Source organism: Enterobacter sp. BNK-29, assembly GCF_048684785.1.
Taxonomy (GTDB): domain Bacteria; phylum Pseudomonadota; class Gammaproteobacteria; order Enterobacterales; family Enterobacteriaceae; genus Enterobacter; species Enterobacter cloacae_M.
On sequence record NZ_JBLQTU010000001.1, the window covers coordinates 804,589 to 1,265,961 of the forward strand.

Sequence of the window (461,373 nt, forward strand, 5' to 3'; positions counted from 1 at the left end):
GAAAGGACGCGGCCACGGTCATGGCCACGGTCACCATTAATGCAAAAAGGAGCCTCCCGGCTCCTTTTTCTTTTAGAGACCCAACGCGGTGCCCACCAGCAGCCACAGGTTCAGCGCCACTACCACCACCACGATGGCCCACCCGGTCCGTTTCACCAGGGTCGAGTTGACCAGTTCGCCCATCAGGTTTTTGTTGCTGGTAAAGATCAGCAGCGGCACCAGCGCCAGCGCGATACCAAAACTCAGCAGCACCTGGCTCATGACCAGAATTCGCGTAGGATCGAGCCCCATCAGGATCACGATAAATGACGGTAGCATGGTGACGGAGCGACGAACCCACAGCGGAATATGGAAGCGGACAAACCCCTGCATCACCACCTGGCCTGCCAGCGTGCCCACCACCGTAGAAGAAAGACCGGCAGCCACCAGGCTGAGACCAAATATCGTGGCGGCAGCATGGCTCAGTAAGGGCTCTAGCGTAAGATAAGCCTGGTCGAGATCGGCAATACCGGTGTGGCCGTTAAAGTGGAAAGCGGCGGCAGCGGTAGCCATCATCGCCAGATTGACAAACCCCGCGATGGTCATGGCAATCGCCACGTCCCATTTGGTGGCGGAGTAACGCTCTTTGCGCGTCCCACCGTGGAGATGCTGAGTCAGCGAGGAGTGCAGGTAAATCACATGCGGCATGATAGTCGCCCCCAATACCCCGGCGGCCAGGAACACCGCTTCCGAGGTTGGCAGGCTTGGGATTGCCATACCTTTACCGAGCTGCACCAGATTCGGCTGTGAGAAAATCAGCTCGACGATATAGGCCGCCGCGACAAACAGCAGCAGACCGCCGATAACCTTCTCCAGCGGCTTTTGACCCCGACGCTGCAGCATCAGGATCAGGAAAGTGGCAATCCCGGTCAGTACCGCCCCCTGCAACAGCGACACGCCCAGAATCAGTTTAAACCCGATCGCTGCGCCAATAAATTCAGCGAGGTCAGTGGCCATGGCAATGATTTCCGCCTGAACCCAGTAGAGCCAGACGGCCGGACGCGGATAATGGTCGCGAATTTGCTCCGCCAGGTTTTTACCTGTGGCAATCCCCAGCTTTGCGGAGAGCATCTGAATCAGCATCGCCATCAGGTTAGCCCAGACGACCACCCACAGCAGCTTATAGCCGAAGCTGGCCCCGGCCTGAATATTGGTCGCAAAGTTACCTGGATCGATATAGCCAATGGCAGCGATGAACGCAGGTCCCATTAATGCGAACCGCAACTTGCGCGCGGCTCTGCCACTGCTACCCTCTACGCGACTGTTTGTCATTTCTGCCTCTGAAATATAGCCTTTGCTATGTTTAATGTTATCAAAATGAGAATGATTATCAAGATCATTTATGCTGTTTACAGTGATTTCTCTGATAGCTTTGAACGATAGACGGGCGGGTAAGTGGGGCGATCTAACAGAAACTGAAATCGCGCGCGCTTTTGTGAAGACTAGCACACAAACTTAACTTTTCACTCATTTACCTAACATAACAAAAATGTATTGTGGATCACTATTTTTGAGACTCGTCACAGGATGTAACTATAGTGTGTCCTCGATCTCGTTTTCTTTTCGCTTGTTACATAGAATGTGCACGAAAATTAAACCTGCCTCATATTTGGAGCAAATATGGACCGCGTCCTTCATTTTGTCCTGGCACTTGTTGTCGTTACTGCACTTGCATTGCTGGTCAGCACAGACCGCAAAAAAATTCGTATCCGTTATGTTGTCCAGCTGCTGGTCATTGAAGTTTTACTTGCGTGGTTCTTCCTGAACTCCAACGTAGGCCTCGGCTTCGTGAAAGGCTTCTCCGAAATGTTCGAAAAACTGCTCGGATTCGCCAATGAAGGGACCAACTTTGTCTTCGGTAAAATGAACGACGAAGGTCTGGCATTCTTCTTCCTGAAGGTTCTCTGCCCTATCGTCTTCATCTCCGCGCTGATCGGTATTCTGCAGCACATCCGCGTTCTGCCGTTCGTTATTCGTGGAATTGGTTTCCTGTTATCCAAAGTGAACGGCATGGGCAAGCTGGAATCCTTCAACGCCGTCAGTTCCCTGATCCTCGGTCAGTCTGAGAACTTCATCGCGTATAAAGATATTCTCGGCAAAATGTCCCGCAACCGCATGTACACCATGGCGGCAACCGCAATGTCTACCGTGTCCATGTCTATCGTGGGCGCGTATATGACCATGCTGGAGCCAAAGTATGTTGTTGCGGCGCTGGTTCTGAACATGTTCAGCACCTTTATCGTTCTGTCGCTTATCAACCCGTACCGCGTTGACGCAAGCGAAGAGAACATTCAGATGTCAAACCTGCACGAAGGCCAGAGCTTCTTCGAAATGCTGGGTGAGTATATTCTGGCGGGCTTCAAAGTGGCGATTATCGTTGCCGCCATGCTGATCGGCTTCATTGCGCTGATTTCTGCGCTGAACGCCCTGTTCGCCGCGGTGCTGGGTATCTCCTTCCAGGGTATTCTGGGCTACATCTTCTATCCGGTTGCATGGGTGATGGGTGTTCCTGCTCACGAAGCGCTGCAGGTGGGCAGTATCATGGCAACCAAACTGGTTTCTAACGAATTCGTTGCGATGATGGATCTGCAGAAAATTGCCAGCACGCTTTCTCCGCGCGCGGAAGGCATTCTGTCCGTGTTCCTGGTCTCCTTCGCGAACTTCTCGTCCATCGGGATTATCGCGGGCGCGATTAAAGGTCTGAACGAAGAACAGGGCAACGTGGTTTCTCGCTTTGGCCTGAAGCTGGTTTACGGCTCTACGCTGGTGAGCGTCCTGTCTGCTTCTATCGCAGCACTGGTACTCTAACGTTTAGCGTTAAACAAAAACCGGGAGCCTGGCTCCCGGTTTTTTTATGCCCGCAATTCTTCCAGCGGTCTGGGTTTGCCTATCAGGTAGCCCTGCAGGTAATCCACGCCGAAGCGAAGCAGCATCTCCCGCTGCGCCGGTGTTTCGACGTATTCCGCTACGACGCACAGCGATTTCGTCTTCGCCAGATTACACATCGACTGTACGATCATCGCATCCATATCATCGGTACAAATGTCTTTAACAAAGCAGCCGTCAATTTTAATGATGTCCGCCTGCAGGCGTCTGAGGCGCTCGTAGTTGGCGTAGCCGGTACCAAAATCATCTATGGCAATCCGGAAACCGTAATCCCGCAGCTGCTGAATATTGTGGATGCTGCAGCCTGAATTTGAGAAGGCCTGCTCTTCGGTAATCTCAATCACGACGGACTGAGGCGCAACGCCGTAGCGTTCAAAAAGCGCGCAAATTTCGGTCGCCACCTCTTTTTGCATCAGCGTGAGCGGCATAAGATTAACGGAGAAACGGGCGCCAGCCTGCGTTGAAGGGTGATCGCGCAGCCACAGCAGTAATTTCTCCATGACGCACATATCAAACCGGTGGCTGAGGTTGAACTGGGCAATCAACGGAATAAAGCGGTCAGGAGTGAAGATCTCGCCCTCGCTCTCCATACGCGCCAGAATTTCGTAGTAGCCGCTCCCGTCCGCCTTCTGGATCGGTTGCGCGTATAAATGGAACTGACCCGCCTCCAGGGCATGCTTAATCCGCGCCAGCATCAGGACTCGCTCTGTCGTTTGCCCTGATGCCGCCTCAAGGCTATTCGTGAGCGCAAGCACGTTGTTTGTTGTTCCGCAGGATTGCTCGGCCAGCCAGCTCAGCTGCCCCAGCGTGTGGTGCAGTTTTTCGCCGTTTTCCACCATTCCCCAGGACGCGCCAAATTCAATATCCAGCCCGGTGTTGTTCCAGAAAATCTTACGGCTGTTCAGTCGATCAACCATATGCTGGAGGCGCTCAGCGGTTCCCGGACCCAGTAATACCAGCACAAGCTCGCTTCCGGGGAGCTGGAAGAGCGTCTCATCTTTTTGCAGGAGAGGCTGCAGCGACGTGGCGATCGTACGTTTGCAATGGACCCGCATGAGGATCCCATAGTGGCGGCTCAAAAATTCCAGGTTATCCATACGCAGAATGCTCACTTTTGCATCCGGGTGAACCTCAAGATAATCCTCCAGCGCACGAATATTGGGCAATCCGGTCAGCGGATCGGTGAGCGCCCTGCCCTGCCAGCCCCGCTTAAGCCACTCGCTGCGCTGGTAAATACGCGACATGTAAAGCAGGCAGATCGCGAACGAGATAAGCACGGACAGAATAAAAGAGAGCGAATGGCCCGATTCCACCCCGTTAAGGAAGTTGTAGTTGTAGTTCAACAGCAGGAGCGCAGATACAGCCCACAGCAGAGAAATCAACGCATAGGTCAGTCGGCTTATCGCTAAGGTAAAAAGAATAAAAATCAGCGGCATCAAATAGCCCGCAATGACGGGAGATTCAAAAGGACCACACAAAATGACGAGAATGAAACTTAAAAGCATCAGCCAGACAAAAATATATAATGAATTCTTGTAAAAAAACACGGGCTTCACGCTTCGTCGCCAGAAATTTATTGCATAACGAGGATTAATTATCATTCTTAACGGGTAATAGAACATCATGGTAAAAATCAATGCCGCACATATCAGGCTTTGTATATCCACAACGTTATAAATTACCGTCCCTTCGCCGAAAAAGGTCGAAATTGTCACCGGAAAATCAAACAAATAGCCAGCCAAATACATCGACAGCTTAATCCCTATTGGCACCATAAAACCGAGCCAGAATATCCGTAATCCGATGTGCTTGTTAGGGATGCAGTAACGCCAACGCTTACCCAGCATGATGCGCAGAAGGCCGCACGCCGCAAACACCGCAAAGGTCTGACAGAACAGTAATACTGAATATTGTAGCGGTACTAAATTTACATAGAATAAATTAGTGACAGTAAAACCTAACAAAATGGGAAGAATAGCCCTGCGCCCAAATAGCAGAATTACCGCCAGCATTACGCTTAAAGGTAACCATGCTAAATAAACGTCGTGACCATTAACAATTGCGCGGGGAGAGAGATAACGGGAGATAGGTACCGCAATCAGGCACAGAGCCAGGGCAATCATAAATATCTTTACATTATTGTAAGTTTTTCTATTCATTAACCAGGGCGTTATTTTCCGAGAGAATTATTGACCGGATGGATAATATGTTTATTAATTGCGCGAATCAAGTTCAAGTCTATTTTTAGACTGGTTTATTGATGCCGATTGAGGTGAGGTACAGAAATACCTTCTTTTTGATAACAAAATAGGGTGGCGGGTGCTACAAACACATAAAAAAAACCCTCGTCTTTTGACGAGGGTTTACAATTTTGGTGGAGCTAAGCGGGATCGAACCGCTGACCTCTTGCATGCCATGCAAGCGCTCTCCCAGCTGAGCTATAGCCCCACATGTGACTTTACTGACCGCACTCTGTTGGGTTCAGAGTTTGGTGGAGCTAAGCGGGATCGAACCGCTGACCTCTTGCATGCCATGCAAGCGCTCTCCCAGCTGAGCTATAGCCCCATCGTAAAGCTGTCATGTTGACGGGCGGCATAATATGAATTCCGCCGCGGAGTGTCAACGGCAAAATCAATCCCAGCCATTCAATCGCCGAAAAATCATGCAAATGAATCACTTTGCGAGCCTGCTCGCAGCTAGGAGTTAAGCCTGTCACGTTTTCACGTAAAACGGTGCTATAAAATGAGCCGTTAATTAACCCCACTGATATTCAGGAAATTGCATGATCAAGGAACGAATGACGCCAGAAGAGTTAGCCCTCCTCACTGGCTATAGCCGCCAGACCATCAATAAATGGGTACGCAAAGAGGGTTGGATTACATCACCAAAACCAGGCGTCCAGGGCGGGAAAGCTCGCCTGGTACATGTGAACGAAAAAGTCCGTGACTTTATCCGCAGCGCACGTCGGGCAAGTGAAACGTCCGAACTGCCAGAAGGCGTCAGTCATGATAGTTCGCTTCACACGCTGCTCCTGACGCTGGCCAATGAAATGACGCCGGAAGAGCAGAAGCAGATGACATCGCTGTTAATACGGGAAGGGATTACCGGCTTGTTGCAACGTTTAGGGATTCGCGATCAGAACTGATATGAAAAAATTACGCAGCAAAATGACCACGGAAGAGCTGGCGGAGAGTTTGGGCGTTGCCAGACAAACGGTTAATCGCTGGATACGCCAGCAGGGATGGAAAACCGAAGGCCTCAACGGCGTGAAGGGTGGTCGCGCGCGGCTCATTCATATTGATGCGCGCGTGAAGCAACATATTATGAGCCTCCCTGCAATCCGTAACCGTCAGGCGGTTTACCATCTCGCTGAGGTCACCGCTTCATACAGTGAACCCTCTTCAAACCTGTCTCCGGGCATTATAGAGACGCTGGAGAGTATGACTCAGCCAGAGCAGAGGCGTCTGGACGCCTTATTGAAACGCGAAGGCATACACGGCTTTCTTACGCGGCTCGGTCTCACGGAATAAGAAGCATAAAAAAACGGCAGGTTACCCTGCCGTTTTTTATCTGAGGCCTAATTACTGCTGATTTTCACGTTCAGCGATAAAGTCCAGCGCCTTGTTAATGCGCGCCACGCTGCGTGACTTGCCGATCGCGTGAACCGTCACATCCAGCGCCGGAGACTGACCCGCCCCGGTCACTGCAACGCGCAGTGGCATGCCGACTTTACCCATACCGACTTCCAGCTCGTCTGCCGTCGCCTGAATGGCGTGATGCACATTCTCAGCGGTCCACTCGGTGAGTGCAGCCAGCTTGTCACGCACCACTTCCAGCGGCTGACGCGCAACCGGACGGAGGTGCTTCTTCGCGGCGTCCGCGTCGAACTCATCAAACTCTTCATAGAAGTAGCGGCAGCTTTCGGCAATCTCTTTCAGCGTTTTGCAGCGCTCGCCGAGGAGTTTCACCAGGTCCGCCAGCTCAGGGCCAGTGCGGGTATCAATCTTTGCCTGCTCAATGTGCCACTGCAGATACGTCGCTACATATTCAGGCTGCATGGTATTGATATAGTGATGGTTCAGCCACAGGAGCTTGTCGGTATTAAATGCGCTCGCTGATTTGCTTACAGAGCTCAGAGAGAACAGTTCGATCATCTCTTCGCGGCTGAAGATCTCCTGGTCACCGTGGGCCCAGCCCAGACGCACCAGATAGTTCAGCAGCGCTTCCGGCAGATAGCCGTCGTCGCGATACTGCATAACGCTTACCGCACCGTGACGTTTAGACAGTTTTTTCCCGTCATCACCGTTGATCATGGAGACGTGCGCATAGACAGGCACAGGGGCGTTCAGCGCTTTAAGGATGTTAATCTGACGTGGCGTATTGTTGATATGGTCTTCACCACGGACAACGTGGGTAATTTCCATATCCCAGTCGTCAACCACAACGCAGAAGTTGTAGGTTGGAGAACCGTCGGTACGACGGATGATCAGATCGTCCAGCTCCTGGTTGCTGAATTCAATTGGGCCACGGATCTGGTCGTCAAAGATCACCGAGCCCTCTTGCGGGTTAGCAAAACGCACCACGCAAGGCTCATCAGCAGCATGCTCGCTATGGTCGTGGCGGCAGCGGCCGTCATAACGCGGCTTTTCACCGTTAGCCATCTGCGCTTCTCGCAGTTCATCCAGACGCTCTTTAGAGCAGTAGCATTTATACGCCGTGCCCGCGACCAGCATCTCATCAATGACAGCGTTATAGCGGTCAAAGCGTTTGGTCTGGAAGTAAGGACCTTCATCCCATTCCAGATTCAGCCAGTTCATCCCATCCATAATGGCTTCAATTGCTTCTGGCGTGGAGCGCTCAAGATCGGTGTCTTCAATACGCAGCACGAACTCACCTTTGTTGTGGCGTGCAAAAAGCCAGGAATAGAGAGCGGTACGTGCACCACCGACGTGCAGATAGCCTGTCGGGCTCGGCGCGAAGCGAGTTTTGATTTTCATGAAATGGCCTTACGTTATAAAGATGCCGGCAATCGGCAAATCCTGGGGGAAAAAAACGATGGGCAATATTCTATCACTGTGGGGGGAATCCTCAATGTTGATCCCTTTATCGTGACCGAGTTTGCGATTTTTGTTTAGAAATCATGCGCCATAGCCCGTTTCGCGATCGTTTTGTTTAATTTTACGACGAACGAATAAAAACTTTAGAAAATGCGTTGACTCATTTTCAACTCTCCCTATAATGCGACTCCACACAGCGGGGGTGATTAGCTCAGTTGGTAGAGCATCTCCTTTACACGGAGGGGGTCGGCGGTTCGAGCCCGTCATCACCCACCATCTACTTCGGTAGACTCGCAGTGTAGATAAGAATTGAGATTGGGCGATTAGCTCAGTTGGTAGAGCATCTCCTTTACACGGAGGGGGTCGGCGGTTCGAGCCCGTCATCGCCCACCATTCTCGCCTTATCGCAGTAGTTCCGAAATGGGCGATTAGCTCAGTTGGTAGAGCATCTCCTTTACACGGAGGGGGTCGGCGGTTCGAGCCCGTCATCGCCCACCATTTCGGGTCGTTAGCTCAGTTGGTAGAGCAGTTGACTTTTAATCAATTGGTCGCAGGTTCGAATCCTGCACGACCCACCAATGTAGAAAGGCGCCCTAAAGGCGCCTTTTTGCTATCTGCAGTTTGTCTACTTCCGCCTTCCAGTACACTTTCATCGCTTCATCAATACTGATTGTGTATCGATGTAACTCCCTGCCAGATATGGCAGTTTTGCTCAAGCTAATCCCGTTAGTGCCGATACCTCTGTTTTATAACGCGAGGAAAAAGTATGACGACCATTCAGGCTTCAACCCAACAGATTCAAACCAGCGGCGCGAGTGGAACTTCCAGCAGTAACGATATCGCTACGCAAATCACCCGTATTCTTGACAAGATCAAAAAGCTGACTCAGCAGTTAAAAGAGCTGGCGAACAGCCCCATCAGCACCGATGAGAAGAAGAAGCAGCAGGAGCTTATTCAGACCCAGCTCAAAGTGCTGCAGGCACAGCTCGCCGCGCTGCAGCGCCAGCAGGCAGAAGAGGCCCAAAAGAAGCAGGATCAAAAGCTGGGCAAAGTGGAAGGTGTGAATAACCCTTCAGACAATAATCAGATTGATATCTACATCTAATCTTCTGATGCGTTAAACAGTGGGTCGCGTATGCGGGCTTCGGTTAATCGTTGTGCCTGGATACGCACCACTTCCCAGATAGCCTGCGCCGCCCCCGAGAGTGAGCGATTTTTTCGCCGCACCAGCATCAGCTTTCGCTCAACAGCGGGCGTTAATCGCCTGACGGCAAGCCGGCTTCCCTGCGGCAGGGGAAGCGCAAGGGCGGGCAACACGCTGATGCCAATGCCGGCTTCCACCATGGGAAACAGCGTCGCCGGGTGACCAATCTCCTGCACGATCGTTGCCTTTACGCCCTGATTCACCAGCGCGGAATCAATCAGCGGACGACTGCCCGAGGCATAATCCTGTAAAACCAGGTTCGCGCCCTGCAGGGACTGCCAGCTGACCTCCGGCAACGTGGCCAGCGGATCGTCGTCACGGCAGAGCAGCAAGAATGGCTCGGAAAGTACGCTTTCACACGCCAGATCGCTCGCCTGGCCGGGATCGATCACAATACCAAAATCCACATCGCCCTGGCGGATGCTCTCCAGCACCCACTGCTGCGGCCTGTCATGCAGGACAAAATCAATATCCGGATAGCGGTGGCTTCCCTCGGCAATACACTGAGGGATAAGGTGCGCAGAGATTGTCTGGCTGGCCGCGACGCGCACGGTCCCCGAAAGCTGCTGCCCCAGTCTCCCCACGTCTCTGAGCGTGCTGTTTAGCTCATCCAGCAGCCGTTCGAGGCGCAGGGCCAGCTGCTGCCCCGCTTCGGTCAGCACCACTTCGCGCGTGGTGCGGTCAAGCAACTTCACCCCGGTCTGATTCTCCAGCTCTTTCACGCTGTGGCTGACCGCCGACTGGCTCAGGCCAATCTTCTCGCCTGCCCGGCTAAAGCTGCGGGCGTGAGCGACGGTGACGAAAATACGAAGCTGACGTAAGGAATAATTCATCTGTTTCATTCATGAATGGATGCAATAAATCAATTTTATTTCTCAAATGGAAAAAAGCACAATAGCGATATCTGATTTCAGGAGTCATTATGAAACTATTTCGTATTCTTGATCCGTTCACGCTTACCCTGGTGGTTACCGTTTTACTGGCCTCGTTTTTCCCCGCCCGCGGGGCCTTCGTCCCGTTTTTTGAAGGGCTGACGACGGCCGCCATCGCGCTGCTGTTCTTTATGCACGGTGCAAAACTCTCCCGCGAAGCGATTATTGCCGGCGGTAGCCACTGGCGGCTGCATCTCTGGGTGATGTGCAGCACGTTCATTCTGTTCCCAATCCTCGGAGTGCTGTTTGCCTGGTGGGCGCCGGTTAACGTCGACCCGGCGCTCTACACCGGTTTCCTGTATCTCTGTATTCTGCCGGCTACCGTGCAGTCCGCCATTGCCTTTACCTCTCTCGCGGGAGGAAACGTTGCGGCCGCGGTCTGCTCGGCATCGGCATCCAGCCTGTTAGGGATTTTCGTTTCCCCGCTGCTGGTGGGCCTGCTGATGAACATGCACGGCGCGGAAGGCAATCTCGAGCAGGTTGGAAAAATTTGCCTGCAGCTGCTGCTGCCGTTTGTCCTGGGGCATCTATCCCGTCCATGGACCGGGGCGTTCGTGGCTAAGCACAAGAAATGGATCTCAAAAACCGACCAGTCGTCGATTCTGCTGGTGGTCTATTCCGCCTTCAGCGAAGCGGTTGTGAACGGGATCTGGCATAAGGTGGGCGCAGGCTCGCTGCTGTTTATCGTGGTGGTCAGCCTCGTCCTGCTGGCGATTGTGATTGCGGTAAACGTCTTTGTGGCACGCAGGTGCGGCTTCAGCAAAGCGGATGAAATCACCATTGTCTTCTGCGGTTCCAAAAAGAGCCTGGCGAACGGTATCCCGATGGCCAACATTCTGTTCCCGACCTCGGTGATTGGGATGATGGTGCTGCCTCTGATGATTTTCCACCAGATCCAGCTGATGGTCTGCGCGGTGCTGGCGCGTCGCTACAAGCGCCAGACCGAAAAGCTGGCGCAGGAAGAGACCCGCGCCGCGAAGGCTTAAGGACGTTTCAGGGGCTGAACCAGCTGGGTCAGCCCCTCGGTTTTGATCAGTAACGTGATAGCCATCAGCTCGCCCAGTCGCCCTGCCGGGAATTCATCCTTACGGGCAAACCACAGCAGATACTCCTCCGGCAAATCAATCAGCCTGCGGCCCTTGTATTTACCGAACGGCATCTCAGTATTGGCAATCTCAACGAGCTGTTCTTTCTCCACGTTACTCTCCTAACAGACGCATCATTTCCGCTTCGTCGATAACCTCAATGCCGAGCTCCTGTGCTTTCGCCAGCTTCGAGCCCGCCGCTTCCCCGGCGATCACCAGGTCGGTTTTCTTCGACACGCTGCCCGCCACTTTGGCCCCCAGCGCCACCAGGCGCGCTTTCGCATCGTCGCGTGAAAGCTGGCTCAGGCTGCCGGTCAGGACTACCGTTTTACCGGCGAACGGGCTGTCGATCTCTTCGGCGTTAACCACTACCGGCGCGGGCCACTTAATGCCCTCTTCCAGCAGCTTGCCGATAACTTCACGGTTGCTCTCTTCGGCGAAGAAGTTAAAGACGTGCGTGGCAACCACAATGCCAACGTCAGGGACTTTCTGCAGCTCGTCGATGCTAGCCTTTTCCAGCGCCTCCAGCGTACCAAAGTACGCCGCCAGGCCCGCCGCCGTTGCCTCACCCACTTCACGAATGCCCAGCGCGTACAGGAAGCGGGCAAAGGTGGTTTCTTTGGCGGCTTCGAGCGCGTTAACCACATTCTGGGCTGACTTTGGCCCCATGCGATCCAGGCCGGTCAGTTTTCCTGCCGTCAGCCTGAAGAGATCCGCTGGCGTATGGACATACTCTTTCTCAACCAGCTGATCGATAATCTTGTCGCCCATGCCGTCGACGTCCATCGCCCGACGGGAGACGAAGTGCTTCAGCGACTCTTTACGCTGCGCACCACAGATTAAGCCTCCCGTACAGCGCGCCACCGCTTCGCCTTCCACACGCTCAACGTCGGAGCCGCACACCGGGCAGTGGGTCGGGAAGACGATCTCGCGCGTATCGGCAGGACGTTCTGACTCCACGACGTTAACCACCTGTGGGATAACGTCGCCCGCGCGGCGAATCACCACTTTGTCACCAATGCGCAGGCCGAGGCGTTCGATTTCATCGGCGTTATGCAACGTGGCATTACTCACCAGCACGCCCGCGACCTGCACGGGCTCCAGACGGGCGACCGGGGTAATCGCCCCCGTACGGCCAACCTGGAACTCCACGTCGCGAACGACGGTCATCTGCTCCTGAGCAGGGAATTTAAACGCCACCGCCCAGCGAGGCGCGCGGGCCACAAAGCCCAGCTGCTCCTGCAGCGCCAGTGAATTCACCTTGATGACGACGCCATCAATATCAAAACCGAGCGTCGGGCGGTCCTCTTCCACCTTGTGGTAGAACGCCAGCACCGCTTCCGGCGAGTCGCAGAGCTGAACGCGGTTGCTCACCGGCAGGCCCCACGCTTTAAACTGCAGCAGACGTCCGAGGTGCGTATCCGGCAGCTCGCCGCCCTCCAGAATACCGACGCCGTAGCAGAAGAAAGTAAGCGGTCGCTTCGCGGTGATACGTGGATCAAGCTGGCGCAGAGAGCCTGCCGCCGCATTACGCGGGTTAGCAAACACCTTCCCGCCGGTGCGACGCGCCTCTTCGTTAATTTTCTCGAAGCCCGCCTGGGGCAGGAACACCTCGCCGCGCACTTCCAGACGTGCGGGAATGTTGTCACCCTGCAGCTTCAGCGGGATCGCGCGTATGGTACGCACGTTGGTGGTGATATCTTCGCCCGTTGTACCGTCGCCACGCGTCGCGGCGCGCACCAGCACGCCGTTTTCGTAGAGAAGGCTGACCGCCAGGCCATCCAGCTTGAGCTCGCAGCACCAGGTGAGGGAGTCGCTGCTTTTCAGGCGATCCTGCACGCGCTTGTTAAACGCGAGGAAGCTCTCTTCATCGAAGACGTTATCCAGCGACAGCATCGGCACCTCATGGCGCACCTGGCTGAAAGCGCCCAGCGGCTCAGCGCCGACGCGCTGGGTGGGGGAATCCGGCGTGATAAGCTCCGGATGCTGCGCCTCTAATTCACGCAGCTCGCGCATCAGGCGGTCATATTCGGCATCCGGGACTTCCGGCGCGTCCATAACATGATAGAGGTATTCATGATGGCGAAGCGTGGTTCGCAGTTCAGTGAGTTGTTGTTCGATTGAGTCCATATCGCACCATCAATGAGAAAAAACCCCCGACAGGCGGGGGTTGAGGAGGAGTTGAAGTAAACGCGACGATTACGCGTTAGCTTCCTTAACTTCGCGGATGCGGTCCTGATACTCGCGCAGCTTCTGCGGGGTCATCATTCGACGCTGATCGTCAAGCACCACACCGCCGACTTCGTCAGCGATGTGCTGAGCGGACTGCAGCATCAGCTTAAAGTTTTGCAGCTCGTCGCCGTAAGAAGGCACCTGCATAAAGATAGTGACGCCCGGGGTCACGAAATCACCGGTCATTTCCGGATCAAAGGTGCCGGGGTTAACCATGTTGGCCAGGCTGAACAGCGCCGGACCGCTACCGTCAGGGCTAAGATGGCGATGGAAAATGTTCATATCGCCAAACTTGAATCCTGCCTGTTGAATACTGTTGAGCAGCACGTCACCGTTAAGATGGCTGCCGTGATGCGCGGCCACGTTCATGATGATCACCGCTTCTTTACGCTGTGGTTTTTCAACAACCGGCTCTGGCTCTACAACGGGCTCAGGCTCAACGTGCGGGGCCGGAGCAGGCTGAGGCGCAGGCTGTACGTGAACAGGCTGCTGCGGTTGTTGTACCGGCTGAGCAGGCTGTTGCTGCACGGGCTGCTGCACCGGCTGCTGTTGAACCGGCTGTGGCGCAGCAGGCTGCTGATAGACAGGCTGTTGCGGCGGCTGGCGCACCGGCTCTTCCACAGGCTGCGGCGCTGGCTGGCGCGGCTGTGCAGAAGCATACGGCGGTTGATACTGGTGCTGCGAAGGACGAGGCGCTTCATGCTCCCCATGGCCTGCGCCGGGCGCAGTATTGACCCGATGAACACGAACTTCACCCACGCCGTCGTCATCGCTGCCGTCGATGTCATCTTCACTGTCATCGTCGTCACGACTGGACTTCATGCGCTTCAGTGGGCGATCGCGGAACATCGAGGAACGCTCTTTACGGCTGGTCCAGAAACCATGTACCAGTAAAGCGATTATGGCGATCGCGCCAACAATGATTAATATCAGACGCAAATCCTGCATCATTATATTCTCTGTTGTTCTAACACCTTGCCACCACGGCAAACATTTACTCACTAAGAGTATTTGCCGTTTACGTCAAGTGCAAGTGTGTGCAGAGCATTCACAGCATAAAGATGAAGGAAATCGTGCTTTTTGCTGGTTTTTCGAACATTTCCGAACTGGTCATTGCTCCGTAAGTGGATAATATAGGCGGGCAATTCCACTGGTTGTGTAAAAAGGAGTACAGCCTGGTTATGGTTTCAACATCTTCTTCTCCCCCGCGCAGCGGCGTCTGGTATTTTTCTCAGGGCTGGAAACTGGTCTCCCTGCCGGGGATTCGACGCTTCGTGATCCTGCCGCTATTGATCAACATTATTCTGATGGGCGGCGCGTTCTGGTGGCTGTTCACAAAGCTGGAGAGCTGGATCCCGTCGCTGATGAGTTACGTGCCGGACTGGCTGCAGTGGCTTAACTATCTGCTCTGGCCGGTGGCGGTAATCTCCGTGCTGCTGGTGTTTGGGTACTTCTTTTCGACGATTGCCAACTGGATAGCCGCACCGTTTAACGGTCTGCTGGCGGAACAGCTTGAAGCGCGGCTTACCGGCGCGACGCCGCCAGACACGGGCGTGCTGGGGATCATGAAAGACCTGCCACGCATCATGAAGCGCGAGTGGCAGAAGTTTGCCTGGTACCTGCCCCGCGCGATTGTGCTGCTTATCCTCTACTTTGTGCCAGGCATTGGTCAGACGGTGGCGCCGGTGCTGTGGTTCCTGTTCAGCGCCTGGATGCTGGCCATCCAGTATTGCGACTATCCGTTCGATAACCACAAGGTGCCGTTTAAAGAGATGCGCACTGCCCTGCGAAGCCAGAAGGTCGCCAACATGCAGTTTGGCGCGCTGACCAGCCTGTTCACCATGATTCCCTTCCTGAATCTGTTCATCATGCCCGTCGCCGTCTGCGGCGCGACGGCGATGTGGGTCGACTGCTACCGCGCTAAGCACGCGTTATGGAAATAATGCAAAAATGTGTAAAGCAGGGGTGGCTTATGCCGCCCCTTATTCCATACTGATCCCCATTATTTCCTTGCAGTATATAGATATGCGAATTCCTTACTTCCCCCTACCTGCTCAACAGGTATGCTGGGTCGGTATCCCAATTTCATACAGTTAAGGACAGGCCATGAGTAAGATTTATGAAGACAACTCGCTGACTATCGGTCATACGCCCCTGGTTCGACTGAACCGTATCGGTAATGGACGCATTCTGGCGAAGGTCGAATCACGTAACCCGAGCTTCAGCGTAAAATGCCGTATCGGTGCAAACATGATTTGGGATGCTGAAAAACGTGGCGTACTGAAGCCTGGCGTTGAGCTGGTGGAACCGACCAGCGGTAACACCGGTATCGCTCTGGCCTATGTGGCTGCCGCGCGTGGCTACAAGCTGACGCTGACCATGCCAGAAACCATGAGCATTGAGCGTCGTAAGCTGCTCAAAGCGCTGGGCGCGAACCTGGTGCTGACCGAAGGCGCGAAGGGCATGAAGGGTGCCATTCAGAAAGCTGAAGAGATTGTGGCCAGCGATCCGGCGAAATATCTGCTGCTGCAGCAGTTCAGCAACCCGGCTAACCCGGAAATTCACGAGAAGACCACCGGTCCGGAAATCTGGGAAGATACCGACGGCCAGGTTGACGTCTTTATCTCCGGCGTGGGTACCGGCGGTACGCTGACCGGCGTGTCACGCTATATTAAAGGCACCAAAGGTAAAAAAGACCTGATCACCGTTGCCGTTGAGCCGACTGACTCACCGGTTATCACCCAGGCACTGGCGGGTGAAGAGCTTAAACCAGGCCCGCATAAAATTCAGGGTATTGGCGCAGGCTTCATTCCGGGCAACCTGGATCTGAAGCTAATCGATAAAGTGGTGACCATCACTAACGAAGAAGCCATTTCTACCGCGCGTCGCCTGATGGATGAAGAAGGCATTCTGGCGGGTATCTCTTCCGGTGCAGCCGTTGCGGCAGCACTCAAGCTTCAGGAAGATGAAGCCTTAACCAACAAAAATATTGTGGTTATCCTTCCTTCTTCGGGCGAGCGTTACCTGAGCACCGCACTGTTTGCCGATCTGTTTACCGAAAAAGAACTGCAACAGTAGTGCCAGCATGTTAATAACGCGTAAAAAAGCACCTTTTCAGGTGCTTTTTTGTGGCCTGCTTCAAACTTTTGCCCCTCCTGGCATTGCTTCACCCCGTTGGGTCTGGTATTTAAACCAGCAATTATTTTGATGCGTGAAATTAATCGGTGAATGAAATAGCCTTGCTGAATCGATTTTATGATTTGGTTCAAGTCTTGCTTTCGCTGCATAATGTTTAATGACGATCGAAACGTCAGCGCTAACAATACAGGCTAAAGTTCAGTCGCCAGGCTAGACTTTAGTTCCACAACACTAAACCTATAAGTTGGGGAAATACAATGTTCCAGCAAGAAGTTACCATTACCGCTCCGAACGGTCTGCACACCCGCCCTGCTGCTCAGTTTGTTAAAGAAGCAAAAGGCTTCACTTCTGAAATCACTGTGACTTCCAACGGCAAAAGCGCGAGCGCAAAAAGCCTGTTCAAACTGCAGACTCTGGGCCTGACTCAGGGCACCGTTGTCACCATCTCTGCAGAAGGTGAAGACGAGCAGAAAGCAGTTGAGCATCTGGTAAAACTGATGGCTGAGCTCGAGTAAGTTTCCGGGTTCTTTTAAATATCAGTCACAAGTAAGGTAGGGTTATGATTTCAGGCATTTTAGCATCCCCGGGTATCGCTTTCGGCAAAGCACTGCTGCTGAAAGAAGACGAGATCGTCATCGACCGGAAAAAAATTTCTGCCGACAAGGTTGATCAGGAAGTTGAACGTTTTCTGAGCGGTCGTGCCAAGGCATCTGCGCAACTGGAAGCAATCAAAACTAAAGCTGGCGAAACTTTCGGTGAAGAAAAAGAAGCCATCTTCGAAGGGCACATCATGCTGCTCGAAGATGAGGAGCTGGAGCAGGAAATCATAGCCCTGATTAAAGATAAAGGCATGACGGCCGACGCGGCTGCGCATGAAGTTATCGAAGGTCAGGCAACTGCCCTGGAAGAACTGGATGATGAATACCTGAAAGAGCGTGCGGCTGACGTACGTGACATCGGTAAGCGCCTGCTGCGCAACATCCTGGGTCTGGCCATCATCGACCTGAGCGCGATTCAGGATGAAGTTATCCTGGTTGCCGCTGACCTCACCCCGTCTGAAACCGCACAGCTGAACCTGAAAAAGGTCCTCGGTTTCATCACCGACGCGGGTGGCCGTACCTCCCACACCTCTATCATGGCGCGCTCTCTGGAACTGCCTGCCATCGTGGGTACCGGTAGCGTCACCTCTCAGGTGAAAAACGGCGACTATCTGATTCTGGATGCCGTAAACAATCTGGTTTACGTCAACCCAACCAATGAAGAGATCGATAAACTGCGCGCGGTTCAGGAGCAGGTTGCGACTGAAAAAGCGGAACTCGCTAAGCTGAAAGACCTGCCAGCCATCACCCTGGACGGCCATCAGGTAGAAGTGTGCGCAAACATCGGTACCGTCCGCGACGTTGACGGCGCTGAGCGCAACGGTGCGGAAGGCGTCGGTCTCTATCGTACAGAATTCCTGTTCATGGACCGCGACGCGCTGCCAACGGAAGAAGAGCAGTTTGCTGCTTATAAAGCCGTGGCCGAAGCGTGTGGCTCTCAGGCGGTTATCGTCCGTACCATGGACATCGGTGGCGACAAAGAGCTGCCGTACATGAACTTCCCGAAAGAAGAGAACCCGTTCCTGGGCTGGCGTGCAATCCGTATCGCGATGGATCGTAAAGAGATCCTGCGTGACCAGGTTCGCGCGATCCTGCGTGCCTCTGCTTTCGGTAAACTGCGCATCATGTTCCCGATGATCATCTCTGTTGAAGAAGTGCGTGCACTGAAGAAAGAGATCGAAATCTACAAACAGGAACTGCGCGACGAAGGTAAAGCGTTTGACGAGTCAATCGAGATCGGCGTGATGGTGGAAACACCTGCGGCGGCGACCATTGCGCGTCATTTAGCCAAAGAAGTTGATTTCTTTAGTATCGGCACCAATGATTTAACGCAGTACACCCTGGCAGTTGACCGTGGTAATGATATGATTTCACATCTCTACCAGCCAATGTCACCGTCCGTACTGAACTTGATCAAGCAAGTTATTGATGCTTCTCATGCAGAAGGTAAATGGACTGGCATGTGTGGTGAGCTTGCAGGCGACGAACGTGCTACACTTCTGTTGCTGGGTATGGGTCTGGACGAATTCTCTATGAGCGCCATTTCCATACCGCGCATTAAGAAGATTATCCGTAACACGAACTTCGAAGATGCGAAGGTGTTAGCAGAGCAGGCTCTTGCTCAACCGACAACGGACGAGTTAATGACGCTGGTTAACAAGTTCATTGAAGAAAAAACAATCTGCTAATCCACGAGATGCGGCCCAAATTACTGCTTAGGAGAAGATCATGGGTTTGTTCGATAAACTGAAATCTCTGGTTTCTGATGATAAGAAAGACTCCGGAACTATTGAGATTGTTGCTCCGCTCTCCGGCGAGATCGTCAACATCGAAGACGTGCCGGATGTAGTGTTTGCTGAGAAAATCGTTGGTGATGGCATTGCTATCAAACCAACTGGCAACAAAATGGTTGCTCCAGTTGACGGCACCATCGGTAAAATTTTTGAAACCAACCATGCGTTCTCTATCGAATCTGATAGCGGTATCGAACTGTTCGTTCACTTCGGTATCGACACCGTTGAACTGAAAGGCGAAGGCTTCAAACGTATCGCGGAAGAAGGCCAGCGTGTTAAAGTTGGCGACCCGGTGATTGAATTCGATCTGCCACTGCTGGAAGAAAAAGCCAAGTCTACCCTGACGCCGGTTGTTATCTCCAACATGGACGAAATCAAAGAACTGATCAAACTGTCTGGTAGCGTCACCGTGGGTGAAACCCCGGTTATCCGCATCAAGAAGTAATTCTTGCCGCACAGAAAAATGGCGCCTTCGGGCGCCATTTTGTTTATGCCGGTAGGATAAGCTCGTCGTAGCCTTTCGACTGGGTATAGAGCATCACGTCAGTCACCCGATCGCCCGCCATGCGAATGGCATCAGCAACGGTTTTCCCCTCAACAATTCCGCTCACCAGCTCTGAACAGAACAGGTCGCCCGTCCCTTTCAGATCGGTTTCAACGCGCGGATGCGCGCTGACGGTCACGCCTTCATTCGTCACCAGCACCACGTGGATATTTTGCGGGTCATCGGCCACCGGCGCGCTGGTGATCGCCACCCATTTCAGGCTATCGGAGAGCAGTCCCTGCGCCGCCTCGATGGCGCTTTCCGGCGTACGGCACGGTTTGCCGCTTAACACTTCCAGCTCATAGACGTTCGGCGTAATCCCCTGCGCCAGCGGCAGCAGGTGTTCCCGATACGCCTGCGGGATCTCAGGCTTTACGTACATACCGCTGTCGATATCGCCGATAACCGGGTCGACCAGCACCAGCAGGTCAGGATGCTGCGCTTTGACCGCCTTCAGCCATTGAGCCAGCAGGACGATCTGGCTGGCGCTGCCCATATAGCCGGTGGTGACCGCTTTAAGTTCGCGCAGGATCTCGCGCTCTTCCAGTGCCTTAAGATAGCCGCTGAACCACTCATCGGGGATCACTCCACCATAAAACGTGTCGTAGTGCGGCGTGTTGCTAAACAGTACCGTCGGCACGGCGGTAACGTTCAGCCTGTGGGTACGAATATTCGGTACCGCAATGCTGTTCCCCACGCTGCCGTAAACCACCTGCGACTGCACGGCGACAATGTCGGTTTGCTGCGCCCGGGTATTATCCCGGAATAGAATCATCTCCATGACGCTTAAATCCCCGCCCCCTGCGAATAACTCTCTTCACCAAAGACGCCGGTAGACAGATAGCGATCGCCGCGATCGCAAATAATCGCCACCACTACGGCACCCGGGTTTGCCTGCGCTACCCGAATCGCACCCGCTACCGCGCCGCCCGAACTGACGCCGCAGAAGATACCTTCGCGCACGGCCAGCTCACGCATGGTATTTTCCGCCTCGCGCTGGTGAAGATCCAGCACCTGGTCCACCAGCTGCGCATTAAAGATGCCGGGCATATACTCCGCCGGCCAGCGGCGAATACCCGGAATGCTGCTCCCCTCTTCCGGCTGGAGGCCAACGATGGTGACGGCTTTTTCCTGCTCGCGCAGAAAACGCGATACGCCGGTAATGGTGCCGGTGGTGCCCATGCTGGAGACAAAATGGGTGATACGCCCGTCGGTTTGCTGCCAGATTTCCGGGCCGGTGGTGGTGTAGTGCGCGTACGGGTTGTCCGGATTGTTGAACTGATCGAGCAGTTTACCTTCGCCGCGCTCGGCCATTTCTAACGCCAGGTCGCGCGCACCTTCCATTCCCTGCTCTTTGGTCACCAGAATCAGCTCGGCCCCGTAGGCACGCATCGCGGCGCGGCGCTCCTGACTCATGTTGTCCGGCATCAGCAGCTTCATGCGGTAGCCTTTCAGCGCCGCAATCATCGCCAGGGCGATACCGGTATTGCCGCTGGTGGCCTCTATCAGCACGTCGCCTGGCTTAATTTCTCCGCGTTTTTCGGCCTGGACAATCATCGACAGCGCCGCTCGGTCTTTCACCGACCCCGCCGGGTTATTGCCTTCGAGTTTGACCCAGATTTCGCTGCCGTTGTCCGGACCCATGCGCTGAAGCTTGACCAGAGGAGTGTTGCCGATGGTGTGTTCTAATGTATTCATGATCGCTGTCCAATAAAAAGCCCGGTGGCGCTTCGCTTACCGGGCCTACAGACGTCATATTGTAGGCCGGGTAAGCGCAGCGCCACCCGGCAAAACTACGTAATCCTAACCTATCAGGCTGACTCCGCCAGAGCAATATCCTCGCGCGTCTCGATGCGCTCCTTCCCGTGATAAATCCGGGCGTGCTGCAGCCCGACAAACAGGCGCTCACCCCGGTGCGGCGGCACGTCGTCGCGCATGACCACGGTCAGCGGCTCGGTATGCCAGCCCAGCGGCTGTAGCACCAATTGGGTGTAGTGCCCTTTAGGGCTAGCTTCCAGCACCTGCACCGGCAGCGGTGAATCCAGGCTGGTTCGGCGGCTCACGTCCACCTCCCACGGACGCAGGAACAGATCGACCGGCCCCTGATGCGCGGAGGTATAGCCCAGCGGCCAGCGGTGCGCGCCCACGTGGAACTGTCCACCGCGAATAGTGCCCTGCAGACGGTTTACCTCGCCCATAAACTCCAGCACGAAGCGGGTCGCCGGTTCACGCCAGAGCTGCTCCGGCTCGTCAACCTGCTCAATGTTGCCCTGGCTCATGACCACCACGCGATCCGCAACTTCCATCGCCTCTTCCTGATCGTGGGTCACGAAGACGCTGGTGAATTTCAGCTCTTCATGCAGCTGACGCAGCCAGCGGCGCAGCTCTTTACGCACCTGCGCATCCAGCGCGCCGAAGGGTTCATCCAGCAGCAGAATTTGCGGCTCAACGGCCAGCGCGCGCGCCAGCGCCACGCGCTGTTTCTGCCCGCCGGACAGCTGGGCCGGGAAACGGTCCGCCAGGTGAGCCAGCTGCACCATCTCCAGCAGTTTGGTCACTTTGGCCTTAATGGTTGCCGTATCCGGACGTTCGCGACGCGGCAGCACGGTCAGGCCAAACGCAATGTTGTCGAACACGGTCATGTGGCGGAACAGCGCGTAATGCTGGAACACAAAGCCTACTTTACGATCGCGGGCGTGCAGGCGGCTCACGTCGGTGCCGTGGAAGCGGATGTGCCCGCTGGTCTGATGCTCAAGCCCGGCGATAATACGCAGCAGCGTGGTTTTGCCCGAGCCGGACGGCCCCAGCAGCGCCACCATTTGTCCGGAAGGGATATCCAGCGAGATATCATTCAGCACCTGGGTGCGACCAAAAGACTTCTTAATATTGGCAATCTCAATGCTCATGATTTCCCTCCTGATGCTGACGTTTTTCCTGATTTTCTAAACGCCACTGCACCACACTCTTCAAAAACAGGGTCAAGATGGCCATCAGCGTCAGCAACGCTGCGGCAGTAAACGAGCCGATGGTGTTGTAGTCCTGCTGCAGCAGCTCAATCTGGAGCGGCAGCGACAGGGTTTCACCCCGGATAGAGCCGGAGACGACGGACACGGCGCCGAACTCACCAATCGCGCGGGCGTTGGTCAGCACCACGCCGTAAAGCAGCGCCCAGCGGATATTCGGCAGCGTCACGCGACGGAACATCTGCCAGCCGGAAGCGCCCAGCAGCACCGCCGCTTCGTCTTCGTTGCTCCCCTGGCTTAACATCACCGGCACCAGCTCACGCACCACAAACGGACAGGTCACGAAGATGGTGACCAGCACCATGCCCGGCCAGGCGAACATGATCTGCAGGTTATGCTCGTCCAGCCAGCCGCCCAACGGACCGTTGGAGCCGTAAAAGAGCAGGTACACCAGACCCGCCACCACCGGCGATACGGCGAAAGGAATGTCCAGCAGGGTCAGCAGCAGCTGACGTCCCGGGAAGTTAAAGCGGGTCACCAGCCAGGCCAGCAGGGTCCCGAACACGAGGTTCACCGGCACGGTGATCAGCGCAATCAGCACCGTCAGCCAGATGGCATGCAGCATATCCGGGTTCGCCAGGTTTTCCAGCGCGGGCATCAAGCCCTTGCTGAACGCCTGAACGAAGATATAAACCGTCGGCACGACGAGAATGAGGGCGGAAACCAGCACGCCCGCCCCAATCAGAAACCATTTACCCCAGTTGATGCGGGGTGCATCGTATCGCTTCAATTGCGTAACTTCCGCCATCAGTGACCTACCACACGTCGACCAAAGCGACTTTGCAGAGTGTTAATCGAGTACAGCAGCAGCAGCGAGGCCGCGAGAATCACCGAGGCAATCGCGCTCGCCGCCGGATAATCAAACTCCTGCAAACGGATGAAAATCATCAGCGAGGTGACTTCTGTTTTCCAGGCGATGTTCCCGGCGATAAAAATCACCGCGCCGAACTCACCGAGGCTGCGGGTAAACGACAGCGCGACGCCCGCCATCAGCGCCGGAGAGAGCTCCGGCAGAACCACCTTGCGGAAGCTCTGCCAGCGCGTGGCGCCGAGCGTTTCAGCCGCTTCTTCGTATTCCGGGCCCAACTCTTCCAGCACCGGCTGCACGGTACGAACCACAAACGGGATGCTGGTAAAGGCCATCGCCACCGCGATACCGAGCCAGGTGTAGGTCACTTTGATATCAAATTTCGCCAGCCACTCGCCGTACAGCCCGTTCACAGAGAAGAGCGACGCGAGGGTTAAGCCTGCCACCGCCGTCGGCAGCGCAAACGGCAGATCCATCAGAGCGTCAAGCAGCGTGCGGCCCGGGAAGCGATAGCGGGTTAAGATCCACGCCATCAGCAGGCCAAACACGCCGTTAAAAATGGAGGCAACAAACGCCGACAGCAGCGTCACCTTGTAGGCCGCCACCACCTGCGGGTTGGTGACCACGTCCCAGTACTGCGCCCAGCTCATCTGAGCAAGCTGCATCACCAGCGCGCTGAGCGGCAACAGCAGGATCAGGCAGACGAACAGCAAGCTGGTCCCGAGGCTTAAGGTAAAGCCCGGCAGCACGCGTTTTGTCGAAACTGCAAACATTACTTATGCCCCGCCGCCAGCAGTTTGTCTAACTCACCGCCGCTGGCAAAATGCGTTTTCATCACATCAGGCCAGGAGCCGAAATGATCTTCCACGCGGAACAAATCGGTCTGCGGGAACTTATCTTTCAGCTTGTTCATCACGTCCGGGTTGTTCACGCGGTAGTAGTAATCGGTAATGATGGTCTGCGCCTGCGGGCTGTACAGGTAGTTGAGATAGGCTTTTGCCGCTTTCTCGGTACCGTTTGCCTGCACGTTTTTATCCACCCACGCCACCGGGAACTCGGCCAGGATGTTGGTTTTCGGGATAACGACCTCGAAGCCCTGCGCTTCGTACTGTTTGCGGATGTTATTCACTTCCGATTCAAAGCTGATCAGCACGTCGCCGAGACCGCGCTCCGCGAAGGTCGTTGTCGCCCCGCGGCCGCCGGTATCAAACACTTCGACGTTTTTCAGGAACTGGGTCATGAACTGCTCGGTTTTTGCTTTATCGTTACCGTCAGCCTTGTCCGCCGCGCCCCACGCGGCTAAATAGGTATAACGCGCGTTACCGGAAGTTTTTGGGTTCGGGAAAATCAGCTTCACGTCGGAACGCACCAGATCGCTCCAGTCGTGGATATTCTTCGGGTTGCCCTTACGCACCAGGAAGCCCATGGTGGAATAGAATGGGGAGCTGTTGTTCGGCAGTCGGCTCTGCCAGTCCGCTGGGATCAGCTTGCCTTTGTCGTGCAGGATCTGCACGTCAGTCACCTGGTTGTAGGTCACCACATCCGCCTTCAGGCCCTGCAAAATCGCCAGCGCCTGCTTAGACGACCCGGCGTGGGACTGCTTGATGGTCAGCTTGTCGCCGTTATTATCTTTCGCCCACTGCTGTTCGAACGGTGGATTAAGGGCGGCAAACAGCTCGCGGGAGACGTCATACGAACTGTTCAACAGTTCAGTCGCCTGCGCCTGTGCCACCAGCAGTAAACCTGCCAGCGCCAGAGTTCCTTTTTTCAGTACAGTAACGGCCATTGCGCACCCTTATAAATGTGATGACTATCTTATAGTCATAATATTTATAACGGGGATGAAAGGAGTAACGGTTTTATATACCGTTTGGTGATTTAGAAGCAGAAAAGGGAATAAGGGTGAGGCCTGATGCCTTCACCCCAGCCCTCTCCCGCAGGGAGAGGGAGAAAGGACATTACAGCGCCAGCAGACGCTCAACGGACGGCGCAAAGTAGTAGCCGCCGGTCACCGGTTTGGTGAAGCGGAGCATGGCGTCGCGCTTGCCGTCGGTATCACCGAACATGCTCAGCAGCTGCTGCTCAATGTTATAGAGGCGCGCGCAGTAGGCGCAGAAGTAGAGGCCGTGCGTGCCGCTGGCGGTACCGTACGGCAGGCTCTGGCGAACAATCTTCAGCCCTTTTCCGTCTTCTTTGAGATCAACGCGGGACAGGTGAGAGGTTACAGGACGGTCGTCGCCGTCGATCTCTTCGTTGGCTTCTTTAGTGCGGCCAATCATCATCTCCTGATCGTGCACGCTCATGCGGTTAAGCTGCTTGAGATTGTGCTCCCAGCGCTGCACGAACACGTAGCTGCCGCCCGCGTCCACGCCGTCTTTGATTACCGCGACTTCACGACGCGTCTCTTCACCCGCCGGGTTTTCGGTGCCGTCGACGAAGCCGCTCAGATCGCGCTCTTCCACCCAGCGGAAGCCGTGAACCTCTTCCTGCACCTCAATGCTGTCGCCAAAGGCCGCTACTGCCGCCTGGGCAACGGAGAAGTTCACGTCGTGACGCAGGGAGAGAATATGGATCAGCACGTCGTACTGAGTTGCCGGAGCCAGACCTTTGCCGTAAGGGATGAAGTCTTTCAGCTCTTCCGCCCCTTCACCACCGCTCAGCTGACGCCAGACGTTATTGCCAAAGGCAACAACGGCGCCGAGGTGGGCTTCCGGGAATTTGGCCTGGAAGGTTGCCAGCTTATCAACAAACGCTTTACTGGCCGCACGCAGGGCATCCACGTCCCCTTTAACATTGGCTTCAATCCAAATCGCCGCGCGGCAATGTTCTGGCAAAATGCCACTCTGAACCTGAGACATCGCTCCTCCTGAAATAAAGATGCCACGTCAGCGTGGCATTGATGGCGGCTATTATACCCGGATTTCAGCGAGGCGGTTTGTTCAGGCGCAAATTACTGCTTCCAGAGTATTTTGCTCACTTTCCAGCTCTTGAGCGTGTCGTCAGACGGCATCAGTCCTTCCGGACCGCTCCAGGTTCCGGTGAAGACATAGCTGATGTGCTGGATGCCTTCGGCCTTACATTCCACCGCAACCTTGTCGTCAGACGGCGCACTGGTGCAGTTGCCAAAAGCCTGCTTATAAAGGTCGCTGAACGGCGTACCCACCTTTACACCGCTCGCCGTCGGAATATCTTCATCCATCACAGCGATACGGTTTACGGTGCCTTTATCGCCGTTGATCACCAGCGCCAGCTTGTCGCCCTTCAGCGCTTCGTAATAGCGAACAATATTGCCATTCTCCGTTTTCATGCCGCTGCGCAGGCGATAATCGCCGCTGAGCGCATCCTGAATAGCGTCCTGATCCAGCGCCGTCGCGGCGGTAATTTTCCCCACGCCCTGCTCGGTGACTTCCGTTGATGAGCCAAACCAGTTCCACGGATAGGCGGCGGACCAGTTAATGGAGGAGAGCGTCGAACAGCCGGTCAACGCCAGCGGGAGAGCGCATAAAAATAAACGCAGCGATTTCATTGAAACGTCCTTTCTTGTTAAATCAACGCTTGTTGGAGTGCGACATCGGCAAAAAGTGCCGGATTAATCATCCTGATGGACAAAACAGGCGCGAAGACGCGGGTTGGTCAGCAGCCACAACAGCGCCACAATATCGGCAACCACTAGCGCAACGCCGGTACCCGTCAGCGGTTCACCGTACCACCAGAGTACCGGCTGCCAGAAGAGCAGCGCAATCTGGGCGAGGATCAGCAGCCAGCGAAGCGCGCCCCAGAAACGTGGGATCGCATGCCGCCGTCCGCTGCATAAAAAAGCGACCACCGCCGGTACGCCCGGCAGCAAGCCGAGCCAGAAGGCGTCATGATCGGGATAAAAGAGATTCAGCAGCGTGTCGCCCTGCCCGCGCGACGCGGCGGCCATTACAAACAGCACCCAGGTCCGGGCCTGAAGCAGCAGAACGCACCAGAATAAAAAGGGCAGCCTGACGCGGCCCTGCGCGTCATAGTCTGCCGGGTGGATCTCAGTACTCTTCATCTTCGATCAGACGCTTTCCTAAACTCAGCACGTCAGAATGCTCGTAGCCCAGACGCTCATACATGCCCAGTACCACGTCGTTATCTTCCCGCACCATGATCTGGATTTTCGGGCAGCCGCGAGCGATCAGCTTCTTCTCGAGCCGGTTCAGCAGCGCATTGGCGATGCCGCGGCCACGGTATTCGGGGTGGACGCCCAGATAATAGGCCGAGCCGCGGTGGCCGTCATAACCGCCCATGACCGTCCCCACAACCTCGCCGTTGACTTCCGCGACCAGAAACAGACTGACGTCGTGATTCACCTTACGTTCGATATCCATTTCCGGATCGTTCCACGGACGCAGCAGATCGCAGCGCTCCCAAAGGGTGATCACCTCTTCGAAATCTTCCTGGCGAAAAACGCGTATCTCCATGGTATTAACCGCCTTTTCGGGTTTAAAAACAGTGATTATGGCGCGAAGCTCGCCTTTCGCCAATAACCGGGGAAAATCTCGCCAAAATTTGGCATAATGTCACTTTGTCACGTATTGAAATGAAAAGTAAAACAATTATCAATATGGACTGTCGTAACGGGAAACACGATACGATATAACACCAGGACCCCATTTTTTAGTATTCAGGCCGCATGAGCACATTCAAACCATTAAAAGCACTCACATCGCGTCGTCAGGTTCTCAAAGCGGGGCTGGCGGCCTTAACGTTAACGGGCATCGCAAAGCAGGCTCAGGCAAAAGACGAGAGCACGCTCAAAACCAGTAACGGACACAGCAAACCGAAAACCAAAAAGCCGGGCGCGAAGCGCCTGGTGATGCTCGACCCGGGCCACGGCGGTATTGATACCGGCGCTATAGGCAAAAACGGGTCGAAAGAAAAACACGTCGTGCTGGCAATTGCAAAAAACGTGCGCGCAATTTTACGCAGCAACGGCATTGACGCCCGTCTGACGCGCTCTGGCGATACCTTTATTCCGCTGTATGACCGCGTTGAGATCGCCCACCAGCACGGTGCGGATCTGTTTATGTCGATTCACGCCGACGGCTTTACCAACCCTTCCGCAGCCGGCGCCTCGGTGTTTGCGCTTTCCAACCGTGGCGCCAGTAGCGCCATGGCAAAATACCTCTCCGACCGCGAAAACCGCGCGGATGAAGTCGCCGGGAAGAAAGCCACAGACAAAGACCACCTGTTACAGCAGGTGCTGTTCGACCTCGTGCAGACGGATACGATTAAAAACAGCCTGACGCTCGGCTCGCATATTCTGAAGAAGATTAAGCCGGTGCATCGTCTGCACAGCAAAGGCACCGAGCAGGCGGCGTTCGTGGTTCTGAAATCACCGTCCATCCCGTCCGTGCTGGTGGAAACGTCCTTTATTACCAACCCGGAAGAAGAGCGGCTCCTTGGCACCACGGCGTTTCGTCAGAAGATCGCCAACGCCATCGCCTCCGGCATTATCAGTTACTTCAACTGGTTCGATAACCAAAAAGCGCACTCCAGGAAACGTTGATGAAACCCGATGCTCAACTGGTAAAAACCTTCCTGCTGCAGCTGCAGGATGAGATCTGCCAGAAACTGGCCGCCGCAGACGGCGGTGAATTTCAGGAAGATAACTGGCAGCGTGAGGCTGGGGGCGGCGGGCGCAGCCGGGTGCTGCGTAACGGCGGCATCTTCGAACAGGCGGGCGTGAATTTTTCCCACGTTCACGGCGACGCGATGCCCGCGTCTGCGACGGCGCATCGTCCTGAACTCGCGGGCCGCAGCTTCGAGGCGATGGGCGTTTCGCTCGTAGTGCACCCGCACAACCCGTTCGTGCCCACCAGCCACGCCAACGTGCGCTTTTTCATTGCGGAAAAACCGGGCGCCGACCCGGTCTGGTGGTTCGGCGGCGGTTTCGATTTAACGCCCTACTACGGCTTCGAAGAGGATGCCGTGCACTGGCACACCACCGCGCGGGACCTTTGCCTGCCGTTTGGCGAAGACGTCTACCCGAAATTTAAAAAGTGGTGCGACGACTACTTTTACCTGAAGCACCGCGACGAGCAGCGCGGCATCGGCGGGCTGTTCTTTGACGATCTCAACGCGCCTGATTTTGATACCGCGTTCAGCTTTATGCGCGCGGTAGGCGAAGGGTATACCGACGCTTATCTGCCGATTGTCAAGCGCCGTAAAAATACCGACTACGGCGTGCGCGAGCGTGAGTTCCAGCTTTACCGCCGCGGGCGCTACGTGGAGTTCAACTTGGTATGGGATCGTGGGACGCTATTCGGCCTGCAGACCGGCGGGCGCACGGAGTCGATTCTGATGTCGATGCCGCCGCTGGTGCGCTGGGAGTACTGTTACGAACCAAAAGAAGGCAGCCCGGAGGCTGCCTTGCGTGAGTTTATTCAGGTTCGGGACTGGGTGTAAACCTCCCCTCACCCCGGCCCTCTCCCAAAGGGAGAGGGAGTATAAATCCCCTCTCCCTTTGGGAGAGGGTTAGGGTGAGGGTAAAAATTACAGCGGCTGCGTCTGCGCCTCAACCACCGCCAGCGCCACCATATTCACGATACGGCGCACGGAGGCAATCGGCGTTAACACATGCACCGGTTTCGCCACGCCCATCAGTACCGGTCCTACGGTCACCCCTTCAGAGCTGGAGACGCGCAGCAGGTTATAGCTGATACGCGCCGCTTCCACGTTCGGCATAATCAGTATGTTGGCCGATCCCTTCAGCGGGCTGTCCGGCATACGTTCGTTACGGATGCTCTCCACCAGCGCGGCATCGCCGTGCATTTCCCCGTCAATCATCAGCTCCGGCGCACGCTCGCGCACCAGCTCCAGCGTCTGACGCATTTTGCAGGCCGCCGCGGATTTAGACGAACCAAAGTTAGAGTGCGACAGCAGCGCCACCTTCGGCTCGATACCAAAGCGACGCACGGTCTCGGCGGCCATCACGGTGATCTCCGCCAGCTCGTCCGGGGTCGGATCGTCGTTAACGTAGGTATCCGCAATAAAGGTGTTGCCGCTCGGCAGCAGCAGCGCGTTCATCGCCCCGGCGGTATGGACGCCGTCGCGATAGCCGAAGATCTCCTGCACCACGCTAAAGTGCTCGTGGTAATCGCCGATGGTGCCGCAGATCAGCGCATCCGCCTCGCCGCGATGCACCATGATCGCGCCGATCACCGTCGTGTTGCTGATGACGGCCTTCTGCGCCTGCTCCTGGGTGATCCCCCGGCGCTTCATGATCGCGTAGTATTCGCTCCAGTACTCTTTGAAGCGCGGATCGGATTCGTTGTTAACGATCTCGAAGTCGACGCCCGGCTTAATCTGCAGGCCCAGCTTCTGGATACGCATTTCAATCACGCTCGGACGACCAATCAGGATCGGTTTCGCCAGGCCTAAGGTGATCAGCTCCTGGGTGGCGTGCAGCACGCGCACCTCTTCCCCTTCCGCCAGCACCACGCGCTTCGCGTCGGCGCGCGCCTGGGAGAAGATCGGCTTCATGAACAGGTTAGTTTTGTAGACGAACTCGGTGAGCTTATCGACGTAGGCGTCGAAATCGTGGATCGGACGCGTCGCCACGCCGGAGTCCATCGCCGCTTTGGCAACGGCTGGCGCAATTTTAACAATCAGACGCGGGTCGAACGGTTTTGGAATGATGTAGTCCGGGCCGAAGCTCAGATCCTGATCGCCGTAGGCAGAGGCAACCACTTCGCTCTGCTCGGCGTGCGCCAGCTCCGCGATGGCGTGAACGGCGGCAAGCTTCATCTCTTCGTTGATCGCCGTTGCGCCAACGTCCAGCGCGCCGCGGAAGATGAACGGGAAGCAGAGCACGTTGTTGACCTGGTTCGGGTAGTCCGAACGGCCGGTACAGATAATGGCGTCTTCACGCACCGCTTTCGCCAGCGGCGGCAGGATTTCCGGTTCCGGGTTCGCCAGGGCCAGGATCATTGGCGCACGCGCCATCTTCTTCACCATCTCCTGGGTCAGGACTTTCGGACCCGAGCAGCCGAGGAAGATATCCGCGCCGTCGATCACGTCGTCCAGGGTGCGTTTACCGTCGTCGTCGACCGCGTACGCCGCTTTGGTTTCCGCCATGTTCGGCTCGCGGTCTTTATAGATAACGCCTTTGGAGTCGCAGACCACAATGTTGTGTTTCTGCATACCCAGCGCCACCAGCAGGTTCATACAGGCGATGGCCGCGGCGCCTGCGCCAGAGACCACCATGCGCACGTCGGAGAGATTTTTCTCGACCACGCGCAGGCCGTTGAGAATCGCGGCGGTGCTGATAATCGCGGTGCCGTGCTGGTCATCGTGGAACACGGGAATGTTCATACGCTCGCGCAGCTTCTGCTCGATATAGAAACATTCCGGCGCTTTGATGTCTTCCAGGTTGATCCCGCCGAAGGTTGGCTCCAGCGCGGCCACCACGTTGATGAATTTGTCAGGATCGAGTTCGTCCACCTCGATATCGAACACGTCGATACCGGCGAATTTCTTGAACAGTACCCCCTTCCCTTCCATCACCGGCTTACCGGCCAGCGCGCCGATGTTGCCCAGCCCCAGCACCGCCGTGCCGTTAGAGATCACGGCGACAAGGTTGCCGCGCGCGGTGTATTTGTAGGCCGCCAGCGGGTCTTTTTCGATTTCCAGACACGGTGCAGCCACGCCCGGCGAATAGGCCAGCGCCAGATCGCGCTGGGTTGCCAGCGGCTTGGTTGGGGAGACCTGGATTTTCCCCGGGACAGGAAACTCGTGAAAATCGAGGGCACTCTGTTTCAACTGCTCATCCATCTTATTTTTCCTTTCACGTATCGGTCAAAAGGGTGACGTAAGCGATCCTGATGCACACCCTGGTGTGCCGCCTAGTATCGCCTCAGGCCGCCTCCTAAACTTTGAAGGCAGCCAAACTCTCACCATCACACATTAAAAATTGTTATCAATTTATAACAGCCATGTTACCCGTCTCAAAAGCAATGCCTCCCCCGTCTGCTATGCTTTTTTGTTAAGTCCATCATGATTTTTTCAGAAGTGTGAACTAACGCACTCATCTAACTCTTTTATTTCCAAGGAGTAATCATTTATGAACCAGCTAGACGGCATCAAAAAATTCACCACCGTGGTTGCAGACAGCGGCGATATCGAGTCGATTCGCCACTATCAGCCGGAGGACGCGACCACCAACCCTTCGCTGCTGCTCAAAGCGGCCGGGCTTGCCCATTTTAGCCATCTGATTGATGACGCCATTGCCTACGGTAAGCAGCGCGGGAAAACGCAGGAGCAGCAGGTTGCCGAAGCCAGCGACAAGCTGGCGGTTAATTTTGGTGCGGAAATTCTTAAAAGCATCCCGGGCCGCGTCTCGACCGAAGTCGACGCCCGCCTCTCGTTCGATAAAGAAAAGAGCATTAATAAGGCGCGTCGTCTGGTGCAACTCTACGAGGAGCAGGGGATCGATAAATCACGCATTCTGATCAAGCTGGCCTCCACCTGGGAAGGCATCCGCGCGGCAGAGGTGCTGGAAAAAGAGGGCATCCACTGCAACCTGACGCTGCTGTTCTCGTTTGCCCAGGCGCGCGCCTGCGCTGAAGCGGGCGTGTTCCTCGTCTCGCCGTTTGTCGGGCGCATCTACGACTGGTATCAGGCGAAACAGCCGATGGATCCGTACGTAGTGGATGAGGATCCGGGCGTGAAATCGGTCCGTAATATCTACGACTACTACAAACAGCACCGCTACGAAACCATCGTGATGGGGGCCAGCTTCCGCCGTACCGAGCAGATCCTCGCCCTGGCAGGCTGCGACCGTCTGACCATCTCCCCTAACCTGCTCCAGGAGCTACAGGACAAAGAAGAAACGGTGATCCGCAAGCTGGTGCCGACCTCCACCGTTCTGCCAAAACCGAAACCCATGACCGAAGCGGAGTTCCGCTGGGAGCACAATCAGGACGCCATGGCCGTGGAAAAACTGGCGGACGGCATCCGCCAGTTCGCCGTCGACCAGCGCAAACTTGAAGATCTTCTCGCCGCCAAACTTTAACCTTGCCACGGAGTGAACTATGTCCCGTAAAGAGCTAGCCAACGCCATTCGCGCCCTCAGCATGGATGCCGTGCAAAAAGCCAATTCCGGCCACCCCGGCGCGCCGATGGGCATGGCTGATATTGCCGAAGTGCTGTGGAACGACTTTCTGAAGCACAACCCCAACGATCCGACCTGGTACGATCGCGACCGCTTTATTCTCTCCAACGGTCACGCCTCAATGCTGCTCTACAGCCTGCTGCACCTTTCCGGCTACGATCTGCCGCTTGAGGAGCTGAAAAACTTCCGCCAGCTGCACTCCAAAACGCCGGGGCACCCTGAGATTGGCTATACGCCAGGGGTGGAGACCACCACCGGGCCGCTCGGTCAGGGGCTGGCCAATGCGGTTGGGCTGGCAATTGCCGAACGCACGCTGGCGGCGCAGTTTAACCAGCCGGACCACGAAATTGTCGACCACTATACCTACGTGTTTATGGGTGACGGCTGCCTGATGGAGGGGATCTCCCATGAGGTCTGCTCCCTGGCGGGCACGCTGGGGCTCGGCAAGCTGATTGGCTTCTACGATCACAACGGCATCTCCATCGACGGGGAGACCGAAGGCTGGTTTACCGACGACACGGCAAAACGCTTTGAAGCCTACCACTGGCACGTGGTGCACGAGATCGACGGCCATGACCCTGAGGCGGTGAAAAAAGCGATTCAGGAAGCGCAGAGCGTGAAGGATAAACCGTCCCTGATTATCTGCCGCACGGTCATCGGCTTCGGCTCGCCGAACAAGGCGGGCAAAGAGGAGGCGCACGGCGCGGCGCTGGGCGAGGAGGAAGTCGCGCTGACCCGGCAAAAGCTGGGGTGGAAACATCCACCGTTTGAGATCCCGAAAGAGATCTACAGAGCCTGGGATGCCCGTGAGGCAGGTGAAAAGGCCCAGCAGGCCTGGAACGAGAAGTTTGCCGCCTACAAAAAAGCGCACCCGGATCTCGCCGCCGAGTTTTCCCGCCGCATGAGCGGCGGCCTGCCGGAGGACTGGGACGATAGAACCCAGGCGCTGATTGAAAACCTGCAGTCCAACCCGGCGAAAATCGCCACCCGCAAGGCGTCGCAAAATACCCTGAACGCAATCGGCCCTCTCCTGCCCGAACTGCTCGGCGGCTCGGCGGATCTGGCACCCAGCAACCTGACCATCTGGTCGGGCTCAAAATCGCTGAAAGAGGACATTGCCGGGAACTACATCCACTACGGCGTGCGCGAGTTCGGGATGACCGCCATTGCCAACGGTATCGCCCATCACGGCGGGTTTGTGCCGTATACCGCCACCTTCCTGATGTTCGTCGAGTACGCCCGCAACGCGGCGCGCATGGCGGCACTGATGAAGGCGCGGCAGATTATGGTTTACACCCATGACTCCATCGGGCTGGGGGAAGACGGGCCTACGCACCAGGCGGTGGAACAGCTGGCGAGCCTGCGTCTGACGCCGAACTTCAGCACCTGGCGTCCGTGCGATCAGGTCGAAGCGGCGGTGGGCTGGAAGCTGGCGGTAGAACGCCACAATGGCCCAACGGCACTGATTCTGTCACGCCAGAACCTGGCGCAGATTGAGCGAACCCCGGAGCAGGTGAAGAACATCGCCCGCGGCGGCTACATCCTGAAGGACAGCGGCGGCAAGCCGGACGTGATCCTGATTGCGACCGGGTCCGAGGTGGAAATTACGGTGAAAGCGGCGGAGAAACTGACTGCAGAAGGTCACGCGGTGCGCGTGGTGTCCCTGCCCTCAACGGATATTTTTGACGCCCAGGACGAGGCGTACCGGGAATCGGTCCTGCCGTCCAGCGTCGCGGCGCGCGTCGCGGTGGAAGCCGGTATTGCCGACTACTGGTACAAATATGTCGGTCTCAAAGGGGCGATTGTCGGCATGCGGGGTTACGGTGAATCCGCCCCTGCCGATAAGCTGTTCCCGTACTTCGGCTTTACCGTTGAGAACGTGGTGGAGAAGGCGCTGAGCGTGATCTAGTGCGGTCTGCGTTGCCGGGTGGCGGCTACGCCTTACCCGGCCTACAAAACCGCCAAACCGTAGGCCGGGTAAGCAACAGCGCCACCCGGCATAAAACTAGCGCGTGATCCATAGCGTGGGCCAGGCATCTGGCCCGTTCCAGTTGTCGCAGCTGGGCTCCTCGGCGTAGCGCACCAGGCGGAAACGCTGGCCGTCAAAACGCCAGCGCGTCTGGATCCCGCAATCGCCCAAACCGCGTCCCAGCGCGAGCGTTGTCAGCTCGCGCGTCTTTTCATCGAAGCTGGCGTTCATCAACTCCATTTCGCTCCCGTCGCCTGACGGCGTAAACGGCAGACGCAGCCTGACGCTGCGTGCGGTGAACGGTTTTTTACGCGATACCAGCCACGCCAGATCGACCGTGTTATAGGCCCCCGCCTCGCAGCTAACGATCAGCAGCGCTTTGTCATCGGTTAACGCGGTGACGCGTACTTCCCGACGGTTAGGATCCAGCGAGCACTGGCTGGCGTTCATCCGCCCGGTGCCATAGTCCAGCAGGTCGTTCAGTTCGGCGTGGGAGAGCGGCGTCGGGGTCGGGTTGACGACCGCCACCTTTTTAAGGGCAGGAGCAGGCGGAACGCTTAACGGCGGATCGTCACCTTTCTTGATCCACGCGGTTTCGCTGCCGACGCGCTTTTGCTGCGCATCAATGAACAGCAGCGCGGCTTTCAGACCGCTCAGTGAAATAACCTGCTTACCGTCGCGCAGGGTCAGGGCCTTCCCTTCCTGGATGTTTTTCAGAAAGGCGGTGATGGTGGCCGCATCGTCCGTTTTCAGATGCCAGGGCGTGAGCTGCCAGCGCTGTTTGTCCAGCTTCAGGGGAACGTTATCCAGCAGCAGCCGGGGGGCAATCTCTGGCTCTTTGACCGAGGGCGCATCAAGACCGCCGAGATCGATACGCAGCGTGGCGTCCGTTTTCGCCCCGGCGCTACGGGTGAGCGTCATGACCAGACCACGGTGTTCACCGGTATTGCGTGCGAGGCAAAAATTCTGGTTATTGCAGGTTACCTGCCAGTCGGAGAAGGCTTGCTGGGCAGGTGCAGCCCGCACCTGCGGCGCGAGGAGCACACAAAACAGGTAAAACAAAAAGACGCTGTAGCGCATGAATGACACAATCCCGGAACGAAAACGCTTAACTGGGCAGTATCTTCGTGTTCCCGCCGGGGCTGCTCAATCGGATTTATCAGATATACCCGAAAAACAGGCTATATCCGTTCGAAAGTGGTGTTCATCAGCCCGGTTGTCTGTAAATACTGCAGTAATATCACCGCTTTACCATCCCTGATTTCGCCTGAACGCATCATCTCCAGCGCCCGGGCAAAAGGAAGCTCCAGCACTTCGATATCTTCATCCTCCACGCCACCGCCGCGGTGAGTGCGCTGCGCGTCGCTGTATTCCGCGATGAAGAAATGCACAATTTCCGTTACGCCGCCCGGCGACATAAACAGCTCGAAGACCTTTTTGACCTCGCCCACTTCGAAGCCGGTTTCTTCCACGGCCTCTTTGCGGATACAAACTTCCGGCTCATCATCATCGAGCAGGCCCGCGCAGGTTTCAATCAGACGTCCGTCAGGGTTGCCATTAACCCATGTCGCCACCCTGAACTGACGGATCAACACCACGCTCTGCTTTTCACGGTTATAGAGCAGAATAGTTGCCCCATTGCCGCGGTCGTAGACCTCGCGTTTGTGGCGGATCACCTCACCGTTGTTACGCGTAAGGTCATAGGTGATGTTACGCAGGACAAAGTAGTTTTCAGAGAGAATTTTGTCTTTGATAACGTCAATTTTCAGGGTCATACGGGCTCCACAACACAATGAGTCGTCCTATACTACGCCGTGAATCCCGCTTTGTCGCCCGCCGGTTTAATGATGTTTTGGCGCGTTAACCCCAAGCCAGTCGAGTATCCCCTGTGCCGCATGTCGCCCTTCCGCCATTGCGGTCACCACAAGATCCGCACCGCGTACCGCATCGCCCCCGGCGAAGATCTGTGGGTTAGTCGTCTGATAACGGTAGCGGCTCTCAACCGAAGCAACGATCCGCCCCCGGTCATCCGTTTCGACACCCTGCGCCTGCAGCCACGGCATCGCGTGCGGGTTAAAACCAAACGCCATGATGACCGCATCTGCCGCCATCACGAACTCGCTGCCCGCTACCGGAACGGGCCGACGCCGTCCCTGCGCGTCCGGTTCACCGAGCTCGGTACGCATCATCCGGATACCGTTGACCTTACCGTTCGGATCCAGCGTCAGCTCAATCGGCTGAACGTTAAATTCAAACGCCGCGCCCTCTTCTCGGGCGTTCTTCACCTCTTTCTTCGAGCCCGGCATGTTGGCCTCATCCCGACGATAGGCGCAGGTTACCTTCGCCGCGCCGTGGCGTAACGCGGTGCGGACACAGTCCATCGCGGTATCGCCGCCGCCAAGCACCACCACGTTTAAACCATGGGTGTCGATGAACGGTTCGCTGGCCGTCGCCTCCAGCCCCATAACGTGTCGCGTGTTGCCCACCAGGAAAGGCAGCGCGTCATAAACTCCAGGCGCGTCCTCGTGCGGGATACCCGCCTTCATCGAGCGATAGGTTCCCACGCCAATAAACAGGGCGTCGTAATCCTGCTTTAACTGCGACATCGACACGTCCTGGCCCACCTCGCAGTTCAGCTCAAAGCGGATCCCCATCGCGGTAAATATCTCTCTGCGCCGCGCGAGCAGCGATTTGTCCAGCTTGAATGCCGGGATGCCAAAGGTCAGCAATCCGCCAATTTCCGGATGCCGGTCATAGACCGTCACACTCGCTCCGCGGCGCGCCAGCACGTCGGCGCACGCCAGCCCGGCGGGCCCGGCGCCGACGATCGCGACACGTTTACCTGTTGGCGTGACGGCGGACATATCCGGCCGCCAGCCCATCGCCAGCGCCCGATCGGAGATGTAGCGCTCAATGTTACCGATGGTCACGGATCCCGCCTCTTCACGTATTGTGCAGGCACCCTCGCATAATCGGTCCTGCGGACAGACGCGGCCGGTAATTTCAGGTAAACAGTTGGTCTGATGAGAAAGCTCGACCGCGCCGGCGATATCCCCCGCGTTGAGGCGCTCGATCCACTGCGGGATATGGTTATGCAGCGGGCAGGTCCATTCGCAAATGCTGTGCTCGCCGCATTTCAGGCAGCGCGACGCCTCGCGGGCGGCCTGTTCGGCCCGAAACGGCAGGTAAATTTCGTTAAAATGGCCCACGCGCTCTGCGGCAGCGAGTTTATCGGGCTCGCCGCGCGGCGGCGCCGCCTGCATCTGCTGCAGTTTGGTGCGCGAAGCGTCTTCTCTGACGGCCTCCGCATGCCAGGGCTGCGCTTCCAGGCAGGCCGTGCGCTGGCGGCGCGATTTTGCCAGAGTATCAAGGACAGCAGGCGTCGCCAGTGAGAGGACATCTGCCGGACAATTTTCAATACAGGCCGGGCCGCGTGGCCGCGTCAGACAGAGATCGCATTTATTCGCCGAGGCCTTCACGCCGCCGTTGTCGAGCGGGGTGACGATAATCTCCATCGTGCCAAACGGGCAGGCCACCGCGCAGGCCTTACAGCCGATGCATTTTTGTTGATTCACCTGTACGCTGTCATCGCATTTGCTGATGGCGCCGTTCGGACAGCTTTGCGCGCAGGGCGCATTTTCACAGTGATGGCAGGTGACGGGGCTACTCTTCTCGCCGGACCTCAGGACCGTAATGCGGGGGTGAAAATGGCGCTCGCTCAGGACGTGCTGCTCATCGTTGTGCGCCATCACGCAGGCCACTTCGCAGGCGCGACACCCGATGCACTGCTGGCTGTTAGCCATAATAAAACGATTCATAACCACACCTGTTTTTGGTTCAATAACCTTATTCTTTGTATGAATATGGTATTTACGCATCACGGCGCGATCGGGCAATGTTCAAATGCCCGGATTGCCGAATTATTTACAGTGAACCTGTAGCAGATCAATTTTATTCAGAGAGCCGTTCTGTGACCGTCAAACGACCCGTTTCCGGAAGCCTTGCCTGGGCTTTCTTTTCGATAATTGCCTTATCCGTGCTGACCAGCACCGTCGCGCTGCTGACGCTTGCCAGCAGCCAGCGTGACGCCGAAGCTATTAATATCGCGGGTTCGCTGCGCATGCAGAGCTATCGTCTGGGCTACGAGATGCAGCGCAACAGCCCTTCCCTTGCCGCGCATCGCGACAGCTGGCAACAGACGCTGAACGCGCCTGCCCTGCAGAAGCTGAACCGCTGGTACGTCCCGGACGATGTAAAAGCGCGTTACCAGCAGCTGCACGTGGCGTGGCTGGAAATGGATGCGCGCATCGCCCGCGGCGACAGCGCGTGGTATCAAACCCACATTGAGAATTTTGTCGGCCGCATTGATGCCTTTGTGCTCGCCCTTCAGCACTACACCGAGCATAAAATTCAGACGGTGACCCTGCTCTCGCTGGCGGGCGCTCTCGGGATCCTGCTGCTGACGCTGTTTACCCTGCGACGCATCCGTCGCCAGGTGGTGCTGCCGCTGAACAATCTGGTGGCGGCCAGCGAACGGGTTGAGCGTGGCGAATTTACAACCCCGGCGCCGGATACCGCCCTGCCGAACGAGCTGGGCCAACTCTCCCGCGCCTTCAACCACATGTCCGCCGAGCTGGCTACGCTCTACCGTTCGCTCGAAGCCTCGGTCGCGGAAAAGACGCGGCATTTGCATGAAGCCCACCAGCAGCTCGACATGCTGTTCAAATGCTCTCAGGCGCTGAATACCGGCCAGATAGACAGCCACTGCTTTCGGCATATCCTGCAGATTGTCCATGACTATACGCAAATGAATTATCTCGAACTGCGCACCAGCGACGACTGGCGGCTGTCTGAAGGGACGGAGTCACATGGCATTCCTCTGCAGCACCTGCCGGTACTGATGCAGGACACCCTTTATGGCGAGCTGCGCTGGCAAAGCGAGACGGACAGCGTTCCCCTTCCGCTGATGAGAAGCGTGGCGACCATGCTCGGGCGCGGGCTGTACTTTAACCAGGCGCAAAAACATTACCAGCAGCTGCTGCTGATGGAAGAGCGCGCCACCATTGCCCGCGAGCTGCACGATTCGCTGGCGCAGGTCCTGTCATATCTGCGCATTCAGCTTGCGCTGCTCAGACGCGCCGTGCCCGAGGAAAATACCCCGGCGCAGACCATCATCACCGACTTCTCCCGCGAGCTGAACAATGCCTGGCAGCAGCTTCGCGAGCTGCTCACCACCTTCCGCCTGACGCTCAACCACGCAAACTTACCCGCGGCGCTGCAGGAGTCCCTCGACGTCCTGCAGAGCCAGACGCAGGCGAAGCTGCATCTCGACTGCCGCCTCTCCTCGCTGGCGCTGGACGCGCAAAAGCAGGTGCATTTGCTGCAGATCGTGCGTGAGGCCGTGCTGAACGCCATTAAGCACGCTCAGGCCAGCGAGATCACCGTCAGCTGCGTGACCGCACCGGATGGTACGCACAGCGTCAGCATTCGTGACAACGGCATCGGGATTGGCGAAGCCAGCGAGCCGCCGGGACATTACGGCCTGAACATTATGCGCGAACGCGCGCAGCGGCTCGGAGGAATGCTGCACTTCTCGCAGCCGCAAAACGGCGGCACGCTGGTCAGCGTGACGTTCCCGGCACCCACGCCGTTAACGGGTAAATAACGGTAAAGAGGGAAGCGCAGGGAAAAGCGCATGATAATTTACATTATCTCCTTTATTTCTCCACGTTTGGCCTGGGCCTTACCGCTAAAGTTATGCGGGCAATAAACAATAATGACGTGCAGCAAAACGAGGTCACTCTTTCATGGCGAATTTTTTCATCGATCGCCCCATTTTTGCCTGGGTGCTTGCCATCCTGTTGTGTCTGACAGGTGTCCTGGCGATTACTTCACTGCCTGTTGAGCAATACCCCGATCTGGCACCGCCTAACGTGCGCGTAACAGCAAACTATCCCGGCGCTTCCGCACAAACGCTGGAAAACACCGTGACGCAGGTTATCGAGCAGAACATGACGGGTCTGGATAACCTGATGTACATGTCCTCGCAAAGTAGCGCCACGGGCCAGGCGACGGTGACCCTGAGCTTTAAGGCGGGCACGGACCCGGACGAAGCGGTGCAGCAGGTGCAAAACCAGCTGCAGTCGGCCATGCGCAAGCTGCCCCAGGCGGTGCAGAATCAGGGCGTGACCGTGCGTAAAACCGGTGATACCAACATTTTGACCATCGCGTTTGTCTCGACAGATGGCTCGATGGATAAACAGGACATTGCCGACTACGTCGCCAGTAATATTCAGGATCCCATCAGCCGGATTAACGGCGTCGGGGATATCGATGCCTACGGCTCACAATACTCTATGCGCATCTGGCTCGATCCCAACAAGCTGAACAGCGTCCAGATGACGGCAACCGACGTGACGAATGCCATCAAGGCCCAGAACGCACAAATTGCGGTGGGGCAGCTGGGGGGAACCCCGTCCGTCGATAAGCAGGCCCTGAACGCCACCATCAATTCACAATCTCTGCTGCAGACGCCGGACCAGTTCCGCAACATCACCCTGCGCGTGAATCAGGATGGGTCGGAAGTGCGTCTGGGCGATGTCGCCACGGTGGAAATGGGGGCGGAAAAATACGACTACCTGAGCCGCTTTAACGGCAATCAGGCCTCCGGTCTGGGGATAAAGCTTGCCTCCGGCGCAAACGAAATGGCCACGGCGAAACTGGTGTTAGACCGTCTGGACGAGCTTTCACAGTATTTCCCGCACGGGCTGGAGTATAAAGTCGCCTATGAAACCACCTCCTTCGTTAAAGCGTCGATCGAGGACGTGGTGAAGACCCTGCTGGAAGCCATCGCGCTGGTGTTCCTGGTGATGTACCTGTTCCTGCAAAACTTCCGCGCGACGCTGATCCCAACCATTGCCGTCCCCGTGGTGCTGCTGGGGACCTTTGCGGTGCTTTACGCGTTCGGGTACAGCATTAACACCCTGACGATGTTTGCGATGGTGCTGGCGATTGGCCTTCTTGTGGATGATGCCATCGTGGTGGTCGAAAACGTCGAGCGCATCATGAGCGAAGAAGGACTCTCGCCGCGCCAGGCGACGCGCAAATCCATGGGGCAAATTCAGGGGGCGCTGGTCGGTATTGCGATGGTGCTGTCGGCCGTCTTTATCCCGATGGCCTTCTTTGGCGGCACAACCGGGGCGATTTACCGTCAGTTCTCAATAACCATCGTCTCGGCGATGGTGCTCTCCGTGCTGGTGGCGCTGATCCTTACCCCTGCGCTGTGCGCCACTATTCTGAAACCGCTGCACAAAGGGGAGCAGCACGGGCAAAAAGGGTTCTTCGGCTGGTTTAACCGGATGTTCAACCGCAATGCCGCGCGGTATGAATCTGCCGTCGGTGGCGTGCTCCATCGCAGCCTGCGCTGGATGATGATTTACGTTGTGCTGCTGGGCGGCATGGTCTGGCTGTTTATGCATCTCCCCACCTCGTTCCTGCCGATGGAAGACCGGGGCATGTTCACCACCTCGGTGCAGCTCCCGAGCGGCGCAACGCAGCAGCAGACGCTGAAAGTGGTCCAGAAAGTGGAGCAGTACTTCTTCACCAAAGAGAAAGATAACGTTGTGTCGGTCTTCTCCACCGTGGGCTCTGGCCCGGGCGGAAACGGGCAGAACGTCGCCCGCATGTTCGTCCGTCTGAAGGACTGGGACGAGCGCGATACCCGAACGGGAACGTCATTCGCCATCATTGAACGTGCGACCAAAGCCTTTGCGCACATCAAAGAGGCGCGCGTCTTTGCCAGCAGTCCGCCGGCGATAAGCGGGCTGGGCAGTTCTGCCGGGTTCGATATGGAGCTGCAGGATCACGCCGGTGCGGGCCACACGGCGCTGATGGCGGCACGCGATAAGCTGTTAGCGCTGGCGGGCAACGATCCTGACCTGACCCGCGTTCGCCATAACGGTCTTGACGACAGCCCGCAGCTCCAGGTGGATATCGATCAGCGTAAGGCGCAGGCGCTGGGCGTGTCGATCAACGATATCAACGACACCCTGCAGACGGCGTGGGGCTCGAGCTATGTGAATGACTTTATGGATCGCGGCCGCGTGAAAAAAGTGTATGTCCAGTCCGCCGCGCCGTTCCGCATGCTGCCGGATGATATTAACCGCTGGTTTGTCAGGAATAACGCTGGCGGCATGGTGCCGTTCTCCGCGTTTGCCACCTCGCACTGGGAGAGCGGCTCGCCGCGTCTGGAGCGCTATAACGGCTACTCTGCGGTTGAAATCGTCGGGGAAGCCGCGCCGGGCGTCAGTACCGGTACCGCTATGGATACCATGGAAAAACTGGTTCAGCAGCTGCCCGCCGGTTTTGGTCTGGAGTGGACGGCCATGTCCTACCAGGAGCGTCTCTCCGGCGCGCAGGCTCCCGCACTTTACGCGCTCTCTCTGCTGGTGGTCTTCCTCTGCCTTGCCGCACTGTATGAAAGCTGGTCAGTCCCGTTCTCCGTCATGCTGGTCGTGCCGCTTGGGGTTATCGGTGCGCTGCTGGCGACCTGGATGCGCGGCCTCGAGAACGACGTTTATTTCCAGGTGGGTCTGCTCACCGTAATTGGGCTATCGGCGAAAAACGCCATTCTGATCGTTGAATTTGCCAACGAGATGAATGCCAAAGGCCACGAGCTGATGGCCGCCACGCTGCACGCCTGCCGTCAGCGCTTACGCCCGATCCTGATGACGTCGCTGGCGTTTGTCTTTGGCGTACTGCCGATGGCGACCAGTACCGGCGCAGGCTCCAGCAGCCAGCATGCCGTCGGGACGGGGGTGATGGGCGGCATGATTTCGGCCACCGTTCTGGCCATTTACTTCGTGCCGTTGTTCTTTGTGCTGGTGCGTCGTCGCTTCCCGTTAAAGGAACGGGCTGAGTAAGTGATTGAAATAAAAAAAGGCGGCTTTATCGGCCGCCTTTTTATTGTGTGATTAATTCACACTATGGTTATTTTACTTATTTTAGTGCTCTTGCAATTCTTACTGAATGTCATTTACGAAGCATGCCTTCGATAAAATCTTTCCAGTTCCCCAGTTCACGTTCAATCATAACAACCTCTCTTATTATTATGCGCATTCTACAAAAACGGACCATCATTGTGAAGACTATTTAACCAATTGCTGTGATTGTACCCCACGTCCTGCGGGGATTTATGATAAATATGAACGGAGAGGCCTCAATTTTTTGTGACGGCTGGCAATATTTTGAAATAACCCTCCGAACGGGTGAGTTTTATTTTACCCGCTGAGTTTATTCGAAATTTAAACTTTATGGACATCTATGCTTAAAGGGTGAAAGAATATTCAGCGTACAGATGTGAGTTGAATTAAGAAGAAGTGTAAATCCAGACGATTCCTGAATGTGTTATATTCCACTTAAGGATATATCTTCGAATTTACTGAACATTTAATCATCATTAGGTCAAAAGGATTCACCATGGTTGTAATGTACGGCATTAAAAATTGCGACACCATCAAAAAAGCCCGCCGCTGGCTGGAAGCAAACGGCGTGGAGTATCGCTTCCACGATTACCGTGCCGACGGGCTTGATGCAGAATTTCTGCATAGCGCAATCGGCGAACTGGGGTGGGAAGCACTGCTGAACACGCGCGGCACCACCTGGCGTAAGCTGGACGAATCTCTGCGCGCCAGCATCAACGACGCCGACAGCGCGGCAAAACTGATGCTCGAGATGCCGGCAATTATCAAACGCCCATTGCTCTGCGCGCCAGGGCAGCCTATGCTGCTGGGTTTCAGTGAAACCCTTTATTCCGACTTTTTTCGTTGAGGTGTAGTTTATGTCATGCCCGGTCATTGAGCTGACTCAGCAGCTTATTCGCCGTCCTTCCCTTAGCCCGGACGACGCAGGTTGTCAGGCACTTATGATTGAGCGCCTGCGTGCCATCGGTTTTACCGTTGAACGCATGGATTTTGGCGATACCCAGAACTTCTGGGCGTGGCGCGGCCAGGGTGAAACGCTGGCCTTTGCCGGGCATACTGACGTCGTTCCCGCCGGTGACGCGGATCGCTGGATCAACCCGCCGTTTGAGCCGACTATCCGCGACGGCATGCTGTTTGGTCGCGGCGCGGCAGACATGAAAGGCTCGCTGGCGGCGATGGTCGTGGCGGCAGAACGCTTTGTGGCTCAGCATCCGAACCACAAAAACCGTCTCGCGTTTTTAATCACCTCCGACGAAGAAGCCAGCGCCCATAACGGTACCGTGAAGGTCGTTGAAGCCCTGATGGCGCGTAACGAGCGTCTCGACTACTGTCTGGTCGGTGAGCCGTCCAGTACCGAAGTGGTGGGCGATGTCGTCAAAAACGGGCGCCGCGGCTCGCTGACCTGTAACCTGACCATTCACGGCGTTCAGGGGCACGTTGCTTATCCGCATCTGGCCGATAACCCGGTTCATCGCGCTGCGCCGATGCTGAGCGAGCTGGTGGGCATCGAGTGGGATAAAGGCAACGAATTCTTCCCGCCGACCAGCATGCAGATCGCGAACGTCAAGGCCGGGACCGGCAGCAACAACGTGATCCCGGGTGATTACTTCGTCCAGTTTAACTTCCGCTTCAGCACCGAACTGACCGATGAGATGATCAAGGCGCGCGTCATCGCCCTGCTGGAAAAATATCACCTGCGCTACACCGTGGAGTGGTGGCTTTCCGGCCAGCCGTTCCTGACGCAGCGTGGCAAACTGGTGGATGCGGTGGTGAACGCCATCGAGCACTATAATGAAATTAAGCCACAGCTGCTGACAACGGGTGGCACCTCAGACGGACGCTTTATCGCCCGTATGGGCGCCCAGGTTGTCGAACTGGGTCCAGTGAACGCAACCATTCATAAAATCAATGAGTGTGTTAATGCGGCAGATTTGCAACTGCTGGCCCGTATGTATCAACGTATTATGGAGCAACTCGTCGCCTGACGAACACTCTGAGAGGAATAGCGAATGGATTGGCTTTCAAAGTACTGGTGGATTCTGGTGTTAGTTTTTCTGGTTGGCGTACTGCTGAACGTGATTAAAGATCTTAAGCGCGTTGACCATAAAAAATTTCTCGCCAACAAACCGGATCTTCCCCCGCACCGTGATTTTAACGACAAGTGGGACGATGACGACTGGCCGAACAAGGACCAGAAGAAGTAATCGTTAAGTTCCCCCTCTCCCCGGGAGAGGGGGAAACCTCACATAAACTCTACAATATCATCGTTATCCGGCTTACCGCCGCTGAGCGCTTCATCAAAGTAGTGCTTCGGTACGGTATAGCGCAAACGATCGAGCGCGAACTGCATGCTACGGTCGTCAATCGCGTGGCCCAGATCGTCCACGATATCCAGCGTCACGTCCCCACCTTCGCGAATCAGCGCTTCCTGGGCGGCAACCGCATGCGAGAGCTCAATTACCCGGTCTTCACCACCGTGGATCAGATGGATCGTGGTTTGCGTGGTCGCGCTTGTCGGTAACGTCGCAAATCGGCCGTTAAACGCAATGACGCGTGACGCCAGACCCGGCTGCGCTTTTACGCTTTCCAGCGACATGATTGACCCCTGCGAGAAGCCAATCAGCGCGGTCGCGTCAGCACCCACGCCGCTTTGCTGCTGCCAGTAGCGGACGATGTCGATAAAGGTGGGCATGATGGCGTCGATGCGAGCCTGACGGTTCTCTTCCGTCACGCCCTGAACAGAGAACCACTGGCGTCCGTTCGGACCGCATGGCTCTACGCCACCGATGCTGACAATCAATGCCTCCGGAAAAACGGGCGCAAACCAGCTGCCAATCTGACCCATATTGACGGCATTATCGCCAACGCCATGAAACAGAAGCAGCAACTGTTTAGCCGGTTTGTCAGGGCTTTGAACAACAAAATGGTCGTGTTTCATGGTGGTCTCCTTAATAGATGACCTGGATTCTACGCCTCCCGACGTGAATGACCATGCCACTTTACTGAAGAAGTCATTGAAAAAATTGCCATTGCAAAATATCTTCTTTCAGCTGCTGGCAGCGCGGATAGTCAAGGCTTTCAATCGCTTGTGCGGCTTCACTCCGCAACGTTGCCAGCAACGCTTTTCGCCCGACGTCTTCCACTTTCCCTTCCATTTTCCCACGCAGGGCCGGAAGCGGCATGTCCACGGTTAACAACAGCCGCGTCAGCGCGGCAACCGAGGTTGAAAACGCCCGATGCGCAAAAGCAAACCCCGCCAGCTCCAGCCAGTCGTCATTATTAAGGGTAGCTTCCCAGCCGTCTTCCACGGGGATCTTTTCACCGTTCCAGGCCGATAGCACCCGCGCATCGCGCTTCAGACGCTGCTGCGCCTGCTCGCACAGCTGACGCCCGGCCTCGCTCTGCGGCCGCAACGCCATCGCGGTGTAGCATCCGCTGCTGGCTTCACGATGGCTGCCCATCCGCACCAGCACAAACCCACACTGCTGCCAGAAACGCCACAGCTCATCGGTATAGCCGAAGCTCACCGACAGATAATCTTCGCCGCTGGCGCTGCGAATAAGCGCCTGGCCAATCCCTTCCCGCTGACGGTGAGGATGTACGGCAATGCGGGTCACCCGACGTCCTCTGAGCGTCGCCGCCAGCGGAGAGCCGCCGTGCGCCGCCAGAGACTGCGCCACCAGGTTACCGCGCGGACGCCGGTATCCTGCCCATACGGCGCGGCTAAGCTCAGGGGAGAGCCCGCCCTCCTCCACCAGCCAGAGCGCCCCGGCGATAACCGGGTCCGTTTCGGCAACGGCAAACTGCTGCCCGGGCGCGTCCATCATGCGGCGTAAATCAAGCGGCGAGGTGCGATAATGCGCCGCGCAGAGGAGCTCGTATACGCTCGCTGCAAGCGTCGGGCGGCTTTCCCATGCCGTTGGCGTCAGAGACGTTAGACGAACCTCTCCTTCCGGGCGGCGGTCAATCAGCGTATCGTCAAACAGCAGCGCGCTGGCGACAACCCGCTCAAGCGGACAGCCCGCCGCCCAGCGTACCGGTGTAGATAAGCTGTAGCGCTGCAGCCCGGCAAACCGACCGCAAAATTTAAGCAAGAATCCCCGGCCCGTTCCTTCATATCCCTGCACCGTGGTGGTCAACAGCACGCGAGGGAAACGGACAGCTAGCTTTTCCAGCACAGGTCCAGGGATAGCAGCGGCTTCATCGACAATCAGCCAGTCAGCCCGGTGTGAAGAGGCAAGCAGCGCGTCCGGGGCCATAAAATGAAAACGCTCTCCGGCGAAGCGGGCGATGATATCCGTTGCCCCCTTCGACGGCGCGGTAACCACGGCGCTGCCCGCAATGCGGTTCAGCAGCATGCCCGCCAGGGCTGATTTTCCGCGCCCGCGCGCGGCGGTGACGGCCGCGATGCCCTCCACCATCCCCTGCAGCACATCCAGGATCTCAGCCTGCTCGCGCTGCGGGGCGCCGCTGGCAGGCTGCCAGTCAGGCGCGTCGGGTAAAGGCGGAAGGGATAACGCGCGGCCCTGAAGCCAAACAATCGCGTCGGGATCGGCGGCAATCGTCCGGCAGAAATGGTGGACAAAATGCGGCGTGGCTATCGCTTCGGCGCCGTCGCTCCAGCGCAGTGAATCGCTGTCTGGCAACCCGGGCCACGCGTCGAGCGTCGGAACCCGCAGCACCAGAAGGCTTCCGGCGCTCAGCGTTCCGCTCAGGGCGGCAAACGCGGCGACATCAAACCCGGCGCTGGCGTCAAAAACGGCATGCCGGAACTCGCGTCCCAGCAGGCCGCTGATGGCTTTTGAAGGATGTTCGTCAAGCCTTACCCAGTCTCCGGGCAAGGCATCACGCAGGGCAAGCGCCTGGGTTAACGTCCACTGCGCCTCACCGCTGAGCACCACCAGCCGACGATGGCCGGTGCGCTCAAGCTCGCTTATCAGCTGTTCAAACTCCAGCATTACATCGCTTTGCCGAAGGTATTACACTGCGCCGGATCGCCGCTGTCGAAGCCGCGTTTGAACCAGCTATAGCGCTGCTGTGAAGTACCGTGAGTGAAGCTGTCCGGCACGACGCGCCCCTGGCTCTGCTGCTGAAGACGGTCGTCACCGATAGCCTGAGCGGCATTTAACGCCTCTTCAAGATCGCCGGATTCCAGCACGCCCTGCTGCTGCATGCTATGGCCCCAGACGCCCGCGAAGCAGTCCGCCTGCAGCTCCATTTTAACGGAAAGGCGGTTCACTTCCGCCTGAGACGCATTTTGCTGAAGCTGGCGCACTTTTGGCTCAATTCCCAGCAGCTTTTGCACGTGATGGCCGACTTCATGCGCGATCACGTAGCCCTGGGCAAAATCACCGTCAGCGCCAAGCTTGCGTTTCATGTCATCGTAAAAAGAGAGATCGATATAGACGGTGCCGTCTGCCGGGCAGTAGAACGGCCCCATCACAGATTGCCCGGTACCGCATCCGGTGCGGGTTGCCCCCCGGTACATCACCAGCTTCGGCTGCTGGTAGGTACGCCCCATCTTCTCAAACAGCTGACTCCAGGTGTCTTCTGTTGTGGCGAGAATAACGGAGGTAAATTTGGCCGCTTCATCTTCATTCGGGCTGATGGAGCGCTGAGAATGCTGCTGCTGTTGCAGCGGCTGACCGGTCATTAAACCGGTGAGATCGACGCCGTAATACCCCGCAACCAGCACGACAATCAGCAGGATGATACCGCCCTTGCCGCTGGGTAACCGGAAGCCTGGCCCACCCATTGAAGGACCGCCGCCACCATCACTGCGTCTGTCTTCTACATTGTCACTTTCACGACGCCCTTGCCAGCGCATAACCACCTCGAACTATTCCATTTATAATAGCTATGATCGTAGGCGGTTAACGGCAAGATTACCATAGGAAACAAAGGTAAGACGCCAAAGGATGCAAACATCCTTTGGCAAGTGAGGAAGTTAGTCGAGCTTAACGCCTAAACGGTGAGCAACCGCTTCGTACGCTTCAATCAGGCCACCCAGGCTCTGACGGAAACGGTCTTTGTCCATTTTATCCAGGGTTTCTTTATCCCACAGGCGGCTACCGTCCGGTGAGAACTCATCGCCCAGCACCACTTCGCCTTTGAACAGACCAAACTCCAGCTTGAAGTCGACGAGGATCAGACCCGCGTCATCAAACAGCTTTTTCAACACGTCGTTGGCTTTGTAGGTCAGCTCTTTCATGCGCGCCAGGTTCTCCTGGTTCGCCCAGCCGAAGGTTTCGCAGTAGGATTCGTTGACCATCGGGTCGTGCATGGCATCGTTTTTCAGGAACAGGTCGAACAGCGGTGGATTCAGTTCGATACCTTCTTCAATGCCGAGACGCTTCACCAGGGAGCCCGCCGCACGGTTACGAATAACGCACTCAACCGGAACCATATCCAGTTTTTTCACCAGACATTCCGTATCGGACAGCAACGCTTCCATCTGGGTCGGGATGCCCGCTTCGGCCAGTTTGGTCATAATGAAGTGGTTAAACTTGTTGTTCACCATGCCCTTACGATCGAACTGCTCAATGCGTGCGCCATCCCCTGCTGACGTATCATTGCGGAACTCGAGCACCAACAGATCCGGGTTTTCCGTGCTGTATACGGTCTTCGCTTTGCCACGATACAACTCAGCTTGCTTCTGCATCTTCATTACTCCTGGTGTGATGATTTGTGTTCAAAACTGGGGATATTATGCCACGCACACGTTTGCGTAGCACTAAAATAAAAAGGGCTGGATTCCCCAGCCCTCGTATTTATTTGCTGAATGCTGCCTGGAAGACAGCGACCAGCGCATCGTTCTGCGACTGGGTCAGCGTGTGACCTTTTGGATCGATAAACTGCAGACTGCTGCGGTTATCAAGGTCGCCTACCTGAATCTTGTAGTCACCGGAGGCAAGCTGGGGATCTTTCGCGCCCAGCTCCTGCCATGCGCTGTCGGAGAGCGGCTTATACGTTGCCGTCATGCTGCCGGTTGAACGCGTGCTGTCGGTCACTTTCATGCCCACTTTTTCCAGCGTCGCTGGCAGACGCTGCCAGGTCTGGTTAAACGGTGCACGCACCACCAGCATTGGCAGGCCGGTATCATCCGCACCGCTTTGTACATCGAAGGTCGCGCCGTTGCGGCTCTGCGCGGCGTTGGCGGCATCGGTAGCGGTCTTATCCAGACCCGCGGCAATCACGTTCAGCATTTCGGTGCTGTAACGCTGCAGGGACGCGGCATCCGCAACCGGTTTACCCGCCTGCTCAAGGTTCAACAGCTTAACGTTGACCGCCTGCTGATAACCCTGTGGTTTTACGGAGACTTGATAGCGACCGCGGTACTGCTGGTCTTCATCCAGACGGTTCCATTCGACCCAGTCGGTGGTTAACGTCTGGCTGGCGTCATCGCGTTTATCGATGGTGTAGTTCTTCGACTGAATGACGCTGACAACCTGCGGCCACAGCGAGCTACCGCGCGCGCTCTCAACCATCAGAGACGCCGTATCACCGGTGAACTGGGTACGCGCCCCGCTGACCAGCGCCAGAGGCTGTGCTGGCGGACGAATATCAAGCGCTTTACCGACCAGGCCGCTGCCGTTGGTCACGGGAATATTATAATCGCCGTTCTGAATCGGCAGGATCATACCAGCCGGTGCGTGAAGTTCAGCAAGCGGGGTCGCATCCAGATAGGATTCATCACCGCTCACCTGGCGCTTGTAGCGCGAATCTGAACTACAGGCAGCGAGCAGCATAACAAGCGAAACACTCGCAACCTTCGCCAGGCGCGACTTCTGTACTGAATAAGCCATCAAATCTCCCTAAACTCTACAGCAAACCGGCATGCTTCAGCGCCGCCCTGACGATGTCACGACCGTGGTCGGTAATCGGTGTCATTGGCAGACGCAGCGTGTCGGATGCTACAAGTCCCAACTCCTTACATGCCCATTTCACTGGGATCGGATTGGGTTCGACAAATAATTTATTGTGCAGCGGCATCAGACGCTGATTAATGACACGCGCTTCATCAAAGTGACCGGCTGCGGCCAGTTTGCACATTTCTGCCATATCGCGCGCCGCAACGTTTGCCGTTACGGAGATCACGCCATGACCACCGAGCTGCATAAAGTCCAGCGCGGTCGCATCATCACCACTCAACAGGATAAAGTCGTCTGAAACCAGCTCTTTGATCTGATGAACGCGGCTTAAGTTCCCTGTCGCCTCTTTAATACCGATAATATTTTTTACTTCCGAGAGACGACCAACGGTTTCCGGCAGCATATCGCAACCGGTACGGGACGGCACATTATACAGAATTTGTGGCAAGTCAGTATGTTCAGCGATGGCTTTGAAGTGCTGGAACAAACCTTCCTGAGTAGGTCGGTTGTAATATGGGGTCACCGTCAGACAGCCAACGATGCCGCTGTCGTTAAAACGTTTGGTCAGGCTGATAGCTTCTGCGGTTGCATTAGCGCCTGTCCCCGCGATGACCGGAATACGTCCGTCAGCCAGTTCCAGGGTCAGCATCACCACATCGCCGTGCTCGTCGTGGCTCAGCGTTGCGGATTCACCGGTAGTCCCTACCGAAACGATCGCCGAGGTTCCGTTGGCGACATGGTAATCAATGAGCTTCTTCATGCTTGACCGGCAGACATTACCTTTTTCATCCATCGGTGTAACAAGCGCGACAATACTTCCCGTGAACATGAGCCATCCTCTGTGCGAACAAGAGCCTCAATGTTACGTTTGGAACTGTAATAAAAGCAAGCGACCTGAGGCTCTCAGGCGGTTGTATGCATGTTTTTTTTATGCTTTCCTTAGGAAGACTTAACCATGCAAAGGAAGAACAGGTTTGACAACCTCATCACAACATTACCTGGTTATCACTGCGCTGGGTGCCGACAGGCCGGGTATCGTGAACACCATCACCCGTCACGTAAGCAGCTGCGGCTGTAATATCGAAGACAGCCGTCTGGCGATGCTTGGCGAAGAGTTCACATTTATTATGTTGCTTTCCGGGACATGGAACGCCATTACGTTGATTGAATCGACCCTGCCGCTGAAAGGGGCCGAACTGGATTTGTTGATTGTCATGAAGCGCACCACTGCGCGTCCGCGTCCGGCACTGCCTTCTACTGTCTGGGTACAGGTTGAAGTGCCTGATTCTCCGCATCTGATTGAGCGTTTCACGGCGCTTTTTGACAGCCACCAGATGAATATTGCCGAACTGGTTTCCCGTACGCAGACAAGCGATGACCAGGGTCTTCCGGTGCTGTTTATTCAAATTACCGCGCACAGCCCTGCCTCACAGGATGCGTCAAATATCGAGCAAGCGTTCAAAGCCCTCTGTACAGAATTAAACGCGCAGGGCAGTATAAGCGTCGTCAATTATTCGCAGCACGAACAGGATGGAGTTGAGTAATGAACCCACTGAAAGCCGGTGACATCGCACCGAAATTTAGCTTACCGGATCAAGACGGCGAGCAAGTAAATTTGACCGACTTCCAGGGACAGCGTGTTCTGGTCTATTTCTACCCGAAAGCCATGACCCCCGGCTGCACCGTACAGGCCTGCGGCTTACGCGACAACATGGACGACTTGAAAAAAGTCGGCGTGGAAGTGCTGGGTATCAGCACGGATAAACCAGAAAAGCTGTCACGATTTGCTGAAAAAGAGCTGCTGAACTTCACGCTGCTTTCTGATGAAGACCATCAGGTATGCGAGCAATTCGGCGTCTGGGGCGAGAAGACGTTTATGGGTAAAACCTACGACGGTATTCACCGCATCAGCTTCCTGATTGACGCCGACGGTAAAGTTGAACATGTGTTTGACGACTTCAAAACCAGCAACCACCACGACGTGGTGTTGAACTGGCTGAAAGAGAACTCCTGATAAACAGCAAAACGGCAACCCAGGTTGCCGTTTTTAGTGTTTTCCCCCTCTCCCATAGGAGAGGGTCGGAGAGAGAGCATCGGGCCGCACAAAAACTACTTCTCTTCCACCGCCGGCACATCCGGCCACGCGTGGACCACGGCTTTAATCAGCGTCGCCAGCGGAATCGCAAAGAACACGCCCCAGAATCCCCACAGCCCGCCGAAAATCACCACGGATAAGATAATCACCAGCGGATGCAGGTTCACCGCTTCGGAGAACAGCACCGGCACCAGCAGGTTACCGTCCAGGCCCTGAATAATCAGATACACCGCAAAGCAGCTCCAGAACTCTGTCCCCAGCCCAAACTGGAACAGCGCGACGCCAACAACCGGAATGGTCACCACAAACGCGCCGATGTACGGGATCAGGACCGACAGCCCCACCAGCACCGCCAGCAGCAGCGAGTAGTTCAGCCCGAAAATAAGGAAGCCAATCCAGGTTGCTACCCCCACGACAATCATCTCCAGCACCTTGCCGCGAATATAGTTGGTGATCTGCTGGTTCATCTCTTCCCAGACCTGTCCTGCCAGACCGCGGTTGCGCGGCAGAATACGGCGCACGGCGTTGAGCATCTGATCTTTATCTTTCACCAGGAAGAAGACCATCAGCGGCACGAGCACAAGGTAAACCGCCAGCGTCAGCAGCCCGACCAGCGAGGCCAGAGAGTACTTCACCACCGAATCGCCCATCGTCATGATGCGGGCGCGCATATTTTCGGCCATCGCGTCGATAATCCCGGCATCCATCAGGGCCGGGTAACGGCGCGGCAGCGTGGCGGCAAAATCAGACAGCTTGTTCAACATGCCGGGCATGTCGCGGATCAGGTTAATTCCCTGCTGCCAGGCAACCGGCATCACCACAAAGGCCATCAACAGCAGGATGCCGACAAACAGCACCAGTACGATGCTGGTCGCCCAGCGCCGGGAACAGCCGATGTGCTCCAGGCGCGCCGTCGGCCACTCCAGCAGGTACGCCAGCACAATCGCCACCAGCAGTGGGGCGAGCAGGCCGCTGAAGAAGAACAGAATACCGAACCCGGCAACCAGAATAACCAACAAAGCAATGGCTTCCGGGTCGCTGAACCGACGCCGGTACCACTGCATTAACATTTCGAGCATACAACCCTTCCCTGAATCGAATGGCGGGAGTGAGACGGTGAATTGTATCTAACTGTCACAAAAAAGACTTTCGCTTTTTGTATCCCGATCGCAATCCGCAAAAGCCTGATGAATGGGATTTTCTTCATGCTGTAACACGGCTACACTCGCAGAGCAGCAGAGATGAACGTTATGCCGGTTCATCGGTCAAATTAGCACATCCAACATACAGGACAGTGGTTATGTTCAGGCAGTTGAGAAAAACACTGGTTGCAACACTGATTGCCGCGGTGACGGTCGGTCAGGTGTTGCCCGCTTTTGCTGACTCGTCCGATACATTGCCGGACATGGGCACCACAGCAGGAAGCACGCTCTCTATTGGGCAAGAGATGCAAATGGGGGATTACTATGTTCGCCAGCTGCGCGGCAGCGCCCCGCTGATCAACGACCCTTTGCTGGTACAGTACATTAACGGGCTGGGGATGCGCCTGGTGTCGCACGCCGACTCGGTAAAAACGCCCTTCCATTTCTATTTAATCAATAATGACGAAATCAACGCCTTCGCCTTCTTTGGCGGAAATGTGGTGCTGCACTCGGCGTTATTCCGTTACTCTGACAACGAAAGCCAGCTGGCCTCGGTGATGGCGCACGAAATTTCGCACGTCACCCAGCGGCACCTGGCGCGCGCCATGGAAGACCAGAAACGTAACGCCCCCCTCACCTGGGTGGGCGCGCTGGGCTCTATTCTGCTGGCGATGGCCAGCCCGCAGGCCGGGATGGCGGCCCTGACCGGTACGCTGGCGGGAACGCGCCAGGGGATGATCAGCTTTACCCAGCAAAACGAACAGGAAGCGGACCGCATCGGGATTCAGGTGCTGCAGCGTTCGGGCTTTGACCCGCAGGCCATGCCGAGCTTCCTGGAAAAACTGCTCGATCAGGCGCGTTACTCTTCCCGTCCGCCGGAAATTCTGTTGACCCACCCGCTGCCGGAAAGCCGCCTGTCGGACGCGCGCAACCGTGCCAACCAGATGCGTCCGGTCGTGGTCCAGTCATCACAGGATTTCTACATGGCGAAGGTGAGAACGCTTGGGATGTACAATTCCGGGCGTAACCAGCTCACCAGCGACCTGCTGGATACCCTGGCGAAAGGCAACGTGCGTGAGAAAAACGCCGCGCAGTATGGTCAGGCGCTCCAGGCGATGGAAGCCAGCAAATACGACGAGGCGCGCAAAGCGCTGCAGCCGCTTCTGGCTGCAGACCCGAACAACCCGTGGTACCTCGATCTGTCGACGGATATCGATCTGGGCCAGAAGAAAACGGCCGATGCGATCAACCGTCTGAAAGGGGCGAAAGACGTCCGTACCAACCCGGTGCTGCAGCTTAACCTGGCGAACGCTTACTTACAGGCCGGTCAGCCTGGCGAAGCGGCGACCATTCTGAACCGCTATACTTTTAACAATAAAGACGATCAAAACGGCTGGGATCTGCTCGCCCAGGCGGAAGCCCAGCTCGGCAACCGCGATCAGGAGCTGGCAGCGCGTGCCGAAGGTTTTGCCCTGGTGGGCCGCCTCGATCAGGCGATTTCCGCGCTCAGCAGCGCCAGCGCGCAGGTCAAGCTCGGCAGCCTCCAGCAGGCCCGTTACGACGCGCGTATCGATCAGCTGCGCGGCCTGCAGCAGCGCTTTAAGCCGTACGAGAAGATGTAATAAAGGAGAATTCACGTCATGACAGACGCCGTAAAAATTTATCACAACCCTCGCTGCTCCAAGAGCCGCGATACCCTGAGCCTGCTGAAGTCTAACGGCGTGGAGCCGGAAGTGGTGCTGTACCTCGACACCCCACCTGACGCGCAAACCCTCCGCCAGCTGCTGCACATGCTGGGAATGGGCAGTGCAAGAGAGCTGATGCGCCAGAAAGAAGATCTGTATAAGTCGCTTAACCTGGATAACAGCCGTCTCACCGAGGCTGAGCTGATCCAGGCGATGGTTGAAAATCCAAAGCTGATTGAGCGCCCGATTGTGGTAGCGAACGGCCAGGCGCGCATTGGACGCCCGCCGGAAGACGTGCTCGAGATCCTCTAGTTCTTATGCCGCAGCGCTTCCAGAAAGGCCTGCGGCGTACTCTCTCCCAGCTTTTTCTGCGCTTTTCCGCGGTTGTAAAATTCGCACAGCTGGATCAACAGCTCGCCAGCCGGTTCACTGCTCAGACGCGGGATGATTTCACATAGCGGTAGATCGACCTGAACGGCACGGTGCTGCTGCGGATGCGCTGTCACGGTGGTATTACGCTCCCCAAGCTTCACCTCGAAACCAAAAGTCTCAACAGATTGAATATCAGCCGGACAGGCTGCCAGCGCGTCGTTCGCCCAGTGGGCCAGCAGCTGCGGAGAAATGCCCGCGTACAGCCGGGCGTAGCACCAGCCGCTCACGGATTCACGCGCCCACAGCAGATGCTGTTCCCCGCCATCGTCCATATGCAGCGACAAAGGCTGATGATGTAACAGGAGTTTTTGCGGCACGATACCTGCCTTCAGCGCCTTTTTTCCCTGCAACGTCGCGCCCTTCTGCTTTACCGAAGCCGGTTTGAGGTAGCGGTTCAGGGTCGCACGGGAGACGGCAATCCCGAGTCCGCTATTGACCATCTGCAGCAGTTCGTCCAGCGGAGCGCCAGTGATATCCCGCAGGGCATTGACCAGCGCAACCTGCTCCTGTCTCAATGCTTTGTGTATCACTTTTGGCGTCGTATGATTATCCGAAACCTGCTCGCGGTTGCGCCAGCGCCTGACGGTAGTGACCGAAATACCCAGCTCGGCAGCAAGCTCTCTGTCGCTTTTATCTGACTGCTGAAGATAGCGACGAATGCGCGGCGTCGTGGTGGCATTAGCATGCAATTTAATTTCCATCGCAGGATCCTCAGAACCAATCTTATGAGATTTATACTACAACAGCGATTTCTTTGTGACCGATTTCACCTTTCGCTCGCCGCGCTTCACTGATAATCCCCAGACATAACACAAACAACACCCCTCAATCTTGTACGGAGTTCACAATGAACAATGTTCTGGGATTTCTTGAATCAAAACTGATGCCGCTGGCGGCCAAAACGGCCCAGCAGCGCCATCTCGGGGCCATTCGCGGCGCCTACGTGTCATTCATGCCGTTTATCATCGTCGGCTCTATTCTGCTGGTGATCTCGTCGTTCCCTAATCAAGCCTATCAGCAGTTTATGTCTCAGGCCTTTGGTGAGAGCTGGAGCGCCATCATAGAAATCCCGTTCAACGCGGTGTTCTCCACCATGTCGCTGTTCATCAGCTTCCTGGTGGCCTTCCGCCTGGCAGAACATTATGGCGAGGATCGCATCTCCTGCGGCATCCTGGCGCTGGTCGCCTTTCTCATCCTGACGCCGTTTATCAAAGTGGCGGAGAACGGCGGTATCACCGTTATTCCAGTGGAGTGGATTGGCAGTAAAGGGCTGTTCGTGGCGATGATCGGTTCCCTGCTGTGGACGGAGCTGTTCTGCTGGCTGAAGCGCAAAAAGCTGGTTATCAAAATGCCGGACGGCGTGCCGCCTGCGGTGCAGGAGTCGTTCGCCGCGCTGATCCCGGCCCTGCTGGTGATGATTCTGGTGCTGGGTATCCGCATCGTGTTTGAAAACACCCACTACAACACCATCCACCAGTTTATTTACGAAGTGGTTGCCACGCCGGTGCGCCACTACGGCACCTCTTACTTTGGCGCGCTGATGACGGTGTTCAGCATCACCATTCTGTGGTCAGTGGGCATTAACTCCGGCTCGATGATCAACGGCATCATTCGCCCACTGTGGATGGAGAACCAGACCGACAACATCGCCGCGATTCAGGCAGGCACGACGCCGCCGCACATTATTACTGAACAGTTTTTTGACATGATCTGGATGGGCGGCGCGGGGGCCACGCTGTCGCTGGTGATTGCGATGCTGATTTTCGCCCGCAGCAAAAACATGCGTGAAGTGGCGCGCCTCGGCGCCGGGGCATCGGTGTTTAACATCAACGAACCGATCCTGTTTGGTCTGCCGGTGATCATGAACCCGATCATGCTCATCCCGTTCAACCTGGTGCCGCTGGTGCTGGTCACCGTGCAGTATGCGGCGATGAAGATTGGCGCGGTTGCCGTCACCACCGGGGTGTTTATTCCCTGGACGCTGCCGCCGGTCATCAGCGGCTTTATCGTTACCGGACACCTGAGCGGCAGCGTCATGCAGCTTATAAACCTGCTGATTGGCGCCATGCTGTACCTGCCTTTCATGCGTATCCTGGACAAACAGTACCGCGCGGCGGAAATGGCCACCGTTACGCAAACCGACACCACCCTTGCAAAACAGGAGTAAAGCATGTGGGGAATTATCGCGACCTGGAGAATGGCGCTTGAAGGCGTTACGGAGTCTGCGTCTGCGCTGGCTGCGGGTAAACCGGTCTCTGCAGCGGTGGTGAATGCCGTCGCCGCCGTCGAAGACTTTCCGTTTTATAAATCCGTCGGCTACGGCGGGCTGCCCACCGAAAATGGCGAAGTGGAGCTGGACGCCGCCTACATGGACGGCGATACGCTGGCGTTTGGTGCCGTGGGCAACCTGGTGGATATCGCCAACCCGGTGCGCGTGGCGCATGCGTTAAGCCGCCAGCGCTACAACAGCCTGCTGGTCGGCCAGGGCGCGCGGGAATGGGCGCTGAGCCAGGGCTTCGCCGACAAAACTATGCTCACCGAGCGCGCCATGCAGCACTACCGCAAACGCTGCCGCGAAACGCTGGATAAGGGCTTAAGCCCTTACGACGGGCATGACACCGTCGGCATTATCGGCCTCGATAAACAAGGGTCAATGAGCGTCGCCACCTCCACCAGCGGCCTGTTCATGAAAAAACGCGGCCGCATTGGTGATTCGCCCATTATTGGTTCCGGCTTTTACTGCGACAGTGAAACCGGCGCCGCCACCGCCACGGGCGTCGGTGAAGATCTGATGAAAGGCTGCACCAGCTACGAAATTGTCCGCCGAATGGCGCAGGGTATGACGCCGCAGCAGGCGGCAGATTCAGTGGTGTTCGAGCTGGAAGACAAGCTGATGTCGCGCTTTGGCCGTGCGGGCGATCTTTCCGTGGTGTGCATGAACAAGAGAGGCGAGTTCGGGGCCGCCACCAACATCAAAACCTTCTCGTTCGTGGTGGCGACGGCTCGCCAGCCCCTCACCGTTTTTCGTACCGAACGCCTGCGCGAGAAAACGCATTATTACGCCGTAGACGATGAGTGGATGCAGGCCTATGCCGCGCGGATCCGCGCGCCAATTGAGGAGTCATGATGATTACGTATCAGTTTATCACCGCGCTTTCTGACGCGGCTCCGCAAAGCCATTTGATTGCGTCCGCCTCCTGTACGCATTTGCCCGAAACGGCGCTTGTCGCGGAAATGCGCGAGTCTGCCAGCATCGCTGACACCCGCTTTGGCTGCGCCCCGTTTGCCCGGATCACCCTGCTGCCGGATGCCCTCTGGAAGGATAGCCTGACCGAAGGATTACTGACGGCGCTGCGCCCGCTGCTGGCCTCGCCCGTCAGCCCCGAGCTGATACTGGACGTTACCGATATCGACGATGTGGTGCTGGCGCAGGTACTACGCTTTCTCTTTAATCAGGCGCACAGGCTGAGCGACCTGAAGCTGAAGAAAACGGATGAATCCACGGTGCGCCTTACGCACATTACCGCCCTCTGCCTGCCGGAACAGCAGGCAAAACTGGAGGGTGTTTTCCGCCAGCAGCAGGCCATCGCCCGCGGCATGGTCGCGGCGCGACGTCTTGCGGATATCCCGTCCGATCGATGCACGCCGCAGTTTGTGGTGGAAGAGGCGCAAAGGCTCTGTGCCGCCTTCCCCGCCCTGCGCTGCGACGTGCTGAACGAAAAGGCTATTGCTGAGCAGGGTCTGGGGCTGCTGCACGCCGTCGGCAAAGGGGCGACCTGTCCGCCGCGCCTGCTGGCGATCCATTATGACGGCGTCAACGACGGCCCGGTGCGCTGCTATGTGGGTAAAGGCATTACCTTCGATACCGGAGGCCTGTGGCTGAAGGAAGGCGCGGGCATGTACACCATGAAATACGACATGTGCGGTGCGGCTAACGTTCTGGGCCTGATGCTGACCGTCGCAGAGCTGGCGCTGCCCGTGCGCATCATGGGCGTGCTGGCGCTGGCGGAAAATGCCATCGGCCCGGACGCCATGCAGCCCGGCACGGTGGCGACGGCCTGCAACGGCATCACGGTTGAAATCAACAACACCGATGCCGAAGGCCGACTGGTGCTGGCGGACGCCATCGCCTGGGCCAGCCAGTGCCATCCGCAGGCGCGCTATATTATTGATATGGCGACCTTAACCGGCGCGGTCGTGAAGGCGCTGGGGTATGAGCTGAGCGGGCTGATGACGCAGGATGAACCGCTGCGCGCGGCGCTGACGCTGGCGGGCAAGCAGAGCGGCGATGAAGTGTGGTCCCTGCCGCTGGATGCACGGCTGAAAAAACAGACCGACAGCGCCATCGCCGATCTGTGCAACACGCCGACCAACAATGCGGCAATCAGTGCGTCGGCGGCGTGGCTGCTGCACCACTTTTGCCCGCCGACGATCCCGTGGGCGCATCTGGATATCAGCGGTACGGCGCTGTGGCGAGAGAGCGGCAGGAGCGTGGCGTCGGGAAGACCGATCCCGATGCTGGTGGAGCATCTGATGGGAGATCTTTAGCCGGGTGGCGGCTGCGCCTTACCCGGCCTACAAAGGGCGGCAGGTTTTCGTAGGCCCGGTAAGACGCAGCCGCCACCGGGCAAAAAACTCAAAGCTTAAGAATATCTTTCACAAACGGAATGGTCAGCTTGCGCTGGGCGGTAATGGAGGCGCGATCGAGCTGATCGAGCGTGTCAAACAGCGTGCGCATTTCGCGATCCAGCCGCTTGAGCAGGAAGCGCCCCACGTCCTCCGGCAGCTCAAACCCGCGCTGCTTTGCGCGCAGCTGTAACGCCTGAAGCTTATCTTCATCCGACAGCGGCTGGAGCTTGTAGATTTGCCCCCAGTCCAGACGAGACGCCAGGTCCGGCAGCCCAAGATTCAGCTGGCGAGGCGGACGATCGCCGGTGATCAGCAGCCGGGTTTTGCCCGACTCCAGAATGCGGTTGTAGAGGTTAAAGATTGCCATTTCCCACGGCTCGTCCCCCGCCACGCATTCGATATTATCGATGCAGACCAGCGAGAGATGTTCCATTCCCTCCAGCACCTCAGGTACGAACCAGGTGCGTTTATCCAGCGGCACGTAGCCTACCGCATCTCCGCGCGCCGAAAGCTCCGCGCAGGCGGCATGCAGCAGATGGCTGCGCCCCGCACCTTCGCGTGACCAGATATAGATGTATCCGCTGTGATCCTGACGCAGCACGTTTTGCAGTGCAGCCAGTAAAGAGGGGTTATCACCCGGCCAGAAACTCGCGAAAGTTTCGTCGTCAGGGAGATAGAGTGGCAGAGAGAGCTGTGCCGGTCCGTTCAGAAATACCTCAACCAGAGATCCTACGTAAAATCGGAATGGAGTTTAACACGGAACCTGCAAGGAGAGAACCGGGCGATCCCTCGCCCGACTTTTCGATCAATGTGACGCTTTTTCGCTGTCGTCCGCGTCGAGAATTTCTTCTTCCGGGCGGATGACCGAGATCAGCTTGAAGATCAGGCTCAGGCCCACGCCGACGATGGTAGCCAGCGCCATGCCCTTCAGCTCTGCCGCACCGATGTGCACCTTCGCGCCGCTCACGCCGATGATCAGGATAACGGAGGTCAGGATCAGGTTTTGCGCCTTGCTGTAATCCACTTTGGATTCAATCAGCACGCGAATACCGGAGGCGCCGATCACGCCGTACAGCAGCAGAGAAACGCCGCCCATTACCGGTACCGGAATGATCTGAATCGCTGCCGCCAGCTTGCCGACGCAGGAGAGCAGAATGGCGATAATCGCCGCGCCGCCGATAACCCAGGTACTGTAGACGCGGGTAATCGCCATCACGCCGATGTTCTCGCCGTAGGTGGTGTTTGGCGTCGAGCCGAAGAAACCGGAGATGATGGTGGAGAAACCGTTCGCAAACATGGAGCGGTGCAGACCCGGGTCACGGATTAAATCGCGCTTAACGATGTTCGCCGTCACCACCAGGTGGCCGACGTGCTCCGCAATCACCACCAGCGCCGCAGGCAGAATGGTGAAAATAGCAAACCATTCAAAGCGTGGCGTATAGAAGGTTGGCAGCGCGAACCAGTGGGCCTGAGCGATCGGGGTGGTGTCCACCACGCCCATCGCGAAGGAGAGCGCATAGCCCGCCAGCACGCCGATCAGGATCGGGATAATCGCCATGAAGCCGCGGAACAGCACTGAGCCAAACACCGTTACGCCCAGCGTTACCAGCGAGATGATAATGGTTTTGGAATCCGGTGACTGGCCGTCAGCAGGCAGCAGACCGGCCATATTCGCCGCGACTCCCGCCAGCTCAAGACCGATGACGGCAACGATTGCGCCCATCGCCGCAGGGGGGAACATCACGTCCAGCCAGCCGGTACCGGCTTTCTTCACAATGAAGGACACCACGCAGAACAGGACGCCACACATGATAAAGCCGCCCAGCGCGACTTCATAACCCAGCGGCAGCAGCAGTAACACCGGCGAGATAAAGGCGAAGCTCGACCCGAGATACGCCGGGATTTTGCCTTTACAGATAAAGAGGTACAGCAGCGTACCGATGCCGTTGAACAGCAGCACGGTGGCCGGGTTAATGTGGAACAGGATTGGCACCAGCACGGTTGCGCCAAACATGGCGAACAGGTGCTGCAAACTAAGCGGGATAGTCTGTAAAAGCGGCGGTCTTTCACTCACCCCGATAGCACGGCGCGTCATAGTGTTTTCCTCTGTGTAGTATTGTTGGTGTTTTATTCAAAAAAAAGCCGACTATCAAAGTCGGCTTATTTATCGTTATTCGATTATTTCGTACCAAAGATCTTATCACCGGCATCGCCGAGCCCCGGGATGATGTACCCGTGCTCGTTCAGCCCCTGGTCGATAGAGGCGGTATACAGCTCAACGTCCGGGTGCGCTTTTTCCAGCGCCGCGATCCCTTCCGGAGCGGCAACCAGTACCAGCACCTTAATGCTGTTACAGCCCGCATTTTTCAGCAGGTCGATGGTCGCGATCATAGAACCACCGGTTGCGAGCATTGGGTCAACCACCAGCGCCATACGCTCGTCGATGTTAGAGACCAGCTTCTGGAAGTAAGGAACCGGCTCAAGGGTTTCTTCGTTACGGTAGATACCCACCACGCTGATACGCGCGCTTGGCACGTGCTCCAGCACGCCTTCCATCATGCCGAGACCGGCACGCAGGATTGGCACCACGGTAATTTTCTTACCTTTGATCTGCTCAACCTGCACCGGGCCGTTCCAGCCTTCGATGGTGACTTTTTCTGTTTCCAGATCAGAGGTCGCTTCGTAGGTCAGCAGGCTGCCGACTTCAGATGCCAGTTCGCGAAAACGCTTCGTGCTGATGTCATGCTCACGCATCAGGCCCAACTTGTGTTTAACGAGTGGGTGTTTCACTTCCACAATCTTCATTCTCTTTCTCCTCTGAGGTGGCGTCCGCAAAAAAATCGCGGGATTATACCGCTTTTTTCGGATTAGGCCATACCCATGTTGCTTGACGTATATCAAGCAAAGTGATTTAGAGACAAAAAAACCGGAGGCGAGACTCCGGCCTGGGGGCGGGGTTCTGCCCGGTGGCGCTGCGCTTACGCGGGCCTACGTGTAGTGTAGGTCGGGTAAGCGTTAGCGCCACCCGACAATTACAGGTTATCGCCGTTGCTCGCAATAACCTGCTTATACCAGTCGAACGATTTTTTCTTACTGCGGTTCAGCGTGCCGTTCCCTTCATTGTCTTTATCCACAAAGATAAAGCCGTAGCGTTTTTTCATTTCGCCCGTGCCGGCAGACACCAGGTCGATACAGCCCCACGGGGTGTAGCCCATCAGGTCGACACCATCTTCCACCACCGCTTTTTTCATCTCGCGGATGTGGGCGGCCAGGTAGTCAATACGGTACTGGTCGTTCACCGTGCCGTCGCTCTCCTGCACGTCGATCGCGCCAAAGCCGTTCTCTACGATAAACAGCGGCAGCTGGTAGTGATCCCAGAACCAGTTCAGGGAGTAGCGCAGCCCGACCGGGTCAATCTGCCAGCCCCAGTCGGATTTCTGCACGTACGGGTTAGAGACCAGGCTCTTGCTTTCGTCGTAATCCAGCTGCGGGTTGTCTGCCGTCGCCTTGGTGGCGAAGGACATGTAGTAGCTGAAGCCAATGTAATCGACGCAGCCCTGCTTCAGCGCGGCTTTATCCTCTTCGGTTATATCCAGCGCGAAGCCGCGACGTTCGAAGTAGTTGAGCAGGTGCTGCGGGTACTTGCCGCGCACGTGCACGTCGGTGAACCAGTAGCGGCGGTGCATGGCGTTCATCGCCATCATCATATCGTCCGGCGCACAGGTCAGCGGGTAGATAGGACACATGGCAATCATGCAGCCAATCTGCAGCGACGGGTTAATCTCGCGCCCCGCCTTCACCGCCAGGGCGCTGGCCACCAACTCATAGTGTGCCGCCTGGAACATCACCGGCTCACGATCTTCACCCGGCGCGTACTTCAGCCCAGAGTTCGTGAACGGCGCAAAGTCTTCGTGGAAGTTGGCCTGGTTGTTGATCTCGTTGAAGGTCATCCAGTACTTCACCTTATGTTGGTAGCGCTGGAACACCACTTTTGCAAAACGAACGAAGAAGTCGATCAGCTTACGGTTGCGCCAGCCGCCGTATTCGGTGACCAGATGGAAAGGCATCTCGAAGTGAGACAGGGTGATAACCGGTTCGATGCCGTACTTCAGGCATTCGTCGAACAGATCGTCATAGAATTTCAGGCCAGCCTCGTTAGGCTCAAGCTCGTCGCCTTTCGGGAAGATCCGCGTCCAGGCAATAGAGGTGCGGAAGCATTTGAATCCCATCTCGGCAAAGAGTTTGATGTCTTCTTTATAGCGGTGATAGAAATCAATGGCTTCATGGTTAGGATAATTTTTCCCCTCCAGTACGCCGTTGGTGATTTCACGCGGCACGCCGTGCGCCCCCGCGGTCATGACATCGGCAACGCTCACGCCCTTGCCGCCCTCTTTCCAGCCGCCTTCCAGCTGGTGCGCCGCAACGGCCCCGCCCCACAGAAAATCTGCTTTAAATCCCGACATTCGCTTTCCCTCATTCTGCGTTATTTTCTGCAAAAACAATTACAGAAACCGGTTTCAGTTCGATGATGTGCAAAGGGCATAGCTGTTGCAAGCAGTTCTCAGAAACCGGTTTCATTTTCGTGAACAGAGTCAAGTTTGGCTGCATTCACGAGGCACACAGAAAAAAAGATCTCCACGTCCAGAATAGGCTCGCAAACGTTTGCCTGGACTGTTAGAATTGCGCCGATTTTTCTTACTAGCTATGCAATCGCGTGGGGATTTAAGCCGTGACCAACAAAACTTCTCTCAGCTACAAAGATGCCGGTGTTGATATTGACGCAGGTAATGCGCTGGTTGACCGAATCAAAGGTGTGGTGAAAAAAACCCGCCGCCCGGAAGTGATGGGTGGTCTGGGTGGATTCGGCGCACTGTGCGCGCTGCCGCAAAAATATCGTGAACCTGTTCTGGTCTCGGGTACTGACGGTGTAGGCACCAAACTGCGCCTGGCGATGGATTTAAAACGTCACGACACGATCGGTATCGATCTGGTCGCGATGTGCGTGAATGACCTGGTGGTACAGGGCGCAGAGCCGCTGTTCTTCCTCGATTACTACGCGACCGGCAAACTGGACGTGGATACCGCTGCCAGCGTGATTAACGGTATCGCCGAAGGCTGTCTGCAGTCCGGCTGTGCGCTGGTCGGTGGTGAAACCGCGGAAATGCCGGGCATGTATCACGGCGAAGATTATGACGTCGCGGGCTTCTGCGTCGGCGTAGTAGAAAAATCAGAAATTATCGACGGCAGCAAAGTGGCCGATGGCGATGTGCTGATCGCGCTGGCCTCCAGCGGCCCGCACTCCAACGGCTACTCCCTGGTGCGTAAAATCCTCGAAGTGAGCGGCTGTGACCCGCTGACGACCGAGCTTGACGGTAAACCGCTGGCTGACCATCTGCTGGCGCCGACCCGCATCTACGTGAAAAACGTGCTTGAGCTTATCGAGAACGTCGACGTTCACGCTATCGCTCACCTGACCGGCGGCGGCTTCTGGGAAAACATCCCGCGCGTCCTGCCGGATAACACCCAGGCGGTGATCGACGAATCCTCATGGCAGTGGCCGGCCGTGTTTAACTGGCTGCAGACCGCAGGCAACGTGAGCTCTCACGAAATGTACCGCACCTTTAACTGTGGTGTGGGCATGGTTATCGCCCTGCCGGCAAGCGAAGCGGATAAAGCGGTTAAGCTGCTGACTGAAAAAGGTGAAAACGCGTGGAAAATCGGTACGATTAAAGCTTCCGATTCCGTACAGCGTGTGGTCATTGAATGAAAAACATCGTGGTGCTCATTTCCGGCAACGGAAGCAATTTGCAGGCCATCATAGACGCCTGCAAACAGAAGAAAATCAATGGCACCATTCGGGCAGTTTTCAGCAACAAGGCCGACGCGTTCGGCCTTGAGCGCGCGCGGGAAGCGAACATTCCCGCGCACGCGCTGGAAGCCAGCCAGTTCGCCGGGCGTGAAGCCTTTGACCGCGAGCTGGTGCATGAGATTGATGCCTACGCGCCGGACGTGGTCGTGCTGGCGGGCTATATGCGTATTCTGAGCCCGGCCTTCGTCGAACACTTCGCCGGTCGTCTGCTGAATATCCACCCTTCCCTGCTGCCAAAATATCCCGGCCTGCATACCCATCGTCAGGTTCTGGAAAACGGCGATGAGGAGCACGGCACCTCCGTGCATTTCGTTACCGACGAGCTTGACGGCGGTCCGGTGATCCTGCAGGCGAAAGTTCCGGTCTTTGACGGCGACAGCGAAGAAGACGTGACCGAACGCGTGCAGACCCAGGAACACGCCATTTACCCGCTGGTGGTCAGCTGGTTTGTCGACGGGCGTCTCGAGATGCGCGACGGCGCAGCCTGGCTGGACGGCGTGAAGTTACCCCCGCAGGGTTATGCGGCCGAAGAGTAGTTTGTTACGTCGGGTGGCGCTGCTGCGCTTACCCGACCTGTACATTGCATTACCCGATATCCCCTTCTCCAACCTTCTAAAATCCCCAACAAAAAAAATAACTGTCATACTTTTCTGGCACTGTTGGACATATCGTGGAAATGCTCGCCATAATAAGGACGAGACGGATTTACCACGTCCTGTGATTGAACTGGAGTGTGAGCTGTAATGGGTCAGGAAAAGTTATATATCGAGAAAGAGCTAAGCTGGTTAGCATTCAACGAACGTGTACTCCAGGAAGCGGCAGACAAAAGTAACCCGCTTATCGAGCGCATGCGTTTTTTGGGCATTTATTCCAACAACCTGGATGAGTTCTACAAGGTTCGCTTTGCCGAGCTGAAAAGACGCATCATCATCAGCGAAGAACAGGGCTTAAACTCGCACTCGCGGCATCTGCTGGGCAAAATCCAGTCCCGCGTGCTGAAAGCCGATCAGGAATTTGACGGCCTGTATAACGAACTGCTGCTGGAGATGGCGCGCAATCAAATCTTCCTGATTAACGAACGCCAGCTTTCCGTTAACCAACAAAACTGGCTGCGCCACTACTTCAAACACTACCTGCGCCAGCACATTACCCCGATTCTCATCAACCGCGAAACCGATCTGGTTCAGTTCCTGAAAGATGATTACACCTACCTGGCGGTGGAAATTATTCGCGGTGAGTCTATCCGTTACGCGCTGCTGGAGATCCCGTCCGACAAGGTGCCGCGCTTTGTGAACCTGCCGCCGGAAACCCCGCGCAGACGCAAGCCGATGATCCTGCTGGATAACATCCTGCGCTACTGTCTGGACGACATCTTCAAAGGCTTCTTCGATTACGATGCGTTAAACGCCTACTCGATGAAGATGACCCGTGACGCCGAATATGACCTGGTGCACGAGATGGAAGCCAGCCTGATGGAGCTGATGTCCTCCAGCCTGAAACAGCGCCTGACGGCCGAACCGGTACGTTTTGTCTATCAGCGCGATATGCCGGACGCCATGGTGGAGATGCTGCGTGAGAAACTGACCATTTCGCGCTATGACTCCATCGTGCCGGGCGGTCGTTACCACAACTTTAAAGACTTTATTGGCTTCCCGAACGTCGGCAAAGCCAATCTGGTGAACAAGCCGCTGCCGCGCCTGCGCCATCTGTGGTTCGATAAATTCCGCAACGGATTCGACGCCATTCGCGAACGCGACGTGCTGCTCTACTATCCATACCACACGTTCGAGCACGTGCTCGAACTGCTGCGTCAGGCCTCGTTCGATCCGAGCGTGCTGGCGATCAAAATCAACATCTACCGCGTGGCAAAAGATTCCCGCATCATCGACGCGATGATCCACGCGGCGCACAACGCCAAAAAGGTCACCGTGGTGGTTGAGCTGCAGGCGCGCTTCGACGAAGAGGCCAACATTCACTGGGCGCGCCGTCTGACGGAAGCCGGTGTGCACGTCATCTTCTCCGCGCCGGGGCTGAAAATTCACGCCAAGCTGTTCCTCATCTCCCGCAAAGAGGGCGACGATGTGGTGCGTTATGCCCACATCGGTACCGGGAACTTTAACGAGAAAACGGCGCGAATTTATACCGACTACTCGCTCTTAACCGCCGACGCCCGCATTACTAACGAAGTGCGCCGGGTCTTTAACTTTATCGAAAACCCGTACCGTCCGGTGAGCTTTGACTATCTGCTGGTCTCGCCGCAGAACTCGCGCCGCCTGCTGTACGATATGATCGATAAAGAGATCGCCAATGCCCAGAAAGGGCTGTCGTCCGGCATCACGCTGAAGCTTAACAACCTGGTCGACAAAGGGCTGGTGGACAGGCTGTACGCGGCGTCCAGCTCAGGCGTGCCGGTTAACCTGCTGATCCGCGGCATGTGCTCGCTGATCCCGGAACTGGAAGGCATCAGCGACAATATTCGTGTGATCAGCATTGTTGACCGTTACCTGGAACACGATCGGATCTATATTTTTGATAATGCGGGTGATAAACAGGTCTATCTCTCTTCGGCAGACTGGATGACGCGCAATATTGACTACCGTATTGAAGTCGCGGCACCGCTGCTGGATCCGCGTCTGAAGCAGCAGATCCTCGACATCATCGAGATTCTGTTCAGCGATACCGTGAAAGCACGCTATATCGACAAAGAACTCAGTAACCGCTATGTGCCGCGCGGCAACCGCCGCAAAGTGCGGTCGCAACTGGCGATTTACGACTATATCAAATCACTCGAGCAACCCGATTAACCTATGCCGATAAATGATAAGACCCCACGCCCGCAGGAATTCGCCGCGGTCGACCTTGGCTCTAACAGTTTCCACATGGTCATCGCCCGTGAGGTGGATGGCGCGCTGCAGATCATCGGTCGTCTGAAGCAGCGCGTACACCTGGCGGATGGTCTTGATGAACGCAGCATGCTCAGCGAAGAGGCGATGGAGCGCGGGTTAAACTGCCTGTCGCTGTTTGCTGAACGCCTGCAGGGCTTCTCGCCCTCCAGCGTGTGCATCGTGGGCACCCACACCCTGCGCCAGGCCCTGAACGCCCCGGAGTTCCTCAAGCGGGCCGAAAAAGTGATCCCCTACCCGATTGAGATCATCTCCGGCAACGAGGAAGCGCGTCTGATTTTCATGGGCGTTGAGCACACCCAGCCGGAAAAAGGACGCAAGCTGGTTATCGATATCGGCGGTGGCTCAACGGAGCTGGTGATCGGCGAAGACTTTGAGCCGCGCCTGGTGGAAAGCCGCCGTATGGGCTGCGTCAGCTTCGCGCAGATGTATTTCCCGGGCGGCACCATTACACGCGAGAACTTCCAGCGCGCGCGTATGGCGGCTGTCCAGAAGCTGGAAAACCTGGCCTGGCAGTACCGTATTCAGGGCTGGAACGTGGCGCTGGGGGCGTCGGGCACCATCAAGGCGGCGCATGAAGTGCTGCTGGCAATGGGTGAAAAAGACGGTTTTATTACGCCCGAACGCCTGACGTTGCTGACCGAAGAAGTGCTGAAGCATAAAAGTTTTGACGCCTTAAGCCTGCCGGGTCTTTCCGACGAGCGTAAAGCGGTATTCGTGCCGGGGCTGGCGATTCTCTGCGGCGTGTTTGATGCCCTCGCCATAAAAGAGCTGCGTCTGTCGGACGGCGCGCTGCGTGAAGGCGTGCTGTATGAGATGGAAGGCCGTTTCCGCCATCAGGATATTCGCAGCCGAACCGCGCAAAGCCTGGCCAACCAGTACAACATCGACCGTGAACAGGCGAAGCGCGTGCTGGACACCACGGTACAGATGTACGAACAGTGGCAGGAGCAGAATCCGAAGCTCGCGCACCCGCAGCTTGCCGCGCTGTTGAAATGGGCCGCGATGCTGCACGAGGTGGGGCTGAACATAAACCACAGCGGGATGCACCGCCATTCGGCCTATATTCTGCAAAACAGCGATCTGCCTGGCTTCAACCAGGAGCAGCAAACCATGATGGCGACCCTGGTGCGTTATCACCGCAAGGCCATCAAGCTCGACGACCTGCCGCGCTTTACGCTGTTCAAGAAAAAACAGTTCCTGCCGCTTATTCAGCTGCTGCGTCTGGGCGTGCTGCTCAATAACCAGCGTCAGGCCACCACCACGCCGCCTACGCTGAAGCTGAAAACCGACGACCATCACTGGACGCTGAGCTTCCCGCACGACTGGTTCAGTCAGAACGCGCTGGTCCTGCTGGACCTGGAAAAAGAGCAGCAGTACTGGGAAGCGGTCACCGGCTGGCTGCTCAAAATTGAAGAAGAGAGCGCCGACGTCGCCGCGTAACGGCTCAGGCGTCCGCGGTGGACGCCTCTGCTTCCAGCAGTGACTCAAGCGGTGCCGGCCTGCCAATCAGATAACCCTGCACATAATCGATGCCTAGCGCGTGAACCGCGCTACGTATCTCTTCGCTTTCGACATACTCCGCCACCACCAGCATCTTCTTCATGCGCGCCAGATGGCAGATAGACGCCACAATCTGATAATCCAGGCTGTTGTTGACGATATTGCGAATAAAGCTGCCGTCAATCTTGAGAATATCCGCGTCCACGCTTTTCAGCCGCGCATAGCTCGCATAGCCGGTGCCAAAATCATCAATCGCTATACGCACCCCCATTTTCTGCAGCTGCCGAAGGATGTGGAGCCCCTGCTCCGCGTTGCAGAAGGTGCTGCACTCCGTCACTTCGAAGATCAGCTGCCACGGCTCAATGGCGTATTTCGCCAGCAGGCGGCTCACCTCAAGCGGAAACTGCACCCGACACACGGTCGACGGGGCCAGATTAATGGCAAAGCGCTGGCCGGGCAGTCTTTCGCGATGCGCGGCCAGGAAGCGCAGGGTGTGCTCCAGCACCCACAAATCTACACGGGAAGAGAGACCAAACTCCTGCGCGACGGGCAGGAACTGGTCGGGGGAGATCAATAGCCCGTTTATATCCGGCATCCGGAGCAGGACTTCGTGATAGCAATCGCCACGCATGCCGCGAACGGGTTGAACCAGCAGGGTGAATTCGTCGTTATCAAGCGCCTTTTGCAGGCGGCTCATCATCGCGACTTTATCCTTCAGGTTGCGCTGCAAATTGACGGCCCCACGCTGCTGAAGATTTTCCGGATGGTTGGAGGAGAGCGACAGGTCGGCAACCACGCCCAGCTCGCCCAGCACCAGATAAAGATGGTTAACCGGGGACCGGACATAACAATAGCTCACGCCCACCTGCGGCTGCAGCGGCATGCCGTCCCAGACAAAGCGGAACTGCTTGATATGCTCGTCCAGGGCTTCAATCCGCTGCTGGTGCGATTCCGCGTTGAGCCGTACCGCCAGATCATACCCGGTCAGGTGATATACCAGCTCATTGGGCTGGAGAATGCCATTCACCCACTGCGCCAGCTGCTGCTTGTACTGAATCCGCAGCAACACGCCGTAATTTCGGCCCAGAATTTCCAGCTCAGGAATGCGCAGCAGGCAGAGCGCCGACCACGGATTTTTCGCCAAATCGCGCGACAGCGCCCGCAGGTTAGGCATATGGACGACCGGGTCGAGCAGCGCCAGCCTGCGGGAGCGTTTGTTCGCCGCGCGCTGCCGTGTTGCCAGCATCGACATATAAATCACCACGAAGGAGAAGACCAGGTAACTGGAAGAGGTGATCGCCAGCTGAATGTCATACCCCGGATTTACCGGGATATAGCGGTAAAAATAGTGAATAGACACCAGCAGTATCGGCGTCCAGATAAGCGAAATCAGCTTATAGCCAAAACGCATCGCGCCCCAGAGCATCACCGGCATCAGCAGGGAAAGAGTGTAGTTGGTGGTGAAAATGGAGCTGTTCTCATTCATCGGAATCAGCAGCAGCGAAAGCAGCCCGCCAAGCGCGATAGCCCACACCAGCAACTCAACGACCGTCACCTTTTTGTCTATCTCGGAACGGATCTGCGAGAGAAGGCTTTTGATATAGCGCGGATGTCGAAGCAGGCGGATCAGCAGATAGCTCAGCGGCACGCCCGTTAGCCCGCTGACCAGCAGCGTCTGATAGTTGATGAGCGTGCGAATATTGAGGGGATTTAATCCCGCAAGGCTCTGACGGCTCTCATACACGCCTAAATACACCGCAAACTGAAATAGCACCAGAAATAGCGTCGCGGGGCAGAACGCCTGCCAGAAGATGCGCTGCGCCATCAGCCGCACGTCGCCGTACGCGGTCATATTCCGTCTGGGCGCAAACACCCGGTAGCCACCCCAGCTGAGCACTAAAGGGACGACAAAATGGAGGATCCCCGCGACGGTTTCAAACATCCCGACCGACGGGTAATAGCGGATAAACAGCGACAATACGATCCCGGGCAGCGCTTCCAGGCCAAAGAACATCATCAGCGAAAGCAAAAATGAGAGGGGTAAATAATAGAGTGCCGCAATGCCGTCGCCCAGCTGCGTGAATGTATTCGCGATGCTCAGCACGGGAAGTAAAACCACAGGCAAAATAAGCGGTAATGCCCACCAGCGGTTTTCATTTTTTTTCAGGAAAGCCAGAATGTTCATAGATGCCCGGTTAAACCCCTTTCGCTCCAGAGGGAAAATAAAGACAGGCATCCAACCTGACGTACGCGCCGCCCGGCGGCGTGCGGGGCGAACAGTATGGAGGAAGGATTTTAAATATCAGGGCCGGGAAGCCGTTGACTTAAATCAAACTACTTTACGCAAATAACTTTTTGCGGCGTTTTTTTGAAATTATTTTCTTCATATTATCAATATGGTAAATGCATTAATTAATTTCAATAACATTAATCAATGTAAACATTGACGGTTATTTACACACTTCAGAATTGACCCCATCTTCCCGCTGTGCCTTAATATCCTTGTCGCCCAAAAGGGCTTATCCAGGAAAAACAGAGTGAGTCAGGTCACGCGTATGCGAAAACGACATCAATTTAATACCCGAATGACCCGCATCATACTGCTCATCAGCTTCCTGTTTTTCTTTGGCCGCTTCGTTTACTCTTCAATTGGCGCCTGGTACCACCATCAGGACAAAACCCAGTCGCAGCAATCCAGCCTGACCGTCGACACCACCGATCGCTAAACAGCCGCAGGATGCTGCACGAGCCGAATAATGGCCGCGATCCCTTTGCTGAGGATTTTATCCTGTCGCATTACCACCGCCAGCTGCCGCTGCAGCATGGGCGTAAGCGACATCACGCATAGCCCTTCGCAATCGGCATCCTGTTCGACCGCCATTCGCGGCACAATACTGTAGCCCAGCCCCGCGCGAACCATGCGTTTGATCGCCTCGATGCTGCCAAGCTGCATCACCGGTGCGATCGCTAATCCATTAGCCGCAAACCAGCCATCGATCAGCGCCCGGGTACCGCTGCCTGATTCAAAGGCAATCAGCGGCTGAGCGTGCAGCGCCTCCGGGGTAAAGTCCCTGAAAGCGTCCTGCTGCTCCCGCGACGCGATAAAAACAAACTCTTCGTCCATCACCGGCATGACGTCCAGCGCTCTGCCACTCACCGGCAGCGTCACCAGCCCCATATCGAGGCGATTCTCTTCGATGGCCCTGACGATATCGAGGGTGTTGCCCGTCGTCACCCCCACGCTCAGGAGCGGATAGTCCTGGCGCAGCTTCTCCAGCAGCGGCGGCAGAAGATGGATGCAGGCCGTTGCCCCCGTGCCAAGCGTAATGGTGCCGCTCACATCGTGGCTGAATGCGCTCACGGACCGGATGGCGGCATCCACCGACTGCTGAATACGCTCCCCATGCGCCAGCAACGCCTGCCCGGCAGCCGTAGCCTTAATCCCTCGCCCGGTACGCTCCACCAGCCGCGTTTGCAGAAACTGCTCCAGCTGACGTATTTGCAGGCTGACGGCGGGCTGGGAAATACCCAGCACATCCGCTGCCGCTGAAAAGCTGCCGCGCTGGATCACCAGGCGGAACGTGGCGAGATAGCCCAAATTAAGCGTTGTCATTCAAAGTTTCTCTTATACCGCGCATAAGGTTGCTGCCCTGCCAGCACAATAGCGCGCGAGTTATGCTCAGGACAACTGCATAACGGAATGAAAAACAATGGAAACACCCGCCCTGCCACGCCGCCTCGCCCTCACGGCGGGATGTAATCAGCTCATCAACTGGGGGATTTCGTTTTATATGCCCGGCACCTTTGCGCTGGCGATTTCAGCCGACCGGGGATGGTCATCACCGCAGATTTACCTCGGCCTGACGCTGGCGATGCTGGTGATGGCGGCGGTTTCTCCGTTTGTCGCCCGCCTGCTGGCACGCTTTGGCGGTCAGAAAGTGGTGATGAGCGGCACGTTGCTGATCGCCGCAAGCTGCGCAGGAATGGCGTATACCCAGACGCTTTTTGGCTGGTACTGCGCCTGGCTTATCGGCGGCGTAGGGATGCGCCTGTCGCTGTACGACGCGCTGTTCGCCGCGCTGGTAAACCTCTACGGGCAGCAGGCGCGAAGAACAATCTCACGCGTCACGCTGGCGGGCGGGCTGGCCTCCGCCGTTTTCTGGCCGCTGGGCGATGCCCTGCTTCAGGTCATGAGCTGGCAGGAGGCGCTGCGCGTCTACGCTCTCTTCGGCCTGTTGAGCGCGATGCTGATTCGAACGCTTCCCCGGCACAGGCTGACGGTGACGACAATGGTCGCCGCGCCGCCGCTGAACAACGAGCGGCGTAACGCCTGGCTTTATGCCGCCTTCATTGCCCTCATCACCTTTGTCTCTAACGGCACGTCCACCCATCTGCCGGAGTTTATTGCCCACTTCGGCCTGCCGGTCGCCATCGGCATGCTATGGGGGATCGGCCAGACGGGCGCCCGCTCGCTGGAAGTGCTGGCGGGTGCCCGCTTAACCCCCTTCAAACTCACGCTTTTTACCGCGCTCGCCATGCCGCTCTGCTTTCTACTGGGGATAAGCAGCGCCCTGTTTATGTGGTGTGCAGCCGGGTTTGTGCTGGGCTACGGCGCCATCAACGGGCTGGTCACCATTGTGAAAGCCACCCTGCCGCTCGAACTGTTTAGCACCGAAAGCTATGCCCGCCGCACGGGCATGCTGCTTATCCCCGGCCAGCTGATGGCGGCAGCCTCACCGTTTGCCTATGCGTGGCTGAATAAAACGCTGGGGATCGCGGGTGCAATGTGGGTTTCAACGGGGCTGACGCTGGTGATTGCCGGGCTGGCGATAGCGATTGTGCACCGTCCACGCAGGCAAACTGTATCGCACTGTATCCAGAGCGCCACGCTGACAAACGGGTACAAAACGCCGCCTCCGGCAAATATCTCCGATACATAAAAATGGTTTTCTTTCCCTGTCGCCATTCAGAACCGATGAGGAGAGAACCCATGATTCGTCGTTATGCACTTATCCCCCTGCTTGTCCTGGCATCTGTAGCCCATGCCCGGGCCACGCCGCTGGACAACCTGAGCGCCGCGGACGTGAACGGCCCCGCCGCCGTTGCGCCGCTGGCTCAGCCGCAGCCGCCCGCAAAGCTGATAGTCGATCCCCCGCTTGCCGGGCCGCTGAGCAAAGGCGCGGTGTTTATCCAGTACCGTGCCGAAAACCTGCGCATCGAGCCGGTATTCGGCCCCGAAGCGCTCAAGGTTGCCCCGCGCATCGGTCACATTCACGTGGTGGTGGATGACGCGCCTTGGCACTGGGCTGACGCCAGCGGAGAGCCGGTGATCCTGGTGGGTCTGCCCGCCGGTAAACACAAGGTGACAATTATTCTGGCCGACCCGACGCACAAGCCGCTCGACCACAAAACCGTTGAATTCACCGTCCCGCCCCACGCGGCGGTCCACCACTTCTAAGGAGTCTGAAGATGAAAGCACTGTCTGTAGTGACGGCAGGCCTGCTGGCGCTTTCCGCCAGCGCCTTTGCGCAGAGTAAAACCAGCGTCGTGCTGGTCCACGGCGCGTTTGCCGACGGCAGCAGTTGGAATAAGGTGATTACCCTGTTGCAGAAGCAGCACGCCGAGGTCATTGCCGTCCAGCTCCCGCTCACGTCGCTTAAGGATGACGTTGCGGCCACGCGGCGGGCCATCGCCCGTGCCCAGGGTAACGTGGTGCTGGTGGGCCACTCCTGGGGAGGTACCGTGATTAGCGAGGCGGGCAACGATGCGCGGGTAAAATCGCTGGTGTATGTGGCGGCGTTCGCGCCGGATTCCGGCCAGTCGACGGCGGATCTGGCAGGAAGCTATCCTGCCCCGCCGGGCAGCGCGGGCATTGCTAAAACGGCGGACGGCTATTTATACCTGCCGACAGGAGCCGTCAGAAAGGACTTCGCGCCTGACGTGAAGCCAGACATTCAAGATACGATTGCAGCCACGCAGGGGCCGATTAAGGCCGAGGCGTTTGGTGAAAAGGTCGCCCACGCGGCGTGGCATGATAAACCGAGCTGGTATGTGGTCAGCAAGAATGACCGTATGATCAACCCCGATCTTGAACGGGCGATGGCGAAGACGATCCATGCGAAAACCGCCGAGGTGGCGGCAAGCCACGTGTCGATGGTGAGCCAGCCGCAGATCGTTGCCCGGACGATTGAGCAGGCGATAAGCGGTAATTAACCGGAGTGACTCATTCGATCTTCTGCACTTCCGTATCCATCGGCAGCAGCGCAGTGCCGTCATGCGCTGCTGGCGCCATAAAGGGAACCGGCCTGCCCGTCCGCCTGTCGACCAGCAGCGAGTGACGCTCGCCCTGCGCAAACAGATTTTGCTCTCCCCACTGACGCAGCGCCACGATCACGGGGAAAAGACGTTCGCCTTTGTCGGTCAGAACATATTCCTGATAAGCCGTGCCGTCCGATGCTCCCTGTAACGTCAGGATTTCTGCCTCAACCAGCTTGCGAAGCCGGTCAGAAAGGATGTTGCGCGCCACCCCAAGGCTGCGCTGAAAATCCCCGAAGCGCGTCATGCCGTCAAACGCATTACGCACAATAAGAAGCGACCAGCGATCCCCGAGCAGGTCAACGCTGCGGGCAACGGGACAATATTCCTCTTTTACCGGATTTCGGGACATTACCTGTTTTCCTCGCAAAGGCCACCCTATAACTAGTTGCATTTTAAAACTGCATCGCCTAGCATTCAACCAGTTTCATTTTAAAACCAGATTATCAAAGGCGAGGATTTTGAATATGTCACTGTCGTCAGCCCTTCCTTCAGCCGACATGCCGCGCAGCATGGTCTGGCTGTTCGCCACCGCCAGCGGCCTAAGCGTGGCAAACGTCTATTACGCCCAGCCTTTGCTTGACGCGCTGGCGAACGATTTCGGCATCAGCCATGCGGCCGTGGGTGGCGTGGTGACCGCGACACAAATTGGCTGCGCGCTGGCTCTTTTGCTTGTCGTTCCTCTGGGTGACAAAGTGGATCGTCGACGACTCATGGCAGTACAGCTGATTGCTCTGGTGGTGGCGCTGGTTTCCGTCAGCATGGCACAGTCCTCTTCAGCGCTGCTGATCGGTATGCTTGCGACCGGTATGTTGGGCACGGCCATGACGCAGGGGCTGATCGCCTACGCCGCCAGCGCCGCGTCGCCCCATGAGCAGGGACGCGTTGTCGGCGCGGCACAGGGCGGCGTGTTCACAGGTTTGCTGCTCGCTCGCGTCTTTGCCGGTGGCATCAGCGATATCGCGGGCTGGCGCGGGGTTTATCTTTGCGCTGCCGCGCTGATGCTCATGATTGCGTTACCTCTGTGGTGGCGACTCCCCACCCTGCCAGCCGTCACTGCCACGATGAGCTATCCGCGCCTGATTGGCTCAATGCTCACGCTGCTGCGGCAGGAAAAAGTGCTGCAGATACGCGGCGTGCTGGCGCTGCTGATGTTTGCATCGTTCAACATTTTCTGGAGCGCGCTGGTGCTGCCGCTGAGCGCACCGCCGTTTAACTTTTCGCATACAGCGATTGGCGCGTTTGGGCTGGCTGGCGCGGTGGGCGCGCTGGCGGCTGGCCGGGCAGGACGCTGGGCCGATCGGGGATATGCCCAACGCACCAGCGCGGCGGCGCTGAGTATCTTACTGTTAGCCTGGTGGCCCTTGTCGCTGATGGACCGTTCACTCGGGATCTTGCTTATCGGCATCATACTGCTCGATTTGGGCGGTCAGGCGCTGCACGTCACTAATCAGAGTATGATTTTTCGCACCCGTCCCGAGGCGCACAGCCGGCTGGTCGGGCTTTACATGCTGTTTTATGCCGTCGGCAGCGGGCTCGGCGCGCTCGGCACAACGATGACGTATGCCTGTGCCGGCTGGCCGGGCGTCTGCCTGCTTGGCGCCTCGGTCAGCCTGCTGGCGCTGGTGTTCTGGTGGCCAACCCGCGCTAGCCACCGCTGTCCGCGGGATAATCCCGATTAATCCACGCGTGGTCCTCTTCCCAGGTGAACATCCATTTGCGCACAGGGCCGGCCATCACGTTGAGGTAGTAGCTGTCATACCCGGCCATCGTCGCCACCGGGTGGTAGCCCTTCGGCACCATCACCACGTCACGGTTATAGACCGCCATACACTCATCCAGCGTTCTGTCGTCGGTGTAGACGCGTTGCATGCAGAACCCCTGCTCCGGGTTAAGGCGATGGTAGTAGGTCTCCTCCAGGTAGGTCTCCTGAGGCGGGTTATCCGTGTCGTGCTTGTGGCTCGGGTACGAGCTGGTGCAGCCCTCACTGGTCCACACCTCCACCACCAGCAGGCTGTCGGCGGGTTTGTCTTCCGGCAGAATGTTGTGCACGTAGCGTTGGTTGTGCCCCTTGCCTCGCGCCTCGCCGTCGATATCCTGCGGCGCAATCAGCCGCGTCGGATACGTGCCTTTGCCCGGCGCGGCGCAGACCGCCAGCTCCAGCGTCGTCAGCGCCTTCACCTGCACCGACTCCTGCGGGGCGACGTACACCGCCCACGGCTTGATACGCTCGAAGGGGCTCATCCGCTCGCCGATGTCGTTAAACTGCGCGGAAGGCGTGCGGATGGAGGCCCGCCCGGCGACCAGCACCAGGCAGCGCTCTTCGCTGACGGCGGGCAGCGTCAGCGTCTGCCCCTCCTGCAGCTCATACGCCTCAAAGCCGACGTAGCCCCACCCCGCGCTTTCCGGCGTGACGGACTGGGTGCGCCCCTCCGCGTTCGGCTGCTGCCAGCGTGATAACAGACGTGACATGCTCCCTCCTTAAATCAGTCCTGCGTCGCGCGCCAGGCGGCTCAGGTTGTTATACCCCAGACGGGCGTAGGTCAGCGGATGGGCAATCGCCGGATCCTGCTCGGCCTCGACCACCAGCCAGCCGTGATAATCCTGCGCCTTCAGCAGCCGCATAATCGGTGGGTAATCGACGCAGCCGTCGCCCGGCACGGTAAACACGCCGCTCAGCACCGCATCGAGGAAGCTGGTTTTGCGGTTTTTCACGTCCGCCAGCACGTCGGCACGCACGTCTTTAGAGTGAACGTGATTGATGCGCGACGCCCAGCGCTGCGCCACCGCCAGCGGATCGGCTCCGGCAAAGGTCAGATGGCCGGTATCCAGCAGCAGTCCGACCGCCTCCCCGGTGTGAGTCATCAGGTTGTCCACGTCCTCGGCGGACTCAATCACCGTGCCCATATGGTGATGGTAGGCAATCTGCACGCCCTGCTGCTGCGTATAGCGGGCAAATTCGGTGAGCTTCTCGCCGTACTCCTTCCAGCGTTCCTGCGGGAAGCGCGGGCGCAGATGCACCGGGGTCTGCTGCTCGCCGTGAATGCAGCCGCTCACTTCCGCAAAGACCAGCACCTTCGCCCCCAGCTCGCGCAGCAGCGTCAGGTGGGACTGCACGGCGGCGATCTCCTCCTCCACGCTGCGCTCCAGCAGGCGGCCGGAGTACCAGCCGGACACCAGCTGCAGGTCGTGACGCTGCAGGATGGGGCCAAGCAGGCGCGCTTCGCGCGGGAATTTATTGCCCAGCTCGAAGCCGGCAAAACCGGCCTCTTTCCCTTCGCTCAGACAGGTCTCCAGCGACGTTTCCGCGCCGAGAGAAGGCAGATCGTCGTTCGTCCACGTCAGCGGGTTAATGCCTAATTGCACACTCATTGTCGTCTCCATTATGCGTGTCCGCGCTCGCGCCACCAGGCGATAAGCTGCAGGTAGTTGTCCCGGATGCGCGCTACCAGCTGCGCATCGTCAATATCGTGCTTCAGCCACGCGCGGGAGGCATCGCCAAACAGCGTGCGCCCCACGGCGAAGCCTTTCACTACCGTCTGCCCCGCTGCGGCCTTGAAGTCGGCGCGCAGCTGTTCCGCCGGGGCGTCCAGGCCGAGGATCACCACCCCGCGGCAGTGCGGGTCCCGGCGTTCGATAATCTCGCTCAGCGCCGTCCAGCCGTCGGCGGAGAGCGGCGGCAGCTTCCACCAGTCCGGGTAAATGCCGAGGTTGTAGAAGCGCGAGATGGCGCGCAGGTAGAGCTCGTCGCTGCGCGGCATGCTGGCGGGCAGGATCACCTCCAGCAGCAGCTCGTGCCCGGACCGGCAGCAGGCGTGGTACACCTCGGCGATTTTCTGCTCCTGCTCCAGGCGCAGGCCGTGAGCGTCTTCCGGATGGAAAAAGACCAGGCACTTCACCACGTGCTCCTGCGGCCAGCTGATAAGCTGGGTACCGATGTTGCCGTGCTCCATCTCCAGCGGCCGGGAGCCCGGCAGCTCGATGGGACGACCAATCCACCACCCTTCCCCGGTGATCGCGTTCAGCGCGTCCTGACCAAAGGTGCCGTCGCACAGCAGGCCGGCTTTGCCCTCCAGCCCGGCGCGGCTCGCCGCCTCGCGGCTGGCCTGGAGGATCAGCTGCTTCAGCGCCGGAATGCGCTTAAGCGACGCGCCGCACTGCATCGCCATATCCTCGAGCTGGCTGCGGTGGTCGAAGGCCATCACGCACAGCTCCGGCCATTCGCGGCGTCGGGTGGTCACCCGGTGGAGATGGTTAAGACGCGGGTCGAGATCCGGGCGCGGCACATCCGCAGCGCGGGAGAGATAGTCATCCAGCTCGATTTTGCTCGGCATCGCCGGGGCGCAGCCGTGGCGCGAGACCACCAGCGCGCCGCAGGCGTTGGCGTAGCGGCACGCCTGCTCCCAGCCCTCGTCGTTCAGGTAGCCGCGCAGTAGGCCGGACATAAACGCGTCCCCCGCCCCGAGGACGTTCAGCACCTCCACGCGCACCCCGGTCACCGTCAGACCGTCGTCCAGCCGGGACGGAATGGCGTCGGTATAGACCGAGCAGCCGAGCGCGCCGCGTTTGCAGACCAGCGCTGCGTCACTGACGGCGCGCACCTGCTCCAGCGCCTGGAGGGTATCCGTGCTGCCGCCCGCAATGTGAAACTCCTCTTCGGTGCCGACAATGACGTCGAAGAGGTGCAGAACCTCCTGCAGCTCGCGGGTGACCTTATCGGCGGCGATAAAGCGCGTTTCCCCGTCGCCTAAGGCGGTGAGCCCCCACAGCACCGGACGATAGTCGATGTCCAGCACCGTGCGCACGCCGTGACGGCGGGCATAGCCCAGCGCCGTCAGCACCGCCTCTCGGGTCTGCGGATGAGAAAGATGAGTCCCGGTGATGGCAAGACAACGTGCGGAGGCAATGTAGCTTTCGTCCACATCGCTGGCGGTAATCGCCATATCCGCGCAGTTATCGCGATAAAAAATCAGTGGAAAGGTGTCCCGGTCTTTAATGCCGAGGAGCACCAGCGCCGTGAGGCGTTGTTTATCGGTAATCAGATGGCTGGTATCGCAGCCCACCTGGTTGAGCTCTTCCCGCAGGAAGCGGCCCATATGTTCATCGCCGACGCGCGCCAGCATCGACGAACGTAAACCCTGACGCGCGGTGCCGTACGCCACGTTACCCGACGACCCGCCGAGATATTTGGCGAAGCTCGACGCGTCCTCCAGGCGGGCACCAATCTGCTGACTGTAGAGGTCTACCGCCACGCGGCCCATGCATATCACATCAAACTGCTTTTCCACGTTGATACCTCATCAGACAATGTCGTTCACGTTCAGCCAGCGGCCTTCCCGGTGCGAGAGTGCAATCGCGTCCAGCACGCGCGACACCTTCCAGCCCTCTTCGAAGTCCGGCCACATCGGCGCGTCGGCGGCAATCCCGTCCACCAGGTCGCGCACCTCCACCGTTTTTTGATCGTTAAAGCCAACCCCGTGGCCCGCGCCCATGCAGAACGCGGCGTAGTCCGGGTGCGCCGGGCCGACGAGCAAGGTGCGGAACCCCTGACGATTCACCGGATCGTCATGCAGATAGAGCTTCAGCTCGGCCATGCGCTCCTGGGTGAAGCTGATGGCGCCTTTCGTCCCGGTGATGACGTACGACAGCCCCATCTTGCGGCCGCAGGCAACGCGGGAGGTTTCAATAACCCCTTGCGCGCCGCCCGCGAATCGCACCATCGCGTGGGCCTGATCCTCGTTTTCGACGGCAATCATCTCTGACGATCCGGCCTTCGCCGGGCGCGCCGCGACCACGATCTTCAGGTCGCCGCAGACCTGCTCAATCTCCCCGACCAGGTACTGCGCCATGTTGACGATATGCGCCGCGAGGTCGCCCAGCGCCCCCAGCCCGGCGGTCTCTTTGAAGCAGTGCCAGTGAATGGGCGAAAGCGGGTCGGCCATATAGTCTTCGTTGTGGGTGCCGTAGAAGTGGATCACCTCGCCAATCTCGCCGCGGGCGATAATCTCCTTCGCCAGCTGCGCCGTCGGGTTCTTCATGTAGTTGAACCCCACCAGCGTTTTCACCCCGGCCCGCTTCGCGGCGTCGACCATCTCGCGCGCGTCGTGGGCGTTAAGAGCCAGCGGCTTCTCCGAATAGACGTGCTTGCCGTGGCGGATCGCCTCCAGCGCCATCTCCTTATGCAGGTGGTTGGGTGAACAAATATCCACCACGTCAATGGCCGGGTCGGCCACCAGCGCCCGCCAGTCCCCGGTGGAGCGGTTGAAGCCAAACGCCCGCGCGCGCTCTGCCGCCAGTTCCGGCGTGACTTCCGCCACCATCTCGCGCACCAGCCTGCCGCGCAGGTTGAACACCGTCGGGGCCTGGGCATAGGCAATGGCGTGCGCCTTGCCGATATACCCGGTGCCAATTAATCCAATACGAACCTCTTTCATCGTGATCCTCACAGTGCGCCGCGACGGCTTTTGGCATAGGTGTCAAACGCCACCGCCAGAACGATAATTAATCCGGTGATAATCTGCTGGTAATAGGCCGAGACGTTCATCAGCACCAGGCCGTTAATCAGAATGCCCATGATGATGGAGCCGATAATGGTGCCGCCGATGCGCCCGTAGCCGCCCATCAGCGAGGTGCCGCCGATCACCACCGAGGCGATGACGCGCAGTTCAAAGGAGATCCCGGCCACCGCCTCGGCGCTCCCCAGACGCGCGCTCAGGATGAAGCCCGCCAGCCCCGCCAGACAGCCGATCAGCACGTAGACGCTGACCAGCACGCGCTTGACGTTCACCCCCGCCAGGCGCGCCGCCTCCGGGTTACCGCCGATGGCGTAGACGAAGCGGCCCCAGCGGGTTTTATGCAGCGCCAGATAGCCGCCGAGGGCGACGATGGCGAAGATCCAGATCGGAATGGAGATGCCGAGCAGCTCCCCGCGCCCCCACCAGCGGTAGCCAGGGTCGAAACCGGCGATCGGCGCGCCGTCGTTAATCACCAGCGTCAGGCCGCGCCAGATGGTCATCCCGCCGAGGGTGACGATGAACGGCGGCAGGCGCAGGCGGGTGACGCCCAGACCGTGCAGGAAGCCAATCGCCGTACCCATCGCCAGACAAATTCCCAGTCCGATCAGCCAGCTCATGCCGCCCCAGGCGTTCGGGTCGACGGTGGTGAAGTTGTCGCCCTTGATCACGTACGCCGCGGTCATGGCGCACACCGCCAGAATGGAGCCCACGGAGAGGTCGATCCCGGCGGTCAGAATGACGAAGGTCATCCCCACGGCCATGATCCCGTAGATAGACACTTCGGTCAGGATGTTGAAAATATTGCGTTCAGAGAAAAAGTTGCTGTTCTGCGACTGGAAGAAGATCAGCAGCAGGATCATGAAAATCAGCACCCCGAAGCGCTCGAAGAAGGCGATGGGATCGATGCGTCCGGCGCGTTTGACCGGGGCCTGCGTTTTAGAAATCATCTGCGTCATGAGAAACTCCGTTATGCCGCGTTCAGGGCGTTGTGGTTGATGGCCATCATCGTCATCAGCCGTTCTTCGTTAGCGTCGTCACCGTGGATCTCGCCGGTCACCCGGCCTTCGCTGAGGGTGATGATCCGGTCGGACACCGCCATCACTTCAGGCAGATCGGAGGAGATCACGATCACCGCCACGCCCTTTTTCGCCATGTCAAACAGCACCTGGTGCACTTCCGATTTGGTCCCCACGTCGATGCCGCGCGTCGGCTCATCAACGATCAGCACCCGCGGGTTGAGCGCCATGCAGCGCGCGAGGATCACCTTTTGCTGGTTGCCGCCGGAGAGCTTGCGCACCTCCTGCGCGCTGTTGACCATTTTGATCTGCAGCGCCTTGCGGTAGGACTCAATCAGATCGTCCTCTTTGCGGGTGTTTACGAACCAGCGCCACTGCAGCAGCGAGGAGAGGCAGGAGAGCGACAGGTTGTCGCGAATCGACAGCCCCAGAACTGCCCCCTCTTTTTTGCGATCTTCCGGCACCAGCGCCACGCCCTGATCGAGGGCATACAGCGGGTCGCGCGGCTGATACGGCACGCCGTCCAGCTCAAAGCTGCCCGAGGTAAACGCATCAGCGCCAAACAGGCAGCGGGCCACTTCGGTACGTCCCGCGCCCACCAGCCCGGCAATGCCCAGAACTTCCCCGGCGTGGACGTGGAAGCTGATGTCGTGCAGGGCGATGCCGTGCGGATCCAGCGGCGGCTTTTCGCGGCTCAGCCCCTTTACCGCCAGGCGGACGGGTTTGTCCTCATGATGGGTTTCGCTGGCGGGGCGACGGTTAAAGGCCACGTCGCGTCCGACCATCAGGCGGATCAGCTGTTCGACGTTGGTCTCCGCCACCGCGCCGGTGCCGGTGAAGCGGCCGTCCTGGAAAACGGTAAAGCGATCGCAGAGCTGGAAAACTTCGTGCAGACGGTGGGTAACGTAAATAATGCTCACGCCGCGGTTTTTAAGCTCCCGCACCACGCGGTGCAGGCTTTCCACCTCGCTGTCGCTCAGCGCGGCGGAAGGTTCGTCCATGATGATTAACCGGGCGTTGAGGGTCAGCGCCCGGGCGATCTCCACCATCTGCTGCTGGGCAACGCTCAGGCGGGCGACAGGCGTGGTCGGCGCAACGTTCAGCTGGAGGTAATCGAGAATGACCTGCGCCTCCTGGTTGACCGCCCTTTCGTCGACGATCAGGTTACGCCTGCGCGGCTCGCGCCCGAGAAACATGTTTTCCGCGACGGTCATGTTGGGCAGCAGGTTGAACTCCTGATAGATGGTGATAATGCCCTTGTTCTGGCGTTCCACCGGAGAGTCGTCCACCGGCAGCGTTTCGCCGTTGAACCAGATATCCCCGCGCGTTTGCGGCTGCGCGCCCGCGAGCGCCTTCAGCAGCGTGGATTTCCCCGCCCCGTTTTCCCCCAGCAGGGCGTGAATTTCGCCGCTGCCGACGGTCAGCTGAGCGCTGCTCAGCGCCCAGACGCCGGAAAAGCTTTTTGCCAGGTCGGTCACTTTCAGTAAGGGTTGCGACATCAGTCTGCTCCTCCTCATGATGAGCCGCCAGAGGCGGCTCGGGACATATTAGTTACCGGCCTCACCGATACGCTCAGCCTGCTGCAGGTTCTCTTTGGTGATCAGCGTCGGCGGATAGTCGGCCCCGGTAATGGCTTTCTTCTCGCGCACGTTGGCCACCAGCTGGCTCATCGCCGTCTGCACCGCAAAGCCCGGACGCTGATCCGCCGTTACCGCCAGCCAGCCGTCGCGCACGCGGGCCAGCGCTTCCGGCACCGCATCAAACCCGGTCACGAGGATTTCGCCCGGCTTCACGCCCTGGCTCTGCAGCGCTTCAATCGCGCCCAGCGCCATATCGTCGTTGGCGGAGAGGATCACCTGCGGACGTTTCGGCAGCGAAGGGAGAACGCTTTCAACGATGCGCATCCCTTCAGAACGCATCCAGTTGCCGGTCTGATCGGCGACGATCTTGTACTTATCCCCGCCCGCCTTCAGGCTGTCGCGGATCCCTTTGGTGCGTTCAATGTTGGAAGAGGAGCCCGGCTGGCCGGTGAGGAGAATGATGTCCGCGCCGTTAGGGAATTTGGTTTTAACGAAGTCGCCAACCGCCTGGCCGCCCTTGTAGTTGTTGGCGCCAAAGTGCGGCACTTTCTTCTGGCTGTCGACGGAGCGGTCAAGGGTGACGATCGGCAGCTTTGCATCCTGAATTTCATCCACCGCGCTGGAGACCGCGTTCACGTCGTTCGGGGAGACGATAAAGCCCTGCGCCCCGCGGGTGATGGCGTTTTCCAGGTCAGCAACCTGCTTCGGCGAGCTGCCCTGTCCGTCCAGCACCTGAAGCTTCACGCCCATCTCTTTTGCGGCTTTCACCGCCGTGCGCTGCATGTGAACTTCAAACGGCATGGCCAGGTTTGGCGTACTGAAAACAATTTGCTCGTTTTCGGCGAGGGCGGCCCCGGACGTCATGGCGATGAGGGCGGCTACGATCAGTTTTTTCATTATTATGTCTCTCTGTGTAGGGTTGTTGTGTTTAGAGGACGATCTCGCGCTGGCTGCGCAGTGACTCCAGCGCTTTATCCGCAAGGTACAGCGCACGTTCACCATCATCGCCGCTGCAGTCAGGCACCGCTTCGCCGCGCAGGACCGCAACAAAGTGTTCCCATTCCGCGGCGTAAGCGGATTTGTAGCGCTGCAGGAAGAAGTGTTCCGGCAGCGCGCTGGTGCAACCCTGTTTGCCGTAGTGCTGCACCTGGTTTTCAAGAATGTTGCCCGCGCACAGCAGCCCTTCGGAGCCGTGCAGCTCCAGGCGCTGGTCGTAGCCGTAAGATGAACGGCGGCTGTTGACGATGGTCGCCATCGCGCCGGAGGCGTATTTCAGAACGATAAACGCGGTATCGATATCCCCCGCCTCGCCAATCGCCGGATCCACCAGGTTGCTGCCCTGGGCATACACCGACACCGGCTCTTCGCCCATGATGAAGCGGGCCATGTCAAAGTCGTGAATGGTCATATCGCGGAACATGCCGCCGGAGACGCGCACGTACTCCGCAGGCGGCGGAGACGGGTCGCGGGAAATGATCAGCAGCGATTCCGGTTTGCCGATGCGTCCGGCCTGCGCATCGGTTTTCACGCGGCGAAACTGCGGGTCAAAGCGGCGGTTGAAGCCGATGAACAGCGGCACGTCGTACTCTTTGACCACCTTCAGGCAGTCGCGCACGCGGGCGAGGTCAAGGTGTACCGGCTTTTCGCAGAAGATGGCCTTGCCGTGGCGGGCGGCCATTTCAATCAGATCCGCGTGGGTATCGGTGGCGGAGGCGATCAGCACGGCGTGAACGTTAGGATCGGTCATCGCCTCGTTCAGGCTCTGCTGGCGGGCCTGATACTGCGCGGCGAGACGGGTGGCAAATTCCTGATTCGGGTCAACCACGGACCAGAGCGTGGTCGCGCCGTGGCTGGCGATGTTAGCTGCATGTACCTGGCCAATTCGGCCAGCGCCCAGTAAAGCAATGTTAAACATAACGGCTCCCGGTGTTGGTGAATGCTGTGAACTAACGACCCTATAAATAAAACATTTATTTCATTTTTATAAATAGTGAAAATTATGTTTTTGAGTGCGGGTTAACACTTTTGAGATGAATGAGATAAATTTTGTTATCAATCTCACAACATAGATGAACGTGCGGCAACTCCCCTCACCCCGGCCCTCTCCCTCAGGGAGAGGGAGTAAAAAACCACACCGAGCCGTCCCCTCTCCCTGTGGGAGAGGGTTAGGGTGAGGGGAAAACAAAAATGAAATGAAAATTTCGTTACGGCAGGAAAACTCAATACTGACGGGCTTTTTTCACCTGCGCCTGCGTTTGCTCGGCGGCTTCACGCACGGTAGACGACGCCGCCACCTGCGCATCACCGGTTCGCCACCACGAGGCGTAATCGTGGGTCATGGTCTTCGGCAGCACCTTGATGTCCAGCAGCGTCGGGCCGGGATGCGCCCGCGACGCCTCCAGCGCCGCCAGCAGGCTTTGCTCATCGTTCACCCGCCACGCGCAGCAGCCGTAGCTTTCCGCGTTTTGCGCAAAGTCGACCTTCACCAGCGGCCCGTCAAGCCGCCCGGTTTCCGGGTTGCGCCGACGGTTTTCCGTGCCAAAGCTGCCCATACCGTGCCCCATCTGCAGGTTGTTAATGCAGCCGAAGCTGGCATTATCAAACAGCAGAACGGTGATCTTAATGCCCTCCTGAACGGCGGTTTGCAGCTCGGAGTGCAGCATCATGTAGGAGCCATCCCCCACCATGGCGTACACCGGCAGTTCGGGTCTGGCGAGCTTCGCGCCGAGGGCCGCCGCAATCTCGTAGCCCATGCAGGAGTAGCCGTACTCCAGGTGATAGCTGTCCGGCGTCTTGACCTGCCAGAGACGCTGTAAATCGCCCGGCAGCGAACCGGCCGCGCCCACCACGATGGCGTTATCTTCAGTATGCTGGTTGATCAGCCCCAGCACCCGCGTCTGGGTCAGGCGGGTGTTGAGCGTCTCGCCGTATTCCGCCAGCTGCGCGTCCATGTGCCCTGCCACTTCGGGCGCGTCGTCAGGGCGCCACTGGCGATCCCACAGGCGGCGGCATTCGTCGCGCCAGGCGGACTTCACCTCGGCTATCGCCTCTCCCCAGCCGCTGCGGTAATCCCCGAGCGCGTGGGTCAATGCCTGGAGCCCGGTTTGGGCATCGGCAATCAGCGCGGTCGCGTCCAGCTTCAGGGCGTCAAACTCGGCCACGTTCAGCAGCAGGAATTCGACGTCCGGGTGGGAAAAGAGCGCCTTGGAGCCGGTGGTAAAGTCGGTGAGGCGCGTGCCGATGCCAATCACTAAATCCGTCTGCGGCGCAAGCTGGTTGGCGGCCATTCCCCCCGTCACTCCTACGCCGCCCAGGTTAAGTGGGTGGTCACTTACCAGCGCCCCCTTTCCGGCCTGGGTTTCGGCAAACGGCAGCCGCAGCGTCTCGACAAATTCGCGAAACGCCTCATGCGCGCCGGAATAGCGCACGCCGCCGCCGCACACCACCAGCGGACGACGCTTGCGGGCGATCAGCGCCCGCGCCTGCGCCAGACGCTGCGGGTCAGGCGGACGGCGCTCAATATGGTGCACGCGACGCGCGAAGAAGCTCAGCGGGTAGTCCCAGGCCTCTCCCTGAACGTCCTGCGGCAGGCAGATGGTCACCGCGCCGGTATTGGCGGGGTCAGTAAGCGTTCGCATCGCGCTTAGCATGGCGCTCATCAGCTGCTCGGGGCGGTTGATGCGGTCCCAGTAGCGGGAGACCGGACGGAAGCAGTCGTTGGTGCTGATGCTGAGATCGTGATACTGCTCGATCTGCTGCAGCACCGGGTCCGGCTGGCGGCTGGCGTAGATATCGCCCGGCAGCAGCAGCAGCGGGATGCGGTTTGCCGTGGCGGTGGCCGCCGCCGTGACCATATTGGCGGCGCCCGGCCCGACGGAGGAGGTGACGGCAAAAATGCGCTGACGGCGGTGCTGTTTGGCGAATCCCGTCGCCATATGGGCAATGCCCTGCTCGTTGCAGCCCTGCATGATGTGAAGATGACCGGGGTCCTGCTCCAGCGCCTGACCGATACCGAGCACGTTGCCGTGACCAAATATGGTGGCGACGCCCTCCACGAAGGGCGTTTCGTCACCGTCCACGCTGACGTACTGTTGATTAAGGAACCGGACCAGCGCCTGGGCCATGGTCATACGTTCGGTTTGCATAAAACCTCCTGTCAGCCCAGCGTTGGCATAGAGAACGCAGCGCCTGTCTCCTGCTGCATTTCCGGCCAGCGCGCGGTGATGGTTTTCATTCGGGTGTAGAAGCGCACGCCGTCGCTGCCGTGGACGTTGAGCGCGCCAAAGATGGAACGCTTCCAGCCGCCGAAGCTGTGGAACGCCATCGGCACCGGGATCGGCACGTTGACCCCCACCATACCCGCCAGCACCTCTTCGCAGAAGCGGCGCGCGCAGCCGCCGTCGCGGGTGAAGATCGCCGAACCATTACCATATTCATGGCGGTTAATCAGATCCACCGCGCTGGCGTAATCTGCTACGCGCACCACAGAAAGCACCGGGCCAAAAATCTCTTCTTTATAGATGGTCATCTCCGGGGTGACGTTATCGAACAGCGTCGGCCCGACGAAGTAGCCCTGCTCGTGGCCCTTCACGCTGAAGCCGCGACCGTCCACGCGAAGCTTCGCCCCCTGCGCTTCCCCGCTGTCGATGTAGCCCAGCACCTTGCTGCGGTGCGCGGAGGAGATGAGGGGCCCCATTTCGTTTTCCGGCGACTGGTCCAGGCCCGGCCCGACGCGCAGCGCGGCAATCTGTTTTTCCAGCCGGGCGCAGAGGTCATCGGCAGTTTTATCCCCCACCGCCAGCACCACCGAGAGCGCCATGCAGCGTTCGCCCGCCGCGCCGTAGGCCGCGCCCATGATGGCGTTGGTCGCCATCTTCATGTCGGCATCCGGCATGAGAATGCAGTGGTTTTTCGCGCCGCCCAGCGCCTGACAGCGCTTACCGTGGGCAGATGCGGTCTGGTAAATATATTCCGCAATCGGCGTGGAGCCGACAAAGCTCACCGCCTGCACGCGCGGGTCGGTCAGGAGCACGTCAACGGATTCTTTATCGCCCTGCACCACGTTGAACACGCCGTCCGGCAGGCCGGCCTCTTTCAGCAGCTGCGCCAGCGCGAGCGCCAGGGAAGGATCTTTTTCCGACGGTTTCAGCACGAAGGTGTTGCCGGTCGCCAGCGCAATCGGGAACATCCACATAGGCACCATCGCCGGGAAGTTAAACGGCGTGATCCCGGCGCAGACGCCGAGCGGCTGCATCAGCGAGTGGCTGTCGACGCCCGTGCCGACGTTCGCAGAGTGTTCACCCTTTTGCAGATGCGGGATGCCGCAGGCAAATTCCACCACCTCCAGGCCGCGGGTCAGTTCGCCCACCGCGTCGGAGAAGACCTTGCCGTGCTCTTCGCTGATGAGGCGGGCCAGGCGCTCCATGTTCTCTTCCAGCAGCGCCTTGAAGCGGAACATCACGCGCGCGCGCTTCAGCGGAGCATGACGCGCCCACGCCGGAAACGCCTGCTGCGCGGCGGCAATCGCCTGCTCCGTTTCCTGCGCCGTACTCATCACCACCTGGCGGATCTGCTCGCCCGTGGCCGGGTTGAAGATCGCCTGAACGCGCTGGCCTGAACCGGTGACACATTCGCCGTGAATAAAATTCGCTACCGTCTCCATCCTTAACCTCTCGCTGTTGATACGTGACTGTTACCTGAACACTGTGTACTGAACACTATATATGAAACAAATATTCCATTTTAAGTTGAAATAAAATAAATGATGATTATTGTGATCAAGGATGGATTTTTATGTTAACAGCTAACAACACTGGCGCAGCGTGCGCTATTAAGGAATTTCGGGCGAGGAAATGACTGAAGTTTCTGTTTCATTTTTGCTGCCAGATGGATGGCCGACATTTAAAAGACGCGGTTTTGCGTTTAGAATCATAAGACTGTATTTGGGGGATAAGATGACGACAGCAACCAGCCTGAACGAACTGCAGCAGCAAATCCGCGATCGCTACGATAGCCTGAGCAAGAGGCTGCAGCAGGTCTCCCGCTACGTGCTGGATAACACCAACAGCGTGGCCTTTGATACGGTTGCCGTCATTGCCGAGCGCGCCGACGTGCCGCCCTCGACGCTGATCCGCTTTGCCAACGCCTTTGACTTCACCGGCTTCAACGAAATGAAACAGCTGTTTCGCATGAACCTGGTGGAGGAGACCGCCAGCTACAGCGACCGCGCCCGGCTGTTCCGCGAAATGGAGAGCGAGGCCGTGCCGGAAACGCCGCTCGATATTCTGCAGGAGTTCGCCCGCTCGAACGCGCAGGCGCTGCAGCAGCTGGCCGCCCGCGCCGAACCGGAAATGCTGGAGCGCGCGGTACAGCTATTGGCCGACGCCGACACCATCTACATCGCCGGACTGCGCCGCTCCTTTAGCGTCGCGGCCTACCTCACCTACGCCCTGAGCCATCTGGAGTGCCGCCCTATCCTGCTCGACGGCATGGGCGGCATGCTGCGCGAGCAGATCAGCCGCATTAAGGCGCGCGACATTGTAGTGTCGATCAGCTTCTCGCCGTACGCGGAAGAGACGGTGATGGTCAGCGAAACCGCCGCCAGCGTCGGCGCGCGGCAGATCGTGATTACGGACAGCCAGATTAGCCCGCTGGCGACGTTCAGCGATCTCTGCTTTGTGGTGAAAGAGGCGCAGGTGGATGCGTTTCGCTCGCAGTCGGCGACGCTGTGCCTGGTGCAGTCGCTGGTGGTGGCACTGGCGTATCGGTTGGGTGAGGGGAAGTAAGGCAATAAAAAAACCCCCTGCACAGGCAGAGGGTTTTGGTGTTAATTCAGCGGGGAATTATTCCCACTCAATCGTAGCCGGTGGCTTACCGCTGATGTCATACACCACGCGGGAAATCCCGTTCACTTCGTTGATGATGCGGTTAGACACGCGGCCCAGGAAGTCATACGGCAGGTGTGCCCAGTGCGCGGTCATGAAGTCGATGGTTTCCACCGCACGCAGGGAAACAACCCAGTCGTACTTGCGGCCATCGCCCATCACACCAACGGAGCGAACCGGCAGGAACACGGTGAACGCCTGACTTACCTTGTTGTACAGGTCAGCTTTGTGCAGCTCTTCGATGAAGATCGCGTCCGCGCGACGCAGCAGGTCGCAGTACTCTTTCTTCACTTCGCCCAGCACGCGCACGCCCAGACCCGGACCCGGGAACGGGTGACGGTAGAGCATGTCGTACGGCAGCCCCAGTTCCAGACCGATCTTACGCACTTCGTCTTTGAACAGCTCGCGCAGCGGTTCAACCAGGCCCATCTTCATCTCTTTCGGCAGGCCGCCCACGTTGTGGTGAGATTTGATGACGTGTGCTTTACCGGTTGCGGAAGCCGCGGACTCGATCACGTCAGGGTAGATGGTGCCCTGCGCCAGCCACTTCACGTCTTCCAGCTTCAGCGCTTCTTCGTCGAACACTTCAACGAACACGCGGCCGATGATCTTACGTTTGGCTTCCGGATCGTTCTCGCCTTTCAGCGCGTCCAGGAAGCGCTGCTCGCCTTCCACGTGAACGATGTTCAGACCGAAGTGGTCGCCGAACATGTCCATGACCTGCTGGGCTTCGTTCAGACGCAGCAGACCGTTGTCCACGAAGACGCAGGTCAGGTTTTTGCCGATGGCGCGGTGCAGCAGCATCGCGGTCACGGAGGAGTCCACGCCGCCGGAGAGGCCGAGGATCACTTTGTCATCGCCAACCTGCTGGCGGATACGCTCAACGGCGTCGTCGATGATTTTTGCCGGGGTCCACAGAGCTTCACACTGGCAGATGTCACGCACGAAGCGCTCCAGCATGCGCATACCCTGACGGGTGTGGGTCACTTCCGGGTGGAACTGCACGCCGTAGAAGCGTTTTTCTTCGTTCGCCATGATGGCGAATGGGCAGCTTTCGGTGCTGGCAACGGTCACGAAGTCAGACGGGATGGCGGTCACTTTGTCGCCGTGGCTCATCCACACGTCCAGCAGCGGCTTGCCGTCTGCGGTCAGGGAGTCTTCGATACCGCGCACCAGCGCGCTGTCGGTGACGACTTCTACCTGTGCGTAGCCAAACTCGCGCTCGTTAGAGCCTTCTACATGGCCGCCCAGCTGCATTGCCATGGTCTGCATACCGTAGCAAACGCCGAATACCGGCACGCCAGCTTCGAACACGTACTGCGGCGCGCGCGGGCTGTTCTCTTCGGTGGTACTTTCCGGGCCGCCGGACAGGATGATGCCGCTTGGATTGAATTCGCGAATCTGTGCTTCCGTGACATCCCACGCCCACAGTTCACAGTAAACGCCCAGTTCACGTACGCGACGCGCCACCAGCTGAGTGTACTGAGAACCGAAGTCCAGAATGAGAATGCGATGTTTATGAATGTTTTCCGTCATTGACGCTAATTCCGAGGCAAGTGAAACAAAAACAGAGCGCCCGGCAGAAGCCGGGCGCGGAAACTTATCAGGAGCCCAGACGGTAGTTCGGGGACTCTTTGGTGATCGTCACGTCGTGAACGTGGCTCTCCTGGATACCCGCACCGCTGATGCGTACAAATTCCGCTTTAGTACGCAGCAGGTCAATGGTACCACAGCCGGTCAGACCCATACAGGAGCGCAGGCCGCCCATCTGCTGGTGAATGATCTCTTTCAGACGGCCTTTATAGGCTACGCGACCTTCGATACCTTCCGGCACCAGTTTGTCTGCGGCGTTATCGGTCTGGAAGTAACGGTCAGAGGAGCCTTTGGACATCGCGCCCAGGGAGCCCATGCCGCGGTAAGATTTGTAAGAACGGCCCTGGTAGAGTTCGATTTCACCCGGGGATTCTTCGGTACCGGCCAGCATGGAGCCTACCATCACGGCAGCGGCACCCGCGGCGATCGCTTTGGCGATGTCGCCAGAGAAGCGGATACCGCCGTCAGCGATAACCGGAATACCGGTACCTTCCAGCGCTTCAACCGCGTCAGACACCGCGGTGATCTGCGGAACGCCCACGCCGGTGACGATACGGGTAGTACAGATGGAGCCAGGGCCGATACCCACTTTCACCGCGCTGCAGCCAGCGTCGGCCAGCGCGCGAGCGCCTGCGCCGGTGGCCACGTTACCGCCGATGATCTGCAGGTCAGGGTATTTAGCACGGGTGTCGCGAATACGCTGCAGAACGCCTTCGGAGTGGCCGTGAGAGGAGTCAATCAGCAGGACGTCAACGCCCGCAGCAACCAGCGCGTCAACGCGCTCTTCGTTACCGGCACCTGCGCCAACCGCAGCGCCGACGCGCAGACGGCCATGCTCGTCTTTACAGGCGTTAGGCTTACGTTCTGCTTTCTGGAAATCTTTAACGGTGATCATGCCGCGCAGGTGGAAGCTGCTGTCAACAACCAGCGCTTTTTCAACGCGTTTTTCGTGCATTTTTGCCAGCACCACGTCGCGGGTTTCACCTTCGCGAACGGTAACCAGACGCTCTTTTGGCGTCATGTAGACGCTAACAGGCTGGTTCAGGTCAGTCACGAAACGCACGTCACGACCGGTGATAATACCGACCAGTTCGTTCTCTTCGGTCACAACCGGGTAACCGGCGAAGCCGTTACGTTCGGTCAGGGCTTTCACTTCGTGCAGCGTGGTGGTTGGCAGAACGGTCTGTGGGTCAGACACGATGCCGGATTCATGTTTCTTCACGCGGCGAACTTCTTCGGCCTGACGTTCGATAGACATGTTTTTGTGAATAAAGCCAATGCCACCTTCCTGTGCCAGGGCGATAGCCAGGCGCGCTTCAGTCACGGTGTCCATTGCCGCAGAGAGCATAGGAATGTTCAGGCGAATGGTTTTCGTCAACTGCGTGCTGAGATCGGCAGTATTCGGCAGAACAGTGGAGTGAGCGGGAACGAGGAGGACGTCGTCAAACGTCAGTGCTTCTTTAGCGATACGTAGCATGGGCAATATCTCTGACCTGGGTGGTTAAATATTGCCGTGGCATTATACAGAGCGTAACCGATTGCATCTACACTTTTTTATAAAAAAGCTTGCGATTGCCTCTCAGCAGGTTACTATCGACTGAATAACTTGCTGATTTAGAATTTGATCCCGCTCACATGTTATCCTCTCAATCCCCCTCAATTTATACCGTCAGCCGCCTTAATCAGACGGTGCGTTTGCTGCTTGAGCAGGAAATGGGGCAGGTCTGGATCAGCGGTGAGATCTCAAACTTCACGCAGCCGTCCTCCGGACACTGGTACTTTACATTAAAAGACGACACCGCCCAGGTGCGCTGCGCGATGTTCCGCAACAGCAACCGTCGCGTGACGTTTCGTCCTCAGCACGGCCAGCAGGTTCTGGTTCGCGCCAATATCACCCTGTATGAGCCGCGCGGCGATTATCAGATTATCGTCGAGAGCATGCAGCCCGCGGGCGAAGGCCTGCTGCAGCAGAAGTATGAACAGCTAAAAGCCAGACTCTCTGCAGAGGGGCTGTTCGACCAGCAGTTCAAAAAACCGCTGCCCTCACCCGCCCACTGCGTTGGGGTCATCACCTCGAAAACCGGTGCGGCACTGCACGATATTTTGCACGTGCTGAAGCGTCGCGACCCTTCCCTGCCCGTCATCATCTATCCGACCGCCGTTCAGGGTGACGATGCACCGGAACAGATAGTTCGCGCCATTGAGCTGGCGAACGCCCGTCAGGAGTGCGACGTATTAATCGTTGGGCGCGGCGGCGGCTCGCTGGAAGACCTGTGGAGCTTTAACGACGAGCGCGTGGCGCGGGCAATCTTTGCAAGTATTATCCCCGTGGTGAGCGCCGTCGGCCACGAAACGGACGTAACGATAGCCGATTTTGTGGCGGATCTGCGTGCGCCTACCCCGTCCGCGGCGGCAGAGGTGGTCAGCCGCAACCAGCTGGAGCTGCTGCGTCAGATCCAGAACGGCCAGCAGCGTCTTGAGATGGCGATGGACTACTTCCTTGCCAACCGTACCCGCCGCTTTACCCAGCTTCATCATCGACTTCAGCAGCAGCACCCGCAGCTGCGTCTGGCGCGCCAGCAGACCGTGCTGGAGCGTCTGCGTCAGCGCATGAACGTTGCGGTGGACGCGCAGCTTAAGCGCGCGGTATCGCGCCAGCAGCACGTGACGCAGCGCCTGAACCAGCAAAACCCGCAGCCGAAAATTTATCGCGCGCAAACGCGGATCCAACAGCTGGAGTATCGTCTGGCGGAGACAATCCGGGCGCGGCTGAGCACCACCCGCGAACGTTTTGGCAATGCGGTGACCCATCTTGAAGCCGTCAGCCCCCTCTCCACGCTGGCGCGCGGCTATAGCGTGACGACGGCGACGGACGGGAAAGTGCTGAAGCAGACCAAACAGGTGAACGCCGGCGATGTGCTGACGACGCGTCTTTCAGACGGCTGGGTTGAAAGCGAAGTGAAATCAATTAAACCGGTGAAAAAGACGCGTCAGCGTAAAACCGGATAATTCTTCGCCGGTTACTTACTATACTGCTGCTATTCCCTTTTTTAATAAGGAGAGCAGCATGCCCCATCTTCATAGCGTTATTCCCCCTTATATTCTTCGTCGTATTATCGAAAGCGGTTCCGAGCCGCAGCAGCGCTGCGCCCGTCAGACGTTAACCCACGTCCAGACGCTGATGGCCCACATGCCCGGCAAACCCGCCGCGCCCCACGTGAATAAAGCCGGACAGCTGGAGCGCGATATTTACGACGCGAAGCAAACCCAGGAGCTGCCGGGTACGCAGGTGCGTTACGAAGGCCAGCCGTCGAACGGCGATGTGGCGGTGGATGAAGCCTACGATTATTTGGGTATTACCCATGATTTCTTCTGGAAAGAATATCAGCGTGATTCGCTCGATAATAAAGGGCTTATTTTGACCGGCACCGTGCATTACGGCCGGGAATATCAGAACGCCTTCTGGAACGGGCAGCAGATGGTATTTGGCGACGGCGACGGGGAAATATTTAACCGCTTTACCATCGCCATCGACGTGGTAGCGCACGAGCTGAGCCACGGCGTGACCGAGACCGAAGCCGGGCTTATCTATTTTGAACAGTCGGGCGCGCTGAACGAGTCTTTGTCTGACGTGTTTGGTTCGCTGGTCAAACAGTACCATCTGAAGCAAACCGCCGATAAAGCAGACTGGCTCATTGGTGAAGGGTTGCTGGCGAAAGGGATTAACGGCAAAGGGCTGCGCTCAATGTCTGAACCCGGTACCGCCTATGACGATCCCCTGCTCGGCAAAGACCCGCAGCCTGCGCACATGAAAGATTTCATTAAAACGCGCGAGGATAACGGCGGCGTGCATCTGAACTCCGGCATCCCCAACCGGGCATTTTATCTGGCCGCGACGGCGATCGGCGGCTACGCCTGGGAAAAAGCGGGTTATGCCTGGTACGACACGGTTTGCGATCGCAAACTGGCGCAGGATGCGGATTTTGAGGCCTTCGCAAAACTGACGATCGCGCACGGAGAGAAACGCTCCGGCGCCGACGCTGGTGCGGCCATTAAACAAGCCTGGGAACAGGTGGGAGTGTTGTAAATGCAGGTTCCGGAACTGACGGATGACGCCGTGGTTGAGCTGGCCCGGGAAGGCGGCGTCGCTTTTATTCCCAAGCTGAGCGGACAGCGCACCATCGCGCTCTCCTCGCTCAATGAGGCCCAGCGCCAGCGTCTGGTGAGCATCCTGGAGCAGGCTTTTCCACGCGGCCAGCCGCCCGGGCAAGCCTCTTCACCCGGCAGCGGCGACCAGCGCTATTTCCGCATCCAGATTATCTGGACCGGGCAAAATCAGGCGCACTACGCCGATATCATCGTGCTGGTGCCCGAGCAGGAAGCGCCCGAGTCGCTGGTCGAGCTGTGGCAGAAAGGCGAAGGCTGCGTCTGCGATTAACCTTCGGCCCGAACAAACTCCACGCGTTTTTTAGAGATCAGGCCGTGGCCGTTCTGGCAGAAATAGTCCACCGCCCCGCAGGCCTTTAATACCTGGAGTGGCTGATGGCACTCCGGGCAGCGGGCTTCAAGCGCAATATCTTTATTACAGCTGTCGCAGTGCGCTATCCCGTTCTGGGGCTCCAGCGGTGCGTGGCAATCCGGGCAGGTAATCGACATATTCTCTCCTGTTGGGTTTTACCGGGGCATAACGCCGCCCCGGCAAGACCGAGGTTTATGAGGCGTTAGCAGCCGGTTTAGTCTGCGCATTTTCCAGCATGCGGCGCACCGGAACAATGAGGACGATCAGTACCGCAGCACAGATCAGCAGCGCGACGGAGCAGCGAGCAAAGAGATCCGGCAGCATATCCAGCTGATCGGCCTTCACGTGGCCGCCAATCAGGCCCGCCGCCAGGTTACCCAGCGCGCTGGCGCAGAACCACAGGCCCATCATCTGGCCGCGCATTCTTTCCGGCGCAAGCAGCGTCATGGTCGCCAGGCCAATCGGACTCAGGCACAGTTCACCAAGCGTCAGCATCAGGATGCTGCCCACCAGCCAGAACGGCGATACGCCCGCTCCACCGCTGCTCAGCACGTTCTGTGCCGCCAGCATCATCAGGCCAAAGCCCGCCGCCGCGAACAAAATACCAATAACAAACTTGGTGATGCTGCTCGGACGAATGTTTTTGCTCGCGAGCTTCGGCCATGCCCAGCTAAACACCGGTGCCAGCAGGATGATGAACAGGGCGTTGATTGACTGGAACCACACCGCCGGGATTTCAAAATCACCAATCATGCGGTTAGTGTAGTCGTTGGCAAACAGGTTGAACGAGGTTGGCTTTTGCTCAAACGCGGACCAGAAGAACGCCGCGGAGATCAGCAGAATAAAGCAGACCAACAGCCTGGCGCGCTCTTTGCGGTTCAGGCCCGCAAAAACAAACAGATAAATAAAGTAGAGGGCTACGGATGCCGCAATCACGTAGACCAGCACGCTGGCTACCGCGACCGGGTTAATCACAATCACGCCCTGCGCAATCAGCGTCACGATCGTTGCCACGCCTGCCGCCAGCGCCAGCAGCCAAACGCCCACGCCGTTACGCTTCACCACCGGGCTGTTCCAGGTGGAGTCGAGGCCGACTTCGCCGTCATAGCGTTTCATCGCCGGAACGGCAAACACGCGGAAGATAATCAGCGCCACCAGCATCCCGATGCCGCCAATACCAAAGCCCCAGTGCCAGCCGTGGGTTTTAATCAGCCAGCCGGAAATCAGCGGCGCGATGAACGAGCCCATGTTGATGCCCATATAGAACAGCGAGAAACCGCCGTCACGACGCGCGTCGCCTTTTTTATACAGGGTGCCGACCATCACAGAGATACAGGTCTTAAACAGCCCGGAGCCAAGCACGATGAACATCAGGCCGATAAAGAACAGATTGTTCCCCATCACCGCCGAAAGCGCAATCGACAGGTGACCGAGCGCAATCAGAATTGAACCGTACCAGACGGCTCTCTGCTGACCGAGCCAGTTATCCGCCAGCCAACCGCCCGGCAGCGCGGCCAGGTACATGGTACCGGCAAAGATACCGACAATCGCCGAGGCGTTTTCACGCGCCAGGCCCATCCCGCCGTCATAGACGGTGGCGGCCATAAACAGGATCAGTAACGGACGAATGCCGTAAAATGAGAAACGCTCCCACATCTCGGTGAAGAACAGGGAACCGAGCGGATATGGATGGCCGAAGAACGTTCGGCTCTCTTTTTGATTAACAGTGGATTGCATAATTCTCCCGAAAGGTATGTCGTCGTGCTTGTAAACACCAGCAGGTACGCCGGCCAGTTACGTATCTGGCCGATTTTTTACATGCGGCGAAAAGTTAGTTAACCATTTGATAACCAGGCGCTAGTTTTGTCTAGTACCGGCCCCTGGACTTTAAGATGAAAATTCGACGATTGTCTACTTTCTTAGATTTAAACTTGGTTAAAAGTGAATAGTGATTGACTTCACACAGAGAAAACCGGCGCTATGATTTGGCAAAAAAAAGCCCGCGATAAACGCGGGCTTTCGTGAAGCAGGTAAAGCTTATTTGCTTTTCTTAATGTGCTTAATCAAGCGCTTACGCTTACGCATCTGATTTGGCGTCAGGGTGTTGCGCTTGTTGGCAAACGGGTTTTCCCCTTCCTTGAACTGGATACGGATAGGCGTGCCCATCACGTCCAGCGATTTACGGAAGTAGTTCATCAGATAGCGCTTGTAGGAATCCGGCAGGTCTTTCACCTGGTTGCCGTGAATTACTACGATTGGCGGGTTGTAACCACCGGCGTGGGCATATTTCAGCTTCACGCGACGGCCGCGCACCAGCGGCGGCTGATGGTCTTCTGCAGCCATGTTCATGATGCGGGTCAGCATCGCGGTGCTCTGACGACGGGTGGAGCTGTCGTACGCTTCACGCACGGATTCGAACAGGTTACCCACACCGCTGCCGTGCAGCGCAGAGATAAAGTGCACGCGGGCGAAGTCGATAAAGCCCAGACGGAAGTCGAGGGTCTCTTTCACCTGCTCGCGCACTTCATTGCTCAGGCCATCCCACTTGTTGACCACGATAACCAGTGAGCGCCCACTATTGAGGATAAAGCCGAGCAGAGAGAGGTCCTGATCGGAGATACCTTCGCGTGCGTCGATGACCAGCAGCACTACGTTAGCATCTTCGATCGCCTGCAGGGTTTTGATAACGGAGAATTTTTCCACCACATCGGTGATTTTCCCGCGCTTACGCACCCCGGCGGTGTCGATGAGGACATACTCACGCTCATCGCGCTGCATTGGGATGTAGATGCTGTCACGCGTGGTGCCCGGCATGTCGTAAACGACCACGCGCTCTTCACCCAGAATACGGTTAGTAAGCGTAGACTTACCTACGTTTGGACGGCCCACGATAGCCAGCTTGATCGGCAGATCCTGCGGGTTGAAGTCGTCTTCAGGCTCTTCTTCGCCCTCTTCTCCCTCTTCGAACTGCGCCCAGTATTCAGCGTCTTCGTCCACCTCTTCCGGCGGGTTCACTTCATCAACCCACGGCAGCAGAACGGTTTCCAGCAGGCTGGTGACGCCACGGCCATGCGATGCCGCAATCGGGTAGATTTCACCCAGGCCCAGAGACCAGAAATCCGCGACGGCCTGATCGGCATCGATGCCGTCAGTTTTGTTCGCCACCAGGAAGGTCGGCTTTTCGCGTGAACGAAGGTGTTTGGCAATAGCGGAGTCCGCCGGCATCAGGCCAGCGCGCGCATCCACCATAAACAGCACCACATCCGCTTCTTCAATCGCCAGCAGCGACTGTTCCGCCATGCGGGTTTCAACGCCGTCTTCCGTGCCGTCAATACCACCGGTATCAATACAGATGAACTCGCGTCCTTCCACCTCTGCACGACCGTACTTACGGTCACGCGTCAGCCCCGGGAAATCCGCAACCAGCGCATCACGGGTGCGTGTTAAACGGTTAAAAAGAGTGGATTTTCCAACGTTAGGGCGCCCGACAAGCGCGACCACAGGTACCATGTTTGAAGCCTCATAAAATTCAAAATAACGTCGCTTTCGCGGCGTTTTTAAAAATGTCAAAACGGCTCCTGAGTGAACAGGAGCCGTTTAGTATACTACAACCGCCGGGTAATTAACGCGTGATCGCGTACAGCGTGCCGTCTTTTGCCTGAATCAGCAGTTTGCCGTCGGCCACAACCGGATCGGTCAGGAAGCCAGAGCTGTCGACTTTTTGCTGTGCAACAAAGCGGCCGTTATCCGGATCGATCCAGTGCATATACCCTTCGCTGTCGCCAACCACCAGGCTACCGTTGTACAGTGCCGGCGCGGTCAGCAGACGGTGCAGCAGATCGCTTTGCGTCCACAGCGTCACGCCGCCTTCGGTGCTCAGAGCCAGCAGACGGTCGTTCTGATCGACCATATAGATGCGGTTGCCCTCAACGATGAAATCGTTCACAGAGCCCAGCTCACGTTTCCACATGATCTGGCCGCTGCGCAGATCCAGCGCGGTCAGGTTGCCATTATAGGCCAGCGCGTAAACCACACCGTTAACGATGACCGGCGTAGTGTCTACGTCGCTCAGACGGTCAATTTCCGTTGAGCCAGTAGCCTGAGAGATACGCTGCTGCCAGATCATCTGGCCCTGCTGCATCAGCACTGCGCTCACGCGACCGTTGTCACCGCCCACAATGGCAGCACCAAATGCGGTAGCCGGTGCGGATTCGCCGCGCAGAGAGAGCGCAGGCATATCCAGGTTAACGGTCCATTTCACCAGACCGTCAGCTTCGTTCAGCGCCTGCAGCTGGCCGTTGCTGGTATGAATCAGCACCAGGCCGTCGCTCACCACCGGACGAGACAGGGATTCACCCGCTACGGTTGTTTGCCAGGCAATAGAGCCGTCGCTGCTGTTCAGCGCATAAACCTGCGCTTTTTCGCTGCCCACGTAGACATGACCACCGGCAACGGTCAGACCGCCAGACAGCAGTGCAGGTTTACGGGAGAACCAGCCGTCTTTTTCCGCCAGGTTAACGGACCATACTTCTTTCCCGTCATCGGCGTTCACCGCTTTCACGGTACCTTTGCGGTCAGCGGCATAGACAACGCTGTCTGCATACGCAGGATGAAGGTTGGAATAGAAATCACCAATCCCATTGCCCACGGAGACATCCCACGCGGTGGATGGGGTAAACTGGTTTTCAACCGTCGGCAGTGGGGACATTTTCACAACGTCTTCTTCGCCACTGAACAGTGAACAACCACTCAATAACGTAACAGAAAGCAGTCCTGGCAGAAGTAATTTACGCAATTGCATCGGGTCCCTCTCAGACGGACAAATTATTTATTTTCATCTGCATCATTTCGCTCAGCGCAGGTGAAGCATTGCTCTCTACGCCAGCTTGCCACGCTTTACGCGCGCCCGCTTTGTCACCTTTGCTCAGCAGTGCTTCACCGCGCAGATCGGCAACGATGGCAGCAAAACCTTCGCCTTTGATGGTATCGAGCGTTTTCAGCGCATCGTCAGCTTTTTTCTGCTGAACCTGAATACGTGCCAGGCGCAGATTGATCACCGCTTTCAGGTTCTCATCGCTGGCCGCAGCAAGGCTCTGCGAGAGCTGTGCAGCGGCTTTATCCAGTTCGTTCTTATCAACGTACTGCTGAGCCACTTCCAGCGCAGCCAGTGCACCGTAGGTGTTTTTGTTGTCAGCCGCAAATTTTTCTGCCGCAGCCAGCGTTTGCGGCTGATCGGCACGAATTGCGCTCACGGTATTTTCATAGGACAGCGACGCGCCACGCGCGGAATCTGCCTGATGATTGTTCCAGTAACGCCAGCCCACCAGCGCACCGATACCTAAAATAACCCCAACAACCAGCGCTTTGCCGTTTTCAACAAAGAAGCGCTTAATCGCGTCGACCTGATCGTGTTCGTTCTCGTAAATTTCCACGCAGTCCTTCTCCTTAGCCCAATAGAGTGCGCAAGTGCGCCGCAACGCCGTCCTGCGTTACCGTTGTCTGCTCACCAGAGCGCAGGTCCTTCACCACCACTTCGCCGTTAGCCACTTCGGACTCGCCCAGCACCAGTGCAATACTTGCGCCCCACTTATCGGCACGAGCAAACTGTTTTTTGAAGTTGCCGCCGCCATGGTTGGTCATCAGCTTAACGTCCGGCAGCGCATCGCGCACGCGTTCGGCAAGCTGCATCGCCGCAGACTGCGTTTCCGCGCCTGAAGCCACCAGGTATATATCGACAACGGAATCTGCTTTAAATTCCGGATTAACTGCCTGAACCAGCAAAACAAGTCGCTCAAGGCCCATCGCGAAGCCAACAGCAGGGGCTGCGCGACCGCCAAGTTGCTCAACCAGACCGTCATAACGGCCGCCCGCACATACTGTGCCCTGAGAACCGAGGCTGGTAGTCACCCACTCAAACACGGTACGGTTGTAGTAGTCCAGACCGCGCACCAGGCGCTGATTCACGGTATAGGCGATGCCTGCCGCTTCAAGCATCTTGCACAGGCCCGTGAAGTGTTCGCGAGATTCTTCATCCAGGTAGTCACCCAGCGCAGGCGCATCGTTCAGCAGTGCCTGAACATCCGCGTTTTTGGAATCCAGAACGCGCAGCGGGTTACTGTACATGCGACGTTTGCAGTCTTCGTCCAGCTTCTCTTTATGCTGTTCCAGGAACGCTACCAGCGCATCGCGGTAGTTAGCGCGAGCTTCCAGAGAACCGATAGAGTTCAGCTCAAGGGAAACGTGATCGGCGATACCGAGGGCGCGCCACCAGCGGGCGGTCAGCATAATCAGCTCAGCGTCGATGTCCGGGCCCTGCAGGCCAAAGACTTCCACACCCAGCTGATTGAACTGGCGGTAACGACCTTTCTGAGGACGTTCGTGGCGGAACATTGGGCCGATATACCAGAGGCGCTGCTCCTGATTGTACAGAAGACCATGTTCGATGCCGGCGCGTACGCAGCCCGCCGTACCTTCCGGACGCAGGGTCAGGCTGTCGCCATTGCGGTCCTCAAAGGTGTACATCTCTTTTTCAACCACGTCGGTGACTTCACCAATCGCGCGTTTGAATAACGGGGTCTGCTCTACAATCGGCAAACGGATTTCGCTGTAACCGTAGCTGCCGAGCACCTGCTTCAGTGTGCCTTCAATGCGCTGCCAGATGGCGGTTTCGCCAGGCAGATAATCGTTCATGCCGCGGATGGCTTGAATGTTTTTTGCCACGTTTATTCTCTTTCTATATACAAAAAAAACCCAAAGAATGGGTTCAATCATACATGGGAAGCGGCACGCTTCCCATCACGTTATTTTTCAACCTGCTGAACGCTGATACGCTGTGTTTCGTCCATCATGGCGGCTTTGGCGCGGATGCGTGCTTCAAGCTGGTCGATCATGTCGCTATTATCCAGACGATCTTTACGAACGCCATCTTCATAGAGACCACTTTTCTTGTTACCGCCGGTCACGCCCAGAGTTGACACCAGCGCTTCACCCGGACCGTTTACCACGCAGCCGATGATGGAGACGTCCATCGGGGTGATAATGTCTTCCAGACGCTGCTCCAGAGCATTCACCGTCCCGATCACATCAAACTCCTGACGTGAGCAGGTTGGGCAGGCAATGAAGTTGATCCCACGCGCGCGGATACGCAGTGACTTCAGAATATCGAAACCGACTTTGATCTCTTCGACCGGATCGGCCGCCAGCGAGACGCGCAGGGTGTCACCGATCCCTTCGGAGAGCAGCAGCCCCAGACCGATCGCGGATTTTACAGAGCCGCTGCGCAGGCCGCCCGCTTCGGTGATCCCGAGGTGCAGAGGCTGGTCGATCTGTTTTGCCAGCAGACGATAAGACTCTACCGCCAGGAACACGTCGGACGCTTTTACGCTGACTTTGAACTGATCGAAGTTAAGACGATCGAGATGATCCACATGGCGCATTGCGGATTCGAGCAGCGCCTGTGGCGTCGGCTCGCCGTATTTTTCCTGCAGGTCTTTTTCCAGGGAACCGGCGTTAACGCCGATACGGATAGGAATATTTTTATCGCGGGCGCAGTCCACGACCATGCGGATACGCTCTTCGTTACCGATGTTGCCCGGGTTAATACGCAGGCAATCGACGCCGTATTCGGCCACTTTCAGCGCGATGCGGTAGTCGAAGTGGATATCAGCCACCAGCGGAACGCTGACCTGCTGTTTGATCAGTTTGAACGCCTCAGCGGCATCCATGGTCGGGACGGAGACGCGAACAATGTCCGCGCCTACACGTTCTAATGCTTTGATTTGATTGACCGTCGCTTCCACATCGGTGGTGCGCGTATTGGTCATCGACTGAACGGCGATAGGTGCCCCATCGCCGATTGGCACATTCCCAACGTAAATCCGTTTCGATTTTCTACGTTGAATCGGAGCCTGGTTATGCATGAAAAATCTCCCGCGTTGCCCGTCTGTTACTGTGCTGCTGATTGTTCGGCATTAACGGTAAGACGTGCAACCTGGTTAGTTCTGATAAAGCGGCTCAGGTCGACAGGTTTTCCTTGATACTGGATCTGTACCGCTGCCGGAGCGCCGATTTTAAGTTTATAGGGAGCCTGGCCGGTTAGGTTTAACGTGCCATCTTTACGCTGCAGGCCGCTGAACAGTTTTTTACCTGTCGCGTCAGTTACTTCCAGCCAGCAGTCGGCGCTGAAGTTCATCACCAGCGCGTTGGGATCGGCTGCTGTCGCCGTACCCGCCGGGCTGGTTGGCAGAGTCGCTGCGCTATTGTCTGCAGGCTGAGTAGCCGCAGGCGCGTTCGCCGCAGTATCAACGTTAGCCTGAGAAGGGGCAACAACCGCGTTTTGATCCTGAGCCTGCGGCGCAGCGGTGTTAGCCGTTGCTGCCGGAGCCTGTGCTGCATCGGTCGCCGACGCGTCTGGCGCTGCGGTCTGTGGCTCGCTTGAGGAAGCTGCGCCGTCGGTATTCAGCGGCACGCTCTGACCGTTCTCACTCCCGGCCTGGTTGAGTTCGGCGGAGGATTGATCGGCCATAGTAGTAATCTCTTCCTGCTGGGCCTTGTGGTTTTGCCACCACCATGCGCCGGTCAGACCGATCACCACAAACAGCACCAGCCAGGTAAAGCTCATCAGCCAGCCATCGCGTTTTTTACGACGTTTCCCCAGGGAGAAGGTCTGCATCGGCGCAACTTTTGCTGCACGGACCGGTGCCTGCTTCTCCATCATTGGCAATAATTCGTTTTCGGGGATATGCACCAGTTTTGCGTAAGAGCGGATATAACCGCGCAAGAACGTTGAAGCCAGATCGGCAGGTGCCTTATCTTCTTCAATATCGCGAACCGTGGAAACCTTCAGGCACAAGCGTTCCGCAACGGCTTGCTGGCTGAGTCCGAGTTGTTCACGGGCGTTGCGAAGACGAACGCCAGTGGAGAGTGCTTCATGTTGGTCGTGAGTGGCTTCAGTATTCATTCGCTACAACTACTGGTACGTGAAAAATAAGGGTTCAGGTGCCGGTGAGTCACAATGCCACCCGCACCGCGAAACTTCTGGTCAGTTAACCTTGAACAGAGAGTATAAGACTGTCAGCCCGGAGATGACAGTACAGCCCTGCCCGTACGGCTAAACTGTTGTTACGTCGTTACATACTGCCCGAAAGTCGGATGAAACGCACCGTAATTATTGTTCAGTCATCACGAATCTGACTGATTATTCAGTAAGAGTATGCTTCACGGCGCAGATAATGCGCCGTGAGTGCATAATAATCAAACAGCTTTAACCGCGATCGTCTCGCCCTGCATGCGTTTACGCAGGGTACGTTTGGTACGGTCAATAACATCACCTGCCAGCTGTCCGCATGCTGCATCAATGTCATCACCACGGGTTTTACGCACGATGGTGGTGAAACCATACTCCATCAGCACCTTGGAGAAGCGGTCGATACGGCTGTTCGAGCTACGGCCATACGGCGCGCCCGGGAACGGGTTCCATGGGATCAGGTTGATTTTACATGGCGTATCTTTCAGCAGTTCAGCCAGTTGATGCGCATGTTCGGTACCGTCGTTGACGTGATCAAGCATCACGTACTCGATGGTGACGCGGCCCTGGTTGGCGTTGGATTTCTCCAGATAGCGACGCACCGCAGCGAGGAAGGTTTCGATATTGTACTTTTTGTTGATCGGCACAATTTCGTCACGAATTTCGTCGTTTGGTGCATGCAGGGAGATCGCCAGCGCAACGTCAATCATATCGCCCAGCTTGTCCAGCGCAGGCACAACGCCAGAGGTAGACAGCGTGACGCGACGCTTGGACAGACCAAAACCGAAGTCATCCAGCATGATTTCCATCGCCGGAACGACGTTGGTCAGGTTCAGCAGCGGCTCACCCATCCCCATCATCACCACGTTGGTGATAGGACGCGTACCGGTTACTTTTGCCGCACCGACGATTTTCGCGGCACGCCAGACCTGGCCGATAATTTCTGACACCCGCAGGTTACGGTTAAAGCCTTGCTGCGCGGTAGAGCAGAATTTGCACTCCAGCGCACAGCCTACCTGAGAGGATACACACAGCGTGGCGCGGTCTTCTTCCGGGATGTAGACGGTCTCAACGCGCTGATCGCCTACCGCAATCGCCCATTTGATGGTGCCATCCGCTGAGCGCTGCTCTTCCACCACTTCCGGTGCGCGGATTTCAGCCACTTCCTTAAGCTTGTTGCGCAGGACCTTGTTGATGTCAGTCATGTCATCAAAATTGTCGCTGCAGTAATGGTACATCCACTTCATGACCTGATCGGCACGAAACGGCTTTTCGCCCATCTCTTTAAAGAACTCGCGCATCTGCTGACGGTTCAGATCCAGCAGGTTGATTTTTCCATTTTTATTGGGAACCGCAGGAATGGCGACTTCGGAGGTATTCACTAATTCAGACATAATATTTTCCGGCCTCGTTGTTACACGTTATGGCCCATGGAGGGTTGAATAGAAACGCCCCGGAAAGCAGTCTGCTCATCCGGGGCGTTGCATTGTACAAAGTCTGGCGCAGGGATGCCACGTCTGGACGCGGCATTTACGAAAATAATATGTAAACGAAACCGTTAAATTAACGGGTGCGTGGACACACTTCGCCTTCTGCGAAGAAGAAAGCGATTTCGCGTGCAGCAGATTCAACAGAGTCAGAACCGTGGGTACCGTTCTCGGTGAAGCTGTCCGCGTAGTCAGCGCGCAAAGTACCTGCCAGCGCGTTGTCCGGGTTGGTTGCGCCCAGCAGGTCACGGTGACGCTGTACTGCATTTTCGCCTTCCAGCACGGATACCACGATTGGACCGGAGGTCATGAACTCAACCAGGCCGTCAAAGAATGGGCGACCTTCGTGCTCAGCGTAGAAACCGCGAGCCTGCTCAACGGTCAGGTGCAGCATTTTGGTGCCAACAATTTTGAACCCTGCAGATTCAAAGCGAGCGAAGATGCTGCCAATAACGTTTTTTGCCACCGCGTTTGGTTTGATGATGGAAAAAGTACGTTCAATAGCCATGATAACCTCTGTCAATGTTCTGTTGTTTTGCATACCTGAGTATGGTGTGGCGCGGATTATAATGAGCAATAGCGCCATTGCCTATGGATTCAGGTAACATTTTTTTAAAATAAGACGAGTTTTAGCAACAGCTCACATCTGAAAGCTGTTTTCAGATCACTGCAGCGTAAAATTCACCGTCGCGACCTGGCCGGTCTCATCCATAACGAGTAACTGATAATCGCCAGATTTATCAAGCTGTAATGTGTAAACTCTTCCCTTCACATTCAGCGGTTCACCGTTCAAAAACCACCAGCGCTCACCGCTATTGCCGGTCGCCTGAAGCGGCAGCGAAACGCGGGATTCCCCCGGCAGACGTTTGATGACGGCCCCTTCACGCACGCCTGTCAGGATGAGTGGCGCAGGTGCGTCCTGCGACAGCGGAGGACATGTGGTTGATGACGAAGGGATCCGTACCGCGCGACGTTCGGTCGCCGGCAGCCAAGGCTCCAGCGGCAGCGGCCAGACATCCAGGACTTTTTCAGTTGCATCAGGGCAATCTGCCGCCACGCGTTTACCCGTTTTATCCAGCCAGACCGGAAAACGAATGCCGCGTATCCCTTCCTGTTCGGGCAATAGCAGAGTGGGCGGCTCACTCCCTTCCAGCAGCCAGGTCGACAGGCGACGCCGACAGTTTTCACTCCCTTCCGGCAGCGACTGGCCGCCCGGCCAACAGATCACGCCCCGCCCGACGCTCTCCGGACGCGGGTCGCGCGGCAGGCGGGCCTCGTCTACCGTTGAGCGCGACTGAAGCAGGTTATTGACCTGATTTAACAGTGGAACTGCGCTGGCGAAACCAAACTGCCCCGCTACGGGCGTGCCGTCCGGTCGTCCTGTCCAGATGCCTATTACATAACGGGCATTCAGACCAATCGCCCAGGCATCACGGTAGCCGTAGCTGGTGCCGGTTTTCCACGCCAGCGGCGCGATCTGCGGTAATGCATTATCCGGCAGCGGCTGCGCCTCGTTCGCCAGAATACGGCGAATAATCCACGCCGAGCCTTGCGACAGCAGCGGACGTTCAATCAGCGGTTCGCCCGGCTGTAACCGCAGCCTTCCCGCCTTACCGTGTCGGGCAAACGCGCTGTAGGCCGCTGTGATATCCGCCAGCCGGGCGCCTGCCCCGCCGAGGATCAGGGACAGATTCGGCTGCGCCCCCGTGGGCAGGATCAGCGGCAATCCCGCGTTGCTCAGCATCCCGGCAAAACGTTTTGGCCCGTACGCTTCCAGTACCTGTACCGCGGGCAGGTTGAGGGAGCGCACTAGCGCTTCACTCATGCTAACCGGTCCGTGGAAGCCACTGTCAAAATTCCCGGGGCGATAATCACCGGTTTTTCTGGGAACGTCCTGGAGCAGCGAGGCGGGATGGATCAGGCCATCGTCCAGCGCCATACCGTAAATAAAGGGCTTTAACACCGATCCCGGGGATCGGATCGCATTGACCATATCCACGTGGCTAAAACGCGTGTCATCGTTAATATCCACCGAGCCGACCCAGCCGCGCACTTTCATATCGGTGTGATCCACGACGATCATCGCCAGCGAGCTGCGTGCCGGCAGGCGAGATTTCCAGTTCATCGCCAGCTCTTCCAGCTGCCGCTGCAGTCCGGCATCCAGCGTGGTGACAATTTTAGTGTCGCGGCTTTTGCCTAGCATCATGCGCGCAAAGAGCGGTGCCAGCTGCGGCATCTGTCGGGGCGCCAGCCATACCGATTCTTCCCGTGATTCTTTGACCTGCTTCGCGGACCAGACGCCCTGCGTGACCATGCGGTCGAGCACTTTGTTGCGCGCCGCCTCGGCCCGGTCAGGCCAGCGGTCCGGACGCAAGCGGCTGGGTGCCTGCGGCAGTACCGCCAGCAGCGCCGCTTCGGAATAGCTGAGCTGCGACGGCGGTTTGCCAAGATAGGTCCAGCTTGCCGCCCCGACGCCCTGCAGCGTGCCGCCAAAGGGGGCACGGTTGAGATAGAGGGTGAGAATGTCGCGCTTGGAAAGATGCCACTCCAGCTGCATCGCCCGCCAGAGCTGACGAACTTTGCCGCCAAAGGTGCGCGGATGCGGGTCCAGCAGGCGTGCTACCTGCATGGTGAGCGTGCTTCCGCCAGAGACGACTTTGCCAGAACTGAGATCCTGCCAGGCGGCGCGCAGGACAGAAAGCGGGTTTACGCCAGGGTGATCCCAAAACCAGCGATCTTCATACTGGATCAGCGCCTCAAGATAGCGGGGAGAAACCTCTTCAATGGTAACCGGGTAGCGCCAGATACCGTCGCTATCGGCAAAACGCCAGAGCGGCGTGCCCTTCTCATCCACCACCACCCGGGCGGGGTTAACCTCTTTCAGAGGCAACGGCCACAGGCGGTCGGCGGCGACAATCAGCCCCCATAAAACGAGAAGCGCTCCCGCCAGCCATAGCCAGCGGGAGCGTGTCAGACGTGCCATTCGCATATTACGGAACAACAATCAGCGGGCCGCTGGCCGCCCCCGTTGCCCGCCACTGCGGAACGTACATAGACTCCACCATCGGGACCGGCACCTGATAGGTTCCCGGCGTCACGGCACGAGCCAGATAGACCAGCGTGACCGGCTGGCCTTCATTTACCGGCACGGCAGCCACAAAGCGGTCGTCGCGGAACTCCATATGCTGAATATCCGCCTGCTGCATCTGGCTGAGCAGGTTCTGTACCTCACTGCCGCTGTCCTGCAGGCTGGCGCTGCTGCTCGCCAGGTTCTGGTTTTCCAGCTCCAGACCCGCTGGGAGCAAATCCACCACCAGCGCATCCGGCACGTTCTGGTTGGCTTTAACTTCCAGCCACACCAGCACCAGCTCACCGCTCTTCAGCGAAGAGAGCGATTTACTGCTGCCGTCGGTTGCCAGGATATGACGTTCAACCTGCAGCACGTTCGAGCTCGGCTGAGGGGCATATTGCGGATAACCGGTGCTGTCCAGGCGTACCCACAGCGGTGTTGTCCCGGTATTGGTTACCTGCAGCGCGCCAAGCTGGTCGCCGCTCACGTTTTGCACCAGTGACTTATCGCCGCCTGATGCGGTCTCAGACAGCGAAGTTTTCGCCTGCCACGCACCAGACAAGGTTTGCAGCGAACGTCCTGCCAGGAACAGCGCATTGCTCTCCTGCGTTGACAGCCAGCGCTGACTGAAGGCCTGTTCAGACAGGGCATTCAGCAGCGTATTTTGCGCATCCGGCAGCAGCTTGTACTCCTCCAGAAGAGAGAGCATCAGCGCGTTATCGCGAAGCTGGCTGCCGTAATCGGCCATCCAGGTTTTGCTGTCGTTACGCGATGTTTTGAGCGCCAGGTCCAGCGCCTTCTGGCTGCGCGGCGCATCGCCCATCAGTTTGAGCGCCATGCCCAGCTGCATCAGCGGCAACCCGGAAGCCGCCTGCTCGTGGCGATCCCAGATTTCACGCAGCGCGCCCAGCGGTGCTTTTTGCTGACGTGCCAGCACCAGCGCGGCATAGGCCTGCACGGCGAACTTGCTGGCCTGAGTATCGTCGCTGTAGCGAATGGACATCATTCCCGGATCCTGCAGGTAGCGCAGCAGGCGGTTATTGGCGTTATTCACCGCATCGGCAGGTACGCTGTAACCCTGCTCGCCCGCGCGCACCAGGAAGTCGGTCACGTAGGCCGTCAGCCAGTACTCTTCCGGACCGTTTTTATCCCACAGCGCAAAACCACCGTCCTCACGCTGCATCTGCAGCAGGCGAGAGATGCCAATATCAATCGCCGCACGGCGCTTGTCATCGGTGTCGCCCTTGATGCCAAGTGCAGTCAGCTGCGCCGCGTTGGTGTAGAGCGACGGGAACAGGCCACTGGTGGTCTGTTCCAGGCAGCCATACGGATACGCCTGCAGTTCGCGAATATAGCGCGCCAGGTTAAGCGGTGGTTTGCCGCTCAGCAGCAGCTGTCCCTGCAGGGTAGCAGGAGAGAAACCGTTACTATGCTGCGCCGGTGCGGTCCAGGACTCGCCGGGATTCAGCATGGCACCAGTATTCACCGTCTGCGCCGGGAACGCCGGACGCACGCCGATTTTCCAGCTCTTTTGCTGCGGCGCGAAAGTCTCGCCCGGAAGCTGCAGGCCCGTAACCTGTGCTGTCACCTCGCCGTCACCATAACCCTCCAGCGCACGCACCGGAATAAACAGGGTGCTGCGCGCGCCAGGAGACAGCTGAACCGGCTGCGGCTGCCCGCCTTCCAGCGACAGTTTACCTGTCGCCGTCAGGGCGACGTTCAGCGTTTGCGGCTTGTCCGTCAGGTTGGTGAGGTCCAGCGTCAGCCGTGAGGTGTCCCCGCTTGCCAGGAAGCGCGGCGTGTTAAGCTCGGTAATGACCGGCGCGGCAACCACAACCTTGCTTTCACTGCTGCCGAAATCGTCTTCCGTCCAGGCCTGCGCCATCAGACGCAGCTCACCGTTGAAATCACCAATCGGCAGCGTAATCGTGCCTTCTCCATTGGCATCCAGCGTAATCGGCTGTGCCTGCTGGGCAATAATGGTGACGTGGTTCACCGGCGGCTTACCGCCGCGCTTAAGCTCATCACCGTCACCACCAAAGCGCAGCGCGGCCAGGCGGCCCTGCCCTTCGATGACCTGGCCGTAGATATCGTAAATGTCAGCGCCATAGCGCTTCTGGCCGAAGAAAGCCTGCCACGGATCGGGCGTAACGTAATCGGTAATATTCAGCACACCGCTGTCCACCGCAGAGACAAGCACATTCACTTTCTGCGGCACCGCACCCTCTTTCACGCTGGCTTTCACCTTCACTGTGAGCGTCTGGTTTGGACGCATTTTCTGCGGGTTATCGAGCGCAATGTTCAGACGGCGATTTTCATCGCCCATCGGCAGATGCAGCAGGCCGACCGCGCGTTTCGGCGTGGCGGATTTGGATTTATCACCAGGACGCACCACCAGCGTGCTCAGGTACAGATCGTGACGCTTCCAGGCTTTGTCGACCGGGATAGCGAGATCAAGCCCGTTTGCCGGTACGTCGATCTCTTTCCACCACAGCGGCCCTTCGCTGGACTCGATCATCGCATAGCCCTTACCTGCTGACGGCGCTGCAATGTGCAGGTTAATAGTATCGCCTGGCTGATAGGCTGGCTTATCCAATTTCAGCGTCACACGGTCAGGACGTGCAGCCCCGGTGCCGTCGCTGTTATCCTGCCAGCTGTAGCCTGCCCAGAAGCGCACGCTGCTGACCATCTCATCAGGCGCTTTAACTTCCAGACGGTATGAGCCCCACTCCACCGGGAAGGTGACTTTACCCGTCTCGTCAGCCTTGAGAGTCAGCTCCTGCTCGCCTTCGACCAGGTCTTTCTGATCGAACTGAGACTGCCAGCCTTCGCTCTCAGACCAGTTCCAGAAGTAGTCCCGACGCTCGCGAATGAGACGAACCTGTAAACCGGAAACCGCTTTTTTCGCTCCGCTGGCATCGGCGTAAACGATGTCAAAGCTGGCATTGCCGTTCTCGTCAACAATCGGCTGGTTGACGGTAGTATCGGTTCGGTAGTCGTAAACGGCTTTACTGGCGAACTGAGGGCGGATACCCGGCAGCTCAGCTGCAGGCCAGATTGCCTGCTCAGCGCGACGCGTCACCGGACGACCGCCCGACTCCAGCAGGCTGGCCTGCAGGATCAGCTGCAGCGGAGAGTGCACTTCTTTCCACTGGCTTTCGGTAGAAACCTGCCCACGCCCCTGCTCATCAAGCGTAAGCTGCACTTCATCCAGACTGCGGCTCAGGTTCTCCTCAGCGATATCGCCAAACTGGAAGCCCGGCAGCGCAGCCACCGCGTCACGCAGCGGACGCAGGAAAAGCTGGCCCTGCAGAGAATTACCGTTGGCCGGTGCGCCATACAGGTAATAGCCCACCACGTTAAAGTCCACGTTATCCTGCGGTGAAACCGGCGATTTTTGTCCGCTCAGGTTCAATGCCATACGCTCGGGCATGAAGTCTTCGACGTGGAAGTCCCACAGGCGCTGCAGGTTATCGCCCGTGTTGGCACGGATATGCCACATACCGGTCTGTGCTCCGCTGTCCAGCGGATAGTTAAAGCGATAGAGCCCATTCTCTGGCTTGACGACAATCGTACGCGCGACCTGTCCATCCGGGCGCAGCACGTCAAGCTTCACGGGCTGATCCGGAAGCGGCTTACCGTCACTGTCGCGCAGTAAGCCGTTGAGGATCACCGTTTCACCCGGACGATAGAGATCGCGCGGGCCAAACATAAAGAATTGCTTGCTGTAGCCGGGGCTACCGGCAATATCGAACTCCGCCAGATCCAGCGCCGGAAGCTTAAGGTCAAGCAGCGTGGTCTGGCCGTCTTTGCTCGCCAGAATCAGCACGGCTTCTTTGTCCGTTTCAAGCTTCGCATGACCGTCTGCATCGCTCTTCGCCTCAGCGAGAGTCTGGCCTTTGTCGTTCAGCAGCGTGACGGTCACGCCGGACTGCGCCGCACCGTTTTCCAGACTCTGAGTGAAAATATCCAGGCGGTTATGGTAACGGTGAGCGGACAGACCAATATCGCTTAAGGTAAAGAGCGTTGCGGCGTTGCTGTAGTTGTAGTGCCCTGCCTGGTTCATGACCGCGATGTAAACGCCAGACTGCTGGAGCGGTTTAATATCCTTCAGGGGCAACAGCAATTTTTCGCGCGTATTGCGCGCCGGATTAAGATCGAATCGACCGGTGTAAACCAGCTCCGCCATCTTCAGCAGGTTATCGGATTCCCAGTTGGTCAGAGAGTTACGGTACTCCCACTGGCTGACAAGGGAGGCCAGCGATTCCGGCTTCACACGGTAAAAGTTGACATCGACATTGTTGACGTTGAGCGCCATCACCGGCAGACCTTCCACCACCTTACCCGGCAGCAGCGAGCCGCGGCTGGCAAAACCAACGGTGGGTTCAATGTCACGGGTGGTCAGGGCTTTTTCATAATCAATGCCAAACGTCGCCTTGTTCAGCGCCTGCAGGTCACGTTCAACGGTGACGACCAGGTTACGGTTAGGTTCCAGATGGCGCAGTCGAAGCTCTTTCAGATTCGGCGCAAGTTCCCACGCCCCGTCAACCTTGCCGCTTTTCTTATCCACGACATGCACCGTTTTGGCGAAATCCTGATCGGGATTTAGCGGAACAGAAAAGGTCAGCACCAGCGTGGCGGCACCGTCGAGCTGAACTTCAGAGGTATCCAGCAACGTCAGCGCTTTTCCCTGACTCTGGGCAGCCAGTTTAGCCAGCGTGTCAGCATTAGGCTTTTCTGCAGCTTTCGGTGTGGATGCGGTGGATGCCGCGGGAGCCGCAGCCTGAGATTTATCGTCGCTGTTATCACAGCCGACAAGCGTAAACGTGGTAAGCAGCGCAAGAGAGAGCGCGGCTAAGCGAAACGGTTTCATCCTTTATCCCTGGCCCATGGAGCCTGTTGGTCGTCGTCCGGATAAGTATTATCCGCAAGTTTCATTAATTCAAAAAGGCCAATTTTAAAATCTGGAAAGCCCCTCGCAGAATGGCATCACGTCGCTACACCGTGATGGAACCGCGATCACAGCACATAACGTCACATGTTACCTTTCAAGTCATTTGTTTTTAAAACAAGAAGATAGCTGGCTAAGCTCGCCTGAAGGCTGCTAGTTTTATGACCATGACGCACCCCGAGTGCGCGGTTCAAAAAGAGAGAAAGCCATGAAACGAGCCGTGAACGCCCTACAAAATTTCGGAAAATCATTGTACGGACCGGTACTTATCTTACCGATCGTCGGTCTGTTTATCGCCTTTGGTAACGTACTGGGTAACGGTAATCTCGCTGAATACCTGCCGTTTCTGGGCCATCCGCTGATTCAGCATATTGGTCAGCTTATCGCGAAATCTGCCGTGTCGGTGCTGGTCAACCTCGCGCTGGTGTTTGCCGTCGGGATCCCGATTGGTCTGGCGACGCGTGATAAAGGCTATGCCGCGCTGATTGGTCTGGTGACCTTCGTCGTGTTCATCAACGCCATGAACGTCACGCTACAGCTGCAGGGCGCGCTGGCGCCAGCGGCCCAGATGAAAGCGGCCGGTCAGACCATGGTGCTGGGCGTGCAGGTGCTGGAGATGGGCGTTTTTGCCGGGATCCTGACCGGGGCGCTCTCCGGATATCTGTACAACAAATACTCCGGCGTACAGTTTAATGGCGCGATGGCGATTTACTCCGGCCACTGTTTTGTAGCCATCGTCATGCTTCCCGTCTCCATGCTGCTCGGCGTGGTGCTGAGTGAACTGTGGCCGTTTGCCCAGCACGGCATTAGCGCCCTGGCGCAGGCCATCAAAGGCTCCGGGCCGTTTGGCGTGGCAATCTACGGTTTCCTGGAACGTATTCTGGTCCCCACCGGTCTGCACCATCTGGTTTATACGCCGTTCCTCTATACCGAGCTGGGCGGCACGCAGGAGGTGTGCGGCGCAACCTATCAGGGCGCGCGCAATATCTATTTCGCTGAGATGGCCTGCCCGGACGTGAAGCAGCTCAGCAGCACCGTGGTATGGGACGCGCGCGGCATCAGCAAGATGTTCGGCCTGCCTGCCGCAGCCCTGGCGATGTATATGACCGCAAAGCCGGAGCGTAAAGCCATTGCGAAAGCCATTCTGATCCCGGCGGCGCTGACCTCGCTGCTGGTCGGCGTGACCGAGCCGATTGAGTTCTCCTTCCTGTTCGTCGCTCCGCTGCTGTTCGTGGTGCACGCGGTGCTGACCGGCATCGGCATGATGCTGTTCTCGCTGCTGGACGTTCACGCCATCGGCGCCAACGGGATTATCGACTTCATCCTCTACAACCTGCCGCTCGGCACGGAGAAGTCCAACTGGCCGATGTACATCGTGGTCGGGCTGATCATGTTTGCCCTCTACTTCGTGGTGTTCCGCTTCCTGATCCTGCGCTTCAACATGAAAACGCCGGGCCGTGAGGATGACGATCGGGAGACGCGCCTCTACAGCAAGCAGGAGTACCAGGCGAAGGGCAATAACGACGGGCTGGGCGAATCCATCGTGACGGGTCTGGGCGGCAGGGAAAACATTGAGGTGGTGGACAACTGCTACACCCGCTTACGCGTCACGGTGAAGGACGTCGCCATTATCGACGAGCCGCGGCTGAAGGCGACCGGCGCGAAAGGGATTATCAAACAAGGTAACAACGTTCAGGTGGTCTACGGGCTGCACGTCAAAAAAATGCGAGAAGCCGTTGAGACGTTTCTCTGAAAGGAGCTAAAGATGTTTACACCCCCATTCATTCTGTCGATTGCCGGCGGCGGCAGCACCTATACGCCGGGCATTGTGAAAAGCCTGATGGTGCGCCTGCAGGATTTCCCGCTGGCCGAAATCCGCCTTTATGACATCGACGAGGCGCGTCAGAACACCATTGCGCCCGTCGTCGAGAAGGTCATTCGCGACCACAGCCAGAGCATCAAATTTACCGTCACCAGTGACCCGGAAGTGGCGTTCAGCGGCGCGCATTTCGTCTTCGCCCAGATGCGCGTCGGCCAGTACAAGATGCGCGAGCAGGATGAGAAGATCCCGCTGCGCCACGGCGTGGTCGGCCAGGAAACGTGCGGGCCCGGCGGCCTGGCCTACGGACTGCGCACGATCCTGCCGATGGTGGAGCTTATCGATCTGGTGGATCGCTACGCGCATGAAAAAGCCTGGATCGTGAACTACTCCAACCCGGCGGCGATCGTCGCAGAGGGCGTGCGCCGCCTGCGGCCAAATGCACGGGTGCTGAATATCTGCGATATGCCGGTGGCCGCGATGCGCAATATGGGGGCGATTCTGGGTGTCGATCGCCGCAGGCTGGAGGTGGACTACTTCGGCCTGAACCACTTCGGCTGGTTTACCCGCGTGCTGGTGGACGGTGAAGACAAGCTACCGGAGCTGCGTAAGCATATCGCGAAGTTTGGCCTGCTGACGGAAGATGCGGCTAAAACCGATCCGCAGCATTCCGATCCTTCGTGGGTAAAAACCTGGCGCAACATTAAGCCGATCATGGATAACTTCCCGGAGTATCTGCCGAACCCGTATCTGCAGTACTACCTGATGCCGAACCAGATCGTCGAGCATCAGAACCCGGACTATACCCGCGCCAATGAAGTGATGGACGGGCGCGAGAAAAAGCTGTTCGCCGCAGCCGAAGAATATAAGCGCACCGGGATCCTGCCGGACGCCTTCCACGTGGGCGTCCACGGCGAGTTTATCGTCGATGTTGCCTGCTCGCTGGCCTTTAACCTGCGGAGCCGCCATCTGGTGATGGTGGAAAACCGCGGGGCGATTACCAACCTGCCTTATGATGCCGTGGTGGAAGTGCCCGCTTATATCACCTCCGAAGGCCCGGAACCGATTCGCGTCGGTCAGGTGCCGCTGTTCCATCAGACCCTTTTGCAACAGCAGCTCGCTTCTGAACAGCTGCTGGTGGAGGCCACCATAGAAGGCAGCTATGAGAAAGCCCTGCAGGCGTTTACCCTCAACCGCACCGTGCCAACCATGGAACATGCGAAGGCGATTCTGGATGAGATGATCGAGGCCAACCGCGACTACTGGCCTGCGCTGCAAAAAGCCTGGCAGGACGGCGAAACGGTGAAAAAATAGGGGCTTGCTCGCGAGTTGAACGTGGTTTGCTTGTCGGTGTCAGAAAAAACACCGACAATCCTTTTTTACGGAAAAGAATGGAGGCAACCCATGTCTACCTCATATTTTGTCGCCGCCGACTGGCTGATTGAGCACGGTGACGATCCGGAAGTTCAGATAATTGACGCGCGTATGGCCCCGCCGGGGCAAGAGCATCGTGACGTGCCCGGTGAATACCGTGCAGGGCATCTGCCTGGCGCGGTATTTTTTGATATCGAAGCCCTCTCCGATCGCAACTCTCCCCTGCCGCACATGCTGCCGCGCCCGGAAGCATTTTCCGTAGCGATGCGCGAGCTGGGCGTCAGCAAAGACAAACACCTCGTTGTTTATGATGAAGGTAACCTCTTCTCCGCACCGCGCGCGTGGTGGATGCTGAAAAACTTCGGCGTGGAAAAAGTGTCGATTCTGGCTGGCGGTCTGGCGGGCTGGAAGCGCGACGAGCTGCCGCTGCAGCAGGGCGACGTGACGCTGCCGGAAGGCGAGTTCGACGCCACGTTCGACGCGCACGTGGTGAAACGCCTGACCGACGTTCTGGTCGTGAGCCATGAAAAAACGGCGCAAATCGTCGATGCCCGTCCTGCTCCGCGCTTCAATGCCGAAGCGGATGAACCGCGTCCGGGGCTGAAGCGCGGACATATTCCGGAGGCGCTGAACGTGCCGTGGGGCGATCTGGTGTTTGAGGGCGAGCTGAAAACCACCGACGAGCTGCGGGCTATTTTTGACCGTGCTGGCGTGGATTTACATCGTCCGATTATTGCCAGCTGCGGCTCCGGCGTCACGGCCTGCGTGGTGATCCTGGCGCTCGCCACGCTCGGCGCGCGCGACGTCACGCTATACGACGGCGCCTGGAGCGAATGGGGTGCGCGAGACGATCTTCCTGTCGAACCCGCGAAATAATGGATAACCGCCTGGCCACGCTGTTAACGCGCGGGGCGTCGCTGACACGCGCGGAGTATCGCGTCCTCGCCCACCTCACGGAGCACCCGCTGCTGGTGGGCAACATCACGGTACGCGAGCTGGCGCAGGCGACGTTTGTTTCTACTGCCACCATCATGCGGCTGTGTCAGAAGCTGGGGTTTAGCGGCTTCAGCGAGTTTATCTGGCACTGCAAGCAGCTGCTCTCCGACACGCCGCATATTGCCGCTCAGGCGCCCTCCCTCCCAGAACTCCCGGTGCTGTTTAATCAGTTTATCGCCAACTATCAGCACACCTTCCAGTGGGTCACGCAGGAGAAGCGCCAGCAGTTTGCCGACCTGCTGCGCCAGAAAGAGAGCTTCTTTCTCTACGGGGCCGGGTTTTCCTATCTGTTTGCGGAGTACCTGACCAAGAAGCTGCAGGTGCTGGGCAAAACGGCGTTTATCTCCGGGCCAGGGGACAGCCGGAATATTTTCCTCAGCAACGCCGCCCGCTATCAGGTGTTTATTGCCGTCTCGCGCAGCGGCGAAACCGAGCAGGTGCTGGATAAAGCGCGGATTGCCAAAAACGTCGGTATGACGATTGTCGCGTTTACCCGCGCCTCGGCCAATACGCTGGCGGGGATGGCGGACGTGCATTTTGCCCTCTATGACGAAGCGGTACACTTCGCCGCCGAAGCCGCGGGGGTGACGTCGTTTGAGTCGAATCTGGTGCTGCTGATGGATTTACTGCTGCTGGAAGCAACGGGGTGATATTCACCCCGCCGTAATCAGATGATGCGGTTGGTTTTGAGATCGCGCAGGAAGCCGCCCCAGCGACGCTCGTAGAACGGCGTGATATGCTCGGTAATAAAGTGGCTGATGCCCTTCTCGCCGTTCTTCACCTGGCAGATATCAATCGGCTCGTCGCCCGGCAGCGTGTCGGTCGCCACGCTTCCCGCGGCCTGAATGATGTCGTCGATATCGCCGTCCGCCTCAATACCAATCAGCAGAACCGGCTGCTCGTCCGCACGCTCTTTAATGGAGCAGAGAAACGCGCGTCTAACCGGTTTCAGGGTTTTGAACAGCGTCGTCAGGGAATCAATCATCTGCGCGGGCGGCTCGGCTACTTCAGACAGCAGCAGCGTTTCGCCCCCTTCCAGCACTTCCTGGGTGCTGAGCGGGTTGCCCTCTTCACCTATCAGGTGGCTGATTTCACGCGGCGTAAACTCTTTCCCGGTCGGCAGCTTCGCGTTAAGGAACAGCGTCTGGCCCAGCGTCATTTCGAACAGGGTACGCACCGGCATCACCACGAACGCCTGTTCGTCTTCTACCGCTTCCTGCAGGGCTTCCAGCGAGGTGAAGAACGGGATCACCGACGTGCCGTCGTCTTTCTCCCAGTGCAGCAGATCCAGCGCGCTGTCTTCGACAACCTGCTCACCTTCCGCCGCGGTGCCCGGCACCCAGACGGTGGATTCCAGCAGCGTGCGGAAAAATGCCGGACGGTGTGCGGGCTCGGTCGCCGCCTGCTCCAGCAGAGTTTCTAATTCGTTTTTGGTTTCGGACATAACAATTCCAGATGATGCATTTCCCCTCACCCCGGCCCTCTCCCTCAAGGGGAGAGGGAGCAAACCATCCCCTCTCCCCTTGGGAGAGGGTTAGGGTGAGGGCAAAAAGATTACTCAGCCGTCAGCAGGTTCGCCACGGTACGCACGCCCAGACCGGTCGCGCCAGCGGACCACTGCTCAACCGCCGCTTTACGGTAGGTTGCTGAGCAGTCGATATGCAGCCAGCCTTCGTGATAATTCTCAACGAAGTGGGACAGGAAGCCTGCCGCCGTGCTTGCACCCGCAGGGTACGCCGCGCTCGCCGTGTTGTTCAGCTCGGCAAAGTTGGACGGCAGCTGGCTGCGGTGGAACTCGGCCAGCGGCAGACGCCAGAACGGCTCGTTTTCCGCAGCGGCGCTTGCCAGCAGGCGAGCGGCCAGCTTATCGTCGAAGCTGAACAGCGCGTGGTAGTCGTTGCCCAGGGCGGTTTTTGCCGCGCCGGTCAGGGTCGCCATGTCGATAATCAGCTCGGGCTTCTGCGCAGACGCGTCGATCAGGCCATCGGCCAGCACCAGGCGGCCTTCGGCGTCGGTGTTCATCACTTCGACGTTTTTGCCGTTGCGATAGCGAATGATGTCGCCCAGCTTGAAGGCGTTACCGCTCACCATGTTGTCCGCGCAGCACAGATACAGCTTCACGCGCTTGTTCAGACCGCGGGTAATGGCGAACGCCAGCGCGCCGGTGATAGTTGCCGCGCCGCCCATGTCGGACTTCATGGAGTCCATGAACGCGCTCTGCTTCAGGCTGTAGCCGCCGGTATCGAAGGTGATGCCTTTACCCACCAGGCAGGCAAAGACCGGCGCCGCTTTATCGCCGGTTGGGTTGTAATCCAGCGCCAGCAGGACCGGAGGACGCTCAGAACCACGGCCCACGGTGTGGATGCCCATATAATTCTGCTCGCGCAGGTCTTCACCTTTGGTGATGCGGTAGGACATCTTGTCGCCCGCCACGCCGCACAGCAGGTCAACCGCGCGCTGCGCCAGCTGCTCAGGACCAAGCTCTTCCGCCGGGGCGTTGATGGTGTCACGCACCCAGTCGATGATTTGCAGGCGGCTTTCCAGCTCTTTTTGACCGGCAGCGTCGAGGTTCGCCCACTCAATTTTGCGGGTGCCTTTCGGCCCTTTGTAGCCAGCCCAGAATGCCCAGCTGCGGTCGGTATCCCAGCCTTCGCCTTCCAGGGACACATGCTTAATGCCCAGGCCGTCAATTTTACGCGCGGCGCGCTGGATCAGGCCCAAATCATCGTTGCCCGTCAGGTGCAGGGTAATGCCGTCGTTGTTGATGCTGTAGGTGGCTTTCTCGCCCCAGCGCGCATCGGCTGGCTGCGTAGAGAGCGTAATCTTCATCGCTTCGGTCATTTTATTTATCCTTATTAGCAAACGGGCCGCCTGAAGGCAGCCCATAGAGTCTCTTTCCACTAAATGATTCGCGTTGCAGGAAGGCGGCAAGCGAGTGAATCCCCGGGAGCAGAGATAACTCTGTGACCGGGGTGAACAAGCGCAGCCAACGCATCGGCAACGTGAAGCATGACGTGGAAATTATTCTGCTTCATCTAACCAGACTAACAGAATCGCCTCCAGAATTTTTTCATTGGATGCGTTTGGATCGTCATCGAAATCCTCTAAATCGCAGATCCACTGATGCATGTCGGTGAATCGTACGGTTTTAGGATCGAGATCCGGGTTCGCGTCGTAGAGCGCTTCGCCGATTTCACGGCTGTCTGTCCACTTAAGTCCCATATCAATGCTCGCGTGCGTGGTTGATGGTGTAGCGTGGGAATTCCACGACCAGATCTTCATCGGTCACTGCGGCCTGGCAGCTCAGGCGGCTGTCAGGCTCCAGACCCCATGCTTTATCCAGCATGTCGTCTTCGTCTTCGGTGCTCTCGGCGAGAGAGTCGAAACCTTCACGCACGATGCAGTGGCAGGTAGTGCAGGCACAGGATTTTTCACAGGCGTGTTCCACTTCGATACCTGCACGCAGGGCAACATCGAGAATGGTTTCACCGGTCTTCGCTTCCAGAACAGCGCCATCCGGACAGAGGTCCGCATGAGGCAAAATAACAATCTTTGGCATATTAAACCTCGTCCACGGACTGGCCTTTCAGCGCGACGCGGACAGATTTGTCCATGCGGCGAGCAGCAAAGTCCTGGGTTTGTTTATCAACGTTTTTAATGGCTTCTTCTATTGCGTCAGCGTCATTGCCTTCTGCTACTGCGGTTAAGCGCGCGGCAGCGTCGTCAATCACCTGGCGCTCAGCGGCGCTTAACAGCGCGGCATCGGCAGCGAGCGCGCCGTTCAGGCTCTCCAGCACGCGGGCGGCTTCAACTTTTTGTTCAGCCAGCATACGCGCCTTCACATCCTGCTCGGCGTAGCTCATTGAGTCCTGAATCATGGAGGCGATTTCGCCATCGGTCAGGCCGTAGGACGGCTTCACCTGAATGGACGATTCCACGCCGGTGGATTTTTCCATCGCCGTGACGCTCAGCAGACCGTCCGCATCCACCTGGAAAGTGACGCGAATATGCGCCCCGCCCGCGGGCAGCGCCGGGATGCCGCGCAGCGCAAAGCGCGCCAGAGAGCGGCAGTCCTGCACCAGCTCGCGCTCGCCCTGCATCACGTGGATGGACATCGCGGTCTGACCGTCTTTGAAGGTCGTGAACTCCTGCGCGCGCGCCACCGGAATAGTGGTGTTACGCGGGATCACTTTCTCTACCAGGCCGCCCATGGTTTCTAACCCAAGCGACAGCGGGATGACGTCCAGCAGCAGCATTTCGCTGTCCGGCTTGTTGCCGACCAGAATATCAGCCTGGATTGCGGCGCCCACGGCAACCACTTTGTCCGGGTCGATGGAGGTCAGCGGCGTGCGGCCAAAGAATTCGCCCACGCGCTCGCGCACCAGCGGCACGCGGGTCGAACCGCCCACCATGACCACTTCCAGCACCTCGTTCGCCTCAACGCCCGCATCTTTCAGTGCGCGACGGCAGGCCAGCAGGGTGCGTTTCACCAGCGGGGCAATCAGATCGCTGAACTGGTCGCGGGCGATCTCACCCTGCCAGCCAGCAACGTTTACGGTAACCGTCTGCGCATCGCTAAGGGCGATTTTGGCGTCGATAGCCGCATCCAGCAGTTCACGCTGCACGCGCGCATCGCTGCGATCGCTGATGCCCGCCTGCTCGCGGATGTAATCCGCCAGCAGATGGTCGAAGTCATCGCCGCCCAGCGCGGAATCCCCGCCGGTCGCCAGCACTTCAAATACCCCGCGGCTTAAGCGCAGGATCGAGATATCAAAGGTACCGCCGCCGAGATCGTAAACCGCAATGACCCCTTCCTGACCGGAGTCGAGGCCGTAGGCAATCGCCGCCGCCGTCGGTTCGTTCAGCAGACGCAGCACGTGCAGGCCTGCCAGACGCGCGGCGTCTTTGGTGCCCTGACGCTGTGCGTCGTCAAAATAGGCCGGAACGGTGATGACTACGCCGTCCAGATCGCCGCCGAGCGTCGCCGTAGCGCGCGCCGCCAGCGCTTTGAGGATGTCGGAGGAAACGCGAATCGGGTTCAGCAGACCGGCCGCGGTCGCAATCATCGGCAGGCCGTTTTCACTGGCCTGCAGCTGATACGGCAGATGCGGATAGCGGGTCTGAATATCGGCCAGCGAGCGGCCCATCATGCGCTTTACGGAGCTGATGGTGTTGGCCGGATCGCGCGCGGCGTTGGCGCGGGCGTCATAGCCGACCGCGTGACCCTGCTGCTGGTAGTGGACCACGGAAGGCAGCAGATGGCGGCCCTGCTCGTCGGCCAGCGTTTCCGCCTGGCCGCTGCGCACGGTCGCCACGAGGGAATTGGTGGTGCCCAGATCGATACCCACCGCCAGACGACGCTGATGCGGTGCGGCACTTAAGCCAGGCTCACTAATTTGTAATAAGGCCATAATTGCTTCCGAAATTAAAAATCGAGCAGCTTTTCTTCGAGTTGTTCAGCACTGCTTCGCAGTTTATCGAGAAAACGGAGTTTGCGCACAGTGTCTGCCGCCGCGTCCCAGGTCTCGTTGTTCAGTTGCTCCACCATCTGCTGATGGCGGGTATCGAACATGCCCTTCACGCGCGTGATGAAGCTTTCCAGACGCGCTTCGTCTTTGGCCTGTTCAATCTCATCCAGCTCTTCGCGAAGCTCCAGCTGTTCCATCAGAAACGCGGTGTCGCGCACGGTATGCTGTTCGCTCGCCAGATCGAAACCGTGGAGCGAGAGCAGGTACTCGGCACGGCTCAGCGGATGGCGCAGCGTCTGCCAGGCCTGGTTGATGGTCGCAGAGTGCGATACCGCAGCCAGCTGTTCTGCCTGAGAACCACTGGCGAATTTATCCGGGTGATACTGACGCTGAAGATCCTGAAAACGGATCGTCAGCGCCTGGAGATCAATTGGGTATTGAGCGGGTAGTCCGAAGAGAGTGAAGTAATCCATAACAATCTCAGGGGTAGCCTGTTAGAACAAACCCCACGCGTAGCGGGTAACGCCACGGTGGGGTTTCGGATGACGCGCGGTTAAACGTGGAAGCTTTCGCCGCAACCACACTCGTCTTTGACGTTCGGGTTCGTGAATTTGAACCCTTCGTTCAGGCCTTCTTTAACGAAGTCCAGCTGAGTGCCGTTGAGGAATTGCAGGCTTTTGCCATCGACCACCACCTTCACGCCCTTGTCTTCAAACACGGTGTCATCAGACGCCGGTTCATCAACAAACTCCAGTACGTAAGCCATACCAGAACAGCCGGAGGTACGTACGCCCAGTCGCAGGCCAAAGCCTTTACCACGGTTCGCCAGAAAAGAGCTTACTCGCGCGGCAGCGCTGTCGCTAAGGGTAATCGACATACTCAAACCTCAATTATTTTGCTTCACGTTTGCTTTTATAGTCCGCAATGGCGGCTTTGATCGCGTCTTCTGCCAGAATTGAACAGTGAATTTTCACCGGTGGCAGTTCGAGTTCTTCAGCAATATCGGTGTTCTTGATTGCCTGTGCTTCGTCCAGAGACTTGCCCTTCACCCATTCGGTAACCAGGGAGCTGGACGCGATAGCAGAACCGCAGCCGTAGGTCTTGAAGCGCGCGTCTTCAATGATACCTTCATTGTTGACTTTAATCTGCAACTTCATCACGTCGCCACACGCCGGTGCGCCAACCATGCCGCTACCGACAGATTCGTCGCTGTTGTCAAATGAACCAACGTTGCGCGGGTTCTCGTAATGATCGATGACTTTTTCGCTGTATGCCATGATTGAATTCTCCTTATGTACCGATTAGTGATGTGACCATTCAATGCTGTTCAGATCCACGCCCTGCTTGAACATTTCCCACAGTGGAGAAAGGTCGCGCAGACGGCCGATGGAGTTGCGAACCAGCTTGATGGTGTAGTCAATCTCTTCTTCGGTAGTGAAACGACCTAAAGAGAAACGGATAGAGCTGTGCGCCAGCTCGTCGGTCATGCCCAGCGCGCGCAGCACGTAGGATGGCTCCAGGCTTGCAGACGTACAGGCAGAACCGGAAGAAACGGCCAGGTCTTTCAGCGCCATGATCAGCGATTCGCCTTCAACATAGTTGAAGCTGACGTTGAGGATGTTCGGAGCGCCCTGCTCGAGATCGCCGTTCAGATACACTTCTTCCATATCTTTCACGCCGTCCCACAGACGGTTACGCAGCGTGCGCAGGCGCGCCATCTCGGTTTCCATCTCTTCTTTCGCAATGCGGTACGCTTCGCCCATGCCCACGATCTGGTGAACAGGCAGCGTACCGGAACGCATGCCGCGCTCGTGACCGCCGCCGTGCATCTGTGCTTCGATGCGGATACGCGGTTTACGACGAACGTACAGCGCGCCGATCCCTTTCGGGCCATAAATTTTGTGGCCGGAGAAGGACATCAGGTCCACTTTCAGCTGGCTCAGATCGATAGGCAGTTTGCCCACGCTCTGGGTCGCGTCAACGTGATAGATGATACCGCGCGCGCGGCACATTTCGCCGATGGTCGCGATGTCCTGAACGACGCCGATTTCGTTGTTAACGTGCATGATGGAAACCAGAATGGTGTCATCACGCATGGCCGCTTCGAGCTCTTTCAGGTCGATGATCCCGTTGCTCTGTGGCGCCAGGTAAGTCACTTCGTACCCTTCACGCTCCAGCTGGCGGCAGGTATCCAGCACGGCTTTGTGTTCGGTTTTGCTGGTGATGATGTGCTTGCCTTTTTTCTGATAAAAGTTGGCTGCACCTTTGATCGCCAGGTTGTCGGATTCGGTCGCACCGGAGGTGAATACAATCTCACGCGGGTCGGCACCCACCAGGTCGGCAATCTGATTACGGGCGATATCAACCGCCTCTTCAGCATGCCAGCCAAAACGGTGTGAACGGGAAGCTGGGTTACCAAAGTTTCCGTCCAGGGTCAGACACTGCATCATTTTCTCGGCAACACGCGGATCCACCGGCGTGGTTGCGGAGTAATCGAGATAAATCGGTAATTTCATTGCTCTTTAAACTCCGTACATCGCTTCAATGCAAGGAATCAGGCAACCGGCTGGATGTACGACCGAGTACGCGGGGCGTGACCGCCCCGGCCTGATTCTGAAATCTTTATCGTTTTATTACGCGCGCAGTTTGACGTCGATAGCGTCCTGCGCACGGGTGCTGCGTTGGGAATCCTGACCGTGCTGACGACCAGAGACATCCAGAACTTCCTGGTTATTGACCAGTTCACCCAGGGTGATGTTGTTCAGGAAGCCGGTGAGACGGTCGCTCAGATCGCGCCACAGCGCGTGGGTCAGGCATTTATCGCCGCCCTGGCAGCCGCCTTTACCCTGGCAACGGGTCGCGTCAACGGATTCGTCAACTGCGCTAATCACTTCACCAACTGCAATACTGCCCGCGTCTTTACCCAGCAGATAACCGCCGCCTGGGCCACGAACGCTGGAAACCAGTCCATTTTTACGCAGTCTGGAGAACAGCTGTTCCAGGTAAGAGAGGGAGATCCCTTGTCGTTCAGAAATATCAGCCAACGGAACCGGGCCCGCTTCGGAGTTGAGCGCAACGTCCAGCATCGCGGTCACGGCATAACGCCCTTTAGATGTCAGTCTCATGTCTTACTTAACCTCAAACTCGCCCCTGCCCGGGGTTTTTTATTGTAAAATGGGGGTATTGCATAGCAGGGCCAAGTCTGACATTCCTGACTAAAATGGTCAACTATTTACTTGACTGTTTTAGTCAGGTATTTAACGTTCCGTGCCTTCATAACCCAGGTGCGGCCTGATGCCCTCACCCTAGCCCTTTCCCGCGGGGAGAGGGGGAAATCGACACTACTCTTTATTCTTCTGCTCAATCGACGCCAGAATCCCGCGCAGGATGTTCAGCTCCTGGCTTTCCGGGCGTGCGCGGGTAAACATACGGCGCAGCTTGTTCATCACCTGGCCCGGGTGGCCTTCACGAATAAAGCCGGTTGAGAGCAGCGTCTGCTCCAGATGACCATAGAAGCGCTCAAGATCGTCCACCAGCGGGTAGGCCGTATCTTCTTTCTGTTCGACCGGTTTCTCCTGTGTCGCCAGCCACGCCATACGCACCTCATAGGCGATAACCTGCACCGCCATCGCCAGGTTCAGCGAGCTGTATTCCGGGTTCGCCGCGATGGCGACGTGATAGTGGCACTTCTGCAGCTCGTCGTTGGTCAGGCCAACGCGCTCGCGGCCAAACACCAGCGCAACCGGTGCCTGCTCCGCTTCTGAGACGCTTTTCAGGCCGCATTCGCGCGGGTCCAGCATCGGCCACGGCAGCGTGCGTGAACGCGCGCTGGTACCAACAACAAGGCTGCAGCCGGCCAGCGCTTCGTCAAGGGTATCGACGATCTGGGCGTTGCCGATCACGTCGCTGGCACCGGCCGCCAGGGCAATAGCCTGCGAGTCAGGTTTCACCAGCGGATTAACCAGCCACAGGTTCGTTAAGCCCATGGTTTTCATAGCGCGGGCAACGGAGCCCATGTTGCCGGTGTGCGATGTTTCGACCAGCACGATTCGAATGTTTTGCAGCATAATTTTTAATGTCTGAATTCAGCGTCTGAAGAATATTCCGGCATATTATCATAAACGGGAGACATAATCCGATCCCACTGCTATACTCTGCGCCGATTTTCCTGTTCTTTAACATCCAGTGAGAGAGACCGATGCATCCGATGCTGACCATCGCCGTGCGCGCAGCGCGCAAGGCGGGTAATGTAATTGCCAAACACTACGAAACGCCAGACTCCGTAGAAACCAGCCAGAAAGGCAGCAATGATTTCGTGACTAACGTCGATAAAGCCGCAGAAGCGATTATTATCGAAACGATCCGCAAATCTTACCCGCAGCACACCATCATCACCGAAGAAAGCGGTGAACATGAAGGTACCGATCAGGATGTTCAATGGGTTATCGATCCACTGGATGGCACCACCAACTTTGTTAAACGCCTGCCGCACTTCTCTGTGTCTATCGCAGTACGCATTAAAGGCCGTACTGAAGTCGCCGTTGTTTACGATCCAATGCGTAATGAACTGTTCACCGCTACCCGCGGTCAGGGCGCACAGCTGAACGGCTACCGTCTGCGCTGCAGCAACGCACGCGATCTGGACGGCACCATCCTGGCGACCGGTTTCCCGTTCAAGGCGAAACAGCACGCGACCACCTATATGAATATCCTGGGCAAACTGTTTACCGAATGCGCTGACTTCCGCCGCACCGGTTCTGCCGCGCTGGATCTGGCTTATGTAGCAACAGGCCGCGTTGACGGTTACTTCGAGCTGTCACTGAAGCCGTGGGACTTTGCTGCGGGCGAGCTGATCGCACGTGAAGCAGGCGCCATCGTGTGTGATTTCACCGGCGGCCATAACTATATGTCTACCGGCAACGTCGTTGCGGGTAACCCACGCGTTGTTAAAGCCATGCTGGCCAACATGCGTGATGAACTGAGCGATGCGCTGAAGCGTTAATCCAGTTAGTTAAGCCCGGTGGCGCTACGCTTACCGGGCCTACAAAATCCCTCAGTACGCTAGAAAGGCCGCAATCCCCTTCCCACCGGTACCGCGCTCATCCACATCGTCACCGCCGCCACCAGCAGAATCACCCCGCCCGCCAGCGCAAGCGTTGTCCACCCTACCTGTCGCCACAGCACCGGCGTTTTATTGCCGCTCAGTTTGACCGCCAGCTGACGGAAGCTGTGAACCAGCAGCGCTAAAGACGAAATGGTGAGAGACGTCCCTGCCGCCATCGCCAGCGCGGAAAGCATTCCCCAGCCAAACACGCCAATCACCTTACTGAACAGCAGCACCATGATGGCCCCCGAGCACGGGCGCATGCCCATCGAGAGAACAATCATCAGGCGCGCGCGCCAGTCGTCACCGCTCTGCAACTGTTCCTGCGTGGGCAAATGCTGATGCCCGCAGCCGCAGTTTTCATCATGAACGTGGTGCGGCGTAAAGGTTTTGAATTTCGGTTTTTGCAGCAGCACGCGCAGCTTTTTCAGCGCCCGCCAGCAGAGGATCAGCCCCAGCACGCCCACCAGCGCGTAGCTTCCCTTCTCCAGCCAGAAACTGCTCATGTGCAGCTGGCGCGCGGGAAGCTGCAGCAGCGAAAGCACGACCACGACGAGCGCAATCGCCACGCCGCCCTGAAGCAGCGAGGAGGCCAGCGTCAGCCCGATACTCGATTTCAGCTTCGACGGATGGGTGGCGAGCCAGGTCGTTATCACGATTTTGCCGTGCCCCGGCCCCAGCGCGTGCAGAACGCCATAGATAAAGCTGAACGCCAGCAGGGATCCGCCCGCTTTGGTCGGGTTCTCCGCCACCGCCTTCAGCAGACCGCTCATCTGCTGGTTGACCTCACGCTGCCAGACGATGCTTTTCATCATGACCTGCGGCCAGGCCTGCCATAGCCAGAGCGAACCGCAAACGGCTAGCAGGAGAAAGAGCGCCAGCGGCCAGAGGTGCAGCCAGCGGCGCGGTTTCCGAACCGGAGAAGAGATCACTGACATTGTAACGTCACCTCCTGCGCGAACTGTTTACCCAACTCCATGTCCTCAGGGGGTGCATCTTCTTTATCAAGCGAGACCGCAAAGTTCAGCGTCTCTTCGCTGGGTTTCGGGGTGTGAACGCCAATTTTGCAGTTTTTTTGCAGAGCGTCCGGCAATCGTACGTCGCCGTCTTTGTCATAGCGCATGTCGACATAGTAGGTAGGATCAAAGGTAGAAAAGCGGTACGTTTGCCCCGCCAGCAGCTGCGGATGCGCCAGCGGAAGCACAAACGTCAGCACCGCCTGATGCCCGTCACGCGTCATACCGTATTCCGTTGGCCGGTTCAGAAATTTGACCTTTTGCCCGTTGTGCCAGAATTCCGTGAAGTAATGCTGGCCGAGCACGTTGGCCATCACTTCCGCCGCCAGCTTTTTCCAGATTTCATCGCCGGGCTTCGCGTTTCCCGCATCATAGAGCAGATCGGCCGAGGTGATTTCATCCATCGTCCAGCGCATCTTCAGGCCGCTCAGCTGCGTGCCGTCGGTAACCAGCTCGGTCTGGAGGTCAATAAAACTGTGAGGGTGTGCGCTGGCGCTGAAGCTGATAACCGCCAAAAATAACGCCATCGCACTTTGTTTAACTGTTTGCATCAATTCCTCACGTCAAAAATTCTGTGATGTTCCCCAGCAATCCTGAGTGAAAGGCCTGCCGGCGCGCTTTTCAGCGCTCATCCTTTAGCTATTCTTATCAAACATTCACACTGGATACCCGACAGATGATGACGACGCTTGAAATTCCATCTGTGCTTTCCAGTTCGCAGCGCCGCTGCCAGGTGCTTTTGATGCTTTACCTGCCCGATGCTGCCGTCACCGCACAGAGCATAATTGCTGCCAACGGGGTGGACGACGCGATGGCACGGCAAGATATAGCCGAGACGCGCGATGAAATCCAGCGCTATCACCGGCTGGACATCGTCACGCACCACGACGGCAGCTACCGGATTGAAGGCACAGCCCTGAATCAGCGTTTATGCCTGCTGCACTGGCTGCGCCGGGCGCTGCGGCTTTGCCCGCAGTTTGTCTCGCACCAGTTTACCCCCGCATTAAAAACCGCGCTTAAACAACACGGCATTGCGCGGCCGCTTTACGACGATGCGAACCTGCGGGCGCTGATCGGCTTCTGCTCCCGCAAGCTGCAGCGCCAGTTTGAATGCCGCGACGTCCAGTTTTTACAGCTCTATCTGCAATACTGTCTTATTCAGCACCAGCTCGGGAATACGCCGCAGTTTTCTCACGTTCAGCGCAGCTGGACCCAGTCGAGAGGGGAGTATTTTACGGCCCAGGAGATCGTGCGTCACTGGAGACGTCGCGTGCCGCAGGGTGCGCACGGGGATGAACAGCTATTTCTGGCACTGCTGTTTATGATGCTCCGCACGCCCGATCCGGTGCTCGATAAACACCAGCAGGATCAGCGCCTGCGTCGGGCCATCGTGCGCATGGTCGCCCGTTTTCGCTCGCAGACCGGGATGAACTTCAGCGATGAACAAGGGCTGACCGATCAGCTGTATATCCATCTTGCTCAGGCGCTGGACCGCTCGCTGTTTGAGATCGGCATCGACAATAGCCTGCCGGAGGAGATCCATCGCCTCTATCCCCGGCTGTTACGCACCACAAAGGAAGCGCTGTTTGAGCTGGAGGCGGAGTTTGGGCTGCGTTTTTCAGATGAAGAGATGAGTCTTGTCGCGGTGATTTTCGGTGCCTGGCTGATGCAGGAGACCGATCTGCACGAAAAACAGGTGATCCTGCTGACGGGAGACGATAAAGCCACCGAGGACCTGATTGAACAGCAGCTTCGCGAGCTGACGCTGCTGCCGCTCAACATTCGCTATCTGACGCTGCAGGCTTTCCAGAAAGAGGGGGCACCGCGCGAAGCCGCGCTGGTTATCACCCCCTACCCTACCGTCCTGCCGCTATTCTCGCCGCCGCTGATACATGCCGTTGAGACATTGAACGCGCAGCAGCAAGAACATATTCGCGCCATGCTGGAATCATAGCGAGGCGCGAGCGGCCACTTTAGGGCGAACAACGATGGCGGGTAAGGCGACGAGCGCCATCACCCAGAAGACCCCATGCCCAAGATGCTGGTAGAGGAACCCCGCAAAGACCGTCATGATCGCGATACTGCCCCCCATCGCGACCGCCGAATAGACGGCCTGCAGGCGAATAACGTCTCCGCCCTCGCGCGCAGCGATATAGCGCATGGCCGCCAGATGGCACACGGTAAAGGTGCCGCAGTGAAGGATTTGCGCCACTATCAGCCACGGCAGATCGGTCGTCCAGCCCATAATCCCCCAGCGCGCCACGCCGCACACGGCGGAAAGCAGCAGCAGGTCTCGCGCGCCAAAGCGACGGAACAGCTTCTTGCTCAGGGCGAAGATAATGACTTCGGCCACTACCCCCAGCGACCACAGATAGCCCACTGCGGAAGCAGAGTATCCCGCCCCCTGCCAGTAGATGGCGCTGAACCCATAGTACGCCGCATGCGCTCCCTGTAGCAGACAGACACACGCCAGAAAACGCCAGCTCTGGGCCACCAGGCTCCGCCAGGCGGGCCAGCCTGCGCTCTCCTGATGGCGGCTTTCCCCCTGCGGCATCACCGACGGACGCAGCAGCATGCCCAGCAGCATTGAGGCAATACCGATACTCAGCAGGGCGAGAATGGCGCGGTAATCGTAAAGGCTGACCAGTTTGCCCACCAGCGCGGAACCAATCACAAAGGCAATAGAGCCCCACAGGCGCACGCGGCCGTAGTCCATGGTGATCTGCTTTTGCCAGGTGTTCGCCAGGGCATCCGTTAGCGGCACCAGCGGTGAGAAGAACAGGTTAAAGCCGACCATCACCACCATCAGCCAGGCAAACTGGTGGCTGACCCAGAAGCAGGCAACAAAGACCAGCGTCAGCAAAGCAAGAATACGCACGGCCTTGATTAGCAAGGAGGGATCGCTGACGCGCGGGGCAATCAGCAGGCTGCCGAGGAAACGCGCCACCAGCCCGGCCCCCAACAGGACACCGATAGTCTCAGGAGTCAGGCCGATACCCTTGAGCCAGACGCTCCAGAAAGGCAGAAAAATACCGTAGCTAAAGAAATAGGTGAAATAACTGAGCGCCAGCCAGCGCGTGGAATGCAAGACCATGAATCCCTCCCGAAATCGAGGCCATAGTCTGGCGTTAAATCAAAGCCTGCGCAAGCAACTATTAACAAGTGAATAACACGCACATTTCGCAGGGCCATCGCGGCCCTGCGAAACGTCTAGCGTACAAAGACCTGATTAATGCGTTTGGAAACCAGGAAGTAGGGGATCCAGATCGATGCGCCAACAATGGAGGAAAGCGCATTGCGAATATCAGCCGTATCCAGCCTTGCGTCGAAGAGCCAGGCAGGTATGCCCACAAAATAGAGCATAAAGACAACGCCCATTAAATAGTAGGGAATGATGATCTTACGGATACCCGACTTTCTTTTAAAGAAATACCAGCCTGCGGCCGCGGTTAGTGCCACATCAATTATCATTACCGCGATACCCACGGCCCCAAACAGGTTAATTCCCCCTGACTGGAAAAAGTGGAACATCGCCGCAAAGTAATTCCATGCTCCAATGGGCGTCATGATGAGGTTAATCACCAGGCCCGCCGCCGGGAGATAAAGCAGCCCGTTAATTTTCTTTTCGTCTGCACGCTCACACTGATTGCACAGCCCGGATTCTTTATTTGCCTCTTCTTGCTGACATGATATGCACTGCATAAATTTCCCTTGCTAAAGAAAAGAGACAATTTTACACGAAGTCTGAATTTAACATCACGCGAACGCCTGATTTATGAAGAAAAGCTGAATGGAAGACTATGGATTTGTGTATTAATTTTAGATTGGGTCCCCTGAAAAATGAGCCAGCTATGAACACTCTACGTTATTTAGATTTCGGTCAGTCACGTCACCTGCTGCTGCTGATTGGCCGCATCGCGCTTGTCGTGCTGTTTATTATCTTTGGTTATCCAAAACTGACGGGGTTTAGCGGCACCGTGCAATATATGACCTCGCTGGGTGCGCCGATGCCCATGCTGGCGGCCATTATTGCGGTGGTAATGGAAGTGCCTGCCGCTATCCTGATCGTCCTGGGCTTTTTCACCCGTCCTCTCGCGGTACTGTTTGTATTCTATACGCTGGGCACGGCGATTATCGGTCACCATTACTGGGATATGACCGGTGATGCGGTCGTGCCGAATATGATTAACTTCTATAAGAACGTCAGTATTGCTGGCGCCTTTATTTTGCTGGCGATTGTCGGACCTGGAGCCATTTCCCTCGATCGGCGTTAAGCCATAAAAAAAGGCCGCAAGCGCGGCCTTTTTTATTTCTGCCAGGCAGAGGAATTATGCGTATACCGGGAAGCGTGCGCAGATATCCAGAACTTTACCTTTGACGCGCTCGATTACCGCTTCGTCATTGATGTTGTCCAGAACGTCACACATCCAGCCAGCCAGCTCTTTCACTTCCGCTTCTTTGAAGCCGCGGCGAGTCACAGCCGGAGAACCGATACGGATACCGGAGGTCACGAACGGGCTCTTCGGATCGTTTGGCACGCTGTTTTTGTTCACGGTGATGTTGGCGCGGCCCAGGGCTGCGTCAGCTTCTTTACCGGTCAGGTTCTTATCAACCAGATCCAGCAGGAACAGGTGGTTTTCAGTACCGCCGGATACCACTTTGTAGCCACGATTCAGGAACACTTCCACCATCGCTTTGGCATTCTTAGCAACCTGCTGCTGATAAACCTTGAACTCTGGCTCCATCGCTTCTTTCAGCGCTACCGCTTTAGCCGCGATAACGTGCATCAGCGGGCCGCCCTGCGCGCTTGGGAATACGGCGGAGTTCAGTTTTTTGTACAGCTCTTCGTCACCGCCTTTCGCCAGGATCAGGCCACCGCGTGGACCCGCCAGGGTTTTGTGGGTGGTGGTGGTCACAACGTGAGCGTGTGGAACCGGGTTCGGGTAAACGCCAGCGGCAATCAGGCCCGCAACGTGCGCCATGTCGACGAACAGGTAAGCACCGATGCTGTCCGCAATTTCACGCATTTTTGCCCAGTCAACGATACCGGAGTAAGCGGAGAAGCCACCGATGATCATCTTCGGTTTGTGCTCTTTAGCCTGCTTCGCCATGTCTTCGTAGTCAATTTTACCGGACTCATCAATACCGTAAGGGATGATGTTGTACAGTTTGCCGGAGAAGTTAACCGGGGAGCCGTGAGTCAGGTGGCCGCCCTGTGCCAGGTTCATACCCAGAACGGTATCGCCCGGCTGCAGCAGCGCGGTGTAGACAGCGAAGTTAGCCTGAGAGCCAGAGTGCGGCTGCACGTTCGCGTAGTCAGCGCCAAAGAGTTCTTTCGCACGGTCGATAGCCAGCTGCTCAACGATATCAACGTACTCGCAACCACCGTAGTAGCGTTTACCCGGGTAACCTTCAGCATATTTGTTAGTCAGCTGAGAACCCTGCGCCTGCATGACGCGCGGGCTGGTGTAGTTTTCGGAGGCGATCAGTTCGATGTGCTCTTCCTGACGTACTTTTTCCTGCTCCATAGCCTGCCACAGTTCGGCATCATAATCGGCAATGTTCATTTCACGCTTTAACATCCGCATCTCCTGACTCAGCTAACAAGTAAATTTTGGCCTGAAAAGGCAGTCCTGTTGGACAACGGGCAACAGTATAACTGATTAGTTCTGTGATAACAGGTCTTGACAAACGATTTTACGCAAACGTTTTCCTACCCGCCACGCAAGGGTTTGAGGAATAAAGCTCTCGGTCTTTCCAGCGGATTTCTTTTCAGGTTTGTGATGCATATTTTTCATCATGCAAAGAACCATTTACAACGCAGGGGTATTTTTTATAAGATGCATTTAAAATACATCATTAAAGTCACATCAGAAGGATGCGCTCATGCTCGACGCTCAAACCATCGCTACCGTTAAAGCCACCATTCCCCTGCTGGTGGAAACCGGCCCTAAACTCACCGCCCATTTCTACGATCGCATGTTCACGCACAACCCGGAGCTCAAAGAAATTTTCAACATGAGCAACCAGCGTAACGGCGATCAGCGCGAAGCGCTTTTCAACGCCATCGCGGCCTACGCCAGCAATATTGAAAACCTGGCGGCACTGCTGCCCGCGGTGGAAAAAATCGCACAGAAGCACACCAGCTTCCAGATCCAGCCCGAGCAGTACAACATTGTGGGTGGCCACCTGCTGGCAACGCTGGACGAGATGTTCAGCCCGGGCCAGGAGGTGCTGGACGCTTGGGGGAAAGCCTACGGCGTGCTGGCAAACGTGTTTATCAACCGCGAAGCGCAGATCTACAGCGAAAATGCCAGCAAGAACGGCGGCTGGGAAGGCACGCGCGCCTTCCGCATCGTTGAGAAAACGCCGCGCAGCGCGCTGATTACCAGCTTTGAATTTGAGCCAGTGGACGGACAGCCGGTTGCCGATTACCAGCCGGGCCAGTATCTGGGCGTGTGGCTGAAGCCTGAAGGTTTCCCGCATCAGGAGATCCGCCAGTATTCTCTTACCCGCAAGCCAAACGGCAAAGGCTACCGCATTGCGGTGAAGCGTGAGGACGGCGGTCAGGTATCCAACTGGCTTCACAGCGAAGCTAACGTGGGCGACGTGGTTCATCTGGCCGCGCCGGCGGGCGATTTCTTCATGGCCGTAGAAGCGAATACCCCGGTTACGCTGATCTCTGCGGGCGTCGGCCAAACGCCAATGCTGGCGATGCTCGATACGCTGGCGAAAGCCAACCACGGTGCGCAGGTCAACTGGTTCCACGCTGCGGAAAACGGTGACGTGCACGCCTTTGCCGATGAAGTGAAAACGCTCGGGGCGTCCCTGCCGCGTTTCACCGCGCACACCTGGTATCGCCTGCCGACGGATGCAGACCGCGCGGCCGCACGGTTTGACAGCGAAGGTCTGATGAATTTAAGCCTGATGGAAGGGGCGTTTAGCGCGCCGGACATGCAGTTCTACGTCTGCGGGCCGGTGGCGTTTATGCAGTATGCCGCGAAGCAGCTGGTGGAGCTGGGTGTGAACAAAGACAACATTCATTATGAATGTTTCGGGCCCCATAAGGTGCTGTAATGAAAAAGCCCCTCGTTCGAGGGGCTTTTTTTTCGCCGGGTGGTTGCACCTTACCCGGCCTACAAAACCGTTGGCATTGTTAAATCGCGGCGTCGTCTTCTTCGCCGGTACGGATACGGATCACGCGCGCCACGTCAAAGACGAAGATTTTACCGTCGCCGATTTTGCCCGTCTGCGCCGTGCGGATAATGGTATCCACGCAGGTATCGACGATATCGTCGCTGACCACGATTTCAATTTTTACTTTCGGCAGAAAGTCGACCATGTACTCTGCGCCACGGTAAAGCTCGGTGTGGCCCTTCTGACGACCAAAACCTTTCACTTCCGTCACGGTCATCCCGGTGATGCCGACTTCCGCCAGCGCTTCACGCACGTCATCCAGTTTGAAAGGTTTAATAATCGCATCAATCTTTTTCATGGTGGGTCCTTAAACTCTTGCCTGTAAGCTGCCTCGTAATCGATTGCTCACAGTACCATACGGCATTACTCTTTAAAATCGTTTGCTTCCAGCTCGTGGCGCGACAGCAGCTTGTAGAACTCGGTGCGGTTGCGTCCGGCCATGCGCGCCGCGTGGGTCACGTTGCCTTTAGTGATCTGCAATAGCTTGCGCAGATAGTTCAGCTCGAACTGATTCCGCGCTTCCGCAAACGTCGGCAGGGCCGTGTTTTCCCCTTCCAGCGCCTGCTCCACCAGCGCATCGCTGATCACCGGTGAAGAGGTCAGCGCCACGCACTGCTCAATCACGTTCACCAGCTGGCGCACGTTACCCGGCCAGCCTGCGGCCATCAGCCGCTTCATCGCGTCGGTGGAAAATGCGCGCACGAACGGTTTATGGCGATCGGCCGCCTGGCGCAAAAGATGGTTCGCCAGCAGCGGAATGTCTTCCGCACGCTCCGCCAGCGCCGGGATCTTCAGATTCACCACGTTCAGACGGTAGTAGAGATCTTCGCGAAACTCGTTGCGCGCCATCACTTTTGGCAGGTCGCGGTGGGTAGCGGAAATAATGCGCACATTGATATCGATATCGCGATTGCTGCCCAGCGGGCGAACTTTTCGCTCCTGCAATACGCGCAGCAGTTTGACCTGCAGCGGCGCGGGCATGTCGCCAATCTCGTCCAGGAACAGCGTGCCCCCTTCCGCGGCCTGGAACAGCCCTTCCCGGCTGCTCACCGCGCCGGTGAATGCGCCGCGGGCGTGACCAAACAGTTCAGATTCGAGCAGCTGTTCCGGAAGCGCGCCGCAGTTAATGGCGATAAAGGCATTTTTACTGCGCGGGCTGGCGTTATGGATCGCCTGCGCCAGGATCTCTTTCCCGGTTCCGCTCTGGCCGTTGATGAGCACGCTGACGTCGGACTGCGCCACCATCCGGGCCTGTTCAAGCAGACGAAGCATAATCGGGCTGCGGGTGACGATGGACTCCCGCCACGCTTCATCCCCCGCCGGGGCGGCGTGTTCCAGCGCGCTGTCGATAGCCTTATAAAGCGCATCTTTGTCCACCGGCTTGGTCAGGAAACTGAAGACCCCCTGCTGCGTCGCGGCAACCGCATCGGGGATCGACCCGTGCGCCGTCAGGATAATCACGGGCATACCCGGCTGCTGCTTCTGGATCTCCGCGAACAGCTGCAGGCCATCCATTTCGTCCATCCGCAGGTCGCTTATCACCAGATCGATTTTCTCGCGGCTGAGGATCTTCAGTCCTTCCAGCCCGCTTTCAGCGGTCACGACGCTGTAGCCTTCGCTCACCAGACGCATCCCCAGCAGCTTTAACAGTCCGGGATCGTCATCCACCAGTAAAAGATGGGCAGGTTTACGGCTCGTCATGCTTCACATCCTCTTGTTTCGGCGTATCGCTGTCCGGTGCAGCGGATGAACTCCCCGGCTGATATTTACGCGACGAGAGCTGCCTTTCGATATCCGTCAGGTTTTCCAGCTTGCGCGTCGTGGTATCCAGCTGCGTACGTAAATGTTGCTGCTGTTGGCGCAGCGTATCAAGCTCGCTGTCGGTTGACTGCTGCAGCTTGCTGTAGCGGGAGCGCTCTTCAGACAGCTGAAGCTGTAATGTCTGCCCATCGCGCCAGAGCTGGTATACCGGGCGTACCTGCACGGGAAGATTGACTACAAACGTGTCCAGCCGGGTCACATTGACGCGACGTTCAACGGGGGTGATTTTCGCATCTGCGAGTAAAATCCCGCGCTTGAAAGCGTCCTGCCAGGTGTCGTCATCCAGCATCGCCGCCTTCGAGCGGGCGTCTACCGGCGCAAGACGCTGGGCACAATCTATTCCGCGCAGCCAGAACAGCGGGTTGCTTTCAACGTCATGTCCTGACAGGTTCCAGATGTCGTCGCAGCGGGTTGAGAGGAAATCTGCCAGCTGGTTATCGGGCCATTTATCTTCTTGTTTATCGCTAATTGCACTTTGTGGCGCATGGGAAACACACCCTGCCAGAAACAAACAGGGCAGGCTCAGGCGAAGCGTGTTGCAGGAAAACACCGCGCGTACGGCGCGGAAAAAGACGTGTGACATACTCACCAGACATAGATTCATTTTATTGATTTTTCCGGCTCACGGGCAGTTCGATACGGAAGCAAACATCTGAACGTTCGTCCGCGGCAATGTTTAGCTCACCCTGCATGCGTCGTATGCAGTCCCGGGCGATGCTCAAGCCCAGACCGCTTCCTTTAACCGCGCCTTTCCGCTGATGACTCCCCTGGAAAAAGGGTTCGAAGATCATGGTTTTTTCGTCATCGGGGATCGGGGTGCCGGTGTTTGCGACGTCAATAAACACCCGTGAACCATTCGTATTACTTCGGATATAAATGTTACCGGATTCAGTACCATAGTGCACCGCATTGGAGTAAAGATTATCCAGAACGCTCATCAGCAGCATGGGTTCAGCCAGGCACGCAGGCGCATTCAGCTCGACGCCGGTATGCATCATTTTAGCTCTTGCTGGCAAGCTGTGGGCGGAGATCACCATATCCACCAGCGGCTCAATTTCAACGTTTTCCAGTACGACCGCCCCGTCAGCCAGCTTGCGGTTGTAATCCAGCAGTTGCTCAATTAGCTTTTGCAGATTGCGGCTGCTGTTATCCAGGATCTCGACAATTTCTTTCTGTTCTGGCGTAAGGGGCCCGGCCACTTCGTCCGCCAGCAGCTCCGTCCCTTCGCGCATGCTGGCCAGCGGCGTTTTAAGCTCATGAGAGATATGGCGCAGGAACTGATGGCGCTGTGATTCGAGCCACGCCAGGCGCTCGGACAGCCAGATAATGCGCTGGCCTACGGATCGCAGCTCGCGCGGACCTTTAAAGGCGACCGTATCCCCGAGCGATTTCCCCTCCCCCAGACGGTTGATCATACGCTGAATGCCCTTCACCGGGCCGATGATCATGCGGGTAAAAAGCAGAACCAGCCCCAGGCTCACCAGGAACAGCACCAGCGCCTGCCAGCCGAAGAACTGGCCGCGCTCGGCAATCTCCTGCTGGAGCTGCTGGCCGCGAGAGAAAATCACCGCGCGCGTTGACTGCACCATCTCGGTGTTGGCGCTGGCAAAAGCTTCGAGGCGCGCGGCGGCGGCGGCATCCGGGCCGCTGTTGCTGCACTGCAGCTGCGCGAGATCGTTCAAATCCTGACGTAACGCCTGATACAGCTTGTCGTCAGGCAAAACCCCCGCATGAGCGTCCAGCATTTCGCTGTAGCGTTTACGCTGACTCTGATAAACCTTTTCCAGCGTCCGATCGTCAAGCACGCAATACTGACGATAGCTACGCTCCATCTCCAGCGCGGCGTTGGTCATTGCTTCACTGCGTCTGGCGTCGATAAGCGTCGTACGGTTGGTCAAAGCCGCCTGCGCGCTCAGCGCGTTCAGGCTTTGCCACGCCTGCCAGGCAAGGATCAGCAGCGGCAGCAGGATCAGCAGGAAGGCCATCATGACGAGCTGCCGCAGGGAGCGGGGGAAAACGGGCCAGCGTTTCAACGCATTACTCTCTTAATGGGGATTTACGCAGAGCGTAACTGAGTCTGCCCTTCAGATACAACAAAGCCGGGTAAAAACCCGGCTTTGTCATGGAATGAGGCGGTGCCTAACTCGACGTTTCGCCCTGGCCTGATAAAGCATCGCTATGATCAGTAGTTGGACGGCAGGCACCTTTTTGTGCGTCATTCGAAGTTTATGTAGCGCGTCCCGAAGGGGCTGACATAAGAAGGTGAATGAGCCACTGGTTAATATTATGCAACACCCGTGCCAGAATGCAAAACAAAATATTAACAGTTTGAAATATATGAGTTTTACTCGTTTAGCCTGTTAATTATCGGTTGAATGATTTCCAGGCTAAGTGTCGCTATTAAGCAACACCTTAACGGGAACCTTTACTGCCATATATAAATCAACGAGTTAAATGTCGCCTTTTGGAGACAGTTGAATTACGGGTCTGTCGCGTAATTGCGACACAAATAAAAAAGCCCGGTCGAGCTCGCGCTTACCGGGCCTACAGGTACTGCCTAAAACTTAACCCAACTGCTTACGCGCGTTGCGGAAGATACGCATCCACGGGCTGTCCTCGCCCCAGTTTTCCGGGTGCCAGGAATTGCTCACGGTACGGAATACGCGTTCCGGGTGCGGCATCATGATGGTCGCGCGACCGCTTTCGCTGGTCACCGCCGTAATACCGTTGGCGGAGCCGTTCGGGTTAGCCGGGTAGGTTTCTGTCACCTTGCCGAAGTTATCGACAAAGCGCAGCGCCACCAGGCCTTTGCTCTCAAGCTGAGCCAGATGCGCAGCATCACGCACTTCTACCTGACCTTCACCGTGGGAAACGGCGATTGGCATCTGTGAACCGACCATCCCCTGCAGCAGCAGAGACGGGCTTTGGGTCACTTCCACCAGGCTGAAGCGCGCCTCGAAGCGGTCAGACTGGTTGCGCACAAAGCGCGGCCAGGCTTCGCTGCCCGGGATCAGCTCGCGCAGGTTAGACATCATCTGACAGCCGTTACACACGCCCAGCGCCAGGGTCTGCGGACGGTGGAAGAAGGTTTCGAACTCGTCGCGCACGCGGCTGTTGAACAGGATGGACTTCGCCCAGCCTTCGCCCGCGCCCAGCACGTCGCCGTAGGAGAAGCCGCCGCACGCCACCAGCGCCTGGAAATCTTCCAGACCGGTACGTCCGGCCAGCAGATCGCTCATGTGGACATCGATAGCGTCAAAGCCCGCGCGGTGGAAGGCAGCCGCCATCTCAACGTGGGAGTTGACGCCCTGCTCGCGCAGCACGGCCACTTTAGGACGCGCGCCGGTCGCAATGTACGGCGCGGCGATGTCTTCGTTAATGTCGAAAGAGAGCTTCACGTTCAGGCCTGGATCCTGGTCATTCGCTTTCGCGTTATGCTCCTGATCGGCACATTCCGGGTTATCACGCAGGCGCTGCATCTGCCAGGTGGTTTCCGCCCACCACATGCGCAGCGTGGTGCGGCTTTCGCTGAACACCGCGTGACCGTCTGCTTCAATGACGAAGCGGTCGCCCTGAACGGCTTTACCCAGATAGTGCACGCAGTCTGCCAGACCGTGCTTCGCCAGAATCGCTTCAACCGCGTCGCGATCCGCCGCACGCACCTGAATCACGGCGCCCAGCTCTTCGTTGAACAGCGCCGCCAGACGGTCTTCGCCAAGCGTCGCAATGTTCGCTTCCACGCCACAGTGGCCGGTGAAGGCCATCTCTGCCAGGGTCACCAGCAGGCCGCCGTCGGAACGGTCGTGGTAGGCCAGCAGCTTACGCTGCGCCACCAGCGCCTGAATCGCGTCGTAGAAGCCTTTCAGCTGCGCCACGTCACGCACGTCGGCTGGCTTATCGCCGAGCTGGCGGTAAACCTGCGCCAGCGCGGTGGCACCCAGCGCGTTGTGACCTTTACCCAGGTCAATCAGCAGCAGGGCGTTGTCTTCGGTCGCAAGCTGCGGCGTAACGGTGTGACGCACGTCTTCCACTCGGGCAAATGCGGTGATCACCAGCGACAGCGGAGAGGTCATCTCGCGCTGCTCGCTGCCTTCCTGCCAGCGGGTTTTCATCGACATAGAGTCTTTGCCCACCGGAATGGTCAGGCCGAGGGCAGGACACAGCTCCTCGCCCACCGCTTTCACGGCTTCATACAGGCCAGCATCTTCGCCAGGGTGGCCGGCAGCGGCCATCCAGTTGGCGGAAAGCTTGATACGTTTTATATCGCCAATCTGCGTCGCGGCGATGTTGGTCAGCGCTTCACCGACCGCCAGACGGGCAGAAGCAGCGAAGTCCAGCAGCGCCACCGGGGTACGTTCGCCGAGAGCCATCGCTTCGCCGTAGTAGCTGTCGAGGCTCGCGGTGGTCACGGCGCAGTTAGCGACCGGGATCTGCCACGGACCGACCATCTGGTCGCGCGATACCATACCGGTCACGGTGCGGTCGCCGATGGTCACCAGGAAGGTTTTCTCTGCCACAGCAGGCAGGTGCAGCACGCGGTTGACCGCTTCTGCCACGGTGATGCCCTGGCGATCCAGCGCTTTGCCCGCCGCTTTACGGGTGGTTACGTCGCGGGTCATCTTCGGCGTTTTACCGAGCAGAACGTCGAGCGGCAAATCGATTGGCTGGTTGTCAAAGTGGGTGTCGCTTAAGGAAAGGTGCTGCTCTTCGGTCGCTTCACCGATGACGGCATACGGCGCGCGCTCGCGGCGGCACAGCTCGTCAAACAGCGGCAGCTGGTCGGCAGCAACCGCCAGCACGTAGCGCTCCTGGGATTCGTTACACCAGATTTCCAGCGGGCTCATGCCCGGCTCATCGCTCAGGATATCGCGCAGGTTGAAACGCCCGCCGCGACCGCCGTCGCTCACCAGCTCCGGCATGGCGTTGGACAAACCGCCCGCGCCCACGTCGTGGATGAAGAGGATCGGGTTGGCATCGCCCAGCTGCCAGCAGCGGTCGATCACTTCCTGGCAGCGGCGCTCCATCTCAGGGTTGTCGCGCTGCACGGAGGCGAAGTCGAGATCCGCGTCAGACTGGCCGGAGGCCATAGAAGAGGCCGCTCCGCCGCCCAGACCGATGTTCATCGCCGGGCCGCCCAGTACGATCAGCTTCGCGCCGACGACGATCTCGCCTTTCTGCACGTGATCGGCACGGATGTTGCCGATCCCGCCCGCCAGCATGATCGGTTTGTGGTAGCCGCGCAGCTCTTCGCCGTTGTGGCTATCCACTTTCTCTTCATAGGTACGGAAGTAACCGTTCAGCGCCGGACGACCAAATTCGTTGTTAAACGCCGCGCCGCCCAGCGGGCCTTCGGTCATGATATCCAGGGCGGTCACGATGCGCTCTGGCTTGCCGAAATCTTCTTCCCACGGCTGTTCAAAGCCCGGGATACGCAGGTTAGAGACGGAGAAACCGACAAGACCCGCTTTAGGTTTAGCGCCACGACCGGTCGCACCTTCATCACGGATTTCACCGCCGGAGCCGGTCGCCGCGCCCGGCCACGGGGAGATCGCCGTCGGGTGGTTGTGGGTTTCCACTTTCATCAGGATATGCGCGGGCTCCTGATGGAAATCATAGCGCCCTGCTTCGCGATCGGCGAAGAAGCGGCCCACCTCGGAACCTTCCATTACCGCGGCGTTGTCCTTATAGGCAGACAGCACGTGGTCAGGGGTTTGCTCCATGGTGTTTTTGATCATTTTGAACAGCGACTTCGGCTGCTGTTCGCCGTCAATAATCCAGTCGGCGTTGAAAATCTTGTGGCGGCAGTGCTCAGAGTTAGCCTGCGCGAACATGTAGAGTTCGATGTCGTTCGGGTTACGGTTGAGCTTAACAAACGCATCCTGAAGATAGTCAATTTCGTCTTCTGCCAGTGCCAGGCCGAGACGCAGGTTGGCGTCAATCAGCGCCTGACGGCCCTGTCCCAGCAGGTCTACGCTCTGTACCGGCGCAGGCTGATGGTGAGAGAAAAGCTTCTGCGCGTCATCGAGAGAGGCAAATACGCTCTCCATCATGCGATCGTGCAGTTCAGCCGCAACCGCCTGCCACTGCGCGTCGCTCAGGGTAGAGGCTTCCACGTAGTACGCCACGCCGCGTTCCAGACGGTTAATCTGGTTCAGGCCACAGTTGTGGGCGATGTCGGTGGCTTTGGAAGACCAGGGGGAGATGGTGCCCGGACGAGGCGTCGCAAGGATCAGTTTGCCGGTTGGCGTATGGCTGCTCAGGCTTGGGCCATACTTGAGCAGGCGTTCCAGCTGTACGCGCTCCTCTGCATTCAGGGGGGCATTCAGGTCAGCAAAATGGACATACTCAGCGTAAATATTGCTTACCGGAAGGTCGGCCGCCTGAAAACGTGCCAGCAGTTTAGTGATACGGAAGGCAGACAGTGCAGGCGAACCACGCAGAATTTCCATCATAAGTCTCTCGTCTTCGAAGCGCCGGGGCGCTTACAGTGTGCGCAAGGGGGGAAAACGGGCGTCATTATAGAGAATCCTGAGCGCCGACGAAACCGTTTGCGTCGAAATAAAATTTGCACAGAGATTTAACAATAGATGTGACCTGTCTCTCTAATTGGTTGCCAAGTGGCGCAAGTTTACGCAAAATGCCGCTCATTCAATGGCAAACCTTATGATTAACATGGCTACAGCAGACTGAGGCAACCGGCGTCGCAGAGAATTAACTAATTGAAAAAATTAAAGATTAATTATCTGCTCATCGGCATTGTAACGTTGCTGCTGGCAGTGGCCCTCTGGCCTTCCATCCCCTGGTTCGGCAAAGCCGAAAACCGTATCGCCGCCATTCAGGAGCGGGGGGAATTGCGCGTCAGTACCCTCAACTCCCCGCTGATTTACAGCGACGTCAACGGCAAAATCATTGGCCTGGATTATGAACTGGCACAACAGTTCGCCGATTATCTTGGCGTGAAGCTTAAAATCACCGTCCGCCAGAATATCAACGAGCTGTTTGACGACCTCGATAACGACGATGCCGATATGCTCGCCGCCGGGCTGGTGTATAACAGCGAGCGCAGCAAGAACTACCAGCCAGGCCCGACCTACTACTCCGTTTCTCAGCAGCTGGTTTACCGCGTCGGGAGCCTGCGCCCGCGCTCGCTGGCGTCAATTAACGATCGGCAGCTGACGATTGCGCCCGGCCACGTGGTGATTGACGATCTGCGTGAGCTCAAGGAGAAGAAATATCCCGACCTGAGCTGGACGGTGGATCCGAAACTCGGCACGACGGAGCTGCTGGAGCAGGTAAAAGATCAGAAGGTGCCCTACACCATCGCCGATTCGGTCGCGATCAGCCTGTTCCAGCGGGTGCATCCTGAAATCGCCGTGGCGCTGGACGTCACCGACGAGCAGCCCGTGACCTGGTTTAGCCAGCTTGATGACGATCAGACCTTCTCTGCCGCGATGCTTGATTTCTTCAACACCATCAATGAAGACGGTACCCTGGCGCGTCTGGAGGAGAAGTACCTCGGGCACGGCGACGACTTTGACTACGTTGACACCCGCAGCTTCCTGCGCGCGGTAGACAGCGTCCTGCCGGACCTGCAGCCGTTGTTCGAAAAATACGCCCAGGAGATTGACTGGAAACTGCTGGCGGCTATTTCGTATCAGGAATCCCACTGGGATACCCAGGCCACGTCGCCCACGGGCGTACGCGGTTTGATGATGTTAACCAAAAATACCGCGCTGAGCCTGGGCGTGAACGATCGTACCGATGCCGAACAGAGCATCAGCGGCGGCGCGCGCTATCTGCAGGATATGATGGCCAAAGTACCAGAAACGGTGCCGGAAGAAGAGCGGATCTGGTTTGCGCTGGCGGCCTACAATATGGGCTACGCGCATATGCTTGATGCGCGAGCGTTGACGGCCAAAACGAAAGGTAACCCGGACAGCTGGTCAGACGTCAAGCAGCGCCTGCCGCTGCTGAGCCAGAAGCCATGGTATAACAAGCTGACATACGGCTACGCGCGCGGACATGAAGCCTACGCCTACGTGGAAAATATCCGTAAATATCAGATTAGCCTGGTCGGGTATCTGCTGGAGAAAGAGAAAGAGGCGACGGAGGCCAAACAGCTGGCTCAAAGCTACCCGGTCGTGGCGCCGGACGAGCTTAATCGTCCGACAGCTTCAATACTGCCTTTTGCTGCTTTTTCTGCTGACGGCGCATTCGAAAGAAATCGCTTAATAGCCCCGAACACTCTGGTGCAAGCACCCCACCGATAGTCTTCACCTGGTGGTTCATACCCGGGTGACCCAGCACGTCCATCAGCGAACCGGCCGCACCGGTTTTTTCATCCCGCGCCCCGAAAACCAACGTCCCGATCCGGCTGTGCACCATCGCGCCGGAGCACATCACGCACGGCTCCAGCGTCACATACAGCGTGGTATCAAGCAGACGATAGTTTTGCAGCACCAGACCGCCCTGGCGAAGCGCCATAATTTCGGCATGCGCAGTAGGATCGTGGCGACCAATAGGCCGGTTCCACCCTTCGCCAATCACCTGATTGTTATGAACCAGCACCGCGCCCACGGGCACTTCGCCCTCTTCCCAGGCGCGTTGAGCCAGCGTCAGCGCGTGGCGCATCCAGTATTCATGATTGTGTTCAGGGTTGGACAAAGGCTGATACTCCAGTCGAAAAGCGGGCGGCATTATACACGCCAGTTTTAGAGAAGACTATTCGAGTTGCTGAAGTTCGCCTGATGGCGTGACGCGCCAGCGGTGCTGGCAAAAATAGAGCAGCGGATTGTCCTGCTTGCTGTCGCTGTAGCCGCTGTACAGGCGCAGCGGCGTACCGATGCGTTTTTCCAGCTGGACCACTTTTTCATGCCCCAGGCAGCGCAGGGTTAGCACCCAGCCGCCGTAGCCGCGGGCAATTTGCGTGGCGATAAGATTCACGCGCGGAAGCCAGGGGGTATCAAAGTAGACCTGCTCCACCAGCGTCTGCGGGGAGCCGGTAATCAGCCAGATGTCGGCATCGTTCGCGTCGAGGTAGCTGGTCAGGCGCGCCTGCACCACCGGAAAGGCGGCGACGTGGCCGCGAAACCAGTGCGCAAAATCCTTTTCGAGCTGCTTGAGCCGCGCTTCGCTGTGCCCAAAGGTACATCCCCACAGCAGCAGACTCATCGGCCACCGCGCCGCACGGCCTTTGACCAGCAGCGCGATCCCGATAACCGGTAAGAGCGGCAGCACGAGCAGCGCATTCAAAGGCTGACGCCGCAGCAGGTAACGCATAAACGTGCCAAACATATCCTGCTGATGCAGCGTTCCATCCAGGTCGAAAAAGACAACGCGACGCGCGTGATTTGCCAAACCTTACTCCTCTGGGTCGTTGAATCCTAATAGCCAGGTAAACAGGAACCCGGCGATCACCGCTACTAAATAGCCTAACAGATAGAGCATCACTTTTCCGGTCACGATGGTTAATGCCAGCGGTAAACCGGAAAGCCCAAAGGTGATCACGGTAGCGACTTTCCAGTAGCTGATCAGCGCCCCGCCTACCGCACCGCCCAGACAGGCGGCGAGAAACGGTTTACCCAGCGGCAGCGTAACGCCGAAAATCAGCGGCTCGCCGATGCCGAGCAGTCCGACCGGGAGCGCGCCTTTAATCATTTTTTTCAGACGCGCGTTGCGGGTTTTCATCAGTACGGCAATCGCCGCGCCGACCTGCCCCACGCCCGCCATCGACAGGATAGGCAGCAGCGCGTTATAGCCGTGCGCCTGTACAAGCTCGACGTGGATCGGCACCAGCCCCTGGTGCAGGCCGGTCAGCACCAGCGGCAGGAAGGTACCGGAAAGCACAGCGCCCACCAGCAGCCCGCCTCGGTCGATAGCCAGAGACGCACCGTGAGCGATGGCTTCAGAGATCCATCCGCCTAGCGGCTGGAGGGCCACAATCGCTACGCTACCGGTAATCAGCGTGGTCAACAGCGGGTTGAGAATCAGCTCGATCGAGCCAGGCAGAACCGCGCGCAGCCTTTTCTCGATCCAGCACATCAGGATGACAACCAGCAGCACGGCGATTACCCCACCGCGGCCCGGCTGGAGCGCCTCACCAAACAGCGTTATTTGCGCCAGCTGCGGGCTGGACAAGATGCCCGCCATTACTCCGCCCATCGCCAGCGATCCGCCAAACACCTTCGCAGTATTCACTCCGACCAGAATGTTCATAATGGCGAAAACAGCGCTGCCGAAGATCCCCAGAATCCCCAGCAGGTTCGGATAGTGCGTGGCGAAATCCCCCACAATATCCGGTCGCTTGAGAATATTGATGATCCCGGTGATCAGGCCGGAGGCAATAAACGCCGGGATCAGCGGAATAAAGACGTTTGCCAGCTGACGCAGCGCATCGCTCATGGGGGCTTTGTATTTGGCCTTTGCCTGCGCCCTGGTGCGCTCCGCATCGTCCATCGACGCGCTCGCGCTAACGCCCATCAGCGCGCGCATGGCATCAACAACCTGCGCCGCTTTCCCCGGCCCGACGATCAGCTGGTGCTGCTGCCCTTGTTTCACGTAGCCGCTGACGCCCGAGAGTTGCTTCAGGCGCGGCAAGTCGAGCTGCTCGTCGTTATGCACCTCGACGCGCACGCGAGTCATGCAGTTTTCGAGACGCTGAATATTTTTTTCCCCACCGATCCCCTGCAGGATATCGCTGGCGAGCGCTGCTGTTTTGTCCATAGACGCCTCTGTTAGTTTTCTAATGCCGCCCGTAAGAAGCCGTTATGCGCAGCGAGTTTGGCTCTCGCGGCCGCCGCATCCAGCCCGCTCAAGATCATCAGAATGGCCGGTTTAACATCGTGATCGGTCTGCTTGAGTACCGCTTCTGCCTCTTCACTGCCTGCGCCTGTCGCCTCCATCACCATACGGCAGGCTCTGTCCACCAGCTTGACGTTGGTGGCCTGCATATCCACCATCAGGTTCTGATACACCTTGCCGAACTTCACCATCGCGCCGGTGGAGATCATATTGAGCACCAGCTTTTGCGCGGTCCCGGATTTCAGACGCGTGGAGCCGGTGAGCGCTTCCGGCCCGACAACCGGAGAGATAGCAATAGCGGCCACCTGCGCAATCGGGGAGCCCGGATTACAGGAGATGGCGACCGTCGTGCAGCCCGTCCGGTTGGCGTATTCCAGCCCGCCAATGACGTACGGGGTGCGCCCGGATGCCGCCAGCCCGACCACCAGATCCTTCGCGGTCAGATTCAGATCCTTCAGGTCATCCTCGCCCAGCTGTGCATTGTCTTCCGCTCCCTCAACGGCTTTCAGCAGCGCGCCGGGTCCACCGGCAATCAGCCCAACGACCAGACCGTGCGGCACCCCAAAGGTTGGCGGACATTCTGACGCATCCAGAACCCCAAGACGCCCGCTGGTGCCCGCCCCCATGTAAATAATGCGACCGCCGGCCTTGAGGGCTTCCGCCGCCGCATCGACAGCTTTCGCCACCTCGGGTAATGTCTCTTTCACAGCCTGCGCGACCAGCGTATCCTGTTGATTAAAGCGGTTAACCAGCTCAAGGGTGGAGAGCGCATCCAGATCCATGGTTTGTGGGTTACGCGTTTCAGAAACAAGTGAGCCAAGATTCATTTTTGTACCTCAAGAATTTTTAATTCATAATAATCACACTATAATGGAATATAAAATTCATTCAGGCGAGCAAAATTCGTATTTGCGCAGATAATCACATTTTCGCCAGGAGACCGTATGAACTGTTTAATTCGCATTCGCCAGCGCTATGCCGGCTTTGCCCAAAGCGACAAGAAGCTGGCGGATTTTCTGCTTTCTCAACCCGATCGCGCTCGCCACCTTAGCTCGCAGCAGCTGGCGAGTGAAGCTGGCGTGAGCCAGTCCAGCGTGGTGAAGTTTGCCCAGAAGATTGGCTTTAAGGGGTTCCCCGCCCTCAAGCTGGCGATCAGCGAAGCGCTGGTGAGCAACCCCAACCCGCAGTCAATGCCGGTGCATAATCAGATCCGCGGCGATGACCCGATGCGGCTGGTTGGCGAAAAGCTGATCAAAGAGAACGTGGCGGCTATGCACGCGACGCTCGACGTGAATACGGAAGAGAAGCTGCTGGAGAGCGTGGCGATGCTGCGCGGCGCGCGGCGCATCATCCTGACCGGTATTGGCGCGTCCGGACTTGTGGCGCGTAACTTCGGCTGGAAGCTGACGAAAATTGGGCTTAACGCCATCGTCGAGCAGGATATGCACGCCCTGCTGGCGACCGTACAGGCGATGGATCCTGACGATCTGCTGCTGGCCATCTCTTACTCCGGCGAGCGCCGTGAAATCAATATGGCAACCGATGAAGCCCTGCGCGTCGGCGGTAAAATTCTGGCGATCACCGGTTTTACGCCGAATGCCCTGCAGCAGCGGGCCACGCGCTGTTTATATACCATTGCCGAAGAGCAGGCCACGCGCAGCGCGGCTATCTCGTCCACCAGCGCGCAAATGATGCTGACGGACCTGCTGTTTATGGCGCTGGTGCAACAGGATCTGGAGCGCGCGCCCGAACGCATTCGTCACAGCGAAGAACTGGTAAAGAAACTGGTTTGACGCGTATAATGCCCGCCCGGTTTGTGTTGTTTCTGAGAATTTCCTGATGGCGCTGTTAATTACCAAAAAATGCATTAATTGCGATATGTGCGAGCCCGAATGCCCGAACCAGGCGATTTCGATGGGCGACAGCATTTATGAGATTAACAGCGACCGCTGCACGGAATGCATCGGCCACTATGAAACGCCGACCTGTCAGAAAGTGTGCCCGATCCCGAATACCATCCTGAAGGATCCGGCCCACGTTGAGAGCGAAGAGCAGCTATGGGATAAGTTTGTCCTGATGCATCACGCGGACAAACTTTAACTTTCGATGATCACCGTCGCGCTGGCATAGTGACGTTCATCCGCGATCGTCACGTGCATATGATTCACCCCCAGCTTTTCCGCCAGCTTTTGCGCTTCTCCCCACAGACGCAGGCTCGGTTTGCCCAGCTCATCGTTAAACACTTCGAACTGATTAAACGCCAGGCCGTTACGAATGCCGGTCCCGAAGGCTTTGGCCGCCGCCTCTTTTACCGCAAAGCGCTTTGCCAGAAAACGCACCGGCTGCTGATGCGCTTCCCAGATGGCCCACTCGTTATCGCTCAGCACGCGTCTTGCGAGGCGATCGCCGCTACGGGCGATCACCGCTTCAATACGGGCTATTTCAACGATATCGGTGCCTAAGCCCAGAATGGCCATTACTGACGCGCTTCCTGCATCAGGCGTTTCATTTCTGAAACCGCCTCTTTCAGGCCGCTCATTACCGCGCGGCCAATGATGGCGTGGCCGATGTTCAGCTCGTGCATTTCCGGCAGAGCGGCAATGGCCTTCACGTTATGGTAGGTCAGGCCGTGACCGGCGTTAACCTTCAGTCCCAGGCTTGAAGCATACGTGGCCGCTTTGGCAATACGCTCCAGCTCTTTGGCCTGTTCGGCATCATTTTTGGCATCGGCATAGCAGCCGGTGTGGATTTCGATATACGGTGCGCCCACGTCGGCCGCCGCTTTAATCTGGGCGAAATCGGCGTCGATAAACAGAGAAACCAGGATACCGGCATCCGCCAGGCGCTTGCAGGCATCGCGCATTTTGTCGAGCTGCCCGGCCACATCCAGACCGCCTTCGGTGGTTACTTCCTGGCGTTTTTCCGGCACCAGGCAGCAGAAGTGCGGCTGGGTCTCGCAGGCAATGGCCAGCATCTCTTCGGTGACCGCCATCTCCAGATTCATACGGGTGTCCAGCGTCTGACGCAGAATGCGCACGTCGCGATCGGTGATATGGCGACGGTCTTCACGCAGGTGAACGGTAATGCCGTCGGCGCCAGCCTGTTCAGCGATAAACGCCGCCTGAACCGGATCGGGATACGCCGTGCCGCGCGCATTACGCAGCGTGGCGATGTGGTCGATGTTGACGCCTAACAGTAATTCAGCCATGACAATCCTCGGTATTTTGGTTCATTTCTCTTCCCCCTCTCCCTCCGGGAGAGGGCTGGGGTGAGGGGTAAAACGTTAACGTTTCGGCACAAACTGCCTGAATAATTCGCGGCTCTTTAAGGGCTTGCCGCCAAGATACGGCTTGAGGGCAATCCGGGTAAAGCGTTTTGCTGCGCGCAGGGTGTCCAGATCGGGAAACTCGCGCTCGTATAGCGCCCGGAGCTGGCGCCCGGTAAAGGTGCTGTTGTCTATCACGATACTGGCAATGAAGCCTTTTTCTTCGCGGTAGCGGTAGGTCATGGTGTCTTCTATCTCGTCACCGCTGCCCGCGCAGTGCAGAAAATCTACGCCGTATCCGAGGTGGCCCAGCAGCGCCAGCTCAAAACGACGCAAAGCGGGTTCGGGCGTGCCGGTTGCGCCAGCCAGCGCCTGGATACAGTGCAGATAATCGAAGAAAAGTTCAGAGAAGCGGGTCTCATGTTCAAGAACGCGTGAGATGAGTTCGTTGACATACAGACCGCTGTAGAGCGTGATGCCGGAAAGAGGAAGCGCCAGGGAAACGGCTTCGGCACTGCGCAGGGTTTTCACGTCCCCTCGCCCACCGAAGCGAACCAGCAGCGGCGTGAAAGGCTGTAGGGCGCCTTTCAGATTAGAACGTTTGGAACGTGCGCCTTTCGCAACAAGGCGCACGCGGCCCGACTCTTCCGTGAAGACGTCCAGCATGAGGCTGGTTTCGCTCCAGGGACGACTATGCAGGACAAAGGCGCGCTGCCATCCATCCATAGGCTCGTCGTCTTAAGTTACTGGTCTTCGCCGTAACCGAGGCTGCGCAGAGCACGCTCATCATCGGCCCAGCCAGATTTCACTTTCACCCACAGTTCGAGGTGAACCGGCGCTTCGAACATCTCCATCATGTCCTTACGGGCTTCAATGCCGATGGTTTTGATCTTGGCCCCTTTGTTGCCGATCACCATCTTCTTCTGCCCTTCGCGCTCAACGAGGATCAGGCCGTTGATATCGTAGCCACCGCGCTCGTTGGTCTGGAAACGCTCGATCTCTACCGTTACGGAGTAAGGCAGTTCAGCGCCCAGGAAACGCATCAGCTTTTCACGGATGATTTCAGACGCCATAAAGCGCTGAGAGCGATCGGTGATGTAGTCTTCCGGGAAGTGATGAATTGCTTCCGGCAGATGCTTACGCACGATGCCCGCGATGGTATCAACGTTAAGGCCGGTCTCAGCAGACAGCGGAACGATGTCGAGGAAGTTCATCTGGCTACCGAGCCACTGCAGATGCGGCAGCAGGTCGGCCTTTTCCTGCACGTTATCAACTTTGTTGACCGCGAGGATGACCGGCGTTTTGCCGTCACGCAGCTTGTTCAGCACCATCTCGTCGTCCGGCGTCCAGCGGGTGCCTTCCACAACGAAAATCACCAGCTCTACGTCGCCGATCGAGCTGCTCGCCGCCTTGTTCATCAGGCGGTTGATGGCGCGCTTCTCTTCCATGTGCAGGCCCGGGGTATCGACGTAGATCGCCTGATACGCGCCTTCAGTATGGATGCCGACGATGCGGTGACGCGTGGTCTGCGCCTTACGCGAGGTGATTGAAATCTTCTGCCCAAGCAGATTATTCAGCAGGGTGGATTTGCCAACGTTCGGACGTCCGACGATGGCAATAAATCCGCAATAGGTTTTATCTTCGCTCATTCCAGCTCCAGCATTTTTAACGCCTGTTCGGCGGCAGCCTGTTCAGCCTTACGACGGCTTGAACCTGTGCCCACCACCGGTTCACTCAGGCCACTGACCTGGCAATGGATGGTAAATTCCTGATCGTGCGCTTCGCCACGCACCTGTACCACCAGATAAGACGGCAGCGGCAGATGACGACCCTGCAAATATTCCTGCAGACGCGTTTTCGGATCTTTTTGTTTATCGCCCGGGCTGATTTCGTCCAGACGGGTCTGATACCAGTTCAGGATCAGCTTTTCTACGGTCTGGATATCGCTGTCCAGGAACACACCACCAATTAATGCTTCGACCGTATCGGCAAGAATAGATTCACGACGGAAGCCGCCGCTTTTCAGTTCACCCGGTCCAAGACGCAGACATTCGCCCAGTTCAAACTCGCGCGCGATTTCCGCAAGGGTATTACCCCTAACCAGCGTGGCACGCATGCGGCTCATATCACCCTCGTCCACACGCGGGAAACGGTGATAAAGCGCATTCGCAATCACGAAACTTAAAATAGAGTCGCCTAAAAACTCGAGACGCTCATTATGTTTGCTGCTGGCACTGCGGTGGGTTAATGCCTGTTGCAACAACTCCTGATGATGAAAAGTGTAGCCCAGCTTCCGTTGAAGCCGATTAATTACGATGGGGTTCATGCGATACCAATAAATGAATGCGTCAAAAATGCAGCACACGAAACCGACCTGAGAAAACCAACGCGGTTTCGTGTGCCGTGGCACCCTTGCAGGGCCAACCTTAAACTTCGGGGGAATATTCTATACACAACGACAGGGGATGTCGTTAGTTCGAAGAGATTTATCGTGGAAATAATTCACGTAGCCGCTAATTAAAGCGGCTACGCGTTCATTTATTGAGAATTAATGGATTCCGCCGATACGATTCAGGCGTACACCGGTCGGCCATTCGCCTTCCTGCTTCTCAAAACTCATCCAGATGGCGGTGGCTTTTCCGACCAGATTCGCTTCCGGCACAAAGCCCCAGTAACGGCTGTCCGCAGAGTTATCGCGGTTGTCACCCATCATGAAGTAATGTCCTGGCGGTACAATCCAGCTCGCCAGCTGCTGGCCCGGCTGGCGATAGTACATACCCAGCTGATCCTGCGCGATTGGCACAGTGAGGATTCGGTGCGTCACATCGCCCAGCGTCTCTTTGCGCTCAACCAGACGGATGCCGTCCTCTTTGGTTTCACCTTTCGGTACCTGGAAGAATCCGCTGGTCGCTTCACCGCCGTTACGACGGGCAAAGGTCTGCACAAAATCACTTGGCTCAACGTTTGAGTAAGTGATTGGCAGCGCGTTTTCACATGCGGTACCGGAGCTGCAGCCCGGCTGAACGGTGACTTCTTTCGCAACCGGATCGTAAGTCACTTTATCACCCGGCAGACCTACCGCGCGCTTGATGTAGTCCAGGCGCGGATCTTCCGGATATTTGAACACCACGATGTCGCCACGTTTCGGATGACCGGTTTCGATCAGCGTCTTTTGGTAAATAGGATCTTTAATGCCGTAGGCAAACTTCTCTACCAGAATAAAATCACCAATCAGCAGCGTTGGCATCATTGAACCTGATGGGATTTGGAACGGCTCGTAAATAAACGAACGTACCACCAGCACAATTGCCAGCACCGGAAATACCGAGGCACCCGTTTCCAGCCAGCCCGGTTTCGGGCCCACTTTCTTCAGGGTTTTCGCGTCAATCCCATCTCCAGTGGCTGCCTGAGCGGCAGCCTGACGTTCACGACGTTTTGGGGCGAAGATAAACTTATCCAGACACCACAGCAGACCTGTCACCAGGGTAGCAATGACCAGGATCAGGGCAAACATGTTCGCCATGCCAACTCCTTAGGGTTATTTGCCGTCTTTACCAACATGAAGGATGGCAAGGAATGCTTCCTGCGGCAGCTCGACGTTACCGACCTGCTTCATACGCTTCTTACCTTCTTTCTGCTTCTGCAGCAGCTTTTTCTTACGGCTGACGTCACCGCCATAGCACTTCGCCAGAACGTTTTTACGCAGCTGTTTCACGGTTGAACGCGCGATAATGTGGTTGCCAATCGCCGCCTGAATCGCGATATCAAACTGCTGACGCGGGATCAGGTCTTTCATCTTCTCAACCAGCTCGCGGCCACGGTATGGCGCATTGTCGTTGTGGGTGATCAGCGCCAGCGCATCCACGCGCTCGCCGTTGATCAGCACGTCCACACGCACCATGTTGGAAGCCTGGAAGCGTTTGAAGTTGTAATCCAGTGACGCATAGCCACGGGAGGTCGACTTCAGACGGTCGAAGAAGTCGAGTACCACTTCCGCCATCGGGATCTCATAGGTCAGCGCCACCTGGTTACCGTGGTAAACCATGTTGGTCTGCACGCCACGCTTCTCAATACACAGCGTAATGACGTTACCCAGGAATTCCTGCGGCAGCAGCATGTGACACTCTGCGATAGGCTCACGCAGCTCCTGAATGTTGTTCAGCGGCGGCAGCTTGGACGGGCTATCGACATAGATCACTTCTTTCGAAGTGGTTTCAACTTCATAGACTACGGTCGGCGCCGTGGTGATCAGATCCAGATCGTATTCGCGCTCCAGACGCTCCTGAATGATCTCCATGTGCAGCAGACCGAGGAAGCCACAGCGGAAGCCGAAGCCCAGCGCCGTTGAGCTTTCTGGCTCGTAGAACAGGGAAGCATCGTTCAGGCTCAGTTTACCGAGCGCGTCACGGAAGTTTTCGTAGTCGTCAGAGCTGACCGGGAACAGACCCGCGTAAACCTGCGGTTTCACCTTTTTAAAGCCTGGCAGCGCTTTCTCTGCCGGGTTACGTGCGCCGGTCAGGGTATCGCCCACCGGCGCGCCGAGGATGTCTTTAATGGCGCAGACCAGCCAGCCTACCTCGCCGCATCTCAGCTCGGTACGGTCAACCTGTTTTGGCGTGAAGATGCCCAGACGGTCGGCGTTGTAGACCTGCCCGGTACTCATTACCTTGATTTTGTCGCCTTTACGCATGGTGCCATTTTTAATACGCACCAGAGAGACAACGCCCAGATAGTTATCGAACCAGGAGTCGATAATCAGCGCCTGTAGCGGGCCATCCGGATCGCCTTCCGGGGCCGGAATGTCACGTACCAGGCGTTCCAGCACGTCGGTCACGCCCACGCCGGTTTTCGCGGAGCAGCGCACGGCATCGGTCGCGTCAATGCCGACAATATCTTCAATCTCTTCCGCTACGCGCTCAGGATCGGCGGCTGGCAGGTCGATCTTGTTCAGAACCGGCACAACTTCGAGATCCATTTCCATCGCGGTGTAGCAGTTTGCCAGGGTCTGGGCTTCAACGCCCTGCCCGGCATCCACCACCAGCAGCGCGCCTTCACAGGCCGCGAGCGAGCGTGAAACCTCATAGGAGAAGTCAACGTGGCCTGGGGTATCGATAAAGTTCAGTTGATAGGTTTCACCATCAGCCGCTTTGTAATCAAGCGTAACGCTCTGCGCTTTAATGGTGATACCGCGTTCGCGTTCCAGGTCCATGGAGTCCAGAACCTGGGCTTCCATTTCACGATCAGACAGGCCACCGCAAATCTGGATAATACGGTCAGACAGCGTCGACTTACCGTGGTCAATGTGAGCAATGATCGAAAAGTTACGTATGTTCTTCATATAGTTAAATAATTATGCCTTACGAATTCCTGGAGGCCGCTGTTCTTAGCCTGACGTTTTTCAGTGCGAAAACGCAGCATTCTACACTACATCCTCGCTACCTGGAAATGCACTTAGAAGCAGGTATAGCGTGAAGAAAGGCCGTTTTCTGTTTTAGGGCGTAAAAAATGATAAAGCCCGATGGATCACCGGGCCTCAGAAGAGAGCGTTTCAACACGAAGCTGGTCTGGCGCCAGCCCAACGCTGAGAATGACAGGCTGCCACTCTTCGCGTGCGGCGAGCGTCGGAGAGAGCCCTTTGGCAAGCCAGAATCCCCCCACGCCACCCAATGCGGCACCGCACATAGCGGCCACATCGGTACCAAACAGCATCTGAAACAGGCCGCCCATGATAAACAGGCCGACCAGCGGAGAGAGATACACCAGCATAGCGGAGCTGAGCAGGCTGCCTTCGGCGATGCCCAGTTCCACCTTCTGCCCCGCCATCAGCGGCTGTTCGCTTGGCACAGAAATCGTGTGTGATGTTTGTGGCCCAAGCTTATTCAGCACGCGGCTGCCGCAGCCAGCGCGGGATGCGCAGCTATTACATGAGGCTTTAACATCGCAGCTCACCAGCGCAATGCCGTTCTGCCAGGAGACAACCGTCGCCCACTCTTTGATCATTGTGCAGCCCTGAATTTAATGCTGTCGGAGATGCGCTTCGCCGTCTGCGGAGGGAGTTCTCCCACAATGGTGATTTCTGCGTTATCGCGTACCGTTGTACTCACCGTACGGCGCCCGGTACGCAGCATTTGTTCAGCGCTGTTTGCCGTTGCGCGATTGATATTCACCGAGAAGCTGAACAAACCATCCGAATAGAGGCGCGATTCTACCGGCGTTTCAATCGTTGGCAGCTGACGACGGCTGCTGGACACTTCGCTAAACCCTTGCGGAATCCAGGCAGGTACCCAGTTGAAATTAACGGAATCCCCGGCAGGAACAGAAAGCAGCGGCGGCAGGCTGGCCTTAGCCAGATTCTGCATGCTGTTGCCAACCTGATTGTTCACGCTGAAGGAGATAACCCGGAACTGTTCCAGCGTTTCACCGTCACGGTCGAGCAGGTCAACACGCATGGGGAGTTTGGTTTCGGCATCAATCCAGACGATATAGCTGTAGCGCGTTCCGTCCCGGGCAACAACGCGAATTACCTCGCACAGTCTGTCCGCGATGCGGGTACGCCCTACCGAAATAAAATCGTAGTAAGGGGCAAGCCGTTTGAAGTCGGTGTAAATGAGTGACGGCAGAGAATCAACGATATAGTCGCCATTCAGCGTGAAAGGCTCCAGGCCTGGCTCGAAATAGCTGATTTCGTTACCACGCTGGACCACTTCCCGACGCGGGCCATCCATCTGTAAAAGCTGGGCGAGCGGCTGGTTATCAAGACGGGCATGACGATAGCGTAACGACTCGACGCCCTGCTTATTGATGCTGATAAATGCCAACTCATAATTGAGTGACTGGCTGGCCAGATTCATTTGCTGCAACAACGCCCCGGATGAAACATCAGCCGAGGCGTTGGCAGAGAAGAACAGGCTACCCGCCATCAGAGACATGGCGAACCAAAGTTGCTTCATTACTGCGATTGCGTTCCTAAAGTTTGGTTTCCGGGCACCTGCACAGCAGCTTGCTGTGTCTGCGCCTGCTCAAACTGAAGCTGTTCAGAGTGCAGACGACGCTGCAACTCGTAATCCTGCAACATCGCATTAATGCGACGGCGCTGCTCCTGAACCTGCTGTTGCTGACCGCCGCTGGCGGATGCATCAGCCGGTACGCCCAGGCTTACCGGGCTGGCTTTGCCCATCATCGGCAGTGTGTTAAACACTGGCGCTTCTGGCTGCTGATTAGTTTCAGACTGAGTATTATAGTGCTGGACGCCAACAATAACTGCAAGCGATACGCATGCAGCCACACCCATTTGGGTAAGCTGGCTGGCCCACGGACGCACCTTTTGCCAGAACGGCATTTTCTGCCACTGGTGAGGCGCGGGTTGAGCTTCAGGAATCAGCGGAGTGGTCTGATGAACAGGCTCATTCTCAATCGCCGCCATGACGCGGGCTGAGATATCGAAATGGAGAACCTCGCCGGTGTCACCGCGAAGGGTGTCACGGATGAGATGGTAACTCTCCCAGGTCTCTTGCATTTCGGGTGAATGAGACAGCTCGTTGAGCAGCTCACTATCCACCGTTTCACCATCCATTAAAGCGGAAAGTTTTTCTTTCTGCATGCCTAATACCTTTTCCAGTATCCCGCTATCGTCAACGCCTGATAAGCGGTTGAACTTTATTATCAATAGCTTCTCGCGCACGGAAAATTCGTGAACGTACCGTGCCGACCGGACAATCCATGATAGCGGCTATCTCTTCATAGCTCAGACCATCCAGCTCCCGTAACGTAATTGCCATACGTAAATCTTCCGGGAGCGACTCGATCGTGCGAAAAACGATTTGTCTCAGTTCTTCTGACAACATTAAGTTCTCAGGGTTCGAAATTTCTTTCAAAGCGCCGCCGCTTTCGAAGTTTTCGGCGTCGATTGCGTCCACATCACTTGAAGGCGGACGACGGCCCTGAGCGACCAGATAATTCTTTGCCGTATTGACCGCAATACGGTACAGCCAGGTATAAAAAGCACTATCTCCCCGGAAAGAATCCAGCGCGCGATAGGCCTTAATAAAAGACTCTTGCACCACATCAGGCACATCGCCTGACGGTACATAGCGGGAAACCAGGCTCGCCACCTTATGCTGGTAGCGGACCACCAGTAGGTTAAAGGCTTTCTGATCTCCCTTCTGGACCCGTTCAACCAGGACCTGGTCCGTTAACTGCTCGCTCATCCGAGGTAATGTCTCCCCAAACCTAAATTCCACGCGTTATCGAAACGCCACTCTAAAATACCGCACTTTGAGCAAGCACCAATTAGAGTGTCTGATCTTCAATAAGTTCCGTAACGCCTTTGTTTTTGTTCATCGCGCCGCAGACCGTTCATTTTCTCTCATTATAAGTCTGATCACGATACGCACCACTTTCTGACAAGAAACATCTTTTTCCCGCCAGAAGAGTAACGCAACACAGGCTTTATTTCACCACAAAATCTGACGCTAACGATCTGCTTCGCAAAATAATTTCACTCATTTACCCTCCGTTTACCTCCGCTTACGCGTTTAGCCATTGCGACAGCCTCTAAAAAAATACGTGCGATATATCGCATTCAGGTGCTATTCTGCCCCAACACTGTTTAGTAAATTAAACAACAATCATGAACACAACATCTGAACTCCATTGTGATGTACTGATCATCGGTAGCGGCGCTGCCGGTCTCTCTCTGGCGCTGCGCCTGGCCGAGCATCAAAACGTTATCGTTCTGAGTAAAGGACCGATAAGTGAAGGTTCCACGTTTTATGCCCAGGGTGGCATTGCCGCCGTGTTTGATGAGACAGACAGCATTGCGTCTCACGTCGAAGATACGCTCATTGCCGGGGCAGGGATCGTGGATGCACACGCCGCAGAGTTTGTCGCCAGCAATGCCCGTCACTGCGTTCAGTGGCTCATCGACCAGGGCGTCCTGTTCGATACTCAGGTTCAACCCAACGGTGAAGAGAGCTACCACCTGACTCGCGAAGGCGGCCATAGCCACCGCCGCATCCTGCACGCAGCGGATGCCACCGGAAAAGAAGTGGAAACCACGCTGGTCAGCAAAGCGCTGAACCATCCTAATATTCGGGTTCTCGAGCGAAGCAATGCCGTTGATCTGATTATCTCTGACAAGATTGGCCTGCCCGGCACGCGCCGCGTGGTGGGCGCCTGGGTCTGGAACCGCAATAAAGAGAAAGTGGAGACCTGTCAGGCGAAGGCTGTGGTGCTGGCGACGGGCGGTGCCTCCAAGGTGTATCAGTACACCACGAACCCGGACATAGCCTCCGGCGACGGTATCGCGATGGCCTGGCGCGCTGGCTGCCGGGTGGCGAACCTCGAGTTTAATCAGTTTCACCCCACCGCCCTGTTCCATCCCCAGGCGCGCAACTTCCTGCTGACGGAAGCCCTGCGCGGTGAAGGCGCGTATCTGAAACGCCCTGACGGCTCCCGTTTTATGCCCGACTTTGACGCCCGGGGCGAACTGGCCCCGCGTGACATCGTTGCCCGCGCCATCGATCATGAAATGAAGCGTCTTGGCGTGGACTGCATGTATCTCGATATCAGCCATAAGCCAGCAGAGTTCATTCGCCAGCATTTCCCGATGATTTACGAGAAGCTGCTCAACCTTGGCATTGATTTAACGCGCGATCCTGTGCCCATTGTGCCAGCGGCCCACTATACCTGCGGTGGCGTGATGGTTGACGATCATGGACGTACTGACGTAGACGGTCTGTATGCTATCGGTGAGGTCAGCTATACCGGACTTCACGGCGCGAACCGTATGGCCTCTAACTCGCTGCTTGAGTGTCTGGTGTACGGCTGGTCAGCGGCGGAAGACATCACGAAGCGCATGCCTTACGCCCGCGAGACAGAGCACCTGCCAGCCTGGGATGAAAGCCGCGTGGATAATCCGGACGAGCTGGTCGTGATCCAGCATAACTGGCATGAGCTACGGCTATTTATGTGGGACTACGTGGGGATTGTGCGCACCACGAAACGCCTGGAACGCGCCTTGCGCCGCATCACCATGCTGCAGCAGGAAATTGATGAGTACTATGCCAATTTCCGCGTATCCAATAACCTGCTGGAGCTGCGCAATCTGGTGCAGGTGGCCGAGCTGATTGTCCGCTGCGCGATGATGCGTAAAGAGAGCCGCGGGCTGCACTATACCCTGGACTACCCGGATCAGCTTGCTGAGTCCGGCCCGTCGATACTCGCCCCGCAGGTTTACATAAACAGATAAAACGCCTGGGTCAGAGCAGTGTAATCTTCGGAATAACGCTGGTCTGGCCCACGGATCACCATCCGGTCATTAAAGCATTCACCCTCTTTTGGCGAGAGCGCCAGCAGCACGCGGTGCGGCAGTCGTCCTTCCGTATCCGAAATATCGGTACGCAGACGTAACGTCCAGCCGATCTCCTGCGCGATGCCGATAAACGTGTTGCCGGTACTCTCAGGCAGGACCACACAGAAAAAACCTTCTTCGGAGATGAGTTCTGCCGCACAGGTGAGCAGCGCTTTATGATCGAGGGAGCCGGTATAACGCGCCTGTTCACGCTCGGGTGTCCCGCACTCAACGCCGGGTTCGTAGTAGGGAGGGTTGCTGACGATCAGATCGTAACGCGCGGTTTGTTCAGGCGCCCAGGCGAGCACATCTGCGCATTCCACTTTCATTCGGGCTGCCCAGGGAGATTCGGCCATATTGTCACTCGCCTGCTCTGCGGCCTGCGCGTCAAGTTCGACGGCATCAATGATGACATGTTCTTCCGTACGCTGCGCCAGCATCAGCGCCACCAGCCCGCTGCCGGTACCGATATCAAGAATACGCTTAACGCCTGCGACAGGCGCCCACGCTCCCAGTAAAATACCGTCTGTACCGACCTTCATAGCACAGCGATCGTGAGCGACAAAAAATTGTTTAAACGTAAAACCATCGCGGCGCAGCTGCGCTTTGAGTTGAGACATGTCAGGGCAACCTTCTAAGTGAAACTGGAGTAGCATAGGGGAAAGCGAAGTGGCCGAAAAGCGATATCCATACAAACAGATGAAGATTACAGCCGTAACGTCTATAATCAGCGCCCCACACAGAGGTAGAACATGACTGTAACGACTTTTTCCGAACTTGAACTCGATGAAAGCCTGCTCAATGCACTTGAGAGCAAAGGCTTTACACGCCCGACCGCCATTCAGGCAGCGGCCATTCCGCCTGCGCTTGAGGGCCGCGATGTGCTCGGTTCTGCGCCAACCGGCACGGGGAAGACAGCAGCCTATTTGCTGCCTGTGTTGCAGCATCTGCTCGACTTTCCGCGTAAAAAATCTGGCCCGCCGCGTATTTTAATCCTGACGCCTACGCGCGAACTGGCAATGCAGGTTGCCGATCACGCGCGTGAACTCGCGGCAAATACTCATCTGGATATCGCTACCATCACCGGCGGCGTTGCGTACATGAACCACGCCGAAGTGTTCAGCGAAAACCAGGACATCGTCGTTGCTACGACGGGCCGCCTGCTGCAGTACATTAAAGAAGAGAACTTCGACTGCCGCGCGGTTGAAACGCTGATCCTCGACGAAGCCGACCGCATGCTGGACATGGGCTTCGCACAGGATATCGAGCACATTGCAGGGGAAACGCGCTGGCGTAACCAGACGATGCTGTTCTCTGCCACCCTCGAAGGGGAAGCGATCAAAGACTTCGCAGAGCGTCTGCTGGAAGATCCGGTGGAAGTCTCGGCGACGCCGTCCACCCGAGAGCGTAAGAAGATCCACCAGTGGTACTACCGCGCGGATAACCTTGAGCACAAGGTTGAATTGCTGAAACACCTGCTCAAACAGGAAGATGCTCTGCGCACAATCGTATTTGTGCGCAAGCGTGAGCGTGTGCACGAGCTGGCTGAGATGCTGCGTAACGCCGGGATCAACAACTGCTATCTTGAAGGCGAGATGGCGCAGATCAAGCGTACCGAAGGGATTAAGCGTCTGACCGATGGTCGCGTTAACGTGCTGGTTGCAACTGACGTTGCCGCTCGCGGGATCGACATCCCGGACGTCAGCCACGTCATTAACTTCGATATGCCGCGCAGCGGAGATACCTACCTGCACCGTATTGGCCGTACCGGCCGCGCGGGCCGCAAAGGGATTGCGATTTCACTGGTCGAAGCGCATGACTACCTGCTGCTGCAGAAAATTGGCCGCTATGTTGATGAGCCGCTGAAAGCGCGCGTTATTGATGGCCTGCGTCCAACCACGCGTGCGCCGAGTGAAAAAATGACGGGTAAACCGTCCAAGAAAGCGCTCGCAAAACGTGCTGAGAGAAAAGAGAAAGAAAAAGAGAAACCGCGCGTGAAGCAGCGCCACCGCGATACCAAAAATATTGGTAAGCGCCGTAAGCCAAGCTCTGCCGCACCTGAGACGAAAACTGAAGAGTAAAAAAAGCCGGGGATTTCCCCGGCTTTTTTATTCCCCCCTGCTGAAGCCGTTACAGGCTTTCAGTAAAGGTACGGGCGATTACGTCGCGCTGCTGTTCTGGAGTCAGTGAGTTAAAGCGAACCGCATAGCCGGACACGCGGATAGTCAGCTGCGGGTATTTTTCAGGGTGCTCAACCGCGTCCATCAGCGTTTCGCGGCGCAGTACGTTTACGTTCAGGTGCTGACCACCTTCCACGCGCACTTCCGGTTTCACTTCCATTGGAATTTCACGGTACTCGATTTCGCCCAGTTTGCTCACCGGCACGATTTCATCTTCAGCAAAACCCGCTTTCGCAACGACACAGCGCGCTTCGTTTTTCTCGCTGTCCAGCAGCCAGAAAGAGTTGAGCAGATCGTCATTTGCAGCTTTAGTAATCTGGATACCTGTAATCATGTGTTGCCTCCCTTAGGCTACATTAACTGATGTCGGCCTCTCGCGGCCAATTGGTAAAACCATTGTTTCTTGTGTGTATATATATCATTCACACCCCGGTGATTTATTGATTTAAATCAACAAAAACACCAACCACATAAAGAGTGTGGTTTGAATTTATTGTTTCAGATCAATTTCGCAACCTTACCAATTCAACTTGCCCTGCATCTTTTCAAAATAAATTTAGCCACTTAGCGCACTTTTCAGCGTGTAATTTTGCTCACCGGGGTTAAACAGGTAAGCTAGTCACAGATTGAGATTCGCAGGAGAGCGAGATGACAACACCTTTAACCTGGCATGACGTGCTGGCAGAAGAAAAGCAGCAGCCTTATTTTATCAATACGCTCAGCACCGTTGCCGCCGAGCGTCAGTCCGGACAGACGATTTACCCGCCGCAGAAAGACGTGTTCAACGCCTTTCGCTACACCGAACTGAGCGATGTGAAAGTGGTCATTCTGGGTCAGGATCCCTATCACGGCCCCGGGCAGGCGCATGGGCTGGCGTTTTCCGTTCGTCCGGGTGTGGCGATCCCCCCTTCTCTGCTCAACATGTATAAAGAGCTTGAAGCAACCGTGCCCGGTTTTAACCGGCCAAACCACGGTTACCTGGAAAGCTGGGCGCGCCAGGGCGTGCTGTTGCTGAATACGGTGCTTACCGTACGAGCGGGTCAGGCGCACTCGCACGCCAGTCTGGGCTGGGAGACGTTTACCGATAAAGTCATCAGCCTTATCAACGAGCATCGTGAAGGGGTGGTGTTTTTACTGTGGGGTTCTCACGCGCAGAAGAAAGGGGCGATTATTGACCGTCAGCGTCATCACGTGCTGAAAGCACCGCACCCGTCACCGCTGTCTGCGCATCGCGGTTTCTTTGGCAGTAATCATTTTGTTCTGGCGAATGAATGGCTGGAAAAGCGTGGCGAAAAGACAATTGACTGGATGCCTGTATTACCGGCAGAGAGCGAGTAGTTTGAGTTTGTATGCCCGGTTCACCGGGCATACAAAAAGCACAATGGATTATGCCTTATTCTGGCGCCACCATTCGGCCAGCAGTACGCCGGTTGCAACGGATACGTTCAGACTTTCCACATTGCCTGTTCCGTCGATAGAGACGCTGAGATCCGCACTGGAGAGCGCCGCGTCAGACAGACCATCACGTTCCTGACCCAGCACCAGCACCATTTTGCGCGGCAGCGTCGCTTTAAACAGCGGCGTACCGGCATGGCTTGAGGTGGTCACGATGGAATAACCTGCTTTACGGAACTGCTCGAGGGCGTCCAGAACGCTGTCGCCGGTGATCGGCTGTACGTGCTCGGCTCCGCCTTCCGCAGTACGGATCGCGGCGCCGGATTCCAGCAGCGCGGCATCCTGCAACAGCACGCCTTTCACGCCAAAGTGCGCGCAGCTGCGCATCATTGCGCCCAGGTTGTGCGGGTTGCCCACATCTTCCAGCGCCAGCACGCAGTCATCGGCATCCGCCTGGCTGACCCACTGCTGTACGGTGGTGCCGTTACGCTTTTTGATCAGGAAGCAGACGCCGCCGTGGTGTTCAGTACCGGACGCTTTGGTCAGCTCGGCATCATCAACCACGTGGTAGGCTTTACGGTTCGCGGCCATCCAGCGCAGCGCTTCTTTGAAGCGCGGGGTCACGCTCTGGATAAACCAGGCGCGAACGATACACTCAGGACGGCTCAGGAACAGCGCCTGGCAGGCGTTCTCGCCGTACACGCGGGTCTCTTCCGCACGCTGACGGCGCAGCACTTCCGGATCGATAAAGCTTTTACCGCTGATACCGCCGTGATCGGCTTTTTCCGGCGTCTCATCGCCAGGGGCGCGAGAAACGGTGCGCCACGGAGAGGCGTTATCACGTGAGAAGTCATCACGCGGACGCTCGTCGCGTGGACGGTCACTGCGTGGGCGGTCGGAACGCGGACGGTCATCGCGTTTGCGATCGTCACGTTTGCGGTCATCACCGCGGTTATTTCTGTCATCGCGGGCGGGGCGACGGCCACCGTCTGCACGAGAAGACGCCGGACGCCCGCCACCTTTTCCGGTACGCGGATTTTGGGTGCGTTTATCAGAGTCATCATCACTGCGGACATACATCACTTTGACCTTGCCGCTTTTGTTTTTCATTTCGTCGTTCATGCTTTTCTCCACCAGCGCTGCGCGAAGCGCGCAGATTACCCGATGTGCCAGCGCATAGCCATAATTTCGTACAAAAGCCTGTGACTATTGTTCTCATTGAATAAAACGCATTGTTGTTTCAAACAGGCTCATTGATAATATGTAACATATTAGAAACATTATCGGCGTTGTGCCGCTGTCCCACGGCTCTATCAGAGGTTAGTTATGAATACCGTATGTGCCAACTGTCAGGCTCTTAATCGCATTCCGGACGATCGGATGGAAGATGGTGCGAAATGCGGACGTTGTGGCCATGAATTATTTGATGGCGATGTCATTAACGCGACGGGTGCTACGCTGGACAAACTCCTCAAGGACGATCTTCCTGTCGTAATCGATTTCTGGGCACCATGGTGCGGCCCATGCCGTAGCTTCGCGCCGATTTTCGAAGATGTGGCCGAAGAGCGCAGCGGAAAAATGCGGTTCGTTAAGGTCAATACCGAAGCCGAACCCGAACTGAGCGCACGTTTTCGTATTCGCAGCATCCCGACCATTATGATTTTCAAAAATGGCGAAGTGATCGATATGCTCAACGGCGCGGTTCCAAAAGCGCCTTTTGAAAGCTGGTTAAACGAGTCTCTGTAACATTCTCGGGGCACGTCTTGTGCCCCGCTCCCGCCTCTGCGAAAATAGCGTTTTTCCTGCATTTCGCCCATGACTGATAACGCCGTTCTTAAATTACGCGCCGAACGCCTTGCGCGCGCCACCCGACCGTTCCTCGCCCGAGGCAACCGTATTCGCCGCTGTCAGCGCTGCCTGCTGCCGCTGAAGGTTTGTCTGTGCGAGACGCTGGCACCGAGTACGGCACAAAGCCGTTTTTGTCTGGTCATGTTCGATACCGAGCCGATGAAACCCAGCAATACGGGGCGTCTTATCGCCGATATTTTGCCGAATACCGCTGCGTTTCAATGGTCCCGTACGGAGCCGCCTCAGGCCCTGCTTGATTTAGTTACAAACCCCGACTATCAGCCAATGGTGGTTTTTCCGGCGTCCTACGCGGGAGAACAGCGTCAGGTTCTTTCTGCGCCGCCGTCCGGTAAACCACCGCTGTTTATCATGCTGGACGGTACCTGGACCGAAGCGCGAAAAATGTTTCGCAAAAGCCCGTATCTCGACGCGCTGCCGGTGATTTCTGTCGATCTTTCCCGCGTCTCCGCCTACCGCCTGCGTGAAGCGCATGCTGACGGGCAATACTGCACCGCCGAAGTGGCGATTGCGCTTCTGGATTTAGCGGGAGATACCGCTGCGGCTGGGGCTCTGGGCAACCATTTCTCATGCTTCCGGGAGCGCTATCTGGCGGGAAAAACCGTTCATAAGGGCAGCGTCACAGCGCCCGAGCCAGAAAGCGTTTAAAATCATCAGGTCGCTTGCATTCACAGGAGGCCTGCATGAGCCAGCGAGGGTTAGAAGCGCTACTTCGTCCTAAATCCATTGCCGTTATCGGCGCATCAATGAAACCGGATCGTGCTGGCTATCTGATGATGCGCAATCTGCTGGCCGGGGGATTTAATGGCCCCGTCATGCCCGTCACGCCGTCTTATAAGGCCGTTCAGGGAGTGCTTGCATGGCCTGATGTGCAAAGCCTGCCTTTCGTGCCGGATCTTGCCGTACTCTGTACAAACGCGAAGCGCAACCCGGAACTGCTGGAATCACTCGGCAAGAAAGGGTGTAAAACCTGCATAATTCTCTCGTCTCCGCCTGAACAGAAAGCCGAGCTTCTGGCCTGCGCCAGCCGCTATCAAATGCGCATTCTCGGGCCAAACAGTCTGGGCCTGCTCGCCCCCTGGCAGGGGCTGAATGCCAGTTTCTCCCCGGTTCCAATCCGCAAAGGCAAACTGGCGTTTATCTCGCAGTCGGCTGCGGTATCGAACACCATCCTCGACTGGGCGCAGCAGCGTGAAATGGGATTCTCCTACTTCATTGCCCTGGGCGACAGCCTGGATATCGACGTTGATGAGCTACTGGATTTTCTGGCGCGTGACGGCAAAACCAGTGCGATCCTGCTTTATCTTGAGCACCTCAGCGACGCGCGTCGTTTTGTCTCGGCTTCACGAAGCGCTTCGCGCAATAAGCCGATCCTGGTGATCAAAAGCGGACGCAGCCCTGCGGCACAGCGTCTGCTACATTCTCATTCCGGCATGGATCCCGCCTGGGACGCCGCCATTCAGCGCGCGGGGTTGCTGCGGGTACAGGATACGCACGAGCTTTTTTCCGCCGTTGAGACGTTAAGCCATATGCGCCCGTTGCGCGGTGAGAAGCTAATGATTGTCAGTAACGGTGCGGCGCCTGCCGCGCTCGCGCTGGACGAGCTGTGGCGGCGCTTCGGCAAGCTGGCAACGCTGAGTGAAGAGACGCTGCAGCGCCTGAAAGAAGCGCTTCCGACCAGCGTGACGCCCGGCAATCCGCTTGATTTGCGCGATGACGCCAGCAGCGACCGCTATATCAGGGCGATATCCATTTTGCTGGATAGCCAGGATTTCGATGCGCTGATGATTATCCATTCCCCCAGCGCGGTCGCGCCGGGCAGTGAAAGCGCGCGCGCGCTCATTGATGCCGTGCGCAACCATCCACGCGGTAAATACGTTACCCTGCTCACCAACTGGTGCGGTGAGTTTTCCTCTCAGGAGGCGCGGCGCTTGTTCAGCGAGGCCGGGCTGCCAACCTACCGCACGCCGGAAGGCACCATTACCGCATTTATGCATATGGTGGAATATCGCCGCAACCAGAAACAGCTGCGTGAGACGCCGGCTTTGCCGGGGAATCTGACGGCGAACACTGTCGACGTTCACCGGCTGTTGCAGCAGGCCATTGAAGAAGGCGCGACCTCGCTTGATACCCATGAGGTCCAGCCCATTCTGGGCAGCTACGGGATGCAAACCCTGCCGACCTGGATCGCCAGCGACAGCGCAGAGGCCGTGCATATAGCCGAACAGATTGGCTATCCGGTGGCCCTGAAGCTCCGCTCCCCGGATATCCCGCATAAGTCTGATGTTCAGGGGGTTATGTTATACCTGCGTACGGCGACAGAGGTGCAGCAGGCAGCTGATGCTATTTTCGACCGGGTAAAAATGGCCTGGCCGCAGGCAAGGATCCACGGATTGCTGGTGCAAAGCATGGCCAACCGCGCAGGAGCCCAGGAATTACGGGTGGTGGTTGAACACGATCCCGTCTTCGGACCGCTCATCATGCTGGGAGAGGGTGGCGTTGAGTGGCGCCCGGAGGAGCAGGCCGTGGTGGCGTTACCGCCGCTGAACATGAACCTGGCGCGGTATCTGATCATCCAGGCGATCAAAAGTAAAAAGATCCGTGGCCGGAGTGCGCTGCGCCCGCTTGATATTGCCGGGTTAAGCCAGTTCCTGGTGCAGGTATCTAACCTGATTGTGGATTGTGCCGAAATCCAGCGGCTGGACATTCATCCGCTGCTCGCCTCGGGCAATGAGTTTACGGCGCTGGACGTGACCCTGGATATCGCGCCATTCGAAGGAGACAGAGAGAGCCGTCTGGCGATCCGCCCGTATCCCCTGCAGCTGGAGGAGTGGGTTGAGATGAAGAATGGAGAACGCGCCTTGTTCCGCCCTATTCTGCCGGAAGATGAGCCCCAGCTGCGGGCTTTTATCTCTCAGGTCACGAAAGAGGATCTTTATTATCGCTATTTTAGCGAAATCAACGAATTTACCCACGATGATTTAGCCAATATGACCCAGATCGACTACGATCGAGAAATGGCGTTTGTTGCCGTTCGTCGCTCCGATAAGGAGGATGAGATCCTCGGCGTCACGCGTGCGATTTCTGACCCGGATAACGTCGATGCGGAGTTTGCGGTGCTGGTGCGCTCCGATCTTAAAGGCCTGGGTCTTGGGAGACGGCTGCTGGAAAAACTCATCAGTTATACGCGAGATCACGGATTGTTACGCCTTAATGGCATTACTATGCCTAACAATCGCGGTATGGTGACCCTGGCGCGAAAACTTGGGTTTGACGTTGATATTCAGCTGGACGAAGGTATTGTGGCCTTGTCCCTCAGTCTGACATCAGCAGGCAAACGCGAGTAAGCTACTGGAAATGTTACCCACTTTGGACGGGACTGGTGGTATCATTGTCCGCTTATGTTGTTTGCATGGTACAGACAACCCTTCAATGAACAGAGAAGAAACGCACTGTGATGTTGTCAAAATTTAAGCGTAATAAACATCAACAACACCTTGCTCAACTACCGAAGATTTCTCAGTCAGTTGATGATGTAGAGTTCTTTTACGCTCCCGCTCATTTTCGGGAGACGCTTCTGGAAAAGATTGCCAGCGCCACGCGACGCATTTGCATTGTAGCGCTCTATCTTGAACAGGATGAAGGCGGGCGCGGGATCCTGAACGCGCTCTATGAAGCCAAACGTCAGCGTCCGGAACTTGATGTTCGCGTGCTGGTAGACTGGCATCGCGCTCAGCGTGGCCGTATTGGCGCTGCCGCCTCAAACACCAATGCCGACTGGTATTGCCGTACGGCGCAGGAAAATCCTGGCGTTGATGTGCCTGTTTATGGCGTCCCGGTAAATACCCGTGAAGCGCTCGGCGTCCTTCATTTCAAGGGGTTCATCATTGATGACAGCGTGCTGTACAGCGGCGCAAGTCTGAATGATGTTTACCTTCATCAGCTCGATAAATATCGCTACGACCGCTACCATCTGATCCGTAATCCGCAGATGGCCGATATCATGTTTAACTGGGTTGATAAAAATCTGGTCCATGGCCGCGGTGTTAATCGCCTTGACGATCCCGAGCGTCCTAAAAGCCCGGAAATCAAAAACGATGTTCGCGCCTTCCGCCAGGAGCTGCGTGATGCGGTCTATCATTTTCAGGGCGATGCGAACAACGAAGAGTTATCCGTTACCCCGCTGGTAGGGCTCGGCAAATCAAGCCTGCTGAACAAAACGATCTTCCATCTGATGCCGTGCGCGGAGCAGAAACTCACCATCTGTACGCCGTACTTCAACCTTCCTGCCGTGCTGGTGCGTAATATCATTCAGCTGCTGCGCGACGGTAAAAAAGTGGAAATCATCGTTGGCGATAAAACCGCAAACGACTTCTTCATTCCTGAAGATCAGCCGTTCAAAATCATCGGTGCGCTGCCTTATCTCTATGAGATTAACCTGCGCCGTTTCCTGAGCCGTTTACAGTATTACGTAAACACTGACCAGCTGGTTGTGCGTCTCTGGAAAGATGAAGACAACACTTACCATCTGAAAGGAATGTGGGTCGACGATGAGTGGATGCTGCTGACCGGTAACAACCTGAACCCACGCGCGTGGCGACTGGATCTGGAAAACGCTATCCTGATCCATGACCCGCAGCATGAGCTAGCCGCAAAACGTGAACGTGAGCTGGAGCTGATTCGCACACATACCACTGTGGTGAATCATTACCGCGAACTGCAGAGCATTGCCGATTATCCGGTGAAAGTCCGCAAGCTTATCCGCCGCTTACGTCGTATTCGTATCGACCGACTTATCAGCCGTATTCTGTAATGTCCAGGCCCTGCCACACGCAGGGCTTTTTTTATGGAGCCCGTTGATGCGTATTCCTCTGTTACTGAGCGTCCTCTTTCTGAGCGGCTGTAGCCATATGGCCAACGATAGCTGGTCCGGACAGGATAAAGCCCAGCATTTCCTTGTTTCCGCGATGTTGTCTGCAGCCGGTAATGAATATGCGCAGCATCAGGGATACAGCCGGGATCGCAGTGCGGCAATTGGGTTGATGTTCTCAGTCAGTCTTGGAGCATCAAAAGAACTGTGGGATAGCCGCCCCGCAGGGAGCGGCTGGAGCTGGAAAGATTTCGCCTGGGATGTCGCCGGCGCAACGACCGGCTATGCCGTGTGGCAGATGGCGCGCTATTAAAGTCGAATGCCTTTCCCTTTGCGATGCAGCATCAGGGAAACAATAAAGGCCAGTGCGCCCATTATCGTTACGTACCAGAAGAATGTCGTTTCACTTCCCCATGATTTAAGCGATAACGCAACGTACTCCGCCGATCCGCCAAACAACGCATTAGCTACCGCATAAGAGAGCCCTACCCCTAAAGCACGTACCTGCGCCGGGAACATTTCGGCTTTTAGTATTCCGCTAATAGAGGTATAGAAGCTGACAATCACCATCGCCAGCATCACCAGCGCAAACGCTGCATACGGCGAAGTCACGTGCTGAAGGGCAGACAGAATAGGTACGGTACATAACGCCGACAGCCCGCCAAAAATCAGCATCGACGTTCGTCGACCGATTTTATCCGAGAGCGCACCGATAATAGGTTGTATGAGCATAAAGACAAATAGCGCCACGGTCATGACTACGCTGGCAACGTTTGCGTGCATGCCGGTGGTGTTCACAAGGTACTTCTGCATATAGGTGGTGAACGTGTAGAAACTAAGAGAGCCGCCCGCAGTAAAGCCCAGCACCATAAGGAAAGCTTTGCGGTTACGCCATAACCCTTTGAATGTTCCCGCCTCCTTCAGCGTTCTGACTTCCTTCTGAGAGGTTTCATCTAACTGACGGCGTAGCCAAAGTGCGACAACCGCCAGTACTGCGCCCATCGCGAAAGGAATTCGCCATCCCCAGGCGTGAAGTTGTTCGTCCGTCAGGATTTGCTGCAGGATCACCACCACAAGAATGGCCAGCAGTTGACCACCAATCAGCGTGACATACTGGAATGAGGCGTAAAAACCTTTACGGCCTTCCAGTGCAATCTCACTCATGTAGGTCGCACTGGTACCGTATTCTCCGCCCACCGATAATCCCTGAAATAAGCGGGCCAGTAAAAGTAGCGCCGGTGCCCAGGTACCAATCGATTCATATCCCGGCAAGCAGGCGATCACCAGAGAACCAAAGCACATCATGCACACCGAGATCAGCATAGAAGCCTTACGGCCGCGACGATCCGCAATGCGACCGAACAGCCACCCCCCGATAGGTCGCATTAAAAACCCTGCGGCAAAAACCCCCGCTGTTTGTAGCAGCTGCGTTGTGGTGTTGCCAGATGGGAAAAAAATATGTGCGAAGTAGAGTGAACAGAATGAGTAGACGTAAAAGTCGAACCATTCAACCAGATTCCCTGAAGAGGCGCTGACGATTGCCCATACCCTTCTTCGGGTATCACTGTTAGCCAGCGTCCCGTTTGATGTAATGCTTTCTGTCATTGTGATTATGCTCCTGCCATAAACAGCGGCGTATTGAGCCAGGAGACTCAATTACCTCGTAAATGAAATGTTATAATTTTGTTATAAATAACATTGCGACAGGGATCACACATTCCATTAGCAGGATAAGGGATTAAGAGAAAGGCCAGAGAGGATAAGCACAAAGCAAAAAACCCCGCACCTTACGGTACGGGGTCCTTCTAATTGATGCCTGGCAGTTCCCTACTCTCACATGGGGAGACCCCACACTACCATCGGCGCTACGGCGTTTCACTTCTGAGTTCGGCATGGGGTCAGGTGGGACCACCGCGCTAAAGCCGCCAGGCAAATTCTGTTAAATCTGTATCAAAGCTGAAAATCTTCTGTCTCTTCGCCGAAACAGCTTCGGCGTTGTAAGGTTAAGCCTCACGGTTCATTAGTATCGGTTAGCTCAACGCATCGCTGCGCTTACACACCCGACCTATCAACGTCGTAGTCTTCAACGTTCCTTCAGGACCCTTAAAGGGTCAGGGAGAACTCATCTCGGGGCAAGTTTCGTGCTTAGATGCTTTCAGCACTTATCTCTTCCGCATTTAGCTACCGGGCAGTGCCATTGGCATGACAACCCGAACACCAGTGATGCGTCCACTCCGGTCCTCTCGTACTAGGAGCAGCCCCCCTCAATTCTCCAGCGCCCACGGCAGATAGGGACCGAACTGTCTCACGACGTTCTAAACCCAGCTCGCGTACCACTTTAAATGGCGAACAGCCATACCCTTGGGACCTACTTCAGCCCCAGGATGTGATGAGCCGACATCGAGGTGCCAAACACCGCCGTCGATATGAACTCTTGGGCGGTATCAGCCTGTTATCCCCGGAGTACCTTTTATCCGTTGAGCGATGGCCCTTCCATTCAGAACCACCGGATCACTATGACCTGCTTTCGCACCTGCTCGAGCCGTCACTCTCGCAGTCAAGCTAGCTTATGCCATTGCACTAACCTCCTGATGTCCGACCAGGATTAGCTAACCTTCGTGCTCCTCCGTTACTCTTTGGGAGGAGACCGCCCCAGTCAAACTACCCACCAGACACTGTCCGCAACCCGGATTACGGGTCTACGTTAGAACACCAGCCATTAAAGGGTGGTATTTCAAGGATGGCTCCACGCAGACTGGCGTCCACGCTTCAAAGCCTCCCACCTATCCTACACATCAAGGACCAGTGTTCAGTGTCAAGCTATAGTAAAGGTTCACGGGGTCTTTCCGTCTTGCCGCGGGTACACTGCATCTTCACAGCGAGTTCAATTTCACTGAGTCTCGGGTGGAGACAGCCTGGCCATCATTACGCCATTCGTGCAGGTCGGAACTTACCCGACAAGGAATTTCGCTACCTTAGGACCGTTATAGTTACGGCCGCCGTTTACCGGGGCTTCGATCAAGAGCTTCGCGTTGCCGCTAACCCCATCAATTAACCTTCCGGCACCGGGCAGGCGTCACACCGTATACGTCCACTTTCGTGTTTGCACAGTGCTGTGTTTTTAATAAACAGTTGCAGCCAGCTGGTATCTTCGACTGATTTCAGCTCCACCCGCAGGGGCTTCACCTACATATCAGCGTGCCTTCTCCCGAAGTTACGGCACCATTTTGCCTAGTTCCTTCACCCGAGTTCTCTCAAGCGCCTTGGTATTCTCTACCTGACCACCTGTGTCGGTTTGGGGTACGATTTCGTGTTACCTGATGCTTAGAGGCTTTTCCTGGAAGCAGGGCATTTGTTACTTCAGCACCGTAGTGCCTCGTCATCACACCTCAGCGTTAATAAACGACCGGATTTACCTAATCGTTCCGCCTACATGCTTAAACCGGGACAACCGTCGCCCGGCTAACATAGCCTTCTCCGTCCCCCCTTCGCAGTAACACCAAGTACAGGAATATTAACCTGTTTCCCATCGACTACGCCTTTCGGCCTCGCCTTAGGGGTCGACTCACCCTGCCCCGATTAACGTTGGACAGGAACCCTTGGTCTTCCGGCGAGCGGGCTTTTCACCCGCTTTATCGTTACTTATGTCAGCATTCGCACTTCTGATACCTCCAGCATGCCTCACAGCACACCTTCAACGGCTTACAGAACGCTCCCCTACCCAACAACGCATAAGCGTCGCTGCCGCAGCTTCGGTGCATGGTTTAGCCCCGTTACATCTTCCGCGCAGGCCGACTCGACCAGTGAGCTATTACGCTTTCTTTAAATGATGGCTGCTTCTAAGCCAACATCCTGGCTGTCTGTGCCTTCCCACATCGTTTCCCACTTAACCATGACTTTGGGACCTTAGCTGGCGGTCTGGGTTGTTTCCCTCTTCACGACGGACGTTAGCACCCGCCGTGTGTCTCCCGTGATAACATTCTTCGGTATTCGTAGTTTGCATCGGGTTGGTAAGCCGGGATGGCCCCCTAGCCGAAACAGTGCTCTACCCCCGAAGATGAGTTCACGAGGCGCTACCTAAATAGCTTTCGGGGAGAACCAGCTATCTCCCGGTTTGATTGGCCTTTCACCCCCAGCCACAAGTCATCCGCTAATTTTTCAACATTAGTCGGTTCGGTCCTCCAGTTAGTGTTACCCAACCTTCAACCTGCCCATGGCTAGATCACCGGGTTTCGGGTCTATACCCTGCAACTTAACGCCCAGTTAAGACTCGGTTTCCCTTCGGCTCCCCTATACGGTTAACCTTGCTACAGAATATAAGTCGCTGACCCATTATACAAAAGGTACGCAGTCACACCACAAGGGTGCTCCCACTGCTTGTACGTACACGGTTTCAGGTTCTTTTTCACTCCCCTCGCCGGGGTTCTTTTCGCCTTTCCCTCACGGTACTGGTTCACTATCGGTCAGTCAGGAGTATTTAGCCTTGGAGGATGGTCCCCCCATATTCAGACAGGATACCACGTGTCCCGCCCTACTCTTCGAGTTCACAGCCTGTGTGCTTTCGTGTACGGGGCTGTCACCCTGTATCGCCGGACTTTCCAGACCGTTCCACTAACACACAAGCTGATTCAGACTCTGGGCTGCTCCCCGTTCGCTCGCCGCTACTGGGGGAATCTCGGTTGATTTCTTTTCCTCGGGGTACTTAGATGTTTCAGTTCCCCCGGTTCGCCTCGTTAACCTATGTATTCAGTTAACGATAGTGCAACGAATTGCACTGGGTTTCCCCATTCGGACATCGCCGGGTCAAAGGTTCATATCACCTCGCCGGCGCTTTTCGCAGATTAGCACGTCCTTCATCGCCTCTGACTGCCAGGGCATCCACCGTGTACGCTTAGTCGCTTAACCTCACAACCCGAAGATGTTTCTTTCGATTCACCATCGACTTGCGAAAATTTGAGAGACTCGAACACACCATTAAAGATGTGTCGTTTCAATTTTCAGCTTGATCCAGATTTTTAAAGAGCAAATATCTCAAACGTCACCCGAAGATGAGTTTTGAGATATGACGGCAGGTGACTTTCACTCACGAACCAGCAAGTGGCGTCCCCTAGGGGATTCGAACCCCTGTTACCGCCGTGAAAGGGCGGTGTCCTGGGCCTCTAGACGAAGGGGACGTGTAAGTCTCAATCGCAAGACGCCTTGCTATTTACTTTTCATCAGACAATCTGTGTGAGCACTGCAAAGGCAGGTTCTTTAAGGTAAGGAGGTGATCCAACCGCAGGTTCCCCTACGGTTACCTTGTTACGACTTCACCCCAGTCATGAATCACAAAGTGGTAAGCGCCCTCCCGAAGGTTAAGCTACCTACTTCTTTTGCAACCCACTCCCATGGTGTGACGGGCGGTGTGTACAAGGCCCGGGAACGTATTCACCGTAGCATTCTGATCTACGATTACTAGCGATTCCGACTTCATGGAGTCGAGTTGCAGACTCCAATCCGGACTACGACGCACTTTATGAGGTCCGCTTGCTCTCGCGAGGTCGCTTCTCTTTGTATGCGCCATTGTAGCACGTGTGTAGCCCTACTCGTAAGGGCCATGATGACTTGACGTCATCCCCACCTTCCTCCAGTTTATCACTGGCAGTCTCCTTTGAGTTCCCGGCCTAACCGCTGGCAACAAAGGATAAGGGTTGCGCTCGTTGCGGGACTTAACCCAACATTTCACAACACGAGCTGACGACAGCCATGCAGCACCTGTCTCAGAGTTCCCGAAGGCACCAATCCATCTCTGGAAAGTTCTCTGGATGTCAAGAGTAGGTAAGGTTCTTCGCGTTGCATCGAATTAAACCACATGCTCCACCGCTTGTGCGGGCCCCCGTCAATTCATTTGAGTTTTAACCTTGCGGCCGTACTCCCCAGGCGGTCGACTTAACGCGTTAGCTCCGGAAGCCACGCCTCAAGGGCACAACCTCCAAGTCGACATCGTTTACGGCGTGGACTACCAGGGTATCTAATCCTGTTTGCTCCCCACGCTTTCGCACCTGAGCGTCAGTCTTTGTCCAGGGGGCCGCCTTCGCCACCGGTATTCCTCCAGATCTCTACGCATTTCACCGCTACACCTGGAATTCTACCCCCCTCTACAAGACTCTAGCCTGCCAGTTTCGAATGCAGTTCCCAGGTTGAGCCCGGGGATTTCACATCCGACTTGACAGACCGCCTGCGTGCGCTTTACGCCCAGTAATTCCGATTAACGCTTGCACCCTCCGTATTACCGCGGCTGCTGGCACGGAGTTAGCCGGTGCTTCTTCTGCGGGTAACGTCAATTGCTGAGGTTATTAACCTCAACACCTTCCTCCCCGCTGAAAGTACTTTACAACCCGAAGGCCTTCTTCATACACGCGGCATGGCTGCATCAGGCTTGCGCCCATTGTGCAATATTCCCCACTGCTGCCTCCCGTAGGAGTCTGGACCGTGTCTCAGTTCCAGTGTGGCTGGTCATCCTCTCAGACCAGCTAGGGATCGTCGCCTAGGTGAGCCGTTACCCCACCTACTAGCTAATCCCATCTGGGCACATCTGATGGCAAGAGGCCCGAAGGTCCCCCTCTTTGGTCTTGCGACGTTATGCGGTATTAGCTACCGTTTCCAGTAGTTATCCCCCTCCATCAGGCAGTTTCCCAGACATTACTCACCCGTCCGCCGCTCGTCACCCGGAGAGCAAGCTCTCCTGTGCTACCGCTCGACTTGCATGTGTTAGGCCTGCCGCCAGCGTTCAATCTGAGCCATGATCAAACTCTTCAATTTAAGTTTGATGCTCGTGAATTAAACTTCGTAATGAATTACGTATGTTCACTCAGAGACTTGGTATTCATTTATTGTCCGAAGACATTAAGAATCCATGTCACTTTGAGTGCCCACACAGATTGTCTGATAAATTGTTAAAGAGCAGTGCCGCTTCGCTTTTCGCTGCGGCGCGGGGTGTGCATATTACGCTTTCCCGCTTCAGAGTCAAGCGTTTATTTTCGCTTTTCTCTGCTGACCCGGCGGCGTGTGTGCCGTTGTTCCGTGTCAGTGGAGGCGCATTATAGGGAGTAATTCCGAAGCTGCAAGGATAAAGTGACATTTATTTACTGACCGCTCACTTTCCAAGCAAATCTTACTCCAGACCTCAATTTTCGCCTGGTTTTTAAACAAAAACGAGCCGATCGCGGCTCGTTTTTGCGTTTTGTGACTTACTGCACTGCCACAATGCGATCGTCGTTGGCTTCCAGACGGATAACTTTGCCCGGAACCAGCTCTCCGGAGAGGATCTGCTGCGCCAGCGGATTTTCGATCTGCTGCTGGATAGCACGTTTTAATGGGCGCGCACCGTATACCGGATCGTAACCATTCTCGCTCAGCAGCTTCAGCGCCTCGTCGGAGATGTGAATTTCATACCCACGCTCTTCCAGACGTTTGTAAAGACGCTGCAGCTGGATCTGCGCAATCGACGCAATGTGTTTCTCACCCAGAGGATGGAATACCACCACTTCATCAATACGGTTGATGAACTCAGGACGGAAGTTATGGCTCACGACACCGAGCACCAGATCCTTCATATGGCTATAGTCCAGTTCACCGAAACGTTCCTGAATCAGATCGGAACCCAGGTTCGAGGTCATGATGACAACCGTATTACGGAAGTCGACCGTTCTCCCCTGTCCGTCGGTCAGACGGCCATCATCCAGCACCTGAAGCAGAATGTTGAACACATCCGGATGCGCTTTTTCCACCTCATCCAGCAGGATGACGGAATAAGGGCGACGGCGAACGGCTTCCGTCAGATACCCCCCTTCTTCATAACCAACGTATCCCGGAGGCGCACCGACCAGACGTGAGACGGAGTGTTTCTCCATAAACTCAGACATGTCGATACGTACCATCGCATCGTCGCTGTCGAACATAAAGTTAGCCAGCGCTTTACACAACTCGGTTTTACCGACCCCCGTCGGCCCCAGGAACAGGAACGAACCAATCGGACGGTTTGGATCGGACAACCCTGCGCGGCTACGGCGAATGGCGTTGGAAACCGCCTCAACCGCTTCGTTCTGACCAATCACCCGATTATGGAGATCCTGCTCCATGCGCAGCAGTTTTTCACGCTCGCCTTCCAGCATGCGCGCCACCGGGATACCGGTCCAGCGAGCAAGCACTTCCGCGATTTCTGCATCCGTCACTTTATTACGTAACAGACGCATCGTTTTCCCTTCTGACTGCGTCGCTATCTCAAGCTGTTTTTCAAGCTCAGGAATTTTGCCGTACTGCAGTTCAGACATCCGCGCCAGATCGCCGACACGGCGAGCCTGCTCGATGGCAATTTTGGCCTGTTCGAGTTCAGCTTTAATGGTCTGAGTGCCGGAAAGGGATGCTTTCTCGGCTTTCCACTCTTCTTCCAGCTCAGAGTACTGGCGCTCTTTATCGTCCAGTTCTTCATTGAGCATATCCAGGCGTTTCTTACTGGCTTCATCAGACTCTTTCTTCAGCGCCTGCTGTTCCAGCTTGAGCTGAATGATGCGTCGGTCGAGTCGGTCCAGCTCTTCCGGTTTCGAGTCAATCTGCATACGAATGCTCGAAGCCGCTTCATCAATCAGGTCGATTGCTTTATCCGGTAGCTGGCGATCGGCGATATAACGATGTGAAAGCGTCGCCGCCGCAACGATAGCCGGGTCAGTGATCTGCACATGGTGGTGCAGTTCATAGCGCTCCTTCAAACCACGCAGGATCGCGATGGTATCTTCAACGCTTGGCTCAGCAACAAACACTTTCTGGAAACGACGTTCCAGCGCAGCATCTTTCTCAATGTACTGACGATACTCGTCAAGCGTGGTGGCACCGACGCAGTGAAGTTCACCACGCGCCAACGCAGGTTTCAGCATGTTCCCGGCATCCATCGCGCCGTCCGCTTTACCCGCCCCGACCATAGTGTGCAGTTCGTCGATAAACAGGATAACGTTGCCTTCCTGCTTCGCCAGATCGTTAAGCACGCCTTTGAGACGCTCTTCAAACTCGCCGCGGTATTTCGCACCGGCCACCAGCGCGCCCATATCCAGCGCCAGTACGCGGCGGCCTTTCAGGCCTTCCGGCACTTCCCCGTTAACGATACGCTGCGCCAGCCCTTCAACAATGGCGGTTTTACCGACACCCGGTTCACCAATCAGCACCGGGTTGTTCTTGGTACGACGCTGCAGTACCTGAATAGTACGGCGGATTTCTTCGTCACGGCCGATAACCGGGTCAAGTTTGCCCTGTTCAGCACGCTCGGTCAGATCGACCGTAAATTTCTTCAAAGCCTGACGTTGGTCTTCGGCTCCCTGATCGTTCACGCTTTCACCTCCGCGCATTTTCTCAATCGCCTGAGTCACATTGGCGGTGGTCGCACCGGCAGATTTCAGCAGGTCGGTCAAGGTACCGCGTGATTCAAGCGCCGCCAGAACAAACAGCTCTGACGAAATAAAGTTGTCCCCACGTTTTTGCGCCAGCTTGTCGCAAAGGTTCAGCACGCGCACCAGATCCTGAGACGGCTGAACGTCGCCGCCGGTACCTTCTACCTGCGGTAAACGGCTCAGCGCCTGATCGATAGCGGTGCGTAACTGGCCAGCATTAATGCCAGCAGACGTTAATAAAGGACGTACCGACCCCCCTTCCTGATTCAGCAAGGCGCTCATTAAATGAAGAGGTTCGATAAATTGGTTGTCGTGCCCCAGTGCGAGGGACTGGGCATCGGCGAGAGCAAGCTGGAATTTATTAGTAAGACGATCCAGACGCATAACTCCTCCCATAACAGGTCAAATTTGCTACTGGAGATTAAATGAGGTCATCCCTCAATTATTCAAGGTTAATGACCTGAATTATGTGAAAAGAAAACGGCACGTACCGGATCGTCTTGATTCTTTAGGTTATATCAGCCAAATGAAACTTGCCATACGCCCCGTGGTCTTGTCGCGACGATAGGAGAAAAAATCACCCTTTTCGGTGAATGTGCAGCGATCGCCGCCGAAGATCTGCGTCACGCCAACGTTATTCAGACGCTGACGGGCGAGCTGGTAAATATCGGCCAGATATTTATCTCCCGCAGGCAGGAAGGCTTCAACCGCTTGCGGATCTTTTTCCATAAAGGCTTCGCGAACCTCTGGCCCCACTTCGAAAGCGCGAGGACCAATGGCCGGGCCAAGCCAGGCCATAATATTGGCGGGCTCATCGTTAAAGCAGGCGACAGTTTCTTCGAGCACGCCTTCACATAGACCACGCCAGCCCGCGTGTGCTGCCGCCACCTCGGTACCTGCACGGTTACAGAACAGAACCGGCAGACAATCGGCGGTCATCACGGCACAAACGGTTCCCGGAGTATTACTGTAAGAGGCATCAGCGCGTTTAGAAGCATAGGGTTCCCCCGTCAACTTCAGTACCGCGTTACCATGAACCTGTTCCAGCCAGATCGGTTTCGACGGCAAGTTACCCGCAGCAAACAAACGTCTGCGGTTCTCTTCAACGTGTTCCAGGTTGTCGCCACAGTGCGCACCGAGGTTCAAAGACTCCCACGCGCCCTGGCTAACACCGCCAATACGGGTTGAACTACAGGCGGCCACGCCAGCAGGCAATGGCCACTCCGGGACAATCAGTTTGGTCATAACCAGTCCACTTGATCCTTATGTTCTTCGAAATCAGCACGCATGGCGTCGATAAGATCCACCATATCCTGCGGGATAGGCGCATGCCACTCCATCTGAATACCGGTGATAGGGTGGTAAAGACGCAGCATAGTCGCGTGCAGCGCCTGACGATCGAATTTACGCAATACGCTGATGAACTCATCCGATGCGCCTTTAGGTGGACGAGGGCGGCCACCGTATACCTGATCCCCTACCAGCGGATGGGTAATGTGGGCCATATGCACGCGGATCTGGTGAGTACGTCCGGTTTCCAGACGCAGACGCAGGCGCGTATGAATACGGAAGTGCTCCATAATGCGATAGTGCGTCACCGCCGGTTTACCCATCGGATGCACCGACATATGGGTACGTTTAGTCGGATGACGGCTGATTGGCTCTTCCACCGTTCCGCCAGAGGTCATATGCCCAATGGCTACTGCTTCATACTCGCGGGTGATTTCACGCAGCTGCAGCGACTCCACCAGACGGGTCTGAGCAGGAACGGTCTTCGCCACCACCATCAAACCGGTGGTGTCTTTATCCAGACGGTGCACGATGCCCGCGCGCGGAACATCCGCGATCGGCGGATAATAATGGAGAAGTGCGTTAAGTACCGTACCGTCAGGGTTCCCCGCGCCCGGATGAACAACCAGGTCGCGCGGCTTGTTGATCACCAGAATGTCATCATCTTCATAGACGATGTCCAGTGGGATATCCTGCGGCTCGAAGCGGATTTCCTCTTCGATTTCAGCATTGATGGCGACAGCTTCCCCACCTAACACTTTCTCTTTTGGTTTGTCCCAGATCTTGCCGTTTACCAGCACGCGCTGGTCAAGGATCCATTCTTTTATGCGTGAACGCGAATAATCAGGGAACAATTCGGCCAAAGCCTGATCTAAGCGTTGACCGAGCTGATTTTCGGAGACTGTTGCGGTGAGTTCTACTCGTTGTGCCATAAACTGCTTCTTCGTTTAACGTTGGGTTTTACGGCTTTGCCGTTTAATATAGTGTGCTATTGTAGCTGGTCTTAATCGGGAGCAGGAACAGAGTTTCTCCCGGACAAACATTTGAGGAAAGTCAAAACGTCATGACGCGCATGAAATATCTGGTGGCAGCGGCCACGTTGAGCCTGGCTTTGGTGGGCTGCTCCGGTTCAAATGAACAGGTCCCTGACAATCCGCCGAATGAAATCTATGCGACTGCACAACAAAAGTTGCAGGACGGTAACTGGAAACAGGCGATAACGCAACTGGAAGCGTTGGATAATCGCTATCCATTTGGTCCATATTCGCAGCAGGTACAGTTAGATCTCATCTACGCATACTATAAAAATGCCGATCTGCCGCTGGCTCAGGCAACTATCGATCGTTTCATGCGTCTGAACCCGACTCATCCTAACATCGACTACGTGATGTACATGCGCGGCCTCACCAACATGGCGCTGGACGACAGTGCGCTGCAGGGCTTCTTCGGCGTGGATCGTTCCGACCGTGACCCGCAGCATGCGCGTGATGCCTTCAATGACTTCTCCAAGCTAGTGCGCGGCTATCCGAACAGTCAGTACGTGACTGACGCCACCAAACGTCTGGTGTTCCTGAAAGATCGTCTGGCGAAATATGAATACTCTGTAGCGGAATACTATACCCGTCGTGGCGCATGGGTTGCCGTGGTTAACCGCGTAGAAGGTATGCTGCGTGATTATCCGGATACTCAGGCAACGCGCGATGGCCTGAAGCTGATGGAAAATGCTTACCGTCAGATGCAGATGACCGCTCAGGCTGAAAAAGTGGCGAAAATCATCGCCGCGAACAGCAGCAACACCTGATATTGCCTCAATGCAAAACGGCAGCCCGAAGGCTGCCGTTTTTTTATTCATTTTAGCGCGTCGCTGAAGCGCTTAAGCCTCAACATATCCAGTCAACTATGGCCCCAATTTTTACCTTCGACAAGGTAAATCTCACCTCTTCCTGCCCTGCCTCACAAAAAAGATTCCCTGACAAAAACCGACAAAATAACGTGATCTAAATCACACATTTTGACATTAGGTCGGGTATGCTGGAATCACCAAGACGGAAAGACAAGAGGTAAAATTTATGACAATGAACATTACCAGTAAACAAATGGAAATTACTCCGGCAATCCGCCAGCACGTCGCAGACCGTCTCGCCAAACTGGATAAATGGCAAACTCATTTGATTAATCCACATATCATCCTGTCCAAGGAGCCGCAGGGTTTCATCGCTGACGCAACTATCAATACTCCAAACGGCCATCTGGTCGCCAGCGCAAAACACGAGGATATGTACACCGCTATTAACGATTTGATCAACAAGCTGGAACGGCAGCTCAATAAAGTGCAACACAAAGGTGAAGCCCGTCGCGCCGCTACATCGGTGAAAGACGCCAGCTTCGCGGAAGAAGTTGAAGAAGAGTAATCCTTTAAATTGAGTGTACCGCCAACGCGCCTTCGGGCGCGTTTTTTGTTTTTTATTGACAGGGTGAAAACAGTACGGGTACTTTAACGGTATCAATCACAGGATGACTTTATGAAACTTACGCCGTTCTTCTTCGCATTCTTTTTTACCTTCCCCTGAACGGGAGGCGTTTCGTCGTGTGATAAAGAATGCGAAGACGAACAACAAGGCCTCCCACACCGGGGGGCCTTTTTTATTGATAACGATAAAATGAGACCGACAACACTATGACACCGGAAAACCCATTACTGGATCTGCGAGTAAAAATCAGCGCGCTGGATGAGAAACTGCTGGCGCTGCTGGCCGAACGCCGCGCCCTTGCCGTTGAAGTGGGCAAAGCCAAGCTAGACTCCCATCGTCCGGTGCGTGATATTGACCGCGAGCGAGATCTGCTGGAACGTCTCATTCAGCTCGGCAAAGCGCATCACCTCGATGCCCACTACATAACCCGGTTGTTCCAGCTCATCATCGAAGACTCCGTTCTCACCCAGCAAGCGCTGCTCCAGCAGCATCTGAACAAAACCAACCCACACTCTGCGCGTATCGCCTTCCTCGGTCCGAAGGGGTCTTATTCTCACCTGGCCGCACGTCAGTATGCCGCACGCCATTTCGAAGAATTTATTGAGAGCGGCTGTGCCAAGTTTGCCGACATTTTTAATCAGGTTGAGACCGGCCAGGCGGATTACGCCGTCGTACCGATTGAAAACACTAGCTCCGGCGCCATCAACGACGTCTACGATTTGCTGCAGCATACCAGCCTGTCGCTGGTAGGTGAGCTGACGATCCCTATCGATCACTGCGTGCTGGTCTCTGGCTCAACCGACCTGAGCAAGATCGAAACGGTTTACAGTCATCCACAGCCGTTCCAGCAGTGCAGCCAGTTCCTGAACCGCTATCCGAACTGGAAAATTGAGTACACCGAAAGCACCTCGGCGGCGATGGAAAAAGTGGCGCAGGCTAACACCCCAACCGTCGCCGCGCTCGGCAGCGAAGCGGGCGGGGCGCTGTATGGTTTACAGGTGCTGGAACGCAACCTGGCGAACCAGACGCAAAATATCACCCGTTTCGTGGTACTGGCACGCAAGGCAATCAATGTTTCTGACCAGGTGCCGGCCAAAACCACGCTGCTGATGGCGACCGGCCAACAGGCCGGTGCGCTGGTTGAAGCCCTGCTGGTGCTGCGTAACCACAACCTGATCATGACCAAACTGGAATCACGCCCAATCCACGGTAACCCGTGGGAAGAGATGTTTTATCTTGATATCCAGGCCAACCTGGAATCTGCTTCCATGCAGAAAGCCCTGCGCGAACTGGGCGAGATCACGCGCTCCATGAAAGTGCTGGGCTGCTATCCGAGCGAAAACGTGGTCCCGGTTGACCCGGCTTAACGTTCGATGAATCGGCTTTTCTTCATCCCTGCCACGTTCACCGGCAGGGTGAAGATGGCACCGGAGAGCGGATACTTCGCCACCTCGTCCGCATCCATATTTTCCCGCGTGGTGGTAATAAACAGCGTTTTCATGTCATCGCCGCCAAAGCAGACCATCGTCGGGCAACGCACCGGCATGCGGTATTCTTCCAGCTGCTCCCCGTGCGGAGAAAAACGTGCAATACGCCAGCCGTCAAACAGCGCGCTCCAGTAGCAGCCTTCCACATCCATGGCCGCGCCGTCCGGTATCCCTTCGCCCTCTTTAAACTGACGAAACACCTCGCGCCTGCCGGGTTCGCCCTGCTCATCAAGCGGCGTTCGGTAAATAACGCCGTTTGGCGTATCTGAAGTAAACATCCATTGATTATCCGGGCTAAACGCTAAGCCGTTGTGGCCGTGAATATCGCACTGGATCACTTTCGGCGTCAGGTCGTTGTCGATGCGCATCAACAGGGCACCGTTGTAATCTCCCGGCCCCCAAAACGTGCCCGCATAGAATCGCCCCAGAGAATCGGTGCCGCCGTCGTTAAAACGTGCGAGCTGCGGGTTAGAGGGGTTATCGCACACCTTGCGGCGCAGCAGGCCGTGTTTATCGGTCAGCCAGATACCCGTTCGCATCGCAACGATAAAACCACCCTGCTCGCGCAGCGCGAAACACCCCACCTCCTCATGGAAAGAGAGTACGGTGTGTTCTGCCGTCGGCAGATGATAGCGGTGGATCTCCCCTTCCAGAATATCGGCCCAGTAGAGCGCGTGCTCTTCTGCGCTCCACGTCGGGCATTCAGGCAGATGCCCGGTGTAATTCAACAGCAGCTGCGGTTCGGCCATGACAGTTCCCCAAAATAAAAAAAGCCAGCAATGCTGGCTTTCAGTATATACATCATCGCATTACTGGCGACTGTCATTTGCCTGGCGCAACAGCGTCCGGCTCTCACTCTGGAAACGCTGAGCGTAATCGCCAAACCAGTGCTCGACCTTGCGGAAACTGTCGATAAACGCCTGCTTGTCTCCGTGCTCCAGCAACGTAATGGCTTCACCAAAGCGCTGATAGTAGCGCTTGATGAGCGCCAGGTTGTTCTCGGAGGACATAATAATGTCCGCGTAAAGCTGCGGATCCTGAGCAAACAGGCGCCCTACCATCGCCAGCTCCAGACGATAGATAGGCGAAGAGAGCGCCAGCAGCTGTTCAAGCTGCACGTTCTCTTCCGCCAGATGCAGACCGTAGGCAAACGTCGCAAAGTGGCGCAGCGCCTGAATGAACGCCATGTTCTGATCGTGCTCGACCGCGCTGATGCGGTGCAGTCGCGCACCCCATACCTGAATCTGTTCCAGGAACCACTGATAGGCTTCCGGCTGACGACCGTCGCAGTAAACCACCACCTGCTTAGCCAGGCTGCCGCTGTCCGGTCCAAACATCGGGTGCAGACCCAGAACCGGGCCGGTATGCGCAGCCAGCATCGCCTGCAGCGGACCATTTTTGACGGAGGCCAGATCCACCAGGATGCAATCTTTCGGTAAAAGAGGAAGCTTTTCGATGATCTGCTCCGTCACGTGGATCGGCACGCTGACGATAACCATCCCGGCATCTTTCATGAGTTCCGGAGCATGCGCCCAGTCCTCTTTTTCCAGAATGCGCACCTGGTAGCCAGAAAGCATCAGCATTTTTTCAAACAGACGCCCCATCTGCCCTGCACCGCCGACAATCACCACCGGCCGCAGGGACGGACAGAGAGTTTTGAAGCCTTTGTCGTTTTCGCTGGAATAGGATTCCCGCATCACGCGACGCAGAACATCTTCAATTAAATCCGGCGAAACGCCCAGCGCCTGGGCCTCTTTGCGACGAGAGGCCAGCATTGAGGCTTCGCGCTCCGGGACGTAAATCGGCAGGCCGTATTTGCTTTTCACCTCACCAACTTCGGCAACCAGCGCCATACGGCGCGCCAGCAGGTCCAGCAGCGCCTTATCCACTTCATCAATTTGATCGCGCAGTGCGGTCAATTCAGCAACCATAACTAACCTCTTAAGCCAGACGCGTCGCCAGCTGGCCGTTCAAATCTTTGTGGATCTCACGCAGCAGCGCATCGGTGGTTTCCCAGCTGATGCAGGCATCCGTCACGGAGACGCCGTGCTTCATTGCGCTACGCGGTTGTTCCGATGACTGATTGCCTTCATGAATGTTGCTCTCAATCATCAGACCAATAATCGAACGGTTGCCATCTTTGATCTGTGCGATCACGGATTCCGCAACCGCAGGCTGGCGACGGTAATCTTTATTTGAATTACCATGACTGCAATCTACCATCAGTGCCGGGCGCAGTCCCGCCTGCTCCATCTCTTTTTCACACTGCGCCACGTCCGCCGGGCTGTAGTTAGGTGCTTTCCCGCCGCGCAGGATCACATGACCGTCCGGGTTACCCTGCGTTTGCAGGAGGCATACCTGGCCCGCCTGGTTGATACCGACGAAACGGTGCGGCATCGCAGCAGCGCGCATGGCGTTGATTGCCGTCGCCAGGCTGCCATCGGTACCGTTTTTAAAGCCAACCGGCATCGACAGGCCAGACGCCATCTCGCGGTGAGTTTGCGATTCTGTGGTACGCGCACCAATCGCCGACCAGCTGAACAGATCGCCCAGGTACTGCGGGCTGTTCGGGTCCAGCGCTTCGGTTGCCAGCGGCAGCCCCATGCTGACCAGCTCCACCAGCAGGCGACGCGCAATCTTCAGGCCTGCTTCCACATCAAACGAGCCATCCATGTGCGGATCGTTAATCAACCCTTTCCAGCCGACGGTCGTACGTGGCTTCTCAAAATAGACGCGCATCACCAGATAGAGGCTATCGCTGACCTCCTCCGCTAACGCTTTAAATCGACGAGCATATTCTATGGCGGTTTCAGGATCGTGAATGGAGCAAGGACCGCATACCACCAGCAGGCGCGGATCGCGGCCGGCGATAATGTCAGAAATGGTCTGGCGAGAGTGCTCGATCTGAGCCTCCTGCGCGACGCTCAGCGGAAATTCCGCTTTCAGTTGATCCGGAGTGATTAACACCTGTTCGTCAGTGATATGTACGTTGTTCAGCGCGTCTTTTTGCATGATGGCGATCCTGTAAAGCTCGTTTGCGATAGTTGTTTTCCTCAATGAGGTGAAACCACGATACCATAAAAAGTAAACATTTCAATCCAAAATACGTACACATTAGTTTACACAAGCCAATTTATTGCAAAAATAAGCCGGTAAAAACGTAAACTTTAAATTACAGACAGGTTTTCTTTAGCCAGGCTATGCTGAAGAAAAAAGGAGAATGGCTATGCGTTCAATTGCTCTCGCGCTGTTGTCGCTGTTTTTAACGGGCTGTCAGATCAATCCTTACACCTTCCAGCCCGACTGGACCAGCCCATCCTGGTTTGAAGCAGGTAAAGAAGACGCCATGAATGGCCTGCCGGTTAAAGATAACCAGGCCCTGGCCGATAGTTTTAACGACACACACGTTGATCGTAGCGAATATCTTCGCGGCTATGCTGACGGTCAGAAGAAAGTGTGCGAAGAAGGGTTTATTCACGCCTGGGGATTAGCCGGCAAATCTTTCCCTGCCAGTTGCGATACAGCCGAAAACGCGGCAAAACTGCGTGCGTCATGGCAGCAAGGGATGGATGAAAGTATGCGCTCCAGCAGACTGAATTAATCTAATTTCATCCACCGGAAAATAAACAACAGTAGGATTTAGCTTAGGTCGGCCTCATGCTATTTCTGACATAATGACGGCCCTGATAAACAATGGTATTCTGCCCGCAACTCTTAAGGACATCTATTTCCAGAGCGATGTGGCGGATTCTCGTGAGAAATTTATTCTTGATCTCTTTTTTCCGACTCACTCTGATGCTAACGCTGTTCCTTATGGTGGGCCCTGCGGCGGCAGGCACGCTTACGGAAACGGATAAATCGGTACGCTCGATTGTCTCAGGCATTGTGAGCTATACGCGATGGCCGTCACTTTCCGGGCAGCCTAAACTCTGCGTCTACGCCACTTCTCACTATACGCACGCCCTCAGCGGCGATGAGGGGCATAGCGAGTTACCTTATACTCCCGTTATTGTACGTAACGATCAGGAAGCCCTGGCCGCGACGTGTGATGCGATCTATTTCGGGTCTGAATCACCGGCAAAACAACTTGAATTAATAAGTCAATATCAGGGCAGAGCGTTGCTATTAATCTCAGAGCAAAATCCGGAATGTGTAATTGGCAGTGCCTTTTGCCTGATAATCGATCGCGGCCAGGTACGGTTCGCCGTCAACCTGGATGCATTGACGCGCAGTGGCGTAAGAGTCAATCCGGATGTATTAATGCTTGCACGGAATAAGCAGCATGGATAAAGATTTCACTTCAACGCCACGTCCGACGTTTAAAAGAACGTTGAGGCGAAACAGCATGATAAGCGTCATCATCACGATGACGTTAATATGGCTGCTGCTCTGTTTTGCTTCCGTCGTGACGTTAAAACAATACGCGCAAAAGAATCTCGAATTAACCGGCGCAACAATGAGCCACAGCCTGGAAGCGTCGCTGGTGTTCAACGACTCGCTGGCGGCCAACGAAACGCTGGCAGCTCTGGGCAAACAGGGCCAGTTTGCCGTGGCCGAGGTTATTAACGCGCATAAAAAGCGTTTTGCCTACTGGTCATGGAACCCGGAGGACAACAACGATACGCTGGGCGCACTGGTCAGCCGCTGGCTTTTCCCCGTACCGGTTGCGCAGCCCATCATGCATAACGGCGCAACGATCGGCGAAATTCGCCTTACCGCGCGTGACAGCCTGATCGGCCATTTCATCTGGATGTCGTTTGCCGTTCTGACCGGCTGTATTCTCTTTGCAACCGTCGTCGCGCTCACTATTACCCAGTCTTTGCATCACGGGATGGTCACGGCCCTGCAAAACATCACCGACGTGGTGCATGACGTTCGTACCAACCGCAACTTCTCCCGCCGGGTGAAAGACGGCCGTATCGAAGAGTTTCACCAGTTTGGTGAGGACTTCAACAGCCTTCTGGATGAGATGGAGGAGTGGCAACTCAAGCTCCAGGCGAAAAACGCCCAGCTGCTGCGTACCGCCATGCACGACCCGCTCACCGGTCTTGCCAACCGCGCGGCGTTTCGTAACAGCATTGCGGCCTTAATGAACGACCCTTCTGCCAAAACGAACTCGGCCCTGCTCTTCCTCGACGGTGATAATTTTAAGTTTATTAATGACACCTGGGGACATGCGGCAGGAGACTGCGTGCTGATTGAAGTCGCCAGCAGGATGATGGAGTTTGGCGACAAACGTCACCAGGCTTACCGCCTTGGCGGTGACGAATTTGCCATGGTGCTGTACGGCGTGCACTCTGAACTTGAGGTTCAACATATTTGTGCTGCGCTATCGCAGCAGTTTATCCGTCCGTTTGATCTTCATAACGGACAAAAAGCATCGATGTCACTCAGCATTGGCTTTGCTCTGGCGTGGGAAAATGCTTCCGTGGAAGCATTACTGGAGAGGGCTGACCGCAACATGTACCAGGTGAAAAACCAGCGTACGAAAACAACAAGTTAGAAGGGATACACTATGTTAAAACGTTACTTCGCGCCGATAGTTCTGGCCTCACTGGTTCTGGCAGGCTGTCAGTCGCCGCCGGAAGGTAAATTTACTCCTGAGCAAATTTCGGCGATGAAGTCTTACGGTTTTAACGAACTGAACGGTGACTGGTCGCTTGGCATGTCGGACACCATCCTGTTTGATAAAAATGACGCCAGACTGCGCCCGGAAAGTGAAACGCAGATCCAGTCCATGGCCTCTCGCCTGGCGGAAACCGGCCTGAATCACGCGCGAATGGACGGTCACACGGATAATTACGGTGAAGAAAGCTACAACGAAGCGCTGTCGTTAAAACGCGCCAATGCCGTGGCCGATGCCTGGGCGAAGGGCGCAAATATCCCGCGCAGCAATCTCACCACGCGGGGGTTAGGTCAAAAATACCCGGTTGCGAGCAACAGCACCCCGCAAGGGCGCGCTGAAAACCGCCGCGTCGCAGTGGTGATCAGCACGCCATAGGGTTATTTAGCGGAGGATTCGGCGAGCGTCACCCTGGTTGCCGCTCGCCAGCGCAGCCAGTCCGCCAGAACAAACAGCGCCAGACTCACGCCCATGACCGGCAAGGTCAGCCCCAGCAGTATGCTGATTACCACCGTAACCCCTCTTCCCCACCCTGACAGCGCCAGCCAGCTCTGACAAAGCGTCTGTACCGGACTCACTGCCGACCGTGCCGGACGACGCATCCACCACATCCGGTAACCCCAGATGATGAGCACGCACAGGGCGAGGCCGAACGCCACCAGCAGCAGCTGGTTCACCAGCCCGAATAAGATCCCCATATGGAAATCCACGCCCCAGCGGGTCAGTTTTGCCATTAACGGGAAATCCTCGAAACGGGTTCTGTCCAGGACCTGCATCGTCGAAGGATCAACCGCAACGGCGTCCACCTGAGTCGGCCAGCTGCGATCGATTTCCGTCACGGTCCAGGCGCTATCCGCCGTTTTTGCCGGGCGGATCTCCAGCCTGTTTGCATCAATTCCTGCTTTACGGGCCGCGCTTAATACTCCGTCAAACTGCGTCAGATCCATCGCCATTTCCGGCATCATCATGCCGCCGTGATGGCCCCGGTGTTCGGCATGCTCATCCACGGTCTCCTGTTGGCCGGAAAGCGTCGTGTTCACCTGCGGGGTGAGCCAGTTCATCTCTGCCCGCAGCTTATCGACGTTCCCGCCTGCCCATTGAGACCATGTCAGGCCGGTTGCAGAGAACAACAGCATTCCACCCAGCAGACTCCAGCCCAGCGTCACGTGCAGGCGACGACGATTCTGGAAGCGATTGTTGATCCGCCGTTTGGGTCGGGTATAAAACCACAGGGCTACACCGCCCAGCGCGGCAACCCACATCCAGGAGGCAGCAAGCTCGCTGTAGAGCCGACCCACGTCGCCCAACATCAAAGAGGTATGCAGGTAATCAATGGTCTGACGCAGCGGTAAAATCCCGCTGGTGCCGTATACCGTCATATCTCCCAGCACCGCCAGGCTTACCGGATCAATAAAAATAGCCCGGTTCTCCGATGGCCCAAGCGTCGGGTCAGCAAACATTATGCGGGTAGTTTCCCCTTCAGCCAGCCCCGGCCGCACGGCGTGCAAACGCACATCTGATCCAACGTTTTTTTCCGCCACGGCAATTTGTTCCGCCAGCGGCTGCGGCACGCCTACGGAATCCGCGTGGAGCGCGTGCCGGTAGAGCGCATTCTCCAGCTGCGGGGTCGCCACATACAGCGTACCGGTCAGCGCGGCAAAGAAGATAAACGGGCCGACAAACAGCCCAACGTAGAAATGGAGGCGACGCAGCAGGTTTCCCCATGCCGCGCGCGGAGTGCAGGTAGTCATACTTTTCCTTTTTAAGGCAGTAAGTTATCGATCTATTTTTAAAGGGAAAAAGCAGACTGCAGCGGCGGTGCGCGGGTATCAGGATAAAGCCAGGGGAAAAAGTGCCAGTGGCTGACCGCCTGGCGCGGCGGCTTAACGCGAAGCCTCTGCAGCATCACGCTGAGCAGGACGATCAGCGCCAGCATCACGCCAGGAACATGCGCTAACAGCACGCAGTAGCCGCACGCTTCCGCATGGTCGACAGGCATCGTGTGCGGCATATCGCCGTAATGCTCGTCCATCGACATCATGCTCATGTCATGATGCATGCCCGGCATGGCGCTCATGGGATCTTTCTGCAAGGAAACGGAGATAAGCGGCGCTACCACGATCAGCAGGATCGCAAACAGCGCGGTCAATGCCGCTGCGCGTTTCCGGTTAGGCTGATGCAGTACGTTATCCACGTCCCCTCCACTCAAGAGGCAAGCATTGTAAATGATTTATGACAAAAGGGTTAACGTGAGAAATGCGCAGGGATAAAAAAAGGGCCGGCCTTTCGGCCAGCCCTTTCTAACAGGATGTCGCTTAAGCGAATCTTAGTTCAGACGCTCTTTAATACGAGCAGACTTACCAGTACGCTCACGCAGGTAGTACAGTTTAGCTTTACGTACAGCACCACGACGTTTAACAGCAATGCTGTCAACTACCGGAGAGTGAGTCTGGAAGACACGCTCAACGCCTTCGCCGTTGGAAATTTTACGAACAGTGAATGCAGAGTGCAGACCGCGGTTACGAATAGCGATAACCACGCCCTCGAATGCCTGCAGACGTTTTTTGGAACCTTCAACAACCCATACTTTCACTTCCACGGTGTCACCTGGACGGAAGGAAGGTACGTCCTGCTTCATCTGCTCTTGTTCAAGTTGCTTAATAATGTTGCTCATAATTTAATCTCTTATCCTGGGTAAACTGATATTCGGGAGCGTATTACGCATTCCCATCATGTTCATGCTGCTGGTGCGCGTGTTCTGTTTTGAACTCGGCCAGCAACTTTGCTTGCTCTTCAGTCAGAGCCAGGTTTTCCAGAAGTTCAGGTCTTCTAAGCCAGGTTCGGCCCAGCGACTGCTTCAAACGCCAGCGACGTATCTCGGCATGGTTTCCAGACAGTAACACCGCCGGTACTTCCATCCCTTCTAACACTTCAGGACGAGTATAGTGTGGACAGTCCAGCAACCCATCGGCAAAGGAATCTTCCGTTGCCGAAGCTTCATGGCCCAGAACCCCCGGAATGAACCGGGCGACGGAGTCAATCAGCGTCATTGCGGGTAACTCACCACCGCTGAGAACGTAATCGCCGATAGACCATTCTTCGTCAATCTCGGTTTGAATTACGCGCTCATCTATCCCTTCGTAGCGCCCACAGACCAGAATCAGCTTTTGATTCGTCGCCAGTTCGCTCACGCCCGCTTGATCAAGCTTGCGTCCCTGAGGTGACAGATAAATCACCTTTGCGCCTTCACCTGCCGCGGCTTTTGCTGTGTGAATGGCGTCCCGTAAGGGTTGCACCATCATTAGCATCCCCGGTCCGCCGCCGTAAGGACGATCGTCCACGGTACGGTGCCGGTCATGAGTAAAGTCACGAGGACTCCAGCTCTGGATGCTCAGCAGGCCATTCTTTACTGCCCGGCCAGTTACCCCGTAATCGGTAATCGCGCGGAACATTTCAGGAAACAGGCTAATTATGCCAATCCACATAGCGCCGTCTTTTACCGTTTATCCGGAGAATTTAAAAACCAGGATCCCAATCTACTTCAATGGTTTGAGTAGTGAGATCGACTTTCTTGATAACCTGTCCATCGAGGAACGGAACCAACCGCTCCTTGATGCCAAATGCATCTTTCAGGTTTGCCTTAATGACGAGAACGTCATTTGACCCGGTTTCCATCATATCGATGACTTTCCCCAGGCTGTAGCCTTCGGTAGTGACTACCTGGCAACCCATAAGGTCTTTCCAGTAGTAGTCGCCCTCTTCCAGCTGTGGCAACTGCGACGAATCCACGACAATTTCACAATTAGTCAGCGCATTCGCAGCATCACGATCGTCAACGCCTTTCAGCTTGATGATGATGTCCTGATTGTGGTGACGCCAGCTTTCCAGCTCGACTTCTTCCCACTTACCGCCTTTCTGGATAAACCAGGGCTGGTAATCAAAAATGCTATCAGCGTCTTCAGTGGAGGAAAACACTCTGAGCCAACCACGGATACCGTAGCAAGAACCCATTTTTCCCAATACGATCGGTTCAACAGGTGCTTTATTGCTCATCATGACCACCGTGACAGATTAAGCTGCTTTGTTTGCTGCTTTGATCAGCGTAGCAACGCGATCGGAAACAGTAGCGCCCTGGCCAACCCAGTGAGCGATACGATCCAGATCCAGACGAGTTTCTTCTTCTGCGCCAGCGGCCAGTGGGTTGAAGAAACCAACGCGCTCGATGAAGCGACCGTTGCGTGCATTACGGCTGTCAGTCACAACAACCTGGTAGAACGGACGCTTTTTAGCGCCGTGACGAGCTAAACGAATAGTTACCATAACATCCTCTTGTGTGAATAAAACAACCGGGCCCCATCGAGGAACGGAGCCCGGGTGTCATATTAAAAGCCCGAAAATTTTACTCATTTTCGGGCAAAAAGCAATCTCAAAAGCGATTAACGCCCTGGAAAACCGGGGGGCATCATGCCTTTCATGCCGCGCATCATCTTCGCCATGCCGCCTTTCTTCATTTTCTTCATCATGCGCTGCATGTCGTCGAACTGTTTCAGAAGGCGGTTAACGTCCTGCACCTGCATGCCGCAACCGGCTGCGATACGGCGTTTACGGGAACCTTTGATGATATCCGGGTTAGCGCGCTCCTTGAGGGTCATCGAGTTGATGATCGCCTCCATACGCACCAGCACCTTGTCATCCATCTGCGCTTTCACGTTGTCAGGGATCTGGCCCATGCCCGGCAGTTTGCCCATCAGGCTGGCCATGCCGCCCATGTTTTTCATCTGACGCAGCTGCTCAAGGAAATCGGTGAGATCGAAACCGTCGCCTTTTTTCAGCTTGCTGGCCAGCTTCTCGGCCTGCGCGCGGTCAACCTTGCTCTCGATATCTTCGATCAGCGACAGCACGTCGCCCATACCGAGGATACGGGAGGCAATACGATCCGGGTGGAACGGCTCGAGCGCTTCAGTTTTCTCGCCCACGCCGAGGAATTTAATCGGCTTACCGGTGATGTGACGAATCGAGAGCGCCGCACCGCCGCGGGCGTCACCGTCCACTTTGGTCAGCACCACGCCGGTTAACGGCAGCGCTTCGTTAAACGCTTTCGCGGTATTCGCCGCATCCTGACCGGTCATGGCGTCGACAACGAACAGGGTCTCTACCGGGTTGATAGAGGCATGCACCTGCTTGATCTCGTCCATCATCGCTTCGTCAACGTGCAGACGACCGGCGGTATCCACCAGCAGCACGTCGTAGAATTTCAGCTTCGCTTCTTTCAGCGCCGCATTAACGATGTCGACAGGCTTCTGCGCCACGTCGGACGGGAAGAAATCTACGCCGACCTGCTCGGCCAGGGTTTCCAGCTGTTTGATCGCCGCCGGGCGATAGACGTCCGCAGAGACCACCAGCACTTTCTTCTTGTGCTTTTCACGCAGGAATTTACCCAGCTTACCGACGCTGGTCGTTTTACCCGCACCCTGCAGGCCCGCCATCAGCACCACGGCCGGCGGCTGAGCCGCCAGGTTAAGGACCTGGTTCTCTTCGCCCATCGCCGAAACCAGTTCATTACGAACGATTTTGACGAACTCCTGACCCGGGGTCAGGCTCTTGTTAACTTCATGACCAACCGCCTTCTCTTTAACGCGGTTGATAAAATCACGAACAACCGGCAACGCGACGTCTGCTTCCAGCAGCGCCATGCGCACTTCGCGCAGCGTTTCCTTGATGTTCTCTTCAGTAAGGCGTCCGCGGCCGCTGATGTTGCGCAGCGTGCGCGACAAACGATCGGTTAAATTATCAAACATTGTCTCTCGCCTGAGTAGAAACGTTGGGCCGCCATGGGCGACACATACACAGAATTTTGCCGGAGTATAACATGAAGGCGCCTTTGTTGTTATGCAACGGTTGGAGCAGGCGTCACGTAACGTTATACTGCTTCTCTTTCTTATTAAGACAACTGTCGATGCCTATATGCCTGTTTTCGCACTGATCGCCCTTGTTGCCTACTCTGTCAGCCTCGCGCTGATCGTTCCCGGCCTGCTGCAAAAAAACAGCGGCTGGCGGCGCATGGCTATTCTTTCCGCGGTAATCGCACTGATTAGCCACGCGTTTGCGCTGGAATCACGCATCATTCCCGGCGACGGCAGCGTGCAAAACCTGAGCGTCCTCAACGTCGGCTCGCTGGTCAGCCTGATGATCTGTACGGTAATGACCATCGTCGCCTCTAAAAATCGCGGCTGGCTGCTGCTGCCGATTGTCTATACCTTCGCGCTCATCAATCTGGCCCTCGCCACCTTTATGCCTAATGAATTCATTACGCATCTGGAGGCCACCCCGGGGATGCTGGTGCATATCGGCCTGTCGCTCTTTGCCTACGCGACGCTGATCATCGCCGCGCTTTACGCCATGCAGCTCGCCTGGATTGACTATCAGCTGAAAAACAAAAAGCTGGCGTTTAACCATGAAATGCCGCCGCTGATGGTCATTGAGCGTAAGATGTTCCACATCACCCAGGTGGGCGTGGTGCTGCTGACGCTGACGCTCTGCACGGGCCTGTTTTACATGAAGAACCTGTTTAGCGTGGAGAATATCGATAAAGCAGTGCTCTCCATCATCGCGTGGTTTGTCTATATTGTCCTGTTATGGGGCCATTATCATGAAGGCTGGCGCGGTCGTCGCGTGGTCTGGTTCAACGTCGCGGGTGCGGGCATTCTCACCCTTGCCTATTTTGGCAGCCGCTTCATACAGCAATTTGCTGGCTAAGTAACAAAAGGAGTTCCCCCTGGAACACATCTCTACCACCACGCTGATCGTTATCCTGATCGTCATGGTGGTCATCTCCGCCTATTTCTCCGGCTCGGAAACCGGCATGATGACCTTAAACCGCTACCGGTTACGTCATCGTGCTAAACAGGGTAACCGTGCCGCCCGTCGCGTTGAAAAACTGCTCCGCAAGCCGGATCGCCTGATAAGCCTGGTGCTCATCGGCAACAACCTTGTCAACATTCTTGCCTCAGCCCTCGGCACTATCGTCGGGATGCGCCTGTACGGCAACGCCGGGGTGGCGATTGCCACCGGCGTGCTGACGTTCGTGGTGCTGGTGTTTGCCGAAGTGCTGCCGAAAACCATCGCCGCGCTTTACCCTGAGAAAGTCGCCTACCCGAGCAGCTTCCTGCTGGCACCGCTGCTGATCCTGATGATGCCGCTGGTCTGGCTTCTGAACATGGTGACGCGCGTCCTGATGCGGATGGTGGGGATCAAAGCCGATGTCACCATCAGCAGCGCGCTCAGCAAAGAGGAGCTTCGCACCATCGTGCATGAATCCCGCTCGCAGATCTCCCGACGAAATCAGGACATGCTCCTGTCGGTGCTGGATCTGGAAAAGGTGAGCGTAAATGACATCATGGTGCCGCGTAACGAAATCGTCGGTATTGACATCAATGACGACTGGAAAGCCATCGTTCGCCAGCTGACGCACTCCCCGCACGGGCGCATTGTGCTGTATCGCGACTCACTGGATGACGCCATCAGCATGCTGCGCGTGCGCGAAGCCTACCGTCTGATGACCGAGAAAAAAGAGTTCACCAAAGAGGTGATGCTGCGCGCCGCCGACGAGATTTACTACGTGCCGGAAGGAACCCCGCTCAGCACGCAGCTGGTGAAATTCCAGCGAAACAAGAAGAAGGTCGGCCTGGTGGTCAATGAGTACGGCGATATTCAGGGGCTGGTGACGGTCGAAGATATTCTGGAAGAGATTGTCGGGGACTTTACCACGTCGATGTCACCTTCCCTCGCGGAAGAGGTCACCCCGCAAAACGACGGCTCGGTGCTGATTGACGGTAGCGCGAACATTCGTGAACTCAACAAAGCCTTTAACTGGCATTTGCCGGAAGATGAGGCTCGCACGATTAACGGGATGATTCTGGAAGCGCTGGAAGAGATCCCGGCGGCGGGCACGCGGGTGCGCATTGAGCAGTACGATATTGATATCCTGGACGTGCAGGACAACATGATTAAGCAGGTGAAAGTCCTGCCCGTAAAACCCCTACGCGAAAGTATCGCTGAGTAAGGCTGTAGGCCGGGTAAGGCGAAATCGCCACCCGGCACTACGAATGGCAAATTACGCTTTCGCTTTCGCCACGGTCACCATCGCAGCGCGAATGGTACGGCCGTTCAGGGTGTAACCTTTCTGCATCACGCCCAGCACTTTACCGGCTTCCACCTCTTCTGACTCCACCATTGCAATCGCCTGGTGAACGTTTGGATCCAGCGGTACGTCGGTATCGGCAATCACTTCCACGCCAAACTTACGCACCACGTCGAGCATGGATTTCAGCGTCAGTTCGATACCTTCGATCATTGCCGCGTTGTCCGGATTCGCTTTGTCAGCCACTTCCAGCGCGCGATCGAGGCTATCAATTACCGGCAGCAGTTCGTTGACGAATTTTTCCAGCGCAAATTTATGCGCCTTCTCAACGTCCTGCTCGGTACGACGACGCAGGTTTTCCATTTCCGCCTTGATGCGCAGAACACCATCGCGTTCGCGATTCTGCGCTTCTACCAGCTGGGCTTCCAGATTCGCAATTTTTTCATCGCGCGGGTCCACCTGCTCAGCAGATGCGTCTGGCTCTACAGCCTCAACTTCATCGTGCTGTTCCGTGATAATTTCTTCAGGGGCTTGCCCCTCAGGCGTTTTCTGTTCTTTACTACTCATGAATTTCTCCGCGTTTTTCTGCATTCATCTCGCTAACTTCGCTTATTATGGGGATCAGTTTCCGGGATTCAAGGGAACAAGACAGATTGTCATCATTCATCAGGCACAAGGACCTCCAGAAAATGAATAATCATTTCAGGTGTATTGGGATCGTCGGGCATCCGCGTCACCCTACCGCACTAACGACACATGAAATGTTGTATCGCTGGTTGTGTAGCAAAGGCTATGAAGTGATGGTCGAGCAGCAAATTGCGCAGGAGCTGCAGCTGAAGAGCGTCAAAACCGGCACGCTGGCGGAAATTGGCCAACAGGCCGATCTCGCCGTGGTGGTGGGCGGCGACGGCAACATGCTCGGCGCGGCCCGCACGCTGGCGCGTTATGACATTAAGGTCATCGGCATCAACCGTGGCAATCTCGGCTTTTTAACCGATCTCGACCCGGATAATGCGCAGCAGCAGCTGGCCGACGTGCTGGAAGGCCACTATATCAGTGAGAAACGCTTTTTACTGGAAGCGCAGGTGTGCCAGCAGGACTGCCAGAAGCGCATCAGCACCGCGATTAACGAGGTGGTTCTTCACCCCGGAAAAGTGGCGCACATGATCGAGTTCGAAGTTTATATCGACGAAATCTTTGCCTTCTCCCAGCGTTCCGACGGGCTGATTATCTCCACGCCGACCGGCTCAACCGCCTACTCACTTTCTGCCGGCGGCCCGATCCTGACGCCTTCGCTGGATGCCATCACCCTTGTGCCGATGTTTCCGCACACGCTCTCCGCCCGCCCGCTGGTCATCAACGGCGACAGCACGATACGTCTGCGCTTCTCGCACCGCCGTAACGACCTGGAGATCAGCTGCGACAGCCAGATAGCGCTGCCGATTCAGGAAGGTGAAGATGTCCTTATTCGTCGGTGTGATTACCATCTGAATCTGATTCACCCGAAAGATTACAGCTATTTCAACACATTAAGCTCGAAGCTTGGCTGGTCAAAAAAATTGTTCTGATTTTGCATCCAGTACTTTACTGTATAAAAAACCAGTTTATACTGTATGAAAACACAGTTATAGTTTTTCATACAGGAAAACAATTATGCTGGCACAACTGACCATCAGCAACTTTGCCATTGTTCGTGAGCTTGAGATCGATTTCCACAGCGGCATGACGGCGATCACCGGGGAAACCGGTGCAGGTAAATCCATTGCCATTGATGCCCTCGGCTTGTGCCTTGGCGGCCGCGCAGAAGGCGATATGGTGCGCATGGGCGCAAACCGTGCCGACCTGTGCGCTCGTTTCTCCCTGAAAGACACCCCTGCCGCCCAGCGCTGGCTGGAGCAGAACCAGCTTGAAGATGGACGTGAGTGTTTACTTCGCCGCGTGATCAGCAGCGACGGTCGTTCACGTGGCTTTATCAACGGCACGGCGGTCCCGCTCTCCCAGCTTCGCGAACTCGGCCAGCTGCTTATCCAGATCCACGGACAGCACGCGCACCAGCAACTCGTCAAACCTGAACAGCAGAAAGCGCTGCTCGATGGCTACGCGGGTGAGTACGCGCTTACTCAACTTATGGCGGAGCACTATCGCCAGTGGCATCAGAGCTGCCGTGAACTTGCCCAGCACCAGCAGCAAAGCCAGGAGCGCGCCGCACGTGCGGAGCTGCTGGCGTACCAGCTTAAAGAGCTAAACGAATTCAACCCGCAGCCGGGTGAGTTTGAGCAAATAGACGAAGAGTACAAGCGCCTGGCGAACAGCGGTCACCTGCTCTCAACCAGCCAGAATGCGCTCAACCTGCTGGCGGATGGCGAAGACGTGAACCTGCAGAGCCAGCTGTATAACGTCCGCCAGCTCATTACCGAACTGGTCAGCATGGACAGCAAGCTTTCAGGCGTCCTGGATATGCTGGAAGAAGCGGCGATTCAGATCTCCGAAGCCAGTGACGAACTGCGCCACTACTGTGAACGTCTGGATCTCGATCCGAACCGTCTGTTTGAGCTGGAGCAGCGTATCTCCCGTCAAATTTCACTGGCGCGCAAGCACCACGTCACGCCGGAAGAGCTGCCAGGATTCTATCAGTCTTTGCTGGAAGAACAGCAGCAGCTTGACGATCAGGCTGACTCGCAGGAGACCCTCTCTCTCGCGGTGAACCTGCATCATGAACAGGCGCTGGCGACAGCGCAAAAGCTGCATGAAATCCGTCAGCATTACGCTCAGGAGCTAAGCCAGCACATCACCGACAGCATGCACACGCTGGCGATGCCGCACGGCGTCTTCACCATTGATGTCCGCTTTGAAGAGAACCACCTGACGGCAGAAGGTGCGGATCGCATCGAGTTCCGCGTCACTACCAACCCGGGGCAGCCGCTGCAGGCTATCTCCAAAGTGGCATCCGGCGGTGAACTGTCGCGTATTGCACTGGCGATTCAGGTGATTACCGCGCGTAAAATGGAAACCCCGGCGCTGATTTTCGATGAAGTGGATGTCGGCATCAGCGGCCCAACGGCGGCGGTGGTGGGTAAACTGCTGCGCCAGCTAGGCGAATCAACGCAGGTGATGTGTGTCACCCACCTGCCGCAGGTCGCGGGCTGTGGTCATCATCACTTTATCGTCAGCAAAGAAACCGACGGTGAAATGACCGAAACGCACATGAAGCCGCTGGATAAACGTGCGCGTCTGCAGGAGCTGGCTCGCCTGCTCGGCGGCAGCGAAGTAACCCGTAATACGCTCGCGAACGCGAAAGAACTGCTGGCGGCATAAACTTTTTCGGGATCTCAGGGTCATACAGAACAACAAAAACGCCGCCAGACCGGTTTCAAAGTGGGGCAAGGTCTATTATCATCGGCATATTACATATGAGCCGCGTTCTGCTCGGGCCCGAAAAGGAATCAAATCACTATGCGTTGTAAAATGCTGACCGCTGCCGCAGCGGTTCTTCTGATGTTGACCGCAGGCTGTTCCACTCTGGAGAAAGTGGTTTACCGTCCTGACATCAACCAGGGGAACTACCTTACCCCTAACGATGTGTCCAAAATCCGTGTGGGGATGACACAACAGCAGGTCGCTTATACACTGGGAACCCCGATGATGTCCGATCCGTTCGGCACTAACACCTGGTTCTATGTATTCCGTCAGAAGCCGGGCCACGAAGATGCGACCCAGCAGACCCTGACGCTGACCTTCAGCAGCGCCGGTGTGTTGACCAACATCGACAACAAGCCTGCCCTGACCAAATAATCAGAAGTCAGAAATGCAAAAAGGTGCTCATTGAGCACCTTTTTTGTGTCTGAACTCTTGCGCAAAATCGTAGCCCCGGTAAGCGCAGCGCCACCGGGGGAATAAAGCGCTACTTACCCGATTTCTCCGCACGCTGGCGTCGCAGCTCTTTCGGGTCAGCAATCAGCGGGCGATAAATCTCAACCCGGTCGCCCTCTTTCAGCACATCACCCAGCTTCACCGGACGGCTATAAATCCCGACCTTATTTTTCGCCAGGTCGATATCGCTGCGAAGTTCGAGGATGCCGGAAGCGCGGATAGCCGCCTCAACGGTTGCCCCCTCTTCCAGCGTCACGCGCTGCAGATACTGCTTCTCCGGCAACGCGTACACCACTTCTACAGCAATCTTATGCGACACTGTAAACCTCTTTGGCGCGGGTGGTGAACGCCTGAACCATATTCGAAGCCAGCTCTTTAAAGATACGGCCAAACGCCAGTTCAATCAGCTTATTGGTAAATTCAAAGTCCAGCTGGAACTCGATGCGACAGGCGTCAGCGCTCAGCGGCGTAAACTTCCAGCCCCCCATCAGGGTTTTAAACGGACCATCCACCAGATGCATCAAAATACTCTGATTGCTGGTCAGCGTATTGCGGGTGGTGAACGTCTTGCTGATCCCCGCTTTGGAGACATCCACCGCCGCGGTCATCTGCGTCGGGCCGGATTCCAGAACGCGGCTCCCGGTGCATCCCGGAATAAATTCAGGATAAGACTGAACATCGTTCACTAACTGATACATTTGTTCCGCGCTGTAAGGCACAAGCGCAGTACGGCTAATCTGAGGCATAGCATTTCCCATGTTCACACAACGGACAAATAATAACATTTATCACCTGTTAAAAAAACGCTAAGCCTCATCTCGTGCTAAGATAGCGCGTTAGACCTCACAGGACGCAATGAGGTGACTTTTTGAAATCAGATTACCGACGGCTTTACGACACTTATGACGAAGAAAAAAGCACATAAACCAGGCTCGGCGACCATTGCGCTCAACAAGCGTGCTCGCCACGAGTATTTCATTGAAGAAGAATTCGAAGCTGGCCTTGCGTTGCAGGGCTGGGAAGTAAAATCGCTGCGCGCCGGGAAAGCCAACATCGGCGATAGCTACGTGATCCTGAAAGATGGCGAAGCCTTCCTGTTCGGCGCGAACTTTACGCCGCTGACCGTCGCCTCCTCGCACTACGTGTGTGACCCAACGCGCACCCGCAAGCTGCTGCTGAACAAGCGTGAGCTGGAATCCCTCTACGGACGCATCAACCGTGAAGGTTTTACCGTGGTAGCCCTGTCGCTGTACTGGAAAAACGCATGGTGCAAAGTGAAAGTTGGCGTCGCGAAGGGTAAAAAACAGCACGACAAACGTACTGACCTGAAAGAGCGCGAGTGGCAGTTGGACAAAGCGCGCATCATGAAAAACGCAGGGCGTTGATTCTGCACACTTATTGTACTATTCAATAAGTTAGCGTTCCGGGCTGGTATCCAGGAAGTGAACTCTGGTATACTTAGTTCAACACTATTGGGGCTGATTCTGGATTCGACGGGATTTGCGAAACCCAAGGTGCATGCCGAGGGGCGGTTTGCCTCGTTAAAAGCCGCAAAAAATAGTCGCAAACGACGAAAACTACGCTTTAGCAGCTTAATAACCTGCTCTGAGCCCTCTCTCCCTAGCTTCCGCTCTTAAGACGGGGATCAAAGAGAGGTCAAACCCAAAAGAGATCGCGTGGAAGCCCTGCCTGGGGTTGAAGCGTTAAAACTAATCAGGCTAGTTCGTTAGTGGCGTGTCTGTCCGCAGCTGGCGTGCGAATGTAAAGACAAACTAAGCATGTAGTACCGAGGATGTAGAAATTTCGGACGCGGGTTCAACTCCCGCCAGCTCCACCAAAATTCTCCATCGGTGATTACCAGAGTCATCCGATGAAGTCCTAAGAGCCCGCACGGCGCAAGCCCTGCGGGCTTTTTTGTACCCCATTCCCACAGTTCCATCCATCCCTTTGACAAACATCAACCCCCTTCCCGCATCTCCTGTGCAAAATTACCCACACCACCCAGAGCTACGGAATAGCTGCTCAACCCGGAAGGAACCCCACCATGTACAGACCCATAACCGTTATTATCTTCATTCTCCTGACCCTCGCCGCCCTTGCTGAAATAGGCTTTTTATCCTTTGGATAATCCTCAGGCGAAATATCCCTCATCAGGGCACATTGATCTCATTACAGTTTTTTCCTAAAGCCATCCCGTTACGCCTGTGCCATGCTGAATCACGCTCATAACCGATAACGTTAAATGAGGATATTATGAAAAAAACAATTATCGCATTATCTGCCGTTCTGCTGGCTTCCCCAGTATTTGCTGCGACCACACATGCAACTGACGATACCGTCGCTGCGGCGAACGCAAACGCCAACGAGGCGAAGCAAAAACTGCACGAAGAGCAGAACAAAGGTGAAGAGCTGAAGCTGAAGCAAAAACATGCTGCGGAAGGTAAAAGCGAGAGCCTGGGCAGCAAGGTCAGCGAAGATTCCCAGAAAGCCTGGCATAAAACCAAACAAGGCACCGAGAAAGGGTGGGATGCCACCAAAGAAGGCGCTGAGAAAGGCTGGAACAAAACCAAAGAAGGTGCCAGCGAGCTGGAAAAGAAAGTCACTGAGTAATCCCTTCGAAAGGCCGCGCAAGCGGCCTTTTTTATTCCCTCCCGCCCTGCTTCCTGAAGGCTAAACTTGTCTCAGGAGGGCACCATCATGAGCTACAAAGACACCGCACCAGAAACCCAGGGCGTTACCGTTGAACTACTCTCCATCGTCGATCTGGGCCCGGAGATCGCAGGCATGGACGGGCGTCAGCTTCGCATGCGCAGGGTAACCCTCGCCCCCGGCGCGGTCTTTGGTCCGGTGCACGATCATATCGATCGCCCCGGTACCGTTTTTATCATTGAGGGGACCATCACCGATCATCGTAACGGTATCGCCACCGATTACGGTCCCGGCGTCGGCTGGCCGGAAGACCATAATACGATCCACTGGCTGGAAAACCGGGGCCCGGTGACCGCCGTCGAAATCTCGGTGGATATCGTTAAAACAGCCTGACGCATAAAAGCCGAATAGATCCCGGGGGTGACGCGTTTACTCCCTGCCCCCTAAAAGAGATCCTGAGATGCTGCGACGCCTGGTAATAGTGCTTGTTTTGGTTTGTCCGTGGGCGATGGCTGCCCCGAAGAGCTACATAATCGACACCGATAACACCGATATTCGGCTATCGTGGCATGCCTTCGGCGGTATCCTCTCCTGGGCGACGTTCAGCGGCGTGACGGGCGCCGTGACGCTCAACCCGGAAAACGACGTCGACGACCATATTCACGTCACAATTCCCGTAGCGACTCTCGTAGCCTCAAACAAGCTGCTCACCTGGCAGCTGAAAAGCGACATGTTTTTTGAATCCGAGCGCTACCCGACTATCGAGTTCATCAGCTCACGCGTGGTCGCCCAGGGCGACGGGCGGTTCAGGGTGTTCGGCACGCTGACCGTACGGAACATTGCCCGCCCGGTGATCCTGGAGGCCGTCGTGAAAGACCCGCACACGCAGGCCCTCACGCTGGATGCCACGACGGCGATCTCGCGCGCGTCCTACGGGATGGATAAGTTTGCGCTGGTCGTGGACGATCGTATTGCCATCGCCATTGCGATTAAGACGAACGACGTGCCGTCATCCTGAGATGAGCCGCTGTAGCTGCTCCGCGTTGCCCCGCAGGTGAGACGGCGGGTTGCGGCCAATCAGGACAAACTGGTAGCCCGCCTCCTGCCACCACGCCAGGTTCATGCCGTGCCGCTGCTCCTGGCGCAGAGAGGCCGTCATCTTCTCATCTACAGGAGAGATACAGAGCGCCATCGGGCCGTAGTCGGCGTTTATCCAGGCAATCTGCGCGATCGAGGTGGTTTCATAGCGCAGCATTCGCACCATTTTCAGCTCTGCCCCCTGCAGGACAAGCTGCGACATGTGCAGCTTGATGCCGATGTCCTGCGCGGCTCGTTCCAGCCCGCGCTGCAGGACCGGCGTTGCGCTGTCCATATCCAGCAGCGTTTCGACGCTGTACAGGGACATATATTGCGCTTCAAGGTCGCGAATATGGGCGTTCTCATCCACTGGCGCGGAAGCGGGCCGCAGCAGGTAGCCCAGCCCGGATCCGACCATCAAAAAGCTGACCGATGCGGCAATCAGCGCCCGCCTGCTGACGCCAGCCGGCGTGGAGGATTGCGAATCGGGAAGCGCCGCCAGACGCGCCTGCATTGTCTCCAGAGGTGCCTCATCCAGCAGGGGGGCAAACGCCCCGGCGAAATCCTGGCTGCTTTTCATCAGTTCGGCGGTTCGCCCGGAGAGGCGTTCGTCACTTTTCAACTGTTCTTCAAATTGCTGCGCATCGGCGCGGCACATCTCGCCATCTATCCATGCCACGATAGCGTCGTCGTTATAGGGCGGTGCAAAACGGTGCGAGTTCAAGAGCGTTTCTCCTTTACCGGAGGCAGTGCGTCAGCGGACCTGGCAAGCCGAGCCCGCGCCGTCGCCAGCCGGCTCATTACGGTACCGATAGGCACCCCCAGAGTTTCCGCCGCCTCCTGGTAGGTAAAGCCTTCGACATAAACCAAAAATACCGCGTTGCGCTGAGCTTCAGGCAGCGCGTTAACGCGTTGCATCACCTTCATGTAATGCAGGCGCGTCTCATCCTGTTCGCGGGTATCCGGCGCCAGAAGCTCGTCGCTGGCCACAAATCCCTGCCCCTGACGCACGTATCGGGCCCGAAGCTCAGAGATCCAGATGGAGTGCAGTATCGCGAACAGCCACCTGTCGATGCGCGTGCCCGGCGTATACTGGCTGCTCCGTTCAAGCGCACGCACGCAGGTGGACTGAACCAGCTCTTCGGCGATATCCCTGTTTCGCGACAGCACCAGCCCATAGCGCCAGAGACGCGGCAGGTGTGCGGCTAACTGTTGGCGAACCTCACTGGTAGCGATGTGTTTTCCCTCCACGAGAAAATCAGGATTCCGGATGTCCATTGATGGCGGCCTGCAGGTCACGGTACTCCTCGCAGGACTGGCCACAAATACCGGCAATCACCTTCAGCTGTTCTTTCGCGAGGTCAGGACGTCCTTTTACCATCCACGCTTCACCGAGATATTCCCGGGCTTTGGCATAATCCGGAGCGATAGCCAGCGCGCGCTGGTAGTAACCAATCCCTTCGTCCGTGCGGCCAAGCTTGCGCGTGGCGAACCCGCGATAGTTCCACGCTTCAGCCGTATTGCCATTTTTCAGCGAATCAAGCAGGTTGAGCGCCGCCTGGTACTCGCCTTTTTTCGCGAGATGGTACGCATAGTTGGTTTTGTCCTGGTCGCTGAGGCTGCTGCTCTTGTCCGGCACGCATTTCTGGGTGGCGCTGTCATACACCTGTCCGGAAGGACAATCGGGCGTTTTGCTCTCGGTACTATTATTGCCCATTGCCAGCGCCAGGGGGGACAGCAGGGAAAAAATCAGCACCGGGATCAAACGGAACGAGGACGTGTTCATATAAAGCTCCAGGGTAAGAAGTGAGTGACGTCAGTAAACGCCCGACTGACGCTTTTTATTCATTCTCCCCATAATTTTTTTGTTGTCGCAAAATCATGCTGTTGTCGTAGCCCCAATGGAAATTAATCAGTTTATTTTATCCTTTCCTTAACGCTATTATTTTCGCGTGATAGCAGAATTTTAACCCCGCATAAGAATATATTTTATTGTGCACGTGATATAATATATCTTATATCAAAAACGTTACCCTAACTTAAATGCATATTAAGCGCGCTTAAACAATAACGTTTTACAGTATATTAAAAATGTCTCCTACCAATTATCATACTGCGTAAATCATATTTAAAATCAACATCGGAAGACAAAGTCAAAATCATTAAAAACAAAGAGTTAAAATAGTTAAATTATTAACAAGCCCAATGTATTAATGCCCTCTTCATTGTTTTGGCACTTATTTACGAAAGCTTAATTTGCACAACCATCGTTTTCTGTCTATATCATTTTTATATTCTTGAAAATAATTCCTCTATTAATTACAGGGTTTTATAAGACACAAAACACCCATAAAAACTGTTCTCTTTATAAGTCATTAGATTCGCTCTGATGTTGCCACTCTGAATTCTGGCGGGCATCGTGCGCGCTAAAAACAACGGTCAGTGCTGCGTGATAACAGCGACTGCGCCGGGGGCGCCCTTTACCTTCTGCAGAGATGGCTCGTCTTGCTCGCCGTTCATGATACATCTGCTGGAGTAATGCCTAAATGAGCCAAATCTCTGTTATATCGAAACTTACTGGCGTGGAAACGACCACGGAAGGCACACAGGTTACGCTGAGCCATTCCTCTATCGTTGAGCTTCATGTCGAGCGAGCGAGCGTCTCCCACTTCGCGCGAAATGGTAACGATCTGCTGGTTACGCTGCACTCCGGCGAGGTGATCACCCTTAAAAACTTCTACGTCACGGACGCGCAGGGCGTGAGCCAGCTGGTACTGCAGGACAGCCAGGGCGCATTATGGTGGATTGAAGATCCGACCGGAGCCGCCACGTACGAATCTATCGCCTCAACGGATGTGCTGCTTGCCTCTTCCGGGAGTGATGCCGGTGGTGCCGCCATCTGGCCATGGGCTCTGGGCGGCATTGTCGCAGCGGGCGGCATCGCGGCGGCGGCAAGCACCGGTGGTGGTGGCGGCGGTGGAGATGACGGCAATAATAATAGCCCCAACCCCAACACACCCGTCGATCCTGCCGATCCGGATACAACGCCGCCGAACGCGCCTTCCGGCCTTAAGTTCTCTTCAGATGGCAAAACCGTCACCGGTACCGCCGAACCCGGCAGTACCATCACGCTGAAAGACGCAAACGGGAATGTTATTGGATCAGGAAAAACGGGCAGCGACGGCAACTTTACCGTCTCCCTCGGCACACCGTTGACCAACGGCGAGCAGGTGACCGCCACCGCGACGGATAACGCCGGGAATACCAGCCCGGGCACAACGCTCAACGCGCCGGACATCACCGCGCCCGATGCGCCAGCAATCACCAGCGTAACGGACGATATTGCCCCGCAGACGGGGGCAGTCAGCAACGGCGGCAGCACCAACGATCAGCGCCCGCAGCTTAGCGGCACCAGCGAAGCGGGCTCGACCGTGACGATTTATGACGGCGGCGTCGCTATTGGTACGGCGGTGGTCGCCAGCAACGGCACCTGGACCTTTACCCCGTCGGTTGACCTGAGTGAAAGCACTCACCAGATTACCGTGCGGGCAACCGACGCCGCGGGCAACACCGGGCCTGCCTCACCGGTGTTTACCCTGACGGTGGATCTTACTCCGCCGGACGCGCCGACCGCGATTGTGCTGACCGACGATACGGGCGTTATCAGGGGAACCATCACGTCGGGCGCGCTTACCGATGCTTCACTGCCGCTCCTGGCGGGAACCGGCGAGCCCGGCGGAACCATCACCATTTACGATAACGGCGTGGTGGTTGGCACCACAACGGTTCAGCCCAACGGCACCTGGAGCGTCACGCCGAACGGCCCGCTCCCGGACGGGACACACTCCATAACCGTCACTGAAACTGATGCCGCCGGAAACCTGAGTACGGCCTCAGAGCCTATCATCTTCACCGTGGACACCACGCCGCCGTCTGCCCCGGGTAATCTCGTGGTGTCGAATGATGGCGGCACCATCAGCGGCATCGCGGAAGCTGGCAGCACGGTGACCATCCGTGAAGGCGATATCACCCTTGGCACGGTGGTTGCCGACAGCCAGGGTAATTTCAGCCTGACGCTGACCCCGCCAAAAGTTAACGGTGAAATCCTGACCGCTGACGCCACAGACGCGGCGGGCAACACGGGACCAACAGCCTCCGCGGCGTCACCGGATATTACCTCGCCGCAGATGCCAGTTATCGTGTCTGTGATTGATGACGTGCAGGCCACCACCGGCCCCGTGGGTCAGAATGGTCTCACTAACGACACGACGCCGACGCTCACCGGCACAGCTGAACCGGGTTCAACCGTTACTATCCGTCTGGACGGTACTGATATTGGCACAGTGCTAACCGACAGCAACGGTCAGTGGTCTTATACCCCCACCACGCCGCTTGTCGAAGGCGCTCACACTTTCACCGCCGTTGCCACCGATACGGCGGGTAACACCAGCCTTCCGTCGGAGGGCTTCACCTTGACCGTCGATATTACTCCGCCACCGGCAGCGACTATCGCTACCGTGACCGATGATGTCGGCGGCGTTCAGGGTCCGCTTAGCAGCGGCGATACCACGGATGACACCAAACCGCTGCTGCAGGGCACCGCCCCGGCTGATGCGGTGATCACTGTCTATGACGGCGCAACCCTGCTCGGCACCGCCACCCTTGACGGCAGCGGCGGCTGGAACTTTACGCCAACGACTCCACTCACCGACGGCCTGCATTCGCTGACGGTTCACGCCACGGATGCCGCAGGCAATACCAGTATCTCCAGCCCGTTCGCACTGGTAGTGGACACCACGCCACCGCTTGCTCCGGGTAATCTCGTGGTGTCGAATGATGGCGGCACCATCAGCGGCATCGCAGAAGCTGGCAGCACGGTGACCATTCGTGAAGGCAACGTCATCCTTGGCACAGCTGTTGCCGACAGCCAGGGTAACTTCAGCCTGACGCTGACCCCACCAAAAATTAACAGTGAAATCCTGACCGCTGACGCTACCGACACGGCCGGCAACACCAGTCCAACCACCTCCGCGGCGGCACCGGATATTACCCCACCGCAGACGCCAGTTATCGTGTCGGTGATTGATGACGTGCAGGCCACCACCGGTCCCGTGGGCCAGAACGGCCTCACCAACGACCGGGCCCCGACCGTGAACGGAACGGGCGAAGCGGGCTCGACCATCACGATTTATAACGGCAGCGATGTCCTCGGTACGGTGGTTGTTTCCTCCTCTGGCCTGTGGAGCTTTACGCCCCCCTCACCGCTGACCGATGGCACGTACGTGCTGACGGCAACGGCGACGGATCCCGCCGGTAACCCGAGCGGGTTATCAGACTCGTGGACAATTAACGTCGACGGGACGGCACCTGGCGCCCCGGTGATTTCACAAGTCGTGGACGATGTTCCCGGGCGTACCGGCTCGCTCGATATTAATGAGACCACCAACGATGCCACCCCGACGCTCAGCGGTACCGCCGAACCAAACGCGACGGTCACCCTCCGCGTGGACGGTGTTGCTATTGGTACGACCGTCGCCAATGGCCTTGGCGTGTGGATCTTTACCCCAGACACCCCGATCGCTGAAGGTCCACATACCCTGACCGCCGTCGCAACTGACGCGGCGGGCAACACCAGCCCCGTCTCCAACACCTGGACTCTGACGATTGACAGCGTCGCGCCAGCCGCCCCGGTCATTACCCAGGTGCTGGACGATGTGCCGGAGCGCCTCGGCGCGCTCACTTCTGGCGACAGTACCAACGACACCACGCCAACGCTCAACGGCACGGCTGAACCGGGCTCAACCGTCACCATTCGCCAGGACGGCCTCGATGTCACAACGATTGTGATCGACAGCAGCGGCACGTGGACCTATACCCCGACCACGCAGCTTGTTAACGGCACCTATACCTTTACCGTCGTCGCCACCGATACGGCGGGTAACACCAGCCAGCCGTCAAGCGGATTCACCCTGACCGTCGATACCACGCCGCCAGCGGCGGCAACCATCGCCACCGTGACCGATGACGTCGGCGGCGTTCAGGGCACGCTTAGCAGCGGCGATACCACGGATGACACCACGCCGATGCTGCAGGGCACCGCCCCGGCTGATGCGGTAATCACCGTCTATGACGGCGCAACCCTGCTCGGCACCGCCACCCTTGACGGCAGCGGAGGCTGGAGCTTTACGCCCGTTACCCCGCTCACCGACGGACCGCATTCGCTGACGGTTCACGCCACGGATGCCGCTGGCAATACCACTGTCTCCAGCCCGTTTGTGTTGACGGTAGATACCGTCGCGCCTGCCACGCCGGACATCCCGGCAATCACAGTCAATCCTGACGGAACAGAAACACCGTTGAACCCGGGCGAAACCACTCGCGACACCACGCCGACCCTGAGCGGTACCGGCACGGCGGGCGATACCGTAACGATCTACAACAACGGCGCCAAAATCGGCGACGCTGTCGTGGACAATACCGGCAACTGGTCGTGGACGCCATCAACCCCACTGCCCGGCGGTACCTATGACATCACCCTGACCGTTACCAACGTGGACGGCACGGGCAACGAAAGCGCCCCGTCGCAGCCAGTAACCATCACCATTGATACCGAAGCGCCGGCTACGCCTGCGGCACCGACCGTCACCGACAGCGTTACACAGATCACCGGCCCCGTTCCCGATGGCGGAACCACCAACGATCCGCGCCCGGTCCTGAGCGGCACCGGCACGCCGAACGACGTCATCAACATCACTGATACCGTTAACGGCACACCGACCGTCGTGGGCACCGTCACGGTAGACAGCAGCGGCAACTGGAGCTGGCGTCCTGACAGTAATATTGGGGAGGGCAGCCACGCCTATACCGCCACCGCCACCGATGAGGCGGGCAACGTCTCTGACCCGTCGCCAGCGATTACGATCATCGTGGACACCCTGGCGCCGGATACGCCGGTGATTAGTGCAGTGGGCGGTGAGCCGAACGGTGGCTACATCACGGATACCACACCGACAGTGGGCGGAACCGGCGTCAACGGTGAGACGGTGATCGTCTACAACAACGGCGTCGAAGTAGGCCGTGTCGTGGTGGCTAACGGGGAATGGAACCTGACGCTTCCAACGCAAACGGACGGTCCGCTGAATATCACCGTTGCGGGTGTGGATGCGGCTGGCAACCTTAGCGCGCCGAGTTCGATCTTTACGGTCACCCTCGATACCGTTGCGCCAGAGATCCCCGTCATTAGCACTGTAGCTGACAGCCAGCTGTCTAATAACGTGCTCTACACGAAGGACGGCACGCCAACCCTTACCGGGACCGGTGAACCCGGCACCACCGTTATCGTTTCCGTAGACGGCACGCCATCTACAGTGCTGGTGACGGTCCAGCCGGGCGGCACCTGGAGCTGGACTGCCGACACGACGCTGCCGGATGGTCCTCATACGTTCACAGTATCTTCCAGCGATCCAGCGGGTAACTCCTCCGGTGATTCAGCACCGCTGAGCGTGACGGTGGATACCGCCGCGCCTGCCGACCCGATCAACATGGCCCTGGCTCAGGAAGGAACGCCGCTGACCGGTAACGCCGAGGCAGGAAGTACCATTACCGTAAAAGACAGCGGTGGGACCGTCATTGGTAGCGGCGTTGCCGCCAGCGACGGCAGCTTCTCGATTGCGCTGAGTCCGGCGCAGCTGGATCCGACCACGCTGACCGTGACCGCCACCGATGCCGCAGGAAATGCCAGCCCTGGCGCATCCTTTATCGTTACCGATTCACCGCTCGACCTGCCGCAGGTGCCCGTCATCACGGCGATTGTCGATGATGCGGATCCGGTCACCGGCGATGTGAAAGGCAAAACTACCAACGACACCACGCCAACGCTTACCGGTACGGCCGAAGCGGGCAGCCTGATAACCATCTATCAGGACGGTAGCGCGACGCCATTGACAACGGTGACCGCTGACGGCAGCGGCAACTGGAGCTATACGCCAGCCGCGCTTGGCGAGGGGCTGCACACCTTTGAGGTGACCGCGACCCTCAACGGCCAGACCAGCGGCCGCTCTCCGGCGGCCAGCGTCACCGTCGACCTTACCGCACCGGGCACGCCAGCTATCGGCGCGGTGATTGACGACGTCGGTCCGGGCACCGGCCCGCTGACCAGCGGCCAGATCACCAACGACAACCAGCCGACCCTCACCGGCACCGGCGCGGTGGGCGATACCATCTCCATCTACAACAACGGCGTGCTGCTGGGCAGCGTGGAGGTCGGCAACACCGGCACCTGGAGCTACACCACGCCCGTTCTTGCAGAGGGTAATAACGTCCTGACCATCCGCGAGACCGATCCGGCAGGGAACCAGAGCGGTCCTTCGGCGGGCTTCACCGTCGTGGTGGACTCCGTTTCCGCCACGCCGGTTATCACCAACGTCACGGATAACGTCGGTAACGCCGCCACCACGGTGGTTAGCGGCAGCGAAACGAACGACGCCACGCCAACCCTTTCGGGGACAGCGGACGCAAACAGCGTGGTGACCATTTTCGACGGCGGCACCCAGATTGCCGTGGTAACGGCTGACGGCACCGGCGCATGGACGTTTACCCCTGATACCGCGCTCGGCGAAGGCTCGCACAGCTTCACCGTCCGGGCGACCGACCCGCTGGGCAACGTCAGCGCAATCTCAGCCCCATGGAGCGTGGTGGTTGACCTGACGGCACCGACGGTTCCGACGCTGGATAATGTCAGCGACGACGTCCCTGGCGGCGTTCTGGGCAACCTCACCAGCGGCCAGGTGACCAACGATAGCACCCCAACCATCAGCGGCACCGGGCAGGCAGGCAGCACGATTCACATCATGAATAACGGCACGCAGATTGGCACTGCAGTCGTTGACGGCAGCGGGAACTGGTCCTTTACGCCAACCGCGCCGCTGGGCGACGGCAGCTACTCCCTGCGCGCGTATGCAACGGATACCGCAGGCAACGCCTCGGCGAACTCGTCGGTCTTTGCCTTTACCGTTGATACCGCAGCTCCTGGCGTACCGGTGGTGACCAGCGTGATTGACGATGTCGGTCCGGTCACCGGGACGCTCACGTCGGGTAACAGCACCAACGACGCGCGTCCAACCTTCAGCGGCACGGGCGACGTCGGTTCTACCGTGCACGTGATCGTTGATGGCAGCGAAATTGGCACTGCGGTGGTCAATGCCCAGGGCAGCTGGACCTTCACCCCGGGTACCGATCTGCCCGACGGGCCGCACGCCATCACCTTCAACGCTACCGACGCGGCGGGCAACGTGGGCACCGCAACGGCACCGTTTAACCTGACGGTGGATACGGGCGTGCCGTCGGCGCCGGTCATTTCGACCGCGGGTGACAATGTGGGCAGCATTCAAACCCCGCTCTCTTCCGGGCAGAGCACCGACGACACCACGCCGACGCTGAACGGCACCGCGACCGCGAACGCCGCGGTCACCGTGTATGAGAACGGCCAGCCGGTCGGTACCGTTCAGGCGGACGCTACCGGCGCATGGAGCTTTACGCCGTCAACGCCGCTGGCCAGCGGCAGCCATACCTGGACCGCCACGGTCACCGATGCAGCGGGCAACGTCAGCCCGACCTCGCCGGGCTTTACCCTGATTGTTGATACCTCGGCACCGAACGCGCCGGTTATCAGCCAGGCGATAGACGACGTGGGAAGCATCACCGGCCCGCTCACGTCCGGGCAAACAACCGACGATACCGTTCCGCGCCTTGTTGGGACCAGCGAACCGTTTGCCACCGTGAACATCTATGAGGGAACAACCCTTGTCGGAACAGGCACCGCGGATGGCAACGGAAGCTGGAGTATCTTGCTCAACACCACGCTGACAGCAGGCGCGCACAGCTTTACCGCGCAGGCGACGGATGCGGCAGGCAACACCAGCGTGTCCTCCACCAGCTTCAGCCTCACCGTCGACACCACGCCGCCTGCGCTGCCGGTGCTGACCAGCATTCTGGATGACGTGGGCAATGCGGCGACGCCGGTGGCGTACGGCGGGTTCACCAACGACGCGCAGCCAACCCTCAGCGGCACAGCGGAAGCCGGGTCAACGGTGAAAATCTTTGATAACGGCGTACAAATCGGCAGCGTGACGGCGACCGGCGGGGCGTGGAGCTTTACGCCATCCCCGGCGCTGAGCAACGGTCCGCACAATTTAACCTTTACCGCCACCGATGCGGTGGGCAACGCGAGCGCGCCTACCGCCGGGTATGTAATTAACGTCGATACCCTCGCGCCGGGCGCACCGGTCATCAGCTCGGTCATTGATGATGTCGGCAGCGTCACCGGGCCGGTGACCGGAACAAATCCGACCAACGACACGCGCCCAACGCTGAGCGGTACCGCCGAAGCGAATGCCACGGTGCGGATCTACGATGGCATCACGCTGGTGGGCACGGTGACCGCCGACGGCAGCGGAAACTGGACCCTGCCGCAAACCACCACGCTGACGCAAGGAACGCATAACCTCACCGCCACGGCCACCGATGCGGCGGGTAACACCAGCGTGGCGTCAGCCGTGACGACGATTATCGTCGATACGACCGCCCCAACGGCACCAACCGGAACCTTCAACGCCGACGGTAGCGTCCTGACCGGAACTGCGGAAGCAGGCAGCACCGTCGCGATCCGCCTTGCGGACGGCTCGACGGTGACCGCCATTGCGGGCAGCAACGGCACCTACACCTACACTTTCATTAACAAACAGACCGAAGGCCAGACGCTGCAGATCACCGCCACCGATGCCGCGGGCAACACCTCGCTGCCGGGCTCCGCCCTTGCGCCGGTGGTGCCGCTCTCCGCCAGCAATAACGTCGAAGAGCTGAACCTCAGCACCACGGCAACCGTGACCAACAGCCAGTACAGCGATTACGGCTTCCTGCTGGTCGGCGCCGTCGGCAACGTCCTGACGCTGCTGGGCAATGATACGGCCCAGGTCAACTTCACGGTGGGCAGCGGCGGCAGCGCGGATATCGTGGTGAACGCCAACGCCACGGGAGCGGTGCTCTCTCTGCTCAACACCCTTGAACTGGTGGTTCAGCATTACGTCAACGGCGCCTGGACCACCGTGGTGGACACCGGCCAACCGCAGTTTGCCGATCTCCTGACCCTCGGCGCAACCGGCGTCTCGCTGAACCTGACCGGGCTGGCTGACGGCAACTATCGCGTGCTCAGCTACAACACCAACCTGCTGGCAACCGGCTCCTACACCAGCCTCGACGTGGCGGTGAAAGAGACCGGTCCGGGTACGGTCACGGGCGAAACCAGCCTCAACGGCAACGTGATCCTCGATACGGACCCGACCGCCGGCAGCGACAACGCGCCGGCCGGAACCACCATCTCCGCGGTCACTAACGCCCAGGGCGTCACCACCAGCGTGAATGCCGACGGCACGGTGATCCAGGGCCAGTACGGTACGCTGACCATCAACCGCGACGGCAGCTACACCTACAACCTGACCGACACCAGCGCCGCGGTCATTGGCCGGACGGAGAGCTTTACCTACACCATTACCCATAACGGCGTCAGCGCGTCAGCAAACCTGGTACTGTCTCTGGGTGCCGGTACGGTAATCAACGGTATTGTGGCAGTGGACGACACGGCCTCGCTGACCTTTGACACCACCGTGAGCGAGATTAATAACGGCGCCTCGTCTCAGAACGGTTTTACCCTGGTGGGCATTAATCTCGGCAGCACGCTGGGGCTTAACCTGCTGGACGACATGACCAACCCGATTATCTACAACGTGGAGGAAGGCACGACCCGCACCATGACCATCCAGGCCTCCGTGGGTGGCGTGGCGCTGGCGTCGGTGTTCGATCTGTACGTCTATAAGTTCAACAACGCCACCCAGACCTTCGAGCAGGTTCGCGTCGAGTCGGGCTGGCTGCGCGCCCCGCTGCTGGGGGGGACCTCATCCCAACTGACGCTGAATCTGCCGGCCGGGGAGTACCTGTTCTTACTCAATACCGCATCGGGGATCGCCGTCCTGACGGGCTACACGCTGAGCGTTCTGCAGGATCATGTCTACAGCGTGGCGAGCATCAGCGAAACCACCACGGGCGACGTGCTGGCGAATGACCCTGTTCCGGCGGGCACGGTGGTCACCGAAGTGAACGGCGTGGCGGTCAACAGCAGTGGAACAACCGACATTCAGGGGGAATACGGCACGCTGACCATCAATTCGTCCGGCCAGTACACCTACACCCTCAGAAGCGGCGTGGGGGCGGACCATATCAGCACGCCTGACACCTTCGTCTACACCGTTACCGCACCTGACGGCTCGAAGGATACGGCATCGCTCAACATCACCCCAACCGCCCAGGCGATGGATGCGGTGAACGATGTCAGCGCCACGATGGACCTCACCTCGGTGCACCACACGTCGGTCTACTCGGATACCACCGTGGGCACCGCCAGCTGGACGACGGCGCTGCTCTCGTCAACCCAGGGCTCCGGCAGCGGAACCTTCGTGGTCGACGCGAACACCGCGCTGCACAACGCGTCGCTGCACTTTAACGTGGCCTCGCTGCTGTCGCTGGGCGGACTGACGGTGAACTGGTCCATCAGCGACGGGTCGGGCGTGATTCGCAGCGGTTCCTTCAGCGGCGCCTCGCTGCTGGGCGGCAGTATCGACGTTCCGCTGACCGGGCTGGATCTCAACGCCGGGACCTATACGCTGAACTTTACCGGTAGCGTACCGGGGCTGAGCGTCGGGACCATCACCATCACCCCAAGCGTGAACGGCACCACCTACTCGCTGAGTGATTTTGACGTCACCGGCAGCCACACCGTCAACGGCAATATCTTTGACGGCACCGACTCTGGCGGCGTGCTGGATCAGCTCCACTCGGTGGATACCCGCCTGAGCGTGACCGGGTACAACGGCGTGACCACCACGCTGGATCCGTATACCGGCAGCGCAACGGTGAACATCACCGGCCATTATGGCATCCTGGCGATCGGCGCTGACGGTCATTACACCTATACCCTCAACAGCGGGGTATCGCTCTCAACCATGACGTCGAAGGAGACCTTCAACTACACCCTGACCGATGCCAACGGCAACACGGATACCGCCACGCTGACCATCAATATGGCGCCGCAGTTCATCAGCTCGGAGCATAACGACGCCATCACCGGTACGGCCTACGGCGATACGCTGATTTATCAGGTGCTGAACAGTACGGTGGGAAATGCCACGGCGGGTAACGTCAGCAGCACCGGGGGCGATCACTGGACCGGCTTCTCGCTGGCGCAGGGGGACAAAATCGACATCGGCGATCTGCTGGTGGGCTGGAACGGTAGCGCCTCGACGCTGGGGAATTATCTCCATGTTACTAATAGTAATGGCAATACCGTGATCTCCATCGACCGTGATGGTGCAGGGTCCACCTACACTAATACTGCACTCGTTACGCTTGATAACGTTCAGACCACATACGACGAGCTTGTTAACCAGCAACACATCATTACCTGATAGCACCTGCAAGAGATGACCCGGGCGCACAGCGCCCGGGCATAAATAATAAAGACATACTCTTTTTAATAGGGACATGACATGGGAATGAAGATGCCTCACTGGTGGCTCTCGTGCTGCCTGATATCTATGCCCGCTCTCTGCGCGAACCCGGCGGCAATCATCAATACCGGGCAGCTTCGCGAAACGCAGGAACTCCCCTCGCTCAATGGCCGCGTCGCACCTGCGGCCGGCAAAGCCGCACCCGGTTCATTGCAGCTTGGCGATGCCGTTAACCGCGCCGTCACCTGGCACCCGGCGATCAGCGAAGCCGTGGGAAAACTCTATGAACAGAGCGAAGAGGTGGACGTCGCTAAATCAAAATACTATCCGCAGATTAATGCCGGCGTGGACAACGGCTATTCCCATGACGGCGACCAGAACGGCTTTACCCCGTCGCTGGTGCTCTCTCTCTCACAGATGCTCTACGACTTTGGCAAAGTGGCCAGCCAGGTGCGCGCCGAGAGCGCGGGCGTTGCTCAGCAGCAGGCCAACGTGCTGGTGAGTATCGACACTATTGCCCACGATACCGCCATCGCCATGGTGCAGGTGCAAACCTTGCAGCAGATGGTCGACACCGCTAAAGAACAGCTCGACGCTCTCTCCTCGATTGGCACGCTGACCCGCCAGCGTAACGACGAAGGGGCCACGTCGCTCTCTGACGTGGTGCAGACCGATGCGCGCATTGAAGGCGCGCGCGCCCAGCTGATGCAGTACCAGGCCAGCCTGGACAGCGCCCGCGCCACGCTGATGAGCTTTCTCGGCTGGAACAGCCTGAACGCAATCAGCAATGACTTTCCGCAAAAGCTGGGCCGGAGCTGCGACATCGCCGAGCCGGATGACCGTCTGGTGCCCGCGGTACTTGCCGCCTGGGCGCAGGCTAACGTCGCCCAGGCGAACCTCGACTATGCCGACGCGCAGATGACACCCACCGTCTCGCTGGAGCCGGAGGTGCGTCACTATATGAACGATCGCTACGCGGGGAGTGAAACCCGGGATCGCACCCAGTATTCCGCCTGGGTGAAAGTGCAGATGCCGCTCTATCAGGGCGGCGGCCTCACCGCCCGGCGTAACGCTGCCGGACACGCGGTGGAGGCGGCGCAGTCCACCATTCAGCGTACGCGTCTTGACGTCCGCCAGAAGCTGCTGGAAGCCCGCAGCCAGGTGATGAGCCTGCAAAGCACGCTGCAAATTCAGGGCCGCCAGGAAGCCCTCAGCGCCCGCACCCGCGAACTGTACCAGCAGCAGTATCTCGATCTCGGTTCGCGCCCGCTGCTCGACGTGCTCAACGCCGAGCAGGAGGTCTATCAGGCGCGCTTCACCCAGCAGCAGACCCTCGGTCAGCTGCACCAGCTGCAGCTCAACTGCCTGTATAACACCGGGCAGCTGCGCCATGCGTTCGATCTTGATAACCGCACCATCCAGACCGTGGAGATCCAGCCATGAAGCAACGCGAAATCCCGCAGGGTGAAACGATGACGGATGAGGCGCTGGCGCAGTGGGCGCAGGCCTTTGGTTTTGTCGCCACGCGCTACCGCGTCGCCTGCTCGCCCGGCTCGCTCATCGCGGGCGCGCCGTGGCTAAAAGGCAAACCGATGGTGCCCGCCCTCACCCAGCTGGCCCGCGAAGCGGGGCTGTCGTTTCAGCTCCTTACCGACGATCGGCAGGCGATCAACAGCTGGCGTCTGCCGGTAGTGGTGGCGATGAACGACGGCAGGATCGGCGTGATCGAGCATTTCGACGGGGAGGATACGCTGGAGGTCAGCTTTTTCGACAATGAGACCTATACCAACCGGCTGTCGATGACGGCGATGCTGCCCGCTATCCGCCACGTTATTGCCCTGCGTCCCCTCGCCGCGCTGAAGGACAGCCGCGTGGACGCCTATATCTCAAAATACCGTCCGGACTGGCTCTACCGGCTGGTGATGCGCGATCTGCGCCCCTACAGCTGGGTCATGCTGGCCGCCCTCTTTATCAACGTGCTGTCGCTCTCCGGAATCGTCTTTTCCATGCAGGTCTATGACCGGGTGATCCCCGCCCAGTCCTATCCGACGCTTTACGTCCTGACCATCGGGGTGCTGATTGCCACCCTGTTTGGCTTTGTGCTGCGCGTGGCGCGCGGGCACATTATGGATCTGCTCGGCAAGCGCTCGGACATGCGCGTTTCGGATCGCGTCTTCGGCCACGCGCTGCGGCTGCGCAACAGCGCGATCCCCCGCTCCACCGGCAGCTTTATCTCTCAGCTGCGCGAGCTGGAGCAGATCCGCGAGATGGTGACCTCGTCTACCATCTCGACGATTGTTGATCTGCCCTTCTTTCTCCTGTTCGTGGTGGTGCTGGCGATCATCGCCCCGCAGCTGGCGTGGATCGCCCCGGTCGCGGCGGTGATCATGGTCCTGCCCGGCCTGCTGCTGCAGAAGAAGCTGGCGGAGCTGGCGAAACAGTCGGCCCATGAATCGACCCTGCGCAACGCGGTGCTGGTGGAGAGCGTGCAGGGGCTGGAGGACATCAAGCTGATGCAGGCGGAAAACCGCTTTTTGCAGCAGTGGAACAGCTATATCCAGATCACTGCGGAATCCGGCCTGCGCACCCGCGAGCTGACGCAGAACCTGATCAGCTGGGGGATGACCATACAGAGCCTGGTCTACGCCGGGGTGATTGTTGTCGGCGCCCCGATGGTGATCGACGGCACCCTGACTACCGGCTCGGTGGTCGCCGCGTCGATGCTGGCCTCCCGCATGATCGCCCCGATGGCGACGCTGTGCGGCGTGCTGGCGCGCTGGCAGCAGGTCAAAGCGGCAAAAGAGGGGCTGGACAGCATCATGCAGCTTCCCACCGAAAACCAGCGCGAGGAGACGCCGATCCGCCAGGACGTGCTGCGCGGACACTATCTTTTCGAGCAGGCGCAGTTCCGCTATCAGCCGGACGATCCGCGCATGGCGCTGCGCATTAACCGGCTGGAGATCCGGCCGGGAGAAAAAGTGGCGATCCTCGGGCGCAACGGCGCGGGCAAATCGACCCTGCTGCAGGCCATGGCGGGCGGGATGGATCTGGCGGCCGGCGAGCTGCGGCTTGATAACTTCAGCCTGCCGCATCTCGACGTCGCCGACGTCCGGCGCAACGTCGGCTTTATGACCCAGAACGCGCGGCTGTTTTACGGCACCCTGCGCGAAAACATCACCCTCGGCATGCCGCGCGCCACCGACGAAGAGATTTTCGAGGCGCTGGAGCTGACCGGCGCGGCAGGCTTCGTGCAGAAGCTGCCCAAGGGGCTGGACTACCCAATCATGGAAAACGGCGTGGGATTATCCGGCGGGCAACGCCAGTCGATTCTGCTGGCGCGGATGCTCCTGCGCGATCCGAATATTGTGCTGATGGATGAACCCACCGCGTCGCTGGACGAGCACACCGAGCGGGAATTCATCCAGCGTCTTGGCGACTGGCTCGGGCATCGCACACTGATTGTCGCCACGCATCGCGTACCGGTGCTGGAACTGGTGGAGCGCGTCGTGGTGTTGAAAGAGGGAATGCTGGTGATGGACGCGCCAAAGGCCCAGGCGCTGAACAACAGCCGTATGCAGCAGCAACAGCAGCAGGCAGCAACCGGACGGGAGTGGAAAAATGAAAATCAGTCAGCGTGACGTGGCGGCAATGGACGATCTGGATAACGCCCTCGACTCCGAAAGCGGCTACACCGGCGCGCGTCGGATCGTGATCTTCTCGCTGCTGATGTTTGTGGTGTTGGGCGTCTGGGCGTGGTTTGGCGTGCTGGATGAGGTATCAACCGGCTCGGGTAAAGTAATCCCCAGCTCGCGCGAGCAGGTTCTACAGTCTCTCGACGGCGGGATCCTCACCGAGCTGAACGTTCACGAGGGCGATCAGGTGCAGGCCGGACAGGTGCTGGCGCGGCTCGATCCGACGCGTTCCGAATCGAACGTCGGCGAAAGCGCGGCGCGCTACCGGGCCTCACTGGCCTCCAGCGCCCGCCTGTACGCTGAGGTGAACGATCTCCCGCTGAAGTTTCCCCCTTCGCTGGCAAAGTGGCCGGATCTGATTGCTGACGAAACGCGCCTCTACAACTCACGCCGCGCGCAGCTGGAAGATACCCAGCGGGAGCTGCGCGCCGCGTTAGATCTCGCCAACAAGGAGCTGGCCATCACCCAGCGGCTGGTCAAAACCGGCGCCGCCAGCCACGTGGAGGTGCTGCGCCTGCAGCGGCAGAAAAGCGATCTGGAGCTGAAGCTCACGGACGTGCGCTCGCAGTATTACGTTCAGGCGCGCGAGGCGTTATCCAAGGCCAACGCCGAGGTGGATATGGTTTCAGCGATCCTCAAAGGCCGCCAGGATTCCGTGACCCGTCTGACGGTAAAATCCCCGGTACGCGGGATCGTGAAAAACATTAAGGTCACCACCATCGGCGGCGTGATCCCGCCCAACGGCGAGCTGATGGAGATTGTGCCGGTGGACGATCACCTGCTGATCGAAACCCGCCTGTCGCCGCGCGATATCGCCTTTATCCACCCGAACCAGGAGGCGCTGGTTAAAATCACCGCCTACGATTACGCCATTTACGGCGGCCTGCACGGCGTGGTGGAGACGATATCCCCGGATACCATCCAGGACGAGGCCAAGCCGGAAGTGTTCTATTACCGGGTGTTTATCCGCACCAGCCAGGATTACCTGGTGAATAAGGCGGGTAGGCACTTCTCGATTGTGCCGGGGATGATTGCGACGGTGGACATTAAGACCGGCGAGAAAACGGTGCTGGATTATCTGATCAAGCCGTTTAACCGGGCGAAAGAGGCGCTGCGGGAGCGGTAGTCAATCGCCTCACCCGGCCTACGTTCTAAAGCTAAGGGGAACGTGGTTTTCTCCCTCTCCCTGTGGGAGAGGGTTGGGGTGAGGGCATCACAAAACGTGGAATACCGAGGGATGAGAATCGAACATCCCTAACATAACCTCCCCACTTCTTCTGCTAAAGTAGCCCAAACTCATTTTTCAGGAAGAAATCATGCGCCAACGAACCATTGTCTGCCCCATCATCCAGAATGACGGTGCCTACCTCCTGTGTAAAATGGCCGACGATCGCGGCGTGTTCCCCGGCCAGTGGGCTCTCTCCGGCGGTGGAATGGAACCGGGCGAAACCATGGAACAGGCGTTGCGCCGTGAGATCCGCGAAGAGCTGGGCGAAGCGCTGGAGATTGTCTCGGTTACGCCATGGGCTTTTCGCGATGACATCAAGGTGAAAACCTACGCCGATGGCACCACAGAGGAGATTTACATGATCTATCTGATCTTCGACTGCATCAGCGCCAACCGGGAAGTCACGTTTAATGAAGAGTTTCAGGAGATCGCCTGGGTGAATCCGGAATCGTTAAAAGAGCTGGATCTCAACGCAGCCACGCGCATTACCTTCGCCCAAAAGGGCCTTCTTTAATCACCCACTGCCCCGGCGTTTTACCGGTCCACGCTCTGAAAACCTCAATAAATGCGCTGACGCTGCTGTAGCCGCAGGACAGCGCAATCCACCCTACCGGCTTCCCCGCCGCCAGCCACTCCATTGCCCGCATGACGCGCGCCAGCTGCCGCCAGTTAACAAAGTTCATTCCGGTCTGGGCGCTAAACCGACGGTTGAACGTACGCACGCTCATCCCAGCATGAACAGCATGGCTCTCAACCGTCTGGTTATCATCGACAAACTGCAGCAAATGGCTGACCACGTTCTTCAGACGCGGATCCGTCGGCACGGGCAGAGAAAAGCGAGCCTGGGGCGTCAGGGCAAGCTCATCCAGCAGCAAAGTAAGCTTTCGCGGATCGTACTCGCTCTCTGCATCGCATAAACGGGAAAACAGTGCATGGGTGAGATCGTCGGGCTCGAACAGCGCGGGCGTATCGGGAAGCATTGCGCACCCGGCGGGGTCAAGAAAGATAGCGCAGCCTTCTACCGCACTTTCGGAAAAAGCGGCGTGCTGCCGATCCGGAGGGATCCAACCGATGTGTTTTGCCGGTACGACCGATCGCGCCTGCGGCGTCTCAATGACCAGCAGCCCCGCTGCAATGCGCCACAGCTGGCCGGTGCGATGACTGTGCCAGGGCGTTCGGTACCCGCCGGGATGAAGGAGCGTTTCAACTCTGACCATATCATTTTGACCGAAAATCGTTATTCTTCGGCATATTAGAGAAACTGCGACTTCGGCTGTCAAGGATAATGGTGATTCACCATATAAGGAGCCCGCATGAGCATTATCACATCCTTGATATCCCACACCGACAACGCCGCGCAGCGCGAAAAGATGGCCTGCCTGTTAACCCGCTTATTCAACGGCGATATCGATCCGGCAGAGGTATTTACGCCCGATTACCAGCAGTTTACGGACGGTCACGCGCTTGACTACCGGGATTTTGTCCAGCATCTGAGCCACGTCAGCTCGCAGATCCGCGCGATCGCCTTTACCGTGGTAGAGATAGCCTGTCATGACGAACTTCTGGCTGACCGGCATATCGTGACGGTCACTTATCCTGATGGTCGTCAGGCAGAGATCGAGGTTTACCTGTTTGCCGCGCTGCGTGAAGGGAAAATCTGGCGGATCCATGAAGTCACGCGAGCACTCAGCGGCGATGCTGCAGATCGCATGCTGGCACACGCGACAGAATAACCTTACTTCGCCGGGCGCGGTGCGGCGCTGTTATACACGCCAATATAACGCGCAAATTTCCCGAGAAACACGCCGGCAAACGCGCCGCCGGAGACAATCGCCAGCGCGCTCATGGCGGGCTGCTGCATCGTCTGGGGAGAGACCGCGCTCATCACGCCCAGCACATACTTGACGCCGAACGCCAGCATCATAAACGGCAGCGCGGTGTAGTCTGCCTGACGGTAAAGGCTGCGCGGCGCATCTGCGCGAGTGATAACCGCCTGCTTAATCAGGAAATACCCCAGCGCGGCTCCGGCGAGGATCCCCGCCGTCCACAATGCGACAGTTCCGGGCGTCAGCGTGCGGTAGACCACCAGATCGTAGATATCCCAGATTAGAAATATTGCCGGAATGATGGCAAGCCTCTCCAGCGTAACGGTGGCAGGCCTGCGGGCTTTAATGCCGCGAGAGATAAGGAAGATAAACAGCACCCACACCCAGGCAGGCGTGTGCGTAACGACACCGAACAGAAATTCAAACATGGAGATCTCCATGGACGATCGCGGCCCGTGCCGCCCTGAACGCGTATTGCGCATAACGGCAGGAAAGCCATTATGCGCAGGTCTTTTACAGCGATTTTTTCAGGCGTTGAACGGCTTCCTTCAGCTCTTCATCCGTTGGCGTGACAAACGACATACGCAGCGTTGAATGGTCTGGCTCATTGCAGTAGAAAAATTCGCCCGGCACAAATACTACGCCGTTACTTAACGTTTTTTCCAGCCAGCGAGTGGTATTACTACCATTTTTCATATTCGCCCACAGGAACATGCCGCCCTTAGGCTTGTGGAACGACATCACATCGCCCAGCTCGGCCTCCAGCTCGGTTGCGAACGTCTGGTATTTCTGGCGATAGGCTTCGCGGATCGTTTTAATCTGATCGGGCAGACGACCGGTTTTCAGGTATTCATACGTCATCAGCTGCGACAGCGTGCTGGTGTGCAGGTCGGTGGTTTGCTTAAGGTTTACTACTGCGCGCTTCAGCCATTCCGGCACCAGCACCCAGCCCACGCGGGTTCCTGGAGCAAGAATTTTGGAGAAGGTCGAGGTATACACCACGTTCTCTTCGTTGCCGATATCTTTGGCATGGGCAATTAACGGGCGGAAAACTTCATCGGTATAATTAATTTCGCTGTACGGATCGTCTTCAATAATGACGAAGTCATAGCGCTTCGATAATTCCACCAGCTGTTTGCGACGCGCCTCAGAAAGGGTTACCCCGCCAGGGTTGCCAAACGTCGGAACAATATAGACCGCTTTGATGGTTTTATTTGCCGCCAGCGCTTCAAGCTCATCCACCTTCATGCCGTCGCCGTCGGTGCCAACGGATTCAAAATTTGCCTGCGCCAGGCCGAAGACCTGCAGCGCAGCAAGATAGGTTGGACGCTCAACCACAACGGTATCGCCCGGGTTGATTAATGCACGCGCCAGCACGTCGAGGGATTGCTGCGAGCCGGAAGTAATAACAACATCATCGGCCTTACAGGCGATACCACGCCCCTCGCAGATGCGTTTAATTTCCTCGCGCAGTCCCGGTACGCCTTCCGTCAGGCCGTACTGGAACGCCTCGCCAAAATGCTGTGATAAGACGGCATCGGCAGCAATTTTAAGCCCTTCGTGATCGAACAGATCGGGATTAGGAATCCCACCGCCCAGCGAAATGACGCCTGCCATTTTGCTATGTTTTAATAATTCACGGATGGCAGATGATTGCAGGCCCTGCGCGCTGCTGGCGAGTTTACTCACGGACATTCTCTTGTTACCTTCTTTTTTTATGATATGACCACTCTTACTAGCACAAGTCCCTGGATTTGATAACTTCTTTTCATGCGCTTCGTAGGATCCTCGCTAAACTGCTCGGTGTGGGCTTCTCTGTCGGCAGATTCTCGTAAGGTATCAATAATGAAAATCATCGTAACGTTATCCTGTTTCCTGCTGAGCGGCTGTGTTGTCGGTAACATGGACTCTACCGACTATAAATATGTTCGTTATGCTCAAACCTTCCAGAAGCCGGGGCCGGGAGGCTACACCGGTAATGAGCAGCGCAAGAAAGATCTTTACTTCTGTGGCGTAGACAAAGACGCCAATCTTGATGACGGCAGCTATAACGGGGGCAGCAGCAGACCTGACCAAACACTTCAGGAAATCGTTGCCAGAAACGACAAAATATCGAATTGCATGAAGCAGAAGGGCTACACCGTCTACGGCTATGACGAGTGTGGCCCCCTCAAAGCACCAACAGGACGTTGCCCTAATTAACGCTGACATGCCCATTCTGCATGATGTGCGCAATAAACTGAGTGAGTTTAGGCAGCGGCCGCAAATCCTGGCGCCACAGTAAATGCACCGGCCTTGGCGCGGGCGTGAACGCCTCCAGCACGCGCACCAGCCTGCCGCTTGCCAGATCTTCCGCCACCAGCACCTCCGGTTGCAGCAATAGCCCCGCCCCGGCTCTCGCGGCCATTCGCAGCCCGTAGCCGTCGTTGCATCTTAAGACCGCGTCCCGCTTCCAGCGCACCTCGCCTTCGACGCCCGGCAGCCGCCACTCGTTGCGTGCGGTCCACACGCTGTGGGATAAGCAGAGATGATCCACCAGATCGGCAGGGGTTTGCGGCGTACCGTAGCGCGCAAGGTAGTCCGGCGCCGCGCAGATCACCATCCGGTAAGGGCAGAGGTATTTCGCCACCAGATCGTCGTTGTGAATGTCGCCAATGCGAATGGCCAGATCGATGCCCTCCTCCACCAGATCCACCATCCGGTTGGTGAGATCCAGCTCGATGCGCACCTCCGGGTAGCGTTGTAAAAAAGAGGCCGTAAGCGGCGCGATCGCGCTGCCGCCAAACGAGGTGGGTGCGGTCACGCGCAGGGTGCCGGACGGCGCGGCGCGCAGGCGTTCCACGGCGCTTTCGGCGATCGCGACCTGCTCCAGCACCCGCTTCGACTCGTCGAAATAGACCCGCCCGGCGTCGGTCAGGCTCTGGCGCCGCGTGTTACGCTCCAGCAGGCGGGTGCCGAGCTGTGATTCCAGCAGCGCAACGTATTTCCCCACCATTACCGCCGACATCTCCAGCCGAGCCGCCGCACCGGTAAAACTGCCGCTTTCAACCACGGCAATAAAGGTCTCCATGCTGCGAAGCTTATCCATATTCCAAACCTCTGGTTAGCAATCTTCTAACTTTAGCCCAGTTTATCTGCATTTTTATTTATTAAAGAATGAAGGCTCACAACATAAGGAGTCGGCTATGAAAATCGTCATTATTGGTGCCAGCGGTACGGTCGGTCGTGCGGTAACGGAAGAGCTGAGTCGTCGCCACGAGGTCATCCGCGTCGGCCGCACGCAGGGCGACGAGCAGGTGGATATCACCTCGCAGGCGAGCGTCCAGGCGCTGTTTGAGAAAATCGGCCCGGTGGACGCGATTGTCTCCGCCAGCGGGGGTCTTTACTTTGGCCCGCTCGCGACCATGAAGGACAGCGACTTCAACCAGGGCCTGCAGGACAAGCTGCTCGGGCAGGTGCGCCTGGCGCTGACCGGCCAGCATTATCTGAACGAAGGCGGCTCGATTACGCTGATAAGCGGCATCGTGGCGCACGAGCCAATTGCCCAGGGCGTGAATGCCACCACGGTGAATGCGGCGCTGGAAGGGTTTGTCCGCGCCGCAGCCTGCGAGCTGCCGCGCGGGATCCGCATCAACCTGATTAGCCCGACGGTACTCACCGAATCCGTCGAAACCTACGACGGCTTCTTCCCGGGCTTTGAGAGCGTTCCCGCCGCGACCGTGGCGCAGGCCTATCGCCGCAGCGTGGAAGGCGTGCAGAGCGGGCGGGTGTATAAGGTGGGTTACTGAGCCTTACGGGCTGCGATCAGCACCAGCATCGGGCGCTCCGCCTCTTCGGCCAGCGCGGGCCAGGCGTCAATCTGCGCCTGCGTTGGCCCCCACTCGTTGACGTCGCTTATCGTTAATCCGGCCCCGATCAGCGCGTTAAGCGTGGTGCCGAGCGTGCGGTGGTATTTCACCACCCCGTCCGCCAGCCAGTTGCTGACGCGTTTGCCTTCGTCCTGATAACGATTAACGCCCCAGAACCGCTCGCCGTTATCGTCGGTCAGCCAGCCCTGACGGGTGGCGCAGGTGTATATCGGGTGCTCCATCGAAAAGACCAGGCTGCCGCCGGGCTTGAGCGCGCGCTGAACCCTGGCGAATAGCGTATCCAGTTCCGGCAGGTAGTGCAGCGCCAGCGAGCTATAGACCAGATCGAGGCTGTTCTCGTTGAGCTTGAGAGATTCCAGATCGCTACGCTGATAGTGAATCTGTGGGTCAGCGGTAAGCTCCGCTGCGCGGGCGAGCATCTTTTCGGAGATATCAACGCCGGTCACTTCAGACGCGCCCAGCTCGCGCGCCGCGCGGCAGAACCAGCCGTAGCCGCAGCCGAGATCGACAACCAATTTGCCGGTTAAATCCGGCAGCATGGCCTTAAGCGCGGGCCACTCCGGCGCGCCGTCCAGCCCCTGAACCGAGCGCGGAAGCTGGGCATAGCCTTCGAAAAACGCCGGGTTGTCGTAGATGTTTTGTGCCATGGCAGATCCCTCTTTTAGAATGTGACTCCCAGTATAAAACATTGCCGGGTGGCGGCTTCGCCTTACCCGACCTACAAAACCGTGAACCGTAGGCCGGGTAAGCGCAGCGCCACCCGGCACCACATTAGCCCACCGAGCCCCAGACGAGGTTGCCCTTGTGGAACGTCGCGGTACGCGGTGAAATGCGCGCCACGGCCTCGGCGGAACAGGAGGCATCCACCAGCACAAAGCTGGCGTCGTCCTGCGCTTTCGGCCACACGCGCTCGCCCTTGTCGTTCAGCGGCAGCACGTCGCCGGTGGCGATACCTAATGCGCGGGAAAGGGTCTGCTCGTTCGGGCGGATGTAGAGCTGAGCGTAAAGATTCGCTTTCTCCAGCATGTCCCCCAGACCGTACGGCGACCAGTGGTCGATCGCGCTGTCGGTGCCGGTCATCACAAACACGCCTTTATCGCGCAGCTGCTTGAGCGGCATATGCAGCGTGCCAATCGGCACGGTGGAGGCGATGGTCACCTGCTGCGCCGCCATGCGGGTGGCGATCTCATCCACCTGCTGCTCGTTAAGCGTTGCCAGCGCGAAGGCGTGGCTGATGGTCAGCTTCCCCTTCAGCGCCGGCGTTTTCTCCACGGTTTCGACCATGTAATTCACCGCCGCCACGCCCGCCGGGCTGGTTTCGTGCAGGTGGATGTCCACACCTTTGTCGTAGTCCAGCGCAATCTGGAACATGGTGTCGAGGGATTTCTCCATCGCGCCGTCGACGTTGGTTGGGTCCAGCCCGCCCACGTAGTGCGCTCCGGCCTGCATCGCCTCGCGCATCAGCTTTTCGGAGTTTGACAGCAGCAGGCCGTGCTGCGGGAAAGCGACGATTTCGCAGTCAAAGCCGGGCTTACGGCGCGATAAAACCGCCTGCAGGTTTTCCAGATTCTTCAGGCCGGAGGTCGGCTCGATATTGCAGTGGCTGCGGGCGATGGTGGAGCCTTTCGACTGGATCAGATCGATCAGCTTTTCCGCACGCTCCTGTGTGTAGGGCTGTAGCTCCGGCAGCAGCTTCTGCTCAAGGCGGATCATGTCCTGAATCGTAGTGCCCGCCGGGCGGTTCAGGGAGCGCCACGGACCGCCGTAAAAGGTTTTATCCAGGTGAATGTGCATGTCGCGCATCGCCGGGAGCATCAGCTTGCCGCCCGCATCGTAGTGCGGCAGCGTGGCGTCGGCGTGGCGCTTGTTATCGCACAGGGCGACGATCTTCCCGTCGTTAATCTCCAGCGTTTTCAGCTCGGTGCGGGTGCTCGTCGCCACGCCGCCGTCGACGTTGAACCCGGCCTCCAGCAGCACGTTGTCCAGATAGTAATGTTTCGCGGTGATGCTCATCGGTTTGCCCGTCTCGCAGGTTGGCTTCGCGGAGTCAGCAGCATACGCGACGGATCCGGTGGCGCCAAACAGCGCGCAGGCGGTGACCATTTTGCCGCTCTGGCTAATAAATTCGCGGCGGCTTTTGTTTTCACTCATCTTATCTTCCTTCATTAACAATATGGGTACCGGTTTCCCCGCGCAGCGCCGCGGGCAGGCAGTCCGGCGAGGTGATAATCACGCGCCTGCCGCCGTGGTGTAAAAATTCCAGCGAGGCGACGATTTTGGGCAACATGCTGCCCGCCGGGAAGTGGCCCTCTTCCCTGTAGCGCGTCATCTGCGCCACGCTGACGGTGTCCAGCGCCTGCTGGTCTGGCTTGCCGAAGTTGATGCACACCTTCTCCACGCCGGTGGTGATCGCCAGCACGTCGGCACCGATCTCGCGTGCCAGCAGCGCGGTGGAGAGATCTTTATCAATCACCGCATCGACGCTCTGGTAGTCGCCCTGCTCGCTGCGAATCACGGGTATTCCGCCGCCGCCCGCGCCGATCACCACAAAGCCTTTTTGCGTCAGCGTTTTGATGGCGTCGGCCTCAACGATGCGCAGCGGCTGCGGTGAGGCCACCACGCGACGGTAGCCACGGCCTGAATCCTCGACAAAATGCCAGTCCGGGTGTGCCTGCTGCTGCTCGTCGCGCTGCGCCTCGGTGAAGAACATACCGATAGGTTTGGTAGGGTGAGTAAAGCCCGGATCGTTTTTATCCACCTCCACCTGCGTAACGACCGTGACCGCTTTTTGCTCCCCGCGCGCGGCCAGGCGATTGTTGAGCGCCTGCTGGATCAGGTAGCCAATCCCGCCCTGGGTGTCCGCCACGCAGTTTGCCAGCGGGGTTAGCGGCAGCCCTTCCCGCTCGTGGGCGATTTCGGCGCGGCGCAGATCCAGCCCCACCTGGGGGCCATTGCCGTGCGTGAGCACGATGTCATAGTCGGAGGCCAGCATTTCCAGCACCGACTCTGCTACCGCTTTCACCGCCTGCGCCTGATGTACAATCGACTGGCTGGCGTTGTCTTTGATAATGCTGTTGCCGCCGATGGCGACGACCATAAGCTCTTTCATTTTGTTTCCTTTCGAAGGTGCGTTCTGGTGCCTTCACCCCTGCCCTCTCCCACAGGGAGGGGGATTAACGTTCCCTCTCCCTGTGGGAGAGGGTTAGGGTGAGGGCATCAGGCATTATCAGGATTCAGAAACCGGTGCCGCCGCGCTCGCCGCTTCGCGGCTATCCAGCACATGCTTCACCACAAACATGCCGCCCATCATCAGATACGCGGTGACAAACATCAGCGAGCTGCCTTCGGCAAAGCCCACCACCGGGGCGTGGATCACCCCAAACAGCGCCAGCACCGCTCCACCCGCGGCCGCAACGGCTCCGCGCAGCGGCTTGTTGATGATGGCGAAGATGGCGATACAGCCCCACAGCATGCTGGCGAGCGGCGCGCCGTTGCCGAGATGCACCAGGCCTTCGTAATAAATTCCTTTGCTGTGCAGCACGTCGGTGCCGATCTTCGCCGCGCTGGTGCCCGCCGCCCCCATCACGCTGTTCATCATCGTCAGCGCCCAGTTGGCGACCCACGGGAACAGGCAGATGAAGATCACCGGCACCTCCACTTTGGGCGTTTCCCTCACCACCTGGTTGGCGGTGACGACGCCGATAAACACCAGAATCGGCACGATGGCGGTCATCGGAATGATGGCGAGCATAAATGCCCCCAGCCCGAACAGCGGCACGATGAACATGGTCACGCCGGAGGCCAGCGTGTAGCCGATGCTGGCCCCCATCGCTTTCCAGCCAGGGTGGCCGACGTAGACCGTCACCGGGAACGGGTTCCCCATCAGGCAGCCGAGCATCGACGCCAGACCGTTAGCCAGCATCACCTTACGCGTCGGGTATGCATCCCCCGCCGCGTGGGCGCTTTCGATGTTCTCCAGGTCAAAGATGTAGTTCGCCAGCCCCAGCGGCACGGCAGAGGCCAGATACGGCAGCGCGTGCGGCAGGCCCTGCATGAAGCTGTCCACGTGCACTTCCGGCGGATTAAAGCCGAAGGATGACATAGACGCTTTAATCGCTTCCGGGCTTTGCAGGCCGGAGATCCACGCCAGTGCGGTACCAGCTATCAGCAGCAGCAGGCCGGTCGGGATACGGGCGAAAATCGGCTTTTTGCCAAACCAGTTGATGAAGATCAGCAGCAGCACGATAAACGACACGGTCGGCGCTTCAAACGCCTGCAGCATCGGGTTCATCGCCAGCAGCAGCAGGCCCAAACCGGAGAGGCACGACAGCAGCACGGTACGCGGGATCATCTTGCGGATGGTTTCCCCTAAAAACGAACCGCCCGCGAGGATCATCGCCTCCACGAAGCACCACACCAGGCCAATCTGGATCGCGAACTCCGCATCGCCCGTTTGCTGATAAACCGGCATCAACACCAGGAAGGTCACGGTAAAAATTGACGGCGCGCTCGGGCCGGACGGCAGCGCGGTCACATCCGTACGCCCGGTGGCGCGCGCCATCTGCATGCCGAACCAGGCGTAGCAAATACTCGCCACCAGCACCGCCAGCCCGAAGGCCGGCGCGATGCGTCCATAAACAATCTCCTTCGGGATGCCGACGACAAAAATGAGCAGCCCCATCATGGTCAGCAAATTAGTCAGGTTGTTGGTCATCAACCCGAAATACGCTGCCCAGTCACCTCTTTTCCACTCCAGTTTCATGTTTTTCATGGATGCTTGCCTTATAAAAAGTAGCGATCGCGGAAGGTCAACAGCGCCTTTTCAAAACAGCTAAACGGCGGGTGAACGATGCCCGCCCCAATCATGCCGATCCCCGCATCTTTATGGGCAATGGCGGTGTTAATCACCGGCAGAATGCCGCTGCCCGCAACTTTGGTGATGTCGATGGCGGTTGGGATGCCCATAAACGAGAGCAGCGGAATGGTGACGTTCGGGTTTTCGCCAAGGGTGATTTCGCGCATCTGGCGCGAGAAGTCGATGGCTTCATCCACCGTGCCGCCCACCAGCGCAACAATCGCCGGGGCCGTCGCCATCGCAAAGCCGCCGATGCCGTAGGTTTCGGTGATGGCGCTGTCGCCGATGTCCAGCCCGGAGTCTTCCGGCTTATAGCCCGCGAACATCGGGCCGATTACCTGCTGCGCCGGGCCGGTGAACCACTGCCCCGGCAGGCCGGAAACGCGCAGGCCAAACTCGTAGCCGTTACGCGCCATGGTGGTGACGACGGTGCTGTAATCAATGCCGTGCGCGGCGTCCAGCGCGGCCTTACACATCGCCATCCACGTCGGGCCGGAGAAGTAGTCGCTGCTGGCGACAAACTCGAACACCTCGCGCTGCTGCGCCACCGGATAGCCCGCCTGAATCAGCCCCGGCGTCAGCGCCTGGATCAGCAGCGTGGTGCCCGCGTTGTTGCGGTTGTGGCACTCGTCGCCCATGTGCAGCGCCTGAGCCAGCATCAGGCGCAGGTCGATTTCGCCGACGATCTTCATCGCGTCGCGCAGCATCGGGCCGAGCACGTCGCGCATCCAGTTCAGACGGTCGATCACGCTCTGGTCGTTAGCGCCCATGCGCAGGATCTTCGTCATCTGCTCGCTGAGGTTGGTGAACGCGCGGTTGCCGTAGGTTTTGTTTTCAACGATGTGCATAAACATCGACGCGGAGGTGACGCCCGCCATCGAGCCCACGCAGTCGTGCTCGTGGCACGGCGAGAAGGTGATATCGCCTGAAGCCGCCAGCCTTGCCGCGTCGTCCAGATCTTTCGCCAGCCCTTCAAACACCAGCGCCCCGGTGACCGCGCCCTTCATCGCCCCGCACATATTTTCCCAGGCGACAGGCGGACCGGCGTGCAGAATGGTGGTGCGGGTCATGCCCGGCACAACGTTAATGGCCTGGTCATAGCCCACCAGCACCGGATGGGACTGAATAATGCGCTCAAGGGCGATGCGGTTGGCGGCGGCGATTTTCTCCGCCAGCGGTTTTTCCGCCAGCTGGTCGAGCGCTTCAACGACCTGCATATTGCCCTGCCCCGGCGGCGTCCAGTCGAGCTGGGTCACGGGAACGTGCTGTTTTTTAAGATCGTCGCTGAACATCGCAATGCCGACGTTAATCACGTTCAGCGGCTGGTTGAATAAGGTCGTCATTATGCTTTCTCCCCTTTGCAGACAAATTCGCGTGCCAGTAATCCGGTGTTGGTACTGCTGCTGGCCCAGATGACGCCTGCGTCGGTCAACTGCTGGCACTGCTGCGCCAGCGACTGCGGATCCTGGTCGGTACCGAGCACGTAGCCGAGGATCTCAAGCGGACGGTTATCGGCCTTCGCGATCGCCTGCGCCTCTTTGATAGCGTCGATCATCACGCCGACCGGATCCTCGTGCGCGCCGAAGCCCAGCACGAAGTCCATCACGATGACGCCCACCTCCGGATCGCGCGCCTCCTGCAACAGGCGGCTGATGCGGTTGGTCGGGTCGATCATCGGGTGCGGCTTGCCGTTGGTGAAGTCATCGTCGCCAAAGTCGAGGAAGGTGTGGGCTTTACTGACGCTGATGTCGCTCAGGCGCTTAGCCGGATCCGGCTGGATGTTGCTGTAGACGTCGTCGAATTTCTCCAGCGCCGCGAACATCGCCTCGTCGCACAGGGTGCCGCCGCAGAACAGGCCGCGAATGTACTTCTGCTGCGGCGTCAGGCGAGCGCGCACCTCTTCAATCAACGGCCAGTTGAGCGGATGCAGATCGAGGGACTCTTTTTTGATGCCGGTGAGCAGGACCGCCTTCAGGGCCGCCTCTTTGGTGCCGCGCGCAAACTGCAGGCCGTCTTCATCGGCGGGCGGTTCGCTGCGGCCGAGGAAGCAGACAACCACCGGCTTGCGGCAGGCGCGCGCGCGGGCCAGCACTTTCTCCGCCACCGCAGGGGCCGGCGGCTTGGAGATCAGCGCAATCACCTGGGTCGCGTCGTCCGCTTCCAGCATGTCGATGGCGTCGAGCATCATCAGGCCGCCGATTTTCTCGCTGAGATCGCGCCCGCCGGTGCCAATCAGCTGCGACACACCGCCGCCGAATTCGTGAATGCGCACGCTCAGCTCCTGGCTGCCGGTGCCGGATGCGCCGACGATGCCAATCGGTCCGCGGCGCACCGCGTTGGCAAAGCACAGTCCCGCGCCGTTGATAATGGCGGTGCCGCAGTCCGGCCCCATCATCAGCAGACCTTTCTTATGCGCCAGCTGCTTCAGCGCCAGCTCGTCGTCGAGCGAGACGTTATCGGAAAACAGCATCACGTTGAGATCGTTTTCCAGCGCCTGGCGCGCTTCGCGGGCAGCGAAGGTGCCGTTGACGGAAATCACCGCGAGGTTGCTCTCCGGGCGATGAGTTTTGGCGCTGGCAATCGTGGCGTAGCGCGCTTCATGGGTGCCGCCGCTCTCTTTACGCGTGAACAGCGCTTCGATGGCCGCCAGGGTTTCATCATTCGCCGCGTCGCCTTTAATTACGATCATCAGGTCGCCGTTTTTGGCTTCCGCTAATTCCGGCGTTAATAGCCCGAGGTTTTTTAATACGCCTTTGTTCATTTCCGTCGCCATCGCGACAAACGCCTGCTCGACGCCCGGTAATTTATTGGCTTTGGTGGAAACGGACATTAATGAGACGGAGTCAAAATATGTGTTCTTTTTTATGACGATTTTTGTGGGCATTATTTTCTCCTGAAAGCGGATAAAAGGGGGCCGCCGTCGTGTAAAATGCACGTCGGTAAAAATGCGTTTTAATTAGCGGCCAGCAGGAAAAGGCTGGCCGAATGCGTTATGCGCCCGCCGCCAGCAGCAGGTCAGCTATTGCATCGAAGCCTTTTTCCCGCGCCAGCTCGAGCGGGGTTTTACCGTATTTATCGGTCATGTGCGGGTTCGCGCCGTGATCCAACAGCAGCTTCACGATCTCCTGCTGCTTAGCGCCGCCGTCGTTAAGCACGATCGCTTCCAGCAGCGGCGTCCAGCCGACAAAGTTGGTGTGGTTGACGTTGATATCCGTTTTCTCCAGCAGCTCGCGCACGATCTCCACGTGCCCTTTTTCGCTGGCTGGGGTAATGCCCACGCCGCCAAAGCGCGTCAGGCGGTCGAGATCCGGATTTGCCGGAAGGACAAGGCGCAGCAGGGTGATATCGTTGGTCAGGCAGCTAATGAGGAAGGGGTTAAAGCAGGTCTGATCCTGTTTATCAATATCCGCCCCGGCGGCAATTAATAACGCCACGCAGTCATAATGCTTTTTCAGGCTGGCATTAATAACGGCGGTTCTTTTCTGTCGATTGGTGGCGTTAATATCCACGCCTTTCTCCAGACAGGCTTTTAGCGCATCGCTATTGCCCTCTTCTGCCGCCAGCAGAAATTCAGTAACGAGTTCGTTCGCAGACATATTCAGACTCCCGATGTTTTTATTTCTGTTGACCTGAGAATAGCAACAGCCTGGTGATAAAAGAATCCGCTTAAAAATGATTCATCGACAGTCAATTCATTGTTGAGGTAAATTCAACAAACCGGTCAAAACGTGCGTCTGTGCAACCTTTTTCTTATGTTTCTCCACTTTTCAGCGCTTCTGGCTGCATTATGCTTATGCCTCAAGAAGCCTTACTGCGTGCGGCTTTCGACAAAGAGTCAGAACTGTGATCGGCTTCAAATGCGTTGTAACGACGCTGTTAAAATATGTTCAAAACTGATGGCTGAAGGGAGTGAGATATGAATTCCATCTTTACTGAGGAAAACCTGCTGGCCTTTACTACCGCCGCACGCTTCGGCAGCTTCAGCAAAGCCGCCGCCGAACTGGGCGTGACGACCTCTGCCATCAGTTACACCATTAAGCGCATGGAGACCGGGCTGGACGTAGTGCTGTTTGTCCGCAGCACGCGCAGCATCGAGCTGACCGAGTCCGGTTTTTACTTTTACCGTAAGGCCACCGACCTGCTTAACGACTTTCACGCCATCAAGCGCGGGATTGACACCATTTCTCAGGGCATTGAGGCGCGGGTGCGCATCTGTATCAACCAGCTTTTGTATACCCCACGCCACACGGCGCGGCTGCTGCAGGTGCTGAAAAAGCAGTTTCCCACCTGTCAGATCACCGTGACCACCGAGGTCTACAACGGCGTCTGGGACTCCATTATCAACAACCAGGCCAACATCGCGATTGGCGCGCCGGACACGCTGCTGGACGGTGGCGGGATTGATTACACCGAGATCGGCGCCATTCGCTGGGTGTTTTCCATCGCGCCGGAACACCCGCTGGCGTTCACCCCGGAGCCAATAGCGGAAAGCCAGCTGCGCCTGTATCCCAACATCATGGTGGAAGATACCGCGCACACCATTAACAAAAAGGTCGGCTGGCTGCTGCACGGGCAGGAGGCGATTCTGGTGCCGGACTTTAACACCAAATGTCAGTGTCAGATCCTGGGCGAAGGGATTGGCTTTTTGCCGGAATACATGGCCCGCGAGGCGGTAGAAGCAGGGCTGCTGGTCACCCGACGGATTAATAACCCGCGTCAGGATTCGCGCATGCTGCTCGCCACGCAGCATGCCGCAACCGGCCAGGTCACGCGGTGGATCAAGCAGCAGTTTGGTCCAGCGGGGGTACTGACCGATATCTATAGCGATTTACTGTGGCGCGCCTAACTTTTGCTCTGTACCCAAAACGCGTGAATGAGGCCGGGGAAGTAGCCCAGCAGCGTCAGAAGAATGTTGATAATAAACGCCCAGCCAAACCCTTTACCCAACAGCACGCCCAGCGGCGGTATGAGGATCGTAAAAACAATACGCCAAAATCCCATATAAACACTCCGTTCAATCTAATCCATTGAAAACAATAAAGAGAACGCTGTAAGCATAGTCAGTTTATTCGTCTGTACCAGTTCCGGGTCGCGCGTTTACCCTCTTTTACGCTTTTGACGCTGGTTTAATGCATCGGATTAGTTTAGCATTTACTTAATTAAGTAAATGCTAAACTATTATGACCGAACTCGAACAGCTTCAGGCCAGCGCCGGGCAGGCCGCCACACTTTTAAAAGCGATGAGCAACCCGCGTCGGCTACTGATCCTCTGCACCCTGTGCGGAGCGCCCGGCACCAGCGCGGGGGAGCTTGCGCGAGCCACGGGGCTCAGTCCTTCCGCCACGTCGCAGCATCTGGCGCGCATGCGTGAGGAAGGGCTTATCGACAGCACTCGCGACGCGCAGCGCATTCTCTATTTCATTAAAAACGATGCGGTACATCAGCTTATCAGCACCCTGAAAACCCTTTATTGCCCGTAAGGAGTCGCCATGTCACTTCCTCTTCTTTCACCGCGCCAGGCTAATGCCCGCGTCGCTGAAGGCGCAAAACTGATTGATATACGTGATGCCGATGAGTACGCCCGCGAGCATATTCCCGCCGCTCGGTCCGTCCCGCTGGATACCTTACCCGGCGCACTTAACGCGCAGGCGGGCGATACGGTGATTTTTCACTGCCAGTCCGGCGCCCGGACCTCGGGGAATGCCGACCGCCTTGCTCAGGCCGCCGCGCCCGCAGAGGCATTTGTGGTCGAAGGGGGCATTCAGGGCTGGAAACAGGCCGGACTGCCGACCGTCGAAGACAAATCCCAGCCGCTGCCGCTGATGCGTCAGGTGCAAATTGCCGCCGGGCTGTTGATACTCTGCGGCGTGGTGCTGGGCTATAGCGTCTCCAGCGGCTTTTTCCTGCTCAGCGGTTTTGTCGGAGCCGGGCTGCTGTTCGCCGGTGTGACGGGCTTTTGCGGCATGGCGCGACTGCTCAAGGTGATGCCCTGGAACCGGCGTACCTCATAAGCAGTAATCGGTGAAATACGCTGTACCCGGCGTCATGCGTGGGCTAAGGTGAAGATCGCTAAAACGATGAGGAGGTAATATGTTTTCTGTCGGTGATTATGTGCAACCGCGTAAAGGCGGCCCGAAACTGAAGGTGCTCGAAGTGAACGGTGACAGCATTGTGGCGGTTCAGGCCAGCAATGAGCAAGGCGAGAAATATACGCTGAAAGCCGCCGATGTAGCGCCTTATACCGAAGAAGGCGATTTCGGCGTCTGCTGAACAGTCAGCCGGGCGGCGTATTCCGCCCGGCTCATTCGTTAGATCAGAAAATCATCCAGTGATTTACCGTCTGCCAGCGCGCTGGCGATAGGCTTCGGCGTGCGGCCCTGGCCGGTCCACGTTTTCTCTTCGCCGTTCTGGTCAATAAAGCGATATTTTGCTTCACGCGGCTTACGCTTTTTCGCTGGCTTACCCGTCTGCGCCAGTTCAGAACCCAGCAGGTCAGTCGGTGAAATACCATCAGCTTTCATCAGCTCCAGCAGGGCATTAATTTTTTCCTGCTGCTCAGCACGCTGCTGCTCTAATTCCGTCAGCTCGCTGCGTTTCTCTTCAGTAACGACCCTGACCTTTTCCAGCATTTCCTCAAGAACGTCCAGGGATAATTCACGCGCCATCGCGCGCAGGGTTCGGATATTATTAAGATTCTGTAACGTCAAAGACATATTATTTGAAAACCTTTTCTTTGGGGGGTAAATAGATAAATCGCCGACAGAATAATTCATTTGAGTTGAAATATCTACCCAAGGGTCCGTACGGGCATCAGTGTAAATATATTTAGAAGTCACTGTTAATAATAGCGCAAGGTGCTGACAGGACACCGATGAATCCAATCACTTCATTAATATAAATGGCCAACTTTAATCCAAATTACAGCATACTGCGCCGCGTCAGGTGGAGGATTCCTGACTTTCGCCACCAACAAAATCAACTCATTGATTTTAATGAAAAAACCATCAAACAAGACAGATTATAACGATCGGAACAAAAAACGAACAACTTTAGAGAATTTTGTGGACAAAAGGCGATTAAATAAAAATTAATCACTAGTTGTTAGTTCAAACTCAGAGATATACGCTATACATGTCAAACAAACCAACCTAAAGCACTAACCGCTGAAGGAAAATCGTTTCTTTTGTGTTCTTCTCAAGGAGTTCAGACATGTTCTCGCCGCAATCTCGCCTGCGCCACGCGGTGGCGGATACTTTCGCGATGGTTGTTTACTGTTCCGTCGTGAACATGCTGATCGAAATATTCCTCTCCGGAATGTCCTTCGAGCAGTCGCTTTCTTCTCGTCTGGTGGCGATCCCGGTCAATATTATTATTGCATGGCCTTACGGTTTATACCGCGATGCGGTAATGCGCTTCGCGCGTCGTATCAGCCCCGCAGGCTGGGTGAAAAACCTGGCGGACGTTCTGGCGTATGTGACGTTCCAGTCGCCGGTTTACGTGGCCATTCTCCTGACTGTCGGTGCAGACTGGCACCAGATCGCTGCGGCGGTCAGTTCGAATATTGTGATTTCGATGTTGATGGGAGCCGTTTACGGCTATTTCCTCGACTACTGCCGCCGCCTGTTTAAGGTCAGCCAGTACAGCCAGGCAAAAGCGTGATGTGAAGCGACTGGCGCACGCCAGTCGCGGATTTACTGTACGTCGCCAAACAGTCCCTTCAAAAATCGCTCCAGCGCCATACGCGAACTGAAACCGTGCGGAATACCATAATGCTCATGCCGTTCACCGCCTAAATAGAGCGGAAATTGCTGATAATGATCGCAGGTTTTAATATCCGAGGCAGGCTCAGCAAATGACAGACTTCTGTCTTTCAGCGTCGGGTGAATAATGAGAGCGGTACGTCCCATTCTTGCTTCGCGATTAACATAAACATAATTCTCGCCGCGGCGATATCCATACGCTTTTGGCGTCACCTCATCCATGGTGAATCCCTCTTTTTCAAGAACGCGTGCCACCTCGTCAGGTCGTAAATACATATCTTTTCCTCGTTATCTTTTCCTGCCCGGCAACCTTACAGTATTCAGCAATAGCAGGGCTTTCAGAATAGTCCATAAACTGCCGGATAACGCGTGATGCGCTTCAGATATTAAATTTCTGAACTAAACTGAACGGGAACACAAAATTACGGAGGATCGTATGTTTAACAGACCGAACCGAAACGATATTAATGACGACGCTCAGGATATTCGTAATGATGTCAGCCAATTAGCGGACACGCTGGAAGAGGTGCTGAAGTCCTGGGGAAGTGACGCGAAGGACGAAGCGGATGCCGCAAAGCGTAAGGCTCAGTCTCTGCTCCGTGAAACTCGCGCCCGTATGAACGGACGTTCACGCGCCACGCAGGCTGCCTGCGATATGGCAAGCTGTGCTACGACCTTCGTGCGTGAAAAACCGCTATGTACTTTGGGAACCGTCGCGGCGGTCGGCATCTTCGTCGGTGCCCTGCTCAGCCTGCGTAAATAACCCCGCGTATTCTGCCCCGGTAGCCTCAGGCGCCGGGGCTTTTTTATGCCCGTAAGCCTGAAAAACCCGTACAGCCTGCCCTGCCCCGCTGTGCTCATCACAGGGGCGATATTAATCTAAATTTCCCATATCTTGTATGGTTGAAACTTAAGACAACTACATCTAGTATTCCTTTTAGCAAGATAAACACAACCCGACGCGAAGATTCGCGCCGCACCCTCATTTTAAATGGAAATACGAATCATGAGCATTATTATTTACACTCGTAACGATTGTGTTCAGTGCCACGCGACCAAACGGGCAATGGAAAGCCGCGGCGTGGCGTTTGAAATGGTGAATGTTGACCAGGTCCCCGAGGCCGCAGATACCCTGCGCAAACAGGGTTTTCGTCAGCTTCCGGTGGTGGTCGCCGGGGAGACAAGCTGGTCCGGCTTCCGCCCGGACATGATTAACCGCCTGAGCGCTCAGGCCACGCGTGCATGAGCGGGCTGATCTACTTCTCCAGCAGCTCGGAAAACACGCTCCGCTTTATTGAGCGCGTCGGGCTGCCTGCGGTGCGCATTCCGCTGAACGAGCGGGAGCGGATCCGGGTAGATGAACCGTACATTCTGGTGGTGCCCAGCTATGGCGGCGGCGGTACGGCAGGAGCCGTGCCTCGCCAGGTGATCCGCTTTCTGAACGATCCTCACAACCGCGGGCTGATTCGCGGCGTGATCGCGGCGGGGAATCGCAATTTCGGCGATGCCTTCGGCCGCGCCGGGGATGTCATTTCTCAAAAATGCGGCGTGCCGTATCTCTATCGTTTTGAGCTGATGGGGACACAGCAGGACGTCGAAAACGTGCGTAAAGGAGTGAACGAATTTTGGCAACGACAACCGCAGAACGGGTGATTCAGGCGACACCGGATTACCATGCATTAAACGCCATGCTTAACCTCTACGATCGGGAGGGGCGCATTCAGTTCGAGAAAGATCGTGAGGCGGTGGACGCCTTTTTTGCCGCCCACGTGCGGCCCAACAGCGTGACGTTTGCGAGCCAGAATGAACGTCTCGACTACCTGGTTAACGAGGGCTACTACGACGCGCGCACGCTCACCCGCTACGATCGCGCCTTTGTGGTGAAGCTGTTTGAACGCGCCCACGCCAGCGGCTTTCGCTTCCAGACCTTCCTCGGCGCGTGGAAGTACTACACCAGCTACACGCTGAAGACCTTTGACGGCAAGCGCTACTTAGAGAGCTTTGAAGATCGCGTGGTGATGGTGGCGCTGACGCTGGCGCAGGGTGATGAAGCGCTGGCGGAGCAGCTTACCGTGGAGATCCTCTCCGGGCGCTTCCAGCCCGCCACGCCGACCTTCCTCAACTGCGGCAAAGCCCAGCGCGGCGAGCTGGTCTCCTGTTTCCTGCTGCGTATCGAAGACAATATGGAGTCGATTGGCCGCGCGGTGAACTCGGCGCTGCAGCTTTCCAAACGCGGCGGCGGCGTGGCGTTTCTGCTCTCGAACCTGCGTGAAGCGGGCGCGCCGATCAAGCGCATCGAAAACCAGTCCTCCGGCGTGATCCCGGTGATGAAGATGCTGGAAGATGCCTTCTCCTATGCCAACCAGCTTGGCGCACGCCAGGGCGCGGGGGCGGTTTACCTGCACGCGCACCACCCGGACATCCTGCGCTTTCTCGATACCAAACGCGAAAACGCCGACGAAAAAATCCGCATCAAAACCCTGTCGCTCGGCGTGGTGATCCCGGATATCACCTTTAAGCTGGCTAAGGATAATGCCGAGATGGCGCTCTTCTCGCCGTACGATATTGAGCGTATTTACGGCAAAGCGTTTGGCGACGTGGCCATCAGCGAACTTTATGACGAACTGGTGGCCGACGATCGCATTCGCAAAAAAACCATCAACGCCCGCGATTTCTTCCAGCGGCTTGCGGAGATCCAGTTTGAGTCCGGCTATCCGTATATCATGTTTGAGGATACGGTGAACCGCGCGAACCCGATTGCCGGGCGCATCAACATGAGCAACCTGTGCTCGGAGATTTTGCAGGTCAACAGCGCGTCTACCTACGACGAGAACCTGGACTACGCGGACATCGGCAAGGATATCTCCTGCAACCTCGGGTCGCTGAATATTGCCCACACCATGGATTCCCCCGACTTTGGCCGCACGGTGGAGACCGCCATTCGCGGGCTGACGGCGGTGTCGGACATGAGCCACATCCGCAGCGTGCCGTCTATTGAAGCGGGCAACGCCGCGTCGCACGCCATCGGTCTGGGGCAGATGAACCTGCACGGCTATCTGGCACGGGAAGGCATCGCCTACGGCGGTCTGGAAGGGCTGGATTTCACCAACCTCTATTTCTACACCATTACCTGGCACGCGCTGCACACCTCGATGATGCTGGCGCGCGAGCGCAGCCAGCGGTTCGCGGGCTTTGAGCACTCCCGCTACGCCAGCGGGGAATATTTCAGCCAGTACCTCGAAGGCGAGTGGCAGCCGAAAACCGAAAAAGTGCGCGAACTGTTTGCCCGCGCGGGGATTACCCTGCCGACGCGCGAAATGTGGCAGCAGCTGCGTGACGACGTGATGCGCTACGGCATTTATAACCAGAACCTGCAGGCCATCCCGCCGACCGGATCGATTTCCTACATCAACCACGCCACGTCGAGCATTCACCCGATCGTCTCGAAAATTGAAATTCGTAAGGAAGGCAAAACCGGGCGCGTTTACTACCCTGCCCCGTTTATGACCAATGAGAACCTGGCGCTGTATCAGGACGCGTATGAGATCGGTCCGGAAAAAATCATCGATACCTACGCCGAGGCGACAAAACATGTGGATCAGGGGCTGTCGCTGACGCTGTTCTTCCCGGACACCGCCACGACGCGGGATATCAACAGAGCGCAAATCTACGCCTGGAAGAAAGGCATCAAAACGCTCTACTACATTCGCCTGCGCCAGCTTGCGCTGGAAGGCACCGAAATCGAAGGCTGCGTGTCCTGCGCGCTGTAAGGAGAAAGGATGAAACTGTCACGCGTGAGTGCCGTTAACTGGAACAAAATCCAGGACGATAAAGACCTGGAGGTATGGAACCGCCTGACCAGCAACTTCTGGCTGCCGGAAAAGGTTCCGCTCTCCAACGATATTCCGGCCTGGCAAACGCTCGGCCACGCCGAACAGCAGCTGACGATCCGCGTCTTTACTGGCCTGACGCTGCTGGACACCATTCAAAACACCGTCGGTGCACCGGCTCTGATGAGCGACGCGCTGACGCCGCACGAAGAGGCGGTAATGTCGAATATCAGCTTTATGGAGGCGGTGCATGCCCGCTCCTACAGCTCGATTTTCTCGACCCTGTGCCAGACCAAAGACGTGGACGCCGCCTATACCTGGAGCGAAGAGAGCGAGTCACTACAGAGAAAGGCAGAGCTGGTTCTGGAATATTACCGCGCCGACGAGCCGCTGAAGAAGAAGATCGCCAGCGTGTTCCTGGAATCTTTCCTCTTCTATTCCGGCTTCTGGCTGCCCATGTACTGGTCGAGCCGGGGCAAGCTCACCAACACCGCCGATTTGATTCGGCTCATCATTCGCGATGAAGCGGTGCACGGGTATTACATTGGCTATAAGTATCAGAAAGGGCTGGAGAAAGTCAGCGAGGCGAAGCGCGAGGAGCTTAAAGGCTTTGCGCTCGATTTGCTGATGGATCTGTACGACAACGAGCTGAGCTATACGGAGGAACTCTACGCCGGCACAGGCTGGGAGGACGACGTGAAGGCCTTCCTCTGCTACAACGCCAACAAGGCGCTGATGAACCTGGGCTACGACGCGCTGTTCCCGCCGGAGATGGCGGAGGTGAACCCGGCGATTCTGGCCGCGCTGTCGCCTAATGCCGACGAAAACCACGATTTCTTCTCGGGATCGGGCTCATCGTATGTGATGGGCAAAGCGGTGGAAACCGAGGATGAAGACTGGGATTTTTGATGAACGCTAACGTTCGTTAATTTAATATAAACCCAACAATTCCCTCTCTAATATTTACAAAACAACCACACTGTAATTTCCACGTAATATTCGCCTGAATCATTCCGGTTCAGGCGAAATTTCCCGATGCAGCAGCAAAAAATTGAGAAAAATTCAAACCGCCCTCAGCCCTTTATTCATGGGAAATTCAGCCGTTTCGCTTACGTCAAAATTCTGCCCTTCGCCCGACTCAGGGTTGTCTCAGATTCTCAGTATGTTAGGGTTATGCCCGTTAACAATTTACCATGGTAATCATATCGGCATAAACAAATAACAGGACACTCTCTATTGCATGGCAATTAAATTAGAAGTGAAAAATCTTTATAAAGTATTTGGCGAGCACCCGCAGCGCGCATTCAAATATATTGAGAAAGGCCTTACGAAAGAGCAAATTCTGGAAAAAACCGGGCTATCGCTTGGCGTTAAAGACGCCAGTCTGGCCATTGAAGAAGGCGAGATTTTTGTCATCATGGGATTATCCGGTTCGGGTAAATCCACTATGGTTCGCCTTCTCAATCGCCTGATTGAACCCACCCGCGGACAGGTACTGATTGACGGCGTGGATATCGCCAGAATATCAGACGCAGAGCTTCGCGAGGTGCGCAGAAAGAAGATCGCAATGGTGTTCCAGTCATTCGCGCTGATGCCGCACATGACGGTGCTGGATAATACCGCTTTCGGCATGGAATTAGCCGGCACGCCGGCTCAGGAACGTCAGGAAAAAGCCCTTGATGCGCTGCGTCAGGTCGGGCTGGAAAATTATGCGCATGCGTACCCGGATGAACTTTCCGGCGGTATGCGTCAACGCGTGGGATTAGCCCGTGCATTAGCCATTAATCCAGACATATTATTAATGGATGAAGCCTTCTCCGCCCTCGATCCGTTAATTCGCACCGAGATGCAGGACGAGCTGGTAAAATTACAGGCTAAACATCAGCGAACTATTGTCTTTATTTCCCACGATCTGGATGAAGCCATGCGTATTGGCGACCGCATTGCCATTATGCAAAACGGTGAAGTGGTGCAGGTCGGCACGCCGGATGAAATTCTCAATAATCCGGCAAACGATTATGTCCGCACCTTCTTCCGCGGCGTGGATATTAGCCAGGTCTTTAGCGCCAAAGATATTGCCCGTCGAACGCCAAACGGCATTATCCGTAAAACGCCAGGCTTCGGCCCGCGCTCGGCGCTTAAGCTGCTGCAGGACGAAGACCGTGAATATGGTTATCTGGTTGAACGCGGTAATAAATTTGTTGGCATTGTCTCCATCGACTCCCTGAAAACGGCTCTCGCTGAGAACCAGGGAATCGATGCGGCGTTAATTGACGCTCCGCTTGCCGTGGACGCCGAAACGCCGCTCAGCGAGTTGCTTTCTCACGTGGGCCAGGCGCCGTGCGCCGTGCCGGTCGTGGGTGAGGAACAACAGTACGTCGGCATCATCTCAAAACGGATGCTGCTGCAGGCTTTAGATCGCGAGGGGGCAAACAATGACCGATCAATCTAACCCGTGGGGCGCCACTGAGGCAGCGGACAGCGCTGCGCAATCCACCGACGCGTGGGGTTCCACGCCCGCTCCTGCCGATGGCGGCGGCGCGGCAGACTGGCTGAACAGCGCACCCGCGCCTGCGCCAGAACATTTCAACATCATGGATCCGTTCCATAAAACGCTGATCCCGCTGGACAGCTGGGTCACAGAGGGGATCGACTGGGTGGTCACGCACTTCCGTCCGGTCTTCCAGGGGATCCGCGTCCCGGTGGATTACATCCTGAACGGCTTCCAGCAGCTGATGCTGGGCATGCCGGCACCGGTGGCGATTATCCTGTTCTCCCTGATTGCCTGGCAGTTCGGTAGCGCGGGGATGGGGATCGCCACGCTGATCTCGCTGATTGCCATTGGCGCAATTGGCGCGTGGTCGCAGGCAATGATCACCCTGGCGCTGGTGCTGACCGCCCTGCTCTTTTGCATTGTCATCGGCCTGCCGATGGGGATCTGGCTGGCGCGCAGCCCGCGAGCGGCGAAGATTATTCGTCCGCTGCTGGATGCGATGCAGACCACCCCGGCGTTCGTCTATCTGGTACCTATCGTGATGCTGTTCGGCATCGGCAACGTGCCGGGCGTGGTGGTGACCATTATCTTCGCCCTGCCGCCGATTATTCGTCTGACCATTCTGGGGATTAACCAGGTGCCTGCGGACCTGATCGAAGCGTCACGCTCGTTCGGCGCCAGCCCGCGCCAGATGCTGTTTAAGGTTCAGCTCCCGCTGGCGATGCCGACCATCATGGCGGGCGTTAACCAGACGCTGATGCTGGCCCTGTCGATGGTGGTGATCGCCTCGATGATCGCCGTTGGCGGTCTGGGCCAGATGGTGCTGCGCGGCATTGGCCGTCTCGATATGGGGCTGGCCACCGTCGGCGGCGTCGGCATTGTGATCCTCGCCATCATCCTTGACCGCCTGACTCAGGCCGTCGGTCGTGATTCACGCAGTCGCGGCAACCGTCGCTGGTATACCACCGGCCCTGTCGGGTTACTCACCCGCCCTTTCACGAAATCAAAATAAGGAACAACGATGCGACATAACGTACTTTTTGCCACAGCGTTTGCCACCCTTGTCTCCACCAGCGCGTTTGCGGTTGACCTGCCTGGCAAAGGCATTACCGTACAGCCGGTGCAGAGCACCATTTCGGAAGAGAGCTTCCAGACCCTGATCGTCAGCCGCGCGCTGGAGAAGCTGGGCTACACGGTTAACACGCCGAGCGAAGTGGACTACAACGTAGGCTACACGTCGATTGCCTCCGGTGACGCAACCTTTACCGCGGTGAACTGGCAGCCGCTGCACGACGACATGTATGCCGCCGCCGGTGGCGACAAGAAATTCTATCGCGAAGGCACCTTCGTGACGGGTGCGGCGCAGGGGTATCTGATCGACAAGAAAACCGCAGATAAGTACCACATCACCAACATTGAACAGCTGAAAGATCCGAAGATCGCCAAACTGTTCGACACCAACGGTGACGGCAAGGCCGACATGATGGGCTGTTCGCCGGGCTGGGGCTGTGAAGCGGTGATTAACCACCAGAACAAAGCTTTCGATCTGGCGAAAACGGTCGACGTGAGCCACGGCAACTATTCAGCGATGATGGCCGACACCATTGCCCGCTTCAAAGAGCGTAAACCGGTGATCTACTACACCTGGACGCCGTACTGGGTGAGCGACGTGCTGAAGCCGGGCAAAGACGTGGTGTGGCTGCAGGTGCCGTTCTCCTCCCTTCCGGGCAAGCAGAAGGATATCGACACCAAGCTGCCGAACGGCATGAACTACGGCTTCCCGGTGAACACCATGCATATCGTGGCCAACAAAGCCTGGGCGGAGAAAAACCCGGCGGCGGCGAAGCTGTTCTCGGTAATGAAGCTGCCGCTGGCGGACATCAATGCCCAGAACGCGATGATGCATGCGGGCAAATCGTCTGAAGCGGATGTGAAAGGCCACGTCGACGGCTGGATCAAGGCCCACCAGCAGCAGTTTGACGGCTGGGTGAAAGAGGCGCTTGAAGCGCAGAAGTAAAACATTTTCCCTCACCCCGGCCCTCTGTTAGCGTTCCCTCTCCCTGTGGGAGAGGGTTAGGGTGAGGGCACCAGACCTCACCATTCACCTAAACCGCACAATACATCACCCAACAATCCCCCACTATTCACAATCATTAGCTATTATGGTTTCCGGAAAAATAATCACTCAACTAACGATTCCTGAAACTAATGACAAAAACAGCTCAAGGGCTTAGCCCCGCACTCATCCTTTTAATGTCCGTGGCAACGGGTCTGGCAGTCGCCAGCAACTATTACGCGCAGCCTCTTCTCGACACCATCGCCCGCGCGTTCAATCTCTCCGCCAGCTCCGCAGGCTTTATCGTTACCGCAGCACAGCTGGGCTATGCCGCCGGGCTGCTGTTCCTGGTGCCGCTCGGCGATATGTTTGAACGCCGAATGCTGATTGTCTCCATGACGCTTCTGGCCGCCGGTGGGATGCTGATCACCGCCAGCAGCCAGTCGCTGACGATGATGATCGTCGGTACCGCGCTAACGGGGCTGTTCTCCGTGGTGGCGCAAATCCTGGTTCCGCTCGCCGCGACCCTCGCCTCTCCGGAAAAACGCGGCAAGGTGGTGGGCACCATCATGAGCGGCCTGCTGCTGGGGATTTTGCTGGCGCGTACCGTTGCCGGGCTGCTGGCAAGCCTCGGCGGCTGGCGCACCGTATACTGGGTGGCGAGCGTGCTGATGGTCATCATGGCGCTGGCGCTGTGGCGCGGGCTGCCAAAAGTGAAGCAGGAAAACCACCTGAACTATCCTCAGCTGCTGGCCTCCGTTTTCAGCCTGTTTACGCAGGACAAGCTTCTGCGCACCCGCGCCCTGCTGGGCTGTTTCACCTTCGCTAACTTCAGCATTCTCTGGACGTCGATGGCGTTTCTGCTGGCCGCGCCGCCGTTCAATTATTCCGAAGGGGTGATTGGCCTGTTCGGCCTGGCCGGTGCCGCAGGCGCGCTGGGCGCACGCCCCGCTGGCGGGCTGGCCGACAAGGGCAAATCCCATCTGACCACCTCCGCAGGGCTGGTTTTACTTCTGCTCTCCTGGGCGGCGATCTGGTACGGACACATCTCGGTGCTGGCGCTGATTGTCGGTATCCTGGTGCTCGATCTCACCGTTCAGGGCGTTCACATCACCAATCAGACCGTCATCTATCGCGTGAAGCCAGAGGCGCGTAACCGCCTGACGGCCGGATACATGACCAGCTACTTCATCGGCGGCGCGGCGGGTTCGCTTATTTCAGCGTCGGCGTGGCAGCATGCGGGCTGGTCGGGGGTATGCACGATCGGGGCCATCGTTGCTACCCTCAACCTGCTAGTATGGTGGCGCGGTTATCACCGTCAGGATGCAATTAACTAACATTTACATTGAGTTGGCCTCTTAGGGTGTTAAGAGGCCCTTCACTCTGTTAATGTAAACGTAATCATTTATCCCAGAAATTTTAATGTGGGTGACATATTTACAATCGGCATGAATAGTTCAGACCCCCGTCCTCACATCCTCTCTTCAGCGGGTTCACACCCTACGCTTTCTGTGCTCACCGGGTCACGGACTTACCCGGCGCTTTCTGATGGTGACATAAGTTTGGCGGATATAACCGCACAAATAATTCATTTACATTATTTGTCACTATCGTTACTATATCGGCTGTAATTAATGAGGTTATGCCCAAATGGATAGTTCGTTTACGCCCATTGAACAAATGCTTAAATTCCGCGCCAGTCGCCATGAGGACTTCCCGTATCAGGAAATCCTGCTGACTCGCCTTTGCATGCATATGCAGGGTAAGCTACTGGAAAACCGTAATAAAATGCTGAAAGCTCAAGGGATTAACGAGACGTTGTTTATGGCGTTGATTACGCTGGAGTCTCAGGAAAATCACAGCATTCAGCCTTCCGAACTGAGCTGCGCGCTGGGCTCCTCCCGTACCAATGCGACCCGTATTGCCGATGAACTCGAAAAGCGCGGCTGGATTGAGCGCCGTGAAAGCGACAACGATCGCCGCTGCCTGCATCTGCAACTGACCGATAAAGGTCACCAGTTCCTGCGCGAGGTGCTGCCACCTCAGCACAATTGCCTGCACAAACTCTGGTCTGCCCTCAGCACCGCCGAGCGCGACCAGCTTGAGCACATCACTCGCAAGCTGCTCACCCGTCTGGACCAGATGGATGAAGACGGCGCCGTTCTTGAGGCGCTGCGCTAACGCGACGACACGCTCACCATTCCAGATTCATAAGAAAACCGACAGGCCAGCACGTCACAGTGCTGGCCTTTCTGACAACAGGTCGGCTCAGCCGATGTGAAAATAAGAAGATCGTGGAGAACAACAATGAGCGCAAATGCGGAGAGCACTACCCCGCAGCAACCGGCCATCAAGAAAGGCAAACGTAAGAGCGCCCTTCTTCTGTTGACCTTGCTCTTTATCATTATTGCCGTGGCATATGGGATCTATTGGTTTTTAGTACTGCGTCATGCTGAAGAGACTGACGACGCGTACGTGGCAGGGAACCAGGTACAAATTATGGCGCAGGTGTCGGGCAGCGTGACGAAAGTCTGGGCTGACAATACCGACTTTGTGCAAAAAGGCGATGTGTTGGTGACCCTCGATCCAACCGACGCCCAGCAGGCGTTTGAAAAAGCACAGACCGCGCTGGCCTCCAGCGTCCGTCAGACCCGTCAGCTGATGATCAACAGCAAACAGCTGCAGGCCAACATCGACGTGCAGAAAACGGCGCTGGCGCAGGCGCAGAGCGATCTGAACCGCCGCGTTCCGCTCGGCACCGCCAACCTGATTGGCCGTGAAGAACTGCAGCACGCCCGCGACGCCGTTGCCAGCGCTCAGGCACAGCTGGATGTGGCCATTCAACAGTACAACGCCAACCAGGCGATGGTGCTGGGCACCAGCCTGGAAAACCAGCCTGCCGTACAGCAGGCGGCGACCGAGGTGCGCAACGCGTGGCTTGCCCTGCAGCGTACCAAAATCGTCAGCCCGATGACCGGCTATGTCTCCCGTCGTTCCGTCCAGCCAGGGGCGCAGATTAGCCCAACCACGCCGCTGATGGCGGTCGTGCCGGCAGACAATCTATGGGTAGACGCCAACTTTAAAGAGACGCAGCTTGCCCATATGCGTATCGGCCAGAGCGCGACGGTTGTCAGCGACATCTACGGCGATGACGTGAAGTACACCGGTAAAGTGGTCGGTCTGGACATGGGGACCGGCAGCGCCTTCTCCCTGCTGCCTGCGCAAAACGCCACCGGTAACTGGATCAAAGTGGTTCAGCGTCTGCCCGTGCGTATTGAGCTGGATGCCAAACAGCTGGCGGATCACCCGCTGCGTATCGGCCTCTCTACGCTGGTGACGGTCGACACCGCCAACCGCGACGGCCAGATCCTGGCAAGCCAGGTGCGCAGCAGCCCGGCTTATGAAAGTAACGCCCGTGAAATTAGCCTCGATCCGGTCAACAAGCTGATCGATGACATCGTGAAGGCAAACGCCGGTTAATCCGAAGGTGAGCGTTATGCAACAGCAAAAGCCGCAAAAACCGCTGGAAGGCGCGCAGCTGGTCATCATGACCATCGCGCTGTCGCTGGCGACATTCATGCAGGTGCTGGACTCCACCATCGCGAACGTGGCGATCCCGACCATCGCCGGTAACCTTGGCTCGTCGCTGAGCCAGGGGACCTGGGTCATTACCTCGTTTGGGGTGGCAAACGCCATCTCCATTCCGATTACCGGCTGGCTGGCAAAGCGCGTCGGTGAAGTGAAGCTGTTCCTCTGGTCGACGGTATTGTTCGTTCTTGCCTCCTGGGCGTGCGGCATGTCCAGCAGCCTGACGATGCTGATTTTCTTCCGCGTCATTCAGGGGATTGTTGCCGGGCCGCTGATCCCGCTGTCGCAGAGCTTACTGCTGAACAACTACCCGCCCGCCAAGCGCTCCATCGCGCTGGCGCTGTGGTCGATGACCGTGATTGTCGCGCCGATTTGCGGGCCTATCTTAGGCGGCTATATCAGCGACAACTATCACTGGGGCTGGATCTTCTTCATCAACGTACCGATTGGCGCCATCGTGGTAATGATGACGCTCCAGTCGCTGCGCGGCAGAGAAACCCGGACGGAACAGCGGCGTATCGACGCCATTGGTCTGGCACTGCTGGTTGTCGGCATCGGTAGCCTGCAGGTCATGCTCGACCAGGGCAAAGAGCTGGACTGGTTCAACTCCAGGGAGATCATCATCCTGACGATTGTCGCGGTGGTGTCGCTGAGCTTCCTGATTGTCTGGGAGCTGACGGACGATAACCCGATAGTCGACCTGTCGCTGTTTAAGTCGCGAAACTTCACCATAGGCTGTCTATGTATCAGCCTCGCCTACATGCTCTACTTCGGCGCGATTGTACTGCTGCCGCAGCTGTTGCAGGAGGTTTACGGCTACACCGCAACCTGGGCAGGTTTAGCCTCGGCGCCGGTTGGATTGATTCCGGTTCTGCTGTCGCCGATTATTGGCCGCTTCGCCCACAAGCTCGACATGCGCCGGCTGGTGACGTTCAGCTTTATCATGTACGCCGTGTGCTTCTACTGGCGCGCGTATACTTTCGAACCGGGAATGGACTTTGGCGCGTCCGCGTGGCCGCAGTTTATTCAGGGTTTTGCCGTAGCGTGTTTCTTTATGCCACTGACCACCATCACGCTTTCCGGTTTACCGCCTGAGCGCATGGCGGCGGCATCGAGCCTGTCGAACTTTACGCGAACGCTGGCGGGCTCGATTGGTACGTCGATCACCACCACCCTGTGGACGAACCGTGAATCGATGCACCATGCCCAGCTGACCGAAGCGGTGAACCCGTTCAACCCGAACTCCCGGGAGATGTACAACCAGCTTCAGGGAATGGGTATGACGGAACAGCAGGCGTCCGGCTGGATCGCCCAGCAGATCACCAACCAGGGTCTGATTATCTCGGCCAACGAGATTTTCTGGATATCGGCGGGGATCTTTATCGTCCTGCTGGGGCTGGTGTGGTTTGCTAAACCACCGTTTGGCGCCGGTAGCGGCGGCGGTGGGGCGCACTAATCCTGTGACAGTTGCCCGGTGGCGCTTTGCTTACCGGGCCTACGAACGTAGGCCGGATAAGGCGTAGCCGCCATCCGGCAAAAAACCGCACCCTGTCCAGAACGCGACAGCGATTGTCAGTTTCGATAAAGCAGCGCTCCTGAAATCAATTCACGATAGTGAAAAGACAACAGGAGCGCATCATGCTGAACACACCCGCCGACAAGTACCAACCCTATCCGCCCCTTTCCCTGCCCGACCGCCGCTGGCCGGAGCAACGCATCACCCGCGCGCCGCGCTGGCTCTCAACCGATCTGCGCGACGGCAACCAGGCCCTTGCCGAGCCGATGGACAGCACCCGCAAGCTGCAGTTCTGGGATCTGCTGCTGGGCTGCGGATTCAAAGAAATTGAGGTGGCTTTCCCATCCGCCTCGCAGACGGACTTCAACTTTGTTCGCCAGCTGATTGAAGAGAACCGCATCCCGAATGACGTCACGATTCAGGTATTAACCCAGGCGCGGGAAGATCTCATCCATCGCACTTTCGAATCCCTGCGCGGTGCGAAACAGGCCACCGTCCATCTGTATAACGCCACCGCCCCGCTGTTCCGCCGCCTGGTATTCGGCATGGAAAAAGCGCAAATCGTCGAGCTGGCGACGCGATCCACGCGGCTTATTCGTCAGCTGAGTGAAGAGAACCCGGACACCCGCTGGCAGTATGAGTATTCCCCGGAGACCTTCTGCTTTACCGAGCCGGAGTTTGCGCTGGAGATTTGTGAAGCCGTGGCGGAGATCTGGCAGCCGTGCGACGAACGGCCCATGGTGATCAACTTACCCGCAACCGTCGAAGTGAGCACGCCGAACGTCTATGCCGACCAGATCGAGTATTTCTGTCGCCACTTCAGCCGCCGCCGGGATGTCTGCATCAGCGTACATCCGCATAACGACCGCGGTACCGGCGTCGCCAGCGCCGAGCTGGCCGTGATGGCCGGCGCAGACCGCGTGGAGGGCTGTCTGTTTGGTAACGGGGAACGCACGGGCAACGTCTGCCTGGTGACGCTGGCGATGAACCTCTACAGCCAGGGCGTCAGCCCGAATCTCGACTTTAGCGATATGAACCGGGTCGTGGAAGTGGTGGAAGCCTGCAACCAGCTGCCGGTGCATCCACGCCACCCGTGGGCCGGACGACTGGCCTATACCGCCTTCTCCGGCTCGCACCAGGATGCGATCAAAAAAGGCTTTGATGCCCGCAGGCCTGGCGATCGCTGGGAGATGCCGTATCTGCCCGTCGATCCGCAGGATATCGGCTGCACCTACGAAGCGGTGATCCGCGTCAACAGCCAGTCAGGGAAAAGCGGCAGCGCGTGGCTCATCGAACAGAATCATGGTCTGAAATTACCTCGCGCCCTGCAGCAGGATTTCAGCCAGCACGTGCAGCAGGAAACCGATCGCCACGGAAAAGAGATGACGCAGAATGCGCTGTGGCAGCTGTTCCGCACCCGCTACGGACTGGTAGCCACGCCGCAGTTTGCGCTGCAATCCTACCGCAGCGACAGCCAGCAGGACGGTCAGCTGCGTTTGACGGCAAGCATCGCTACGCAGGGGGGAACGCGTCAGCTGGAAGGTCAGGGTAACGGTCTGCTCTCCGCCGCCGCTCACGGCTTGAGCCGCTGGGTCAACGCCCCGTTCGTGATTAAGGATTATCACGAGCATACGTTAGGCGAACGCAGCGACAGCCGCTCGGTGGCCTACATCCGCTGCCTGTTCCAGGACGGGAGCAGCCGCTGGGGCGTGGGCATCGACAGCGACGTGGCGCGCGCGTCGCTTCAGGCGCTCTTAAACGCCGTCAGTCGTTCTTAAAGTAATCGCTGGGTGAGACGCCCATCACCCGGCGGAACATTGCCGTAAAGGCGCTGTGGCTGCCGTAACCCAGTTCCAGCGCCACGCGCAGCACTGGCTGGCCCTGCGCCAGCCGCACTAAGGCTTCCAGCAGGCGCGCCCTTCTCAACCACTCGCCGTAGCTTAATCCCGTCTGCTGCTGAAAATGGCGGTTCAGGGTGCGCTCGCTCATGTTCATCAGGCTCGCGGCCTGCGCGCCGCTCCAGCTTTCCCCCGCGTTTTGCCGGATTTGCAGACACAGGTGACGTAATGCCTCACTTTCCGGCTCGGGCAGATGAAACGGCAGCACCGGCATGGTGCGGATTTCATCGAGAATGAGCTCATAGACGCGCTCATCCCGGCTTCCGGGTGCGTACGATTCAGGTAAAGCAAGGGATACGAGGATCAGCTCGCGCAGCAGCGGCGCGATCTGCACGATCTGGCAGGTGGCCGGGAGATCGGCCCGCGCCAGCGGATCGATGAAAAGCGTTCGCGCCGCCACGTTGCCGGTGATGCGAAGCGAGTGGCGAGTCCCCGCCGGTAGCCAGACGCCGCGACCGGGAGGAACAACCCAGCAGCCCGATGCGGTATCGACCCGTACCACGCCGCTCAGGGTGTGCAACAGCTGCGCGCAGTCGTGCTCATGCCACGGCTCGCTGTCACCATGAACGTAATCATGGGCGAACGGAACGAGGGGACGATGGGTAAAGGAGAAGGTTGCGGTTGTGGTCATGGGGTTGAACCACCCTCACCCTACCCTCTCCCTGAGGGAGAGGGAAAAGGTGCACTAGATGTGCAGTTCCTGCAGTTTTTCTTTTGGCAGGGCCAGCTCTTCGTTGCTATTCACGCGAACATCACGCTCAATGATGTGACGCGCGATTTCCTGCGCTTCTTCCAGAGAGTGCATCTGGTAAGTACCGCACTGGTAAACGTTCAGCTCAGGGATCTGGTTCTGCTCTTTCACCTTCAGCACGTCTTCCATCGCCGCTTTCCACGCATCTGCGACGCGTTTCTCTTCCGGCTGGCCAATCAGGCTCATGTAGAAACCGGTACGGCAGCCCATAGGGGAGATGTCGATGATCTCAACGCCGTTGCCGTTCAGATGGTCACGCATGAAACCGGCGAACAGGTGTTCCAGGGTATGAATGCCTTTCTCTGGCATCACTTCTTTATTTGGCACGCAGAAACGCAGATCGAAGACGGTGATCGTGTCGCCGTGCGGGGTGTGCATGGTCTTCGCCACGCGTACTGCAGGTGCTTCCATACGGGTATGGTCGACAGTAAAGCTATCTAATAACGGCATACGTCACCTCCGACAGTGATTTTTTTTAAAATAAACTGAACTCTTCTACAGAATGCACGTCTGAGTATATGAAAGACGCGCATTTGTTATCATCATCCCTGAATTCAGAGATGTATATTTTGGCCACAGCGATGTGGCCTTTTTCTTTTCTGCTTAAGCCTGCTTCGCCAGAAACGCCTCAAACGACTCGGTATCCGCCGCTTCAACCTCTTTCTGACGCACCACGGACGCATCGCGTTCCGCGGCAAAATCTGCTTCGCTCAGCACTTCTAACGGCTCCTGCATCAGCATCTCACGGTACTCCGCTGAGAGTGAACGCCCCGTGCCGCCAATGCCCTGATCGATCATAGAACGCAGAATACGCGCTGAGAACGTCAGTTCCGGATTATCAAAACATTCCACCAGCTGGTCGCAGATCTGTTGATACGCGTCGCCGCCGTCAATGCTGTCCATTGTGCGGGCAACACGCTTCAGATCGCGGAACAGATCTTTGCCGACTTTGGTCAGCGGGAACTGTGCCGTTTCGCAGCCAATACCCAACGTCAGGCCCGGCTTACGCCCTTCCAGAATCACGCGATTCCAGTTTGTACGGGTACAGAGCAGTTCGTCTGAACTCATTTCCGGCGCATCCGCCAGCACGCACCAGACCATAAACAGATCCAGGAAGCGAATCTGCTGCTCATCAACGCCAATCGGTGAGAACGGGTTGATATCCAGCGAACGCACTTCAATGTATTCGATCCCGCCGCGCTGCAGCGCATCCGACGGGGTTTCACCGCTGCGCGTTACGCGCTTAGGACGAATAGGCGCATAAAGCTCGTTTTCAATCTGCAGTACATTGCTGTTGATTTGCAGGCGCTTGCCGTCTTTTTCGAGGCCGATTTTCTCGTACTCTTCCGACGGGGTTTTGATCGCCCGCTTCAATCCTGCCACATATTCGTGCAATTCGTTAAACGTAATACCGAGATTGCTTTGCGATTTATTGGTATAACCGAGATCGCTCAGGCGCAGAGAGGTGGCGTACGGGAGATAGTACATTCCGCACTCGGTCTTCTCGAACGGCAGCGTGGTCGGTTTCCCCTGCAGGAACGAAGAACAGATCGCCGGGGAGGCACCAAACAGATACGGGATCACCCAGCCGAAACGGTAATAGTTGCGGATCAGGCGGAAGTAGCCTTCAGAGATCGCATCTTTATCCGTTTCACCGCATTTCGCCTGCCAGAACGCCATTGGCAGCGAGAAGTTATAATGCACGCCCGAGATCGTCTGCATCAACGCGCCGTAGCGGTTTTTCAGCCCTTCGCGATAGAGCGTTTTCAGCCGACCGATATTTGACGTGCCGTATTGCGCCAGCTCAATCTCCTGGCCCTGCTCGATATAGCACGGCATGCTGAGGGGCCACATACGTTCGTCGCCCATGTTGCGCGCGGTGTAGCGATGGATATCGCGCATGATCGTCAGCATATGATCAATATCACCCTCTACTGGCGTGATGAACTCCAGCAGTGCCTCAGCGAAATCGGTTGTGATCCATTTATGTGTCAGCGCCGAGCCTAACGCCTTCGGGTGACCCGTCGTCGCTAAGCTACCGTCCGCGTTAACGCGCAGCGTTTCACGCTCAAGACCACGCTGAATACCCTTCAATGCCTGAGGGTGGTTTTCCAGCCAGGCCAGCGCCTGAGATACGTCCGGGATCAAATTGACCTCCCGCCTGTCAAAGTAATGTTACTCAGCATAATTGTAATGGTTGACGATTGAAGGTCGCGTATTCATTCCACCAATTAGTGCCACCACGTCATACCCTGTAGTGTTGCCCACGCCACGAGAACATAGCGCAACGCCTTGCCAAGGCACAAAAAAAAGAGCACCGGTCCCCAGGAGATGCGCATCCATCCCGCCAGCAGACACAGTAAATCGCCTATTACAGGCATCCAGCTTAATAACAGCGTGGCAGCGCCATAGCGTTTTAGCCAGCCGACTGCCTTTTCCTGCCAGCGCGATTTTTCGCGCAGCGGAAAGAAACGCCCAAGAATAACGTTAGTCAGCCCTCCAAGGCTATTACCCATTGTTGCTATTAATACAAGCAGCCAGGGCTGACTCACGCCGGACAACAGCATCGCCACCAGCACCACTTCCGAATTTCCCGGTAACAGCGTGGCGCTTAAAAAACTGCTGGCGAATAATGAAGCAAGTGACAGCGCGTCACTCACAGTAAGCGCACATCCACCGCATCCATTCCAGCATCACGCGCGGCCTGAATGCCGAAATCGGCGTCTTCAAAAACGACACATTTTGCCGCCGGGACGCCCATTAATTCTGCGCAAAGCAGGAAGGTGTCCGGTGCGGGCTTGTGATGTTTAACATGATCGGCGGCGACCACGGCAGAAAAATAGTGGCGCAGGCCAAGATGATTGAGCAAAGCTTCTGCAATCGAGCTTTCACTGCCTGTTCCTACCGACATCGGGCGGCGCCCGTGCCACTCTTTTACCACATCAATCAGCGGCAGAGGACGTTCGGTATCTAAAAGCATGGCTTTTACCGCATCGGTTTTTTCGCGCGCGAGCAGATGCGGGTCGAGATCGGCCTGATTCAGTTCAATCACGGCCTGCGCAATACGCCAGGTGGGGGATCCGTTGAGGGCAATCATCGCCTGAAGATCGAAACGCATTCCGTAGCGGCCCAGGACGTCAGTCCAGGCTTGACGATGCGTGGGTTCGGTATCCAGGAGAGTGCCGTCCATATCGAAGATCAAACCGTCATACTGTGCGTACATCGTGCTCTCGCTAAACGATTAACAAAGCATTACTTTATCGTAAATGGTGATTTTTGTCGCTGACTGAGAGTGTGATTGCTGACGGAACGTCGAAGGAATAAACAAAGAAGGAGAAGATGGTGCATCCGGGAGGATTCGAACCTCCGACCGCTCGGTTCGTAGCCGAGTACTCTATCCAGCTGAGCTACGGATGCATCGGGAAATGCTTTTAGAAACAGTAAATGGTGCATCCGGGAGGATTACTCGGCTGCGCCTCGCCCTGCGGGCCGTTGCTGAAGCAACGTTATCCTCCCTGGTACTCGCGATTAACTCGCAGACCTTGAAACAACAGCGTGGCTATTATCTCGGAGAATATGGTGCATCCGGGAGGATTCGAACCTCCGACCGCTCGGTTCGTAGCCGAGTACTCTATCCAGCTGAGCTACGGATGCATCAGGGTGCTGCTTTCAGAAATAGTAAATGGTGCATCCGGGAGGATTCGAACCTCCGACCGCTCGGTTCGTAGCCGAGTACTCTATCCAGCTGAGCTACGGATGCATCGGGATTTACTACTGTACTGCTCGATATTCATATCACTTCTAAAGCAATATGAAGTAATAGATGGTGCATCCGGGAGGATTCGAACCTCCGACCGCTCGGTTCGTAGCCGAGTACTCTATCCAGCTGAGCTACGGATGCAAAATGGCGGTGAGGCGGGGATTCGAACCCCGGATGCAGCTTTTGACCGCATACTCCCTTAGCAGGGGAGCGCCTTCAGCCTCTCGGCCACCTCACCACACAACGCCTCTTTCGAGTGCTTCGAGTTACTCGTTAAGAGCTTCTCGTCGCTGCGTGGCGCATATATTACTTTCTGGGACTTATAAGTCAAACAATTTTCCAAAAGCTTTTATCGTTTGCACAAATCACACGCAATTCGCATGTAAAAGCCGCAAAGAGGGTGTTTTATAAGCGGATTTTGCAGGCATCTTCACAGAAAACCTTTGCAGAAATGGCGGCGTAAGGGCGAGTTTAGGGTAACGGAGTGGTTAAAAAGAGAGCGTTTGAAATTAAACGGTAACGTTGAGCAGGAAAAATGACAGGAGGGTTGCGTCTCGCCCGACAGCGAGACGCGACAATATCAGTAACTGGACTGCTGGGATTTTTCAGCCTGGATACGCTGGTAGATCTCTTCACGGTGGACAGATACTTCTTTAGGAGCGTTAACACCAATACGTACCTGGTTACCCTTTACCCCTAAAACTGTCACGGTGACCTCATCCCCAATCATGAGGGTCTCACCAACTCGACGAGTCAGAATCAGCATTCTTTGCTCCTTGAAAGATTAAAAGAGTCGGGTCTCTTGTATCCCGGCATTATCCATCATATAACGCCAAAAAGTAAGCGATGACAAACACGTAAAGTGTAAGCAGTCACGGCATCACATTCTGTTAAACGTAAGTTTAGCCGATATACACAAACTCAACCTGACTTTATCGTTATCGATAGCACAGTGAACAAGACGCCATAACGTTACCGCTATGGCGTCTGCTTGTGCTTTGTAGTTATTACAGTTTCGCGCTTACCCAGCTTTCAACGCTGGCCAAAGCTTGCGGAAGTGCCGCCGCATCCGTACCACCGGCTTGCGCCATGTCCGGACGACCGCCACCCTTGCCGCCCACCTGCTGAGCGACCATACCAATCAGTTCCCCTGCTTTTACGCGGTCGGTCACATCCTTAGAGACGCCCGCAATCAGAGAAACCTTACCTTCTGCCACTGTCGCCAGCACGATAACGGTAGAACCAAGCTGGTTCTTGAGATCGTCGACCATAGTACGCAGCATCTTAGGCTCAACGCCCGCCAGATCGCTGACCAGCAGTTTGACGCCCTTAATGTCTACAGCCTTGCTGGAGAGGTTTGCACTCTCCTGCGCCGCAGCCTGCTCTTTCAGCTGCTGCAGCTCTTTTTCCAGCTGACGCGTGCGATCCAGCGCAACGCGCACTTTCTCGCCCAGGTTCTGGCTATCGCCTTTCAGCAGCTGCGCGATGTCGTGCAGCTGATCGCTCTGCGCATGCAGGCTGGCAATCGCACCTTCACCGGTCACCGCTTCAATACGACGCACGCCTGCCGCCGTACCCGACTCGGAAACAATGCGGAACAGGCCGATGTCACCGGTGCGCGATGCGTGCGTACCGCCGCACAGCTCGGTAGAGAAGTCGCCCATGCTCAGCACGCGAACGCGGTCGTCATATTTCTCACCAAACAGCGCCATCGCACCTTTTTTCTTCGCGTCCTCGAGCTCCATAATGTGGGTCTCGATTGGCAGGTTACGACGGATCTGCGCGTTCACCAGATCTTCCACCGCGCGGATTTCAGACGGTTTCATCGCTTCAAAATGCGAGAAGTCGAAACGCAGCACTTTGTCGTTAACCAGAGAACCTTTCTGTGCAACGTGGGTACCGAGCACGTCGCGCAGGGCGGCGTGCATCAGGTGGGTTGCAGAGTGGTTCAGACGAATGCGCGCGCGGCGAGCTTCATCCACGTTAGCCTGTACGCCCTCGCCCACTTTCAGAGAACCGGAAACCAGTTTGCCCTGGTGACCAATCGCCTGACCGTATTTCTGGGTGTCGCTGACGCTGAAGCTGAAACCATTGCCTTTCAGTTCGCCCTTATCGCCAACCTGACCGCCTGATTCCGCGTAGAACGGCGTTTTGTCCAGAATGACAACCGCATCCTGGCCCGCGCTGATGCTGTCCACGGCTTTACCGTCAACAAACAGGGCGGTCACTTTGCCGGTCAGTTCCAGCGCGTCATAACCTTTGAATTCAGACGCGCTATCAACGCGGATCATCGCGTTGTAGTCTGCACCGAAACCGCTGGATTCACGCGCACGACGACGCTGCTCTTCCATCGCGGCTTCGAAGCCCGCTTCGTCAACTTTGATATTGCGCTCGCGGCAAACGTCCGCCGTCAGGTCAACCGGGAAGCCGTAGGTGTCGTACAGGCGGAAAGCGGTTTCGCCATCCAGCGTGTCGCCCTTGAGATTCGCCAGCTCTTCGTCCAGCAGCGCCAGGCCGCGCTCCAGTGTACGCGCAAACTGTTCTTCTTCGGTTTTCAGAACCTGCTCTACCTGCGCCTGCTGGCGTTTCAGCTCATCACCGGCAGCACCCATCACGCCAATCAGTGGCCCAACGAGTTTATAGAAGAAGGTGTCCTTCGCGCCCAGCATGTTGCCGTGACGGATGGCACGACGAATGATACGACGCAGCACGTAGCCACGGTTTTCATTCGACGGGATAACGCCGTCGGCAATCAGGAACGCACAGGAACGAATGTGGTCCGCGATAACACGCAGCGATTTGTTGTTCAGGTCGGTCGCGCCGGTAACTTCGGCAACGGCTTTGATCAGGGTGCTGAACAGGTCAATCTCGTAGTTGGAGTTGACGTGCTGCAGAACCGCGGCAATACGCTCCAGACCCATACCGGTATCAACGGAAGGCTTCGGCAGCGGCTCCATCGTACCGTCGGCCTGACGGTTGAACTGCATGAACACGATGTTCCAGATCTCAATGTAGCGATCGCCGTCTTCTTCCGGGCTGCCTGGAGGGCCACCCCAGATGTGGTCGCCGTGATCGTAGAAAATCTCGGTGCACGGACCGCAAGGGCCGGTATCACCCATCTGCCAGAAGTTGTCAGACGCATATGGCGCGCCTTTGTTATCACCGATGCGAATAATACGCTCGCGCGGGATCCCGACTTCTTTTTCCCAGATTTCGTAGGCTTCGTCATCGGTTTCATAGACGGTAACCCACAGACGCTCTTTCGGCAGGTTGAACCAGTTTTCACCGGTCAGCAGTTCCCACGCATATTGAATGGCATCGTGTTTGAAATAGTCGCCGAAGCTGAAGTTACCCAGCATTTCGAAGAACGTATGGTGACGCGCGGTGTAACCGACGTTTTCCAGGTCGTTGTGTTTACCGCCCGCACGCACGCAACGCTGTGAGGTTGTGGCGCGGGAATAATTACGCTTGTCGAGACCAAGGAACACATCCTTGAACTGGTTCATCCCGGCGTTGGTAAACAGCAGAGTCGGATCGTTGTTCGGTACCAGGGAGCTGCTGGCAACAACCTGGTGTCCCTTACTATGGAAAAAATCGAGAAACGCCTGACGGATCTCAGCGGTGCTCTTGCTCATAATTATCCTGAAATCAAGCTAACGAAATGTCGTAGCCAGCCTGTATCGGTAAACCGTTGGACAGACCAGCTACTGGAAAAAGTGGGAATAAGATAAGTTTTCTTTAGTGGGAAGTAAAATCCCGCATGCGTTCAATCGGCAAAATTACGCCAGATATCCTGAATATCTTCCATGAGAAAGCCGCGGTAGAGCAAAAAGCGCTGGATTTTGACTTTTTCTGAAAATTCACGCGGCAGCGGTTCGCCGTATTTACGAATCGCCTGTTCTCTGGCCAGCTCGCACCAGTCAGTATCGCATTCGCGCATCGCTTTTTCGATGGACTCCCGGGCCACCCCTTTCTGGTTCAGCTCCTGCCGGATGCGCGCGGGCCCATATCCTTTACGGCCGCGGCTGGCGAGAAACCGTGAGGCAAAGCGCTCGTCATCGAGATAATGATGCTCATAGCACCAGGCAATCACGCGGTCATAATCTTCCGCGGTGGCATCAATCTCTTCCGGCCCGTTTTTACTCATCACCGGAGCCGACAGTTTTCGCCGCAGCTCCTGTTCACTGTGGTCACGAACGGCCAGGATGCGCACCGCACGGTCCAGTAAGCGTGCATACGCCGGTCGACGTGTTGTCGGTTCACTCATAAAAAACCTGCTGGTTCAGAAATGCAAAAAGGGCCGCATCAGCAGCCCTTCATTTTTAAACGAAAGAATTAAAAGTCTTCGTTAGTTTCTTCAGCATCCGCGGCATCCACCACGAAGTCAGGTTTGGAGTCCTGGTTGTTCAGCAGAAGCTCACGCACCTTCTTCTCAATCTCTTTCGCCGCAGCCGGGTTCTCTTTCAACCAGGAGATCGCGTTCGCTTTACCCTGACCAATCTTGTCGCCGTTGTAGCTGTACCAGGCGCCCGCTTTTTCAATCAGCTTCTCTTTCACGCCCAGGTCAACCAGCTCGCCGAGGAAGTTGATCCCTTCGCCGTAGAGGATCTGGAACTCAGCCTGTTTGAACGGCGCAGCGATTTTGTTCTTCACAACCTTCACGCGGGTTTCGCTACCGACCACGTTCTCGCCCTCTTTCACCGCGCCGATACGGCGGATATCCAGACGGACAGAGGCGTAGAATTTCAGTGCGTTACCACCGGTAGTGGTTTCCGGGTTACCGAACATCACACCAATTTTCATACGGATCTGGTTGATGAAGATCAGCAGCGTGTTGGACTGCTTCAGGTTACCCGCCAGCTTACGCATCGCCTGGCTCATCATACGTGCCGCGAGGCCCATATGAGAGTCACCGATTTCACCTTCGATTTCGGCTTTTGGCGTCAGTGCGGCAACGGAGTCGACCACGATAACGTCAACGGCACCAGAACGCGCCAGCGCGTCACAAATTTCCAGCGCCTGCTCACCGGTGTCCGGCTGAGAACACAGCAGGTTGTCGATATCCACGCCCAGCTTGCGGGCATAAACAGGGTCCAGCGCGTGCTCGGCATCGATAAACGCACAGGTTTTACCTTCGCGCTGTGCCGCGGCAATCACCTGCAGCGTCAGGGTGGTTTTACCGGAGGACTCTGGCCCGTAGATTTCTACGATACGGCCCATAGGCAGACCGCCAGCGCCCAGCGCGATATCCAGAGAAAGCGAACCGGTGGAGATGGTTTCCACATCCATGGAACGGTCTTCACCCAGGCGCATGATGGAGCCTTTACCGAATTGCTTTTCGATCTGGCCCAGTGCTGCCGCCAACGCTTTCTGTTTGTTTTCGTCGATAGCCATTATTACTCCTGTCATGCCGGGAGAAGCAACTGTGCTTCACCGTGGATTTCTGTTCTGTTGGTGCAATTATACTGTATGGTCATACAGTATCAAGTGTTTTGTAGAAATTGTTGCCAGAGCGTTTTTAACGCATAAACGGTTGCCTGACGACGCACGCTTTCGCGATCGCCGCTGAAGCACTCCCGGCGGGTGATCCCTTCCCCTTTGGAGGTGGCGAACCCAAACCAGACGGTGCCGACAGGCTTCACGTCGCTGCCGCCGTCCGGGCCCGCAATGCCGCTAATGGAAATGGCGTAATCTGCGCGCGCCTCTTTGAGCGCGCCAATGGCCATCTCGATCACCACCGGTTCGCTGACCGCGCCATGCTGTTCAAGCGTGGACTCACGCACGCCAATCATCTGAGCTTTAGCTTCGTTACTGTAGGTCACAAAACCGCGTTCAAACCAGGCGGAACTGCCGGCAATATCGGTAATCGCTTTCGCCACCCAGCCGCCGGTGCAGGATTCCGCGGTGGTGATTGTCGCGCCACGCTGCTTCAGCGCAAGGCCAACGATCTCGCTAAGCTGCATCAATTCATGGTCAGTCATTCTCGCTCCAGGCATCAGAAAAACGTGCTGCACAAGATAGCACTTTCTCGTCAGATGTGGGGATGCACTTCAGGTTTTACGAGGGGGCTTCAGAAAAAAGCCGGTACGGACGCACCGGCGGTGGAAAGGTTATTTCATGCTCTCAGCGAGGGTGTTCACATTGTGGCGAAACGCCTTAACGTAGGTGTCAGCCACCCCACCTTTTGCCGACAGCGCTTCGGGGTAAAGCTCACCTCCGGGCTGTGCCCCCGTCGCCGATGCAATCTGTCTCACCAGACGCGGATCGAGCTGATTCTCCATGAACCAGGTTTTCACGCCGTCGGCTTTAATCTGATTGATAATCTCGGCGACCTGCGCCGCGCTGGCTTCACTCTCAGACGACAGCCCCTGCGGCGCCATAAACGTCACGCCGTAGGCGCGGCTGAAATAGCCGAACGCGTCATGGCTGGTCAGCACTTTACGCTTCGCCGACGGGATCTGGCTAAAGCGCGTTTTGGCCCAGTTATCCAGCTGGCTGAGCTGCGCGATATACGTTTTGCCAGAGGCTTCCAGCGCGGCTTTGTCATCCGGATCGGCTTTCACCAGCCCGTTCAGGATATTTTGTGCATAGAGCGCCCCGTTCGCCGCGCTGTTCCACGCGTGCGGATCGGTCACAGTCTTTCCATCTTCCTCAAGCGTGTGGGTTTTCACCCCAGTTGAGGCGACAACCAGTTGCCCTTTGAACCCGGAGGCTTTTACCAGACGATCAAGCCAGCCCTCCAGCCCCAGGCCGTTCACCACCACCACATCAGCCTTGCTCAGGGCCGCGCTGTCTTTCGGCGACGGTTCAAAGGTATGCGGATCGCCGTCCGGCCCGACCAGCGTCGTCACGTTCACATGGTCACCGCCTACCTCCTGCGTGATATCCCCCAGAATCGAAAAGCTGGTCACCACATTCAGCGTTTTCGCCATCACGCCGTGCGACATCATCCCCAGCGCGAGCGCCACTACAAATCCTGTACGTTTCATCGTTTCCCCTTGCGTTAAAAAAGCGCGCGCAGACTGCCAGCGAGCCTGCTTCGCGTACCCAATAAAATGGAAATAAAGAACAGCGCGCTGGCGGTGAGCACGATGGATGGCCCGGCCGGGAGGCTCATCGCCCAGGAGAGGCTCAACCCAAGCCATGCGCAGAAGATACCGCTGATACCCGCCATCAGGAGTAACGCAGGTAACGTGCGCACCCAGCAGCGTGCCGCCACGGCCGGAAGCATCATCAGCCCGACGGCCATCAGCGTGCCGAGCACCTGAAAACCGGCCACCAGGTTAAGCACCAGCAGCGCAAGAAAAAGTCCGTGCAGCAACCCAGGCAGCCAGCGGGCGTTCACCTGAAGCCAGGCAGTATCAAACGCTTCTGTGACCAGCCCGCGATAAAACAGCGCCAGCGTGATAAGGGTGAACATACACACGCCCGTAACAAACAGCGCGGCGTCGTTGTCCACGGCGAGGATAGAGCCAAACAGCAGATGCAGCAGATCGACATTCGACCCGCGCAGCGATACCAGCGTAACCCCCAGCGCCAGCGAGCCAAGATAAAACCCGGCAAAGCTGGCATCTTCTTTCAGCGGCGTGCGTCGACTGACCAGTCCGGCCAGCAGCGCCACGGTAATTCCCGCGATAAAACCGCCAATACTCATCGCCAGCAACGACATACCGCTGAGCAAATACCCCACGGCGACACCCGGCAAAATGGCGTGAGAAAGGGCGTCACCCATCAGGCTCATCCGACGCAGCTGAAGAAACACGCCGAGCGCGGTGGTGCTGACGGAGAGCGCCAGGCAAACCACCAGCGCGCGACGCATAAAGCCGTACTCAATAAACGGCTGAAAAAAGAGATGCCAGATCATGCCACCCTCACCCGCTCGGTTTTCCACTGGGGAACGTCAGCGTCCAGCCGCAGCGTCTGTGGGAAATGGCGCGACACGCGTTCGCTGTCGTGCAGTACCGCGAGCAGCGTTTGCCCCTGCATATACATCTCCAGCATCAAATCCATCAGCACGCTGCAGGTGGCTTCATCGACCCCGGTAAAGGGTTCATCCAGCATCACCAGCGGCGCCTGCTGCACCAGGACGCGGGCAAACAGCATGCGCTGAAACTGACCGCCGGAGAGTTCATCGATGGTGGATAACGCCATGGACTCAAGCCCGACGCGCTCAAGTGCGCCGGCAATGCGCAGCCGCGTTTCGCGACGAAACCCGGAAAAAAGCGAAATGCCCGGCCAGCAGCCCATGCTTACTACGTCCTGTACGGTCAGCGGAAACTGCGCCTCCAGCGCGTGACGCTGTGCCAGCCAGCCGATTACCGGTCGCTTACCCTGCCAGCGGAAGCCGCCGCTGACGGGAGGAATAAACCCCGCCAGCGTTTTCAGCAGCGTGGATTTCCCGCAGCCGTTAGCGCCGATAATGGCGGTCATGCTGCCGCGTTCAATGGCCCCCGAGAGGGGCCGCGTAACGGGCTGGCGTTCATACCCCGCGACCAGTTCGTTCATCACGATCATGGCAATGCCACCGCCCAGCGCACGGCCAGCCCGATAAAGACAACAAGCACCAGCGCCAGCAAAAGCCGAACCAGAGCAGACAGAGAAAAAAGGGACGTTGACATGTCGACACCGCATTAAATGTTATAACATAACAATAATGAAAGGCGGTTAAGATGTAAATGGCGGGTTTGAAAAGGGAGTGTGGCGAAATGTTTCTGAAGAATTTCCCTCTCCCGTGGGAGAGGGTCAGGGTGAGGGCATCAGGCCGCACCGTGCGTGCAGCCATGCCGGGTGGCGGCGTTGCCTTACCCGGCCTACCCGTCTGAGCAACTTACTGACTAAACGGAGACGCCGCAGGAACGCGCGCCTGAGACACCGCCAGCCCCAGCTGCCATACTGCCATCGCATAGTGAGTGCTGTGGTTATAGCGGGTGATGGCGTAGAAGTTCGGCAGACCGTACCAGTACTGATAGCCCGTACCGACATCCAGACGCAGCAGGCTTGCCTGTTGCGCGTTGCCCAGCGGCTGCGTTGGCGTTAGGCCTGCAGCTGCCAGCTGCGAAATGCTGTAGTTGGTTTTGAAGCCGTTTTCCAGCCCCGGCGCCTGACCGTTCGCCTGCACCGCCACCTGGCCGCCCGGCACCCAGCCGTGCGCTTTGAAGTAGTTCGCCACGCTGCCGATGGCATCTACCGGATCCCACAGGTTGATATGACCATCCCCGTTAAAGTCGACGGCATATTGTTTATAGGAGGACGGCATAAACTGGCCGTAGCCCATCGCGCCGGCAAACGACCCTTTCAGATCGAGCGGATCGTCCTGCTCGCTGCGCGCCATCAGCAGGAAGGTTTCCAGCTCGGAAGAGAAGTACTCCGCACGGCGCGGGTAGTTGAAGGAGAGCGTCGCCAGCGCATCCAGGATGCGGGTTTTACCCATCACGCGGCCCCAGCGGGTTTCCACGCCGATGATCCCGACGATGATTTCAGGCGGTACGCCGTACACCTGCCACGCGCGGTTGAGCGCATCTTCATACTGATTCCAGAACACTACGCCGTTTTGCACGTTGTCCGGGGTAATAAACTGTTTGCGATAGCGCAGCCACGCGCCGTTCGGCCCGCTCGGCACCTGGGCGGTTGGTGCCTGCCTGTCCATCAGGCGCAGCACGTAGTCCAGACGCTTGGCCTGAGACAAAATTTCGTGCAGCTGCTGTCTGTCAAAGCCGTGTTTGCTCACCATTTTATCGATGAACTGCTCGGCCGCCGGGTTATTCGCGAAGTCGCCGCCCATCTGCATCATATTGTGCTGCGGCTCCAGCAGGAATCCTCCGGAAGGCGCGCCCGCCGTTTGCTGAACGGCTTCGGTCTTAGGTTTGCTACTACAGGCAGACAGCAGAATAAGCGCAGGCAACAGCGCTGCATAACGACGCTTGAACATGAGACATCCATTTAACGGGTTCGATAAGAACCCAGTATGGTAAAGCATCCGCAACACCTCAAGGAAGCGGTACGCGCCTCCCCCACGCAAATCCGCGCTTTTTTCCACCGAAAATCATTCCCCCCACCAATAAACTTTCAAAATAATCCTTTTTTCTTTCATTGTGAGATCCAATTAACACTTTAAAACCTTTCAAAGTGATTATTATTAGCCCTGTCAGACAAAAACAAAAAAGACCCACAGGAGAGAAGAATGATAGAAACCATCACCCACGGCGCCGAGTGGTTCATCGGGCTGTTTCAGAAAGGCGGAGAAGTGTTCACCGGCATGGTGACCGGGATCCTGCCCCTGCTGATCAGCCTGCTGGTGATCATGAACGCGCTGATCAACTTTATCGGCCAGCAGCGCATTGAACGCTTCGCCCAGCGCTGTGCCGGGAATCCGCTGTCCCGCTACCTGATACTGCCGTTCATCGGTACCTTCGTGTTCTGCAACCCGATGACCTTAAGCCTCGGTCGCTTCATGCCGGAAAAGTACAAGCCGAGCTACTACGCCGCCGCCTCCTACAGCTGCCATTCGATGAACGGCCTGTTCCCGCACATTAACCCCGGCGAGCTGTTTGTTTATCTCGGGATCGCCAGCGGCCTCACCACCCTTGGCCTGCCGCTCGGCCCGCTGGCGGTGAGCTACCTGCTGGTTGGCCTGGTCACCAACTTCTTCCGCGGCTGGGTGACCGACCTCACCACCGCCATTTTTGAGAAAAAAATGGGCATCCAGCTTGAACAGAAAGTCCATCTTTCAGGAGCCACAGCATGAACCGGATCCGCATTGAGAAAGGCACGGGCGGCTGGGGCGGCCCGCTGGAGTTCGACGCCACCGAAGGCAAAAAGATCGTCTACATCACCGCAGGCACGCGCCCGGCGATCGTCGACAGGCTGCGCGAGCTGACCGGCTGGGAAGCGGTCGACGGCTTCAAGGAAGGCGAGCCGCCGGAGGCGGAAATCGGCGTGGCGGTGATCGACTGCGGCGGCACGCTGCGCTGCGGTATCTATCCGAAGCGCCGCATTCCGACGGTGAATATTCACTCCACCGGAAAATCCGGCCCGCTGGCGCAGTACATCCTTGAGGACATTTATGTCTCAGGCGTGAAGGAGGACAACATCACGCTGGTGAATGGCACTGCCGCGCCGCAAAAAGCGGCCCCGCGCGAGTACGACACCAGCAAGAAAATCACCGAACAGAGCGACGGCCTGCTGGCGAAGGTCGGGATGGGCATGGGGTCCGCCGTGGCGGTGCTGTTCCAGTCCGGGCGCGACACCATCGACACGGTGCTGAAAACCATTCTGCCGTTTATGGCATTCGTCTCGGCGCTGATCGGCATCATCATGGCGTCCGGCCTGGGCGACTGGATTGCCCACGGCCTCGCCCCGCTCGCGAGCCACCCGCTCGGGCTGGTGACGCTGGCGCTGATCTGCTCCTTCCCGCTGCTGTCGCCGTTCCTCGGCCCTGGCGCGGTGATTGCCCAGGTCATCGGCGTGCTGATTGGCGTGCAGATTGGTCTGGGGAACATTCCCCCACACCTCGCCCTGCCCGCCCTGTTCGCCATTAACGCCCAGGCGGCGTGCGACTTCATCCCCGTAGGGCTGTCGCTGGCCGAAGCGCGCCAGGACACCGTGCGCGTGGGCGTGCCGTCGGTGCTGGTGAGCCGCTTCCTGACGGGCGCGCCGACGGTGCTGATTGCCTGGTTTGTCTCCGGCTTTATTTATCAATAAGAGGTTCCTGCGATGACCGTGATTTACCAGACCACCATTACCCGCATCGGCCAGAGCGCGGCTGACGCGCTGAGCGACCAGATGCTGATCACCTTCCGCGAAGGCGCCCCGGCGGATATCGAAGAGTTTTGTTTTATCCACTGCCACGGCGAGCTGAAGGGCGAGCTGAAGGCCGGGAGCCAGCTTGAGCTGGGCGAGGCGCGCTATGCCGTCACCGCCGTCGGCGACGTCGCCGAGCAAAACCTGCGCGAGCTGGGGCACATCACCCTGCGTTTCGACGGCCAGCCGCAGGCCGAATATCCCGGCACTGTTCACGTGGCGGGCCCGGTTCCGCAGGCTGTCACCCCAGGCTGCACGTTAAAATTTGTTGCGTAATTAAGGAGAAACACATGAGTCAGGTTGCCGTTGTCATTGGTGGAGGACAAACCTTAGGCGAGTTCCTCTGCCGTGGGCTTGCCGCAGAGGGCTACCGCGTGGCGGTAGTGGACATTCAGAGTGAAAAAGCCGCCCGCGTGGCGGACACCATTAACACCGAGTTTGGCGAAGGGATGGCGTACGGGTTTGGTGCCGACGCCACCAGCGAGCAGAGCGTGATGGCGCTGGCCCGCGGCGTGGACGAGATTTTTGGGCGTACCGACCTGCTGGTCTACAGCGCGGGGATTGCGAAAGCGGCCTTTATCAGCGATTTCGAGCTGGGGGACTTTGACCGCTCGCTGCAGGTGAATCTGGTGGGCTATTTCCTCTGCGCCCGCGAGTTTTCCCGTCTGATGATCCGCGACGGCATTCAGGGGCGCATCATTCAGATCAACTCCAAATCAGGGAAAGTGGGCAGCAAGCACAACTCCGGCTACAGCGCGGCGAAGTTTGGCGGCGTGGGGCTGACGCAGTCTCTGGCGCTGGATCTGGCCGAGTACGGCATTACCGTGCACTCGCTGATGCTGGGTAACCTGCTGAAATCGCCGATGTTTCAGTCCCTGCTGCCGCAGTATGCCACCAAGCTCGGCATCAAGGCTGAGGAAGTGGAGCAGTACTACATCGATAAAGTGCCGCTGAAGCGCGGGTGCGATTATCAGGACGTGCTGAACATGCTGCTGTTTTACGCCAGCCCGAAAGCCTCGTACTGCACCGGGCAGTCGATTAACGTGACGGGTGGGCAGGTCATGTTCTGATCGAGCGGCCTGATGCCCTCACCCTAACCCTCTCCCACCGGGAGAGGGAACAAAACAAGGAGTCGATATGGTTACCGCACTCATCACCGTCGCCGCCCTCGCCTGGATCTGCCAGATGGCGTTTGGCGGCTGGCAGATCCACCAGTTTAACCGCGCGTTTGACGCGCTGTGTCAGAAAGGTCGCGTCGGGGTCGGGCGTTCCGGCGGACGCTTCAAACCGCGAGTCGTCGTCGCCGTTGCGCTGGATGAAAACAATCACGTCTGCGATTCCCTCATCATGCGCGGCATGACCGTCTTCGCCCGTCCGGCGAAAATCCAGGCGATCAACGGCATTTCGCTGCAGGAATTACGGCCTGATGTGATCTTTCCCCATGATCCACTCTGTCAGAATGCACTATCATTAGCGCTTAATCTGAAACATGGATAATTTCGTTGTGAAAGCTATAGACTTGCGAAATTATCATTTCGCAACCTAAGGAACGAAGCGCCTATGAAACCTCGTCAGCGGCAGGCGGCCATTCTCGAGCATCTGCAAAAGCAGGGAAAATGCTCGGTAGAGGATCTGGCCCACTACTTTGACACCACCGGCACGACAATACGCAAGGACCTGGTATTGCTCGAAAACTCTGGCGCCGTCATTCGAACCTACGGCGGCGTGGTGCTCAATAAGGACGAAGCGGACCCGCCTATCGACCACAAAACGCTGATCAATACTCACCAGAAAGCGCTGATTGCCGAAGCCGCCGTCAAATTTATCCACGATGGCGATTCCATCATTCTGGATGCAGGCAGCACCGTCCTGCAGATGATCCCGCTGCTCAGCCGCTTTAACAACATCACGGTGATGACCAACAGCCTGCACATCGTCAACGCCCTGTCGGAGTTCGACAGCGAGCAGACCATCCTGATGCCCGGCGGCACCTTCCGCAAAAAATCGGCGTCGTTTCACGGCCAGCTGGCGGAGAATGCCTTCGACCAGTTCAGCTTTGATAAACTCTTTATGGGCACCGACGGCATCGACCTGAATGCGGGCGTTACGACGTTCAACGAGGTGTTCAGCGTCAGTAAAGCGATGTGCAACGCCGCGCGGGAAGTGATTTTGATGGCAGACTCGTCGAAGTTTGGCCGCAAAAGCCCCAACATTGTCTGTAGCCTTGAAAGCGTTGATAAGCTGATTACCGACGCGGGTATCGACCCGGCGTTCAAGAAAGCGCTGGAAGAGAAAGGAATCGACGTGATCGTAACCGGAGAGAGAGATGAGTGATTTTCTGTTAGAAACGGGCCGCCAGACGCTGATGCTGGAACTGCAGGAAGCCAGCCGCCTGCCGGAACGTCTGGGCGAGGATTTTGTCCGCGCCGCCAACACCATTATCCACTGCGAAGGCAAAGTGATCGTGGCGGGCATCGGTAAATCCGGCCATATCGGCAAAAAGATTGCCGCGACCCTCGCGAGCACCGGCACCCCGGCGTTTTTTGTGCATCCGGCAGAGGCGCTGCACGGCGATCTGGGGATGATTGAAAGCCGCGACGTGATGCTGTTTATCTCCTACTCCGGTTCGGCCAAAGAGCTGGATCTGATTATTCCGCGCCTGCAGGAGAAATCGGTCGCCCTGCTGGCGATGACCGGCAAATCACGCTCGCCGCTGGCGCTGGCCGCCAAGGCGACGCTGGATATTTCCGTTGAGCGTGAAGCCTGTCCGATGCACCTCGCTCCGACCTCCAGCACCGTTAACACCCTAATGATGGGCGACGCGCTGGCAATGGCGGTGATGCAGGCGCGCGGCTTTAACGAAGAAGATTTCGCCCGTTCGCATCCGGCGGGCGCGCTCGGCGCACGCCTGCTCAACAAGGTTCACCACCTGATGCGCACCGACGATGCCATTCCGCAGGTCAAACTCGATACCAGCGTCATGGACGCGATGCTGGAACTCAGCCGCACCGGTCTGGGGCTGGTAGCGGTGTGCGATGACAGCGGGAGCGTTAAGGGCGTGTTCACCGACGGCGACCTGCGCCGCTGGCTGGTGGGCGGCGGCAGGCTGGAAACCAAAGTGTCGGACGCCATGACCAAAGGCGGGCTGACGCTCAACGCCGAGAGCCGCGCCATTGAAGCCAAAGAGGTGCTGATGAAGCGCAAAATCACCGCCGCACCGGTGGTGGATGACGCTGGCAGGCTGTGCGGCGCCATCAACCTGCAGGATTTCTATCAGGCCGGCATTATCTAACCCTTCAGTCCCAGACGCTTCGCCAGCCTGTGCAGGTTGGCGACGTCCATCTCCAGCGCCCGCGCGCACGCCGCCCAGCTGCGGTTATTCTGCTCCAGCGCGCGGGTAATCATCTGACGCTGAAACGCCTCAGTGGCTTCGCGCAGATTTTCATTCACCGTTTCTGGTAGAGCCTGGGCGATTGCCGGTGCGGTTTCATCCTGCAGCGCAAAATGCCGCGCGTGGATCACCACTTCGTCACCCGAACGCGTCGCCCGCGCCAGCACCACCGCGCGGTGAATCGCATGCTCCAGCTCGCGCACGTTGCCCGGCCAGCCGTAGCTCAGCAGATGCGACCTCGCCCCCGGGCTCAGCACCACGCGGGAAAGCCCCATCCTGAGACGGCACTGCTCGCAGAAAAAGCCCGCCAGCAGCACCACGTCGTCCCCGCGCTCGCGCAGCGGCGGCACGGTAAGCGGGAACACGCTCAGGCGATGGAACAGGTCGGCGCGGAACTGCCCTGCCACCACCGCTTCACGCAGGTCACGGTTCGTTGCCGCCAGCACGCGAACGTCCACTCTGTGGCTTCGGTCATCCCCCACGCGCTGGATGTCGCCGTACTGCAAAACGCGCAGCAGCTTGGCCTGCAGCGACAGGGAAAGCTCGCCAATTTCATCCAGAAACAGCGTGCCGTTATCGGCCATTTCGAACTTGCCGCTGCGGTTGCTGATGGCCCCGGTAAACGCCCCTTTAACGTGACCAAACAGCTCGCTTTCCGCCACGCTTTCCGGCAGCGCGGCGCAGTTGAGGTACACCAGCGGGTTCACCGCGCGCGGCGACGCTTCGTGAATGGACTTCGCGACCAGCTCCTTGCCGGTGCCGGTTTCCCCGAAGATCAGCACGTTTAAATCTGAGGCGGCAACGATCTCAATCTCTTTTTTGAGCTGCGCCATGCCCGGAGAAAGGCCGATCATCTCCGTGTGCGTCACCTGCTCAAACGCCGCCGGGCTGCCGGGAAGAATGTTCTGGCTCTCCAGCTGTTCAATCAGCAGGGCATTGTTCAGCGCCCCGGCGGCCAGGGCGGCAATCAGGCGCAGCTCTTCGTCGCTAAAGGTGTCGAACTGGTCCGGCGACAGGCCGTCGAGGGTCAGTGCGCCAATCAGGTTTTGTCCGGCAAACAGCGGCAGGCCGATACAGGCGTGAACCTTCAGGCTCTCCTGTCCGGGAATAAGCCCGTCGTACGGGTCGGGCAGATCGCTGTCCGCCGGGAAACGCACCACGTCACCCGCACGGGCGATAGTCTCCAGACGCGGATGCCCTTCGAGGGTAAAGCGCCGTCCGAGCACGTCCTTCGCCAGCCCGTCGATAGCCAGCGGAATAAACTGCCGCCCCTCGTAGCGCAGCAGCGCGGACGCATCGCACTCAAGCACGTGGCGCAGCGTGGAGATCAGCCGCTGAAAGCGGTCCTGATGGCCGATACCGGTCTGCAGCTCAATGGCGATCTTCGCCAGCACGTCTACGGAAAAGCTCATAGTGACCTCGCTGTCATTTTGACAATGAATATTGTCATATTGACACTAATCTTGATAGTCATAATGACTACCCATTACGGATCATAAAAATATTAATTAATTAAAATCAATAAATTAAAAACTGGCACGCAACTTGATATAGGCAAAACATCTTATTTGAAAATGCTGTATTACGTAGAGGTTGCTATGTCTATTCTGGTTAAAAATAACATTCATTGGGTGGGTCAACGTGACTGGGAAGTGCGCGATTTCCACGGGACGGAATACAAAACGCTGCGCGGCAGCAGCTACAACAGCTATCTCATCCGCGAAGGGAAAAACGTGCTGATCGACACCGTCGATCACAAGTTCAGCCGCGAGTTCGTGCAGAACCTGCGCAGTGAAATCGACCTGGACGCCATCGACTACATCATCATCAACCACGCGGAAGAGGACCACGCCGGCGCGCTGACCGAGCTGATGTCTTACATCCCGAACACGCCTATCTACTGCACCACCAACGCCATCGACTCGATCAACGGCCACCACCACCATCCGGAGTGGAACTTCCACACCGTGAAAACCGGCGACGCGCTGGATATCGGCAACGGCAAGCAGCTGATCTTTGTGGAAACGCCGATGCTGCACTGGCCGGACAGCATGATGACCTACATGACCGGCGACGCGGTGCTGTTCAGCAACGACGCCTTCGGCCAGCACTACTGCGACGAGCGCCTGTTCAATGACGAAGTGGACCAGACCGAACTCTTCGAGCAGTGCCAGCGCTACTACGCCAACATTCTGACCCCGTTCAGCCGCCTGGTGACGCCAAAAATCACCGAGATCCTCGGCTTCAACCTGCCGGTGGACATGATTGCCACCTCCCACGGCGTGGTATGGCGTGAAAATCCAACCCAGATTGTGGAGCTCTACCTGAAATGGGCGGCGGACTATCAGGAAGATCGCATCACGATTTTCTACGACACCATGTCCAACAACACCCGCATGATGGCGGACGCCATAGCCCAGGGCATCAACGAAGTGGACCCGAACGTGGCGGTGAAAATCTTCAACGTGGCGCGCAGCGATAAGAACGAAATCCTCACCAACGTCTTCCGCTCTAAAGGGGTGCTGGTGGGCACCTCCACCATGAACAACGTGATGATGCCGAAAATTGCCGGTCTGGTGGAAGAGATGACCGGCCTGCGTTTTCGCAACAAGCGCGCCAGCGCCTTTGGCTCCCACGGCTGGAGCGGCGGCGCGGTAGACCGTCTCTCCACCCGTTTACAGGATGCGGGTTTTGAGATGTCCATGAGCCTGAAGGCCAAATGGCGGCCGGATATCGACGCGCTCGAAATCTGCCGCCAGCACGGCCGCGACATTGCACGTCAGTGGGCGCTCGCACCGCTTCCGCAAGCTGCCAAACCAACCGAACAGCAGGAAGCCTGCGCCTGTGCCGCCGCAGCCGCCGCCGATCTCGGCCCGCGCATGCAGTGCAGCGTCTGCCAGTGGATCTACGACCCGGCGCTGGGCGAGCCGCTGCAGGACGTTGCGCCGGGCACGCCGTGGAGTGACGTGCCGGACAACTTCCTCTGCCCGGAATGTTCACTCGGTAAAGACGTCTTTGACGAACTGGGTACGGAGGCAAAATGAACAACGGTATCGTCATCATCGGCTCGGGCTTTGCCGCCCGCCAGCTGGTGAAAAACATCCGCAAGCAGGACGCCAGCGTGCCGCTGACGGTGATTGCCGCCGACAGCATGGACGAGTACAACAAGCCCGATCTAAGCCACGTCATTAGCCAGAATCAGCGCGCCGAAGACCTCACCCGCCAAACGGCGGGGGAGTTCGCGGAACAGTTTAACCTGCGCCTGTTCCCGTACACCTGGGTCACCGACATCGACGCTGCCGCCCACGTGGTGAAAGCAAAAGAGAAAACCTGGCAGTACGACAGACTGGTGCTGGCCACGGGTGCCTCTGCGTTTGTGCCGCCGGTTGAAGGCCGCGAGCTGACGATCACCCTCAACAGCCAGCAGGAGTATCAGGCCAGCGAAACGGCGCTTCGCGACGCACAGCGCGTGATGATTGTCGGCGGCGGGCTGATAGGCACCGAGCTGGCGATGGATTTCTGCCGGGCGGGTAAATCCGTGACTCTGGTCGACCGCGCGGCGAGCATTCTGTCGTCGCTGATGCCAGCAGAAGTAAGCAGTCGCTTACAGCATCGCCTGACCGACATGGGGGTGCATCTGCTGTTGAAATCGCAGCTGCAAAGCCTGAGCAAAACCGAAGGCGGCATTCGTGCCACGCTCGACTGCAGCCGCAGCGTTGAGGTGGATGTGGTAATCGCGGCAACGGGCCTGCGCCCGGAAACCGCGCTGGCGCATCGCGCAGGCGCCGAAATACAGCGTGGCGTGAAGGTAAATAGCTACCTGCAAACCACGCAACCTGATATTTACGCGTTAGGTGACTGCGCGGAAATTAACGGTCAGGTACTGCCCTTTTTACAGCCAATTCAATTAAGCGCGATGTATCTGGCGAAAAACCTGCTCGGCGGCAGCGCGCCGCTGAAATTACCCGCCATGCTGATTAAAGTCAAAACGCCGGAATTACCGCTGCATCTTGCCGGTGAAACTCAGCGTCAGGATCTGAACTGGAAAATTACCCTCGAACCGCAGGGAATGGTCGCGCGCGGCGCGGATAACGAGGGTCAGATTCGCGCTTTTGTGGTTAGTGAAGACCGGATGAAGGAGGCTTTCGCTCTGCTGAAGCTGTTACCTGCTTAACCCTCTCATTGCCGGGCGGCGCTTCATTTACCCGTCCAACAACGAGTCTACGCAGAGTTAACCTTTGAATTTTATTATTCACCGCCCCGATATTCTGGGGCTTTTTCTTACGCATTCTATTCATCAAATAAATGCAAAGTAGATATATCATCGCCATCAATCCATTATTTATTATTTTCGTAAATGCCTTAATATGAAAAAGCTTAAAAGCATCATCCAGTTTTATTATTGGCAGCCAACTCAGTCTTAAAAGACATCATCAGCAGGAGGCGAATCATGGCGAATTTTTATAAATAACTCAATTATCTTTCTCGTTATTTCACACAAGCGAAGAATGCGGAATATATTTATTCCGCAAAAGTTCTACATTTTCAGCATCTTTTTTATCGGTATGCCGCTATGCGCCAGCCATTGAGGAAGTCGCGGAGGTTGCGCCGTGCAGGAGCCGGTTCAGGAACGTACCACCAGCGCGTCGTAGCCGCGCCAGCGGTAGTTGACCATGGAGATCAGCCAGCAGGCGACAAACAGCCCGACCACCACAAACCCGGCGTTGCCCAGGTTGTCGTTTACCGCGCCAATCAGATCCCACACGCCGCCGCTGAGGGCAAATTTGTCCATCAGCAGACCCAGCGCTTCCAGCCCGCCGATAAACAGCGCCACCACCACGGAGGTGCCGGTGATGGTCATGTTGTAGTAGAGCTTGCGCTGCGGCTTGTTGAACGCCCAGCCGTAGGCACCGACCATCAACAGGTTATCGAGGGTATCCACCAGCGCCATGCCGCTGGCGAAGAGCGCCGGGAAGACCATGATTGACCACACCGACATCCCGCTTGACGCGCTGGCGGCAGAGATCCCCAGCACGCCAATCTCGGTAGCCGTGTCAAAGCCGAGGCCAAACAGGAAACCGACCAGGTACATCTGCCAGCTTTTATTCACCAGGCGGAAGGTTTTGCCAAACAGCCAGTTCATGACGCCGCCCTGGGCAGGGAGCGTGATGTCGCCCTGCACGGGCCTGCCCTGTTTCAGCGCCTGAAAACTGCGCCAGACGCCGCGCAGGATCACCATGTTCACCAGCGCCATCGCCAGCAGGAAGGTGGCGGAAACGGCGGTGCCAATCAGGCTGCCGGTTTCGTGGAACCACTCCATGTTTTTCTGAAACGCCGTCGCGGTCGCGGCGATAGCAATGGAGGCCAGCACCACGATGGTGGAGTGCCCCAGCGAGAACCACGCCCCCACGCCGGACGGACGTTTGCCCTGCTGCATCATCTTACGCGTCACGGTATCAATGGCCGCGATGTGGTCAGCGTCCACCGCGTGACGTAGCCCGTAGCACCACGCCAGCAGGCTGGCGGCCATCAGCGCCGTGCTGCCGCTAAAAGCGTGCCATGCCCATCCCCAGGCCAGCAGGTTTGCCATTACCAGAGCCAGCAGCAGAAGCGCGGCGCGAGGTTCATTGCGTAAGAGTCGTAACATTTTAAGTCCTTTGTGAACATGACCGGGCAGCGGCGATCGCCGCCTGCCCGAAGGAGATCGCTCCGTCACCTGCGGGCAGGCGCGAAGGAAAAAGAAGCGTAAAGTCAGAAAGATAATGACGCAGGCGCGCGCGCAGCAGACGGTTGTGCAGCACGCCGCCGCTAAGACAGATTGTCGACAGCGACAGGCGTCGGGCATGGCGCGCGGCGAGTTCCGCCAGCCCTTTTGCCAGCGCGTCGTGAAACGCCCACGCGCGCTCGCAGGGCTCAGCCTGCCAGGCCAGCCACTGCCGCCAGAAAAGCGCAAGGTTGTCGACAGACAACGTCACCGGATGGTCGACGCCCGCGCACTGCGCCGCCAGCGCTTCCAGCCGGCAGGCCGCTTCGCCTTCCCAGGATTGGGTTTCAATACCCAGCGCGCAGGCGACCGCATCAAACAGGCGACCACAGGACGAGGCCTGCGGCGCGTTGATGCCGCGCCGGATCGCCGTTGCCAGCAGCGGCCAGTTTTCACGCTGAACCGCGCGCGTTTCCGGGTAGTGCTGCCAGTCAGGGACAAACGCCAGGAAGTGGGCGAGCAGATTGCGCCACGGCTGCCGCGCCGCCAGATCGCCCCCCGGCAGCGCAACGGCAGGCAGCCCGCCCAGACGCTCGCACGCGAGATAGCTCACCCGCAGGCACTCCCCGCCCCACAGCGCGCCGTTCTCGCCCATGCCGATCCCGTCCAGCGTCAGGGCAATCGCGTCTCCGCCGTCGAGCGGCCAGCCGTTCTCAGCCAGGCACGCCGCCGCGTGGGCGTGATGGTGCAGTACGGTTTCGACCGGCAGCCCCTGCGCCTGCGCCCACCGTTGTGTGTGATAGCCCGGATGGGCGTCACACACCACGCGCTCAGGCTGGAAGGCGTAGATGTCCTGCATCAGCGATAGCGCGCCGCTCCACTGCGCTTCGACGCCCTCGTCACCGAGATCGCCAAAATGCTGGCTCAGCACCGCCTGGCTACCGCGCACCAGGCAGAAGGTGTTTTTCATCTCCGCGCCGGTGCATAGCATGGCGGGGATATTCTCAAAACCCGCAGGCAACGTGACGGCATCCGGCACAAAACCGCGCGCGCGGCGAAGCATCGCGCCGTCCCGATCCGTCACCGAATCGTCCATTCGTTGCAGGATATCGCGGTTGTGCAGCAGGAAGCCGTCCGCAATGTCGCCTAGTTCATCCAGCGCCTGCTGGTTGGTCATGGCAGGCGGTCTGCCGCTGAGGTTACCGGAAGTCATCACCAGCGGGCGCTGGCAGTCCATCATCAGAAGGTGTTGCAGCGGGTTAGCGGGAAGCATGATGCCAATACAATCGAGCCCGGGTGCAATCCCTTCGGGAAACCCGGGAAGCGAGGCTTTTGGGGTCAGCACAATCGGCGCTGCGGAGGAGCATAAAAGCGTCTGGATCGCCTCCGGCACGCCGTCCGCGTTTGGGATCATCACCGCCAGCGGCTTCGCGGGACGCTGCTTGCGGGTCCGAAGCGTCGCGACCGCCTGCGGATTACGCGCGTCGCAGACGAGATGAAAACCGCCCAGCCCTTTGACCGCGACTATGCCGCCGCTTTTCAGCATCGCCACCGCCGCGCTCAGCGCAGCCTCACGGGCAGCGGTGATGTCGCCCGCACGCCATTCCAGCGCTGGCCCGCAGTCCGGGCAGGCTACCGGCTGGGCGTGAAAACGTCGATCGGCTGGGTTACGGTATTCCGTCTCACAAGGCACGCAGAGGGGAAATGCGGCCATTGACGTGGCCGGACGGTCATAGGGCATCGCGCTGATAATGGTAAACCGCGGCCCGCAGTGCGTGCAGTTGATGAACGGATAGCGATAGCGGCGCTCGGCAGGGTCGCGCATTTCAGCCAGGCACGCCGGACAGGTCGCGGCGTCGGGAACAATCTGGGTGTCCATCGCCCCGCCCGCGCTGTGGCGGATGGTAAAGTCCTCCGGCACCTGCGCCCAGGTAAACGGCTGCGTTTCAACGTGGTCAATGCGTGCCAGCGGTGGGCAGTCCTGATGCAGCCTCGCGGTAAAGGCCCCCCCATTACCCGCGAGGCGCACCAGCACGCCCTCTCCATCATTGCAGACGTCACCGGTCAACTGAAGCGCCTGCGCCAGCTGCCAGACGAAGGGACGAAACCCCACGCCCTGCACCTTGCCGCGCACGCGCAGCTGTACGCCGTTGCTGCACATAGGGTTCAGAACAGCAGCGATGACGACGTGTCGAATGCAGCGCGACGGCGCTTTTCGGCGCTCATCTGCTCAAGCTTGTCGCGATCCACGCAGACCAGCGCGTGCGTCGGGCAGGCTTCCATGCAGGCCGGACCGGCGTCGCGGTGATAGCAAAGATCGCATTTGTTGGCTTCGGCTTTCTCCGCACGTACGCTCAGCCCCATGCCGCTGTTGCGTACCACCGGACGAACAACCACCTCCATCGCGCCGTACGGGCAGGCGACCACGCAGGTTTTGCAGCCAATGCAGCGCTCCTGCATGACGTGCACAAAGCCTTTCTCGCGTTTAATCGCCCCGTTCGGGCAGACGTTCGCGCACGGTGCGTCTTCGCACTGGCGACAGATGGCGGCGGTGGAAATATTCACGCCTTTGATGACGTGGATACGCGGCAAAAAGGTGTCAGGGGTGAGCGACGCACAGTCCTGCTCCGCCTGATGGGAAACCACGCACGCCACTTCACAGGTACGGCAACCAATACACTTACTGGCATCGGCCATAATAAAACGGTTCATCTGCTTCTCCAGCATTACAGTTATGCGCGGAGATATTCACAAACCGTGCCAATAATTAACTTATTGATTTTATATGAATTTAAAAATTACGGCGGCGCTGTCATCGTCACTTATGACGATGACAGCTGTCGACATCAGCGGTGCGGGCCGTCAATAACCGAGTCGCGCAGCACCAGCTCGCCGGAAAAGGTTTGCTGATACTTAAACTCACCGCCGTCGAGCATGAAGATCAGTCGGCTGATGGTCTCTTTGATCATCTCCGTCACCGGAATACGCACGCTGGAAAGCGACGGCACCATGTAGGGCGCGATGGCCACGTCGTCGAAACCGATCACCGACACCGCGTTCGGTGCGGCCACGCCGCTGTCGTGCAGCTGCTTCATGGCGCCGATCGCCATGTCGTCATTACTCGCCACCAGCGCCGTAAACCGTTCACCGCGAGCAAGCAGTTCGGCAACCGCCGCCGCGCCGCTGGCGGGGTTCCACTTCCCCTGCGCAATCAGCCCTTCGCGCAGCGGAATACCGTGCTGCGCCAGCGCGTCCTTGTAGCCGGAGAGACGCTCAACCCCGGTGGGAGAATCCAGCGAGCCGGTGATAAACGCGATCTCCCGGTGCCCTTTCGCAATCAGCTGCGACACCGCCTCCTGGCTGGAGGCTTTATGATCTGACCAGACGCAGTGGCTGCTGTTTTTCCGCAGGCGGCGGTTGAGCACCATTATGGGCTGCTCGCACTTCTCGACGATCTCATCCATCTCTTCCACGCTCAGGAAACGCGGATAGATAATCACCGCGTCGCAGCGCATATCGAGCAGGTACTGGATCGCCTCGCGCTCTTCATCCGCGCTGTGCTTGCCGTCCGCGAGGATCAGCTGCCGCCCCTTTTCTTCCGTCATGCGCGCGGCGTGAAACAGGAGTTCGCTAAAGTAGACGCCGTGATAGAGGGTGTTAGTCACCACCAGCCCCAGCGTTTGGGTACGTTTGGTCGCCAGGTTTCGCGCCAGTAAATTCGGGCGATAGCCGCTCTCTTCAATGGCCTGAAACACCCGGTCTTTGGTCTCCTGGCTGACGTAGCCATTTCCCGACAGCACCCGGGACACCGTGGCTTTCGAAACGCCTGCCCGCTTCGCCACTTCAAGCATCGTGGTCATATTATTATTCCGTGTGAATCTGATGGAGCGCAGTGTACTGCACTGCAAAAAAATTGTCGCAGCGGTGAAATCACGCTTTCGATACCCCATTGCGATCTGCATCACGAAACGAAAAAATGGTCAAAAAGCGATCTTGTTTCATTCACAGAAACTCATGATGATTATGTGGAACCGGTTTCCTACATATCTCACAACAATAACAGGATCACATCCGATGGCCAAAAATTACGCTGCGCTGGCGAACGACGTTATCAGCGCGCTGGGCGGCAAAGAGAACATCGTCGCCGTCACCCACTGCATGACGCGTCTGCGTTTCGTACTGAAAGACGAAAGCCTGACCGACGCAGCGCGCCTGAAAAGCATCAGCGGCGTGCTCGGCGTGGTACGCAACGACAACCAGTGCCAGGTCATTATTGGCAACACGGTTTCACAGGCGTACCGCGAAGTGGTGGGCCTGCTGCCCACGGACCTGCAGCCCGCAGTGCCGGAAGGTCCGCAGAAGATGACCTTACGCCGCATTGGCGCCGGGATCCTCGACGCGCTGATCGGCACCATGTCCCCGCTGATCCCGGCGATCATCGGCGGCTCGATGGTCAAGCTGCTGGCGATGATCCTCGAGATGACCGGCGTGCTGCCAAAAGGCGCGCCGACGCTCACTATTCTGACCGTCATCGGCGACGGCGCCTTCTTCTTCCTGCCGCTGATGGTGGCGGCCTCGGCGGCGGTGAAATTCAAAACCAACATGTCGCTGGCCATCGCCATCGCGGGCGTGCTGGTGCACCCGAGCTTTATCGAGCTGATGGCGAAAGCCGCGCAGGGCGAACACGTTGAGTTCGCCTTTATTCCGGTGACGGCGGTGAAATACACCTATACCGTCATCCCGGCGCTGGTGATGACCTGGTGCCTGTCGTATATCGAACGCTGGGTGGATCGCATTACCCCGGCGGTGACGAAAAACTTCCTAAAGCCGATGCTGATCGTGCTGATTGCCGCCCCGCTCGCCATCGTGCTGATTGGGCCGCTGGGGATCTGGATCGGTAGCGCCATCTCCGCGCTGGTCTACACCATTCATGGCTACCTGGGCTGGCTCTCCGTCGCCATCATGGGCGCGCTCTGGCCGCTGCTGGTGATGACCGGGATGCATCGCGTGTTTACGCCGACCATCATTCAGACCATTGCCGAAACGGGCAAGGAAGGGATGGTGATGCCGTCGGAAATCGGCGCCAACCTGTCGCTAGGCGGCTCGTCGCTGGCGGTGGCGTGGAAAACCAAAAACCCGGAGCTGCGCCAGACGGCGCTGGCGGCGGCAGCCTCCGCCATTATGGCGGGGATCTCTGAACCGGCCCTGTACGGCGTGGCGGTGCGTCTGAAACGTCCGCTGATTGCGAGCCTGATCAGCGGTTTTATCTGCGGCGCGGTCGCCGGCATGGCCGGACTTGCCAGCCATTCGATGGCGGCACCGGGGCTGTTCACCAGCGTGCAGTTCTTTGACCCGGCCAACCCGATGACCATCGTCTGGGTGTTCGGCGTGATGGGGCTGGCAGTGGTGCTGTCGTTTGTTCTGACCCTGCTTTTAGGGTTTGAGGATATCCCGGTCGAAGACGAGGCTGAAAAAGCGCGCGCCCTGCAGACCGCACCGGTACAGAACAACGCAGCAAAAGCATAAATTGAAAGCGAGGTAAGAATGTCTGTTTTTCCACAAGGATTTTTATGGGGCGGCGCGCTTGCAGCCAACCAGAGTGAAGGTGCTTACCGTGAAGGCGGCAAAGGACTGACGACGGTCGATATGATCCCCCACGGCGCGAATCGCCTGGCGGTGAAGATCGGTAAGGAAAAGCGTTTCTCGCTGCGTGACGACGAGTTCTACCCGAGCCACAAAGCAATTGATTTTTACCATCGCTATAAAGAGGACATCGCCCTGATGGCGGAGATGGGCTTTACGGTGTTCCGCACCTCCATTGCCTGGAGCCGCCTCTACCCGAACGGCGACGAGCCGCTGCCGAACAAAGAGGGTATTGCCTTCTATCGCGCGGTGTTCGAGGAGTGCAAAAAGTACAACATCGAGCCGCTGGTGACGCTCTGCCACTTCGACGTGCCGATGCACCTGGTGACGGAATACGGCTCCTGGCGCAACCGTAAGATGGTCGATTTCTTCGCCCGCTACGCCCGCACCTGCTTTGAAGAATTTAACGGGCTGGTGAAATACTGGCTGACCTTCAACGAAATCAACATCATGCTGCACAGCCCGTTCTCCGGCGCGGGGCTGGTGTTTGAGGAAGGTGAAAACGAAGACCAGGTGAAATACCAGGCCGCGCACCACGAGCTGGTGGCGAGCGCGCTGGCGACCAAAATCGCCCACGAGGTGAACCCGGAAAACCAGGTCGGCTGCATGCTGGCGGGCGGCAATTTCTATCCGTACTCCTGCAAGCCGGAAGACGTGTGGATGGCGCTGGAGAAAGACCGCGAAAATCTGTTCTTTATCGACGTGCAGGCGCGCGGCAGCTATCCGGCCTACTCAGCCCGCGTGTTCCGCGAGAAAGGCGTGGTGATTGTGAAAGATCCCGGCGACGACGAGCTGTTAAAAAACACCGTCGACTTTGTTTCGTTCAGCTATTACGCCTCGCGCTGCGCGTCGGCGGATATGAACGCGGGCAACACCAGCGCGGCGAACATCGTGAAGTCCCTGCGTAACCCGCATATTCAGGTGAGCGAATGGGGCTGGGGCATCGACCCGCTCGGCCTGCGCATCACCATGAACATGATGTACGACCGCTACCAGAAGCCGCTGTTCCTGGTGGAGAACGGCCTCGGGGCGAAAGACGTTATTGATGAAAACGGCGAGATCAACGACGACTACCGCATCAGCTACCTGCGCGAGCACATCCGCGCGATGGGCGACGCGATCGAGGACGGCGTGCCGCTGATGGGTTACACCACCTGGGGCTGCATCGACCTGGTGGCCGCCTCAACGGGCGAGATGAGCAAGCGCTACGGGTTTGTGTACGTTGACCGCGACGACGCCGGAAACGGCACGCTGGACAGAAAACGCAAGAAATCGTTCTGGTGGTATAAGAAGGTGATTGCGAGTAACGGGGCGGATCTGGAGTAGCCTGTTGCCCTCACCCCAGCCCTCTCCCACAGGGAGAGGGAGAGGGGTTTGGCACTGCTCAGAACTGAGAAAAACCGCCGCCCCCAACCCACTCCGCAAGCCGTGAATAGACCCGTACCACCGCCTCCTTCACCGGCGGCGTCATCGGGTAATAAAACCCAACGATATCCGGCTGAATTCCCAAAAACAGCACCTCGCCCACGTCGTCTTTAATCTGATCGACCAGGTAGTTCAGCGGCATATTGTGGGTGGTCATCATAAACATCTCGGCGATATCGTCCGGGTCAATCAGGCGGATCTCACCGGGGTTGAGCCCCATATCGGTGGCATCGACGATTAATAGCCTCTCCGGGCGCAGTTCGCGGATGGCGACCACGTCGTTTTCCGGCGCGCTGCCGCCGTCAATCACCACCCAACTGCCCTGCGGATTCGCGGCGCACATCTCTGCCAGCAGCGGGCCCGCGCCGTCGTCGCCCATCATGCTGTTGCCGACACACAGTAAAACGTCAGTCACGTAATCTCCTCACCATCAGGTAGATGGCGCTCTCCTGGTGAATATCGTGCAGCATGCTAAGCAGCGTTTTGCTCCACGCCTGCTGCTCGGGGGTTTGCCTGCCGAGCACCGCGTCAAAGGCGTTGGCGAGCATCGCAATGTGGTTGGCGTCGATGACGATCTCGCCGTACTTCGGCACGCCCTCCATCTTGCGCCGCGCCGTGCTGCCCTCCTCCAGCGTGGCGATCCAGGCCAGGTACTCGGGCCACGGACAGCTTAATGCCGCCTCCAGGCAGTCGATTACCCCGAGGTGGTGCCCAATCGCCAGGCTGTAATAGACCACCTGCTGCGCCGCGTCGGGCGTGGCATCGTTCTCATCAATAAACTTACGGCTCAGCTGGCTGAACACCACCGTTTCACTCATCGGATACGCGCCTCATCCACGATGCTGTTCAGGTTCGCCACGATCTCATTGAGACGCGGATCGTTTTCCGCCTCCAGCCAGCGCGCCACCTGATGGTCGCCCTGGCTCAGCAGGCGCAGATAATCGTCGGCAATCTGACGCCCGTAGCGGTAGCCCGCCAGCCTGCGCGCCGTGCGGTCAATCTTCACCCGCAGCGGCTGCACCATGTCCGGGTGCAGGATGGTCGCGGGCCGGTTGTCCAGCTCGCCCGGCTGGCGCGCGTGGATTTTCTGCTCCAGTAGGCCAAGCGCCATCGCGAAGCCGTACAGCGTCGCGGCAGGCGTTGGCGGGCAGCCCGGAATGTAGACGTCCACCGGCACGATTTTGTCGGTGCCCCCCCAGACGCAGTAAAGATCGTGGAAGATACCGCCGCTGTTGCCGCAGGCCCCGTACGAGATGCAGATTTTCGGGTCCGGCGCGGACTGCCAGGCGCGCAGCGCGGGCGAGCGCATGGCGCGGGTGACGGCCCCGGTAAACAGCAGAATGTCCGCATGACGCGGGGACGGCACCACCTTGATGCCGAAGCGCTCGGCGTCAAACAGCGGCGACAGCGTAGCGAAGATCTCGATCTCGCAGCCGTTGCAGCCACCGCAGTCCACGCGGTAGACGTAGGCCGAGCGTTTGATTTTTTTCAGCAGCGACGCCTTCATGCTGGCGATGGACTCCTCCACCGTCATCGGCACCGGAATGCCGTTAGCGTCGCGCGGGCCGAGTAAATTTTCCATCAGCTGGCCTCTCTCATATGGCGGGTGATATCAATACGGTCGGACGGCAGCAGGCACTTCTGACGCTTGCACTCCGGGCAGGTTTCAAAGCTTTCGCGGTGGTGCTCCGCGCGGGCGTCACCGTTGTGCTGCAGCAGCGCGATGGCGTAGTCGATCTCTTTTTGCACGGCGAACGGGCGCCTGCAGACGCGGCAGCTGCACAGGTCAAAGCGCGACTGCTGCAGAAAATCCTCTTTCTTCCACACCGCCAGCTCGTACTCCTGCGACAGACGAATGGCGACCGTAGGGCAGACCTCCTCGCAGCGGCCGCAGAAGATGCAGCGCCCGAGGTTAAACTGCCACGCCAGCTCGCCGGTTTTGAGATCCGTTTCGACCGTTAAGGCGTTAGACGGACAGGCATTCACGCAGGCCGCGCAGCCGATGCACTGCTGCGGGTTGTGCTCCGGCTTGCCGCGAAAGTTTTTATCCACCGGCATCGGCTCCAGCGGATAGCTGCTGGTCTGCGTGCCCGTTTTGATTACTTTTTTGATAAAGGTAAACATGGCGAGTCCTTATTTCAGCGGCGAGTTTTTACGCTCGATGCTGTAGCGCTCAAGCTCTTTGTACGGCACCACCTGGCTTTTCTTCTTGCGCACGTCGACCACGGTCATGCGGTCGGTGCAGGAGTAGCACGGGTCCAGACTGCCGATGATCAGCGGCGCGTCGGAAACCGTGTTGCCGCGCAGCATGTAGCGCAGGGTTGGCCAGTTGGCGTAGGTGGCCGCGCGGCAGCGCCAGCGGTAAAGCTTCTGGTTGTCGCCGGTCATGCTCCAGTGGATATCGTCCCCGCGCGGCGCTTCGGCAAAGCCGAGGGCAAAGCGGTTCGGAATGTAGGTGAAGCCTTCCACCATCAGCGGGCCGCCCGGCAGGTTATCGAGGCCGAAGTCGATCATGTTCAGGGCCGTGAACACCTCGTTAATACGCACCTTGAGGCGCGAGATGACGTCGCAGCCCTGCTCGCTGTGCACGGTCATCGGCAGCAGGCCGTAGCCGACGAACGGGTGATCGGCACGCGTGTCGCGGGCGTGGCCGCTGGCGCGCACCATCGGGCCGACGTTGCTGAAGTCGCGGGCAATTTCCGGGTCAAGGCGGCCGATGCCGACGGTGCGCTGCTCGATGTTTGGCGTGCTGAGCAGCATGTCCACCAGCTCCTGCACGTCGCGGCGCATCTGCTGCGCCAGCTGGCGGGTCTGGATCATGTCGTCCTTCAGCAGGTCGCGGCGGATCCCGCCGATCAGGTTCAGGCCGTAGGTTTTACGCGCCCCGGTGAGGATCTCCGCCATCTTCATTGACGCTTCACGCACGCGGAAGAACTGCATAAACCCGGAGTCAAAGCCGACGAAGTGGCAGGCCAGGCCGAGGTTCAGCAGGTGCGAGTGCAGGCGCTCCACCTCCAGCAGAATGGCGCGGATCATCTGCGCGCGCTCCGGCACTACGATCCCCATGCCGTTCTCCACCGAGGTGGTGTAGGCGGTGCTGTGGGCGAAGCCGCAGATGCCGCACACGCGGTCAGAGAGGAACGTCACTTCGTTGTAGCCCATGCGGGTTTCCGCCAGCTTTTCCATGCCGCGGTGGACGTAGAACAGACGGTAGTCGGCGTCGATGATGTTCTCGCCGTCGACGAACAGGCGGAAGTGGCCCGGTTCGTCGGAGGTGACGTGCAGCGGGCCGATCGGCACCACGTTGTTCTTCTTGCTGCCGAGCTCGTTGATAAACTCGTAGGTTTCGCTGTCGGTGGTCGGCGCCGGACGCTGGCGGTAGTCCATGCTGTCTTTGCGCAGCGGATAGAGCTCGTCCGGCCAGTCGTCCGGCAGCACCAGGCGGCGCTCGTCCGGCAGGCCGACCGGCACCAGGCCGTACATGTCGCGCACTTCGCGCTCGCCCCAGACGGCGGCGGGCACGCGCGGCGTGACGGACGGGTATTCCGGCTTATTCGGGTCGACTTCGACGCGCACGGTGAGCCAGCACTTTTCGCCCTGCTCCATCGACATCACGTAGTACACCGCATAGTTGCCGCACAGCTGGCGCTCGTCGTTGCCGAACAGCACCGACAGCCAGCCGCCCTGCTGGTAGTACAGAAACTCGACCACTTCCGGCAGATAGTTCACCTTAATGGTGACGGTTACCTGGTCTTTGGTTTGCCAGGACTCCTCCAGCACCACGCCGGGGAAAGCCTGATGCAACGCGGCGAGATACTGCTGACCTTTCTTTTCTTCAGACATAAATACTCTCTTTAATCACGCCACCAGCAAGGAGACGAACGCTAAAAATGCAAAACCAAAACCGGCCCAGGTGATGCGCGACGTTTCCACAAAACGCAGGCGCGCCATGCTGTTTTCAAACAGGGCAATCACCAGCACGCCGACCAGCAGCTTGAAGGCGGCAACCACGACGGCCAGCACCAGACCGCCCGCGGAGAAGTGCGTCATCTGCCCCCACGGGAAGAAGACGCCGACAAACATCTGCAGCACCACCAGCTGTTTGAGGCTGATGCCCCACTTCAGCACCGCGAAGCCGTAACCGCTGTACTCGGTAAGCGGCCCTTCCTGCAGCTCCTGCTCGGCTTCCGCCAGATCGAACGGCAGTTTGCCCATCTCAATAAACGTCGCGAACGCGCAGGCGCACAGCGCCAGCACCAGCGGGATCGAGCGGGACACCGGCCAGTGGTAAACGGTGTGGGTGATAAAGCTGATGTGGGTGGAGCCCGCGACCTGCGCGGCGACCCACAGCCCCAGCAGCAGGATCGGCTCGACCAGCACGCCGAGCATCGCCTCGCGGCTGGCACCGATGCCGGTAAACGGGCTCCCGGTGTCCAGGCCCGCAATCGCAAAGAAGAAGCGGGCGATGGCAAAGAGGTAAATCAGCGTAATCAGATCGCCAAGCACGGGCTGCGGTGACGCCACCGTCACCACCGGCAGCGCGGTGGCGATGGTCAGCATCACGCCCACCATCACAAACGGCGTCAGGCGGAAGACCCAGCCTGCGGCATCCGGCGCGACGCTCTGACGGGAGAGCAGTTTAAAGAGATCGCGGTACTCCTGGAGCACCCCTGGCCCGCGACGGTTGTGCATCCGGGCGCGCGCCACGCGCGTGATGCCCGACAGCAGCGGCGCAGCGGCGAACAGCACCAGCGCCTGAAGAATTGCCAGTAACAGACTCATGTCAGGCTCCTCGTGAAATCACAATGACCACCAGCACCGCCAGCTCGATGACCGCCAGACGGCGGAACAGCGCGGGCGCGGCGGCACTCTGCCAGCCGGGTACCCAGCCCACCGGGTTCAGCCAGTGGCGCAGCTTCAGCACGGCGGCGAAGTTCTCCTTCACCGGCATGGCGAAACCGTGGGCGGTGATGACCATCGACTGTTCGTGTTCGTAGCCGCAGGCCCACGCCGCACCGCGCGAGCGGGAGGCGAGCCGGTCGCGTTTGAAGAACAGCATCAGGACGAGCGGCAGCAGCGGTGCGCCGATCAGCAGCAGCGCGATCATGGGCTGAGAGACGGTGGTATTCGCCACGGTCAGCGGCAGCGGAATGGCGTTGCCCAGCAGCGGCAGCAGCCACGGCGCGGCGACGCCGCCCGCGATGCAGCACAGCGCCAGCGCGACCACGCTCACGCCCATCAACAACGGTGCGCAGCAGGCGTTTTCCGCTTCGCGGGTGCGCGGCGCGCCGAGGAAGGTCACGCCGTAGACTTTCGCCATGCACATCACCGCCAGCGCCCCGGTTATCGCCAGACCGACCGCCAGCAGCGGGCCGAGCAGGCGTGCAATAAATGCGTCGCTCTGGCCGAGCGCGAAGAAGGACTGGTAGATCACCCACTCCCCGGCAAAGCCGTTCAGCGGCGGCAGCGCGGCCATAGCCATCAGCCCGACCAGCATCGCCAGTGAAATCACCGGCATCTTTTTGCCAATCCCGCCCAGCTTTTCGATATCCCGATGACCGGTGCGGAACCAGACGCTGCCCGCCCCGAGGAACAGGGTGCTCTTAAACAGGCTGTGGTTGACGAGGTGATACAGACCGCCGATAAACCCGGCGGCAATCAGCGCCGGCTGGTTGAGCGCCAGCCCGGTCACGCCCGCGCCCATTCCGAGCAGGATAATGCCGATGTTTTCCAGGGTGTGGTACGCCAGCAGGCGCTGGATGTTGTGCTCCATCAGCGCGTACAGGCCGCCGACGAACGCGGTAATCATTCCGGCGACCAGCAGCACGACGCCCCACCACAGCGGCGGTTGTCCGCCGGTCAGCGTAATCGCCAGAATCCCGAACAGACCCACTTTCATCACCACCACAGAAAACAGCGCGGCGGCGGGCGCGGAGGCATTCGCATGCGCCTGCGGCACCCAGCCGTGCAGCGGGATGATGCCAGCGAGCAGACCAAAGCCGAGCGTGCCCAGCAGCCAGACGTCGTTCCCCAGCGGATGCCCGTTGAGCGCAGCGAAGTCCAGCGTGCCAAAGCGTTGCCACACCAGCCAGCAGGCCAGCGTCAGCAGCAGCGTTCCGAGTCGTCCCAGCGCAAACCACAGCTTGCCGGAGGCGCTGCAGCCCGTCAGGAACACGCCGCACAGCGCCATGATTTCCGCCATCACCACCAGCGCGCCGAGGTTGCTGGCGATAACGGTGCAGACCGCCGCCGCCATCAGCAGGTTAACCAGCAGGCCGTTAGCCCTGGCGTGCGGATGGCGGTGCCAGTCGATATTGAACAGGCTGATAAACAGCCCGCACAGGCCAAACGTCACCAGCCAGATGGCGTTCAGGGGCGTGATCTCAACGGTGTGGCGAATCAGCGGCATCACGGCCTCTGCGGACTGGCCGCCGAGCAGGACAACGCCGCCTGCTGCCAGCGTCATCAGGCTAGCGACCGCCCCGCCGAGCCCGGCGATCGCGCCGCTCAGGGTTTTATGGAATGAGAAGATCAGCGCCAGAACAGCGGCGCCAGCAAAACAGGCTACCGCGCTGGTAATCATCATCGCCGCGTTCATTTCGCCCCCTCGTTAAGCGCCTGTAGCAGAGAAAGATCGCCAAAATCACTGTTGATGGTCAGCTCGCGTTTACGCTTGCTGGTACGGGCAATGTCGCGAATGTTAACCAGAATCAACGCCTTAGTCGGGCAGGTGCGCACGCAGGCCGGGCCCTGCTCATCGAAGCTGCACAGGTCGCATTTCACCGCAACGGCACGGATGCCGGGCACCCAGTCCAGCAGCGTACTTACGCGTGCCGGAGCCGGTGGCGCGGGCGGGGCTTTTGGCGAGATGGCGTTCGCCGGAATATGCAGCGGACGGCTGCCGGAAAATTCAATCGCACCGAACGGGCAGGCAATGCCGCACAGCTTGCAGCTTACGCACAGGCTTTCGTTCAGCTGGACAGCGCCATCCACGCGGGTGATGGCATTCACAGGGCAGACGCCCGCGCAGGGGGCGTCTTCACAGTGATGGCAGAGCTGCGGGGCAGACTCTTTTTCATTACGCATGACGTGCAGGCGCGGCATGGACTGCAGCCCATGCAGGCGATGCGTTTCCGAGCACGCCGCCTCACAGGTTCGACAGCCAATACATACCGTCGAGTCAGCAATTACAAAACGGTTCACCGGGTTATCCTCTGGTGATAGTCATTTTTGACGAAAAACTGTCTTGTCGACACTTCTCGACACGCAGGAGTCAGGCCACGTTCGCTGAGGCGTTTCCATCCATCAGCTGCTTCAGGTTGACCGGGAGATCGTGCTCAACGGCGGCGTACAGGCCGTTATAGACCGGCGCGATTTTTTCCAGATAGTGCTCCAGCACCTGCTGGCGATCGCGGTTGCTGACGTGGCCGTCCACCATGCCGTCGGCCATCAGCTGCGCCTTCGCAATACACTGTTTTTCCCCGTCTTTTGTCTCGAGGTGGTACTCAATGGTGTGGCTGTTGAAGTTATCCGCCAGGGTAACGTTGATGATGAAATGGCCGAACAGGACGAAGCGCATGTCGCCCTGCGCCGCGCAGCTCATCGCGTGGTGAAGACGCGCTTTCGAGAGGGTTATGCCCTGAACCAGAGAGTTGCAGTAAAGGTGCCACTGGTCCTGCAGCTGCTGATGACGCTGCGCGATGTAATCCGCTTTTTCGCTGATTTCCCAAATAGTCATAGAAGGTATCCGGTTAATGGAGATAGCGGCTGTTAAGCAGATTCCATGCCAGTTTTTATCTTACTGATTTTAAATAGGTTTAATTACAAAACCGCTGTCAACGCCGCGGTGTCGACGTGTCATTTCGACAGCGTTGACATCGTCACTCCTTAACAAAAATCAAGCTGGCACCGTTATTGCATTGTATGGCGCAATTCATTGAGGAGGCGTCATGCACGAAATCACCCTCTGCCAGCGGGCTCTGGAACTTATCGAACAGCAGGCAGTGCAAAACCACGCGAAGCGCGTCACCGGCGTCTGGCTGAAGGTCGGGGCGTTTTCCTGCGTCGAGACCAGCGCCCTGAATTTCTGTTTTGAGATGGTGTGTCGCGGCACGCTGGCGGAAGGCTGCGAGCTCCATATCGAAGAGCAGCAGGCGGAGTGCTGGTGCGAGCAGTGCCAGCAGTACGTCACCCTGCTGTCATCAAAGGTTCAGCGCTGTCCGCAGTGTCAGAGCACCGGTCTTCGCATCGTGGCGGACGACGGCATGCAGATCCAACGCCTCGAAATCGAGAAGGAGTAAAGTATGTGTAGCACCTGCGGTTGCGCCGAAGGCAACCTGTATATAGAAGGGGATGAACACCGTCCCCATTCCGCGTTTCGCTCCGCGCCCTTTTCGCCTGCCCCGCGACCTGCTGCGGCGCTGACCGGTATCACCTTCGCCCCGCAACGCTCCGACGCTGGCGACCTGCACTACGGCCACGGCGAAGCGGGTACCCACGCGCCGGGCATCAGCCAGCGCCGGATGCTGGAGGTGGAAATCAACGTGCTGGACAAAAATAACCAGATCGCCACCCGCAACCGCGCGCGCTTTGCCGCCCGCAAACAGCTGGTGCTGAACCTGGTCTCCAGCCCCGGCTCCGGCAAAACCACGCTGTTAACGGAAACGCTCAAACGCCTGAACGGACGCGTCTCCTGCGCGGTGATCGAAGGCGATCAGCAAACCGTTAACGACGCGGCGCGCATTCGCGAAACCGGCACCCCGGCGATTCAGGTTAATACCGGCAAAGGCTGCCACCTGGATGCGCAGATGATTGCCGACGCTGCCCCGCGTCTGCCGCTGGCGGATAACGGCATTCTGTTTATTGAAAACGTCGGCAACCTGGTCTGCCCGGCGAGCTTCGATCTTGGCGAACGGCACAAGGTGGCGGTGCTTTCGGTGACCGAAGGCGAAGACAAACCGCTGAAGTACCCGCATATGTTTGCCGCCGCGTCCATCATGCTGCTGAACAAAGTTGACCTGCTGCCGTACCTGAACTTCGACGTGGATAAGTGCCTGTCCTGCGCCCGGGAAGTAAACCCGGAGATTGAGATCCTGCTGGTCTCCGCTACGCGCGGTGACGGCATGGACGCCTGGCTTAACTGGCTGGAGAGTGAAAGATGTGCATAGGCGTACCGGGACAAATCCATTCCATTGACGGGAACCAGGCCAAAGTGGAGGTCTGCGGCATCCTGCGCGACGTGGACCTGACGCTGGTGGGCAGCAGCGATGAAACGGGCGCATCGCGTCTCGGCCAGTGGGTGCTCGTCCACGTGGGGTTTGCCATGAGCGTGATTAACGAAACGGAAGCCCGCGACACGCTGGATGCATTGCAAAACATGTTCGACGTGGAGCCTGACGTGGGCGCGCTGCTGTACGGCGAGGAGCGTTAGCCATGCGTTACGTTGATGAATACCGCGCGCCGGAGCAGGTGCTGCAGCTTATCGGGCACCTGAAAACGCGCGCGGCGCTGCTGGATTACACGGCGGAAAACCCGTTGCGGATCATGGAGGTGTGCGGCGGACATACGCACGCCATCTTCAAATTTGGCCTCGACCAGCTGCTGCCGGAGAACATCGAGTTTATCCACGGCCCCGGCTGCCCGGTGTGCGTGCTGCCGATGGGGCGCATCGACAGCTGCATCGAAATTGCCAGCCAGCCCGACGTCATTTTCTGCACCTTTGGCGACGCGATGCGCGTGCCGGGGAAAAACGGCTCGCTGCTGCAGGCGAAAGCGCGCGGGGCCGACATCCGGATCGTCTATTCGCCGATGGATGCCCTGACGCTGGCGGAGGACAACCCCGCGCGCAAGGTGGTGTTTTTTGGCCTGGGGTTTGAAACCACCATGCCCGCCACCGCCATCACGCTGCAGCAGGCGATAGCGCGCGGCGTCGAGAATTTTTTCTTCTTCTGCCAGCACATTACGCTCATTCCCACGCTGCGCAGCCTGCTGGAAGAGCCGGGAAACGGCATTGACGCCTTTCTGGCACCGGGGCATGTCAGCATGGTGATTGGCACAGACGCCTACGGTTTTATCGCTGAACAGTACAATCGTCCGTTAGTGGTCGCTGGTTTCGAACCACTTGATCTACTGCAAGGTGTCACCATGCTGGTTGAGCAGAAAATAGCGGCCCTGAGTGCAGTGGAAAACCAGTACCGCCGCGTGGTGCCGGATGAGGGAAATGAACGGGCGCAGCAGGCGATAGCCGACGTGTTCAGCGTTGAGGGCGACAGCGAGTGGCGTGGTCTGGGGCTGATTGCCGAATCCGGCGTGCGCCTGACGTCAGCCTATCGCGCGTTCGACGCCGAAGCGCATTTCCGCCCGCAGCCGCAGCAGGTTTGCGACGATCCCCGGGCCCGCTGCGGCGACGTGCTCACCGGTAAATGTAAACCGCATCAATGCCCGTTATTTGGCAATACCTGTAACCCACAAACGGCGTTTGGCGCGCTGATGGTCTCCTCCGAAGGGGCGTGTGCCGCGTGGTATCAGTATCGCAACCAGGAGAGTGAAGCATGAATACGGTTGAAATGGCGCACGGCAGCGGCGGACAGGCGATGCAGCAGCTGATTAACCGGCTGTTTATGGAAGCCTTCAACAACCCCTGGCTCGCCGAACAGGAAGACCAGGCGCGCATTGACCTCGCCACCCTCACCGCGCAGGGCGACAGGCTGGCGTTCTCCACCGACAGCTATGTGATTGACCCGCTGTTCTTCCCCGGCGGCGATATCGGCAAGCTCGCCGTCTGCGGCACGGCCAACGACGTGGCGGTCAGCGGTGCCGTTCCGCGCTACCTCTCCTGCGGGTTTATCCTCGAAGAGGGATTACCGATGGAGACGCTCACGACAGTGGTCAACAGCATGGCGCACACCGCGCGCGAGGCGGGGATAGCTATCGTCACCGGCGATACCAAAGTGGTGCAGCGCGGCGCGGCCGACAAGCTATTTATCAACACCGCCGGCATGGGCGCGATTCCCGCCGATATTCACTGGGCGGCGCAGCGGCTCAGCGTGGGCGACGTGCTGATCGTGACCGGAACGCTGGGCTGCCACGGGGCGACCATCCTTAACCTGCGCGAAGGTCTGGGGCTGGACGGGGAACTGCGCAGCGACTGCGCGGTGCTCACCCCGCTGATCCAGACGCTGCGTGCCGTGCCCGGCGTGAAAGCCCTGCGGGACGCGACGCGAGGCGGCGTGAACGCCGTGGCACACGAATTTGCAGCAAGCTGCGGGTACGGGATTGAACTCACCGAGCGCAGCCTGCCCGTGAAGCCTGCCGTTCGCGGGCTTTGCGAACTGCTGGGCCTTGACCCGCTCAACTTTGCCAACGAAGGCAAACTGGTGATTGGCGTTGAACGCTCGGCCGCGGAAGCCGTTCTTGAACAGCTGCGGGCTCATCCGTCAGGAAAAGAGGCGGCGATGATTGGTGAAGTGGTTGAGCGCAAAGGGGTGCGCCTGGCCGGGCTTTATGGCGTGAAGCGGACGCTGGATCTGCCGCACGCGGAACCCTTACCCCGTATTTGCTAGAACCGCGCCAAAAGCGGTCAGCACTGAATGTCTCTTTTTTTGCCAGTTTCTATTGGAAAGCAATATGCCGTATACACCGATGAGCGATCTTGGACAGCAGGGCCTGTTTGACATCACGCGCACACTTTTACAGCAGCCCGATCTCGGTGCGCTGAGCGATGCCCTGACGCGGCTGGTCAGGCAATCGGCGCTGGCGGACAGCGCCGCGATTGTGCTCTGGCATAGCGGAACGCAGCGCGCGAGCTACTACTCGACGCGTGATAATGGCAAAACGTTTGAATACGAAGACGAAACGTATCTGGCGCACGGCCCGGTGCGCCGCATACTCTCCCGGCCTGAAGTGCTGCACTGCAGCTTTGCGGAGTTCCGCCAGGCGTGGCCGAAGCTGGCGGAGAGCGACCTCTATCAGCCTTTCGGGCATTACTGCATGCTGCCGCTGGCGGCAGAGGGCCAGATTTTTGGCGGCTGCGAGTTTATCCGCACGACCGACCAGCCCTGGAGCGAGGCGGAATACGAGCGCCTGCACACCTTTACCCAGATTGTGGCCGTCGTCGCGGAGCAGATCCAAAGCCGCGTTACCAATAACGTCGATTACGACCTGCTGAGCCGCGAGCGCGACAACTTCCGCATTCTGGTCGCCATCACCAACGCCGTGCTATCCCGCCTGGACATGGACGAGCTGGTCAGCGAAGTTTCGAAAGAGATCCACCACTATTTCAAAATAGACGCCATCAGCATTGCGCTGCGCGGGCATCGCAAGGGCAAGCTGAACATCTACTCCACGCACTATCTCGATGAAGCCAACCCGGCGCACGAGCAGAGCGAGGTAGACGAAGCGGGCACCCTTTCTGAACGGGTCTTCAAAAGCAAAGAGATCCTCCTGCTCAACCTGAACGAGCAGGACCCGGTCGCGCCGTACGAGCGGATGCTGTTTAACACCTGGGGCAATAAAATTCAGACCCTGTGCCTGCTGCCGCTGATGTCCGGCAACACCATGCTGGGCGTGCTAAAACTGGCGCAGTGTGAGGAGGGCGTGTTTACCACCGCCAACCTGAAGCTGCTGCGCCAGATCGCCGAGCGTATTTCCATCGCGTTGGATAACGCCCTCGCCTATCAGGAAATTCATCGTCTGAAAGAGCGGCTGGTGGATGAGAACCTGGCCCTGACCGAACAGCTCAACAACGTGGACAGCGAGTTTGGTGAAATCATCGGGCGCAGCGACGCTATGTACAGCGTGCTTAAGCAGGTTGAGATGGTGGCGCAAAGCGACAGCACGGTGCTGATTCTGGGCGAAACCGGCACGGGCAAAGAGCTGATAGCCCGCGCCATTCACAACCTGAGCAACCGCAACAGCCGACGGATGGTGAAGATGAACTGCGCCGCGATGCCTGCGGGACTGCTGGAAAGCGATCTGTTCGGCCACGAGCGCGGTGCATTCACCGGAGCCAGCAGCCAGCGGCTGGGCCGTTTTGAGCTGGCGGACAAAAGCTCGCTGTTCCTCGACGAAGTGGGCGATATGCCGCTGGAGCTACAGCCGAAACTGCTGCGCGTCCTGCAGGAGCAGGAGTTTGAGCGCCTTGGCAGCAACAAGCTTATCCAGACCGACGTGCGGCTGATTGCGGCCACCAACCGTGACCTGAAAAAAATGGTCGCCGACCGCGAGTTTCGCAGCGACCTTTACTATCGCCTGAACGTCTTTCCGATCTTCCTGCCGCCGCTGCGCGAGCGCCCGGAAGATATTCCCCTGCTGGTTAAAGCCTTTACCGCGAAGATCGCGCGCCGGATGGGGCGAAACATCGACAGTATTCCTGCCGAGACGTTGCGTACCCTTTCATCGATGGAATGGCCCGGCAACGTGCGCGAGCTGGAAAACGTCATCGAACGCGCTGTGCTGCTGACGCGCGGTAACGTGCTGCAACTCTCCCTGCCTGAGGTTACGCTTCCTGACGTGACCGCGCCCGCCGCCGAGACCGCGAAAGAGGGAGAAGATGAATATCAGCTCATTATGCGCGTGCTGAAAGAGACCAACGGCGTGGTCGCCGGGCCAAAAGGTGCGGCCCAGAGACTGGGGTTAAAACGCACCACCCTGCTGTCTCGCATGAAGCGGCTCGGGATTGATAAAGAGAGTCTCATTTAAGGCCTTATTCCGGCGGTGTTTTTCTGACACCGCCTTTTGTTCCCCTGCGTAATTGTCCCTCATTGACACAAAATCGTTTCCTCTGTATAAAATTCCGCCTTAATAATGAGTTTCATTTGCATCAATAATAATTTTAATGAAGGGTAGCGTTTCATGAAAAAGGTCATCTGCGCGTTAGGCCTGGCGATTGCGTCGGTCGGTTCTGCTCTGGCAACCACCTATCCCCTGACGATTGAAAACTGTGGCTACAAAGAGACGTTCACCAAAGCGCCAGAACGCGTCGTGGCCCTGGGCCAGAACACCGTCGAAATTTTGCTCCTGCTGGGCCTGGAAGATAAGGTGAAGGCCAGCGCCTTCTGGCCGACCAAAGTGCTGCCGCAGCTGGCTGAAAAGAATGCAAAAATCAAAACCCTGACGGTAGAAATTCCGACGCTGGAATCCATCCTTTCGCAAAATCCCGATTTTGTTCCAGCCCAGCTTCCTCTGCTGCTCGGGCCGGAAAGTAAGGTCGCAAAACGTGAAGATCTGGCCACCGTCGGCGTGAACAGCTATTTATCACCAGGCATGTGCGCCACCAAAAAGGCCGCAGGCGATATGTACGGCAGCCGCCAGACGCTGTGGGATATGACGTACCTTTATAAAGAGATTGAAGATTTCGCGAAGATTTTCAACGTTGAAGCGCGCGGCCAAGCCGTCATTGCCGATTTCAAAAAACGCGAGGCCGACCTGCGTCAGGAATTTGGTAAAAACAAACAAGATCTCTCGTTTGTCTTCTGGTTCTCAAGCGCCTCTCCTTCGGCGGATGCCTATGTCGGTGGGAAAAACAGCGCCTCCGGTTTTATTGCCAACGTGCTGGGCGGCCATAACGCCATTACCGCTGAGACCGAATGGCCAACCGTTGGCTGGGAAAGCATTATCGCCGCGAACCCGGACGTGATTGTTGTCTCCAGCCTGGATCGTAACCGCTGGGCGCTGGATAACGCGGAAGAGAAAATCAAATTCCTGAAAAGCGATCCCGCCGTCAGCCAGCTGGACGCGGTGAAGAAAGGCCATATCGTGGTGATGGACGGCCAGGCCATGAACCCGACAATCCGCACGATTTACGGCGCTGAACAGGTGGGCGAGCAGCTCAGAAAGCTGGGGTTGAACTGATGACGGCAACCGTACTTCAGGCCCGACAGGGCCTGTTCCTGACCACCTCTGCTCTGCTTGCCGTCGTCCTGCTGTTGCTAGTGATCGCCCTCGGCGTCAGCGTCGGCGAGCTGTCGATTCCGCTGTCCAACGTCTTTTACGCTATTGGCAATAAGCTGGGGCTGACCGACGTTCCGCTCAACCGCATCTATGAGAGCGTGATCTGGGACTTTCGTCTGAGCCGCGCGCTGGTGGCGGCCTGCTGCGGCGCGGGGCTGGCCATCTGCGGTGCCGTATTGCAGAGCCTGCTGAAGAACGCGCTGGCGGAACCTTACGTGCTCGGCGTGTCGGCTGGTGCCTCAACCGGGGCGGTGTCGGTCGTCGTATTGGGGATTGGCACCGGTGCGGTGTCACTCTCTGCGGGTGCGTTTGCCGGGGCGTTCGCCGCCTTTGCGTTTGTCGCGTTTCTGACGAACGGCGCGCGCGGGGGAAATGAACGTACCATTCTGGCTGGCGTTGCCGCCTCACAGCTGTTCAACGCCATTACTGCCTACACCATCAGCACCTCCGCCAGCGCCCAGCAGGCGCGCGACGTGATGTTCTGGCTGCTGGGCAGCTTTAGCGGCGTACGCTGGCCTGAATTCCAGCTGGCACTGGTCGTGGTGCTGACTGGATTAGCCGTTTGCCTCTACTATTCCCGGGCGCTGGATGCCTTCACGTTCGGTGATGACGCTGCCGCCTCTTTAGGTATTGCCGTCCCGTGGGTGCGCCTGACGCTCTTTACCACTACCGCGCTGATTACCGCGACGATTGTCAGTATGGCGGGTTCAATCGGCTTTGTCGGGCTGGTGGTGCCGCACGTGATGCGTTTCCTGTTCGGGCCGCTGCACCGCACGCTGCTGATTGCCAGCGCGCTGGCAGGGGCGATCATGATGGTGCTGGCAGACATTGCCTCGCGCATGCTGATTGCGCCGCAAAGCCTGCCCGTCGGCGTAGTCACCGCGCTGGTTGGCGTGCCTTTCTTTGCCGTGATTATCTATCGCTCAAGGAATAAGTGATGAGTGTCTGCGCTGAAAATATTACCTGGAAGGTCGGCAAAAAAGTCATCGTTAATAACGTCTCGCTGAAGGTTTCCCGGGGGGAAACGGTAGGACTGCTTGGCCCTAACGGCTGCGGTAAATCATCGCTTCTGCGCATTCTGGCTGGTCTGCGCCGCCCGGATGCGGGCTGTGTGACGCTGGACGGCCAGGACATCTCCCGCATCGCCAAAAAGCAGCTAGCCCGCCGGGTCGCCTTTGTGGAACAGCACGGGATGACGGACGCCAACATGCGCGTGCGCGACGTGGTGAAACTTGGGCGTATTCCGCACCACTCCGCTTTTTCCAACTGGAGCAAGCACGATGATGAAACCGTCACCGCCGCCCTGCAGCGCGTGGATATGCTGGATAAAAGCGACCAGGGCTGGCTGAGCCTCTCCGGCGGCGAGCGCCAGCGGGTGCATATTGCCCGCGCCCTGGCTCAGACCCCAACGGAAATCCTGCTGGACGAACCGACCAACCACCTGGACATTCATCATCAGATGCAGCTGATGCAGCTGATCAGCGAATTACCGGTCACCAGCATTGTCGCTATCCACGATCTCAACCACGCCTCGATGTTCTGCGACTCGCTGATTGTGATGCAGAAAGGACAAATTGTGGCGACGGGGACACCGCAGGATATCTTATCCGAGTCGTTGCTCTGGGATGTCTTCCGGGTCAAAACCAAAATCGAGATCTCGCCGTTCCATGGCAAAAAGCACATCCACTTTATCGTTTAGGGGCGAGTGAACGACGATGCCCCTTCGCCCTGCCGCCACGCTCTGGCCGCCCGTTTTACTGGGTAGCCAGTTTGTTTTCAACATTGGCTTTTACGCCGTCGTTCCCTTCCTGGCGATATTCCTGCGCGACGACATGCTGCTCTCCGGCGGACTTATCGGGCTGATCCTGGGCCTTCGTACCTTCTCCCAGCAGGGGATGTTTATCGTTGGCGGTGCGCTATCGGACCGGTTTGGCGCGAAAGTGATTATCCTCAGCGGCTGTATTGTTCGTGTTTCAGGCTATCTGCTGCTGGCCTTCGGGGAATCCCTGTGGCCGATTATTCTGGGCGCGTGTCTGACGGGCGTTGGCGGCGCATTGTTCTCCCCCTCGATTGAGGCACTGCTGGCAAAGGCAGGCACTCACAGCGAGGCAAAAGGCAAACGAAGCCGTGCGGAGTGGTTTGCGCTCTTTGCCGTCTGCGGAGAGCTCGGCGCGGTACTTGGCCCGGTTGCTGGCGCCCTGCTCACCGGCCTCGGCTTTCGTCAGGTGGCGCTAGCGGGGGCAGGCGTCTTTATCATTGCGCTAGTGGTGCTCTACTTTTGCCTGCCTGCTGCTGGCCACCGTTCACAGACGCTGAAAATACAGCCCTGGTGGACAACGTTCCGTCAGCCGCGCTTTGTCGCCTTTATTATTGCCTACAGTTCGTGGCTGTTAAGCTATAACCAGCTTTATCTGGCGCTGCCGGTGGAGATCCAGCGTTCTGGCGGTAACGAGAAAGATCTCGGCCCGCTTTTTATGCTGGCCTCCGTTCTGATCATCACCTTACAGCTGCCGCTGGCGCGCTTTGCCCGTCGCGTGGGCGCGGTGAGAATTCTGCCGGTGGGATTTTTGCTGCTGTCAGCCGCCTTTGCGAGCGTGGCGACGTTCGCCCCGATGACGCCGCAGGAAGGCTGGCTGCGCTTACTGCCTTCAGTCTGTTTTGTGACGCTGTTAACGCTGGGGCAAATGCTGCTGGTGCCCTCGGCTAAAGATCTGATCCCTCGGTTTGCGGAGGAATCCACGCTTGGCGCGCACTACGGCGCACTCGCCACCGCCGGAGGCATAGCGGTACTGGCAGGAAACTTGTTGTTTGGCAGCCTGCTGGACCGCGCGCTGGTGCCCTCTACGCAGGCGATGTATCCCTGGCTGCTGCTGGCCCTCTTCCCGCTCTGCAGCGCGCTGGCCCTGAAGGTGATTTGCCGCCCGCTGAGACGCTGAACCAATCACTTTTTCGGACGGTATTTCTCCGGCAGTTCCGGCACGGGACGACGGTCATCCATCAGATGACGAACGGTAAGAATAGGATGACGCCATAACATACGCGGGCCTGCCCAGCGCATAACCTGCTTCATCTCTTCACGTCTGGCAGGCTGGTAGCAGTGTATGGGGCACTGCTTGCAGGCAGGCTTTTCCTCACCGAAAACGCATTTATCCAGGCGCTTATCGGCATACGCGTTGAGCGCCTGATAGTGCCCTTCCTCCTGAGATGACTGCGGGCAATGCTTTTCATACAGCGCGATCATTCTCGCGATGGTCTCTTTTTCTCGTGAGATGCGTTTACCGGACATAGCGGATTACCGAATAATAAAGTGCATCAATAATACACCTTTCAACACTGGATTTCAGCGGTTGCATTTCGTTTCCTGAAGCCTGATTCCAGTTTTAGCCCTGCACCGGCCAGCAATCACTGGTATTTTATACAGGCATCAGAAATGACCTTTGTCCGTGTTGTCTGGAGACCCTATGCAAGAGCTCGCGATCGGCAAACCCTATCGCCATTTAAAAGTGGGATATTTTAGAAAACGCCATGAAGACCGCAATACCAAGATACCGAAGCGCTACAGCGTGCATGCGGCGCTGAGCTTAAAAGGTGACTGGCTTGAAAAAGCGGGATTTACGACCCATTCCCGAGTCAGGGTGGGCGTGGAGCATGGAAAAATTGTCATCGAATTAATGTCGGAAGATGCCTCGTAAAGCCACGACATTTTTCTGCGCCGGACCTTTTTTTCATGCGACAATAGAAGGAACAAACGGCCATTGAGCCCATCAAAACGGTTTATTTTCAAAGAAATGGACATCATAACTCCATGAGCACAATCGACAATTTCGACGCACATACGCCGATGATGCAGCAGTATCTGAAGCTGAAAGCACAGCATCCGGAAATCCTGCTGTTTTACCGTATGGGCGATTTTTACGAGCTGTTTTATGACGATGCTAAGCGTGCATCGCAGCTGCTCGACATCTCGCTGACCAAACGTGGCGCATCGGCAGGCGAACCCATTCCTATGGCAGGTATCCCTCACCACGCGGTAGAAAACTACCTGGCGAAGCTGGTGAATCAGGGCGAGTCCGTTGCCATCTGCGAACAGATCGGCGATCCGGCGACCTCAAAAGGCCCGGTGGAACGCAAAGTCGTGCGCATCGTCACGCCTGGCACCATCAGTGATGAAGCCCTGTTACAGGAGCGCCAGGATAACCTGCTGGCAGCGCTGTGGCAGGACGGTAAAGGGTTTGGCTACGCGACGCTGGATATCAGCTCCGGACGTTTTCGTCTGAGTGAACCGGCTGACCGTGAAACGATGGCTGCTGAACTGCAGCGCACCAACCCTGCAGAATTGCTCTATGCCGAAGATTTCGCAGAAATGGCGCTGATTGAAGGTCGTCGCGGGTTGCGCCGTCGTCCGCTGTGGGAATTCGAAATTGATACCGCGCGCCAGCAGCTGAATCTGCAGTTTGGCACCCGCGATCTGATTGGCTTTGGCGTTGAAAACGCACCGCGTGGGCTATGTGCAGCAGGTTGCCTCCTGCAGTACGTGAAAGATACCCAGCGCACCGCCCTGCCGCATATCCGCTCTATCACCATGGAGCGCCAGCAGGACAGCATCATCATGGATGCCGCCACGCGCCGTAACCTGGAGATCACGCAGAACCTGGCGGGTGGCGTAGAAAATACGCTCGCGTCGGTCCTCGATAGTACGGTTACGCCAATGGGCAGCCGCATGCTGAAACGCTGGCTGCATATGCCGATCCGCAATACCGAGACGCTGGTTTGCCGTCAGCAGACGATTGCCGCGCTGCAGGATCGCTATACCGAACTGCAGCCGGTCCTGCGCCAGGTAGGCGATCTGGAGCGTATCCTTGCGCGTCTGGCACTACGAACAGCGCGACCACGCGACCTCGCGCGGATGCGTCATGCTTTCCAGCAGCTGCCGGAACTGCGCGCGCAGCTGAGTGACGTTGACAGCGCGCCGGTACAGAAACTCCGCGAAACCATGGGCGAATTTACCGAGCTTCGCGAACTGCTGGAGCGCGCTATTATCGATGCGCCTCCGGTTCTGGTGCGTGATGGCGGCGTGATTGCCCCGGGCTACAACGAGGAGCTGGACGAATGGCGCGCGCTGGCCGACGGTGCGACGGACTACCTCGATAAGCTGGAAATCCGCGAGCGCGAGCGTCTTGGGCTCGACACCCTGAAAGTGGGATATAACGCGGTACACGGTTACTACATTCAGATTAGCCGCGGGCAAAGCCACCTGGCGCCGATCCACTACGTGCGTCGCCAGACGTTGAAAAACGCCGAACGCTACATCATTCCTGAACTGAAAGAGTACGAAGACAAAGTCCTCACCTCGAAAGGCAAGGCGCTGGCGCTGGAAAAACAGCTGTATGACGAGCTGTTCGACATGCTGATGCCGCACCTGGGCGACCTGCAGCAGAGCGCCAGCGCGCTGGCGGAGCTGGACGTGCTGGTCAATCTGGCAGAACGCGCTGAAACGCTGAACTACACCTGCCCGACCTTTACCGATAAGCCTGGCATTCGCATCACTGAAGGCCGTCACCCGGTGGTAGAGCAGGTGCTCAACGAACCGTTCATCGCCAACCCTCTGAGCCTGTCACCGCAGAGAAGAATGTTGATCATTACCGGTCCGAACATGGGCGGTAAGAGTACCTATATGCGTCAGACGGCGCTTATTGCGCTGCTCGCGTATATCGGCAGCTACGTCCCGGCGCAAAACGTGGAGATTGGCCCCATCGACCGCATCTTTACCCGCGTCGGGGCTGCGGACGATCTGGCGAGCGGACGCTCAACCTTCATGGTCGAGATGACCGAAACGGCAAACATTCTGCATAACGCGACGGAGCACAGCCTGGTGCTAATGGACGAAGTCGGACGCGGAACGTCAACCTATGATGGTCTGTCCCTGGCATGGGCCTGTGCGGAAAGCCTTGCGAATAAAATCAAGGCCATGACGCTTTTTGCCACCCATTATTTCGAACTGACGCAGCTGCCGGAGAAAATGGAAGGGGTTGCGAACGTTCATCTGGATGCGCTGGAGCACGGCGATACCATTGCCTTCATGCACACGGTGCAGGATGGCGCGGCGAGCAAGAGCTATGGCCTGGCCGTCGCGGCGCTGGCAGGCGTACCGAAAGAGGTGATCAAGCGCGCGCGTCAGAAACTGCGTGAACTGGAAAGCCTGTCACCGAATGCGGCAGCGACGCAGATTGATGGTACACAGATGTCGCTGCTGGTTCCTGCGGAAGAGACGTCGCCTGCGGTGGAAGCGCTGGAGAACCTCGACCCGGATTCACTGACGCCGCGTCAGGCGCTGGAGTGGATTTACAGGTTGAAGAGTCTGGTTTAGTTTTCTGCGGTCTGTTTTGTCGGGTGGCGGCTTCGTCTTACCCGACCTACAAAACCGTAGGCCCGGTAAGCGCAGCGCCACCGGGCAAAAGACCACACAATATTATCGCCCGGTAAGCGTAGCGCCATCGGGCTTTTTTTTACAGCAGCGGCGGGATTGTCGGCACCTGCGGCGCCTCATCAATATCCTTCTGCGTCATGCGGAACGCTTCCGGGTAGTGCTCGCGGCTGGTGCGGCGCAGCGGTTCGGTATCGCGCCAGGTATACAAACAATGCTGGCACTGATAAACGGTCCAGACACCTTTTACCGGCGACGTCGCCATCACTTCAATATGCTCATCGGCACAACGTGGACAAATCATCTTTTCCTCCTTATTGACGTGCTGCCAGCATCGCGGTCAGTTTTTCTGCCCAGGCTTTGGTTTCAGGCAGATCCTGTACCGGCTGGCTGTAGTGGCCCCGGGTGTCCGGCGCGACGGGCGTGGTGGCATCGATAATCAGTTTGTCGGTAATGCCAGCCGGGCTGGAACCGGGATCGAGTTCAAGGACCGACATGTTTGGCAGTTGCACCAGATCCCCTGCCGGGTTCACTTTCGACGACAGCGCCCACATCACCTGCGGAAGGTTGAACGGATCGACATCCTCATCCACCATAATTACCATCTTCACGTAGCCGAGGCCGTGCGGCGTGGTCATGGCGCGTAAACCGACCGCGCGGGCAAAACCGCCGTAGCGTTTTTTGGTGGAGATAATCGCCAGCAGACCGTGGGTGTACATCGCATTCACCGCCTGCACTTCCGGAAATTCCGCTTTAAGCTGCTGGTAGAGCGGCACGCAGGTAGCCGGTCCCATCAGGTAGTCAATCTCGGTCCAGGGCATGCCGAGATAAAGGGATTCGAAAATCGGTTTGGTGCGGTAAGAGACTTTGTCGATACGGACAACCGTCATGTTACGACCACCGGAATAGTGTCCGGTAAACTCGCCAAACGGCCCCTCGATTTCACGCTTGCGGCCTTCAATCACCCCTTCCAGGATCACTTCAGAACCCCATGGCACATCGAAGCCGGTCAACGGCGCGGTGGCAATCGGGTACGGGCTTTCACGCAGCGCGCCGGCCATTTCATACTCGGACTGATCGTATTTCAGCGGCGTGGCGCCCATCAGGGTGATGATCGGGTCGTTGCCCAGCGTAATCGCAATCGGCAGGTCTTCACCGCGCTCTTCCGCTTTGTGCAGATGCAGCGCAATATCGTGCATCGGAACCGGCTGGAGGCCGAGCTTGCGCTTGCCCTTCACTTCCATACGGTAGATCCCGACGTTTTGCTTGCCGAAGTGGTCCGGGTCGAGCGGATCGCGCGAGACAACGCACGCTTTATCGAGATAAAAACCGCCGTCACCGTCGTTCAGGCGAAACAGCGGCAGGATATCGAACAGGTTAATGTCCTCCCCGTCCACCGTATTTTGCGCCCAGGCCGGGTTGGCGCGACGCTCCGGTGTGACGGGAAATTTATCCCAGCGGCGGATAAACTCGTCGATCTGTTTTTTAACCGGGGTGTTCGCAGGCAGCCCCATCGAAATGGCGTGGTTCTGCCAGGAGCCGATGGTGTTCATCACCACGCGGGCATCGGTAAAGCCACGAATATTGTCGAACCACAGCGCGGGCGCGCCGTCGCCAATGCGGCCGGTCGCGTTGGCTGCCGCCGCCAGATCGGGCTCGGCGTTAACTTCTTCCTCAATTTTCAGCAGTTGCCCTTGCTCATCGAGCGCCTGCAGGAAGCTTCTCAAATCATCAAATGCCATCTTTATTCTCCTGTGCAAAATGTTTCGCCTCCCGCAGCCCGTTCCAGCGGCGCGCCTTTTTATGCTCCAGACCGAACTGGTCGAGCACGCGGGTCACTATATGCTGGGTAATGTCATCGGCGGTTTGCGGGTGGTTGTAATACGCAGGCATGGGCGGCACCATCGCCACGCCCATGCGGGAAAGGGCAAGCATGTTCTCAAGATGAATGGTGCTGAGCGGCGTTTCACGGGGAACCAATACCAGCTTGCGCCCCTCTTTCAGCACCACGTCTGCCGCACGTCCCACCAGCCCTTCGGCGTAGCCCGCGCGGATACCCGCCAGCGTTTTCATGCTGCAGGGAATGACGATCATGCCGTCGGTGCGAAACGAGCCGGAGGAGATGGTGGCGGCCTGGTCAGCCGGACTGTGGACAACGTCAGCCAGCGCCGCAACGTCCTGCGCGGTGTAAGGCGTTTCCAGCTCAATGGTGGTTTTTGCCCACTTAGACATCACCAGATGCGTCTCCACCTCCGGCATTTCCCGAAGCGCCTGCAGCAGCGCCACGCCCAGCGGTGCGCCCGTTGCCCCCGTCATTCCTACTATCAATCTCATTCATCACCTCAATTATTCGTTCGTACACGAACATTATAAATAAGCTACTCCAGGATCGTTTTCCTGGCAAGATCGTTCGCATACGATCACACGAATGGCTAAAAGATGCCGCGTTAAAATTGAGAGCAATAGCGGCTATCATAGGGGAGAGATTTTTTCCGTCGGAGTGTTCATGGAACTAAGACAAGAGGCGTTCCACCTGTTACGTCAGCTTTTTCAACAGCATACCGCGCAGTGGCAACATGCCTTACCGGAACTGACCAAGCCACAGTATGCGGTGATGCGCTCTATAGCCGAGCATCCGGGTATTGAACAGGTGGCGTTGACCGAAGTGGCGGTCAGCACGAAAGCGACCCTGGCGGAGATGCTCAGCCGCATGGAGGCGCGCGGTCTGGTCAAACGCGAGCACGATCCGGCCGATAAGCGCCGCCGGTTTGTCTTCCTGACGCCAGAAGGTGAAGCCCTGCTTGCTGGCTGTAAACCGGTTGGCAACGAGGTGGATGAGGCGTTTTTAGGACGTCTTAACAAGGCCGAGCGGGAGCAGTTCTCCGCGCTCATCAAAAAGATGATGCACGATTAATTCACGCTGGCGCGCATAAAATCGATAAAGGTGCGCACCTTCGCCGACACGTGCCGGGCATCGGGATAAACCGCATAGATGCCCTGCCGCGCAAAGGTATATTCCGGTAAAACCGGGACCAGTTTTCCCGCATCAAGCGCATCGCGCGCCAGCCATTCCGGCAGTAACGCCACACCTCCGCCAGCAAGTGCAAAGGCCATAAGGGCCTGAGCGCTGTCGGCAAACAGGCGCGGCGCTTTTTTTATCTCCAGCATTTCAGGCGCACCGCTGGCATCTCTCACCTGCCAGCGCAGCGGCGAGGCCAGACGCTCGTGAATAATCCAGTCCGCATGGGCCAGCTGCGCAAGCGTTTCGATCGGATGGTTAACGAGCCACCCGGGCGTCGCGACGGGGAGAATGGAGAAGTGCGCAATCAGCACGGCGTGGTTGCGCGAATCGGCAAGCGTTCCCAGCCGGATGGCCACGTCAAAGCGCTCCGAGATAAGGTCGGCGTGCAGGGACGATGAAACATGCCGCACGCGAAGATCCGGGTGCTGCTGGCTAAACCTGGCCAGCAGCGGCACCACCACCTGTGAGCCATACTCGGGGGTAGTCGTGATCCGCAGTTCGCCAGTAAGCCCCGCATGATTCGCGCGGACATCATCCTGCAGCCGTTCCGCATCCTTCAGAAGCGCCACGCTGCGCTGATGAAATAGCGCGCCCGCCTCGGTTAACGTCAGACGGCGGGTGGAGCGCAGCAGCAGCGTAACGCCCAGCTCATCTTCTAGCTGGCGAATATTGAAGCTGACCACGGCTTTTGTCAGCCCCATTGCCTCGGCTGCGGCAGTGAAACTGCCGGTGTCGGCCACCGCGACAAACATCTGAGCCCGCTGCAGGTTAATCATCACCACGCCTTTTACTGTCAAAATATTTTTGACAGTATATCGCGCTTTGTCAGGTTTATCCGTGCTTCCCGGATCGATACGATACGCCACCTCACCGGAGGATCCACCATGACGTATCGCAGCAAAGTCGCCGTTGTTTATCTGCTGGGCTTTTTTCTTGATTTAATAAATATGTTTATTGCCAGCGTCGCCTTCCCGGCAATGGCCCACGCGTTTAACACCACGCCTTCAGCCCTCGCCTGGGTCAGCAACGGGTACATAGCCGGCCTGACGCTGGTGATCCCGTTCAGCAGCGTGCTCACGCGCCGCATCGGGCCAAAGCGCGTCATCCTGCTCTCGCTTTTTCTGTTCAGCGTAGCCTCCGCTGCGGCGGGCCTGTCTGCAACGCTTGAAAGCCTGATCGCCTGGCGTGTGATCCAGGGCGTGGGAGGGGGCTTACTGATCCCCGTCGGACAGGCGCTGACCTGGCAACAGTTTAAGCCTCACGAGCGTGCCCGACTCTCCTCGGCGGTGATGCTGGTGGCGCTGCTTGCCCCGGCCTGCTCCCCTGCTATCGGAGGCCTGCTGGTGCAGACGCTAAGCTGGCGATGGATATTTTTCGCCACGCTACCGGTCGCTATCGTGACCTTTGTTTTGGCCTGCCTGTGGCTTAAACACGAGATGCCCGCGATGAAAGCGGCCAGACTGCTAAACCTGTCGTTGCTCGCGGACCCGCTTTTGCGTTTTTCGATGCTTGTTTATTTATGCGTTCCCGGCGTATTTATTGGGGTGAACGTCACGGGCATGTTTTATCTTCAGCATGTGGCGAACATGAGCCCAGCCGCAACGGGGATGCTCATGCTGCCGTGGTCTGTGGCATCGTTTATCGCCATCACGGCAACGGGACGCTATTTTAACCGCATCGGCCCCCGACCGCTGATCGTCATCGGTTGCCTGCTGCAGGCGACGGGTATCCTGCTTTTGATTAACGTCAGTTCGGCTACGCTGCTGCCTGCCGCTGCGTTTACCCTGATGGGCGCGGGGGGAAGCCTGTGCAGCAGTACGGCTCAGAGCAGCGCTTTTCTGACGACGCGCCGGGAAGAGATGCCGGATGCCAGCGCGCTGTGGAATCTTAATCGTCAGCTGAGCTTTTTTGCCGGAGCCCTGCTGCTGGCGCAGGCGCTGAACCTGGCGCAGGCCTGGCTGCCACCGCTCGCCGCCTGGCACGGGATGTTTATTTTTGCCGCAGGCATGACCCTGCTGCCTGTACCGTTCGTTTTTCGTCTTAACAATACGCAGGTGCTCACCCAGCTGCGACAGGAGAATTCATGACGCCTTTCGAACACGACATTATCGACCTCCACATTGCGCTCGAAGACTGGTTAGGCAAAGGTGAAGGAGATCCCGACGCCCTGCTCGCCCGCTTCAGCCCGGATTTTCTGATGATCCCGCCGGGCGGCGTTCAGATCGACTATATCGGTCTTGCCAGTTTTCTGGAAAACCAGCGCGGAAGCCGTCCCGGACTGAAGATCGTCATTGACGAGTTATCCACGATCGAGCGCTGGGATCGTGGCGCGGTTCTCCACTACCGGGAGACGCAAACCCGGCCGGACCTGGCCGTCAACGTGCGCTGGTCAACCGCGGTGCTCAATCAGGAAGGCGAGCGGATAGTGTGGCGTCTGCTGCACGAAACGGCTAAGCCGTAGCGCAAAAGAAAAAGGCCCGTCTCACGACGGGCCTTTTTGACGAAAGGTTGCTTATTCGCGGAACAGCGCTTCGATATTCAGACCTTGCCCCTGCAGGATTTCACGCAGGCGACGCAGACCTTCAACCTGAATCTGACGAACACGTTCACGGGTCAGGCCAATCTCACGGCCGACGTCTTCCAGTGTCGCAGCTTCATACCCCAGTAAACCGAAACGACGTGCCAGCACTTCACGCTGTTTGGCGTTCAGCTCGAACAGCCATTTGACGATGCTCTGTTTCATGTCATCGTCCTGCGTGGTGTCTTCCGGACCGTTGTCTTTTTCGTCGGCCAGGATGTCCAGCAGCGCTTTTTCGGAGTCGCCACCCAGCGGGGTGTCAACGGAGGTAATGCGCTCGTTGAGACGCAGCATACGGCTAACGTCATCAACCGGTTTATCGAGTTGCTCAGCAATCTCTTCTGCGCTTGGCTCGTGGTCCAGTTTATGGGACAACTCGCGTGCGGTACGCAGATAAACGTTCAACTCTTTGACGATGTGAATCGGCAGGCGGATCGTACGGGTCTGGTTCATAATAGCCCGTTCGATGGTCTGACGAATCCACCAGGTCGCGTAGGTTGAGAAACGGAACCCGCGTTCCGGGTCAAACTTCTCAACTGCGCGGATGAGACCTAAGTTGCCCTCTTCAATCAGATCCAGCAGAGCCAGACCACGATTGCCGTAACGGCGGGCAATTTTCACGACCAGTCGCAGGTTACTTTCAATCATGCGACGACGCGAGGCTACATCACCACGCAAAGCACGACGTGCGAAATAGACTTCTTCTTCGGCCGTTAGCAGTGGGGAGTAACCAATCTCCCCAAGGTAAAGCTGAGTCGCGTCCAGTACACGCTGTGTGGCACCCTGCGATAACAGCTCTTCTTCAGCCAAATCGTTATCACTGGGTTCCTCTTCTACTAAGGCTTTTTCGTCAAAAGCCTCTACTCCGTTCTCATCAAATTCCGCGTCTTCATTTAAATCATGAACTTTCAGCGTATTCTGACTCATAAGGTGGCTCCTACCCGTGATCCCTGAACGAGACACCCTGGCTGGCATGCCCCGTCAAATTATCGCTGCGGCAAATACTGCAGCGGGTTTACGGATTTCCCCTTGTAACGAATTTCAAAATGCAAGCGTGTAGAACTGGTTCCGGTGCTACCCATGGTAGCGATTTTTTGCCCCGCCTTAACTTCTTGTTGTTCCCGGACCAGCATTGTGTCGTTATGGGCGTAGGCACTCAGGTAATCATCGTTATGTTTGATGATAATAAGATTACCGTAACCGCGCAGAGCGTTACCGGCATACACAACGCGCCCGTCAGCGGTCGCGATGATAGCCTGTCCTTTACTCCCTGCGATATCGATCCCTTTATTTCCCCCCTCGGAGGAAGAGAAGTTCTCGATAACCTTGCCGTCAGTTGGCCAGCGCCATGCAGAGATTGGCGAACTGGAGGTCATACTGCTGGCAGTCGGTTCAGTAGAGCTAACCACAGGTGCCGTTACCGGTGCTGTGACAACAGTCGCAGTCCCTTTATTATTCGGCAACATTTTGTTAGCAGTCTGATCACCTGAATCCTCAGAATACGTAATTACAGGTTGTGAAGCAACCACCGTGGTGGATTTTTGTGCAGGCTTAACGCTGTTATTTTGAGCCGTCACATCGGCCGCTGAAACGGTGTTGCCAGGCGTAAGCGGCGTGCCCGTCGCGTTGCCAACCTGGAGCGTTTGCCCCACTTCCAGACCATACGGGGCCTGGACGTTATTGCGCTGCGCGAGGTCACGGAAATCGTTCCCGGTGATCCACGCAATGTAGAACAGCGTATCGCCGCGTTTCACGGTATAAGTGCTGCCACCGGTATAGCTGCCTTTCGGAATGTTCCCATACTGACGGTTATAGACTATGCGGCCATTCTGGGTCTGAACAGGCTGTTCCACTGGCTGAATCTGTGTCGGCTGCGTCATTGGACGCTGAACCGGCTGGATTGGCGGATTTTGTTGCGCCGTAGAGGTACCCATTTTAGGCGGAGGAGTGATCAACATTCCGCTGGACGTGTTACCCGAGCTGCTGTTTCCGCCGACAGAACTGACGGGCGCAGGCGCGTTGTTAGAACTTGTACAGCCTGCCAGCCAGAGCGAAACCAGTGATAATGCCGCAACACGGCTGATGGTGAATTTAGGGCTTCCCGCGCTCATTTATCCCCCAGGAATGTGTTAACTACCAGTGACTTAAAATTTACCGTGATGACACGAATCTTTCGCGCCACACCATACGCTGAATTTGCCTTAATAACCCTGGATAATTCCGAGTCTCAGGCCAACTCCCCCTTTACCAGAGGCACAAAACGCACGGCTTCCACGGTGTCGATAATAAACTCGCCGCCGCGCCGACGAACGCGCTTCAAAAGCTGCTGCTCGTCCCCGACGGGCAGAACAAGAATGCCCCCCTCATCCAGCTGCGACAACAGGGCTGCAGGAATTTCAGGCGGGGCCGCCGTCACGATGATCGCGTCAAACGGCGCGCGCGCCTTCCAACCCTGCCATCCATCACCGTGTCGTGTCGAAACATTATGTAAATCAAGTTGTTTCAGGCGACGACGCGCCTGCCACTGTAAACCTTTAATCCGCTCAACGGAGCATACATGATGAACCAGATGCGCCAGGATCGCGGTCTGATACCCCGACCCGGTGCCAATCTCCAGTACGCGGGAGTCGGGCGTCAGCTCCAGCAGCTCCGTCATGCGCGCCACCATGTAAGGCTGCGAAATCGTCTGGCCCTGCCCGATGGGCAGCGCTACGTTTTCCCACGCTTTGTGTTCAAACGCCTCGTCTACAAATTTCTCACGCGGAACCTGAGCAAGCGCTTCAAGCACGTGCTCGTCGCGGATCCCCTGCGCGCGGAGTTGTTCCAGAAGAGTTTGTACACGTTTGTTTACCATTGCGCGTTCACTCCTGCGCGATCCAGCCAGCCCGACACCACATCATGCGCGCTATACGCGGTTAAATCTACGTGCAGCGGGGTAACCGAAACATAGCCTTCATCAACGGCGGCAAAGTCGGTATCCGGACCCGCATCGCACTTATCGCCGGGAGGGCCAATCCAGTAAAGCGTGTTGCCGCGAGGATCCTGCTGCGGGATCACCTGATCGGCAGGGTGTCGACTCCCGCAACGGGTGACGCGAATGCCTTTAATTTCATCAAGAGGAAGATCCGGCACGTTAATGTTGAGGATGCGCCCGGTACGCAACGGCTCGCGGCCGAGCGCCCGCAGGATCGAACAGGTCACCGCGGCGGCGGTGTCGTAGTGCGTGTGGCCGTTTAACGAGACCGCCAGCGCCGGGAACCCCAGATGGCGCCCTTCCATTGCGGCCGCCACGGTGCCGGAGTAAATCACGTCATCGCCGAGGTTAGGACCGGCGTTAATGCCGGAGACGACGATATCCGGACGCGGACGCATCAGCGCGTTCACGCCCAGAAAAACACAGTCGGTTGGCGTGCCCATCTGCACGGCAATATCGCCATTTTCAAAGGTAAAGGTGCGAAGCGACGACTCCAGCGTCAGAGAGTTAGACGCTCCACTGCGGTTACGATCGGGCGCCACGACCTGCACGTCCGCAAATTCACGGAGGTGTTTGGCCAGGGTCTGAATGCCTGGCGCGTGGATCCCGTCATCGTTACTCAGCAATATTCGCATAATCACCCGAGGTGTTGATAAGTTCCCTGACAACACTGGTGGCAAAGCTACCTGCCGGTAGCCAGAAGCGTAACTCGACGGTTACGTCATCCCACCAGTTCCAGCTTAACTGCTGCGGATAGAGCAGCATCGCGCGGCGTGCCGCTTCGACTTTTTCCCGCACCAGCAAGGATTGCAATTCTGGCGCATCCGCTACTGCTGACTGCTCGGCGGCCAGCGCGTCGCCCTTTGTTCCCCAGTCGCCCGTACCCGGCAACGCGGCGGTAATCATCAGCGCTTTTGCGTCCACGCGCGACTGCACATCGGCCATTTCTTCGGCCGTTGCCACAAACCAGCTTCCGCGTCCCGCTAATTGTAGCGCATCGCCAACAACAACTTGATTCGCGTCCGGTTTTTTCAGCCTTTCGCTCACAATCTGATTAAACAACGCGCTGCGGGCCGCCGACAACCAAAAACTGCGTTTATTCCTGTCGCGCACCGGTGCATCGCTTTGCGCCCAGCGCAGCGCGCCCTGCAGGTTGCTGCCCCCAATGCCAAAGCGCTGCGCGCCAAAGTAGTTCGGTACGCCGCGCTCACTGATAGCGTTAAGACGTTTTTCAACATCTTCGCGGTGGGACACTTCACGCAGCACCAGCGTAAAGTCGTTCCCCTTCAACGCCCCCAGACGCAGTTTGCGCTTGTGGCGGGCGAACTCCAGTACCTTACAGCCTTCAAGCTCAAATTTGCTTAAATCAGGCATCGTATTGCCGGGAACGCGCGCGCAGAGCCACTGTTCAGTGACGGCGTGTTTATCTTTCTGCCCGGCAAAGCTCACTTCGCGGACATGAATTTTGAGGAATTTTGCCAGCGCGTCGGCCACAAAGCGGGTATTGCAGCCATTTTTCAGAATACGCACCAGGATATGTTCGCCTTCGCCATCCGGCTCAAAGCCCAGATCCTCCACCACGAGGAAATCTTCCGGGCTGGCTTTCAGCACCCCGTTCCCCTGTGGTTTACCGTGCAGGTATGTCAGGTTGTCGAAGTCCGTCATTTGCTCGCCTTCACCAGCAGCGCCACGGCCTCACACGCAATCCCTTCGCCACGCCCGGTAAAGCCCAGCTTCTCGGTCGTCGTCGCTTTGACGTTCACGTCGTCCATATGGCAGCCCAGATCTTCTGCAATAAACACGCGCATCTGTGGAATGTGCGGCAGCATTTTCGGGGCCTGGGCAATAATCGTCACGTCGACGTTGCCGAGGGTGTAACCTTTCGCCTGAATGCGGCGCCACGCTTCGCGCAGCAGCTCGCGGCTGTCCGCTCCTTTAAATGCCGGGTCGGTGTCCGGGAACAGCTTGCCGATATCACCCAGCGCGGCAGCGCCCAACAGCGCGTCGGTCAGCGCATGCAGTGCCACGTCGCCATCAGAATGCGCCAGCAGTCCTTTTTCATAGGGAATGCGCACGCCGCCAATGATAATTGGGCCTTCTCCGCCAAAGGCGTGTACATCAAAACCGTGTCCAATTCGCATTATGCCTTCTCCTGATGGTTCGAACGGGTAAGATAAAATTCCGCGAGCTGTAAATCTTCCGGACGCGTCACTTTTATATTATCAGCGCGTCCTTCAACAAGCTCAGGGTGGAAACCGCAATATTCCAGCGCGGAGGCTTCGTCCGTGATGGTCGCGCCTTCTTTAAGCGCACGCGTTAGGCAGTCGTGGAGTAATTCGCGGGGGAAAAATTGTGGCGTCAGCGCGTGCCATAAATCGACGCGATCGACGGTGTGGGCGATAGCCTGTTTGCCCGGCTCGGCGCGCTTCATGGTGTCGCGCACCGGTGCGGCCAGAATCCCACCGACCTTGCTTGTTTCGCTCAGCGCCAGCAGGCGCGCAAGGTCGTCCTGATGCAGGCAAGGACGCGCCGCGTCATGCACCAGCACCCACGACGCGTTTCCGGCGGCCTGAATGCCCGCCAGCACGGAATCGGCGCGCTCGGCGCCACCGTCAACGACGGTAATGTGTGGATGATTTGCCAGCGGCAGCTGCGCGAAGCGCGCATCACCAGGGCTGATAGCGATGATCACACGCGTCACACGCGGGTGCGCCAGCAGCGCCGCCACGGCGTGCTCGAGGATCGTTTTATCGCCAATAGAGAGGTACTGCTTGGGACATTCTGTCTGCATGCGCCGGCCAAAACCTGCGGCCGGCACCACGGCGCATACGTCCGAAAAAGTTACTGCCATGTCGTAATCCTGGGCCTGATTATCGATTGTTTTGTGCTGAGCCCTGATTGCGTTTAGACGCATCCGGAACCAGACGATAAAAGGTTTCGCCCGGCTTAGTCATACTGAGTTCATTGCGTGCGCGTTCCTCAATCGCCTCTTGCCCGCCATTGAGGTCATCAATTTCAGCAAAGAGTTGATCGTTTCGCGCCTTAAGTTTGGCGTTTGTTGCCTGCTGAGCCGCGACGTCATCGCTCACCCGGCTATAGTCGTGCAGTCCGTTCTTACCGAACCACAGCGAATATTGCAGCCAGATTAGCAAAGCCAGCAACAGCAGCGTTAGTTTACCCATCCTGCCCCCTGAAAAACGGCATCATCATCCCAAGACTTCCCCAGAGCACTACGCCGGGGTAACAGAGATGCCGCAACATCGCGGGCAAATGTACCACATTTTTTCCGCAGAATCGTCCTGCACAATATCGTTACACAGTTGGTTACGGTTTGAATTATGGCTGAAGTTAGCCCATGAGCCACAAAAATAACAGACCAAACATCAGAACCACCGTCACAATCGTGACGACGGTGCTGTAGAGGAGCTTACCGTTGAGCAGCGAGTGCAGCGCAATGCCGACGACAACCGCCACGGGCATCAACGCCAGAAAGAAAGGCCAGGTGTAGAGAAAGAAGAACAGCGTGTTGCCGCCGTAGATAAGAAACGGAATGCCAAGCGCCAGCAGCCATGAGACGAAGCCAATGATGGCCCCAGGAAATGACCAGGTCGTTTCGTCGTCGGTCGCTAGCGGCTCCGACCCGGTGGTGGTGATGTAATGTTCACTGTTGCGCATAGCTAATCCTGTGACCGTGACTCATCGTTCGGGAAGACAGCTCCCGAACGATACCGCCTCAGGATCTGATAATATCGTCCCGTCTGAGCAGGTCTAATAATTGGCTTACTAAATTTGTTACCAATTGTTGACCTTCCAGGTGAATTTCAGGCGATTCAGGCGCTTCGTATACCGCGTCAATTCCGGTGAAGTTGCGCAGCTCTCCGGCACGCGCTTTCTTGTACAGCCCTTTCGGGTCGCGCGCTTCGCAAACCTCCAGCGGCGTATCGACAAACACCTCGATAAAGCGATCCTGGCCCACGCGTTCGCGCACCATCTGGCGCTCGGCGCGGTGCGGAGAGATAAACGCGGTCAGCACCACCAGCCCGGCGTCAGCCATCAGGCTGGCCACTTCGCCCACCCGGCGGATGTTCTCTTTGCGGTCATCGTCGCTAAACCCTAAATCGCTGCACAGGCCGTGACGCACGTTATCGCCGTCCAGCAGGTACGTGCTTACGCCCTGCTGATGCAACGCCTCTTCCAGCGCGCCTGCCACCGTCGATTTACCCGAGCCGGACAGCCCGGTAAACCACAGAACAACCCCACGGTGACCGTGGAGCTGTTCGCGCTGGGCGACGGTGACCGGATGAGGATGCCAGACGACGTTCTCATCATGGGCGGCCATTACTTGCCTCCCAGCAGATCGCGTGCGCCCCAGTGCGGGAAGTGTTTACGCACCAGCGCGTTCAGTTCCAGCTCGAAGGCGCTGAATTCAGACGTCGCGGCAGCCTGTTTAATCGGTTCGCGAACCATACCGGCCCCGACGGTAACGTTGGTCAGCCTGTCGATAAAGATCAGCCCTCCCGTGACCGGGTTCTGCTGATACGGATCCAGCACCAGCGGTTCGTCGAAGGTCAGATCGACCAGACCGATGCCGTTCAGCGGCAGCTCGGTGACGTCACGCTGGGTCAGGTTGTTGATATCCACCTGGAACTGAATACCGTCCACGCGGGCGCGGGTTTTCTTGCCGGCAATTTTGATGTCATAGCTCTGGCCAGCGGTCAGCGGCTGTTCGGCCATCCAGACCACGTCCACGGAAGCCCCCTGCACTGCCGTCAGCGTTTCCTGCGCGTCGACCAGCAGGTCGCCCCGGCTGATATCAATTTCGTCTTTCAGCACCAGCGTTACGGCTTCACCGGCGCCCGCTTCCTGCAGGTCACCGTCGAAAGTTACGATGCGGGCGATAGTCGATTCCACGCCGGACGGCAGCACCTTGACGCGCTGACCTACCTTCACGGAACCTGACGCGAGGGTGCCTGAGAAACCGCGGAAATCGAGGTTTGGACGGTTCACGTACTGCACCGGGAAGCGCATCGGCTGGGTATCGACCACGCGCTGAATTTCAACGGTTTCCAGCACTTCCAGCAGCGTCGGACCGCTGTACCACGGCATGTTCGCGCTCTGGGAGGCGACGTTGTCCCCTTCCAGCGCCGAGAGCGGCACAAAGCGAATATCCAGGTTGCCCGGCAGCTGTTCGGCAAAGGTCAGGTAGCTCTGGCGGATCTCCTCGAACTTCTCTTCGCTGAAGTTGACCAGATCCATCTTGTTGACCGCCACCACCAGGTGTTTGATCCCCAGCAGCGTCGAGATAAAGCTGTGACGACGGGTCTGATCCAGCACGCCTTTACGCGCGTCCATCAGCAGGATCGCCAGGTCGCAGGTGGACGCGCCGGTCGCCATGTTGCGGGTGTACTGCTCGTGCCCCGGGGTGTCAGCGATAATAAATTTGCGCTTCTCGGTAGAGAAGTAGCGGTAGGCCACGTCGATGGTGATGCCCTGCTCGCGCTCCGCCTGCAGGCCGTCCACCAGCAGCGCCAGGTCGAGTTTTTCACCCTGGGTGCCGTGACGTTTACTGTCGTTATGCAGGGAAGAGAGCTGATCTTCATAAATCTGGCGCGTATCGTGCAGCAGGCGGCCAATCAGGGTACTTTTCCCGTCATCCACGCTGCCGCAGGTCAGAAAACGCAGCAGGCTTTTGTGTTGTTGCGCGTGCAGATACGCTTCCACGCCGCCTTCGTTGGCAATTTGTTGAGCAATAGTGGTGTTCATGGCGGCTCCTTAGAAATAACCCTGACGTTTCTTCAGCTCCATGGAGCCTGCCTGGTCGCGGTCAATCACGCGCCCCTGTCGCTCGCTGGTGGTGGACACCAGCATCTCTTCGATGATCTCCGGCAGCGTCTGCGCGCTGGATTCCACCGCCCCGGTCAGCGGCCAGCAGCCGAGTGTACGGAAGCGCACCATCTGTTGTTTGATCACTTCGCCCGGCTGCAGGTCGATGCGATCGTCGTCGATCATCATCAGCATGCCGTCGCGCTCCAGCACCGGGCGCTCGGCGGCCAGATACAGCGGAACGATTTCGATGTTTTCCAGATAGATGTACTGCCAGATGTCCAGCTCGGTCCAGTTGGAGAGCGGGAAGACGCGAATGCTTTCGCCTTTGTTGATCTGACCGTTGTAGTTGTGCCACAGCTCCGGACGCTGGTTTTTCGGATCCCAGCGGTGGAAGCGGTCGCGGAAGGAGTAGATACGCTCTTTGGCGCGGGATTTCTCCTCGTCACGGCGCGCGCCGCCGAAGGCCGCGTCAAAACCGTATTTGTTCAGCGCCTGCTTCAGCCCTTCGGTTTTCATGATATCGGTGTGCTTGGCGCTGCCGTGCACGAACGGGTTAATGCCCATCGCCACCCCTTCCGGGTTTTTATGCACCAGCAGCTCGCAGCCGTAGGCCTTCGCGGTACGGTCGCGGAACTCGTACATTTCGCGGAATTTCCAGCCGGTATCCACGTGCAGCAGCGGGAACGGCAGCGTGCCCGGATAAAACGCTTTACGCGCCAGATGCAGCATGACGCTGGAATCTTTACCGATGGAGTACATCATCACCGGGTTAGAAAACTCGGCGGCCACTTCGCGGATAATATGGATACTTTCCGCTTCGAGCTGCCGCAGGTGTGTAAGACGTTTTTGGTCCATAACCGTTCCTTAAGCCAAATTTACGACAGAAGAACCAAAGCCTTCTGTATCGGTTGTGTGTTGGAACCAGGCGAGCGTGCTGTGCAGCTGCACCACTTCACCCACCACGATCAGGGCGGGCATTGGGGCGTCTTTCGCCAGGGTTGCAAGATGTTCCAGCGTGCCCGTCGCAACGTGCTGATCGACGCGCGTGCCGCGAGAAATGACGGCAACGGGCGTCGTCGCCTCGCGACCGTGCTGAATAAGCTGTTCGCTGATGTCCGCCGCCTTCATCGTGCCCATGTAGATCGCCAGCGTCTGGCGGCTCTGGGCGAGATGCGACCAGTCGAACGGCGTGCTGTCGGCCTTGTAGTGGCCGGTCACAAAGGTCACGCTCTGGGCGTAATCGCGGTGGGTCAACGGAATACCGGCGTAGGCCGTTACCGCAGAGGCCGCCGTGATGCCGGGCACCACCTGGAACGGTATGCCCGCTTCGGCTGCCGCCTGCAGCTCTTCGCCGCCGCGGCCGAAGATAAACGGATCGCCCCCTTTCAGGCGCACCACGGTTTTACCCGCTTTGGCGGCGTCAACCAGCATCTGGTTGGTGTCGTGCTGCGGCACCGAGTGCTCGCCAGCCCGTTTGCCGACGCAGATTTGCTCCGCGTCGCGACGGATCAGCTCGCGCACGCCGTCGGTGACCAGATGGTCGTAGAACACCACGTCCGCGTCCTGCAGCACCTGCAGGCCGCGCAGCGTCAGGAGCCCGGCATCGCCCGGCCCTGCCCCCACCAGAATGATCTCCCCGCCCGTGCTGCCGGGGTTATCCAGTTCGTCCTCGAGGATTTTCTGCGCCGCCGTCTCATTACCGGCATGCATCAGGCTGGCAAAGCGGCCGCGAAACACGCGTTCCCAGAAGCGACGGCGTTCCGTTACGCTGGTCAGGCGCGTTTTAAGGTGGTTGCGCCAGAAGCTGGCTTTTTCCGCCATGCGCCCGAGGCTGGTCGGCAGCAGCGCCTCGATTTTTTCACGCAGCACGCGCGCCAGCACCGGTGCGGTACCGCCGGAGGAGATCGCCACCAGCAGCGGAGAACGGTCAACGATCGACGGGAAGATAAACGAGCATAACGGCTGGTCGTCCACCACGTTCACCAGGCGGTAACGGGCCTGAGCGGCGTCGGAAATCCGCCGGTTCAGGTCGCGATCTTTGGTCGCCGCAATCACCAGCACTACGGTATCGATTTGTGATTCGTCAAAATCCGCTTCTGCCACTACCCGCACCTGCGCCCCTGCGCGCTGCAAAAACGCGATTTTGCGATCGGCAATTTCACCCGTGCCTACAACCAGCACCGGCTTCTCTTTTATCGCGGCAAATAAGGGCAGATAGTCCACAAGCAACAACTCACTAACAACGAGGAATAAAGGGACTATAGGGGGCGGCTTAGACCGAATGAAATTACGAATTGGAATGAGTAGTTACTCAATGGAATAACGCCGTGAAAAAGCTAATACCAAAAAGTGCTTAACACGCGAAATTTCGGGCATTTAAGAGCAATTCAAATTGTGTATGGGCGATCACAGTTTCATACTAGGCGGGTTAATATTTTGCTCTGTTTTTAAGGACTCACTATGTTTTCCGCAACGCGCCACCGTATTGCTGCCCTGGCGCTCGGCGTTTGCTTTATTCTTCCTGCCCAGGCAAAAAACCAACCTTATGGTGAAATCGCCACTATGCAGGCGCGGCATATTGCCACCGTCTTTCCAGGCCGCATGACCGGTTCGCCTGCGGAGATGCTCTCCGCGGACTATCTTCGCCAGCAGTTTGCCGGGATGGGCTATCAGAGCGATATCCGGTCGTTTCACAGTCGCTACGTCTATACCTCACGAAATAAAACGAAAAACTGGCATAACGTGACCGGCAGTACGGTTATCGCGGCGCATGAAGGTAGCGCGGCTGAACAAATCATTATTATGGCGCACCTCGATACCTACGCCCCAATGAGCGATGCCGATACGGATAACAACCTCGGCGGGCTGACGCTGCAGGGCATGGACGACAACGCGGCGGGCCTGGGCGTGATGCTCGAACTGGCCGAGCGGATGAAAGATATTCCAACCCAGTATGGCATTCGTTTCGTGGCTACCAGCGGTGAAGAAGAGGGCAAACTCGGGGCTGAGAATCTCCTTAAGCGCATGAGCGCTGAGGAGAAGAAAAATACGCTGCTGGTGATCAACCTCGATAACCTGATCGTCGGCGATAAACTCTATTTCAACAGCGGGCAGAGTACGCCGGGACCCGTGCGGAAACTGACGCGCGACCGGGCGCTGGCGATAGCCCGCAGCCATGGCGTTTTTGCCACCAGCAACCCTGGCGGTAACCCCGATTATCCGCGAGGAACGGGCTGCTGCAACGATGGGGAAGTGTTCGATAAGGCGGGCATCCCGGTGCTGTACGTGGAAGCGACAAACTGGGCATTGGGCAAGAAAGATGGCTATCAGCAGCGGGCTAAATCGAAAGCCTTCCCGGACGGGACAAGCTGGCACAACGTGATGCTGGATAATCAGCAGCACATTGACAGCGCGCTGCCTCAGCGGATTGAGCACCGCAGTCGTGATGTGGTGAAGGTCATGCTGCCGCTGGTTAAGGAGCTGGCGAAGGCGGGGAAAGCCTAGTGCTTATTTTCCCCTCACCCCTGCCCTCTCCCCAAAGGGGCGAGGGAGAAAAGACGGCTCCGAGCAATCCCCTCTCCCCTTTGGGGAGAGGGTTAGGGTGAGGGGGTGGATAAGGAATCACCCTTCATGCAGCCCGCACTCGCGCTTCAGCCCAAAGAATCGCGTCTCTTCTTCCGCCATTCCCGGTTCCCATTTGCGCGTGGTGTGAGTGTCGCCCACAGACAGATAGCCCTGGTCCCACAGCGGATGGTACTTCAGCCCGTGTTTTTGCAGATACTGATACACCGTCCGGTTATCCCAGTCGATAATCGGCAGCACTTTAAACACCCCGCGCTGGACCGCCAGCACCGGTAAGGTTGCACGACTGCCGGACTGCTCGCGACGCAGGCCCGCAAACCACGTCTGCGCATTGAGCTCTTTCAGCGCCCGGTTCATCGGCTCGACTTTGTTGATCTCATTGTATTTCTCAATGCCCTCAACGCCCTGCTCCCACAGCTTACCGTAGCGCGCCTCCTGCCAGGCCGCGCTTTCCGTCGCTCGGTACACTTTGAGGTTCAGCTTGAGCTTGTCCGTCAGCTCGTCAATAAACTGGTAGGTTTCCGGGAACAGGTAGCCGGTATCGGTGAGGATCACCGGAATGTCCGGACGGATCTGATTCACCAGATGCAGGCTGACCGCCGCCTGAATACCAAAGCTCGACGAGAGCACATAGTCTCCCGGCAGGTTTTCCAGCGCCCACGCCACGCGCCCTTCGGCGTCCAGCTTTTCAAGGTGGGCATTGGTTTCTGCCAGCGCCAGAATGCGTTCGACTTTAGGCAGATCGTTAAGGGCGTATAGATCGAGTACGGACATAAGAACCTCGTTTGCCTGTTTTGCCGGGCGGCACTGCGTTTGCCCGGCCTACAACACCTGTAAAACCATCGGGATGTTACTCCCAGAAATCCCTTGCGGGATCGAGCACCGGGCGAATGATGCCCGCACGCACCGTAAAGTCGCCGAAGCCTTCACCCGCTTCGCGCTCTTTCGCCCAGCGCCCGACAAGCTCGTCGATGGAATCAAGGATTTCCGGCTCGGTAATGTTCTCGCGGAACATACGCGGAATGCGCGTGCCGATACGGTTGCCGCCCAGGTGCAGGTTATAGCGCCCCGGCGCTTTCCCCACCAGACCCAGCTCGGCCAGCATCGCGCGGCCGCAGCCGTTCGGGCAGCCGGTGACGCGCATAACAATATGCTCGTCCGGAATTCCGTGTTTTTCCAGAATCGCTTCTACCTTGTCAGTGAATGACGGCAGGAAACGTTCCGCTTCGGCCATCGCCAGCGGGCAGGTCGGGAACGACACGCAGGCCATCGAGTTTTCACGCTGCGGCTTAACCGCATCCATTAACCCGTGGTCGCGCGCCAGCTTCTCGATCTTCGCTTTCTGGCTCTCCGGCACGCCGGCAATAATCAGATTCTGGTTAGCGGTAATGCGGAATTCGCCTTTATGGATCTTAGCAATTTCCAGCAGGCCGGTTTTCAGCGGACGGCCCGGATAATCCAGAATACGGCCGTTTTCAATAAACAGCGTCAGGTGCCATTTATTATCGATACCCTTTACCCAGCCAATGCGATCGCCGCGACCGGTGAATTCGTAAGGGCGGATCGGCTCAAACTTGATGCCTGCGCGACGCTCCACTTCCTCTTTGAACGTCTCAACGCCCACGCGCTCCAGGGTGTATTTGGTTTTCGCGTTTTTACGGTCGGTACGGTTGCCCCAGTCGCGCTGGGTGGTTACTACCGCTTCCGCCACGGCCAGCGTGTGCTCCAGCGGCAGGAAGCCGAACTCGCTCGCGGTACGGGTGTAGGTTTTCTTATTACCGTGCTCAATGGACAGGCCGCCGCCCACCAGCAGGTTAAAGCCAATCAGCTTGCCGTTTTCGGCAATCGCCACGAAGTTCATGTCGTTGGCGTGCAGATCGATATCGTTCTGCGGTGGGATCACGACCGTGGTTTTAAACTTACGCGGCAGATAGGTCTGGCCAAGGATCGGTTCTTCGTCCGTGGTGGCGACTTTTTCCTGATCGAGCCAAATCTCCGCATAGGCGCGGGTGCGCGGCAGCAGGTGCTCGGAGATCTTCTTCGCCCACTCATAGGCTTCGGCGTGCAGCTCGGACTCATACGGGTTCGAGGTGCAAAGCACGTTACGGTTCATGTCGTTGGCGGTCGCCAGCGCGTCCAGCCCGACCGAGTGCAGCATCTGATGCACCGGCTTCACGTTCTTCTTCAGAATGCCGTGGAACTGGAAGGTCTGACGGTTGGTCAGGCGGATGCTGCCATAAATCGTGTTTTCACCGGCAAACTTGTCGATCGCCTGCCACTGTTTGGTGGTGATCACCCCACCCGGCAGACGGCAGCGCAGCAGCATCGCATGACGCGGCTCCAGCTTCTGTTCTGCACGCTCGGCGCGGATGTCGCGATCGTCCTGCTGGTACATACCGTGGAAGCGGATCAGCAGGAAGTTGTCGCCTTTGAAACCGCCGGTGAGACCGTCATTCAGATCTTCAGCAATGGTGCCGCGCAGATAGTTGCTTTCCAGCTTCATGCGCTCGGCGTCTGTCAGTTTACCTTCGACCACCAGTGGCCCTGGATGTTTTTCGCTCATTAGTAGACATCTCGCTGATAACGGCGCTCAACGCGCAGCTCACTTAAAAATTCATCCGCCGTTTCGGCATCCATACCGCCGAATTCGGCAATCACTTCCAGCAGTGCCTGCTCAACGTCTTTCGCCATGCGATTGGCGTCGCCGCAGACATAAATGTGGGCACCGTCATTGATCCAGCGCCACAGCTCTGCGCCCTGTTCGCGCAGTTTGTCTTGTACGTATACTTTTTCTTTCTGGTCGCGGGACCAGGCCAGATCGATGCGGGTCAGTACGCCTTCTTTAACATAGCGCTGCCATTCAACCTGGTAGAGGAAATCTTCGGTAAAGTGCGGGTTGCCGAAGAACAGCCAGTTTTTACCCGGCGCTTCATCTGCCGCGCGCTGCTGCATGAAGGCGCGGAACGGCGCAATGCCGGTGCCCGGGCCAATCATGATGACCGGCGTTTCCGGGTTCGCCGGCAGGCGGAAGTTGTCATTGTGCTCAATGAAGACGCGCACTTCACCCTCTTCTTCCACGCGGTCCGCCAGGAAGCTAGATGCCCCACCCGCGCGGGCGCGGCCTTCGATGTCGTAGCGCACCACTCCGACGGTAACATGCACTTCACTCTCCACTTCGGCCTGCGAAGAGGCGATGGAGTACAGACGCGGGGTCAGCGGACGCAGCAGGCCGATCAGCGCATCGGCATCCAGCTGAGCCGGAGAGAAACGCACCATATCGACAATTGGCGTCGTCGCGGCGTAATGCTGCAGCTTCGCTTTGTCGCCCACCAGCGGCAGCAGGGATTCGCTGCGCGTTAAGGTGGCATAATTTTCGACGATATTCGGGGTATTCACCGTCAGTTCGAAATGCCACTGCAGCGCCTCTGCAAGCGGCTGGGTTTTGCCATCAACGGTGACGGTCTCGTCACCCTTCAGCCACAGCAGCTCAACCAGCTCTTTCACCAGAGCCGGATCGTTCTGATACCAGATACCCAGCGCGTCGCCCGGCTGATAGCGCAGGCCAGAGTCGCCGAGATCGATTTCGATATGGCGCACGTCTTTTTCCGAGTCGCGTCCGGTAATTTTCTGGTTCACCGACAGGCTCGCCGTCAGCGGCGCCTCTTTGGTGTACGGGCTGGTGTGAATGTCGTTGACGACACCCGTCGCGGTGAGCGCGGCCTGCGCCGACGTCTCTTTCGGCACGCGCGCTTTCAACACTTCAACGATGCGGGCACGCCATTCGGCGGCGGCGGTCTGGTATTCGACATCCGCGTCAACGCGGTCCAGCAGGCGCTCCGCGCCCAGCTCCGCCAGCCTGCTGTCGAAGTCTTTACCGGACTGGCAGAAGAATTCATACGAGGTATCGCCAAGGCCAAATACGGCAAACGCCGTGCCATCCAGCTTCGGCGCTTTTTTCGAGAACAGGAACTTGTGCAGCGCCACCGCTTCTTCAGCGGGTTCACCTTCGCCCTGGGTAGAGGCGACCACCACCAGCAGTTTTTCTGACGCGATTTGCTTAAATTTATAATCCCCGGCGTTGACCAGGTTCACGTTCAGTTTGGCGGCCAGCAGGTCGTCACGCAGCGCTTCGGCCACGCGACGCGCATTGCCCGTCTGCGAGGCGGAAATCAGGGTAATGGCCGGAATTTCAACGGCCGTTGCCGGTGCACCGGCCACAGCGCCAGGCTGCTGATTGAGCATTCCCCAGAAATAACCGGAGACCCAGGCAAGCTGAGTGGGAGAAAAATCAGAGGTGGCAGCCTGAAGGCGCGCCAGTTGCTCCGGGTTCAGGGGAAGCAAATTTGAAGGTGGGGCCTGTGTTGTCATGCGTCGTTATGTTCCAGTAGCCAAGCGGACTTTAAGCGAATAAATCCAAACTGAAGATAAGGTTAACGGCGAGGATAATAACAATTAAAGAAGGGATGGAAATAATAAATAACCAAATGGACTAACCTGTTTTAGTTGTCATACTTAGCGATAAAACCGATTAATTAACCCACTGAAAATTATCGATAAAAACATCAAAAAAGGCCCATTAACGAGACGCCAGGCTTCAGAGCCGTTTTAGTTAATGCTAAAAATTGTGCTTTCCGGTACTATGCGGCGGTTTTTTCCGCATTACTGAGAGCGATCATGTCCACCACACTGTTTAAAGATTTCACCTTCGAAGCCGCCCACCACCTTCCGCATGTCCCTGAAGGGCATAAATGCGGCCGTCTGCACGGGCATTCGTTCATGGTGCGTCTTGAGATCACCGGTGAAGTTGATCCGCATACCGGTTGGATCATGGATTTTGCCGAGCTGAAGGCGGCGTTTAAGCCGACCTACGATCGTCTGGATCATTACTACCTGAATGATATCCCGGGCCTTGAAAACCCGACCAGCGAAGTGCTGGCGAAATGGATTTGGGATCAGATGAAGCCGCTGGTGCCGCTGCTGAGCGCAGTGATGATCAAAGAGACCTGCACCGCCGGCTGTATCTATCGCGGGGAGTGATGCTTGCCGGGTGGCGCTGACGCTTACCCGGCCTACAAGAGCCTCGAACCGTAGGCCCGGTAAGCGCTAGCGCCACCGGGCTTTTTTATGCAATATTCAGGTACTTGTGCGTCTGCATCGACAGGCGCCAGTTGCGCGCAATACAGGTTTCAATGCACAGGCGCGTCGCGTCGTCTTTCTGGCTGATCGGCTGTAGCGCAATGACGCGCTGCTTTTCATCCGTCAGCGTGGCCAGCAGTTCATCCAGCGCTTCAATATCACGCACGCGCCCTACCGGGTGCTTAATCTCATCCGCGCGTTCCAGCGCCTGCGACAGCACGTCATACCCGCCGCGCATATTCACTTTTGGCGATACCGTCACCCAGGTCGTGTGTGAACAGCGCACCTCATGGGTGCCGCTGGTCTCAATCTGGCAGCTGTAGCCGTTCTTTTCGAGCAGCTCGGTCAGCGGCGTCAAATCGTGGATGCAGGGTTCACCGCCGGTGATCACGACGTGGCGCGCCGTCCAGCCCTGACGACCAATAATGGCCAGCAGATCTTCAGAACTGCCCGCGCCCCACTTATCGCTCTCTTTGGTTTTCGCCAGAATGCTAAACAGCGACACTTCCCGATCTGCGAGCTTATCCCACGTATGTTTGGTATCACACCAGGCACAGCCAACCGGGCATCCCTGTAAACGAATGAAAATAGCGGGAACGCCGGTAAAGTAACCCTCGCCTTGCAGGGTCTGGAACATCTCGTTAATCGGGTACTGCATAGTCATCTCAGTAAAGGGGATAAACGATAAGTATCGCAGATCCCCGCCGGATGGTCATGCTCCATCGGTGCTTTGCGCGCCAATCGCCGCCATAAAACGCTCGGTAATTTGCTGTGGACGGGTGATCGCGCCGCCGACGACGACCGTATGCGCGCCCAGCGCCAGGCATCTGGCCGCGCGTTCAGGCGTATCCACGTTGCCTTCGGCAATCACGGGAACCGTAACGGCGGCCAGCACGGCCTTCAGGAACGCGCAGTCATTTTCCGGAAGCGAATGGCCCGCCGTTTCCGCCGTATAGCCGTAAAGCGTGGTTCCGACGCAGTCAAAGCCAAGCGCCTGCGCCGTCAAGGCTTCGCCCACGGTGGAAATATCCGCCATCAGCAGTACCGAGGGGTAGCGCGAGCGAATGCGCGTGACCAGCGTTTCCAGGGATTCACCACCGGGACGCTCCCGCGCCGTCGCATCAAGCGCAATGATTTCCGGAGAGGCGGCCATCAGCTCATCCACCTCTTTCATCGTGGCGGTGATAAACACCTCGCTTTCCGGGTAATCCCGTTTGATGATGCCGATAACAGGCAAAGAGACCTGCTGCTTAATGGCCTCAATATCCACTACGCTGTTGGCACGAATGGCGGCGGCCCCGCCCTGTGCCGCCGCCAGCGCCATCCGCGACATAATAAACGGGCTGTGCAGCGGTTCATTTTCCAGCGCCTGACAGGAGACGACCAGTTTTCCCTTCAGGTTATCCAGTACAGTTTTCATTACGATAAGATCTCTTCCACTTCGTTTTTGATAATCGTGACGTGCGGGCCATAAATGACCTGAACACCGTTACCGCGCACGATGACGCCGCGCGCGCCGGTGGCTTTCAGCGCCGCGTCATTCACTTTGCTGCCGTCCTTCACCGTGACGCGAAGCCGCGTGGCGCAGCAGTCCACCTCTTCCAGATTCTCTTTTCCGCCTAATCCCGCGATCACCGCAACGGCGCGCTCGCTCTGCGAGAAGGTCACTTCGCTGGCCATCGCCTCCTTTTCCCGACCCGGCGTGGCAAAATCGAAACGGTTAATCAGATAGCGGAAGGTGAAGTAGTAAAGGAAGAACCACGGCACGCCCACCAGCGGAACGAACATCCAGTTGGTTTTGGCCTCCCCCTGCAAAATGCCGAACAGCACGAAGTCGATAAAACCGCCGGAGAAGGTTTGACCGATGGTGATATGCAGCATGTGCGCGAGCATGAACGCCAGTCCGTCAAACAGCGCATGAATGACGTAAAGTACCGGTGCAATAAACAGGAAGGAAAACTCGATAGGCTCGGTAATCCCGGTCAGGAACGAGGTTAGCGCCGCAGAGAGCAGCAGCCCGGCAACGCGCTTTTTGTTCTCCGGTTTTGCCGTGTGGTACATCGCCAGACACGCGCCGAGCAGGCCAAACATCATCGTAATAAAGCGCCCGGACATGAAGCGCGACGTGCCCTCATAGAAATGCTGCGTGTTCGGGTCGGCCAGCTGGGCGAAGAAGATCCGCTGTGTTCCCTCAACGAGGTGACCGTTAACAATCTCACTGCCGCCGAGCGCGGTAGTCCAGAACGGCAGATAGAAGATGTGGTGCAAACCAAACGGGCCCAGCATGCGTAAAATAAAGCCGTACAGCAGTGTGCCCAGATAGCCGGTGGCATCCACCAGCCCGCCGAGACCAAAAATCAGTTTCTGGAAATGCGGCCAGACCACGGTCATGAGCGCGCCGACGAGTATCGCCGCCAGCGAGCTGATGATGGGAACAAAGCGCGAGCCGCCAAAGAACCCGAGGAACTGCGGAAGCGCAATTTTATTAAACCGATGATGGAGCGTGCAGGTCACCAGACCAATCACCACGCCGCCAAACACGCCGGTTTCCAGCGTCTGGATCCCCAGCGTCATGCCCTGCCCAACTGCACCCGGATTCTCATGCGCCAGTTTGCCGGTGAGGATCAGCAGCGCGTTGATGGTGGCATTCATCACCAGAAACGCGAGCAGCGCCGCCAGCCCAGCCGTGCCCTTATCGCTTTTTGCCAACCCGACGGCAACCCCAACCGCAAACAGCACCGAGAGGTTTGCAAACACGATTGAACCTGCGCTGCTCATGATGGTGAAAATAGCCTGAAGCCAGCCCACGTCTAAAAACGGATAGGCCGCCAGCGTGTTGGGATTGGATAACGCGCCGCCTATCCCCAGCAGCAGACCCGCCGCGGGCAGCACGGCGATGGGCAACATAAAGGATTTGCCAAAGCGCTGCGCTTTTTCAAACCATCCCCCCGAAGAAGCACCACTGAACATTTGCATCATTTTTTCATCTCCCCATTAAACGATGAAAATTTTTACCATATAAATATCACGCAGTGAAAATTACCATCAAAAACCAGGAAGCCGATCATACTTTTTCAAAATGACTGGCATCTTTCCCCTCCTTTCCGCCACACTAGTCGCAGCGAAACACATTAAGGACGTGGCATGTCGGACCATGAAAATCTGCTGCTGAAGCTCCGCCAGGAGGCTTCCGGGTACAGCCCAACGCAACAAAAACTCGGCGAGTTTGTCCTCAGCGATCCTGCCCGGGTGCTCTACCTGACGATCACTGAACTGGCGCGCGAGAGCCACACCAGCGAGGCAAGCGTCACGCGCCTTTGCCGGACGCTGGGCTGCAAGGGCTATAACGAATTTAAAATGGCGCTTGCGCTGGATATTCAGCAGGGCCAGCCCGCGCGTCAGGCGGGGGATGCGATTGATAACGTCGTGGATGAGTCGGTGCAGGCTTTGCAGGATACCGCCAGACTCCTCGACCGCGCGCTGCTTGAAAAGGCGGCGCTGGCGCTGCATCAGGCGCAATCCGTGCAGATTTATGGCGTCGCGGCCAGCGCGATCCTCGGCGAGTATCTGCATTACAAGCTGTTACGGCTGGGCAAACCCGCACAGCTGTTTAGCGATATGCACCGCGCGGCCATGAATGCGACAACGCTTTCGAAAGATACGCTGGTTGTGGCCATCTCCAGTTCGGGTTCAACGCGGGATTTACTCCACGTGGTGAAGCTTGCCCGCAAGCGCGGCGTTAAGGTTCTGGCGCTCAGCAATACGCCCCGCAGCCCGCTGGCCTCTCTGAGCGACATGCAGCTGGTTGCCGCCAAACCAGAAGGCCCTCTAAGTGCAGGCGCGCTCAATGCTAAGGTTGGAGTCATGCTGCTGGTCGAGCTGCTGACCACGTCCATGATTGCGCTGGATGGTCATTACGGCGACGTTAGTCAACAAACAGCCAGCGCCACGCTTCCCCTTTTGCTCTGACAATAATTCGCAGGCTAAATAAATCGGCCTGCGCCTTATGTTGTCTGATTTGAGTTAAGTGGTATTTAAAACATTTATTCGATAAATGTTTGGTGTAACAAATTATTATATTTATTACATTTTGAATTACGTTAACCACTCGACACAGACTTCATAAAAATATTTAAATTCAATAAGTTAAAATTTAAATTTTAATAGAGTGAATTTTTACCCTTGCGATAGTGTCCAATATCTCCACCTGATTCCCTTTCCTTAAAATAAGCTTAAGACGCCATTGATTTCGGCGTTTTATTATTTAAATGCCGTTTACTTTTGCACGCCTACAATCCGCCTCATCAATCATAATGAGACGGTATTAATGAAGATGTTATTGATTACAGGCGTGACCGGATTTCTGGGCGGTGCAGTTCTTGAAAAAATCCTGACCAGCGATCAACCTGCAAAACTCCTTTTGCTTGCGCGCGCCAGCGATCCGCAGAGCGGGCTGGATCGCGTGCTGGAGAACATGCGCAAGTTCAACGTTCCCGAGGACAAACTGGCCTCCCTGAAGGTGGATAATATCCTGATTGGCGACCTCAGCCAGCCTGAAGCCTTTCTCAACGATCCCCGTCTGGATCGGGTCACGCATGTGGTTAACTGTGCGGCCGTGGCCTCATTTGGTAATAACCCGCTGATCTGGAAGGTCAACGTAGAAGGTACGCTCGCGCTGGCGCGCCGTATGGAGCAGGTGACAGGACTGCAGCGTTTCCTCCACGTCGGCACCGCAATGTCATGCACGCCGGAGCAGGATTCACTGGTCGCCGAAAGCGCTGAATTCAGAGAGAATGCTGAACACCTGGTGGAATACACGTTTTCGAAGTCAACCATCGAACAGCTGATGCGCCAGGAGTGCCCTAGCCTGCCGCTGCTCATCGCCCGTCCGTCCATCGTCGTCGGTCATACCCGTCACGGCTGCACACCCTCGAGCAGCATTTTCTGGGTCTTTAGCATGGGCCTGATGCTGCAGAAGTTTATGTGCTCAATGGAAGACCGGATCGACGTTGTTCCGGTGGATTATTGCGCCGACGCGATGTTAATGCTGCTCACCAGCAACGCGCTTCCGGGAGAAGTGGTACACATTTCTGCAGGAGAAGAGAACAGCGTTCGCTTTGCGGATATCGATCAGGCAATGGCGCAGGCGCTGGAGAAAGCCCCCGTCGGGGATAAATATGCGCAGGTCAGCTACGAAACGCTGGTCAGAATGCGCCGCGAGTTGAAGCATATTTTTGGGCCGTGCAACGAACGTCTGATGCTGAAAGCCATGCGTTTATACGGTGCGTTTGCCACGCTTAACGTGCGCTTCAGCAACGATAAGCTGCTGAGCATGGGGATGCCGAAGCCACCCCGGTTTACGGACTACATCGCCCGCTGCGTGCAGACCACCCAGGGGCTGACCATTCCGGAGCAAATGGCGGTCGATTTTAAATAGCCAAAAAAAATGCCAGTCATTCGACTGGCATTTTCATTTTAAGGCTTAAGCAATTATGCCTGGCCTTTGATCTCTTTCAGACCGTTGTATGGTGCTTTTTCGCCCAGCGCTTCTTCGATACGAATCAGCTGGTTGTATTTAGCAACACGGTCAGAACGGCTCATAGAACCGGTTTTGATCTGGCCTGCAGCGGTACCCACAGCCAGGTCGGCAATGGTAGCGTCTTCAGTTTCGCCAGAACGGTGAGAGATAACAGCGGTGTAGCCAGCGTCTTTCGCCATTTTGATCGCAGCCAGAGTTTCGGTCAGAGAACCGATCTGGTTGAATTTGATCAGGATGGAGTTAACGATGCCTTTCTCGATGCCTTCTTTCAGGATCTTGGTGTTGGTTACGAACAGGTCGTCACCAACCAGCTGGATTTTGTCGCCCAGTACTTTAGTCTGGTATGCGAAGCCAGCCCAGTCAGACTCGTCCAGACCGTCTTCGATAGACACGATTGGGTACTGTTTGGTCAGGTCTTCCAGGAAGTGAGTGAACTCTTCGGAGGTGAACGCTTTGTTGCCTTCGCCAGCCAGAACGTATTTACCGTCTTTGTAGAATTCAGATGCTGCACAGTCCATCGCCAGGGTGATGTCTTTGCCCAGCTCGTAGCCAGCAGCTTTTACTGCTTCTGCGATAACAGCCAGCGCTTCTGCGTTAGAACCCAGGTTTGGCGCATAGCCACCTTCGTCACCAACAGCAGTGTTCATACCTTTAGCTTTCAGAACTTTAGCCAGGTTGTGGAACACTTCAGAGCCCATACGTACCGCTTCTTTCAGGGATTTCGCGCCAACTGGCTGAATCATGAATTCCTGAATATCAACGTTGTTGTCTGCGTGCTCACCACCGTTGATGATGTTCATCATTGGTACAGGCATGGAGTATTTGCCTGGGGTGCCGTTCAGTTCAGCGATGTGCTCGAACAGTGGCATACCTTTCGCAGCAGCAGCCGCTTTGGCGTTTGCCAGAGAAACTGCCAGGATTGCGTTCGCACCGAAGTTAGATTTGTTTTCAGTACCGTCCAGATCGATCATGATCTTGTCGATGCCAGCCTGGTCTTTGGCGTCTTTGCCAAGGATTGCCTGAGCAATCGGACCGTTTACAGCGCCAACCGCTTTCAGTACGCCTTTGCCCAGGAAGCGGGATTTGTCGCCATCGCGCAGTTCCAGCGCTTCGCGAGAACCAGTAGAAGCACCTGATGGAGCAGCAGCCATACCAACGAAACCACCTTCCAGGTGAACTTCGGCTTCAACGGTCGGGTTACCACGGGAGTCGATGATTTCACGACCGATGACTTTAACGATTTTGGACATTAGATTTTCCTCAGTACAAGTTAAACTAAAACTCCAGACAAACAACGCGTACCAAAGGTACGCGTTGCCGTTCTAACTTTTTTTACTTCGCCTGACGCTTCTGGTAGTCGCTGGCGGCCTTCACGAAGCCTGCAAACAGCGGATGCCCGTCACGTGGCGTTGAAGTAAATTCCGGGTGGAACTGGCAGGCGACAAACCACGGATGGTTTGGCACTTCAATGATCTCGACTAACTGATCATCCCCGGAGCGGCCCGCAACACGCAGGCCCGCGGCTTCAATAGGTTTCAACAACATGTTGTTGACTTCATAGCGGTGACGATGGCGCTCGGTGATGACCGGCTCGCCGTACAGCTTGCGAACCACGCTATCGTCAGACAGCTGGCAGGCCTGTGCGCCAAGACGCATGGTGCCACCCAGATCGCTCTTCTCGGTACGGACTTCGACGTTACCTTCTTCGTCACGCCATTCAGTGATAAGCGCCACAACAGGGTACTTACAGTCTGGCACAAATTCCGTAGAGTTCGCGTTTTCCATTCCCGCTACGTTGCGCGCAAATTCGATCAGCGCAACCTGCATACCCAGACAGATGCCGAGGTATGGAATATTGTTTTCACGCGCATAGCGCGCGGTGGCGATCTTGCCTTCAACACCACGGTAGCCGAAGCCGCCAGGGATGAGGATAGCATCCAGATCTTTCAGGATTTCAACGCCACGCGTTTCAACATCCTGTGAATCAATCAGCTTGATGTTCACGGAAACACGGTTCTTCAGACCACCGTGTTTCAGCGCTTCGATCACTGACTTATAGGCATCCGGCAGTTCAATGTACTTGCCGACCATACCGATAGTCACTTCGCCTGCCGGGTTGGCTTCTTCATAAATAACCTGTTCCCATTCAGACAGGTTCGCTTCCGGACAGTTCAAGCTGAATCGTTTACAAATATAATCGTCCAGGCCCTGAGATTTCAACAGGCCCGGGATTTTATAAATGGAATCGACATCTTTCATTGAAATAACGGCTTTTTCAGGCACGTTACAGAACAATGCAATTTTCGCACGTTCGTTCGCCGGAACCGCGCGATCGGAGCGGCAAACCAGGATATCTGGCTGAATACCAATGGAGAGCAGTTCTTTCACAGAGTGCTGAGTCGGCTTGGTTTTCACTTCACCTGCGGCGGCCATGTACGGCACCAGAGTCAGGTGCATGAACAGCGCGTGCTCACGGCCAATATCTACCGCCAGCTGACGAATCGCTTCCAGGAATGGCAGGGATTCGATATCACCCACGGTACCGCCGATTTCAACCAGCACCACGTCGTGGCCTTCGCCACCCGCAACAATGCGTTCTTTGATTGCGTTAGTGATATGCGGAATAACCTGAACGGTTGCTCCCAGGTAGTCACCACGGCGCTCTTTACGCAGAACGTCGGAGTAGATGCGGCCAGTCGTGAAGTTGTTACGACGGGTCATTTTGGTGCGGATGAAACGCTCGTAGTGGCCAAGATCCAGATCGGTTTCAGCGCCGTCTTCAGTAACGAACACTTCCCCGTGTTGGATTGGGCTCATGGTGCCCGGATCGACGTTGATGTACGGATCCAGTTTCATCATGGTCACATTGAGGCCACGGGCTTCAAGAATGGCTGCGAGGGAGGCTGCGGCAATGCCTTTACCCAGAGAGGATACGACCCCGCCGGTCACAAAAATATAGTTCGTTGTCATGCTGAACCTGAGAAGTTAGGGTGAAACGATGGAATAACCAGGACGGGAAAGTAGTATACCCGAACACGGCGAGCGCCACAAACTTTCATTCTCCGTCTCCATTCCAGGCCATGACAAACATAAGGAGTGAGAAAATAGCCCCTTTTGGGTAAATGTTTTTGACGCAAATCAAGCGCTTGTCATTTAAAAAATCACACAAATTGCGCTTGATCGCAAAATCTCGTTAGAGATCAGATTCCTGCCGCTTTACTTCCTGCCAGACTTCTTCCATCGCTTCGAGGTCAATTCCGCTCATTTCCAGGCCTCGCGAGGCGACAATCCGCTCAACTTCGCGAAAGCGTCGTTCGAATTTTAGGTTGGCTTTTTGCAGGGCGGTTTCCGCTTTTACACCCAGGTGGCGAGAAAGGTTGACGGTCGCGAACAGCAGGTCGCCCATCTCTTCCTCAAGCTTTGCTTCATCCACCACCGCCTGCTGCGCTTCGTGCATGACTTCGTCAATCTCTTCGTGCACTTTATCCAGCACCGGGCCGAGGGAGGTCCAGTCAAAACCGACGGCGGAGCAGCGCTTCTGGATTTTATGCGCGCGCATCAGCGCGGGCAGGCTCAGCGGAATATCATCCAGCGCCGAGTGCTGGGATTTTTCCGCCCGCTCGGCGCTTTTGATCTGCTCCCAGCGGGCCAGCACCTCAGCGCTGTTCCCTGCGGTGGCATCGCCGAAGATATGGGGATGACGGCGCTCAAGCTTGTCGCTGATGGCAGCGCAGATATCGTCAAAGTTAAAGCGCCCTTCTTCCTGCGCCATTTGCGCATAGAACACCACCTGGAACAGCAGATCGCCCAGCTCGCCGCGCAGGTCGTCAAAATCTTCGCGGGAAATAGCGTCCAGCACCTCATAGGTCTCTTCAAGGGTGTACGGGGCGATGGTGGCGAAAGTCTGCTCTTTGTCCCACGGACAGCCGTTTTCCGGGTCGCGCAGGCGTTTCATGATGCCAAGCAGGCGGTCGATTTGAGTCATGGTTATGTCCTGATAAAAAAATGCCGGGTGGCGGCTTACGCCTTACCCGGCCTACAAAAGAGGGAAATCTTATCCGCCGTGCAGACGACGCGCGTCAATCACATCCGGCACCTGGTTCAGTTTGCCGAGCACGCGGCCCAGCACCTGCAGGTTGTAGATTTCGATGGTCATATCGATGGTGGCAAGCTGCTCGCGGGTATCGCTGCGGCTGGCGACGCCCAGAACGTTGACCTTCTCGTTGGCGAGAATGGTCGTGATGTCGCGCAGCAGCCCGCTGCGGTCGTTGGCAGTGACGCGCACCACCAGCGAGTAGCCGGCGGAATAGCTCTCACCCCAAACCGCTTCCACGATGCGCTCCGGCGCATGCGACTGCAGTTCGGCAAGCTGGTCACAATCGGAACGGTGAATCGAAATCCCGCGTCCCTGGGTGATAAAGCCGACGATATCGTCTCCCGGAATAGGCTGGCAGCAGCGGGCAATGTGGTGCATCAGGTTACCTACGCCTTCAACCACCACGCGGCCGTTGTCTTTGCTGCGCTGCTGCGGGGCGTAGGTTTTCTGCTGCAGCTGCTTCAGCGCCGCCGCGTCCTGCTCTGCCGCGCTTGGCTTATTGAACTGCGCCTGCAGGAAGTTCACCATCTGATTCAGACGGATATCACCGCCGCCAATGGCCGCTAACAGCTCGTCAAGCTCGTTAAAGTTGTAGCGCGGCAGCAGGAATTTCTCCGCCTCTTTCAGGCTTATCCCGATATGCTCCAGCTCGTCGTCGAGGATCTGGCGGCCGGCAAGGATGTTCTTGTCACGATCCTGTTTACGGAACCAGGCGTGAATTTTCGAGCGCCCGCGGCTGGTGGTAACGTAGCCCAGGTTCGGGTTAAGCCAGTCACGGCTCGGGTTGGGCTGCTTCTGGGTAATGATTTCAATCTGGTCACCCATCTGCAGTTGATAGGTGAACGGTACGATACGTCCGCCAATTTTCGCCCCGATGCAGCGGTGCCCCACATCGCTGTGGATGTGGTAGGCAAAATCGAGCGGCGTAGAGCCCGCCGGCAGGTCGACAACGTCCCCTTTTGGGGTAAATACGTACACGCGATCGTCAAAGACCTGGCTGCGAACTTCGTCGAGCATCTCGCCGGAGTCGGCCATCTCCTCCTGCCACGCAATCAGCTTGCGCAGCCAGGCAATGCGGTCTTCGTGGCCAGAACGCGCTCCGCCGGACGTGCCTTCTTTGTATTTCCAGTGCGCGGCCACGCCCAGCTCGGCGTCTTCGTGCATCTGTTTGGTGCGAATCTGAATCTCGACCGTTTTGCCGCCAGGGCCAAGCACAACGGTATGGATAGACTGATAGCCGTTCGGTTTGGGGTTGGCGACATAGTCATCGAACTCATCGGGAAGATGACGGAAGTGAGTGTGTACTATCCCCAGCGCGGCATAGCAGTCCTGCAGACGCTCCGCCACGATACGCACGGCGCGCACGTCAAACAGCTCGTCAAAGGCGAGGTGTTTCTTCTGCATTTTGCGCCAGATGCTGTAGATATGCTTAGGCCGACCGTAGACTTCGGCGCGCACGTTCTCTTCTTTCATCGCCTGGCGCAGGCCGCCGACAAATTCCTCGATATAGTGCTCGCGGTCGATACGGCGCTCGTGCAGGAGTTTGGCAATACGTTTATATTCCGCCGGGTGCAGATAGCGGAAGCAGTAATCTTCCAGCTCCCATTTCAGCTGACCAATCCCTAAGCGGTTCGCCAGCGGCGCATAGATATTTGTACACTCTTTGGCGGCGAGTACGCGCTCATCTTCCGGCGCGTCCTTCACTTCACGCAGATGAGCAATACGCTCGGCAAGCTTGATAACCACGCAGCGGAAATCATCCACCATGGCCAGCAGCATCCGGCGAACGTTATCGACCTGCTCAGATGAGACGGAATCGGTATGCGCAGCTTTGAGCTGGCGAATAGCCGCCATATCGCGCACACCGTGGATCAGCGCGACGACGGATTTCCCGACGCTGTCGCGCAGCACGTCTTCGCTGACCACGTCCGCATCCGCGAGGGGGAAGAGAAGCGCGGCCTGCAGCGTTTCAATATCCATGTTCAGCATGGATAAGATTTCCACCATCTCCACGCCGCGCCAGAGGAGAAGATCGGCATCCGGATGCCCCTGCGTGGTGCGCAGACAATAGGCCCAGGTTTCGGTTAAGCGTTCACACGACTGCTGGCTGGAAATTCCCAGACTTGCGATCCATTTTTGTGGGTCAAATTCCCCAGCTTTATTGAGATGTGCACTTCTTACCGCAACCATTGTCCTCTCCTTTAGGGACCTGGGCCTGTCGAAGTCGACAAGCCAAACAAATTAGATGTGCTCGAACAACACCATCGATTCCAGATGTCCAGTGTGCGGGAACATGTCCAGCATTGCCAGACGCTGAATCTGGTAACCCGCGCTGATTAATGCCTCACTGTCCCGGGCAAGCGTTGCCGGGTTACAGGAAACATAGACCACACGCTTCGGCGCGAGTTTAATAATATGTGCCATCACACCCGGGGCACCGGCACGCGCCGGGTCGAGCAAAATTTTATCAAAGCCCTGTTTTGCCCACGGCTGTTGGGTGACATCTTCTTCAAGATTTTGATGAAAGAATGTCACATTTTGCAAGCCGTTCTGCAGCGCGTTCTCCTGCCCTTTAGCCACCAGCGCCTCAACGCCTTCCACGCCAACGACGCTGGCCGCTTTTCGCGCCAGCGGCAGCGTAAAGTTGCCCATTCCGCAGAACAGGTCGAGCACCCGATCGCTTTTCTGAACATCCAGCCACGTCAGCGCTTTCTCAACCATCTGCTGGTTAACGCCATCATTCACCTGAATGAAATCCCGCGGGCTGAACGTTAAGCGTAGCCCGTTTGACGCATACCAGGGCGCCTCACCGGTAACCTGCTCAAGTATCTCGCTTTGTGGTGCAAGGAAAAGCGCCAGGTCGTGGGAATGCGAAAAGCGTTCCAGTTTTTCGCGATCTTTTTTCGACAACGGCGCGGTATGGCGCAGGACCATCAGCGGTCCATTGTTTGCCATGACCAGTTCGACATGCCCGAGGTGGCGAACGCCGTCCAGCCCGGAAAGACAGGTGCGCACTTCCGGAAGCAATGCCTCAAGATGGGGCGCCAAAATGGGGCACTGCTGCACATCGACAATGTCACTGGAGCCGGCCTTGCGAAACCCCATCTCCAGCCGCGCCGTTTTTGGCTGATAGCTGAGGCTCAGGCGCGCGCGTCGACGATAGCCCCAGGGCACATCGGAAAGAATTTCGTTAACGTCATGTTTAAGCTGACGCGCCAGCGCGCGGCTTTTGCTTTTTTGCTGTAATTCTGTGCTCGCATGCTGTTGCTGGCAGCCCCCGCAAACGCCAAAATGTGGGCAGCGGGGCTTCACGCGCTCCGGGCTATCGTTGAGGCAACGCTTAACCTGTCCGCGCGCGAACTGGCGTTTATCTTCCGTCAGCGTAATTTCTGCTCGTTCTGTTGGCAGCAAACCTGTTATAAACAGAGCCTTACCATTGTGACGTGCCACTCCCTGACCAAACGGATCGAGGTCCGTGGCTTCAACAGTAATGATTTGACGCGTCGTCACGCGTCGCTTTGCAGAGTAGAATTGCGCCATCGCCGAGATTTTTCTCACATAAACATAATTATCTTAATTGTCCCATAACGGAACGCCATGACCAACTACAGCCTGCGCGCGCGCATGATGATTTTGATCCTCGCCCCCACCGTTCTCATCGGTTTGCTGCTGAGTATCTTCTTTGTGGTGCACCGCTATAACGATTTGCAGCGGCAGCTGGAGGATGCAGGCGCCAGCATTATCGAACCGCTTGCCGTTTCCAGCGAGTACGGTATGAACCTGCAAAACCGCGAATCCATTGGTCAGTTAATCAGCGTGCTCCACCGCCGTCACTCGGACATCGTACGCGCCATTTCCGTTTACGACGAACATAACCGCCTGTTTGTCACCTCGAATTTTCATCTCGATCCGGCGGCCCTGAAGATCCCGGATGGTACGCCGTTCCCGCGCCACCTCACCGTACTGCGGCGCGGTGATATCATGATCCTGCGCACGCCGATCGTATCGGAAAGCTATTCACCCGATGAGTCAGCGCAATCCGACGCCAAATCCAGCAACAATATGCTGGGATATGTGGCGCTGGAGCTGGATCTCAAGTCGGTCCGGCTCCAGCAGTACAAAGAAATCTTCATCTCTGGCGTGATGATGCTGTTCTGCATTGGCATTGCGCTGATCTTCGGATGGCGCCTGATGCGCGACGTGACGGGCCCCATCCGCAACATGGTTAATACGGTTGACCGCATCCGCCGGGGACAGCTCGACAGCCGGGTGGAAGGGTTTATGCTGGGCGAGCTGGACATGCTGAAGAACGGCATCAACTCGATGGCCATGTCGCTGGCGGCGTATCACGAAGAGATGCAGCACAACGTTGACCAGGCCACGTCCGACCTGCGCGAAACGCTGGAGCAGATGGAGATCCAGAACGTTGAGCTGGATCTGGCGAAAAAGCGCGCCCAGGAAGCGGCACGTATTAAGTCGGAATTCCTGGCCAATATGTCGCACGAGCTGCGTACGCCGCTCAATGGCGTGATCGGCTTTACCCGCCTGACGCTGAAAAGCGAGCTTAACCCGACTCAGCGCGATCACCTGCACACCATTGAACGTTCGGCCAACAACCTGCTGGCGATCATCAACGACGTGCTCGACTTCTCCAAACTGGAAGCGGGCAAGCTGATCCTGGAGAGTATTCCGTTCCCGCTGCGCAGTACGCTCGATGAGGTGGTGACGCTGCTCGCGCACTCGTCGCACGACAAAGGCCTTGAGCTGACGCTCAACATTAAAAACGACGTGCCGGATAACGTCATTGGCGATCCGCTGCGCCTGCAGCAGGTCATTACCAACCTTGTCGGGAATGCGATTAAATTCACCGAAAGCGGTAACATCGACATTCTGGTAGAAAAACGCTCCATCAGCAGCAATAAGGTGCAGATTGAAGTCCAGATCCGCGATACCGGCATCGGTATTCCTGAGCGTGATCAGTCGCGTCTTTTCCAGGCGTTCCGTCAGGCGGACGCCAGTATCTCCCGCCGTCATGGCGGTACCGGCCTGGGGCTGGTGATCACGCAGCGCCTGGTGAACGAGATGGGCGGCGATATCTCTTTCCACAGCCAGCCGAACCGCGGCTCAACCTTCTGGTTCCACATTAATCTGGACCTCAACCCGAACGTATTGACCGACGGTCCGGTGACGGACTGCCTGAAAGGCAAGCGTCTGGCCTACGTCGAACCTAACGCGGCGGCAGCGCAGTGCGCGCTCGATATTTTAAGCACCACGCCGCTGGAGGTGGTCTACAGCCCAACCTTCTCAGCGCTTGCCGTTGAGCACTACGATATTCTGCTGATGGGGATCCCGGTTACCTTCACCGGCGAACTGACCATGCAGCAGGAGCGGCTGGCGAAAGCCGCCTCAATGACCGACTATCTGCTGCTGGCGCTACCCTGCCATGCCCAGATTAATGCAGAGGAGTTGAAAAACGACGGAGCCGCCGCGTGTCTGCTGAAGCCGCTCACCTCGACCCGCCTCCTGCCCGCGCTCACGGAATATTGCCGTCTTAGCCAGCATGCTCTCCCGCTGATTAACGATGAGCAAAAATTGCCCATGAGCGTGATGGCGGTGGATGATAATCAAGCCAACCTGAAGCTGATTGGCGCATTGCTTGAAGACCAGGTTCAGCACGTTGAGCTCTGCACCAGCGGCGCGCAGGCGGTTGAACAGGCGAAGCAGATGCAGTTCGATTTAATCCTGATGGATATTCAGATGCCGGGCATGGATGGCATTCGGGCCTGCGAGCTGATCCACCAGCTGCCGCACCAGCAGCAAACCCCGGTCATTGCGGTCACCGCTCACGCGATGGCCGGTCAGAAAGAGAAGCTGCTAAGCGCCGGAATGAATGACTATCTGGCGAAGCCCATCGATGAAGAGAAACTTCATAACCTGCTGTTACGCTATAAGCCGGGTCACATTGGCGGGACGTACACGGTTTCCAGCGAGCCGGTTGAAATCAGCGTTAACCAGAACGCCACCTTTGACTGGCAGCTCGCGCTGCGCCAGGCGGCGGGTAAACCCGATTTGGCCCGCGAAATGCTGCAAATGCTGGTCGCATTTCTGCCGGAAATTCGCAATAAGGTGGAAGAGCAGCTGGTGGGTGAAAATCCGGAAGCGCTGCTGGAAGCAATCCACAAGCTGCACGGCAGCTGCGGGTACAGCGGCGTACCGCGGCTGAAAAACCTTTGCCAGCTGCTGGAGCAGCAGCTGCGTGCCGGCACGCCGGAATCGGAGCTTGAACCGGAGTTCCTGGAGCTGCTGGATGAGATGGATAACGTAACGCGCGAAGCGACGAAGTTGCTGGGAAGCTGAGATAAAAGCCCGGTGGCGCTACGCTTACCGGGCCTGCAATTGCGGGTGCGGCCTGATGCCCTCACCCCGATCCTCTCCCACAGGGAGAGGGAGAACTACATTCCCTGCCCCACTTTCAGCACCGCCGCGATATTCCGGGCGGCCATCCTGACGTTCTCGCTGGCATTTTCCAGCGCATCCTCCAGCGAGCAGATGGTGTAAATCACGCTAAACACCGCATCAATACCGTGATCGTGTACCACGCCAACGTCCGCCGTCAGGCTGCCTGCAATGCCGATGACGGGTTTGTTAAAGCGTTTCGCCACTTTCGCCACGCCCACCGGGACTTTGCCGTGGATCGTCTGGCTGTCGATGCGGCCTTCTCCCGTGATCACCAGATCCGCATCGGCCACCTGGTCGGCCAGGTGTAGTGCATCGGTCACGATCTCAATGCCCTGGCGCAGCTGCGCGCCGCAAAAGGCGTACAGCGCGGCCCCCATGCCACCCGCCGCGCCGCCGCCAGCAAGGTTTAGCACATCAATGTCCAGATCCCGGGCAATGACCCTCGCATACTGCGCCAGCGCGTTGTCCAGGGTGACGATCATCTCGGGAGTGGCCCCCTTTTGCGGACCAAATACGGCTGACGCGCCATCCTTACCGGTGAGCGGATTCGTCACATCACAGGCGACCTCTATCCGGCACTCCGCCAGACGTCTGTCCAGCCCGCTCAGGTCGATACGCGCGAGTTTTCCCAGCTCGCCCCCGCCCTGCCCAAGGGGCTGCCCGCTGTCGTCCAGCAGCTTTGCCCCCAACGCCTGCACCATCCCTGCTCCGCCGTCATTGGTGGCGCTGCCGCCAATGCCGATGATGATATGCTTAACGCCTGCGTCCAGCGCGTGACGAATAAGTTCGCCCGTGCCCCACGAGGTGGTTTTCAGGGGATTACGCTGCGAAGGGACGACCAGCTCGAGGCCGCTAGCCGCCGCCATTTCAATAAAGGCACTCTGCTCGTCACCGGATAAGCCATAAAATCCTTCCACGCGCTCACCCAGCGGGCCGGTCACCGGAACATGTACAATGCGTCCCTGCGTTGCCGCGATCATCGCCTCAACCGTCCCTTCGCCACCGTCCGCGACCGGTAGTTTGACGTAAACTGCCTCGGGAAAGATCTCGCGAAAACCACGTTCTATCGCTGTCGCAACCTCAAGCGCACTCAAACTTTCCTTATACGAGTCCGGTGCGATAACAATTTTCATAAGCCATCCTTACGCATAGTCGTTACGTTAAGCATACACCACGTAAAAGACCGCTCGTGGGAGCGGTCCCAATGCGTTTATCGTACCATGCACGGGCGTTTATTGTCGAATGTCCAGTCGGGGATCAGATACTGCATCGCCATCGCATCGTCGCGCGCGCCCAGACCGTGTTTTTGATACAGCTCATGGGCTTTCATGACCTGGTCCATATCCAGTTCAACCCCCAGCCCCGGCGTGGAAGGCACCTGCACCATGCCACCCTTGATCTCAAACGGCTGCTTAGTCAGACGCTGATTACCTTCCTGCCAGATCCAGTGCGTGTCGATAGCGGTAATCGTGCCCGGCGCCGCGGCGGCAACGTGCGTGAACATCGCCAGCGACACGTCGAAGTGGTTATTAGAGTGCGAGCCCCAGGTCAGGCCAAACTCGTGGCACATTTGCGCCACGCGCACCGACCCCTGCATCGTCCAGAAGTGCGGGTCTGCCAGCGGAATATCGACGGACTGCAATGACAGGGTGTGTCCCATCTGACGCCAGTCGGTGGCAATCATATTGGTCGCGGTCGGCAGCCCCGTGGCGCGACGGAATTCCGCCATGACTTCACGGCCCGAGAAGCCCTGTTCAGCCCCACACGGATCTTCCGCATACGCCAGCACGCCTTTCAGCTGCTTACCAATTTTGATCGCTTCATCAAGCGACCACGCGCCGTTCGGATCCAGCGTCACGCGCGCCTGCGGGAAACGTTTTGCCAGCGCGGTGACGGCTTCCGCCTCTTCCTCACCGGCCAGCACGCCGCCCTTCAGTTTGAAATCATTAAAGCCATATTTTTCGTACGCGGCTTCCGCCAGGCGCACCACCGCATCCGGGGTCATCGCCTCGTCGTGGCGAAGTCGATACCAGTCGCATTGTTCATCCGGCTGGCTCTGATAAGGCAACGGCGTCAGCCTGCGGTCGCCGACAAAGAACAGATAACCCAGCATTTCCACTTCACTGCGCTGCTGCCCCTCGCCCAACAGCGACGCAACGTTAACGCCCAGATGCTGACCCAGCAGATCCAGCATCGCGGATTCAATTCCGGTCACCACGTGAATGGTGGTGCGCAGGTCGAAGGTCTGCAGGCCACGCCCTCCGGCATCGCGATCGGCAAAGGTATTGCGCACGGTGTTGAGGACATTTTTATACTCACCCAGCGTTTTGCCCACCACCAGCGGAATAGCATCTTCCAGCGTCTGGCGGATCTTCTCCCCGCCCGGAATTTCGCCCACGCCCGTATGGCCGGAATTGTCTTTGATAATGACAATATTGCGGGTGAAGAATGGCGCATGCGCGCCGCTCAGGTTCATCAGCATGCTGTCATGGCCCGCAACCGGAACGATCTGCATGGCGGTGACTACAGGGGTAGAAAAAGTACTCATCGTGTAATCCTTTTATCAGTGACGTCCAAAAACAGGGCGCTTACGGTCAAATGTCCAGCCGGGGATAAGGTACTGCATCGGGCCCGCGTCGTTACGCGCGCCGCCCGGTAGCTTTTTATACGCCTCATGGGCTTTATGGATCTGATCCCAGTCAATCTCCACGCCCAGCCCCGGCGCATCCGGTACGGCAATCTTGCCATTGATGATTTCCAGCGGATTTTTCGTCAGGCGGGCTTCCCCTTCCTGCCAAATCCAGTGGGTGTCGATGGCGGTCGGGTTACCCGGCGCCGCCGCGCCAACGTGGGTAAACATCGCCAGCGAAATATCAAAGTGGTTGTTCGAGTGACAGCCCCAGGTCAGCCCCCAGTCATCGCAGAGCTGCGCCACGCGAACCGCGCCTGAAAGCGTCCAGAAGTGAGGGTCCGCCAGCGGAATGTCGACAGCGTTCAGCATCACTGCATGACCCATTTCACGCCAGTTGGTGGCGATCATATTGGTCGCGACAGGCAGCCCGGTGGCGCGACGAAACTCGGCCATGACTTCACGGCCCGAGAAGCCCTGCTCCGCACCGCAGGGATCTTCTGCATAGGTCAGGACATCCCCCAGCCCTTTACATAGGCTAATGGCTTCATCCAGCAGCCATGCGCCGTTGGGATCGACGGTGATCCGCGCATCCGCAAAGCGTTTTTTCAGCGCCCGGACCGTTTCAATCTCCTGCTCGCCGGGCAGCACGCCGCCCTTCAGCTTGAAATCCTTAAAGCCGTAGCGATCCTGCGCCGCCTCGGCCAGACGCACCACCGCGTCGCTGGAGAGCGCTTCCTGGTGGCGCAGGCGATACCAGTCGTGATCGCCCGTGGATCGAGCCAGATACGGGAGATCGGTCTTATTGCGATCGCCCACGTAGAACAGATAGCCCAGCACCGTTACCGCATCGCGCTGTTTACCGGGCCCCAGCAGCTCGCAAACCGGAACATTGAGCGCCTTACCCAGTAAGTCGAGCAGGGCGGCCTCCAGCGCGGCGACCGCGTTGACCCGCAGTTCGAACGTCCAGGCACCTTTACCGAACGTGTCAAAGTCCGCCGACTGATTGCCCTTATGCACCCGCTGAACCACCTTGTTCAGACGGGCGACCTCCTGCCCCACCACCTGCGGAACGGCATCGACCAGCGTCTGGTAGATCACCTCTCCGCCTGGCGCCTCGCCCACGCCGGTATTCCCTGCGCTGTCTTTCAGCACGACGATATTACGGGTAAACCAGGCGCTATGCGCCCCGCCAATATTGAGCAGCATGCTGTCCTGCCCGGCCACCGGAATAACCTTCATCTCCGTAACGGTTGGGCTCGATTGCGTTGTCATCATCCACGCTCCGCAACAGGTTTAAGTTCGACGCGCTTGATATCCCCCACCAGCACCAGGTAACTCAGCACCGCCACCAGCGCATGCACCCCAACATAGATCAGCGCACCGTTGAAAGAGCCGGTGGTGCCAACGATGTAGCCGATAGCGATAGGCGTAACAATCCCGGAGATGTTGCCGAACATGTTGAACAGACCGCCGCTCAGGCCGCTGATCTCTTTCGGCGCCGTATCCGCCATCACCGCCCAGCCCAGCGCGCCAATGCCTTTGCCGAAGAAGGCCATCGCCATAAAGCCGATAATCATCCATTCGGCGTTGACGTAGTTACAGAACACCATGGTCATGGAGAGCAGCATGCCGAGCACAATCGGGGTTTTACGCGCGATGTTCAGTGACCCCGTGCGGCGCATCAGCCAGTCGGAAATCACTCCGCCGAGCACGCCGCCGACGAAGCCGCAGATTGCCGGAACCGACGCGACAAATCCCGCTTTCAGAATCGACATGCCGCGAGCCTGCACCAGGTACACCGGGAACCAGGTGATGAAGAAGTAGGTTAAGGCGTTAATACAGTACTGGCCCAGATAGATGCCGATCATCATGCGCGAGCCGACGAGCTGCTTGATCTGCGCCCATTTCTGGCTGAACGGGACTTTTGCTTTTGCGGATTTCTGATCCATGTTGATCAGCGCTCCGCCTTCCGCGATGTACTCCAGCTCTTTTTTGTTCACGCCAGGATGCTGGTTGGGTTCGTGGATCACTTTCAGCCAGACGAAGCTGATGACGATCCCAAGCCCACCCATGAAGAAGAAGACGTGCGACCAGCCCACCTCATGCGTCAGCCAGCCCATGATTGGTGCGAAGATCACCGTTGCGAAGTACTGTGCGGAGTTGAAAATCGCCACCGCCGTTCCCCTCTCCTGCGCCGGGAACCAGGCAGCGACAATGCGGCTGTTCCCCGGGAAAGAAGGTGCTTCCGCTAAACCTACCAGGAAGCGCAGCGTGAAGAGCGCCACGATAATGCCGAAGCCGCTGAAGATATCGACGAAACCCTGCAACAGGGTAAACATCGACCAGATAAAGATGGACCAGAAATAGACGCGTTTAGATCCAAAACGGTCCAGCAGCCAGCCGCCAGGAATTTGCCCGATGACGTAGGCCCATGAGAATGCGGAGAAAACGTAACCCATGCCCACCGGATCAAGGCCGATATCTTTTGCCATTTCCGAACCGGCAATCGACAGCGTGGCGCGGTCACCATAGTTAAAGGATGTGACGATAAACAGCATCACCACTATCCAGTAGCGGGCGTTGGTGCGCTTTTCAGCGCTGCTCGCTGCGTGGCTTAATGTACTCATTGTTGCACTCCTGAAACATAGCTTTCGCCTGGTTCATTCTGTACAGCACCGGTAGGGTAATCAGAATGAGATTGGTGTTTTGTCGTTTTGGTACGGCCTAACGCCGTTTTATAGTGACCGGAAAAGTATATGAAGGAGTGCCTCATCACCTCACCGTGCAGAAACACAGTATTAAAGGGTGTATGAGAGGTTGTTTATGGCATAAGCCCAGGGGAATGGAAGGTGGTTCACGGAATTGGCGTTTGGTGAGATTTGTTGCGCCGGGCGGCGGCTCTGCCTGACCCGGCCTGGAAAACCCGTAGGCCCGCGCAAGCGAAGCGCCGCCGGGCTGAGTGTTATTTGAGAAGTGAGGCCCAGTTCTCCACCCACGGGTTCGATTCGCTTTCGGGTTCAGGATGCTCCCCGGCATCAATCAGCAGCATCTCGCCGACGCGCTGGGCGCTCTGTTCCTGCAGGAGCGCATCGAACTGCTTGCCGCCGCCGCAGAAGTTGGCGTAAGAGCTGTCGCCCAGGGCAATGATGCCGTAGTGCACGTCCGGCTGATAGCCAAGCTGGTCTTTAATGCCCTGGAACAGCGGCACGATGCTGTCCGGCAGATCGCCCTGCCCGGTGGTGGAGGTCACCACCAGAATGTATTTATCTTTATACTTTTCCCAGTCTGCCAGTTCCGGGTCTTCATAGACCGTGGCTTTATGGCCCTGGCTGGCGAGTATTGCCTCAGCCTCTTCCGCTACCAGCAGCGAGTTGCCGTACATTGTCCCGACAAAAATGCCTACTTCAGCCATCATATTTTCCCATAATGAATGCGTTTACCGTTCATCCTGAACGTTGCCCGATACAAACTCAACCCTTTCATTTTCGGGGAGTTGTCCCAGCCAGCCAAACTGTGACAGCGCCTGCATCCAGACGTCGTCCAGCCCAGCACGGATAGTCAGCGGCTCGCCGGTAAACGGGTGCGGCAGGCTCAGCTCGCTGGCGTGCAGCATCAGACGATGGCAGCCAAAGTGTTCGGCCGCACTGCGGTTCTGGCGCAAATCACCGTGCTTGCTGTCGCCAATAATCGGGTGGCGCAGGTGCGCAAGATGACGTCGCAGCTGGTGCTTACGCCCGGTTTTAGGCAGAAGCTCAACCAGGCTGTAGCGTGTGGTCGGAAATTTGCTGGTTGCAACCGGCATTTCGGTCGTCGCCATGCCGCGATAATCCGTCACCGCGGGCTGCGGACCTTTGTCATCGCGGGCAAATTTATCGGCGATTTTGTCCAGCTCCTCTACCAGCGGATAGTCCAGCGTGGCGGCTTCCGTCAGCCAGCCGCGCACGATCGCGTGATAGCGCTTTTGCATCTGATGCTGTTCGAACTGCTGTGACAGCAGACGCCCCGCCTCGCTGGAAAGCCCCATCAGCAGCACGCCGGAGGTCGGCCTGTCGAGACGATGGGCGGTAAAAACATGCTGACCAATCTGATCGCGAACGGTCTGCATCACCACCACTTTCTCATCGCGATCGAGCCAGCTGCGGTGTACCAGCCAGCCTGACGGTTTATTTACCGCCACCAGCCACTCGTCCTGATAGAGGATCTCAAGCGTCATGCATCTTCACCGGCAAACAGGGCATCCAGTTTTTCCAGTTCGACCAGCATCACGTTGCGCGCAGGGTGCGTCGTCTCGAGCGCCATTTCATAGTAGGGAGAGACAGCAAACGCCTGCGGAAGCGGGTGACCGCCCTCAAGCAGGGCGTGCATGCGCGGAATTAACACCCACTGCAGCCATTCAAACGGGGCCAGCGTATCCAGGCAGAAGGGCTGAGTGCTCGCGAACGCTTCTGGCTGCGGCGCGGTCTCCTGCCACAGCTGATGTTGGCGCAAAAGGGCTTCGATGGCGTGCAACTGAGCACGAACGCTATCGTGTTGCGTCATAGTAACCTCAACTGAAAAAGTGAACGGCGCGCAGCATAGCATTGCGGAAGGCAGAAATAAAAAAAGGGAGCACTGTAAAAACAGTGCTCCCGGTTCGTTTCGCAGCATTCCAGCTACAATTCGTGCTCCCTGCTCATCCGTGACAACTTTTCCTGAAGCCCGAAGGCCTGGTCATCCGTAAGCCAATGCATCCTGCACACATCTTCCTGACGTGTTTGTTTCATCCCGAAACGTCCTGGCCTTCCTGACCCACCGACCATCCTGACCGGCTCTCGTTCTCCTTCCTGGAGGTGTCCCTTACGCATCCTGCGCTATCCACTTCGCTTCATCCTGAAGCCTTCCTGCAGCGCCATCCTGGCGAGTCCTGCGTGAGAAACGCCATCATCCTGATGTTCGTTTCTCGTGTCGGCGTCCTGTCGACGGGGATAGAATCCGCTATTCCGCTTCGTCTTACAACCCACTCAGCCAGAGTTGTAAGACGCACAGGCTCCCTAAAAATAATAGGATGAACAACTAATCTGTTGAAAAATAGAGTGTTATTAATCTGAATTTAATGAGGTAATACTGAATGTTCCAGCGATCTCTCACAAACCTTGTAAGAGATCTCTCACACGCGCTGTAGCAGCATGGATTACAGAAGGGGCTCAAGTCGGGTGAGGAAATCCGCAAGAGAGGGGGCGAGAGTCTCGCGATTGCGGGTGCCGATAGTCTCTTTAACCACTTCACCTGACAGGTTACAGACGGAGATAACGTCCAGTTCGCTGTCCAGCGTGGCAATAAAGAGCGTCGGAGAAAGCTTAAGGCGTTTTTGCGTGACCAGATGACCAATCAGGTTTTCCTGAACACGCTGCAGATCGTCTTCGCACCAGGTCTGCAACAGCGTCAGCGTGATATCAGCAAAGCGCGCGGGCATATCCCCTGCGAACTGCGTGGTATAAAACGCGTGAACCGCTGGTTGTACCACAATGTCCATTGCCCGTTCAACCGCATTTACATTTTGCTCGCCGTCGAATGGTTTTGGCTGCCAGATAACGTAATCGTCGACTGAAGAGATAATGCACGGCGAGGGTACGCCATACAAATCAGCACTTTGCGGCCAAGTCTGGTCCTTTTCATGCCATGCGTCGCAATAGCGGGCCGTGAAGGTAGTGAGGGCATTTGCAGTTTCGATGTCCACCGATTTCTCTCTTCTTGTCAGACAGGATAAACTCAGGCCATAAGTGTACCTGTAAAGTGGCTATGAAACATGTCTTACGAAAATCATCAGGCGTTAACCGGCTTAACGCTGGGTAAATCGACCGATTACCGCGATACCTACGATGCAAGCCTGCTGCAGGGGGTGCCGCGCAGCCTGAACCGCGATCCTCTGGGCCTGCATGCGGATGCCTTGCCGTTTGTCGGCGGTGACATCTGGACGCTGTACGAACTCTCGTGGCTTAACGCGCGCGGTCTGCCGCAGGTGGCAGTGAGCCACGTTGAGCTGGATTACGCCAGCGTTAATCTCGTGGAATCCAAAAGCTTTAAGCTCTATCTCAACAGTTTTAACCAGACAAAATTCAACAGCTGGGACGACGTTCAGCACACCCTGGAACGAGATTTAAGCGCCTGCGCGCAGGGAAAGGTGAGCGTTTCACTGTATCGCCTGCACGAGCTGGAAGGGCAGCCAGTCGCCCACTTCAACGGGACCTGCATCGACGATCAGGATATTGAGGTGGAGAATTATGAATTCAGCGCCGATTACCTCGAAAACGCCGCGAGCGGAAAGGTGGTCGAAGAGACGCTGGTCAGCCACCTGCTGAAATCCAACTGCCTGATCACCCACCAGCCGGACTGGGGCTCGGTGCAGATCCAGTACCGCGGCCCGAAAATTGACCGGGAAAAATTGCTGCGCTACCTGGTGTCGTTCCGCCATCACAACGAATTTCACGAGCAGTGCGTGGAGCGTATCTTTAGCGATATTCAGCGTTTCTGCCAGCCAGAAAAACTGAGCGTTTACGCGCGCTACACCCGCCGTGGCGGTCTGGACATCAACCCGTGGCGCACCAACACCGATTTTGTGCCGGCAACGGGACGGCTGGTGCGTCAGTAATATAAATATTTTCACAATATGCGCGGTATCTTCCGCGCTTTAGGTTGTGAAACGTCACGCGCCAGGGCTATTGTAATCAACAGGGAAAGACGATAATCGTCCCGTAAGGAGCTCACTTGATTACACATATTAGCCCGCTTGGCTCAATGGATATGTTGTCGCAGCTGGAAGTGGACATGCTTAAGCGCACGGCCAGCAGCGATCTTTATCAACTGTTTCGTAACTGTTCACTTGCCGTACTGAACTCCGGAAGCCTGACAGATAACAGTAAAGAACTGCTGTCCCGCTTCGAAAGCTTTGATATCAACGTGCTGCGCCGCGAGCGTGGCGTGAAGCTTGAAGTCATCAACCCGCCGGAAGAGGCCTTTGTCGACGGGCGCATCATTCGTTCACTTCAGGCTAACCTGTTTGCCGTGCTGCGTGACATCCTGTTTGTTAACGGGCAGATCCACAACGCGGGCCGTTTCCAGCATCTCGACCTGGAAAGCTCGGTCCATATCACCAACCTGGTGTTCTCCATTTTGCGTAACGCCCGTGCCCTGCACGTTGGCGAAGCGCCGAACATGGTCGTCTGCTGGGGCGGCCACTCCATTAACGAAACTGAATACCTTTATGCGCGTCGGGTGGGCACCCAGCTCGGCCTGCGCGAGCTGAATATCTGTACCGGCTGCGGTCCGGGTGCGATGGAAGCGCCAATGAAAGGTGCCGCAGTGGGTCACGCGCAGCAGCGTTATAAAGAGGGGCGGTTTATCGGCATGACCGAGCCGTCAATCATAGCCGCTGAGCCGCCTAACCCGCTGGTTAACGAGCTGATTATCATGCCGGATATCGAGAAACGTCTTGAAGCGTTTGTCCGTATCGCCCACGGCATTATCATCTTCCCGGGCGGCGTGGGGACAGCGGAAGAGCTACTCTATCTGCTGGGTATTCTGATGAATCCGGCCAATAAAGATCAGGTTCTGCCGCTGATCCTGACCGGGCCAAAAGAGAGCGCCGACTACTTCCGCGTGCTGGACGAGTTTATCGTGCACACGCTGGGCGAAGCCGCGCGTCGTCACTATCGCATCATCATTGACGATGCCGCGGAAGTGGCGCGCCAGATGAAAAAAGCGATGCCGTTGGTAAAAGAAAACCGTCGCGATACCGGCGATGCGTACAGCTTTAACTGGTCAATCCGTATCGCGCCGGACCTTCAGATCCCGTTCGAGCCAACGCACGAAAATATGGCGAACCTGAAACTCTATCCGGACCAGCCGGTGGAAGTCCTGGCAGCCGATCTGCGTCGTGCCTTCTCCGGGATTGTGGCGGGCAACGTGAAAGAGATGGGCATCCGCGCCATTGAACAGTACGGTCCATACAAGATCCACGGCGATCCGGAGATGATGCGCCGCATGGACGACATGCTGCAGGGCTTTGTCGCTCAGCACCGCATGAAGCTGCCGGGCTCAGCCTATATTCCTTGCTACGAAATCTGCACATAGTGCTCAGAAGCATCTGATCAAAGCCGGGTCGCCCTGTTGCGCGTCCCGGCTTTTTTATTACCGAGGTAATTCATACGCATCACTTATGTCTTTTACAAACTATGCGCAAACGCAAACGATTACCTGGTTTTTTCAACCGTAAATTATCAGCCTTAATCCAAATTACCTGCCAGAAAATACTAAAAACCCATTTCTTTACAGCTAAAGACACCTATATCACGGGCCAGCCTTTCAGCTCACATGTCGTTGGTGGTAGCCTTCGCGCCCGTAAATTCTCTTTGATGTTTTTTTAACAGATAAATGGTCTAAAGATGCCCACATCATAAGTGGATTATTGCATTTGGGATCAGGATCACTGATAGATTCATAACTAGAATGTATCTTTCCGCCCGCCAATAGTTACGGGCGAAAATTATTAAAAAACCGTCACTGAACGAATTTCATATTACCGTCAGGCACTTTTTCATCGGATTTGACTAAAAAACCTGACAATTCGCTTCCTCCAGGAGATACAGATGGAAACCACTCAAACCAGCACCGTTGCTTCGATTGAATCCCGAAGTGGTTGGCGCAAAACGGATACCATGTGGATGCTTGGCCTTTACGGCACAGCAATCGGCGCTGGTGTACTGTTCCTTCCTATCAACGCTGGCGTCGGCGGTCTGATCCCGCTGATCATCATGGCTATCATTGCTTTCCCGATGACCTTCTTTGCACACCGCGGTCTGACCCGCTTCGTGCTGTCCGGTAAAAACCCGGGCGAAGACATCACTGAAGTTGTTGAAGAGCATTTCGGCGTTGGCGCAGGTAAACTGATTACCCTGCTCTACTTCTTCGCGATTTACCCTATTCTGCTGGTCTACAGCGTGGCGATCACCAACACCGTTGAAAGCTTCATGATGCACCAGCTGCACATGACACCGCCTCCGCGTGCGATTCTGTCTCTGATCCTGATCGTGGGCATGATGACCATCGTTCGCTTCGGTGAGCAGATGATTGTGAAAGCAATGAGCGTACTGGTCTTCCCGTTCGTTATTGCTCTGATGGTACTGGCTTGCTACCTGATCCCACAGTGGAACGGCGCAGCGCTGGAAACCCTGTCCCTGAGCAGCGCATCGGCAACCGGTAACGGCCTGCTGATGACCCTCTGGCTGGCGATTCCGGTGATGGTGTTCTCCTTCAACCACTCCCCAATCATCTCCTCTTTCGCCGTGGCGAAACGTGAAGAGTACGGTAATGGCGCAGAGAAGAAGTGCTCCAGCATCCTGGCGCGCGCTCACATCATGATGGTACTGACCGTTATGTTCTTCGTCTTCAGCTGCGTACTGAGCCTCTCCCCGGCGGATCTGGCGGCAGCGAAAGAGCAGAACATCTCTATTCTGTCTTACCTGGCGAACCACTTTAACGCACCGGTCATTGCGTGGATGGCACCTATCATCGCGATTATCGCCATCACCAAATCCTTCCTGGGCCACTACCTCGGCGCGCGTGAAGGCTTCAACGGTATGGTGATTAAATCTCTGCGCGGTAAAGGCAAGAGCATTGAAATCAACAAGCTGAACAAAATCACTGCACTGTTCATGCTGCTCACCACCTGGGCGGTAGCAACGCTGAACCCAAGCATCCTGGGCATGATTGAAACCCTGGGCGGCCCGGTCATTGCGATGATTCTGTTCCTGATGCCGATGTACGCGATTCAGAAAGTCCCAGCTATGCGCAAGTATAGCGGTCATGTGAGCAACGTCTTTGTGGTTATCATGGGTCTTATCGCAATCTCTGCGATCTTCTACTCCCTGTACACCATGTTCTGATTATCACCCGCGCCGTCTTCGGACGGCGCACTCCTCCCTCTCTGACTGAAAGCAATGGACGCATCATGATTAGCGTATTCGATATCTTCAAAATCGGTATTGGTCCTTCCAGCTCTCACACCGTCGGACCAATGAAAGCCGGTAAACAGTTCACGGATGACTTGATTGCACGCGGCATCTTGCATGACGTTACCCGCGTGGTTGTCGATGTATACGGCTCGCTTTCCCTGACCGGGAAAGGCCACCATACCGATATCGCCATTATCATGGGCCTGGCGGGAAATCTGCCGGATACCGTTGATATTGATGCGATCCCTGGCTTCATCCAGGATGTGAACACCCACGGTCGCCTGCTGCTGGCGAACGGTGAGCATGAGGTTGAATTCCCGGTTGACCACTGCATGAATTTCCATGCGGACAACCTGTCGCTGCACGAAAACGGCATGCGCATTACCGCGCTGGCCGGCGATAAAGCGGTATACAGCCAGACGTATTACTCTATCGGCGGCGGCTTTATCGTCGACGAAGACCACTTTGGTCAAACCAATACCTCTTCTGTCGAAGTGCCGTATCCGTACAAAACGGCGGCGGATCTTCAGCGTCACTGTCAGGAGACGGGCCTTTCCCTCTCCGGCCTGATGATGAAAAACGAGCTGGCACTTCACAGTAAAGAAGAGCTCGAACAGCACTTCACTAACGTCTGGGAAGTGATGCGCGGCGGTATTGAGCGCGGGATCACCACCGAAGGCGTTCTGCCGGGCAAGCTTCGCGTACCGCGTCGTGCTGCAGCGCTGCGCCGCATGCTGGTGAGCACCGACAAAACGACGACGGACCCGATGGCCGTTGTAGACTGGATCAACATGTTCGCCCTGGCGGTAAACGAAGAGAACGCCGCAGGGGGCCGCGTGGTCACCGCGCCGACTAACGGCGCCTGCGGTATCGTTCCGGCGGTGCTGGCGTACTACGACAAGTTTATCCGTGAAGTGAACGCGAACTCGCTGGCGCGCTACCTGCTGGTCGCCAGTGCGATTGGTTCGCTGTATAAGATGAACGCGTCTATTTCCGGTGCGGAAGTGGGCTGTCAGGGTGAAGTCGGCGTGGCGTGCTCCATGGCGGCGGCGGGTCTGGCCGAACTGCTGGGTGCAAGCCCGACACAGGTGTGCATTGCTGCGGAAATCGGCATGGAACATAACCTGGGACTGACCTGTGACCCGGTTGCCGGACAGGTACAGGTACCGTGCATCGAACGTAACGCGATTGCCTCAGTGAAGGCGGTGAACGCGGCACGTATGGCGCTGCGCCGCACCAGCGAGCCGCGCGTCTGTCTCGATAAGGTTATCGAAACCATGTACGAAACCGGTAAAGATATGAACGCCAAATACCGCGAAACCTCTCGCGGCGGCCTGGCGATGAAGATCGTGACCTGCGATTAAGCCCCTCAGGAAGCCTCGTTTTGCGAGGCTTCTTCCTGTTTTCCCCACCATTCATAGTTTCACGCTGCTGACAGTGTTACCCTTTACGCATGAGATAGAAGGGAGATTATCTGTGGCCGTTCATTTACTTATCGTCGATGCTCTTAACCTGATTCGCCGTATCCATGCGGTACAGGGGACGCCTTGTAAAGATACCTGCTTGCACGCGCTGGAACAGCTTATCCGCCACAGTGAGCCCACCCATGCGGTCGCGGTATTTGATGACGAAGCCCGCAACACGGGCTGGCGACACCAGCGTCTGCCCGACTACAAAGCCGGACGCGCCCCGATGCCGGACGATCTTCACGCTGAGTTGCCCATGCTGCGCGCTGCATTTGAACAGCGTGGCGTTCCCTGCTGGGGTGCACAGGGAAACGAAGCCGACGATCTCGCGGCCACCCTGGCCGTAAAGGTGGCAAGCGCCGGACATCAGGCCACTATCGTTTCAACTGACAAAGGCTACTGCCAGCTGCTCTCCCCGACTATCCGCATTCGCGACTATTTTCAAAAACGCTGGCTGGACGCGCCGTTTATTGCCAGCGAGTTCGGCGTCTCGCCTGAACAACTGCCGGATTACTGGGGGCTGGCAGGCATCAGCAGCTCTAAGGTTCCGGGTGTCGCCGGTATTGGGCCGAAGAGCGCCGCGCAGCTGCTGACCGATTTTCAGAGTCTGGAAGGGATTTACGCCCGTCTGGATGAAGTGCCAGAAAAGTGGCGCAAGAAGCTGGAGGCGCATAAAGAGATGGCGTTTATCTGCCGGGAGATCGCAACGCTACAGACGGATTTACAGCTGGACGGGAATTTACAGCAGTTGCGGTTAGAGCGTTAACGCTTTTCTGTAGGCCCGGTAAGCGTAGCGCCACCGGGCAATAGAACACGGACTATCGTTCGTCGCGACGTCCGCCGACCGCAGCCCACCAGCGACGAATATGCACCGTCACCTCTTCACGGTCGTGATACAGCTGACGCGCCTGGATCTCCACGTTAATTCCGTGTTCATCCATCTGCTCCTGAATGTAGGCCAGGTTCTGCGACACTTCCTCATAGCGCTTTTTCATCGGCAGCTTGAGGTTGAAAATGGTCTCACGACACCAGCCATTGACCAGCCAGGAGGCCATCAGCGCGGCGACTTTTGCCGGCTTCTCAACCATATCGCACACCATCCACGAGATGTTGTTACGGTTCGGGCGATAGCGGAATCCGTCTTCACGCAGCCAGGTGACCTGTCCGGTGTCCATCAGGCTTTGCGCCATTGGGCCGTTATCAACGGACGATACCCACATATTGCGTTTCACCAGCTGATAGGTCCAGCCGCCCGGGCACGCGCCAAGGTCGACGGCGTACATGCCGTTTGCCAGACGCTCATCCCACTCATCCGCCGGGATAAAGACGTGGAACGCCTCTTCCAGCTTGAGCGTGGAACGGCTTGGCGCATCGGACGGGAAGCGCAAACGCGGAATACCCATAAAGAAGGGAGAGTTGTTGGTGGTGTACGAATAGCCTGTATAGCAGCAGCCCGGTGCGATAAAGAAGATATGCACCACCGGACGCTTCGGCGTTTCGTAGTTCGTCAGCACGCCCGCATCACGCAGCGCCGCACGCAGCGGCACGGTGAACTTACGGCAGAACTTCATCAGCTCTTTACTTTCGTTGGTATCCGCCACTTCAACGCGCAGATCGCCGCCCTTCTCCACCACGCCCTGCAGCATGCCGACAATAGGCGTGATGCGGTCTTCCGGCGGAAGATCCTTCAGCAGCTCACCCGCGACAAACATCTGGCGAGCGAAGATCAGCGAGCTGAACGGCAGCTCGCGCGCCAGCTTGTCCGCGTCTTCAGGCTGATAGCACTCGAAAACCACATAGCCCGCGTTTTCTTTTACGCGGGCAAAGCCGAAGACTTCGCGCTTCGCCGCTTTATCGGTAATTTCCGCGGCGCACTCTTTCTCAAACCCCGGGCGACAATATAAAACAACCTTATTCATGAACAACGCCCTTGCGTTTCAGACGGATAGCTCCGATAAACATTAATACCCAACCCGCCAGGAAGCTGAAGCCGCCGACAGGTGTAACGAACGCCCACAGGCGCAGATGTGAGAGCGCAAGGCAGTACAGGCTACCGCTAAACAACACGGTACCCAGCGCCATAAACACGCTGCTCCAGTAAAACCAGATACTGATACGACGCTGCATCGCCACCGCCAGCCCAAAAATAGCCAGCGTGTGGAACGCCTGATATTCAAGGCCGGTCTGGATCCAGCCCATCTCTACTGCGCCCAAAGACTTGCTTAATACATGTGCGCCAAAGGCGCCCAGTGCAACAAAAATAAAGCCACTCACCGCGGCAAAAATCAGCATGAATCGGCTGGTCATGTTTAAGTCCTGAGTTGATGCGTGCCCGGCACACAAACGTTATTGCTCATACCTGAAGCGGAATTTTTCTTGCTCGGTTGCCGCTTTCGCCAGTATCCACTGCCGGAAGGCGGCTATTTTACCCAGTTCTGCCTGACTGTCATGACAAACCAGATAAAACGCATTCTTGCTGACCAGTACATCATTAAAAGGGCAAACCAGGCGGCCTGCCTCAATTTCGGACTGCGCCATGACGTTGTTCGCCAACGCCACGCCCTGCCCGTGAATGGCAGCCTGTAACACCATCGCACTGTGGCTAAAAATGGGTCCCTGCTGCACGTTAATATGTGTAAGACCTAATTGACGGGTATAAGTTTGCCAGTCGCGGCGAGAGGCATCATGCAAAAGCGTATGCTGAGCCAGATCGGCGGGTGACTTCAGCGCCTTCTCACCCGTTAACAGCAGAGGAGAACAGACCGGCAGGAGATATTCTGCGTATAATTTTTCAACGCGCAAGCCCGGCCAGTTACCGCGACCATAAAAAATGGCGACATCTACATCATCGGCCAGCTTGTCCTCCTGACGATCTACCGCCTGGATTCGAACGTCGATCCCCGGATAAGCTGAGTTAAAGCTTGAGAGCCTTGGCACCAGCCAATGAATGGCAAAACTGGGCAATAAACTGACGGTCAGAGCACCTTTTGCACTCCGAGCCTGCAGCTTACGAGTGGCTTCCGTAAGCTGGGAAAAAATCTCTTTAATATCCTGAAAATAGCTCTGCCCCTCTTCGGTCAACAGCAACGAACGGTTGCGTCGACGAAACAGCTTAAGGCCCAGAAAATCCTCCAGAGACTTGATTTGGTGACTTACTGCGGCCTGTGTCACAAAAAGCTCATCTGCTGCGCGGGTGAAGCTCAAGTGACGTGCTGCTGCATCAAAAACACGTAATGCATTAAGGGGTGGCAATCGCTTTGACATGGTTATCTGGCTTAGATGTTAACGGATTTTAACAAACAGGAAACAACGTTTAACCTATTAGTTTTTTTTATCTGAGCCATTATAATTTGTCCGTTGAGGAACTACCAGCAAATACCTATAGTGGCGGCACTTCCTGAGCCGGAACGAAGAGCTTTTTTCGGAATGCGTGTTCTGAAGGGCTTTTGGCTTACGGTTGTGATGTTGTGTTGTTGTGTTTGCAATTGGTCTGCGATTCAGACCACGGTAGCAACGCTACCAATTTTTCACTTCCTGTACATTTACCCTGTCTGTCCATAGTGATTAATGTAGCACCGCCAATTTGCGGTGCTTTTTTTTCGCCTGCGATCTGTTAATGCTCGATCTCTTTCATCTCTTTCACGTCCGTGCGGTTGATCTGCTGCTTGTTCCCGTTAGCATCTTTGTACGAAATCATCCCGGTATCATTATCGGTAGTCGGTTTCCCTTCCGAAACGATAGAACGACCATCGTTGGTGTGCATCACGTAGTTGTTACCAGAACACGCGCTCAGGGCAAAAGTAAACGCACAGGCAGAAATGATTGCAGCTGTCTTATTCATGATTATTCTCCTTTAGCAATTAATGCTATTCAAACCTCGATTTATAACAGGCTAAAACATCCGCCTAACACTATTTAGCATAACCTGCTTTTTTGAGGTCGTAAGGATAAGCAGACAATTCTGATAGATATCAACCTCCTTGCCCTGCCGCTGAAATTGCGCGACGATCGCTATATTGAAATGAGGAATCCCATGAACGCTTTCAGTCCTGCGCAGTTCCGCGCACAGTTTCCGGCCCTGGCCGATGCCGGTATTTACCTGGATAGCGCCGCCACCGCCCTTAAGCCACAGGCGGTGATTGAGGCCACGCAGCAGTTCTACAGCCTGAGCGCCGGGAACGTGCATCGCAGCCAGTTTGCCGAAGCGCAGCGATTAACCGCGCGCTACGAAGCCGCACGCGATCAGGTCGCGCGCCTGATCAATGCCGAAAGCGGGAAAAACATCGTCTGGACGCGCGGCACCACCGAAGCCATCAATATGGTGGCCCAGTGCTACGCGCGCCCGCTGCTTCAGCCGGGCGATGAGATCGTCGTCAGCGAAGCGGAACATCACGCCAACCTGGTGCCATGGCTGATGGTGGCCGAGCAAACGGGTGCACGCGTGGTGAAGCTTCCACTGGGTGCAGACCTTCTGCCCGACGTGGCCCGTCTCCCCGAACTGATTACCCCTCGCAGCCGCATTCTGGCGCTCGGACAGATGTCGAACGTCACGGGAGGTTGCCCGGACCTGGCTCAGGCTATTCGCATTGCCCATGCCAGCGGGATGGTGGTGATGGTCGACGGCGCTCAGGGCGTGGTGCACTTCCCCGCTGATGTGCAGGCGCTTGATATCGATTTCTATGCCTTCTCAGGGCATAAGCTCTACGGGCCAACCGGTATTGGGGCGCTGTACGGCAAGCCAGAACTGCTGGCAAAAATGACGCCGTGGCTGGGTGGCGGCAAAATGATCACCGAAGTGTCGTTCGATGGCTTCAAAACTCAGGATGTTCCCTATCGCCTGGAGGCCGGTACGCCGAACGTGGCGGGGGTGATTGGCTTAAGCGCGGCGCTGGAGTGGCTGGCTGAAACCGACATTGTTCAGGCTGAAAGCTGGAGCCGGGGGCTGGCGACGCTGGCAGAAGAAGAGCTCAAAAAGCGCCCGGGCTTCCGCTCGTTCCGCGTTCAGGATTCAAGCCTGCTGGCCTTTGATTTTGCGGGCGTTCACCATAGCGACATGGTGACGCTGCTGGCCGGGTACGGCATTGCCCTGCGGGCCGGACAGCACTGCGCCCAGCCGCTGCTGGCGGCGCTTGGCGTTAACGGTACGCTGCGCGCCTCGTTTGCGCCGTATAATACCCAAAGCGATGTCGACGCGCTGGTTGCCGCCGTTGACCGCGCCCTTGAAATACTGGTGGATTAATGACTAGCGCTGCTTTAGCCGGACATCCGTTTGGCACCGTCATCACAGAAGAGACCTTAAAACAGACCTTCGCCCCGCTCCAGCAGTGGGAAGATAAATATCGACAGCTGATCCTGCTGGGTAAACAGCTCCCTGCCCTTTCAGACGATCTTAAAGCGCAGGCGAAAGAGATCGCAGGCTGTGAAAACCGCGTCTGGCTGGGCGTGAGCGTCTCCGGCGAGAAGCTGCACTTCTTCGGCGACAGCGAAGGCCGCATCGTCCGGGGCCTGCTGGCCGTATTGCTGACCGCTGTGGAAGGGAAAAGCGCGGCGGAATTGCTGGCACATTCGCCGCTGGCGTTATTTGATGAGCTTGGGCTGCGCGCGCAGCTCAGCGCCTCACGCGGTCAGGGGTTGATCGCGCTCAGCGACGCGGTACTGGATGCCGCACGTCAGGCTCAGGCCTGACGTTCCGCCTTCGCCATCATTTTCTTGAGGGCGTGAGACACCGCCACAAAGCCGAAGGAGGCAGTCACCATGGTGGCCGCACCAAAACCTGAGGCGCAGTCCATTCGTTTTGGCCCTTCCGCCGTGCTTTTCATCGCGCAGACTGAGCCATCCGCCTGCGGGTATACCAGCGCTTCGGTAGAGAACACGCAGTCGACGCCGAGCTTGCCTTTGCTGTTCTTCACCACGTTAAAATCGCTCTTCAGGCGCTCACGCAGCTTGGCCGCCAGCGGATCCTGGATCGTTTTCGCCAGATCGGCCACCTGGATCTGCGTCGGATCGATTTGCCCGCCCGCACCGCCCGTCGTGACCAGCGGCACCTTGTAGCGACGGCAGTATGCGATCAACGCCGCTTTTGGCCGCACGCTGTCGATGGCGTCAATCACATAGCTGTAGCCTTTGCTCATGTACTCCGCGACGTTATCTGCCGTCACAAAGTCGTCGATCACCGTCACGCGGCACTCCGGATTGATGAGACGAATACGCTCCGCCATCACCTCGGATTTTGCCAGGCCGACGCTATCACGCAGGGCATGGATTTGACGGTTAGTGTTGGTGACGCAAACGTCATCCATGTCAATCAGCGTGATTGCGCCAATACCGGTTCTCGCCAGCGCTTCTGCCGCCCACGACCCCACACCACCAATGCCCACGACGCAGACGTGCGCATCCGCAAACAGCTGCAGGGCTTTTTCACCATATAAACGTGCCGTCCCGCCAAAACGCTGGCGCCAGGCGTCGCTGATTACCACAGACATAAAACCTCAGATGTAAAAAGGGTGAGGTTTTCCTCACCCTGAACAGTAATCCGTATTGCGCTCAGAATACCACAATCAGCCGCTGAATACGTTTCCAGCTCCCGGCGCCGCCTTCAGTACCCACACGCGTCCGTAGTGGTTATACCAGCCCGCGCGATGGCCTGCGTCAGGGCCAATACCCTGATAGATGTCGAAGTGCTGGCCTTTAATTGCCCCGCCGACGTCCAGCGCCACCATCAGACGCAGCTCATACTGACCGTTGAACTTGCCGTTATTGTCCAGCAGAGGGACTTCAGCCAGCAGCGTGGTGCCTGCAGGAATAATCGAACGATCCGATGCTACCGACGCGCGGCCAATCAGCGGAACCGCGCTGGCCCCTTTCACCGGCGCGAAGTTTTGCGGTTTGAAGAAGACGAACGACGGGTTCTGCTCCAGCAGCTCGCGCACCTCGGCTTCGCTGTGTTTCTCGCCCCACTCGCGGATCGCCTGCATCGACATATCTTCTTTCTTCACTTCGCCGCGGTCGATCAGCACCTTACCGATACTGCGATAGGCGTGGCCGTTTTTCCCGGAATAGCTGAAGAAGTTAAGCGGCGAACCGTCGCCAAAATCAATGTAGCCGCTGCCCTGAACGTCCATGATGAAGTTATCCATCAGGGAGTTGCTGTAGGCCAGAACGTAGTTTTCGCTCAGCGCACCGGCGTAGATCTCAGCGCGAGACGGCAGACGACCGCGTTTTGGCGGCATACGGTAGATAGGATACTGGAACTCCCCCTGACGCGAGTGTCGTGCCTGGATAACCGGGGTGTAGTAGCCGGTAAACTGGACGTTGCCGTAGTTATCGGCCCCTTCCATCTGCCAGGCATCGATACCAAACTGGCGCATGTTGCGCGTATCGCCGCCTGCTTTCAGCCAGTCCTGGACCGCGTTATACACGCTACTCTGGGTTCCATACAGACGCGGCGACGCGTTGCGGATCTGGTAGACCTGCTCGGAGAAATCACCGGCATTAATCGGTGCGCCGACGGCATCAGGCTGATTAACTAAAGAGAAAGGCTGGGATAACTTCCCGTCTTTATACTGTTGACCGCGATCGGTCGGTTTGGAAGAACAGGCCGCAAGAATCGCTACCATTGCGCCCGCCATCAGATACTTCGCCCAACGTCCTTTCATTATATCTCGTCTTTAAGTTGCCCATTTCCGCGTGATGAAGATAACAAACCGCCAGGGCTAATGAAATGCGATCGCATGCCCTTTGGCAAATTTTGCGCAAAAAATAGTCCAAACAGAGCCATGTCGTTCAATTTGCATACAAAATCATGATTTATGTGAAAAAGGGGTTGCATCACAAACCTATCCGAGTATAGTGCGCATCCACGGACGCGGGGTGGAGCAGCCTGGTAGCTCGTCGGGCTCATAACCCGAAGGTCGTCGGTTCAAATCCGGCCCCCGCAACCAATTAAAATTTGATGAAGTATCTTCTACGACTGTAGAAAGACGGACGCGGGGTGGAGCAGCCTGGTAGCTCGTCGGGCTCATAACCCGAAGGTCGTCGGTTCAAATCCGGCCCCCGCAACCAATCAAATTTGAAGAAGTAAGTTTCTACACGAGTAGAAAGACGGACGCGGGGTGGAGCAGCCTGGTAGCTCGTCGGGCTCATAACCCGAAGGTCGTCGGTTCAAATCCGGCCCCCGCAACCAACACTTCTAAAACAATAAACACCCTCAAGGGTGTTTTTTTGTATCTGTCGTTTGTGAATTTGCCGGGCGTTTACCCGGCTGAAAGCGTTATCCGCGTCGCGCCAGCGTCGCCCCGTCAGAGAAATACGCCCGTATCCCCGCCAGAATCGACTCCGCAACCTCCTGCTGGAATTTTGCCGTCTTGAGCTTACGCTCCTCTTCGACGTTACTGATAAACGCGGTTTCGACCAGAATTGACGGGATATCCGGTGCTTTGAGTACCGCAAACCCGGCCTGTTCAACGCTGTTTTTATGCAGCTTATTGATATTCCCCAGCTTGCCCAGCACCGCTTTACCAAACTTCAGGCTGTCGTTAATGGTCAGCGACTGCACCATATCGAACATGGTGTGGTCGACGTAGCGGTCACCGCTTTTGCTCACGCCACCAATCAGGTCAGAGGCGTTCTGGGAGTCCGCCAGGAATCTTGCTGCGGTACTGGTCGCGCCTTTGGTCGAGAGCGCAAACACCGACGAGCCGCTTGGCTGGCGGCTGGTAAACGCATCCGCATGGATTGACACGAACAAATCGGCGCGCTGCTTCTGCGCTTTCGCAACCCGGACCTTCAGCGGAATAAAGATATCTTCATTGCGCGTCATATAGGCGCGCATATTACCTTCTTTATCAATCAACGCCTTCAGGCGGCGGGCAATTTGCAGCACAACGTCTTTTTCACGCGTGCGGTATTTCCCCACCGCGCCGGAGTCTTCACCGCCGTGTCCGGGATCGAGCATGATCACAATCGGACGATCGCGCCCTGCTTTCCCGGGCTGCGGGCCACTTTGCGCAGGCGGCACCTGACGCTGAAGATCGCCCTTGTTGTAGTCCTCCAGCAGAGCGAGAAGCGGATCCTGGATATCCGTTGCGTTGGCCGGGTAGAGATCCATCACCAGGCGCTCTTTAAACGTCGCGACGGGCGCCAGGGCGAACAGCTGCGGCTTAACGTTCTGTTTAAGCTCAAACACCATGCGCACGGTTTGTGGATCAAACTGCCCGACGCGAGCCGATTTAATAAACGGATCGTCACCGCGGATCTGCGCCGCCATCCCTTTCAGCACGGAGTTGAGGTTAACGCCTTCGAGATCCACCACCACGCGTTCCGGGTTACTGAGGGCAAATTGCTTATATGTCAGCACGCGGTTGGATTCGACCGTCACGCGCGTATAGGTCGACGACGGCCAGACGCGCACCGCCACCACCTGACTCGTGGCGGCAAGACCGACCTGACTGACGCTAAGCAACCACATTGCCCCGGCCCCTTTTAACAAACGGCGGCGGCTTATTGCTGAATTGGATCCCGACATGCTTCTCCCGAGCAAGAACACTGACTGATATACAAAAAGTCCAAATTGACCGAAAACTTTAACGAATGACGCATAAACTGTCATCTATAAAAGGGTAAACAATCATACGCTAACGCACGGATTACTTACCAATTTCTGTGGGTCGCGGAAAATTTGCACTTGCACACATGGCCACAATCGAATAAAAATACAGAAATTACGAATAAACATTCATTAAGGGTTGTGCCATGGTGAAGGAACGTAGAACCGAACTGGTCCAGGGATTCCGCCATTCTGTTCCCTATATCAACGCCCATCGGGGAAAAACGTTTGTCATCATGCTTGGTGGCGAAGCCATTGAGCATGAAAATTTTTCCAGCATCGTCAATGACATTGGTCTGCTGCACAGCCTGGGGATCCGCCTGGTGGTGGTGTATGGCGCGCGTCCGCAGATCGACGCCAACCTGGCCGCTCACCACCACGAGCCGATTTACCATAAACACACCCGCGTCACCGATGCCAAAACCCTGGAGCTGGTGAAACAGGCGGCGGGTCTGCTGCAGCTGGATATTACCGCGCGTCTCTCCATGAGCCTGAACAATACGCCGCTGCAGGGGGCGCATATCAACGTCGTGAGCGGCAACTTTATCATTGCCCAGCCGCTCGGCGTGGACGATGGCGTGGATTACTGCCACAGCGGCCGCATTCGTCGTATTGATGAAGAAGCTATTCACCGCCAGCTGGACAGCGGTGCCATCGTGCTGATGGGCCCGGTCGCTGTTTCCGTGACCGGCGAAAGCTTTAACCTGACGTCCGAAGAGATCGCCACGCAGCTGGCGATCAAGCTGAAGGCGGAAAAAATGATTGGGTTCTGCTCCTCCCAGGGCGTCGTGGACGCTGAAGGAACAATCGTACCGGAACTCTTCCCGAATGAAGCTCAGGCCCGCGTGGAAGCGCTGGAAGCCGAAGGCGATTACCACTCCGGCACCGTCCGCTTCCTGCGTGGCGCCGTGAAGGCCTGCCGCAGCGGCGTGCGCCGCAGCCACCTGATCAGCTATCAGGAAGACGGGGCCCTGCTCCAGGAGCTGTTCTCCCGTGACGGTATTGGTACGCAGATTGTGATGGAGAGTGCGGAGCAGATCCGCCGAGCCACCATCAATGACATCGGCGGCATTCTGGAGCTGATCCGCCCGCTGGAACAGCAGGGCATTCTGGTGCGTCGCTCACGTGAACAGCTGGAGATGGAGATCGACAAATTCACCATTATTCAGCGCGATAACCTGACCATTGCCTGCGCCGCGCTCTATCCGTTCCCGGAAGAGAAGATCGGTGAAATGGCCTGCGTGGCGGTGCATCCTGATTACCGCAGCTCTTCACGCGGCGAAATGCTGCTTGAGCGCGTGGCAGTACAGGCGCGCCAGATGGGGCTAAGCAAGCTGTTCGTCCTGACGACGCGCAGCATTCACTGGTTCCAGGAGCGCGGATTCACGCCGGTGGATATCGATTCCCTGCCGGAAACGAAGAAAGAGATGTACAACTATCAGCGTCGTTCAAAAGTGCTAATGGCCGATCTGGGATGATACGACGCCCTCACCGTCCGGCGAGGGCTTTCGTTCAGAGTGACTCAAATATCGCGCTCAGCCCGCTTCGTCGTTCCGTGCGGGTGGCAATCGCCTGCACCAGCACCCGTTCATCGGTATAGAGCGACAGGCGCTGTCGCGCGCGCGTAATGGCGGTATAGATCAGCTCGCGGGTAATGACGGGTGAAAGCTGCGTGGGCAGGATCAGCGCCGCATGGTTAAACTCGGAGCCCTGGGATTTATGCACCGTCATTGCCCATGCGGTTTCATGCTCGGGCAAACGGCTCGGCTGGAAGGACTTCACGGTCCCGTCCGGCATCTGGAACCAGACGCGCAGGCCCTGACCGCAGTCGAGCGCAATCCCGATATCCCCGTTAAACAATCCCAGCGCGCTGTCGTTGCGGGAGATCATCACCGGTCGCCCTTCATACCAGCGCGAGTGCGGGGTACGGTTAATTTTGCGTTTTTGCGCCAGCAGCTGTTCCAGCCTGTCGTTCAGACCCCGGACGCCAAAGGGGCCTTCCCTCAGCGCACAGAGCAGCTGATACTCGCCAAACGCGGCAATGACCTGCTCCGGCGTACTTTGCTGTTGTACGCCCGTCAGAAAGTGCTGGTACCCCTGCAGGGCGTCATCAAGCATCGCCTGATACTCTTCCCCACTTTGCAGCGATTTTTTCTCAATATCCGTAAAGGTACCGTCAAACACCGCAGTGGTGGTGCGCCGGTCGCCCCGGTTCACCGCCGCCGCAAGCTGGCCGATGCCGGAGTCGCTGCCGAAACGGTAGCTTTTTTGCAGCAGACACAGGCTGTCGCGCAGCGCCCCTGCCAGCGAATGGTTTTCAGAGGTGAGCGAACATCCGGTGAGACGGGCTAACTCCTGCGCGCGTTCCGCGGTATATCCCAGGCTGGCATAGGTGCAGATATCCCCCAGCACGGCCCCCGCCTCTACGGAGGCAAGCTGGTCGCGATCGCCGAGGAAAATGACGCGCGCGTGCGGCGGTAGCGCATCGATCAAACGCGACATCATCGTCAGGTCAATCATCGACGCTTCATCCACCACCAGAACATCAAGGTGCAGCGGGTTACCAGCATGATAGCGCAAACGCTGGCTACCCGGCTGTGCGCCTAGCAAACGGTGCAGCGTGCTGGCTTCATTGGGGAAAAGCGCAAGCTGATCCCCGGTTAGGGGCAGTTTTTGCAGCGCGCCGCCTAACGATTCAGTCAAACGTGCCGCCGCTTTACCGGTGGGGGCCGCCAGGCGAATTCGGCACTTTTGCTCACCCGATAGCTGAATCAGCGCGGCAAGCAGTTTTGCCACTGTGGTCGTTTTCCCGGTGCCCGGGCCGCCAGAAATCACCGAGATCCGTCGCGTCAAGGCCACGGCTGCCGCCACTTTCTGCCAGTCTGTCGCGTCGTCAGAGGTAAACAGCGTATCCAGCGTTTGCCGGAGCTGCGCTTCATCGCAGGGAAGAGGGGCGTTGGTCTCGCTGAAGAAGCGCGCTACCGTCAGTTCGTTACGCCACAGCCGGTTAAGATACAAACGCTCGCCGACCAGAATCATTGGCGTCCCGGTATCGGCTCCGCTTACGGCAGGCGAGCCGAGTAATATCCCCTGCCAGTCCACTGCGTCACCCAGCAGCGCGAAACACGCCTGTAAAGCCGGAGGCATTTTCTCATCCACCGCCAGACGCGACAGCGGCAGACATACGTGCCCTTCCCCCGCGTCTTTGCTCAGAATGGCCGCGGCCAGCATGACGGCAGGCTCCTCGCCTGCCACCATCATGGCGAACTGCACATCCAGGTGGCGCAGTAATCGTTGTTCAACCGCGTCCAGCAGTAGCGCCTGCATCGTCATGCCACCTCCTCCGTGCTTGCAGCAAACAGGTTATCCATTTTTTCAATCAGTTCCGCAGACGGACGCGTGCTAAAGACGCCGGAACGCGGGTCGTTAGCATCCACTCCGCGCAGGAACAGGTAAATGACGCCACCAAAATGCGCGTCGTAGCGGTAATCGGCCATGCGATGGCGCAGGTACCGGTGCAGCGCAAGGGTGTAAAGCTGGTACTGCAGATCGTAGCGATGCATTTGCATTGCCGAGGCCATCGCGTCCTGGGTGTAGGCTTCGCTGCTTTCACCCAGCCAGTTTGATTTGTAATCCAGCAGGTAGTAGCGCCCTTCGTGGCGGAAAACCAGGTCGATAAAGCCTTTGAGCATCCCCTGCACCTGGCGGAAGTTCAGCGGCGGGCACCCGGCGGATAACGGATCGTACTCGCGGATCAGGGCATCAAGCGCCTCGGCCCTGAGCGGGCTGGCGATGGGAAGATAAAACTCCATCTCCACCTGCTTGTCTTTGCCGGTCAACTGGTTCAGCGAGATCCCCTGCGTCGTGAGCGGCGCGCGCAGTACCGCGCGGATCCAGTCGGTGAGAACCGGCTGCCACTGCGCGTCGTAGCCGCCACTCTGTAACATCTTCAGTACCCACTCTTCGGAAACCGGCTGGGTAAAATCCAGCTCTTCAAACAGGCTGTGCAAAAACGTGCCCGGCGAGGCGCCGCGCGGGAACTGGTGCGGCGTGAGCACCGGCTCAACAGGTACGCTACCGGCTCCTGCGGCATCCACGTCCAGTTTTGGCATCAGATCCTGCGCAATACTCTGCCCGTGCTGCTGCAAACCGGAGTAGCTGGTGACCCGCCAGTCGTCGGCAATAGTACGTACAACCTGGCGGGCATGAAGCTGTGAGTCACGCAGCTCCGGCATCTGCCAGCGGCTGTTGTCGGGCTGCGACGGAATATGCAGGGCAACATGCTCTGTGCAAAGAGATTCGATGCACTGGCGCAGGCCCGCCGCGTCTTTGGGTTCACCGTGCTGAATAAGCCTCCCTAGCGCGCTCAGATGAAAATCGCTCTCCCCGGTCTTTTCGCCACGGCGACGGAACAGAGGCGCAACGCCCAGGCTGCAGTGCCAGACCGAACGGGTCAGCGCCACGTAAAGCAGGCGCAGGTCTTCCGCCAGACGCTCGGCTTCAGCCAGCTCAACGCTGGACTCCGCGTTGCTGAGATCGAGCACCGCCTCAAAAGATTCGCGATCGTGGTAAAAGGCCTGATCCTGCACGCGATAATTGGCGATAAACGGCAGCCAGACTAGCGGATATTCCAGGCCTTTCGACTTGTGAATGGTGACAATCTGCACCAGATGTTTATCACTCTCAAGGCGCATCTGCTGGCTGGACGAATTACTGTTCGGATCGGCAATCTGCTGCGCCAGCCAGCGCACGAGGGCGTGTTCGCTCTCCAGCTGCGTACCGGCTTCCTGCAGCAGTTCACTGATATGTAAAATATCGGTCAAACGGCGCTCGCCGCCTGCTGTCGCCAGCATATTTTCCGCAATGTGGCGCTGTGCCATGAGCTCGCGCACCATCGCCATGACTCCACGCTTCTGCCATTTTTCGCGATAGCGAACAAACTCTTCTACCACGGCATCCCACGCGGCTTCGTCATTGTTGAGCGCATCAATATCCCGCGCGTTCAGCCCGAGCATCGCGCTCGCCAGTGCGCTACGCAGCGTGCTTTCCCGCTCCGGAGCCAGCACGGCCTGCAGCAGCCATAGCATCTCCTGCGCTTCCAGCGTTTCAAAGACGCTGTCGCGGTTTGAGAGGTAGACGGAGGGAATATTCAGTAACGTCAGGGCGTCGCGGATGAGTGCTGCCTCCTGACGGCTGCGCACCAGCACCGTGATATCGGATGCCTTTACCGGGGCAGGTTTATCCCCCTTCCACAGCAGCGCCTTACCGTGCGCGCCCGCACTGAGCCAGTCGCGGATTTGCGCGGCACAGTGCTGGGCCATGGCATTTTGATAGTCGGCAACGCCGTAGCCTTCCCCGTCCAGCAGCCAGAAGTTCATGGCGGGCTGCGTCTCGCCGTTGAACTCGAAGCGCAACGAGGCATTTTTCTCGGCGAACTTTACCGGCTGAAACGGGATCTCCCGGAACATAAACGCCGTATCCATGCGGCTGAAGAGCGCGTTGACGCTTTCCACCATGCCGGGAGAGGAGCGCCAGTTAGTATCGAGAGTGTAGTGCGCGTCAACTTCGCTACGGGCTTTCATGTAGGTGAAAATATCCGCACCGCGGAAGGCGTAGATGGCCTGTTTCGGATCGCCGATTAACAACAGCGCTGTACCGGGCTGCTGGCGCCAGATACGGCGGAAAATGCGGTATTGCTGAGGGTCGGTATCCTGAAATTCGTCAATCATCGCCACCGGGAAGCGGGTCCGGATCGCGGCGGCAAGCGCTTCGCCATTTTCACTGCACAGCGCCGCATCGAGGCGACTCAGCATGTCGTCAAACCCCAGCTCACCCCGGCGGCGTTTCTCACGCGCGACGGCGTCGCGAATTTCCGTCATGGCGCGGGTAATCATCAGATCGTTGAGCGTTAAAGGCTCAGCCAGCAGGGTTTCAATCGCCACAAACAGAGGATGCTCAGGCACAATGCCGTCGGCTTTGGTCCGCTCAACCAGGAAACTCCGGGAGAATTTCTCCAGCGCGTCCGGGAGCTGGTAGCCTCGCGTCTCTTCCTGCGCCCAGGCGTTGATCTTGTCGATCCATTTACCCTGATTGCCACGGTTAAACTTGCGTCGGTCAATCCCGGAATTTTCGATGATTGCGTCAATCTCGCCAACGGACTCAATCCATTTTTGCTTGATGTCGGCAATTTGCGCGATGATTTTTTCATGCCGTGAGGCCAGGGTTTCATCCGCTGGCGGCGGGGATTTGATGACCGGCGCTTCACCCTGCAGATAACGATCGATAGCACGCAGCAGCGCCTCCGGGCCCTTCCACAGCGCATGTACCGCTTCGGCGATATCGCGCTGTAACGGGTAGCAGTGGCGACGCCAGAAATCCGCGCAGGCCTGATAGCGAAGCACGGATTCATCTTCAATGAGCTGCTGTTCAAACAGCATTCCGGATTCAAATGCATTCAGGCTCAGCATACGCTGGCAAAAACCGTGAATGGTGAAGACGGACGCTTCATCCATCTGCCGTTCAGCGAGGAGCAGCCACTGGGCTGCCTGTTGCTTATCGGCAATCTCTTCCAGAAGGCTCGCGTAGAGAGGGTTATCCGTGCTCTGACGCAGACAGGCGATGCGCAGCTCGTGGATATTGCTGCGAATACGGCCCCGCAGCTCAGCGGTGGCAGCCTCGGTGAAGGTGACCACCAGCAGCTCCTCCACGCTCAAAGGGCGTGGAAAAGCGGCGTTGCCGCCAAGCCCCAGCAGCAGACGCAGGTACAGGGCGGCAATGGTGAAGGTTTTTCCCGTTCCCGCTGAGGCTTCAATCAATCGTTCACCCTGCAGAGGTAAACGTAAGGGATCAAGGGACTCAGCGGTATCGGTCATTCTTTCTTACTCCAGGGCATAGATTGCTGCAGCGCGCTGACGCTCTTCCAGACTTTCCAGCCTTTCGGGTTCACGTACTCCGTTTTCCCGTTCTGGCTACCGGAAACCTGGGACAGAATGGTCATACCCTGCGGCTTAATGACCGCCTGATGGAAGAAGTCGGCAACCTTCTGCGGCGTCAGCTGTTTTATCTCGGCCACTACTTTATCACGCGAATCAAATTTCAGATTACCGCGATCGAAATCTTTGCTCAGCTGCGAGGCTTCTTCACCCAGCGTCTGCGGCGGCTGCATCACCTGTGCGATGACGGCCTGCTGGATCTGCGCAAACTCTTCCGGCTTCATGGCGCGGAGTTTTGCTTCCACCTGCGGGAAGAAGGCCTGGTAACGCTTCCAGAGATACGCCGGCTGTTTATCGCTGCTTTGCAGCAGGAAACCCAGCCCCCACTGTCGGCCTACGTTCATGGAGAAGGCAAACACCGCGTAGCCAAGCTGCTCCTCTGTGCGTAACTGGTTGTAGAACCACGGCTGAATAATTTGCCCCAGCACGGCACTCTGCGCCGAGCTGGCGAATTCATCATAGCCCGTTGGCACAAATACCGCGGCCAGCGCGGAATCCGTGCTGTTACCCGCCTTTTCAAAAATCACATTCTGTTTTTTCTCAACCAGCACGTCCTGGTTGCGGCACCACTCGTCGCCTTTCGAACCGAGCTGAGCGCGTACATTCTCTGCCAGGGTTTTGGCCTGATCCTCACTCATGTTGCCGACGATCAGGAACTCCGGGCGCGTGTTGGTTTTCAGCGCGTCACGGTAAGCCAGCACGTCTTTTAAGGTGATCGAAGGCAACAGCGCGCGGCGGTCTTCTCGCTGGAAATAAGGAACTTGCGACAGCATTTGCGCCGGCATAAGCGCCAGATCGTAAGCTTTGCCCTTCTCCGCAGAATCCATCATCTGCGCATACCACGATTTGGCCTGCTCAAGCTGCTCTTCCGTTGGCGTATAGCTGAAATAACCCTCCAGCAGTGCCTGGAACAGCTGAGGCAAACGCTGGGTATAGCCGTTTGCATTGAGCATCAAACCGTTGTTGGCGTTGGTAGAAAAACTGATGCCGCCCACGGCCGCCTGGTTGCTGAGCTGATCGAGCGCAATCCCGGCGAGATAGTCATTGAGCGCGAACATCACCTGATTTTTAGCGCTGTTCATTGCTTTCGGGTTACGCAACACCACGCTGACATCGGCCTTTGGCTCGCTTGCGAAATAGCGGCTAGGGGTATACACCACGCGCAGGGTAGGCTCATCAACGATTAGCGCCGGGTGCGGGTAATCTTGAGTCGTTTTGGTCAGCGAGAAGTCATCCGGAATATAGGGGTTCAGCTCCGGCAGCTTCAACGCAATCTCCCCGGCCTTCTTCTGCCAGTCGGCGAAGGTCTGCGCGCTGATTTTGTCTACCTGATAAGGGGCATCGACAAAATACGCCGTCTTGTTATGCGGTTCGTTCGGGCTGATGTACCAGATGCGGGCATTCTCCGGCGTCATCATCGCCAGGCGGGCTTTCACCGCATCGGCATCATACCGGTCGGCAATATTGACCGCATCGAGGGTGTGCTCCACCGGCACGCGGATCATGGTATCCGCCAGCCACTCAACGTAATCCATGTCGCGGGTAATGGACGGGTAACGGAAATCGAGATCCAGCACGTGTGCGAGCTCATCAAAGTAGCGCTTATCGACGCCTTTCTCACGCAGTAAAGAGAGGTAGCTGAAGATCGCCGCTACCACTTCATCACGGTTTGCCAGGCCCTTGTCGGTCAGGGTGGCGGAGATCGCCAGCACGCCGCTATTGCCGTTCACAACCGGATCGGAGTCGGCGCGAATACCTTCCACCAGCCCCTGTTTTTGCAGCCAGTCAGAAAGCGTACCCGGACTACGGTTACCTATCAGGTAGGTCACCAGCTCATCGGTTTTACTGCGAAACTGTGCGGTGTTGTTATCGATGCGGAATTCCACGCGCAGCACTTTGCGCGGCAGCGCAGGCACGTAGTGGATCACAATGCCCTTTTGCGCGTCCGTGACCACCGGTACGTCTATCTGCGGCAGGTCGATATTTTTATTCGGCACCCGACCAAACGTTTTAGCCGCCATGCCTGCCAGTTCTGGCAACGGTTTATTGCTGTAGATGACCGCTTTCATCAGGTTGGCGGAGTAGTATTTATCGCGAAACGCGTGCAGGGCATCAAGCACCGGGCTGTTCGGTTTGTCGCTCAACGTCTCCAGGTTACCGCCGGAAAAGCGCGAACCCGGGTGCGCAGGGTTGATGGTTTCGGCGCTGACCTGGGCCATGCGCATACCGTCTCGCGTGCGGGCAAGGGTCAACTCAGCATTGACGGCATTGCGTTCACGGTCGGCATATTTTTTATCCAGCAGGGGGGCGGCGATGGAATCAGCAAGGCGATCGACCGCGCCTTCCAGCGCATCATTTTCGACTTCAAGATAAAAGGCCGTGCGGTACGGTGCCGTACTGGCATTGTGGCTGCCGCCATGCATTTTCAAAAATTCGGACAGGCTATCTGGCTGCGGGTATTTTTTTGACCCCATCAGCGTCATATGTTCCAGATAGTGTGCAAGCCCAGGATGCGCGTCAGGATCTTCCAGCGATCCAACCGGCACCACTAATGCCGAGAGGGACTTCACCGCCTGAGGATCGGAAACCAGCAGCACGGTCATGCCGTTATCAAGACGAATAGCCTGATATTGACGGGTATCTTTTTCGCTTTTACGAATAGTTTCCTGAACGGGTTGCCAACCGGAGTCTGCCTGAGTGACAGGTACCCAGAGGGCAAAAAACAAAACAAACGCTTTAAACAAGGTGCTACCTCTTTATCACGGCTACATCATTAACACATTGCGTGCTGGACACGCCAACATCTCTTTATTGGGTACATCAGTCCGTGATAAGAAGTGCATCATAAATGAACACCCCATGCTGCGCAATTTTTATACAGCACTCAGGACTGATTAAATTTAAACAACGGCAGCAGGTAGCGCTGCGCCTCTTCCGTGATGGCCTCAAAGTACTCTGGCTCAAGCGTTCGCCATAAGCGCTGATACCAGACATCTTCACCTTCGCCCCGCACCATCATGTTTCCTTCGTAGGCCTGCATAAATTTACTGCGCGCTTTCTGCAGTGACGCCTCATCCGTTAACATCGCATCATTCTGTGCGTCATAACAGGCTTTTATCCAGGCCCCGCCACTTTCCGGCAGTACCAGGAGCGGTTTGTTCATTCCCTGACGGTAGCCCTCAATGTACAAAGACAGATACCGTAACGCCTGCTCAGACTCCATCGGCGGGAAGCGCCATTCGCCCTCTTTGCGCACGAAAATCCGACTTTCACCTTTATGACCATCCGCACTGTAGACAAGATGTTCCAGCCAGAGTTGCAAACCCTGTGAAACGCTAAGCATAGAGGGCCGCCAGCGCAGCAGCCCATCCGGCTGAACCTGGGTTAACCAGCCCGTGAGCTGTACACCATTGCAGTTGAGATCGATTTCAATGCTTTTCCCTGGCTGTCGGCACGCTCTTACGCGCTCTGCCAGGGCGGTCATCTCCTGACGCTGCGCCTCCCAGACAATTTCCCCGAACGCCCCATAGGGCAGCTGTCCAGCAGCACGGTAGCGGCGGTAAAGTTTGTCCGCATCTTCCTCTTCAACCAGCGCATTCAACAGCTGCAGGTTTAACTGGTAGCGCTCCAGCCCTTCCAGCGTAAAGGGCTCTGCATCAGGAATTTCACTCTCTTCAGAACGGAAGTTGACCTGCAATCGCTGCTGGAAGAAGGCGCGCACCGGATGCGCCCAAAACCGCTGAAGCTGTTCGAAGGTCAGGGTATCGACAGGGCGCGGGTCAAGTTCCTGTATGAAATCGGTATGCGCACTCCCCTCCTTTTTCGCTGCCGGTAACCACTCCTGCGCATAGCTCTGGCGCTCGCTGGGCGTGTAGTTCACCGGGTCAAACGGCATGCGGCTGTGGAAACAGGTGATATGAGATTTCACCCTCTTCTCGCTTTCATCGCAGTTGCGCTCTTCATCCCCCGGCAGATAGTGACTCTGGCCGATATAGTCCACCAGCTCCTGCACCAGAACGGAGGGAAAACGCTCGCTGTTGTCCTGAATCGAACGGCCGATATAGCTGATATAGAGCTTACTCTGGGCGGAAATGAGCGCCTCAAGGAAGAGGTAGCGGTCATCATCGCGGCGGCTACGGTCGCCCCGCTTTGGATCTGCGCTCATCAAATCGAATCCCAGCGGCGCCAGCGCGCGCGGATAAACGCCGTCGTTCATGCCAAGCAGACAGACCACTTTAAACGGGATAGAACGCATTGGCATCAGGGTGCAGATATTGATGGGGCCAGCCAGAAAACGCTGGCTGATTCGCTCCTGATCGAGCCGCTGCGTCAGCTCATCCCTCAACAGCGACAGCGGGATGGCCTCCTGATAGTGGGAGTTCACGCCTTCGTCGATGATCGCCTGCCACTGCGTTTCAATCAGTGCCATTGCCGCTTCGGTGTCACTGTCTGGCAGGAAGAAATCATTAAGCAATGCCCTACAAACCGGAAGCCACGCTTCAAGCGGACGCGGCTGCATCAGCTCGTGTCGCCAGCGGTTAAGCTGCATCAGGAGTGACGCTAAATGCCCCACCAGTTCAGCAATTAACCCGCTGGACTCATCGTAAGGCAGCACCTCATTCCACTCGCCCTGGCTGCTCTCCATGGCGTAGCCCAGCAGCATACGCGTCAGGCCAAAACGCCACGTGTGCTGCCCGGTTGGAGGAAGTTCGAACTCCTGAACGTTATCGTCATCGATCCCCCAGCGTACGCCAGATTCATTCACCCACTGGCGAAGGTAGCGCAGCCCCTCTTCAGTGATGTTGAAGCGTGCAGCCAGCACGGGAACATCCAGTAACGCCAGGACATCTTCGGAGATGAAGCGGCTATCCGGCAGTGAAAGCAGAGTGATAAAGGCCTGCAGTGCCGGATGCGACTGGCGGGCACGACGGTCAGAGATAGCGTAAGGCAGATATCGCTCGCCCGTCGCACTGCCAAAAACGGCCTGAATGAAGGGACTGTAGCTGTCGATATCCGCCACCATCACCACGATATCGCGGGGCGTCAGTTCGGGATCGTCCTGCAGCATCGCCAGCAGCTGGTCGTGAAGCACTTCGACCTCACGCTGAGGGCTATGGCAAACGTGGATCGTGATGCTGCGATCGTCAGCATCCAGCTTGCGCTTGCTGTCGCTACGTTCGAATTCGTTCGCCGTCACGCCCATCACGGCACGGTTTTCCAGATCGAGGATATCCAGCTGAATATGATGCAGCAGGCTATCCGGGGTAATATCGACAAAGGCATCCACGTCGCCTTCGCCTGATGAAGTGATGTCTGAAAGCATGTGAATGTAGTCACGCCCCAGCTTCCCCCACGAGGCAAGCAGTGGATTGGGCAGGTTCTGGATACCGTCTTCATCAAAAAGCTGACCGGCAGTCGAGCCGTCTTTAAACAGCGGGACGGAACGTTCTTCAAAAAGGCGCTTTCGTTGGCGAGTTACCAGCCGCGCAAGCCAGCGTTCGTCGAGGATATCCCCCCAATACTGTCGGCAAGGGTTGGTGAACAAAATATGGATATCAATATGTTTACCCAGCGCGTTCAACGCCTTCAGATAAACAGGCGGTAATGCGGATATCCCGCAGATAAAAACGCGTGATGGCAGTCTGGCCGGGCGCTCCGGGGCATTCTCGAGTATTGAGATAAACCGCTCGTACAGGTTGGCACGATGCCACTTAGGCTGCCCAAGTTTCTCCGTATGCTCTACCAGTGCTTTCCACAGCGGTGCCTGCCATATTTGCGCCTCCGGTAGCCCTTCAACCAACTCGCCCGCTTCCCAACGAATTAACCAGTCAGAACGGTAAACAAGGTATTGGTCGTAGAGATCGGCGGTACGCGACGCCAGCTGGAACAGCTTGCGCTTATCGGTATCGTCATTGAGGTAGTGGCGCAGCATGGCGAATTCATCGTGCTGCAGCATTTCAGGCAGCAGCGCCATGAGCTTCCAGCTCATGCCTTGTTTGTTGAAGGCGCTCTGCTCCGGGATGTCCGGCAACACGCGCACAAACATCTCCCAGATAAAACTCGCGGGGAGCGGGAAATCAATATTTGCGGCTATGCCAAATTTACGGGAAAGCGACATTTGCAGCCACTGTGCCATACCGGTGCTCTGCACCAGCACCATTTCAGGCTCAAAAGGATCGTCAAGCCGCTCGCGCTCAACGATAAATTCCATCAGCGCTTCCAGCACATCCAGACGATTTGAGTGGTAGACCCTTAACATAGACGCTCCCGACTACTGGCTAACCGGGCAATGCAGACGCGTTATCTCACCGCGCCGCCCCAGAGGAGAAATAAGTGTGACCGTGATGCTGACACATCCTGCGTGCGTTGTCTGCCCCCGACTGGCCTGCCAGCCTGCCGGGAGAACATTTGTTGAGAGCTGAGACTGATTCCAGGCATGGTGCCAGAGCTGGCGATACTGATTAAACAGGGTAAACCGCGCCGCCAGCGCCCGGTGATAACCCGACAGAGCAGTCACGACGATCACCAGCAGCATCATCGCCAGCAGTACCTCAACCATGCTAAACCCTTTTTCTCTGTTCACGGCAGCTGGCATAACGCGCTCTCCTTAAGGGGACAAAAATCACTCCAGCCGTGAGGCGAAAAGCGAACGTTCCCGTCGACAATCTCTCCTGAGCGCCAGAGCAGCAGGTCGCTGTCTCCGGCAATCAGCAGCACACGCGCCCCAGTCAACTGGCGCAAACACACTCGCCACACAGGAGTCTTCTTGCACTGAACCTGTGGCTCTGACGACCAGCTCTGAACCCGTCCCCACTCAAGCGCGGACTGCACCGTCGCCTGCTGCTGAAGCGAACGGCTCTCACCGCCGACGAGCGCGCTAAAGGTTGTGAGCTGCTGATTGAGACCCGTGAGGATAAGGGTACCGAGCACCAGTAAAAGCAGAACCAGCGCCAGCGAAGACATTCCGCGTTGACGATTCACAGGTTGTACCCCGTGACCGTATACAACGCCTGCCAGGGTTCCCCCTGCTCGCCTTTACGAATCGCCGCCAGTTCGATATTCACCTCTGGCGCAAAACCGGCATGTTCAACTGTCCTCACCACAAAATGCGTGATCGCTAGCCTGTCCGGGTCCGTGAGCTTTTCCCATCCTTTTCCTTCACATGAGGTCGCTCCACGCTGGGTTTCAAGCGCACCAGACTCCAGTCGAAAACCGGTGCTGTCATTTTCTGATGCGCTGTTATCCCAGCTGCCGTTACTGTTGGCATCCCACCGCACAATGACGCAACTTCCTTGCCTGGCTGTCACCAGTGCCTGTCCCTGACAGTTTCCCGCGCAGTACCCCGCACGCTGGAGCTGTTTGCCCAGAGCAAACAGGTGGTGCCAGACCTCTTCCTCCAGTTGTCTCTGGCCAGATTGCACTAAGATCGCACGCTGCAAGCCGGGTAAAAAACGCGATGCGCTTATCAGCAAAAGGCTGCTAATCACTGTTGCAATCAGAACTTCAGTCAGTGAGAAACCTCGCTGCTTCATCGACATGAACCTCCCGCAGAGACCTTACACATCCTGATGCGTCCTCCATTTGAGACAATAATCAGCCATTCTCCCGCGCGGCTTTGAACGCGTATCCGCCCAGCCCATGCCGTATCCTTTAATCCATAGAACGCGAGCGACGGCGTTACCTCGCCGATCGCGACCTCAGGCCAGAGTGGTATCAGCACAAAGGGACTGCCCTTCTCACAGCCTTGCGCGGCAGAGCTCACCAGACAATCCATGCCTCCCACCCGCAGACGGGTAATTTGATGGTCGCGGTTGTAGCGGTTGGCATGATTGCGCAGAAACAGCAGGTAATCTCGCACCTGACTGGCGGTTTGCCACAGCCGCTGCTGCCGCTGCCAGCTGTCCCAGCCGTACAGCCCTGAGGCGCTGAGGATAACGACAAGCGAAATCGCGACCAGCGTTTCGATAAGCGTAAAACCGTTCTCTTTTTTCATACCGGGAGTGTGGCGAAGCGCCGTGAACATGACGAGCGACGGTTCTTCGTTTTACGAGGCGTTATCCGGAGAATTGAGAGTATTGCAGCGCGTTGCACGCTTTCTGGATAGCGCTTCGGGAAACGGGATAAAGGCGAAAAAAAACCGGCGCTAAACAGCACCGGTTGTGTCACGCTTTATCGCATCAGATAGCGACAGGCGCTTTGATGCCAGGATGCGGGTCATAGCCCTCAATCTCGAAATCATCAAAGCGGTAGTCGAAGATTGAAGCCGGTTTGCGCTTGATAATCAGCTTCGGCAGAGCACGCGGTTCGCGAGTCAGCTGGAGATGCGTCTGTTCCATATGGTTGCTGTAAAGATGGGTGTCCCCACCGGTCCAGACAAAATCACCCACTTCCAGATCGCACTGCTGCGCCATCATGTGGACCAACAGCGCATAGCTGGCAATGTTAAACGGCAGGCCGAGGAACACGTCACAGGAGCGCTGGTAGAGCTGACAAGAAAGCTTTCCATCCGCCACATAGAACTGGAAGAACGCATGGCACGGTGCCAGCGCCATTTTATCCAGCTCGCCGACGTTCCAGGCGGAAACGATGATTCGGCGCGAGTCCGGATCGTTTTTCAGCTGGTTCATCACGGTGGTGATCTGGTCAATATGGCGACCATCAGGCGTTGGCCAGGCGCGCCACTGCTTGCCGTAAACCGGGCCCAGGTTGCCATTTTCATCTGCCCACTCATCCCAGATTGAGACGTTATTTTCGTGCAGATACGCAACGTTTGTATCGCCTTGCAGGAACCAGAGCAGTTCATGAATGATCGAGCGCAGGTGGCAGCGCTTTGTCGTCACCAGTGGGAAGCCTTCTTGCAGATTGAAGCGCATCTGGTGGCCAAAAATGGAGAGCGTACCGGTGCCGGTGCGGTCGTTTTTCGGCGTGCCCTCGTCGAGCACTTTTTTCATCAATTCAAGATACTGTTTCATGGTTCCTCAGGAAATTTGTTGCTGTGGACGACGACGATACGCCCAAATCATCATAATGGCACCCGCGACAATCATCGGAATGGAGAGGATCTGCCCCATGCTGATGTACTGTACCCATTCGCCGGTAAACTGTGCGTCAGGCTGACGGAAGAACTCGACGATAATACGGAATGCGCCGTAGCCAATCAGGAACAGGCCGGAGACAGCGCCCATCGGACGCGGTTTGCGGATAAACAGGTTGAGGATGATAAACAGCACCACGCCTTCCAGCGCCAGCTCGTACAGCTGAGACATATGGCGCGGCAGAACGCCGTAGGTATCAAAAATGGACTGCCACTCCGGGTGTGATGGCAGCAGCGCGATATCCTCTGCGCGGGAGCCCGGGAAGAGCATCGTGTACGGCACGCTCGGGTCGACGCGGCCCCACAGCTCACCGTTGATAAAGTTACCCAGACGACCAGCGCCGAGACCAAACGGGATCAGCGGTGCGATAAAATCTGAAACCTGGAAGAAGTTGCGTTTGGTGCGTTTGGCAAAAATCACCATCACCAGGATCACCCCAATCAGGCCGCCGTGGAAGGACATGCCGCCGTCCCAGACGCGGAACAGATAGAGAGGGTCATTCAGGAATACCGGGAAGTTATAGAACAGCACGTACCCAATACGGCCACCGAGGAACACGCCGAGGAAGCCCGCATACAGCAGGTTTTCAACTTCGTTTTTCGTCCAGCCGCTGCCCGGACGACTGGCGCGACGGCCAGCGAGCCACATGGCAAAAATGAAGCCCACCAGGTACATCAGACCGTACCAGTGAAGCGAAACAGGTCCTACTGAGAAAATGACCGGATCAAATTCCGGAAAATGCAGATAACCACTGTTCATCTGTCACCACAAGATGTTGTTATTCCGCTGAAAGTGGACAGCGGTAGAAATGCGATTCTGCCGTAAGCAGAGGCTCCAAAGTTGCGAATCATAGCACAAGGCGGGCGCGGAGGATGCGCCAGAGATGTAAAAGATGTGTATAGGGTTTTATGCGCGCTGGATCCCTCTCCCGGAGGGAGAGGCAGGAAGATGATTAACGGCCGCCGCGGATCAGGCCGCCCATACCGCGCCGTTCCATAAACGCCGCGACCTGATGACGAACCTCAGCGGCCAGCTGCGCGTCAAGGCTGCGTTCAGCCAGCTCGCGGGCATCGTTGATGTCGATATGCCGCAGCAGGTACTTCACGCGGGCGACAGCGCGACCGTTCATCGACAGATGGCGATATCCCAGACCAATCAGGATCGCAACGCACATTGAATCCCCGGCCATTTCACCGCACAGGCGTAAATCAATGCCGTACTGTTCCGCTTCACGGGCAATCATTGCTAACGCGCGAATGATCGCCGGATGCAGGCTGTCGTAGATACTGGCGACACGGGTATTGTTACGGTCGACGGCCAGAATATATTGCGTCAGGTCGTTCGTGCCGACAGAGATAAAATCAACACGGTTTGCCAGCTGCGGCAGCATAAAGACCATAGACGGCACTTCAAGCATCACCCCGATCCGCGGTTTCGGGATCGCATAGCCGATCATCTCTTCCACTTCACGGCCTGCACGTTCGATCAGTCGCCGGGACTCGTCGATCTCATCAATGCTGGTGACCATCGGGAGTAAGATGCTGAGATTGCCCGTCGCCGCGTTGGCGCGCAGCATTGCACGCACCTGGATCAGGAAGATCTCCGGCTGATCGAGCGTAATGCGGATCCCACGCCAGCCCAGGCACGGGTTTTCTTCGCTGATCGGCATATAGGGCAGCTGTTTATCCGCGCCGACATCCAGGGTTCGCAGGGTGACAGGTTTGTCGTTAAACATCTGCAGCATCCCCTGATACTGCGCCACCTGCTCCTCTTCGGAGGGGAAACCGCTCTGCAGCATGAACGGGATTTCAGTACGGTACAGGCCAATACCGTCGATGCGGCTGCCAAGCTTTTCTTCATGCTCAGGGCTTAAACCGGCGTTGAGCATGACTTTGATCCGCTCACCGCTCTTAAGCTGTGCGGGCAGGTTAACGTCATCCTCCGCCAGCTTGCTTAATTCATTCTCTTCGCTGATAAGACGCTGGTATTCCTGGAGCAGAACCGGCTCAGGATCGACCAGCAGCTCACCGCGATAGCCGTCAACCACCAGCGTACGGCGGTGCAGTACCGACGGCTGGATATCGGCCCCCATAACGGTTGGGATACCCAGCGCGCGCACCATAATGGCGGCATGCGAGTTGGCGGCGCCATCGCGCACCACCACACCGGCCAGCCTGTCCTGAGGCAGTTCAGCCAGCGTCGTTGCCGAGAGCTCATCGGCGACCAGCACAAACCGTTTTGGCCAGGCATTCGGCCCCTGAATGGTGTCATCGAGATGGAACAGCAGACGCTGTCCCAGGGCGCGGAGATCGCCAGCCCGCTCTTTCAGGTAACCGTCGGTCAGTGCCGCAAATTGGTCGGCAAATTTTTCGATGACCTTCTTAACCGCCCACTCTGCGACCGAGCCTTTATCCACTTCCGCAAAAAGCTCACGACGCAGACGCGCATCGGAGAGCAGGTGCGAATAGAGGTCGAAGATGGCCGCCGTCTCTTTCTGTGCGCCTGCGGCAAAGCGCTTGCTGTAACGACGAAATTCATTCGCCGCCTCTTCCAGCGCGGCGGTAAGACGCTCGCGCTCAAGCGCTTCATCAAGCGTAGAGGCTTCGTAAACCTGCTCCATCAGCGGCAGCGTGGCGTCCATCCAGCCTTCCGCAATTGCTACGCCTGGCGATGCCGGAAGGGCACGAATGCGCGTATGGCGATACTGACCAAAGAGCGCGGCAAGCTGGGACTGGGAGAGGATCGCCGCCATCTGCGTGGCCAGCGTGACAAGGAAAGACTCTTCGCTTTCATCGTACTGACGTAGCTCGCGCTGCTGGACAACCAGCACGCCGAGCAGCTGGCGACGCTGGATAATCGGCACGCCAAGGAAAGCGCGGAAGCGCTCTTCTTTTACGGAAGGGATGTATTTAAAGCTGGGGTGTTTTTGCGCATCAGCAAGGTTGATGGGTTCAGCCAGCCGCCCAACCAGACCCACGATACCTTCATCAAATGCGAGCGTGACGGTGCGTCCACGTGGTTTTTTCAAACCACGGGTCGCCATCAGGTAATAGCAGCGCCGATCGTGGTCGGCCAGATACACCGAACAGACCTCGGTTTCCATCGCAAGACAGATGTCAGTGACCAGAATATTCAGCGCCTCGTTCAGACGCGGAGCACTGGCCACCTTCTCGACTATTTCTCGCAAGCGGGTGAGCATGATTTGCGTAGCTTAACCTCTTTTACGTCGCCATGCAGGTGCGCTCTGCGGCTTAGGCGGGATCTCCTGAAGCTGCATTACCACACTTGCAAACTCTTTCATCACCCTACGGTAAACATCGCGTTTAAATGACACGACCTGACGAACAGGATACCAATAGCTCACCCAGCGCCAGCCATCGAACTCCGGCGTACTGCTGGTTTGCATATTGATGTCTGAATCGTTGCCCACCAACTGCAACAGAAACCACTTCTGTTTCTGGCCGATACAAACCGGCTTTGTGTCCCAACGCACCAAACGTTTCGGTAACTTGTAACGCAACCAGTTGCGGGTCGAAGCCAGGATGCGAACATCTTTTCGGCTCAAACCGACCTCTTCAAAAAGCTCCCGGTACATCGCTTGTTCTGGGGACTCTCCCGGATTGATCCCGCCTTGCGGGAACTGCCAGGAGTGCTGACCATATCGCCGGGCCCACATTACCTGGCCCTGACGATTACAAATTACTATTCCTACGTTCGGGCGGTAGCCATCGTCATCAATCACCGGACTACCCCAAACTAAACCTTATATATGAATGATTGTTTCACACTACAGGGAGGCGGTAAACCACTCTCTTACAGGGCTGCAACCTAATAACATTTGAATAACTCACAAATAAGCACTGAGTTATAAACAGATGAGAGGCAGTGAAGGGAATTTTATTCACCTTTTCTGTGGATATAGTTGTGAAGAAGTGTCTGATTACCGATGAACAACCTCAAACCCTGCCTTGCCAACGCTTTCTCGTTATTTAAATAATCCAATATTTTTCATAAAGTTAAATGTATTTTTATGCACAAAAAACAGAATAGCGTGACGATCGTCACACCAGGGATCGTCGTGCTGATGAAAGATCGAACAGCGTCGGTTTTATCCACAGATTGTGCCAATAAGTTAGTCACAATTTGTTTGAAAATTCGATTTTCATCGCACGTCAAGGCTGTAAATTGAAACAGTAGTCAGGGTTATGCCCAGTTATCCCATTTTTCTGTGGATAACATGGTGTAAGATCCTGTTCATTGTCAGTGACCATATTTGAACAACCGGTTTTCTGGGTCTGGTGAAACGATTTAAAAGCAATAAAAAAACCTATAAATCATAGACATGGAATATTGGTACAGAAATAGTTAAACTCTATCCACAGGGGACAATTTCTTCGTTTATTTTTTAATCAAAAGGTTACCTTCATGCATCCGCTTACACCCTTGCTCTCACCGCCGTCCAGCGAGGACCAGTTGCTACAGCAGGCACAGCGTCTGGCAGGCTTTTCGCTTGGCGAGCTGGCGTCAATGGCAGGGCTTCAGATCCCGAAGGATCTGAAACGGGATAAAGGCTGGATCGGCATGCTGCTTGAGCTGTGGCTGGGTGCCAGCGCAGGGAGCAAACCCGAGCAGGATTTTGCAGCGCTTGGCGTGGAGTTAAAAACCATCCCCATAGACAGCCAGGGCAAGCCCCTTGAGACCACCTTCGTCTGCGTTGCGCCATTAACCGGCAACACCGGCGTGACGTGGGAAACCAGCCATGTTCGCCACAAGCTGAAGCGCGTGTTGTGGGTACCGGTTGAAGGTGAGCGTCAGATCCCGCTGGCTGAGCGTCGCGTTGGCGCGCCGCTGCTCTGGAGCCCGAACGACGATGAGGAGCAACAGCTGCGGCTGGACTGGGAGGAGCTGATGGACATGATTGTGCTTGGGCAGGTAGAGCGCATCACCGCCCGACACGGAGAAGTATTACAGCTGCGCCCGAAAGCGGCCAACAGCAAAGCACTTACCGAGGCAATCGGCGCGCAGGGCGAGCCGATACTGACGCTGCCGCGCGGTTTTTATCTCAAAAAGAATTTCACCGGCGCACTCCTGGCACGTCATTTCCTCTTAAAAACATAGTTTTTTACTTATTTTGCGAGCTCCCAAACATAATCGACTGCTTTTTAAGATTTTACCGCTTCCTCCTGTTGCAATATCAGGTTAAAACTAAACTATGATTTGATACGCGCCAGATGAGGACGATAACGATGAAAAAATGGGCAGTGTTAGTTTCAGCAGTCGGTTTAGCGTTTGCCGTATCGGGCTGTAGCAGCGATTACGTTATGGCGACAAAAGACGGTCGAATGATCCTGACCGACGGCAAACCCGAAGTCGACGATGATACCGGTCTGGTCAGCTACCGCGACCAGGAAGGCAATAAAATGCAGATTAATCGCGACGAAGTATCGCAAATTATCGAACGATAAACAGAGAGAGGTCAGTCGCTTGCTGGCCTTTTTGATTTTTTTCTTCCCCTTTTGCTTCCCCTCTGCCATGTTTATATTCCTTTGTCGGGCACGCCCTGACGCGGTCTATAAGTCTACTGAGGAAGCCGGCTATGCATTATCACCGTATCCCCCACAGCGCTCTTGAAATAAGCCAACTGGGGTTGGGCACGATGACATTTGGTGAACAAAACAGCGAAGCCGATGCCCATGCACAACTCGATTACGCCGTCAGCCAGGGGATTAACCTGATTGATGTCGCGGAGATGTACCCTGTTCCTCCACGTCCGGAAACGCAGGGACTTACCGAAACCTACGTCGGTAACTGGCTGGCAAAACACGGCAACCGTGAAAAGCTGGTGATTGCCTCAAAAGTCAGTGGTCCCGCGCGCAACAACGATACCGGGATCCGCCCGAATCAGATCCTCGATCGCAAGAATATCCGCGCCGCACTGGACGCCAGCCTGAAGCGCCTGCAAACCGACTACCTCGACCTGTATCAGGTGCACTGGCCGCAGCGCCCAACCAACTGCTTTGGTAAGCTCGGCTACAGCTGGAATGAGAGTGCCCCCGCCGTAACGCTGCTTGAAACGCTGGAAGCGCTGACCGAGTGCCAGCGCGCGGGAAAAATCCGCTACATTGGCGTCTCTAACGAAACGGCCTTTGGCGTAATGCGCTATCTGCACCTGGCGGATAAACACGATCTGCCGCGTATCGTCACCATCCAGAACCCGTACAGCCTGCTTAACCGTAGCTATGAGGTGGGTCTGGCCGAAGTGACGCAATATGAAGAAGTAGAACTGCTCGCCTATTCCTGTCTCGGCTTTGGCACGCTGACGGGGAAATACCTGAACGGCGCGAAACCGGCCGGGGCGCGAAATACCCTCTTTAGCCGCTTTACCCGCTACAGCGGCGAGCAGACGCAGAAAGCCGTTGCCGCCTATGTGGATATCGCAAAGCGTCACGGTCTTGACCCTGCCCAGATGGCGCTGGCCTTCGTGCGTCGTCAGCCGTTTGTTGCCAGCACCCTGCTGGGCGCGACCACGATGGAACAGCTGAAAACCAATATTGAGAGTTTCCACCTGAACCTGAGTGAAGAGGTGTTAGCGGAGATTGAAGCGGTGCATCAGGTTTATACGTATCCTGCGCCGTAATAAAAGCAAAACGGCAACGCACGTTGCCGTTTTTAGGGTTTGCTCCCTCTCCCTGTAGGAGAGGGCCGGAGTGAGGGCATCAGGCCGCACTTATCAGCGCCGACGTTGCCAGATCCACAATCCCGCAATCGCCAGCGCAAACAGCCCGCCAAACCCGACGCCAATCCCCACCACCGGCACACCGACTTTTACCGCCAGCGAGTAGAGCCCCAGCATTAGCAGCATCGCCAGGTTTTCACCCAGGTTTTGTACCGCGATGGCGTTCCCCGCCCCGACGGTCTGCTTGCCACGTTCCTGCAGCAACGCGTTCAGCGGTACCACGAAGAAACCGCCCAGAATACCAATCAGAATGAGGAGGACATACGCAGGCAATAATGCATGTTGCAGCGAGAAAATCAGCACCACAACGCCAATCAGGATCCCTGCGGGCATGCAGCGTGCTACCGTCTCGAGCGTCACCAGCTTCGCCGCCGCGCCAGCTCCCACCACAATGCCGATGGCCACCATCGCGTTAAGATAGGTCGGCGTCGCGTTGTCGGTAATTCCCAGCGCCACCGGCACCCACAGCACCAGCAGGAAGCGCAGCGTGACGCCCGCCCCCCAAAACATACTGGTTCCCATCAGGGAGAAACGCGTTTCTCCGTTACGCCACAGCACGCGACAGGCGGTAAAGAAACTGCCGGTCATCGGTTTAAAGCGCCAGGATTGCCCCGGGCGAGCCACAGGTAGCTTAGGAATAAACAGGTTCGCCACAACTGCCCCGCCATACACCACCGCGCAGATGCCCAGTGCTGCCAGGACATGCCAGTCGGCCAGTACGCCGCCCGCGACGGATCCGAGCAGGATTGCGGCGATGGTTGACGACTCCATCAGGCCGTTGGCTTTCACCAGCTTATCGCCCGTGGTCAGTTCTCCGAGAATGCCATACTTCGCCGGGGAGTAAGCGGCAGCGCCAATGCCCACCAGCGTGTAGCCAATAAACGGATTGAAGCCAAAGCAAATGCTGGCGGCACCCAGCAGCTTGAGACCGTTGGCAAACATCATCACCCGGCCTTTGGGGAAGCTGTCCGCCACCTGCCCGACGAACGGAGCAAAGATAATGTAAGCGCCCACAAACACCATCTGCAGGATCGGCTGGCTCCAGTCGGGGTAAAACTCGGCCTTCAGCAGCGCCAGCGTGGCAAACAGCAGCGCGTTATCACCAAACGCAGAGAGAAACTGCGCAGCGATAACGGCCATCATGCCTTTCGATCTGAGCGATGTGTTAGTGTGTACTGACTCACGCATTTTGCTGTTCCGCCTCTTCAACCATGCCTTTCAGGGTCACGAAATCGGGCTTCCCGCTACCCAGCACCGGGAGCTGCTTCAGGAAGCGAATATCGCGCGGCACCGCCAGTTCAGGAATACCGTGTTCACGCGCATAGCTCAGTAACCTGTCGCGCTTAAGCTCAGCGTCGGTCGTAAACAGCACCAGCGCCTCGCCTTTGCTGGCATCACTCTTCACCACCGTCGCATGCATCTTATCCGCGGAGACGGCCGTCGCCAGCTGCTCAACCATTTCCAGAGAGACCATTTCACCGGCGATTTTGGCGAAGCGCTTCGCGCGTCCCTGAATCTGTACAAAGCCTTGTTCATCAAAACGGACAATATCACCGGTGTCGTACCAGCCGGTTTCAACCTCGCCGTTGACGTTTTCAGCTGTCGGCACCTCAAGCACGCCTGGGTTTTCCACGCGCAGATAACCGTTCATCACGTTTGGCCCTTTCAGCTGCAGACGGCCACCGTCCTCAATGCCCGGCACGGCCAGCAGACGCGCATCCATCCCCGGCAGAATTCGACCCACCGTACCCGGCTTCGCCGCCATCGGTACGTTAATCGAGACCACGGGAGCACACTCGGTAACGCCATAGCCTTCGAGAATGCGCAGGCCAAACTTGTCCTGCCAGATCTGACGCGTGCTCTCCTGCAGTTTTTCCGCACCGGCCACCACATACCGCACGCGATAGAAATCATACGGATTGGCGAAGCGCGCGTAGTTGCCGAGGAACGTTGAGGTGCCGAACAGCACGGTGCAGTTACGGTCATACACCAGCTCCGGCACAATCCGATAATGCAGCGGGCTTGGGTAGAGGAACACTTCTGCGCCGGTCAGCAGCGGCGTAAACAGCCCCACCGTCAGGCCAAAGGAGTGGAACAGCGGCAGCGCCGACATAAAACGGTCATTCGCGGTAAAGTCGGCAATGCTTTTGATCTGCTCAACGTTCGCCAGAATGCTCTTGTGGCTGTGGACGACGCCTTTCGGGTTGCCCTCCGATCCCGACGTGAAGAGAATGATCGCGTCATCTTCCGGCTGCTGTTTGACCTGCGCCAGACGCGGCATCAGCAGGTGAGCAAAAATCCACAGCTTGTCGCCGGTGGTCACGTCCGCTTTCAGATCCTCCAGGAAGACCCAGCGCACCTGGGTGAGCTGCTCGGGAAGATGCCAGAGCTTGCCTTTGTCCAGGAACTGACGAGAGGTAAAGACGGTATTAATCTGCGCAGCGGTAATGGCGCTGGTCAGCCCTTTCACGCCCGCCGTGTAGTTCATCATTGCCGGGATGCGCCCCCGGGAAACCGCACCAAAAATCACCGCCGCGCTGATGCCTGCGTTAGGCAGCATCAGGCCAATCTTTTCGCCCTTTTTGCTGTACTTCTCCAGAATGCGGCCCACAAACAGGGTCTTAGTCAGCAGCTTGCGATAGGTATCCGGGGTAAAGTTGATGTCTTCGATGCAGTTTTTCTTCGCGCCATAGCGGTGCTGCGCGGAAAGCAGAGATTCGTACAGCGTTTCGCGCGGACGCACGGCCATGCGCGCTTCCATCATAATCTGATGCAGCATTTCCCCGGCGATTTTACGGCGATCGCGGGCACGCGGCGCGTCCGGCATCGGTAACGACGTGGGCGGCAGAATATGCAGCGTGATTTTTGGGAACAGACGCTGCTTCACCAGCCCTTTCAGGCGGCTGAAATGGGTCAACTCTGCGCCTTCAATGCGCAGCGGCACCACGGTCGCTTTTGATTTCGCGGCAACGAACCCCGCGCCGTCGTAGATTTTCATCAGCGAACCGGTCACTGAAATACGCCCTTCCGGAAAAATAACCACCGGACGCCCCTGCTCAACCAGACGCACCAGATGCTTAATCATCATCGGCTTTGTCGGGTCGAGCGGTACAAAATCAATCAGCGGCGCGAGCCAGCGCATGTACCACTGCTGGCTGATAGAGGTATAGACCGCAAACACCGGGCGCACGGGTAAAAATAGCGCCAGCAGAATGCCGTCTATAAAGGAAACATGATTTGGCGTGATAAGAACGCGTTCGCCGCGAAGCGCCTGGGCATCGCCAGTGACGCGGATGCGAAAAAGAATACGGAAGAGTGAACGGAAGAACCCAAATAGCATCTCAACTCCCTTTGCCAGCCAGTGTGGAGGGTTGATAGTAAATGGTGGCAGATTACACGAGAAGTGATACGGGAGCGACAGCAAAAGTGGAGGCGAAAAAAAACCTGCGCATCCGCGCAGGTTGGTGCAAGAGATGAGTACGAAACCGTACTAAGAATTCTCACCAATCAATACCTCTGGGATCTTGATTGTGGTCGTTCGACCTGCGCTTCGCCAGCAGGAAAACGCAAGGGAATGAGCCGAAGTGCAACCAGGTGTGAATATTTTCTATTGCTGTTACAGGTTGAACTTTCAGGCAAAAAAAAACCTGCGTAAAAACGCAGGCTGGTGTAAGCGTGTTAATCAACCGGAGTTGACTCCACCTATCAATACCTCTGGGATTTCGACTGTATCAACCTCTCTAACATCCTTGCCATCGGACAATCGCAACAGCCTGACGCAAAGTGTAACCAAAGGTTCAGATTGACATTCTTCAGACATGACTGCGCGTGTAACGATTACACTACCAGTGTTGTCCTGCGTCACGTTTGTGGAGAGCGAAAATCCGCTCCCCTTGAATGCGCGGCGCTTTTCCGCAACACTATTTGGTGTGTAAACGCTTACCCCCAATAAGAAGGTAATGAATGGCGACAATAAAGGATGTGGCCCGTCTGGCAGGTGTGTCTGTGGCAACCGTCTCTCGAGTGATTAACGACTCCCCAAAAGCCAGTGACGCATCGCGCCAGGCGGTACAAACCGCCATGGAATCCCTTAATTATCATCCCAATGCCAATGCCCGCGCGCTCGCCCAGCAGTCCACCGAAACCATTGGGCTGGTGGTGGGTGATGTTTCTGACCCCTTTTTCGGCGCCATGGTGAAAGCGGTTGAACAAGTCTCTTATCAGACAGGCAATTTTTTGCTGATCGGCAATGGCTATCATAATGAGCAAAAAGAACGCCAGGCCATCGAGCAGCTGATCCGCCACCGCTGCGCCGCGCTGGTGGTTCACGCCAAAATGATCCCGGATGCCGAGCTGATTCACCTGATGAAGCAGATGCCCGGGATGGTGATCATCAACCGCATTATTCCCGGGTTTGAAAAACGCTGTGTGGCCCTCGACGACCGCTACGGCGCCTGGCTTGCGACCCGTCATCTGATTCAACAGGGCCATACCCGGATTGGCTATCTCTGTTCCAATCATCCGATTTCTGATGCGGAAGACCGCCTGCAGGGCTACTACGACGCCCTGCGCGAAAACGGCCTGCCGTGTAATGACCGTCTGGTGGCCTACGGTGAACCGGATGAGAGCGGCGGTGAACAGGCCATGACCGAGCTGCTCGGTCGCGGACGAAATTTCACGGCGGTTGCCAGCTATAACGACTCGATGGCCGCAGGGGCAATGGGGGTGCTGAATGACAACGGGATTGAGGTACCGGCAGAAATTTCGCTGATTGGCTTCGATGACGTGCTGGTCTCTCGCTACGTGCGCCCGCGTCTGACCACCGTGCGCTACCCGATTATCACCATGGCAACGCAGGCCGCCGAGCTGGCGCTAGCGCTGGCTGAACAGCGCCAGCCGCCGGATATTACGCATCTGTTTAGCCCGACGCTGGTTCGCCGTCACTCCGTTGCATCGCCTGCGGAAGCGCAGAGCGAATAACGATAGAGGTGAACCCGGGTGTTGGGGTATTCCAGCCCATCACCGATATACTGCCAGCCGTAACGTTCGTAGAAGTCGCGGCAGGCAGACCAGAGGTGCAGTTCTTCATATCCCGCCTGCGCGGCCCAGGTAATAACGTGCTGCTGTAGCTTTCCTGCCAGCCCCTTGCCTCGCGCCGCGTCGTCAACGTAGAGCGCCGCCAGCCACGGAAAGAGATCCTGACGGGTAATCAAATCGCAGCGCCAGAGCCCTACCGTACCAACAAGCTGTTCGTCTTCTACGGCGATAAAGGTCAGCGGTAATGCTCCCTGCGTCTGGCTGTGCTCAATAATGCTGTGGAAAAATTCCCGAGAAAGCCCTTCGCCAAAGGCCTGCCAGAGCCAGTCGGTGACCTGCTCCGCATAGTGCGGTGCCTGGTAAAGCGGGAGGATGACACTCTTTTTCACGTTTCACCTGCGTTTTCTCATGTATTTGCTGGCCTGTCGCCCCAGCTCGGTTAGGCGATTATTTTACCAGAGTCAGACTATTTAGTTTTACTTCACGCAGGCCAGACGAATCGTGACCAAAAAGCGTGATCGTGGCAGAAGTTTTGCGCTTCCCGCATCGCTTATACGCCGTGAGGTCTGTGTTAAACTGCAAATCATTACGTGGAAGCAGGAATGTAGAATGGCAACAATGCTGGATGTCTCACTGCGTGCGGGCGTGTCGAAGGCTACCGTCTCGCGCGTGCTGAACGGCACAGGTCAGGTTAAAGAGAGTACGCGTCAGCAGGTCTTTGCTGCGATGGAAGAGCTGGGCTATCGCCCGAACTTTCTCGCGCGTTCGCTGGCTAACCAGACCAGCAACAGCATTGGCCTGGTCGTCTCGACCTTCGACGGCTTTTACTTTGGTCGTCTTCTCCAGCAGGCGTCGCGGCAGACGGAAACTCACGGGAAACAGCTGATCGTCACCGACGGTCACGACGCGCCGGAACAGGAAGAACAGGCGGTGCAGATGCTGGCCGATCGCCAGTGCGATGCCATCGTGCTTTACACGCGCTACATGAGCGAAAAAGCGATCGTCAAACTGATGAACACCGTGAAAACGCCGCTGGTGGTCATTAACCGAGAAGTGAGCCAGGCGCCGGATCGCTGCGTATTTTTCGAACAGCAGGATGCCGCGTTTAAGGCCGTGGATTACCTGATCGCCCAGGGCCATCGGGAGATCGCCTGTATCACCGTTCCGATCCACACCCCAACCGGGAAAGCGCGGCTGATGGGCTACCGTAAGGCGCTGGAAAAGCACGGCATTCGCCTGGACGAGCGTCGGGTAAAGTACGGCGATGCGGGAATGACGCGGGGATACGAGCTGTGCAAGGAGTTGATTGCTGATGGTGTGCCGTTTAGCGCCCTGTTTGCCTGTAACGACGATATGGCCCTGGGGGCGTCCAAAGCGTTACACCAGGCAGGGCTTAAAATTCCGCAGGATATTTCACTGTTCGGCTTTGACGATGCCCCAAGCGCGAAATGGCTGGAGCCTGCGCTCTCATCGGTTTATCTGCCCATCGACAATATGATTGTCACGGCCATCGATCAGGCGATCCGGCTGGCAAAAAACCAACCGGTCGATGCCATCCCGCCGTTTACCGGCACGCTGGTGTTACGCGATTCGGTTACAACGGGGCCGTACTTTCATCAGATGAGTTCTAAAGCCAGCAGTTCCTGAATGGTCTGACGACGACGGATCAGCCGTGCCTTGCCGTTATCAAACAGCACTTCCGGCAGCAGCGGGCGGCTGTTGTAGTTAGATGACATCGACGCCCCGTAGGCACCGGTATCATGCAGCACAAGATAATCACCCGGTTTGACCTCTGGCAGCGCGCGGGTCTCCACTTTGCCGCCTTCCTGCTGGGTAAACACGTCACCCGATTCGCACAGCGGGCCCGCAACGACCGTCTCAACGCGCGGCGCCTGCGTTAAATCACGGCCGTCGGCGGCCAGGGCGGTAATGTGGTGATAGCTGCCGTACATGGACGGACGCATCAGATCGTTAAAGCCTGCATCAATCAATACGAAGTGGCGAGACCCCATCTCTTTGACGCTGCGCACCTGCGAAACCAGCACGCCGGCTTCCGCGACCAGGAAACGACCCGGCTCAATTTCCAGCTTCACCGCGTGACCAAGATGCGCGGCGATTTGGTCACGCGCGGCGCTCCACAGACCGTAGTAGTGATCGGTATCGATCGCCTCTTCGCCTTCGCGATAAGGAATGGAGAGACCGCCACCGGCAGAGATCGCCTCCAGATCCTGACCGAAGTCGATAACCTGGCGCACCATCGCGCCGCACACCTGCTCCAGGTGGCCGTAATCGACGCCAGAGCCAATGTGCATATGAATCCCCACCAGCTTCAGACCGTAGCGCTGTAATACCTCCAGCGCCGCAGGCATATCGGCATACCAGATCCCGTGCTTGCTGTTTTCGCCGCCGGTATTGGTTTTTTGGCTGTGACCATGACCAAAGCCCGGATTCACGCGCAGCCAGACGCGATGGCCGGGAGAAACCTGACCCAGCTGCTCCAGCATATCCACAGAACCGGCGTTCACCGGGATCTGCAGTTCGTGGACGCGCGCAAGCGTCGCATCGTCGATCACATCGGCGGTGAAGACGATCGCGTCGCCGTCGGCTTTCGGATCGAATCCGGCCACCAGCGCGCGCTCGATTTCGCCAAGCGAAACGGAGTCGACCTTCACGCCCTGCTCACGCATCAGGCGCAGAATATGAATATTGGAGCACGCCTTCTGGGCAAAACGCACCACGTCAAACTGATGCAGGGCGGCGATCTTCTCGCGAACGATCTGCGCGTCGTAGACCCACACCGGGCAGCCAAACTCGGCGGGCAGGCGCAGCAGGTTGTCGGCGTTCAAATCGGTATCAGTCTGGTTCAGCGGGCGTGGCATGGTCTTCTCCGGGTAAATGCGTTTTGAAGATTACGCCACAGCGCGAAGAGAATAAAAAATATCGTTTTATCGCGAGTCTATGCAAAAATGATATGGATAGTTATCTGCTTTCAGGTGCCCTATGCCCGCCGTCAATTTACGCCACATCGAGATTTTTCACGCCGTGATGACCACTGGCAATCTCACCGAAGCCGCACAGATGCTGCATACCTCGCAGCCGACGGTGAGCCGCGAGCTGGCCCGCTTCGAGAAAGTGCTGGGGCTGAGGCTGTTCGAGCGTACCCGGGGCAGGCTTCACCCGACGGTGCAGGGGTTGCGCCTGTTCGAGGAAGTCCAGCGCTCCTGGTACGGACTGGACAGAATAGTGAGTGCTGCGGAAAGCCTGCGCGAGTTTCGCCAGGGCGAACTGTCGATCGTCTGCCTGCCCGTCTTTTCGCAATCCTTTTTGCCGATGCTGCTGCAGCCCTTTCTGGCCCGATACCCGGAGGTCAGCCTCACCATCGTGCCTCAGGAATCCCCCCTGCTTGAAGAGTGGCTTTCGGCCCAGCGTCATGATTTAGGCTTAACCGAAACCCTCTCCACGCCGGCGGGAACGGCACGCACGGAGCTGATCTCGTTAGATGAAGTGTGCGTTCTGCCCGCAGGGCATCGGCTTGCCGGTAAGGCGGTGCTCACACCGGAGGATTTCCACGGGGAAAACTACATTAGCCTGTCGCAGACAGACAGCTACAGACAGCTGCTGGATACGCTATTTGCCGAGCATCAGGTCAAACGGCGAATGGTGGTGGAAACGCACAGCGCGGCTTCGATTTGCGCGATGGTGCGTGCAGGGGTCGGCGTCGCGGTGGTGAATCCGCTCACGGCGCTGGACTATGCCGGAAGCGGGATCGTCATCCGCCGCTTTAGCGTCTCCGTCCCGTTCACCGTGAGCCTGATCCGCCCGCTGCACCGTCCGGCTTCCGCGCTGGTGGACGCGTTCACCGAACACTTAAAGGAGCACGCGCGTCAGGTGGCGCTTCGCTTACCTGACCTGCAAAACCCGTTATGACAGCATAAACGCCACGGCATCCGCGGCATGGATGGCGGTGGTATCGAATACCGGGACGGGGCTTCGCTCGGCTGGCACCAGCAGGCCAATCTCGGTGCAGCCGAAGATCACCCCTTCAGCCCCCTGCTGCGCGAGTTTATCGATGACGCTGACGTAATACGCGCGGGAAGATTCGCTGAAGGTACCGAGGCAGAGCTCGTCAAAGATAATCTGATTGATGCGCGCCCGATCGTCTTCATCCGGGATCAGGCTCTCGATCCCAAATTCACTGTGCAAGCGCCCGCGATAAAAATCCTGTTCCATGGTGTAGCGTGTCCCCAAAAGCGCTACGCGGCGCATTCCGGATGCCGCAATCGCACGCCCGGTTGCGTCCGCGATATGCAGAAACGGCAGCGCGCAGCGGTTCTCAATATGCGACGCCACTTTGTGCATGGTATTGGTACAAAGCACGATACCCTCGGCGCCGGCGCGCTCCAGCCCCAGCGCCGCCTGGGCCAGGATCTCCCCGGCTTTATCCCACTCCCCGCTCGACTGGCAGGCTTCGATTTCATGGAAATCAACGCTGTGCAGCAGCAGGCTTGCGGAGTGCAGACCGCCCAGACGCTGTTTTACCCCTTCATTAATCAGGCGGTAATAAGGGATTGTCGATTCCCAGCTCATTCCACCTAACAGGCCGATCGTTTTCATCATCCCTCCTTATCTGTGTTTCATTTTTAACACAATCGATGCACATAAAAAAAGGCGCTGTATTCAGCGCCTTTTTAAACTGCAGAGCTTATTCCGCTACCGGCTCCGGCGGCGAAGTACGGGCGAGCATCGCCTCGCGCAGTAAAACGCTACCGCAGGCAAACAGGCCCCCCAGAAGCGCCGCCAGAACGACAATCAGAGCCTTGCCCGGGCCATCCTTTTTCACCGGCATGGAGGGAGAAAGCTGGTATCTGAATGGCTCAAGTTTAACATCGGCAAAGGAGAGCTTTTTCAGCTGTGCGAGGTGGTATTCCCGGTTCTGGAAATCCGCATTCAGCTCGGTCACGTCCTTCAGATTTTTTTCAATCTGCAGCTTTTGCGCGATACCGTCAGCGCCGAGCGCAACGGAGTAATCCGGGTCATCTTTTACGGCCTGCCCGTTGCTGTAAACCGGTTTCTTAATGCCTGCGGCATTTGCCACTTCCAGCGAATAATTCAGTCGCTGCAGGTTGGTATTATGAATATTGGTCAGACGGACACGATCCAGTTCCAGCTGCTGCTCAACGACGTTCTTTTTCAGGGCGATCTGGTTGCGGATATTCTGCACCGTCTCTTTTTCAACAATAGCCGCGATATAATCGATGTATCCATTCAGGACGGCTTGCGCATCGTCAGCTGTCGGGGCAGTGAAGCTCAATGTCCAGGAAACAAAAGGCGCTTTATCCGCGTCTTTTCCCTGAGCGTCATTCACCGCTTTCATTCTGTCTGAAATGTTAACTATCGCCCGATGCAGCTCAAGCGGATCCACCTCGGCATCTTTAAGTTGTGACATCACGTAAGGAGAGGATTTCAGGTACTCTTCGAGCAATGACTGCGACTGAAACTTTTTAATAAACATGTCAAAGACTTCCGGACGGGAAATTTTCGCGTCCACGTCAAGTACCTGCAACGCTACCATCATCTGGCGCAGCGGGTTCCACTGCGACGATTCTGCCTGAGTGATCACTGCTTTACTGGTCCACTTCTGCGGCAGTAAAAATGAAATGGCCAGCCCCGCCAGTGCAAAAGCAAGGGTAATGGTGACAATGCGTTTTTTGGCCGCCAAAAGGACCGCTAGTAAACCGAAAAGATCAATTTCTTTAGCGTGTATTACCGGGGAGGTATAACGGGGAAAATCAAGATCGGTGCTTTTTTTGATATCCATCTCAGACATAGACATTCTTCTTTTTAGGATGCGTTTCATGTTGCGCAAATAACAGCGGTGTTCCGATGATACATTATCCTAAGAATTATCCTAAGTTCAAATCCCTCTATTCATCCTTCCCTGCCAGAGTTGGTAGTGAATTTCATTACGTTATTATTGTAATTACTAACCATTTTACCAACTCTGACTTGTGTTGAACGCTTAAACAGTCATTACGATCGCACGCCGATATTCCGCAGTTTCTCCCCTGCCATCAGCTTGCGCTCGATATGTTCCAGCGTCACCCCTTTGGTTTCCGGGATCAGCCAGAACGTGACGCCAATAAACGCGACGTTCAGCACCGTATAGAGCCAGAAGGTTCCCGCTGCGCCAATCGCGTCCAGCAGCGTCAGGAACGTCGCGCCGATGATCATGTTCGACACCCAGTTGGTGGTCGTGGAACAGGTGATGCCAAAGTCACGGCATTTGAGAGGCTGAATTTCGGAGCACAGGATCCACACCACGGGCGCGGCGCTCATCGCGTAACCTGCGATACACATCATGGTCATACCGACAGAAAGCCAGGAAAGCCCGCTTGAGGCCGTGCCGTTATCAAACTGCATCAGGCAGTAGCCGAGAATCAGCGTGCCGATCGCCATTACGCTAAAACCGATTTTCAGCGCCGGTTTACGCCCGGCTTTGTCCACGGTGAATACCGCAATAAAGGTGGCGAACATGAAGGTCAGCCCGACCACCAGAGTCGCGATCATCTGCTGTTCCGTAGTGGTAAACCCGGCCATTTTGAAAATGCGCGGCGCGTAGTACATGATGATGTTCATCCCGGTGAACTGCTGCATCGCCTGCAGCAACATGCCGAGGAAGACCGCGCGGCGCACGTTGCGGTTGATCTTAAACAGCGCCCAGCCGCCCTGCTTTAGCTTCAGGCTTTCGCGGATCTCGTTCAGCTCTTCGCGCGCTTTTTCCGAGGTATCGCGCAGCATGCGCAGGACCTCTTCCGCTTCGACGTGACGCCCTTTTTGCGCCAGCCAGCGCGGGCTGTTTGGCAGGAAAATCACCAGGACGATCAGCACCAGTGCAGGTAAGGCCAGCACACCCAGCATCGCGCGCCAGTTGCCGCTGTAGCTGAAGTAGGTATCAGACAGGAACGCCAGCACAATACCCAGCGTGACCATCAGCTGATACATGCTGATCATCTTGCCGCGCACGTTTTCACTCGCCATTTCGGAGAGATAAAGCGGCGCCGTGTAGGACGCAATCCCCACCGCCACGCCCAGCAGCACGCGCGAGAGCAGGAGGATTTCAACGTTAGCGGCAAACGCCGAGCCAATGGAGCCGGCAACGAACAGAACTGCCCCGACCATCAGGCTGTATTTACGCCCCAGGCGGAACGACAGCCAGCCGTTGAGCAGCGCGCCAATGGCCGCGCCGAGCATCATGCTGCTCACCACCCACTCCTGCAGGCGACTGCTAAGTGTAAAGTGATCGGTAATAAACGGTAACGCGCCGGCAATGACGCCGATATCCAGTCCAAATAACAGGCCCGCCACGGCGGCTGCAATGGAGACAAACTGGTTCATGCGGCGAGTATCGCGCAGTGCAGCGGGCATTAGGGTAGAGTCATTTATCGATGTCATATTTTTCCTGCCTCAACAGCAAAATTCGTTAACTGAAATTACGAGAAAGCGAGGAAAAGTGTCAGGCCGGAAATCGCGAAGTTATGGATTATTCCGCTACGGCATACGGTTCTGTGATGGACATTACAATTTCAACTCGTGGCGAATAATCACGTATTTTTACTAATTAGTTAATATTTAAGCAATAAAAGTGTGATTGCCGTCATTTGTGATTTTTTAGTATGGATTTTTCATCTTTATCGATATGGACTAAGCCAATTATTGCGCAAAAAAAACCTCCGCCCACGGGCAGAGGTTCTTAATACGGGTGGAATTAACGCGCCAGCCAGCCACCGTCTACAGCCACGGTGTAGCCGTTGATGTAATCCGATGCGGAGGAGGCCAGGAAGACAATCGGCCCCATCAGATCGCTCGGCAGACCCCAGCGTCCCGCCGGAATGCGGTCGAGGATTTCCGCGCTACGCTGCTCGTCCGCACGCAGCTGCTGCGTGTTGTTCGTCGCCATGTAGCCCGGCGCAATCGCATTCACGTTGATGTTATGTTTCGCCCATTCGTTTGCAAGCAGGCGGGTCACGCCCATTACGGCGCTTTTGGACGCGGTGTACGACGGCACGCGGATGCCGCCCTGGAACGAGAGCATAGAGGCAATATTGATGATTTTGCCGCCTTTCCCCTGCGCAATAAAATGCTTCGCCGCCGCCTGGGACATGAAAAATACGCTCTTGATGTTCAAATCCATCACGTCGTCCCAGTCGCGCTCGCTGAAGCTGATGGCGTCTTCGCGGCGGATCAGCCCGGCGTTGTTCACCAGAATGTCGATATGACCGAATTCAGCCACCGCGCGGTCCAGCAGTTCAGGAATGGCATCGATTTTACGCAGGTCAGCGGTCAGGCTCAGGAAACGGCGGCCCAGGGCCGTCACGCGTTCGATGGTTTCAGTCGGTTGAACGATATTAATTCCGACGATATCGCAGCCCGCTTCCGCCAGGCCTAACGCCATCCCCTGACCCAGCCCGGTGTCGCACCCGGAAACCACGGCCACTTTTCCCTGCAGAGAGAATGCATCCAGAATCATGTTTATTCCTTACTCTTTCAGAGCCTGTCACTCACAGGCAGGTTTATGCTTCACCGCCCGCGACTAGCGCAGATCGCTGACCGCAATATGGTCCATATCATCGAAGACCTGGTTTTCACCCACCATTCCCCAGATAAAGGTGTAGGCTTTCGTCCCTACGCCGGAGTGAATGGACCAGCTCGGTGAAATCACCGCCTGCTCGTTGTGCATCACGATATGGCGCGTTTCCTGCGGCTGTCCCATCATGTGGAACACGCAGGCATCCTCATCCATATTGAAGTAGAAGTAGACTTCCATGCGGCGCTCGTGGGTATGGCACGGCATGGTGTTCCACAGGTTGCCCGGTGCCAGCTCGGTCAATCCCATACTGAGCTGGCAGGTCTCCAGCACGTCCGGCACGAAGTATTTATTGATGGTGCGGCGGTTGCTGGTGAGGTTGTCCCCCAGCGTCACGGGTGCGACGTCCGCCGGGGTCACTTTTTTGGTTGGGTAGGTGGAGTGAGCCGGCGCGCAGTTGTAGTAAAACTTCGCTGACCTGCTGCCGTCGATGCTGGCAAAGACCACGTCTTTCGCCCCTTTGCCCACGTACAGCGCCTCGCGGTGGCCAATCTCATAGCACTGTCCGTCTACGGTGATGGTGCCCGGCCCGCCGATGTTAATCACTCCCAGCTCGCGACGCTCAAGGAAATAGCTCACGCCCAGCTGTTTACCGACCTCACCGCCCACGGAGACGCTTTTCGTGACGGGCATAATCCCTCCCACAATAATGCGGTCGATATGGCTGTAAACCATGGTGTACCTGTCGGCCTCGAATACCTGCTCGACTAAAAATGCATTGCGCAGCCCCTGAGTATCGAGCGTTTTGGCGTGCGCACTGTGGATGCTTTCTCTGACGTCCACGGTAACCTCCAGATGTGGTCATGCCCGAAGGCGGAAATAAACGAAACAGCGTTCCGTTTTTCATAATGAGCACATACTATCGGCATAAAGTGGGCTTTTCAATTATATTTAAAACATCGTTTCATTTTTATTTTTGTTTATAGCGGAAATGATGTTCGGATCACAATTCAACCGCCGGGAGAAAAAGGACGCGAAAAAAAACCTCCCGGAGGAGGTCATGTTGTTTGAGAAGAGGTTAGCGTTCGATGGCCAGCGCCACCCCTTGCCCGCCGCCTATACAGAGTGTGGCAATCCCTTTGCGGGCATTACGTTTTTTCATTTCGTGGACCAGCGAAACCAGGATCCGACAGCCGGACGCACCGATAGGATGCCCCAGCGCGATCGCGCCGCCGTTAACGTTGACCCGCAGAGGATCCCACTCCAGCATTTTTCCGACGGAGATCGCCTGCGCGGCATAGGCTTCGTTCACTTCGATCAGATCCACATCCGAAAGCTGCCACCCCGCGCGCTCCAGACAGCGGCGGGTAGCGTAGACCGGTGCGATCCCCATTAACGCAGGATCAACCCCCACGCTGGCGAATGCTTTAATGCGGGCCAGGACCGGAAGATCGAGTTCAAGGGCTTTGCTTTCGCTCATCATCATGACGGCGGCAGCACCGTCGTTAATGGAAGAGGCATTTCCCGCCGTCACCGAGCCCTGCATTTCAAACGCGGGGTTCAGCCTCGCCAGGCCTTCAGCGCTGGCGTCGGTGCGCGGCTGTTCATCGGTATCCACGAGGATACGCTCGCCGCTCTGACGCTGCGTGCTGACCGGGACAATCTCGTCGCGAAAACGACCGGAATCAATTGCCGCACGCGCTTTTTGCTGCGAGCTTAGCGCATAGGCATCCTGCACCTCACGGCTGATGCCGTACTCGCGCGCCAGGTTTTCCGCCGTCACGCCCATATGATAGTCATTGAACGCATCCCACAGCCCGTCATGCACCAGGCTGTCGAGCAGCTGACTGTTGCCCAGCTGTGCGCCGGTCCGGCTGTCGGTCAACACGTGCGGCGCGCGGCTCATATTCTCCTGCCCGCCCGCGATGATCACGTCCGCTTCACCACACTGAATGGCTTGCGTCGCGAGATGCAGCGCTTTTAATCCAGAACCACAGACGTCGTTGATGGTGATGGCCGAAACGGTATTGGGCAGCCCGCCCTTCAGCGCCGCCTGACGCGCAGGGTTTTGCCCGGCACCGGCCGTGAGGACCTGTCCCAGGATCACCTCATCAACTTCATGTGCTGCGATCCCGCTGCGTTCCACCAGCGCTTTTACCACCACGCTGCCCAGTTCAACCGCCGAGTGACGCGCGAGCGCTCCCTGAAAACAGCCGATAGCTGTACGCAACGCACCCACTATTACGACATCTTTCATCACGACCTCTGTGTTAAATGACATGACGATAGTAGAGGATTGTTACTGGCAATTATCTTAATTGTTTAAAAATAGTGAGTTTAATCACAAGGATCAGCGCGCATCCTGCAGATACTGCCGCAGCCAGCTTCCGGCAACGCCGGGAGGGGATCGTTTATTCCACAGCAGATCGATGCCGATCGCCCGCGGCCAGCCGGGAACATTGAGCTGTACCAGGGATTTCGCGGCGGCAAATTCATCCACCAGCGCGCACGGCAGCACGCACCAGCCAAATCCCTGTACCGCCATACTCAAGAGTAACAGGTAATTCGGCGCTGACCAGACGGGCCCGCGCGCGATCTCAGCCTCGCGCTCAAGATAGGTGCTGAGCCGCAGCTCCCGCCAGCCGTGCAGCTCGTCATGCTGAACGTCATGTTGTCCGGCCAGCGGATGCGTGGTCGCGACATAGATCGCCATGCGGGTCTGCATCGGCAACCGGGTGGCGCCAATATCCGTAGGGTAACCTTCGCGCGCTTCCGTCAGGCCAATCTGCGCTCGCTCCTTTTGCAGCAGATCGATCACGTCCTCTTCCTCGCCAATCAGACATTCGAATTCCGTATGGGGAAAACGCGCGTCAAACTGTTTCATCATATCTTCCAGCACGTCCGGGTTGAGGGTATCGGAAAGAACAAACGTCAGACGCGCCTCCGTTTGCGCCGTTAGCGACACCGCCAGCTCGTCCAGCCGCGTGCTGGCGGCCAGGATGGCCTGCACGTAGCCCAGCACCTGTTCTCCCTGGACCGTTAACACCGGCTGGCGCGCCGAGCGGTCAAACAGCTCGAAACCGAGATCGGCTTCAAGATTGGCAATGGACGTGCTGATCGTCGACTGGCTTTTACGCAGCCGGCGTGCGGCAGCGGAAAAAGAGCCCGCCGCAACGGTCTCGACAAACGCATTGAGGGCTTCGGGTGAATAGCGCATAACCTATCTACTTTAGCGATGGATACTATCTTTAATATATCAGCTTTAACGATAAAAATAGGCTGCATCAACGCCCATACCGGCGAATTAATGAGGTCTATGACTATGCAACATCAGGATGCACTCCAACGTAAACTGCCGGAGCGGATCTTTCATGCTGTCTGTTTCGAAGGGATTGCTACGGCGATCCTCGCCCCTACGGCGGCGTGGCTAATGCAGCGTTCCGTGGTGGAGATGGGGGGGTTGACCATTATTCTGGCCACCACCGCCATGCTGTGGAACATTCTTTATAACTTCGGCTTCGACCGTTTCTGGCCCGTTCAGCGCGTCAAACGTACCGCAAAAGTGCGTGCGCTGCATGCGCTGGGGTTCGAATGCGGGTTTATTGTGATTGGCGTGTCGATTGTCGCCGCCGTGCTGGGCGTTACCCTGCTTCAGGCATTCACGCTGGAAATAGGTTTCTTCCTGTTCTTCCTGCCGTACACCATGTTCTATAACTGGGCGTACGATAGCCTGCGCGAGAAATTTCTTAAGCGTCGCCAGCAACGGCGCGCCCTGGCAGGCTAAACCGCCTCTGGCCGGACGCCCGTTCCGGCCAAACTCCGTCGAAGCAACTGCGCTCTTCAGGCATAACTATGGTAAATTGCACGCCATTCCGATGGTTTGATAGTTGATACGTTGCTCTAATGTCGAAAATTTGGTCAAAAGATGAGACTCTCTGGAGTTTCGCTCTCTATGGCACGGCCGTGGGCGCAGGAACGCTGTTCTTGCCCATTCAGCTGGGCTCCGCAGGCGCTATCGTCCTGTTTATTACCGCCCTCGTGGCCTACCCCTTAACCTACTGGCCGCACCGGGCGCTGGCGCAATTTATCCTGTCGTCGAAAACAAAAGGCAACGAAGGGATCACCGGCGCCGTCTCGCACTATTACGGCAGGAAGATTGGCAATCTGATCACCACGCTTTATTTCATCGCCTTCTTTGTGGTGGTGCAGATTTATGCGGTGGCCATCACCAACTCGCTCACGGAGCAGCTGGCGAAACACCTGACGGTGGATACTGCCGTTCGCGTGCTGGTCAGCCTGGGGGTGGTGCTGGTTCTGAATCTGATCTTCCTGATGGGTCGCCATATCACGATAAAAGTGATGGGCTTCCTGGTGTTTCCGCTGATTGCCTATTTCCTTTTTGTCTCGCTCTATCTGACCGGAAGCTGGCAACCCTCGCTGCTGACCAGCCAGATGGCCGTCGATCGCCATACCCTGCATCAGGTATGGATTTCGATTCCGGTGATGGTATTTGCTTTCAGCCATACCCCGATTATCTCAACGTTTGCCGTTGACCGTCGCGAGAAGTTTGCCGACGGCGCCATGGATAAATGTAAGAAAATCATGAAGGTGGCGTACCTGATCATCTGCCTGAGCGTGCTGTTTTTTGTCTTCAGCTGCCTGCTCTCAATTCCGCCGTCGTACATTGTGGCCGCCAAAGAGCAAGGGGTAACGATCCTGTCCGCGCTGTCGATGATGCCTTCTTCTCCGGCGTGGCTGGGCATTTCCGGGATTATCGTGGCGATTATTGCGATGTCGAAATCGTTCCTCGGCACCTATTTTGGGGTGATTGAAGGGGCGACGGAGATCGTGAAGTCGTCGCTTAATCAGGTAGGCGTGAAAAAGAGCCGCGCCTTTAACCGCGCGATTTCCATTATGGGGGTGTCGTTAATCACCTTTGCCGTCTGCTGCATTAACCCGAACGCCATTTCGATGATTTACGCCATCAGCGGCCCGCTTATCGCCATGATCCTGTTTATCATGCCGACGCTGTCGACGTATCTGCTCCCCTCCCTGAAACAGTACCGCTCGATTGGCAACCTGCTGACGCTGATCGTCGGCGTGCTGTGCGTGTCGGTGATGTTTGTCGGCTAATTTCCTTTCCTGCCCGGCGCTCTGCCGGGCAGGCCTTTCAGTCCTGGCCTGCTGCTTACAGCGGAAAAGGCCTGTCCTGCACCACCGTTTTCATGACAAGCGTAGATCGAAGATGCTGCACGCCGGGCATGGCGGAGAGCTTCTCGTCGTAGAGCTTCTGGAAAGCGGAAAGGTCGCGGGTCACGACGTGCATCAGATAATCGGGATCGCCAAACAGGCGCTGTGCCAGCACGATCTGCGGAATTTCCTCCACCGCCGCTTCAAACGCGCTAACCGCCTTACGGTCACCCTCCTTCAGCGTCGCAAACACTATCGCCAGGAAGTTGAATCCCATTTTGGCGGGGTCGAGGCTGGCCCGGTATCCCGTTATCGCCCCGCTTTGCTCCAGCGCCCTCACGCGACGATGGCACGGCGAGAGGCTCAGATTCACTCTTTCCGCCAGCTCGGTAAGGGATAAGCGGCCATCAGACTGTAGCTCAGCAAGAATTTTTCGATCGATGCTATCCATGTGGAAGATTTTCTCAATTTCACGGTGTTATGAGCATAACATTGAAAGCCTATTTCGCAGGGTTAGCGATATTCTTTTTCTCAACCTTTGACGCACTGCGGGAGTCTTCAGGACGATGGAAATGAGTATTGTGGCCGGCTTTTGGGTGGTTTCTTTTCTGCTTATCATGACGCCGGGCGCCGACTGGGCCTACGCCATTAGCGCCGGGATTAACGGGCGACGCGTGGTACCGGCGGTGATGGGGTTAATGTCCGGGCATCTATTAGCCACGCTGGTTGTGGTGGCTGGCGTGGGCGTAGTGATTGCTCAGCATCCGCTGGCGTTAACCGGGCTGACCGTCGCGGGGGCCGCGTATCTCCTGTGGCTTGGCATCGGACTGTTACGTCACCCTGCCGCACCGGAAAAGGCTACCCACCATGCGGGAAACTGGAGACAGTGGGCGGTGAAAGGGCTCTGCATTAGCGGCCTTAACCCGAAAGTTTTTTTGCTGTTTTTGGCGCTGCTTCCGCAGTTTACCGACCCGACCGGAAGCTGGTCGATAGCGATGCAGATGTCCGCGCTTGGCGTGATGCACCTTATCACCTGTACGCTGGTCTATCTGCTGGTGGGGTATGGTTCGAAAGCGGTACTGGCGACCCGGCCACAGGCGGCGCGTCTGGTGAGCATGGCGTCAGGAGGGATAATGGTGCTGATCGCGATGGTATTGCTGTTTGAGCAGGTAAGATAAAAAAAACACCGGCCATCGCCGGTGTTATTTACGCCCGAATATCGTCATATTCCCGCGTTTTATCAAACTCATGCTTCGCGAACGGGCACAGCGGAATAATTTTGCGATTCTCACCGCGCATCTTCTCCACCACTTTCGCCACCAGCTGTTTACCGACGCCCTGCCCTTTCAGGCTCTCATCCACGTCGGTGTGCTCGATAATGCTCAGATGCTCGCCGGTCGGTACGAAGACAATCTCCGCGACCTGATTGCCGTTCGCATCATTCACGTAAAACTTATTATGGCCTTCCAGAATATCCATGGTTCCTCGCTTATTTTTGGCGATACTTCAGCGCACCGCTCGGGCAGGTATCAATCACGCGTACAACCGTTTCAACGTCCACTTCATCGGGAATGATCCACGGCTTACGTTTCAGATTAAACAGCTTTGCGCTCCCACGCACGCAGTTACCTGAGTGTTTGCAGATCCCGGTATTGAAGTAAACGTCAATTTTCTCGCCGGTATAGGCCCGGTAACCCGCATCCAGTAGTTCTTTATCCATGACATTGCCTCTGTAATTATTATCGTGCTGAATGAAGCATAGCCTTACGGGATCCTGATGGCTATAACGCCGAAAACGAAAAGCCAGGTCACAACTCTTTTCTCGCCAGATTGCGTCCGCTATTGGCCCATGTCAGGCTCGGCAAATGTCACTTTTACATAACTTCCGCAGGTTGAATGAAACGCAGACTCTCTTTTCAGGTAAAGCTGTTTTTAGCGCTGGTGTGCTTCTCCTGCCTGCTTTTAGTTCTGCTGGGAACAATCCTGTTCCATTTTATTGACCGACAGCTCCATCACGATCTCGGCCAGCGCGCCCGGGTTCAGGCCAGCCAGATCGCGCTGATGCCGGGTCTGGCGGCAATGGTAGCGGCCAGAGATATTCCGGGAATAGCCCGGTTAATTCAGCCGCTGCGCGCCCAAAGCGATGCCAGCTACATTGTGATTGGCGATACCGAGGAACAGCACCTTTATCATTCGGAATCCCCGGAGCGTATTAATTTACCGATGATCGGCGGCGATAATGCCGAGGTGTTAAAGGGCAAAACCATTATTTCCGTGCGTCAGGGCGGAATTGGCGTGTCGCTACGCAGCAAAGCGCCCATCTTCAACGCGCAGCATCAGGTGATTGGCATTGTCTCGGTCGGCTATCTGACGTCATATATTGCCAATATTAACGCCCGCATTCTCTGGCAGTCCGGGCTGTACGGCGCAGCGCTTCTGCTGCTGCTGTTTATTTTCTCCTGGCTGTTTACCCGCAATTTGAAAAAACAGATGTTCCGGCTGGAGCCGAAAGATATCGCTCAGCTGGTTTTGCAGCAGCGCGCGCTATTAGAAGCCATGTACGAAGGCGTATTTGCCGTTAATGGCGAGAAGCAGCTGATTTTAATTAACCGCGCGGCACGCGAAATGCTGGATATTCGGCAAAATGAGAAAGAACTTATCGGTAAACCGCTGGAAGACATTCTGCAGACGGCGCCGGGCTTTTTATCCCAGCGCTACGCCTCGGTGAGCAGCGGGAGCCACGACCAGATTGCGGTGCTGAACCAGCGCGAGGTGATCGTCAACCGGGTAGCCATTGAGGTCGAACCGGGCGTTGAAAGCGGTTGGGTATACAGCTTTCGCGACAAAAACGACATTAACACCCTCAGCAGCCAGCTCAGTCAGATCAAACGCTATGCGGATAACCTGCGCATTATGCGCCACGAACAGCTGAACTGGACCGCCACTCTCGTCGGGTTACTGCAGATGAAACACTATGACGAGGCCATCCGTTACATTCAGGTGCAGTCAGAGGGCGCGCAGCGCGTGCTGGACTTTGTCTCAGCCCATTTTGTCTCCCCGGCGCTGTGCGGGCTGCTGCTCGGAAAATACGTCAGCGCGCGCGAAAAAGGCATCGAGCTGCTGTTTGACCCCGCCTGCCAGCTCACCCGCATGCCTGCCGCGCTGAGTGAAACGGAGCTGATGTCCATTATTGGTAACCTGCTGGACAACGCCGTAGAGGCGACACTCAACGCCCCGGTTCACGCGCCGGTAGAACTCTACATTTCTGACCGTAACCAGGAGCTGCTGATCGAGGTGGCCGACCGGGGCTGCGGGGTGGACGATGCGATGAAGCCGCACATTTTCCGCCAGGGATTCAGCAGCAAGCCGGACAGCGAAAACGACATTGTGGGTACCGAGCACGGTATTGGCCTGTTCCTGGTGGCAGGATATATCGACAAGGCCGGCGGCAGTATTGAGATTGCCGACAACACGCCGCAGGGCACTATTTTTTCTGTGTTTATTCCGAATGGGCAACAGCATGACCCGACCACTTGACGTTGTGATAGTTGAAGATGAGCCGCACCTGGCGGAGCTGCATCGCGAGTATATCGAGAAGAATTTCCATTTGCGCGTGGTGGGCATCGCCGCGTCGATTGAGCAGGCATGCAGCCTGATTCGTCAGCATCAACCTCGGCTTATCCTGCTGGACAACTATCTCCCGGACGGTAAAGGCGTGGAGCTCATCGATAATCCGCTGCTGAAAAGCTACGAATGCTCGGTGATTTTCATCACCGCCGCCAGCGATATGCAGACCTGCAGCCACGCCATGCGCAGCGGCGCGTTTGACTACCTGATTAAGCCCGTCTTTTTCCAGCGCCTGCACGCCTCGCTGGAGCGGTTTATGCGTTTCATCCACACCGTGCAGCAGGTGAAGGTGGTCGACCAGCATGCGCTGGATCGCCTGTTTAATCTGCCCGCCGCGGAAGCCTCCATTACGCCGTCGACGAAGGGCATTGAACCCCAAACGCTGGAACGGATTAAACGCCTGTTCGCCGAGCATCCCGACGATGCGATGTCGGTTGAAGAGGTGGTGGAAAACGTGGGGATCAGCAAAACCACGGGGCGTCGCTACCTTGAATACTGCGTGGAGAGCGGGTTAATCAGCATCGAAATGCTGTATGGCAATATTGGTCATCCGCGAAGGTTATACCGCAAAGCGCCCGATAAACCGTAATCCAGAACCGTTCACAAGCTAACGTTCGCGGATTTTATGGTGTTAATTGCTGAAACGACGGCGACAATCACACTTCGGAATCATTGCCCGCTTCACCCTCTTGTGGGTGGAGCCCGATACGCTATGTTGACAATTAGTTCCTCAAATGTAACTAAAAGGTTAACTATAATGTCGAACACGTTCCGAATTTCTCTGCTTACCGCTACTGTACTGTTCTCTGCTTCTGCACTCTCTGCCCTGCCGCAGGGCTATCCTGCTGAGTATCAAAAAGTTGTTGATGCCGCAACGAAAGAGGGCAAGGTTGTTATTTACTCCACCACCGACATCAAGGCCGCCGGACCGCTGATCCAGGGCTTCGAAAAAACCTACCCGGGCATTAAAGTCGAATACAACGACATGAACAGCACCGAGCTGTACAACCGTTTCATCAGCGAACAGGCCTCCGGCGGCGTGAGCGGCGATGTGGTCTGGAGCTCCTCAATGGACACCGGCCTGAAGCTCGCCACCGACTACGCTATGGAGTATAAATCGCCGGAGCAAAGCCAGCTGCCGAAATGGGCGGTCTGGAAAGATAAGGCTTACGGCACCACCTATGAGCCGGTGGTCTTTATCTACAACAAGCGCCTCATCCCGGCCGGCGACGTGCCGGATTCTCACGCCGCGCTGGCGAAGCTGATTGCCAGCCAGACGGACAAATTCAAGGGCAAAGTCACCACCTACGACATCGAAAAATCGGGCCTGGGCTTTATGCTCTCGGTTCAGGATCACAACGCCGATCCTAATTACTTCAAAACCCTGGCCGACGTCGCCAAAGGTGGCTTATCGGTGCAGTCGTCTACCGGCACCATGATGGAGCGCGTCTCCTCCGGTGAAAACCTGATCGGCTTCAACATCCTCGGTTCCTACGCGGAAGCGCGTGCGAAGAACGATCCGTCGCTCGGCATCTCCTATCCAAAAGATTACACCCTGGTGCTGTCGCGCGTGTCGTTCATCAGCCAGCAATCGCAAAACAGCAACGCCGCGAAGCTGTGGCTGGACTATGTGCTGTCTGAACAAGGGCAAAACATTCTGGCCAATCAGGCGGATATTCCCTCCATTCGTAACGATATCGAAGGGAAAAATGATATCGACGGCCTGACCAAAATCCTCGGCAACGCGCTGAAGCCAATTCCGGTTGATGAAACGCTGCTGGAATATCTGCAGCCTAAAAAACGCCTGGAGTACATCAAAGAGTGGCGTACCGCCGCCGGTAAATAAGCGTCTGAGCGCGGCGCAGGCCGCCGCGCTCCCTTATCGACTGAGTTCGTTTTTCTGGGCTGCAACACCAGGGATACCCCATGAATACATTACGCAGAAAGTGGCAAAGCCTGCCGCGAGGCATCGTCGTGCTGATAACCGCCCTGGTTATCTACACCCCGCTGTCGTTTATCGTGATCCAGAGCTTCCTGTCCGCCCCGTTCTTTTCGCCGTCAAAAGAGTGGAGCTTTGAATCATTTGAGTTTATTTTCACCGACCCTGATTTTTATAAGGCCCTGAAAAGCGGCTTTATTCTTGCTTTCGGGCTGGTCTTTATCTCCATTCCGCTGGGCGGCGTGCTGGCCTTTCTGATGGTGCGTACCGACCTGCCCGGCCGCCGGCTGATTGAGCCGCTTATCCTGGTCCCGATTTTCGTTTCACCGATGGTGCTGGGCTTCGGCTACGTGGTGGCTGCCGGTCCGGTGGGCTTTCTCTCCCAGTGGGCTCAGGCGCTGATTGGCTTTGTGCCGTGGAATATCTACGACATGTCGAGCATTGTGGTCATCGCCGGCCTGACGCACGTCCCGCACGCCTATCTGTATATCTCGTCAGCGCTGCGCAGCGTGGGCTCCGATGTGGAAGAAGCCGCGCGCACCGCGGGCGCGTCACCCTGGCAGGTGATGACCTCCGTCAGCCTGCCGATGGTGCGCCCGTCCATTCTGTACGCCACCGTGCTGCTGTTCTTCCTGGGGCTGGAAGTGTTCGGCCTGATGCTGGTCCTCGGCGACCCGGAAGGCAACATGGTGCTGGCGACCTATCTCTATAAGCTGACAAACAAGATGGGCACCCCATCCTATAACCTGATGGCGGCGGTTGCCGTGGTGCTTATCTGTATCACCATCCCGCTGGTGATGCTCCAGCGTCGCCTGATGCGCACCGCCAACCGCTTCGTCACTATGAAGGGTAAGGCTTCGCAGGCCCGCGCGCTGCCGCTGGGTAAATGGCGCTGGGTGGCTGGCGGAGTGATTGCCTTCTGGCTCACCGTCACCATCGGCGTTCCGCTGCTCGGCGTGGTATTGCGCGCGTTTATCTCCAACTGGGGCGTGGGCGTTTCGCTGTGGGACGAGCTTTCTCTGAACACCTTCCGCACCATCTGGGCGCAGCCCAACCTGCTGCGCGCCATCGTCAACTCCATGGCGATTGGCGTCATTGGCGGCGCGCTGGCCGTGGTGTGCTACCTGTTTGTCGGCATTGCCATGCACCGCAAGCCGGACAACACCACGCGTTTCCTGGACTACAGCGTGCTGGTGCCGCGCGCCGTGCCTGGCCTGCTGGCGGGTCTGGCGTTCCTGTGGGTGTTCCTGTTCCTGCCGATGTGGCTGGATAACTCGCTGAAATCCGGCTGGCTTTCCGGGTTCGCCTGGAACGACTGGATGCGTGAAAACGTCATCGTCTGGCTGCGTTCGCTGCGCAGCACCATTTTCAGCGTCTGGCTGGCCTATACCGTGGTGTGGATGGCTTACGGGCTGAGGCTGATCTCTTCCACGCTGCTGCAGGTGGGGCCGGAGCTTGAAGAAGCGGCGCGCAGCACCGGAGCGACGCGCGGGCAGATCACCCGCCACGTCACCATTCCGCTCTCCCGCTACGGTCTTATCGGTTCGTGGCTGCTGATGTTCCTGATCTTTGAGCGCGAATATTCAACGGGTGTGTACCTGCTTTCACCCGGCACGGAGACCATCGGCTCGATGCTGGTTTCCCTCTGGGCCGCGGGTGCCATCGATATCGTGGCGGCGCTCTCTTTCATTAACATCCTGCTGGTCGTGGTAGGTCTGGGCATTGCCCTTCGTTTCGGAGTGAAAATACATGATTGAATTAGCGGTTGACGATCTGCACTTAACCTACGGCGACAATCCTGTTTTAAAAGGTGTCTCCATGAACCTGAAGCGCGGCGAAGTGGTCTCCCTGTTAGGCCCCTCCGGCAGCGGTAAAACCACCCTGCTGCGCGCCGTCGCGGGTCTGGAAAAACCGACGCAGGGGTCGATTGTCATTGGCAATAATAAAGTTTACGACGGCACGCCGCGCAGCGAGGTCCCGGCGGAAGAGCGTAACCTTGGGCTGGTATTCCAGTCCTATGCCCTGTGGCCGCACAAGACCGTGTTTGAGAACGTGGCCTATCCGCTCAAGCTGCGCAAAGTCCCGGCCAAAGAGATCCAGCAGCGCGTGCAGGACGTGCTGGACCAGCTGGGTCTGGGCCATCTGGGCAAACGTCACCCGCACCAGCTCTCCGGCGGGCAGCAGCAGCGCGTGGCGATTGGCCGGGCGCTGGTCTACAACCCGCCGGTGATTTTGCTGGACGAACCGCTCTCTAACCTCGACGCCAAGCTGCGCGAAGAGGCCCGCGTGTTCCTGCGCGAGCTGATTATCAAGCTCGGGCTATCCGCGCTGATGGTGACGCACGACCAGAATGAAGCTATGTCCATATCCGACCGCATCCTGCTGCTCAACAACGGCAAAATTGAGCAACAGGGCACGCCGCAGGAGATGTACGGCTCGCCGAAGACGCTGTTTACCGCCGAGTTTATGGGCAGCAACAACCGCCTGCACGGCAAGGTCACCGAAGTGCGCGACGGCAAAGCGCGTATTGAAGGGAAAGGCTGGGTGCTGTGGGGCCAGGCCGGTGAAGGGGTGCAGAGCGGTGAAGAAGCCACGGCGGTGATCCGCGTCGAGCGCGTGGCGGTGGTCGAGGGGCCAGGGGAAAATCAGCTTGAGCTGCCGCTGCTCACCAGCATGTACCTCGGTGACCGCTGGGAGTACCTGTTCCGCACGGTGGGGGATGATTTTGTGATCCGCGCGTATGGACATGAGGTTCGGGATCCGCAGCACTGCCATCTTTCGCTGCCTGAGAAGCATGTTTGGGTGTTCCCGAAAGGGTGAATGTGAGGGGAAAAGGCTGCGGGATGCGGCCTTTTTAAATCTGACATGCTGAGTGTACTTAAATAAATTTTACTTATATATCAATATATTGGATAATTAATCTATCATAAGATAATGTCTTTGTTGTGTCGTGACTGCAAAAGCAGAGATATCACCCACTAACGATATAAGCACAAAAGTTATGAACAGAACTGCTCATGAAGTTCAGACCCGTTAGCTTGAAAGCCAGGAACCTGAGTAGCGTACCGGTAATGTTGGGCAGAGGAGCATCAGCCTGCAGCAAGCCAGCAAAACCATCACCAGCAGGTGATGAAGCTGTTTAATCGCTGTGGGTGGCAGGCAGAGCCTGAATCTGGTGTATCCCTGCCACACCAGTATTTGCTAATGGCCGGATAGGGTGTGCCAGGAAAGGGGGATTAGTGGCGGATCTGTGCCAGGTCCTCTTCGGTTAAACCGGTCATTTTAATGACAGTGTTGCGGTCAATGCCATTCTGCAGCATGGTACGGGCTACTTCGAGTTTGCCTTTTTCAATGCCACGTTGTTCTCCTAACGGGCTCCCCTGCTGGATAACCTTTTCAACGCCTTTCTGTTCGAACTGTTGTGCGATGGTCATAGGTGCGTCTCCGTGTTGCGGCACACGCTCTGCCAGTTCGCGTCCAAAGGCTTTGGCGTCAGCTGTTTCGCCTTCCTGCACTATATAGTTTACCAGCGAAATTACCTGCGTTGACGATAGATATCCGGCCAGCAAAATGGGCGCCAACCGATCAACCAGTTCAGCCAGGTCCCGCTGATCAATATGTTTCTGCTGTAAGGTTAGGGGCAGTCATACTGCGATGACCGACGATTTCATCATCCAAACCGACCCCTTAGACAGTTGGGCTTCTAGAAAATCGTAAGTCTACCCACTCAACCGACTCACTGAAATGCAACCTATCAGTTTCTGGAGACGCCATGCTGATTTAACAGGAGTTCAGCTACTTTTTCATGATCAACGGAAGGATAATTTACAACAAAGTCTTCTCCAGAATTCATAATTTGAATGAAGAACTTCAATTTTATTGAGGTCCTGTCGAATTCTTCACCAAGCGCTGAATACAGAACCTCAAATAAAACAAACGGCCAATCAGAAAGCGTGTAGACATATTTATCTTTTACTTCCTGATTAACGCCGCCGTAATTTATTTTTCCGTCGGAAACAAAAATAGCCCAAGAGGCTCCAGACTCCGAAAGAGTATTACTGAAATCTGCATTACGGCCAAAACCTGACATCATCGGGACCGATGAAAAGTGTCTCTGTGAGAGCTGGTGAGTGAATTCATTTCTTTTTGTATATAAATACTCCTTCTGGAGTTTTAATACCTTAGCATCATCATCAATTGGAATACGGCAATAACTTATATTTTTATCTTTATTTTCAGGTTTCCTTGCATCGGGATCTTCTTTTGCAACATCAACTGTAGACAACAAATGGTTTCTAGCATTTTCGGGAAGCAGATCAATTCCGGAATAAAAGGCAATTGTTGCTCCGTGATGCCTATTATAATAATTAAACAGCCCTAAAGCATGAGCAACATAATCACTGTTTTCAGAATCAAGCCCTTCCGCCGCTGCTCTTCTTTCATCAATAAGTACAGAATCGTTACTTGTTAGCCATTTCATAAAGGGAACGTGCGGTTGTGACTGTCCCAGAAGGTCAAAACAAGTCAGGAGGAGGTAAACCACCAGGGCTTCTCTTTCATGCCGCATATGAAAGAAAGGGTCATCAGAATCACTGTCTGGATTGCTGAAGTTATAGCCTTCAAGACCAGGTAATACGTCAGCTTCTTCAAGTAGTTGTTGTGCAAGAATTAGTCTTGCCTTTATTAACTTCGACTTCTCATTAGGTATTATCACACATATCTCCATGCATCTTTAGAAACTTTATCGAAAATACTGCTTAGGACAATTTCGGCCTTTCTGTGATCGGCTGCTGCCAGGACAATCTGAAAAAAATTGTCAGGTAACTTAGTTTCCATATGCTCAATATCTCTTTCCAGATTATCCACGTTACTAATTTATCCAAACGGTCTTACATAATCCATCTTTAATTTCAAGATTTCGCATAAATAAGTCAGCTTGGTATACCTATACACAATCATAAGGGCACTATTTGTGCCCTTAACATTTCAATCTTTTAAAGGATTACCGAGCGACTTTATATACACCTGACCAAATCTTTATGTAATTATTATGTTAAACATCAATAAATCGAGGAATATTTCAGAGAGGTTTAACAATCTGTAACCGCTGATTTATCGAGTAAAAATTGAATCTGGAGGACTTCAGAAGTGTTGATACTGGAGCGGGCGAAGGGAATCGAACCCTCGTATAGAGCTTGGGAAGCTCTCGTTCTACCATTGAACTACGCCCGCTTTGAGGTGCGTAAGGCATTATAGACCTTACGCACCTTCATACAAGCCTCTTCACAACTAACCGGCGATTAAATAATCACTTAGCACTTCGGTTTGCTGCCGGGCGCAGGCAGATAACGCTGCGGATCGATGGCCGTCGCCTTATAGCGAATCTGGAAATGCAGCTTCACCGCGTCCGTGCCGGTGCTGCCCATGGTGGCAATCTTCTGCCCGGCTTTAACGTTCTGCCCGTTGTTGACCAGCATCGTATCGTTATGCGCATAGGCCGTGATGTAGTCTTCGCCATGCTTAATCATGATCAGGTTACCGTATCCGCGCAGCTGGTTACCCACGTAAACCACCTTCCCTGCTCCGGAGGCATAAACCGGCGTACCGCGTGCAGCCGCGATATCAATACCTTTGTTACCCCCCTCAGACAGGGAGTAAGGCAGCACCACTTTACCGCTGGCCGGCCAGACCCAGCAGCGTTGACCGACCGGCGGCCAGGACGACTGCGGCACCGCGTAAGACGGCGTCACTTTGGCGGTTTTGCCTTTCGAAGAGGATTTTTTGCCCGAGGACGATCCGCCGCTAACCTTCAGCTGCTGCCCCACCTCGATGGTGTAGGGCGGAGAGAGGTTATTCAGCCGCGCCAGATCCTTCACGCTGGTTCCCGTTGCGCGCGAAATCCGGTACAGGGTATCCCCGCGCTTAACGGTATAGACCGAACCGGAATAGCTGCCCATATCCGAAGATTTGCTCCCTGAACAGCCCGCCAGCAATAGCGTCAGCGTCAGGCAAAAAATGGCGGTGATGGGGTTTCTCGTCAGGCTTCCTGCAAACAAAACAGATCCTCGGTCAGCGTGAATGGCGCACTATGATAACAGCCAAAACGAATATGGGTCATGCCCTTTTCCGCTCTACGCGCCAAACCGTTCGTATAAGAATGCAGTATAATGATCCGGCTGATGGTGCTGAACCACTCGGCATTTTGGCACTGGAGCATCAATGAGTATTCAAGAACACGTTATTTTGGTAAACGACCAGGGAATGGTGATTGGCACTCAGGAAAAATATGCCGCGCACACCTTACATACCCCGCTGCATCTGGCTTTCTCCTCCTGGCTTTTTAACGCAAACGGCGAATGTCTGATCACCCGGCGCGCCTTAAGCAAAAAAGCCTGGCCCGGCGTCTGGACCAACTCCGTCTGCGGCCACCCGCAGTCCGGCGAAGAGACGATACAGGCGATAATTCGCCGCTGCCGCTTTGAAGTGGGCGCTGAGCTAACCGATATCACCGCCGTCGCCCCGGAATTTCGCTATCGGGAAACCGACCCGTCCGGGATCGTGGAAAACGAAATTTGCCCGGTATTCGCTGCCCGCATCACCAATGACGTGACGATAAACGAAGATGAAGTGATGGACTATCAGTGGGTTGAGCTGGACGCGTTATTCCGCGCGCTGGACGCGACGCCCTGGGCCTTTAGCCCGTGGATGGTCATGGAAGCGACGACCGCCCGCGAAAAACTCAAAGCCTTCGCGGCGCAATAAAAAAGCCCCTTTCGGGGCTTTTTTTACATCTTAACGGCTTATTTCACCGGGCGCATGGCCGGGAACAGGATCACGTCGCGGATGGTGTGGCTGTTGGTGAACAGCATCACCATACGGTCGATACCAATCCCCAGGCCCGCCGTTGGCGGCAGACCGTGCTCCAGCGCGGTCACGTAGTCTTCGTCGAAGAACATCGCTTCGTCGTCGCCTGCCGCTTTCGCATCTACCTGGTCCTGGAAGCGCTGAGCCTGGTCTTCTGCATCGTTCAGCTCGCTAAAGCCGTTGCCGATTTCGCGGCCGCCGATGAAGAATTCAAAGCGATCGGTGATTTCCGGGTTCTCGTCATTACGACGCGCCAGCGGAGAGACTTCAGCCGGGTATTCGGTGATGAAGGTCGGCTGAATCAGATGCGCTTCGGCCACTTCTTCGAAGATCTCGGTCACGATACGGCCCAGACCCCAGCTCTTCTCAACCTTGATACCGATGCTTTCGGCGATGGCTTTCGCAGAATCGAAGTTATCCAGGTCCGCCATGTTGGTTTCCGGACGGTATTTCTTGATCGCTTCGCGCATGGTCAGTTTTTCGAACGGCTTGCCGAAGTCGAAGACTTCTTCACCGTATGGAACCTGCGTGGTGCCCAGAATGTCCTGCGCCAGGGTGCGGAACAGGGATTCGGTCAGCTCGATCAGATCTTTGTAATCCGCATACGCCATATAGAGTTCCATCATGGTGAACTCTGGGTTATGACGAACGGAGATACCTTCGTTACGGAAGTTACGGTTGATTTCGAACACGCGGTCGAAACCACCGACCACCAGACGCTTCAGGTACAGTTCCGGCGCGATACGCAGGTACATGTCCAGGTCCAGGGCGTTGTGATGGGTGATGAACGGACGCGCAGACGCGCCGCCAGGGATCACCTGCATCATTGGGGTTTCCACTTCCATAAAGTCGCGGTTCACCATGAACTGGCGGATACCGGCCATGATCTGGGAGCGAATTTTGAAGGTCTTACGGGATTCATCGTTAGAGATGAGATCCAGGTAGCGCTGACGATAGCGCGCTTCCTGATCCTGCAGGCCGTGGAATTTGTCCGGCAGCGGGCGCAGGGCTTTGGTCAGCAGACGCAGTTCGGTGCAGTGGATAGACAGTTCACCGGTTTTGGTTTTGAACAGTTTACCTTTCGCGCCCAGGATATCGCCCAGGTCCCACTTTTTGAACTGCTCGTTGTAGATGCCTTCCGGCAGGTCGTCACGGGAAACGTACAACTGAATACGGCCGCCCACGTCCTGCAAGGTCACGAAGGAAGCTTTACCCATGATACGACGGGTCATCATGCGGCCTGCGACGGCCACTTCAACGTTCAGCGCTTCCAGCTCTTCGTTCTCTTTAGCGTCGAAGTCAGCGTGCAGTTGGTCTGAGGTATGGTCACGACGAAAATCGTTCGGGAACGGCACGCCCTGCTCGCGCAGCGCTGCCAGCTTCTCGCGGCGGGTTTTCAGTTCGTTGTTAAGATCGACTACCGCGTCAGCGCCCTGTGCTTGTTGTTCAGACATGTTGGTTCCTCATAACCCTGCTTTCAAACTTGCTTCGATAAATTGGTCCAGGCTGCCGTCCAGCACCGCCTGCGTGTTGCGGGTTTCAACCCCGGTACGCAGGTCTTTGATGCGGGAGTCATCAAGGACGTAAGAACGGATCTGGCTGCCCCAACCGATGTCGGACTTGTTGTCTTCCATCGCCTGTTTCTCAGCATTTTTCTTCTGCATCTCCAGCTCATAAAGCTTCGCTTTCATCTGCTTCATGGCCTGGTCTTTGTTCTTATGCTGGGAACGGTCGTTCTGGCACTGTGTTACCAGCCCGGTTGGAATGTGGGTAATACGTACCGCTGATTCCGTACGGTTAACGTGCTGACCACCCGCGCCGGATGCGCGATAAACGTCGATACGCAGGTCCGCCGGGTTAATTTCGATATCAATATCCTCATCAACTTCCGGATAAACAAACGCGGAGCTGAAGGAGGTATGACGACGGCCACCGGAGTCGAACGGGCTCTTACGCACCAGGCGGTGAACGCCGGTTTCGGTACGCAGCCAGCCGTAGGCGTAATCGCCAATGATCTTGATGGTGACGGATTTCAGACCCGCAACTTCACCTTCAGACTCTTCGATAATTTCGGTTTTGAAGCCGCGCGCTTCTGCCCAGCGCAGGTACATACGCGTCAGCATGCTGGCCCAGTCCTGCGCTTCGGTGCCGCCAGAACCAGCCTGAATATCGAGATAGCAGTCAGCGCTGTCGTATTCGCCGGAGAACATACGACGGAATTCCAGCTGCGCCAGCTTCTCTTCCAGCACGTCGAGTTCTGCCACGGCTTCGTTAAAGGTTTCTTCGTCGTCGGCTTCGACGGCCAGCTCCAGCAAACCGGAAACATCTTCCAGCCCCTGGGCCATTTGATCCAGCGTATCTACGATAGCTTCGAGAGAGGAACGCTCTTTACCCAGCGCCTGTGCGCGTTCAGGTTCGTTCCAGACGTCCGGCTGTTCCAGCTCGGCGTTTACTTCTTCAAGACGCTCTTTCTTGGCATCGTAGTCAAAGATACCCCCTAAGAACGTCAGAGCGCTCCGTGAGGTCCTGAATACGGTTTTTTACCGGATTAATTTCAAACATGGTCTGTTTTCTTTTATGGACTTGTCAAAATGCGGTGATAAGAGCGGGATTGTACCGAATCCAAGCCCTTTTTTATAGAGATTACTGCCGCTAAATTGGCCAGATATTGTCGATGATGATCTGCAGGGTGCGGTTACCGCGAAACTCGTTGATGTCCAGTTTGTACGCCAGCTCGACCTCGCGCACGCCGTTGTCCGGCCAGATGGAGGTATCGACGTTGAAGGCAATGCCGTCCAGCAGCGGTCCACCGCCCACGGGCTCGACCATCACTTTCAGATGACGTTCGCCGACGATGCGCTGCTGCAGCAGGCGGAAACGCCCGTCGAACAGCGGTTCCGGGAACATCTGTCCCCACGGACCGGCATCGCGGAGCATTTGCGCCACGTCCATCGTCATCTCAAGCGGTGAAAGCTCGCCATCGGACACCACTTCCCCCTGCAGCAGGGCCGGGTCAATCCAGTCGGTGACAAGCTCACCAAACAGACGCTGAAACTCGTCGAACTTCGCCTCATCCAGCGACAGGCCTGCCGCCATCGCATGGCCGCCGAACTTGATCATCAGACCCGGATACAGCGTATCGAGACGCTCCAGCGCATCGCGCATGTGCAGCCCCTGAATTGAGCGGCCAGAGCCTTTCAGCGTGCCGTCACCCGCGGGGGCGAACGCGATCACCGGCCGGTGGAAACGTTCTTTAATACGCGACGCCAGAATGCCCACCACGCCCTGATGCCACTCGGGATGGTACATCGCCAGGCCGCCCGGCAGCGTATCGCCGCTGCGTTCAAGCTTTTCGCACAGGGTCAGCGCTTCGGCCTGCATCCCCTGCTCAATCTCTTTACGGGTCTGGTTCAGCGCGTCCAGCTCGTTGGCCAGCACGCGCGCTTCACCGATGTTGTCGCACAGCAGCAGCGCCACGCCGACGGACATATCGTCCAGCCTTCCGGCTGCGTTAAGACGCGGGCCGAGGGCAAAGCCCAGGTCGCTTGCCGCCAGCTTGAGCGGATCGCGGTTGGCAATCTCCAGCAGCGCCTTGATCCCCGGACGGCACTTGCCCGCCCGAATGCGGCTTAGGCCCTGCCAGGTCAAAATACGGTTATTAGTATCGAGCGGTACCACGTCCGCGACGGTACCCAGCGCCACCAGATCGAGATATTCTGCCAGGTTAGGAACGGCAATACCGCGGGAGTCGAACCAGCCCTTATCGCGCAGCAGGGTCCGTAACGCCAGCATCAGATAAAACGCCACGCCCACGCCTGCGAGGGATTTCGATGGGAAATCGCAGTCGCGCAGGTTGGGGTTAATAATCGCTTCCGCATCCGGCAGCGTTTCGCCCGGCAGGTGGTGATCGGTGACCAGCACCGGGATCCCCAACGCGTGAGCATGATCGACCCCCGCATGGGAAGAGATCCCGTTATCGACGGTCATGATCATCTGTGCGCCACTGGCGTGGGCCTGATCGACCACTTCCGGGCTGAGGCCATAGCCGTCTTCAAAACGGTTCGGTACCAGATACGTGACGTTATCGCAGCCCAGCGCGCGCAGGCTGAGCACGCTCAGCGCGGTGCTGGTTGCGCCGTCGGCGTCGAAATCGCCCACCACCACAATCCGCGTTCCCTCTCGAAGCGCGTTGTAGAGCATTTCAGCGGCTTTTTCGATACCGCTCAGCTGCTGCCAGGGCAGCATCCCTTTCACGCTGCGTTCAAGATCCTCAGCGCGACGCACGCCGCGGCTGGCGTAGAGACGCTTAAGCAGCGCCGGGAGATCGTCCGGTAAATCAACGGATTCAACCGCCTCGCGGCGGCGCAATTTTATCGGGGCTTTCACGCGGATTATTTACCACCAAACTGTTTCTGGTGCGCGTCGAGGAACTCTTTCATCTCTTTTGGTCCCTGATAGCCCGGAACGACATAGCCGTTGCTCAGGACTATCGCAGGCGTACCGCTCACGCCAAACTGCACGCCGAGCGCATAGTGGTTAGCGATATCAATGTCGCAGGAGGCCGGCTTAACGCCTTTGCCGTTCATCGCGTCGTCAAACGCTTTGTTACGGTCTTTCGCACACCAGATAGCCTTCATGTCCTGCTCTGGCTGGCTCTGCACGCCCGCGCGCGGGAAGGCCAGGTAACGCACGGTGATGCCCAGCGCGTTGTAGTCTTTCATCTCTTCATGCAGCTTGTGGCAGTAGCCGCAGGTGATGTCGGTGAAGACGGTAATGACGTGTTTTTCCTGCGCCGCCTTATAGACGATCATCTCTTTTTCGAGCGCGTTCAGGTTTTTCATCAGCAGCTGGTTGGTGACGTTCACCGGCTGCGCGCCGCTCACGTCGTACATTGGCCCCTGAATGATGTGTTTGCCGTCTTCGGTGACGTACAGCACGCCGCTGTTGGTCAGCACCGTTTTCATGCCGGCAACCGGTGCAGGCTGAATATCGCTACCGGTGACGCCAAGCTTAGCCAGCGACTGTTTGATGGCGGCGTCGTCCGCATGGGCGAAACCGGTAAATGAGGCTGCCAGCAGGGTGAACAGCGCGAAAGACTTTTTCATATGTGATCCTGTTACAATTCGTCGGCACTCACGCACGAGGGTGGTGCTGTTGGTGTAGCTGCCGCAGGCGTTCCGTCGCGACATGGGTGTAAATTTGCGTCGTGGAAAGATCGCTGTGTCCCAGCAGCATCTGCACCACACGTAAATCAGCGCCGTGGTTTAACAGATGCGTCGCGAAGGCGTGACGCAATACGTGCGGCGAAAGCTTTTCACTGTCGATACCCGCCAGTGTGGCGTAATGCTTGATGCGATGCCAGAACGTTTGCCGCGTCATCTGCTGAGCGCGCTGGCTCGGAAACAGGACGTCGATAGACGTACCATTGAGCAGCCACGGACGACCGTGCTCCAGGTACGTTTCCAGCCAGTAAACCGCCTCTTCACCCAGCGGAACCAGCCGTTCCTTGTTTCCTTTACCAATGACGCGCACCACGCCCTGACGCAGGCTGATGTCGCTCATCGTCAGGCCAACCAGTTCCGAAACGCGCAAGCCGGTAGCATACAATAGCTCAAGCATGGCTTTATCGCGTAACTCCAGCGGCAGGTCAACAGCCGGTGACTGTAATAATCTCTCAACTTGTGCTTCGCTGAGATCTTTCGGCAGCCGCTGCGGGAGCTTAGGGGATGCCAGCAGCGCGCTGGGATCGTCTTCGCGAATCTTCTCACGGTAGAGATGCTGGAACAGCCGGCGCATGGCGCTGAGCAAACGCGCGGAGCTGGTGGCTTTGTAGCCCCCCGCGATACGTTCCCCCAGCAGCGCCTGCAGGTCGTCACGCTGCGCGCTCGCAAGGGATAATCCCCGGTGCGCAAGCCACTCCACCAGCATGGTGAGATCGCGACGGTAGGCGCTAAGGGTATTCTCGGCCAGATTTTTCTCCAGCCACAGCGCGTCGAGAAACTGTTCGATCAGTGCGAGATCCTTTTCCACATCAGCCCCTTTGATTTTGCAGTCAGGCCATTATGCCTGATTGCGACCGGTTTCTGGTACACTACGCGCAAAGTCAAAGCAAGTATTGAGATAGTTACGCGATGAATATTGGTCTGTTCTATGGTTCCAGCACCTGCTACACCGAAATGGCGGCAGAGAAAATTCGCGACATCATTGGCCCGGAACTGGTGACGTTGCATAACCTGAAAGATGATGCGGTCGCGCTGATGGAACAGTACGATGTCCTGATCCTTGGCATCCCAACCTGGGATTTTGGTGAGATACAGGAAGACTGGGAAGCCATCTGGGATCAACTCGATTCAGTCAATCTCGACGGCAAAATCATTGCCATGTACGGCATGGGGGATCAGCTGGGCTACGGGGAATGGTTCCTGGACGCGCTCGGTATGCTGCATGACAAGCTGGCGCCGAAAGGGGTGTCGTTTATCGGCTACTGGCCAACCGAAGGTTACGAGTTCACCAGTAAAAAACCGATTATTGCCGACGGCGAGCTGTTTGTTGGACTCGCGCTGGATGAAACGAACCAGTACGATCTCAGCGATGAGCGCCTGCAAAGCTGGTGCGAGCAGATTCTGGGCGAAATGGCTGAAAAGTTTAGCTAACGCGCATTACCCCTGCGTCGTTTGTTGCAACAGCATCCGGCGCAGGTCTCGCCACTCGGCAGCATCCATACTGTCAGCCGCCAGCCACAGATGCTGGCAACGCCCGCCGTCCACCTTGCGTAACCGTAACATCATGCCGCAGTTGAGCATCCAGGGCATACCGAGAATATCCCACTCTTTACCCTGCCAGCGCAGGCGGGAATCCATCAGTAATTTAATCTCTCCCTGACGGGCATTAATGCGACGCTGGCTGCGTACGCTGTCAAAAACGACAAACGACAGTAACAGCAGCCACAGCGGCGTATAGCTCAGCGGCCACGGCATCAGTAAAACAAAGGCCGCAACCAGGCCGTGGAGCAATAAAGACATCCACTGCGAGCGCCACGAGACGCGAAGATCAGATTGCCACAGGACCACGTTCCCGATTCCGTGTTTGAATTAATTGCACCATCCGTTGCAACTCGGTGTCGGCGGGTTTGCCGTGATTCATCAGCCAGTTGAATAAATCCGGATCGTCAGACTCAAGCAGGCGAACAAACAGACGCTTATCATCATCGCTTAAGCTGTCATACTCATATTCGAAGAAAGGCATGATGGAAATATCAAGTTCACGCATGCCGCGACGGCACGCCCAGTGAATACGGGCCTTGTTGTTAATATCCATGTTCAGTTTCCTGCATTACGTTTGGCACAGTCGGTACCCCGTTCAGTGTTCTTTATTTCTCTACGGGGACACCAGCTAGTGTAACGTGTTTTTGACCGTTTCATTACTGGAATATTGCGATCGCCGAGCAGGCTTCCAGAATAATCCCTACAAAGACAGCGGATTACATTATTTTGCGTAGCGCTACGCATAACCGGTTTAGGGCACAAATGGTCTGTTGAAAGCACTTGCATTGCCTGCAGGCTCTTTTACCATTAGGCATTATCAAAGCGTTAAGCAATTCAGGATATCGTTATGGCATTTACACCATTTTCTCCTCGCCAGCCCGCCGCCTCTGCGCGTCTGCCGCTGACGCTTATTTCTCTTGATGACTGGGCGCTGGCAACGCTCGCCGGTGCCGACGCCGAAAAATACCTGCAGGGCCAGGTGACCGCCGACGTCAGCCAGCTGACCGAACACCAGCACCTGCTGGCCGCGCATTGCGACCCAAAAGGCAAAATGTGGAGCAACCTGCGCCTCTTCCGCCGTCAGGACGGCTTTGCTTTTATTGAGCGCCGCAGCCTGCAAGAGGCCCAGCTCAAAGAGCTGAAGAAGTACGCGGTCTTCTCCAAAGTCACTATCGCCCCGGACGACGAACATGTCCTGCTGGGAGTGGCCGGTTTCCAGGCGCGTGCGGCGCTGAAAAATCTCTTCAGCGAACTGCCGGATGCAGAAAAGCAGGTGGTCAGCGAAGGCGCGACCTCTATCCTGTGGTTTGAACACCCGGCGGAGCGTTTCCTGTTAGTCACGGATGCTGCAACGGCCGAACGCGTAACCGAAGCGCTGCGCGGCGAAGCGCAGCTCAACAATAGTCAGCAGTGGCTGGCGCTGAACATCGAAGCGGGTCTGCCGGTGATTGACGCAGCAAACAGCGCGCAGTTTATTCCTCAGGCAACGAACCTGCAGGCGCTGGGGGGTATCAGCTTTAAAAAGGGCTGTTATACCGGCCAGGAGATGGTGGCGCGTGCAAAATTCCGCGGAGCTAACAAACGAGCGCTGTGGACGCTGGCGGGCCATGCCAGCCGCGTACCTGAAGCGGGTGAAGACTTAGAGCTGAAGATGGGTGATAACTGGCGCCGCACCGGCACCGTGTTAGCCGCCGTACAGCTGGATGATGGACGTCTTTTGGTTCAAGCCGTCATGAACAACGACATGGAAGCCGATAGCGTGTTCCGCGTGCGTGACGATGCGAACACACTGAGCATCGAGCCGCTGCCGTATTCGTTAGAAGAGTAATTGTATCCAAGTGCCCTCCCTCTCCCTGTGGGAGAGGGCCGGGGTGAGGGCAACCGCCCGCATGGTTTAAAAACTACACCTGTCCCACGTACAAATAGATCGCCAAAAAGTGGCATACGCTGCCGCCGAGCACAAAGCCGTGCCAGATGGCATGGTTGTAAGGGATGCGCTTGCAGACGTAGAAAATCACCCCGAGCGAGTACACCACGCCGCCTAAGGCCAGAAGCGTCACGCCCCCTACCGACAGTTTGACCGCCAGTTGATACACCACAATCAGCGACAGCCAGCCCATTGTCAGATAGGTGACCAGTGACAGCACCTTAAACCGGTGCGCTATGGTCAGCTTAAACAGGATCCCCAGCAGTGCCAGGCTCCAGATAATAATCATCAGGCCACGCGACAGCGGTGAGTTGAGCCCCACCAGCAAAAACGGTGTGTAAGTGCCTGCAATCAGAAGATAGATAGCGCAGTGGTCAAATTTCTTGAGCCACATCTTGGCCCGCTGATGCGGGATCGCGTGATACAGCGTCGACGCCAGGAACAGCAGGATCATACTCCCGCCATACAGGCTGTAGCTGGTAATGGCCATCGCGCTGGCATTGGCGTCCACCGCCTGCACCAGCAATAACACTAAACCGACAATCCCAAACACCAGGCCAATGCCGTGGCTGATGCTGTTGGCTACTTCCTCAGCCAGCGAATATCCCTGTGCGATTAATGGTCTACTCACCATACAAAACTCCGGGAAAACAAAAGATGATTATTCATCGCATAACTATGCTAACTGAGAATGATTCCAGTGAACACCTGTTAGCCAAAATAAAGTTAAACATAACGTTTCTAAATTACAATCAGACAGTTACACTTTAATTTCAGCGAACGTGCGTTTCGATTTTAATTATAAACATTTAAAATCAATCACATAAAACTGGTTCTGCCTGGGGTAGATCTCTGCGATCACGCTTTTCAATGCATCCAGGGTCATGTTCTCCTGTTCAGCATGTTTTTGCGTCAATGTATCGAACGTAACGGTTGACGTTCCTGTTACTTCGATGGTGCAAAAATAACCATCATCCTCATAACGCCCCACCCGCAGGATATCGCCGGTTTTGAAATGGGATTCACTTTTATCCCGGATAGTGATGGTTTTACGTCCGGCCAGAATGTCGTCCTGAAAGCGCTGAAAAAAAGTGATGTCGTTTGGCTGCATGTTATTATTCCCTGAAGAAAAGTCTGATGAGTGAGTGTAGCCATTGTGAGCATGTTCTCCCATTCCGCCATTGCCAGTCTCAATAACCTGGAGATGATGGTCTACAACTATGTCATAAAAAATCGTGACAAAGTGATGTACATGACCATCCGCGAGCTGGCGGATGCGGCAGACGTCTCAACCACCACTATCCTGCGCTTTTGCCGCAAGCTTAACTGCGAAGGGTATTCTGAATTTCGGGTGCGCTTTAAGCTTTATCTTGAACAGAACGAGCCCCAGCAGGCAAATTTCGGTGCCAGCGAAATTATCAGCTTTTTTAAAAGCGTGAATAATGAAGAGTTCGATGCGTTATTAGATAAGGCGGTTGATATTATTTTATCGTCAGAGCGAATTATATTTGTCGGTGCCGGAACATCGGGTTCGCTGGCAAAATATGGCGCACGCTTCTTTTCTAATATCGGGAAATTCAGTAATCATATTGATGACCCTTATTTCCCGGTCACCAATGATATGGCGAAAAATGCGCTGGCGATTGTGCTTTCCGTCTCGGGCGAGACCGAGGAGATCCTGCGCTTCGCCAGCCAGTTCAGCCTGCATCACTGCAAGGTGCTCTCGATAACCAGCCACGAGCACTCGCGTCTCGCAAAACTGGCGGACTTTAATCTCTCCTGGCACGTTCCTCAGACGCGTATTGCAGGCGTCTACGACATTACCACGCAAATTCCCGTCATTTATATTCTGGAATCTCTCGGACGTAAACTGGCGAAGAAACTCACAGAATAAAACACCCTGTTTTTTTGATGTAACAAATCACATTTACTGTGAATTGTTATATCGTGACATTCAATTTCGCTTTGCTAGACTCGATGCCAATAAGCCATTTATTGAGAAGAGCAGCGATGAAAAAATTAACCTTACCAAAAGATTTTTTATGGGGCGGCGCGGTTGCCGCTCACCAGGTTGAAGGCGGCTGGAACAAAGGAGGCAAAGGGCCAAGCATTTGTGACGTATTGACCGGCGGCGCGCACGGCGTCCCGCGCGAAATCACCCAGGAAGTAGTGCCGGGTAAATACTATCCAAACCACGAGGCCATCGACTTCCACGGCCACTATAAAGAAGACATCAAGCTGTTTGCCGAGATGGGTTTCAAGTGCTTCCGCACCTCTATCGCCTGGACGCGCATCTTCCCGAAAGGTGACGAAACGCAGCCAAACGAAGAGGGGCTGAAGTTCTACGACGATATGTTCGACGAGCTGCTGAAATACAACATCGAACCGGTGATCACCCTCTCCCACTTCGAAATGCCGCTGCACCTGGTGCAGGAGTACGGTAGCTGGACCAACCGTAAAGTGGTCGATTTCTTTGTGCGCTTCGCGGAAGTGGTTTTTGAGCGCTACAAAAACAAGGTCAAATACTGGATGACCTTCAACGAAATCAATAACCAGCGCAACTGGCGCGCGCCGCTGTTCGGGTACTGCTGCTCGGGCGTGGTCTATACCGAACATGACAATCCGGAAGAGACCATGTACCAGGTCCTGCACCACCAGTTTGTGGCCAGTGCCCTGGCGGTGAAAGCCGCGCGCCGCATCAATCCGGAGATGAAAGTCGGCTGCATGCTGGCGATGGTGGCGCTCTATCCGTTCTCCTGCAAACCGGAAGACGTGATGTTCGCCCAGGAATCCATGCGCGAGCGCTATGTCTTTACCGACGTCCAACTGCGTGGTTACTACCCATCCTACGTGCTGAACGAGTGGGAGCGCCGCGGCTTCTCCATCAAAATGGAGGCAGGCGACGAGCAGATCCTGCGTGAAGGTACCTGCGACTACTTAGGTTTCAGCTACTACATGACCAACGCGGTGAAAGCGGAAGGCGGTACCGGCGATGCGATTTCCGGTTTCGAAGGCAGCGTGCCGAACCCGCACGTGAAGGCGTCCGACTGGGGCTGGCAGATCGATCCGGTGGGCCTGCGCTATTCCCTGTGCGAACTGTACGAGCGTTATCAGAAGCCGCTGTTTATCGTGGAAAACGGGTTCGGCGCCTACGATAAGGTGGAAGAAGACGGCAGCATCAACGACGACTATCGCATCGACTACCTGCGTGCCCACGTGGAAGAGATGATCAAAGCCGTGACGCACGACGGCGTGGATCTGATGGGCTACACGCCGTGGGGCTGCATCGACTGCGTGTCGTTCACCACCGGCCAGTACAGCAAGCGCTACGGCTTTATCTACGTGAACAAGCACGACGACGGCACGGGCGACATGTCACGTTCCCGCAAGAAGAGCTTTAACTGGTATAAGGAAGTGATTGCCAGCAACGGCGAGAAACTTTAACGCCGGGCGGCGCTACGCTTGCACCGGCCTACGTTTGATCCCCTCTCCCTTTGGGAGAGGGTTAGGGTGAGGGGGTTTACTTCCCGCCCGCCAACTCAATAAAACTGCCCGTTACGTACGACGCCTTCTCGCTCAGCAGCCAGACAATCGCCTGCGCCACCTCTTCCGGTTGGCCGCCGCGCTGCATCGGCAGCAAGGATTTCACGCGATCCACCCTCCCCGGCTCTCCGCCGGACGCATGAATATCCGTATAAATCAGACCCGGACGTACGCAGTTGACGCGAATACCCTGCGCCGCCACCTCCAGCGATAGCCCGGTTGTCAGCGAATCCACCGCCCCCTTGGACGCGGCATAATCCACATATTCACCCGGCGCGCCCAGGCGCGACGCGGCGGAAGAGACGTTCACTATCGCCCCGCCCTTGCCGCCATGCCTGAAGGACATGCGTTTTACCGCTTCCCGGCAGCAGAGAAAGTAGCCCGTGACGTTGGTCGCCAGGACGCGGTTAATGCGCTCAGCGGAGAGGTTCTCGATAGTGGATTGCTCAAACAGAATGCCCGCATTATTGACCAGCGCACGAAGCGGCTCGCCCTCACGATCGAGGCTGTCAAACATCGCCAACACCTGGGCTTCATCACTGATATCTGCGCGGACGGCAAAGGCTTTACCGCCCGCTTCAACGATCTGGTTGATCACGTCCGTCGCGGCTTTAATGTTGTGATGATAGTTCACCGCCACGGTGTAGCCTTCGCGCGCCAGCTGCAGCGCGGTGGCTTTCCCAATGCCCCGGCTCGCGCCGGTGACCAGTGCAATTGCCATTCGCTTCTCCCAATAAAAAAGCCGGGTGGCGGCTTCGCCTTACCCGGCCTTTAAGACTACACCAATAATATTACTGGTATTCGCTCATCGGCACGCAGGAGCAGAACAGGTTACGGTCGCCGTAGACGTCATCGAGACGCTTCACGGTCGGCCAGTATTTGTTTGCCACGCCTGCCGGGAAGACGGCCAGCTCGCGGGAATAACCGTGGTTCCACTCGGAGACCATCTCATGCTGGGTATGCGGAGCGTTGACCAGCGGGTTATCTTCCAGCGTCCACTCGCCGTCCTGCACGCGGTCGATCTCCATGCGGATGGCCAGCATCGCGTCGATAAAGCGGTCCAGCTCGGCCTTGCTTTCAGACTCGGTCGGCTCAACCATCAGCGTACCCGCTACCGGGAACGACATGGTTGGCGCGTGGAAGCCGTAGTCGATCAAACGCTTGGCAATATCCAGCTCGCTGATGCCCGTCGCTTCTTTCAGAGGACGAATATCGAGGATACACTCGTGCGCCACGCGACCGTCGCGGCCGGTATAGAGCACCGGGAAGGCGGACTTCAGGCGAGTCGCAATATAGTTGGCGTTGAGGATCGCCACCTGGCTCGCCTGCTTCAGCCCTTCCGCGCCCATCATGCGGATGTACATCCAGCTGATTGGCAGGATAGAGGCGCTACCGAACGGTGCCGCAGAGACCGCGCCCTGACGGGTCAGCATACCTTCAATCTGCACCACGCTGTGGCCCGGCACAAACGGCGCCAGGTGCGCTTTCACGCCGATAGGCCCCATGCCCGGGCCGCCACCGCCGTGAGGGATGCAGAAGGTTTTGTGCAGGTTCAGGTGCGACACGTCCGCGCCGATAAAGCCCGGAGAGGTAATGCCCACCTGAGCGTTCATGTTCGCGCCGTCGAGGTAAACCTGACCGCCGAACTGGTGTACCACTTCGCACACTTCACGGATGGTCTCTTCGTACACGCCGTGGGTAGACGGGTAGGTCACCATGATGCAGGAGAGCTTGTCGCCCGCCTGCTCGGCTTTAGCACGCAGGTCGACCAGATCGATGTTGCCGTTCTTATCGCACGCCACCACCACCACTTCCATGCCCGCCATCTGGGCAGAGGCCGGGTTGGTACCGTGGGCAGAGCTTGGGATCAGGCAGATATCGCGGTGACCTTCGTTGCGGCTTTCGTGATAGTGACGGATCGCCAGCAGGCCCGCGTATTCGCCCTGCGCGCCGGAGTTCGGCTGCATGCAGAGCGCGTCATAACCGGTCAGCTTCACCAGCCAGTCGGAAAGCTGGTTGATCATCATATGATAACCTTCAGCCTGCTCTGGCGGGCAGAACGGGTGCAGCTCGGAGAATTCAGGCCAGGTGATCGGGATCATCTCTGCCGCGGCGTTCAGCTTCATGGTGCAGGAGCCCAGCGGGATCATCGCCTGGTTCAGCGCCAGATCCTTGCGCTCCAGAGAGTGCATATAGCGCATCATCTCGGTTTCGCTGTGGTAGCGGTTAAAGACCGGATGCGTCAGGATCGCATCGTTACGCAGCATGCTTTCCTGAATGGAGCGGCTGTCGAGCGCGACCTCTTTGTCGAGCGCGTCAATATCCAGACCGTGCGCATCACCCAGCAACACGCTGAACAGGTTCAGGATATCGTCGCGGGTGGTGCTTTCATCCAGCGTAATGCCGACTGCGTTGTGAATGTCGCTGCGCAGGTTGATCTCTGCCGCATTCGCGCGCGCCAGCACGGCCGCTTTGTCCGCCACTTCCACACACAGGGTGTCGAAGTAGTGAGCGTGGCGCAGCTTAAGGCCTTTCTGCTGCAGACCGCAGGCCAGAATATCGGCCAGGCGGTGAATTCGGCTTGCAATGCGCTTCAGGCCTGCCGGGCCGTGGAACACGGCGTACAGGCTGGCGATGTTTGCCAGCAGCACCTGTGAGGTACAGATGTTGGAGTTCGCTTTCTCGCGGCGGATGTGCTGCTCGCGGGTCTGCATCGCCATGCGCAGCGCGGTGTTACCGGCAGCGTCTTTTGAGACGCCGATAATACGGCCTGGCATAGAGCGTTTGAATTCATCTTTCGCGCCGAAGAACGCCGCGTGCGGGCCGCCGTAGCCCATCGGCACGCCGAAGCGTTGCGCAGAACCGAATACGATATCCGCGCCCTGTTTACCCGGCGCCGTCAGCAGCACCAGCGCCATAAAGTCGGCGGCAACGCTGACAACCACTTTGCGGGATTTCAGCTCGGCAATCAGCGCGCCGTAGTCGTGAACTTCACCGGTGGTGCCTACCTGCTGCAGCAGCACGCCAAAGACGTCCTGGTGATCCAGCACTTTGTCGGCGTCGTCGACGATCACGTCAAAGCCGAAGGTTTCCGCACGGGTGCGCACCACGTCCAGCGTCTGAGGATGCACGTCCGCCGCCACGAAGAAGCGGTTGGCATTTTTCAGCTTGCTCACGCGTTTGGCCATCGCCATCGCTTCGGCGGCGGCGGTCGCTTCATCCAGCAGCGAGGCGGAAGCGATATCCATACCGGTCAGATCCAGCGTCACCTGCTGGAAGTTCAGCAGCGCTTCAAGACGGCCCTGGGACACTTCTGGCTGATACGGGGTGTAAGCGGTGTACCAGCCCGGGTTTTCCAGCATGTTGCGCAGGATAACCGGCGGCAACTGCACGTTGGTGTAGCCCATGCCAATGTAAGACTTATAGCGCTTGTTCAGGCCTGCGATAGCCTTCAGCTCCGCAAGCGCGGCGAATTCCGTGGTGGCTTCCCCCACCTGAGGCGGCGTGGCAAGCTGGATGTCTTTTGGCACAATCTGGCCGATCAGTGCGTTTAATGAATCCGCGCCAACTGTCTTCAGCATCTCCTGCTGTTGCTGAGCATCCGGCCCAATGTGACGTTCAATGAAGGCGCCACGGTTTTCAAGCTGGCTTAAAGTCTGTGTCATGAGCGATGGTTCCTGAAACGTGCAGTGAATTTAAGTTCCCTCTCCCTCTGGGAGAGGGTTAGGGTGAGGGGAAGATGGGCACCCTCGCCCCTGCCCTCTCCCGAAAGGAGAGGGGGATAAACGATTACTCGTCTTCTAACAGTGCTTCGTACGCGGTCGCATCCAGCAGCGCGGCAACCTGAGATTCGTCGCTGGCTTTGATCTTGAAGATCCAGCCGCCTTCATAAGGCTCGCTGTTCACCAGCTCTGGCGAATCGCTCAGCGCGTCGTTGACGGCAACGATTTCGCCGCTCACAGGAGCATAGATGTCAGATGCCGCTTTTACGGACTCCGCCACGGCGCAGTCGTCGCCCGCGCTAACGGTCGTGCCCACGTCAGGCAGGTCAACAAACACCATGTCGCCCAGCAGCTCTTGCGCGTGCTCGGTGATCCCTACGGTGTAAGTGCCGTCCGCCTCTTTGCGCAGCCACTCGTGTTCTTTGCTGTATTTCAGTTCTGCTGGCACATTGCTCATTGAAGTTCTCCTGATAAAAATGATTAGGCGACCGGCTTGCCGGCGCGAACAAAAATCGGTTTGGTCACGTTGACCGGCATTTCGCGGTTGCGGATTTGCACCACCGCCGTTTCGCCAATGCCCGCCGGCACGCGTGCCAGTGCAATACTGTAGCCCAGCGTCGGGGAGAAGGTACCGCTGGTGATCACGCCTTCGCGAGGATTGCCGTCGGCATCGGTGAAGCGCACCGGCAGTTCACCGCGCAGCACGCCCTTCTCGGTCATCACCAGACCCACCAGCTGTTCAGTGCCCTTCTCGCGCTGCATCTCCAGCGCTTCACGGCCAATAAAGTCACGGTCAGCCGGTTCCCATGCAATGGTCCAGCCCATGTTGGCGGCCAGCGGAGAGACGCCTTCATCCATCTCCTGACCGTAGAGGTTCATCCCCGCTTCCAGACGCAGCGTATCGCGCGCGCCCAGACCCGCAGGCTTCACGCCCGCTTCCACCAGCGCACGCCAGAAATCAGCGGCCTTCTCGTTCGGCATCGCAATTTCGTAGCCCGCTTCACCGGTGTAGCCGGTGGTGGCGATAAACAGATCGCCCGCCTGCACGCCGAAGAAGGGCTTCATGCCTTCGGTTGCTTTGCGTTGCTCATCGTTAAACAGAGACGCGGCTTTCGTCTGCGCGTTCGGCCCCTGCACGGCGATCAGCGACAGATCGTCACGGACGGTGATGTCGATGGCATAAGGTTCGGCGTGTTGGGTGATCCAGGAGAGGTCTTTTTCGCGGGTGGCGGAGTTGACAACGAGGCGGAAGAAATCTTCAGTGAAGTAGTAGACGATAAGGTCATCAATCACGCCGCCCGAGGCATTCAGCATGCCGGTATAGAGCGCTTTACCCGGCGTCTTCAGTTTGGCGACGTCATTTGCCAGCAGATAACGCAAAAACTCCCGGGTGCGGCTACCGCGCAGATCGACAATCGTCATGTGGGACACGTCGAACATACCGGCATCGGTGCGCACCGCGTGGTGCTCATCAATCTGCGAGCCGTAGTGCAGCGGCATCATCCAGCCATGGAAGTCCACCATGCGGGCGCCGCATAACACGTGTTGTTCGTACAAAGGAGTCTGTTGAGCCATCTTGTCCTCGTTGAAAAATTCACCGTGAAACCCGGTGTCGGCCCCGTTACCTGGCGCCGACGCAAACGTTCTCTTTTACCCGAACTTACCACCGAAACCGGCGGTTAACCATAAGGTAAAACGGGTCATCACATTAGCTTATGACCAAAAAACGCTAAAAAGCCTACAGAGTTATTCACTGGAAAAATGCGATTAACCCCGCACAAAATTAACAATGATCTAACAGGATTTAGCACACGGTGATATTTCGTGCGGAAAAACGGGCCGAATTTCCGTAACATAAAATCTCGAAGATTAGATTTTCTAATGCGAAAAATGACGTGAAATTAGAATATTTCAAACGAGGGAATTTCCCCGGCGCAGAGGCCGGGAAAATAAAGTGTGACGGGGGTCTAAATTAACGTAGCCAGTCCGGCAGGTCGTTAAGACCCATCGCCTGACGGAGGAGTTGAGGTTTAACACCCGGAAGGGTGTCAGCAAGCTTGAGGCCAATGTCGCGCAGCAGTTTTTTCGCCGGATTCGCCCCGGCAAACAGCTCGCGGAAGCCCTGCATGCCCGCCAGCATCATCGCCGCACTGTGCTTGCGGCTGCGCTCGTAGCGACGCAGGTAGAGATGCTGGCCGATATCTTTGCCTTCGCGATGCAGGCGACGCAGTTCCTCAACCAGCTCAGCCGCGTCCATAAAGCCGAGGTTAACGCCCTGCCCGGCCAGCGGATGAATGGTATGCGCCGCATCACCGACCAGCGCCAGACGGTGCGCCGCAAACTGACGCGCGTAGCGGCCGGTTAACGGGAACACCTGCCGCTCGCTTTCAAGCGTACACAGGCCAAGGCGGTTATCAAACGCCATGCACAGCGCCTGGTTAAAGGCGTCCGGCGCCGCCTCCTGCATCAGCTGGGCTTTTTCAGGCACCAGGGACCAGACAATCGAGCACAGGTGCGGATCGGCAAGCGGCAGGAACGCCAGAATGCCGTCGTTGTGGAAAATCTGCCGCGCCACGCCGCCGTGCGGCTCCTCTGTTCGGATCGTTGCAACCAGAGCATGATGACGATAGTCCCAGAAGGTTAGCGGGATATCGGCCTTGTTGCGCAGCCAGGAGTTCGCACCATCAGCACCGACCACCAGGCGCGCAGTCAGCATGTCGCCGCTTTGCAGAGTGATAAACGCCTCGTTTTCACCCCATGCCACCTGCTGGATCTGCGCAGGCGTAATTAGGGTCACATCGCTGCACTGCTGTGCTTTCTGCCACAGCGCGTGGTGGATCACCGCGTTTTCGATGATATGACCCAGATGGCTGTAGCCCATGCTTTCATCATCAAAAGCAATATGACCAAAGCTGTCTTTATCCCACACTTCCATGCCGTGGTAGCAGCTGGCGCGCTGCGCCACAATATCTGCCCAGACGCCAAGGTGCGTCAGCAGTTTCTCGCTGGCGGCATTGATCGCCGAGACGCGGAGTTCCGGCGGGGCATCTGGCGCAACGGGCTGAGGCTGCTTTTGCTCCAGCACCGCCACGCGCAGGCCGCTGCCCTGTAAACCGCAGGCCAGCGCCAGTCCGACCATACCGCCGCCAACAATGGCGACATCAACATTTTGCACGGTGATAACTCCTTAACGCGCGACCCAACCAAGAGTCCGCTGCGCCAGCACGTCACGTGCCGGAATGAATAATTCCATCGCCATCAGCCCGAGGTTGCGACCTGCAACCAGCGGCGCCCAACGATTGGCAAAGAGATGGACTAAGCCGTCGGTAACGCCGATTGTCGCCTCTTTATCGGCCTGACGTCGCTTCTGGTAATGGCTTAGCACCGAATAAGCGCCGCAATCTTTTTGCTCACCCCATGCCTGAGCAAGGGTTTCCGCCAGGCTCATGACATCACGCAGGCCAAGGTTGAACCCCTGCCCAGCGATGGGGTGCAGCGTCTGCGCGGCATTACCGACAAGCGCCAGACGATGGGAGATGGACTGAGAGGCTGTCGTCAGCGAAAGCGGGTAGACCGCACGTTTCCCCGCATGGGTAATACGCCCCAGCCGCCAGCCAAAGGCTTTTTGCAGCTCGGTACAAAAACGTTCGTCGGACCAGGCTTTAACCTCTTCAGCCTTATCCTGCGGATGACACCAGACCAGCGAACAGCGCCCGTCCGACATCGGCAGCATCGCCAGCGGGCCATGCTGCGTAAAGCGTTCAAACGCCCTGCCGCGGTGTTCAGCTGCGGTAGAGACGTTGGCAATGACCGCAACCTGCCCGTAAGGCTGCTGACGCCACTCCACGCCACACTGGGCGCCGAGCGATGAGCGCGAGCCATCCGCGGCGACCAGAAGCTGGCCTTCAAGCACGGTGCTGTTTTCCAGCGTTACGCTGACCGACTCCTCACTGCGGCTCACGCCGGCCACGCGCGCCGGACAATGCAGCGTGACGCCCGGCGCATCCTGGAGCAGGCGGAACAAACGCAATCCGACGTCGTGCAGCTCAACAACCTGACCCAGCGCGTCAATGCGGTAATCCTGCGCGTCCAGCATGACAAAGCCAGCATGGCCGCGATCGCTTACGTGAACGGTTTTAATTGCCGTCGCGCAATCGGCGATGGCCTGCCAGATGCCAATGCGGGACAGCTGCTGGCAGGTGCCCTGCGCCAGGGCAATCGCGCGCGAATCAAAACCGGGATGATTTTTCGCCTGCGGCGCGACGGCTTCCACCAGGTGCACCGGAAGCTGCCCCTTCGTCAAATGCGAAATGGCCAGCGCCAGCGTGGCCCCGGTCATGCCGCCGCCAACAATAATCACGCTCATGCGCGTGCCGCTGCCATCAGCGCCTCAATATCGTCAGCGTTTTTCACGACGCTCGCGGTCAGGTTTTCGTTACCGGTTTCGGTGATCACGATGTCGTCTTCGATGCGAATGCCAATCCCGCGGTACTCTTCAGGCACGTCGGCATCCGGCGCGATATACAGGCCTGGCTCCACGGTTAACACCATGCCCGGCTCCAGCACGCGCGAACGATCGGTGCCGTACGCGCCAACGTCATGCACATCCAGCCCCAGCCAGTGGCTTAGGCCGTGCATGAAGTACGGTCGATGCGCATTTTCAGCGATCAGGGTGTCGACCTCTCCTTTCAGGATCCCGAGCCTGACCAGGCCGGTAATCATGATGCGCACCACTTCGCCGGTCACTTCCTGCATGGAGGTACCGGGACGATACAGCCTGAGCGCCGTCTCAAGCGATTCCAGGACAATGTCGTAAATGGCGCGCTGTGCCGGAGAGAATTTACCGTTCACCGGGAAAGTACGGGTGATGTCCCCAGCGTAGCCCTGGTATTCGCAACCGGCGTCAATCAGCACCAGATCGCCGTCGCGCAGCGCGCTTTCGTTTTCGGTGTAGTGCAGAATGCAGCCGTTTTCTCCGCCGCCAACAATGGTGTTGTAGGAGGGATAACGCGCGCCGTGGCGGTTAAATTCGTGATGAATTTCGCCCTCCAGCTGGTATTCGAACATCCCGGGACGGCACTTTTCCATGGCGCGGGTGTGCGCCAGGGCGCTGATTTCGCCCGCACGACGCATCAAATTCAACTCTTCTTCAGACTTGAACAGGCGCATCTCATGCACCACCGGACGCCAGTCCGTCAGCGTGGCGGGTGCGGACAGGTTCTGCCGCGAGCCTTTGCGCAGCTTATCCAGCGCGGTGAAAACAATCTCATCGGCGTACGCATATTCGCCCTGCGCGTGATAGAGCACGTCGAGGCCGTTAAGCAGCTGATAGAGCTGCTGGTTGATTTCGCTAAACGCCAGCGCGCGGTCAACGCCCAGCTTCGCCGGTGCAGCCTCCTGGCCTAAGCGGCGGCCAAACCAGATTTCGGCCGTCAGATCGCGCACGCGGTTGAAAATCACGCTGTGGTTGTGGGTGTCATTGCTCTTAATCAGCACCAGCACCGCTTCCGGCTCGTTAAAGCCGGTGAAGTACCAGAAATCGCTGCTCTGGCGATAGGGATATTCGCTGTCGGCGCTGCGCGTGACTTCGGGCGCAGCAAAAATCAGCGCGGCGCTGCCCGGCTGCATTGTTGCCAGCAGCGCCTGACGGCGGCGCGAATACTCTTGACTCGAGATAACCATGACACCCTCCTGTGCGTTATTTTTCTTAATGTAAGGTTGGCTTGCGGACTTCCGGCGCGGTCGGCTGTGAGCGCGTGAAATTGTCGTGGCACAGCAGTGCCGCCACGCGCACGTACTCAATAATCTCTTCAAGAGACATTTCCAGCTCTTCCTGGTCTTCGTCTTCATCGTAGCCAAGCTGGGCAATGTTACGCAGGTCGTCGATCGCCTCACCCGCTTCGCCGGTCACTTTATCCAGTTTAGGCTGCGTCACGCCCAGCCCCAGCAGATAGTGGTTTACCCAGCCGGCCAGCGCATCGGCGCGATCGAACACGCTGACGTCGTCGCCTTCAGGCAGATAAAGCTGAAAAAGGAAGCCATCGTCTTCCAGCGAATCGCTGGTTGTGGCGTGCATTTTACGCAGCGCTTCCGCCAGCTCGTGACCAAACGCCAGCCCTTCATTCGTGAGGTCGTGGATCAGCGGCTGCCATGAGCTGTCGCTGTTTCCGCCGCACAGCATGCCACTGATCAGACCGTGCATTTCGGCAGGGGTTAAACCGATTCCCTGCTGGTTCAGTAACTGGTTTAAATCCTTGTAACCAGGCATTTCGTTCTGTATAGACATGAGCATTCGTCATCAAAGGGGGGAAGTTTCATGATATGCTACCACTTTGGACCCTGGTGATACCAGAAAAGGGCTTGTATCTTCACATCAGGGTAGCTATAGTGTCGCCCCTTCGCAGCCCCCGGGGCAGTAAGCGAAGGCAGCGCAGTCAATCAGCAGGAAGGTGGCATGTCTGCACAACCCGTCGATCTCCAGATTTTTGGCCGTTCACTGCGAGTGAATTGTCCGCCTGAACAAAGGGATGCTTTGAATCAGGCAGCGGACGATTTGAATCAGCGGTTGCAAGATCTAAAAGAACGCACTAGAGTCACAAATACTGAGCAGCTGGTTTTCATAGCCGCGTTGAACATCAGCTATGAACTGACTCAGGAAAAAGCGAAGACCCGCGACTACGCGGCAAGCATGGAGCAGCGCATTAAAATGCTCCAGCAGACCATAGAACAGGCATTGCTTGATCAAGGTCGCAATCCCGAAAGACCGGGACCAAAGTTTGAATAACACTTCTCAGTTGACTATGGTAGAGTAACTGTGAAGACAAAATTTCTCTGAGATGTTCGCAAGCGGGCCAGTCCCCTGAGCCGATATTTCATACCACAAGAATGTGGCGCTCCATGGTTGGTGAGCATGCTCGGTCCGTCCGAGAAGCCTTAAAACTATGACGACACATTCACCTTGAACCAAGGGTTCAAGGGTTACAGCCTGCGGCGGCATCTCGGAGATTCCCTCTCTTTTCTTCTACCGACTACCATGACCCAATTCCCTGAAGTTTCTGCTTCACGCCAGGACATCCGTCAGTTAATTCGTCAGCGCCGCCGTGCGTTAACCGCCGATCAGCAAGCGCATTTTGCCCAGCAGGCAGCCGCCCGCATGATGGCGTATCCCCCTGTCGTGATGGCGCACACCGTTGCGCTATTTCTGTCATTTGATGGAGAGCTGGATACCCAACCGCTGATAGAACAGCTCTGGCGCGCCGGGAAGAAGGTCTATCTGCCGGTGCTGCACCCGTTCAGCGAAGGTAATTTGCTGTTTCTGCACTACCATCCGCACAGCGAACTGGTGGTAAATCACCTGAAAATCACCGAAC

The 461,373-nt window shown here is 57.1% G+C and carries 415 protein-coding genes, 16 tRNA genes, 3 rRNA genes, 2 other RNA genes, 1 pseudogene and 1 other annotated feature (2 of these 438 cut by a window edge); of the genes and pseudogenes, 171 read left to right on the plus strand and 266 right to left on the minus strand.

Annotated elements, in window-relative coordinates; translation table 11 throughout:
- Positions 1-40: the 3' portion of a DUF2502 domain-containing protein gene (locus tag ACMGGX_RS03715; protein ID WP_420298063.1), read on the plus strand. 314 nt of this gene lie to the left of the window's left edge; the window shows 40 of its 354 coding nt (coding positions 315-354); its start codon lies off the left edge, out of view; it ends in the stop codon at positions 38-40.
- Positions 41-72: 32 nt separating this feature from the next.
- On the opposite strand, the gene ACMGGX_RS03720 is transcribed toward ACMGGX_RS03715, so the two are convergent.
- Positions 73-1,311: an Nramp family divalent metal transporter gene (locus tag ACMGGX_RS03720; RefSeq protein WP_023308718.1), complete on the minus strand. Its 1,239-nt coding sequence runs from the start codon at positions 1,309-1,311 to the stop codon at positions 73-75.
- Between the two features lie 348 nt (positions 1,312-1,659).
- On the opposite strand from ACMGGX_RS03720, the gene ACMGGX_RS03725 reads away from it, so the two are divergent.
- Entirely contained in the window at positions 1,660-2,847 is a 1,188-nt protein-coding gene (locus ACMGGX_RS03725; RefSeq protein ID WP_008501591.1) for a NupC/NupG family nucleoside CNT transporter, read from the plus strand.
- Between the two features lie 44 nt (positions 2,848-2,891).
- Here the strand turns inward: ACMGGX_RS03725 and ACMGGX_RS03730 are convergent, their stop codons facing one another.
- The 3 genes from ACMGGX_RS03730 to ACMGGX_RS03740 form a co-directional block, all read right to left on the minus strand.
- Positions 2,892-5,084 carry an EAL domain-containing protein gene (locus tag ACMGGX_RS03730; RefSeq protein ID WP_420298064.1) on the minus strand — a complete coding sequence of 731 codons (2,193 nt, stop codon included), beginning with the start codon at positions 5,082-5,084 and terminating at the stop codon, positions 2,892-2,894.
- Positions 5,085-5,297: 213 nt separating this feature from the next.
- Positions 5,298-5,373 (minus strand) — tRNA-Ala (locus ACMGGX_RS03735).
- 41 nt (positions 5,374-5,414) lie between these two features.
- Positions 5,415-5,490 (minus strand) — tRNA-Ala (locus tag ACMGGX_RS03740).
- Positions 5,491-5,707: 217 nt separating this feature from the next.
- Between ACMGGX_RS03740 and ACMGGX_RS03745 the strand changes: the two genes are divergently transcribed.
- Both ACMGGX_RS03745 and ACMGGX_RS03750 read left to right on the plus strand, forming a co-directional pair.
- A complete protein-coding gene (locus ACMGGX_RS03745; RefSeq protein ID WP_420298065.1) occupies positions 5,708-6,070 on the plus strand; it encodes a YfeC-like transcriptional regulator in 363 nt (120 codons plus the stop codon).
- Between the two features lies 1 nt (position 6,071).
- Positions 6,072-6,455, plus strand: coding sequence for a YfeC-like transcriptional regulator (locus ACMGGX_RS03750; RefSeq protein WP_420298066.1), 384 nt, complete (start codon positions 6,072-6,074; stop codon positions 6,453-6,455).
- A gap of 51 nt (positions 6,456-6,506) precedes the next feature.
- On the opposite strand, the gene gltX is transcribed toward ACMGGX_RS03750, so the two are convergent.
- A complete protein-coding gene (gene gltX, locus ACMGGX_RS03755; RefSeq protein WP_029742100.1) occupies positions 6,507-7,922 on the minus strand; it encodes a glutamate--tRNA ligase in 1,416 nt (471 codons plus the stop codon).
- Between the two features lie 260 nt (positions 7,923-8,182).
- On the opposite strand from gltX, the gene ACMGGX_RS03760 reads away from it, so the two are divergent.
- From ACMGGX_RS03760 to ACMGGX_RS03780, 5 genes are all read left to right on the plus strand, one after another.
- Positions 8,183-8,258, plus strand: a tRNA-Val gene (locus ACMGGX_RS03760).
- A 41-nt stretch (positions 8,259-8,299) separates the two neighbouring features.
- Positions 8,300-8,375, plus strand: a tRNA-Val gene (locus tag ACMGGX_RS03765).
- A gap of 29 nt (positions 8,376-8,404) precedes the next feature.
- A tRNA-Val gene (locus ACMGGX_RS03770) sits at positions 8,405-8,480 on the plus strand.
- A 4-nt stretch (positions 8,481-8,484) separates the two neighbouring features.
- Positions 8,485-8,560: transfer RNA gene (locus tag ACMGGX_RS03775), tRNA-Lys, on the plus strand.
- A 188-nt stretch (positions 8,561-8,748) separates the two neighbouring features.
- Entirely contained in the window at positions 8,749-9,087 is a 339-nt protein-coding gene (locus ACMGGX_RS03780; RefSeq protein WP_039263694.1) for a FlxA-like family protein, read from the plus strand.
- Here the strand turns inward: ACMGGX_RS03780 and ACMGGX_RS03785 are convergent.
- A complete protein-coding gene (locus tag ACMGGX_RS03785; RefSeq protein ID WP_181595208.1) occupies positions 9,084-10,019 on the minus strand; it encodes a LysR family transcriptional regulator in 936 nt (311 codons plus the stop codon). The two genes, ACMGGX_RS03780 and ACMGGX_RS03785, sit on opposite strands and share 4 nt — an antisense overlap.
- A gap of 89 nt (positions 10,020-10,108) precedes the next feature.
- Between ACMGGX_RS03785 and ACMGGX_RS03790 the strand changes: the two genes are divergently transcribed.
- Entirely contained in the window at positions 10,109-11,104 is a 996-nt protein-coding gene (locus ACMGGX_RS03790; protein ID WP_047647131.1) for a bile acid:sodium symporter family protein, read from the plus strand.
- Here the strand turns inward: ACMGGX_RS03790 and ACMGGX_RS03795 are convergent.
- From ACMGGX_RS03795 to zipA, 3 genes are all read right to left on the minus strand, one after another.
- Complete coding sequence (locus ACMGGX_RS03795) at positions 11,101-11,316, minus strand: DUF3820 family protein (RefSeq protein WP_003861328.1); 216 nt, start codon at positions 11,314-11,316, stop codon at positions 11,101-11,103. The two genes, ACMGGX_RS03790 and ACMGGX_RS03795, sit on opposite strands and share 4 nt — an antisense overlap.
- 1 nt (position 11,317) lies before the next feature.
- On the minus strand, positions 11,318-13,333 hold the full coding sequence (gene ligA, locus ACMGGX_RS03800) for an NAD-dependent DNA ligase LigA (RefSeq protein ID WP_063440615.1): 2,016 nt from the start codon (positions 13,331-13,333) through the stop codon (positions 11,318-11,320).
- 69 nt (positions 13,334-13,402) lie between these two features.
- Positions 13,403-14,386, minus strand: coding sequence for a cell division protein ZipA (gene zipA, locus ACMGGX_RS03805; protein WP_023308727.1), 984 nt, complete (start codon positions 14,384-14,386; stop codon positions 13,403-13,405).
- A gap of 230 nt (positions 14,387-14,616) precedes the next feature.
- Between zipA and cysZ the strand changes: the two genes are divergently transcribed.
- From cysZ to crr, 5 genes are all read left to right on the plus strand, one after another.
- Positions 14,617-15,378: a sulfate transporter CysZ gene (gene cysZ, locus ACMGGX_RS03810; RefSeq protein ID WP_023308728.1), complete on the plus strand. Its 762-nt coding sequence runs from the start codon at positions 14,617-14,619 to the stop codon at positions 15,376-15,378.
- Between the two features lie 163 nt (positions 15,379-15,541).
- Positions 15,542-16,513 carry a cysteine synthase A gene (cysK, locus tag ACMGGX_RS03815; protein ID WP_420298067.1) on the plus strand — a complete coding sequence of 324 codons (972 nt, stop codon included), beginning with the start codon at positions 15,542-15,544 and terminating at the stop codon, positions 16,511-16,513.
- A gap of 317 nt (positions 16,514-16,830) precedes the next feature.
- Complete coding sequence (gene ptsH / locus ACMGGX_RS03820; RefSeq protein WP_000487600.1) at positions 16,831-17,088, plus strand: phosphocarrier protein Hpr; 258 nt, start codon at positions 16,831-16,833, stop codon at positions 17,086-17,088.
- Between the two features lie 44 nt (positions 17,089-17,132).
- On the plus strand, positions 17,133-18,860 hold the full coding sequence (ptsI, locus tag ACMGGX_RS03825; protein ID WP_023332954.1) for a phosphoenolpyruvate-protein phosphotransferase PtsI: 1,728 nt from the start codon (positions 17,133-17,135) through the stop codon (positions 18,858-18,860).
- A 40-nt stretch (positions 18,861-18,900) separates the two neighbouring features.
- Complete coding sequence (gene crr, locus ACMGGX_RS03830) at positions 18,901-19,410, plus strand: PTS glucose transporter subunit IIA (RefSeq protein WP_003861316.1); 510 nt, start codon at positions 18,901-18,903, stop codon at positions 19,408-19,410.
- Between the two features lie 43 nt (positions 19,411-19,453).
- On the opposite strand, the gene pdxK is transcribed toward crr, so the two are convergent.
- The 10 genes from pdxK to ACMGGX_RS03880 form a co-directional block, all read right to left on the minus strand.
- Positions 19,454-20,290, minus strand: a complete 837-nt coding sequence (gene pdxK, locus ACMGGX_RS03835; RefSeq protein WP_420298068.1) for a pyridoxine/pyridoxal/pyridoxamine kinase — start codon at positions 20,288-20,290, stop codon at positions 19,454-19,456.
- 5 nt (positions 20,291-20,295) lie between these two features.
- The gene (gene cysM / locus ACMGGX_RS03840) at positions 20,296-21,207 is read right to left on the minus strand and encodes a cysteine synthase CysM (protein WP_032643539.1); all 912 of its coding nucleotides are present in this window, start codon (positions 21,205-21,207) and stop codon (positions 20,296-20,298) included.
- Positions 21,208-21,320: 113 nt separating this feature from the next.
- Positions 21,321-22,415 carry a sulfate/thiosulfate ABC transporter ATP-binding protein CysA gene (gene cysA, locus ACMGGX_RS03845; protein WP_420298069.1) on the minus strand — a complete coding sequence of 365 codons (1,095 nt, stop codon included), beginning with the start codon at positions 22,413-22,415 and terminating at the stop codon, positions 21,321-21,323.
- On the minus strand, positions 22,405-23,280 hold the full coding sequence (gene cysW, locus ACMGGX_RS03850; protein WP_023308733.1) for a sulfate/thiosulfate ABC transporter permease CysW: 876 nt from the start codon (positions 23,278-23,280) through the stop codon (positions 22,405-22,407). Before cysW ends, cysA begins: the two co-directional genes overlap by 11 nt.
- On the minus strand, positions 23,280-24,113 hold the full coding sequence (gene cysT / locus ACMGGX_RS03855; RefSeq protein WP_004123378.1) for a sulfate/thiosulfate ABC transporter permease CysT: 834 nt from the start codon (positions 24,111-24,113) through the stop codon (positions 23,280-23,282). The genes cysW and cysT overlap by 1 nt, the downstream gene beginning before the upstream one ends.
- Positions 24,113-25,126, minus strand: coding sequence for a sulfate ABC transporter substrate-binding protein (locus tag ACMGGX_RS03860; protein ID WP_023308734.1), 1,014 nt, complete (start codon positions 25,124-25,126; stop codon positions 24,113-24,115). The genes cysT and ACMGGX_RS03860 overlap by 1 nt, the downstream gene beginning before the upstream one ends.
- 172 nt (positions 25,127-25,298) lie before the next feature.
- A complete protein-coding gene (locus ACMGGX_RS03865) occupies positions 25,299-26,198 on the minus strand; it encodes a Dyp-type peroxidase (protein ID WP_181593602.1) in 900 nt (299 codons plus the stop codon).
- A 92-nt stretch (positions 26,199-26,290) separates the two neighbouring features.
- Positions 26,291-26,866, minus strand: coding sequence for an RpoE-regulated lipoprotein (locus ACMGGX_RS03870; protein ID WP_420298070.1), 576 nt, complete (start codon positions 26,864-26,866; stop codon positions 26,291-26,293).
- Between the two features lie 63 nt (positions 26,867-26,929).
- The gene (locus tag ACMGGX_RS03875; protein ID WP_181593604.1) at positions 26,930-27,379 is read right to left on the minus strand and encodes a DUF2919 domain-containing protein; all 450 of its coding nucleotides are present in this window, start codon (positions 27,377-27,379) and stop codon (positions 26,930-26,932) included.
- Positions 27,366-27,791, minus strand: coding sequence for a GNAT family acetyltransferase (locus ACMGGX_RS03880; protein WP_023308738.1), 426 nt, complete (start codon positions 27,789-27,791; stop codon positions 27,366-27,368). The genes ACMGGX_RS03875 and ACMGGX_RS03880 overlap by 14 nt, the downstream gene beginning before the upstream one ends.
- A gap of 212 nt (positions 27,792-28,003) precedes the next feature.
- Between ACMGGX_RS03880 and amiA the strand changes: the two genes are divergently transcribed.
- Positions 28,004-28,879 carry an N-acetylmuramoyl-L-alanine amidase AmiA gene (gene amiA, locus ACMGGX_RS03885; RefSeq protein ID WP_023308739.1) on the plus strand — a complete coding sequence of 292 codons (876 nt, stop codon included), beginning with the start codon at positions 28,004-28,006 and terminating at the stop codon, positions 28,877-28,879.
- Entirely contained in the window at positions 28,879-29,778 is a 900-nt protein-coding gene (gene hemF / locus ACMGGX_RS03890; RefSeq protein ID WP_420298071.1) for an oxygen-dependent coproporphyrinogen oxidase, read from the plus strand. Before amiA ends, hemF begins: the two co-directional genes overlap by 1 nt.
- A gap of 87 nt (positions 29,779-29,865) precedes the next feature.
- Here hemF and maeB read toward each other — a convergent pair whose 3' ends face one another.
- Complete coding sequence (maeB, locus tag ACMGGX_RS03895; protein ID WP_181593607.1) at positions 29,866-32,145, minus strand: NADP-dependent oxaloacetate-decarboxylating malate dehydrogenase; 2,280 nt, start codon at positions 32,143-32,145, stop codon at positions 29,866-29,868.
- Between the two features lie 289 nt (positions 32,146-32,434).
- Here maeB and tal point away from each other — a divergent pair, with 289 nt between their 5' ends.
- Together tal and tkt are read left to right on the plus strand one after the other, a co-directional pair.
- Positions 32,435-33,385 carry a transaldolase gene (gene tal, locus ACMGGX_RS03900; protein ID WP_181593608.1) on the plus strand — a complete coding sequence of 317 codons (951 nt, stop codon included), beginning with the start codon at positions 32,435-32,437 and terminating at the stop codon, positions 33,383-33,385.
- Between the two features lie 19 nt (positions 33,386-33,404).
- Positions 33,405-35,393 carry a transketolase gene (tkt, locus tag ACMGGX_RS03905; protein WP_202770603.1) on the plus strand — a complete coding sequence of 663 codons (1,989 nt, stop codon included), beginning with the start codon at positions 33,405-33,407 and terminating at the stop codon, positions 35,391-35,393.
- A gap of 96 nt (positions 35,394-35,489) precedes the next feature.
- Here tkt and ACMGGX_RS03910 read toward each other — a convergent pair whose 3' ends face one another.
- From ACMGGX_RS03910 to aegA, 3 genes are all read right to left on the minus strand, one after another.
- On the minus strand, positions 35,490-36,533 hold the full coding sequence (locus ACMGGX_RS03910) for a DUF1176 domain-containing protein (RefSeq protein WP_023308744.1): 1,044 nt from the start codon (positions 36,531-36,533) through the stop codon (positions 35,490-35,492).
- A gap of 101 nt (positions 36,534-36,634) precedes the next feature.
- Positions 36,635-37,228, minus strand: coding sequence for a GDP-mannose pyrophosphatase NudK (gene nudK / locus ACMGGX_RS03915; protein ID WP_023308745.1), 594 nt, complete (start codon positions 37,226-37,228; stop codon positions 36,635-36,637).
- Positions 37,229-37,294: 66 nt separating this feature from the next.
- The gene (gene aegA / locus ACMGGX_RS03920; protein WP_420298072.1) at positions 37,295-39,271 is read right to left on the minus strand and encodes a formate-dependent uric acid utilization protein AegA; all 1,977 of its coding nucleotides are present in this window, start codon (positions 39,269-39,271) and stop codon (positions 37,295-37,297) included.
- Between the two features lie 152 nt (positions 39,272-39,423).
- Between aegA and narQ the strand changes: the two genes are divergently transcribed.
- Entirely contained in the window at positions 39,424-41,118 is a 1,695-nt protein-coding gene (gene narQ / locus ACMGGX_RS03925; protein WP_420298073.1) for a nitrate/nitrite two-component system sensor histidine kinase NarQ, read from the plus strand.
- A 142-nt stretch (positions 41,119-41,260) separates the two neighbouring features.
- Positions 41,261-44,374 (plus strand): multidrug efflux RND transporter permease AcrD, encoded by a 3,114-nt coding sequence (gene acrD, locus ACMGGX_RS03930; RefSeq protein WP_420298074.1) that lies wholly within the window; start codon positions 41,261-41,263, stop codon positions 44,372-44,374.
- A 109-nt stretch (positions 44,375-44,483) separates the two neighbouring features.
- Here acrD and ypfM read toward each other — a convergent pair whose 3' ends face one another.
- Positions 44,484-44,543: a protein YpfM gene (gene ypfM, locus ACMGGX_RS03935; RefSeq protein ID WP_015572204.1), complete on the minus strand. Its 60-nt coding sequence runs from the start codon at positions 44,541-44,543 to the stop codon at positions 44,484-44,486.
- Between the two features lie 387 nt (positions 44,544-44,930).
- Between ypfM and ACMGGX_RS03940 the strand changes: the two genes are divergently transcribed.
- From ACMGGX_RS03940 to ACMGGX_RS03950, 3 genes are read left to right on the plus strand one after another with little or no spacing between them, the layout of a single operon-like run.
- Positions 44,931-45,281, plus strand: coding sequence for an ArsC family reductase (locus ACMGGX_RS03940; protein WP_029739975.1), 351 nt, complete (start codon positions 44,931-44,933; stop codon positions 45,279-45,281).
- A 10-nt stretch (positions 45,282-45,291) separates the two neighbouring features.
- Positions 45,292-46,419: a succinyl-diaminopimelate desuccinylase gene (gene dapE, locus ACMGGX_RS03945; protein ID WP_039263709.1), complete on the plus strand. Its 1,128-nt coding sequence runs from the start codon at positions 45,292-45,294 to the stop codon at positions 46,417-46,419.
- 24 nt (positions 46,420-46,443) lie between these two features.
- Positions 46,444-46,638: a hypothetical protein gene (locus ACMGGX_RS03950; protein WP_257260486.1), complete on the plus strand. Its 195-nt coding sequence runs from the start codon at positions 46,444-46,446 to the stop codon at positions 46,636-46,638.
- A gap of 38 nt (positions 46,639-46,676) precedes the next feature.
- On the opposite strand, the gene ypfH is transcribed toward ACMGGX_RS03950, so the two are convergent.
- The 6 genes from ypfH to dapA all read right to left on the minus strand — a co-directional run bounded on the left by ypfH (position 46,677) and on the right by dapA (position 53,134).
- The gene (ypfH, locus tag ACMGGX_RS03955) at positions 46,677-47,372 is read right to left on the minus strand and encodes an esterase (protein WP_047652645.1); all 696 of its coding nucleotides are present in this window, start codon (positions 47,370-47,372) and stop codon (positions 46,677-46,679) included.
- A gap of 73 nt (positions 47,373-47,445) precedes the next feature.
- Positions 47,446-49,392, minus strand: coding sequence for a tRNA(Met) cytidine acetyltransferase TmcA (locus ACMGGX_RS03960; RefSeq protein WP_420298075.1), 1,947 nt, complete (start codon positions 49,390-49,392; stop codon positions 47,446-47,448).
- Positions 49,392-50,261 carry a neutral zinc metallopeptidase gene (locus ACMGGX_RS03965; RefSeq protein ID WP_023308754.1) on the minus strand — a complete coding sequence of 290 codons (870 nt, stop codon included), beginning with the start codon at positions 50,259-50,261 and terminating at the stop codon, positions 49,392-49,394. Before ACMGGX_RS03965 ends, ACMGGX_RS03960 begins: the two co-directional genes overlap by 1 nt.
- A gap of 120 nt (positions 50,262-50,381) precedes the next feature.
- Entirely contained in the window at positions 50,382-51,095 is a 714-nt protein-coding gene (gene purC / locus ACMGGX_RS03970; protein WP_420298076.1) for a phosphoribosylaminoimidazolesuccinocarboxamide synthase, read from the minus strand.
- A 109-nt stretch (positions 51,096-51,204) separates the two neighbouring features.
- Positions 51,205-52,239, minus strand: a complete 1,035-nt coding sequence (bamC, locus tag ACMGGX_RS03975) for an outer membrane protein assembly factor BamC (RefSeq protein ID WP_045399727.1) — start codon at positions 52,237-52,239, stop codon at positions 51,205-51,207.
- Positions 52,240-52,255: 16 nt separating this feature from the next.
- A complete protein-coding gene (gene dapA, locus ACMGGX_RS03980; RefSeq protein ID WP_023308757.1) occupies positions 52,256-53,134 on the minus strand; it encodes a 4-hydroxy-tetrahydrodipicolinate synthase in 879 nt (292 codons plus the stop codon).
- A gap of 145 nt (positions 53,135-53,279) precedes the next feature.
- Between dapA and ACMGGX_RS03985 the strand changes: the two genes are divergently transcribed.
- Together ACMGGX_RS03985 and bcp are read left to right on the plus strand one after the other, a co-directional pair.
- Positions 53,280-53,849, plus strand: coding sequence for a glycine cleavage system transcriptional repressor (locus ACMGGX_RS03985; protein ID WP_029739969.1), 570 nt, complete (start codon positions 53,280-53,282; stop codon positions 53,847-53,849).
- Positions 53,849-54,319: a thioredoxin-dependent thiol peroxidase gene (gene bcp, locus ACMGGX_RS03990; protein ID WP_420298077.1), complete on the plus strand. Its 471-nt coding sequence runs from the start codon at positions 53,849-53,851 to the stop codon at positions 54,317-54,319. Before ACMGGX_RS03985 ends, bcp begins: the two co-directional genes overlap by 1 nt.
- Before the next feature lie 95 nt (positions 54,320-54,414).
- Here the strand turns inward: bcp and ACMGGX_RS03995 are convergent, their stop codons facing one another.
- Positions 54,415-55,479: an AI-2E family transporter gene (locus tag ACMGGX_RS03995; protein WP_033146172.1), complete on the minus strand. Its 1,065-nt coding sequence runs from the start codon at positions 55,477-55,479 to the stop codon at positions 54,415-54,417.
- A gap of 221 nt (positions 55,480-55,700) precedes the next feature.
- On the opposite strand from ACMGGX_RS03995, the gene bepA reads away from it, so the two are divergent.
- Both bepA and arsC read left to right on the plus strand, forming a co-directional pair.
- Positions 55,701-57,164 (plus strand): beta-barrel assembly-enhancing protease, encoded by a 1,464-nt coding sequence (gene bepA / locus ACMGGX_RS04000; protein ID WP_420298078.1) that lies wholly within the window; start codon positions 55,701-55,703, stop codon positions 57,162-57,164.
- 18 nt (positions 57,165-57,182) lie between these two features.
- Entirely contained in the window at positions 57,183-57,539 is a 357-nt protein-coding gene (arsC, locus tag ACMGGX_RS04005) for an arsenate reductase (glutaredoxin) (RefSeq protein WP_223536478.1), read from the plus strand.
- Here the strand turns inward: arsC and ACMGGX_RS04010 are convergent.
- Positions 57,536-58,360 (minus strand): XRE family transcriptional regulator, encoded by an 825-nt coding sequence (locus tag ACMGGX_RS04010; RefSeq protein ID WP_420298079.1) that lies wholly within the window; start codon positions 58,358-58,360, stop codon positions 57,536-57,538. The genes arsC and ACMGGX_RS04010 overlap by 4 nt on opposite strands.
- Before the next feature lie 146 nt (positions 58,361-58,506).
- Between ACMGGX_RS04010 and celB the strand changes: the two genes are divergently transcribed.
- Genes celB through ACMGGX_RS04025 form a run of 3 tightly spaced genes read left to right on the plus strand, consistent with a single transcriptional unit; the run spans position 58,507 to position 62,207 of the window.
- Positions 58,507-59,826 carry a PTS cellobiose transporter subunit IIC gene (gene celB, locus ACMGGX_RS04015; protein ID WP_420298080.1) on the plus strand — a complete coding sequence of 440 codons (1,320 nt, stop codon included), beginning with the start codon at positions 58,507-58,509 and terminating at the stop codon, positions 59,824-59,826.
- 3 nt (positions 59,827-59,829) lie between these two features.
- Entirely contained in the window at positions 59,830-60,786 is a 957-nt protein-coding gene (locus ACMGGX_RS04020; protein ID WP_420298081.1) for a N(4)-(beta-N-acetylglucosaminyl)-L-asparaginase, read from the plus strand.
- The gene (locus ACMGGX_RS04025) at positions 60,786-62,207 is read left to right on the plus strand and encodes a leucyl aminopeptidase family protein (protein ID WP_420298744.1); all 1,422 of its coding nucleotides are present in this window, start codon (positions 60,786-60,788) and stop codon (positions 62,205-62,207) included. Before ACMGGX_RS04020 ends, ACMGGX_RS04025 begins: the two co-directional genes overlap by 1 nt.
- A gap of 88 nt (positions 62,208-62,295) precedes the next feature.
- On the opposite strand, the gene ACMGGX_RS04030 is transcribed toward ACMGGX_RS04025, so the two are convergent.
- The 4 genes from ACMGGX_RS04030 to ACMGGX_RS04045 all read right to left on the minus strand — a co-directional run bounded on the left by ACMGGX_RS04030 (position 62,296) and on the right by ACMGGX_RS04045 (position 66,751).
- Positions 62,296-62,997: a DnaA inactivator Hda gene (locus ACMGGX_RS04030; RefSeq protein WP_211438414.1), complete on the minus strand. Its 702-nt coding sequence runs from the start codon at positions 62,995-62,997 to the stop codon at positions 62,296-62,298.
- 96 nt (positions 62,998-63,093) lie between these two features.
- Positions 63,094-64,383 carry a uracil permease gene (uraA, locus tag ACMGGX_RS04035; RefSeq protein ID WP_023308768.1) on the minus strand — a complete coding sequence of 430 codons (1,290 nt, stop codon included), beginning with the start codon at positions 64,381-64,383 and terminating at the stop codon, positions 63,094-63,096.
- An 83-nt stretch (positions 64,384-64,466) separates the two neighbouring features.
- Positions 64,467-65,093 (minus strand): uracil phosphoribosyltransferase, encoded by a 627-nt coding sequence (gene upp, locus ACMGGX_RS04040; protein WP_023308769.1) that lies wholly within the window; start codon positions 65,091-65,093, stop codon positions 64,467-64,469.
- A 227-nt stretch (positions 65,094-65,320) separates the two neighbouring features.
- Entirely contained in the window at positions 65,321-66,751 is a 1,431-nt protein-coding gene (locus tag ACMGGX_RS04045; RefSeq protein WP_348561608.1) for a 6-phospho-beta-glucosidase, read from the minus strand.
- A 266-nt stretch (positions 66,752-67,017) separates the two neighbouring features.
- Here ACMGGX_RS04045 and purM point away from each other — a divergent pair, with 266 nt between their 5' ends.
- From purM to ppx, 4 genes are all read left to right on the plus strand, one after another.
- Positions 67,018-68,055, plus strand: coding sequence for a phosphoribosylformylglycinamidine cyclo-ligase (gene purM, locus ACMGGX_RS04050; RefSeq protein ID WP_348561610.1), 1,038 nt, complete (start codon positions 67,018-67,020; stop codon positions 68,053-68,055).
- Positions 68,052-68,693 carry a phosphoribosylglycinamide formyltransferase gene (purN, locus tag ACMGGX_RS04055; protein WP_023308771.1) on the plus strand — a complete coding sequence of 214 codons (642 nt, stop codon included), beginning with the start codon at positions 68,052-68,054 and terminating at the stop codon, positions 68,691-68,693. Before purM ends, purN begins: the two co-directional genes overlap by 4 nt.
- Positions 68,694-68,900: 207 nt before the next feature.
- On the plus strand, positions 68,901-70,961 hold the full coding sequence (gene ppk1 / locus ACMGGX_RS04060; protein ID WP_033146179.1) for a polyphosphate kinase 1: 2,061 nt from the start codon (positions 68,901-68,903) through the stop codon (positions 70,959-70,961).
- A 3-nt stretch (positions 70,962-70,964) separates the two neighbouring features.
- Complete coding sequence (gene ppx / locus ACMGGX_RS04065; RefSeq protein ID WP_023308773.1) at positions 70,965-72,503, plus strand: exopolyphosphatase; 1,539 nt, start codon at positions 70,965-70,967, stop codon at positions 72,501-72,503.
- A gap of 4 nt (positions 72,504-72,507) precedes the next feature.
- Here the strand turns inward: ppx and ACMGGX_RS04070 are convergent, their stop codons facing one another.
- Positions 72,508-74,748: an EAL domain-containing protein gene (locus ACMGGX_RS04070; RefSeq protein ID WP_420298082.1), complete on the minus strand. Its 2,241-nt coding sequence runs from the start codon at positions 74,746-74,748 to the stop codon at positions 72,508-72,510.
- Between the two features lie 370 nt (positions 74,749-75,118).
- On the opposite strand from ACMGGX_RS04070, the gene ACMGGX_RS04075 reads away from it, so the two are divergent.
- The gene (locus ACMGGX_RS04075; RefSeq protein ID WP_023308775.1) at positions 75,119-75,289 is read left to right on the plus strand and encodes a YfgG family protein; all 171 of its coding nucleotides are present in this window, start codon (positions 75,119-75,121) and stop codon (positions 75,287-75,289) included.
- Here the strand turns inward: ACMGGX_RS04075 and ACMGGX_RS04080 are convergent.
- Positions 75,286-76,176 carry a LysR family transcriptional regulator gene (locus tag ACMGGX_RS04080; protein WP_348561614.1) on the minus strand — a complete coding sequence of 297 codons (891 nt, stop codon included), beginning with the start codon at positions 76,174-76,176 and terminating at the stop codon, positions 75,286-75,288. The two genes, ACMGGX_RS04075 and ACMGGX_RS04080, sit on opposite strands and share 4 nt — an antisense overlap.
- A 97-nt stretch (positions 76,177-76,273) precedes the next feature.
- On the opposite strand from ACMGGX_RS04080, the gene ACMGGX_RS04085 reads away from it, so the two are divergent.
- From ACMGGX_RS04085 to ACMGGX_RS04095, 3 genes are read left to right on the plus strand one after another with little or no spacing between them, the layout of a single operon-like run.
- The gene (locus ACMGGX_RS04085; RefSeq protein WP_348561616.1) at positions 76,274-77,503 is read left to right on the plus strand and encodes an MFS transporter; all 1,230 of its coding nucleotides are present in this window, start codon (positions 76,274-76,276) and stop codon (positions 77,501-77,503) included.
- A gap of 50 nt (positions 77,504-77,553) precedes the next feature.
- Positions 77,554-78,021 (plus strand): DUF6130 family protein, encoded by a 468-nt coding sequence (locus tag ACMGGX_RS04090; RefSeq protein ID WP_348561618.1) that lies wholly within the window; start codon positions 77,554-77,556, stop codon positions 78,019-78,021.
- 11 nt (positions 78,022-78,032) lie between these two features.
- Positions 78,033-78,776, plus strand: coding sequence for an alpha/beta hydrolase (locus tag ACMGGX_RS04095; protein WP_348561620.1), 744 nt, complete (start codon positions 78,033-78,035; stop codon positions 78,774-78,776).
- Positions 78,777-78,786: 10 nt separating this feature from the next.
- On the opposite strand, the gene ACMGGX_RS04100 is transcribed toward ACMGGX_RS04095, so the two are convergent.
- Complete coding sequence (locus tag ACMGGX_RS04100) at positions 78,787-79,230, minus strand: helix-turn-helix domain-containing protein (RefSeq protein WP_348561621.1); 444 nt, start codon at positions 79,228-79,230, stop codon at positions 78,787-78,789.
- Between the two features lie 115 nt (positions 79,231-79,345).
- On the opposite strand from ACMGGX_RS04100, the gene ACMGGX_RS04105 reads away from it, so the two are divergent.
- Entirely contained in the window at positions 79,346-80,560 is a 1,215-nt protein-coding gene (locus ACMGGX_RS04105) for an MFS transporter (RefSeq protein WP_348561622.1), read from the plus strand.
- On the opposite strand, the gene iolB is transcribed toward ACMGGX_RS04105, so the two are convergent.
- From iolB to ACMGGX_RS04155, 10 genes are all read right to left on the minus strand, one after another.
- Positions 80,526-81,350, minus strand: coding sequence for a 5-deoxy-glucuronate isomerase (gene iolB / locus ACMGGX_RS04110; RefSeq protein WP_420298083.1), 825 nt, complete (start codon positions 81,348-81,350; stop codon positions 80,526-80,528). The genes ACMGGX_RS04105 and iolB overlap by 35 nt on opposite strands.
- Positions 81,351-81,359: 9 nt before the next feature.
- Positions 81,360-82,250: a myo-inosose-2 dehydratase gene (iolE, locus tag ACMGGX_RS04115; protein ID WP_420298084.1), complete on the minus strand. Its 891-nt coding sequence runs from the start codon at positions 82,248-82,250 to the stop codon at positions 81,360-81,362.
- Positions 82,251-82,261: 11 nt separating this feature from the next.
- On the minus strand, positions 82,262-84,166 hold the full coding sequence (locus tag ACMGGX_RS04120; protein WP_063440004.1) for a bifunctional 5-dehydro-2-deoxygluconokinase/5-dehydro-2-deoxyphosphogluconate aldolase: 1,905 nt from the start codon (positions 84,164-84,166) through the stop codon (positions 82,262-82,264).
- A gap of 12 nt (positions 84,167-84,178) precedes the next feature.
- On the minus strand, positions 84,179-85,312 hold the full coding sequence (locus ACMGGX_RS04125; RefSeq protein ID WP_420298085.1) for a Gfo/Idh/MocA family protein: 1,134 nt from the start codon (positions 85,310-85,312) through the stop codon (positions 84,179-84,181).
- Between the two features lie 8 nt (positions 85,313-85,320).
- Complete coding sequence (locus tag ACMGGX_RS04130) at positions 85,321-86,349, minus strand: ABC transporter permease (RefSeq protein ID WP_023308786.1); 1,029 nt, start codon at positions 86,347-86,349, stop codon at positions 85,321-85,323.
- An 11-nt stretch (positions 86,350-86,360) separates the two neighbouring features.
- Positions 86,361-87,908, minus strand: coding sequence for a sugar ABC transporter ATP-binding protein (locus ACMGGX_RS04135; protein ID WP_023308787.1), 1,548 nt, complete (start codon positions 87,906-87,908; stop codon positions 86,361-86,363).
- 48 nt (positions 87,909-87,956) lie between these two features.
- Positions 87,957-88,886, minus strand: coding sequence for a sugar ABC transporter substrate-binding protein (locus ACMGGX_RS04140; RefSeq protein ID WP_023333011.1), 930 nt, complete (start codon positions 88,884-88,886; stop codon positions 87,957-87,959).
- Positions 88,887-88,917: 31 nt separating this feature from the next.
- Complete coding sequence (iolG, locus tag ACMGGX_RS04145) at positions 88,918-89,904, minus strand: inositol 2-dehydrogenase (protein ID WP_038417345.1); 987 nt, start codon at positions 89,902-89,904, stop codon at positions 88,918-88,920.
- Positions 89,905-90,208: 304 nt separating this feature from the next.
- A complete protein-coding gene (iolD, locus tag ACMGGX_RS04150) occupies positions 90,209-92,134 on the minus strand; it encodes a 3D-(3,5/4)-trihydroxycyclohexane-1,2-dione acylhydrolase (decyclizing) (protein ID WP_420298086.1) in 1,926 nt (641 codons plus the stop codon).
- An 11-nt stretch (positions 92,135-92,145) separates the two neighbouring features.
- Positions 92,146-93,651, minus strand: coding sequence for a CoA-acylating methylmalonate-semialdehyde dehydrogenase (locus tag ACMGGX_RS04155; protein WP_181593638.1), 1,506 nt, complete (start codon positions 93,649-93,651; stop codon positions 92,146-92,148).
- 292 nt (positions 93,652-93,943) lie between these two features.
- Here ACMGGX_RS04155 and ACMGGX_RS04160 point away from each other — a divergent pair, with 292 nt between their 5' ends.
- A complete protein-coding gene (locus tag ACMGGX_RS04160) occupies positions 93,944-94,774 on the plus strand; it encodes a MurR/RpiR family transcriptional regulator (RefSeq protein ID WP_008502123.1) in 831 nt (276 codons plus the stop codon).
- A 57-nt stretch (positions 94,775-94,831) separates the two neighbouring features.
- On the opposite strand, the gene guaA is transcribed toward ACMGGX_RS04160, so the two are convergent.
- Together guaA and guaB are read right to left on the minus strand one after the other, a co-directional pair.
- Positions 94,832-96,409, minus strand: coding sequence for a glutamine-hydrolyzing GMP synthase (gene guaA / locus ACMGGX_RS04165; protein ID WP_006811514.1), 1,578 nt, complete (start codon positions 96,407-96,409; stop codon positions 94,832-94,834).
- A 67-nt stretch (positions 96,410-96,476) separates the two neighbouring features.
- Positions 96,477-97,943 carry an IMP dehydrogenase gene (guaB, locus tag ACMGGX_RS04170; protein WP_023333022.1) on the minus strand — a complete coding sequence of 489 codons (1,467 nt, stop codon included), beginning with the start codon at positions 97,941-97,943 and terminating at the stop codon, positions 96,477-96,479.
- Between the two features lie 158 nt (positions 97,944-98,101).
- Here guaB and xseA point away from each other — a divergent pair, with 158 nt between their 5' ends.
- The 3 genes from xseA to ACMGGX_RS04185 are packed head-to-tail and all read left to right on the plus strand — an operon-like array spanning position 98,102 to position 100,904.
- Positions 98,102-99,475, plus strand: a complete 1,374-nt coding sequence (gene xseA, locus ACMGGX_RS04175) for an exodeoxyribonuclease VII large subunit (RefSeq protein ID WP_420298087.1) — start codon at positions 98,102-98,104, stop codon at positions 99,473-99,475.
- A 58-nt stretch (positions 99,476-99,533) separates the two neighbouring features.
- Entirely contained in the window at positions 99,534-100,553 is a 1,020-nt protein-coding gene (locus ACMGGX_RS04180; protein WP_420298088.1) for a M4 family metallopeptidase, read from the plus strand.
- Positions 100,554-100,904: a protealysin inhibitor emfourin gene (locus ACMGGX_RS04185; RefSeq protein WP_006811517.1), complete on the plus strand. Its 351-nt coding sequence runs from the start codon at positions 100,554-100,556 to the stop codon at positions 100,902-100,904.
- On the opposite strand, the gene ACMGGX_RS04190 is transcribed toward ACMGGX_RS04185, so the two are convergent.
- From ACMGGX_RS04190 to ACMGGX_RS04245, 12 genes are all read right to left on the minus strand, one after another.
- Positions 100,901-101,122, minus strand: a complete 222-nt coding sequence (locus tag ACMGGX_RS04190) for a zinc ribbon domain-containing protein (RefSeq protein ID WP_181593641.1) — start codon at positions 101,120-101,122, stop codon at positions 100,901-100,903. The genes ACMGGX_RS04185 and ACMGGX_RS04190 overlap by 4 nt on opposite strands.
- 55 nt (positions 101,123-101,177) lie before the next feature.
- Positions 101,178-102,722, minus strand: coding sequence for a peptide MFS transporter (locus ACMGGX_RS04195; RefSeq protein ID WP_262771054.1), 1,545 nt, complete (start codon positions 102,720-102,722; stop codon positions 101,178-101,180).
- A gap of 300 nt (positions 102,723-103,022) precedes the next feature.
- Positions 103,023-104,495 (minus strand): ribosome biogenesis GTPase Der, encoded by a 1,473-nt coding sequence (gene der, locus ACMGGX_RS04200; protein ID WP_047346809.1) that lies wholly within the window; start codon positions 104,493-104,495, stop codon positions 103,023-103,025.
- A 112-nt stretch (positions 104,496-104,607) separates the two neighbouring features.
- The gene (bamB, locus tag ACMGGX_RS04205; protein ID WP_008502135.1) at positions 104,608-105,786 is read right to left on the minus strand and encodes an outer membrane protein assembly factor BamB; all 1,179 of its coding nucleotides are present in this window, start codon (positions 105,784-105,786) and stop codon (positions 104,608-104,610) included.
- 10 nt (positions 105,787-105,796) lie between these two features.
- Positions 105,797-106,417: a YfgM family protein gene (locus tag ACMGGX_RS04210; RefSeq protein WP_023308812.1), complete on the minus strand. Its 621-nt coding sequence runs from the start codon at positions 106,415-106,417 to the stop codon at positions 105,797-105,799.
- 13 nt (positions 106,418-106,430) lie between these two features.
- Positions 106,431-107,705: a histidine--tRNA ligase gene (gene hisS / locus ACMGGX_RS04215; protein WP_420298089.1), complete on the minus strand. Its 1,275-nt coding sequence runs from the start codon at positions 107,703-107,705 to the stop codon at positions 106,431-106,433.
- An 80-nt stretch (positions 107,706-107,785) separates the two neighbouring features.
- Positions 107,786-108,904, minus strand: coding sequence for a flavodoxin-dependent (E)-4-hydroxy-3-methylbut-2-enyl-diphosphate synthase (gene ispG / locus ACMGGX_RS04220; RefSeq protein WP_023308814.1), 1,119 nt, complete (start codon positions 108,902-108,904; stop codon positions 107,786-107,788).
- 26 nt (positions 108,905-108,930) lie between these two features.
- Positions 108,931-109,944, minus strand: a complete 1,014-nt coding sequence (gene rodZ / locus ACMGGX_RS04225) for a cytoskeleton protein RodZ (protein WP_126329994.1) — start codon at positions 109,942-109,944, stop codon at positions 108,931-108,933.
- Between the two features lie 293 nt (positions 109,945-110,237).
- The gene (locus ACMGGX_RS04230) at positions 110,238-111,404 is read right to left on the minus strand and encodes a bifunctional tRNA (adenosine(37)-C2)-methyltransferase TrmG/ribosomal RNA large subunit methyltransferase RlmN (RefSeq protein WP_014171168.1); all 1,167 of its coding nucleotides are present in this window, start codon (positions 111,402-111,404) and stop codon (positions 110,238-110,240) included.
- A 169-nt stretch (positions 111,405-111,573) separates the two neighbouring features.
- Positions 111,574-112,005: a nucleoside-diphosphate kinase gene (ndk, locus tag ACMGGX_RS04235; protein WP_003860625.1), complete on the minus strand. Its 432-nt coding sequence runs from the start codon at positions 112,003-112,005 to the stop codon at positions 111,574-111,576.
- Between the two features lie 156 nt (positions 112,006-112,161).
- On the minus strand, positions 112,162-114,486 hold the full coding sequence (gene pbpC, locus ACMGGX_RS04240; RefSeq protein WP_348561629.1) for a peptidoglycan glycosyltransferase PbpC: 2,325 nt from the start codon (positions 114,484-114,486) through the stop codon (positions 112,162-112,164).
- A 1-nt stretch (position 114,487) separates the two neighbouring features.
- Positions 114,488-119,440, minus strand: a complete 4,953-nt coding sequence (locus ACMGGX_RS04245; protein ID WP_420298090.1) for an alpha-2-macroglobulin family protein — start codon at positions 119,438-119,440, stop codon at positions 114,488-114,490.
- A 286-nt stretch (positions 119,441-119,726) separates the two neighbouring features.
- Here ACMGGX_RS04245 and ACMGGX_RS04250 point away from each other — a divergent pair, with 286 nt between their 5' ends.
- The 4 genes from ACMGGX_RS04250 (at position 119,727) to ACMGGX_RS04265 (ending at position 124,357) form a co-directional block, all read left to right on the plus strand.
- Positions 119,727-121,271, plus strand: coding sequence for a PTS transporter subunit EIIC (locus ACMGGX_RS04250; protein WP_420298091.1), 1,545 nt, complete (start codon positions 119,727-119,729; stop codon positions 121,269-121,271).
- A gap of 12 nt (positions 121,272-121,283) precedes the next feature.
- Positions 121,284-122,651 (plus strand): 6-phospho-alpha-glucosidase, encoded by a 1,368-nt coding sequence (locus ACMGGX_RS04255; protein ID WP_045888293.1) that lies wholly within the window; start codon positions 121,284-121,286, stop codon positions 122,649-122,651.
- A 90-nt stretch (positions 122,652-122,741) separates the two neighbouring features.
- On the plus strand, positions 122,742-123,587 hold the full coding sequence (gene sseA, locus ACMGGX_RS04260; RefSeq protein WP_348561633.1) for a 3-mercaptopyruvate sulfurtransferase: 846 nt from the start codon (positions 122,742-122,744) through the stop codon (positions 123,585-123,587).
- Positions 123,587-124,357, plus strand: a complete 771-nt coding sequence (locus ACMGGX_RS04265; protein ID WP_063439987.1) for a MurR/RpiR family transcriptional regulator — start codon at positions 123,587-123,589, stop codon at positions 124,355-124,357. Before sseA ends, ACMGGX_RS04265 begins: the two co-directional genes overlap by 1 nt.
- 17 nt (positions 124,358-124,374) lie before the next feature.
- On the opposite strand, the gene sseB is transcribed toward ACMGGX_RS04265, so the two are convergent.
- From sseB to trmJ, 11 genes are all read right to left on the minus strand, one after another.
- Complete coding sequence (gene sseB / locus ACMGGX_RS04270) at positions 124,375-125,151, minus strand: enhanced serine sensitivity protein SseB (protein ID WP_023308822.1); 777 nt, start codon at positions 125,149-125,151, stop codon at positions 124,375-124,377.
- 110 nt (positions 125,152-125,261) lie between these two features.
- The gene (gene pepB, locus ACMGGX_RS04275) at positions 125,262-126,548 is read right to left on the minus strand and encodes an aminopeptidase PepB (RefSeq protein ID WP_023308823.1); all 1,287 of its coding nucleotides are present in this window, start codon (positions 126,546-126,548) and stop codon (positions 125,262-125,264) included.
- A gap of 180 nt (positions 126,549-126,728) precedes the next feature.
- The gene (iscX, locus tag ACMGGX_RS04280; protein WP_003860650.1) at positions 126,729-126,929 is read right to left on the minus strand and encodes a Fe-S cluster assembly protein IscX; all 201 of its coding nucleotides are present in this window, start codon (positions 126,927-126,929) and stop codon (positions 126,729-126,731) included.
- 1 nt (position 126,930) lies between these two features.
- Complete coding sequence (fdx, locus tag ACMGGX_RS04285; protein ID WP_003860652.1) at positions 126,931-127,266, minus strand: ISC system 2Fe-2S type ferredoxin; 336 nt, start codon at positions 127,264-127,266, stop codon at positions 126,931-126,933.
- A 1-nt stretch (position 127,267) separates the two neighbouring features.
- The gene (gene hscA / locus ACMGGX_RS04290; RefSeq protein WP_420298092.1) at positions 127,268-129,118 is read right to left on the minus strand and encodes a Fe-S protein assembly chaperone HscA; all 1,851 of its coding nucleotides are present in this window, start codon (positions 129,116-129,118) and stop codon (positions 127,268-127,270) included.
- A 14-nt stretch (positions 129,119-129,132) separates the two neighbouring features.
- Entirely contained in the window at positions 129,133-129,648 is a 516-nt protein-coding gene (gene hscB / locus ACMGGX_RS04295) for a co-chaperone HscB (protein ID WP_202770536.1), read from the minus strand.
- An 80-nt stretch (positions 129,649-129,728) separates the two neighbouring features.
- Positions 129,729-130,052: an iron-sulfur cluster assembly protein IscA gene (iscA, locus tag ACMGGX_RS04300; RefSeq protein ID WP_003860659.1), complete on the minus strand. Its 324-nt coding sequence runs from the start codon at positions 130,050-130,052 to the stop codon at positions 129,729-129,731.
- A gap of 13 nt (positions 130,053-130,065) precedes the next feature.
- The gene (gene iscU, locus ACMGGX_RS04305) at positions 130,066-130,452 is read right to left on the minus strand and encodes a Fe-S cluster assembly scaffold IscU (RefSeq protein ID WP_003860661.1); all 387 of its coding nucleotides are present in this window, start codon (positions 130,450-130,452) and stop codon (positions 130,066-130,068) included.
- Between the two features lie 24 nt (positions 130,453-130,476).
- Entirely contained in the window at positions 130,477-131,691 is a 1,215-nt protein-coding gene (gene iscS, locus ACMGGX_RS04310; protein WP_008502157.1) for a cysteine desulfurase, read from the minus strand.
- Positions 131,692-131,808: 117 nt separating this feature from the next.
- On the minus strand, positions 131,809-132,300 hold the full coding sequence (gene iscR / locus ACMGGX_RS04315; protein ID WP_023308826.1) for a Fe-S cluster assembly transcriptional regulator IscR: 492 nt from the start codon (positions 132,298-132,300) through the stop codon (positions 131,809-131,811).
- Positions 132,301-132,516: 216 nt separating this feature from the next.
- Complete coding sequence (gene trmJ / locus ACMGGX_RS04320) at positions 132,517-133,242, minus strand: tRNA (cytosine(32)/uridine(32)-2'-O)-methyltransferase TrmJ (RefSeq protein ID WP_217071674.1); 726 nt, start codon at positions 133,240-133,242, stop codon at positions 132,517-132,519.
- 131 nt (positions 133,243-133,373) lie between these two features.
- On the opposite strand from trmJ, the gene suhB reads away from it, so the two are divergent.
- Complete coding sequence (gene suhB, locus ACMGGX_RS04325) at positions 133,374-134,177, plus strand: inositol-1-monophosphatase (RefSeq protein WP_023308828.1); 804 nt, start codon at positions 133,374-133,376, stop codon at positions 134,175-134,177.
- A 59-nt stretch (positions 134,178-134,236) separates the two neighbouring features.
- Here the strand turns inward: suhB and ACMGGX_RS04330 are convergent, their stop codons facing one another.
- On the minus strand, positions 134,237-135,217 hold the full coding sequence (locus ACMGGX_RS04330; RefSeq protein WP_202770535.1) for a nickel/cobalt transporter: 981 nt from the start codon (positions 135,215-135,217) through the stop codon (positions 134,237-134,239).
- Positions 135,208-135,846 (minus strand): DUF1007 family protein, encoded by a 639-nt coding sequence (locus ACMGGX_RS04335; RefSeq protein WP_420298093.1) that lies wholly within the window; start codon positions 135,844-135,846, stop codon positions 135,208-135,210. Before ACMGGX_RS04335 ends, ACMGGX_RS04330 begins: the two co-directional genes overlap by 10 nt.
- Before the next feature lie 125 nt (positions 135,847-135,971).
- Between ACMGGX_RS04335 and csiE the strand changes: the two genes are divergently transcribed.
- Positions 135,972-137,249: a stationary phase inducible protein CsiE gene (gene csiE / locus ACMGGX_RS04340; RefSeq protein ID WP_023308831.1), complete on the plus strand. Its 1,278-nt coding sequence runs from the start codon at positions 135,972-135,974 to the stop codon at positions 137,247-137,249.
- Here the strand turns inward: csiE and ACMGGX_RS04345 are convergent.
- Positions 137,244-138,389: a 3-phenylpropionate MFS transporter gene (locus ACMGGX_RS04345; RefSeq protein ID WP_008502163.1), complete on the minus strand. Its 1,146-nt coding sequence runs from the start codon at positions 138,387-138,389 to the stop codon at positions 137,244-137,246. The genes csiE and ACMGGX_RS04345 overlap by 6 nt on opposite strands.
- 116 nt (positions 138,390-138,505) lie before the next feature.
- Positions 138,506-138,997: a DUF2569 domain-containing protein gene (locus ACMGGX_RS04350; RefSeq protein ID WP_045355304.1), complete on the minus strand. Its 492-nt coding sequence runs from the start codon at positions 138,995-138,997 to the stop codon at positions 138,506-138,508.
- A gap of 149 nt (positions 138,998-139,146) precedes the next feature.
- Here ACMGGX_RS04350 and ACMGGX_RS04355 point away from each other — a divergent pair, with 149 nt between their 5' ends.
- Positions 139,147-139,569 (plus strand): DoxX family protein, encoded by a 423-nt coding sequence (locus tag ACMGGX_RS04355; protein WP_205915666.1) that lies wholly within the window; start codon positions 139,147-139,149, stop codon positions 139,567-139,569.
- 54 nt (positions 139,570-139,623) lie between these two features.
- Here ACMGGX_RS04355 and glyA read toward each other — a convergent pair whose 3' ends face one another.
- Entirely contained in the window at positions 139,624-140,877 is a 1,254-nt protein-coding gene (gene glyA, locus ACMGGX_RS04360) for a serine hydroxymethyltransferase (RefSeq protein ID WP_008502165.1), read from the minus strand.
- Positions 140,878-141,181: 304 nt separating this feature from the next.
- Here glyA and hmpA point away from each other — a divergent pair, with 304 nt between their 5' ends.
- Positions 141,182-142,372 carry an NO-inducible flavohemoprotein gene (hmpA, locus tag ACMGGX_RS04365; RefSeq protein ID WP_023308834.1) on the plus strand — a complete coding sequence of 397 codons (1,191 nt, stop codon included), beginning with the start codon at positions 141,182-141,184 and terminating at the stop codon, positions 142,370-142,372.
- Between the two features lie 79 nt (positions 142,373-142,451).
- On the opposite strand, the gene glnB is transcribed toward hmpA, so the two are convergent.
- The 5 genes from glnB to purL all read right to left on the minus strand — a co-directional run bounded on the left by glnB (position 142,452) and on the right by purL (position 150,765).
- On the minus strand, positions 142,452-142,790 hold the full coding sequence (glnB, locus tag ACMGGX_RS04370; RefSeq protein WP_003860685.1) for a nitrogen regulatory protein P-II: 339 nt from the start codon (positions 142,788-142,790) through the stop codon (positions 142,452-142,454).
- 65 nt (positions 142,791-142,855) lie between these two features.
- On the minus strand, positions 142,856-144,193 hold the full coding sequence (gene glrR, locus ACMGGX_RS04375; RefSeq protein ID WP_023308835.1) for a two-component system response regulator GlrR: 1,338 nt from the start codon (positions 144,191-144,193) through the stop codon (positions 142,856-142,858).
- On the minus strand, positions 144,180-144,917 hold the full coding sequence (gene qseG, locus ACMGGX_RS04380) for a two-component system QseEF-associated lipoprotein QseG (RefSeq protein WP_023308836.1): 738 nt from the start codon (positions 144,915-144,917) through the stop codon (positions 144,180-144,182). The genes glrR and qseG overlap by 14 nt, the downstream gene beginning before the upstream one ends.
- A gap of 1 nt (position 144,918) precedes the next feature.
- The gene (gene qseE / locus ACMGGX_RS04385) at positions 144,919-146,346 is read right to left on the minus strand and encodes a two component system sensor histidine kinase QseE/GlrK (protein ID WP_045355302.1); all 1,428 of its coding nucleotides are present in this window, start codon (positions 146,344-146,346) and stop codon (positions 144,919-144,921) included.
- Between the two features lie 531 nt (positions 146,347-146,877).
- Positions 146,878-150,765 carry a phosphoribosylformylglycinamidine synthase gene (purL, locus tag ACMGGX_RS04390; protein ID WP_211137887.1) on the minus strand — a complete coding sequence of 1,296 codons (3,888 nt, stop codon included), beginning with the start codon at positions 150,763-150,765 and terminating at the stop codon, positions 146,878-146,880.
- 267 nt (positions 150,766-151,032) lie between these two features.
- Here purL and mltF point away from each other — a divergent pair, with 267 nt between their 5' ends.
- Positions 151,033-152,583 (plus strand): membrane-bound lytic murein transglycosylase MltF, encoded by a 1,551-nt coding sequence (gene mltF / locus ACMGGX_RS04395; RefSeq protein ID WP_029741140.1) that lies wholly within the window; start codon positions 151,033-151,035, stop codon positions 152,581-152,583.
- Here the strand turns inward: mltF and tadA are convergent.
- From tadA to murQ, 4 genes are read right to left on the minus strand one after another with little or no spacing between them, the layout of a single operon-like run.
- Positions 152,471-153,010 carry a tRNA adenosine(34) deaminase TadA gene (gene tadA, locus ACMGGX_RS04400; protein WP_420298094.1) on the minus strand — a complete coding sequence of 180 codons (540 nt, stop codon included), beginning with the start codon at positions 153,008-153,010 and terminating at the stop codon, positions 152,471-152,473. The two genes, mltF and tadA, sit on opposite strands and share 113 nt — an antisense overlap.
- Before the next feature lie 24 nt (positions 153,011-153,034).
- Positions 153,035-153,670 carry a phosphatidylglycerophosphatase C gene (yfhb, locus tag ACMGGX_RS04405; protein WP_039263757.1) on the minus strand — a complete coding sequence of 212 codons (636 nt, stop codon included), beginning with the start codon at positions 153,668-153,670 and terminating at the stop codon, positions 153,035-153,037.
- 3 nt (positions 153,671-153,673) lie between these two features.
- Complete coding sequence (locus ACMGGX_RS04410) at positions 153,674-155,035, minus strand: PTS transporter subunit EIIC (RefSeq protein ID WP_420298095.1); 1,362 nt, start codon at positions 155,033-155,035, stop codon at positions 153,674-153,676.
- Between the two features lie 11 nt (positions 155,036-155,046).
- On the minus strand, positions 155,047-155,940 hold the full coding sequence (murQ, locus tag ACMGGX_RS04415; RefSeq protein WP_420298096.1) for an N-acetylmuramic acid 6-phosphate etherase: 894 nt from the start codon (positions 155,938-155,940) through the stop codon (positions 155,047-155,049).
- Positions 155,941-156,057: 117 nt separating this feature from the next.
- Here murQ and ACMGGX_RS04420 point away from each other — a divergent pair, with 117 nt between their 5' ends.
- Positions 156,058-156,906: a MurR/RpiR family transcriptional regulator gene (locus tag ACMGGX_RS04420; RefSeq protein WP_023333056.1), complete on the plus strand. Its 849-nt coding sequence runs from the start codon at positions 156,058-156,060 to the stop codon at positions 156,904-156,906.
- Between the two features lie 46 nt (positions 156,907-156,952).
- Positions 156,953-157,213, plus strand: coding sequence for a YfhL family 4Fe-4S dicluster ferredoxin (locus ACMGGX_RS04425; RefSeq protein ID WP_008502177.1), 261 nt, complete (start codon positions 156,953-156,955; stop codon positions 157,211-157,213).
- Here ACMGGX_RS04425 and acpS read toward each other — a convergent pair.
- The 12 genes from acpS to rseD all read right to left on the minus strand — a co-directional run bounded on the left by acpS (position 157,210) and on the right by rseD (position 166,668).
- Entirely contained in the window at positions 157,210-157,590 is a 381-nt protein-coding gene (gene acpS / locus ACMGGX_RS04430; protein WP_023294331.1) for a holo-ACP synthase, read from the minus strand. The genes ACMGGX_RS04425 and acpS overlap by 4 nt on opposite strands.
- Positions 157,590-158,321, minus strand: coding sequence for a pyridoxine 5'-phosphate synthase (gene pdxJ / locus ACMGGX_RS04435; protein ID WP_032659491.1), 732 nt, complete (start codon positions 158,319-158,321; stop codon positions 157,590-157,592). Before pdxJ ends, acpS begins: the two co-directional genes overlap by 1 nt.
- Before the next feature lie 75 nt (positions 158,322-158,396).
- The gene (gene recO, locus ACMGGX_RS04440) at positions 158,397-159,104 is read right to left on the minus strand and encodes a DNA repair protein RecO (protein ID WP_063440921.1); all 708 of its coding nucleotides are present in this window, start codon (positions 159,102-159,104) and stop codon (positions 158,397-158,399) included.
- Between the two features lie 17 nt (positions 159,105-159,121).
- The gene (gene era / locus ACMGGX_RS04445; RefSeq protein ID WP_023308847.1) at positions 159,122-160,027 is read right to left on the minus strand and encodes a GTPase Era; all 906 of its coding nucleotides are present in this window, start codon (positions 160,025-160,027) and stop codon (positions 159,122-159,124) included.
- Positions 160,024-160,704 carry a ribonuclease III gene (gene rnc / locus ACMGGX_RS04450; protein WP_003860711.1) on the minus strand — a complete coding sequence of 227 codons (681 nt, stop codon included), beginning with the start codon at positions 160,702-160,704 and terminating at the stop codon, positions 160,024-160,026. Before rnc ends, era begins: the two co-directional genes overlap by 4 nt.
- 222 nt (positions 160,705-160,926) lie before the next feature.
- Positions 160,927-161,901, minus strand: coding sequence for a signal peptidase I (lepB, locus tag ACMGGX_RS04455; protein WP_023308848.1), 975 nt, complete (start codon positions 161,899-161,901; stop codon positions 160,927-160,929).
- Positions 161,902-161,916: 15 nt separating this feature from the next.
- Positions 161,917-163,716, minus strand: coding sequence for a translation elongation factor 4 (gene lepA, locus ACMGGX_RS04460; protein ID WP_181593683.1), 1,800 nt, complete (start codon positions 163,714-163,716; stop codon positions 161,917-161,919).
- 185 nt (positions 163,717-163,901) lie between these two features.
- A complete protein-coding gene (gene rseC, locus ACMGGX_RS04465; protein WP_023308850.1) occupies positions 163,902-164,378 on the minus strand; it encodes a SoxR-reducing system protein RseC in 477 nt (158 codons plus the stop codon).
- A complete protein-coding gene (rseB, locus tag ACMGGX_RS04470; RefSeq protein ID WP_023308851.1) occupies positions 164,375-165,328 on the minus strand; it encodes a sigma-E factor regulatory protein RseB in 954 nt (317 codons plus the stop codon). Before rseB ends, rseC begins: the two co-directional genes overlap by 4 nt.
- Positions 165,328-165,978, minus strand: coding sequence for an anti-sigma-E factor RseA (gene rseA / locus ACMGGX_RS04475; protein WP_008502186.1), 651 nt, complete (start codon positions 165,976-165,978; stop codon positions 165,328-165,330). Before rseA ends, rseB begins: the two co-directional genes overlap by 1 nt.
- A 31-nt stretch (positions 165,979-166,009) precedes the next feature.
- Complete coding sequence (gene rpoE / locus ACMGGX_RS04480) at positions 166,010-166,585, minus strand: RNA polymerase sigma factor RpoE (RefSeq protein WP_006176728.1); 576 nt, start codon at positions 166,583-166,585, stop codon at positions 166,010-166,012.
- Positions 166,582-166,668, minus strand: coding sequence for a rpoE leader peptide RseD (rseD, locus tag ACMGGX_RS04485; protein WP_223537823.1), 87 nt, complete (start codon positions 166,666-166,668; stop codon positions 166,582-166,584). The genes rpoE and rseD overlap by 4 nt, the downstream gene beginning before the upstream one ends.
- A gap of 339 nt (positions 166,669-167,007) precedes the next feature.
- On the opposite strand from rseD, the gene nadB reads away from it, so the two are divergent.
- Positions 167,008-168,627: an L-aspartate oxidase gene (gene nadB, locus ACMGGX_RS04490; protein WP_063440919.1), complete on the plus strand. Its 1,620-nt coding sequence runs from the start codon at positions 167,008-167,010 to the stop codon at positions 168,625-168,627.
- Here the strand turns inward: nadB and trmN are convergent.
- The gene (gene trmN / locus ACMGGX_RS04495) at positions 168,612-169,349 is read right to left on the minus strand and encodes a tRNA(1)(Val) (adenine(37)-N(6))-methyltransferase TrmN (protein ID WP_181593684.1); all 738 of its coding nucleotides are present in this window, start codon (positions 169,347-169,349) and stop codon (positions 168,612-168,614) included. The two genes, nadB and trmN, sit on opposite strands and share 16 nt — an antisense overlap.
- 132 nt (positions 169,350-169,481) lie before the next feature.
- Here trmN and srmB point away from each other — a divergent pair, with 132 nt between their 5' ends.
- Positions 169,482-170,810, plus strand: coding sequence for an ATP-dependent RNA helicase SrmB (srmB, locus tag ACMGGX_RS04500; protein WP_023344704.1), 1,329 nt, complete (start codon positions 169,482-169,484; stop codon positions 170,808-170,810).
- Between the two features lie 49 nt (positions 170,811-170,859).
- Here srmB and grcA read toward each other — a convergent pair whose 3' ends face one another.
- A complete protein-coding gene (grcA, locus tag ACMGGX_RS04505) occupies positions 170,860-171,243 on the minus strand; it encodes an autonomous glycyl radical cofactor GrcA (protein ID WP_008502190.1) in 384 nt (127 codons plus the stop codon).
- A gap of 314 nt (positions 171,244-171,557) precedes the next feature.
- Between grcA and ung the strand changes: the two genes are divergently transcribed.
- Positions 171,558-172,247, plus strand: coding sequence for a uracil-DNA glycosylase (gene ung / locus ACMGGX_RS04510; RefSeq protein WP_420298097.1), 690 nt, complete (start codon positions 171,558-171,560; stop codon positions 172,245-172,247).
- A gap of 48 nt (positions 172,248-172,295) precedes the next feature.
- Here ung and ACMGGX_RS04515 read toward each other — a convergent pair whose 3' ends face one another.
- Positions 172,296-173,426 (minus strand): tRNA/rRNA methyltransferase, encoded by a 1,131-nt coding sequence (locus ACMGGX_RS04515; protein ID WP_063439116.1) that lies wholly within the window; start codon positions 173,424-173,426, stop codon positions 172,296-172,298.
- A gap of 204 nt (positions 173,427-173,630) precedes the next feature.
- On the opposite strand from ACMGGX_RS04515, the gene trxC reads away from it, so the two are divergent.
- The 5 genes from trxC (at position 173,631) to ACMGGX_RS04540 (ending at position 179,353) form a co-directional block, all read left to right on the plus strand.
- Complete coding sequence (trxC, locus tag ACMGGX_RS04520; RefSeq protein WP_023308858.1) at positions 173,631-174,050, plus strand: thioredoxin TrxC; 420 nt, start codon at positions 173,631-173,633, stop codon at positions 174,048-174,050.
- Between the two features lie 69 nt (positions 174,051-174,119).
- Positions 174,120-174,818, plus strand: a complete 699-nt coding sequence (tapT, locus tag ACMGGX_RS04525) for a tRNA-uridine aminocarboxypropyltransferase (protein ID WP_348561642.1) — start codon at positions 174,120-174,122, stop codon at positions 174,816-174,818.
- Positions 174,819-174,853: 35 nt separating this feature from the next.
- Positions 174,854-177,517: a bifunctional acetate--CoA ligase family protein/GNAT family N-acetyltransferase gene (locus tag ACMGGX_RS04530; protein ID WP_348561643.1), complete on the plus strand. Its 2,664-nt coding sequence runs from the start codon at positions 174,854-174,856 to the stop codon at positions 177,515-177,517.
- A gap of 110 nt (positions 177,518-177,627) precedes the next feature.
- Entirely contained in the window at positions 177,628-178,983 is a 1,356-nt protein-coding gene (gene pssA / locus ACMGGX_RS04535; RefSeq protein ID WP_023308861.1) for a CDP-diacylglycerol--serine O-phosphatidyltransferase, read from the plus strand.
- Between the two features lie 46 nt (positions 178,984-179,029).
- Entirely contained in the window at positions 179,030-179,353 is a 324-nt protein-coding gene (locus tag ACMGGX_RS04540) for a YfiM family lipoprotein (protein WP_348561644.1), read from the plus strand.
- On the opposite strand, the gene ACMGGX_RS04545 is transcribed toward ACMGGX_RS04540, so the two are convergent.
- The 8 genes from ACMGGX_RS04545 to rluD form a co-directional block, all read right to left on the minus strand.
- Positions 179,350-180,645, minus strand: coding sequence for an MFS transporter (locus tag ACMGGX_RS04545; RefSeq protein WP_029741120.1), 1,296 nt, complete (start codon positions 180,643-180,645; stop codon positions 179,350-179,352). The genes ACMGGX_RS04540 and ACMGGX_RS04545 overlap by 4 nt on opposite strands.
- A 209-nt stretch (positions 180,646-180,854) precedes the next feature.
- Positions 180,855-180,970, minus strand: a 5S ribosomal RNA gene (gene rrf, locus ACMGGX_RS04550).
- 69 nt (positions 180,971-181,039) lie between these two features.
- Positions 181,040-183,945: ribosomal RNA gene (locus ACMGGX_RS04555) — 23S ribosomal RNA — on the minus strand.
- Positions 183,946-184,138: 193 nt separating this feature from the next.
- Positions 184,139-184,214: transfer RNA gene (locus ACMGGX_RS04560), tRNA-Glu, on the minus strand.
- Between the two features lie 85 nt (positions 184,215-184,299).
- Positions 184,300-185,841, minus strand: a 16S ribosomal RNA gene (locus ACMGGX_RS04565).
- Together the 16S, 23S and 5S rRNA genes with 1 tRNA gene alongside form the textbook arrangement of a ribosomal RNA operon.
- A gap of 428 nt (positions 185,842-186,269) precedes the next feature.
- A complete protein-coding gene (clpB, locus tag ACMGGX_RS04570; protein WP_112780581.1) occupies positions 186,270-188,843 on the minus strand; it encodes an ATP-dependent chaperone ClpB in 2,574 nt (857 codons plus the stop codon).
- A gap of 129 nt (positions 188,844-188,972) precedes the next feature.
- The gene (gene yfiH / locus ACMGGX_RS04575; protein WP_126796493.1) at positions 188,973-189,704 is read right to left on the minus strand and encodes a purine nucleoside phosphorylase YfiH; all 732 of its coding nucleotides are present in this window, start codon (positions 189,702-189,704) and stop codon (positions 188,973-188,975) included.
- Positions 189,701-190,681, minus strand: a complete 981-nt coding sequence (gene rluD / locus ACMGGX_RS04580; protein ID WP_023308866.1) for a 23S rRNA pseudouridine(1911/1915/1917) synthase RluD — start codon at positions 190,679-190,681, stop codon at positions 189,701-189,703. The genes yfiH and rluD overlap by 4 nt, the downstream gene beginning before the upstream one ends.
- Positions 190,682-190,812: 131 nt before the next feature.
- On the opposite strand from rluD, the gene bamD reads away from it, so the two are divergent.
- From bamD to pheA, 4 genes are all read left to right on the plus strand, one after another.
- On the plus strand, positions 190,813-191,550 hold the full coding sequence (gene bamD, locus ACMGGX_RS04585; RefSeq protein WP_023308867.1) for an outer membrane protein assembly factor BamD: 738 nt from the start codon (positions 190,813-190,815) through the stop codon (positions 191,548-191,550).
- 268 nt (positions 191,551-191,818) lie between these two features.
- Positions 191,819-192,160, plus strand: a complete 342-nt coding sequence (gene raiA / locus ACMGGX_RS04590) for a ribosome-associated translation inhibitor RaiA (RefSeq protein WP_003863162.1) — start codon at positions 191,819-191,821, stop codon at positions 192,158-192,160.
- Between the two features lie 110 nt (positions 192,161-192,270).
- Positions 192,271-192,396, plus strand: a sequence feature (Phe leader region).
- The gene (pheL, locus tag ACMGGX_RS04595) at positions 192,272-192,319 is read left to right on the plus strand and encodes a pheA operon leader peptide PheL (protein WP_100249759.1); all 48 of its coding nucleotides are present in this window, start codon (positions 192,272-192,274) and stop codon (positions 192,317-192,319) included. (Overlaps the previous feature by 48 nt.)
- Positions 192,397-192,426: 30 nt before the next feature.
- Positions 192,427-193,587, plus strand: coding sequence for a bifunctional chorismate mutase/prephenate dehydratase (gene pheA / locus ACMGGX_RS04600; RefSeq protein WP_348561888.1), 1,161 nt, complete (start codon positions 192,427-192,429; stop codon positions 193,585-193,587).
- Here the strand turns inward: pheA and ACMGGX_RS04605 are convergent.
- The 3 genes from ACMGGX_RS04605 to aroF are packed head-to-tail and all read right to left on the minus strand — an operon-like array spanning position 193,584 to position 196,719.
- Positions 193,584-194,456: an SMP-30/gluconolactonase/LRE family protein gene (locus tag ACMGGX_RS04605; protein ID WP_348561887.1), complete on the minus strand. Its 873-nt coding sequence runs from the start codon at positions 194,454-194,456 to the stop codon at positions 193,584-193,586. The two genes, pheA and ACMGGX_RS04605, sit on opposite strands and share 4 nt — an antisense overlap.
- A gap of 60 nt (positions 194,457-194,516) precedes the next feature.
- Positions 194,517-195,638, minus strand: coding sequence for a bifunctional chorismate mutase/prephenate dehydrogenase (tyrA, locus tag ACMGGX_RS04610; RefSeq protein ID WP_348561886.1), 1,122 nt, complete (start codon positions 195,636-195,638; stop codon positions 194,517-194,519).
- 10 nt (positions 195,639-195,648) lie between these two features.
- Complete coding sequence (aroF, locus tag ACMGGX_RS04615) at positions 195,649-196,719, minus strand: 3-deoxy-7-phosphoheptulonate synthase AroF (RefSeq protein ID WP_023308871.1); 1,071 nt, start codon at positions 196,717-196,719, stop codon at positions 195,649-195,651.
- Positions 196,720-196,933: 214 nt separating this feature from the next.
- On the opposite strand from aroF, the gene ACMGGX_RS04620 reads away from it, so the two are divergent.
- The 4 genes from ACMGGX_RS04620 to ACMGGX_RS04635 all read left to right on the plus strand — a co-directional run bounded on the left by ACMGGX_RS04620 (position 196,934) and on the right by ACMGGX_RS04635 (position 199,708).
- Positions 196,934-197,308 carry a DUF2799 domain-containing protein gene (locus tag ACMGGX_RS04620; RefSeq protein ID WP_085841433.1) on the plus strand — a complete coding sequence of 125 codons (375 nt, stop codon included), beginning with the start codon at positions 196,934-196,936 and terminating at the stop codon, positions 197,306-197,308.
- A gap of 152 nt (positions 197,309-197,460) precedes the next feature.
- A complete protein-coding gene (locus ACMGGX_RS04625) occupies positions 197,461-197,997 on the plus strand; it encodes a YfiR/HmsC family protein (RefSeq protein ID WP_194401898.1) in 537 nt (178 codons plus the stop codon).
- A complete protein-coding gene (gene dgcN / locus ACMGGX_RS04630) occupies positions 197,990-199,210 on the plus strand; it encodes a diguanylate cyclase DgcN (RefSeq protein WP_029741024.1) in 1,221 nt (406 codons plus the stop codon). Before ACMGGX_RS04625 ends, dgcN begins: the two co-directional genes overlap by 8 nt.
- Before the next feature lie 12 nt (positions 199,211-199,222).
- Positions 199,223-199,708: an OmpA family protein gene (locus ACMGGX_RS04635; RefSeq protein WP_029741023.1), complete on the plus strand. Its 486-nt coding sequence runs from the start codon at positions 199,223-199,225 to the stop codon at positions 199,706-199,708.
- Positions 199,709-199,710: 2 nt separating this feature from the next.
- On the opposite strand, the gene ACMGGX_RS04640 is transcribed toward ACMGGX_RS04635, so the two are convergent.
- The 7 genes from ACMGGX_RS04640 to ffh all read right to left on the minus strand — a co-directional run bounded on the left by ACMGGX_RS04640 (position 199,711) and on the right by ffh (position 205,128).
- Positions 199,711-201,081 (minus strand): PepSY-associated TM helix domain-containing protein, encoded by a 1,371-nt coding sequence (locus ACMGGX_RS04640; RefSeq protein WP_420298098.1) that lies wholly within the window; start codon positions 201,079-201,081, stop codon positions 199,711-199,713.
- Between the two features lie 38 nt (positions 201,082-201,119).
- Positions 201,120-201,524 carry a DUF2946 domain-containing protein gene (locus ACMGGX_RS04645; protein ID WP_420298099.1) on the minus strand — a complete coding sequence of 135 codons (405 nt, stop codon included), beginning with the start codon at positions 201,522-201,524 and terminating at the stop codon, positions 201,120-201,122.
- Between the two features lie 132 nt (positions 201,525-201,656).
- Complete coding sequence (gene rplS, locus ACMGGX_RS04650; RefSeq protein ID WP_002914145.1) at positions 201,657-202,004, minus strand: 50S ribosomal protein L19; 348 nt, start codon at positions 202,002-202,004, stop codon at positions 201,657-201,659.
- 43 nt (positions 202,005-202,047) lie between these two features.
- Positions 202,048-202,815: a tRNA (guanosine(37)-N1)-methyltransferase TrmD gene (gene trmD / locus ACMGGX_RS04655; protein ID WP_014832949.1), complete on the minus strand. Its 768-nt coding sequence runs from the start codon at positions 202,813-202,815 to the stop codon at positions 202,048-202,050.
- 31 nt (positions 202,816-202,846) lie between these two features.
- Entirely contained in the window at positions 202,847-203,386 is a 540-nt protein-coding gene (gene rimM / locus ACMGGX_RS04660; protein ID WP_029741020.1) for a ribosome maturation factor RimM, read from the minus strand.
- 15 nt (positions 203,387-203,401) lie between these two features.
- Positions 203,402-203,650 (minus strand): 30S ribosomal protein S16, encoded by a 249-nt coding sequence (gene rpsP, locus ACMGGX_RS04665; protein WP_003863133.1) that lies wholly within the window; start codon positions 203,648-203,650, stop codon positions 203,402-203,404.
- Positions 203,651-203,766: 116 nt separating this feature from the next.
- Complete coding sequence (ffh, locus tag ACMGGX_RS04670) at positions 203,767-205,128, minus strand: signal recognition particle protein (RefSeq protein ID WP_014884878.1); 1,362 nt, start codon at positions 205,126-205,128, stop codon at positions 203,767-203,769.
- 166 nt (positions 205,129-205,294) lie between these two features.
- On the opposite strand from ffh, the gene ACMGGX_RS04675 reads away from it, so the two are divergent.
- Both ACMGGX_RS04675 and ACMGGX_RS04680 read left to right on the plus strand, forming a co-directional pair.
- A complete protein-coding gene (locus ACMGGX_RS04675; protein ID WP_014884879.1) occupies positions 205,295-206,086 on the plus strand; it encodes a cytochrome C assembly family protein in 792 nt (263 codons plus the stop codon).
- Positions 206,087-206,105: 19 nt separating this feature from the next.
- Entirely contained in the window at positions 206,106-207,392 is a 1,287-nt protein-coding gene (locus tag ACMGGX_RS04680) for an HlyC/CorC family transporter (RefSeq protein ID WP_032665125.1), read from the plus strand.
- 51 nt (positions 207,393-207,443) lie between these two features.
- Here ACMGGX_RS04680 and grpE read toward each other — a convergent pair whose 3' ends face one another.
- A complete protein-coding gene (gene grpE / locus ACMGGX_RS04685) occupies positions 207,444-208,037 on the minus strand; it encodes a nucleotide exchange factor GrpE (protein ID WP_023308880.1) in 594 nt (197 codons plus the stop codon).
- A 122-nt stretch (positions 208,038-208,159) separates the two neighbouring features.
- On the opposite strand from grpE, the gene nadK reads away from it, so the two are divergent.
- The 3 genes from nadK to bamE all read left to right on the plus strand — a co-directional run bounded on the left by nadK (position 208,160) and on the right by bamE (position 211,262).
- Complete coding sequence (gene nadK, locus ACMGGX_RS04690) at positions 208,160-209,038, plus strand: NAD(+) kinase (protein ID WP_008502500.1); 879 nt, start codon at positions 208,160-208,162, stop codon at positions 209,036-209,038.
- An 85-nt stretch (positions 209,039-209,123) separates the two neighbouring features.
- Positions 209,124-210,785 carry a DNA repair protein RecN gene (gene recN / locus ACMGGX_RS04695; protein WP_420298100.1) on the plus strand — a complete coding sequence of 554 codons (1,662 nt, stop codon included), beginning with the start codon at positions 209,124-209,126 and terminating at the stop codon, positions 210,783-210,785.
- Positions 210,786-210,923: 138 nt separating this feature from the next.
- Positions 210,924-211,262, plus strand: coding sequence for an outer membrane protein assembly factor BamE (gene bamE, locus ACMGGX_RS04700; protein WP_023308883.1), 339 nt, complete (start codon positions 210,924-210,926; stop codon positions 211,260-211,262).
- A 109-nt stretch (positions 211,263-211,371) separates the two neighbouring features.
- On the opposite strand, the gene ACMGGX_RS04705 is transcribed toward bamE, so the two are convergent.
- Both ACMGGX_RS04705 and ACMGGX_RS04710 read right to left on the minus strand, forming a co-directional pair.
- Positions 211,372-211,659, minus strand: coding sequence for an RnfH family protein (locus ACMGGX_RS04705; protein WP_025759268.1), 288 nt, complete (start codon positions 211,657-211,659; stop codon positions 211,372-211,374).
- Positions 211,649-212,086 carry a type II toxin-antitoxin system RatA family toxin gene (locus ACMGGX_RS04710; protein WP_024908332.1) on the minus strand — a complete coding sequence of 146 codons (438 nt, stop codon included), beginning with the start codon at positions 212,084-212,086 and terminating at the stop codon, positions 211,649-211,651. The genes ACMGGX_RS04705 and ACMGGX_RS04710 overlap by 11 nt, the downstream gene beginning before the upstream one ends.
- A 156-nt stretch (positions 212,087-212,242) precedes the next feature.
- Between ACMGGX_RS04710 and smpB the strand changes: the two genes are divergently transcribed.
- The 5 genes from smpB to ACMGGX_RS04735 all read left to right on the plus strand — a co-directional run bounded on the left by smpB (position 212,243) and on the right by ACMGGX_RS04735 (position 215,007).
- Positions 212,243-212,725 carry an SsrA-binding protein SmpB gene (gene smpB / locus ACMGGX_RS04715; RefSeq protein ID WP_008502505.1) on the plus strand — a complete coding sequence of 161 codons (483 nt, stop codon included), beginning with the start codon at positions 212,243-212,245 and terminating at the stop codon, positions 212,723-212,725.
- 89 nt (positions 212,726-212,814) lie between these two features.
- Positions 212,815-213,177: a transfer-messenger RNA gene (gene ssrA / locus ACMGGX_RS04720) on the plus strand.
- A gap of 416 nt (positions 213,178-213,593) precedes the next feature.
- The gene (locus ACMGGX_RS04725; RefSeq protein ID WP_029740047.1) at positions 213,594-213,950 is read left to right on the plus strand and encodes a hypothetical protein; all 357 of its coding nucleotides are present in this window, start codon (positions 213,594-213,596) and stop codon (positions 213,948-213,950) included.
- An 87-nt stretch (positions 213,951-214,037) separates the two neighbouring features.
- The gene (locus ACMGGX_RS04730; RefSeq protein ID WP_126796482.1) at positions 214,038-214,382 is read left to right on the plus strand and encodes a cupin domain-containing protein; all 345 of its coding nucleotides are present in this window, start codon (positions 214,038-214,040) and stop codon (positions 214,380-214,382) included.
- Between the two features lie 67 nt (positions 214,383-214,449).
- Positions 214,450-215,007: a YceI family protein gene (locus ACMGGX_RS04735; protein WP_420298101.1), complete on the plus strand. Its 558-nt coding sequence runs from the start codon at positions 214,450-214,452 to the stop codon at positions 215,005-215,007.
- Here the strand turns inward: ACMGGX_RS04735 and ACMGGX_RS04740 are convergent.
- From ACMGGX_RS04740 to ACMGGX_RS04750, 3 genes are read right to left on the minus strand one after another with little or no spacing between them, the layout of a single operon-like run.
- Positions 214,999-215,790, minus strand: coding sequence for a hypothetical protein (locus ACMGGX_RS04740; protein ID WP_348561881.1), 792 nt, complete (start codon positions 215,788-215,790; stop codon positions 214,999-215,001). The two genes, ACMGGX_RS04735 and ACMGGX_RS04740, sit on opposite strands and share 9 nt — an antisense overlap.
- Positions 215,787-216,344 (minus strand): RNA polymerase sigma factor, encoded by a 558-nt coding sequence (locus ACMGGX_RS04745; RefSeq protein WP_420298102.1) that lies wholly within the window; start codon positions 216,342-216,344, stop codon positions 215,787-215,789. Before ACMGGX_RS04745 ends, ACMGGX_RS04740 begins: the two co-directional genes overlap by 4 nt.
- Positions 216,325-216,852, minus strand: a complete 528-nt coding sequence (locus ACMGGX_RS04750; protein WP_059445673.1) for a tetratricopeptide repeat protein — start codon at positions 216,850-216,852, stop codon at positions 216,325-216,327. The genes ACMGGX_RS04745 and ACMGGX_RS04750 overlap by 20 nt, the downstream gene beginning before the upstream one ends.
- 760 nt (positions 216,853-217,612) lie before the next feature.
- On the opposite strand from ACMGGX_RS04750, the gene ACMGGX_RS04755 reads away from it, so the two are divergent.
- The 5 genes from ACMGGX_RS04755 (at position 217,613) to nudI (ending at position 234,056) form a co-directional block, all read left to right on the plus strand.
- Positions 217,613-228,580, plus strand: a complete 10,968-nt coding sequence (locus ACMGGX_RS04755; protein ID WP_420298103.1) for a BapA/Bap/LapF family large adhesin — start codon at positions 217,613-217,615, stop codon at positions 228,578-228,580.
- Between the two features lie 81 nt (positions 228,581-228,661).
- Positions 228,662-230,065, plus strand: a complete 1,404-nt coding sequence (locus ACMGGX_RS04760) for a TolC family outer membrane protein (protein ID WP_023308900.1) — start codon at positions 228,662-228,664, stop codon at positions 230,063-230,065.
- Positions 230,062-232,260 (plus strand): type I secretion system permease/ATPase, encoded by a 2,199-nt coding sequence (locus ACMGGX_RS04765; protein ID WP_325760934.1) that lies wholly within the window; start codon positions 230,062-230,064, stop codon positions 232,258-232,260. The genes ACMGGX_RS04760 and ACMGGX_RS04765 overlap by 4 nt, the downstream gene beginning before the upstream one ends.
- Before the next feature lie 10 nt (positions 232,261-232,270).
- Positions 232,271-233,440, plus strand: a complete 1,170-nt coding sequence (locus ACMGGX_RS04770; RefSeq protein ID WP_086374946.1) for an HlyD family efflux transporter periplasmic adaptor subunit — start codon at positions 232,271-232,273, stop codon at positions 233,438-233,440.
- A gap of 190 nt (positions 233,441-233,630) precedes the next feature.
- Complete coding sequence (nudI, locus tag ACMGGX_RS04775) at positions 233,631-234,056, plus strand: nucleoside triphosphatase NudI (RefSeq protein WP_181593708.1); 426 nt, start codon at positions 233,631-233,633, stop codon at positions 234,054-234,056.
- Here nudI and ACMGGX_RS04780 read toward each other — a convergent pair.
- A complete protein-coding gene (locus ACMGGX_RS04780) occupies positions 234,028-234,759 on the minus strand; it encodes a helix-turn-helix domain-containing protein (protein ID WP_420298104.1) in 732 nt (243 codons plus the stop codon). The two genes, nudI and ACMGGX_RS04780, sit on opposite strands and share 29 nt — an antisense overlap.
- Positions 234,760-234,855: 96 nt before the next feature.
- Between ACMGGX_RS04780 and ACMGGX_RS04785 the strand changes: the two genes are divergently transcribed.
- The gene (locus ACMGGX_RS04785; protein WP_420298105.1) at positions 234,856-235,275 is read left to right on the plus strand and encodes a nuclear transport factor 2 family protein; all 420 of its coding nucleotides are present in this window, start codon (positions 234,856-234,858) and stop codon (positions 235,273-235,275) included.
- A gap of 2 nt (positions 235,276-235,277) precedes the next feature.
- Here ACMGGX_RS04785 and ACMGGX_RS04790 read toward each other — a convergent pair whose 3' ends face one another.
- Complete coding sequence (locus tag ACMGGX_RS04790) at positions 235,278-235,796, minus strand: DUF6622 family protein (protein ID WP_368743515.1); 519 nt, start codon at positions 235,794-235,796, stop codon at positions 235,278-235,280.
- A gap of 85 nt (positions 235,797-235,881) precedes the next feature.
- Complete coding sequence (locus tag ACMGGX_RS04795) at positions 235,882-237,063, minus strand: PLP-dependent aminotransferase family protein (RefSeq protein ID WP_205916324.1); 1,182 nt, start codon at positions 237,061-237,063, stop codon at positions 235,882-235,884.
- Between the two features lie 150 nt (positions 237,064-237,213).
- On the opposite strand from ACMGGX_RS04795, the gene ACMGGX_RS04800 reads away from it, so the two are divergent.
- Positions 237,214-237,570 (plus strand): hypothetical protein, encoded by a 357-nt coding sequence (locus ACMGGX_RS04800; protein WP_368743516.1) that lies wholly within the window; start codon positions 237,214-237,216, stop codon positions 237,568-237,570.
- On the opposite strand, the gene ACMGGX_RS04805 is transcribed toward ACMGGX_RS04800, so the two are convergent.
- Positions 237,563-238,456, minus strand: coding sequence for a LysR substrate-binding domain-containing protein (locus ACMGGX_RS04805; protein WP_368743517.1), 894 nt, complete (start codon positions 238,454-238,456; stop codon positions 237,563-237,565). The genes ACMGGX_RS04800 and ACMGGX_RS04805 overlap by 8 nt on opposite strands.
- A gap of 97 nt (positions 238,457-238,553) precedes the next feature.
- Here ACMGGX_RS04805 and ACMGGX_RS04810 point away from each other — a divergent pair, with 97 nt between their 5' ends.
- On the plus strand, positions 238,554-239,156 hold the full coding sequence (locus ACMGGX_RS04810; protein ID WP_023308908.1) for a short chain dehydrogenase: 603 nt from the start codon (positions 238,554-238,556) through the stop codon (positions 239,154-239,156).
- On the opposite strand, the gene ACMGGX_RS04815 is transcribed toward ACMGGX_RS04810, so the two are convergent.
- From ACMGGX_RS04815 to ACMGGX_RS04845, 7 genes are all read right to left on the minus strand, one after another.
- The gene (locus ACMGGX_RS04815) at positions 239,150-239,884 is read right to left on the minus strand and encodes a class I SAM-dependent methyltransferase (protein WP_420298106.1); all 735 of its coding nucleotides are present in this window, start codon (positions 239,882-239,884) and stop codon (positions 239,150-239,152) included. The two genes, ACMGGX_RS04810 and ACMGGX_RS04815, sit on opposite strands and share 7 nt — an antisense overlap.
- Positions 239,885-240,008: 124 nt before the next feature.
- Positions 240,009-241,388 (minus strand): amidohydrolase family protein, encoded by a 1,380-nt coding sequence (locus tag ACMGGX_RS04820; RefSeq protein ID WP_420298107.1) that lies wholly within the window; start codon positions 241,386-241,388, stop codon positions 240,009-240,011.
- A 1-nt stretch (position 241,389) separates the two neighbouring features.
- Positions 241,390-242,346, minus strand: coding sequence for a carbamate kinase family protein (locus ACMGGX_RS04825; protein WP_420298108.1), 957 nt, complete (start codon positions 242,344-242,346; stop codon positions 241,390-241,392).
- Positions 242,347-242,463: 117 nt separating this feature from the next.
- On the minus strand, positions 242,464-244,008 hold the full coding sequence (locus ACMGGX_RS04830; RefSeq protein WP_420298109.1) for a xanthine permease: 1,545 nt from the start codon (positions 244,006-244,008) through the stop codon (positions 242,464-242,466).
- Between the two features lie 11 nt (positions 244,009-244,019).
- A complete protein-coding gene (locus tag ACMGGX_RS04835) occupies positions 244,020-245,435 on the minus strand; it encodes a DUF1116 domain-containing protein (RefSeq protein WP_420298110.1) in 1,416 nt (471 codons plus the stop codon).
- A complete protein-coding gene (gene fdrA / locus ACMGGX_RS04840) occupies positions 245,435-246,976 on the minus strand; it encodes an acyl-CoA synthetase FdrA (protein WP_420298111.1) in 1,542 nt (513 codons plus the stop codon). Before fdrA ends, ACMGGX_RS04835 begins: the two co-directional genes overlap by 1 nt.
- Before the next feature lie 106 nt (positions 246,977-247,082).
- The gene (locus ACMGGX_RS04845; RefSeq protein WP_420298112.1) at positions 247,083-247,688 is read right to left on the minus strand and encodes an ankyrin repeat domain-containing protein; all 606 of its coding nucleotides are present in this window, start codon (positions 247,686-247,688) and stop codon (positions 247,083-247,085) included.
- A gap of 320 nt (positions 247,689-248,008) precedes the next feature.
- On the opposite strand from ACMGGX_RS04845, the gene ACMGGX_RS04850 reads away from it, so the two are divergent.
- Positions 248,009-248,938, plus strand: a complete 930-nt coding sequence (locus ACMGGX_RS04850) for a LysR substrate-binding domain-containing protein (protein WP_181593718.1) — start codon at positions 248,009-248,011, stop codon at positions 248,936-248,938.
- Here ACMGGX_RS04850 and ACMGGX_RS04855 read toward each other — a convergent pair.
- Positions 248,935-249,093, minus strand: coding sequence for a YqaE/Pmp3 family membrane protein (locus ACMGGX_RS04855; protein WP_023308917.1), 159 nt, complete (start codon positions 249,091-249,093; stop codon positions 248,935-248,937). The two genes, ACMGGX_RS04850 and ACMGGX_RS04855, sit on opposite strands and share 4 nt — an antisense overlap.
- Positions 249,094-249,272: 179 nt before the next feature.
- Between ACMGGX_RS04855 and ACMGGX_RS04860 the strand changes: the two genes are divergently transcribed.
- The 3 genes from ACMGGX_RS04860 (at position 249,273) to ACMGGX_RS04870 (ending at position 250,362) form a co-directional block, all read left to right on the plus strand.
- Positions 249,273-249,572 (plus strand): ArsR/SmtB family transcription factor, encoded by a 300-nt coding sequence (locus ACMGGX_RS04860; RefSeq protein ID WP_063144167.1) that lies wholly within the window; start codon positions 249,273-249,275, stop codon positions 249,570-249,572.
- Between the two features lie 9 nt (positions 249,573-249,581).
- Positions 249,582-250,103 (plus strand): rhodanese family protein, encoded by a 522-nt coding sequence (locus ACMGGX_RS04865; protein WP_059347771.1) that lies wholly within the window; start codon positions 249,582-249,584, stop codon positions 250,101-250,103.
- A gap of 79 nt (positions 250,104-250,182) precedes the next feature.
- Complete coding sequence (locus ACMGGX_RS04870) at positions 250,183-250,362, plus strand: hypothetical protein (protein WP_023308920.1); 180 nt, start codon at positions 250,183-250,185, stop codon at positions 250,360-250,362.
- Positions 250,363-250,400: 38 nt separating this feature from the next.
- Here ACMGGX_RS04870 and stpA read toward each other — a convergent pair whose 3' ends face one another.
- Positions 250,401-250,805 carry a DNA-binding protein StpA gene (gene stpA / locus ACMGGX_RS04875; RefSeq protein ID WP_032660403.1) on the minus strand — a complete coding sequence of 135 codons (405 nt, stop codon included), beginning with the start codon at positions 250,803-250,805 and terminating at the stop codon, positions 250,401-250,403.
- Between the two features lie 496 nt (positions 250,806-251,301).
- On the opposite strand from stpA, the gene alaE reads away from it, so the two are divergent.
- Complete coding sequence (gene alaE / locus ACMGGX_RS04880) at positions 251,302-251,751, plus strand: L-alanine exporter AlaE (RefSeq protein WP_008502567.1); 450 nt, start codon at positions 251,302-251,304, stop codon at positions 251,749-251,751.
- A 32-nt stretch (positions 251,752-251,783) separates the two neighbouring features.
- Here alaE and ACMGGX_RS04885 read toward each other — a convergent pair whose 3' ends face one another.
- A complete protein-coding gene (locus ACMGGX_RS04885) occupies positions 251,784-252,128 on the minus strand; it encodes a DUF2002 family protein (RefSeq protein WP_023308923.1) in 345 nt (114 codons plus the stop codon).
- A 160-nt stretch (positions 252,129-252,288) separates the two neighbouring features.
- On the opposite strand from ACMGGX_RS04885, the gene ACMGGX_RS04890 reads away from it, so the two are divergent.
- From ACMGGX_RS04890 to leuA, 13 genes are all read left to right on the plus strand, one after another.
- The gene (locus tag ACMGGX_RS04890) at positions 252,289-252,615 is read left to right on the plus strand and encodes a DUF883 domain-containing protein (protein WP_023308924.1); all 327 of its coding nucleotides are present in this window, start codon (positions 252,289-252,291) and stop codon (positions 252,613-252,615) included.
- 243 nt (positions 252,616-252,858) lie between these two features.
- On the plus strand, positions 252,859-253,098 hold the full coding sequence (nrdH, locus tag ACMGGX_RS04895) for a glutaredoxin-like protein NrdH (protein WP_023308925.1): 240 nt from the start codon (positions 252,859-252,861) through the stop codon (positions 253,096-253,098).
- Positions 253,095-253,505 carry a class Ib ribonucleoside-diphosphate reductase assembly flavoprotein NrdI gene (gene nrdI, locus ACMGGX_RS04900; RefSeq protein WP_420298113.1) on the plus strand — a complete coding sequence of 137 codons (411 nt, stop codon included), beginning with the start codon at positions 253,095-253,097 and terminating at the stop codon, positions 253,503-253,505. The genes nrdH and nrdI overlap by 4 nt, the downstream gene beginning before the upstream one ends.
- Positions 253,478-255,622, plus strand: a complete 2,145-nt coding sequence (gene nrdE, locus ACMGGX_RS04905) for a class 1b ribonucleoside-diphosphate reductase subunit alpha (RefSeq protein WP_420298114.1) — start codon at positions 253,478-253,480, stop codon at positions 255,620-255,622. The genes nrdI and nrdE overlap by 28 nt, the downstream gene beginning before the upstream one ends.
- Before the next feature lie 9 nt (positions 255,623-255,631).
- A complete protein-coding gene (nrdF, locus tag ACMGGX_RS04910; RefSeq protein WP_420298115.1) occupies positions 255,632-256,591 on the plus strand; it encodes a class 1b ribonucleoside-diphosphate reductase subunit beta in 960 nt (319 codons plus the stop codon).
- Between the two features lie 331 nt (positions 256,592-256,922).
- Entirely contained in the window at positions 256,923-258,134 is a 1,212-nt protein-coding gene (gene proV / locus ACMGGX_RS04915; protein WP_047743962.1) for a glycine betaine/L-proline ABC transporter ATP-binding protein ProV, read from the plus strand.
- A complete protein-coding gene (gene proW, locus ACMGGX_RS04920; RefSeq protein ID WP_181593724.1) occupies positions 258,118-259,188 on the plus strand; it encodes a glycine betaine/L-proline ABC transporter permease ProW in 1,071 nt (356 codons plus the stop codon). The genes proV and proW overlap by 17 nt, the downstream gene beginning before the upstream one ends.
- Positions 259,189-259,197: 9 nt before the next feature.
- A complete protein-coding gene (gene proX, locus ACMGGX_RS04925) occupies positions 259,198-260,193 on the plus strand; it encodes a glycine betaine/L-proline ABC transporter substrate-binding protein ProX (RefSeq protein ID WP_420298116.1) in 996 nt (331 codons plus the stop codon).
- A gap of 191 nt (positions 260,194-260,384) precedes the next feature.
- Entirely contained in the window at positions 260,385-261,569 is a 1,185-nt protein-coding gene (locus tag ACMGGX_RS04930) for an MFS transporter (protein ID WP_063439581.1), read from the plus strand.
- 313 nt (positions 261,570-261,882) lie between these two features.
- On the plus strand, positions 261,883-262,413 hold the full coding sequence (mprA, locus tag ACMGGX_RS04935) for a transcriptional repressor MprA (RefSeq protein ID WP_023308933.1): 531 nt from the start codon (positions 261,883-261,885) through the stop codon (positions 262,411-262,413).
- Between the two features lie 126 nt (positions 262,414-262,539).
- Positions 262,540-263,712, plus strand: a complete 1,173-nt coding sequence (emrA, locus tag ACMGGX_RS04940; RefSeq protein WP_181593727.1) for a multidrug efflux MFS transporter periplasmic adaptor subunit EmrA — start codon at positions 262,540-262,542, stop codon at positions 263,710-263,712.
- A gap of 16 nt (positions 263,713-263,728) precedes the next feature.
- On the plus strand, positions 263,729-265,276 hold the full coding sequence (gene emrB, locus ACMGGX_RS04945; RefSeq protein WP_181593728.1) for a multidrug efflux MFS transporter permease subunit EmrB: 1,548 nt from the start codon (positions 263,729-263,731) through the stop codon (positions 265,274-265,276).
- A 182-nt stretch (positions 265,277-265,458) separates the two neighbouring features.
- The gene (gene leuA / locus ACMGGX_RS04950; RefSeq protein WP_420298117.1) at positions 265,459-267,114 is read left to right on the plus strand and encodes a 2-isopropylmalate synthase; all 1,656 of its coding nucleotides are present in this window, start codon (positions 265,459-265,461) and stop codon (positions 267,112-267,114) included.
- On the opposite strand, the gene ACMGGX_RS04955 is transcribed toward leuA, so the two are convergent.
- The 19 genes from ACMGGX_RS04955 to mltB all read right to left on the minus strand — a co-directional run bounded on the left by ACMGGX_RS04955 (position 267,101) and on the right by mltB (position 281,673).
- Positions 267,101-267,865 (minus strand): helix-turn-helix transcriptional regulator, encoded by a 765-nt coding sequence (locus ACMGGX_RS04955; RefSeq protein ID WP_348561863.1) that lies wholly within the window; start codon positions 267,863-267,865, stop codon positions 267,101-267,103. The two genes, leuA and ACMGGX_RS04955, sit on opposite strands and share 14 nt — an antisense overlap.
- 54 nt (positions 267,866-267,919) lie before the next feature.
- Positions 267,920-268,435 carry an S-ribosylhomocysteine lyase gene (gene luxS, locus ACMGGX_RS04960; RefSeq protein ID WP_008499539.1) on the minus strand — a complete coding sequence of 172 codons (516 nt, stop codon included), beginning with the start codon at positions 268,433-268,435 and terminating at the stop codon, positions 267,920-267,922.
- 153 nt (positions 268,436-268,588) lie between these two features.
- Positions 268,589-270,133 carry a glutamate--cysteine ligase gene (gene gshA, locus ACMGGX_RS04965; protein ID WP_047646220.1) on the minus strand — a complete coding sequence of 515 codons (1,545 nt, stop codon included), beginning with the start codon at positions 270,131-270,133 and terminating at the stop codon, positions 268,589-268,591.
- An 83-nt stretch (positions 270,134-270,216) separates the two neighbouring features.
- A complete protein-coding gene (locus tag ACMGGX_RS04970; protein WP_008499541.1) occupies positions 270,217-270,645 on the minus strand; it encodes a YqaA family protein in 429 nt (142 codons plus the stop codon).
- The gene (gene yqaB, locus ACMGGX_RS04975; RefSeq protein ID WP_420298118.1) at positions 270,642-271,208 is read right to left on the minus strand and encodes a fructose-1-phosphate/6-phosphogluconate phosphatase; all 567 of its coding nucleotides are present in this window, start codon (positions 271,206-271,208) and stop codon (positions 270,642-270,644) included. The genes ACMGGX_RS04970 and yqaB overlap by 4 nt, the downstream gene beginning before the upstream one ends.
- Positions 271,209-271,325: 117 nt before the next feature.
- Positions 271,326-271,402 (minus strand) — tRNA-Arg (locus ACMGGX_RS04980).
- 160 nt (positions 271,403-271,562) lie between these two features.
- Positions 271,563-271,639: transfer RNA gene (locus tag ACMGGX_RS04985), tRNA-Arg, on the minus strand.
- Positions 271,640-271,668: 29 nt separating this feature from the next.
- A tRNA-Arg gene (locus ACMGGX_RS04990) sits at positions 271,669-271,745 on the minus strand.
- A gap of 64 nt (positions 271,746-271,809) precedes the next feature.
- Positions 271,810-271,886, minus strand: a tRNA-Arg gene (locus tag ACMGGX_RS04995).
- Positions 271,887-271,890: 4 nt separating this feature from the next.
- Positions 271,891-271,983, minus strand: a tRNA-Ser gene (locus ACMGGX_RS05000).
- A 342-nt stretch (positions 271,984-272,325) separates the two neighbouring features.
- Positions 272,326-272,511 carry a carbon storage regulator CsrA gene (gene csrA / locus ACMGGX_RS05005; protein WP_000906486.1) on the minus strand — a complete coding sequence of 62 codons (186 nt, stop codon included), beginning with the start codon at positions 272,509-272,511 and terminating at the stop codon, positions 272,326-272,328.
- Between the two features lie 241 nt (positions 272,512-272,752).
- Positions 272,753-275,380, minus strand: a complete 2,628-nt coding sequence (gene alaS / locus ACMGGX_RS05010; protein ID WP_063439577.1) for an alanine--tRNA ligase — start codon at positions 275,378-275,380, stop codon at positions 272,753-272,755.
- 131 nt (positions 275,381-275,511) lie between these two features.
- Positions 275,512-276,012 (minus strand): recombination regulator RecX, encoded by a 501-nt coding sequence (recX, locus tag ACMGGX_RS05015; protein ID WP_045404219.1) that lies wholly within the window; start codon positions 276,010-276,012, stop codon positions 275,512-275,514.
- Between the two features lie 68 nt (positions 276,013-276,080).
- A complete protein-coding gene (recA, locus tag ACMGGX_RS05020; protein WP_023308943.1) occupies positions 276,081-277,139 on the minus strand; it encodes a recombinase RecA in 1,059 nt (352 codons plus the stop codon).
- 89 nt (positions 277,140-277,228) lie between these two features.
- Positions 277,229-277,726 carry a nicotinamide-nucleotide amidase gene (gene pncC, locus ACMGGX_RS05025; protein ID WP_023308944.1) on the minus strand — a complete coding sequence of 166 codons (498 nt, stop codon included), beginning with the start codon at positions 277,724-277,726 and terminating at the stop codon, positions 277,229-277,231.
- Positions 277,727-277,855: 129 nt separating this feature from the next.
- Positions 277,856-278,734, minus strand: coding sequence for a metal ABC transporter substrate-binding protein (locus ACMGGX_RS05030; RefSeq protein ID WP_420298119.1), 879 nt, complete (start codon positions 278,732-278,734; stop codon positions 277,856-277,858).
- A gap of 14 nt (positions 278,735-278,748) precedes the next feature.
- The gene (locus ACMGGX_RS05035) at positions 278,749-279,609 is read right to left on the minus strand and encodes a metal ABC transporter permease (protein WP_032660373.1); all 861 of its coding nucleotides are present in this window, start codon (positions 279,607-279,609) and stop codon (positions 278,749-278,751) included.
- Positions 279,606-280,259 (minus strand): metal ABC transporter ATP-binding protein, encoded by a 654-nt coding sequence (locus tag ACMGGX_RS05040; protein WP_420298120.1) that lies wholly within the window; start codon positions 280,257-280,259, stop codon positions 279,606-279,608. Before ACMGGX_RS05040 ends, ACMGGX_RS05035 begins: the two co-directional genes overlap by 4 nt.
- A 313-nt stretch (positions 280,260-280,572) precedes the next feature.
- On the minus strand, positions 280,573-281,673 hold the full coding sequence (gene mltB / locus ACMGGX_RS05045) for a lytic murein transglycosylase B (RefSeq protein ID WP_194401188.1): 1,101 nt from the start codon (positions 281,671-281,673) through the stop codon (positions 280,573-280,575).
- A 252-nt stretch (positions 281,674-281,925) separates the two neighbouring features.
- Between mltB and srlA the strand changes: the two genes are divergently transcribed.
- The 7 genes from srlA (at position 281,926) to gutQ (ending at position 286,836) form a co-directional block, all read left to right on the plus strand.
- Entirely contained in the window at positions 281,926-282,489 is a 564-nt protein-coding gene (gene srlA / locus ACMGGX_RS05050; RefSeq protein WP_003862164.1) for a PTS glucitol/sorbitol transporter subunit IIC, read from the plus strand.
- Positions 282,486-283,445, plus strand: a complete 960-nt coding sequence (gene srlE, locus ACMGGX_RS05055) for a PTS glucitol/sorbitol transporter subunit IIB (RefSeq protein ID WP_023308950.1) — start codon at positions 282,486-282,488, stop codon at positions 283,443-283,445. Before srlA ends, srlE begins: the two co-directional genes overlap by 4 nt.
- A 12-nt stretch (positions 283,446-283,457) precedes the next feature.
- Positions 283,458-283,820, plus strand: a complete 363-nt coding sequence (gene srlB / locus ACMGGX_RS05060) for a PTS glucitol/sorbitol transporter subunit IIA (RefSeq protein WP_023308951.1) — start codon at positions 283,458-283,460, stop codon at positions 283,818-283,820.
- A 14-nt stretch (positions 283,821-283,834) separates the two neighbouring features.
- Complete coding sequence (srlD, locus tag ACMGGX_RS05065; RefSeq protein WP_023294411.1) at positions 283,835-284,614, plus strand: sorbitol-6-phosphate dehydrogenase; 780 nt, start codon at positions 283,835-283,837, stop codon at positions 284,612-284,614.
- A 67-nt stretch (positions 284,615-284,681) separates the two neighbouring features.
- Positions 284,682-285,041: a transcriptional regulator GutM gene (gutM, locus tag ACMGGX_RS05070; RefSeq protein ID WP_023308952.1), complete on the plus strand. Its 360-nt coding sequence runs from the start codon at positions 284,682-284,684 to the stop codon at positions 285,039-285,041.
- Between the two features lie 63 nt (positions 285,042-285,104).
- The gene (gene srlR / locus ACMGGX_RS05075) at positions 285,105-285,878 is read left to right on the plus strand and encodes a glucitol operon DNA-binding transcriptional repressor SrlR (protein WP_181593738.1); all 774 of its coding nucleotides are present in this window, start codon (positions 285,105-285,107) and stop codon (positions 285,876-285,878) included.
- Positions 285,871-286,836, plus strand: coding sequence for an arabinose-5-phosphate isomerase GutQ (gene gutQ / locus ACMGGX_RS05080; RefSeq protein WP_058841091.1), 966 nt, complete (start codon positions 285,871-285,873; stop codon positions 286,834-286,836). The genes srlR and gutQ overlap by 8 nt, the downstream gene beginning before the upstream one ends.
- On the opposite strand, the gene norR is transcribed toward gutQ, so the two are convergent.
- Positions 286,833-288,347, minus strand: a complete 1,515-nt coding sequence (gene norR, locus ACMGGX_RS05085; RefSeq protein ID WP_348561860.1) for a nitric oxide reductase transcriptional regulator NorR — start codon at positions 288,345-288,347, stop codon at positions 286,833-286,835. The genes gutQ and norR overlap by 4 nt on opposite strands.
- 186 nt (positions 288,348-288,533) lie before the next feature.
- Between norR and norV the strand changes: the two genes are divergently transcribed.
- The gene (norV, locus tag ACMGGX_RS05090) at positions 288,534-289,979 is read left to right on the plus strand and encodes an anaerobic nitric oxide reductase flavorubredoxin (RefSeq protein ID WP_420298121.1); all 1,446 of its coding nucleotides are present in this window, start codon (positions 288,534-288,536) and stop codon (positions 289,977-289,979) included.
- Positions 289,976-291,109, plus strand: a complete 1,134-nt coding sequence (norW, locus tag ACMGGX_RS05095) for an NADH:flavorubredoxin reductase NorW (RefSeq protein ID WP_420298122.1) — start codon at positions 289,976-289,978, stop codon at positions 291,107-291,109. Before norV ends, norW begins: the two co-directional genes overlap by 4 nt.
- Before the next feature lie 450 nt (positions 291,110-291,559).
- On the opposite strand, the gene ACMGGX_RS05100 is transcribed toward norW, so the two are convergent.
- The 4 genes from ACMGGX_RS05100 to ACMGGX_RS05115 form a co-directional block, all read right to left on the minus strand.
- Positions 291,560-292,582: a HoxN/HupN/NixA family nickel/cobalt transporter gene (locus ACMGGX_RS05100; protein ID WP_029742064.1), complete on the minus strand. Its 1,023-nt coding sequence runs from the start codon at positions 292,580-292,582 to the stop codon at positions 291,560-291,562.
- 1 nt (position 292,583) lies between these two features.
- Positions 292,584-294,800 carry a carbamoyltransferase HypF gene (hypF, locus tag ACMGGX_RS05105; RefSeq protein ID WP_420298123.1) on the minus strand — a complete coding sequence of 739 codons (2,217 nt, stop codon included), beginning with the start codon at positions 294,798-294,800 and terminating at the stop codon, positions 292,584-292,586.
- Positions 294,801-294,805: 5 nt separating this feature from the next.
- On the minus strand, positions 294,806-295,351 hold the full coding sequence (hydN, locus tag ACMGGX_RS05110; protein ID WP_023308960.1) for an electron transport protein HydN: 546 nt from the start codon (positions 295,349-295,351) through the stop codon (positions 294,806-294,808).
- Positions 295,352-295,485: 134 nt separating this feature from the next.
- Entirely contained in the window at positions 295,486-296,499 is a 1,014-nt protein-coding gene (locus ACMGGX_RS05115; protein WP_181593744.1) for a LacI family DNA-binding transcriptional regulator, read from the minus strand.
- A 214-nt stretch (positions 296,500-296,713) separates the two neighbouring features.
- On the opposite strand from ACMGGX_RS05115, the gene ascF reads away from it, so the two are divergent.
- Positions 296,714-298,165 (plus strand): PTS cellobiose/arbutin/salicin transporter subunit IIBC, encoded by a 1,452-nt coding sequence (ascF, locus tag ACMGGX_RS05120; protein ID WP_181593745.1) that lies wholly within the window; start codon positions 296,714-296,716, stop codon positions 298,163-298,165.
- Positions 298,166-298,183: 18 nt separating this feature from the next.
- Positions 298,184-299,608: a 6-phospho-beta-glucosidase gene (locus ACMGGX_RS05125; protein ID WP_420298124.1), complete on the plus strand. Its 1,425-nt coding sequence runs from the start codon at positions 298,184-298,186 to the stop codon at positions 299,606-299,608.
- A 58-nt stretch (positions 299,609-299,666) separates the two neighbouring features.
- Here ACMGGX_RS05125 and hycI read toward each other — a convergent pair whose 3' ends face one another.
- The 9 genes from hycI to hycA form a co-directional block, all read right to left on the minus strand.
- Complete coding sequence (gene hycI, locus ACMGGX_RS05130) at positions 299,667-300,122, minus strand: hydrogenase maturation peptidase HycI (RefSeq protein ID WP_420298125.1); 456 nt, start codon at positions 300,120-300,122, stop codon at positions 299,667-299,669.
- Complete coding sequence (locus ACMGGX_RS05135) at positions 300,115-300,525, minus strand: formate hydrogenlyase maturation HycH family protein (RefSeq protein WP_420298126.1); 411 nt, start codon at positions 300,523-300,525, stop codon at positions 300,115-300,117. Before ACMGGX_RS05135 ends, hycI begins: the two co-directional genes overlap by 8 nt.
- The gene (locus ACMGGX_RS05140; protein ID WP_420298127.1) at positions 300,522-301,289 is read right to left on the minus strand and encodes an NADH-quinone oxidoreductase subunit B family protein; all 768 of its coding nucleotides are present in this window, start codon (positions 301,287-301,289) and stop codon (positions 300,522-300,524) included. The genes ACMGGX_RS05135 and ACMGGX_RS05140 overlap by 4 nt, the downstream gene beginning before the upstream one ends.
- Positions 301,289-301,831: a formate hydrogenlyase complex iron-sulfur subunit gene (locus ACMGGX_RS05145; protein ID WP_023308967.1), complete on the minus strand. Its 543-nt coding sequence runs from the start codon at positions 301,829-301,831 to the stop codon at positions 301,289-301,291. The genes ACMGGX_RS05140 and ACMGGX_RS05145 overlap by 1 nt, the downstream gene beginning before the upstream one ends.
- A 9-nt stretch (positions 301,832-301,840) precedes the next feature.
- Entirely contained in the window at positions 301,841-303,550 is a 1,710-nt protein-coding gene (gene hycE, locus ACMGGX_RS05150) for a formate hydrogenlyase subunit HycE (RefSeq protein ID WP_047353825.1), read from the minus strand.
- Between the two features lie 15 nt (positions 303,551-303,565).
- The gene (locus ACMGGX_RS05155) at positions 303,566-304,489 is read right to left on the minus strand and encodes a respiratory chain complex I subunit 1 family protein (protein WP_420298128.1); all 924 of its coding nucleotides are present in this window, start codon (positions 304,487-304,489) and stop codon (positions 303,566-303,568) included.
- A 1-nt stretch (position 304,490) separates the two neighbouring features.
- The gene (gene hycC, locus ACMGGX_RS05160; RefSeq protein ID WP_420298129.1) at positions 304,491-306,305 is read right to left on the minus strand and encodes a formate hydrogenlyase subunit 3; all 1,815 of its coding nucleotides are present in this window, start codon (positions 306,303-306,305) and stop codon (positions 304,491-304,493) included.
- Complete coding sequence (locus ACMGGX_RS05165) at positions 306,302-306,910, minus strand: 4Fe-4S dicluster domain-containing protein (RefSeq protein WP_420298130.1); 609 nt, start codon at positions 306,908-306,910, stop codon at positions 306,302-306,304. The genes hycC and ACMGGX_RS05165 overlap by 4 nt, the downstream gene beginning before the upstream one ends.
- A gap of 70 nt (positions 306,911-306,980) precedes the next feature.
- Positions 306,981-307,445, minus strand: coding sequence for a formate hydrogenlyase regulator HycA (hycA, locus tag ACMGGX_RS05170; protein WP_023333209.1), 465 nt, complete (start codon positions 307,443-307,445; stop codon positions 306,981-306,983).
- A gap of 211 nt (positions 307,446-307,656) precedes the next feature.
- Here hycA and hypA point away from each other — a divergent pair, with 211 nt between their 5' ends.
- From hypA to ACMGGX_RS05220, 10 genes are all read left to right on the plus strand, one after another.
- Positions 307,657-308,007: a hydrogenase maturation nickel metallochaperone HypA gene (hypA, locus tag ACMGGX_RS05175; protein ID WP_420298131.1), complete on the plus strand. Its 351-nt coding sequence runs from the start codon at positions 307,657-307,659 to the stop codon at positions 308,005-308,007.
- Positions 308,008-308,010: 3 nt separating this feature from the next.
- Positions 308,011-308,874, plus strand: coding sequence for a hydrogenase nickel incorporation protein HypB (gene hypB / locus ACMGGX_RS05180; protein ID WP_262770570.1), 864 nt, complete (start codon positions 308,011-308,013; stop codon positions 308,872-308,874).
- Complete coding sequence (locus ACMGGX_RS05185; protein ID WP_223536134.1) at positions 308,865-309,137, plus strand: HypC/HybG/HupF family hydrogenase formation chaperone; 273 nt, start codon at positions 308,865-308,867, stop codon at positions 309,135-309,137. Before hypB ends, ACMGGX_RS05185 begins: the two co-directional genes overlap by 10 nt.
- A 2-nt stretch (positions 309,138-309,139) precedes the next feature.
- Positions 309,140-310,261: a hydrogenase formation protein HypD gene (gene hypD, locus ACMGGX_RS05190; protein ID WP_181593757.1), complete on the plus strand. Its 1,122-nt coding sequence runs from the start codon at positions 309,140-309,142 to the stop codon at positions 310,259-310,261.
- Positions 310,258-311,268: a hydrogenase expression/formation protein HypE gene (hypE, locus tag ACMGGX_RS05195; protein ID WP_181593758.1), complete on the plus strand. Its 1,011-nt coding sequence runs from the start codon at positions 310,258-310,260 to the stop codon at positions 311,266-311,268. Before hypD ends, hypE begins: the two co-directional genes overlap by 4 nt.
- A 64-nt stretch (positions 311,269-311,332) precedes the next feature.
- Complete coding sequence (gene flhA / locus ACMGGX_RS05200) at positions 311,333-313,405, plus strand: formate hydrogenlyase transcriptional activator FlhA (RefSeq protein WP_063441064.1); 2,073 nt, start codon at positions 311,333-311,335, stop codon at positions 313,403-313,405.
- Positions 313,406-313,558: 153 nt separating this feature from the next.
- Complete coding sequence (locus ACMGGX_RS05205) at positions 313,559-314,557, plus strand: ABC transporter substrate-binding protein (RefSeq protein ID WP_212474260.1); 999 nt, start codon at positions 313,559-313,561, stop codon at positions 314,555-314,557.
- Entirely contained in the window at positions 314,557-315,594 is a 1,038-nt protein-coding gene (locus ACMGGX_RS05210; RefSeq protein ID WP_420298132.1) for a FecCD family ABC transporter permease, read from the plus strand. The genes ACMGGX_RS05205 and ACMGGX_RS05210 overlap by 1 nt, the downstream gene beginning before the upstream one ends.
- Positions 315,594-316,355, plus strand: a complete 762-nt coding sequence (locus tag ACMGGX_RS05215) for an ABC transporter ATP-binding protein (protein WP_348561846.1) — start codon at positions 315,594-315,596, stop codon at positions 316,353-316,355. The genes ACMGGX_RS05210 and ACMGGX_RS05215 overlap by 1 nt, the downstream gene beginning before the upstream one ends.
- Before the next feature lie 16 nt (positions 316,356-316,371).
- On the plus strand, positions 316,372-317,592 hold the full coding sequence (locus ACMGGX_RS05220; protein WP_348561845.1) for an MFS transporter: 1,221 nt from the start codon (positions 316,372-316,374) through the stop codon (positions 317,590-317,592).
- Positions 317,593-317,597: 5 nt separating this feature from the next.
- Here the strand turns inward: ACMGGX_RS05220 and ACMGGX_RS05225 are convergent, their stop codons facing one another.
- Positions 317,598-317,942 carry a nitrous oxide-stimulated promoter family protein gene (locus ACMGGX_RS05225; RefSeq protein ID WP_420298133.1) on the minus strand — a complete coding sequence of 115 codons (345 nt, stop codon included), beginning with the start codon at positions 317,940-317,942 and terminating at the stop codon, positions 317,598-317,600.
- Between the two features lie 175 nt (positions 317,943-318,117).
- Between ACMGGX_RS05225 and ACMGGX_RS05230 the strand changes: the two genes are divergently transcribed.
- The gene (locus tag ACMGGX_RS05230) at positions 318,118-318,348 is read left to right on the plus strand and encodes a SymE family type I addiction module toxin (RefSeq protein WP_023308980.1); all 231 of its coding nucleotides are present in this window, start codon (positions 318,118-318,120) and stop codon (positions 318,346-318,348) included.
- A 113-nt stretch (positions 318,349-318,461) separates the two neighbouring features.
- A complete protein-coding gene (mutS, locus tag ACMGGX_RS05235) occupies positions 318,462-321,023 on the plus strand; it encodes a DNA mismatch repair protein MutS (protein ID WP_023308981.1) in 2,562 nt (853 codons plus the stop codon).
- A 139-nt stretch (positions 321,024-321,162) separates the two neighbouring features.
- Here the strand turns inward: mutS and ACMGGX_RS05240 are convergent, their stop codons facing one another.
- From ACMGGX_RS05240 to ACMGGX_RS05250, 3 genes are read right to left on the minus strand one after another with little or no spacing between them, the layout of a single operon-like run.
- On the minus strand, positions 321,163-321,384 hold the full coding sequence (locus ACMGGX_RS05240; protein ID WP_003862116.1) for a non-oxidative hydroxyarylic acid decarboxylases subunit D: 222 nt from the start codon (positions 321,382-321,384) through the stop codon (positions 321,163-321,165).
- 10 nt (positions 321,385-321,394) lie between these two features.
- A complete protein-coding gene (locus tag ACMGGX_RS05245) occupies positions 321,395-322,822 on the minus strand; it encodes a non-oxidative hydroxyarylic acid decarboxylases subunit C (protein WP_023308982.1) in 1,428 nt (475 codons plus the stop codon).
- Positions 322,812-323,414, minus strand: a complete 603-nt coding sequence (locus ACMGGX_RS05250) for a non-oxidative hydroxyarylic acid decarboxylases subunit B (RefSeq protein ID WP_023308983.1) — start codon at positions 323,412-323,414, stop codon at positions 322,812-322,814. Before ACMGGX_RS05250 ends, ACMGGX_RS05245 begins: the two co-directional genes overlap by 11 nt.
- 172 nt (positions 323,415-323,586) lie before the next feature.
- Between ACMGGX_RS05250 and ACMGGX_RS05255 the strand changes: the two genes are divergently transcribed.
- Positions 323,587-323,994, plus strand: a complete 408-nt coding sequence (locus ACMGGX_RS05255; protein ID WP_023308984.1) for a MarR family winged helix-turn-helix transcriptional regulator — start codon at positions 323,587-323,589, stop codon at positions 323,992-323,994.
- Here ACMGGX_RS05255 and ACMGGX_RS05260 read toward each other — a convergent pair.
- Entirely contained in the window at positions 323,991-324,878 is an 888-nt protein-coding gene (locus ACMGGX_RS05260; protein WP_181595215.1) for a LysR family transcriptional regulator, read from the minus strand. The genes ACMGGX_RS05255 and ACMGGX_RS05260 overlap by 4 nt on opposite strands.
- A gap of 108 nt (positions 324,879-324,986) precedes the next feature.
- Between ACMGGX_RS05260 and ACMGGX_RS05265 the strand changes: the two genes are divergently transcribed.
- Positions 324,987-326,189: an MFS transporter gene (locus ACMGGX_RS05265; RefSeq protein WP_420298134.1), complete on the plus strand. Its 1,203-nt coding sequence runs from the start codon at positions 324,987-324,989 to the stop codon at positions 326,187-326,189.
- Positions 326,186-326,563: a DUF4440 domain-containing protein gene (locus ACMGGX_RS05270; RefSeq protein WP_420298135.1), complete on the plus strand. Its 378-nt coding sequence runs from the start codon at positions 326,186-326,188 to the stop codon at positions 326,561-326,563. The genes ACMGGX_RS05265 and ACMGGX_RS05270 overlap by 4 nt, the downstream gene beginning before the upstream one ends.
- A 51-nt stretch (positions 326,564-326,614) precedes the next feature.
- On the opposite strand, the gene rpoS is transcribed toward ACMGGX_RS05270, so the two are convergent.
- The 13 genes from rpoS to cysG all read right to left on the minus strand — a co-directional run bounded on the left by rpoS (position 326,615) and on the right by cysG (position 337,703).
- The gene (rpoS, locus tag ACMGGX_RS05275; protein ID WP_008499600.1) at positions 326,615-327,607 is read right to left on the minus strand and encodes an RNA polymerase sigma factor RpoS; all 993 of its coding nucleotides are present in this window, start codon (positions 327,605-327,607) and stop codon (positions 326,615-326,617) included.
- A gap of 59 nt (positions 327,608-327,666) precedes the next feature.
- Positions 327,667-328,791: a murein hydrolase activator NlpD gene (gene nlpD / locus ACMGGX_RS05280; RefSeq protein WP_126796371.1), complete on the minus strand. Its 1,125-nt coding sequence runs from the start codon at positions 328,789-328,791 to the stop codon at positions 327,667-327,669.
- 116 nt (positions 328,792-328,907) lie between these two features.
- Complete coding sequence (locus ACMGGX_RS05285; RefSeq protein ID WP_023333224.1) at positions 328,908-329,534, minus strand: protein-L-isoaspartate(D-aspartate) O-methyltransferase; 627 nt, start codon at positions 329,532-329,534, stop codon at positions 328,908-328,910.
- Positions 329,528-330,289 carry a 5'/3'-nucleotidase SurE gene (surE, locus tag ACMGGX_RS05290; RefSeq protein WP_023308990.1) on the minus strand — a complete coding sequence of 254 codons (762 nt, stop codon included), beginning with the start codon at positions 330,287-330,289 and terminating at the stop codon, positions 329,528-329,530. The genes ACMGGX_RS05285 and surE overlap by 7 nt, the downstream gene beginning before the upstream one ends.
- Positions 330,270-331,319: a tRNA pseudouridine(13) synthase TruD gene (truD, locus tag ACMGGX_RS05295; protein WP_420298136.1), complete on the minus strand. Its 1,050-nt coding sequence runs from the start codon at positions 331,317-331,319 to the stop codon at positions 330,270-330,272. Before truD ends, surE begins: the two co-directional genes overlap by 20 nt.
- Positions 331,316-331,795 (minus strand): 2-C-methyl-D-erythritol 2,4-cyclodiphosphate synthase, encoded by a 480-nt coding sequence (ispF, locus tag ACMGGX_RS05300; RefSeq protein ID WP_008499607.1) that lies wholly within the window; start codon positions 331,793-331,795, stop codon positions 331,316-331,318. Before ispF ends, truD begins: the two co-directional genes overlap by 4 nt.
- Positions 331,795-332,505 (minus strand): 2-C-methyl-D-erythritol 4-phosphate cytidylyltransferase, encoded by a 711-nt coding sequence (ispD, locus tag ACMGGX_RS05305; protein ID WP_420298137.1) that lies wholly within the window; start codon positions 332,503-332,505, stop codon positions 331,795-331,797. Before ispD ends, ispF begins: the two co-directional genes overlap by 1 nt.
- A gap of 19 nt (positions 332,506-332,524) precedes the next feature.
- A complete protein-coding gene (ftsB, locus tag ACMGGX_RS05310) occupies positions 332,525-332,836 on the minus strand; it encodes a cell division protein FtsB (RefSeq protein ID WP_008499609.1) in 312 nt (103 codons plus the stop codon).
- 166 nt (positions 332,837-333,002) lie between these two features.
- The gene (locus ACMGGX_RS05315) at positions 333,003-333,329 is read right to left on the minus strand and encodes a DUF3561 family protein (protein ID WP_008499610.1); all 327 of its coding nucleotides are present in this window, start codon (positions 333,327-333,329) and stop codon (positions 333,003-333,005) included.
- Between the two features lie 58 nt (positions 333,330-333,387).
- On the minus strand, positions 333,388-333,993 hold the full coding sequence (cysC, locus tag ACMGGX_RS05320) for an adenylyl-sulfate kinase (RefSeq protein ID WP_021241908.1): 606 nt from the start codon (positions 333,991-333,993) through the stop codon (positions 333,388-333,390).
- Complete coding sequence (gene cysN, locus ACMGGX_RS05325; RefSeq protein WP_348561840.1) at positions 333,993-335,417, minus strand: sulfate adenylyltransferase subunit CysN; 1,425 nt, start codon at positions 335,415-335,417, stop codon at positions 333,993-333,995. Before cysN ends, cysC begins: the two co-directional genes overlap by 1 nt.
- 9 nt (positions 335,418-335,426) lie before the next feature.
- Positions 335,427-336,335, minus strand: a complete 909-nt coding sequence (cysD, locus tag ACMGGX_RS05330; protein WP_010434549.1) for a sulfate adenylyltransferase subunit CysD — start codon at positions 336,333-336,335, stop codon at positions 335,427-335,429.
- 9 nt (positions 336,336-336,344) lie between these two features.
- On the minus strand, positions 336,345-337,703 hold the full coding sequence (gene cysG, locus ACMGGX_RS05335; RefSeq protein ID WP_420298138.1) for a siroheme synthase CysG: 1,359 nt from the start codon (positions 337,701-337,703) through the stop codon (positions 336,345-336,347).
- Between the two features lie 237 nt (positions 337,704-337,940).
- Between cysG and ACMGGX_RS05340 the strand changes: the two genes are divergently transcribed.
- Entirely contained in the window at positions 337,941-338,984 is a 1,044-nt protein-coding gene (locus ACMGGX_RS05340; protein ID WP_063408505.1) for an aminopeptidase, read from the plus strand.
- A 117-nt stretch (positions 338,985-339,101) separates the two neighbouring features.
- Here the strand turns inward: ACMGGX_RS05340 and cysH are convergent, their stop codons facing one another.
- The 3 genes from cysH to cysJ all read right to left on the minus strand — a co-directional run bounded on the left by cysH (position 339,102) and on the right by cysJ (position 343,430).
- Complete coding sequence (gene cysH, locus ACMGGX_RS05345; RefSeq protein ID WP_420298139.1) at positions 339,102-339,836, minus strand: phosphoadenosine phosphosulfate reductase; 735 nt, start codon at positions 339,834-339,836, stop codon at positions 339,102-339,104.
- Positions 339,837-339,912: 76 nt separating this feature from the next.
- Complete coding sequence (gene cysI / locus ACMGGX_RS05350) at positions 339,913-341,625, minus strand: assimilatory sulfite reductase (NADPH) hemoprotein subunit (protein ID WP_420298140.1); 1,713 nt, start codon at positions 341,623-341,625, stop codon at positions 339,913-339,915.
- Positions 341,625-343,430, minus strand: coding sequence for an NADPH-dependent assimilatory sulfite reductase flavoprotein subunit (cysJ, locus tag ACMGGX_RS05355; protein ID WP_181593767.1), 1,806 nt, complete (start codon positions 343,428-343,430; stop codon positions 341,625-341,627). The genes cysI and cysJ overlap by 1 nt, the downstream gene beginning before the upstream one ends.
- A gap of 306 nt (positions 343,431-343,736) precedes the next feature.
- Between cysJ and queD the strand changes: the two genes are divergently transcribed.
- The gene (gene queD / locus ACMGGX_RS05360) at positions 343,737-344,099 is read left to right on the plus strand and encodes a 6-carboxytetrahydropterin synthase QueD (RefSeq protein WP_023309002.1); all 363 of its coding nucleotides are present in this window, start codon (positions 343,737-343,739) and stop codon (positions 344,097-344,099) included.
- A gap of 85 nt (positions 344,100-344,184) precedes the next feature.
- On the opposite strand, the gene queE is transcribed toward queD, so the two are convergent.
- The 3 genes from queE to ACMGGX_RS05375 are packed head-to-tail and all read right to left on the minus strand — an operon-like array spanning position 344,185 to position 347,177.
- A complete protein-coding gene (queE, locus tag ACMGGX_RS05365; protein WP_023333236.1) occupies positions 344,185-344,856 on the minus strand; it encodes a 7-carboxy-7-deazaguanine synthase QueE in 672 nt (223 codons plus the stop codon).
- Between the two features lie 54 nt (positions 344,857-344,910).
- Positions 344,911-345,618 carry an N-acetylmannosamine-6-phosphate 2-epimerase gene (locus ACMGGX_RS05370; RefSeq protein ID WP_348561836.1) on the minus strand — a complete coding sequence of 236 codons (708 nt, stop codon included), beginning with the start codon at positions 345,616-345,618 and terminating at the stop codon, positions 344,911-344,913.
- Positions 345,618-347,177, minus strand: coding sequence for a PTS transporter subunit EIIC (locus tag ACMGGX_RS05375; protein ID WP_039263350.1), 1,560 nt, complete (start codon positions 347,175-347,177; stop codon positions 345,618-345,620). Before ACMGGX_RS05375 ends, ACMGGX_RS05370 begins: the two co-directional genes overlap by 1 nt.
- Positions 347,178-347,342: 165 nt before the next feature.
- Here ACMGGX_RS05375 and ACMGGX_RS05380 point away from each other — a divergent pair, with 165 nt between their 5' ends.
- Together ACMGGX_RS05380 and ACMGGX_RS05385 are read left to right on the plus strand one after the other, a co-directional pair.
- Positions 347,343-348,167: a MurR/RpiR family transcriptional regulator gene (locus ACMGGX_RS05380; RefSeq protein WP_181593770.1), complete on the plus strand. Its 825-nt coding sequence runs from the start codon at positions 347,343-347,345 to the stop codon at positions 348,165-348,167.
- 358 nt (positions 348,168-348,525) lie between these two features.
- The gene (locus ACMGGX_RS05385; RefSeq protein WP_420298141.1) at positions 348,526-349,635 is read left to right on the plus strand and encodes an SDR family oxidoreductase; all 1,110 of its coding nucleotides are present in this window, start codon (positions 348,526-348,528) and stop codon (positions 349,633-349,635) included.
- 53 nt (positions 349,636-349,688) lie between these two features.
- On the opposite strand, the gene eno is transcribed toward ACMGGX_RS05385, so the two are convergent.
- From eno to rlmD, 5 genes are all read right to left on the minus strand, one after another.
- Positions 349,689-350,987 carry a phosphopyruvate hydratase gene (gene eno, locus ACMGGX_RS05390; protein WP_023309012.1) on the minus strand — a complete coding sequence of 433 codons (1,299 nt, stop codon included), beginning with the start codon at positions 350,985-350,987 and terminating at the stop codon, positions 349,689-349,691.
- A gap of 82 nt (positions 350,988-351,069) precedes the next feature.
- A complete protein-coding gene (gene pyrG / locus ACMGGX_RS05395; RefSeq protein WP_023309013.1) occupies positions 351,070-352,707 on the minus strand; it encodes a glutamine hydrolyzing CTP synthase in 1,638 nt (545 codons plus the stop codon).
- A gap of 223 nt (positions 352,708-352,930) precedes the next feature.
- Positions 352,931-353,722, minus strand: a complete 792-nt coding sequence (mazG, locus tag ACMGGX_RS05400; RefSeq protein WP_023333241.1) for a nucleoside triphosphate pyrophosphohydrolase — start codon at positions 353,720-353,722, stop codon at positions 352,931-352,933.
- Positions 353,723-353,791: 69 nt separating this feature from the next.
- Positions 353,792-356,023 carry a GTP diphosphokinase gene (relA, locus tag ACMGGX_RS05405; protein WP_023309015.1) on the minus strand — a complete coding sequence of 744 codons (2,232 nt, stop codon included), beginning with the start codon at positions 356,021-356,023 and terminating at the stop codon, positions 353,792-353,794.
- A 51-nt stretch (positions 356,024-356,074) separates the two neighbouring features.
- Complete coding sequence (gene rlmD, locus ACMGGX_RS05410) at positions 356,075-357,373, minus strand: 23S rRNA (uracil(1939)-C(5))-methyltransferase RlmD (RefSeq protein WP_420298142.1); 1,299 nt, start codon at positions 357,371-357,373, stop codon at positions 356,075-356,077.
- Between the two features lie 57 nt (positions 357,374-357,430).
- Here rlmD and barA point away from each other — a divergent pair, with 57 nt between their 5' ends.
- A complete protein-coding gene (gene barA / locus ACMGGX_RS05415) occupies positions 357,431-360,190 on the plus strand; it encodes a two-component sensor histidine kinase BarA (RefSeq protein ID WP_047059997.1) in 2,760 nt (919 codons plus the stop codon).
- A 95-nt stretch (positions 360,191-360,285) separates the two neighbouring features.
- On the opposite strand, the gene ACMGGX_RS05420 is transcribed toward barA, so the two are convergent.
- The 8 genes from ACMGGX_RS05420 to syd form a co-directional block, all read right to left on the minus strand.
- The gene (locus tag ACMGGX_RS05420; RefSeq protein WP_032660254.1) at positions 360,286-361,425 is read right to left on the minus strand and encodes a glycerate kinase; all 1,140 of its coding nucleotides are present in this window, start codon (positions 361,423-361,425) and stop codon (positions 360,286-360,288) included.
- A gap of 77 nt (positions 361,426-361,502) precedes the next feature.
- Entirely contained in the window at positions 361,503-362,840 is a 1,338-nt protein-coding gene (gudD, locus tag ACMGGX_RS05425; protein ID WP_181593776.1) for a glucarate dehydratase, read from the minus strand.
- A 15-nt stretch (positions 362,841-362,855) separates the two neighbouring features.
- Positions 362,856-364,196 (minus strand): enolase C-terminal domain-like protein, encoded by a 1,341-nt coding sequence (locus ACMGGX_RS05430; protein ID WP_420298745.1) that lies wholly within the window; start codon positions 364,194-364,196, stop codon positions 362,856-362,858.
- Complete coding sequence (gene gudP / locus ACMGGX_RS05435) at positions 364,196-365,551, minus strand: galactarate/glucarate/glycerate transporter GudP (protein ID WP_023309021.1); 1,356 nt, start codon at positions 365,549-365,551, stop codon at positions 364,196-364,198. The genes ACMGGX_RS05430 and gudP overlap by 1 nt, the downstream gene beginning before the upstream one ends.
- A 335-nt stretch (positions 365,552-365,886) precedes the next feature.
- Positions 365,887-366,336, minus strand: coding sequence for a flavodoxin (locus ACMGGX_RS05440; RefSeq protein WP_023294459.1), 450 nt, complete (start codon positions 366,334-366,336; stop codon positions 365,887-365,889).
- 24 nt (positions 366,337-366,360) lie between these two features.
- Positions 366,361-367,137, minus strand: coding sequence for a tRNA pseudouridine(65) synthase TruC (gene truC, locus ACMGGX_RS05445; protein WP_348561830.1), 777 nt, complete (start codon positions 367,135-367,137; stop codon positions 366,361-366,363).
- A complete protein-coding gene (locus tag ACMGGX_RS05450; protein WP_420298143.1) occupies positions 367,134-367,463 on the minus strand; it encodes a YqcC family protein in 330 nt (109 codons plus the stop codon). Before ACMGGX_RS05450 ends, truC begins: the two co-directional genes overlap by 4 nt.
- A 631-nt stretch (positions 367,464-368,094) precedes the next feature.
- Positions 368,095-368,640 (minus strand): SecY-interacting protein, encoded by a 546-nt coding sequence (syd, locus tag ACMGGX_RS05455; RefSeq protein WP_181593778.1) that lies wholly within the window; start codon positions 368,638-368,640, stop codon positions 368,095-368,097.
- A 69-nt stretch (positions 368,641-368,709) separates the two neighbouring features.
- Here syd and queF point away from each other — a divergent pair, with 69 nt between their 5' ends.
- From queF to xni, 5 genes are all read left to right on the plus strand, one after another.
- Positions 368,710-369,552 carry an NADPH-dependent 7-cyano-7-deazaguanine reductase QueF gene (gene queF / locus ACMGGX_RS05460; protein WP_420298144.1) on the plus strand — a complete coding sequence of 281 codons (843 nt, stop codon included), beginning with the start codon at positions 368,710-368,712 and terminating at the stop codon, positions 369,550-369,552.
- A 116-nt stretch (positions 369,553-369,668) separates the two neighbouring features.
- Positions 369,669-371,033, plus strand: a complete 1,365-nt coding sequence (gene ppnN, locus ACMGGX_RS05465) for a nucleotide 5'-monophosphate nucleosidase PpnN (RefSeq protein WP_023309027.1) — start codon at positions 369,669-369,671, stop codon at positions 371,031-371,033.
- A 515-nt stretch (positions 371,034-371,548) separates the two neighbouring features.
- The gene (locus ACMGGX_RS05470; RefSeq protein WP_024909280.1) at positions 371,549-372,844 is read left to right on the plus strand and encodes an HAAAP family serine/threonine permease; all 1,296 of its coding nucleotides are present in this window, start codon (positions 371,549-371,551) and stop codon (positions 372,842-372,844) included.
- A 65-nt stretch (positions 372,845-372,909) separates the two neighbouring features.
- The gene (sdaB, locus tag ACMGGX_RS05475) at positions 372,910-374,277 is read left to right on the plus strand and encodes an L-serine ammonia-lyase II (RefSeq protein ID WP_045355758.1); all 1,368 of its coding nucleotides are present in this window, start codon (positions 372,910-372,912) and stop codon (positions 374,275-374,277) included.
- Between the two features lie 112 nt (positions 374,278-374,389).
- On the plus strand, positions 374,390-375,145 hold the full coding sequence (gene xni, locus ACMGGX_RS05480) for a flap endonuclease Xni (RefSeq protein WP_021241892.1): 756 nt from the start codon (positions 374,390-374,392) through the stop codon (positions 375,143-375,145).
- Between the two features lie 52 nt (positions 375,146-375,197).
- Here xni and rlmM read toward each other — a convergent pair whose 3' ends face one another.
- The 4 genes from rlmM to ACMGGX_RS05500 all read right to left on the minus strand — a co-directional run bounded on the left by rlmM (position 375,198) and on the right by ACMGGX_RS05500 (position 378,220).
- Positions 375,198-376,298 carry a 23S rRNA (cytidine(2498)-2'-O)-methyltransferase RlmM gene (rlmM, locus tag ACMGGX_RS05485; protein ID WP_023309030.1) on the minus strand — a complete coding sequence of 367 codons (1,101 nt, stop codon included), beginning with the start codon at positions 376,296-376,298 and terminating at the stop codon, positions 375,198-375,200.
- Positions 376,291-376,686: a DUF423 domain-containing protein gene (locus ACMGGX_RS05490; RefSeq protein WP_023309031.1), complete on the minus strand. Its 396-nt coding sequence runs from the start codon at positions 376,684-376,686 to the stop codon at positions 376,291-376,293. Before ACMGGX_RS05490 ends, rlmM begins: the two co-directional genes overlap by 8 nt.
- Before the next feature lie 39 nt (positions 376,687-376,725).
- Positions 376,726-377,643, minus strand: coding sequence for a glycine cleavage system transcriptional regulator GcvA (gcvA, locus tag ACMGGX_RS05495; RefSeq protein WP_023309032.1), 918 nt, complete (start codon positions 377,641-377,643; stop codon positions 376,726-376,728).
- Positions 377,644-377,992: 349 nt separating this feature from the next.
- The gene (locus ACMGGX_RS05500) at positions 377,993-378,220 is read right to left on the minus strand and encodes a YgdI/YgdR family lipoprotein (RefSeq protein ID WP_008499648.1); all 228 of its coding nucleotides are present in this window, start codon (positions 378,218-378,220) and stop codon (positions 377,993-377,995) included.
- A 192-nt stretch (positions 378,221-378,412) separates the two neighbouring features.
- On the opposite strand from ACMGGX_RS05500, the gene csdA reads away from it, so the two are divergent.
- On the plus strand, positions 378,413-379,618 hold the full coding sequence (gene csdA / locus ACMGGX_RS05505; RefSeq protein ID WP_047743884.1) for a cysteine desulfurase CsdA: 1,206 nt from the start codon (positions 378,413-378,415) through the stop codon (positions 379,616-379,618).
- A complete protein-coding gene (gene csdE, locus ACMGGX_RS05510; RefSeq protein ID WP_023333259.1) occupies positions 379,618-380,064 on the plus strand; it encodes a cysteine desulfurase sulfur acceptor subunit CsdE in 447 nt (148 codons plus the stop codon). Before csdA ends, csdE begins: the two co-directional genes overlap by 1 nt.
- On the opposite strand, the gene tcdA is transcribed toward csdE, so the two are convergent.
- Both tcdA and mltA read right to left on the minus strand, forming a co-directional pair.
- Positions 380,055-380,861, minus strand: a complete 807-nt coding sequence (gene tcdA, locus ACMGGX_RS05515; protein WP_008499651.1) for a tRNA cyclic N6-threonylcarbamoyladenosine(37) synthase TcdA — start codon at positions 380,859-380,861, stop codon at positions 380,055-380,057. The genes csdE and tcdA overlap by 10 nt on opposite strands.
- A gap of 75 nt (positions 380,862-380,936) precedes the next feature.
- On the minus strand, positions 380,937-382,034 hold the full coding sequence (mltA, locus tag ACMGGX_RS05520; RefSeq protein WP_023309035.1) for a murein transglycosylase A: 1,098 nt from the start codon (positions 382,032-382,034) through the stop codon (positions 380,937-380,939).
- 208 nt (positions 382,035-382,242) lie between these two features.
- Here mltA and ACMGGX_RS05525 point away from each other — a divergent pair.
- From ACMGGX_RS05525 to ACMGGX_RS05535, 3 genes are all read left to right on the plus strand, one after another.
- A tRNA-Met gene (locus ACMGGX_RS05525) sits at positions 382,243-382,319 on the plus strand.
- A gap of 44 nt (positions 382,320-382,363) precedes the next feature.
- Positions 382,364-382,440, plus strand: a tRNA-Met gene (locus ACMGGX_RS05530).
- A 44-nt stretch (positions 382,441-382,484) separates the two neighbouring features.
- Positions 382,485-382,561 (plus strand) — tRNA-Met (locus ACMGGX_RS05535).
- An 87-nt stretch (positions 382,562-382,648) separates the two neighbouring features.
- On the opposite strand, the gene amiC is transcribed toward ACMGGX_RS05535, so the two are convergent.
- Positions 382,649-383,902 (minus strand): N-acetylmuramoyl-L-alanine amidase AmiC, encoded by a 1,254-nt coding sequence (amiC, locus tag ACMGGX_RS05540; protein ID WP_348561824.1) that lies wholly within the window; start codon positions 383,900-383,902, stop codon positions 382,649-382,651.
- Positions 383,903-384,129: 227 nt separating this feature from the next.
- On the opposite strand from amiC, the gene argA reads away from it, so the two are divergent.
- Complete coding sequence (gene argA, locus ACMGGX_RS05545) at positions 384,130-385,461, plus strand: amino-acid N-acetyltransferase (protein ID WP_032660243.1); 1,332 nt, start codon at positions 384,130-384,132, stop codon at positions 385,459-385,461.
- 34 nt (positions 385,462-385,495) lie between these two features.
- Here argA and recD read toward each other — a convergent pair whose 3' ends face one another.
- From recD to rppH, 12 genes are all read right to left on the minus strand, one after another.
- Complete coding sequence (gene recD, locus ACMGGX_RS05550; RefSeq protein WP_420298145.1) at positions 385,496-387,316, minus strand: exodeoxyribonuclease V subunit alpha; 1,821 nt, start codon at positions 387,314-387,316, stop codon at positions 385,496-385,498.
- Positions 387,313-390,855, minus strand: coding sequence for an exodeoxyribonuclease V subunit beta (gene recB, locus ACMGGX_RS05555; protein ID WP_420298146.1), 3,543 nt, complete (start codon positions 390,853-390,855; stop codon positions 387,313-387,315). Before recB ends, recD begins: the two co-directional genes overlap by 4 nt.
- Positions 390,852-393,719 carry a pitrilysin gene (gene ptrA, locus ACMGGX_RS05560; protein WP_181593785.1) on the minus strand — a complete coding sequence of 956 codons (2,868 nt, stop codon included), beginning with the start codon at positions 393,717-393,719 and terminating at the stop codon, positions 390,852-390,854. Before ptrA ends, recB begins: the two co-directional genes overlap by 4 nt.
- A gap of 140 nt (positions 393,720-393,859) precedes the next feature.
- Positions 393,860-397,234 carry an exodeoxyribonuclease V subunit gamma gene (gene recC / locus ACMGGX_RS05565; RefSeq protein WP_420298147.1) on the minus strand — a complete coding sequence of 1,125 codons (3,375 nt, stop codon included), beginning with the start codon at positions 397,232-397,234 and terminating at the stop codon, positions 393,860-393,862.
- 12 nt (positions 397,235-397,246) lie between these two features.
- Positions 397,247-397,570 carry a prepilin-type N-terminal cleavage/methylation domain-containing protein gene (locus tag ACMGGX_RS05570; protein WP_023309042.1) on the minus strand — a complete coding sequence of 108 codons (324 nt, stop codon included), beginning with the start codon at positions 397,568-397,570 and terminating at the stop codon, positions 397,247-397,249.
- Positions 397,555-397,956 (minus strand): DUF2509 family protein, encoded by a 402-nt coding sequence (locus tag ACMGGX_RS05575; RefSeq protein WP_348561819.1) that lies wholly within the window; start codon positions 397,954-397,956, stop codon positions 397,555-397,557. The genes ACMGGX_RS05570 and ACMGGX_RS05575 overlap by 16 nt, the downstream gene beginning before the upstream one ends.
- Positions 397,953-398,513: a prepilin peptidase-dependent protein gene (locus tag ACMGGX_RS05580; protein ID WP_420298148.1), complete on the minus strand. Its 561-nt coding sequence runs from the start codon at positions 398,511-398,513 to the stop codon at positions 397,953-397,955. Before ACMGGX_RS05580 ends, ACMGGX_RS05575 begins: the two co-directional genes overlap by 4 nt.
- Positions 398,504-398,968, minus strand: coding sequence for a prepilin peptidase-dependent protein (locus ACMGGX_RS05585; protein WP_029740488.1), 465 nt, complete (start codon positions 398,966-398,968; stop codon positions 398,504-398,506). The genes ACMGGX_RS05580 and ACMGGX_RS05585 overlap by 10 nt, the downstream gene beginning before the upstream one ends.
- Before the next feature lie 184 nt (positions 398,969-399,152).
- Positions 399,153-399,947, minus strand: coding sequence for a thymidylate synthase (gene thyA, locus ACMGGX_RS05590; RefSeq protein WP_014885081.1), 795 nt, complete (start codon positions 399,945-399,947; stop codon positions 399,153-399,155).
- A gap of 6 nt (positions 399,948-399,953) precedes the next feature.
- Complete coding sequence (gene lgt, locus ACMGGX_RS05595) at positions 399,954-400,829, minus strand: prolipoprotein diacylglyceryl transferase (RefSeq protein WP_023309046.1); 876 nt, start codon at positions 400,827-400,829, stop codon at positions 399,954-399,956.
- Positions 400,830-401,022: 193 nt separating this feature from the next.
- On the minus strand, positions 401,023-403,269 hold the full coding sequence (gene ptsP / locus ACMGGX_RS05600) for a phosphoenolpyruvate--protein phosphotransferase (RefSeq protein ID WP_023309047.1): 2,247 nt from the start codon (positions 403,267-403,269) through the stop codon (positions 401,023-401,025).
- A gap of 12 nt (positions 403,270-403,281) precedes the next feature.
- Positions 403,282-403,812, minus strand: coding sequence for an RNA pyrophosphohydrolase (gene rppH, locus ACMGGX_RS05605; RefSeq protein WP_013098553.1), 531 nt, complete (start codon positions 403,810-403,812; stop codon positions 403,282-403,284).
- Positions 403,813-404,495: 683 nt separating this feature from the next.
- Here rppH and mutH point away from each other — a divergent pair.
- The 3 genes from mutH to ACMGGX_RS05620 all read left to right on the plus strand — a co-directional run bounded on the left by mutH (position 404,496) and on the right by ACMGGX_RS05620 (position 406,707).
- A complete protein-coding gene (mutH, locus tag ACMGGX_RS05610) occupies positions 404,496-405,188 on the plus strand; it encodes a DNA mismatch repair endonuclease MutH (RefSeq protein WP_420298149.1) in 693 nt (230 codons plus the stop codon).
- Between the two features lie 128 nt (positions 405,189-405,316).
- Positions 405,317-405,535 (plus strand): YgdI/YgdR family lipoprotein, encoded by a 219-nt coding sequence (locus tag ACMGGX_RS05615; protein WP_008499668.1) that lies wholly within the window; start codon positions 405,317-405,319, stop codon positions 405,533-405,535.
- Positions 405,536-405,666: 131 nt separating this feature from the next.
- Positions 405,667-406,707: an NADP(H)-dependent aldo-keto reductase gene (locus tag ACMGGX_RS05620; protein WP_038417288.1), complete on the plus strand. Its 1,041-nt coding sequence runs from the start codon at positions 405,667-405,669 to the stop codon at positions 406,705-406,707.
- Positions 406,708-406,800: 93 nt separating this feature from the next.
- Here the strand turns inward: ACMGGX_RS05620 and lplT are convergent, their stop codons facing one another.
- Both lplT and aas read right to left on the minus strand, forming a co-directional pair.
- Complete coding sequence (gene lplT, locus ACMGGX_RS05625) at positions 406,801-407,994, minus strand: lysophospholipid transporter LplT (RefSeq protein ID WP_047060028.1); 1,194 nt, start codon at positions 407,992-407,994, stop codon at positions 406,801-406,803.
- Positions 407,987-410,146: a bifunctional acyl-ACP--phospholipid O-acyltransferase/long-chain-fatty-acid--ACP ligase gene (gene aas, locus ACMGGX_RS05630; RefSeq protein ID WP_348561818.1), complete on the minus strand. Its 2,160-nt coding sequence runs from the start codon at positions 410,144-410,146 to the stop codon at positions 407,987-407,989. Before aas ends, lplT begins: the two co-directional genes overlap by 8 nt.
- Positions 410,147-410,769: 623 nt before the next feature.
- Between aas and galR the strand changes: the two genes are divergently transcribed.
- Positions 410,770-411,786 carry an HTH-type transcriptional regulator GalR gene (galR, locus tag ACMGGX_RS05635; RefSeq protein ID WP_023309052.1) on the plus strand — a complete coding sequence of 339 codons (1,017 nt, stop codon included), beginning with the start codon at positions 410,770-410,772 and terminating at the stop codon, positions 411,784-411,786.
- On the opposite strand, the gene ACMGGX_RS05640 is transcribed toward galR, so the two are convergent.
- On the minus strand, positions 411,747-412,232 hold the full coding sequence (locus ACMGGX_RS05640) for a GNAT family N-acetyltransferase (RefSeq protein ID WP_348561817.1): 486 nt from the start codon (positions 412,230-412,232) through the stop codon (positions 411,747-411,749). The two genes, galR and ACMGGX_RS05640, sit on opposite strands and share 40 nt — an antisense overlap.
- A gap of 220 nt (positions 412,233-412,452) precedes the next feature.
- Between ACMGGX_RS05640 and ACMGGX_RS05645 the strand changes: the two genes are divergently transcribed.
- Positions 412,453-413,490: a LacI family DNA-binding transcriptional regulator gene (locus ACMGGX_RS05645; protein WP_348561816.1), complete on the plus strand. Its 1,038-nt coding sequence runs from the start codon at positions 412,453-412,455 to the stop codon at positions 413,488-413,490.
- Here the strand turns inward: ACMGGX_RS05645 and lysA are convergent.
- Positions 413,460-414,722, minus strand: a complete 1,263-nt coding sequence (lysA, locus tag ACMGGX_RS05650) for a diaminopimelate decarboxylase (RefSeq protein WP_047646286.1) — start codon at positions 414,720-414,722, stop codon at positions 413,460-413,462. The two genes, ACMGGX_RS05645 and lysA, sit on opposite strands and share 31 nt — an antisense overlap.
- Before the next feature lie 121 nt (positions 414,723-414,843).
- Between lysA and ACMGGX_RS05655 the strand changes: the two genes are divergently transcribed.
- The gene (locus ACMGGX_RS05655; RefSeq protein ID WP_126796316.1) at positions 414,844-415,770 is read left to right on the plus strand and encodes a LysR family transcriptional regulator; all 927 of its coding nucleotides are present in this window, start codon (positions 414,844-414,846) and stop codon (positions 415,768-415,770) included.
- On the opposite strand, the gene ACMGGX_RS05660 is transcribed toward ACMGGX_RS05655, so the two are convergent.
- The 7 genes from ACMGGX_RS05660 to ACMGGX_RS05690 all read right to left on the minus strand — a co-directional run bounded on the left by ACMGGX_RS05660 (position 415,765) and on the right by ACMGGX_RS05690 (position 423,644).
- Positions 415,765-416,457: an aspartate/glutamate racemase gene (locus tag ACMGGX_RS05660; protein WP_420298746.1), complete on the minus strand. Its 693-nt coding sequence runs from the start codon at positions 416,455-416,457 to the stop codon at positions 415,765-415,767. The two genes, ACMGGX_RS05655 and ACMGGX_RS05660, sit on opposite strands and share 6 nt — an antisense overlap.
- A gap of 88 nt (positions 416,458-416,545) precedes the next feature.
- Positions 416,546-417,670: an LPS O-antigen length regulator Wzz(fepE) gene (gene wzz(fepE) / locus ACMGGX_RS05665; RefSeq protein ID WP_202771623.1), complete on the minus strand. Its 1,125-nt coding sequence runs from the start codon at positions 417,668-417,670 to the stop codon at positions 416,546-416,548.
- Between the two features lie 203 nt (positions 417,671-417,873).
- The gene (locus ACMGGX_RS05670) at positions 417,874-419,295 is read right to left on the minus strand and encodes a sugar porter family MFS transporter (protein WP_420298150.1); all 1,422 of its coding nucleotides are present in this window, start codon (positions 419,293-419,295) and stop codon (positions 417,874-417,876) included.
- Between the two features lie 313 nt (positions 419,296-419,608).
- The gene (kduD, locus tag ACMGGX_RS05675; protein WP_420298151.1) at positions 419,609-420,370 is read right to left on the minus strand and encodes a 2-dehydro-3-deoxy-D-gluconate 5-dehydrogenase KduD; all 762 of its coding nucleotides are present in this window, start codon (positions 420,368-420,370) and stop codon (positions 419,609-419,611) included.
- Between the two features lie 63 nt (positions 420,371-420,433).
- Positions 420,434-421,270, minus strand: coding sequence for a 5-dehydro-4-deoxy-D-glucuronate isomerase (kduI, locus tag ACMGGX_RS05680; RefSeq protein WP_420298152.1), 837 nt, complete (start codon positions 421,268-421,270; stop codon positions 420,434-420,436).
- Positions 421,271-421,505: 235 nt separating this feature from the next.
- Entirely contained in the window at positions 421,506-422,684 is a 1,179-nt protein-coding gene (locus ACMGGX_RS05685) for an acetyl-CoA C-acetyltransferase (RefSeq protein ID WP_063439907.1), read from the minus strand.
- Between the two features lie 93 nt (positions 422,685-422,777).
- The gene (locus ACMGGX_RS05690) at positions 422,778-423,644 is read right to left on the minus strand and encodes a LysR family transcriptional regulator (protein WP_126796311.1); all 867 of its coding nucleotides are present in this window, start codon (positions 423,642-423,644) and stop codon (positions 422,778-422,780) included.
- 105 nt (positions 423,645-423,749) lie between these two features.
- On the opposite strand from ACMGGX_RS05690, the gene ACMGGX_RS05695 reads away from it, so the two are divergent.
- Together ACMGGX_RS05695 and ACMGGX_RS05700 are read left to right on the plus strand one after the other, a co-directional pair.
- A complete protein-coding gene (locus tag ACMGGX_RS05695) occupies positions 423,750-424,211 on the plus strand; it encodes a multidrug/biocide efflux PACE transporter (protein ID WP_039263312.1) in 462 nt (153 codons plus the stop codon).
- A 119-nt stretch (positions 424,212-424,330) separates the two neighbouring features.
- Positions 424,331-425,560 carry an amino acid permease gene (locus ACMGGX_RS05700; RefSeq protein ID WP_420298153.1) on the plus strand — a complete coding sequence of 410 codons (1,230 nt, stop codon included), beginning with the start codon at positions 424,331-424,333 and terminating at the stop codon, positions 425,558-425,560.
- A 55-nt stretch (positions 425,561-425,615) separates the two neighbouring features.
- Here the strand turns inward: ACMGGX_RS05700 and ACMGGX_RS05705 are convergent, their stop codons facing one another.
- Entirely contained in the window at positions 425,616-426,068 is a 453-nt protein-coding gene (locus tag ACMGGX_RS05705; protein WP_029742214.1) for an Lrp/AsnC family transcriptional regulator, read from the minus strand.
- A 115-nt stretch (positions 426,069-426,183) separates the two neighbouring features.
- Between ACMGGX_RS05705 and ACMGGX_RS05710 the strand changes: the two genes are divergently transcribed.
- Positions 426,184-426,795, plus strand: a complete 612-nt coding sequence (locus ACMGGX_RS05710; RefSeq protein WP_420298154.1) for a LysE family translocator — start codon at positions 426,184-426,186, stop codon at positions 426,793-426,795.
- A 28-nt stretch (positions 426,796-426,823) separates the two neighbouring features.
- Here the strand turns inward: ACMGGX_RS05710 and ACMGGX_RS05715 are convergent, their stop codons facing one another.
- Positions 426,824-427,096: a GNAT family N-acetyltransferase gene (locus ACMGGX_RS05715; protein WP_008499687.1), complete on the minus strand. Its 273-nt coding sequence runs from the start codon at positions 427,094-427,096 to the stop codon at positions 426,824-426,826.
- 10 nt (positions 427,097-427,106) lie between these two features.
- Entirely contained in the window at positions 427,107-427,337 is a 231-nt protein-coding gene (gene yjdI / locus ACMGGX_RS05720) for a 4Fe-4S mono-cluster protein YjdI (RefSeq protein ID WP_008499689.1), read from the minus strand.
- A 176-nt stretch (positions 427,338-427,513) separates the two neighbouring features.
- Here yjdI and ACMGGX_RS05725 point away from each other — a divergent pair, with 176 nt between their 5' ends.
- The 5 genes from ACMGGX_RS05725 (at position 427,514) to ACMGGX_RS05745 (ending at position 434,003) form a co-directional block, all read left to right on the plus strand.
- The gene (locus tag ACMGGX_RS05725) at positions 427,514-429,154 is read left to right on the plus strand and encodes an ATP-binding protein (RefSeq protein WP_420298155.1); all 1,641 of its coding nucleotides are present in this window, start codon (positions 427,514-427,516) and stop codon (positions 429,152-429,154) included.
- On the plus strand, positions 429,138-429,833 hold the full coding sequence (locus ACMGGX_RS05730) for a response regulator (protein ID WP_420298156.1): 696 nt from the start codon (positions 429,138-429,140) through the stop codon (positions 429,831-429,833). The genes ACMGGX_RS05725 and ACMGGX_RS05730 overlap by 17 nt, the downstream gene beginning before the upstream one ends.
- A 168-nt stretch (positions 429,834-430,001) precedes the next feature.
- Positions 430,002-431,090, plus strand: a complete 1,089-nt coding sequence (locus ACMGGX_RS05735) for an ABC transporter substrate-binding protein (protein ID WP_023309072.1) — start codon at positions 430,002-430,004, stop codon at positions 431,088-431,090.
- A gap of 80 nt (positions 431,091-431,170) precedes the next feature.
- Entirely contained in the window at positions 431,171-432,940 is a 1,770-nt protein-coding gene (locus tag ACMGGX_RS05740; RefSeq protein ID WP_348561810.1) for an iron ABC transporter permease, read from the plus strand.
- Complete coding sequence (locus tag ACMGGX_RS05745) at positions 432,933-434,003, plus strand: ABC transporter ATP-binding protein (RefSeq protein WP_023333294.1); 1,071 nt, start codon at positions 432,933-432,935, stop codon at positions 434,001-434,003. Before ACMGGX_RS05740 ends, ACMGGX_RS05745 begins: the two co-directional genes overlap by 8 nt.
- Positions 434,004-434,419: 416 nt before the next feature.
- Here ACMGGX_RS05745 and ACMGGX_RS05750 read toward each other — a convergent pair.
- The 5 genes and pseudogenes from ACMGGX_RS05750 to actS form a co-directional block, all read right to left on the minus strand.
- A pseudogene (locus ACMGGX_RS05750) lies at positions 434,420-434,858 on the minus strand (Rpn family recombination-promoting nuclease/putative transposase); the annotation flags it as partial.
- A 79-nt stretch (positions 434,859-434,937) separates the two neighbouring features.
- Positions 434,938-435,897: a hypothetical protein gene (locus ACMGGX_RS05755; RefSeq protein ID WP_348561809.1), complete on the minus strand. Its 960-nt coding sequence runs from the start codon at positions 435,895-435,897 to the stop codon at positions 434,938-434,940.
- On the minus strand, positions 435,894-436,049 hold the full coding sequence (locus tag ACMGGX_RS05760) for an Hha/YmoA family nucleoid-associated regulatory protein (protein WP_420298157.1): 156 nt from the start codon (positions 436,047-436,049) through the stop codon (positions 435,894-435,896). Before ACMGGX_RS05760 ends, ACMGGX_RS05755 begins: the two co-directional genes overlap by 4 nt.
- A 292-nt stretch (positions 436,050-436,341) precedes the next feature.
- Positions 436,342-436,415, minus strand: a tRNA-Gly gene (locus tag ACMGGX_RS05765).
- 80 nt (positions 436,416-436,495) lie between these two features.
- Positions 436,496-437,239 carry an amidase activator ActS gene (gene actS / locus ACMGGX_RS05770; RefSeq protein WP_058840909.1) on the minus strand — a complete coding sequence of 248 codons (744 nt, stop codon included), beginning with the start codon at positions 437,237-437,239 and terminating at the stop codon, positions 436,496-436,498.
- A gap of 163 nt (positions 437,240-437,402) precedes the next feature.
- Between actS and idi the strand changes: the two genes are divergently transcribed.
- Positions 437,403-437,945 carry an isopentenyl-diphosphate Delta-isomerase gene (gene idi, locus ACMGGX_RS05775; RefSeq protein WP_023309093.1) on the plus strand — a complete coding sequence of 181 codons (543 nt, stop codon included), beginning with the start codon at positions 437,403-437,405 and terminating at the stop codon, positions 437,943-437,945.
- Positions 437,946-437,983: 38 nt separating this feature from the next.
- Here idi and lysS read toward each other — a convergent pair whose 3' ends face one another.
- The 5 genes from lysS to xerD all read right to left on the minus strand — a co-directional run bounded on the left by lysS (position 437,984) and on the right by xerD (position 444,077).
- Positions 437,984-439,501, minus strand: coding sequence for a lysine--tRNA ligase (gene lysS, locus ACMGGX_RS05780; RefSeq protein WP_023309094.1), 1,518 nt, complete (start codon positions 439,499-439,501; stop codon positions 437,984-437,986).
- A 9-nt stretch (positions 439,502-439,510) separates the two neighbouring features.
- Positions 439,511-440,609 (minus strand): peptide chain release factor 2 gene (gene prfB, locus ACMGGX_RS05785; protein ID WP_096151315.1). Its coding sequence is split into 2 segments (ribosomal slippage): positions 439,511-440,533 and positions 440,535-440,609, totalling 1,098 coding nucleotides; the frame shifts between segments, so codons are not numbered across the junction.
- A 90-nt stretch (positions 440,610-440,699) separates the two neighbouring features.
- Positions 440,700-442,433 (minus strand): single-stranded-DNA-specific exonuclease RecJ, encoded by a 1,734-nt coding sequence (gene recJ, locus ACMGGX_RS05790; RefSeq protein ID WP_420298158.1) that lies wholly within the window; start codon positions 442,431-442,433, stop codon positions 440,700-440,702.
- A 5-nt stretch (positions 442,434-442,438) separates the two neighbouring features.
- Positions 442,439-443,152, minus strand: coding sequence for a bifunctional protein-disulfide isomerase/oxidoreductase DsbC (gene dsbC / locus ACMGGX_RS05795; RefSeq protein WP_029740340.1), 714 nt, complete (start codon positions 443,150-443,152; stop codon positions 442,439-442,441).
- A 28-nt stretch (positions 443,153-443,180) separates the two neighbouring features.
- A complete protein-coding gene (gene xerD / locus ACMGGX_RS05800) occupies positions 443,181-444,077 on the minus strand; it encodes a site-specific tyrosine recombinase XerD (RefSeq protein ID WP_023309098.1) in 897 nt (298 codons plus the stop codon).
- 101 nt (positions 444,078-444,178) lie between these two features.
- On the opposite strand from xerD, the gene fldB reads away from it, so the two are divergent.
- Positions 444,179-444,700 (plus strand): flavodoxin FldB, encoded by a 522-nt coding sequence (fldB, locus tag ACMGGX_RS05805; RefSeq protein WP_023309099.1) that lies wholly within the window; start codon positions 444,179-444,181, stop codon positions 444,698-444,700.
- Positions 444,701-444,706: 6 nt separating this feature from the next.
- On the opposite strand, the gene ACMGGX_RS05810 is transcribed toward fldB, so the two are convergent.
- Both ACMGGX_RS05810 and sdhE read right to left on the minus strand, forming a co-directional pair.
- Positions 444,707-445,117: a protein YgfX gene (locus ACMGGX_RS05810; RefSeq protein WP_021242050.1), complete on the minus strand. Its 411-nt coding sequence runs from the start codon at positions 445,115-445,117 to the stop codon at positions 444,707-444,709.
- The gene (gene sdhE / locus ACMGGX_RS05815; RefSeq protein ID WP_010435322.1) at positions 445,098-445,364 is read right to left on the minus strand and encodes an FAD assembly factor SdhE; all 267 of its coding nucleotides are present in this window, start codon (positions 445,362-445,364) and stop codon (positions 445,098-445,100) included. Before sdhE ends, ACMGGX_RS05810 begins: the two co-directional genes overlap by 20 nt.
- Before the next feature lie 294 nt (positions 445,365-445,658).
- Here sdhE and ygfZ point away from each other — a divergent pair, with 294 nt between their 5' ends.
- Positions 445,659-446,639, plus strand: coding sequence for a tRNA-modifying protein YgfZ (gene ygfZ, locus ACMGGX_RS05820; RefSeq protein WP_181593811.1), 981 nt, complete (start codon positions 445,659-445,661; stop codon positions 446,637-446,639).
- Between the two features lie 73 nt (positions 446,640-446,712).
- Here ygfZ and trhA read toward each other — a convergent pair whose 3' ends face one another.
- Complete coding sequence (trhA, locus tag ACMGGX_RS05825) at positions 446,713-447,372, minus strand: PAQR family membrane homeostasis protein TrhA (protein WP_126796286.1); 660 nt, start codon at positions 447,370-447,372, stop codon at positions 446,713-446,715.
- Positions 447,373-447,537: 165 nt separating this feature from the next.
- Positions 447,538-447,849 (minus strand): N(4)-acetylcytidine aminohydrolase, encoded by a 312-nt coding sequence (gene yqfB, locus ACMGGX_RS05830; RefSeq protein WP_033146592.1) that lies wholly within the window; start codon positions 447,847-447,849, stop codon positions 447,538-447,540.
- A gap of 51 nt (positions 447,850-447,900) precedes the next feature.
- On the opposite strand from yqfB, the gene ACMGGX_RS05835 reads away from it, so the two are divergent.
- Both ACMGGX_RS05835 and bglA read left to right on the plus strand, forming a co-directional pair.
- A complete protein-coding gene (locus ACMGGX_RS05835; RefSeq protein WP_032660101.1) occupies positions 447,901-448,632 on the plus strand; it encodes a MurR/RpiR family transcriptional regulator in 732 nt (243 codons plus the stop codon).
- Between the two features lie 116 nt (positions 448,633-448,748).
- Entirely contained in the window at positions 448,749-450,182 is a 1,434-nt protein-coding gene (gene bglA, locus ACMGGX_RS05840; RefSeq protein ID WP_033146593.1) for a 6-phospho-beta-glucosidase BglA, read from the plus strand.
- A 76-nt stretch (positions 450,183-450,258) separates the two neighbouring features.
- Here bglA and ACMGGX_RS05845 read toward each other — a convergent pair whose 3' ends face one another.
- The 8 genes from ACMGGX_RS05845 to ACMGGX_RS05880 form a co-directional block, all read right to left on the minus strand.
- Entirely contained in the window at positions 450,259-451,002 is a 744-nt protein-coding gene (locus ACMGGX_RS05845) for an SDR family oxidoreductase (protein ID WP_032660097.1), read from the minus strand.
- A 70-nt stretch (positions 451,003-451,072) separates the two neighbouring features.
- Positions 451,073-453,946, minus strand: coding sequence for an aminomethyl-transferring glycine dehydrogenase (gene gcvP / locus ACMGGX_RS05850; protein WP_368743592.1), 2,874 nt, complete (start codon positions 453,944-453,946; stop codon positions 451,073-451,075).
- A gap of 124 nt (positions 453,947-454,070) precedes the next feature.
- The gene (gcvH, locus tag ACMGGX_RS05855) at positions 454,071-454,460 is read right to left on the minus strand and encodes a glycine cleavage system protein GcvH (protein ID WP_008499718.1); all 390 of its coding nucleotides are present in this window, start codon (positions 454,458-454,460) and stop codon (positions 454,071-454,073) included.
- 23 nt (positions 454,461-454,483) lie between these two features.
- Complete coding sequence (gcvT, locus tag ACMGGX_RS05860; RefSeq protein ID WP_348561799.1) at positions 454,484-455,578, minus strand: glycine cleavage system aminomethyltransferase GcvT; 1,095 nt, start codon at positions 455,576-455,578, stop codon at positions 454,484-454,486.
- A gap of 397 nt (positions 455,579-455,975) precedes the next feature.
- Entirely contained in the window at positions 455,976-457,178 is a 1,203-nt protein-coding gene (ubiI, locus tag ACMGGX_RS05865; protein ID WP_420298159.1) for an FAD-dependent 2-octaprenylphenol hydroxylase, read from the minus strand.
- 12 nt (positions 457,179-457,190) lie between these two features.
- Positions 457,191-458,369: a 2-octaprenyl-6-methoxyphenyl hydroxylase gene (gene ubiH / locus ACMGGX_RS05870; protein WP_420298160.1), complete on the minus strand. Its 1,179-nt coding sequence runs from the start codon at positions 458,367-458,369 to the stop codon at positions 457,191-457,193.
- On the minus strand, positions 458,366-459,679 hold the full coding sequence (gene pepP, locus ACMGGX_RS05875) for a Xaa-Pro aminopeptidase (RefSeq protein WP_029739211.1): 1,314 nt from the start codon (positions 459,677-459,679) through the stop codon (positions 458,366-458,368). Before pepP ends, ubiH begins: the two co-directional genes overlap by 4 nt.
- Before the next feature lie 31 nt (positions 459,680-459,710).
- Positions 459,711-460,289: a YecA family protein gene (locus ACMGGX_RS05880; RefSeq protein WP_257260170.1), complete on the minus strand. Its 579-nt coding sequence runs from the start codon at positions 460,287-460,289 to the stop codon at positions 459,711-459,713.
- Positions 460,290-460,457: 168 nt separating this feature from the next.
- Between ACMGGX_RS05880 and zapA the strand changes: the two genes are divergently transcribed.
- The 3 genes from zapA to ACMGGX_RS05895 all read left to right on the plus strand — a co-directional run.
- Positions 460,458-460,787 (plus strand): cell division protein ZapA, encoded by a 330-nt coding sequence (gene zapA, locus ACMGGX_RS05885; protein WP_006811891.1) that lies wholly within the window; start codon positions 460,458-460,460, stop codon positions 460,785-460,787.
- Between the two features lie 41 nt (positions 460,788-460,828).
- Positions 460,829-461,012: non-coding RNA, 6S RNA (ssrS, locus tag ACMGGX_RS05890), on the plus strand.
- Positions 461,013-461,036: 24 nt separating this feature from the next.
- Positions 461,037-461,373 carry the 5' portion of a 5-formyltetrahydrofolate cyclo-ligase gene (locus tag ACMGGX_RS05895; protein ID WP_420298161.1) on the plus strand. Its footprint extends 260 nt past the window's final position, so only the first 337 of its 597 coding nucleotides appear in the window; its start codon is at positions 461,037-461,039; its stop codon lies beyond the right edge, outside the window.

Coding starts and splice junctions, on each gene's coding strand:
- recX (WP_045404219.1), bottom strand. CDS start 276,012: ATGAGTGAACCGACAACACGTCGACCGGCGTATGCACGCTTACTGGAC.
- gcvT (WP_348561799.1), bottom strand. CDS start 455,578: ATGGCTCAACAGACTCCTTTGTACGAACAACACGTGTTATGCGGCGCC.
- relA (WP_023309015.1), bottom strand. CDS start 356,023: ATGGTTGCGGTAAGAAGTGCACATCTCAATAAAGCTGGGGAATTTGAC.
- queD (WP_023309002.1), top strand. CDS start 343,737: ATGTCCACCACACTGTTTAAAGATTTCACCTTCGAAGCCGCCCACCAC.
- hycE (WP_047353825.1), bottom strand. CDS start 303,550: ATGTCTGAAGAAAAGAAAGGTCAGCAGTATCTCGCCGCGTTGCATCAG.
- ACMGGX_RS03780 (WP_039263694.1), top strand. CDS start 8,749: ATGACGACCATTCAGGCTTCAACCCAACAGATTCAAACCAGCGGCGCG.
- ACMGGX_RS04795 (WP_205916324.1), bottom strand. CDS start 237,063: ATGTCCGTGAGTAAACTCGCCAGCAGCGCGCAGGGCCTGCAATCATCT.
- hypA (WP_420298131.1), top strand. CDS start 307,657: ATGCACGAAATCACCCTCTGCCAGCGGGCTCTGGAACTTATCGAACAG.
- ACMGGX_RS04890 (WP_023308924.1), top strand. CDS start 252,289: ATGTTTAACAGACCGAACCGAAACGATATTAATGACGACGCTCAGGAT.
- cysW (WP_023308733.1), bottom strand. CDS start 23,280: ATGGCGGAAGTTACGCAATTGAAGCGATACGATGCACCCCGCATCAAC.
- ACMGGX_RS04640 (WP_420298098.1), bottom strand. CDS start 201,081: ATGACTACCTGCACTCCGCGCGCGGCATGGGGAAACCTGCTGCGTCGC.
- ACMGGX_RS05645 (WP_348561816.1), top strand. CDS start 412,453: ATGGCAACAATGCTGGATGTCTCACTGCGTGCGGGCGTGTCGAAGGCT.
- ACMGGX_RS05315 (WP_008499610.1), bottom strand. CDS start 333,329: ATGCGCAACAGTGAACATTACATCACCACCACCGGGTCGGAGCCGCTA.
- ACMGGX_RS04045 (WP_348561608.1), bottom strand. CDS start 66,751: ATGTCGGGATTTAAAGCAGATTTTCTGTGGGGCGGGGCCGTTGCGGCG.
- ftsB (WP_008499609.1), bottom strand. CDS start 332,836: ATGGGTAAACTAACGCTGCTGTTGCTGGCTTTGCTAATCTGGCTGCAA.
- gudP (WP_023309021.1), bottom strand. CDS start 365,551: ATGAGTACATTAAGCCACGCAGCGAGCAGCGCTGAAAAGCGCACCAAC.
- trmN (WP_181593684.1), bottom strand. CDS start 169,349: ATGTCTCAACTCAAAGCGCAGCTGCGCCGCGATGGTTTTACGTTTAAA.
- pssA (WP_023308861.1), top strand. CDS start 177,628: ATGTTGTCAAAATTTAAGCGTAATAAACATCAACAACACCTTGCTCAA.
- ACMGGX_RS04820 (WP_420298107.1), bottom strand. CDS start 241,388: ATGAGTGAAAACAAAAGCCGCCGCGAATTTATTAGCCAGAGCGGCAAA.
- ACMGGX_RS04765 (WP_325760934.1), top strand. CDS start 230,062: ATGAAGCAACGCGAAATCCCGCAGGGTGAAACGATGACGGATGAGGCG.
- xseA (WP_420298087.1), top strand. CDS start 98,102: ATGTTATCCTCTCAATCCCCCTCAATTTATACCGTCAGCCGCCTTAAT.
- rseA (WP_008502186.1), bottom strand. CDS start 165,978: ATGCAGAAAGAAAAACTTTCCGCTTTAATGGATGGTGAAACGGTGGAT.
- ACMGGX_RS05385 (WP_420298141.1), top strand. CDS start 348,526: ATGAAGATGTTATTGATTACAGGCGTGACCGGATTTCTGGGCGGTGCA.
- ppx (WP_023308773.1), top strand. CDS start 70,965: ATGCCGATAAATGATAAGACCCCACGCCCGCAGGAATTCGCCGCGGTC.
- ypfH (WP_047652645.1), bottom strand. CDS start 47,372: ATGAAACACGACCATTTTGTTGTTCAAAGCCCTGACAAACCGGCTAAA.
- ACMGGX_RS05690 (WP_126796311.1), bottom strand. CDS start 423,644: ATGCGCTATTCACCCGAAGCCCTCAATGCGTTTGTCGAGACCGTTGCG.
- proV (WP_047743962.1), top strand. CDS start 256,923: ATGGCAATTAAATTAGAAGTGAAAAATCTTTATAAAGTATTTGGCGAG.
- norV (WP_420298121.1), top strand. CDS start 288,534: ATGTCTATTCTGGTTAAAAATAACATTCATTGGGTGGGTCAACGTGAC.
- dapE (WP_039263709.1), top strand. CDS start 45,292: ATGTCATGCCCGGTCATTGAGCTGACTCAGCAGCTTATTCGCCGTCCT.
- ACMGGX_RS04410 (WP_420298095.1), bottom strand. CDS start 155,035: ATGGACAAAACAGCAGCGCTCGCCAGCGATATCCTGCAGGGGATCGGT.
- nrdI (WP_420298113.1), top strand. CDS start 253,095: ATGAGCGGGCTGATCTACTTCTCCAGCAGCTCGGAAAACACGCTCCGC.
- mazG (WP_023333241.1), bottom strand. CDS start 353,722: ATGACTCAAATCGACCGCCTGCTTGGCATCATGAAACGCCTGCGCGAC.
- truD (WP_420298136.1), bottom strand. CDS start 331,319: ATGACGGACTTCGACAACCTGACATACCTGCACGGTAAACCACAGGGG.
- stpA (WP_032660403.1), bottom strand. CDS start 250,805: ATGTCTTTGACGTTACAGAATCTTAATAATATCCGAACCCTGCGCGCG.
- ACMGGX_RS05695 (WP_039263312.1), top strand. CDS start 423,750: ATGCAACATCAGGATGCACTCCAACGTAAACTGCCGGAGCGGATCTTT.
- glrR (WP_023308835.1), bottom strand. CDS start 144,193: ATGACGAGCCGTAAACCTGCCCATCTTTTACTGGTGGATGACGATCCC.
- cysM (WP_032643539.1), bottom strand. CDS start 21,207: ATGAATACATTAGAACACACCATCGGCAACACTCCTCTGGTCAAGCTT.
- ACMGGX_RS03880 (WP_023308738.1), bottom strand. CDS start 27,791: ATGGAGATACGCGTTTTTCGCCAGGAAGATTTCGAAGAGGTGATCACC.
- rseC (WP_023308850.1), bottom strand. CDS start 164,378: ATGATCAAAGAGTGGGCGACGGTTGTCTCCTGGCAGAACGGCATTGCG.
- cysZ (WP_023308728.1), top strand. CDS start 14,617: ATGGTTTCAACATCTTCTTCTCCCCCGCGCAGCGGCGTCTGGTATTTT.
- iscR (WP_023308826.1), bottom strand. CDS start 132,300: ATGAGACTGACATCTAAAGGGCGTTATGCCGTGACCGCGATGCTGGAC.
- ACMGGX_RS05710 (WP_420298154.1), top strand. CDS start 426,184: ATGGAAATGAGTATTGTGGCCGGCTTTTGGGTGGTTTCTTTTCTGCTT.
- bcp (WP_420298077.1), top strand. CDS start 53,849: ATGAACCCACTGAAAGCCGGTGACATCGCACCGAAATTTAGCTTACCG.
- ACMGGX_RS04745 (WP_420298102.1), bottom strand. CDS start 216,344: ATGGACATCCGGAATCCTGATTTTCTCGTGGAGGGAAAACACATCGCT.
- ACMGGX_RS04835 (WP_420298110.1), bottom strand. CDS start 245,435: ATGACGACCTTATTCAACCAGCCGCTGAACGTGATTAACGTCGGCATT.
- ACMGGX_RS04180 (WP_420298088.1), top strand. CDS start 99,534: ATGCCCCATCTTCATAGCGTTATTCCCCCTTATATTCTTCGTCGTATT.
- grcA (WP_008502190.1), bottom strand. CDS start 171,243: ATGATTACAGGTATCCAGATTACTAAAGCTGCAAATGACGATCTGCTC.
- idi (WP_023309093.1), top strand. CDS start 437,403: ATGAGTATTCAAGAACACGTTATTTTGGTAAACGACCAGGGAATGGTG.
- ACMGGX_RS04140 (WP_023333011.1), bottom strand. CDS start 88,886: ATGAAAAAACTGATCGTAGCCGCCCTCATCGCCATGACGTCCGGGGCC.
- ACMGGX_RS04825 (WP_420298108.1), bottom strand. CDS start 242,346: ATGAAAGAGCTTATGGTCGTCGCCATCGGCGGCAACAGCATTATCAAA.
- raiA (WP_003863162.1), top strand. CDS start 191,819: ATGACAATGAACATTACCAGTAAACAAATGGAAATTACTCCGGCAATC.
- recN (WP_420298100.1), top strand. CDS start 209,124: ATGCTGGCACAACTGACCATCAGCAACTTTGCCATTGTTCGTGAGCTT.
- trmJ (WP_217071674.1), bottom strand. CDS start 133,242: ATGCTGCAAAACATTCGAATCGTGCTGGTCGAAACATCGCACACCGGC.
- rplS (WP_002914145.1), bottom strand. CDS start 202,004: ATGAGCAACATTATTAAGCAACTTGAACAAGAGCAGATGAAGCAGGAC.
- dgcN (WP_029741024.1), top strand. CDS start 197,990: ATGGATAAAGATTTCACTTCAACGCCACGTCCGACGTTTAAAAGAACG.
- ACMGGX_RS05220 (WP_348561845.1), top strand. CDS start 316,372: ATGCCCCTTCGCCCTGCCGCCACGCTCTGGCCGCCCGTTTTACTGGGT.
- ACMGGX_RS05655 (WP_126796316.1), top strand. CDS start 414,844: ATGCCCGCCGTCAATTTACGCCACATCGAGATTTTTCACGCCGTGATG.
- ACMGGX_RS05880 (WP_257260170.1), bottom strand. CDS start 460,289: ATGTCTATACAGAACGAAATGCCTGGTTACAAGGATTTAAACCAGTTA.
- pdxJ (WP_032659491.1), bottom strand. CDS start 158,321: ATGGCTGAATTACTGTTAGGCGTCAACATCGACCACATCGCCACGCTG.
- amiA (WP_023308739.1), top strand. CDS start 28,004: ATGAGCACATTCAAACCATTAAAAGCACTCACATCGCGTCGTCAGGTT.
- purL (WP_211137887.1), bottom strand. CDS start 150,765: ATGATGGAAATTCTGCGTGGTTCGCCTGCACTGTCTGCCTTCCGTATC.
- ACMGGX_RS04020 (WP_420298081.1), top strand. CDS start 59,830: ATGTGGGGAATTATCGCGACCTGGAGAATGGCGCTTGAAGGCGTTACG.
- pncC (WP_023308944.1), bottom strand. CDS start 277,726: ATGACTGACCATGAATTGATGCAGCTTAGCGAGATCGTTGGCCTTGCG.
- flhA (WP_063441064.1), top strand. CDS start 311,333: ATGCCGTATACACCGATGAGCGATCTTGGACAGCAGGGCCTGTTTGAC.
- csrA (WP_000906486.1), bottom strand. CDS start 272,511: ATGCTGATTCTGACTCGTCGAGTTGGTGAGACCCTCATGATTGGGGAT.
- luxS (WP_008499539.1), bottom strand. CDS start 268,435: ATGCCGTTATTAGATAGCTTTACTGTCGACCATACCCGTATGGAAGCA.
- ppk1 (WP_033146179.1), top strand. CDS start 68,901: ATGGGTCAGGAAAAGTTATATATCGAGAAAGAGCTAAGCTGGTTAGCA.
- pyrG (WP_023309013.1), bottom strand. CDS start 352,707: ATGACAACGAACTATATTTTTGTGACCGGCGGGGTCGTATCCTCTCTG.
- proX (WP_420298116.1), top strand. CDS start 259,198: ATGCGACATAACGTACTTTTTGCCACAGCGTTTGCCACCCTTGTCTCC.
- lepA (WP_181593683.1), bottom strand. CDS start 163,716: ATGAAGAACATACGTAACTTTTCGATCATTGCTCACATTGACCACGGT.
- sseA (WP_348561633.1), top strand. CDS start 122,742: ATGTCTACCTCATATTTTGTCGCCGCCGACTGGCTGATTGAGCACGGT.
- ACMGGX_RS04805 (WP_368743517.1), bottom strand. CDS start 238,456: ATGGATAAGCTTCGCAGCATGGAGACCTTTATTGCCGTGGTTGAAAGC.
- iolE (WP_420298084.1), bottom strand. CDS start 82,250: ATGAGTGTGCAATTAGGCATTAACCCGCTGACGTGGACGAACGACGAT.
- ACMGGX_RS03870 (WP_420298070.1), bottom strand. CDS start 26,866: ATGAAATCGCTGCGTTTATTTTTATGCGCTCTCCCGCTGGCGTTGACC.
- ACMGGX_RS04250 (WP_420298091.1), top strand. CDS start 119,727: ATGAAACGAGCCGTGAACGCCCTACAAAATTTCGGAAAATCATTGTAC.
- ligA (WP_063440615.1), bottom strand. CDS start 13,333: ATGGACTCAATCGAACAACAACTCACTGAACTGCGAACCACGCTTCGC.
- hydN (WP_023308960.1), bottom strand. CDS start 295,351: ATGAACCGTTTTATTATGGCCGATGCCAGTAAGTGTATTGGTTGCCGT.
- ACMGGX_RS03720 (WP_023308718.1), bottom strand. CDS start 1,311: ATGACAAACAGTCGCGTAGAGGGTAGCAGTGGCAGAGCCGCGCGCAAG.
- ACMGGX_RS03960 (WP_420298075.1), bottom strand. CDS start 49,392: ATGCTGGAGTTTGAACAGCTGATAAGCGAGCTTGAGCGCACCGGCCAT.
- ACMGGX_RS04185 (WP_006811517.1), top strand. CDS start 100,554: ATGCAGGTTCCGGAACTGACGGATGACGCCGTGGTTGAGCTGGCCCGG.
- ACMGGX_RS04785 (WP_420298105.1), top strand. CDS start 234,856: ATGAGCATTATCACATCCTTGATATCCCACACCGACAACGCCGCGCAG.
- guaB (WP_023333022.1), bottom strand. CDS start 97,943: ATGCTACGTATCGCTAAAGAAGCACTGACGTTTGACGACGTCCTCCTC.
- ACMGGX_RS04870 (WP_023308920.1), top strand. CDS start 250,183: ATGTTTTCTGTCGGTGATTATGTGCAACCGCGTAAAGGCGGCCCGAAA.
- ACMGGX_RS04760 (WP_023308900.1), top strand. CDS start 228,662: ATGGGAATGAAGATGCCTCACTGGTGGCTCTCGTGCTGCCTGATATCT.
- ACMGGX_RS05240 (WP_003862116.1), bottom strand. CDS start 321,384: ATGATTTGTCCACGTTGTGCCGATGAGCATATTGAAGTGATGGCGACG.
- ACMGGX_RS05745 (WP_023333294.1), top strand. CDS start 432,933: ATGATTGAATTAGCGGTTGACGATCTGCACTTAACCTACGGCGACAAT.
- hycC (WP_420298129.1), bottom strand. CDS start 306,305: ATGAACGCGGCGATGATGATTACCAGCGCGGTAGCCTGTTTTGCTGGC.
- leuA (WP_420298117.1), top strand. CDS start 265,459: ATGCTGAACACACCCGCCGACAAGTACCAACCCTATCCGCCCCTTTCC.
- ACMGGX_RS04710 (WP_024908332.1), bottom strand. CDS start 212,086: ATGCCTCAGATTAGCCGTACTGCGCTTGTGCCTTACAGCGCGGAACAA.
- cysD (WP_010434549.1), bottom strand. CDS start 336,335: ATGGACCAAAAACGTCTTACACACCTGCGGCAGCTCGAAGCGGAAAGT.
- yfiH (WP_126796493.1), bottom strand. CDS start 189,704: ATGACCAAACTGATTGTCCCGGAGTGGCCATTGCCTGCTGGCGTGGCC.
- nlpD (WP_126796371.1), bottom strand. CDS start 328,791: ATGAGCGCGGGAAGCCCTAAATTCACCATCAGCCGTGTTGCGGCATTA.
- ACMGGX_RS04515 (WP_063439116.1), bottom strand. CDS start 173,426: ATGAACGACGAAATGAAAAACAAAAGCGGCAAGGTCAAAGTGATGTAT.
- cysT (WP_004123378.1), bottom strand. CDS start 24,113: ATGTTTGCAGTTTCGACAAAACGCGTGCTGCCGGGCTTTACCTTAAGC.
- recD (WP_420298145.1), bottom strand. CDS start 387,316: ATGACGATGCAGGCGCTACTGCTGGACGCGGTTGAACAACGATTACTG.
- ACMGGX_RS03995 (WP_033146172.1), bottom strand. CDS start 55,479: ATGCTCGAAATGTTAATGCAGTGGTACCGGCGTCGGTTCAGCGACCCG.
- hypE (WP_181593758.1), top strand. CDS start 310,258: ATGAATACGGTTGAAATGGCGCACGGCAGCGGCGGACAGGCGATGCAG.
- ptsH (WP_000487600.1), top strand. CDS start 16,831: ATGTTCCAGCAAGAAGTTACCATTACCGCTCCGAACGGTCTGCACACC.
- ACMGGX_RS04095 (WP_348561620.1), top strand. CDS start 78,033: ATGAAAGCACTGTCTGTAGTGACGGCAGGCCTGCTGGCGCTTTCCGCC.
- trhA (WP_126796286.1), bottom strand. CDS start 447,372: ATGGTGAGTAGACCATTAATCGCACAGGGATATTCGCTGGCTGAGGAA.
- ACMGGX_RS04195 (WP_262771054.1), bottom strand. CDS start 102,722: ATGCAATCCACTGTTAATCAAAAAGAGAGCCGAACGTTCTTCGGCCAT.
- ACMGGX_RS03860 (WP_023308734.1), bottom strand. CDS start 25,126: ATGGCCGTTACTGTACTGAAAAAAGGAACTCTGGCGCTGGCAGGTTTA.
- tyrA (WP_348561886.1), bottom strand. CDS start 195,638: ATGGTTGCTGAATTGACCGCACTGCGCGATCAAATTGATGAAGTGGAT.
- ACMGGX_RS04790 (WP_368743515.1), bottom strand. CDS start 235,796: ATGTTTGAATTTCTGTTCGGTGTCGTTACGCACACGCCTGCCTGGGTG.
- lysA (WP_047646286.1), bottom strand. CDS start 414,722: ATGCCACGCCCGCTGAACCAGACTGATACCGATTTGAACGCCGACAAC.
- mutH (WP_420298149.1), top strand. CDS start 404,496: ATGCATCCGCTTACACCCTTGCTCTCACCGCCGTCCAGCGAGGACCAG.
- fdx (WP_003860652.1), bottom strand. CDS start 127,266: ATGCCAAAGATTGTTATTTTGCCTCATGCGGACCTCTGTCCGGATGGC.
- mprA (WP_023308933.1), top strand. CDS start 261,883: ATGGATAGTTCGTTTACGCCCATTGAACAAATGCTTAAATTCCGCGCC.
- cysI (WP_420298140.1), bottom strand. CDS start 341,625: ATGAGCGAAAAACATCCAGGGCCACTGGTGGTCGAAGGTAAACTGACA.
- ACMGGX_RS04420 (WP_023333056.1), top strand. CDS start 156,058: ATGAACTGTTTAATTCGCATTCGCCAGCGCTATGCCGGCTTTGCCCAA.
- ACMGGX_RS05115 (WP_181593744.1), bottom strand. CDS start 296,499: ATGACCACGATGCTTGAAGTGGCGAAGCGGGCAGGCGTTTCGAAAGCC.
- ACMGGX_RS05715 (WP_008499687.1), bottom strand. CDS start 427,096: ATGGATATTCTGGAAGGCCATAATAAGTTTTACGTGAATGATGCGAAC.
- ACMGGX_RS03730 (WP_420298064.1), bottom strand. CDS start 5,084: ATGAATAGAAAAACTTACAATAATGTAAAGATATTTATGATTGCCCTG.
- ACMGGX_RS05430 (WP_420298745.1), bottom strand. CDS start 364,196: ATGACAACGCAATCGAGCCCAACCGTTACGGAGATGAAGGTTATTCCG.
- ACMGGX_RS04605 (WP_348561887.1), bottom strand. CDS start 194,456: ATGGCCGAACCGCAGCTGCTGTTGAATTACACCGGGCATCTGCCTGAA.
- smpB (WP_008502505.1), top strand. CDS start 212,243: ATGACGAAGAAAAAAGCACATAAACCAGGCTCGGCGACCATTGCGCTC.
- ACMGGX_RS04845 (WP_420298112.1), bottom strand. CDS start 247,688: ATGTCTGCGAACGAACTCGTTACTGAATTTCTGCTGGCGGCAGAAGAG.
- ACMGGX_RS05670 (WP_420298150.1), bottom strand. CDS start 419,295: ATGACATCGATAAATGACTCTACCCTAATGCCCGCTGCACTGCGCGAT.
- pheA (WP_348561888.1), top strand. CDS start 192,427: ATGACACCGGAAAACCCATTACTGGATCTGCGAGTAAAAATCAGCGCG.
- iolG (WP_038417345.1), bottom strand. CDS start 89,904: ATGTTTAACATTGCTTTACTGGGCGCTGGCCGAATTGGCCAGGTACAT.
- ACMGGX_RS04335 (WP_420298093.1), bottom strand. CDS start 135,846: ATGCAAACAGTTAAACAAAGTGCGATGGCGTTATTTTTGGCGGTTATC.
- ACMGGX_RS05490 (WP_023309031.1), bottom strand. CDS start 376,686: ATGACCAGCCGATTCATGCTGATTTTTGCCGCGGTGAGTGGCTTTATT.
- ACMGGX_RS04540 (WP_348561644.1), top strand. CDS start 179,030: ATGCGTATTCCTCTGTTACTGAGCGTCCTCTTTCTGAGCGGCTGTAGC.
- mltA (WP_023309035.1), bottom strand. CDS start 382,034: ATGAAAGGACGTTGGGCGAAGTATCTGATGGCGGGCGCAATGGTAGCG.
- ACMGGX_RS04730 (WP_126796482.1), top strand. CDS start 214,038: ATGAGCTACAAAGACACCGCACCAGAAACCCAGGGCGTTACCGTTGAA.
- era (WP_023308847.1), bottom strand. CDS start 160,027: ATGAGCGAAGATAAAACCTATTGCGGATTTATTGCCATCGTCGGACGT.
- gutQ (WP_058841091.1), top strand. CDS start 285,871: ATGAGTGATTTTCTGTTAGAAACGGGCCGCCAGACGCTGATGCTGGAA.
- ACMGGX_RS05340 (WP_063408505.1), top strand. CDS start 337,941: ATGTTTTCCGCAACGCGCCACCGTATTGCTGCCCTGGCGCTCGGCGTT.
- ACMGGX_RS05245 (WP_023308982.1), bottom strand. CDS start 322,822: ATGGCATTTGATGATTTGAGAAGCTTCCTGCAGGCGCTCGATGAGCAA.
- ACMGGX_RS04230 (WP_014171168.1), bottom strand. CDS start 111,404: ATGTCTGAATTAGTGAATACCTCCGAAGTCGCCATTCCTGCGGTTCCC.
- ACMGGX_RS04955 (WP_348561863.1), bottom strand. CDS start 267,865: ATGACCACAACCGCAACCTTCTCCTTTACCCATCGTCCCCTCGTTCCG.
- yqfB (WP_033146592.1), bottom strand. CDS start 447,849: ATGCAGCCAAACGACATCACTTTTTTTCAGCGCTTTCAGGACGACATT.
- bglA (WP_033146593.1), top strand. CDS start 448,749: ATGAAAAAATTAACCTTACCAAAAGATTTTTTATGGGGCGGCGCGGTT.
- ptsI (WP_023332954.1), top strand. CDS start 17,133: ATGATTTCAGGCATTTTAGCATCCCCGGGTATCGCTTTCGGCAAAGCA.
- gltX (WP_029742100.1), bottom strand. CDS start 7,922: ATGAAAATCAAAACTCGCTTCGCGCCGAGCCCGACAGGCTATCTGCAC.
- kduD (WP_420298151.1), bottom strand. CDS start 420,370: ATGATTCTGGATGCATTCTCTCTGCAGGGAAAAGTGGCCGTGGTTTCC.
- nadB (WP_063440919.1), top strand. CDS start 167,008: ATGAACACAACATCTGAACTCCATTGTGATGTACTGATCATCGGTAGC.
- rimM (WP_029741020.1), bottom strand. CDS start 203,386: ATGATGAGCAATAAAGCACCTGTTGAACCGATCGTATTGGGAAAAATG.
- ACMGGX_RS03785 (WP_181595208.1), bottom strand. CDS start 10,019: ATGAATTATTCCTTACGTCAGCTTCGTATTTTCGTCACCGTCGCTCAC.
- celB (WP_420298080.1), top strand. CDS start 58,507: ATGAACAATGTTCTGGGATTTCTTGAATCAAAACTGATGCCGCTGGCG.
- eno (WP_023309012.1), bottom strand. CDS start 350,987: ATGTCCAAAATCGTTAAAGTCATCGGTCGTGAAATCATCGACTCCCGT.
- rnc (WP_003860711.1), bottom strand. CDS start 160,704: ATGAACCCCATCGTAATTAATCGGCTTCAACGGAAGCTGGGCTACACT.
- ACMGGX_RS05255 (WP_023308984.1), top strand. CDS start 323,587: ATGGAACTAAGACAAGAGGCGTTCCACCTGTTACGTCAGCTTTTTCAA.
- iscU (WP_003860661.1), bottom strand. CDS start 130,452: ATGGCATACAGCGAAAAAGTCATCGATCATTACGAGAACCCGCGCAAC.
- maeB (WP_181593607.1), bottom strand. CDS start 32,145: ATGGATGAGCAGTTGAAACAGAGTGCCCTCGATTTTCACGAGTTTCCT.
- ACMGGX_RS04800 (WP_368743516.1), top strand. CDS start 237,214: ATGAAAATCATCGTAACGTTATCCTGTTTCCTGCTGAGCGGCTGTGTT.
- ACMGGX_RS05035 (WP_032660373.1), bottom strand. CDS start 279,609: ATGATCTGGCATCTCTTTTTTCAGCCGTTTATTGAGTACGGCTTTATG.
- alaS (WP_063439577.1), bottom strand. CDS start 275,380: ATGAGCAAGAGCACCGCTGAGATCCGTCAGGCGTTTCTCGATTTTTTC.
- ACMGGX_RS05205 (WP_212474260.1), top strand. CDS start 313,559: ATGAAAAAGGTCATCTGCGCGTTAGGCCTGGCGATTGCGTCGGTCGGT.
- aroF (WP_023308871.1), bottom strand. CDS start 196,719: ATGCAAAAAGACGCGCTGAACAACGTACATATCACTGACGAACAGGTG.
- srlA (WP_003862164.1), top strand. CDS start 281,926: ATGATAGAAACCATCACCCACGGCGCCGAGTGGTTCATCGGGCTGTTT.
- grpE (WP_023308880.1), bottom strand. CDS start 208,037: ATGAGTAGTAAAGAACAGAAAACGCCTGAGGGGCAAGCCCCTGAAGAA.
- gcvH (WP_008499718.1), bottom strand. CDS start 454,460: ATGAGCAATGTGCCAGCAGAACTGAAATACAGCAAAGAACACGAGTGG.
- ispF (WP_008499607.1), bottom strand. CDS start 331,795: ATGCGAATTGGACACGGTTTTGATGTACACGCCTTTGGCGGAGAAGGC.
- ACMGGX_RS04620 (WP_085841433.1), top strand. CDS start 196,934: ATGCGTTCAATTGCTCTCGCGCTGTTGTCGCTGTTTTTAACGGGCTGT.
- ACMGGX_RS05725 (WP_420298155.1), top strand. CDS start 427,514: ATGAAACGCAGACTCTCTTTTCAGGTAAAGCTGTTTTTAGCGCTGGTG.
- ubiH (WP_420298160.1), bottom strand. CDS start 458,369: ATGAGCGTGATTATTGTTGGCGGCGGCATGACCGGGGCCACGCTGGCG.
- hmpA (WP_023308834.1), top strand. CDS start 141,182: ATGCTCGACGCTCAAACCATCGCTACCGTTAAAGCCACCATTCCCCTG.
- ACMGGX_RS04090 (WP_348561618.1), top strand. CDS start 77,554: ATGATTCGTCGTTATGCACTTATCCCCCTGCTTGTCCTGGCATCTGTA.
- rpoS (WP_008499600.1), bottom strand. CDS start 327,607: ATGAGTCAGAATACGCTGAAAGTTCATGATTTAAATGAAGACGCGGAA.
- ygfZ (WP_181593811.1), top strand. CDS start 445,659: ATGGCATTTACACCATTTTCTCCTCGCCAGCCCGCCGCCTCTGCGCGT.
- cysJ (WP_181593767.1), bottom strand. CDS start 343,430: ATGACAACACAGGCCCCACCTTCAAATTTGCTTCCCCTGAACCCGGAG.
- aegA (WP_420298072.1), bottom strand. CDS start 39,271: ATGAATCGTTTTATTATGGCTAACAGCCAGCAGTGCATCGGGTGTCGC.
- lepB (WP_023308848.1), bottom strand. CDS start 161,901: ATGGCGAACATGTTTGCCCTGATCCTGGTCATTGCTACCCTGGTGACA.
- hemF (WP_420298071.1), top strand. CDS start 28,879: ATGAAACCCGATGCTCAACTGGTAAAAACCTTCCTGCTGCAGCTGCAG.
- galR (WP_023309052.1), top strand. CDS start 410,770: ATGGCGACAATAAAGGATGTGGCCCGTCTGGCAGGTGTGTCTGTGGCA.
- ACMGGX_RS05580 (WP_420298148.1), bottom strand. CDS start 398,513: ATGTCGATGAAGCAGCGAGGTTTCTCACTGACTGAAGTTCTGATTGCA.
- ung (WP_420298097.1), top strand. CDS start 171,558: ATGACAACACCTTTAACCTGGCATGACGTGCTGGCAGAAGAAAAGCAG.
- der (WP_047346809.1), bottom strand. CDS start 104,495: ATGGTACCTGTGGTCGCGCTTGTCGGGCGCCCTAACGTTGGAAAATCC.
- ACMGGX_RS05570 (WP_023309042.1), bottom strand. CDS start 397,570: ATGCCAGCTGCCGTGAACAGAGAAAAAGGGTTTAGCATGGTTGAGGTA.
- acrD (WP_420298074.1), top strand. CDS start 41,261: ATGGCGAATTTTTTCATCGATCGCCCCATTTTTGCCTGGGTGCTTGCC.
- emrA (WP_181593727.1), top strand. CDS start 262,540: ATGAGCGCAAATGCGGAGAGCACTACCCCGCAGCAACCGGCCATCAAG.
- zipA (WP_023308727.1), bottom strand. CDS start 14,386: ATGATGCAGGATTTGCGTCTGATATTAATCATTGTTGGCGCGATCGCC.
- ACMGGX_RS03790 (WP_047647131.1), top strand. CDS start 10,109: ATGAAACTATTTCGTATTCTTGATCCGTTCACGCTTACCCTGGTGGTT.
- emrB (WP_181593728.1), top strand. CDS start 263,729: ATGCAACAGCAAAAGCCGCAAAAACCGCTGGAAGGCGCGCAGCTGGTC.
- hscA (WP_420298092.1), bottom strand. CDS start 129,118: ATGGCCTTATTACAAATTAGTGAGCCTGGCTTAAGTGCCGCACCGCAT.
- srlE (WP_023308950.1), top strand. CDS start 282,486: ATGAACCGGATCCGCATTGAGAAAGGCACGGGCGGCTGGGGCGGCCCG.
- ACMGGX_RS05285 (WP_023333224.1), bottom strand. CDS start 329,534: ATGGTAAACAAACGTGTACAAACTCTTCTGGAACAACTCCGCGCGCAG.
- tcdA (WP_008499651.1), bottom strand. CDS start 380,861: ATGTCTGTGGTAATCAGCGACGCCTGGCGCCAGCGTTTTGGCGGGACG.
- hypB (WP_262770570.1), top strand. CDS start 308,011: ATGTGTAGCACCTGCGGTTGCGCCGAAGGCAACCTGTATATAGAAGGG.
- ACMGGX_RS05250 (WP_023308983.1), bottom strand. CDS start 323,414: ATGAGATTGATAGTAGGAATGACGGGGGCAACGGGCGCACCGCTGGGC.
- nudI (WP_181593708.1), top strand. CDS start 233,631: ATGCGCCAACGAACCATTGTCTGCCCCATCATCCAGAATGACGGTGCC.
- ACMGGX_RS05370 (WP_348561836.1), bottom strand. CDS start 345,618: ATGAAAACTGTACTGGATAACCTGAAGGGAAAACTGGTCGTCTCCTGT.
- ACMGGX_RS05125 (WP_420298124.1), top strand. CDS start 298,184: ATGTCTGTTTTTCCACAAGGATTTTTATGGGGCGGCGCGCTTGCAGCC.
- qseG (WP_023308836.1), bottom strand. CDS start 144,917: ATGAATCTATGTCTGGTGAGTATGTCACACGTCTTTTTCCGCGCCGTA.
- ACMGGX_RS04075 (WP_023308775.1), top strand. CDS start 75,119: ATGCGAAAACGACATCAATTTAATACCCGAATGACCCGCATCATACTG.
- ACMGGX_RS04675 (WP_014884879.1), top strand. CDS start 205,295: ATGCCTGTTTTCGCACTGATCGCCCTTGTTGCCTACTCTGTCAGCCTC.
- cysN (WP_348561840.1), bottom strand. CDS start 335,417: ATGAACACCACTATTGCTCAACAAATTGCCAACGAAGGCGGCGTGGAA.
- ACMGGX_RS05700 (WP_420298153.1), top strand. CDS start 424,331: ATGTCGAAAATTTGGTCAAAAGATGAGACTCTCTGGAGTTTCGCTCTC.
- ACMGGX_RS04725 (WP_029740047.1), top strand. CDS start 213,594: ATGAAAAAAACAATTATCGCATTATCTGCCGTTCTGCTGGCTTCCCCA.
- yqaB (WP_420298118.1), bottom strand. CDS start 271,208: ATGTACGCACAGTATGACGGTTTGATCTTCGATATGGACGGCACTCTC.
- gcvA (WP_023309032.1), bottom strand. CDS start 377,643: ATGTCAAAGCGATTGCCACCCCTTAATGCATTACGTGTTTTTGATGCA.
- ACMGGX_RS03750 (WP_420298066.1), top strand. CDS start 6,072: ATGAAAAAATTACGCAGCAAAATGACCACGGAAGAGCTGGCGGAGAGT.
- recB (WP_420298146.1), bottom strand. CDS start 390,855: ATGACCGATACCGCTGAGTCCCTTGATCCCTTACGTTTACCTCTGCAG.
- ACMGGX_RS05440 (WP_023294459.1), bottom strand. CDS start 366,336: ATGGCTGAAGTAGGCATTTTTGTCGGGACAATGTACGGCAACTCGCTG.
- argA (WP_032660243.1), top strand. CDS start 384,130: ATGGTGAAGGAACGTAGAACCGAACTGGTCCAGGGATTCCGCCATTCT.
- ACMGGX_RS04780 (WP_420298104.1), bottom strand. CDS start 234,759: ATGGTCAGAGTTGAAACGCTCCTTCATCCCGGCGGGTACCGAACGCCC.
- rpsP (WP_003863133.1), bottom strand. CDS start 203,650: ATGGTAACTATTCGTTTAGCTCGTCACGGCGCTAAAAAGCGTCCGTTC.
- sdhE (WP_010435322.1), bottom strand. CDS start 445,364: ATGGATATTAACAACAAGGCCCGTATTCACTGGGCGTGCCGTCGCGGC.
- recO (WP_063440921.1), bottom strand. CDS start 159,104: ATGGATGGATGGCAGCGCGCCTTTGTCCTGCATAGTCGTCCCTGGAGC.
- norW (WP_420298122.1), top strand. CDS start 289,976: ATGAACAACGGTATCGTCATCATCGGCTCGGGCTTTGCCGCCCGCCAG.
- ACMGGX_RS05225 (WP_420298133.1), bottom strand. CDS start 317,942: ATGTCCGGTAAACGCATCTCACGAGAAAAAGAGACCATCGCGAGAATG.
- crr (WP_003861316.1), top strand. CDS start 18,901: ATGGGTTTGTTCGATAAACTGAAATCTCTGGTTTCTGATGATAAGAAA.
- lplT (WP_047060028.1), bottom strand. CDS start 407,994: ATGCGTGAGTCAGTACACACTAACACATCGCTCAGATCGAAAGGCATG.
- suhB (WP_023308828.1), top strand. CDS start 133,374: ATGCATCCGATGCTGACCATCGCCGTGCGCGCAGCGCGCAAGGCGGGT.
- cysK (WP_420298067.1), top strand. CDS start 15,542: ATGAGTAAGATTTATGAAGACAACTCGCTGACTATCGGTCATACGCCC.
- ACMGGX_RS05040 (WP_420298120.1), bottom strand. CDS start 280,259: ATGATCGTGATGAACGAACTGGTCGCGGGGTATGAACGCCAGCCCGTT.
- pdxK (WP_420298068.1), bottom strand. CDS start 20,290: ATGGAGATGATTCTATTCCGGGATAATACCCGGGCGCAGCAAACCGAC.
- ACMGGX_RS05615 (WP_008499668.1), top strand. CDS start 405,317: ATGAAAAAATGGGCAGTGTTAGTTTCAGCAGTCGGTTTAGCGTTTGCC.
- ACMGGX_RS04810 (WP_023308908.1), top strand. CDS start 238,554: ATGAAAATCGTCATTATTGGTGCCAGCGGTACGGTCGGTCGTGCGGTA.
- ACMGGX_RS05735 (WP_023309072.1), top strand. CDS start 430,002: ATGTCGAACACGTTCCGAATTTCTCTGCTTACCGCTACTGTACTGTTC.
- ACMGGX_RS04105 (WP_348561622.1), top strand. CDS start 79,346: ATGTCACTGTCGTCAGCCCTTCCTTCAGCCGACATGCCGCGCAGCATG.
- ACMGGX_RS05185 (WP_223536134.1), top strand. CDS start 308,865: ATGTGCATAGGCGTACCGGGACAAATCCATTCCATTGACGGGAACCAG.
- rluD (WP_023308866.1), bottom strand. CDS start 190,681: ATGGCACAACGAGTAGAACTCACCGCAACAGTCTCCGAAAATCAGCTC.
- ACMGGX_RS05380 (WP_181593770.1), top strand. CDS start 347,343: ATGTCGGACCATGAAAATCTGCTGCTGAAGCTCCGCCAGGAGGCTTCC.
- tadA (WP_420298094.1), bottom strand. CDS start 153,010: ATGCCGCCCGCTTTTCGACTGGAGTATCAGCCTTTGTCCAACCCTGAA.
- fdrA (WP_420298111.1), bottom strand. CDS start 246,976: ATGCCCACAAAAATCGTCATAAAAAAGAACACATATTTTGACTCCGTC.
- iolD (WP_420298086.1), bottom strand. CDS start 92,134: ATGCAAACCGAACGTATGACCATGGCCCAGGCGCTGGTCCGGTTCCTT.
- ACMGGX_RS05155 (WP_420298128.1), bottom strand. CDS start 304,489: ATGAGTCTGTTACTGGCAATTCTTCAGGCGCTGGTGCTGTTCGCCGCT.
- purN (WP_023308771.1), top strand. CDS start 68,052: ATGAAAAACATCGTGGTGCTCATTTCCGGCAACGGAAGCAATTTGCAG.
- trmD (WP_014832949.1), bottom strand. CDS start 202,815: ATGTGGATTGGCATAATTAGCCTGTTTCCTGAAATGTTCCGCGCGATT.
- norR (WP_348561860.1), bottom strand. CDS start 288,347: ATGAGCTTTTCCGTAGACGTGCTGGCGAAGATCGCCATTGAGCTGCAG.
- bamE (WP_023308883.1), top strand. CDS start 210,924: ATGCGTTGTAAAATGCTGACCGCTGCCGCAGCGGTTCTTCTGATGTTG.
- rseB (WP_023308851.1), bottom strand. CDS start 165,328: ATGAAGCAACTTTGGTTCGCCATGTCTCTGATGGCGGGTAGCCTGTTC.
- ptsP (WP_023309047.1), bottom strand. CDS start 403,269: ATGCTCACCCGCTTGCGAGAAATAGTCGAGAAGGTGGCCAGTGCTCCG.
- zapA (WP_006811891.1), top strand. CDS start 460,458: ATGTCTGCACAACCCGTCGATCTCCAGATTTTTGGCCGTTCACTGCGA.
- ACMGGX_RS04815 (WP_420298106.1), bottom strand. CDS start 239,884: ATGGCACAAAACATCTACGACAACCCGGCGTTTTTCGAAGGCTATGCC.
- pbpC (WP_348561629.1), bottom strand. CDS start 114,486: ATGCGAATGGCACGTCTGACACGCTCCCGCTGGCTATGGCTGGCGGGA.
- queE (WP_023333236.1), bottom strand. CDS start 344,856: ATGCAGTACCCGATTAACGAGATGTTCCAGACCCTGCAAGGCGAGGGT.
- ACMGGX_RS04930 (WP_063439581.1), top strand. CDS start 260,385: ATGACAAAAACAGCTCAAGGGCTTAGCCCCGCACTCATCCTTTTAATG.
- mutS (WP_023308981.1), top strand. CDS start 318,462: ATGAGCACAATCGACAATTTCGACGCACATACGCCGATGATGCAGCAG.
- ACMGGX_RS04885 (WP_023308923.1), bottom strand. CDS start 252,128: ATGTATTTACGACCTGACGAGGTGGCACGCGTTCTTGAAAAAGAGGGA.
- amiC (WP_348561824.1), bottom strand. CDS start 383,902: ATGTCGGGATCCAATTCAGCAATAAGCCGCCGCCGTTTGTTAAAAGGG.
- ACMGGX_RS04160 (WP_008502123.1), top strand. CDS start 93,944: ATGACGACAGCAACCAGCCTGAACGAACTGCAGCAGCAAATCCGCGAT.
- cysC (WP_021241908.1), bottom strand. CDS start 333,993: ATGGCCGCCCATGATGAGAACGTCGTCTGGCATCCTCATCCGGTCACC.
- bamB (WP_008502135.1), bottom strand. CDS start 105,786: ATGCAATTGCGTAAATTACTTCTGCCAGGACTGCTTTCTGTTACGTTA.
- ACMGGX_RS04750 (WP_059445673.1), bottom strand. CDS start 216,852: ATGAACACGTCCTCGTTCCGTTTGATCCCGGTGCTGATTTTTTCCCTG.
- nudK (WP_023308745.1), bottom strand. CDS start 37,228: ATGACCCTGAAAATTGACGTTATCAAAGACAAAATTCTCTCTGAAAAC.
- recA (WP_023308943.1), bottom strand. CDS start 277,139: ATGGCTATCGACGAAAACAAACAGAAAGCGTTGGCGGCAGCACTGGGC.
- srmB (WP_023344704.1), top strand. CDS start 169,482: ATGACTGTAACGACTTTTTCCGAACTTGAACTCGATGAAAGCCTGCTC.
- cysH (WP_420298139.1), bottom strand. CDS start 339,836: ATGTCCGTACTCGATCTATACGCCCTTAACGATCTGCCTAAAGTCGAA.
- ACMGGX_RS04080 (WP_348561614.1), bottom strand. CDS start 76,176: ATGACAACGCTTAATTTGGGCTATCTCGCCACGTTCCGCCTGGTGATC.
- ACMGGX_RS04025 (WP_420298744.1), top strand. CDS start 60,786: ATGATTACGTATCAGTTTATCACCGCGCTTTCTGACGCGGCTCCGCAA.
- ACMGGX_RS04100 (WP_348561621.1), bottom strand. CDS start 79,230: ATGTCCCGAAATCCGGTAAAAGAGGAATATTGTCCCGTTGCCCGCAGC.
- ACMGGX_RS05585 (WP_029740488.1), bottom strand. CDS start 398,968: ATGAAAAAAGAGAACGGTTTTACGCTTATCGAAACGCTGGTCGCGATT.
- ACMGGX_RS04425 (WP_008502177.1), top strand. CDS start 156,953: ATGGCGCTGTTAATTACCAAAAAATGCATTAATTGCGATATGTGCGAG.
- rlmD (WP_420298142.1), bottom strand. CDS start 357,373: ATGGCGCAATTCTACTCTGCAAAGCGACGCGTGACGACGCGTCAAATC.
- ACMGGX_RS03940 (WP_029739975.1), top strand. CDS start 44,931: ATGGTTGTAATGTACGGCATTAAAAATTGCGACACCATCAAAAAAGCC.
- ACMGGX_RS04865 (WP_059347771.1), top strand. CDS start 249,582: ATGTCACTTCCTCTTCTTTCACCGCGCCAGGCTAATGCCCGCGTCGCT.
- ACMGGX_RS04830 (WP_420298109.1), bottom strand. CDS start 244,008: ATGAAAAACATGAAACTGGAGTGGAAAAGAGGTGACTGGGCAGCGTAT.
- csdA (WP_047743884.1), top strand. CDS start 378,413: ATGAACGCTTTCAGTCCTGCGCAGTTCCGCGCACAGTTTCCGGCCCTG.
- queF (WP_420298144.1), top strand. CDS start 368,710: ATGTCTTACGAAAATCATCAGGCGTTAACCGGCTTAACGCTGGGTAAA.
- csiE (WP_023308831.1), top strand. CDS start 135,972: ATGATGACGACGCTTGAAATTCCATCTGTGCTTTCCAGTTCGCAGCGC.
- bamD (WP_023308867.1), top strand. CDS start 190,813: ATGACGCGCATGAAATATCTGGTGGCAGCGGCCACGTTGAGCCTGGCT.
- dapA (WP_023308757.1), bottom strand. CDS start 53,134: ATGTTCACGGGAAGTATTGTCGCGCTTGTTACACCGATGGATGAAAAA.
- ACMGGX_RS05845 (WP_032660097.1), bottom strand. CDS start 451,002: ATGGCAATTGCACTGGTCACCGGCGCGAGCCGGGGCATTGGGAAAGCC.
- ACMGGX_RS05620 (WP_038417288.1), top strand. CDS start 405,667: ATGCATTATCACCGTATCCCCCACAGCGCTCTTGAAATAAGCCAACTG.
- csdE (WP_023333259.1), top strand. CDS start 379,618: ATGACTAGCGCTGCTTTAGCCGGACATCCGTTTGGCACCGTCATCACA.
- ascF (WP_181593745.1), top strand. CDS start 296,714: ATGGCCAAAAATTACGCTGCGCTGGCGAACGACGTTATCAGCGCGCTG.
- nrdF (WP_420298115.1), top strand. CDS start 255,632: ATGAAACTGTCACGCGTGAGTGCCGTTAACTGGAACAAAATCCAGGAC.
- acpS (WP_023294331.1), bottom strand. CDS start 157,590: ATGGCCATTCTGGGCTTAGGCACCGATATCGTTGAAATAGCCCGTATT.
- ACMGGX_RS05100 (WP_029742064.1), bottom strand. CDS start 292,582: ATGTTACGACTCTTACGCAATGAACCTCGCGCCGCGCTTCTGCTGCTG.
- yjdI (WP_008499689.1), bottom strand. CDS start 427,337: ATGGATAAAGAACTACTGGATGCGGGTTACCGGGCCTATACCGGCGAG.
- murQ (WP_420298096.1), bottom strand. CDS start 155,940: ATGAATCTTGGCTCACTTGTTTCTGAAACGCGTAACCCACAAACCATG.
- rlmM (WP_023309030.1), bottom strand. CDS start 376,298: ATGAATAAGGTTGTTTTATATTGTCGCCCGGGGTTTGAGAAAGAGTGC.
- tapT (WP_348561642.1), top strand. CDS start 174,120: ATGACTGATAACGCCGTTCTTAAATTACGCGCCGAACGCCTTGCGCGC.
- ACMGGX_RS05450 (WP_420298143.1), bottom strand. CDS start 367,463: ATGACGCAACACGATAGCGTTCGTGCTCAGTTGCACGCCATCGAAGCC.
- ACMGGX_RS04010 (WP_420298079.1), bottom strand. CDS start 58,360: ATGGAAATTAAATTGCATGCTAATGCCACCACGACGCCGCGCATTCGT.
- rpoE (WP_006176728.1), bottom strand. CDS start 166,585: ATGAGCGAGCAGTTAACGGACCAGGTCCTGGTTGAACGGGTCCAGAAG.
- ACMGGX_RS05660 (WP_420298746.1), bottom strand. CDS start 416,457: ATGAAAACGATCGGCCTGTTAGGTGGAATGAGCTGGGAATCGACAATC.
- sseB (WP_023308822.1), bottom strand. CDS start 125,151: ATGTCCGAAACCAAAAACGAATTAGAAACTCTGCTGGAGCAGGCGGCG.
- iscA (WP_003860659.1), bottom strand. CDS start 130,052: ATGTCGATTACCCTTAGCGACAGCGCTGCCGCGCGAGTAAGCTCTTTT.
- tal (WP_181593608.1), top strand. CDS start 32,435: ATGAACCAGCTAGACGGCATCAAAAAATTCACCACCGTGGTTGCAGAC.
- clpB (WP_112780581.1), bottom strand. CDS start 188,843: ATGCGTCTGGATCGTCTTACTAATAAATTCCAGCTTGCTCTCGCCGAT.
- hycA (WP_023333209.1), bottom strand. CDS start 307,445: ATGACTATTTGGGAAATCAGCGAAAAAGCGGATTACATCGCGCAGCGT.
- dsbC (WP_029740340.1), bottom strand. CDS start 443,152: ATGAAAAAGTCTTTCGCGCTGTTCACCCTGCTGGCAGCCTCATTTACC.
- ispD (WP_420298137.1), bottom strand. CDS start 332,505: ATGGCAGTAACTTTTTCGGACGTATGCGCCGTGGTGCCGGCCGCAGGT.
- ACMGGX_RS05470 (WP_024909280.1), top strand. CDS start 371,549: ATGGAAACCACTCAAACCAGCACCGTTGCTTCGATTGAATCCCGAAGT.
- tkt (WP_202770603.1), top strand. CDS start 33,405: ATGTCCCGTAAAGAGCTAGCCAACGCCATTCGCGCCCTCAGCATGGAT.
- alaE (WP_008502567.1), top strand. CDS start 251,302: ATGTTCTCGCCGCAATCTCGCCTGCGCCACGCGGTGGCGGATACTTTC.
- ndk (WP_003860625.1), bottom strand. CDS start 112,005: ATGGCTATTGAACGTACTTTTTCCATCATCAAACCAAACGCGGTGGCA.
- ACMGGX_RS04545 (WP_029741120.1), bottom strand. CDS start 180,645: ATGACAGAAAGCATTACATCAAACGGGACGCTGGCTAACAGTGATACC.
- iscS (WP_008502157.1), bottom strand. CDS start 131,691: ATGAAATTACCGATTTATCTCGATTACTCCGCAACCACGCCGGTGGAT.
- ACMGGX_RS03965 (WP_023308754.1), bottom strand. CDS start 50,261: ATGCGCTGGCAAGGGCGTCGTGAAAGTGACAATGTAGAAGACAGACGC.
- gutM (WP_023308952.1), top strand. CDS start 284,682: ATGGTTACCGCACTCATCACCGTCGCCGCCCTCGCCTGGATCTGCCAG.
- ACMGGX_RS05215 (WP_348561846.1), top strand. CDS start 315,594: ATGAGTGTCTGCGCTGAAAATATTACCTGGAAGGTCGGCAAAAAAGTC.
- ACMGGX_RS05210 (WP_420298132.1), top strand. CDS start 314,557: ATGACGGCAACCGTACTTCAGGCCCGACAGGGCCTGTTCCTGACCACC.
- ACMGGX_RS04350 (WP_045355304.1), bottom strand. CDS start 138,997: ATGCAGTGCATATCATGTCAGCAAGAAGAGGCAAATAAAGAATCCGGG.
- ACMGGX_RS04245 (WP_420298090.1), bottom strand. CDS start 119,440: ATGAAACCGTTTCGCTTAGCCGCGCTCTCTCTTGCGCTGCTTACCACG.
- ACMGGX_RS05265 (WP_420298134.1), top strand. CDS start 324,987: ATGACGTATCGCAGCAAAGTCGCCGTTGTTTATCTGCTGGGCTTTTTT.
- sdaB (WP_045355758.1), top strand. CDS start 372,910: ATGATTAGCGTATTCGATATCTTCAAAATCGGTATTGGTCCTTCCAGC.
- gcvP (WP_368743592.1), bottom strand. CDS start 453,946: ATGACACAGACTTTAAGCCAGCTTGAAAACCGTGGCGCCTTCATTGAA.
- ffh (WP_014884878.1), bottom strand. CDS start 205,128: ATGTTTGATAATTTAACCGATCGTTTGTCGCGCACGCTGCGCAACATC.
- ACMGGX_RS03725 (WP_008501591.1), top strand. CDS start 1,660: ATGGACCGCGTCCTTCATTTTGTCCTGGCACTTGTTGTCGTTACTGCA.
- ACMGGX_RS04755 (WP_420298103.1), top strand. CDS start 217,613: ATGAGCCAAATCTCTGTTATATCGAAACTTACTGGCGTGGAAACGACC.
- ACMGGX_RS03745 (WP_420298065.1), top strand. CDS start 5,708: ATGATCAAGGAACGAATGACGCCAGAAGAGTTAGCCCTCCTCACTGGC.
- ACMGGX_RS05135 (WP_420298126.1), bottom strand. CDS start 300,525: ATGAGTGAAACGGTGGTGTTCAGCCAGCTGAGCCGTAAGTTTATTGAT.
- ACMGGX_RS05375 (WP_039263350.1), bottom strand. CDS start 347,177: ATGATGCAAATGTTCAGTGGTGCTTCTTCGGGGGGATGGTTTGAAAAA.
- ACMGGX_RS04085 (WP_348561616.1), top strand. CDS start 76,274: ATGGAAACACCCGCCCTGCCACGCCGCCTCGCCCTCACGGCGGGATGT.
- guaA (WP_006811514.1), bottom strand. CDS start 96,409: ATGACGGAAAACATTCATAAACATCGCATTCTCATTCTGGACTTCGGT.
- ACMGGX_RS05730 (WP_420298156.1), top strand. CDS start 429,138: ATGACCCGACCACTTGACGTTGTGATAGTTGAAGATGAGCCGCACCTG.
- srlB (WP_023308951.1), top strand. CDS start 283,458: ATGACCGTGATTTACCAGACCACCATTACCCGCATCGGCCAGAGCGCG.
- upp (WP_023308769.1), bottom strand. CDS start 65,093: ATGAAGATTGTGGAAGTGAAACACCCACTCGTTAAACACAAGTTGGGC.
- srlD (WP_023294411.1), top strand. CDS start 283,835: ATGAGTCAGGTTGCCGTTGTCATTGGTGGAGGACAAACCTTAGGCGAG.
- hypF (WP_420298123.1), bottom strand. CDS start 294,800: ATGTGCAGCAACGGCGTACAGCTGCGCGTGCGCGGCAAGGTGCAGGGC.
- ACMGGX_RS05835 (WP_032660101.1), top strand. CDS start 447,901: ATGTTCTCCCATTCCGCCATTGCCAGTCTCAATAACCTGGAGATGATG.
- iolB (WP_420298083.1), bottom strand. CDS start 81,350: ATGTCACGTCTGTTATCACGCTGGCAGCAGCCGAACGCGGAGGGGCGC.
- ACMGGX_RS05145 (WP_023308967.1), bottom strand. CDS start 301,831: ATGTTTACCTTTATCAAAAAAGTAATCAAAACGGGCACGCAGACCAGC.
- surE (WP_023308990.1), bottom strand. CDS start 330,289: ATGCGAATATTGCTGAGTAACGATGACGGGATCCACGCGCCAGGCATT.
- ACMGGX_RS04255 (WP_045888293.1), top strand. CDS start 121,284: ATGTTTACACCCCCATTCATTCTGTCGATTGCCGGCGGCGGCAGCACC.
- ACMGGX_RS04860 (WP_063144167.1), top strand. CDS start 249,273: ATGACCGAACTCGAACAGCTTCAGGCCAGCGCCGGGCAGGCCGCCACA.
- ACMGGX_RS05270 (WP_420298135.1), top strand. CDS start 326,186: ATGACGCCTTTCGAACACGACATTATCGACCTCCACATTGCGCTCGAA.
- ACMGGX_RS03910 (WP_023308744.1), bottom strand. CDS start 36,533: ATGCGCTACAGCGTCTTTTTGTTTTACCTGTTTTGTGTGCTCCTCGCG.
- proW (WP_181593724.1), top strand. CDS start 258,118: ATGACCGATCAATCTAACCCGTGGGGCGCCACTGAGGCAGCGGACAGC.
- glnB (WP_003860685.1), bottom strand. CDS start 142,790: ATGAAAAAGATTGATGCGATTATTAAACCTTTCAAACTGGATGACGTG.
- ACMGGX_RS05685 (WP_063439907.1), bottom strand. CDS start 422,684: ATGAAAGATGTCGTAATAGTGGGTGCGTTGCGTACAGCTATCGGCTGT.
- mltB (WP_194401188.1), bottom strand. CDS start 281,673: ATGTTCAAGCGTCGTTATGCAGCGCTGTTGCCTGCGCTTATTCTGCTG.
- ACMGGX_RS04135 (WP_023308787.1), bottom strand. CDS start 87,908: ATGTCGCAACCCTTACTGAAAGTGACCGACCTGGCAAAAAGCTTTTCC.
- ACMGGX_RS04850 (WP_181593718.1), top strand. CDS start 248,009: ATGAATTCCATCTTTACTGAGGAAAACCTGCTGGCCTTTACTACCGCC.
- ACMGGX_RS04355 (WP_205915666.1), top strand. CDS start 139,147: ATGAACACTCTACGTTATTTAGATTTCGGTCAGTCACGTCACCTGCTG.
- ACMGGX_RS04330 (WP_202770535.1), bottom strand. CDS start 135,217: ATGTCAGTGATCTCTTCTCCGGTTCGGAAACCGCGCCGCTGGCTGCAC.
- ACMGGX_RS05740 (WP_348561810.1), top strand. CDS start 431,171: ATGAATACATTACGCAGAAAGTGGCAAAGCCTGCCGCGAGGCATCGTC.
- ACMGGX_RS04530 (WP_348561643.1), top strand. CDS start 174,854: ATGAGCCAGCGAGGGTTAGAAGCGCTACTTCGTCCTAAATCCATTGCC.
- nadK (WP_008502500.1), top strand. CDS start 208,160: ATGAATAATCATTTCAGGTGTATTGGGATCGTCGGGCATCCGCGTCAC.
- bamC (WP_045399727.1), bottom strand. CDS start 52,239: ATGGCTTATTCAGTACAGAAGTCGCGCCTGGCGAAGGTTGCGAGTGTT.
- arsC (WP_223536478.1), top strand. CDS start 57,183: ATGACAGACGCCGTAAAAATTTATCACAACCCTCGCTGCTCCAAGAGC.
- barA (WP_047059997.1), top strand. CDS start 357,431: ATGACCAACTACAGCCTGCGCGCGCGCATGATGATTTTGATCCTCGCC.
- nrdH (WP_023308925.1), top strand. CDS start 252,859: ATGAGCATTATTATTTACACTCGTAACGATTGTGTTCAGTGCCACGCG.
- ACMGGX_RS04770 (WP_086374946.1), top strand. CDS start 232,271: ATGGACGATCTGGATAACGCCCTCGACTCCGAAAGCGGCTACACCGGC.
- ACMGGX_RS04070 (WP_420298082.1), bottom strand. CDS start 74,748: ATGAACATTCTGGCTTTCCTGAAAAAAAATGAAAACCGCTGGTGGGCA.
- srlR (WP_181593738.1), top strand. CDS start 285,105: ATGAAACCTCGTCAGCGGCAGGCGGCCATTCTCGAGCATCTGCAAAAG.
- ACMGGX_RS03875 (WP_181593604.1), bottom strand. CDS start 27,379: ATGAAGAGTACTGAGATCCACCCGGCAGACTATGACGCGCAGGGCCGC.
- ACMGGX_RS05420 (WP_032660254.1), bottom strand. CDS start 361,425: ATGAAAATTGTTATCGCACCGGACTCGTATAAGGAAAGTTTGAGTGCG.
- ACMGGX_RS04125 (WP_420298085.1), bottom strand. CDS start 85,312: ATGAAAGAGGTTCGTATTGGATTAATTGGCACCGGGTATATCGGCAAG.
- gudD (WP_181593776.1), bottom strand. CDS start 362,840: ATGAGTACTTTTTCTACCCCTGTAGTCACCGCCATGCAGATCGTTCCG.
- thyA (WP_014885081.1), bottom strand. CDS start 399,947: ATGAAACAGTATCTTGAATTGATGAAAAAAGTGCTCGACGAGGGCACG.
- rodZ (WP_126329994.1), bottom strand. CDS start 109,944: ATGAATACTGAAGCCACTCACGACCAACATGAAGCACTCTCCACTGGC.
- ACMGGX_RS04265 (WP_063439987.1), top strand. CDS start 123,587: ATGGATAACCGCCTGGCCACGCTGTTAACGCGCGGGGCGTCGCTGACA.
- ACMGGX_RS05260 (WP_181595215.1), bottom strand. CDS start 324,878: ATGATTAACCTGCAGCGGGCTCAGATGTTTGTCGCGGTGGCCGACACC.
- iscX (WP_003860650.1), bottom strand. CDS start 126,929: ATGGGACTTAAGTGGACAGACAGCCGTGAAATCGGCGAAGCGCTCTAC.
- ACMGGX_RS04635 (WP_029741023.1), top strand. CDS start 199,223: ATGTTAAAACGTTACTTCGCGCCGATAGTTCTGGCCTCACTGGTTCTG.
- trxC (WP_023308858.1), top strand. CDS start 173,631: ATGAATACCGTATGTGCCAACTGTCAGGCTCTTAATCGCATTCCGGAC.
- ACMGGX_RS05705 (WP_029742214.1), bottom strand. CDS start 426,068: ATGGATAGCATCGATCGAAAAATTCTTGCTGAGCTACAGTCTGATGGC.
- uraA (WP_023308768.1), bottom strand. CDS start 64,383: ATGACGCGCCGTGCTATCGGGGTGAGTGAAAGACCGCCGCTTTTACAG.
- aas (WP_348561818.1), bottom strand. CDS start 410,146: ATGCTATTTGGGTTCTTCCGTTCACTCTTCCGTATTCTTTTTCGCATC.
- ACMGGX_RS05030 (WP_420298119.1), bottom strand. CDS start 278,734: ATGAAACGTACAGGATTTGTAGTGGCGCTCGCGCTGGGGATGATGTCG.
- pepB (WP_023308823.1), bottom strand. CDS start 126,548: ATGACCGAAGCGATGAAGATTACGCTCTCTACGCAGCCAGCCGATGCG.
- lysS (WP_023309094.1), bottom strand. CDS start 439,501: ATGTCTGAACAACAAGCACAGGGCGCTGACGCGGTAGTCGATCTTAAC.
- truC (WP_348561830.1), bottom strand. CDS start 367,137: ATGACGCTTGAGATCCTCTATCAGGACGAGTGGCTGGTGGCGGTAAAT.
- hscB (WP_202770536.1), bottom strand. CDS start 129,648: ATGGATTACTTCACTCTCTTCGGACTACCCGCTCAATACCCAATTGAT.
- ACMGGX_RS05140 (WP_420298127.1), bottom strand. CDS start 301,289: ATGGAAAATTTACTCGGCCCGCGCGACGCTAACGGCATTCCGGTGCCG.
- recC (WP_420298147.1), bottom strand. CDS start 397,234: ATGTTAAGGGTCTACCACTCAAATCGTCTGGATGTGCTGGAAGCGCTG.
- ACMGGX_RS04155 (WP_181593638.1), bottom strand. CDS start 93,651: ATGGAGACGGTAGCGAATTTTATTCACGGCGAATGTGTCACCGGTTCA.
- ACMGGX_RS04345 (WP_008502163.1), bottom strand. CDS start 138,389: ATGGTCTTGCATTCCACGCGCTGGCTGGCGCTCAGTTATTTCACCTAT.
- ACMGGX_RS04735 (WP_420298101.1), top strand. CDS start 214,450: ATGCTGCGACGCCTGGTAATAGTGCTTGTTTTGGTTTGTCCGTGGGCG.
- ACMGGX_RS05230 (WP_023308980.1), top strand. CDS start 318,118: ATGCAAGAGCTCGCGATCGGCAAACCCTATCGCCATTTAAAAGTGGGA.
- ACMGGX_RS04855 (WP_023308917.1), bottom strand. CDS start 249,093: ATGGGATTTTGGCGTATTGTTTTTACGATCCTCATACCGCCGCTGGGC.
- ispG (WP_023308814.1), bottom strand. CDS start 108,904: ATGCATAACCAGGCTCCGATTCAACGTAGAAAATCGAAACGGATTTAC.
- ACMGGX_RS04130 (WP_023308786.1), bottom strand. CDS start 86,349: ATGACGCAGATGATTTCTAAAACGCAGGCCCCGGTCAAACGCGCCGGA.
- ACMGGX_RS03865 (WP_181593602.1), bottom strand. CDS start 26,198: ATGTCTCAGGTTCAGAGTGGCATTTTGCCAGAACATTGCCGCGCGGCG.
- ACMGGX_RS03950 (WP_257260486.1), top strand. CDS start 46,444: ATGGATTGGCTTTCAAAGTACTGGTGGATTCTGGTGTTAGTTTTTCTG.
- lgt (WP_023309046.1), bottom strand. CDS start 400,829: ATGAACAGTGGTTATCTGCATTTTCCGGAATTTGATCCGGTCATTTTC.
- ACMGGX_RS04190 (WP_181593641.1), bottom strand. CDS start 101,122: ATGTCGATTACCTGCCCGGATTGCCACGCACCGCTGGAGCCCCAGAAC.
- glyA (WP_008502165.1), bottom strand. CDS start 140,877: ATGTTAAAGCGTGAAATGAACATTGCCGATTATGATGCCGAACTGTGG.
- cysA (WP_420298069.1), bottom strand. CDS start 22,415: ATGAGCATTGAGATTGCCAATATTAAGAAGTCTTTTGGTCGCACCCAG.
- bepA (WP_420298078.1), top strand. CDS start 55,701: ATGTTCAGGCAGTTGAGAAAAACACTGGTTGCAACACTGATTGCCGCG.
- hypD (WP_181593757.1), top strand. CDS start 309,140: ATGCGTTACGTTGATGAATACCGCGCGCCGGAGCAGGTGCTGCAGCTT.
- ACMGGX_RS05500 (WP_008499648.1), bottom strand. CDS start 378,220: ATGAATAAGACAGCTGCAATCATTTCTGCCTGTGCGTTTACTTTTGCC.
- purC (WP_420298076.1), bottom strand. CDS start 51,095: ATGCAGAAGCAAGCTGAGTTGTATCGTGGCAAAGCGAAGACCGTATAC.
- fldB (WP_023309099.1), top strand. CDS start 444,179: ATGAATATTGGTCTGTTCTATGGTTCCAGCACCTGCTACACCGAAATG.